This window comes from Duganella sp. P38, assembly GCF_050859475.1.
In the GTDB taxonomy this organism is placed as follows: Bacteria; Pseudomonadota; Gammaproteobacteria; order Burkholderiales; family Burkholderiaceae_D; genus Rugamonas.
On the sequence record NZ_CP193936.1, the window covers coordinates 2,158,345 to 2,608,352 of the forward strand.

The 450,008-nt window shown below is 64.8% G+C and carries 394 protein-coding genes, 11 tRNA genes, 1 other RNA gene and 39 pseudogenes (2 of these 445 only partly in view); 255 read left to right on the forward strand and 190 right to left on the reverse strand.

From position 1 onward, the window contains the following. The 3 genes from nusB to ACRQ5J_RS09920 all read left to right on the forward strand — a co-directional run. Positions 1-185, forward strand: partial view of a transcription antitermination factor NusB gene (nusB, locus tag ACRQ5J_RS09910; protein ID WP_432383001.1) — the end only. Its footprint begins 286 nt before the window's first position; only the last 185 of its 471 coding nucleotides appear in the window; the start codon falls outside the window, past its left edge; it ends in the stop codon at positions 183-185. A gap of 97 nt (positions 186-282) precedes the next feature. Beyond that, positions 283-1,002 carry a hypothetical protein gene (locus ACRQ5J_RS09915; RefSeq protein WP_432383003.1) on the forward strand — a complete coding sequence of 240 codons (720 nt, stop codon included), beginning with the start codon at positions 283-285 and terminating at the stop codon, positions 1,000-1,002. A 60-nt stretch (positions 1,003-1,062) separates the two neighbouring features. Continuing rightward, complete coding sequence (locus ACRQ5J_RS09920; protein WP_432383004.1) at positions 1,063-2,052, forward strand: DUF4351 domain-containing protein; 990 nt, start codon at positions 1,063-1,065, stop codon at positions 2,050-2,052. A gap of 45 nt (positions 2,053-2,097) precedes the next feature. Here ACRQ5J_RS09920 and ACRQ5J_RS09925 read toward each other — a convergent pair whose 3' ends face one another. After that, a complete protein-coding gene (locus ACRQ5J_RS09925) occupies positions 2,098-2,949 on the reverse strand; it encodes a transglycosylase SLT domain-containing protein (protein ID WP_432383006.1) in 852 nt (283 codons plus the stop codon). Between the two features lie 531 nt (positions 2,950-3,480). On the opposite strand from ACRQ5J_RS09925, the pseudogene ubiD reads away from it, so the two are divergent. From ubiD to ACRQ5J_RS09955, 6 genes and pseudogenes are all read left to right on the forward strand, one after another. Then, positions 3,481-4,964, forward strand: a pseudogene (gene ubiD / locus ACRQ5J_RS09930) (4-hydroxy-3-polyprenylbenzoate decarboxylase). 15 nt (positions 4,965-4,979) lie between these two features. Beyond that, positions 4,980-5,078: signal recognition particle sRNA small type (gene ffs, locus ACRQ5J_RS09935), an RNA gene on the forward strand. A gap of 119 nt (positions 5,079-5,197) precedes the next feature. Beyond that, the gene (gene dnaX / locus ACRQ5J_RS09940) at positions 5,198-7,972 is read left to right on the forward strand and encodes a DNA polymerase III subunit gamma/tau (RefSeq protein ID WP_432383007.1); all 2,775 of its coding nucleotides are present in this window, start codon (positions 5,198-5,200) and stop codon (positions 7,970-7,972) included. Positions 7,973-8,006: 34 nt separating this feature from the next. Beyond that, a complete protein-coding gene (locus tag ACRQ5J_RS09945) occupies positions 8,007-8,333 on the forward strand; it encodes a YbaB/EbfC family nucleoid-associated protein (RefSeq protein WP_432383008.1) in 327 nt (108 codons plus the stop codon). A 6-nt stretch (positions 8,334-8,339) separates the two neighbouring features. Further along, positions 8,340-8,930 carry a recombination mediator RecR gene (gene recR, locus ACRQ5J_RS09950; protein ID WP_432383010.1) on the forward strand — a complete coding sequence of 197 codons (591 nt, stop codon included), beginning with the start codon at positions 8,340-8,342 and terminating at the stop codon, positions 8,928-8,930. Beyond that, positions 8,927-10,144: a CaiB/BaiF CoA transferase family protein gene (locus tag ACRQ5J_RS09955; RefSeq protein WP_432383012.1), complete on the forward strand. Its 1,218-nt coding sequence runs from the start codon at positions 8,927-8,929 to the stop codon at positions 10,142-10,144. Before recR ends, ACRQ5J_RS09955 begins: the two co-directional genes overlap by 4 nt. 71 nt (positions 10,145-10,215) lie before the next feature. Here the strand turns inward: ACRQ5J_RS09955 and ACRQ5J_RS09960 are convergent, their stop codons facing one another. Together ACRQ5J_RS09960 and ACRQ5J_RS09965 are read right to left on the reverse strand one after the other, a co-directional pair. Next, positions 10,216-12,354 (reverse strand): putative bifunctional diguanylate cyclase/phosphodiesterase, encoded by a 2,139-nt coding sequence (locus tag ACRQ5J_RS09960; protein ID WP_432383014.1) that lies wholly within the window; start codon positions 12,352-12,354, stop codon positions 10,216-10,218. Positions 12,355-12,356: 2 nt separating this feature from the next. Then, a complete protein-coding gene (locus ACRQ5J_RS09965) occupies positions 12,357-15,188 on the reverse strand; it encodes a response regulator (RefSeq protein WP_432383618.1) in 2,832 nt (943 codons plus the stop codon). A 130-nt stretch (positions 15,189-15,318) separates the two neighbouring features. On the opposite strand from ACRQ5J_RS09965, the gene ACRQ5J_RS09970 reads away from it, so the two are divergent. Continuing rightward, the gene (locus ACRQ5J_RS09970; RefSeq protein WP_432383016.1) at positions 15,319-16,524 is read left to right on the forward strand and encodes a glycosyltransferase; all 1,206 of its coding nucleotides are present in this window, start codon (positions 15,319-15,321) and stop codon (positions 16,522-16,524) included. A 54-nt stretch (positions 16,525-16,578) separates the two neighbouring features. Here the strand turns inward: ACRQ5J_RS09970 and ACRQ5J_RS09975 are convergent, their stop codons facing one another. From ACRQ5J_RS09975 to ACRQ5J_RS09990, 4 genes and pseudogenes are all read right to left on the reverse strand, one after another. After that, positions 16,579-17,496 (reverse strand): PEP-CTERM sorting domain-containing protein, encoded by a 918-nt coding sequence (locus ACRQ5J_RS09975; RefSeq protein ID WP_432383018.1) that lies wholly within the window; start codon positions 17,494-17,496, stop codon positions 16,579-16,581. 142 nt (positions 17,497-17,638) lie between these two features. Then, positions 17,639-18,313 (reverse strand): acyltransferase, encoded by a 675-nt coding sequence (locus ACRQ5J_RS09980; protein ID WP_432383020.1) that lies wholly within the window; start codon positions 18,311-18,313, stop codon positions 17,639-17,641. Between the two features lie 259 nt (positions 18,314-18,572). Further along, positions 18,573-18,773, reverse strand: coding sequence for a YbdD/YjiX family protein (locus ACRQ5J_RS09985; protein ID WP_218306841.1), 201 nt, complete (start codon positions 18,771-18,773; stop codon positions 18,573-18,575). Further along, positions 18,773-20,847, reverse strand: a pseudogene (locus ACRQ5J_RS09990) (carbon starvation CstA family protein). The gene ACRQ5J_RS09985 and the pseudogene ACRQ5J_RS09990 overlap by 1 nt, the downstream one beginning before the upstream one ends. A gap of 172 nt (positions 20,848-21,019) precedes the next feature. Here ACRQ5J_RS09990 and ACRQ5J_RS09995 point away from each other — a divergent pair. From ACRQ5J_RS09995 to ACRQ5J_RS10020, 6 genes and pseudogenes are all read left to right on the forward strand, one after another. Then, positions 21,020-22,380: pseudogene (locus ACRQ5J_RS09995) on the forward strand (cache domain-containing protein). Positions 22,381-22,385: 5 nt separating this feature from the next. Further along, positions 22,386-23,003, forward strand: coding sequence for a response regulator transcription factor (locus ACRQ5J_RS10000; protein WP_432383022.1), 618 nt, complete (start codon positions 22,386-22,388; stop codon positions 23,001-23,003). A 208-nt stretch (positions 23,004-23,211) separates the two neighbouring features. After that, positions 23,212-24,381: an EAL and HDOD domain-containing protein gene (locus ACRQ5J_RS10005; protein ID WP_432383024.1), complete on the forward strand. Its 1,170-nt coding sequence runs from the start codon at positions 23,212-23,214 to the stop codon at positions 24,379-24,381. A gap of 59 nt (positions 24,382-24,440) precedes the next feature. Next, positions 24,441-26,468, forward strand: coding sequence for a putative bifunctional diguanylate cyclase/phosphodiesterase (locus ACRQ5J_RS10010; protein WP_432383026.1), 2,028 nt, complete (start codon positions 24,441-24,443; stop codon positions 26,466-26,468). Between the two features lie 51 nt (positions 26,469-26,519). Further along, positions 26,520-26,609 (forward strand) — tRNA-Ser (locus ACRQ5J_RS10015). 854 nt (positions 26,610-27,463) lie between these two features. Then, positions 27,464-27,940, forward strand: a complete 477-nt coding sequence (locus ACRQ5J_RS10020; protein ID WP_432383619.1) for an FxDxF family PEP-CTERM protein — start codon at positions 27,464-27,466, stop codon at positions 27,938-27,940. Between the two features lie 577 nt (positions 27,941-28,517). Here ACRQ5J_RS10020 and ACRQ5J_RS10025 read toward each other — a convergent pair. After that, on the reverse strand, positions 28,518-28,787 hold the full coding sequence (locus ACRQ5J_RS10025) for a hypothetical protein (RefSeq protein WP_432383028.1): 270 nt from the start codon (positions 28,785-28,787) through the stop codon (positions 28,518-28,520). A 217-nt stretch (positions 28,788-29,004) separates the two neighbouring features. On the opposite strand from ACRQ5J_RS10025, the gene ACRQ5J_RS10030 reads away from it, so the two are divergent. The 12 genes from ACRQ5J_RS10030 (at position 29,005) to ACRQ5J_RS10085 (ending at position 40,219) form a co-directional block, all read left to right on the forward strand. Continuing rightward, positions 29,005-29,874, forward strand: a complete 870-nt coding sequence (locus ACRQ5J_RS10030; protein WP_432383030.1) for a helix-turn-helix domain-containing protein — start codon at positions 29,005-29,007, stop codon at positions 29,872-29,874. 26 nt (positions 29,875-29,900) lie between these two features. Continuing rightward, positions 29,901-30,473 carry a gluconate 2-dehydrogenase subunit 3 family protein gene (locus tag ACRQ5J_RS10035; protein WP_432383031.1) on the forward strand — a complete coding sequence of 191 codons (573 nt, stop codon included), beginning with the start codon at positions 29,901-29,903 and terminating at the stop codon, positions 30,471-30,473. Between the two features lies 1 nt (position 30,474). Next, a complete protein-coding gene (locus ACRQ5J_RS10040) occupies positions 30,475-32,214 on the forward strand; it encodes a GMC oxidoreductase (protein WP_432383033.1) in 1,740 nt (579 codons plus the stop codon). Between the two features lie 9 nt (positions 32,215-32,223). Then, positions 32,224-32,922: a sugar phosphate isomerase/epimerase family protein gene (locus ACRQ5J_RS10045; RefSeq protein ID WP_432383035.1), complete on the forward strand. Its 699-nt coding sequence runs from the start codon at positions 32,224-32,226 to the stop codon at positions 32,920-32,922. Then, the gene (locus ACRQ5J_RS10050; RefSeq protein ID WP_432383037.1) at positions 32,894-33,079 is read left to right on the forward strand and encodes a hypothetical protein; all 186 of its coding nucleotides are present in this window, start codon (positions 32,894-32,896) and stop codon (positions 33,077-33,079) included. Before ACRQ5J_RS10045 ends, ACRQ5J_RS10050 begins: the two co-directional genes overlap by 29 nt. 8 nt (positions 33,080-33,087) lie before the next feature. Beyond that, the gene (locus ACRQ5J_RS10055) at positions 33,088-34,578 is read left to right on the forward strand and encodes a sugar ABC transporter ATP-binding protein (RefSeq protein WP_432383040.1); all 1,491 of its coding nucleotides are present in this window, start codon (positions 33,088-33,090) and stop codon (positions 34,576-34,578) included. Further along, positions 34,556-35,557, forward strand: coding sequence for an ABC transporter permease (locus tag ACRQ5J_RS10060; RefSeq protein ID WP_432383042.1), 1,002 nt, complete (start codon positions 34,556-34,558; stop codon positions 35,555-35,557). Before ACRQ5J_RS10055 ends, ACRQ5J_RS10060 begins: the two co-directional genes overlap by 23 nt. Positions 35,558-35,590: 33 nt before the next feature. Continuing rightward, a complete protein-coding gene (locus tag ACRQ5J_RS10065; protein WP_432383620.1) occupies positions 35,591-36,544 on the forward strand; it encodes a substrate-binding domain-containing protein in 954 nt (317 codons plus the stop codon). Positions 36,545-36,556: 12 nt separating this feature from the next. After that, positions 36,557-37,612, forward strand: coding sequence for a sugar phosphate isomerase/epimerase family protein (locus ACRQ5J_RS10070; RefSeq protein ID WP_432383044.1), 1,056 nt, complete (start codon positions 36,557-36,559; stop codon positions 37,610-37,612). A gap of 1 nt (position 37,613) precedes the next feature. Further along, positions 37,614-38,771, forward strand: coding sequence for a Gfo/Idh/MocA family protein (locus tag ACRQ5J_RS10075; RefSeq protein WP_432383046.1), 1,158 nt, complete (start codon positions 37,614-37,616; stop codon positions 38,769-38,771). A gap of 81 nt (positions 38,772-38,852) precedes the next feature. Continuing rightward, complete coding sequence (locus ACRQ5J_RS10080) at positions 38,853-39,527, forward strand: glutamine amidotransferase (protein ID WP_432383048.1); 675 nt, start codon at positions 38,853-38,855, stop codon at positions 39,525-39,527. Then, positions 39,524-40,219, forward strand: coding sequence for an MOSC domain-containing protein (locus ACRQ5J_RS10085; protein WP_432383050.1), 696 nt, complete (start codon positions 39,524-39,526; stop codon positions 40,217-40,219). The genes ACRQ5J_RS10080 and ACRQ5J_RS10085 overlap by 4 nt, the downstream gene beginning before the upstream one ends. Positions 40,220-40,224: 5 nt before the next feature. Here ACRQ5J_RS10085 and ACRQ5J_RS10090 read toward each other — a convergent pair whose 3' ends face one another. Beyond that, positions 40,225-40,602 (reverse strand): hypothetical protein, encoded by a 378-nt coding sequence (locus ACRQ5J_RS10090; RefSeq protein ID WP_432383052.1) that lies wholly within the window; start codon positions 40,600-40,602, stop codon positions 40,225-40,227. A gap of 116 nt (positions 40,603-40,718) precedes the next feature. Here ACRQ5J_RS10090 and paoA point away from each other — a divergent pair, with 116 nt between their 5' ends. Genes paoA through ACRQ5J_RS10110 form a run of 4 tightly spaced genes read left to right on the forward strand, consistent with a single transcriptional unit; the run spans position 40,719 to position 44,779 of the window. Beyond that, entirely contained in the window at positions 40,719-41,372 is a 654-nt protein-coding gene (gene paoA / locus ACRQ5J_RS10095) for an aldehyde dehydrogenase iron-sulfur subunit PaoA (RefSeq protein WP_432383054.1), read from the forward strand. After that, positions 41,369-42,322 (forward strand): FAD binding domain-containing protein, encoded by a 954-nt coding sequence (locus ACRQ5J_RS10100; protein ID WP_432383056.1) that lies wholly within the window; start codon positions 41,369-41,371, stop codon positions 42,320-42,322. Before paoA ends, ACRQ5J_RS10100 begins: the two co-directional genes overlap by 4 nt. Positions 42,323-42,327: 5 nt before the next feature. Further along, positions 42,328-44,520 carry an aldehyde oxidoreductase molybdenum-binding subunit PaoC gene (gene paoC, locus ACRQ5J_RS10105; protein WP_432383058.1) on the forward strand — a complete coding sequence of 731 codons (2,193 nt, stop codon included), beginning with the start codon at positions 42,328-42,330 and terminating at the stop codon, positions 44,518-44,520. 43 nt (positions 44,521-44,563) lie between these two features. Further along, positions 44,564-44,779, forward strand: a complete 216-nt coding sequence (locus ACRQ5J_RS10110) for a hypothetical protein (protein WP_432383060.1) — start codon at positions 44,564-44,566, stop codon at positions 44,777-44,779. A 10-nt stretch (positions 44,780-44,789) separates the two neighbouring features. On the opposite strand, the gene ACRQ5J_RS10115 is transcribed toward ACRQ5J_RS10110, so the two are convergent. Both ACRQ5J_RS10115 and ACRQ5J_RS10120 read right to left on the reverse strand, forming a co-directional pair. Continuing rightward, complete coding sequence (locus ACRQ5J_RS10115) at positions 44,790-45,992, reverse strand: serine hydrolase domain-containing protein (RefSeq protein ID WP_432383062.1); 1,203 nt, start codon at positions 45,990-45,992, stop codon at positions 44,790-44,792. Between the two features lie 190 nt (positions 45,993-46,182). Beyond that, a pseudogene (locus ACRQ5J_RS10120) lies at positions 46,183-47,136 on the reverse strand (aminotransferase class I/II-fold pyridoxal phosphate-dependent enzyme); the annotation flags it as partial. A 50-nt stretch (positions 47,137-47,186) separates the two neighbouring features. Between ACRQ5J_RS10120 and ACRQ5J_RS10125 the strand changes: the two are divergent. The 5 genes from ACRQ5J_RS10125 (at position 47,187) to ACRQ5J_RS10145 (ending at position 53,802) form a co-directional block, all read left to right on the forward strand. Then, complete coding sequence (locus ACRQ5J_RS10125) at positions 47,187-50,594, forward strand: DUF748 domain-containing protein (RefSeq protein ID WP_432383064.1); 3,408 nt, start codon at positions 47,187-47,189, stop codon at positions 50,592-50,594. Position 50,595: 1 nt separating this feature from the next. Next, a complete protein-coding gene (locus ACRQ5J_RS10130; RefSeq protein ID WP_432383066.1) occupies positions 50,596-51,450 on the forward strand; it encodes an EamA family transporter in 855 nt (284 codons plus the stop codon). Positions 51,451-51,571: 121 nt separating this feature from the next. Then, the gene (locus tag ACRQ5J_RS10135) at positions 51,572-51,889 is read left to right on the forward strand and encodes a hypothetical protein (RefSeq protein ID WP_432383068.1); all 318 of its coding nucleotides are present in this window, start codon (positions 51,572-51,574) and stop codon (positions 51,887-51,889) included. A 98-nt stretch (positions 51,890-51,987) separates the two neighbouring features. Further along, complete coding sequence (alaC, locus tag ACRQ5J_RS10140; RefSeq protein ID WP_432383069.1) at positions 51,988-53,187, forward strand: alanine transaminase; 1,200 nt, start codon at positions 51,988-51,990, stop codon at positions 53,185-53,187. A gap of 87 nt (positions 53,188-53,274) precedes the next feature. After that, positions 53,275-53,802 (forward strand): hypothetical protein, encoded by a 528-nt coding sequence (locus ACRQ5J_RS10145; protein ID WP_432383071.1) that lies wholly within the window; start codon positions 53,275-53,277, stop codon positions 53,800-53,802. On the opposite strand, the gene ACRQ5J_RS10150 is transcribed toward ACRQ5J_RS10145, so the two are convergent. Further along, entirely contained in the window at positions 53,799-54,815 is a 1,017-nt protein-coding gene (locus ACRQ5J_RS10150; protein WP_432383073.1) for a zinc-binding alcohol dehydrogenase family protein, read from the reverse strand. The genes ACRQ5J_RS10145 and ACRQ5J_RS10150 overlap by 4 nt on opposite strands. 99 nt (positions 54,816-54,914) lie before the next feature. Here ACRQ5J_RS10150 and ACRQ5J_RS10155 point away from each other — a divergent pair, with 99 nt between their 5' ends. Both ACRQ5J_RS10155 and ACRQ5J_RS10160 read left to right on the forward strand, forming a co-directional pair. Beyond that, positions 54,915-55,814, forward strand: coding sequence for a LysR family transcriptional regulator (locus ACRQ5J_RS10155; protein ID WP_432383075.1), 900 nt, complete (start codon positions 54,915-54,917; stop codon positions 55,812-55,814). 86 nt (positions 55,815-55,900) lie between these two features. Then, complete coding sequence (locus tag ACRQ5J_RS10160) at positions 55,901-56,977, forward strand: AI-2E family transporter (RefSeq protein WP_432383076.1); 1,077 nt, start codon at positions 55,901-55,903, stop codon at positions 56,975-56,977. A gap of 72 nt (positions 56,978-57,049) precedes the next feature. Here ACRQ5J_RS10160 and ACRQ5J_RS10165 read toward each other — a convergent pair whose 3' ends face one another. Then, the gene (locus tag ACRQ5J_RS10165) at positions 57,050-57,280 is read right to left on the reverse strand and encodes a hypothetical protein (protein WP_090192292.1); all 231 of its coding nucleotides are present in this window, start codon (positions 57,278-57,280) and stop codon (positions 57,050-57,052) included. A 211-nt stretch (positions 57,281-57,491) separates the two neighbouring features. Here ACRQ5J_RS10165 and ACRQ5J_RS10170 point away from each other — a divergent pair, with 211 nt between their 5' ends. Genes ACRQ5J_RS10170 through ACRQ5J_RS10180 form a run of 3 tightly spaced genes read left to right on the forward strand, consistent with a single transcriptional unit; the run spans position 57,492 to position 59,857 of the window. After that, positions 57,492-58,133: a phosphatase PAP2 family protein gene (locus ACRQ5J_RS10170; protein ID WP_432383078.1), complete on the forward strand. Its 642-nt coding sequence runs from the start codon at positions 57,492-57,494 to the stop codon at positions 58,131-58,133. A 5-nt stretch (positions 58,134-58,138) separates the two neighbouring features. After that, positions 58,139-59,029 (forward strand): diacylglycerol/lipid kinase family protein, encoded by an 891-nt coding sequence (locus tag ACRQ5J_RS10175; RefSeq protein WP_432383081.1) that lies wholly within the window; start codon positions 58,139-58,141, stop codon positions 59,027-59,029. Between the two features lie 9 nt (positions 59,030-59,038). After that, positions 59,039-59,857: a metallophosphoesterase family protein gene (locus ACRQ5J_RS10180; protein WP_432383082.1), complete on the forward strand. Its 819-nt coding sequence runs from the start codon at positions 59,039-59,041 to the stop codon at positions 59,855-59,857. 8 nt (positions 59,858-59,865) lie between these two features. Here ACRQ5J_RS10180 and cls read toward each other — a convergent pair whose 3' ends face one another. Together cls and ACRQ5J_RS10190 are read right to left on the reverse strand one after the other, a co-directional pair. Then, positions 59,866-61,263, reverse strand: a complete 1,398-nt coding sequence (cls, locus tag ACRQ5J_RS10185; protein ID WP_432383084.1) for a cardiolipin synthase — start codon at positions 61,261-61,263, stop codon at positions 59,866-59,868. Next, a complete protein-coding gene (locus tag ACRQ5J_RS10190) occupies positions 61,260-63,281 on the reverse strand; it encodes a site-specific recombinase (protein WP_432383086.1) in 2,022 nt (673 codons plus the stop codon). The genes cls and ACRQ5J_RS10190 overlap by 4 nt, the downstream gene beginning before the upstream one ends. A 176-nt stretch (positions 63,282-63,457) precedes the next feature. On the opposite strand from ACRQ5J_RS10190, the gene ACRQ5J_RS10195 reads away from it, so the two are divergent. Continuing rightward, positions 63,458-64,528, forward strand: a complete 1,071-nt coding sequence (locus ACRQ5J_RS10195) for a porin (protein ID WP_432383088.1) — start codon at positions 63,458-63,460, stop codon at positions 64,526-64,528. Positions 64,529-64,579: 51 nt separating this feature from the next. After that, positions 64,580-65,416 carry a branched-chain amino acid aminotransferase gene (locus ACRQ5J_RS10200; RefSeq protein WP_432383090.1) on the forward strand — a complete coding sequence of 279 codons (837 nt, stop codon included), beginning with the start codon at positions 64,580-64,582 and terminating at the stop codon, positions 65,414-65,416. On the opposite strand, the gene ACRQ5J_RS10205 is transcribed toward ACRQ5J_RS10200, so the two are convergent. The 3 genes from ACRQ5J_RS10205 to ACRQ5J_RS10215 form a co-directional block, all read right to left on the reverse strand. Next, positions 65,417-65,941: a DUF3617 domain-containing protein gene (locus ACRQ5J_RS10205; protein ID WP_432383091.1), complete on the reverse strand. Its 525-nt coding sequence runs from the start codon at positions 65,939-65,941 to the stop codon at positions 65,417-65,419. A gap of 73 nt (positions 65,942-66,014) precedes the next feature. Continuing rightward, positions 66,015-66,161, reverse strand: a complete 147-nt coding sequence (locus ACRQ5J_RS10210) for a lmo0937 family membrane protein (RefSeq protein ID WP_139168812.1) — start codon at positions 66,159-66,161, stop codon at positions 66,015-66,017. A 78-nt stretch (positions 66,162-66,239) separates the two neighbouring features. Beyond that, positions 66,240-66,851 carry a glycine zipper 2TM domain-containing protein gene (locus tag ACRQ5J_RS10215; RefSeq protein WP_432383094.1) on the reverse strand — a complete coding sequence of 204 codons (612 nt, stop codon included), beginning with the start codon at positions 66,849-66,851 and terminating at the stop codon, positions 66,240-66,242. Positions 66,852-66,957: 106 nt separating this feature from the next. Between ACRQ5J_RS10215 and ACRQ5J_RS10220 the strand changes: the two genes are divergently transcribed. Continuing rightward, positions 66,958-67,677 carry a Crp/Fnr family transcriptional regulator gene (locus tag ACRQ5J_RS10220; RefSeq protein ID WP_432383095.1) on the forward strand — a complete coding sequence of 240 codons (720 nt, stop codon included), beginning with the start codon at positions 66,958-66,960 and terminating at the stop codon, positions 67,675-67,677. 62 nt (positions 67,678-67,739) lie between these two features. Here ACRQ5J_RS10220 and ACRQ5J_RS10225 read toward each other — a convergent pair whose 3' ends face one another. The 3 genes and pseudogenes from ACRQ5J_RS10225 to ACRQ5J_RS10235 all read right to left on the reverse strand — a co-directional run. Beyond that, positions 67,740-67,961 carry a glycine zipper 2TM domain-containing protein gene (locus ACRQ5J_RS10225; protein ID WP_432383096.1) on the reverse strand — a complete coding sequence of 74 codons (222 nt, stop codon included), beginning with the start codon at positions 67,959-67,961 and terminating at the stop codon, positions 67,740-67,742. A gap of 106 nt (positions 67,962-68,067) precedes the next feature. Further along, the gene (locus ACRQ5J_RS10230; RefSeq protein WP_432383098.1) at positions 68,068-69,465 is read right to left on the reverse strand and encodes an AsmA family protein; all 1,398 of its coding nucleotides are present in this window, start codon (positions 69,463-69,465) and stop codon (positions 68,068-68,070) included. Between the two features lie 145 nt (positions 69,466-69,610). Continuing rightward, positions 69,611-70,081 (reverse strand): annotated as a pseudogene (locus ACRQ5J_RS10235) (AsmA family protein); the annotation flags it as partial. A 132-nt stretch (positions 70,082-70,213) separates the two neighbouring features. Here ACRQ5J_RS10235 and ACRQ5J_RS10240 point away from each other — a divergent pair. The 6 genes from ACRQ5J_RS10240 to ACRQ5J_RS10265 all read left to right on the forward strand — a co-directional run bounded on the left by ACRQ5J_RS10240 (position 70,214) and on the right by ACRQ5J_RS10265 (position 73,242). Beyond that, entirely contained in the window at positions 70,214-70,600 is a 387-nt protein-coding gene (locus ACRQ5J_RS10240; protein WP_432383621.1) for a DUF4398 domain-containing protein, read from the forward strand. 15 nt (positions 70,601-70,615) lie between these two features. Next, positions 70,616-71,530, forward strand: coding sequence for an OmpA family protein (locus ACRQ5J_RS10245; RefSeq protein WP_432383099.1), 915 nt, complete (start codon positions 70,616-70,618; stop codon positions 71,528-71,530). Positions 71,531-71,559: 29 nt separating this feature from the next. Beyond that, a complete protein-coding gene (locus tag ACRQ5J_RS10250; RefSeq protein WP_432383100.1) occupies positions 71,560-72,105 on the forward strand; it encodes a ferritin-like domain-containing protein in 546 nt (181 codons plus the stop codon). A 61-nt stretch (positions 72,106-72,166) separates the two neighbouring features. Next, positions 72,167-72,469: a DUF883 family protein gene (locus tag ACRQ5J_RS10255; RefSeq protein ID WP_432383101.1), complete on the forward strand. Its 303-nt coding sequence runs from the start codon at positions 72,167-72,169 to the stop codon at positions 72,467-72,469. After that, complete coding sequence (locus ACRQ5J_RS10260; protein WP_432383103.1) at positions 72,469-72,852, forward strand: phage holin family protein; 384 nt, start codon at positions 72,469-72,471, stop codon at positions 72,850-72,852. The genes ACRQ5J_RS10255 and ACRQ5J_RS10260 overlap by 1 nt, the downstream gene beginning before the upstream one ends. A 9-nt stretch (positions 72,853-72,861) precedes the next feature. Next, positions 72,862-73,242 (forward strand): hypothetical protein, encoded by a 381-nt coding sequence (locus ACRQ5J_RS10265; protein WP_432383105.1) that lies wholly within the window; start codon positions 72,862-72,864, stop codon positions 73,240-73,242. Positions 73,243-73,413: 171 nt separating this feature from the next. On the opposite strand, the gene ACRQ5J_RS10270 is transcribed toward ACRQ5J_RS10265, so the two are convergent. The 3 genes from ACRQ5J_RS10270 to ACRQ5J_RS10280 are packed head-to-tail and all read right to left on the reverse strand — an operon-like array spanning position 73,414 to position 74,373. After that, positions 73,414-73,737, reverse strand: a complete 324-nt coding sequence (locus ACRQ5J_RS10270; RefSeq protein ID WP_432383107.1) for a hypothetical protein — start codon at positions 73,735-73,737, stop codon at positions 73,414-73,416. Positions 73,738-73,753: 16 nt separating this feature from the next. Beyond that, the gene (locus tag ACRQ5J_RS10275; protein WP_090192273.1) at positions 73,754-73,906 is read right to left on the reverse strand and encodes a DUF3309 domain-containing protein; all 153 of its coding nucleotides are present in this window, start codon (positions 73,904-73,906) and stop codon (positions 73,754-73,756) included. Between the two features lie 29 nt (positions 73,907-73,935). Further along, positions 73,936-74,373 carry a glycine zipper 2TM domain-containing protein gene (locus ACRQ5J_RS10280; protein WP_432383109.1) on the reverse strand — a complete coding sequence of 146 codons (438 nt, stop codon included), beginning with the start codon at positions 74,371-74,373 and terminating at the stop codon, positions 73,936-73,938. A 211-nt stretch (positions 74,374-74,584) separates the two neighbouring features. Here ACRQ5J_RS10280 and ACRQ5J_RS10285 point away from each other — a divergent pair, with 211 nt between their 5' ends. After that, positions 74,585-74,899, forward strand: coding sequence for a BON domain-containing protein (locus ACRQ5J_RS10285; RefSeq protein WP_432383111.1), 315 nt, complete (start codon positions 74,585-74,587; stop codon positions 74,897-74,899). 53 nt (positions 74,900-74,952) lie between these two features. Continuing rightward, a complete protein-coding gene (locus ACRQ5J_RS10290; protein WP_432383113.1) occupies positions 74,953-76,131 on the forward strand; it encodes an AI-2E family transporter in 1,179 nt (392 codons plus the stop codon). On the opposite strand, the gene ACRQ5J_RS10295 is transcribed toward ACRQ5J_RS10290, so the two are convergent. Both ACRQ5J_RS10295 and ACRQ5J_RS10300 read right to left on the reverse strand, forming a co-directional pair. Beyond that, positions 76,117-76,980, reverse strand: a complete 864-nt coding sequence (locus tag ACRQ5J_RS10295; RefSeq protein ID WP_432383115.1) for a YihY/virulence factor BrkB family protein — start codon at positions 76,978-76,980, stop codon at positions 76,117-76,119. The two genes, ACRQ5J_RS10290 and ACRQ5J_RS10295, sit on opposite strands and share 15 nt — an antisense overlap. A 48-nt stretch (positions 76,981-77,028) precedes the next feature. Further along, a complete protein-coding gene (locus ACRQ5J_RS10300; protein ID WP_432383117.1) occupies positions 77,029-78,072 on the reverse strand; it encodes an OmpA family protein in 1,044 nt (347 codons plus the stop codon). Positions 78,073-78,412: 340 nt separating this feature from the next. Between ACRQ5J_RS10300 and ACRQ5J_RS10305 the strand changes: the two genes are divergently transcribed. Together ACRQ5J_RS10305 and ACRQ5J_RS10310 are read left to right on the forward strand one after the other, a co-directional pair. Further along, positions 78,413-79,000 (forward strand): winged helix-turn-helix domain-containing protein, encoded by a 588-nt coding sequence (locus ACRQ5J_RS10305; protein ID WP_432383622.1) that lies wholly within the window; start codon positions 78,413-78,415, stop codon positions 78,998-79,000. Between the two features lie 115 nt (positions 79,001-79,115). Beyond that, positions 79,116-79,975 (forward strand): annotated as a pseudogene (locus ACRQ5J_RS10310) (zinc-dependent peptidase). On the opposite strand, the gene ACRQ5J_RS10315 reads toward ACRQ5J_RS10310, so the two are convergent. The 5 genes from ACRQ5J_RS10315 to ACRQ5J_RS10335 all read right to left on the reverse strand — a co-directional run bounded on the left by ACRQ5J_RS10315 (position 79,976) and on the right by ACRQ5J_RS10335 (position 84,720). Further along, complete coding sequence (locus ACRQ5J_RS10315; protein ID WP_432383119.1) at positions 79,976-80,476, reverse strand: response regulator; 501 nt, start codon at positions 80,474-80,476, stop codon at positions 79,976-79,978. Further along, positions 80,473-81,849 carry an ATP-binding protein gene (locus ACRQ5J_RS10320; protein ID WP_432383121.1) on the reverse strand — a complete coding sequence of 459 codons (1,377 nt, stop codon included), beginning with the start codon at positions 81,847-81,849 and terminating at the stop codon, positions 80,473-80,475. Before ACRQ5J_RS10320 ends, ACRQ5J_RS10315 begins: the two co-directional genes overlap by 4 nt. Next, a complete protein-coding gene (locus ACRQ5J_RS10325; protein ID WP_432383123.1) occupies positions 81,846-82,667 on the reverse strand; it encodes an HDOD domain-containing protein in 822 nt (273 codons plus the stop codon). Before ACRQ5J_RS10325 ends, ACRQ5J_RS10320 begins: the two co-directional genes overlap by 4 nt. Continuing rightward, positions 82,664-84,163 (reverse strand): EAL domain-containing protein, encoded by a 1,500-nt coding sequence (locus ACRQ5J_RS10330; protein WP_432383125.1) that lies wholly within the window; start codon positions 84,161-84,163, stop codon positions 82,664-82,666. Before ACRQ5J_RS10330 ends, ACRQ5J_RS10325 begins: the two co-directional genes overlap by 4 nt. A 227-nt stretch (positions 84,164-84,390) precedes the next feature. Continuing rightward, entirely contained in the window at positions 84,391-84,720 is a 330-nt protein-coding gene (locus tag ACRQ5J_RS10335; protein ID WP_432383127.1) for a hypothetical protein, read from the reverse strand. Between ACRQ5J_RS10335 and ACRQ5J_RS10340 the strand changes: the two genes are divergently transcribed. Beyond that, a complete protein-coding gene (locus ACRQ5J_RS10340) occupies positions 84,719-84,877 on the forward strand; it encodes a hypothetical protein (protein WP_432383128.1) in 159 nt (52 codons plus the stop codon). The two genes, ACRQ5J_RS10335 and ACRQ5J_RS10340, sit on opposite strands and share 2 nt — an antisense overlap. A 142-nt stretch (positions 84,878-85,019) precedes the next feature. Beyond that, positions 85,020-85,382, forward strand: a complete 363-nt coding sequence (locus ACRQ5J_RS10345) for a hypothetical protein (RefSeq protein ID WP_432383130.1) — start codon at positions 85,020-85,022, stop codon at positions 85,380-85,382. Here ACRQ5J_RS10345 and ACRQ5J_RS10350 read toward each other — a convergent pair. From ACRQ5J_RS10350 to ACRQ5J_RS10375, 6 genes and pseudogenes are all read right to left on the reverse strand, one after another. Further along, entirely contained in the window at positions 85,379-85,753 is a 375-nt protein-coding gene (locus tag ACRQ5J_RS10350) for a TraR/DksA family transcriptional regulator (protein WP_432383132.1), read from the reverse strand. The two genes, ACRQ5J_RS10345 and ACRQ5J_RS10350, sit on opposite strands and share 4 nt — an antisense overlap. A gap of 46 nt (positions 85,754-85,799) precedes the next feature. Beyond that, positions 85,800-86,225, reverse strand: coding sequence for a hypothetical protein (locus tag ACRQ5J_RS10355; protein WP_432383134.1), 426 nt, complete (start codon positions 86,223-86,225; stop codon positions 85,800-85,802). Positions 86,226-86,234: 9 nt separating this feature from the next. Then, entirely contained in the window at positions 86,235-86,996 is a 762-nt protein-coding gene (locus ACRQ5J_RS10360; RefSeq protein ID WP_432383136.1) for a hypothetical protein, read from the reverse strand. A gap of 81 nt (positions 86,997-87,077) precedes the next feature. Next, entirely contained in the window at positions 87,078-87,857 is a 780-nt protein-coding gene (hyi, locus tag ACRQ5J_RS10365; RefSeq protein WP_432383137.1) for a hydroxypyruvate isomerase, read from the reverse strand. Between the two features lie 74 nt (positions 87,858-87,931). Next, positions 87,932-89,298, reverse strand: a pseudogene (locus ACRQ5J_RS10370) (DEAD/DEAH box helicase). A gap of 135 nt (positions 89,299-89,433) precedes the next feature. Next, positions 89,434-90,217: pseudogene (locus ACRQ5J_RS10375) on the reverse strand (inositol monophosphatase family protein). A 160-nt stretch (positions 90,218-90,377) separates the two neighbouring features. On the opposite strand from ACRQ5J_RS10375, the gene ACRQ5J_RS10380 reads away from it, so the two are divergent. From ACRQ5J_RS10380 to ACRQ5J_RS10420, 9 genes and pseudogenes are all read left to right on the forward strand, one after another. Further along, the gene (locus ACRQ5J_RS10380; protein WP_432383139.1) at positions 90,378-91,175 is read left to right on the forward strand and encodes an RNA methyltransferase; all 798 of its coding nucleotides are present in this window, start codon (positions 90,378-90,380) and stop codon (positions 91,173-91,175) included. Continuing rightward, the gene (locus ACRQ5J_RS10385) at positions 91,172-91,609 is read left to right on the forward strand and encodes an acyl-CoA thioesterase (protein ID WP_432383141.1); all 438 of its coding nucleotides are present in this window, start codon (positions 91,172-91,174) and stop codon (positions 91,607-91,609) included. The genes ACRQ5J_RS10380 and ACRQ5J_RS10385 overlap by 4 nt, the downstream gene beginning before the upstream one ends. 47 nt (positions 91,610-91,656) lie before the next feature. Then, positions 91,657-92,619 carry an esterase/lipase family protein gene (locus ACRQ5J_RS10390; protein WP_432383142.1) on the forward strand — a complete coding sequence of 321 codons (963 nt, stop codon included), beginning with the start codon at positions 91,657-91,659 and terminating at the stop codon, positions 92,617-92,619. Between the two features lie 60 nt (positions 92,620-92,679). Next, positions 92,680-94,206 (forward strand): PAS domain-containing sensor histidine kinase, encoded by a 1,527-nt coding sequence (locus tag ACRQ5J_RS10395; RefSeq protein WP_432383144.1) that lies wholly within the window; start codon positions 92,680-92,682, stop codon positions 94,204-94,206. Continuing rightward, positions 94,181-97,833, forward strand: a pseudogene (locus ACRQ5J_RS10400) (EAL domain-containing protein). Before ACRQ5J_RS10395 ends, ACRQ5J_RS10400 begins: the two are co-directional and overlap by 26 nt. Positions 97,834-97,961: 128 nt before the next feature. Next, a complete protein-coding gene (locus tag ACRQ5J_RS10405; RefSeq protein WP_432383145.1) occupies positions 97,962-98,300 on the forward strand; it encodes a phasin family protein in 339 nt (112 codons plus the stop codon). A 105-nt stretch (positions 98,301-98,405) separates the two neighbouring features. Further along, positions 98,406-99,071 (forward strand): TetR/AcrR family transcriptional regulator, encoded by a 666-nt coding sequence (locus ACRQ5J_RS10410; protein ID WP_090192246.1) that lies wholly within the window; start codon positions 98,406-98,408, stop codon positions 99,069-99,071. A gap of 18 nt (positions 99,072-99,089) precedes the next feature. Then, positions 99,090-99,878, forward strand: coding sequence for a hypothetical protein (locus ACRQ5J_RS10415; RefSeq protein ID WP_432383147.1), 789 nt, complete (start codon positions 99,090-99,092; stop codon positions 99,876-99,878). Continuing rightward, positions 99,871-100,407, forward strand: coding sequence for a TIGR00730 family Rossman fold protein (locus ACRQ5J_RS10420; RefSeq protein WP_432383149.1), 537 nt, complete (start codon positions 99,871-99,873; stop codon positions 100,405-100,407). The genes ACRQ5J_RS10415 and ACRQ5J_RS10420 overlap by 8 nt, the downstream gene beginning before the upstream one ends. A gap of 100 nt (positions 100,408-100,507) precedes the next feature. Here the strand turns inward: ACRQ5J_RS10420 and ACRQ5J_RS10425 are convergent, their stop codons facing one another. Further along, the gene (locus tag ACRQ5J_RS10425) at positions 100,508-101,017 is read right to left on the reverse strand and encodes a YgjP-like metallopeptidase domain-containing protein (protein WP_432383151.1); all 510 of its coding nucleotides are present in this window, start codon (positions 101,015-101,017) and stop codon (positions 100,508-100,510) included. Positions 101,018-101,151: 134 nt separating this feature from the next. Between ACRQ5J_RS10425 and modA the strand changes: the two genes are divergently transcribed. From modA to ACRQ5J_RS10445, 4 genes are read left to right on the forward strand one after another with little or no spacing between them, the layout of a single operon-like run. Further along, the gene (gene modA, locus ACRQ5J_RS10430) at positions 101,152-101,895 is read left to right on the forward strand and encodes a molybdate ABC transporter substrate-binding protein (RefSeq protein WP_432383153.1); all 744 of its coding nucleotides are present in this window, start codon (positions 101,152-101,154) and stop codon (positions 101,893-101,895) included. Positions 101,896-101,924: 29 nt separating this feature from the next. Then, entirely contained in the window at positions 101,925-102,581 is a 657-nt protein-coding gene (gene modB / locus ACRQ5J_RS10435) for a molybdate ABC transporter permease subunit (protein WP_432383155.1), read from the forward strand. A 2-nt stretch (positions 102,582-102,583) separates the two neighbouring features. Continuing rightward, positions 102,584-103,267, forward strand: a complete 684-nt coding sequence (locus tag ACRQ5J_RS10440; protein ID WP_432383623.1) for an ATP-binding cassette domain-containing protein — start codon at positions 102,584-102,586, stop codon at positions 103,265-103,267. A 2-nt stretch (positions 103,268-103,269) separates the two neighbouring features. Further along, complete coding sequence (locus ACRQ5J_RS10445) at positions 103,270-104,061, forward strand: TOBE domain-containing protein (RefSeq protein ID WP_432383624.1); 792 nt, start codon at positions 103,270-103,272, stop codon at positions 104,059-104,061. On the opposite strand, the gene ACRQ5J_RS10450 is transcribed toward ACRQ5J_RS10445, so the two are convergent. Further along, positions 104,058-104,843: a helix-turn-helix domain-containing protein gene (locus tag ACRQ5J_RS10450; RefSeq protein WP_432383156.1), complete on the reverse strand. Its 786-nt coding sequence runs from the start codon at positions 104,841-104,843 to the stop codon at positions 104,058-104,060. The two genes, ACRQ5J_RS10445 and ACRQ5J_RS10450, sit on opposite strands and share 4 nt — an antisense overlap. Before the next feature lie 97 nt (positions 104,844-104,940). Between ACRQ5J_RS10450 and ACRQ5J_RS10455 the strand changes: the two genes are divergently transcribed. Continuing rightward, entirely contained in the window at positions 104,941-105,588 is a 648-nt protein-coding gene (locus tag ACRQ5J_RS10455; RefSeq protein WP_432383158.1) for an inositol monophosphatase family protein, read from the forward strand. Here ACRQ5J_RS10455 and ACRQ5J_RS10460 read toward each other — a convergent pair. The 3 genes from ACRQ5J_RS10460 to ACRQ5J_RS10470 form a co-directional block, all read right to left on the reverse strand. Beyond that, complete coding sequence (locus ACRQ5J_RS10460; RefSeq protein WP_432383160.1) at positions 105,562-105,876, reverse strand: KGG domain-containing protein; 315 nt, start codon at positions 105,874-105,876, stop codon at positions 105,562-105,564. The two genes, ACRQ5J_RS10455 and ACRQ5J_RS10460, sit on opposite strands and share 27 nt — an antisense overlap. Positions 105,877-105,963: 87 nt before the next feature. Beyond that, a complete protein-coding gene (locus tag ACRQ5J_RS10465; RefSeq protein WP_432383162.1) occupies positions 105,964-106,410 on the reverse strand; it encodes a phasin family protein in 447 nt (148 codons plus the stop codon). A gap of 64 nt (positions 106,411-106,474) precedes the next feature. Next, positions 106,475-107,494, reverse strand: a complete 1,020-nt coding sequence (locus tag ACRQ5J_RS10470; RefSeq protein WP_432383164.1) for an NADP-dependent oxidoreductase — start codon at positions 107,492-107,494, stop codon at positions 106,475-106,477. A gap of 124 nt (positions 107,495-107,618) precedes the next feature. Between ACRQ5J_RS10470 and purU the strand changes: the two genes are divergently transcribed. Next, complete coding sequence (gene purU / locus ACRQ5J_RS10475; RefSeq protein WP_432383166.1) at positions 107,619-108,488, forward strand: formyltetrahydrofolate deformylase; 870 nt, start codon at positions 107,619-107,621, stop codon at positions 108,486-108,488. Between the two features lie 12 nt (positions 108,489-108,500). After that, positions 108,501-109,043 carry a YaeQ family protein gene (locus ACRQ5J_RS10480; RefSeq protein WP_432383167.1) on the forward strand — a complete coding sequence of 181 codons (543 nt, stop codon included), beginning with the start codon at positions 108,501-108,503 and terminating at the stop codon, positions 109,041-109,043. A gap of 85 nt (positions 109,044-109,128) precedes the next feature. Here the strand turns inward: ACRQ5J_RS10480 and ACRQ5J_RS10485 are convergent, their stop codons facing one another. Next, positions 109,129-110,391, reverse strand: coding sequence for an amidohydrolase family protein (locus tag ACRQ5J_RS10485; RefSeq protein ID WP_432383169.1), 1,263 nt, complete (start codon positions 110,389-110,391; stop codon positions 109,129-109,131). Positions 110,392-110,482: 91 nt separating this feature from the next. On the opposite strand from ACRQ5J_RS10485, the pseudogene ACRQ5J_RS10490 reads away from it, so the two are divergent. Next, positions 110,483-110,953, forward strand: a pseudogene (locus ACRQ5J_RS10490) (Rpn family recombination-promoting nuclease/putative transposase); the annotation flags it as partial. A gap of 682 nt (positions 110,954-111,635) precedes the next feature. Here the strand turns inward: ACRQ5J_RS10490 and ACRQ5J_RS10495 are convergent. After that, positions 111,636-113,081: an NAD-dependent succinate-semialdehyde dehydrogenase gene (locus ACRQ5J_RS10495; RefSeq protein WP_432383171.1), complete on the reverse strand. Its 1,446-nt coding sequence runs from the start codon at positions 113,079-113,081 to the stop codon at positions 111,636-111,638. 234 nt (positions 113,082-113,315) lie between these two features. Here ACRQ5J_RS10495 and ACRQ5J_RS10500 point away from each other — a divergent pair, with 234 nt between their 5' ends. From ACRQ5J_RS10500 to ACRQ5J_RS10550, 11 genes are all read left to right on the forward strand, one after another. Then, positions 113,316-114,134, forward strand: a complete 819-nt coding sequence (locus tag ACRQ5J_RS10500; RefSeq protein WP_432383173.1) for an IclR family transcriptional regulator — start codon at positions 113,316-113,318, stop codon at positions 114,132-114,134. Between the two features lie 39 nt (positions 114,135-114,173). After that, entirely contained in the window at positions 114,174-115,556 is a 1,383-nt protein-coding gene (locus ACRQ5J_RS10505) for a sodium:solute symporter family protein (protein ID WP_432383175.1), read from the forward strand. An 80-nt stretch (positions 115,557-115,636) separates the two neighbouring features. Next, the gene (locus ACRQ5J_RS10510) at positions 115,637-116,806 is read left to right on the forward strand and encodes a porin (protein WP_432383177.1); all 1,170 of its coding nucleotides are present in this window, start codon (positions 115,637-115,639) and stop codon (positions 116,804-116,806) included. Positions 116,807-116,857: 51 nt separating this feature from the next. Next, positions 116,858-117,361 (forward strand): sugar dehydrogenase complex small subunit, encoded by a 504-nt coding sequence (locus ACRQ5J_RS10515; RefSeq protein ID WP_432383178.1) that lies wholly within the window; start codon positions 116,858-116,860, stop codon positions 117,359-117,361. A gap of 11 nt (positions 117,362-117,372) precedes the next feature. After that, positions 117,373-119,013, forward strand: a complete 1,641-nt coding sequence (locus ACRQ5J_RS10520) for a GMC family oxidoreductase (RefSeq protein ID WP_432383180.1) — start codon at positions 117,373-117,375, stop codon at positions 119,011-119,013. A 2-nt stretch (positions 119,014-119,015) separates the two neighbouring features. Continuing rightward, positions 119,016-120,395, forward strand: a complete 1,380-nt coding sequence (locus ACRQ5J_RS10525) for a c-type cytochrome (protein ID WP_432383182.1) — start codon at positions 119,016-119,018, stop codon at positions 120,393-120,395. A 1-nt stretch (position 120,396) separates the two neighbouring features. After that, positions 120,397-120,861 carry a sugar dehydrogenase complex small subunit gene (locus ACRQ5J_RS10530; protein ID WP_432383184.1) on the forward strand — a complete coding sequence of 155 codons (465 nt, stop codon included), beginning with the start codon at positions 120,397-120,399 and terminating at the stop codon, positions 120,859-120,861. A 19-nt stretch (positions 120,862-120,880) separates the two neighbouring features. Further along, complete coding sequence (locus tag ACRQ5J_RS10535) at positions 120,881-122,485, forward strand: GMC family oxidoreductase (RefSeq protein WP_432383186.1); 1,605 nt, start codon at positions 120,881-120,883, stop codon at positions 122,483-122,485. Next, positions 122,478-123,929: a c-type cytochrome gene (locus ACRQ5J_RS10540; RefSeq protein WP_432383188.1), complete on the forward strand. Its 1,452-nt coding sequence runs from the start codon at positions 122,478-122,480 to the stop codon at positions 123,927-123,929. The genes ACRQ5J_RS10535 and ACRQ5J_RS10540 overlap by 8 nt, the downstream gene beginning before the upstream one ends. A 65-nt stretch (positions 123,930-123,994) precedes the next feature. Then, positions 123,995-125,578 (forward strand): methyl-accepting chemotaxis protein, encoded by a 1,584-nt coding sequence (locus tag ACRQ5J_RS10545; RefSeq protein WP_432383190.1) that lies wholly within the window; start codon positions 123,995-123,997, stop codon positions 125,576-125,578. Between the two features lie 15 nt (positions 125,579-125,593). Beyond that, a complete protein-coding gene (locus ACRQ5J_RS10550) occupies positions 125,594-126,394 on the forward strand; it encodes an alpha/beta fold hydrolase (RefSeq protein WP_432383192.1) in 801 nt (266 codons plus the stop codon). Between the two features lies 1 nt (position 126,395). On the opposite strand, the gene ACRQ5J_RS10555 is transcribed toward ACRQ5J_RS10550, so the two are convergent. Then, positions 126,396-127,100, reverse strand: coding sequence for a head GIN domain-containing protein (locus ACRQ5J_RS10555; RefSeq protein WP_432383194.1), 705 nt, complete (start codon positions 127,098-127,100; stop codon positions 126,396-126,398). 207 nt (positions 127,101-127,307) lie between these two features. Between ACRQ5J_RS10555 and ACRQ5J_RS10560 the strand changes: the two genes are divergently transcribed. Continuing rightward, complete coding sequence (locus tag ACRQ5J_RS10560) at positions 127,308-127,952, forward strand: SAM-dependent methyltransferase (protein WP_432383625.1); 645 nt, start codon at positions 127,308-127,310, stop codon at positions 127,950-127,952. A 67-nt stretch (positions 127,953-128,019) separates the two neighbouring features. Continuing rightward, positions 128,020-129,135, forward strand: coding sequence for a type IV pilus twitching motility protein PilT (locus ACRQ5J_RS10565; RefSeq protein ID WP_432383195.1), 1,116 nt, complete (start codon positions 128,020-128,022; stop codon positions 129,133-129,135). Here the strand turns inward: ACRQ5J_RS10565 and ACRQ5J_RS10570 are convergent. From ACRQ5J_RS10570 to ACRQ5J_RS10590, 5 genes and pseudogenes are all read right to left on the reverse strand, one after another. Beyond that, entirely contained in the window at positions 129,132-130,400 is a 1,269-nt protein-coding gene (locus tag ACRQ5J_RS10570) for a c-type cytochrome (RefSeq protein WP_432383197.1), read from the reverse strand. The two genes, ACRQ5J_RS10565 and ACRQ5J_RS10570, sit on opposite strands and share 4 nt — an antisense overlap. A gap of 142 nt (positions 130,401-130,542) precedes the next feature. Then, a pseudogene (locus ACRQ5J_RS10575) lies at positions 130,543-131,224 on the reverse strand (c-type cytochrome); the annotation flags it as partial. A 38-nt stretch (positions 131,225-131,262) separates the two neighbouring features. Beyond that, positions 131,263-131,925, reverse strand: a complete 663-nt coding sequence (locus ACRQ5J_RS10580; RefSeq protein WP_432383199.1) for a 3'-5' exonuclease — start codon at positions 131,923-131,925, stop codon at positions 131,263-131,265. 1 nt (position 131,926) lies between these two features. After that, positions 131,927-132,406 (reverse strand): ProQ/FINO family protein, encoded by a 480-nt coding sequence (locus tag ACRQ5J_RS10585; RefSeq protein WP_432383201.1) that lies wholly within the window; start codon positions 132,404-132,406, stop codon positions 131,927-131,929. An 82-nt stretch (positions 132,407-132,488) separates the two neighbouring features. Beyond that, complete coding sequence (locus ACRQ5J_RS10590; RefSeq protein WP_432383734.1) at positions 132,489-132,887, reverse strand: hypothetical protein; 399 nt, start codon at positions 132,885-132,887, stop codon at positions 132,489-132,491. Here ACRQ5J_RS10590 and rpoD point away from each other — a divergent pair. From rpoD to ACRQ5J_RS10605, 3 genes and pseudogenes are all read left to right on the forward strand, one after another. Next, positions 132,811-135,281 (forward strand): annotated as a pseudogene (rpoD, locus tag ACRQ5J_RS10595) (RNA polymerase sigma factor RpoD). The gene ACRQ5J_RS10590 and the pseudogene rpoD sit on opposite strands and share 77 nt — an antisense overlap. A 195-nt stretch (positions 135,282-135,476) precedes the next feature. Continuing rightward, positions 135,477-135,962: a YfbM family protein gene (locus ACRQ5J_RS10600; RefSeq protein WP_432383203.1), complete on the forward strand. Its 486-nt coding sequence runs from the start codon at positions 135,477-135,479 to the stop codon at positions 135,960-135,962. Positions 135,963-135,969: 7 nt separating this feature from the next. Beyond that, the gene (locus tag ACRQ5J_RS10605; protein WP_432383205.1) at positions 135,970-136,341 is read left to right on the forward strand and encodes a GFA family protein; all 372 of its coding nucleotides are present in this window, start codon (positions 135,970-135,972) and stop codon (positions 136,339-136,341) included. On the opposite strand, the gene ACRQ5J_RS10610 is transcribed toward ACRQ5J_RS10605, so the two are convergent. After that, positions 136,334-137,431, reverse strand: coding sequence for a PAS domain-containing protein (locus ACRQ5J_RS10610; protein ID WP_432383207.1), 1,098 nt, complete (start codon positions 137,429-137,431; stop codon positions 136,334-136,336). The genes ACRQ5J_RS10605 and ACRQ5J_RS10610 overlap by 8 nt on opposite strands. 112 nt (positions 137,432-137,543) lie before the next feature. After that, entirely contained in the window at positions 137,544-140,369 is a 2,826-nt protein-coding gene (gene ppc, locus ACRQ5J_RS10615) for a phosphoenolpyruvate carboxylase (RefSeq protein ID WP_432383209.1), read from the reverse strand. 161 nt (positions 140,370-140,530) lie between these two features. On the opposite strand from ppc, the gene hemC reads away from it, so the two are divergent. From hemC to ACRQ5J_RS10635, 4 genes and pseudogenes are all read left to right on the forward strand, one after another. Next, complete coding sequence (hemC, locus tag ACRQ5J_RS10620) at positions 140,531-141,538, forward strand: hydroxymethylbilane synthase (RefSeq protein WP_432383626.1); 1,008 nt, start codon at positions 140,531-140,533, stop codon at positions 141,536-141,538. A gap of 7 nt (positions 141,539-141,545) precedes the next feature. Then, positions 141,546-142,325, forward strand: a complete 780-nt coding sequence (locus ACRQ5J_RS10625) for a uroporphyrinogen-III synthase (RefSeq protein ID WP_432383211.1) — start codon at positions 141,546-141,548, stop codon at positions 142,323-142,325. Beyond that, a pseudogene (locus ACRQ5J_RS10630) lies at positions 142,322-143,475 on the forward strand (uroporphyrinogen-III C-methyltransferase). Before ACRQ5J_RS10625 ends, ACRQ5J_RS10630 begins: the two are co-directional and overlap by 4 nt. Positions 143,476-143,477: 2 nt before the next feature. Further along, positions 143,478-144,674 (forward strand): heme biosynthesis protein HemY, encoded by a 1,197-nt coding sequence (locus ACRQ5J_RS10635; RefSeq protein ID WP_432383213.1) that lies wholly within the window; start codon positions 143,478-143,480, stop codon positions 144,672-144,674. Between the two features lie 90 nt (positions 144,675-144,764). Here the strand turns inward: ACRQ5J_RS10635 and ACRQ5J_RS10640 are convergent. Continuing rightward, positions 144,765-145,815 (reverse strand): annotated as a pseudogene (locus ACRQ5J_RS10640) (MBL fold metallo-hydrolase). 126 nt (positions 145,816-145,941) lie between these two features. Here ACRQ5J_RS10640 and ppa point away from each other — a divergent pair. After that, positions 145,942-146,481 (forward strand): inorganic diphosphatase, encoded by a 540-nt coding sequence (gene ppa, locus ACRQ5J_RS10645; RefSeq protein WP_432383215.1) that lies wholly within the window; start codon positions 145,942-145,944, stop codon positions 146,479-146,481. A gap of 27 nt (positions 146,482-146,508) precedes the next feature. Here ppa and ACRQ5J_RS10650 read toward each other — a convergent pair whose 3' ends face one another. Continuing rightward, on the reverse strand, positions 146,509-146,772 hold the full coding sequence (locus ACRQ5J_RS10650) for a hypothetical protein (protein WP_432383217.1): 264 nt from the start codon (positions 146,770-146,772) through the stop codon (positions 146,509-146,511). Here ACRQ5J_RS10650 and ACRQ5J_RS10655 point away from each other — a divergent pair. Continuing rightward, positions 146,771-147,196 (forward strand): hypothetical protein, encoded by a 426-nt coding sequence (locus ACRQ5J_RS10655; protein WP_432383219.1) that lies wholly within the window; start codon positions 146,771-146,773, stop codon positions 147,194-147,196. The two genes, ACRQ5J_RS10650 and ACRQ5J_RS10655, sit on opposite strands and share 2 nt — an antisense overlap. A 117-nt stretch (positions 147,197-147,313) precedes the next feature. On the opposite strand, the gene ACRQ5J_RS10660 is transcribed toward ACRQ5J_RS10655, so the two are convergent. Continuing rightward, positions 147,314-147,637, reverse strand: coding sequence for a hypothetical protein (locus ACRQ5J_RS10660; RefSeq protein ID WP_432383735.1), 324 nt, complete (start codon positions 147,635-147,637; stop codon positions 147,314-147,316). Here ACRQ5J_RS10660 and ACRQ5J_RS10665 point away from each other — a divergent pair. After that, positions 147,549-148,914, forward strand: a pseudogene (locus ACRQ5J_RS10665) (methyl-accepting chemotaxis protein). The gene ACRQ5J_RS10660 and the pseudogene ACRQ5J_RS10665 overlap by 89 nt on opposite strands. A gap of 25 nt (positions 148,915-148,939) precedes the next feature. After that, a complete protein-coding gene (locus ACRQ5J_RS10670; protein ID WP_432383221.1) occupies positions 148,940-150,157 on the forward strand; it encodes a hypothetical protein in 1,218 nt (405 codons plus the stop codon). On the opposite strand, the gene ACRQ5J_RS10675 is transcribed toward ACRQ5J_RS10670, so the two are convergent. After that, the gene (locus ACRQ5J_RS10675; RefSeq protein WP_432383223.1) at positions 150,148-151,281 is read right to left on the reverse strand and encodes a GNAT family N-acetyltransferase; all 1,134 of its coding nucleotides are present in this window, start codon (positions 151,279-151,281) and stop codon (positions 150,148-150,150) included. The two genes, ACRQ5J_RS10670 and ACRQ5J_RS10675, sit on opposite strands and share 10 nt — an antisense overlap. A gap of 133 nt (positions 151,282-151,414) precedes the next feature. On the opposite strand from ACRQ5J_RS10675, the gene ACRQ5J_RS10680 reads away from it, so the two are divergent. The 7 genes from ACRQ5J_RS10680 to ACRQ5J_RS10710 all read left to right on the forward strand — a co-directional run bounded on the left by ACRQ5J_RS10680 (position 151,415) and on the right by ACRQ5J_RS10710 (position 164,514). Beyond that, on the forward strand, positions 151,415-153,469 hold the full coding sequence (locus ACRQ5J_RS10680) for an NAD(+) synthase (RefSeq protein WP_432383225.1): 2,055 nt from the start codon (positions 151,415-151,417) through the stop codon (positions 153,467-153,469). A 104-nt stretch (positions 153,470-153,573) separates the two neighbouring features. Continuing rightward, positions 153,574-153,912: a P-II family nitrogen regulator gene (locus ACRQ5J_RS10685; protein WP_019922031.1), complete on the forward strand. Its 339-nt coding sequence runs from the start codon at positions 153,574-153,576 to the stop codon at positions 153,910-153,912. 161 nt (positions 153,913-154,073) lie between these two features. After that, complete coding sequence (locus ACRQ5J_RS10690; RefSeq protein WP_432383228.1) at positions 154,074-155,477, forward strand: aryl-sulfate sulfotransferase; 1,404 nt, start codon at positions 154,074-154,076, stop codon at positions 155,475-155,477. A gap of 86 nt (positions 155,478-155,563) precedes the next feature. Further along, positions 155,564-157,975: a TonB-dependent receptor gene (locus ACRQ5J_RS10695; protein WP_432383230.1), complete on the forward strand. Its 2,412-nt coding sequence runs from the start codon at positions 155,564-155,566 to the stop codon at positions 157,973-157,975. Between the two features lie 16 nt (positions 157,976-157,991). Next, positions 157,992-159,407, forward strand: coding sequence for a sulfatase family protein (locus ACRQ5J_RS10700; protein WP_432383232.1), 1,416 nt, complete (start codon positions 157,992-157,994; stop codon positions 159,405-159,407). Positions 159,408-159,833: 426 nt separating this feature from the next. After that, positions 159,834-161,390, forward strand: coding sequence for a tryptophan halogenase family protein (locus ACRQ5J_RS10705; protein WP_432383234.1), 1,557 nt, complete (start codon positions 159,834-159,836; stop codon positions 161,388-161,390). A 76-nt stretch (positions 161,391-161,466) separates the two neighbouring features. After that, positions 161,467-164,514: a TonB-dependent receptor gene (locus ACRQ5J_RS10710; RefSeq protein WP_432383236.1), complete on the forward strand. Its 3,048-nt coding sequence runs from the start codon at positions 161,467-161,469 to the stop codon at positions 164,512-164,514. Positions 164,515-164,516: 2 nt separating this feature from the next. On the opposite strand, the gene ACRQ5J_RS10715 is transcribed toward ACRQ5J_RS10710, so the two are convergent. Beyond that, positions 164,517-165,152 carry a trimeric intracellular cation channel family protein gene (locus ACRQ5J_RS10715; RefSeq protein WP_432383238.1) on the reverse strand — a complete coding sequence of 212 codons (636 nt, stop codon included), beginning with the start codon at positions 165,150-165,152 and terminating at the stop codon, positions 164,517-164,519. Between the two features lie 192 nt (positions 165,153-165,344). On the opposite strand from ACRQ5J_RS10715, the gene ACRQ5J_RS10720 reads away from it, so the two are divergent. Beyond that, the gene (locus ACRQ5J_RS10720; protein ID WP_432383240.1) at positions 165,345-166,442 is read left to right on the forward strand and encodes an NADH:flavin oxidoreductase/NADH oxidase; all 1,098 of its coding nucleotides are present in this window, start codon (positions 165,345-165,347) and stop codon (positions 166,440-166,442) included. On the opposite strand, the gene ACRQ5J_RS10725 is transcribed toward ACRQ5J_RS10720, so the two are convergent. The 3 genes from ACRQ5J_RS10725 to trxB are packed head-to-tail and all read right to left on the reverse strand — an operon-like array spanning position 166,439 to position 168,062. Beyond that, positions 166,439-166,849 carry a Smr/MutS family protein gene (locus ACRQ5J_RS10725; RefSeq protein WP_432383241.1) on the reverse strand — a complete coding sequence of 137 codons (411 nt, stop codon included), beginning with the start codon at positions 166,847-166,849 and terminating at the stop codon, positions 166,439-166,441. The two genes, ACRQ5J_RS10720 and ACRQ5J_RS10725, sit on opposite strands and share 4 nt — an antisense overlap. Before the next feature lie 23 nt (positions 166,850-166,872). After that, on the reverse strand, positions 166,873-167,103 hold the full coding sequence (locus tag ACRQ5J_RS10730) for a hypothetical protein (protein ID WP_432383243.1): 231 nt from the start codon (positions 167,101-167,103) through the stop codon (positions 166,873-166,875). A gap of 5 nt (positions 167,104-167,108) precedes the next feature. Further along, on the reverse strand, positions 167,109-168,062 hold the full coding sequence (trxB, locus tag ACRQ5J_RS10735) for a thioredoxin-disulfide reductase (RefSeq protein ID WP_432383245.1): 954 nt from the start codon (positions 168,060-168,062) through the stop codon (positions 167,109-167,111). Positions 168,063-168,374: 312 nt separating this feature from the next. Between trxB and ACRQ5J_RS10740 the strand changes: the two genes are divergently transcribed. From ACRQ5J_RS10740 to ACRQ5J_RS10750, 3 genes and pseudogenes are all read left to right on the forward strand, one after another. After that, positions 168,375-170,687, forward strand: a complete 2,313-nt coding sequence (locus ACRQ5J_RS10740; protein WP_432383627.1) for a DNA translocase FtsK — start codon at positions 168,375-168,377, stop codon at positions 170,685-170,687. A 172-nt stretch (positions 170,688-170,859) separates the two neighbouring features. Continuing rightward, a pseudogene (gene lolA / locus ACRQ5J_RS10745) lies at positions 170,860-171,485 on the forward strand (outer membrane lipoprotein chaperone LolA). 63 nt (positions 171,486-171,548) lie between these two features. Then, positions 171,549-172,852: pseudogene (locus ACRQ5J_RS10750) on the forward strand (replication-associated recombination protein A). 38 nt (positions 172,853-172,890) lie between these two features. On the opposite strand, the gene ACRQ5J_RS10755 reads toward ACRQ5J_RS10750, so the two are convergent. Next, complete coding sequence (locus tag ACRQ5J_RS10755) at positions 172,891-173,847, reverse strand: helix-turn-helix transcriptional regulator (protein ID WP_432383248.1); 957 nt, start codon at positions 173,845-173,847, stop codon at positions 172,891-172,893. A 14-nt stretch (positions 173,848-173,861) separates the two neighbouring features. Continuing rightward, positions 173,862-174,827, reverse strand: a complete 966-nt coding sequence (locus tag ACRQ5J_RS10760; RefSeq protein ID WP_432383250.1) for a helix-turn-helix transcriptional regulator — start codon at positions 174,825-174,827, stop codon at positions 173,862-173,864. Between the two features lie 128 nt (positions 174,828-174,955). On the opposite strand from ACRQ5J_RS10760, the gene ACRQ5J_RS10765 reads away from it, so the two are divergent. Further along, entirely contained in the window at positions 174,956-175,786 is an 831-nt protein-coding gene (locus ACRQ5J_RS10765; RefSeq protein WP_432383252.1) for an alpha/beta fold hydrolase, read from the forward strand. A gap of 20 nt (positions 175,787-175,806) precedes the next feature. On the opposite strand, the gene ACRQ5J_RS10770 is transcribed toward ACRQ5J_RS10765, so the two are convergent. Beyond that, positions 175,807-176,220 carry a hypothetical protein gene (locus ACRQ5J_RS10770; RefSeq protein ID WP_432383254.1) on the reverse strand — a complete coding sequence of 138 codons (414 nt, stop codon included), beginning with the start codon at positions 176,218-176,220 and terminating at the stop codon, positions 175,807-175,809. A gap of 327 nt (positions 176,221-176,547) precedes the next feature. On the opposite strand from ACRQ5J_RS10770, the gene ACRQ5J_RS10775 reads away from it, so the two are divergent. The 7 genes from ACRQ5J_RS10775 (at position 176,548) to ACRQ5J_RS10805 (ending at position 184,233) form a co-directional block, all read left to right on the forward strand. Beyond that, a complete protein-coding gene (locus ACRQ5J_RS10775; RefSeq protein ID WP_432383256.1) occupies positions 176,548-176,754 on the forward strand; it encodes a hypothetical protein in 207 nt (68 codons plus the stop codon). 92 nt (positions 176,755-176,846) lie between these two features. Beyond that, positions 176,847-178,136 (forward strand): serine--tRNA ligase, encoded by a 1,290-nt coding sequence (gene serS, locus ACRQ5J_RS10780; RefSeq protein ID WP_432383258.1) that lies wholly within the window; start codon positions 176,847-176,849, stop codon positions 178,134-178,136. Between the two features lie 68 nt (positions 178,137-178,204). After that, a tRNA-Ser gene (locus tag ACRQ5J_RS10785) sits at positions 178,205-178,294 on the forward strand. A gap of 39 nt (positions 178,295-178,333) precedes the next feature. Further along, positions 178,334-178,423: transfer RNA gene (locus tag ACRQ5J_RS10790), tRNA-Ser, on the forward strand. 685 nt (positions 178,424-179,108) lie between these two features. Then, positions 179,109-181,994 (forward strand): TonB-dependent receptor domain-containing protein, encoded by a 2,886-nt coding sequence (locus ACRQ5J_RS10795; RefSeq protein ID WP_432383260.1) that lies wholly within the window; start codon positions 179,109-179,111, stop codon positions 181,992-181,994. 117 nt (positions 181,995-182,111) lie between these two features. Continuing rightward, complete coding sequence (locus ACRQ5J_RS10800) at positions 182,112-182,615, forward strand: hypothetical protein (protein WP_432383262.1); 504 nt, start codon at positions 182,112-182,114, stop codon at positions 182,613-182,615. Between the two features lie 487 nt (positions 182,616-183,102). Continuing rightward, on the forward strand, positions 183,103-184,233 hold the full coding sequence (locus tag ACRQ5J_RS10805; RefSeq protein ID WP_432383263.1) for an NAD(P)/FAD-dependent oxidoreductase: 1,131 nt from the start codon (positions 183,103-183,105) through the stop codon (positions 184,231-184,233). Positions 184,234-184,252: 19 nt separating this feature from the next. Here the strand turns inward: ACRQ5J_RS10805 and ACRQ5J_RS10810 are convergent, their stop codons facing one another. Then, positions 184,253-184,786, reverse strand: a complete 534-nt coding sequence (locus tag ACRQ5J_RS10810) for a UPF0149 family protein (protein WP_432383264.1) — start codon at positions 184,784-184,786, stop codon at positions 184,253-184,255. Between the two features lie 202 nt (positions 184,787-184,988). On the opposite strand from ACRQ5J_RS10810, the gene ACRQ5J_RS10815 reads away from it, so the two are divergent. The 6 genes and pseudogenes from ACRQ5J_RS10815 to ACRQ5J_RS10840 all read left to right on the forward strand — a co-directional run bounded on the left by ACRQ5J_RS10815 (position 184,989) and on the right by ACRQ5J_RS10840 (position 189,431). Further along, entirely contained in the window at positions 184,989-185,135 is a 147-nt protein-coding gene (locus ACRQ5J_RS10815; RefSeq protein WP_432383265.1) for a hypothetical protein, read from the forward strand. Between the two features lie 201 nt (positions 185,136-185,336). Beyond that, positions 185,337-185,477: a hypothetical protein gene (locus ACRQ5J_RS10820; protein WP_432383266.1), complete on the forward strand. Its 141-nt coding sequence runs from the start codon at positions 185,337-185,339 to the stop codon at positions 185,475-185,477. 106 nt (positions 185,478-185,583) lie between these two features. Then, entirely contained in the window at positions 185,584-185,949 is a 366-nt protein-coding gene (locus tag ACRQ5J_RS10825; protein ID WP_432383628.1) for a hypothetical protein, read from the forward strand. A 713-nt stretch (positions 185,950-186,662) separates the two neighbouring features. Further along, positions 186,663-188,096 (forward strand): annotated as a pseudogene (locus ACRQ5J_RS10830) (ATP-binding protein); the annotation flags it as partial. A 142-nt stretch (positions 188,097-188,238) separates the two neighbouring features. Further along, positions 188,239-189,096 carry a response regulator gene (locus tag ACRQ5J_RS10835; RefSeq protein ID WP_432383267.1) on the forward strand — a complete coding sequence of 286 codons (858 nt, stop codon included), beginning with the start codon at positions 188,239-188,241 and terminating at the stop codon, positions 189,094-189,096. A 38-nt stretch (positions 189,097-189,134) separates the two neighbouring features. Next, positions 189,135-189,431 (forward strand): Hpt domain-containing protein, encoded by a 297-nt coding sequence (locus ACRQ5J_RS10840; RefSeq protein ID WP_432383268.1) that lies wholly within the window; start codon positions 189,135-189,137, stop codon positions 189,429-189,431. Positions 189,432-189,497: 66 nt separating this feature from the next. On the opposite strand, the gene ACRQ5J_RS10845 is transcribed toward ACRQ5J_RS10840, so the two are convergent. Beyond that, positions 189,498-190,889 (reverse strand): M16 family metallopeptidase, encoded by a 1,392-nt coding sequence (locus tag ACRQ5J_RS10845; RefSeq protein WP_432383269.1) that lies wholly within the window; start codon positions 190,887-190,889, stop codon positions 189,498-189,500. A gap of 4 nt (positions 190,890-190,893) precedes the next feature. Continuing rightward, positions 190,894-192,210: a M16 family metallopeptidase gene (locus ACRQ5J_RS10850; RefSeq protein ID WP_432383270.1), complete on the reverse strand. Its 1,317-nt coding sequence runs from the start codon at positions 192,208-192,210 to the stop codon at positions 190,894-190,896. Between the two features lie 109 nt (positions 192,211-192,319). On the opposite strand from ACRQ5J_RS10850, the gene ACRQ5J_RS10855 reads away from it, so the two are divergent. Both ACRQ5J_RS10855 and ACRQ5J_RS10860 read left to right on the forward strand, forming a co-directional pair. Beyond that, on the forward strand, positions 192,320-192,799 hold the full coding sequence (locus tag ACRQ5J_RS10855; RefSeq protein WP_432383271.1) for an acyl-CoA thioesterase: 480 nt from the start codon (positions 192,320-192,322) through the stop codon (positions 192,797-192,799). Positions 192,800-192,872: 73 nt separating this feature from the next. After that, positions 192,873-193,331 (forward strand): nuclear transport factor 2 family protein, encoded by a 459-nt coding sequence (locus ACRQ5J_RS10860; RefSeq protein ID WP_432383273.1) that lies wholly within the window; start codon positions 192,873-192,875, stop codon positions 193,329-193,331. Positions 193,332-193,550: 219 nt separating this feature from the next. Here the strand turns inward: ACRQ5J_RS10860 and ACRQ5J_RS10865 are convergent. Further along, positions 193,551-193,789, reverse strand: a pseudogene (locus ACRQ5J_RS10865) (hypothetical protein). 90 nt (positions 193,790-193,879) lie between these two features. Here ACRQ5J_RS10865 and ACRQ5J_RS10870 point away from each other — a divergent pair. Continuing rightward, positions 193,880-195,279: pseudogene (locus ACRQ5J_RS10870) on the forward strand (PLP-dependent aminotransferase family protein). Between the two features lie 12 nt (positions 195,280-195,291). On the opposite strand, the pseudogene gudD reads toward ACRQ5J_RS10870, so the two are convergent. Further along, a pseudogene (gene gudD, locus ACRQ5J_RS10875) lies at positions 195,292-196,619 on the reverse strand (glucarate dehydratase). A gap of 132 nt (positions 196,620-196,751) precedes the next feature. Between gudD and ACRQ5J_RS10880 the strand changes: the two are divergent. From ACRQ5J_RS10880 to ACRQ5J_RS10890, 3 genes are all read left to right on the forward strand, one after another. Further along, complete coding sequence (locus tag ACRQ5J_RS10880; protein WP_432383274.1) at positions 196,752-197,789, forward strand: LacI family DNA-binding transcriptional regulator; 1,038 nt, start codon at positions 196,752-196,754, stop codon at positions 197,787-197,789. 14 nt (positions 197,790-197,803) lie between these two features. Further along, the gene (locus ACRQ5J_RS10885; RefSeq protein WP_432383275.1) at positions 197,804-198,076 is read left to right on the forward strand and encodes a KTSC domain-containing protein; all 273 of its coding nucleotides are present in this window, start codon (positions 197,804-197,806) and stop codon (positions 198,074-198,076) included. Positions 198,077-198,167: 91 nt separating this feature from the next. Next, the gene (locus ACRQ5J_RS10890) at positions 198,168-198,740 is read left to right on the forward strand and encodes an SET domain-containing protein (RefSeq protein ID WP_432383629.1); all 573 of its coding nucleotides are present in this window, start codon (positions 198,168-198,170) and stop codon (positions 198,738-198,740) included. Here the strand turns inward: ACRQ5J_RS10890 and ACRQ5J_RS10895 are convergent. Next, the gene (locus tag ACRQ5J_RS10895) at positions 198,690-199,352 is read right to left on the reverse strand and encodes a transferase spermidine synthase (RefSeq protein ID WP_432383630.1); all 663 of its coding nucleotides are present in this window, start codon (positions 199,350-199,352) and stop codon (positions 198,690-198,692) included. The two genes, ACRQ5J_RS10890 and ACRQ5J_RS10895, sit on opposite strands and share 51 nt — an antisense overlap. A gap of 170 nt (positions 199,353-199,522) precedes the next feature. Between ACRQ5J_RS10895 and ACRQ5J_RS10900 the strand changes: the two genes are divergently transcribed. The 7 genes from ACRQ5J_RS10900 to fdhD all read left to right on the forward strand — a co-directional run bounded on the left by ACRQ5J_RS10900 (position 199,523) and on the right by fdhD (position 204,809). Then, the gene (locus tag ACRQ5J_RS10900; RefSeq protein ID WP_432383276.1) at positions 199,523-199,798 is read left to right on the forward strand and encodes a hypothetical protein; all 276 of its coding nucleotides are present in this window, start codon (positions 199,523-199,525) and stop codon (positions 199,796-199,798) included. Between the two features lie 188 nt (positions 199,799-199,986). Beyond that, positions 199,987-200,982 carry a diguanylate cyclase gene (locus tag ACRQ5J_RS10905; protein ID WP_432383277.1) on the forward strand — a complete coding sequence of 332 codons (996 nt, stop codon included), beginning with the start codon at positions 199,987-199,989 and terminating at the stop codon, positions 200,980-200,982. Between the two features lie 58 nt (positions 200,983-201,040). Continuing rightward, positions 201,041-202,492 carry a Ppx/GppA phosphatase family protein gene (locus ACRQ5J_RS10910; RefSeq protein ID WP_432383279.1) on the forward strand — a complete coding sequence of 484 codons (1,452 nt, stop codon included), beginning with the start codon at positions 201,041-201,043 and terminating at the stop codon, positions 202,490-202,492. Positions 202,493-202,534: 42 nt separating this feature from the next. Then, positions 202,535-202,918, forward strand: a complete 384-nt coding sequence (locus ACRQ5J_RS10915; protein WP_432383280.1) for a hypothetical protein — start codon at positions 202,535-202,537, stop codon at positions 202,916-202,918. Then, positions 202,882-203,070: a hypothetical protein gene (locus ACRQ5J_RS10920; protein ID WP_432383281.1), complete on the forward strand. Its 189-nt coding sequence runs from the start codon at positions 202,882-202,884 to the stop codon at positions 203,068-203,070. The genes ACRQ5J_RS10915 and ACRQ5J_RS10920 overlap by 37 nt, the downstream gene beginning before the upstream one ends. A 99-nt stretch (positions 203,071-203,169) precedes the next feature. Next, positions 203,170-203,940 (forward strand): GNAT family N-acetyltransferase, encoded by a 771-nt coding sequence (locus ACRQ5J_RS10925; protein WP_432383282.1) that lies wholly within the window; start codon positions 203,170-203,172, stop codon positions 203,938-203,940. 59 nt (positions 203,941-203,999) lie between these two features. Next, positions 204,000-204,809, forward strand: a complete 810-nt coding sequence (gene fdhD, locus ACRQ5J_RS10930; RefSeq protein ID WP_432383283.1) for a formate dehydrogenase accessory sulfurtransferase FdhD — start codon at positions 204,000-204,002, stop codon at positions 204,807-204,809. On the opposite strand, the gene ACRQ5J_RS10935 is transcribed toward fdhD, so the two are convergent. Then, positions 204,810-206,126, reverse strand: coding sequence for an MFS transporter (locus ACRQ5J_RS10935; RefSeq protein WP_432383284.1), 1,317 nt, complete (start codon positions 206,124-206,126; stop codon positions 204,810-204,812). A 111-nt stretch (positions 206,127-206,237) separates the two neighbouring features. On the opposite strand from ACRQ5J_RS10935, the gene ACRQ5J_RS10940 reads away from it, so the two are divergent. Both ACRQ5J_RS10940 and ACRQ5J_RS10945 read left to right on the forward strand, forming a co-directional pair. Beyond that, positions 206,238-206,732: a MarR family winged helix-turn-helix transcriptional regulator gene (locus tag ACRQ5J_RS10940; RefSeq protein WP_432383285.1), complete on the forward strand. Its 495-nt coding sequence runs from the start codon at positions 206,238-206,240 to the stop codon at positions 206,730-206,732. Between the two features lie 88 nt (positions 206,733-206,820). Next, positions 206,821-207,297: a hypothetical protein gene (locus ACRQ5J_RS10945; protein WP_432383286.1), complete on the forward strand. Its 477-nt coding sequence runs from the start codon at positions 206,821-206,823 to the stop codon at positions 207,295-207,297. A gap of 138 nt (positions 207,298-207,435) precedes the next feature. On the opposite strand, the gene chrA is transcribed toward ACRQ5J_RS10945, so the two are convergent. Then, positions 207,436-208,653, reverse strand: coding sequence for a chromate efflux transporter (chrA, locus tag ACRQ5J_RS10950; protein ID WP_432383631.1), 1,218 nt, complete (start codon positions 208,651-208,653; stop codon positions 207,436-207,438). Then, positions 208,625-210,929: pseudogene (locus ACRQ5J_RS10955) on the reverse strand (FdhF/YdeP family oxidoreductase). Before ACRQ5J_RS10955 ends, chrA begins: the two are co-directional and overlap by 29 nt. A gap of 59 nt (positions 210,930-210,988) precedes the next feature. Between ACRQ5J_RS10955 and ACRQ5J_RS10960 the strand changes: the two are divergent. The 3 genes from ACRQ5J_RS10960 (at position 210,989) to ACRQ5J_RS10970 (ending at position 213,056) form a co-directional block, all read left to right on the forward strand. Beyond that, positions 210,989-211,246: a helix-turn-helix domain-containing protein gene (locus ACRQ5J_RS10960; RefSeq protein WP_432383287.1), complete on the forward strand. Its 258-nt coding sequence runs from the start codon at positions 210,989-210,991 to the stop codon at positions 211,244-211,246. Positions 211,247-211,320: 74 nt separating this feature from the next. Beyond that, positions 211,321-212,346, forward strand: coding sequence for a diguanylate cyclase domain-containing protein (locus ACRQ5J_RS10965; protein WP_432383288.1), 1,026 nt, complete (start codon positions 211,321-211,323; stop codon positions 212,344-212,346). Next, on the forward strand, positions 212,259-213,056 hold the full coding sequence (locus tag ACRQ5J_RS10970; RefSeq protein ID WP_432383290.1) for an EAL domain-containing protein: 798 nt from the start codon (positions 212,259-212,261) through the stop codon (positions 213,054-213,056). Before ACRQ5J_RS10965 ends, ACRQ5J_RS10970 begins: the two co-directional genes overlap by 88 nt. Here the strand turns inward: ACRQ5J_RS10970 and ACRQ5J_RS10975 are convergent. From ACRQ5J_RS10975 to ACRQ5J_RS11010, 8 genes and pseudogenes are all read right to left on the reverse strand, one after another. Next, positions 213,043-214,218, reverse strand: coding sequence for a DUF1501 domain-containing protein (locus ACRQ5J_RS10975; RefSeq protein WP_432383291.1), 1,176 nt, complete (start codon positions 214,216-214,218; stop codon positions 213,043-213,045). The two genes, ACRQ5J_RS10970 and ACRQ5J_RS10975, sit on opposite strands and share 14 nt — an antisense overlap. Before the next feature lie 10 nt (positions 214,219-214,228). After that, positions 214,229-215,764 carry a DUF1800 domain-containing protein gene (locus tag ACRQ5J_RS10980; RefSeq protein WP_432383292.1) on the reverse strand — a complete coding sequence of 512 codons (1,536 nt, stop codon included), beginning with the start codon at positions 215,762-215,764 and terminating at the stop codon, positions 214,229-214,231. A gap of 273 nt (positions 215,765-216,037) precedes the next feature. Beyond that, positions 216,038-216,325 carry a hypothetical protein gene (locus tag ACRQ5J_RS10985; protein ID WP_008447145.1) on the reverse strand — a complete coding sequence of 96 codons (288 nt, stop codon included), beginning with the start codon at positions 216,323-216,325 and terminating at the stop codon, positions 216,038-216,040. A 179-nt stretch (positions 216,326-216,504) separates the two neighbouring features. Next, positions 216,505-217,181, reverse strand: a pseudogene (locus tag ACRQ5J_RS10990) (ABC transporter ATP-binding protein). A 17-nt stretch (positions 217,182-217,198) separates the two neighbouring features. Next, a complete protein-coding gene (phnE, locus tag ACRQ5J_RS10995) occupies positions 217,199-217,990 on the reverse strand; it encodes a phosphonate ABC transporter, permease protein PhnE (protein ID WP_432383293.1) in 792 nt (263 codons plus the stop codon). Further along, positions 217,987-218,754: a PhnE/PtxC family ABC transporter permease gene (locus tag ACRQ5J_RS11000; RefSeq protein ID WP_432383294.1), complete on the reverse strand. Its 768-nt coding sequence runs from the start codon at positions 218,752-218,754 to the stop codon at positions 217,987-217,989. Before ACRQ5J_RS11000 ends, phnE begins: the two co-directional genes overlap by 4 nt. Before the next feature lie 196 nt (positions 218,755-218,950). Further along, positions 218,951-219,772 carry a phosphonate ABC transporter ATP-binding protein gene (locus ACRQ5J_RS11005; protein ID WP_432383295.1) on the reverse strand — a complete coding sequence of 274 codons (822 nt, stop codon included), beginning with the start codon at positions 219,770-219,772 and terminating at the stop codon, positions 218,951-218,953. A 4-nt stretch (positions 219,773-219,776) separates the two neighbouring features. After that, positions 219,777-220,637: a putative selenate ABC transporter substrate-binding protein gene (locus ACRQ5J_RS11010; protein ID WP_432383296.1), complete on the reverse strand. Its 861-nt coding sequence runs from the start codon at positions 220,635-220,637 to the stop codon at positions 219,777-219,779. Positions 220,638-220,764: 127 nt separating this feature from the next. On the opposite strand from ACRQ5J_RS11010, the gene egtD reads away from it, so the two are divergent. Further along, entirely contained in the window at positions 220,765-221,763 is a 999-nt protein-coding gene (gene egtD / locus ACRQ5J_RS11015) for an L-histidine N(alpha)-methyltransferase (protein WP_432383297.1), read from the forward strand. Between the two features lies 1 nt (position 221,764). Further along, positions 221,765-222,973: an ergothioneine biosynthesis protein EgtB gene (gene egtB / locus ACRQ5J_RS11020; protein WP_432383298.1), complete on the forward strand. Its 1,209-nt coding sequence runs from the start codon at positions 221,765-221,767 to the stop codon at positions 222,971-222,973. An 84-nt stretch (positions 222,974-223,057) separates the two neighbouring features. Here the strand turns inward: egtB and ACRQ5J_RS11025 are convergent, their stop codons facing one another. Next, the gene (locus ACRQ5J_RS11025; protein ID WP_432383299.1) at positions 223,058-224,599 is read right to left on the reverse strand and encodes a methyl-accepting chemotaxis protein; all 1,542 of its coding nucleotides are present in this window, start codon (positions 224,597-224,599) and stop codon (positions 223,058-223,060) included. Between the two features lie 161 nt (positions 224,600-224,760). On the opposite strand from ACRQ5J_RS11025, the gene ACRQ5J_RS11030 reads away from it, so the two are divergent. The 5 genes and pseudogenes from ACRQ5J_RS11030 (at position 224,761) to ACRQ5J_RS11050 (ending at position 230,563) form a co-directional block, all read left to right on the forward strand. Continuing rightward, the gene (locus ACRQ5J_RS11030; RefSeq protein WP_432383300.1) at positions 224,761-225,255 is read left to right on the forward strand and encodes a sigma-70 family RNA polymerase sigma factor; all 495 of its coding nucleotides are present in this window, start codon (positions 224,761-224,763) and stop codon (positions 225,253-225,255) included. 4 nt (positions 225,256-225,259) lie between these two features. Continuing rightward, positions 225,260-225,868: pseudogene (locus ACRQ5J_RS11035) on the forward strand (FecR domain-containing protein); the annotation flags it as partial. 559 nt (positions 225,869-226,427) lie between these two features. Further along, on the forward strand, positions 226,428-228,710 hold the full coding sequence (locus tag ACRQ5J_RS11040; protein ID WP_432383301.1) for a TonB-dependent siderophore receptor: 2,283 nt from the start codon (positions 226,428-226,430) through the stop codon (positions 228,708-228,710). A gap of 30 nt (positions 228,711-228,740) precedes the next feature. Beyond that, positions 228,741-230,276 (forward strand): PepSY-associated TM helix domain-containing protein, encoded by a 1,536-nt coding sequence (locus tag ACRQ5J_RS11045; protein WP_432383302.1) that lies wholly within the window; start codon positions 228,741-228,743, stop codon positions 230,274-230,276. Further along, positions 230,273-230,563, forward strand: coding sequence for a hypothetical protein (locus ACRQ5J_RS11050; RefSeq protein WP_432383303.1), 291 nt, complete (start codon positions 230,273-230,275; stop codon positions 230,561-230,563). Before ACRQ5J_RS11045 ends, ACRQ5J_RS11050 begins: the two co-directional genes overlap by 4 nt. Here ACRQ5J_RS11050 and leuA read toward each other — a convergent pair whose 3' ends face one another. Continuing rightward, complete coding sequence (gene leuA, locus ACRQ5J_RS11055) at positions 230,564-232,243, reverse strand: 2-isopropylmalate synthase (protein ID WP_432383304.1); 1,680 nt, start codon at positions 232,241-232,243, stop codon at positions 230,564-230,566. Positions 232,244-232,693: 450 nt separating this feature from the next. Here leuA and ACRQ5J_RS11060 point away from each other — a divergent pair, with 450 nt between their 5' ends. Then, a complete protein-coding gene (locus ACRQ5J_RS11060) occupies positions 232,694-233,227 on the forward strand; it encodes a nuclear transport factor 2 family protein (RefSeq protein WP_432383305.1) in 534 nt (177 codons plus the stop codon). On the opposite strand, the gene selD is transcribed toward ACRQ5J_RS11060, so the two are convergent. Beyond that, positions 233,228-234,274, reverse strand: coding sequence for a selenide, water dikinase SelD (gene selD, locus ACRQ5J_RS11065; RefSeq protein ID WP_432383306.1), 1,047 nt, complete (start codon positions 234,272-234,274; stop codon positions 233,228-233,230). A 47-nt stretch (positions 234,275-234,321) separates the two neighbouring features. Between selD and senA the strand changes: the two genes are divergently transcribed. The 4 genes from senA to ACRQ5J_RS11085 all read left to right on the forward strand — a co-directional run bounded on the left by senA (position 234,322) and on the right by ACRQ5J_RS11085 (position 238,874). After that, the gene (gene senA / locus ACRQ5J_RS11070; RefSeq protein ID WP_432383307.1) at positions 234,322-235,533 is read left to right on the forward strand and encodes a selenoneine synthase SenA; all 1,212 of its coding nucleotides are present in this window, start codon (positions 234,322-234,324) and stop codon (positions 235,531-235,533) included. Positions 235,534-235,649: 116 nt separating this feature from the next. Further along, entirely contained in the window at positions 235,650-237,296 is a 1,647-nt protein-coding gene (locus tag ACRQ5J_RS11075) for a methyl-accepting chemotaxis protein (RefSeq protein WP_432383632.1), read from the forward strand. Next, complete coding sequence (locus ACRQ5J_RS11080; RefSeq protein WP_432383308.1) at positions 237,293-238,558, forward strand: glycosyltransferase; 1,266 nt, start codon at positions 237,293-237,295, stop codon at positions 238,556-238,558. The genes ACRQ5J_RS11075 and ACRQ5J_RS11080 overlap by 4 nt, the downstream gene beginning before the upstream one ends. Then, entirely contained in the window at positions 238,551-238,874 is a 324-nt protein-coding gene (locus tag ACRQ5J_RS11085; RefSeq protein WP_432383309.1) for a YnfA family protein, read from the forward strand. Before ACRQ5J_RS11080 ends, ACRQ5J_RS11085 begins: the two co-directional genes overlap by 8 nt. Before the next feature lie 82 nt (positions 238,875-238,956). On the opposite strand, the pseudogene ACRQ5J_RS11090 reads toward ACRQ5J_RS11085, so the two are convergent. The 5 genes and pseudogenes from ACRQ5J_RS11090 to ACRQ5J_RS11110 form a co-directional block, all read right to left on the reverse strand. Next, a pseudogene (locus ACRQ5J_RS11090) lies at positions 238,957-240,146 on the reverse strand (malic enzyme-like NAD(P)-binding protein); the annotation flags it as partial. A gap of 84 nt (positions 240,147-240,230) precedes the next feature. Beyond that, complete coding sequence (locus ACRQ5J_RS11095; protein ID WP_432383310.1) at positions 240,231-241,526, reverse strand: Glu/Leu/Phe/Val family dehydrogenase; 1,296 nt, start codon at positions 241,524-241,526, stop codon at positions 240,231-240,233. 239 nt (positions 241,527-241,765) lie between these two features. Next, positions 241,766-242,713, reverse strand: a pseudogene (locus ACRQ5J_RS11100) (LysR family transcriptional regulator); the annotation flags it as partial. 9 nt (positions 242,714-242,722) lie between these two features. Continuing rightward, positions 242,723-244,042 (reverse strand): MFS transporter, encoded by a 1,320-nt coding sequence (locus ACRQ5J_RS11105; protein WP_432383312.1) that lies wholly within the window; start codon positions 244,040-244,042, stop codon positions 242,723-242,725. After that, positions 244,039-244,488 carry a MarR family winged helix-turn-helix transcriptional regulator gene (locus ACRQ5J_RS11110; protein WP_432383313.1) on the reverse strand — a complete coding sequence of 150 codons (450 nt, stop codon included), beginning with the start codon at positions 244,486-244,488 and terminating at the stop codon, positions 244,039-244,041. The genes ACRQ5J_RS11105 and ACRQ5J_RS11110 overlap by 4 nt, the downstream gene beginning before the upstream one ends. 121 nt (positions 244,489-244,609) lie before the next feature. Between ACRQ5J_RS11110 and ACRQ5J_RS11115 the strand changes: the two genes are divergently transcribed. Both ACRQ5J_RS11115 and ACRQ5J_RS11120 read left to right on the forward strand, forming a co-directional pair. Beyond that, positions 244,610-245,815, forward strand: a complete 1,206-nt coding sequence (locus tag ACRQ5J_RS11115) for a cation:proton antiporter (RefSeq protein ID WP_432383314.1) — start codon at positions 244,610-244,612, stop codon at positions 245,813-245,815. A 12-nt stretch (positions 245,816-245,827) separates the two neighbouring features. Next, positions 245,828-246,076, forward strand: coding sequence for a DUF3297 family protein (locus tag ACRQ5J_RS11120; protein ID WP_432383315.1), 249 nt, complete (start codon positions 245,828-245,830; stop codon positions 246,074-246,076). A 141-nt stretch (positions 246,077-246,217) separates the two neighbouring features. On the opposite strand, the gene ACRQ5J_RS11125 is transcribed toward ACRQ5J_RS11120, so the two are convergent. The 7 genes from ACRQ5J_RS11125 to ACRQ5J_RS11155 all read right to left on the reverse strand — a co-directional run bounded on the left by ACRQ5J_RS11125 (position 246,218) and on the right by ACRQ5J_RS11155 (position 252,963). Beyond that, positions 246,218-246,409 (reverse strand): hypothetical protein, encoded by a 192-nt coding sequence (locus tag ACRQ5J_RS11125; protein WP_432383316.1) that lies wholly within the window; start codon positions 246,407-246,409, stop codon positions 246,218-246,220. A 122-nt stretch (positions 246,410-246,531) separates the two neighbouring features. Continuing rightward, entirely contained in the window at positions 246,532-247,773 is a 1,242-nt protein-coding gene (locus ACRQ5J_RS11130; protein ID WP_432383317.1) for an MFS transporter, read from the reverse strand. After that, positions 247,770-248,108 (reverse strand): hypothetical protein, encoded by a 339-nt coding sequence (locus ACRQ5J_RS11135; RefSeq protein WP_432383318.1) that lies wholly within the window; start codon positions 248,106-248,108, stop codon positions 247,770-247,772. The genes ACRQ5J_RS11130 and ACRQ5J_RS11135 overlap by 4 nt, the downstream gene beginning before the upstream one ends. Before the next feature lie 14 nt (positions 248,109-248,122). Then, on the reverse strand, positions 248,123-248,683 hold the full coding sequence (locus tag ACRQ5J_RS11140) for an RNA polymerase sigma factor (protein WP_432383319.1): 561 nt from the start codon (positions 248,681-248,683) through the stop codon (positions 248,123-248,125). 421 nt (positions 248,684-249,104) lie between these two features. After that, a complete protein-coding gene (locus tag ACRQ5J_RS11145; protein ID WP_432383320.1) occupies positions 249,105-250,217 on the reverse strand; it encodes a hypothetical protein in 1,113 nt (370 codons plus the stop codon). A 538-nt stretch (positions 250,218-250,755) separates the two neighbouring features. After that, positions 250,756-251,310: a hypothetical protein gene (locus tag ACRQ5J_RS11150; RefSeq protein WP_432383321.1), complete on the reverse strand. Its 555-nt coding sequence runs from the start codon at positions 251,308-251,310 to the stop codon at positions 250,756-250,758. A gap of 516 nt (positions 251,311-251,826) precedes the next feature. Next, the gene (locus tag ACRQ5J_RS11155) at positions 251,827-252,963 is read right to left on the reverse strand and encodes a PQQ-dependent sugar dehydrogenase (RefSeq protein WP_432383322.1); all 1,137 of its coding nucleotides are present in this window, start codon (positions 252,961-252,963) and stop codon (positions 251,827-251,829) included. Between the two features lie 360 nt (positions 252,964-253,323). Here ACRQ5J_RS11155 and ACRQ5J_RS11160 point away from each other — a divergent pair, with 360 nt between their 5' ends. Genes ACRQ5J_RS11160 through ACRQ5J_RS11175 form a run of 4 tightly spaced genes read left to right on the forward strand, consistent with a single transcriptional unit; the run spans position 253,324 to position 255,527 of the window. After that, on the forward strand, positions 253,324-253,794 hold the full coding sequence (locus ACRQ5J_RS11160; protein ID WP_432383323.1) for a DUF1348 family protein: 471 nt from the start codon (positions 253,324-253,326) through the stop codon (positions 253,792-253,794). A gap of 9 nt (positions 253,795-253,803) precedes the next feature. Next, the gene (locus tag ACRQ5J_RS11165) at positions 253,804-254,364 is read left to right on the forward strand and encodes a TetR/AcrR family transcriptional regulator (RefSeq protein WP_432383324.1); all 561 of its coding nucleotides are present in this window, start codon (positions 253,804-253,806) and stop codon (positions 254,362-254,364) included. A 19-nt stretch (positions 254,365-254,383) separates the two neighbouring features. Continuing rightward, the gene (locus ACRQ5J_RS11170) at positions 254,384-254,629 is read left to right on the forward strand and encodes a hypothetical protein (RefSeq protein ID WP_432383325.1); all 246 of its coding nucleotides are present in this window, start codon (positions 254,384-254,386) and stop codon (positions 254,627-254,629) included. Then, a complete protein-coding gene (locus tag ACRQ5J_RS11175) occupies positions 254,568-255,527 on the forward strand; it encodes a DUF5694 domain-containing protein (protein WP_432383326.1) in 960 nt (319 codons plus the stop codon). The genes ACRQ5J_RS11170 and ACRQ5J_RS11175 overlap by 62 nt, the downstream gene beginning before the upstream one ends. Here ACRQ5J_RS11175 and ACRQ5J_RS11180 read toward each other — a convergent pair. The 3 genes and pseudogenes from ACRQ5J_RS11180 to ACRQ5J_RS11190 all read right to left on the reverse strand — a co-directional run bounded on the left by ACRQ5J_RS11180 (position 255,502) and on the right by ACRQ5J_RS11190 (position 259,610). Next, positions 255,502-257,610 (reverse strand): phosphocholine-specific phospholipase C, encoded by a 2,109-nt coding sequence (locus ACRQ5J_RS11180; protein ID WP_432383327.1) that lies wholly within the window; start codon positions 257,608-257,610, stop codon positions 255,502-255,504. The genes ACRQ5J_RS11175 and ACRQ5J_RS11180 overlap by 26 nt on opposite strands. A 113-nt stretch (positions 257,611-257,723) precedes the next feature. After that, a pseudogene (locus ACRQ5J_RS11185) lies at positions 257,724-259,144 on the reverse strand (DEAD/DEAH box helicase). Positions 259,145-259,430: 286 nt separating this feature from the next. After that, on the reverse strand, positions 259,431-259,610 hold the full coding sequence (locus tag ACRQ5J_RS11190; RefSeq protein ID WP_432383328.1) for a hypothetical protein: 180 nt from the start codon (positions 259,608-259,610) through the stop codon (positions 259,431-259,433). Between ACRQ5J_RS11190 and ACRQ5J_RS11195 the strand changes: the two genes are divergently transcribed. Continuing rightward, the gene (locus ACRQ5J_RS11195) at positions 259,609-262,485 is read left to right on the forward strand and encodes a VIT domain-containing protein (protein WP_432383329.1); all 2,877 of its coding nucleotides are present in this window, start codon (positions 259,609-259,611) and stop codon (positions 262,483-262,485) included. The genes ACRQ5J_RS11190 and ACRQ5J_RS11195 overlap by 2 nt on opposite strands. 1 nt (position 262,486) lies before the next feature. Here ACRQ5J_RS11195 and ACRQ5J_RS11200 read toward each other — a convergent pair whose 3' ends face one another. From ACRQ5J_RS11200 to ACRQ5J_RS11225, 6 genes and pseudogenes are all read right to left on the reverse strand, one after another. Continuing rightward, complete coding sequence (locus ACRQ5J_RS11200) at positions 262,487-263,548, reverse strand: hypothetical protein (RefSeq protein WP_432383330.1); 1,062 nt, start codon at positions 263,546-263,548, stop codon at positions 262,487-262,489. A gap of 43 nt (positions 263,549-263,591) precedes the next feature. Then, complete coding sequence (locus ACRQ5J_RS11205) at positions 263,592-263,810, reverse strand: hypothetical protein (RefSeq protein WP_432383331.1); 219 nt, start codon at positions 263,808-263,810, stop codon at positions 263,592-263,594. Beyond that, complete coding sequence (locus ACRQ5J_RS11210) at positions 263,807-264,361, reverse strand: sigma-70 family RNA polymerase sigma factor (RefSeq protein WP_432383332.1); 555 nt, start codon at positions 264,359-264,361, stop codon at positions 263,807-263,809. The genes ACRQ5J_RS11205 and ACRQ5J_RS11210 overlap by 4 nt, the downstream gene beginning before the upstream one ends. A gap of 57 nt (positions 264,362-264,418) precedes the next feature. Next, a complete protein-coding gene (locus ACRQ5J_RS11215; protein WP_432383333.1) occupies positions 264,419-265,099 on the reverse strand; it encodes a hypothetical protein in 681 nt (226 codons plus the stop codon). Between the two features lie 93 nt (positions 265,100-265,192). Continuing rightward, positions 265,193-265,983: pseudogene (fabI, locus tag ACRQ5J_RS11220) on the reverse strand (enoyl-ACP reductase FabI). A gap of 188 nt (positions 265,984-266,171) precedes the next feature. Continuing rightward, entirely contained in the window at positions 266,172-267,554 is a 1,383-nt protein-coding gene (locus ACRQ5J_RS11225; protein ID WP_432383334.1) for a transglycosylase SLT domain-containing protein, read from the reverse strand. A 227-nt stretch (positions 267,555-267,781) separates the two neighbouring features. On the opposite strand from ACRQ5J_RS11225, the gene ACRQ5J_RS11230 reads away from it, so the two are divergent. Both ACRQ5J_RS11230 and ACRQ5J_RS11235 read left to right on the forward strand, forming a co-directional pair. Beyond that, a complete protein-coding gene (locus ACRQ5J_RS11230; RefSeq protein ID WP_432383335.1) occupies positions 267,782-268,339 on the forward strand; it encodes a DUF1415 domain-containing protein in 558 nt (185 codons plus the stop codon). Further along, entirely contained in the window at positions 268,336-268,524 is a 189-nt protein-coding gene (locus ACRQ5J_RS11235) for a DUF1289 domain-containing protein (RefSeq protein ID WP_432383336.1), read from the forward strand. The genes ACRQ5J_RS11230 and ACRQ5J_RS11235 overlap by 4 nt, the downstream gene beginning before the upstream one ends. An 82-nt stretch (positions 268,525-268,606) precedes the next feature. On the opposite strand, the gene ACRQ5J_RS11240 is transcribed toward ACRQ5J_RS11235, so the two are convergent. After that, positions 268,607-269,116 (reverse strand): DUF1993 domain-containing protein, encoded by a 510-nt coding sequence (locus ACRQ5J_RS11240; RefSeq protein WP_432383337.1) that lies wholly within the window; start codon positions 269,114-269,116, stop codon positions 268,607-268,609. 158 nt (positions 269,117-269,274) lie between these two features. Here ACRQ5J_RS11240 and ACRQ5J_RS11245 point away from each other — a divergent pair, with 158 nt between their 5' ends. Further along, the gene (locus tag ACRQ5J_RS11245; protein WP_432383338.1) at positions 269,275-272,394 is read left to right on the forward strand and encodes an EAL domain-containing protein; all 3,120 of its coding nucleotides are present in this window, start codon (positions 269,275-269,277) and stop codon (positions 272,392-272,394) included. A gap of 17 nt (positions 272,395-272,411) precedes the next feature. Then, positions 272,412-274,683: pseudogene (locus ACRQ5J_RS11250) on the forward strand (molybdopterin cofactor-binding domain-containing protein). Between the two features lie 9 nt (positions 274,684-274,692). Here the strand turns inward: ACRQ5J_RS11250 and ACRQ5J_RS11255 are convergent. Beyond that, positions 274,693-275,106 carry a thioredoxin family protein gene (locus ACRQ5J_RS11255; RefSeq protein ID WP_432383340.1) on the reverse strand — a complete coding sequence of 138 codons (414 nt, stop codon included), beginning with the start codon at positions 275,104-275,106 and terminating at the stop codon, positions 274,693-274,695. A 94-nt stretch (positions 275,107-275,200) separates the two neighbouring features. On the opposite strand from ACRQ5J_RS11255, the gene tsaB reads away from it, so the two are divergent. From tsaB to ACRQ5J_RS11275, 4 genes are all read left to right on the forward strand, one after another. After that, entirely contained in the window at positions 275,201-275,893 is a 693-nt protein-coding gene (tsaB, locus tag ACRQ5J_RS11260; RefSeq protein WP_432383342.1) for a tRNA (adenosine(37)-N6)-threonylcarbamoyltransferase complex dimerization subunit type 1 TsaB, read from the forward strand. Continuing rightward, positions 275,890-276,363, forward strand: coding sequence for a ribosomal protein S18-alanine N-acetyltransferase (gene rimI / locus ACRQ5J_RS11265; RefSeq protein ID WP_432383343.1), 474 nt, complete (start codon positions 275,890-275,892; stop codon positions 276,361-276,363). Before tsaB ends, rimI begins: the two co-directional genes overlap by 4 nt. Before the next feature lie 865 nt (positions 276,364-277,228). Next, positions 277,229-277,759 (forward strand): uracil-DNA glycosylase, encoded by a 531-nt coding sequence (locus tag ACRQ5J_RS11270; protein WP_432383344.1) that lies wholly within the window; start codon positions 277,229-277,231, stop codon positions 277,757-277,759. Between the two features lie 78 nt (positions 277,760-277,837). Continuing rightward, positions 277,838-278,797, forward strand: coding sequence for a DUF1853 family protein (locus tag ACRQ5J_RS11275; RefSeq protein WP_432383345.1), 960 nt, complete (start codon positions 277,838-277,840; stop codon positions 278,795-278,797). 3 nt (positions 278,798-278,800) lie between these two features. Here ACRQ5J_RS11275 and lplT read toward each other — a convergent pair whose 3' ends face one another. Then, a complete protein-coding gene (gene lplT, locus ACRQ5J_RS11280) occupies positions 278,801-280,063 on the reverse strand; it encodes a lysophospholipid transporter LplT (protein ID WP_432383347.1) in 1,263 nt (420 codons plus the stop codon). A 144-nt stretch (positions 280,064-280,207) separates the two neighbouring features. On the opposite strand from lplT, the gene alr reads away from it, so the two are divergent. The 3 genes from alr (at position 280,208) to ACRQ5J_RS11295 (ending at position 283,063) form a co-directional block, all read left to right on the forward strand. Beyond that, positions 280,208-281,299 (forward strand): alanine racemase, encoded by a 1,092-nt coding sequence (gene alr, locus ACRQ5J_RS11285; RefSeq protein WP_432383633.1) that lies wholly within the window; start codon positions 280,208-280,210, stop codon positions 281,297-281,299. Positions 281,300-281,303: 4 nt separating this feature from the next. Then, the gene (gene radA / locus ACRQ5J_RS11290) at positions 281,304-282,680 is read left to right on the forward strand and encodes a DNA repair protein RadA (RefSeq protein ID WP_432383348.1); all 1,377 of its coding nucleotides are present in this window, start codon (positions 281,304-281,306) and stop codon (positions 282,678-282,680) included. Positions 282,681-282,778: 98 nt separating this feature from the next. Then, positions 282,779-283,063, forward strand: a complete 285-nt coding sequence (locus tag ACRQ5J_RS11295) for a PilZ domain-containing protein (protein WP_432383349.1) — start codon at positions 282,779-282,781, stop codon at positions 283,061-283,063. On the opposite strand, the gene ACRQ5J_RS11300 is transcribed toward ACRQ5J_RS11295, so the two are convergent. Beyond that, a complete protein-coding gene (locus ACRQ5J_RS11300) occupies positions 283,044-284,492 on the reverse strand; it encodes a citrate synthase family protein (RefSeq protein WP_432383350.1) in 1,449 nt (482 codons plus the stop codon). The genes ACRQ5J_RS11295 and ACRQ5J_RS11300 overlap by 20 nt on opposite strands. A gap of 93 nt (positions 284,493-284,585) precedes the next feature. Here ACRQ5J_RS11300 and ACRQ5J_RS11305 point away from each other — a divergent pair, with 93 nt between their 5' ends. From ACRQ5J_RS11305 to ACRQ5J_RS11315, 3 genes are all read left to right on the forward strand, one after another. Continuing rightward, positions 284,586-285,968, forward strand: a complete 1,383-nt coding sequence (locus tag ACRQ5J_RS11305) for a CoA transferase (protein ID WP_432383351.1) — start codon at positions 284,586-284,588, stop codon at positions 285,966-285,968. Positions 285,969-286,055: 87 nt separating this feature from the next. Then, on the forward strand, positions 286,056-287,444 hold the full coding sequence (gene fliD / locus ACRQ5J_RS11310; RefSeq protein WP_432383352.1) for a flagellar filament capping protein FliD: 1,389 nt from the start codon (positions 286,056-286,058) through the stop codon (positions 287,442-287,444). Between the two features lie 83 nt (positions 287,445-287,527). Next, on the forward strand, positions 287,528-288,637 hold the full coding sequence (locus ACRQ5J_RS11315) for a polyamine ABC transporter substrate-binding protein (protein WP_432383353.1): 1,110 nt from the start codon (positions 287,528-287,530) through the stop codon (positions 288,635-288,637). A gap of 244 nt (positions 288,638-288,881) precedes the next feature. Here the strand turns inward: ACRQ5J_RS11315 and sixA are convergent, their stop codons facing one another. Together sixA and ppk1 are read right to left on the reverse strand one after the other, a co-directional pair. Then, positions 288,882-289,349: a phosphohistidine phosphatase SixA gene (gene sixA, locus ACRQ5J_RS11320; protein WP_432383354.1), complete on the reverse strand. Its 468-nt coding sequence runs from the start codon at positions 289,347-289,349 to the stop codon at positions 288,882-288,884. Positions 289,350-289,385: 36 nt separating this feature from the next. Continuing rightward, positions 289,386-291,482: a polyphosphate kinase 1 gene (ppk1, locus tag ACRQ5J_RS11325; protein WP_432383356.1), complete on the reverse strand. Its 2,097-nt coding sequence runs from the start codon at positions 291,480-291,482 to the stop codon at positions 289,386-289,388. A gap of 282 nt (positions 291,483-291,764) precedes the next feature. Between ppk1 and pstS the strand changes: the two genes are divergently transcribed. The 7 genes from pstS to phoR all read left to right on the forward strand — a co-directional run bounded on the left by pstS (position 291,765) and on the right by phoR (position 298,432). Continuing rightward, positions 291,765-292,811 carry a phosphate ABC transporter substrate-binding protein PstS gene (pstS, locus tag ACRQ5J_RS11330; RefSeq protein ID WP_432383357.1) on the forward strand — a complete coding sequence of 349 codons (1,047 nt, stop codon included), beginning with the start codon at positions 291,765-291,767 and terminating at the stop codon, positions 292,809-292,811. A 197-nt stretch (positions 292,812-293,008) separates the two neighbouring features. Then, positions 293,009-293,962, forward strand: a complete 954-nt coding sequence (gene pstC, locus ACRQ5J_RS11335; protein ID WP_432383634.1) for a phosphate ABC transporter permease subunit PstC — start codon at positions 293,009-293,011, stop codon at positions 293,960-293,962. Further along, positions 293,962-294,834, forward strand: a complete 873-nt coding sequence (gene pstA / locus ACRQ5J_RS11340; protein WP_432383359.1) for a phosphate ABC transporter permease PstA — start codon at positions 293,962-293,964, stop codon at positions 294,832-294,834. The genes pstC and pstA overlap by 1 nt, the downstream gene beginning before the upstream one ends. A 57-nt stretch (positions 294,835-294,891) precedes the next feature. Beyond that, entirely contained in the window at positions 294,892-295,659 is a 768-nt protein-coding gene (gene pstB / locus ACRQ5J_RS11345; protein WP_432383360.1) for a phosphate ABC transporter ATP-binding protein PstB, read from the forward strand. Positions 295,660-295,695: 36 nt separating this feature from the next. After that, positions 295,696-296,409 carry a phosphate signaling complex protein PhoU gene (gene phoU, locus ACRQ5J_RS11350; RefSeq protein ID WP_432383361.1) on the forward strand — a complete coding sequence of 238 codons (714 nt, stop codon included), beginning with the start codon at positions 295,696-295,698 and terminating at the stop codon, positions 296,407-296,409. Positions 296,410-296,418: 9 nt separating this feature from the next. Then, positions 296,419-297,111, forward strand: a complete 693-nt coding sequence (locus ACRQ5J_RS11355) for a response regulator (protein ID WP_218304535.1) — start codon at positions 296,419-296,421, stop codon at positions 297,109-297,111. 7 nt (positions 297,112-297,118) lie between these two features. Next, positions 297,119-298,432: a phosphate regulon sensor histidine kinase PhoR gene (gene phoR, locus ACRQ5J_RS11360; protein ID WP_432383362.1), complete on the forward strand. Its 1,314-nt coding sequence runs from the start codon at positions 297,119-297,121 to the stop codon at positions 298,430-298,432. On the opposite strand, the gene ACRQ5J_RS11365 is transcribed toward phoR, so the two are convergent. The 7 genes from ACRQ5J_RS11365 to ACRQ5J_RS11395 form a co-directional block, all read right to left on the reverse strand. After that, positions 298,429-298,827, reverse strand: coding sequence for a DUF3597 domain-containing protein (locus ACRQ5J_RS11365; RefSeq protein WP_432383363.1), 399 nt, complete (start codon positions 298,825-298,827; stop codon positions 298,429-298,431). The two genes, phoR and ACRQ5J_RS11365, sit on opposite strands and share 4 nt — an antisense overlap. 84 nt (positions 298,828-298,911) lie before the next feature. Further along, positions 298,912-299,205, reverse strand: a complete 294-nt coding sequence (locus tag ACRQ5J_RS11370; RefSeq protein ID WP_432383364.1) for a hypothetical protein — start codon at positions 299,203-299,205, stop codon at positions 298,912-298,914. 77 nt (positions 299,206-299,282) lie between these two features. After that, complete coding sequence (locus tag ACRQ5J_RS11375; RefSeq protein WP_432383365.1) at positions 299,283-299,552, reverse strand: acylphosphatase; 270 nt, start codon at positions 299,550-299,552, stop codon at positions 299,283-299,285. A 151-nt stretch (positions 299,553-299,703) separates the two neighbouring features. Next, entirely contained in the window at positions 299,704-300,069 is a 366-nt protein-coding gene (locus tag ACRQ5J_RS11380) for a lysozyme inhibitor LprI family protein (RefSeq protein ID WP_432383366.1), read from the reverse strand. Further along, positions 300,066-301,949, reverse strand: coding sequence for an AI-2E family transporter (locus ACRQ5J_RS11385; RefSeq protein ID WP_432383367.1), 1,884 nt, complete (start codon positions 301,947-301,949; stop codon positions 300,066-300,068). The genes ACRQ5J_RS11380 and ACRQ5J_RS11385 overlap by 4 nt, the downstream gene beginning before the upstream one ends. Continuing rightward, a complete protein-coding gene (locus ACRQ5J_RS11390; protein WP_432383368.1) occupies positions 301,942-302,814 on the reverse strand; it encodes a CPBP family intramembrane glutamic endopeptidase in 873 nt (290 codons plus the stop codon). Before ACRQ5J_RS11390 ends, ACRQ5J_RS11385 begins: the two co-directional genes overlap by 8 nt. Positions 302,815-302,856: 42 nt before the next feature. Beyond that, a complete protein-coding gene (locus ACRQ5J_RS11395) occupies positions 302,857-303,654 on the reverse strand; it encodes a MipA/OmpV family protein (RefSeq protein ID WP_432383369.1) in 798 nt (265 codons plus the stop codon). Positions 303,655-303,805: 151 nt separating this feature from the next. Between ACRQ5J_RS11395 and ACRQ5J_RS11400 the strand changes: the two genes are divergently transcribed. After that, positions 303,806-304,468: a glutathione S-transferase family protein gene (locus ACRQ5J_RS11400; protein ID WP_432383370.1), complete on the forward strand. Its 663-nt coding sequence runs from the start codon at positions 303,806-303,808 to the stop codon at positions 304,466-304,468. Here ACRQ5J_RS11400 and ACRQ5J_RS11405 read toward each other — a convergent pair. Together ACRQ5J_RS11405 and ACRQ5J_RS11410 are read right to left on the reverse strand one after the other, a co-directional pair. Continuing rightward, positions 304,465-304,956 carry a phasin family protein gene (locus tag ACRQ5J_RS11405; protein ID WP_432383371.1) on the reverse strand — a complete coding sequence of 164 codons (492 nt, stop codon included), beginning with the start codon at positions 304,954-304,956 and terminating at the stop codon, positions 304,465-304,467. The two genes, ACRQ5J_RS11400 and ACRQ5J_RS11405, sit on opposite strands and share 4 nt — an antisense overlap. 133 nt (positions 304,957-305,089) lie before the next feature. After that, positions 305,090-306,394, reverse strand: coding sequence for a M24 family metallopeptidase (locus ACRQ5J_RS11410; protein ID WP_432383372.1), 1,305 nt, complete (start codon positions 306,392-306,394; stop codon positions 305,090-305,092). Positions 306,395-306,413: 19 nt separating this feature from the next. On the opposite strand from ACRQ5J_RS11410, the gene ACRQ5J_RS11415 reads away from it, so the two are divergent. After that, positions 306,414-307,223, forward strand: a complete 810-nt coding sequence (locus ACRQ5J_RS11415) for an alpha/beta fold hydrolase (RefSeq protein WP_432383373.1) — start codon at positions 306,414-306,416, stop codon at positions 307,221-307,223. Between the two features lie 5 nt (positions 307,224-307,228). On the opposite strand, the gene ACRQ5J_RS11420 is transcribed toward ACRQ5J_RS11415, so the two are convergent. The 7 genes and pseudogenes from ACRQ5J_RS11420 to ACRQ5J_RS11450 all read right to left on the reverse strand — a co-directional run bounded on the left by ACRQ5J_RS11420 (position 307,229) and on the right by ACRQ5J_RS11450 (position 314,345). Further along, complete coding sequence (locus tag ACRQ5J_RS11420) at positions 307,229-307,981, reverse strand: MFS transporter (RefSeq protein ID WP_432383635.1); 753 nt, start codon at positions 307,979-307,981, stop codon at positions 307,229-307,231. A 15-nt stretch (positions 307,982-307,996) separates the two neighbouring features. After that, positions 307,997-309,021 (reverse strand): annotated as a pseudogene (locus tag ACRQ5J_RS11425) (MFS transporter); the annotation flags it as partial. An 11-nt stretch (positions 309,022-309,032) separates the two neighbouring features. Continuing rightward, positions 309,033-310,130: an N-acetylglucosamine-6-phosphate deacetylase gene (locus tag ACRQ5J_RS11430; RefSeq protein WP_432383374.1), complete on the reverse strand. Its 1,098-nt coding sequence runs from the start codon at positions 310,128-310,130 to the stop codon at positions 309,033-309,035. A 4-nt stretch (positions 310,131-310,134) separates the two neighbouring features. Continuing rightward, a complete protein-coding gene (locus ACRQ5J_RS11435) occupies positions 310,135-310,902 on the reverse strand; it encodes a DeoR family transcriptional regulator (protein ID WP_432383375.1) in 768 nt (255 codons plus the stop codon). Positions 310,903-310,934: 32 nt separating this feature from the next. Continuing rightward, complete coding sequence (locus tag ACRQ5J_RS11440) at positions 310,935-312,278, reverse strand: D-tagatose-bisphosphate aldolase, class II, non-catalytic subunit (protein WP_432383376.1); 1,344 nt, start codon at positions 312,276-312,278, stop codon at positions 310,935-310,937. Then, positions 312,275-313,222: an ROK family protein gene (locus tag ACRQ5J_RS11445; protein ID WP_432383377.1), complete on the reverse strand. Its 948-nt coding sequence runs from the start codon at positions 313,220-313,222 to the stop codon at positions 312,275-312,277. The genes ACRQ5J_RS11440 and ACRQ5J_RS11445 overlap by 4 nt, the downstream gene beginning before the upstream one ends. After that, positions 313,209-314,345 (reverse strand): SIS domain-containing protein, encoded by a 1,137-nt coding sequence (locus ACRQ5J_RS11450; protein ID WP_432383378.1) that lies wholly within the window; start codon positions 314,343-314,345, stop codon positions 313,209-313,211. Before ACRQ5J_RS11450 ends, ACRQ5J_RS11445 begins: the two co-directional genes overlap by 14 nt. A 289-nt stretch (positions 314,346-314,634) precedes the next feature. Between ACRQ5J_RS11450 and ACRQ5J_RS11455 the strand changes: the two genes are divergently transcribed. The 9 genes from ACRQ5J_RS11455 to ACRQ5J_RS11495 all read left to right on the forward strand — a co-directional run bounded on the left by ACRQ5J_RS11455 (position 314,635) and on the right by ACRQ5J_RS11495 (position 327,595). Then, positions 314,635-317,673 (forward strand): TonB-dependent receptor plug domain-containing protein, encoded by a 3,039-nt coding sequence (locus ACRQ5J_RS11455; protein ID WP_432383379.1) that lies wholly within the window; start codon positions 314,635-314,637, stop codon positions 317,671-317,673. 12 nt (positions 317,674-317,685) lie between these two features. Beyond that, positions 317,686-318,996, forward strand: a complete 1,311-nt coding sequence (locus ACRQ5J_RS11460; RefSeq protein ID WP_432383380.1) for a DUF3472 domain-containing protein — start codon at positions 317,686-317,688, stop codon at positions 318,994-318,996. Positions 318,997-319,013: 17 nt separating this feature from the next. Next, positions 319,014-320,375 (forward strand): Gfo/Idh/MocA family protein, encoded by a 1,362-nt coding sequence (locus ACRQ5J_RS11465; RefSeq protein WP_432383381.1) that lies wholly within the window; start codon positions 319,014-319,016, stop codon positions 320,373-320,375. Between the two features lie 213 nt (positions 320,376-320,588). After that, the gene (locus tag ACRQ5J_RS11470) at positions 320,589-321,515 is read left to right on the forward strand and encodes a patatin-like phospholipase family protein (protein ID WP_432383382.1); all 927 of its coding nucleotides are present in this window, start codon (positions 320,589-320,591) and stop codon (positions 321,513-321,515) included. Between the two features lie 15 nt (positions 321,516-321,530). After that, positions 321,531-321,941 carry a GlcG/HbpS family heme-binding protein gene (locus tag ACRQ5J_RS11475; RefSeq protein ID WP_432383384.1) on the forward strand — a complete coding sequence of 137 codons (411 nt, stop codon included), beginning with the start codon at positions 321,531-321,533 and terminating at the stop codon, positions 321,939-321,941. 217 nt (positions 321,942-322,158) lie between these two features. Beyond that, the gene (carA, locus tag ACRQ5J_RS11480) at positions 322,159-323,319 is read left to right on the forward strand and encodes a glutamine-hydrolyzing carbamoyl-phosphate synthase small subunit (RefSeq protein WP_432383636.1); all 1,161 of its coding nucleotides are present in this window, start codon (positions 322,159-322,161) and stop codon (positions 323,317-323,319) included. Then, entirely contained in the window at positions 323,320-326,538 is a 3,219-nt protein-coding gene (gene carB / locus ACRQ5J_RS11485) for a carbamoyl-phosphate synthase large subunit (protein ID WP_432383385.1), read from the forward strand. It abuts the gene before it with no gap. Positions 326,539-326,639: 101 nt separating this feature from the next. Beyond that, positions 326,640-327,116 (forward strand): transcription elongation factor GreA, encoded by a 477-nt coding sequence (gene greA, locus ACRQ5J_RS11490; protein WP_432383387.1) that lies wholly within the window; start codon positions 326,640-326,642, stop codon positions 327,114-327,116. Then, on the forward strand, positions 327,116-327,595 hold the full coding sequence (locus ACRQ5J_RS11495) for a DUF4149 domain-containing protein (RefSeq protein WP_432383388.1): 480 nt from the start codon (positions 327,116-327,118) through the stop codon (positions 327,593-327,595). Before greA ends, ACRQ5J_RS11495 begins: the two co-directional genes overlap by 1 nt. An 83-nt stretch (positions 327,596-327,678) precedes the next feature. On the opposite strand, the gene yhbY is transcribed toward ACRQ5J_RS11495, so the two are convergent. Continuing rightward, the gene (yhbY, locus tag ACRQ5J_RS11500; protein WP_432383389.1) at positions 327,679-328,146 is read right to left on the reverse strand and encodes a ribosome assembly RNA-binding protein YhbY; all 468 of its coding nucleotides are present in this window, start codon (positions 328,144-328,146) and stop codon (positions 327,679-327,681) included. Positions 328,147-328,189: 43 nt separating this feature from the next. Here yhbY and ACRQ5J_RS11505 point away from each other — a divergent pair, with 43 nt between their 5' ends. The 10 genes and pseudogenes from ACRQ5J_RS11505 (at position 328,190) to ACRQ5J_RS11550 (ending at position 337,294) form a co-directional block, all read left to right on the forward strand. Then, entirely contained in the window at positions 328,190-328,885 is a 696-nt protein-coding gene (locus tag ACRQ5J_RS11505; protein ID WP_432383390.1) for an RlmE family RNA methyltransferase, read from the forward strand. Positions 328,886-329,081: 196 nt separating this feature from the next. After that, a pseudogene (gene ftsH, locus ACRQ5J_RS11510) lies at positions 329,082-330,964 on the forward strand (ATP-dependent zinc metalloprotease FtsH). A gap of 67 nt (positions 330,965-331,031) precedes the next feature. After that, on the forward strand, positions 331,032-331,871 hold the full coding sequence (gene folP, locus ACRQ5J_RS11515; protein WP_432383392.1) for a dihydropteroate synthase: 840 nt from the start codon (positions 331,032-331,034) through the stop codon (positions 331,869-331,871). Positions 331,872-331,895: 24 nt separating this feature from the next. Continuing rightward, complete coding sequence (gene glmM / locus ACRQ5J_RS11520) at positions 331,896-333,245, forward strand: phosphoglucosamine mutase (RefSeq protein WP_432383394.1); 1,350 nt, start codon at positions 331,896-331,898, stop codon at positions 333,243-333,245. Between the two features lie 73 nt (positions 333,246-333,318). Continuing rightward, a tRNA-Pro gene (locus ACRQ5J_RS11525) sits at positions 333,319-333,395 on the forward strand. Between the two features lie 70 nt (positions 333,396-333,465). After that, positions 333,466-333,542 (forward strand) — tRNA-Arg (locus tag ACRQ5J_RS11530). Positions 333,543-334,193: 651 nt separating this feature from the next. Then, positions 334,194-334,352, forward strand: a pseudogene (locus ACRQ5J_RS11535) (PEPxxWA-CTERM sorting domain-containing protein); the annotation flags it as partial. Positions 334,353-334,404: 52 nt separating this feature from the next. After that, positions 334,405-334,689, forward strand: a complete 285-nt coding sequence (locus tag ACRQ5J_RS11540) for a hypothetical protein (protein WP_432383396.1) — start codon at positions 334,405-334,407, stop codon at positions 334,687-334,689. A gap of 178 nt (positions 334,690-334,867) precedes the next feature. Further along, positions 334,868-335,407 carry an FxDxF family PEP-CTERM protein gene (locus ACRQ5J_RS11545; protein ID WP_432383397.1) on the forward strand — a complete coding sequence of 180 codons (540 nt, stop codon included), beginning with the start codon at positions 334,868-334,870 and terminating at the stop codon, positions 335,405-335,407. Between the two features lie 261 nt (positions 335,408-335,668). Next, the gene (locus ACRQ5J_RS11550; protein ID WP_432383399.1) at positions 335,669-337,294 is read left to right on the forward strand and encodes a methyl-accepting chemotaxis protein; all 1,626 of its coding nucleotides are present in this window, start codon (positions 335,669-335,671) and stop codon (positions 337,292-337,294) included. A 69-nt stretch (positions 337,295-337,363) separates the two neighbouring features. On the opposite strand, the gene ACRQ5J_RS11555 is transcribed toward ACRQ5J_RS11550, so the two are convergent. The 3 genes from ACRQ5J_RS11555 to ACRQ5J_RS11565 form a co-directional block, all read right to left on the reverse strand. Beyond that, positions 337,364-337,618, reverse strand: a complete 255-nt coding sequence (locus tag ACRQ5J_RS11555; RefSeq protein WP_432383401.1) for a hypothetical protein — start codon at positions 337,616-337,618, stop codon at positions 337,364-337,366. Beyond that, positions 337,606-339,318: a CocE/NonD family hydrolase gene (locus tag ACRQ5J_RS11560; RefSeq protein WP_432383403.1), complete on the reverse strand. Its 1,713-nt coding sequence runs from the start codon at positions 339,316-339,318 to the stop codon at positions 337,606-337,608. Before ACRQ5J_RS11560 ends, ACRQ5J_RS11555 begins: the two co-directional genes overlap by 13 nt. A gap of 151 nt (positions 339,319-339,469) precedes the next feature. Then, positions 339,470-340,369 (reverse strand): LysR family transcriptional regulator, encoded by a 900-nt coding sequence (locus ACRQ5J_RS11565; protein ID WP_432383405.1) that lies wholly within the window; start codon positions 340,367-340,369, stop codon positions 339,470-339,472. A 96-nt stretch (positions 340,370-340,465) separates the two neighbouring features. Between ACRQ5J_RS11565 and ACRQ5J_RS11570 the strand changes: the two genes are divergently transcribed. Both ACRQ5J_RS11570 and ACRQ5J_RS11575 read left to right on the forward strand, forming a co-directional pair. Beyond that, entirely contained in the window at positions 340,466-341,317 is an 852-nt protein-coding gene (locus ACRQ5J_RS11570) for a type 1 glutamine amidotransferase domain-containing protein (protein ID WP_432383407.1), read from the forward strand. A gap of 54 nt (positions 341,318-341,371) precedes the next feature. Next, entirely contained in the window at positions 341,372-341,995 is a 624-nt protein-coding gene (locus ACRQ5J_RS11575; RefSeq protein ID WP_432383408.1) for a flavin reductase family protein, read from the forward strand. Positions 341,996-342,000: 5 nt separating this feature from the next. Here the strand turns inward: ACRQ5J_RS11575 and ACRQ5J_RS11580 are convergent. After that, positions 342,001-343,025 (reverse strand): annotated as a pseudogene (locus ACRQ5J_RS11580) (type II asparaginase). Between the two features lie 167 nt (positions 343,026-343,192). On the opposite strand from ACRQ5J_RS11580, the gene ACRQ5J_RS11585 reads away from it, so the two are divergent. Together ACRQ5J_RS11585 and ACRQ5J_RS11590 are read left to right on the forward strand one after the other, a co-directional pair. Beyond that, positions 343,193-343,522, forward strand: a complete 330-nt coding sequence (locus tag ACRQ5J_RS11585) for a hypothetical protein (RefSeq protein WP_432383409.1) — start codon at positions 343,193-343,195, stop codon at positions 343,520-343,522. A 76-nt stretch (positions 343,523-343,598) separates the two neighbouring features. Further along, positions 343,599-345,293, forward strand: a complete 1,695-nt coding sequence (locus ACRQ5J_RS11590) for an FAD-dependent oxidoreductase (RefSeq protein WP_432383410.1) — start codon at positions 343,599-343,601, stop codon at positions 345,291-345,293. Here the strand turns inward: ACRQ5J_RS11590 and ACRQ5J_RS11595 are convergent. Next, positions 345,290-346,360: a patatin-like phospholipase family protein gene (locus ACRQ5J_RS11595; RefSeq protein WP_432383412.1), complete on the reverse strand. Its 1,071-nt coding sequence runs from the start codon at positions 346,358-346,360 to the stop codon at positions 345,290-345,292. The two genes, ACRQ5J_RS11590 and ACRQ5J_RS11595, sit on opposite strands and share 4 nt — an antisense overlap. A 119-nt stretch (positions 346,361-346,479) precedes the next feature. On the opposite strand from ACRQ5J_RS11595, the gene ACRQ5J_RS11600 reads away from it, so the two are divergent. Beyond that, positions 346,480-346,920: a hypothetical protein gene (locus ACRQ5J_RS11600; RefSeq protein WP_432383413.1), complete on the forward strand. Its 441-nt coding sequence runs from the start codon at positions 346,480-346,482 to the stop codon at positions 346,918-346,920. On the opposite strand, the gene ACRQ5J_RS11605 is transcribed toward ACRQ5J_RS11600, so the two are convergent. From ACRQ5J_RS11605 to ACRQ5J_RS11620, 4 genes are all read right to left on the reverse strand, one after another. Further along, on the reverse strand, positions 346,921-348,417 hold the full coding sequence (locus ACRQ5J_RS11605; RefSeq protein ID WP_432383415.1) for a TonB-dependent receptor plug domain-containing protein: 1,497 nt from the start codon (positions 348,415-348,417) through the stop codon (positions 346,921-346,923). A gap of 62 nt (positions 348,418-348,479) precedes the next feature. Further along, the gene (locus ACRQ5J_RS11610) at positions 348,480-349,043 is read right to left on the reverse strand and encodes a TonB-dependent receptor plug domain-containing protein (RefSeq protein ID WP_432383416.1); all 564 of its coding nucleotides are present in this window, start codon (positions 349,041-349,043) and stop codon (positions 348,480-348,482) included. 2 nt (positions 349,044-349,045) lie between these two features. Continuing rightward, on the reverse strand, positions 349,046-350,872 hold the full coding sequence (locus tag ACRQ5J_RS11615) for a M23/M56 family metallopeptidase (RefSeq protein ID WP_432383417.1): 1,827 nt from the start codon (positions 350,870-350,872) through the stop codon (positions 349,046-349,048). Positions 350,873-350,886: 14 nt separating this feature from the next. Further along, positions 350,887-351,267 (reverse strand): BlaI/MecI/CopY family transcriptional regulator, encoded by a 381-nt coding sequence (locus tag ACRQ5J_RS11620; protein ID WP_432383418.1) that lies wholly within the window; start codon positions 351,265-351,267, stop codon positions 350,887-350,889. A gap of 303 nt (positions 351,268-351,570) precedes the next feature. On the opposite strand from ACRQ5J_RS11620, the gene trhA reads away from it, so the two are divergent. From trhA to ACRQ5J_RS11660, 8 genes are all read left to right on the forward strand, one after another. Beyond that, a complete protein-coding gene (trhA, locus tag ACRQ5J_RS11625) occupies positions 351,571-352,188 on the forward strand; it encodes a PAQR family membrane homeostasis protein TrhA (RefSeq protein WP_432383419.1) in 618 nt (205 codons plus the stop codon). 13 nt (positions 352,189-352,201) lie between these two features. Then, positions 352,202-353,083, forward strand: coding sequence for a LysR substrate-binding domain-containing protein (locus tag ACRQ5J_RS11630; protein WP_432383420.1), 882 nt, complete (start codon positions 352,202-352,204; stop codon positions 353,081-353,083). An 86-nt stretch (positions 353,084-353,169) separates the two neighbouring features. Next, positions 353,170-353,328 (forward strand): hypothetical protein, encoded by a 159-nt coding sequence (locus tag ACRQ5J_RS11635; protein ID WP_432383421.1) that lies wholly within the window; start codon positions 353,170-353,172, stop codon positions 353,326-353,328. Positions 353,329-353,464: 136 nt separating this feature from the next. Beyond that, positions 353,465-353,845, forward strand: coding sequence for a LiaF transmembrane domain-containing protein (locus ACRQ5J_RS11640; protein ID WP_432383422.1), 381 nt, complete (start codon positions 353,465-353,467; stop codon positions 353,843-353,845). After that, positions 353,842-354,558, forward strand: a complete 717-nt coding sequence (locus tag ACRQ5J_RS11645; RefSeq protein ID WP_432383423.1) for a LiaI-LiaF-like domain-containing protein — start codon at positions 353,842-353,844, stop codon at positions 354,556-354,558. The genes ACRQ5J_RS11640 and ACRQ5J_RS11645 overlap by 4 nt, the downstream gene beginning before the upstream one ends. After that, positions 354,558-355,637 (forward strand): sensor histidine kinase, encoded by a 1,080-nt coding sequence (locus ACRQ5J_RS11650; RefSeq protein ID WP_432383424.1) that lies wholly within the window; start codon positions 354,558-354,560, stop codon positions 355,635-355,637. The genes ACRQ5J_RS11645 and ACRQ5J_RS11650 overlap by 1 nt, the downstream gene beginning before the upstream one ends. Positions 355,638-355,641: 4 nt before the next feature. After that, a complete protein-coding gene (locus tag ACRQ5J_RS11655) occupies positions 355,642-356,373 on the forward strand; it encodes a LytR/AlgR family response regulator transcription factor (protein ID WP_432383425.1) in 732 nt (243 codons plus the stop codon). A gap of 8 nt (positions 356,374-356,381) precedes the next feature. Next, positions 356,382-356,798: a GNAT family N-acetyltransferase gene (locus ACRQ5J_RS11660; protein ID WP_432383426.1), complete on the forward strand. Its 417-nt coding sequence runs from the start codon at positions 356,382-356,384 to the stop codon at positions 356,796-356,798. 3 nt (positions 356,799-356,801) lie between these two features. On the opposite strand, the gene ACRQ5J_RS11665 is transcribed toward ACRQ5J_RS11660, so the two are convergent. From ACRQ5J_RS11665 to ACRQ5J_RS11715, 11 genes and pseudogenes are all read right to left on the reverse strand, one after another. Next, the gene (locus tag ACRQ5J_RS11665; protein ID WP_432383427.1) at positions 356,802-357,260 is read right to left on the reverse strand and encodes a nuclear transport factor 2 family protein; all 459 of its coding nucleotides are present in this window, start codon (positions 357,258-357,260) and stop codon (positions 356,802-356,804) included. A gap of 100 nt (positions 357,261-357,360) precedes the next feature. Then, on the reverse strand, positions 357,361-358,125 hold the full coding sequence (locus ACRQ5J_RS11670) for an SDR family oxidoreductase (protein WP_432383428.1): 765 nt from the start codon (positions 358,123-358,125) through the stop codon (positions 357,361-357,363). 43 nt (positions 358,126-358,168) lie between these two features. Continuing rightward, the gene (locus tag ACRQ5J_RS11675) at positions 358,169-360,508 is read right to left on the reverse strand and encodes an ATP-dependent DNA helicase (RefSeq protein WP_432383429.1); all 2,340 of its coding nucleotides are present in this window, start codon (positions 360,506-360,508) and stop codon (positions 358,169-358,171) included. Then, positions 360,505-362,146 (reverse strand): annotated as a pseudogene (locus ACRQ5J_RS11680) (VRR-NUC domain-containing protein). The gene ACRQ5J_RS11675 and the pseudogene ACRQ5J_RS11680 overlap by 4 nt, the downstream one beginning before the upstream one ends. A 69-nt stretch (positions 362,147-362,215) precedes the next feature. Further along, positions 362,216-362,758: a phasin family protein gene (locus ACRQ5J_RS11685; RefSeq protein ID WP_432383430.1), complete on the reverse strand. Its 543-nt coding sequence runs from the start codon at positions 362,756-362,758 to the stop codon at positions 362,216-362,218. Positions 362,759-362,827: 69 nt separating this feature from the next. Further along, positions 362,828-363,043 carry a hypothetical protein gene (locus tag ACRQ5J_RS11690; protein WP_432383431.1) on the reverse strand — a complete coding sequence of 72 codons (216 nt, stop codon included), beginning with the start codon at positions 363,041-363,043 and terminating at the stop codon, positions 362,828-362,830. 10 nt (positions 363,044-363,053) lie between these two features. Further along, positions 363,054-364,076, reverse strand: a complete 1,023-nt coding sequence (locus tag ACRQ5J_RS11695; RefSeq protein ID WP_432383432.1) for a GGDEF domain-containing protein — start codon at positions 364,074-364,076, stop codon at positions 363,054-363,056. A gap of 234 nt (positions 364,077-364,310) precedes the next feature. Then, a complete protein-coding gene (locus tag ACRQ5J_RS11700; RefSeq protein WP_432383637.1) occupies positions 364,311-365,081 on the reverse strand; it encodes a sensor histidine kinase in 771 nt (256 codons plus the stop codon). Beyond that, positions 365,078-366,130 carry a GAF domain-containing protein gene (locus ACRQ5J_RS11705; protein ID WP_432383433.1) on the reverse strand — a complete coding sequence of 351 codons (1,053 nt, stop codon included), beginning with the start codon at positions 366,128-366,130 and terminating at the stop codon, positions 365,078-365,080. Before ACRQ5J_RS11705 ends, ACRQ5J_RS11700 begins: the two co-directional genes overlap by 4 nt. Next, positions 366,127-366,510 (reverse strand): response regulator, encoded by a 384-nt coding sequence (locus tag ACRQ5J_RS11710; RefSeq protein WP_432383434.1) that lies wholly within the window; start codon positions 366,508-366,510, stop codon positions 366,127-366,129. The genes ACRQ5J_RS11705 and ACRQ5J_RS11710 overlap by 4 nt, the downstream gene beginning before the upstream one ends. A 72-nt stretch (positions 366,511-366,582) precedes the next feature. Further along, positions 366,583-366,990 carry a winged helix-turn-helix transcriptional regulator gene (locus ACRQ5J_RS11715; RefSeq protein WP_432383435.1) on the reverse strand — a complete coding sequence of 136 codons (408 nt, stop codon included), beginning with the start codon at positions 366,988-366,990 and terminating at the stop codon, positions 366,583-366,585. Between the two features lie 91 nt (positions 366,991-367,081). Here ACRQ5J_RS11715 and ACRQ5J_RS11720 point away from each other — a divergent pair. Next, positions 367,082-367,931, forward strand: a pseudogene (locus tag ACRQ5J_RS11720) (SDR family oxidoreductase). Between the two features lie 64 nt (positions 367,932-367,995). Here ACRQ5J_RS11720 and ACRQ5J_RS11725 read toward each other — a convergent pair. The 3 genes from ACRQ5J_RS11725 to ACRQ5J_RS11735 all read right to left on the reverse strand — a co-directional run bounded on the left by ACRQ5J_RS11725 (position 367,996) and on the right by ACRQ5J_RS11735 (position 368,484). Then, positions 367,996-368,080, reverse strand: a tRNA-Leu gene (locus ACRQ5J_RS11725). 25 nt (positions 368,081-368,105) lie between these two features. Next, positions 368,106-368,190 (reverse strand) — tRNA-Leu (locus tag ACRQ5J_RS11730). A 209-nt stretch (positions 368,191-368,399) separates the two neighbouring features. Next, a tRNA-Leu gene (locus tag ACRQ5J_RS11735) sits at positions 368,400-368,484 on the reverse strand. 150 nt (positions 368,485-368,634) lie between these two features. Here ACRQ5J_RS11735 and ACRQ5J_RS11740 point away from each other — a divergent pair. Both ACRQ5J_RS11740 and ACRQ5J_RS11745 read left to right on the forward strand, forming a co-directional pair. Beyond that, entirely contained in the window at positions 368,635-370,200 is a 1,566-nt protein-coding gene (locus ACRQ5J_RS11740; protein ID WP_432383436.1) for an ATP-binding protein, read from the forward strand. Between the two features lie 32 nt (positions 370,201-370,232). Continuing rightward, complete coding sequence (locus tag ACRQ5J_RS11745; protein ID WP_432383437.1) at positions 370,233-370,970, forward strand: multidrug ABC transporter ATPase; 738 nt, start codon at positions 370,233-370,235, stop codon at positions 370,968-370,970. Between the two features lie 73 nt (positions 370,971-371,043). Here ACRQ5J_RS11745 and ACRQ5J_RS11750 read toward each other — a convergent pair. Further along, positions 371,044-371,128: transfer RNA gene (locus ACRQ5J_RS11750), tRNA-Leu, on the reverse strand. Between the two features lie 284 nt (positions 371,129-371,412). On the opposite strand from ACRQ5J_RS11750, the pseudogene rnr reads away from it, so the two are divergent. The 4 genes and pseudogenes from rnr (at position 371,413) to ACRQ5J_RS11770 (ending at position 376,361) form a co-directional block, all read left to right on the forward strand. Beyond that, a pseudogene (rnr, locus tag ACRQ5J_RS11755) lies at positions 371,413-373,844 on the forward strand (ribonuclease R). After that, the gene (rlmB, locus tag ACRQ5J_RS11760) at positions 373,845-374,591 is read left to right on the forward strand and encodes a 23S rRNA (guanosine(2251)-2'-O)-methyltransferase RlmB (RefSeq protein WP_432383438.1); all 747 of its coding nucleotides are present in this window, start codon (positions 373,845-373,847) and stop codon (positions 374,589-374,591) included. Positions 374,592-374,930: 339 nt separating this feature from the next. Further along, the gene (gene cysE, locus ACRQ5J_RS11765; RefSeq protein ID WP_432383439.1) at positions 374,931-375,668 is read left to right on the forward strand and encodes a serine O-acetyltransferase; all 738 of its coding nucleotides are present in this window, start codon (positions 374,931-374,933) and stop codon (positions 375,666-375,668) included. Between the two features lie 12 nt (positions 375,669-375,680). After that, positions 375,681-376,361, forward strand: coding sequence for a YceH family protein (locus ACRQ5J_RS11770; RefSeq protein ID WP_432383440.1), 681 nt, complete (start codon positions 375,681-375,683; stop codon positions 376,359-376,361). Positions 376,362-376,448: 87 nt separating this feature from the next. Here the strand turns inward: ACRQ5J_RS11770 and ACRQ5J_RS11775 are convergent, their stop codons facing one another. From ACRQ5J_RS11775 to ACRQ5J_RS11795, 5 genes are read right to left on the reverse strand one after another with little or no spacing between them, the layout of a single operon-like run. Continuing rightward, on the reverse strand, positions 376,449-376,964 hold the full coding sequence (locus ACRQ5J_RS11775; RefSeq protein WP_432383638.1) for a GNAT family N-acetyltransferase: 516 nt from the start codon (positions 376,962-376,964) through the stop codon (positions 376,449-376,451). Positions 376,965-377,017: 53 nt separating this feature from the next. Further along, on the reverse strand, positions 377,018-377,914 hold the full coding sequence (locus ACRQ5J_RS11780) for a hypothetical protein (protein WP_432383441.1): 897 nt from the start codon (positions 377,912-377,914) through the stop codon (positions 377,018-377,020). Further along, entirely contained in the window at positions 377,901-378,848 is a 948-nt protein-coding gene (locus tag ACRQ5J_RS11785; protein ID WP_432383442.1) for a hypothetical protein, read from the reverse strand. Before ACRQ5J_RS11785 ends, ACRQ5J_RS11780 begins: the two co-directional genes overlap by 14 nt. Then, positions 378,845-379,702 carry an ABC transporter ATP-binding protein gene (locus ACRQ5J_RS11790; protein ID WP_432383443.1) on the reverse strand — a complete coding sequence of 286 codons (858 nt, stop codon included), beginning with the start codon at positions 379,700-379,702 and terminating at the stop codon, positions 378,845-378,847. The genes ACRQ5J_RS11785 and ACRQ5J_RS11790 overlap by 4 nt, the downstream gene beginning before the upstream one ends. Further along, entirely contained in the window at positions 379,699-380,055 is a 357-nt protein-coding gene (locus ACRQ5J_RS11795) for a GntR family transcriptional regulator (protein ID WP_432383444.1), read from the reverse strand. The genes ACRQ5J_RS11790 and ACRQ5J_RS11795 overlap by 4 nt, the downstream gene beginning before the upstream one ends. Positions 380,056-380,227: 172 nt before the next feature. Here ACRQ5J_RS11795 and ACRQ5J_RS11800 point away from each other — a divergent pair, with 172 nt between their 5' ends. Genes ACRQ5J_RS11800 through ACRQ5J_RS11830 form a run of 7 tightly spaced genes read left to right on the forward strand, consistent with a single transcriptional unit; the run spans position 380,228 to position 386,191 of the window. Continuing rightward, entirely contained in the window at positions 380,228-381,073 is an 846-nt protein-coding gene (locus ACRQ5J_RS11800; RefSeq protein ID WP_432383445.1) for an STAS domain-containing protein, read from the forward strand. A 7-nt stretch (positions 381,074-381,080) separates the two neighbouring features. Then, positions 381,081-381,437 (forward strand): STAS domain-containing protein, encoded by a 357-nt coding sequence (locus tag ACRQ5J_RS11805; protein WP_432383446.1) that lies wholly within the window; start codon positions 381,081-381,083, stop codon positions 381,435-381,437. Further along, positions 381,437-381,907 carry an anti-sigma regulatory factor gene (locus ACRQ5J_RS11810; RefSeq protein ID WP_432383447.1) on the forward strand — a complete coding sequence of 157 codons (471 nt, stop codon included), beginning with the start codon at positions 381,437-381,439 and terminating at the stop codon, positions 381,905-381,907. The genes ACRQ5J_RS11805 and ACRQ5J_RS11810 overlap by 1 nt, the downstream gene beginning before the upstream one ends. Next, a complete protein-coding gene (locus ACRQ5J_RS11815; protein ID WP_432383448.1) occupies positions 381,895-382,932 on the forward strand; it encodes an ATP-binding protein in 1,038 nt (345 codons plus the stop codon). The genes ACRQ5J_RS11810 and ACRQ5J_RS11815 overlap by 13 nt, the downstream gene beginning before the upstream one ends. Beyond that, a complete protein-coding gene (locus ACRQ5J_RS11820; protein WP_432383449.1) occupies positions 382,929-384,233 on the forward strand; it encodes an ATP-binding protein in 1,305 nt (434 codons plus the stop codon). The genes ACRQ5J_RS11815 and ACRQ5J_RS11820 overlap by 4 nt, the downstream gene beginning before the upstream one ends. Positions 384,234-384,242: 9 nt before the next feature. Further along, on the forward strand, positions 384,243-384,590 hold the full coding sequence (locus tag ACRQ5J_RS11825) for a response regulator (protein WP_432383450.1): 348 nt from the start codon (positions 384,243-384,245) through the stop codon (positions 384,588-384,590). Positions 384,591-384,607: 17 nt separating this feature from the next. Beyond that, a complete protein-coding gene (locus ACRQ5J_RS11830; protein WP_432383451.1) occupies positions 384,608-386,191 on the forward strand; it encodes a hybrid sensor histidine kinase/response regulator in 1,584 nt (527 codons plus the stop codon). On the opposite strand, the gene ACRQ5J_RS11835 is transcribed toward ACRQ5J_RS11830, so the two are convergent. Further along, positions 386,177-386,905 carry a DUF72 domain-containing protein gene (locus ACRQ5J_RS11835; protein ID WP_432383452.1) on the reverse strand — a complete coding sequence of 243 codons (729 nt, stop codon included), beginning with the start codon at positions 386,903-386,905 and terminating at the stop codon, positions 386,177-386,179. The two genes, ACRQ5J_RS11830 and ACRQ5J_RS11835, sit on opposite strands and share 15 nt — an antisense overlap. A gap of 37 nt (positions 386,906-386,942) precedes the next feature. Between ACRQ5J_RS11835 and ACRQ5J_RS11840 the strand changes: the two genes are divergently transcribed. Further along, complete coding sequence (locus tag ACRQ5J_RS11840) at positions 386,943-387,500, forward strand: DUF1439 domain-containing protein (RefSeq protein ID WP_432383453.1); 558 nt, start codon at positions 386,943-386,945, stop codon at positions 387,498-387,500. A 107-nt stretch (positions 387,501-387,607) separates the two neighbouring features. Continuing rightward, the gene (locus ACRQ5J_RS11845; RefSeq protein WP_432383454.1) at positions 387,608-388,216 is read left to right on the forward strand and encodes a DUF6622 family protein; all 609 of its coding nucleotides are present in this window, start codon (positions 387,608-387,610) and stop codon (positions 388,214-388,216) included. Positions 388,217-388,219: 3 nt separating this feature from the next. Here ACRQ5J_RS11845 and ACRQ5J_RS11850 read toward each other — a convergent pair whose 3' ends face one another. The 3 genes from ACRQ5J_RS11850 to ACRQ5J_RS11860 form a co-directional block, all read right to left on the reverse strand. Beyond that, a complete protein-coding gene (locus ACRQ5J_RS11850; protein ID WP_432383455.1) occupies positions 388,220-388,621 on the reverse strand; it encodes a YgiW/YdeI family stress tolerance OB fold protein in 402 nt (133 codons plus the stop codon). Positions 388,622-388,778: 157 nt separating this feature from the next. Then, positions 388,779-390,146, reverse strand: coding sequence for an ATP-binding protein (locus tag ACRQ5J_RS11855; protein ID WP_432383456.1), 1,368 nt, complete (start codon positions 390,144-390,146; stop codon positions 388,779-388,781). After that, a complete protein-coding gene (locus tag ACRQ5J_RS11860; protein WP_432383457.1) occupies positions 390,136-390,801 on the reverse strand; it encodes a response regulator transcription factor in 666 nt (221 codons plus the stop codon). Before ACRQ5J_RS11860 ends, ACRQ5J_RS11855 begins: the two co-directional genes overlap by 11 nt. An 85-nt stretch (positions 390,802-390,886) precedes the next feature. Between ACRQ5J_RS11860 and ACRQ5J_RS11865 the strand changes: the two genes are divergently transcribed. After that, entirely contained in the window at positions 390,887-391,639 is a 753-nt protein-coding gene (locus ACRQ5J_RS11865; protein WP_432383458.1) for a tetratricopeptide repeat protein, read from the forward strand. A gap of 31 nt (positions 391,640-391,670) precedes the next feature. On the opposite strand, the gene ACRQ5J_RS11870 is transcribed toward ACRQ5J_RS11865, so the two are convergent. The 3 genes from ACRQ5J_RS11870 to ACRQ5J_RS11880 all read right to left on the reverse strand — a co-directional run bounded on the left by ACRQ5J_RS11870 (position 391,671) and on the right by ACRQ5J_RS11880 (position 393,634). After that, positions 391,671-392,426 carry a UDP-2,3-diacylglucosamine diphosphatase gene (locus ACRQ5J_RS11870; RefSeq protein ID WP_432383459.1) on the reverse strand — a complete coding sequence of 252 codons (756 nt, stop codon included), beginning with the start codon at positions 392,424-392,426 and terminating at the stop codon, positions 391,671-391,673. 3 nt (positions 392,427-392,429) lie between these two features. Continuing rightward, positions 392,430-392,924 (reverse strand): peptidylprolyl isomerase, encoded by a 495-nt coding sequence (locus tag ACRQ5J_RS11875; protein ID WP_432383460.1) that lies wholly within the window; start codon positions 392,922-392,924, stop codon positions 392,430-392,432. 125 nt (positions 392,925-393,049) lie between these two features. Further along, positions 393,050-393,634: a peptidylprolyl isomerase gene (locus ACRQ5J_RS11880; RefSeq protein WP_432383461.1), complete on the reverse strand. Its 585-nt coding sequence runs from the start codon at positions 393,632-393,634 to the stop codon at positions 393,050-393,052. Positions 393,635-393,846: 212 nt separating this feature from the next. On the opposite strand from ACRQ5J_RS11880, the gene cysS reads away from it, so the two are divergent. The 8 genes from cysS to ACRQ5J_RS11920 all read left to right on the forward strand — a co-directional run bounded on the left by cysS (position 393,847) and on the right by ACRQ5J_RS11920 (position 401,301). Continuing rightward, positions 393,847-395,235 (forward strand): cysteine--tRNA ligase, encoded by a 1,389-nt coding sequence (gene cysS, locus ACRQ5J_RS11885; protein WP_432383462.1) that lies wholly within the window; start codon positions 393,847-393,849, stop codon positions 395,233-395,235. A gap of 2 nt (positions 395,236-395,237) precedes the next feature. Then, a complete protein-coding gene (locus ACRQ5J_RS11890; RefSeq protein WP_432383463.1) occupies positions 395,238-395,897 on the forward strand; it encodes a DNA-3-methyladenine glycosylase family protein in 660 nt (219 codons plus the stop codon). A gap of 84 nt (positions 395,898-395,981) precedes the next feature. Then, positions 395,982-396,956 carry an acetyl-CoA carboxylase carboxyltransferase subunit alpha gene (locus ACRQ5J_RS11895; RefSeq protein WP_432383464.1) on the forward strand — a complete coding sequence of 325 codons (975 nt, stop codon included), beginning with the start codon at positions 395,982-395,984 and terminating at the stop codon, positions 396,954-396,956. A 231-nt stretch (positions 396,957-397,187) separates the two neighbouring features. Then, positions 397,188-398,579 carry a tRNA lysidine(34) synthetase TilS gene (tilS, locus tag ACRQ5J_RS11900; protein ID WP_432383465.1) on the forward strand — a complete coding sequence of 464 codons (1,392 nt, stop codon included), beginning with the start codon at positions 397,188-397,190 and terminating at the stop codon, positions 398,577-398,579. Between the two features lie 144 nt (positions 398,580-398,723). Next, positions 398,724-399,971 carry an aspartate kinase gene (locus ACRQ5J_RS11905; protein WP_432383466.1) on the forward strand — a complete coding sequence of 416 codons (1,248 nt, stop codon included), beginning with the start codon at positions 398,724-398,726 and terminating at the stop codon, positions 399,969-399,971. Positions 399,972-400,072: 101 nt separating this feature from the next. Next, positions 400,073-400,165: transfer RNA gene (locus tag ACRQ5J_RS11910), tRNA-Ser, on the forward strand. Between the two features lie 118 nt (positions 400,166-400,283). Continuing rightward, a tRNA-Ser gene (locus ACRQ5J_RS11915) sits at positions 400,284-400,376 on the forward strand. A gap of 286 nt (positions 400,377-400,662) precedes the next feature. Then, positions 400,663-401,301 (forward strand): tyrosine-type recombinase/integrase, encoded by a 639-nt coding sequence (locus ACRQ5J_RS11920; RefSeq protein ID WP_432383467.1) that lies wholly within the window; start codon positions 400,663-400,665, stop codon positions 401,299-401,301. A gap of 585 nt (positions 401,302-401,886) precedes the next feature. On the opposite strand, the gene pyk is transcribed toward ACRQ5J_RS11920, so the two are convergent. The 4 genes and pseudogenes from pyk to ACRQ5J_RS11940 form a co-directional block, all read right to left on the reverse strand. Next, positions 401,887-403,308, reverse strand: coding sequence for a pyruvate kinase (gene pyk, locus ACRQ5J_RS11925; protein WP_432383468.1), 1,422 nt, complete (start codon positions 403,306-403,308; stop codon positions 401,887-401,889). A 1-nt stretch (position 403,309) separates the two neighbouring features. Beyond that, positions 403,310-404,543, reverse strand: a pseudogene (locus ACRQ5J_RS11930) (glycerate kinase type-2 family protein). A gap of 26 nt (positions 404,544-404,569) precedes the next feature. Continuing rightward, positions 404,570-405,949, reverse strand: a complete 1,380-nt coding sequence (locus ACRQ5J_RS11935) for a dicarboxylate/amino acid:cation symporter (RefSeq protein ID WP_432383469.1) — start codon at positions 405,947-405,949, stop codon at positions 404,570-404,572. A 79-nt stretch (positions 405,950-406,028) separates the two neighbouring features. Further along, positions 406,029-407,117 (reverse strand): tartrate dehydrogenase, encoded by a 1,089-nt coding sequence (locus ACRQ5J_RS11940; protein ID WP_432383470.1) that lies wholly within the window; start codon positions 407,115-407,117, stop codon positions 406,029-406,031. Positions 407,118-407,225: 108 nt separating this feature from the next. Here ACRQ5J_RS11940 and ACRQ5J_RS11945 point away from each other — a divergent pair, with 108 nt between their 5' ends. Beyond that, a complete protein-coding gene (locus ACRQ5J_RS11945) occupies positions 407,226-408,146 on the forward strand; it encodes a LysR family transcriptional regulator (RefSeq protein ID WP_432383471.1) in 921 nt (306 codons plus the stop codon). 141 nt (positions 408,147-408,287) lie between these two features. On the opposite strand, the gene ACRQ5J_RS11950 is transcribed toward ACRQ5J_RS11945, so the two are convergent. The 4 genes from ACRQ5J_RS11950 to ACRQ5J_RS11965 form a co-directional block, all read right to left on the reverse strand. Next, the gene (locus tag ACRQ5J_RS11950; protein WP_432383472.1) at positions 408,288-409,568 is read right to left on the reverse strand and encodes a cytochrome c; all 1,281 of its coding nucleotides are present in this window, start codon (positions 409,566-409,568) and stop codon (positions 408,288-408,290) included. A gap of 11 nt (positions 409,569-409,579) precedes the next feature. Next, positions 409,580-411,352, reverse strand: a complete 1,773-nt coding sequence (locus ACRQ5J_RS11955) for a GMC family oxidoreductase (RefSeq protein WP_432383473.1) — start codon at positions 411,350-411,352, stop codon at positions 409,580-409,582. Between the two features lie 13 nt (positions 411,353-411,365). Continuing rightward, positions 411,366-412,127, reverse strand: a complete 762-nt coding sequence (locus tag ACRQ5J_RS11960) for a gluconate 2-dehydrogenase subunit 3 family protein (protein WP_432383474.1) — start codon at positions 412,125-412,127, stop codon at positions 411,366-411,368. Between the two features lie 505 nt (positions 412,128-412,632). Beyond that, the gene (locus ACRQ5J_RS11965; protein WP_432383475.1) at positions 412,633-412,965 is read right to left on the reverse strand and encodes a helix-turn-helix domain-containing protein; all 333 of its coding nucleotides are present in this window, start codon (positions 412,963-412,965) and stop codon (positions 412,633-412,635) included. Positions 412,966-413,535: 570 nt separating this feature from the next. Here ACRQ5J_RS11965 and ACRQ5J_RS11970 point away from each other — a divergent pair. Next, positions 413,536-416,634: a glycoside hydrolase family 2 TIM barrel-domain containing protein gene (locus tag ACRQ5J_RS11970; protein WP_432383476.1), complete on the forward strand. Its 3,099-nt coding sequence runs from the start codon at positions 413,536-413,538 to the stop codon at positions 416,632-416,634. 222 nt (positions 416,635-416,856) lie between these two features. Here the strand turns inward: ACRQ5J_RS11970 and ACRQ5J_RS11975 are convergent. The 3 genes and pseudogenes from ACRQ5J_RS11975 to ACRQ5J_RS11985 form a co-directional block, all read right to left on the reverse strand. Then, positions 416,857-418,137 (reverse strand): annotated as a pseudogene (locus ACRQ5J_RS11975) (TonB-dependent siderophore receptor); the annotation flags it as partial. A 253-nt stretch (positions 418,138-418,390) separates the two neighbouring features. Next, positions 418,391-418,903: pseudogene (locus ACRQ5J_RS11980) on the reverse strand (TonB-dependent receptor plug domain-containing protein); the annotation flags it as partial. 71 nt (positions 418,904-418,974) lie between these two features. After that, positions 418,975-419,922 carry a LysR family transcriptional regulator gene (locus ACRQ5J_RS11985; protein ID WP_432383477.1) on the reverse strand — a complete coding sequence of 316 codons (948 nt, stop codon included), beginning with the start codon at positions 419,920-419,922 and terminating at the stop codon, positions 418,975-418,977. A 100-nt stretch (positions 419,923-420,022) separates the two neighbouring features. Between ACRQ5J_RS11985 and metE the strand changes: the two genes are divergently transcribed. Further along, on the forward strand, positions 420,023-422,482 hold the full coding sequence (gene metE, locus ACRQ5J_RS11990) for a 5-methyltetrahydropteroyltriglutamate--homocysteine S-methyltransferase (RefSeq protein ID WP_432383478.1): 2,460 nt from the start codon (positions 420,023-420,025) through the stop codon (positions 422,480-422,482). Then, positions 422,403-422,852, forward strand: coding sequence for a nuclear transport factor 2 family protein (locus ACRQ5J_RS11995; protein WP_432383479.1), 450 nt, complete (start codon positions 422,403-422,405; stop codon positions 422,850-422,852). The genes metE and ACRQ5J_RS11995 overlap by 80 nt, the downstream gene beginning before the upstream one ends. On the opposite strand, the gene ACRQ5J_RS12000 is transcribed toward ACRQ5J_RS11995, so the two are convergent. Genes ACRQ5J_RS12000 through ACRQ5J_RS12015 form a run of 4 tightly spaced genes read right to left on the reverse strand, consistent with a single transcriptional unit; the run spans position 422,847 to position 427,580 of the window. Further along, positions 422,847-424,259 (reverse strand): ABC transporter ATP-binding protein, encoded by a 1,413-nt coding sequence (locus ACRQ5J_RS12000; protein ID WP_432383480.1) that lies wholly within the window; start codon positions 424,257-424,259, stop codon positions 422,847-422,849. The two genes, ACRQ5J_RS11995 and ACRQ5J_RS12000, sit on opposite strands and share 6 nt — an antisense overlap. Continuing rightward, positions 424,256-425,074, reverse strand: a complete 819-nt coding sequence (locus tag ACRQ5J_RS12005) for an ABC transporter permease (protein ID WP_432383481.1) — start codon at positions 425,072-425,074, stop codon at positions 424,256-424,258. The genes ACRQ5J_RS12000 and ACRQ5J_RS12005 overlap by 4 nt, the downstream gene beginning before the upstream one ends. Beyond that, positions 425,071-426,027, reverse strand: a complete 957-nt coding sequence (locus tag ACRQ5J_RS12010) for an ABC transporter permease (RefSeq protein WP_432383482.1) — start codon at positions 426,025-426,027, stop codon at positions 425,071-425,073. The genes ACRQ5J_RS12005 and ACRQ5J_RS12010 overlap by 4 nt, the downstream gene beginning before the upstream one ends. Next, a complete protein-coding gene (locus tag ACRQ5J_RS12015; RefSeq protein ID WP_432383483.1) occupies positions 426,024-427,580 on the reverse strand; it encodes an ABC transporter substrate-binding protein in 1,557 nt (518 codons plus the stop codon). Before ACRQ5J_RS12015 ends, ACRQ5J_RS12010 begins: the two co-directional genes overlap by 4 nt. A gap of 129 nt (positions 427,581-427,709) precedes the next feature. Between ACRQ5J_RS12015 and ACRQ5J_RS12020 the strand changes: the two genes are divergently transcribed. Further along, positions 427,710-428,114: a hypothetical protein gene (locus ACRQ5J_RS12020; RefSeq protein WP_432383484.1), complete on the forward strand. Its 405-nt coding sequence runs from the start codon at positions 427,710-427,712 to the stop codon at positions 428,112-428,114. Next, complete coding sequence (locus ACRQ5J_RS12025; RefSeq protein ID WP_432383485.1) at positions 428,111-428,872, forward strand: CPBP family intramembrane glutamic endopeptidase; 762 nt, start codon at positions 428,111-428,113, stop codon at positions 428,870-428,872. The genes ACRQ5J_RS12020 and ACRQ5J_RS12025 overlap by 4 nt, the downstream gene beginning before the upstream one ends. A gap of 50 nt (positions 428,873-428,922) precedes the next feature. On the opposite strand, the gene ACRQ5J_RS12030 is transcribed toward ACRQ5J_RS12025, so the two are convergent. The 4 genes from ACRQ5J_RS12030 to ACRQ5J_RS12045 form a co-directional block, all read right to left on the reverse strand. After that, entirely contained in the window at positions 428,923-430,944 is a 2,022-nt protein-coding gene (locus ACRQ5J_RS12030) for a TonB-dependent receptor (RefSeq protein WP_432383486.1), read from the reverse strand. A gap of 73 nt (positions 430,945-431,017) precedes the next feature. Beyond that, positions 431,018-431,413: a DUF2946 domain-containing protein gene (locus ACRQ5J_RS12035; RefSeq protein ID WP_432383487.1), complete on the reverse strand. Its 396-nt coding sequence runs from the start codon at positions 431,411-431,413 to the stop codon at positions 431,018-431,020. Positions 431,414-431,469: 56 nt separating this feature from the next. Next, positions 431,470-432,432, reverse strand: coding sequence for a porin (locus ACRQ5J_RS12040; RefSeq protein ID WP_432383488.1), 963 nt, complete (start codon positions 432,430-432,432; stop codon positions 431,470-431,472). 237 nt (positions 432,433-432,669) lie between these two features. Continuing rightward, a complete protein-coding gene (locus ACRQ5J_RS12045; RefSeq protein ID WP_432383489.1) occupies positions 432,670-433,395 on the reverse strand; it encodes a GntR family transcriptional regulator in 726 nt (241 codons plus the stop codon). A 132-nt stretch (positions 433,396-433,527) separates the two neighbouring features. Here ACRQ5J_RS12045 and ACRQ5J_RS12050 point away from each other — a divergent pair, with 132 nt between their 5' ends. The 3 genes from ACRQ5J_RS12050 (at position 433,528) to ACRQ5J_RS12060 (ending at position 435,202) form a co-directional block, all read left to right on the forward strand. Then, entirely contained in the window at positions 433,528-433,800 is a 273-nt protein-coding gene (locus ACRQ5J_RS12050) for a hypothetical protein (RefSeq protein ID WP_432383490.1), read from the forward strand. Next, the gene (locus ACRQ5J_RS12055; RefSeq protein ID WP_432383491.1) at positions 433,746-434,168 is read left to right on the forward strand and encodes a VTT domain-containing protein; all 423 of its coding nucleotides are present in this window, start codon (positions 433,746-433,748) and stop codon (positions 434,166-434,168) included. The genes ACRQ5J_RS12050 and ACRQ5J_RS12055 overlap by 55 nt, the downstream gene beginning before the upstream one ends. Before the next feature lie 68 nt (positions 434,169-434,236). Beyond that, positions 434,237-435,202 (forward strand): glycosyltransferase, encoded by a 966-nt coding sequence (locus tag ACRQ5J_RS12060; protein WP_432383492.1) that lies wholly within the window; start codon positions 434,237-434,239, stop codon positions 435,200-435,202. Here the strand turns inward: ACRQ5J_RS12060 and ACRQ5J_RS12065 are convergent. Together ACRQ5J_RS12065 and ACRQ5J_RS12070 are read right to left on the reverse strand one after the other, a co-directional pair. After that, a complete protein-coding gene (locus ACRQ5J_RS12065; RefSeq protein ID WP_432383493.1) occupies positions 435,199-435,471 on the reverse strand; it encodes a hypothetical protein in 273 nt (90 codons plus the stop codon). The two genes, ACRQ5J_RS12060 and ACRQ5J_RS12065, sit on opposite strands and share 4 nt — an antisense overlap. Positions 435,472-435,556: 85 nt before the next feature. After that, positions 435,557-437,593 (reverse strand): M13 family metallopeptidase, encoded by a 2,037-nt coding sequence (locus ACRQ5J_RS12070; RefSeq protein ID WP_432383494.1) that lies wholly within the window; start codon positions 437,591-437,593, stop codon positions 435,557-435,559. A 98-nt stretch (positions 437,594-437,691) separates the two neighbouring features. Between ACRQ5J_RS12070 and ACRQ5J_RS12075 the strand changes: the two genes are divergently transcribed. Both ACRQ5J_RS12075 and ACRQ5J_RS12080 read left to right on the forward strand, forming a co-directional pair. After that, the gene (locus ACRQ5J_RS12075) at positions 437,692-439,761 is read left to right on the forward strand and encodes a response regulator (RefSeq protein WP_432383495.1); all 2,070 of its coding nucleotides are present in this window, start codon (positions 437,692-437,694) and stop codon (positions 439,759-439,761) included. After that, complete coding sequence (locus ACRQ5J_RS12080; protein ID WP_432383496.1) at positions 439,758-440,993, forward strand: hypothetical protein; 1,236 nt, start codon at positions 439,758-439,760, stop codon at positions 440,991-440,993. Before ACRQ5J_RS12075 ends, ACRQ5J_RS12080 begins: the two co-directional genes overlap by 4 nt. A gap of 6 nt (positions 440,994-440,999) precedes the next feature. Here the strand turns inward: ACRQ5J_RS12080 and ACRQ5J_RS12085 are convergent, their stop codons facing one another. The 5 genes from ACRQ5J_RS12085 to ACRQ5J_RS12105 all read right to left on the reverse strand — a co-directional run bounded on the left by ACRQ5J_RS12085 (position 441,000) and on the right by ACRQ5J_RS12105 (position 446,084). Next, positions 441,000-441,635 (reverse strand): hypothetical protein, encoded by a 636-nt coding sequence (locus tag ACRQ5J_RS12085; RefSeq protein WP_432383497.1) that lies wholly within the window; start codon positions 441,633-441,635, stop codon positions 441,000-441,002. Positions 441,636-441,643: 8 nt separating this feature from the next. After that, positions 441,644-442,591 carry a 5'/3'-nucleotidase SurE gene (locus ACRQ5J_RS12090; RefSeq protein ID WP_432383498.1) on the reverse strand — a complete coding sequence of 316 codons (948 nt, stop codon included), beginning with the start codon at positions 442,589-442,591 and terminating at the stop codon, positions 441,644-441,646. Positions 442,592-442,701: 110 nt separating this feature from the next. Continuing rightward, positions 442,702-444,006, reverse strand: coding sequence for a hemolysin family protein (locus ACRQ5J_RS12095; protein ID WP_432383499.1), 1,305 nt, complete (start codon positions 444,004-444,006; stop codon positions 442,702-442,704). Positions 444,007-444,190: 184 nt separating this feature from the next. After that, on the reverse strand, positions 444,191-445,159 hold the full coding sequence (locus ACRQ5J_RS12100; protein ID WP_432383500.1) for a PDR/VanB family oxidoreductase: 969 nt from the start codon (positions 445,157-445,159) through the stop codon (positions 444,191-444,193). Positions 445,160-445,163: 4 nt separating this feature from the next. After that, positions 445,164-446,084, reverse strand: coding sequence for a pyridoxamine 5'-phosphate oxidase family protein (locus ACRQ5J_RS12105; protein ID WP_432383501.1), 921 nt, complete (start codon positions 446,082-446,084; stop codon positions 445,164-445,166). Positions 446,085-446,275: 191 nt separating this feature from the next. Between ACRQ5J_RS12105 and ACRQ5J_RS12110 the strand changes: the two genes are divergently transcribed. Next, positions 446,276-446,647: a DsrE family protein gene (locus ACRQ5J_RS12110; protein ID WP_090177869.1), complete on the forward strand. Its 372-nt coding sequence runs from the start codon at positions 446,276-446,278 to the stop codon at positions 446,645-446,647. 10 nt (positions 446,648-446,657) lie between these two features. After that, positions 446,658-447,629, forward strand: coding sequence for an alpha/beta fold hydrolase (locus ACRQ5J_RS12115; RefSeq protein WP_432383502.1), 972 nt, complete (start codon positions 446,658-446,660; stop codon positions 447,627-447,629). A 69-nt stretch (positions 447,630-447,698) separates the two neighbouring features. Here the strand turns inward: ACRQ5J_RS12115 and ACRQ5J_RS12120 are convergent, their stop codons facing one another. Then, positions 447,699-448,259 (reverse strand): TetR/AcrR family transcriptional regulator, encoded by a 561-nt coding sequence (locus ACRQ5J_RS12120; RefSeq protein ID WP_432383503.1) that lies wholly within the window; start codon positions 448,257-448,259, stop codon positions 447,699-447,701. Between the two features lie 25 nt (positions 448,260-448,284). Between ACRQ5J_RS12120 and ACRQ5J_RS12125 the strand changes: the two genes are divergently transcribed. Further along, entirely contained in the window at positions 448,285-449,088 is an 804-nt protein-coding gene (locus tag ACRQ5J_RS12125; protein WP_432383504.1) for a hypothetical protein, read from the forward strand. A 62-nt stretch (positions 449,089-449,150) separates the two neighbouring features. After that, a protein-coding gene (locus ACRQ5J_RS12130; protein WP_432383505.1) for a proline iminopeptidase-family hydrolase crosses the window boundary here: on the forward strand, positions 449,151-450,008 show its 5' portion. Its footprint extends 135 nt past the window's final position; 858 of the gene's 993 nt are visible here — the first part of the coding sequence; its start codon is at positions 449,151-449,153; the stop codon falls past the right edge of the window.

Here is a 450,008-nt window from a genome sequence, read left to right on the forward strand (position 1 = left end):
TGCTGATCGGTGCTTACGAGCTGAAGAACAACCAGGAAATCCCTTACCGCGTTGTCATCAACGAGGCGGTAGAGCTGACCAAGTCGTTCGGCGGCATCGACGGCCACAAATACGTCAATGGCGTGCTGGACAAGCTGGCAGCCCAGCTGCGTCCGGAAGAAGTAGCGGCCGACAAGAAGCGCTGAGCGCTGGCCGGTATTATCAAAAGCCACCCACGGTAGCGTGCGGTGGCTTTTTTATTTCCCGGTTGACCAGGGCGGGCCGGCCGTACAGAATTGCTTTTTGCTTATCTGGAGCGGCATCATCGACTTGCATAGCCCGGGCTGGCGGCGGCGTGGATGGCTGGTGGTTATCGCCAGCGCGCACGTGCTGGGATTTCTGTTCTGGAAGGCGCCGGCGTTGCCTGTGATGGATGCCGTGCGGCCGCATGCGGCGATCACCTATATTCTGACGCCGTTCAAACCGGCCCCGCCGATCGCAGCGCCGCCGCCTGCGCTGACCCGGCCGTCGGCGCCGCCGTCACGCATGCGGCCGGCGCCAGTGCCAGCGCCGGCGTCTGCCTCCGTCGCGCCGACGCCGCAGGCGATCACCATGCCGGCCGTGCCGGCCGCTGCGCCATCGTCGGAACCAGCGGCGACGGCCGAGACGGCGCCGACCTTGCCGTCCGATCCCTTTGCCGCGGCCAAGCCGCAGGATGACCTCAGGCAGCGCGCCATCAAGAGCGCGGCCGCCGCCGATAAAGCGGCGTTGAAGGAATCGTTTACACAGCGCGACCGCAAGCTGGTCAACGACGACACCGCGCTGGGCATGGCCATCGCCAAGGCCTATCGAGGCGGTGGCACGCGCCAGGTGGAAATCGTCGCGGCAGACGGCAGCCGCATCACCAAATTCATCCTGCCGGGCGGGGCAGAGGTGTGTTATCGCTCGGCCTCCAACAACTTCAGCGGCGGACGCGATCCATTCCGCGACAGCGGCAAAATCGTCGCCAGCTCCTGTCCCTGAATCACACCGGTTTGAACTGGATCAACACGACAGGCTGCGGCGCGGTCGTAGACTGGGCGAATGCCCGCCGCCCGTTACGATCTACCCTGGAAAGCCGCGCTGACGCACGCCTTCAGCGACTTCATGGCCTTCTTCTTTCCCAGTCTTTCTCGCGAGATCGACTGGTCGAAGCGGCCGCGCTTCCGCGACAAGGAGTTGGCAGGCATCAGCTTCGGCGCCGTCACCGACAGCATGGTGGTGGACAAACTGGTGGAGGTCTGCCTGCTCGACGGCAGCGTGCATTGGGTGCTGATACACATTGAGGTACAAACGCAGCGTGATACCTCACTGCCGCGCCGGATACTCGACTACAACTACCGAATCTTCAAACACTATGAGCAGCCGGTAGCGAGCCTGGTGCTTCTGGCAGATGAAGATCCCGGCTGGCGTCCGCATGCATTTCATCATTGCCTGTTAGGGACGGTGATGGGGATCTCCTTTGCCACCGCCAAGCTGCTGGACTACGCTGATTGTATTGATGGCCTGCGAGCGTCGCATAACCCGTTCGCGTTAGTGGCGCTCGCTCATTTGTGCACGCAGCGTGCGCGCCATGATGCGGATCAACTGTACGACGCCAAGTGGCAGCTCACCAAGCTGCTGTTTCAGCATGGATGGCGCAAGGCGCGCATAATCGAAATGTTCAAAGTGATCAACTGGATGATGGTGCTGCCGGCTACGTTACAGGATCATTATTGGCAGTCTGTTCTCAAGTTGGAGAAGGAGCACAAGATGGAATGGATCACCCCATTGGAGCAAATGTTTCTCGATAAAGGAATGCAGAAGGGCCTGAAGCAAGGCTTGAAGCAGGGCCTGGAACAAGGGATTGAGCGGGGGCTGGAACGCGGCCGCCGGGAAGGCGCATTGGCGCTGTTGGAGCGACAGCTCACGCGTTGCTTCGGGCCGCTGCCGAAAACCGCACGCAGCAAGCTGGCGAAAGCCAACCTGGCGCAACTGGAAACGTGGAGCGACGCCTTGCCGGATGCCACATCGCTGAGAGACGTGCTCAAATAAAAAAGCCGCCTGACCAAGGCGGCTTTTTGCAGAGCGGGACGCGGATCAGAGACCGGCGATCTGCGTATCCGTCACCGATTTCTCGGCGGCGGCCACAGGCGCCGCTGGCTTAGGCTGGGCCGCTGCCATCACCGGAGTGATGGTAGGCACTTTCTTGCCTGCCGACACCTGCTTCAGGCGGCTGTACTCAGCCAGTACACGCGCACCGTAGCCATCGTCATGGGCGAAGGCGGCAGCTCCGACGTAGCTCTTCAGGCCGGCTTCGACCGAACCGCCACGCGTCACGTAATCTTTCAGGATCAGCGAGCCGACGCGAATATTGGCTACCGGGTTCAGCGCTGCTTGCAGGCCGCCCATTTCCTGGAATTTCTCATGGTGCACCTTGGACATGACCTGCATCAGGCCCTGCGCGCCCATCGGGCTCTCGGCGAACGGGTTCAGGCCCGATTCAATCGCCATCACGGCCAGGATCAGCAGCGGATCGAGCTTGATCTCGCGTGCCGTCAGGTAAGCGGTAGACACCAGCATATTGGTGGCGTCGCCCGCCACGCGGTAACGTTTGGACAGCCAGCTGGTTACCCACTTCTGCTGTTTTTCGGAGCCCAGCAGGGCCTTGTCCTCGACCGACAGCGATTCGGTGCTGACGCTGGCCGTGGCGGCGGCTGGCGCCTCCATCAGGGCCGACAGCGGCGGCGCCGTCACCGCCGGGATTTCCGGCGCCGGAGCAGGGTTCAGGCTGTCGCTGAGAGCCTTGGCCAGGTCCGGACGGACAAACAGTACTGCCATTACTACCAAAGCGGTCACACCGACGATGGTGAGGGTGTGCTGGGCGGTGGTCAACACGCCCTTTGCCGAAATGCGCGTCGTGGAGAACCACGCGGCTGGCTGGCGAGCCATGAGACGGGCAAACGTAGTTGCGCCGGTGAAGCTATTAATCATAAAGTTCCCCTGAAATGTCCGTAAAAGCGAGTCCCCGCCAGCGTCAGACGCAGCTAAACCGGGTGGTGCTAATGCCGTGCATCAGAAATATTCGTTCGTCGCCGCTGTAGGAAGCGTGCGATGGAACGCCATCATTGCTTGCTTGTTGCTGATCTCTCCAGGTGGAGTCAACCAGAATGCAATACAACTACTTTCGGGGAGGAAGGCAGACGCCTTTTGAAAACACTCCTTAAAATGTCATGTGGAGCCCCGACTCCGTGAATGAATGAGCGACAACTTTTATAGTTCGCATGAGGTCCTGGGACCTGTCCTCTTCAAGTAGGGTGGATTCTAGAAGCTGTTTTATATCAAGTCAATACTAACGCGAACCGTCTTTATAACTTTTAAATCTAGAATTTCGCCTTGTGTTCGGTGGAAAACCAATAAAATCAACCACTTGACCTGTATTTTTAAACAGTACGCTTTAATGTAAGAAAATATTAAAAACCGATGAAATATTCCGATCTGCGAGATTTTATTTCTCAACTGCAAGGAATGGGTGAACTTAAGCCCATTTTGGCCCCCGTTTCGCCGCATTTAGAGATGACCGAGGTATGCGACCGTACCTTGCGCGCTGGCGGACCCGCGCTGCTGTTCCAGCATCCGACCGGGCACAGCATGCCGGTGCTGGCCAATCTGTTCGGCACGCCGCGGCGCGTGGCGCTGGGCATGGGCGCCAGCGACGTCGGCGAACTGCGCAAGATCGGCCACGTGCTGTCGCGCCTGAAAGAGCCGGAGCCGCCGAAGGATTTCAAGGACCTGATGGGCCTGGGCTCGCTGGTGAAGGCCGTGTGGGACATGGCGCCGAAGGAATTGCGCGGCGCGCCATGCCAGGAAATCGTCTGGGAAGGCAACGATGTCGATTTGGCGAAATTGCCGATCCAGCACTGCTGGCCGGGCGACGTCGCGCCGCTGATTACCTGGGGCCTGGTGGTAACCAAGGGACCCAATAAAAAGCGCCAGAATCTGGGCATCTACCGCCAGCAGGTGCTGGGGCCGAACAAGGTCATCATGCGCTGGCTGGCGCACCGCGGCGGCGCGCTGGATTTCCGCGAGCACGCCATCCAGAGCAAGGGCAAGCCGTATCCGGTGTGCGTGGTGCTGGGCGCCGATCCCGCTACTATATTAGGCGCGGTGACGCCGGTGCCGGACAGCCTGTCGGAATACCAGTTCGCCGGCCTGCTGCGCGGCGGCCGCACCGAGCTGGTCAAGGCCATCGGCAGCGAGCTGCGCGTGCCGGCGTCGGCCGAGATCGTACTGGAAGGGCATATCTATCCGGACCAGCATCACCCGTCCGGCTACGAGCACGCGCTGGAAGGGCCGTACGGCGACCACACCGGCTACTATAACGAGCAGGACTGGTTCCCGGTGTTTACTATCGACCGCATCACCATGCGCCGCGACCCGATCTATCACTCGACTTATACCGGCAAACCGCCGGATGAGCCGGCCGTGCTGGGGCTGGCGCTGAACGAGGTCTTCATTCCGCTGCTGCAAAAGCAGTTCTCCGAGATCACCGATTTCCACCTGCCCGCCGAGGGTGCAGCTACCGCATGGCGGTGGTGCAGATTAAGAAGCAGTATGCCGGCCACGCCAAGCGCGTGATGTTCGGCGTCTGGAGCTTCCTGCGCCAGTTCATGTACACCAAGTTCATCGTGGTGGTGGACGAGGACGTCAACATCCGCGACTGGAACGAGGTGATCTGGGCAATCACCACCCGCGTCGATCCGACCCGCGACACCACGCTGGTCGACAACACGCCGATCGATTACCTCGACTTCGCCTCGCCGGTCAGCGGCTTGGGCAGCAAAATGGGCATCGACGCCACCAATAAATGGCCGGGCGAAACCAGCCGCGAGTGGGGCACGGTGATTACCATGTCGCCCGAGGTGAAAACACGTGTCGACCAGATTTGGCAGGAACTGGGGCTGTAAGGTATAATGATGTCTGGCGGGCCCCTGCGCATTGTGGCATGGTCAACCTGGTCAGGTCGGGAACGAAGCAGCCACAGCCGTTCACCATAAGTGCCGCAGATCAGGCTCGCCTCCTTATTCAGAAAAAGCCACGTGCGCTGAGCCGCTACGTGGCTTTTTTCATTTCTACTCAATCCGAGCCCGACTTGTTACAATGGCCGCTTTGGCACTCCGCTATACGGTAAAATCCCAGCATGTCCTATCAAGTCCTCGCCCGTAAATACCGCCCGAAGAACTTCGAAACGCTCGTCGGCCAGGAGCACGTGGTTCGCGCGCTGACACATGCCTTGCATAGCGGCCGGCTGCACCACGCCTATCTGTTTACCGGCACGCGCGGCGTCGGCAAGACCACCTTGTCGCGCATTCTGGCCAAGTCGCTCAACTGCGTCGGTGCCGACGGCACTGGCGGCATCACGGCGACGCCGTGTGGCGTCTGCGAGGCGTGCACGGCCATCGATAGCGGGCGCTTTGTCGATTACATCGAGATGGATGCGGCCTCCAACCGCGGCGTCGACGAGATGGCGCAACTGCTGGAGCAGGCGGTGTATGCGCCGAGCAATGCGCGCTTCAAGGTCTATATGATCGACGAGGTGCACATGCTGACCAACCACGCCTTCAACGCGATGCTGAAGACGCTGGAGGAGCCGCCGGAGCACGTCAAATTTATTCTGGCGACCACCGATCCGCAGAAGATTCCGGTGACGGTGCTGTCGCGCTGCCTGCAATTCAACCTGAAACAGATGCCGCCGGGCCATATCATCGGCCACCTGGAAAATATTCTGGGGCAGGAGGGCATTAGCTTTGAACATCCGGCGCTGCGTCTGCTGGCGACCGGCGCCCACGGTTCGATGCGCGACGCCTTATCGCTGACCGACCAGGCGATCGCCTACGCGGCCGGCGCGGTGACGCTGGATGCGGTGCAGGGCATGCTGGGTGCGCTCGACCAGTCGTATCTGATTCGCCTGCTCGACGCGCTGGCGGCGCAGGATGGCGCCGACCTGCTGGCCGTGGCCGATGAGATGGCCACGCGCAGCCTGTCGTACAACGGCGCTTTGCAGGATCTGGGTACGTTGCTGCACCGGATCGCGCTGGCGCAGACGGTGCCGGCGGCGCTGCCGGAGGATTTGCCGGAATATGCGGACATCGTGCGTCTGGCCGGCTTGTTCGATGCGGAAGAGGTGCAGCTCTATTATCAGATCGCTGTGCATGGCCGCAATGAGCTGGGACTCGCGCCGGATGAGTATGCCGGCTTCTCGATGACCTTGTTACGGATGTTGGCCTTTCGCCCCGGCGTAGGCGGGGCGGAGGGACAACCAGCGGCGGCGCCGGCGGTGTCGCGCCAGGCGGCGATGGCCTCGGCCCGCGCTGCTGCCGGGGCGACGCCGGCGCGCGCGGCGGCCAATGTGCAGGCAAGCCATGCCAGCGTGGTGCCGCCATCCGTGATTGCCGGCGCTGCCGCGATGGCGCGCAACGAGGCTGCGGCCGCCAGCGCCGCGCAAGCGCGCCCGGCTATGCAATCGGCGGCCGCGCCAAACGCCGCACCGTCAGTCGCCGCGTCGACTGCGCAAGCGCCGGCTGCTGTCGCGCCGGCCACGCAAGCCTCGGCCGCAACCGCGCCGAGCGCACAGACACAGGCTGTCGTCGCGCCGAGCGCGCAGACACCGGTTGCCGTCGCACCGGGCGCGGCGTCAGCGGCGCCAATGACGCCGCCAGCACCACCGGCCGCCGCGCCGGCGCCGGCAACTGCGGCGCCGATCAGTACCGCGCGTGCCGCCATCAATGCTGCGCTGGAAGCTGCACGCGCCGCATCCCGCCCGGGCGGGACGCGTCCAGCAAGCGCTGGCGCCACGCCACCGGCTGCCGCGCCCGCAGTAGCGCCGGCTGGCGCCCCATCAGCATCGTCGTCGGGCGCATCATCGGTATCGCAGCAGGGGACACCATCGGCATCGTCGTCGGGCTTACCATCGGCATCCGCGCAGGGAACGCCATCGGCAGCGCGGCCGGGCGCTCCGTCCGCATCGTCCTCGGCTGCACCGTCCGGCTTCGGCGGCGCACCGGGCGGCCCGGCAGCCGCTGTTATGCCGGCGCAGGCTGGCGCCTATACGCCGCCAACGGCCACCGCGGCGGCCGCGCCCAATGCGCAGATGAACGCCGCGCCCGCTCGTCCGGCGCCGTGGGAAGACATGCCGCCAGCCGCAGACGGCGGCGCCGCCGTGCTGGAAGCGCCGGTGCGCGTCGCGCCGCAGCAAGCCGCGCAACAGATCGCGCCGCAGGCCAGGCAGCAGCAAGCCAAGCCGCAACAAGCCGTTGATGAAGACGACCTGCCGCCTTGGGTCACCGAATTTTCCGACGACAGCGCGGTCGCTGCGCCGTCGTCGCATCCATACGCGCCGGCGCCATCGACCGCCCCGGCGGCTTATGGCGGCCAAACGTCCTATGGCGCCCCGACGCCGCACGGCGGCCATGGCGATGACCCCCACGCCATCGCTATGCCGGCCCGCGCTGCGCCAGCGCCGGCCAAGGCGCCATATGCCTACGTCATCACCCCGGTGCAGGAACTGAACTGGGACGGCAACTGGCCTGCCGTCGCCGCCGCGCTGCCATTGCGCGGCACGGCCCAGCAACTGGCGATGCAGGCCGAGATGGTCCGCTGCGGCATCGAAGGCAACGCCGCCGTGTTCACGCTGCGCGTGCCGATCGAAACCTGGCGCACCCCCGGCAACATCGAAAAACTGACCGCCGCGCTGAGCGAACGCTTCGGCCGCCCGGTGCGCGTCGACAGCGAACTGGGCGCCGTCTGGTACACCGCCAGCGCCGAGGCGCAGGCCTACCGCGAGGCCTGCCAGCGCGCCGCCGAAGACACCATCGCCAACGATCCTTTCGTGAACAGCATGATCCGCGAACTGGACGCCTGGGTCGTCCCCGGCTCCATCGTGCCGCCGCCATCCAGCGCGGCAGCGGCTGCCTGATTGCTTCTTTAACTTATAAACGGAGAACTCCATCATGATGAAAAACCAACTGGCCGGCCTGATGAAACAAGCCCAGGCAATGCAGGACAATATGAAAAAGGCCCAGGAATCGCTGGCGCTGATCGAAGTCGAAGGCCAGTCGGGCGCCGGTCTGGTCAAAGTGACCATGACCTGCAAGAACGACGTCAAGCGCGTGCAGATCGACCCGTCGCTGCTGGCCGACGACAAGGACATGCTGGAAGACCTGGTGGCCGCCGCCTTCAACGACGCCGTGCGCAAGGCCGAAGCCACCGCCGCCGAAAAAATGGGTGGCCTGACCTCCGGCCTGAACCTGCCGGCCGGCTTCAAGATGCCTTTCTAAGGAACCATGTCCAAGTCGCTGGAATTCCTGACGGAGGCGTTGCGCCGGTTGCCCGGCGTCGGGCCAAAGTCGGCGCAGCGCATGGCGTTCCACCTGCTGCAGCATGACCGTGAAGGCGCGGACATGCTGTCGCGCGCACTGCACCAGGCGGTCAGCGCCGTGCACCACTGCGCGCTGTGCAACACCTTCACCGAAGAAGACGTCTGCGATATGTGCAGCGACGAGCAGCGCGACCGCCGCCTGCTGTGCGTGGTCGAAACGCCCGCCGATCAGCTGATGATCGAGCAGACGCTGACCTACAAGGGCCTGTACTTCGTGCTGATGGGCCGGCTGTCGCCGCTGGACGGCATCGGCCCGAAAGACATCCATCTCGAAAAACTGGTGGCGCGCGCCGCCAGCGGCCTGGTCACCGAAGTGGTGCTGGCCACCAATTTCACCAACGAAGGCGAAGCCACCGCCCACTACATCAGCGAGATGCTGAAGGCGCGCGGCCTCAAGGTCAGCCGCCTGGCGCGCGGCGTGCCGGTCGGCGGCGAACTCGAATACGTGGACGCCGGCACCATCGCCCGCGCCATGCTGGATCGAAGGGCAACATGAGCGCCAAAAACACTGCCGGCCCGTTGCAGGGCATCAAGGTACTCGAACTGGGCACGCTGATCGCGGGCCCTTTTTGCGCGCGCATGCTGGCCGAGTTCGGCGCGGAAGTGATCAAGGTGGAAGCGCCCGATGGCGGCGACCCGATCCGCAAATGGCGGGTGCTGAAGGACGGCACCTCGCTGTGGTGGTCGGTTCAGTCGCGCAATAAAAAATCGCTGACGCTGAACATGAAGCATGCGCAGGGCCGCGAGATCGCGCGCAAGCTGGCGCTGGAAGCCGACATCATCATCGAGAACTACCGCCCCGGCGTATTGGAGAAGTGGGAGCTGGGCTACGAACAGTTGAAGGCCATCGATCCATCGACCATCATGGTGCGCCTGTCCGGCTTCGGCCAGACCGGGCCGATGAAGGATCTGCCGGGCTTCGGTGCCATCGGCGAATCGATGGGCGGCCTGCGCTATGTTTCCGGCCACGCCGACCGGCCGCCGGTGCGCGTGGGCGTGTCGATCGGCGATTCGGTGGCGGCGCTGCACGGTGTAATCGGCGCCATGATGGCGCTGCGCCACCGCGACGCCACCGGCGGCAAGCGCAAGGGCGAGGGCCAGATGGTCGACGTGGCCTTGTACGAATCGGTGTTCAATCTGATGGAATCGCTGGTGCCGGAGTTCGACCACGCCGGCGTGGTGCGCGAACGCACCGGCGGCTCGCTGCCGGGCATCGTGCCGTCCAATACCTATACCACCAGCGACGGCGAGAACATCGTCATCGCCGGCAATGGCGACGCCATCTTCAAGCGGCTGGTGCTGGCGATGGGGCGCATCGACCTGGCCGGCAACCCGGAGCTGGAGCGCAACGACGGCCGCGTCAGGCACACGCAGATGATCGACGACGCCATCCAGGCCTGGTGCGCCACGCACACCATCGACAGTGCGCTGGCGGTGCTGAAGGCGGCCGATGTCCCGGCCGGCAAAATCTATTCGGTGCGCGATATGATGAGCGACCCGCAATTCTTGGCCCGCGAGATGTTCGAGCAGCACCAGTTCGCCGACGGCACGCCGGTCAAGCTGCCGGCGATTTCGCCGAAGCTTTCGGCCACGCCGGGCCGCACCAAGTGGCTGGGGCCGACGCTGGGCCAGCACAACGACGAAGTGCTGCAAGCGCTCGGCTACAGCGCCGAGGCCATCGCCGCCATGAGGCAGCAAGGCGTCTTGTAAGCGGCCTGGATGAGGCTGTAGTCCCGCGCCCGGGCATGGCATGTTCAGCAAACCCGCATCGCCGACGCTCGTCAGGTCATCGCCAGCGCGCCCTGGTTGCTGAGCATGTGCGGGATGGCGTCGGGCGGGGAGGGATGGCCGAGGTAGTAGCCCTGGACCATGTCGCAGCCGTATTGCTCCAGCAGGTCGAACTGGGCGTCGGTTTCCACGCCCTCGGCCACCACCGCCATCTTCAGCCCGTGCGCCATGGCGATGATGGCGCGGGTGATGGCGGCGTTCTCCGAATCGAGCGGCAGGCCGCTGATGAAGCTCTTGTCGATCTTCAGCGCGCGCACCTCGAAGCGCTTGAGGTAGTTCATTGACGAGTAGCCGGTGCCGAAGTCGTCGATCGACAGGTAGACGCCGATGCCGCGCAGCTGCTCCAGCGTAACCAGCGTGGCGCGGGCGTCGTCCATCAGCGTGCCCTCGGTCAGTTCCAGTTCCAGCAGCTCAGGCGGCAGGCCGGTGTCGGTCAGCGCCGACAGCACCATCTGCGCCAGATGCTCGTCCTTGAACTGCTTGGCGGACAGGTTCACCGCCACCCGCACCGGCCGCTTGCCGGGCGTCTGCCACGCCACGGCCTGCTGGCAGGCCGTGCGCAACACCCAGGCGCCGATCGGCACGATGAGGCCGGTTTCCTCGGCCAGCGGAATGAACTCGGTCGGCGAGATGACGCCGCGCTCCGGATGGCGCCAGCGCACCAGCGCCTCGAAGCCGATGATCTGCGCGCTGGCGACGTCGATCTGCGGCTGGTACAGCAGATACAGCTCGTCATTCTGCAAGGCCTTGCGCAGGCCGACTTCCAGCCTGACGTGGCTCATGATCTGCATGGTCAGCGAGGAGCTGTACAACTTGGCGTTGTTCTTGCCGCAGTTCTTGGCGTGGTACATGGCGGTGTCGGCGAACTTCAGCAGCGAGTTGCAGTCCTCGCCGTCCTCCGGATACAGCGAAATGCCGATGCTGGCGGTGACGAAGATCTCGTTGGTGTCGAGCTGAAACGGCCGGCGCATCGCTTCCTTGACGCGGTGCGCGACGTTGAGCGCGTCCTCGACCCGTTCCAGGTCGGGAATCAGGATCGTGAATTCATCGCCGCCAAGCCGCGCCAGGTTGGCGGCGGACTCGGCGCGCGAGACCAGATCGCCCGGCCGCGTGGTGTCGCGCAGCCGCTCCGACACCGCCTGCAACAGATGGTCGCCGACGTCGTGCCCCAGCGTGTCGTTGATGCGCTTGAAGGCGTCGAGGTCCATGAACAGCACGGCAAATTTCTTGTTGGCCTTGCGCGAGCGCGCCAGTTCGGCCTCCAGCGTTTCCAGAAACGCCTGGCGGTTGGGAATGCCGGTCAGCGAATCGCAATAGGCCAGGCGGCGGATTTGCTCTTCGCTGCGCTTGCGTTCGCTGATATCGCGCACCAGGCCCAGCACCTCGTCCGGCCCGGTCGCCACCAGCCGCGCCTCGAAGTGACGCACCGGCAATGGCGCCGGATGCTCGCCCTGGCGCGCGCGCGGCGCCGGGCCGGGCATCGGCAGTTCGTAGTCCAGCGAGCCGATATGCTGGGTTGCCAGCACCTCGCGCACCTGTTCCAGCATGTGGCCGGCGATGTCCGGCGGCAGCACCTGGCTCAGGTGACGTCCGACACATAGCTCGCTGGCGAAGACGTTGCTGGCTTCGTGGCCCTGCTCGTAGTCGAGGTAGTAGCCGTCCTTGTTCATGCGGAAGAAGGTGTCGGGGATGGCAGCGAGCACCGCGCGGTGCTGGGCGTCGGCGATGCGCAGGCGGCTGATGGCGTCGCTGGCGCGCAGCACGTACAGCACGCGGTGGCCGAGGATGGGCCAGTTGATCGGCTTGGAGACGAAGTCGGTGGCGCCGGCCTCGTAGGCGCGCGTGACCGATTCAAGCTCGTCGCCGCCGGTGACCATGATGATGGGCACGGCCGCCTGCGATTCGAGGCGGCGGATTTCGCGGCAGACGGCAAAGCCGTCCATGCCGGGCATGTCGACGTCCAGCAGCACCAGGTCGGGCGCGACGCGCTGGTGGCAGGCCACGGCCTGCAGGCCGTCTTCGGCCTCGATGGCGTCAAGGCCGACCTGGGCCAGCATTTGCAGCATCAGGAAGCGCATCGTGGGATCGTCGTCGGCGACCAGCACCAGGCCGCGCTTGGGGGAAGTTGCCATGGTTAGAATTCCTTTTCCAGCAATGCTCCCAACGCCTGCCGCGCGGCCTGGAAAGATCGTTCCATATCGGCCAGCAAGGCAGCGGCGCCGGCGGTGGTGTTGTTGCGTCCGAGTTGCTCGGCCTCCTTGCAGCGCTGCGCCAGCGCATGCGCGCCGACATTGGCGCTGCTGGACTTGAGACTGTGCGCGGCCTTGCGCAGTTGCCCGGCGTCGTCGCTGGCGATGGCTTGCCGGATCGTGCGCAGCTGGGCCGGCGTGTCGTGGACGAAGGCGTGCAGCACGCGTTCCAGCAGCGCAGCGCCGTTGGCCGGGCTGAGCGCCCGGATATTGTCCAGCGCCTGCCGCTGGATGATGTCCTCGTCCGGCGGCGCCGCCGCGGCCGGCGTGGCCGGCGCCGCGCGCGGCAGGCTGATCCAGCGCGACAGCGTTTGCCCCAGGGCCTGCTGGGTGAAGGGCTTGCTCAGGTAATCGTCCATGCCGGCGGCCAGGCATGATTCGCGGTCGCCCTGCAGGGCGTTGGCGGTGATGGCGATGATCGGCAGGCTGCGCGCGCGGCCGCGTTGCAACTCGTGGCGGCGGATTTCCGTGGTGGCGGCAAAGCCGTCCATCACCGGCATCTGGCAGTCCATCAGCACCAGGTCGAAGTCGTCGGCCTGCACCGAATGCAGCGCCTCCTCGCCGTTGCCGGCGCGGCTGACTTCCAGCCCCAGGCCTTCCAGCATCGCGCTGGCGACTTCGACATTGACCGGGTTGTCTTCCGCCAGCAGCACCTTGCGGCGCTTGCGGGGCCGCGCGCCGGCCGCGCTGCCGGCGCTCAGCGCGCTTACCGGCGGCGCGGCTGGGGCCACGGCGGCGTCGATGGCCGGCATGGTTTCGCGGCCATTGCGTCCGTCGCGGCCGCCGTCCCTGCCGCGCAGCGGCGTGACGATCGCTTCGTACAAATCGCCGTCACGGGGCGGCTTGATCAGCTGGAAGGCGACGCCGGCCTCGCGCCGCTGCACGTTGTCGGCCGCATCGCGCTCGCTGCTGAGCAGCACCACGCGCAGCGCCGCGCCGCTGGCGCGGATGGCCGCCGCCAGCGCCAGCCCCGAGGTGCGCGGCTGCGCCATGTCGAGCAGCGCCACATCGTAGGCGTGGCCGTCCGCCGCGCCCTGTTCGAGCCGGGACAGCGCGTCGGCGGCGTTGGCGCAGGCGCAGGCGATGCGCCAGGCCGCCAGTTGCCGCTCCAGTGCGGCGCGGCTGACGGGATTTTCATCGACAATCAAAGCGCGGATTCCCTGTGTTGCGGTGGAAGGATCGTCGCTATCGAGACGACGTTTATCGAAATTTACGGCAAACCAGAAGATCGAACCTTGAGTTAGCGCATGCTCGACGCCTATCGCGCCGCCCATCAGCTCGACCAACTGGCGGGAAATCGCCAGTCCCAGGCCGGTGCCGCCGTGCTTGCGGGTGGTCGAACCGTCGGCCTGCGAGAACGAGTCGAAGATGCGCGCGCGCGCCTCGGACGAGACGCCGATGCCGGTGTCATGCACCTCGAAGCGCAGGCCGACCGCTTGCGCGTCCTCGCGCGCCACGCGCACCTTGACGGTGATCTGGCCGGTGTCGGTGAATTTGATGGCGTTGCCGAGCAGATTGAAAAGCACCTGCCGCAGCCGGTTGGGGTCGCCGCAGACGCTGAGCGGAATATTGTTGGCGACGTCCAGTTCCAGCGTCAGCCCCTTGGCCTGGGCCTGGGGCGAAAACACGTTGTCGATGTCGTCAAGCAGGTCGCGGAAATTGAAATGGATGTACTCCACCGTCAGCTTGCCGGCCTCGATCTTGGAAAAATCCAGAATATCGTTGATGATCACCAGCAAATGCTCGCCGGAGCGCTTGACCATGCTGGTGTAATGGCGCTGCTGCTCGCTGAGGCGGGTCGCCAGCAGCAGCTCCGTCATGCCCAGCACGCCATTCATCGGCGTGCGGATTTCATGGCTCATGGTGGCGAGAAAGGCGCTTTTCGCCTGGCTGGCGGCTTCGGCGGCGTTCTTGGCTTTCTCCAGCTGTTCGGTGCGGACGCTGACCTGGCGTTCCAGCTGGTCGCGGTATTGCGCCAGCGCGGCGTCGCGCCCTTCGACCTGCGCCAGCATATCGTTGAAGCTGTCGATCAGCGCGCCCAGCTCGTCGTGGCGCTGGTGGCTGATGCGCGGCGTCGGCTGGCCACGGCTGACCTGTTGCGCCGCCGCGATCAGCTTGCCGACCGGCTCGCCGATGCTGCCCTTGAAGCGCGCCGCCGTCAGCAGCGCCAGCATGAACGCCAGCGTGGCGGCCACCACGGCGGCGCCGAGATTTTTCAGGATATCGAGCCACATCCGCCACTGCGATGCCTCGACCATGACCACGCCGCTGCGCTGCTGGCCGTCGCGCAGCACGCGGTAGACGCGCAGCGCCGGCGCCCACGGCGGGCCGCTGCGTTCGGCGTGCAGGTCGGCGCCGCCAGCGCGCATGGGCAGCGTGTCCGGGCCGGCGTCCCCGGCCGGCAGGTGCGGCGAGGTGTAGCGCGCCAGCAGCCTGCCGTCGCCGCCGTAGAGCGCGGCCTGCAGGATGTCATCGGCGCCGGCCAGCGCGGCCAGCGTCTGTCTGGCCAGCTCGCGGTCGGCGTCGGCCAGCGCGCCGCGGCTGTGGCTGCCGATGACGCCGGCCAGCGTGGTTAATTGCCGCCGCGCGTCTTCGCCATGGCCGAGCACCAGCGTCGCGGCAAACGCCGCCAACACCAGCAGCAGCGCGCAGCCGGTGGACAGCACCGACATGATGGTGAGTTGTTGACCGAGTCCCGAGCGTTCAAAGTGGCGCATCGCGTTGCCCATTCACAAATTCCAATAAGAAAATATATGTATCAGGCGAGCTCGACTTTGATCTGCGTCTAAGGCGGGCACGTTTGAGCTGCCTCAAACAACGCGCGGTTCAGCGCCGCAAGCTGTGGACATGGATCGCAAAAAAATCTTGTTCGTGGCCGAGGCCGTAACACTGGCGCATGTCGGCCGTCCGCTGGCGCTGGCGCAAATGCTGGACCGGCAGCGCTACGACGTGCATCTTGCCTGTGCGCCCGGCTACGAAGTCTTCTTCAAGGGCAGCAATGTCCACCACTGGACGCTGAACAGCATCGCCAGCGCGCAATTCCTGGCGGCCTTGGCCAGGGGCAAGCCCGTGTATGACGCCGCCACGCTGGCGCAATATGTGCTGGACGACCTGCGCCTGTTGCAGGCGGTGCGGCCGGATGTGGTGGTCGGCGACTTCCGGCTGTCGCTGTCGGTCAGCGCGCGGCTGGCGCAGGTGCCGTATGTGGGCGTGATCAATGCCTATTGGAGTCCGTACGTGGCGCAGCGCTACCGGGTGCCGGCCATCGCCTTGTCGCGGCTGTTGCCGATACCGCTGGCCGATACCTTGTTCAACCTGGTGCGCCCGGCGGCGTTCGCGTTGCACAGCATGCCGCTGAACCGGGTGCGCCGCGCCTATCAGCTGCCGTCGCTGGGCCACGACTTGCGCCGCATCTACACCGATGCCGATTACATCTTGTATGCCGACACCCCGGAAATGTTTCCCGCCCATGATTTGCCGGTCACGCACTCCTATCTCGGGCCGGTGATGTGGTCGCCACCGACCGGGCTGCCGTCGTGGTGGGATGCGCTGCCGCGCGGGCGCGACATTGTCTACGTCACGCTGGGCAGTTCGGGGCAGGGCGCCTTGCTGCCGAAGGTGTTGCAGGCGCTGGCGCCGCTGCCGCTGACAGTGATCGCCGCCACCGCCGGCAATAGCGATCCGGGCTTGTTGCCGGACAACGCGCATGTGGCCAATTATTTGCCGGGCGAGCTGGCCGCGCAGCGCGCCCGGCTGGTGATCTGCAACGGCGGCAGCCCCACCAGCCAGCAGGCGCTGGCGGCCGGCGTGCCGGTGCTGGGCATCGCCGGCAACCTGGACCAGTACCTGAACATGGATGGCGTGTTGCGCACCGGCGCCGGCGCCTTGCTGCGCTCGGACCGCCTGACGGCGCGGCAGGTGAGCACGGCCACGCTGCGCCTGCTCGAAGCGCCGGCGGCGCACGACGCCGCGCAACGTGTGGCGCAGCAGTTCCAGCGCTACGACGCCGGCGCGCGTTTGTCCGGTGTGCTGGCGCAAATCCTGTGGCGCTAAAAAAGCGGACCGGGCGTTGATCCGCCGGTCCGCTGTCAAGGACCGCTGCTGCGGTCAGGACTGCACTTTGCGGCGCGTGCCCAGCGCGAGGCCCGCAAACCCCAGTCCTATCAGTGCCAGCGTTGCAGGCTCGGGAATCGTGGCGAAGCTCTGCGAGGAATCCACTTTCAGGAATGGCACGGTGGTGGGCGTGGAACCGTCCCACATCATGGTCGGCGTGAAGAACGACGGCACATTGGTGGTGCCGGTGAATTTGTCGACGAAGATGGAGCCGACCACCACGTCGAGGTAGTTGGGGTCGACATAGTCGATCATGAAGCGCGAGTCGAACGAGCCGGTGCCGACCGCGCCGGAGGCGCTGAAGCTGGCCTCGTTGAATACCAGGTGGCCGGAGAGAATCAGGATGCCGTCGCCATCGCCGCCGGCGCCGCAGCCGGTCGAGGTGGTGCCGGCGCCGTAGCAGCGCACGGTATCGGCGCCGTTGCCGGGAATGGCGCGGCTGCCGTCGGTGATGTCATCGAGGTAGATGGCCAGGTTCTGGACGCCGGCGCGCAGCGGATCGACGTCCATCGCCGCCGATTGGGATGGCGGCAGGCCGAAGTTGACCGTGGTGGCGGTTTGCGCCGTCACCAGTTCCTGGAAGCGCACCACTTTGCTGATTTCGTAGCTGGTGTTCAGCCCGGCCGGGGTGACGATGGCGGGGATATTGCTGTTCGACATAGTGCCGACCACCATTTGCGAGCGCAGCTCGGTCAGGTAGGGGGCGCTGGCGCCGGGGCCGACGATGCGGCCGGGAACGAAGCCGGTGGCGAGGCCGGTATCGGTGACGTTGGTCCACAGGTCGGCATAGGTGGTGTAGGAGCCGGTGCCGGTGGGGTCGAAGCCAAGGGTGGGCGCAGCGCTGGCGGTCAGCGGCGCCGCCAACGCGGCTGCCAGCAGGGCGACAGCCAGCGCGGGTTGGTAGGTTTTCATGTGTGCTCCTTGAAAAGGGCCACGGGAATCGGGGCCGTGCGGAGCTAAGAGCAAAAGCCTTGCCAGTGCTGGTGAAACGCATGGAATCAATCACTTGCGCGCAGCGCGTGCGGCGCGCCGGCGGGCGATGTAAGAAATTCCGTCATGGTTGGGCGGGCGCGGCCTTGATGCGGCGCGCCGGGATGCCGCCCCAGATTTCGCCGGCGCCGATCCGGGTGTCCTTGGTGACCACGGCGCCGGTGGAGACGATGGCGTTGTCGCCGATGCAGACGCCGGCCATCACCACCGCCTTGGCGCCGATGGTGACGGTATTGCCGATGGTGACCGCCTTCAGTTCCAGCCGCGCGCCTTCGATCACGTGGGCGAAGATCACGGCGTCGTGGCCGATGATGGTGTTGCTGCCGATGCGCGTCAGCGGCGGGTCGAGCAGGGCGCCGGCGCTGTAGGTGTTGGCGCCGAGCCGGGCGCCCAGCGCGAGGTAGACCAGCCTTTGCAGCGGCACCGGGATGAAGTGCGTGCGGATCAGCGAGTTGAACAGCAGCAGGTAGAACAGGATGTTGACGTTGGCGCTCAGCTCGTGGCGCGAGTGTTCGGCGACGTCCCCTTCATGCAGCGGCAGCACCAGCAGGAACAGGCGGTAGACCAGGAAGGCGTACAGGTAGACCAGCAGTACGCCGAGCAGCAGCAATATGACGCCGCGAAAGTCGCCCAGCGGCAGCGCGCCGAACAGCAGCGCGGTGGTGCCGACTGCCAGCAGAACGATCAGCGCCAGCAGGCACAGGAACACGGCGATCTGGCCGGGTTTGATGGCGCGCATATCAGTGGCCTCCGGCGGCCGCTGCGCGGCGGACGGGCGACAGCCGGTGCGGCCGGCTTGGCCGGCCTGGTTCTCGTGTTCCGCGTGGTCCGCGTGGCTGCGTCGGCGCTGGCGTGCGCACGGGGGCAGGGCCGGGCCAGGCAGGGCCGCGCTGAGCGCGATAGATCGGGTGTTCAAAAGTCATGCCGAGTTAGATGTATCGGCATGCTCCAAGTTCCGCGCCAGGCAAAAAAACCGGCTCACTGGGAGCCGGTCCTGATTAGCAACAACCGCCGCGCTTGCCTGCGCCGCCGTAGCGCGCCTCCTGTCGTTCGCGGAAGAATTCCTCGTACGTCATGTACGGCTCGCCGGGATGCGTGGTTTCCCGGTGCGTCACATAGGTGTCGTAGTCAGGCAGGCCCATCATCAGGCGCACGCTTTGCCCGAGATAGCGGCCGGCCTTGGCGATATCGCCCAGCATCACTGCACCTTGGCGGTCGCCAGCATGACCGGGCTTTCGTTGGCGGTCGGCTTGCTGTTGGCGCGCGCCGTCATGATGGTGCGGGCGCCGAAGATCAGCACGCTCAGCACGACCAGCACGAAGAAGCCGGCCAGCGAGGCGTCCAGGTAGTCGTTGAAGATCACCTGCTGCATCTGCGCCACCGATTTGGCCGGCGCCAGGATCTTGCCTTCGTCCAGCGCCGCCTGGTACTTGGCGGCGTGCGCCAGGAAGCCGATCTTCGGATTGGTGTCGAAGATTTTCTGCCAGCCGGCCGTCAGCGTGCACAGCAGCAGCCAGATGGTCGGCACGATGGTGACCCAGGCGTACTGGCCGCGCTTCATCTTGAACAGCACGCAGGTGCCGAGGATCAGCGCAATCGCCGCCAGCATCTGGTTGGCGATGCCGAACAGCGGCCACAGCGTGTTGATGCCGCCCAGCGGGTCGACCACGCCCTGGTACAGGAAGTAGCCCCAGGCCGCCACGCACAGGCCGGTTGCGGTCAGGTTGGCGAAGGTGTTGTCGGTTTTTTCATCGATGGTGCAAACGCGCCCAGCAGGTCTTGCAGCATGAAGCGGCCGGCGCGGGTGCCGGCGTCCACCGCCGTCAGGATGAACAGCGCCTCGAACAGGATCGCGAAGTGGTACCAGAAGGCCATCATCTCGCGGCCGCCCAGCACGTTGGACAGGATGTGGGCCATGCCCACCGCCAGCGTCGGCGCGCCGCCGGCGCGCGAGATGATGGTGTGCTCGCCGACATCCTTGGCCACCTGGGTCAGCATGTCCGGCGTGATGTAGAAGCCCATCTGCGAGACGGCCTGTGCCGCCGATTCAGCGGTGGTGCCGAGCAGCGCGGCAGGCGAGTTCATCGCGAAGTAGACGCCCGGATCGATGGTCGAGGCGGCCACCAGCGCCATGATGGCAACAAACGATTCCATCAGCATGGCGCCGTAGCCGATAAAGCGGGCGTGGGTTTCGTTCTCGATCATCTTCGGCGTCGTGCCCGACGAGATTAGCGCGTGGAAGCCGGACACGGCGCCGCAGGCGATGGTGATGAACAGGAACGGGAACAGCGAACCCGACCATACCGGGCCGGTGCCGTCGACAAACTTGGTCAGCGCCGGCATTTGCAGCTGCGGCGCGACAATGATGATGCCCAGCGCCAGGCCGACGATGGTGCCGATTTTCAGGAAGGTCGACAGGTAGTCGCGCGGCGCCAGCAGCAGCCACACCGGCAGCACCGAGGCGATGAAGCCGTAGCCGATCAGCATCCAGGTCAGCTCGGTGCCGGTGAAGGTGAACATCGGCGCCAGCGCCGGGTTCTCCTGCACCCACTGGCCGCCGAAGATGGCCGCCATCAGCAGGATGAAGCCGATGATCGAGACCTCGCCGACGCGGCCGACGCGGATGAAGCGCGAGTACACGCCCATGAACAGCGCGATCGGTATGGTCGCCATCACGGTGAAGCTGCCCCATGGCGAGCCGGTCAGCGCCTTGACCACGATCAGCGCCAGCACCGCCAGGATGATGACCATGATCATGAAGGTGCCCAGCAGCGCGATATTGCCCGGAATCGGCCCCAGTTCGGACTTGATCAGGTCGCCCAGCGAGCGGCCGTCGCGGCGCATCGAAATGAATAGCACGATAAAGTCCTGCACGGCGCCGGCAAACACCACGCCGGCCAGTATCCACAGCATGCCGGGCAGGTAGCCCATCTGCGCGGCCAGCACCGGGCCGACCAGCGGGCCGGCGCCGGCGATGGCGGCGAAGTGGTGGCCGAACAGCACGTTCTTATTGGTCGGCACGTAATCGAGGCCGTCGTTCATTTTTGCGGCCGGCGTCATGCGGCGCGGGTCCAGCCCCAGCACCTTGTCGGCGATGTACAGGCTGTAGAAACGGTAGGCGATCAGGTACACGCAGACGGCGGCGATGACGATCCAGATCGCGCTGATCGATTCGCCGCGGTGCAGGGCGACCACGCCCAGCGCCGACGCGCCAAACAGGGCCAGGGCGGCCCACCCGGCCTTGCTTGCCAGGGTAGATGGTTGGGTGTTCATGCTTCCTCCAAGGTTGTCCTTAGCCACTTTGCGCAGCTTATGACTAGTATTCAGCAAGCTGATAACACGATCAAGCGCAACATTACGCAAGCGGGCTGCGTACAACTACGTAGGCCGCGGCGGGCGCGGCGGCGTAGAATCGCGGCGACAAGAATATGAGGGGAGCAGGCCGATGAAGTTGCGGCAAAAGGTCATTTTTTTAGCCATCACGCCGCTGATCCTGGCGCTGTGCGCGATCGCGCTGGCGGTGCGCCACCAGTCGCAATTGCTGGCCCAGCAGCAGCGCGCGACCATCCAGCAGGCTTACCTGAGCAGCAAGGAGGCCGAACTGAAGCACTACGTCGCGCTGGCCTCGCATTCGATTTCCCATCTGTACGATGCCGGCCGCGACGACGCCGCCACGCGCGCCGAGGCGATGCGCATCCTGTCCTCGCTCAGCTACGGCGACGACGGTTATTTTTCCTCTACGACATGCAGGGCAACACGCTGATGCATCCGCGCCAGCCGGAGCTGGTCGGCCAGAACCTGTTCGGCCTGCGTGACGAGCATGGCCGGCCGACCATCCAGAACCTGTTGCAGCGCGCCCGCGAGGGTGGCGGACTGGAGCGCTACATGTGGGTCAAGCCATCCACGCACAAGCCGGTGGCCAAGCTCGGCTACGTGATCGCCATGCCGAAGTGGGGCTGGATGATGGGCACCGGCATTTATCTCGACGATGTCGACCAGGCGCTGGCCAAGATCGACATCCAGCAATCGGGCAACATCCACAGCACCATGCTGTGGATCGCCGGCATTGCGATCGCCGCCGCCGTGGCGGTGGCCAGCTCCGGGCTGGCGCTCAATATCAGCGAGCTGCGCGTGGCCGACGCCAAGCTCAAGGTGCTGGCGCAGCGGGTGGTCGAGTCGCAGGAAGAGGAGCGGGCCCGGCTGTCGCGCGATTTGCACGATGGCATCAGCCAGTGGCTGGTGTCGATCAAGTTGCAGATCGAGGCCGGCATCATCCGGCTGGCGTCCGCCAGGCCCGGGCAGCAGCAGGCGGCGCAGGCGGTGTTCGAGCACGCCGCCGACCAGCTCAGCAACGTGATGGGCGAGGTGCGCCGGATTTCGCACAATCTGCGCCCGGCCATCCTCGACGACCTCGGCCTGGCGGCCGCGCTGCACCACCTGGCCAAGGAGTACACCCTGAGTAGCGGCACTCCGGTACACTTTGAAACGTCCGGCGCGGTCGATGGCTTGGCCGATGTCGCCAACACCGTGCTGTTCCGCCTGGCGCAGGAGGCGCTGACCAACATCGAGCGCCACGCCGGCGCCAGCCGCATCGACATCTCGCTGGCTGGCGGCGACGCCGGCGTGACGCTGCGCATCCGCGACGACGGCCACGGCTTCGACGCCGAGGGCATCGCCCTGCATCCGCAGCGCGGCATCGGCTTGCGCAACATGATGGAGCGGATGGACGCCATTGGCGGCCGCTTTGAAATTATGTCATCGACCGATGGCACCCTGGTAACGGCGCATGCCGCGAACAACAGTTAAACGATATGACCAAGACGATCAAGATTCTGCTGGTGGACGACCACCCCCTGGTGCGCGACGGCCTGCGCGCGCGGCTGGAGGCGATGGCCCAATTCGACGTGGTGGCCGAGGCCGGCGGCGCGAGCGAGGCGCTGGAGCAGGCCGGACGCCATGCGGTCGACCTGGTGCTGATGGACATCAATATGCGCGGCATCAACGGCATCGAGGCCACCGCGCTGTTCAAGCAGGCGTTTCCCGACATCGCCGTGCTGATCCTGTCGATGCACGACAAGCTGGAATACGTGTCGCAGGCCATCCAGGCCGGCGCGCGCGGCTATGTCCTCAAGGACGCGCCCGGCAAGGACATCGTGGTGGCCATCGAGACGGTGATGTCGGGCGGCATCTACTACAGCGCCGCGCTGGCGCGCCAGCTGGCGCAGCCGCACACCCAGGACAACCAGCTGACCTCGCGCGAGCACGAGGTGCTGCGCCACATCGCCAACGGCGAGTCGAACAAGCAGATCGCCCGCGCGCTGGACCTGAGCGTGCGCACGGTCGAAACGCACCGCCTCAACATCAAGCGCAAGCTGGGCATCGAAGGGCAGGCGGAACTGATTCGTTTCGCGGTGCAAAACGCGCAGTAGAATTGTGGCGAAAAGCCCACTGAAAACGTTAAATCCTTGAGGATTTCTCAACAGAACGTGTTTGTACGGCAATATCTGCTATATTCCTGCACCGGCCAATTGGTCTTGTACTGGTTATACTGCTGATCGCACTACTATCATCATGGTATCTGATTGCTTAAAGTCAATTGTTGATCTAAGATGAATGCATAACCCTGATGAGATATTGATGTCTGCGCCTGAAATCAGCCCGTTTCCACTGGTGGAATTACAAGCAGTATCCAACGCTCATAATGAGTGGGTGGCACTGACTTTTGACGTTTCGCCCGACGCCGGCGACGCCTTCCAGGCCACGCTCACGCTGCTGAAAACGCCGGACGTGTTTGCCGCGCTGGCGCCGATGGAGTGCATCCTTCCCGTTCCCAATCCGCAATTGCTGGAGCAGTCGCAACTGGCCACGCTGCCGGCCAGCCGCATCCTGCTGCGCGTGCCGGCCGGCGCCTGCGCCGACGTGGCGGTGCAGAAGAAACTGGCTGGCCTGGCCGAAGCCGGCTACCGCATCATCGTCGACGGCGTGGCGGACGGTTCCGCCGCCACCATGTGCAGCGCCCGCGCGCTGATGGTGGACGCCGCGCTGACGCTGCCGCCGGTGCTGGCGCTGGTGGCCCAGCCGGGACCGCACCTGGCCACCGGCATGGGCAGCGAGGAACGCATCGCCGAATGCGCCAAGGCAGGCTTTAGCTGGTTTGCCGGCGACTTCGCCTACCACCCGTCGGCCGGCAGCACGGGCGGCGACGGCACTTCGCGCAAGCGCCTGCTGGCGCTGCTGGGCTTGCTGGCGCGCGACGCCGACTCGCGCGAGCTGGAAGTGCTGCTCAAGCAAGACCCGGCGCTGTCCTACCACTTGCTCAAACTGGTCAACTCGGCCGCCTTCGCGCTGAGTTCGCCGATCCACAGCTTCGGCCAGGCCATCAACGTGCTCGGCCGCCGCCAGCTGCAACGCTGGCTGCAACTGCTGCTGTACGCGCGCCAGCAGGACGACGGCCTGGCCAATCCGCTGCTGCCGCTGGCGGCCGTGCGCGCCTCGATGATGGAGGTGCTGGCCAAGGGGCAGGGCTGGGACCGCGACCGCCAGGACATGGCTTTTGTGGCCGGCGTGTTTTCGCTGCTCGACAAGCTACTGGCCATGCCGATGACCGAAATCGTCGCCGCGCTCAGCCTCGACCTCGACGTCGTGATGGCGCTGCTGGACCGTAGCGGACCGCTGGGCGGGCTGCTCACGCTGGTCGAACGGCAGGACGGCGCGGCTTTGGAGCAGGCCGGCATCACGCGCCAGGCCTACTGGGAAGCGCAGTTGCAGGCTTACCACTGGGCGATCCAGGTCAGCAGGAATATATAGATCATGCGCGCGCCCCCGTCTCCGATTTCCTGACCAACAGCGCGGCCTTATGCGACGCGGTGTTGCGGCTGCGCGGCACCGCGCTGGTCCAGGAGCTCGGACGCATCGTCCGCGCCGTGCTCAACAGCCCGCTCGGCGAATACATCCCGGCCGAATCGTCGGCGCTGCTGCTGCAACCGCCGCTGACGCCGGTGCAGGCGGCCAACGACGACGCCGTGCCGAGCCTGAGCCAGGACGTCCGCTTCGACCAGCAGTTCTTCGGCCGCTTTGTGGTGTCCGGCCGCGCCCAGTACAGCGAGCAGGACCGCCAGCACCTGGCCAGCCTGGCCAGCCTGGCCGGCAGCGTGCTGCAAGTGCACTCGGTAGCCCAGCGCACCACCCACGCCTACGTGCAGATGGAAGCGCAATTGCAGCACCAGGCGCAAATCCTCGACCAGATCCACGAGTCGGTGCTGACCATGGACATGAACGGTTTCATCATCAGCTGGAACAAGGGCGCTGAACGGCTGTTCGGCTACACCGCGGTGGAAGCGGTCGGGCGCAACATCCTGTTCCTCTACGACGACGAGGACATCGGCTTCCACGACGCCTTCCTGGAGCAGGGCGGGCGGCTGATGGAGGTGCGCCGCAAAAAGAAGAATGGCGAGGTGTTCTGGGCCAGCCTGTCGCTGTCGCCGCTGTGCGACATCAACGAGCGCTCGGTCGGCCTGATCGCCTACCTGACCGACATCACCGAGCGCAAGATGGCCGAGGAGCGCATCCACCACCTGGCCTACTACGACGCGCTGACCAACCTGCCGAACCGCACGCTGCTGACCAAGCTGGTCGACCAGGCGCTGATGGTGGCGCAGCGCAACAAGGCGCATGGCTGCGTGCTGTTCATCGACCTCAACCGCTTCAAGCTGATCAACGACACGCTGGGCCGCGCCATCGGCGACGCGCTGCTGGTCGAAGTCTCGCGCCGTTTCCGCACCGTGCTGCGCGACCAGGACCTGGTGGCGCGGCTGGGCGGCGACGAATTTGCCGTCGGCCTGTTCGACATCGGCCAGCACTTCGAGGCCAGCATGGTCGCGCAAAAACTGCTGGCCACGCTGAACGAACCGATCATCATCGACGGCCACGACCTGCGCGTCGGCGGCAGCATTGGCATCAGCGTCTACCCGCAGGACGGCCATGACGCCGAAACGCTGCTGCGGCTGGCCGACATCGCCATGTACCGCGCCAAGCAGGAGGGCGGCGACGAGGGCGACCACATCGCCTTCTACAGCCAGGACATGAACCAGGGCATGCAGGAGCGGATGCGCATCGAAAGCGGGCTGCGCGCCGCGCTCGGCAACGGCGAGCTGCTGCTGCACTACCAGCCCAAGTACTCCATCCCGGACGGCAAGATCATCGGTGCCGAAGCGCTGGTGCGCTGGCGCCATCCGCAGCGCGGGCTGGTGCCGCCGTCCGAATTCATCCCGCTGGCCGAGGCCACCGGGCTGGTGGTGCAGGTCGGCGAATGGGTGCTGGAAACCGCGTGCGCGCAGGCGCAGGCGTGGAAGCACGCCGGGCTGCCGGCGATCCGGCTGGCGGTGAATGTCTCGGCGCGCGAATTCACGGCCGCCTTGCCCGGCCGCGTCAGCGAAACCCTGAAGCGCTACGGGCTGGAGCCATCGTGGCTGGAGCTGGAAATCACCGAAAGCACGTTGATGCACAACATCGACCGCGTGATCGGCATCATGGACCGCATCACCGCCATGGGCGTGACCTTGTCGCTGGACGACTTCGGCACCGGCTATTCCTCGCTGTCCTACCTGAAGCGCTTCCCGATCGACACCTTGAAGATCGACCGTTCGTTCACCATCGGCATTCCGGAAGACACCAACGACTGCGCCATTGCCAACACCATCATCAGCATCGCCCAGCAGCTCAAGCACAAAGTCATCGCCGAAGGCGTGGAAACGCTGGAGCAGCTGACCTTCCTGAAAAACTCCGGCTGCGACGAAGTGCAAGGCTACCTGTTCTCGAAACCGCTGGAAGCCGAAGCGTTCGAGCGCGCCCTGCGCGAAAACTGGCTGCCCAACCACGCCACCCGCGCGGCGTAACAGACGACGGGTGGTTTTGGGCTGAGAAATCTGTATAATGCTGCACACTTAGGAAGCGTGGCCGAGTGGTTGAAGGCAGCAGTCTTGAAAACTGCCGACGGTGAGAGCCGTTCGTGAGTTCGAATCTCACCGCTTCCGCCAACGACCCGCAATGCCCCCCCCCTCAAAGCGCTACTCAAACTACTGAAAATGTAGTGAAATCAAAGAGTTGGCATGAAATCATGCCAGCCGAGTCGCGCAGTCCGACAATCAAGAATTGCTGTCCATAGTCGCCAGTCGGCAACAAGGGGTACCGTCATCTACCGTACCTACAGGCCGCACGAAATAGCCATCACTACCCTCGCCGATGCCGGTTGCCACGAGGCGACACCCAACCTTCGGCTCAGATTTGCAGGTCGTTGGATCATGATCGAGAACGCTGCGCGCTGCTGCTGGTTATAAAGACCAGTCGAGGCGGACGCTTGCCGATCTGACGAAGGTGTACACGAAGGCTGGCGGGGTGCTGGTGTGAGCGCTGAAAAGCCGAAGTCTATCAACTTGACCAAATGGCAGGTTTGAATGCGATGCTGCTGGCGGCCTGATGCGCTGGAACGCAGGCGCCCGTCACCCAGCGTGTCGACGTGCCGCTCCAGGTGTCCTGCGTGACGCCGGGCAGGGTGCCGCAGCGCCCAGACTATGCGGCGGAGAAACTGGCACCCAACGCGACGGATGGTGAGAAGGTCGTGGCGCTGGCCAGCGAGTGGCCGCGGGGCCGGAAGTATGAAGGGGAGCTGGAAGCGGTCGTTGCAGGATGCCGGTGGTGGATCGGTACGCTAACCACTGGATTGCAATACGAACAACATATTGTGCATAAGTGTAGAAATATTGATACTATTTGTATTCTTCTATCACGCGGAGATTGACAGTTCAGAGCACTAGCCTTCATCGCTTGTTTATTTGTGTTTTCAACTGCGGCTCAAGCCCAAGATGAGAATCCTCCCGAGCGTATCGTCAAAGTGGACTTTCATGTCTGGAACTTTCAGGATTACGACACGTTTACCACGCCACCCCAAAATGACGTGGTGGGGTCAATCACGCTGCGATACGATGACTACATGCAAAACTGGGGAGAGGTCACTGCGATCGATTTGGTGATCGGCGGTTACCGCTGGAAACCGGAAGACGTCGAATGGTACCTCGATGGACAAGGCAGTCCCGAGCCCAACTCCTATCAGTTCAAGAGTGACTCACGTTTGGATAACTACTTTAGAATCTGGGGAACCCTAGATAGCACCAACACGCATGTCTTTGCAGGCTTTCAGTACAGCGTCAATAACAGTGCCTACTTCGAGTCCTATGACGGTAGCGCCACCTTGACGCAGTCTATCGTCGCGGTGCCAGAGCCTGAGACCTATGCGATGCTGCTCGCGGGATTAGGCTTGGTTGGTGCGGTTGCGCGTCGTCGTCGCCAAGCAGAGGGCAAGGCATCATAGACTTTGGGTTGCCTGGCAGCTTCTACTATCTCAAGCTGGCCGGGCCGGAATACTCGGTCTGCGGCCCCCCATCCATCGTCCACTCGTACAGAATCCCGTTTCGCACGCCCTCGCAGACATGTTCCTCGCCCAGCGCAGGACACGTCACCCACATGACTTGGCCATCGGGGGCGCCCTTCATTCGGAGCAGGGTGCCCCCGGGCGGCCACTCGCTCACATCTTCGCTTATAGCAAACCCGTTTGAGTGGCTGGCGCCGGCGTCGCCGTAGCTTTCCCCTGCGGTTCGGAACGCCTTTCCGCAACCTTGAGCTGTCGGTCCGAATTTTGTCTTGCGTCATCTGCAGTTGTGAACTTCTGGCTCGGTCCCAGCTATGTGGCCGTCGTTCCCGCGCAGGCGGGAATCCATAGACGATGTGCATTATGTTCAGCATGGGTTCCCGCCTTCGCGGGAACGACGGTGGTGGGGTGGTGGTCGCGGGATATCGGTGTGAACTTCTACCCCGTAGGTCTGGAGGTGACTTTGCCTGCTCGACGACCTCACAGGCGCGACGGTAGACACCGCTGCGCTTCCCGTCCGTTACTCTTCGAACGGGGCTTCTTCGATGGCGATGCGAACCTGGTCCGCCGGGCCGAGGTAGACGTCGCCGCCCAGCGCGCCGTCTTCAAACGCGAAGTGGGCGCCTTCTTCGTCTTCCACTACCCAGATGTCGGTGATGATGCGGTCAGTGGGATCGAGCGGGTTGATGACGTCGATCTTGCGGCGTTCGCCCGGTACCAGGTCCTTGACGGCGTCCTTGGTGCGCTCGGTGGCGAGCGGCATGTATTTCGCTGCGATGTGTTCGTTCATGTGATCCTCCTGCCGTTTATTGTAGACCCGGCTTGCCGCAGGCGACGTGCGCTGGGTAACCCATAGCGACCCCGTTGCGCCATTTTTAACCTGGATTCATGCCCGGCCCTGACTAGTCGCGCTTGCCGATTTTGTTATAAATTTTTCCGATTTCTTGATACTTCGTCAGAGTTGCCGATGCTACTATCATTCCCAGACCAGTGAATGGCGGACGGAGATGAGCACGAGATTGATCAGGATGGGGATGGCCGTGGCGACCGGCAATCCCGCAGCGGAAAATGACCAAAATTCCCCACCGCGCGGCGGCCTGGCGCAGAACGCCTCCGTCGCCGATTGCGCCGGCTTTTTCCAGCGCCACGGCATCTCGACGCCAAGCGTGCTGTTTGACGATCTGCAAGACACCTATTACTTCGCTAAGAATCGCGCCGGCCAGTTCGTCTGGGGCAATCGCTTGCTGCAAGAGCAACATTCCGTCTCCAGTGTGCAGGATATCCTCGGCAAGAGCGACCATGATTTCTTCCGCCACGATATCGCCGACCGCATCCGCGCCGACGATGTGCAGGTGATGGCCAGCGGCGTGTCCGTGAAGAGCAAGCTGGAGGTGATCGACGGCAATAACGGCACGCTGACCTGGCTGTTCACCACCAAGGCGCCGCTGCGCGATTGCCACGGCGAGATCGTTGGCGTCGAGGGTTTCAGCCGCGACGCGCAACGCTCGCAGGAGGCCATCGCGCCATTTCACGTGTTCAAGAGCTGCATCGAGTACGTGCAGGCGCATCTGACCGAGGAGATCAGCATCGACCACCTGGCCAGCCTGTGCTGCATGTCGCTGTCCACCTTCGAGCGCAAGTTCAAGCAGCATTTCGCGCTCACGCCCAAACAGTACATTTTGCGCATGAAGGTGCATGAGGCTTGCCGCCTGCTGCCGGGCGCGCACAGCATCGCGCGCGTGGCGCTGGCCAGCGGCTTCGGCGGCCAGAGTTATTTCACCAAGATTTTTCGTAGCGTGGTCGGTATCACGCCCAAGCAGTATCAGCTGTCCCTGGTCGCCTCCGGGCGCATGGGGGCGGTTCGAAGGAGTAGTTGAACGCAAGAGATCGTGGAGGAGACATGTTGGATACCGAACGAGAGACAGACGGCCGCAGAGCCGCTCTCATCAAAATAGCCGCGCTGTGCGGCATGGCCTTGTCGGGCAACGCGCTGGCGGCGCTGGCGAAGGCGGCCGATCCGTCGCAGGCGCCCGGCCTGCTGAGTGGCGACGCGCTGGCGCTGACCGGCGTGCTGGTCGATCACATTATTCCGGCCACCGACACGCCGGGGGCGCTGGCGGTTGGCGCGCACCGCACCATCGGCCATATGTTGCAGGTCTGCGCCACGGCTGCCGAGCAGCAGGCGTTTGTGGCCGGCCTGGCGCGTTTTGACGCCACCGTGCAAGCCGAGGCTGGCAAGCGTTTCCGCGCGTTGCCGGCGCGCCGACAGGTGGCGCTGCTGCGCGCGATCGACGAGGGCAGGGCGCCGTTCGGCACCGGCGACCAGCAGTTCTTCCGCCGCCTGAAGTCGTACACCCTGTTCGCCTATTACACCTCGGAAGCCGGCTCGACGCGCGAGCTGGCCTATCTGCCCGTGCCGGGCGGCTACAAGGGCATCGTCCCTGTCGATAAAAACACCCGCACCTGGGCAATCTGATATGAGCCAAATTTCATCTTTCTATATCAAGCAGAGCGCCGAGACGTTTGACGCCATCGTGGTCGGCTCGGGCATCACCGGCGGCTGGGCCGCCAAGGAGTTGTGCGAGCGCGGCTTGCGCACGCTGATGGTCGAGCGCGGCCGCCCGGTCGAGCACCGCAGCGATTACATCGGCGAGGGCGTCGACGAGTGGACGCTGCCGAATCGCGGCCAGGTGGACGAGAAGCTGGCCAGCGAACAGTTCTTCGAGCAGCGCAAGTGTTATGCCTTCGACGATCACACCAAGCATTTCTTCAACAACGATCGCGACATGCCGTACAGCACGCCCGAGGGCCGTCCATTCAGCTGGATACGCGGCAACCAGCTGGGCGGCAAGTCGCTGATGTGGGCGCGCCAGTCGTACCGCTGGAGCGACCTGGACTTCGGCGCCAATGCGCGCGACGGCCATGGCAACGATTGGCCGATCCGCTATGCCGATCTGGAGCCGTGGTACAGCCACGTCGAGCGCCATGTCGGCATCAGCGGCGGCAAAGAAAACCTGGCGGTGCTGCCGGACAGCGAATTCCTGCCGGCGTTTGAATTCAACGCCGTCGAGGCCGCGTTCAAGAAGAAGTTCGACGCCGCCTTCGCCCCGGCGCGCATGATCATGGGCCGCTGCGCGCACCTGACGCAACCGACCGAGCAGCAACTGGCGTCCGGTCGCGGCCCGTGCATGGCGCGCAGCATGTGCAATCGCGGCTGTTCGTTCGGCGCGTATTTTTCAACGCAGAGTTCGACGCTGCCAGCCGCCGCCGCTACCGGCCGCCTGAGCATCGCCACCAACGCCATCGTTCACAGCGTGCTGTACGACGCCAAGAGCAACCGCGCCACCGGCGTGCGCGTGATCGACGCCGAGACCATGGAAGTGCGCGAGTTCCGCGCCAAGGTGGTGTTCCTGTGCGCGTCGACGCTGGGCAGCACGCAAGTGCTGCTGAACTCGACTTCCGAAGCGTTCCCGACCGGTCTGGGCAATTCGTCCGGCGTGCTCGGGCATTACCTGATGGACCATTTGTTCGGCGCCGGCGCCTCGGGCCGGGTGGCGGGCTTCGAGAACGATTACTACATGGGCCGCCGCCCGACCGGCCCTTACATCCCGCGCTTCCGCAACGTTGAGAAGGAGCAGTCGGCCTTCCTGCGCGGCTACTCGCTGTCCGGCGGCGCCTCGCGCGAGGGCTGGCAGGCGCAGGGCGGCAAGCCCGGCTTCGGCAAGGACTACAAGGCGATGATACGCCAGCCGGGCGCGTGGCATTTCGGCCTGTACGGCCAGGGCGAGATGCTGCCGCGCTACGAAAACATGGTCAGTCTGCACCCGACCAGGAAAGACAAATGGGGCATGCCGCAGTTGCACATCGACTGCACCTATTCCGACAACGATAACAAGATGCGCCAGGACATGGCCGACAGCGCCGCCAACATCCTGGAGTCGCTGGGCGCCAAGGATGTCCGCAAGTCGGTCAAGCCGGTTCAGGAGTGGGCGCCCGGCCTGTCGATTCACGAGATGGGCACGGTGCGCATGGGGCGCGACCCGCGCGACTCGATGCTCAACGGCTACAACCAGTCGCACGATGTACCCAATCTGTTCGTGACCGACGGCGCCAGCATGTGTTCGTCCGCCTGGCAGAACCCGTCGCTGACGTTTATGGCACTTACCGCCCGCGCCTGTGCTTACGCGGTCGATCAACTCAAGCTTGGCAAAATCTAAGGAATGACGATGAAGAGCAAACGCAATGTGTTGATGTTGGTACTGATGCTGGCGGCAGGCGCTACGCAAGCCGCCACCAGCCCGCAACTGGCGGTGCAGCTGTGGTCGGTCAAGGACGAAATCAAGCAGGATTTCGAAGGCACGCTGGGCAAGCTGGCCAAGCTGGGTTTCCATGGCGTCGAGTTCGCCGGCGAGTTCGGCAAGTACCAGGCCGATCCGGCCGGGCTGCGCGCCTTCCTCAAGCAGACCGGCTTGCAATGCGCTGGCGCCCACATGCACGTGGACAAGCTGAACGCCGCCAACTTCAAGGCCACCACCGATTTCTACCGCGCCGTCGGTTGCAACCGCCTCATCATTTCGATGGACCAGCGCGCCGCCAGCAAGTCCGGCTCCGCCGAACTGGCCAAGGAACTGAGCGCCATTTCGGCCAGGCTGGAAGGGCAGGGCATGCAGCTGGGCTATCACAATCACGAGCAGGAAATGCTGGGCGAGCAGGATCAGACCAACTGGGACGTGCTGGCCAAGAACACGCCGCGCAACTTTATCCTGCAACAGGATGTGGGCTGGACTACCTTTGCCGGCAAGGATCCGGTTTTACTTCGTCAACAAGTATCCGGGCCGCACCGTCACCACGCATTACAAGGCCAAGTTCGCCAAGGGCGCGCCGGCCAATGGCGGCGTGCCGATCATCGGCCAGGACCGCACTGACTGGAGCGGCCTGACCAAGGCGGTGCGCAGCGTTGGCGGCACCGAGTGGATCATCATCGAGCAAGAGGAATACCCTAACGGCATGGGCCAGCTGGAAGCGGTGGCGGCCTCGATGCGCGGCTTGCAGGCGGTGCTGGCCAAGCTGCCGGCGCAATAGGGAGCGCCATGAGCTTGTCTGTACGCTTTCAACACATCGTCAAGGAGTTCGGCCCGGTGCGGGTGCTGCACGGGGTCGATTTCGCGCTGGCGCCGGGCCGCGTGGTCGGGCTGCTGGGCGAGAACGGCGCCGGCAAGTCGACGCTGATGAAAATCCTGGCCGGCTACGAGGCGCCCACTGGCGGCCAGTTGCTGATCGACGGCGTGGCGCGCCGGTTTGCCGATGCGCGCCAGGCCGAGGCGCTGGGCATCGCGCTGATCCACCAGGAGTTCAACCTGGCCGAGCACTTGACGGTGACGCAGAATATTTTCCTCGGCCACGAGCGCCGCAAGGGCTGGCTGCTCGACACCCAGGCCATGCGCGCCGAGGCCTCGGCCTGCCTGGCGCAAGTGGGGCTGGACATCGATCCGGATACCCGTGTGGCCGATCTGATCGTGGCGGAAAAGCAGCTGGTGGAAATCGCCAAGGCACTGAGCCGCAAGGCGCGGCTGCTCATCATGGACGAGCCGACCGCCAGCCTGTCGTCCGGCGAAACGCGCAAGTTGTTCGCGCTGATGGCGCGGCTGCGGGCGGAAGGCGTGACCATCGTCTACATCTCGCACAAGCTGGACGAGATGGAGGCGCATACCGACGAGGTGGTGGTGATGCGCGACGGTCGTTTCGTCAGCCGCGCCGAGACCGCCGATATCGACCGTCACCAGATGGCCAACCTGATGGTGGGGCGCGAAGTGTCCGACATGTTCCCGCCCAAGCAATTACCGGCGGCGAACGCGCCGGTGCTGCTCAAGGTCGATGGTTTGAGCGCGCCCGGCTGGGTGGATAAGCTGAGCTTTGAGGTACGCGCCGGCGAGATTCTCGGCTTCGGCGGCCTGGTCGGTGCTGGCCGCACCGAGGCGTTCGAGGCTTTGCTGGGGCTGCGTCCGCGCAGCGCCGGGCCGATCGAACTGGGCGGCGTGCTGGTCGATATCCGCAGCCCGCGCCAGGCCATGCTGCACGGCCTGACCTACCTGAGCGAGGACCGCAAGGGCAAGGGCCTGCACGTCAATCTTGGCCTGCGCGAAAACCTCACCATGATGACGCTGGAACGCGACGCCACGCCGTGGCTGGATGTGAAGGGCGGCCACGCCGCGCTGGAACGGGCGATCGCCGATTTCGGCATCCGCCTGCGCGACATCGACTGCAAGGCAGGCGCGCTGTCCGGCGGCAACCAGCAGAAGCTGGCGCTGGCGAAATACCTGCACAGCGATCCGCGCGTGGTGGTGCTGGACGAGCCGACGCGCGGCGTCGACGTCGGCGCCAAGCGCGATATCTACCAGCTGATTCACCGCCTGGCGGCCGAGGGCAGGGCGGTGATTGTGATTTCCTCCGAGCTGATCGAACTGATCGGCCTGAGCCATCGCGTCGCCATCCTGCGCGGCGGCAAGCTGCAAGCCATGCTCGACCATGACCATCTCACTGAAGAAGAATTGATTTCCCATGCCACCGACACCCACCACTAAACTTCCCTTCGCGCTGCCGGGTCTGGCGCGCTTGCGCGGCTACGGCCCGGTCCTGGCGCTGGTGCTGCTATGCATTGCCGGCGGCCTGCTGAATCCGGACTTCGCCACCGTCGACAACCTGATGAATGTGCTCACGCGCACGGCCTTCATCGGCATCATCGCGGTCGGCATGACGCTGGTGATTGTCGCCGGCGGCATCGACCTGTCGGTCGGCTCGATGGGGGCGCTGATCGCCGGCGCCATGATCGTGCTGATGAACGCGCTGGCCGGCGCGGCCGCGCCGCTGAGTCCGGTAATGATCGTCGTCTGCGGCGTGGCGCTGGCGGCGCTGCTGGGCGGCGCGCTGGGCGGCGTGCACGGATTGCTCATCACGCACGGCCGCATCGAACCGTTCATCGTCACGCTGGGCACGCTCGGCATCTTCCGCGCCACGCTGACCTGGCTGTCCGACGGCGGCGCGCTGACGCTCGATAGCGGCGTGTCCGACGTCTACAGCCCGGTCTACTACCACAGCCTGCTTGGCGTGCCGGTGCCGGTGTGGATCTTCCTGCTGGTGGCGGTCGGCGGCGCGGTGATTCTGAACCGCACCGCTTTCGGCCAGCACGTGCAGGCCATCGGCTCCAACGAGCAGGTGGCGCGCTACGCGGCGATCCGGGTCGACCGGGTCAAGCTGCTGACCTACCTGCTGCTGGGCGTATGCGTGGCCATTGCCACGATTCTCTATGTGCCGCGCCTGGGTTCGGCGACGCCGACCACCGGCCTGCTGTGGGAGCTGGAGGCGATTGCGGCGGTGGTGGTGGGCGGCACCTCGCTCAAGGGTGGCGCCGGACGCATCATGGGCACGGTGGTTGGCGCCATTTTGCTGTCGGTGATCGGCAACATCGTCAATCTGACCAGCATCATCAGCGTGCACCTGAACGCGGCCGTGCAGGGCGTGGTGATTATCGCCGTGGCCTATTTGCAGCGCGGACGCCGTTAATTTTTTCATTGCAAAGGAATGTCCATGATCTCCATGAAACGTATTGCGCGCGCCGGGCTGTTCGCGGCGGTGGCCGCCGTCGCGGCCGGCTCCGCCCTGGCCGCGGAGAAGGTGACGCTCGGCGTCGCCATCCCGACCGCCACCCACGGCTTTACCGGCGGCATCGTCTGGTGGGCCAATCAGGCCAAGAAGGAACTGGAAGCGGCGAATCCGTCGTTGAAAATCATCATCAAGACGGCTGGCACCACGCCGGAGCAGGCCAACCAGTTGCAAGACATGCTGGTGGTGAACAAGATCAACACGCTGGTGATCTTTCCGCTGGAATCGGCGTCGCTGACGCAGCCGGTGATGCAGCTGAAGAACAAGGGCGTGTACGTGACGGTGGTGGACCGGGGCCTGACCAATCCGGCCGCGCAGAACGCTTACGTGGCCGGCGACAACACCGCCTTCGGCAAGCTGCCGGCGGAATACCTCGGCCGCAAGCTGGGCGGCAAGGGCAATATCGTTGTGCTGCGCGGCATGCCGAGCACGTTGGACAAGGAGCGCGTGGATGCCTTCAACGCGGCCCTGCAAGCCTATCCCGGCATCAAGGTGCTGGCCAGCCAGTACGGCAACTGGAACCGCGACGATGCCTTCAAGGTCATGCAGGATTACCTGACGCGTTTCAAGCAGATCGACGCCGTGTGGGCGGCCGACGATGATATGGCAATCGGCGTGCTGAAGGCGATCGATCAGGCCAGGCGCACCGACATCAAGGAAGTGTTTGGCGGCGCCGGCGCCAAGAGCGCGGTCAAGAAAATCATCGACGGCGACAAGCTGATCCAGGCTGACGTGTCCTATTCGCCGAAGTTCATCTACGACGCCATCAAGATGACGGCCACCGCGCGGCTGAAGGGCGAGGCCTTGCCGCCCAAGACGATTATTCCGTCGGTGCTGATCACGCGCGACAACGCCAGGCAGTTTTACTTCGCCGATTCACCGTACTGAGCAGGAGCCAGCATGAAAACCATCAAGGGACCGGCCATTTTCCTGGCGCAGTTCATGGGCGATGAGGTGCCATTCGACAATCTCGCCAATCTGGCTGGCTGGGCTGCCGGGCTGGGCTACCAGGCAATTCAGCTGCCGTGCGATCCAAGGCTTTTCGATTTGTCGCTGGCGGCCGATAGCCAGGCTTATTGCGATGATGTGGCCGGCCTGCTGGCGACGCATGGTTTGCAAATTTCGGAGCTGTCGACCCATTTGCAGGGCCAACTGGTGGCGGTGCATCCGGCGTATGACACGCTGTTCGACGGCTTCGCGCCGGCCGAGGTGCGCGGCAAGCCGGCGGCGCGCCAGGCGTGGGCGACCGATCAGTTGCTGCGTGGCGCGCGCGCTTCGCGCCGGCTGGGGCTGGCGGCGCATGTGAGTTTCTCCGGTGCGCTGGCGTGGCCTTATATCTATCCCTGGCCGCAGCGCCCGGCCGGGCTGGTCGATGAGGCGTTTGCCGAGTTGGGCCGCCGCTGGTTGCCGATCCTGAATGCCTTCGAGGACGCTGGCGTTGACGTGTGCTACGAGCTGCATCCCGGCGAGGATTTGCATGACGGCGTGACCTTCGAGCGCTTTCTCGATGCCGTCGACGGCCACGCGCGCGCCAACATTCTGTACGATCCGAGCCACTTCGTGCTGCAACAGCTCGATCACCTGGCCTTCATCGATATCTACCATGAGCGCATCAAGGCGTTTCACGTCAAGGACGCGGAATTCCGGCCGAGCGGGCGGCAGGGCGTGTATGGCGGCTACCAGGGCTGGCTGGAACGGGCTGGGCGCTTCCGTTCGCTGGGCGATGGGCAGATCGATTTCAAGGCGATCTTCTCCAAGCTGGCGCAGTACGATTACCCCGGCTGGGCGGTGCTGGAGTGGGAGTGCGCGCTGAAGCATCCGGAGGATGGCGCGCGCGAGGGGGCGGAGTTCATCCGCAGCCACATCATCCGCGTGGCCGGCCGGGCATTCGACGACTTCGCCGGCAGCGGTGCGGACCGGCGCCAGTTGCGTGCGCTGATGGGATTGGAGGGCTGATATGCAAGCACAGCGACGATTGCGTTTAGGCATGGTGGGCGGCGGCCAGGGCGCCTTTATCGGCGCGGTTCACCGCATTGCCGGCCGTCTGGACGATTGTTATGAGCTGGTGGCGGCCAGCCTGTCGAGCGATCCGGTGCGGGCGGCAGCGAGCGCCGCCGGTTTGCGGCTCGATCCGGCGCGCAGCTACGCCGATTATCAGACGATGGCGCGGGAGGAGGCGGCGCGGCCGGATGGCATCGACGCAGTGGCAATCGTCACGCCCAACTATCTGCATGCGCCGATGGCGACGGCGTTTCTGGAAGCCGGCATCCATGTGATTTGCGATAAGCCGCTGGCGATTTCGCTGGCGGAAGGCGAGGCGCTGGCGGCGCTGGCGCGGCGTCGCAACCGCGTGTTTGCGTTGACGCACGTGTATTCGGGATACCCGATGGTGCGCCATGCGCGCAGCCTGGTGGCGGCCGGTGAGATTGGCGAGGTACGGCTGGTACACGTGGAATATGCACAGGACTGGCTGGCCGAGGCGGCTAACCAGAGTGCGGAATTCCAGCGCAATAACTGGCATAACGATCCCTTGCGGGCGGGGCCGAATGGCTGCCTGGGCGATATCGGCAGCCATGCTTATCATCTGGCCGGCTATGTCAGCGGGATGTTGCCGGAACAGGTGCTGGCGGAGTTGCATTCGTTCACGCCGAATCGGGTGTTGGACGATCATGTGCAGGTGATGCTGCGTTACGCCAATGGCGCGCGCGGTATGCTGTGGAGTAGCCAGATGGCGACCGGATGCGAAAACGGCTTGCGTTTGCGGCTCTTCGGTTCCGAGGCAAGCTTGAGCTTCGAGCAGGAGAACCCGAATGAGCTGTGGCTTACGCCGCAAGGTGGCAGCGCCCAGCGCTTGACGCGCGGACGTGTGCGCGGCGCCGCAGCCGAGGCGTCGACGCGCGTGCCGTCGGGGCATCCAGAAGGTTATCTGGAAGCGTTCGCACAGTTGTATCGTGATGCCGCGACGCAGATTCACGCGGTGGAGGCGGGGCAGCCCGCGCCCGAAGTTACGCACGGCATGCCGGACGTGAACGATGGCGTCGCCGGCCTGAAGTTCATGAGCGCTGTGATGGAAAGCCACCGCCAGGGCTCGCGCTGGCTGCACGTCGCCAGCTAGCAGGCTGGCAGCCCGCGCCCCGCTGCGCGGGCGCAATTTTCGTGATATAGTTAGGATTCCTAATTTATAATGAGTGCCGTCATGAATTGCATTGCTCTCTACCACGTGGCGTTCGAAAACCTGGGGGCGTTCGCGGCGCCGCTGGAGGCGCGCGGTTATCGCATCACTTATCAGCATGCCTCGCAGCAGTTATCGCCCGCGCAATGGCAGGATACCGATTTGATCGTCGTGCTGGGCGGCCCGATAGGCGTCAATGATACGGCCCTGTATCCGTGGCTCGCCGCGGAGATTGATGGCATCCAACGGCGCCTGCAGCATAAACGCCCCATCCTTGGCATTTGCCTCGGAGCGCAGTTGATGGCCTTCGCACTCGGCGGCAAGGTGGAGGCGCGTATGGCAGGCAAAGAAATTGGCTGGTCCGTGTTGAATCTTGACACTGACGGCCCGCTAAAGCATTTGCGTGGCGTGCCGGTGCTGCACTGGCATGGCGACAATATCCGTCTGCCCGACGGCATTGAGGCTATTGCCAGCACGCCGGGCACGCCGTGTCAGGCGTTCACCGTCGGCGATCACGCGCTGGGCATACAGTTCCACGCCGAGTTCGCGCCATCTGCGCTGGAAGAGTGGCTGACCGGGCATGCGGTCGAGCTGCAACACGCCGGCGTGGATCTGCAACGCCTGCGCGACGATACCAGGCAATATGCCGCAGGCCTGGAACGTGCGGGCCAATCCATGATCGCCGAGTGGCTGGCGTGAGCATCGTGATCGACGCACTCTTTGTCGGCAAGGCCCGGCCGCTGGCACGGGATGGGCATGCGGACGTGCCAAGCGGCATCGTAAAAGCATCGCAGAAAGACAAAGTGTGGCTGTCGCTCAACGGCCTGCAAGGCGATGAGCAGGGCGACCGGAGCTATCATGGCGGACCCGAGAAAGCGCTGCATCATTACGCGGCCGAGCATTATGCCTATTGGCAATCACAGTATGCGGACAGCCCGGCGGCAATGGTTGCCGGCGCGTTTGGTGAAAACATTTCCACCAACGGCATCACCGAGCGGAGTGTCTACATCGGCGATGTATATCGTATCGGCTCGGCCTTGGTGCAAGTTTCGCAAGGGCGGCAGCCTTGCTGGAAGCTGAATCGCCTGCTGTGCCGCGACGGTGTCGCGTTGGCAATGCAAGTCTCCGGCGCGACCGGATGGTATTACCGGGTGTTGCAGGAAGGTTGGATAGAGCGCGGGGATAAACTGGAATTGCTGGAGCGGCCGCAGCCGGGATGGCCAATGGCCCGGCTGATTAGCGCCTTGTTCTCGCCCGCCGCGCAAGCGGACGAGTGGCGACAGGCAGCCGCAATCGGGCAACTGTCGCTGAACTGGCGCACAACCTTCTCGCGCCGGATTCAGTCAGGCCAGATCGAAGACTGGAGCCGGCGCTTGTCCGAGCCGACGTAGGCTGCCTATGGTGTTGCCTTGAGCGGTGCAGCCGCCGGCGCGGGCTGCGCGTAGACCACGATTGGCGCATTGTTTTGCGGACCGAGATGCGTCACGAGCAACGCGGTTGCGGAAATGCTGAAGGCTGCGCTGGCAATCGAGATGCCGGCCACCCATTTGATGATTTCGCTCTGGCTTCTGGTTACATCCCTGGCGATTCTCTCCAGCGTCGCCTCGACTTGCGCTTGCATCAGGCTTTGTTCTTTAATTGTCGACTTTAGGCCGAATTCCAACGTCTGGTTGAACTGTTCCAAGCGAGCGTTGGTCGCAACTTCGCTAGCCCGCACCTGCGCGCTCAGAGCTTGCAATCTGGCATCAATATAATCTTTGTCGTTGGTGTCCATTTGGCGATTGTGCTCGCGCCGTCGCAAGTGTCAATGACAACGCTCAATCGTGTTTAACCTGAAGTCGCAACGCATTTACTATAAAGCCTACCCGACAGGCAGAAGGATGCGACGACATGAACGATCTTTGCGATGTAAATCTTTCCCGGCGTAATGTGCTGATCGCGGGAGCGTTGTCCGCAACGGCGACCGCTGTGCCGCTGACCGCCGATGCGCAACAGCAACAACCCCAGCAGCCCGCCACCACACCGCCCCCCACCAAGGCCAGGGTTTCCTTCCAGGTCAACGGCAAGCAGCAAACACTGGAAGTCGACACGCGCACCACGTTGCTCGACGCCCTGCGCGAACACCTGCACCTGACTGGCACGAAGAAGGGCTGCGACCACGGCCAGTGCGGCGCCTGCACGGTCATCGTTGACGGCCGCCGCATCAATTCCTGCCTATCGCTTGCTGTAATGCATGAGGGGAACAAAATCACCACCATCGAAGGCCTGGGCACGCCGGACCAGCTACACGCCATGCAAGCCGCCTTCGTTAAGCATGACGGCTACCAGTGCGGCTACTGTACGCCGGGGCAAATCTGTTCGGCCGTGGCGGTGCTGGACGAAATCAGGCAAGGCATCCCGAGCCACGTCAGCGCCGACCTGAACGCCAAGCCGCTGCTCAACGAGTCCGAGTTGCGCGAGCGCATGAGCGGCAATATCTGCCGATGTGGCGCGTATTCCAACATCATCGATGCGATTACCGAAGTGGCAGGGAGGACCGCATGAGAGCCTTTACCTACCAGCGCGCGCAAACGCCGGCCGAAGCGGCCGCCGCAGCGGCGCGCACACCGGGCGCACGTTTCATCGCCGGCGGCACCAATCTGCTGGACCTGATGAAGCTGGAAATCGAAACGCCGCAGCACCTGATCGACGTCAACGGCCTGGCGCTGGACAAGATCGAAGCCACCTCCGGCGGCGGCCTGCGCATCGGCGCGCTGGTGCGCAACACCGACCTGGCCGCCGACGCGCGCGTGCGCCGCGATTACGGCGTACTGTCGCGCGCCTTGCTGGCAGGCGCCTCCGCGCAACTGCGCAACAAGGCCACTACTGCCGGCAACCTGTTGCAGCGCACCCGTTGTCCCTACTTCTACGATACCAACCAGCCGTGCAACAAGCGTCAGCTCGGCAGCGGCTGTTCGGCCATCGGCGGCTACAGCCGCAACCACGCCATTCTGGGCGCCAGCGATGCCTGCATCGCCACGCATCCGAGCGACATGGCGGTGGCCATGCACCTGCTGGACGCCACGGTGGAAACCGTCCGCGCGGACGGCGTCACGCGCACCATACCCATCGCCGATTTTCATCGCCTGCCCGGCAACACGCCGCACGTGGAAAACGCGCTGGCGCTGGGCGAACTGATCACCGCCGTGACGCTGCCCAAGCCGCTCGGCGGCACGCATATTTACCGCAAAGTACGCGACCGCGCCTCGTATGCGTTCGCGCTGGTGTCGGTGGCGGCGGTGGTGCAGCCGGACGGCAGCGGCCGCGTCGCGCTGGGCAGCGTCGCCCACAAACCGTGGCGCATCCCGGCGGCGGACGCCAGCATGCCGCAGGGCGCCAAGGCAGTGGCCGAGCAACTGCTGGCCGGCGCCAAGCCGAGCAACGAGAGCGCTTTCAAGATTCCACTGGTGCAGCGCACGCTGGCCTCGGTGCTGGCTGACGCCAAGAAAGGCTGACCACAATGAAATTTGTCACTCCCGCCACCACCAATCCGATCGACCAGCTGAAGGTCATCGGCCATCCGACCGACCGCATCGACGGGCCCTACAAAACCACCGGCACCGCGCCGTATGCCTACGAGCACCAGCCGGACAACGTCGCCTACGGCTACGTGGTAGGTGCCGGCATCGCCAAGGGCCGCATCACGTCGATCGATGTCAGCGGCGCCCGGCGCGCGCCCGGCGTGCTGGCGGTGGTCACCGCCGACAACGCCGGCAAGCTGAATAAAGGTAATTTCAACACGGCCAAGCTGCTCGGCGGGCCGGAGATCCAGCACTACCACCAGGCGATCGCGCTGGTAGTGGCGGAAACCTTCGAGCAGGCCCGCGCCGCCGCGCAACTGGTCAGCGTGAAGTACAGCAAGGAGGCCGGCGCCTACGACCTGGCCAAGGTCAAGGACAAGGCCAGGGAACCGGGCGACAAGGACGCCAAGGATTACAAGGTAGGCGACTTCAACGGCGCTTTCAACGCCGCGCCGGTCAAGCTGGACGTTGCCTACAGCACGCCCGACCAGTCGCACGCCATGATGGAGCCGCACGCCTCCATCGCCAGCTGGCAGGGCGACAAGGTCACGTTGTGGACCTCCAACCAGATGATCGCCTGGGGCCGTGGCGACATGGCGAAAACGCTGGGCATTCCGAAGGAAAACGTGCGCCTGGTGTCGCCGTACATCGGCGGCGGCTTCGGCGGCAAGCTGTTCCTGCGCGCGGAGGCCGTGCTGGCCGCGCTGGGCGCGAAGGCGGCGGGCCGGCCGGTCAAGGTGGCGTTGCAGCGCCCGCTGATGATCAACAACACCACGCACCGCCCGGCCACCATCCAGCGCATCCGCATCGGCGCCACGCGCGAGGGCAAGATCAGCGCCATCGCGCATGAAAGCTGGTCCGGCGACCTGCCGGACGGCAAGCCGGAAACCGCCGTGCAGCAGACGCAGCTGCTGTATGCCGGACCCAACCGGTTGACCCGACTGCGGCTGGCCGTGCTCGATCTGCCGGAGGGCAACGCCATGCGCGCGCCCGGCGAGGCGCCCGGCCTGATGGCGCTGGAAATCGCCATCGATGAAATGGCCGAGAAGCTGAAGATGGACCCGATCACCTTCCGCATCATCAACGACACCACGGTCGACCCGGCCAAGCGCGAGCGCAAGTTCTCGACGCGCCGCTTTGTCGACTGCCTGCGCACCGGCGCCCAGCGTTTCGGCTGGGACAAGCGCAATCCGGTGCCGGGCCAGGTGCGCGACGGGCGCTGGCTGGTCGGCGTCGGCGTGGCCTCGGCCTTCCGCAACAACCTGGTGCAGAAATCCGGCGCGCGCGTGAAGCTCAACGCGCAAGGCATCGTGACGGTTGAAACCGACATGACCGATATCGGCACCGGCAGCTACACCATCATCGCGCAGACCGCAGCCGAGATGATGGGCGTGCCGCTGAAGCAGGTGGTGGTCAAGCTGGGCGATTCGGACTTCCCGGTGTCGGCTGGTTCGGGCGGGCAGTGGGGCGGCAACAGCTCGACGGCCGGGGTGTACGCCGCCTGCGTCAAGCTGCGCGAGCTGGCGGCGCAAAAGCTGGGCCTCGACCCGACCAAGGCCGAGTTTGTCGCGGGCGCGGTGCGCGCCGACGGCCGTTCGCTGCCGCTGACGCAAGCGGCCGAGCAAGGCGAGCTGGTGTGTGAAGACACGATGGAGTACGGCGACCTCGACAAGAAGTTCCAGCAATCCACCTTTGGCGCGCACTTCGTCGAAGTGGGCGTAGACGCCTACACCGGCGAAACCCGCGTGCGCCGCATGCTGGCCGTGTGCGCCGCCGGCCGCATCCTCAATCCCAAGGCCGCGCGCAGCCAGGTCATCGGCGCCATGACGATGGGCGTGGGCGCGGCGCTGATGGAGGATCTGGTGATCGACCAGCGCGGCGGCTTCTTCGTCAACCACGACCTGGCCGGCTACGAGGTGCCGGTGCATGCCGACATTCCGCATCAGGAGGTGATCTTCCTGGATGAAACCGACCCGGTGTCTTCACCGATGAAAGCCAAGGGCGTGGGCGAGCTGGGCATTTGCGGCGTCGGCGCGGCGGTGGCCAACGCCATCTACAACGCCACCGGCGTGCGCGTGCGCGACTACCCGGTCACGCTCGATAAACTGCTGGCGAAAATGCCCGCCGTGTGAGTTGGTGCTATGCTGTAGACACGTTTTGAACAAGGAGGACGACATGCCTGCTTCTCACGACACCTACACCCGCAAACAGGGACTGAAACAGACGTACGAGGTGGAGTACACGGCCTTGCGCTACAAGATATCCTTGGGCAACAAGGTGCTCAAGGATATCCAGCTGGGGCTGCAATCGGCCCCGGTGTATGACCCGGAAATCACCTGGCGCCACGCGGTGGCCGATATCGAAAACCTGCGCGGCATGACCGAGCAGTAGCGCCGGCCGCTTAGCGCGGGCAGCCGCTGTCGAGCAGCGGCCGCTCGCGCGCCTGCAATCCCATCAGCTCAGGCCGGTCGTAGGGGATGTAATTCATCCAGAACCACGGCAGGCAGGTCTTGCCGTACACGTACTCGACGGCCGGGAAGAATAGATTGTTTGCATTCGAGCTGTTGCTCAGCATGACGATGCCGTTGCGCGCCTGGCGGAAGCCGAGCGCGAAATTGTTGGTGCCATCGTCCGCGCCTTCCTTGAAAAACGCCGGGCCCATCGGCGAGTTGTACAGCGGCCAGCCGAGGCCGATCGACAGGCCGATGCCGCGCCACAGATCGGTATCGCCCGGCCAGTGCGACGGGAACTGCTGCACCGAGACGATGGCCATGTGCGGCGACAGCATCTCGCGGTAGGCGGCGGGCGACAAGCCTTCGCCGCGCAGCACGCCGGCCAGGAAGGCGGCGTAGTCGCGGATGGTGGTGTCCATCGAGCCGGCGGCGCGGGCGTCGCTACGGCGCTTGTGCGGGATGACGGCGCCGTCCTTGCCGTAGTGCGTGGTTTCGCGCCCGGCCCAGTCGTCGCGCCAGACCATGCTGGTATCGCGCATGCCGAAGCGGTCGAACACGCGCTGTTGCATCAGCGTTTCCAGCGGCAGGCCGGTGCGCTCCTCCACCACGATTTGCAGGATGTTCAGGCCCTCGCCGGAATACACGTAGCGGCTGCCCGGCGCGAATTTGAAGTCGAGCTTGTTGTTATCGTTGATGTAGCGCCAGTTGAGCAGGCCGCTGGTGTGCGACAGCAACATGCGCGGCGTCAGCTGCCGCCAGCGCGGGTCGTCCCTGAGGTCGGCAAACTTGGGATAGTCGGGCAGCGGCTTGTTCAGCAGTTGCGGCAGCGTGGCGTCCAGTGTCAGCACGCCCTCGTCGACCAGCTGCATCACCGCGTAGGCGAAAGCGGCCTTGGTGAGCGAGGCGCCGTACATGATGGTGTCGGTGCGCAGCGGCTGCTGGCGCGCGACATTGGCGTAGCCGTAGGCTTGGGTGTAAGTGACCTGGCCGTCTTCGATCAGCGCCAGCGCCAGGCCCGGCACGCGGGCCGCTTCCATCAGGCGCTGCAGCTCGGCGTCCAGCGGGCGCCGGTCCGGCGGCGGGGCGGCGCATCCTCCAAGCATCACGGCGGCAATCAGTGCGGCGCAGCGGGGCAGGGAGGAACGGCGCATGGTTCAATCCTTTCTGGGTTGCGCCGCGAACCACGGTTGCATGCGGCGGATGGCTTCTTCGATTTCCGCCGTGGAGACGGCAAAGCTGAAACGGATGAAGTGCCTCGCCATCGACCGGATCGAAATCGATGCCGGGCGCGGTGGCGATGCCGGTGTCGTGCAACAGCCGCTGGCAGAAGGCCAGGCTGTCGTCGGTCAGGTGGGCGATGCTGGCGTAGATGTAGAACGCGCCGTCTGGCGGCGCCACGGTGGTCAGGCCGAGGCCGGGCAGCGCGGCCAGCAGCAGGCGGCGGTTTTCGCGGTAGACCTGCAGGTGGCCGTCCAGCTCGTCCAGCGCGTCGAACGCGGCCAGGCCGGCGTGCTGGCTCAGCGATGGCGCGGTCAGGAACAGGTTGCCGCAATACGCCTGCGCGCGCTCCACATGCTGCGGCGGCGCCAGCAGCCAGCCCAGCCGCCACCCGGCCATGCTGAAATACTTGGAAAAGCTGCTGACCACCAGCGCCTGCGGCGCGTAGGCGAGGATGGTCTGCGCCGGCTCGACGTAGCTGAGGCCGTGATAGATCTCGTCCGAAATGATGCGGATGCCGCGCGCGCGGCAGACGTCGGCAATGGCTTGCAGCTCGTCCCGCTTGATCAGCGTGCCGGTCGGGTTGGCCGGACTGGCGATGATGACGCCATGCGGCGCCGGTTCGATGGCGGCCAGCGCGGCGGCAGTCAGCTGGAAGCCGACGTCGGCGCCGCAGGCGATTTCCACCGGCGTCATGTGCAGCGCCTTGAGCGTGTTGCGGTAGGCCACGTAGCCGGGCCGCGCCATGGCGACGCGGTCGCCCGGCGCAAACAGCGAACTCAGCGCCAGCACCAGTGCCGGCGAAGCGCCGCAGGTCAGGATAAACTGGCTGGCGTCGACCGCCACGCCGTAGCGTTCCTGATAGAACCGCGCCAGCCGCTGCTTCAGCGGCGCGCTTTCCCAGTACCCCATGGCCTCGGTGTCCAGCACCGCGTGCGCGGTGGCGATGGCGCGGCGCGGCGCGCCGGTGGACGGCTGGCCAAACTCCATGTGAATGATGGAACGGCCGGCGGCTTTCAGGGCGTGCGCCTGCTTGCTGATGGCGATGGCGTGGAAGGGTTCAAGTTGCGCATTCATGCTTCGATTATACTGTTGCCTGTAACATAAAAAAGCAAAGGTTGGTTGGCATGACGATACGTTGGAAGCGGTGGGCGATAGGCGCGGCGAGCGCGGTGGGTGTGTATGCGGCGGCGGGTTTTTGGCTACTGCCGGCCATCATCAAGAGCCAGCTACCGAAGTATGCGGAAACCGAGCTCGAGCGCAAGGCCAGCATCGGTGAACTGAGTTTCAATCCCTTCACGCTGCGGCTGGAGGCCAGCGATGTGCGCCTGACCGAGGCTGACGGCACGCCGCTGTTCGCGCTTGGCGGGCTGGCGGTGGAGATGCAGTGGCGCTCGCTGTTCCGGCGCGCCTGGAGTTTTGCCGAGATCCGCATCAGCGATCCGGCCTTGCAGCTGGCGATTGCCGCGGACGGCAAATTCAATATTGCCGAGCTGCTGGCGACGATCGACAGGCACAAGAAAAAGGACGAGCCGGCATCCGGCCTGCCGCGCCTGGTCATCAGGCAGTTCGCGCTGGAAAACGGCCAGGTGGCGATGCATGACAGGCACGCCGGCTACGACGATACGTTTGCGCCGATCACCTTCGGGCTGAATAACCTGAGCACGCTGCCGGATGAGAACGGCGATTACACCTTGAGCGCCGATGCCGGACTGGGCGGCAAGCTGCGCTGGAAGGGCGTGGCGGCGGTGAATCCGATCCGCGGCAGCGGCGTGCTGACGCTGGAGAACGTGGCGCTGCCCGGGGTGGCGGCGTACCTGAAGTCGTTCTCGCGGGTGGTGGTGGCGGACGGCAAGTTGTCGGCGCAGCTGCCGTATAAATTCGGCTACCAGGAGGGCAAGCTCGACGCCAGCCTGGTAGGCGCCGGCCTCAGCCTGATTGACTTGACGCTGCAGCGTGGCGCCGATTCGCCGTTCGTCAAGCTGAAACAGTTGTCGGTCAATGATGTCGGTGTGGATTTGCTGAAGCGGTCGGTGCAGGTTGGCGCCTTGCGCCTGAATGGCGGCGCGCTGACCATGCGGCGCGACGCGCGCGGCGAACTCGATGTCGCGCACCTGGCCTTGCCGGTGCGGCCGGCGGCTGCCAAGGCCGCGCCCGCGCCGGCGCAAGGCGGCTGGAAGCTGCAATTCAAGCAGATCGGCCTCGATGGCGTGGCGCTCAACTATTTCGACCAGACGGTCAGCCCGGCGCTGAAGGTCAGCTCGGACAACGCCCGGCTGCAACTGGCGCTGCAGCTGGATGGCGCCAGGCTGAATATCGCCAACGCGGCCTTCTCGATGAATAATCTGTCGCTCAACAGCGGCACGCAGGCGCCGGTCAAGCTGTCGCGCATCGGCTTTGAGGACGCCTCGCTCGATCTGGACGCGCACAAGGTGAGTGCCGGGCGCCTGTATGCCGATGGCGGCCAGTTCGACTTGTCGCGCGACGCCAAGGGGCGGTTCCTGTTCATGAATCTGTTGCCGAGGTCAGGCGCGGCCGGGCCCGCGGCGTCCGCGCCAGAGCCGGCCGGCGCGGCATGGACGGCCGATGTGAAGTCCGTCGAGGTGAGCCGGTTCGGCGCGCTGTTTGCCGATGCCGATACCGGCATCAAGGTCAATCTGCAAAATTTCAATCTGAAGGTGCAGGATCTCAGCAACGATCTGAACAAGCCGCTGGCGTTTGACGGCGGCGTTGGCCTGAAGGAGGGCGGGCAGTTGCTGGCCAAGGGCAAGGTGATTCCGGCCACCGGCGCGGTCGATACCGAACTCAAGCTGACCAGGCTGGCGCTGGCGCCGGTGCAGCCGCTGTTGAGCAAGTACGTGAAGCTGAAGATCGCCGACGGCGCGCTCAATGCGCAAGGCTGGCTGCGCACCGGCACTGGCAGCAGCAAGGCCGATCCCGCCGTGCGTTACCACGGCTCGTTTGAAGTGGCCGAGCTGTCGCTGAACGAGTTGGACAATGATCGCTTCGCCCACTGGCGCAGCGTCGGCGCGGACAAGCTGGCCTTGACCGTGAAGCCGAACCTGCTCGATGTGGCCGAGCTGCGCGTGGTCGAGCCGAACGCGATCCTGATGATCGAGAACGACCGCAGCTTCAACGCCCAGCGCTTGCTGGTCGAGCAGCCTGCCGCCGCGCCTGCGCCGGCATCCGCAGCGCCAGCTTCGCCGGCGGCACCGCGTCCGGAGCAGGCCCAGGCTTCGGCGCCGGCGGACGCCGAGCCGTTCCCGATCCGCGTGCGCCGCGTGCGCCTGCAGGACGCCAAGCTGGACTTCACCGACCTGAGCCTGCGCCCGCAATTCGGCGCCAAAATTTACGAGCTGAACGGCGTCATCACCGGCCTGTCGTCGCGGCGCGACGCGCGCAGCCAGGTCGAACTTGACGGCCGCGTCGACGAATTCGGCCTGGCCCGCATACGCGGCCAGCTGAATCCCTTCGTCCCGGCCGATAACACCGACATGAGCGTGGTGTTCAAGAACATCGACATGGTGTCGGCCTCGCCGTACAGCATGAAATTCGCCGGCTACAAGATCGCCGAGGGCAAGATCTCGCTCGACCTGCAATACAAGGTCCGCAACGGCCAGCTGGAAGGCAACAACCAGGTTGTGCTCGACAACTTGGTGCTGGGCGAGCGCATCGACAGCCCGGAGGCGCTCAAGCTGCCGCTGGAACTGGCGCTGGCCATTCTCAGGGACAGCAACGGCCGTATCGATCTCGGCATCCCGGTATCGGGCAATCTGAACGATCCCAGCTTCAGCTATGGCGCGGTGGTATGGAAAGCCGTCGGCAACCTGATGAACAAGGTCGTCACCGCGCCGTTCCGCGCGCTGGGCAATCTGCTGGGTTTCAGCGGCGACAAGCTGGAAGCGGTCGAGTTCGATGCGGGCAGCGATGCCGTGCTGCCGCCGGAACGTGAAAAGCTGAAACAGGTGGCGCAGGTGCTGGCGAAGAAACCGCAACTGAGGCTGGCGGTGCCGGGCCTGTACAGCGAGGCGGCCGACGGCGCCGCGCTGCGCGCGCAGTCCTTGCGGCGCGAAGCGCTGGGCCGCGCAGGCGTCAAGCTGGCGGCCAACGAGCAGCCGGGGCCGCTGGACATCGGCCAGCGCAAGGTCCGTGGCGCGATCCGCGACCTGTACGCCGAACGCTTCGGCGCACCCGAGCTGGACAAGGAAAAGAAAGCGGCCGAAGTGGCCGGCGCCAATGTCGCGGCCCAGGATACGTCGAAGAAGGTGCCGGTGCTGCAACGTCTCGGCAATATGGTGCAGGGCGAGCCGCAGGTGGCGGACGCCACGGCGTTCTACGGCAAGCTGCAACAGCGTCTTGAACAAACCCAGCCGCTGCCGAAGGACGCCTTGCCGCAGCTCGGTGCGCGCCGCGCGGCGGCCGTGGTGGCGGTGTTGAAGGAGGTGGGCGGTGTCGCGGTGGCGGATGCGCCGGCGGCGACGGAGAGCGCGGCCGGCAAGCCGGTCGCCGTCAAGCTGGAGCTGTCGGCGAAATAAAATGAATCAGGACAAGGCCCACATGGCCGGCAACCCGTGGATGGCGGGCCTGGCGCTGCTCTGCAGCCAGTTGTCGCTGAACGTCGGCGCGGCGTTCGCCAAGAGCCTGTTTCCGCAGGTCGGCGTGGAGGGCGTGACGGCGTATCGCGTCGGCATCGCCGCGCTGATCATGCTGGCCATGTTCCGCCCGTGGCGCACGCCGTTGACGTGGAAGCAGGCGCTCAACGTCGCCATTTACGGCTCGGTGATCGGGCTGATGAATCTGCTGATTTACCGCGCCTTCGCGCGCATCCCGATGGGCGTGGCGGTGGCGATCGAGGTGGCGGGGCCGCTGACGGTGGCGGTATTGTCGTCGCACCGTGCGCGCGATTTCGTGGCGGTGTGTCTGGCCGCGGCCGGATTGTATTTCCTGTTGCCGATACACGGGCACGTGGACCAGCTCGATCCGGTGGGCGTGGCCTACGCGGCGGCAGCGGCGGTGTGCTGGGCCTTGTACATCGTCTACGGCAAGCGGGTGTCGTCGATGTCGGGCGGGCAGTCGGTGGCGTGGGGCATGCTGGCGGCGTCGCTGTTCATCGTGCCGATAGGCGTGGCGCATGCGGGGACGTTGCTGCTGACGCCGGCGTTCCTGGCGGTGGGCGCGGTGATCGCGGTGATGTCCAGTGCCTTGCCTTACTCGCTGGAGATGATGTCGATGCGGACGCTGTCGTCGCGCACGTTCAGCATGTTCAGCAGCGCGGCGCCGGCCTTGAGCGCGCTGGCCGGCATGGCGGTGCTTGGTGAACACCTGACGCCAACGCAGTGGCTGGCCATCGGCGCCATCGTCCTGGCGTCGGCACTGACATCGCTGCGCTAGATCAAACCAGCTCAGCTTGCCGGCCGACGTCCATCGTGCTCCAGGTTCCCGCCCACAAGCAAGCGCTTGTTGCTTTTGCAACCGCTTCATGGCAGCATAGGCGCTTCTTCAAGGAGACGCTATGGACATCGCTCGCGCCCAACAAGCAATTGCCGCCGCCGCTGTCACGCTGGTGCTATGGATCGCCTGCGTGGCGTCGTACCTGCCGCCGCTGGTGCAGCACACCACGCAATCGGTGCTGCTGATGATCGCCACCGGCATGGGCATCGCCATCTGCTACGTGCTGCATCTGGTGTTTGTCGGCATTGCCGCCAGGCGGCTGGGCCGTTCGCCGGCGCTGTGGGTGATCGTGTCGGCGGTCTTTATGCCGATCGCCTCCATCATCGGCCTGGTCATCTTCGAATGGTTCAGCGAACAGGACAAGCAGGCCGCCGCCTGAAACGCTTGCCAGACGTGGACCGGATCGTCTAGTATCGATCCCGATGCGATCAGCATCGACGTCGCTCGGACGGTTCCGGGCGCTTACGTGAGACATCCATGACTGACACCCAAAAACCGCGCAGCTTTGCGCGCATCGATCGCCTGCCTCCCTACGTTTTCAATGTCACCGCCGAGCTGAAACTCGCGGCGCGCCGTCGCGGCGAAGACATCATCGACATGTCGATGGGCAATCCGGACGGCGCCACGCCGCCCCACATCGTGTCCAAGCTGGTCGACACGGTACAACGTCCCGACACCCATGGCTACTCGGCCTCGAAAGGCATTCCGCGCCTGCGCCGCGCCATCTCGCGCTGGTACAAGACGCGCTATGACGTCGATTTCGATCCGGACTCGGAAGCCATCGTCACCATCGGCTCCAAGGAAGGCCTGGCGCACCTGATGCTGGCCACGCTGGACCAGGGCGACACGGTGCTGGTGCCCAACCCGAGCTACCCGATCCACATCTGGGGCGCGGTGATCGCCGGCGCCAATATCCGCTCGGTGCGCATGACGCCCGGCGTCGATTTCTTCGACGAGCTGGAGCGCGCGGTGCGCGAAAGCTATCCGAAGCCGAAAATGATGATCCTCGGATTCCCGTCCAACCCGACCGCGCAGTGCGTGGAGCTGGAGTTCTTCGAGCGCGTGGTGGCGCTGGCCGGGCAGCACAACATCCTCGTGGTGCACGACCTGGCGTATGCCGACATCGTCTTCGACGGCTGGAAGGCGCCGTCGATCATGCAGGTGGCGGGCGCGCGCGAGGTGGCGGTGGAATTTTTCACGCTGTCCAAGAGCTACAACATGGCCGGCTGGCGCGTCGGCTTCATGGTCGGCAACAAGGAGCTGGTGGCGGCGCTGGCGCGCATCAAGAGCTACCACGACTACGGCAGCTTCACGCCGGTGCAGGTGGCGGCGATCGCCGCGCTGGAGGGCGACCAGGGCTGCGTCAGCGAGATCTGCGCGCAGTACCAGAGCCGGCGCGACGTGCTGCACAAGGGGCTGGTCGAAGCCGGCTGGCCGGTGGATAAGCCGAAGGCCTCGATGTATATCTGGGCGCGGATTCCGGCCGCGTATCGCCACCTCGGCTCGCTGGAATTCGCCAAGCTGCTGCTGGCCGAGGCCAAGGTTTGCGTCTCCCCCGGCATCGGCTTCGGGGAGTACGGGGACGAGTATGTGCGCTTCGCCTTGATTGAAAACGAAGCCCGCATCCGTCAGGGCTTGCGTGGCATCAAAGCGATGTTGCGCAAAACTTCGGCATAAAATCCGCGCCAGGTTTAAGCCGCATCAAACCTCGTGTTCGATGCGGCGGCTACTGTAGCTCTCTGGACCATTAGAGGAGCTGCCATCATGTCCCAACTTCCCACCGGAACCAGCGCGCGCCGCCTGGTTGATGCTGTCCAAAAACTTGAGCGCAGCCTGGCCACGGCCGGCCTGCCGCGCTTCGTCGCGCGGCTGCCGGTGTGCTGCCTGGCGTGGTATTACTGTCGCATGCTGGACGAAAAGATCGCGCGCATCACCCGCATCGCCGGCAAGTTCGACCGCTGGGGGCCGGCCATCTGCCAGGCCTCGCCGGTGGCGCAGGAAAAGCTGGAAATGCTCGACCTGGACCGCAAAATGCGCAACGATATCGAGTTCACCAAGGTCACCATGATGGACCTGCGCGACTACAGCGCAAGCATCGGCCGCATGTTCGAGGAACTGGGCTACGAGTCGGCTGCGCTGCGCCGGCGCCAGAGCGCGTTTATCGAGATACTGGAAGCGTCGTGCGCCTCGGCCAGCCGCATGCAGGACGCGCTGACGCGGCATGACGAGGCGGTGCTGGCGCGCCTGCGGGCCCAGGCGGATGCCGCCGCGGCCCACGCGGCGCGGACTTAAAAGCCTTCCAGCACGATCTTGCCTTTGGCGCGGTTGCTCTCGATCAGGGCGTGCGCGCGCCTGAGGTTGTCCGCGTTGATCTTGCCGAAGCGCTCGGCCAGCGTGGTCCTGACCGCGCCGGTTTCCACCAGCTTGGCGACGTCGTTCAGCAGTTGATGCTGTTGCTGGATATCGTCGGTCTGGAACATCGAACGGGTGTACATGAACTCCCAGTGCAGCGACACGCTCTTGCGCTTCAGCGTGCGCACGTCGATGGCGGCCGGATCATCGATCAGCGCGACCTTGCCCTGCGGCGCCACCAGCTCGCCGATCGCGGCCCAGTGGTGGTCGGTCTGGTTCAGCGAGGCCACGTAGGTCACCGGCGGCAGGCCGAGACGGCCGATTTCCTCGTTGAGCGGCTTGCTGTGGTCGACCACGTGGTGCGCGCCGAGCTGCCTGATCCACTCGCCGGTTTCCGGGCGCGAGGCGGTGCCGATGATGGTCAGGCCGGTCAGCTGGCGCGCCAGCTGCACCAGGATCGAACCGACGCCGCCGGCCGCGCCGATCACCAGCAGCGATTTGCCCCGCGTGGCGCCGGCGTCGCGGCTCACTTGCAGACGGTCGAACAGCAGCTCCCAGGCAGTAATGGTGGTCAGCGGCAGCGCGGCGGCCTGGGCGAAATCCAGATTCTTCGGCTTGTGGCCGACGATGCGCTCGTCCACGAGGTGCAATTCGCTGTTGGTGCCGGCGCGGGTCAGGTCGCCGGCGTACCAGACTTCATCGCCGACCTTGAACAGGCTGACGTCGGGGCCGACCGCCTTGACCACGCCGGCGGCGTCCCAGCCGATCACCTTGGCCTGGCCCTCGGCCGGCGCGACGTTGCGGCGGATCTTGGTATCGACCGGGTTGACCGAAATGGCGCGCACCTCGACCAGCAGGTCGCGGCCGGTCGCTTGCGGCGCCGGCAGTTCGATATCGATCAGCGATTCGGCGTTTTCGATGGGCAGGGACTGGCGATAGGCAATGGCTTTCATGGAATTCTCCGTGCGTGTTGTGATGGGAGTATCATCATTTATTTCGTGGCGATGAAAAAGAGGCGCTGCACTGAAACACTTTCAAGGAATTGAAGAAAATTGCTCAGACTCGATGATTTGACCGTATTTGTCCGCACCGCCGACCGTGGCAGCCTATCGGCCGCCGCGCGCGAGCTCGAGATATCGCCGGCGCTGGCCAGTGCGGCCGTCAAGCGGCTGGAAGCGGAACTGAAGCTGCGCCTGTTCGCCCGCACCACGCGCTCGTTGCGGCTGACCGAGGAGGGCGAACACTACTTGCGCCACGCGCGCGAGGCGCTGCGGCTGCTGAAGGAGGGCCACGACGCCCTGATCCAGGGGCAGGAAGCGCTGGGTGGTACGCTGAAAATCTCCATGCCGTCGGACCTCGGGCGCAACATGGTGCTCGGCTGGCTGGACGCGTTCCAGGCGCAGTATCCCAAGGTGTCGCTGCAACTGAGCATCAGCGACCGCCTGTCGGATATGTACCGGCAACCGGTTGACATCGCCATACGCTACGGCATGCAGGACGATTCCAGCCTGATCGCCTTGCCGCTGGCGCCGGACAACCGCCGCGTGCTGGTGGCCTCGCCGGACTACATCAAGCAGCATGGCAAGCTGCATGCGCTGGGCGACCTGGCGCGCCACAACTGCCTGCGCTTCATGCTGGAAGACGTGATTCACGACCGCTGGAGTTTCTACCGCGACGCGCATGGCGCAGCGGATGTGGTGCACGTCAACGGCAACCGCAGCGCCGACGATGCCGATGTGGTGCGGCGCTGGGCGGTGGCCGGTGTCGGCATCGCCTACAAGTCGCGGCTGGACCTGAGCGCCGACATCCGCGCAGGCCGCTTGCAGGTGCTGCTGCCCGACGTGCTGGGCGAGCCGACGCCGCTCAACATGCTGTGCATGCACCGGTCGCAGATTTCGCCGACGGTGCTGCAACTGCGCGATTTCCTGCGCGCGCAGTGTGAAAAGGCTTAAGGACGCCTGAAATCGGCCTTGAGTACAGTTGCGCCGCAACAAAATGCGCTTACCATAGCGCTAATAAGAACATTCGGGAGAGAGCAATGACCGAAACCCAGCGCGACATTCTCAGCGCCGGCTTTTCGCTGACGCTGATAGCGCTTGCCGCTTTCGTCATGCAGCGATTCTTCCTGCCGCTGATCTGGGCTGGCATATTGTGCGTGGCCACGTGGCCGCTGTATCTGCGGCTGCGCGCGCGCATCGGCCACGGCGTGCTCGCGGCCGCCTTGCTGACCTTGCTGGTGGCGGCCGTCTTCATCGTGCCGGCGTTGCTGGGCGTGACGCAGGCGGCCAGGCAGGCACCGGAACTGGCCAACTACGTCGTCAGCGCCAACACGGACGGCATCGCCGTGCCGGACTTCGTGCGCCACCTGCCGGTGATCGGCGATTCGCTGACCGAATGGTGGCAGGCGACGCTGAGCCAGCCGCACGGTCTGGCGCATCTGTTCGCCGAACGGCAGATCAACGGCTTCCACTCGGCCAGCGACATCATCAAGCTGGCCGGCGTCGGCTTCATGCACCGGCTGGTGGACTTTGGCCTGGCCTTCCTGTGCCTGTTCTTTTTCTATAAGGACGGCGAGGTGCTGAACCGCCAGATCACCAATATTGGCAGCCGCTGGTTCAGCGAACTGCGCTGGGCGCGGTACTCGGACAAGATCCCGACCGCCATCCGCGCCACCGTCAACGGACTGGTGCTGGTCGGCCTGGCCGAGGGCGTGTTGATCGGCGTCGCCTACTGGCTGGCCGGGCTCAAGTCCGCCGTGCTGTGGGCGGCCGCCACCGGCATCCTGGCGATTATCCCGTTTGGTGCGCCGCTGGCGTTTGTCAGTGCGGCGGGCGTGCTGGCCTTTGGCGGCGCCTTGCCGGCCGCACTGGGCGTGATCGCCTGGGGCACGGCGGTGTTGTTCGTCGCGGATCACTTTGTACGGCCTGGCATCATTGGCAACGCCACGCGCTTGCCCTTCCTGGCCGTGCTGTTCGGCATATTAGGCGGCGTCGAAACCCTCGGCCTGGTGGGACTGTTTATTGGTCCGGTGGTGATGGTTCTGTTTGTAACCCTGTGGCATGAGGCGCAGACGCATCGCGAGGATGTCGGCTCGCCAGTTGCCACACCCAGGTGAGGAGCGCAAGCGAGGTCGCGGCATCGGCCGGCCTGTCTTGTGCATGGGCGGGGCAACTGGCACCGGCAACCATTAATGTGCTTTCGACTTCGACAGGATCAGCAGCCAGCGGCGGAACAGCAGTACCTCCAGATGGCCAGCCTGCACGCCGGTGTCGCATTCCATGATTGGATTGACAGCGTAGAAACGCTTGCGGAAGTCACGGCACACCATCATTTCGCGTTTGCCCATGCGAACCATGAAAGAAGTCGGCAGGTATTCCAGGCCGAAGCGGGAACCGTAGCTGCTATTCAGAGTGCTCATGACATGTCCTTTTTTGTTGGAGGTGTTTAACGAGGAGTTCAGAATAACACAACTACTGTATGAATAAACAGGTACTGTGCAAATAAACAGTAAATTCGCTATTTCGTAGTTTTTACGCCAACTTCATCGGCGGTCGACCAAGGAGCACCAAATTTTCAGCAAATTACTCAGTTTCGTAGAGGCAAGACTGTCGCCCGGCGGCGAATTCGGTTTGCATCTGACCGTGGGCATGGCCGTGCTGTTCGTTTCCGGGCTGGTCTTCCACGAGCTTGCCGAGGCGGTCATGGGCCAGGAAGCCATCACGGTATTGGACGTGCAGGTGGCCAATTGGTTCAATGCGCATGCCTTCGAGCCGCTCACCAGCGTGCTGTACGTGATCACCCACGTGCACTCGGTGGCCGGGATGATAGTGCTGATCGGTCTGCTGGCCTGCTACCTGTGGAAGCAGGGCGCGCGCTATTGGCTGATGGCGCTGGCGTTTGCCGTGCCGGGGGGCATGGTGTTGAATGTGGCGCTCAAATTCTACTTCCAGCGCGCGCGGCCGGTATTCGAGGACCCGATGATCACGCTGGCCACCTACAGTTTCCCCAGCGGCCACACGACGGCCGCCACCTGCTTCTACGGCCTGCTGGCCAGCTATCTGGTGATCGCCCGGCCGGCGTGGAGTGTGCGTCTGGGAACGGTCGCCTTCTGCCTGTCGATGATATTGTTGGTGGCATTCAGCCGCGTCTACCTGGGCGCGCACTATGTCAGCGACGTGCTGGCGGCGATGGCCGAAAGCGTGGCGTGGCTGGCGGTGTGCATCACGGCTATCTCGACGTTGCGCCGCCGGCGCGAGGGAAAAACAATATAAATCATATGAGCAAAATCGTTGTCATCGTCAATGCCAGCGCGGGCCTGGGCTACTGCGGCGGCTGGGCCGCCGCGCTGGAAGAAAAGTTCCGCCGCAACGGCGCCGAGGCCGACATCACGCTGGCGCAAAGCGGCGCGGAGATGATCGAACGCGCAGAGCGCGCGCTGGCCGAAGGCGCGCCAGTGGTGGCGGCGGGCGGTGGCGACGGCACCATCAACGCGGTGGCATCGGTGCTGGCTGGCACTGATGCCTGGCTCGGCGTTCTGCCGCTGGGCACGCTGAACCACTTTGCCAAGGACCTGAAAATTCCGCTGGACCTGGACGAGGCCGTCGCCACCGTGGTGCGCTGCAAGGCGCGCAAGGTCGACGTGGGCGAAGTCAACGGCCGCATCTTCCTCAACAACTCCAGCCTCGGCATTTACCCGGACATCGTGCGCGACCGCGAGCAGCAGCAGCGCCACCTCGGGCGCGGCAAGTGGCCGGCGTTCGGGCGCGCGTTGTTTGCCGCGTTGCGGCGCTTTCCCTTCCTCAGCGTGCGGCTCAAGATCAACGGCGAAGAGCATTTGCGCCGCACGCCCTTCGTCTTCATCGGCAACAACGAATACCTGCAAGGCCTGACGCTGGGCGCGCGCGAGCGGCTCGACAGCGGCAAGCTGTGCCTGTACGTGGCGCAGAAACCGACCCGCCTCGGCCTGTTACGCTACGCCGTGCACGCCTTGTTCGGCAAGCTGCAACAGGCGCGCGATTTCGACGTGCTGTCGGCCGCCGCGCTGGAAATCGACACCCGCCACCACCACCTGCGGGTGGCCACCGACGGCGAGGTCACATTGATGAAGCCGCCACTATGCTATCGTTCCAGGGCCGCCGCGCTGAACGTCATCGCGCCGGCGGCATAGGAGGCAAGCATGCGCACCATCGTTCATTTATCCGATCTGCATTTCGGCCGCGTCGATCAGCAATTGCTGGAGCCGCTGCGGCAGCTGGTCACCCGGCTGGCGCCGGACGTGGTAGTGGTTTCGGGCGACCTGACCCAGCGCGCCCGGACCGAAGAATTCAAGGCCGCGCGCGCGTGGCTGGACACCTTGCCGGGGCCGCAGATCGTCGTGCCCGGCAATCACGACATCCCGCTCTACAACGTCGCCAGCCGCTTCCTGACGCCGCTGCGCAAGTACACGCGCTACGTCACGCTGGACCTGGCGCCGGAATATGTGGACGACGAAATCGCCGTGCTCGGCATCAACACCGCGCGCTCGCTGACCTTCAAGGATGGCCGCGTCAATGAACAGCAGCTGGCGCAGATGCGGCAGCGCATGCAGGCGGTCAGCGCCGACCACACGCGCATCATCGTCACCCACCACCCGTTCGACCTGCCGGAAACCTTCGACAAGGACGACCTGGTCGACCGCGCGCCGATGGCGATGCAGGCCTTCTCCGAATGCGGCGTCGACGTGCTGCTGGCCGGCCACCTGCATTCCAGCCACGCCGGCAACAGCGCGGGCCGCTACAAGATCGCCGGCTATGCCGCGCTGGTGGTGCAGGCCGGCACGGCCACGTCGACGCGCGGCAGGGGTGAATCGAACTCCTTCAACGTGCTGCGGATCGACCCGGACGACGTCCAGGTCGACCGCTACAGCTGGGTGGACGGCACCGCCAGCTTCGAGCTGGCGCACACCGAATACTTCCGCCGCGAAGGCGACGCCTGGGCACTCGCCGCCGAAGCCTGATCCTGGATCTAGAGCCAGTAGTTCATGAAGCGGGCGGCCCATTCTTTCATGCGGTTGGCCCACGGGCGCTTGCGCCAGGCGTCCAGCGTGACTTGATTGGAGTCGCGCAGGTCTTCCTGGAAGGCTTTTTCCATTTCGTTGCCGAACGCTTCGCCCATCACGATGACGTTGATTTCGCTGTTGTGCAGGAAGCTGCGCATGTCGATGTTGGTCGAGCCTACCGTCGACCATTTGCCGTCGATGACGGCGGTCTTGGCGTGCAGCACCGCCAGCTTGAGCTGGTAGATCTTGACGCCCGCGGCCAGCAGTTCGTCGTAGAAGGCGTGGCCGGCATACACCACCAGCCCGACGTCCGAGACCCCCGGCACCACGATTTTGACGTCGACGCCGCGCTGCGCCGCGGCCTTCAGCGCGTCCACCGTCTGCCGGTCCGGCACGAAGTAGGCCGAGGTCAGGTGGATCGATTTCTTCGCTTCCTGCAGCGCCAGCGCATACGCCTTGTAGATTTCGAAGTGCCCGCCGGGATCGCTGCCCAGCACGCGCACCACCTTGTCGCCGGCGATCACCGGCTGCGGGAAGTAGTCCGCTTCCGGCAGGTCGTATTTGTCGGCCTTGGTCCACTGGCGGATGAACAGCCATTGGAAGGCCTGCACCGCCGGCCCCTCGATTTTGATGTGCGTGTCGCGCCAGCCGACATCGTCCTTGCTGGCCGGCCGCGAGGCCGAGCGGAACAGCGAACTCTTGGCGTAGGTGGCGCTGATGTTGATGCCGCCGGTGAAGGCGGTCTTGCCGTCGACGATCAGCACCTTGCGGTGGTCGCGGTTGTTGAGTTTCCAGCCGTCGCCGCTGACCTTGGCCGGATTGACCGGGTTGAATTCGATCAGGCGGATGCCGGCGTCGCGCATGCGCTTGAAGAATTCGGCCGGCACGCCGATGGTGCCGACGCTGTCGTAGATGATGTTGACGACCACGCCCTCGCGCTGCTTGGCGATCAGCGCGTCGGCGAATTTCATGCCCAGCTCGTCCTGGTCGAAGATGTAGGTTTCAAAGTTGATGCTGTTGCGCGCGCCCTGGATGGCCTTGAGCATTTCAGTCAGCGTCTGCGGGCCGTCGAACAGCAGCGTGCATTTGTTGCCTGCGATCAGCGGCACGCCGGTCGCCGCTTCCTCCAGCGACGCTTGCGCCTGCAAGTCGAGCGTGCCCTTGGCCCAGCGCTTCGACAACAAGGCCTTGGCGCGTGCGTCGCTCAGTTCGCCGTGCGGGCCTTTGACCGTGGGCGCCGCCGCCGCCGCCGGCTCCAGCTTGTCGCCCAGCGCGGTCACGTTGGGCAGCGATGCACATGCGCCCAGCGAGGCCAGACACAAGGTGCCAGCGGCGATCCAGTAGCGCAAGGGCAGGAGTTTCATTTGTCGACCTTTTCAATGAGGAGGTTGTCGTCTGTTTTCGAACCGAACAGGAAGGCCGCCGGCGCCGTGCGGAAGCGCCGGCCGAGCGCCTTGGTCAGCTGCCAGCCTTGCTTGAAGCGCACCTGGCGCGAACGCAGCGCCACCCACAGCGCCAGGCCGAAGCTGACCAGCAGGTTGACGATCCCTATGGAAAGAAAACCTGCCACCGAGGTCACAACCAGTTCCCAGCTGACATTGTGATCGAGTCCAACAATTGCTGTCGCAAAGTTGGCCGATGAGAACGTCACATGGCGGATGTCCAGCGGAATGCCCAGCACGAAGCCGATGAACGGCATCATGCCGAGCAGGATGCCGAAGAAGAAATTACCCATCAGTCCGCCCAGGTTGTTTTCCAGGTAGACGCCCAGCCGCTGCGCCCGCTCCTGGCCCAGCACCCGGCCCAGGCCGCGCAACTGCGCGATGCGCTGCGCCCAGCGCGTGTACAGCGCCTTGTTGTCATAGTAGCCCGAGATCAGCCCGGCGACGAACAGGCAGACGCCGGCGATGGCCGCGTAGACCAGCGTCGGCGCGTGGATCGGGTCGATGTCATGCAGCAGGTGCATGGCCTTGTCCGGCGATACCAGGTGGTGGCCGGTCATGTACGGCCAGGCCATGGCGATCAGCCACGCGGTCGGAATGCAGACGGCCAGGTTGCCCAGCACCGCCATGACCTGGGTGCGCACGACCTTGTTGCATAGCTCGGCCATGCTGTCGATGTCGATGTTGCGCCCGTCCTTGGAATGCAGGCCGGAGGCGATGCGCGAGGCGGTCATGGCCGGCTGCTTGGTCGCCACCGTGAAGTGCAGCAGGTGGATGAAGACGAAGCCCAGCGAGTAGTTCATGCTGAACAGGAAAGCCTCGACCAGCGGCGCCGCGCGCAGGTAGGACATCAGGATCTTGAACAGCGCCATGAAGCCGATGATCAGGCCGGCGCCGGCGGCCGAGACGAACATCCCGCCCAGCTCGCGGCGCGTGTTGGCGACGTAGTGCTCGCCGGTGTGGCTGGCGTTCTCGGTGACGTTGCGCGCCAGCAGGTCGACGTTGTCGCGCAGCAGGTCGCCCACCATGTATTTCTTGTTGTGCGCCTCGATCAGCTCCAGCCCGAGCGCGATGCCGGCCGCGCGCCGCAGCTGGTCGTCGGCGTCGCCGGGCTGGTCGACATCGACCAGCACCAGCAGCTTGCGCATGCGGTTCATGCTTTGCGTCAGCGCCACCAGCAGGTAGGTGAGGGCGATGCTGGTGCCCTGGTTCAGCGCCTTCTTGCGGATTTTGGTGATGACGGCGTCGCACTGGTCCAGCATCACCAGCAGGTGGCGGGCGTCGGCCAGCTCGACTTCCTCGCCGGCCAGCTTGCGGTGGTAGGCGTCGAGATAGGCGTTGACTTCGAAGTTCTGCACCATGAACGGCGACTCGTAAGTCTCCATCTCGGTGTGGAAGTTGGTCAGGCGCGGCTCCAGGCCGATGGCGCACACGCGGTAGGACAGCGTGCGGATTGCTTCGAGCAGGCCCGGCAGCATGAGGTTGCCGCCGCGCTGGGCGGTGGCGCGCTGTTCCGAGTGGATCACCACGTCCAGCAGGGCCAGCCAGTCCTCGGCCGGCACCGCCGACATCCACAGGTAGTCGGTGCGCTTGTAGACGATCTGGTCGAGCGCCTCGTCGAGGTAGTCGTTGCCCAGCGCCGGCGGCAGCAGCCGGTAGGCGATGCGGGTGCGCAGCTCGCTGAAGAAGCCGTCGCTCGACAGCACGCCGGTCTCGGTGTACAGGCTGGAGTGGCGGCGCGAGGCGATGATGTTGCGCGCGTAGTTGCGCAGCGCGTTGGCGTGCGCGGGATTGCCTTTCAACAGCTGGGTCAGGGTACGGACGTTGCCGATGGCGCGCGCGCTGTCGGTGGCGCGTTTGGGACGCAGGGTGTCGAACAGCGCGACCATCAGCGAGATGTCGTTGCTGTCTGCGTGGATGCGTTCCAGGATATCGAGCATGCAAAAAGCCTTGTAGTGCAAAAACGCAGTATAACCGCAGCAAGGTGGGCAGTATGTACGATGGCGAACATAGGTTTCTTGAGCGAAATGATAGGCGTGCGTGGTGATCCGCACAGAGTCCGGGTTGAGCGTGCCCTACACTGGACATATCAACTCACCAATATTCCTGGCTCATCATGAAACCCGCTCTCATTACGTTAGCAATGCTGGTGCCGCTGACCTCGATGGCTCAGACGGAAGTGTATGGGGTGATCGACGCCGGCGTGGTCGCCGAGCGCGGTTGCGAGGGCGATTGCGCCAAGACCCGCGTCGACAGCGGCGTCGCCAGCGGTTCGCGCCTCGGCGTGCGCGGACGCGAGGCGCTTGGCGGCAATACCGCGGCGGTGTACGCGCTGGAGGCCGGCTTTCTCGGCGATACCGGCGGGCAGGAGCAAAACGGCAAGCTGTTCAACCGCCAGGCATATGTTGGCCTGGACAGCCCGCTGGGCGTGGTGACGCTGGGCCGCCAGTACAACCTGGTGTACGAAACGCTGACCGACGTGGCGGACCCGTTCCATGGCGGCACGGCCGGCAATGCCGGCAATCTCGTCGGCTACAGCGCCAAGCGCTACGACAACACCATCAAGTACAAATCGCCGCGCTCGCGCAGCGGCATCATCGGCTCGATGACGTACAGCCTGGGCGAGTCGCAGTTCAACAGCAAGGCCAACCGCGCTTACGGCGCCACCCTCGGCTACGAGGGCAGCAAGGCCAACATCCGCATCAGCCACCAGCGCAAGGAACATTCACTGGACGCCACCGGCGCCTCGCCCGAGCTCGACAGCACCGCGCGCAACACGCTGGTGGCGGCCAATTACGACTTCGGCCGCTTCGTCGGCTACGCCGCGTATGGCCACAGCAAGGGCGATATCAGCAGCCAGTGGAGCGAGGCCAATCCGTATGGCGTGATCGGCCAGCGCGACCTGTACACCAACAGCCGCGACGTGCTGGTCGGCGTGGCGGTGCCGATGGGCGGCGCCACCACCTTGCTGGCGTCCTACGTCCGCAAGGATGACCGCGGCGTGGCCAACCGCGACGCCAACCAGCTGGCCATCGGCGCCAGCTATGCGTTTTCCAGGCGCACCGACGTCTATGCGGCGTTCTCGAAAATCCAGAACCGCAACGGCGCCGGCTACACCGCCGGCAACGCCAGCAGCCGCGGCAGCGGCGACCGCGCCATCAACGTCGGCTTCCGCCACGCCTTTTAAGCCGCCAGGCAAACATGCTACATTGCTGGTTTTGTTGACCAGGAACGTAGCATGTATCTCACTTATTTCAACGGCAATTGGGCCGAAGGCAACGCGCCGCTGTTCGGCGCGATGGACCACAGCGTCTGGCTCGGTTCGTCGGTGTTCGACGGCGCCCGCTCGATTCGCGGCCATATGCCGGACCTGCGCCCGCACCTGCAGCGCGTGATCACGTCGGCCGAGCGCGTCGGCCTGACGTGCCCGCTGAGCGTCGATGAAATGGAACAACTGGTGCGCGAAGGCGTGGCCCGCTTCCCGGCCGACGCCGAACTGTACATCCGTCCGCTGGTGTTCGGCACCGACGGTCTGTTGATACCGGTCGCCGAGAAAAGCGCGTTCGCGCTGACGCTGTTCGATGCGCCGATGCCGCCGTTCACCGGCTTCTCGGCCTGCCTGTCGGTGCTGCGCCGTCCGGACGCGTCGATGGCGCCGACCGACGCCAAGGCGTCCTCGCTGTACGCCAACACCAGCAAGGCGCTGCGCGAGGCGCGCGAGCGCGGCTTCGACAACGCGGTGGTGTGCGACAGCGCCGGCCACGTGGCCGAGTTCGCATCGGCGAATCTGTTCTTCGTCACGCCGGAAGGCAAGGTGGTGACGCCGGTTGCCAATGGCACCTTCCTGTCCGGCATCACCCGCGCGCGCGTGATCGCGCTGCTGGCGAAAGAGGGCATTCAGGTCGAAGAGCGCAGCGTCCGCCCGGAAGAGCTGGAAACCGCCGTGGAAATCTTCAACACCGGTAACTACGGCAAGGTCACGCCTTGCGTGCGCTACGAAGCGCGCACCCTGCCGGTGGGCCCGATCGCCACGCTGGCGCGCGAGCGCTACATGGCGTTCTCGGACAGCCAGTAATCACTTGGCCGGGCAGCTGGCGCCGAGCCAGCGCCCGGTCGATTCCACCACCGCGCTTTGCGGTCCGGTGCCGCTGTTGTTGGTGACGTTCATCGTGGCAGTGTAGGCGCTGTCGCCCTGGAAGCGGATCTGGCCGTTGCCGCTGGAGGCCGGATTGGCGCAGGTGAACGATACGTTCAGGCCGCCCGGCACCGGATCCTGCTTCGAGGTGCACTGGCCTTTCTGGTTCAGCGGCAGTTCCTTGCGCGCCGCCATTTCCGGCGTGACGCAGGTTGTCATCTTCAGGCTGCCGTCGCCGCCGGCCTGCGGCACCGAGACGCCGTTCTGCTTCATCATCGCCTCCACCTTGGCGCGCTGCTCGGGCGGCAGCATCGCCAGTTGCGACAGCGCCGAGCTGAGCGCCTGGTCGGTGCGGGCGTCGCCGGTTTTGATCTTGTTGCTCAGTTCCCATAGGCCGGGCTTGATGGTTTGCGCCGAAGCGTGCGCGCTGGCCAGCACGGCCAGTGTGATGAGTAGACGTTTCATGGTGGTCCTCCTGTTGCGGTGAGCATAAACGAAAACGGCGCCAGAGGCGCCGTTTTGCTGAGTGCGGATTAAACTATATGCCGCGACCGCTGATCAGGCGCAGCAGCACCATGATGATGGCGACAACCAGCAGGATGTGGATGAAACCGCCAATGGTGTAGGAAGTTACCAGGCCCAGCAGCCACAGGATAAGCAGAACTACAGCGATGGTATAAAGCATGATGATCTCCTCGGGTTGTGTTGGATCTATTATCTGCCGGCACTATTGTTCTTTCTGTACGCTGCCGTACCTTTCTCCTTAGTCAATTGAACGCAGCTGGCCTTTGACGATGCGCACCGGGTCGCCATTGCGCCACTGTGGCGCGGTCGACGAGTGGATGGTGCGCTTGTTGCCGTTATCCATGCGCACCACGATGTCCCAGCTATAGGTGGTTTTCATATTGCCTTCGATCTGGTTGCCGGCTACCGCGCCGCCGACCGCGCCGGCCACCGTGGCCAGTTGACGGCCATGGCCGCCGCCAATCTGGTTGCCCAGCAGGCCGCCGACCACTGCGCCGCCGACGGCGCCGACGCCGCTGCCCTGCGGACGGTGTTCAATCTTGCGCACGGCTTCGACCACGCCGCAGTTGCTGCATGCGGCGTTGCGCGCTTCCTGTTGCGGCGGTTGGCCCGGGCCGTCGACGTTGGCCGGCGCGGCTGCTGCACCGGCGTTGACGGCCGGTTCCGCATAAGCCATTTGCTGCGGCTGCTGTGCCGGCGCCATGCCGCTGACCTTGTCGGGCACGGTGGCGTTGGAGGTCGGCAGCCAGCCGAGGATGGCAGCGCTGCCGACGCCGCAGAACAGCACTACCGCGACTGCGGCGATGACCATGATCGGGTGGGTGCCTGGTTTGTTGGTTTGCGAGTCCATGGAAATGTCCTTTTATTTTTGAATGCCGATATTTTCTTCGGGTGCATGTTTTGCTTCCGTGCGTCACCGTACATACAGAGCAAATAATTGCCTTTAATCTGGTCTCATGCATACCTCTCTTTCACACTCTCCCGACGAAGACCGCGCGCAACCGCGATTGGCCAACAATCGCCTGCTGGCCAGCCTGCCGGATGAGGACCAGACCCAGCTGGCGGAAAAGTGCGAGACGGTGCGGGTCGACAACGGCCAGGTGCTGTCGGAGCCGGGGCAGGAAGTGCGCTATGTGTATTTCCCCATCGATTGCCTGGTGTCGCTGCTGGGCGTGGCCGAGGGCCGCATGACGCTGGAGGTCGGCTCGATCGGGCGCGAGGGCATGCTCGGCGCGCCGGTGGTGCTGGGGCACGAACTGGCGCAGGTGCGCGCGGTGGTGCAGCGCTCGGGCCGCGCCTACCGCATGGCGGCGGGCGATTTCGTGACCGAGTTTTATCGGATGGAGTCCTTGCAGCGCCTGCTGCACCGCTATACCGACACGGCGCTGGCGCAGGCCATCCAGATCGCCGTGTGCAGCCGCTTCCACGTGCTGGAGGCGCGGCTGGCGCGCTCGCTGCTGATTACGCGGGACCGCTTGCAGTCGGAGAAGTTCCATCTCACGCATGAATTTTTGGCACATTCGCTGGGGGTGCGGCGCGTCGGCGTGACCAAGGCCGCCAGCGCGTTGCAGGCGCAGGGGCTGATTACCTATAGCCGCGGCAATATCGAGATTCTCGATTCGGCCGGGCTGGAGGGGGCGTCCTGCCATTGCTACGAAATGTTCAAGGACAAATAATCCAGGCGAAAAAAACCCGTCATTCCCGCCTTCGCGGGAATGACGGGGATGGTGATTGGCGATTAACGCGGTGGCTTTTGCACCTGATTGCCGATGACGCCGCCCACCGCCGCGCCGCCCACCGTGCCCACTGCGCTGCCGCCGGTCAGCACCGAGCCGGCCACGGCGCCGACGCCGGCGCCGATGGCGGTGTTTTTATCCTGGCCCGACATGTTGGCGCATGCGCTCAGGCCCAGGGTGGCCGCCAGCACGGTGGCGGTTGCCGCGATACGTTTGATCTTCATGATTTTCTCCTCTGGCAGGGAAGGCGCGGTATTGCGCCTGCCCGATGGCTACAGAGTAGGCAAACCGCCGCGCCGCTTCCGTTCGCCATCCCACACTGAGAAAAAATCAACGGCCGGGCGTCTTGCCGGGCGGCGGCGCCACCGCCTTGCCGCCGGCCTGCGCCATCAATGCCTGGCAGCCCGGCGTTTCGCCGGGGCCGGTGCTCACCAGCGGCACGATGGCCGCCACCGGCGCCACCACCGCCAGCGCCAGCGCGCCGCCGGCGCGCAAGGCCAGCGCCCCCTTGTCGACGCTGACGTCCGGGTCCTTGAAGGTGCCGCGCACATAAATCGGCGCGCGCAGCGAAATCACCCGCACCGACTTGGCGTCCGGCTTGAGCGTCAGGTCGAGTTTCTCGTTGCCGAGGTTGACCGTGCCGTTGATGTCGATGCGCGCCTCGGACGTGTCCACCGCGAACAGCCGCGATTTCATCACGCCATTGCTGACCGCAAAATCGGTCACCATGCAATTGAGCTTGACCTGCTTGTCGCCGGCAATGCGCGTCAGCACCACGCTGCCGATGTTCAGGCCCATGGTTTCCAGCATCAGCTTGCTGACGCTGCCTTCGTTGATCACGCCTTTCAGCTCGCCGTTGGACGAACCCAGCAAGCTTGCCACCGAGTTGCCGGTGGCCGACAGCGAGACGTCGGCGTTGATCTGGCCGACCGTGGCCTGCATGCCCTCGATCGACGGGAACAGCTGCTTCAGTTGCAGGCGCCGGGCGTCGGCCTTGAGCTCGGCGCGGATGGCGTCCGGATTGATCTTGCCGCTGCCGTCGAGCATGACGTTGGAGGTGAAGCGGCCGCCGGCGATGTCGAAGTTCAGCGGCGTCAGCGCCAGCACGCCGTCCTTCAGGTGGATTTGCGTTTCCAGGTTCTGGATCGGCAAGTCCTTGTCGCGCGTGATTTGCGCCGCCTTGAAGTTGACGTCGGCTTCGATGGCGGTCCAGCGCTCGGTGCGGAATGTTTCCACCGGCAGCACCCTGTTGCCCGGCTGACGCTGCGCCGCGCCGCGCGCCTGCTTGCTGGCGTTGGAGTCGGCGCCGATCAGCGGGCCGAGGTCGGACACTTGCAGCAGCTTCGACTGCACGGCGCCGCTCAGCAGCGGACGCGGCTGGCCGGTCCTGAATTCCAGCTTGCCGGCGATGTCGCTCTGGCCGACCGTGCCGGTGAATTGCTGGTACACCCAGCGGCTGGCGTTGGCGCCGAGGTTACCGGTCAGGTGGCCGGCGGTGGCGAACGGCGGCGTCTCCGGCAGCAGCACGCCGGTCAGGCCGTACAGCCGCGCCATGCTGGGGCCGGACAGCTTGAGCTGCATGTCGATCGCCGCCAGCGAGGCCGGCTTGGTCAGCGTGCCGTCGAAGCTGATGCTGGTGCCGCCGACATTCAGGTCGGCCGCCAGCGGGTAGGGCTGGGTCTGCTGCTGCAGCGACAGCACGGCGCCGGCCTTGCCGCTGCCATGCACGTCCTGGTTGTTCCATGTGCCGCGCAATTGCCGAGGCGACGCCGTAGCGCCGGTCGTTGATGGTGTCGACCTCGGCGCGGGCGTCGACGTGTGTCACGGCGTCGAGGTAGCGCACCGTGCCCTTGGAGAACACCACGCTGCGGATGTTCAGCTGCCACGCCGACGGCGCAGCGTCGTCCTTGAAGGTCCAGTTGTTGCGACCGCCAGCCTCGCGCTGCAACAGCAGCACCGGGCTGTCGAAGCGCAGTTGCGGAATCTCGATGCGCTGGCGCAGCAGCGGCAGCGGCTCGATGGCGAAGGCGAACTGGCCGACGCTGGCCATCTCGGCCGGCGCGCGCATGCCGCGCGGATTGCCGATATGGACGTCGCGGGCGACCAGGTGCGGCATCGGCAGCCAGCTGTCATGCCGGCGCCAGGCCAGCGCCAGCGCGCCGCGGATCTCGAACGGGCGGTCGATGGCGGCGCCGATCTTGTCGTTGAGCCAGGGGCGGGCGCGGTTCCAGTCGATGCTGCTGACGGCGACCACGGCGAGGACGGGAACGGCCAGCACCACGGCGCTGGCGGCAAGGACGATGCGGGTACGGCGGGAAAGGGGCAAAAGCGGCAAAAGCGGCATGGTCAACCTTGTATCTCTGGTTGCATCATTTTACACACTCCGGCTTTTTGTGCGGCACCGTACTGATGCTCTGGCGGCATAGGCTTATAACGTCAACTGTAGCAATCAAATTTTTAGAGGAGAACAATAATGATGACGATGAACAGCCAATGGCAAATGCTGTGCGGTATGGCCGTGCTGGTCGGCCTGAGCGGTTGCGCCAGCAATAAAACTCCTGCCACCGCCGACGTTGCCGTGTCGCGCCAGGCGGTGGCTGCCGCCACCAGCGCCGGCGCCGCCGACCTGGCCCCGGCCGAGATGCAGTCGGCCCGCGAAAAACTGATGCGCGCCAACCAGGCGCTGGCCGCCCGCGACTACAAGACCGCGCAGGACCTGGCCACCCAGGCGTCGGCCGACGCCCAGCTGGCGCAGAGCAAGGCCAATTCGGCCAAGGCCACCGCCGCCTCCGACGAGCTGCAACAGAACATCCGCCTGCTGCGCGAAGAACTGGCGCGCGCCAACGCCACCACCCAACAATAACAAGGAGTGCCGATCATGAAAAAACTCGTTCTGCTGCCGACCGCGTTTGCGATGTCGGTGCTGTTTGCCGCTTGCAGCACCACGCCGACCACCACCAGCCAGCTGGACCAGGCGCGCGGCGACTTCCTGGCCGCGCAGAGCAATCCGCAGGTGGCCGCCAACGCGCCGCTGGAATTCAAGGCCGCCTCCGACGCGCTGGACCGCGCCAACGCCGCCGCCGCGAAGAAGGAGAGCCTGGACGAAATCGATAAGCTGGCCTATATCGCCAAGCAGAAGATCGCCACCGCGCAGGAAGCGGCCAAGGCCAAGCAGGCCGAGGCGGACGTGGCCAACGCCGCCCGCCAGCGTGACGAGATCCGCCTGCAGGCGCGCACCGCCGAGGCCAACAGCGCGCGCGTCGCCGCCGACCGCGCCCGCACGCAGGCCGAGCAGGCCAAGGCCGACGCCGACGCCGCCCGCGCCCAGGCCGACGCCGCCGCCAGCTCGGCGCGCGACGAGGCCGCCAAGAACGCCGCGCTGCAGCAGCAGCTGGCCGACCTGCAAGCCAAGCAAACCGAGCGCGGCATCGTCATCACGCTGAGCGACGTGCTGTTCCAGGTCGACCGCGCCGAACTGAGCGCCGAAGGCATGCGCACCGCGCAGAAAGTGGCCGACGTGCTGGCGCAGGAACCGCAGAGCATCGTGCAGGTGGAAGGCTTTACCGACAGCACCGGCACCTCGTCGCACAACCTGGAGCTGTCGCAGCGCCGCGCGGAATCGGTGCGCAACGCGCTGATCGGCCTCGGCGTCGCCAGCGCCAAGATCGCTACCCGCGGCTATGGCGAGGCGTATCCGGTGGCAAGCAATGCCGATGCCGGCAGCCGCCAGCTGAACCGCCGCGTCGAGATCGTGCTGTCGCAAAACGGCGCGCCGATCGCCAACCGCCGTTAATTTGACTCTCACTAAGGAAGGAAAGACTCATGGCTGAATCCAATCCCACCCAACCGGCAGGTATCGATACCGAAGCCATCCGCGCTGCCGCCCGCAACCTTGAGGACGGTCCGGTCACCGCCGGCTACCAGGGCGACCGCCAGGCGGTCATCAAAATGCTGAACGACGCGCTGGCCACCGAGCTGGTCTGCATCAACCGCTACAAGCGCCACTACTACACGGTCAGCGGCCGCGAGAACGCCGCCATCAAGGCGGAGTTCCTCGAGCACGCCAACGAGGAGCAGGAGCACGCCGACTGGCTGGCCGAGCGCATCGTCCAGCTCAACGGCGACCCGGATTTCAATCCGGCGACGTTGCTCGCACGCAGTCATGCCGAGTATGATGCGTCGGAAGACGTACAATCGATGGTGCGCGCCAACCTGATCGCCGAGCGCGTGGCCATCGAGGCGTATCGCCAGATGATCCAGCAAATCGGCGATACCGATCCAACGACTCGCCATCTTTTGATCAAAATCATGGCGAGCGAAGAGGAGCACGCGGACGATATGCGGGACATGTTGACCGAACACGGTTGACACACGCATAAGCAATTTGCTGTACAGTTTTCACATCAACAACCAAAACAGGAGCTTAATCATGCTGGAACAAAACATCAGTACCGTGAATAATGACGTGAAAACTCTGGTCAAGGACGCGCAGGCACTGTTCACCGCGGCCACCGCGCTGACCGGCGAGAAGGCCGACGAGCTGCGCGGCCGCGGCATGCGCGCGCTCGACAGCGCGCTGGCCAAGGCCCATGAAGCCCAGGTCAGCGCGGTCGCCGCCACCAAAGTCGCGGCCCAGCACGCCGACGACTACGTCAAGGAAAATCCTTGGCGTTCAATCGCGGCGGCGGCCGGCGTCGGCCTGTTGATCGGCGTCATCATCGGCCGCAAGTAATGGCACAAGACGACGGAACCCGTCCGCCGGGCCTGATCGCGTCGCTGGGTCTGGTGACCCGGAACGCGATCGGCCTGCTGCTCAACCGGCTCGAACTGGCCGCGCTGGAGCTGGCGCAGGTGCGCAACCACCTGCTGCAACTGGTGGTGGTGTTTGCGCTGGCCGTGCTGCTGGGCGGCTTTGCGCTGATCTACGCCTCGGTCACCATCGTCTACCTGGCGTGGGCGGCCATCGGCTGGGTCATCCTGCCGGTCATCACCGTGGTGTTCCTGGCGTTCGCCATCGGCCTGGTGCTGTACGCGCGCGCCATGCTGCGTAGCGGCAAGCTGTCGCTGCCGGCCACGATGGCCGAGCTCAAATCCGACCGCGACATGCTGGTTTAAGGAGACTCCATGAGCACACACGAAGACGAAGCCAAACTGGCGGCCGAGAAGCAGCGGCTGATCCGCGAGGGCGAGCTGCTGCGCATCAAGGTGGTCCATTCGAAGGTGCTGGTCGGCCAGGCGCTGCAGCCGGACGCGCTGATGCATGGCGCCGTCGATCACGCGGTGGCGCTGGCGCAGGCGCGCCTGGGCGGCCTGCTGCATCCGGGCGGCGCCGGCGGCGGCTTGTTGGGCGGCCTGAATTTCAAGTCGCTCAAGTCGCTGATGCCGTACGCGCTGACGGTCGGTTCCTTCATTGCGCGCAAGCGGCTGATCAAGCCGGCGCTGGCGGTGGCGGCACTGGCCGGCGTGGGCGTTACCTGGCTGTTGCGGCACAAGCGGCAGCCATAAGCAGGGCCGCGTCGCGGCCACACCTGCGAAGCGGCAGTCACCAGGGCCGCGTCGCCGCCCACCTGCGTCATTCCCGCGCAGGCGGGAATCCATAGAGCGCCTCAAAGGCAAACTCCGCATGGATTCCCGCCTGCGCGGGCATGACGTGGCTGGCCGCGGCGCGGCCCTTCCTCATTTACCAGCGACCAGCTGCGGCACCTTGGCCATATCGGCCTGGTAAGTGTCCTGCGCCTCCTTCAGGCAGGCGCTGCGCTCGGCGGCAGCGGCTTGCTTGCACGCTTGTTTGGCCTCGGCCAGCGCGGCGCCGATTTCCTTGCGCAGCGTGCGCGCCTGTTCCGCGCTGGTGCGGTCCGGCTGCGTCCAGCGCGCCGGCTCGCCCCTGGCGATTTCCTGTTTTTGCAGCTGGACGTTCTGTGGCGGCGTGGTATCGTCCTGCGCCTGCGCGGCCAGTGCCGCGCAAGCCATCATCACGCCGGTGATGATGCGATGGATCATGATGTCCTCCTTGGGGTTATAACCTGCCAGTGAGCAGCATAATCAGCAGTATCACCACGATCAGGCCGGTGATGCCGCTGGGCGCGTAGCCCCAGTTGCGGCTGTGCGGCCAGGTCGGCAGGGCGCCGATCAGCGCCAGGACCAGGATAATCAAAATAATGGTGCCCATGACATTCTCCTTGTTGTGGTTAGGGGGGATTAGTAGCGGTACAGGCGGCCGTCGATCAGACGCACGCGGTTGCCTTCGCGCAGGTCGTGGACGCTGTCCTGGTGGATGATGCGGATGTCGCCGTTGTCCATGCGCACGCTGATCTGGTATTCCGGATTGGCGTTGCGGTTGTTCTCGACGTTGTTGCCGACCACCGCGCCGCCGACCGCGCCGGCCACGGTGGCGGCCGTGCGGCCGCTGCCCGAGCCGACCTGGTTGCCCAGCAGGCCGCCGATCAGGCCGCCCGTGACGGCGCCGACGCCGGAGCTTTGGCGCGCCTGCATCACCTGGATCGATTCGATGGTGCCGTAGGTCGACGAGTCGTTGCTGATGTAGCCGATTTGTTGCGGCTGCTGGGTGTTGGCGCAGCCGCTCAGCACGGCGGCGCCGGCCAGCACGGCGGCGGCAAACGTAGTTGAGCGTTTCATGGTGTTCTCCTTGGAAAAATGTGCTTTCAGCTTAGACACGCCGGCCACGGGGGTCTGTGCGCTTACGCACGATGGCCTGTCGTGGCGTTTTGTGTACGCTATCGAACAGTAATGCGCGTGGAAGCGGCGTTTAATGGCGACATCGGTAGCAGAGACGGCAAACAAACGTCCCGCTGGCTGACAAACTCAACCAACACCAAGGAGAATCGCCATGAAAATCGCACATAAAATCGCTACTGCCCTGTTCACCGTATCGCTGCTGGGCGCCATGACCGGCTGCGCATCGACCTCGACCAAAGAAGGCACCGGCGAGTATGTCGACGATTCCGTCATCACCACCAAAGTGAAAGCCAGCATCTTCAACGAGCCTAGCCTGAAATCGACCGAAATCAACGTCGAAACCTTCAAAGGCACCGTGCAGCTGAGCGGCTTCGTGGCCCAGCCTGAAGACATCGCCAAAGCCGGCCAGGTGGCCCGCGGCGTCAAAGGCGTGACGGCTGTGAAAAACGACCTGCACGTCAAGTAATCCCCCGGCCGGCGCGTCCCAGGTGGCGCGCCGGTACTCTTCTGTGAGTCATCATGAACCAGCCTGTCGATCTTCCACGGACTCACGCACAGGCGGCCGGCGCCGACGCTGATGCGCCTGTTCTTACTCCTTCCCGTATTCCCCTGCATGTCAACGCGCGCGGCCTGGCGCTGGGCGTGATCGCCACGGTCGCCTTCATCTGGGCGCTGCAATGGTCGCGCAACTTCCTGGTGCCGCTGCTGCTCGGCATCCTGATTACCTATACGCTGAGCCCGCTGGTGTGCTGGCTGGAGCGGCTGCGCATCCCGCGCGTGATCGGCGTGACGCTGGTGACCGCCGCCATCCTCGGCAGCTCGGTGCTGGTGATCGACAAGGTGCAGGGCCAGTTCCAGTCGATCATGGACGAGCTGCCGACCGCCGGCCACAAGCTGTCGCGGCTGTTGTCCGAACATTTGCACAGCGGCGGGCCGAGCGCCTTGCAGCGCATCCAGGACGTCGCCACCGAGCTGCAGCAGGCCACCACGGCCAGCGCCCAGGAACGCCGCGCCGCGCGCCGCGCCGCCGCCGCGGCCGCGCCATCGCAGTTCCCGGTCATGGACTGGATCTGGGCCGGCTCGATGGGCGTGATGGGCTTCCTCAGCCAGGCCACCATGGTGATCTTCCTGGTGTTCTTCCTGTTGTTGTCGGGCGATACCTTCAAGCGCAAGCTGGTCAAGCTGACCGGGCCGTCGCTGAGCAAGAAGAAAATCACCGTCCACATCCTCGACGACATCAATATCTCGATCCAGAAATACATGCTGATGCTGCTGGTTACGAATGTGCTGCTGGCCCTGCTGATGTGGGTGGCCTTGCGCTGGATCGGCCTGGAAAACGCCGGCGCCTGGGCCATCGTGGCCGGCCTGCTGCACCTGATGCCTTACTTCGGCCCGCTGCTGATCATGATCGCCACTGGCGTGGTGGCCTTCCTGCAATTCGAGTCGGTGCAGATGAGCTTCCTGGTGATGGGCGCTGCGCTGGCCATCGCCACTCTGGTCGGCACCGTGGTGACCACCTGGATGACCGGCCGCTTCGCCCGCATGAACGCGGCGGCGGTGTTTGTCAGCCTGCTGTTCTGGGGCTGGCTGTGGGGCGTCTGGGGCCTGCTGCTCGGCGTCCCCGTGATCGTCATCGTCAAGGTGGTCGCCGAGCGGGTGGAAGGGATGGAAGTGCTGGCCGAACTACTCGGCGAGTGAGGAACCGCGCAAGCTGCCCAGCTGCAGCGCATACTGCCGCGCAAACTCGGCGCCGAGGAAGAAAATCTGCGCCGAGTAATACACCCACATCAGTACCGCGATCAGCGAGCCGGCCGCGCCATAACTGCTGGCCACGCCGCTGTTGCCGATATACGCGCCGATCGCATATTTCCCCAGCGTGAACAGGGCGGCGGTGCCGATGGCGCCGATGGTCACGTCATGCCATGACAGCCTGACGCGCGGCAGCATCTTGAAGATCACGCCGAACAGCGCGGCGATCACCACGAAGCTGATGCTCATGTTGACCACGGTGAGCACGATGCCGGCGTCGCCCCACCAGCTGCCCCAGAATTTCTCCAGCAAGGTCAGCGCGGCGCTGACCACCAGCGACACCATCAGCAGAAAGGCCAGCACCAGCACCATGCCGAACGACAGCAGGCGGGTGCGGACGGTGTCCCAGACGGTGCCACTGTCGGGCGGCGGCACTTGCCAGATGGCGTCCAGGCTGGTCTTCAGTTCAGCGAACACGGTGGTGGCGCCGAACAGCAGCAGGGCGCCGGCGACCAGGGTTGCCAGCCGGCCTTCCTCCTTGCTACGGGCGCCGGCCAGCACCGCCTGGATGGCTTCCGCGCCCTGCGCGCCGACCAGGCCGCGCAGCTGCGCGAACAGCTCGCCCTGCGCCGCCTGCGGCCCATAGAACCAGCCGGCGATGGCCAGCACCAGCACGATGATGGGCGCCAGCGAAAACAGCGTGTAGAAGGCCAACGCCGCGCCCATGCTGGAGCCGCGGTGGTCGAACCACTCGAGCACCGTGCATTTGACAACCGAAATGATGGTTTTCTTTTTCATAAATAAAAAAGCCCCGCAACCAGGGTTGCGGGGCTCTGCTTTCAGAAGTTATTGCACACGGCGTTCGATGGTGATCTGTTCCACCTCGACGCGGCGGTTAGGTTCCAGGCACTTGATCAGGTCGGCGCGTTTCTTGTCGTTGCACTCAACCACAGGATTCGACTCGCCCTTGCCGACGGCGGTCAGGCGGTCCGCTGCCACGCCCTTGGCGACCAGGTAGTCCTTGACCGAATTGGCGCGGCGCTCGGACAGTTTCTGGTTGTACTTGTCGCTGCCCAGGCGGTCGGCGTAACCGGAGATGGTGACGTCGTTGATGCTGCTGTTGACGTTCAGTACGTTGGCGATCTCGTCCAGCTTAGGCTGGTTCGGGTTCAGCTTGGCGCTGTCGAACGAGAACAGCTCGGTGGCCGACATGGTCACCTTCTCGAAGCGCGCTGGCGGTGGCGGCGGTGGTGCTGGCGGCGCTGGTGGTGGTGGCGGCGGTTCAGCCACTGGCGGCGCTGGCGGCGGGGTCGGCGCGGTGCGTGGCGGCGCGTTGAACGCGATGTTCAGGCCGACGGTTGCGTAGTAGTTGTTGCTCTTGCTGTTAGGGAATACATCGTCACGGATGAAGCCGTGCACGTTGCGGATGTCGGCCTGCAGCGCGACGCGCTCGTTCAGGTCGGCCTGGAAGCCCAGGCCGGCGCTGACGTAAGGCGAGGTTTTCTTGCGCTCGATGTTGCCGGCCAGGTTGGCCTTGTCGCGCTCGGCGCCGACACCGACCAGGATGAATGGGCGGAACGATTTGCGCGAGAACAGGTACAAGCCGTCCACGCCCAGCGTTTCTTGCTGGTAGCGCTGGCCGTTTTCACGGGAGCGGGCATAGGTGTAGCCGGTCTGGATGTCCCAGTTTTCGCTGACGGCCTTGCCGAACTTCACGCCGGCGCCGTAGCCGTGCTTGTCGACCGCGCGGAATTCGTCGTCAGGCTTGACGGCGTTGACGCTGGGCTGGATGTACCACGATGGGTTGATGACCGGATCTTGTTGGGCCATGGCGGAGAACGACGCACACAGTGCTGCGGCGGCGAGGGCGATTTTCTTGGATTTATTCACAGGGTGGCTCCCGATTGTTTAAAAAATTTCACTGCCAGCAATGTTGTTGCATCGCTGTTGGACCGAAGATTAGGTGACAAGGTGCGGCTCTTCCGTTCGCTACCGCACCAAACCTTGTGCTGTATCAAATCCGTCACACATCGGGAAACTTAATCGAAAGTTATTTGTCCGAAGTTAAGGCTATAGATGCTTCGCTAATGTTCGTTGACGCACAGACTGTGGCTGCTCAAAAGGGCATTCTTGGGTCAACGCCGTACTAATTCGGGCAATTCGAGCATTAATTTAAGGAGTGATCCCCATGCACGCAGTCAGCAAACAACAAACCATGGTCCAAAACGAGATGAAAGCCTCGCCGGAGATGCAATCCACCACGGCGCGCCTGGCTTTGATGGAGCGCTCGACTCCTGCACCGCTGGATCGCAAGCCTGCGCTGTCGATGGCGTCGATTGAGCGCGTACGCTCGACCTCGGCCACGCTGCGCCGCATCGAAAACATGCAGAAACTGATCGGCGAGCTGTCGATGCACGAGATGCTGGCCGACGAAATCGCCTGGTTCCTGAAATTCTCGCCGTCCGGCGCCCGCAAATACATCCGCGACCTGCGCGAAGCCGGCGTCATCGAGCTGGCGCGCTATGTCGAAGGCACCGCCACCTACCTCGGCAAGGCCGTCTACCAGCTGACCCCCGACCCGGAGCGCATCGCCGCCTTCCTGGCCGCCATCGCCCAGCCGAAGCGCGAAGGCGCGCCGCCACGCAAGGAGCGTCCGGGCCTGCGCGAGCAGGCGATGGCCGGCAGCGGCCGTCATTTCCACATTCTGGCCGACGACACCCACTACGCCATCCGCGTTAACCGTGGCCCGGTGATGCGCGACCCGCTGGTCGCCGCGCTGTTCGGCAGCGCGCCGTCGCAGCAAAAAGCAGCGGAATAAACCGCCCCGCGAGGGTAAGATAAACAGCCGGCGCTTGCGCCGGCTGTTTTCGTATTGAAATGTTGATATGCAGCCCCACCTACGCTGGCATGACATCTCACGGACCCTGCGGCACATGGAAGCTTTGATCTTAGGCCTGACGGCGCTGGCGATCGCGCTGCCCTTCATCTACCCGCGCTGGCGACTGCGCCGCGCGCTGGCCAGGCCCTTGCCGGCCGCGGCCGAGGCGATCTTGCGGCGCAATATCCCCGTCTACAGCCGCATGAGCGCCGACTTGCAGCAGCAGTTGCGGCGCATGGTGGTGCAATTCCTGCATCAAAAAAGTTCATCGGCTGCGAAGGGCTGGAGATCACCGATGAAATGGCGGTCACGATCGCCGGCCAGGCCTGCTTGCTGCTGCTGAACCGGCCCAGCAAGGTGTATCCGGCGCTGCACACCATTTTGGTCTACCCGAGCGAATTCGTGGCGCAGCGCGCCGAAGTGGGGCCGGGCGGCGTGGTGACGCCGGGGCGCCAGAGCATGCTGGGCGAATCGTGGGACGACGGCCGCGTGGTGCTGTCGTGGGACGACGTGCGGCGCGGCGCCGGCGACTGGACCGACGGCCATAACGTGGTGCTGCACGAGTTCGCGCATCAGCTCGACAGCGAATCGGGCCGCGCCAACGGCGCGCCTTACCTCGGCAACCCGGCCAGCTACAGCGAGTGGTCGGAAGTGCTGTCGCGCGCCTACCAGAACCTGCGCATGCACGCGATGTACCGCCAGCCGGCGGTGATGGACCATTACGGCGCCACCAATCCGGCCGAGTTCTTCGCGGTGGCCACCGAAACCTTCTACGAGAAGCCGTATCAGATGGCCGAGCACTATCCCGAGCTGTTTGCGGAATTCCTCAAATATTACCGCGTCGACCCGCGCGCCTGGATGTCGCCGCCGCCGGCCCCGCCGGAGCAGGCGGCCGGCCACGCCTACGGCTGGTAGCTACAGGATGATGGAGCCGTCGTCGGTGCGCTTGACCTGCAGCAGGCCCGGTTCGTCCTCTTCCAGCCGGCGCGCTTCCAGTTCGGCGCTGCTCGGCTCCTTGCCGGCCTCGGCCAGCAGGCGCTGACGTTCGGCCAGCGCTTGCACGATGTTTTGTTCCAGCTCGGACTGCTGCCACGGCTTGGGGATGAAGCGGAACACATGGGCGTCGTTGATGGCCGCCATCGCCGTCTTGAAGTCGGTCGAGGCGCTGAGCATGATGCGCACGGTGGCCGGCGCCACCTCCTTGAGCGCCTGCAGGAAGTCGCCGCCGCTCATTTCGGGCATCATGAAGTCCGATACCACCAGGTCGAAGTCGCAGACGCAGATGCGGTTCAGCGCGTCGAACGGATTGGAGAAGGTTTCGATCTGCGCGCCGGACAGCGCCTTGCTTTGCCGCAGCGCCCGTTGCAGCGCGCTCAGCATATTGGGTTCATCGTCCACCAGCAGTATACGGGTCATGGCAGTTCCTCCGATTGGCGGACCGGCAGCAGCACGCGGAAGCAGGTGCCGCGTCCCAGTTCGCTGTCGACCTCGATGCGTCCCTTGTGTTTCTGCACGATGCCGTAGGCCAGCGACAGGCCGAGGCCGGTGCCCTTGCCGACCGCCTTGGTGGTGAAGAAGGGGTCGAAGATGCGCGACAGCGTATCGGGCGCGATGCCGTTGCCGGTGTCTTCCACTTCCAGTCTGACGGTCTGGGCGTCGGCCATGCCGGTGCGCACGGTGATGGTGCCGCGTTGCTGGCCCATGGCCTGGGCGGCGTTGACCACCAGGTTCAGCACCACCTGGTTGATTTGCAGCGGCAGGCATTCGATCTCGGGGATGTCGCCATAGGCCTTGACCACGTCGGCGCTGTACTTGACCTCGTTGGCAACGATATTCAGCGTCGAGTCGATGCCCTGGTGCAGGTTGGCGCGGCTCCACGCCTGGTTGGTGTCGGCGCGCGAAAAATCCTTGAGGTCGTCGACGATGTGGCGCACCCGCACCAGGCCTTCGCCGGACTCGCGCATCAGCGCCGGGATGTCCTCGCGCAGGAAGTCGAGGTCGATGCGCTCGCGCATGGCGCGCAAGGCGGCCGCCACCGCCGGCTCGGCGACGTGCGGTTCGGCCGCCTGGTAGGCGTCCAGCATGTCAAACAGCTGGCCCAGGTAGTTTTGCAGCGTGCCGACGTTGGAGAAGATATAGCCGAGCGGGTTGTTGATCTCGTGCGCCACGCCGGCCGCCAGCTGGCCGATCGAGGCCAGCTTCTCCGACTGCACCAGCTGCTGCTGGGCCGCCGACAGCAGGTCGTTCAGTTCGGTCAGCTGGCGGATATCGTCCGCCAGCCTATCGTTGGCGTGGGCCAGCTGGGCGGTGCGCTTTTCGACGATGTGTTCGAGGTTGTCGCGCGACTTGCGCAGCGCGTTTTCGGCCACGCGCCGCTCGGTGACGTCGCGCAGCGTCTCGATGGCGCCGACGATGTTGCCCTCGGCATCGCGCAGCGGCGCGGCGGTGAAGTGCAGCCAGTGGCCGCTGGCGCCGATATTCGGAAAGAAGTCCTCCGATTCGTAGGCGCCCGGTATCAGCGCCGACGGGTGGGTGTGGCCCGGATAGTGCGAGGCGATATCGCTGTCGCCGGTCAGGATCAGGTCGCACAGCAGCGGGCGCTCCTTGACGTAGAACGGCTGCCACTGGTTGCGGGTGCCGACCATGCAGGCGCGGGTCCAGCCCAGCAGCTGCTCGCAGGCCTTGTTCCAGTGGATGATGACGTGGTGGCGGTTGATGGCGAAGGTGGCTACCGGATGGCCGTCGAAGAATTCGGACAGTGCCACTTCGGCTTGCGTGGGAAGTTTCATCGGGGATCCTGGTTCACCAATATCGTGCACATGTCGTTGACCAGCAGCGGGCAGGCCTGAGTGAGCTGCCGGCGCTGTTCCTGGTCGAAGGCCAGCCGTTCCCAGGCCTGTTCGCGCTGCTGGTCGCCGGCCCCGGGCGGGGCCGCCAGCAGGTGCGCCAGGCCGACCGCCAACGCCAGGCCGGTGGCGTTGGCGCGGTGCTGGTGGCTGATGGCGTCCTGTATGGCCGGCGGGAAGCGCCAGTACGCCGCCAGCGCGCTGCCGGCCTGCGCGTGGTCGACGCCGAACACCGCCAGTTCGGCCTCGGCCAGGCTGGCATCCGCGTGCTCGGCGCGCCAGGCCGGCACGGCCGCGTACTCGGCCGGGAAGCGCGTGGCCAGCACCAGCGTGCCGAGGTTGTGCAGCAGGCCGGCGGTGAAGGCGGTGTCCGGGCTTTGCCGCAGCTGGCGCGCCAGCGCGCGCGCCCAGACCGCGGTGGCGATGGCCTCGCGCCAGAAGCTGTCCATGTCGAGCGCGCCGGCCGGCGGCGCCGCGCTGATGACGCCGCAGGCGGTGACCAGCGTGCGCACGCTGTGCAGCCCCAGCACCGACATCGCCTGCTGGATGCTGGTGACCTTGGACGGCATGCCGTAGAACGAGGAATTGGCCAGCCGCAGCGTCTTGGCGGTAAGCGCCTGGTCGAGCGCGATGCGGCTGGCCAGGTAGGGCAGGTCGATATCGTCCTCGGCCATGCAGCCCAGCAGCTCGGCCACTACCGCCGGCAGCGACGGCAGGTCGTGGATGCGGCGCACCACCTCGTCCAGCGCGACCTGGCTCATGGCGGCGCCCCGGCCGGGCTGAAGGTGATCAGGCTGCCGCGCGAGGCCGAGCTGGCGCCCATGCGGTAGGCGGTGACGAGGTAGCGGCTGCCGTCGATGTCGGCCTGGTGGCCGGCCGGCGGCAGCGCGGCGCCGGCCGGGAACAGCTGCGGCAGCACGTCGCCGGCGTCGTTGCCCAGCAGCACGCTGCGCCGGAACACGCGGCTGGCGGCGCCGTTGACGAAGGCGATCATGCCGCTGTCGTCCATGCCGATCACCGGCAGCGGCAGCTGTTGCACGATTTCACGCGCGACGCCGAGGCTGATCTCGTCGCGCTCGATCTGGCGCTGCATCTGGTGCAACATGTGCTCCATGCGCCGGTTGGCGCTGGCCAGCTCGTGGTTGGCATTGCGCACCTCCAGGTTCAGGCGCAGGTTGTCGTCGGCAATCTCCTTGAGGCGGAAGGCGTCGGCCAGGTGTGCGCGCAGCTGCTCGTCGTTCCACGGCTTGGTGAGAAACTTGTAAATCGCGCCCTCGTTGACGGCGTCCGTCACCGATTGCAGCTCGGTGTAGCCGGACAGCATGATGCGGATGGTCTCGGGCCGCAGGATGCGCGCCTGGCGCAGGAAGTCGGCGCCGTTCAGGCCGGGCATGCGCTGGTCGGAGATGATGACGTCGGCCGGCAGCCGGGCCAGCAGTTCCAGCCCCTGTTCGCCGGAACTGGCGGTGTGGATTTCGTAGCCGGCCGGGCGCAGCAGGCGCTTCAGCGCTGCAATGATGTTGGCGTCGTCGTCCACCAGCAGCAGCGTGCGGCGGCGCTTCTGGCCGCGCAGCAGTTGCGGCGCCAGCTGGCGGTCCTCGCGCAGCAGCGCGCCCAGCTGCGCGGGCGCTTGCGGCGCGGCGTAGATGTCGCCCTGTACCAGGTCGCACAAATTGTCGCGCAGAAAAATGCACTGCGCCTCGTTCCGCACGCCGTCGGCCGCCACCCGGATGCCCAGGTGTTGCGCCATGGCGATCAGCGCCTGGCACTGCGCGGCGCCGGCGGCATGGTCGGCGGCGCCGTGCACGACCGAGCTGTCGAGCTTGATGTAATCGAAGGGATAGCGCAGCAGGTTGTCCAGGCAGGCGGGGCCGGCGCCAAAGCGGTCCAGCGTCAGGCTGATGCCTTGCTCCTTGAGTCCGTCCAGGGTGCCGGCGCTGGCGGCCGCATCGTGCATCAGCGCGGCCTCGTCCAGTTCCAGCGTCAGCGCGGCCGGCGCCAGCGCGTATTCGCCGAGCACGGCCGCCACGTGGCGGCCGAAATGCGGATCGCCCAGCTGTTCGGCGCCGATATTGATGGCGATTTGAAAATCGCAACAATCGAGCACGCCGCCTTGCCACAGCGGACGGTCCTCGCAACTGCGGCGCAGCGCGGCCAGGCTGTCCGCGGGCGCCACGATGGCCTCCACGCAGGCCACCGCGCCGTTGCGCAGGTCAACCAAGGGCTGATAGCGCGGCGGGGGATCATCGAACTTCATCAGGCGTTCCTATCGAAATGGAAGCTTGCTGCTCGAAAATACTATCGACCGATTATTACGGATAAGCCTGCCGCGTTCAACCTTTTTCATCGTGCGGGAGCGAACGGAAGCCGCCGCCCATGCGGCCCACACTGGGGGCACGTTCATTCAGGAGCAGACCTATGAGCACAATTATCGCGGGGCACTTCCAGTTACAGGACGAGATCGCCGACGCCCGCCTGGCCTTGTTAAGCGCCGGCTTCCCGGCCGCGCGCATCAGTTCCTTTTACGTCAACCCGCCGGGCCAGCATGACCTGCATGAGCTGGGCGGCGATCACGATAAATCGCCGGGCGCAAGGGAGAGCGACGAGGGCGTGGTGCAGGGCGGGGCTGCCGGCGCTGTCGCCGGCGCCGTGGCCGGCGCCGCGACGATGGCCGTCACCGGGCCGGTGGGGCCGGTGGTTGGCGCGCTGGTCGGCGCCCATGTCGGTTCGCTGTACAGCCTGAACAAGATGAAGGAGCGCGGCGAGGCCGGACGAGGACGGCAGCAACGTGCGGCCGCCGCGCAAGTCCGGCATGATGATCGCCGTCGCGGTAGACGACGTCACGCAGCGGGACAAGGCGCTGGACGTGCTGCAGCGGCTCGGCGCGCGCGACCTGGAACGGGCCGAAGGCACCATCAGCGGCGGCGACTGGCGCGACTTCGATCCGAACTCGCTGCCGGTGCCGGTATAGCTTTGCGCGACAGTGCGGGCCGCGTGTCGGGCGCGGTTGCTGGCTTATTGTTGCTGATTGTTGCTTATGCGAGACGATGCCTGCGCGCACCGCAATTTTCGGTATGATGGTTACCAGACATCAACCGGGCGCGGAGGCTGCGATGACACAGGCATGGCTGGTACTCACTGGTCCGGACGGGCGCGACGTGGCGGCCCCGTCCGAAGCCCAGCTGGCGGCCGCACTGGCCGAGGTCTACAGCGGCAAGCTTGCCGGCGCCGATGGCGCTCCCGGTAGCGCCGTGCTGCGCTTCGGCTATGACGATGGCCTGATGTACGAGATGGAGGTGTCGAGCGGCGGCGCGGTGCGCTTCGCCGAATGGTCGGACCGCGATTGCGAGATTGCGCTGGCGACGCCGCGCACGATGACCGTCAGCCAGCCGGCCGACGCCTTGCAGCTGTGGCGCCTGATGGCGCAGCGGCAGGTGGCCAAGATCCGCAGCCAGCCGTGGCTGGGGGACGACTAGCGCTGGCGTTGCTCCAGCCGCGTCTGGCAACTGATGCAGAAGCGCGCCTCCGGGCGGGCGTTCAGCCGCGAGTAGCCGATGGCCTCGCCGCAACTTTCACACAAGCCGTAACTGCGGTCGGCGAATTTGCCGAGCGCGCGGCGCACCATGTCCAGCCGGCGCGCGGTCAGCGTGGCCGCCTCGTGGACCGCCGCGTGCAGCGTGCGCTGGCTGGCGTTGTCGGCCGGCGAGGCCTCGGCCTGGTGCGGCAGCGGCAGGCGCAGGTCGGTGCTGCGGTCGAGATCGTCCGCCAGCTGGTTGCGCAGGGCGGCGCCGGCCTGTTCCAGGCGCGTTTGCAGGCTAAGCCATTGTTGATCGTCGAGTCCGTTCATGCCGCGCGCTCCTTACGGCGTTGGACCGGCTGGGCGGCGAATCGTTCTACAAGTCCTCGATGCGGTGCTTGAGTTTTTCCAGCGCCGGCAGGATGTGCTCCGGCTTGCCGGTGACCAGCGCGGCGCCGCTGGCGATCAGCTCGCCGGCGAGGTCGGCCAGGTCCTTGACGCGGTCGAGGCGCGCGATGATCCGCGCCGCGCGCGCGCTCAGTTCGGTCAGCTGTTGTTGCGGCGCCTGCAAGCCGCCGGCCGCCAGCACGGCCGCGTCCAGGTATAGCGTGTTGGCGCGCTGGCGCAGCGCCAGTTCGTTCTCAAACAGGGCTTGCGCCACGCCGTGCGACAGGCCCGGCAGGGCGCCGCCGGGCGCGGGCCGGCGCAGCGCGCGCATCAGGCGACGGTGCAGCGCGTCGGCGCAGGCGGACAGGGTGTCGGCCAGCGCCTCCAGGCTGGCCTGCTGTTGCGGATCGGTCATGGCGACTCCTTATTGGGCGGGCAGGCGGTCGAGCAGCGCGCGGTGGCGCTGCTCGATCAGGTCGAGGTTCTTGCGCGCCAGCGTGAAGCGCAGGCCGATCAGGCGGAACTCGGCCTGCTTCGCCTGCTGCGTGGACCTGGCCAGGGCCAGCAGCAGGCGGTCGCGGCTGGCGTCAAGAAAGGGGATTTCCGACTCCAGCATGCCGATCACCAGGTCTTCCTCGTTGTCGCTGGACTTGCTGTACAGGCGCAGCAGCGTGCGCATGGCGTCGAGCACCTCCTGCACCGGCTGGCGGCCCTCGCGCATGATGGCGTTGACGGTGTCTTCCTGCAGCGGCGCGGTGAAGGCGCGCGCGGCCAGCCGGGCCAGGCCGGCATAGGCGTTGACGTGGCGGTCCTCCAGGCCGGTATCGGGCCAGGCCTTGATGCCGGTGCGGATGCTTTTCAGCTGGTCTGCCAGATCGTAGCGGCGGTCGCCGGCCAGCTTGCCGAGCGCCTGCATATACGCCTGCAGGCCGTACTGCAGCTGGACGAAGTCATCGCAGGCCTGCTGGCGGCGGGCGTCGAGCTGCTGCTCGCGGGCATCGGCGGCAGGATACATGAACGGCTGCTGGCGCTGGTAGGTGTGGCGGTAGCGCTCGGTCAGTTCGTGATAGGCGCCGAGCTTGGGCGCGTCGGCGGCGAAGGCGCGCACCTCGGCCATGCGCGGCGTGCTGCTGGCGCAGCCGGTCAGCAGGAGCAGCAGGCCGAGGATCAGGCAAAGACGGTTCATGGATCACCCCACGGTTGAGTGGGATGATTGTTGCCTGCGGCGGCGCCGCACGTGTTGCGCGGGCGCAGACTCCGTGGCCGGCTACGTGGCCAGCGCGCTGCGCCAGCCGAGGCCGGCGATGGTGCCGGCGGCCGGCATGTACTCGCAGCCGACCCAGCCGTCATAGCCGATGCGGTCGATGAAGGCGAACAGGTGGCGGTAATTGATCTCGCCGGTGCCGGGTTCGTGGCGGCCGGGCGTATCGGCCACCTGCATATGCCTGATCAGCGGCAGGTTGGCCTGAATGGTATTGGACAGTTCGCCCTCCATGCGCTGCATATGATAAACATCGTATTGCAGGAACAGGTTCGGACGGCCGGCTTCGGCAATGATGTCGAGCGCCTGGCGGCTGGTGTTGAGCAGATAGCCGGGCATATCGAAATGGTTGATCGGCTCGATCAGCAGATCGACGCCGGCCGGCGCCAGCTGATCGGCGGCGTAGCACAGGTTGTCGACATAGGTGGCGTGCGCCAGCGCGGGCGCCAGTCCGGCCGGCAGCTTGCCGGCCATGCAATGGAGCTGGGTGACGCCCAGTTCGGCGGCATATTCCAGCGCGGCGGCGACGCCGGCGCGGAACTCGTCGCTGCGGCGCGGATCGCAGGCCATGCCGCGGTCGCCGCCGGGCCAGTCGCCGGCGGGCAGGTTGAACAGCACCAGCTTCAGCTGATACCGGCGCAAGCGCGCGGCGATCTGCTGCGCCTCGAAAGCGTACGGAAACAAAAACTCGACCGCCTCAAAGCCGGCCTCGTGCGCGAGAGCAAAGCGGTCCAGAAACGGCACGTCGGTAAACAACGTCGACAGATTGGCGGCAAACTTCGGCATCAGATGCAACTCCGGGGTCAGGTCTGACAATCGTACACGAGCTCGTGTGCGAATGTCAGACCTGACCCCGGTTTTCAGCGGCCGCGGCCGCCGGAGCGGTGCTGGGCGGCTGCGCGCGGGGCGTTGCCGCCGCCGTTGCCGCCGGCCGTGCGCGGCTTGTTGCCATTACCATTACCATTGCCATTGCCGTTGCCGCCCGGCTTGCGCGGCGCGCCGCCGTGGCGGTTGCCGCCGTTGCGGTGGCCCGGGCCGCCGCTGCGCAGCTGGATCGGTTGCGGACGGGCGGTCGGGTCCGGCTCGAAGCCGGCGATGACGTCGCGCGGCAGCGTTTGCTTGATGAGCTTTTCGATGTCTTTCAGCATGTCGTGCTCGTCCACGCAGACCAGCGATACCGCCTCGCCCGTGGCGCCGGCGCGGCCGGTGCGGCCGATCCGGTGCACATAGTCTTCCGGCACGTTCGGCAGGTCGTAGTTGACCACGTGCGGCAGCTGGTCGATGTCGATGCCGCGCGCGGCGATGTCGGTGGCCACCAGCACTTGCAGCTTGTTGTCCTTGAATTCCGACAGCGCCTTGGTGCGCGCCGACTGGCTCTTGTTGCCGTGGATGGCCATCGCGCCGATGCCGTCCTTGTCCAGCTGCTCCACCAGCTTGTTGGCGCCGTGCTTGGTGCGGGTGAATACCAGCACCTGCGACCACTGGTTCGACTTGATCAGGTGCGCCAGCAGCGGGTGCTTCTTGTCGCGGTCGACCGGGTGGATTTTTGCGCGATGACGTCGGAGGTGGCGTTGCGGCGCGCCACTTCGATCATCGCCGGGTTGTTCAGCAGGCCGTCGGCCAGCGCCTTGATTTCGTCCGAGAAGGTGGCCGAGAACAGCAGGTTCTGGCGCTTCGGCGGCAGCTTGGCCAGCACTTTGCGGATATCGCGGATGAAGCCCATGTCGAGCATGCGGTCGGCCTCGTCGAGCACCAGGATTTCGATCCTGCTCAGGTCGACCGTGCCCTGGTCCATATGGTCCAGCAGACGGCCCGGCGTGGCCACCAGGATGTCGACGCCGTGCTTGAGTTGCTTGATCTGCGGATTGATGCCGACGCCGCCGAAGATCACGGCCGAGTTCAGCCTGGTGTACTTGCCGTAGGTGCGCACGCTTTCCTCGACCTGGGCCGCCAGTTCGCGGGTCGGGGTCAGGATCAGGGCGCGGATCGCGCGCGGCGAGGTGTTGCTGGTCAGCTTGGCGCCGACCGCGTCGGTCGACAGGCGCTGCAGCAGCGGCAGCGTGAAGCCGGCCGTCTTGCCGGTGCCGGTCTGGGCGCCCGCCAGCAGGTCGCCGCCGTTCAGCACGGCCGGAATGGCTTGCTGCTGGATCGGGGTGGGCGTGGTGTAGCCTGTTTCGCTAACAGCGCGCATCAGGGCGTCAGATAAACCGAGGGAAGAAAAAGACATATCAACTTTGCAAAAAAATACAGGACTGGCCGAAGCCGCAGCTTTCAGTATAGCACCTAGTTTCAATAGGGAAATACTTAGGCAGGAAAAAGGGAGCCGCGGCTCCCTTAATTTGTAACAAACTTTTTAGCTTGCTTATGCGAAGGGAGTCAGCAGGCCAACCATCTGGCCGAACACTTTCGGGCTGCCAGCGATGACGTCGCCCTTGTACAGGTAGTCCGACTCGCCGTTGAACTCGCCGACGATGCCGCCCGCTTCCGTGATCATCAGCGCGCCGGCGGCGATGTCCCACGGCTTCAGGCCTTTTTCATAGAAGCCGTCCAGGCGGCCGCAGGCGACGTAGGCCAGGTCCAGCGCGGCGCTGCCGGCGCGGCGCACGCCCTGGCTGCGTTCGGCCATGATGCCGTACATTTCCAGGTATTCGACCAGCGCCTTCGGGTTGCCGGCCTGGTAGCCGGTGCCCAGCAGGGCGTTGCTAATGCGGTCGAGCTTGCCGACGCGGATGCGCTTTTCGTTGAGGTAGGCGCCGGCGCCCTTGGTGGCGGTGAACAGGTCGTTGCGCACCGGGTCGTAGATGATGCCCTGGGTGATCACGCCGCGCTGCGACAGCGCGATCGAGATGCAGTATTGCGGGAAACCGTGCATGAAGTTGGTGGTGCCATCGATCGGGTCGATGATCCAGGTGTATTCTGCCTCGTCGTGGGCATTCGCCGACGCGCCCGACTCTTCCGCCAGGAAGGCGTGGTCCAGGTAGGCTTTCGACAGCACTTCGATGATCGCTTGTTCAGCGGCACTGGTCGACGTCGGTGACGAAGTCCTTGTGGTTCTTTTCGGTGACGATCAGGCGATCGAGGTCGAAGGAAGCGCGGTTGATGACGGCCGCGCCGCGACGTGCGGCCTTGACGGCCGTGTTGATCATTGGATGCATGGGCTTTTCCGTATAAAAATGCTAACGCCCACCGGGGGATTTCCAGCCCGGCGGCACGACAGGAGACAAAATGACAAAGAGCGGGGCGGTGCGAACAGGTAAAATTCTGCTGGAATTTCCGTATCGATACCGCGCGATTGCGCTATTTTAAATGAACCTGCCCCAAATCAACACGAATCTTTTCAACCATCTGCGATTTATTCTGGTTGAGACCAGCCGCGCCGGCAATATCGGCGCCGTGGCGCGGGCCATGAAAACCATGGGTTACAGCGACCTGGTGCTGGTGACGCCGCGCTTCGACAACGCGCTGCAAGACCCGGAGGCGGTGGCCTTCGCCAGCGGCGCCCAGGACATCCTGGCCGGCGCGCGGGTGGTCGGCAGCATGGCCGAGGCGCTCGACGGCGTGCATTTCGCCGCCGCCGTGTCGGCCCGGCTGCGCGAGTTTTCGCCGCCGGTGTTGTCTCCCCGTCAATTCGCCGGCCAGCTGGCGGCGCAGCCGGACTCGCGCGCCGCGCTGATCTTCGGCAACGAGCGCTTCGGCCTGCCGAACGAGCTGGTCGAGAAATGCCATGTTTTGATTAATATCCCGGCCAATCCCGCGTATTCGTCGCTAAACCTGTCGCAGGCGGCCCAGGTGCTGGCCTACGAGTGCCGCATGGCGGTGCTGGAGGGCGCCGGCGTGACGCACACGCCGCGCCAGCCGGCCGGCGACGCCAGCGAGGTCGGCTTTACCGGCGAGGCCGCCAGCGTCGAGCAGATCGAGGGCATGTACACCCACCTGGAGCAGGCGCTGGTGGACGTCGGCTTTCTCGACGCCAGCAACCCGCGCAAGCTGATGCCGCGCCTGAAGCGCCTGTTCGCGCGCGCGCAGCTGGAAAAAGAAGAGGTCAACATCCTGCGCGGCATCGCCCGCCATATGACGGGCCGCAACGGAAAGAAGCAACCATGAACTGGGATCATCCGCAACCGTACACGCTGGAACTGTCGCCGTCGGCGGCCGATATCGACGGGCTGGACCATACCAATAACGCGGTCTACGTGCAGTGGTGCGAAAAGGCCGGCTGGGCGCATTCCGAGGCGCTCGGCCTGAGCCTGGCCGACTACCGCCGCCTCGACCGGGCGATGGCGATCCGCCGCGCCGAATACGATTACCTGCTGCCCACCGCCGCCGGCGAACGGCTGGTCCTCGGCACCTGGCTGTACAGCACCGATGGCAAGCTCAACATGGAGCGCCGCTTCCAGCTGCTGCGCGCCAGCGACGGCGCCACCGTGCTGCGCGGGCGCTGGGTGCTGGTGTGCATCGAGATCAGCAGCGGCCGCGCGCGCCGCATGCCGCAGCAATTCTGCGACGGCTACTTGCCCGCCGTGGTCGCGGCCGGCTGACGGGGCGGCGCGCCGGCACGCCGGGATAAACGCGGTATCATGCCGGCATGATTAAACGCCTGATGATACTGCTGCTGGCGGCGCAAGCCATGCTCATCGGTCTGATGGCCGGCGGCCTGGCCTGGTGGTGGCGTCCGGCCTGGCTGGCCGCGTCCGGCGCGCCGGCCAGGGCGGCGTTCTACCTTGGCTGCGGCCTGGCCTTGATGGTATCGGTGCGGATGCTGATCTCGGCCAATAACTTCCGCCTCAGCGCGCGCGCCGGCAGCCCGGCGCCGGCCGGCCACGCGCTCACGCCGGCCGGCGCCGCGCGCCTGTTCTGGCACGAGTTCATGTCCTCGATGCTGACCTCGTCCTGGTACATGCTGCGCCCGGTCGGCATGCTGCTGCAGCCGCGCGACCGGCAGCAGGGGCTGCCGGTGCTGCTGATCCACGGCTATGGCTGCAACAGCGGCTACTGGCGGCCGCTGAGCAAGCTGCTGGCCGCGGCCCGCATCAGCCACTGCGGCGTCGACCTGGAGCCGCCCGGCGCCGGCATCGACGACTTCGCATTGCAGCTGCGTACCGCGGTCGAGCGCCTGCAGCGCGCGACTGGCAGCGCGCAAGTCATTCTGGTCGGCCACAGCATGGGCGGCCTGGTGGCGCGCGCCTACCTGCGGCGCTACGGCGCGCACGGCGTCGCCCGCGTGATCACCCTCGGCACGCCGCATCACGGCACCGCGCTGGCGCAGTTTGGCCCCGGCAGCAACGCCGTGCAAATGCGGCGCGACAGCGAATGGCTGGCCGCGCTGGCGCAATCTGAGGCAAATTCACAACGCATGTTGTTCAGTTCCATCTACTCTGTCCATGACAACATCGTCGCCCCGCAGGACTCCAGCGTGCTGCCCGGCGCCCGCAATCTGGTGTTCGGCGCCATAGGCCACGTGGCGTTGGGGCGGCATCCGGCCGTGCTGCGCTGTGCGCTGCGCGAGATCGCCGGCGCGGGCCAGCCGCACACGCGTGATTTTGTGTGATTATCTTGCTGCTTTGTTGCTGTATGGTTAGTCCTGTACGCGTAGCAATAAGGCGAGGCGATGACGATCGATTTCGGCACCCTGATCCTGAATCAAACCCCCGACGCCGTCGTGTTGACCACGCCCGGCGGTGAAGTCGTGTGCTGGAGCCCCGGCGCGCAAGCGGTGTTCGGCTACACCAGCGAGCAGGCGCTGGGCCGCCAGCTCGACGCGCTGATCGTGCCGCCGGCGCTGGTCCGCGACGGCGCCGACGTGCTGCAGCAAGCCATCGACCACGGCCTGGCCAGCTACGAGTCGATGCGCCAGGCGCGCGACGGCACGCTGATTTACATCGATGGCTCGTGCAAGGTGCTGCGCGGCGCCGACGGCCAGCCCGAGTACATCTTGTGGAGCAAAAAGGATGTCACCGGCCTCAAGGTGCTGCGCGACGCCAAGCTGGTCGAGGCGCGCTACGACGGCATTCTTGAGTCGATGCCGGACGCCATCATCATGGCCAACGCGGCCGGGCGCATCGTGCTGGCCAACCGCCAGGCCGAGGAATTGTTCGGCTATCCGCGCCACGCGCTGCGCGGCATGGTGCTGGAAACGCTGATGCCGGAACGCTTTCGCGGCGCCCACATCAAGTACCGCGCCGGCTTTGCCGCGCAGCCGCTGGTGCGCGCCATGGGCAGCGGCCGCGACTTGTACGGCCTGCGCAGCGACGGCGTCGAGTTCCCGGTCGAGATCAGCCTCAGCCCGGTGCCGAGCGAGGAGGGCGCGCTGGTGATGAGCGCCATCCGCGACATCAGCCAGCGCAAGCAGATCGAGCTGGCGCTACACGAGAAAAATGTCGAATTGGCAAAGGCGGTGGCGACCAAGGACCGCTTCCTGGCCGGCATGTCGCACGAATTGCGTACGCCGTTGAACGCGATCATCGGTTTTACGGGTACTATGCTGATGAAGTTGCCTGGACCCATCAACGAGGAGCAAAGCAAGCAGCTGCGCATGGTGCAAAGCAGTGCGCGCCACCTGCTGTCGCTCATTAACGATCTGCTCGATCTGACGCGAATCGAGTCCGGCAAAGTCGAACTGGATGTGGGACCGGTGCCGTGCCGCGAAGTGATCGATGAGGTGCTGACCTCGTTCATGCCGCAGGCGCGCAGCAAGGGACTGGCGCTGGAGTTCGAGCCGCCGGCGGAGGAGTTGACGGTGTCGAGCGACCGCCGGGCGGTGCAGCAGATCCTGATGACGTTGCTGGACAACGCGATCAAGTTCACCAACAACGGCACCGTGCTGGTGCGGCTGGCGCGGTCGGTGGTGCGCGAGCGCTGCTGCGCCGCCATCAGCATCAGCGATACCGGCATCGGCATCGGCAGCGAACAGCGCGGCACGCTGTTCCAGGCGTTTTCCCAGCTCGACGGGAACGCGCTGCGGCAGTTCGAGGGAACCGGCCTGGGCCTGCACCTGAGCCGCAAGCTGGCGGCGCTGCTGCACGGGGAAATTTTATTTGATAGCGAGTACGGCAAGGGCAGCGTGTTCACGCTGGCCTTGCCGATGGAAGAATCAGAAAGGGAGATCGCACGTGTCAGCACGTATCCTGATCATTGAAGACAACGCCACCAACATGGAGTTGATGGTGTATTTGCTGCGCGCCTTCGGCTACCAGCCGCTGTCGGCCAGCGACGGCGAGGCCGGCGTGGCGGCCGCGCGGCAGGAAAAGCCGGACCTGATCATCTGCGACGTCCACCTGCCCAAGCTGGACGGCTACGGCGTGGTGGCCGCGCTCAAGGCCGACCCGGAGGTGCGCCACATCCCGGCGCTGGCGGTGACCGCACTGGCCATGGTCGGCGACCGCGAGAAGCTGCTCGAGGCCGGCTTCGACGGCTACATCGGCAAGCCGATCGAGCCGGACACCTTTGTCGCGCAAATCGAGTCTTTCTTGCAAGGGGTGGTATCGTCCCCGGACAATAAAAACGATACCGCCACGATCCTGATCGTGGACGATCACGTACTCAACCGTGAATTCCTGATGACGCTGCTGAGCTACGGCGGCCATCGCTTGCTGGAGGCCGCCAACGGCGCCGAAGGCTTGAAAATGGTGCTGGCCGAAAAGCCCGACCTGGTGATCTCGGACATCCTGATGCCCAATATGGATGGCTACGAGTTCGTCACCCGCATGCACGAGCACAAGGCCACCGCCGACGTGCCGGTGATCTTTACACCGCCACCTACCGCGAGCGCGAGGCGGTGGCGGTGGCGCAGTCATGCGGCGTGCGCTGGGTGCTGCCCAAGCCGTCCGACCCCGAGGTGATCCTGGCCACGGTGCAGGAGGCGCTGGGGCTGGCCGCCTCGTCGGCGTCGTCCGAGGCCTTGCCGGCCTTCGCGCCGGAGCCGCCGCAGGAGGGGCGGCTGCACAATATCGACCACAAGGTGGCCGAATACCTCGACGAGCTCGAGTCCAGCAGCCAGCTGATCACGCAGATCGCCAACGATACCGAGGAAGCCACGCCGGAGCACCTGACGCGCATGACGCAGCGGCTGTCGCACTCGCTGTCGAGCCTGCAGGCGGTGAGCCTGCGGCTGACCGCGCTGATCGAGCTGGGCATCGAGCTCGGCGCCGAGCGCGACCCGGCCGCGCTGGTCGATATCGGCTGCCGCGTGGCGCAGAATATCTGCGTGTCGAAATATGCCTGCATCGGCGTGCTGGAGCCGGGCGCGACCGAGCTGACCCATTTCGCCAGCTGCGGCGCCGGCATGCCGCTGCGGCAGATTGCGCAAACGCCGCGCGCCGGCGTGCTGCGCGGCCTGCTGGACCAGCGCCTGCCGTGCCGCATCAACGACCTCAACGGCGATCCCGCCACGGTCGGCCTGCCGCCGACCCACCCGCCGGTGCATTCCTTCCTCGGCGTGCCGATCGCCTCGCGCGAGCGCACCCACGGCTGGCTGTACCTGGTTGACAAGCTGGGCGCCGACGGCTTCTCGGAAGTCGACGAGCGCGTCGCCGCCACGGTGGCGGCGCAGGTGGCGGTGGCGTTCGAGAACCTGCTGCTGTACGACGAAATCAAGCGCCACCACGCGCAGCTGACGCTGGACATGAACGCCCGCATCCGCCTCGACGAAGACTTGCGCCGCTTCCGCCTGGCGATGGACGCCACCGCCGACGCCATCTTCCTGATTGACCGCGCCGGCATGTGTTTCGTCGACGTCAACGCCACCGCCTGCCGCATGCTGGGCTTCGAGCGCGAGGACTTCCTGCAAATCGGCCCCAATAAGACGCTCGAAGGCGACCTGACCAGGCTCGAGGAGCTGTACGACAAGCTGCTGGCCGGCGACCAGAGCGGCGCCATGGCCGAGCTGCTGCTGCACTGCAAGGACGGCACGCCGCTGGCGGTCGAGGTGCAGCGGCGCACGCTGCGCTCGGGCGCCAGCTGGATCCTGGTGGCGGTGGCGCGCGACATCACCGAGCGCAAGGAGGCCGAGCAGCGCCTGCTCAAGCTGGCCCACTTCGACACGCTGACCGGCCTGCCGAACCGCAGCCAGTTCTACGATTCGCTGGCGCACTCGCTGCACCAGGCGGCCGACCACAAGTGGTCGCTGGCAGTGCTGTTCCTCGACGTCGACCGCTTCAAGAACGTCAACGACACGCTCGGCCACACCATCGGCGACGAACTGCTGCGCCAGTTCTCCAGCCGGCTGGTCGATTGCCTGCGCGTGCGCGACACCATCGGCCGCTTCGGCGGCGACGAGTTTGCCGCCATCCTGATGCTGCCCGAGGGCGCGCAGAACGCCATCGCCGTGGTCGATAAAATCCGCGAATCGCTGCGCCGGCCGTTCGACCTGAAAGGCCACGAGGTGACGGTGACCGCCAGCATCGGCATCGCCGTCTACCCGGACGATGGCGCCGAGCCGGACACGCTGATCCAGTACGCCGACACCGCCATGTACCGCGCCAAGGAGGCCGGGCGCGACGCCTTCCGTTTCTTCACCGCCGAGATGAACGCGCAGTCGCTGGCGCGGCTGGACCTGGAAAACGCGCTGCGCCGCGCCATCGAGAACGAGGAATTCGTGCTGCACTTCCAGCCCAAGGTGCACATCGACAGCGGCCGCATCAGCGGCGCCGAGGCGCTGATCCGCTGGCAGCGGCCGGGCCACGGCATGGTGTCGCCGGCGCTGTTCATCCCGCTGCTGGAGGAGACCGGGCTGATCGTACGGGTCGGCACCTGGGTCATCCACGAGGCCTGCCGCAAGATCGCCCACTGGCACCAGACCAACGCCGGCGCGGTGCACCTGTCGGTCAACGTCTCCGGCATCCAGTTCTTCGTCGGCGGGCTGGAGGAGGAAGTGCTGAAGGCCATCCGCGAACACGGCATCGCGCCCGAGCTGCTGGAGCTGGAGCTGACGGAAAGCTCGCTGATGTCGAACGCCGAGGAAACCATCAGCGTGCTGCAGAACCTGAAGGCGCTGGGCATCCAGATTTCCATCGACGACTTCGGCACCGGCTATTCGTCGCTGGCCTACCTGAAGCGCTTCCCGATCGACAAGCTGAAGATCGACATCGCCTTCGTGCGCGAGGTGACCAGCAACCCGGACGACGCCGCCATCGTGCTGGCCATCATCAATATGGCGCACAGCCTCAAGCTGAACGTGATCGCCGAGGGCGTCGAAAAGGAGGCGCAACTGGCCTACCTGCGCCGCCACAACTGCGACGAGATGCAGGGCTATTACTTCAGCCGGCCGCTGCCCGAGAGCGAGTTCGAGGCCATGCTGCGCGAGGGACGGCGGCTGCAGGCGCCGGCGGACGACAGCGATAGCGACCAGCAAACGCTGCTGATCGTCGACGACGACGCCTTCATGCTCGACGTGCTGACCGATTTCCTGTCGCAGGACGGCTACCGCATCCTCACCGCGCAGACGGCGGCGGAAGGCTTTGACATCCTGGCGCGGCACCGGGTGCAGGTGATCCTGTGCGACCAGTGCATGCCGCTGATGAGCGGCACCGAGTTCATGGAGCGGGTCAAGAACCTGTGTCCGGACACCTTCCGCATCATGCTGTCGGCCTATGCCGACCTGACGCCGATCATGGCCGCCATCAACCACGGCGCCATCGACCGCTTCTACACCAAGCCGTGGAAGGGCGCCGTGCTGCGCGAGAATATCCGCGAAGGCTTCCGCCTGCACGCGCAGGCGCACGGACCGCTGAAAACGGCCGCAGAAGCCGAAACCGTCAAGCAATAACGTGACGGCTTGGCCGCCGCGCCATCCCGCGTCGAGAGCGTCGCGTGAGATAGTAGCCATGCTCTAATTCTGCGGCGCTGTGCTGGCTTAGAATAAAATACCGGCAACGCAGAACACACAGGATGGAAATGGCTAAGAAGCTGAAGAAAAGCGACGACCAGTTGGCCGACGCGGTACGCATGTCGTCGCAGGAAATCTGGCAGGCCGGCCTGGCCGCCTTCGCCAAGGCGCAGGAAGAGGAGGGCAAGTTCTTTTCCATGCAGCTGTTCGAGGAACGCGTGCTGCGCGCGCTGAGTTCGATCGGCGTGCCGACCCGCGGGGAAGTCGATGCGCTGCACCAGCGCATCGACGAGCTGACCAGGCAGGTCGCCGCGCTGTCCGGCAAGGACGGAAAAGCCGCCGCGAAAAAGCCGGCCGCCAAAAAGCGGCCGCGAAAAAGCCTGCTGCCAAGAAAGCAAAATAGCTAACTGGCGGCATCTGGCCGCTATAAGCGCGTAAAACGTGCGCGGGTGTTACTCTGTTGTGTGCAACGGTGTTATGCTTGCACCAGAAAAAACAGAGGTCTCCCTGCTATGTTACAAAAAGCCCCCCGCCGTACCCGCGAACGCATCCTTGAGCTGTCCTTGCGCTTGTTTAACGAGTTCGGCGAGCCCAATATCACCACCACGGTGATCGCCGAAGAGATGAATATCTCGCCGGGGAATCTGTACTACCATTTCCGCAACAAGGACGATATCGTCAATTCGATCTTCGTCCAGTTCGAAGCCGAGATCGAGCGCATCCTGACCGTGCCCAACGGCCGTCGCTCCAACATCGAGGACGTCTGGTTGTACCTGCACCTGATGTTCGAACTGATCTGGCGCTACCGCTTCTTCTACCGCGACCTGAACGACCTGCTGTCGCGCAACCGCAAGCTGGAGCTGCACTTCAAGCAAATCCTGGCGCACAAGATCAAGGTGGCCAAGCAGCTGTGCGAAGACTTGCGCAGCGAGAAATCGCTGGAAGCGTCCGACACCGCCATCGACGCCATGGCCACCAATATGGTGGTGGTGGCGACGTATTGGTTATCCTATGAATATGTGCGCAACCCGCGCAAGTACAGTGAGCAGCAGTCGATGGCCGATGCGCTGGCGCGCGGCTGCTACCAGGTGCTGTCGCAGATCGGCCCGTACCTGCGCAACGAAACCGCGCTGCTGTTCCAGAAACTGTCCGAAGAATATTTGAAAAAGCTGAAGTAGCCGACCAAGGAGGCCTAGATGGCGTGGACCGCGTTTCCCTATCCCGATCCGGCGTACCGCTACACGCCGGAGACGCTGCAGGCGGCATGGCCGCAGTTGCACGGCGGCGACCGGGAGGCGTTTCCCACCCATCCGGCGCTGGTGCAGGCATGGATCGCCTTCCACGCCGGCGAGTTCGAGCGCGCCGCGCGGCTGGGGCTGGACGTCGGCGTCCATGGCTACGCGGTGGCGCACAAGGCCATCTGCATGTACACCAACTACCTTGAGCCGCATCCGAAAAAGCGGCTGGCCACGTTCGAGTGCGTGGCCGAGCGCTGCGAACGCCAGCAGCTGGAACAGCCGGGCAACCCGGCCGGCTACTACTGGCACGCGTATGCGCTGGGGCAGTATTCGCAGGGCATCTCGGTGGTCAAGGCGCTGGCGCAGGGACTGGGCGCCAAGGTCAAGCGCAGCCTCGACATCGCCGTCAAACTGGCGCCGCAGCGCGCCGATGCGCACGTGGCGCTGGGCGTCTATCACGCCGAAATTCTCGACAAGGTGGGCGCGGTGCTGGCCGGCCTGACCTATGGCGTCAAAAAGGACGAGGCGTATCGCCAGTTCGAGCTGGGCCTGCGGCTCAATCCGGATTCGGCCATTGCCCGCATCCAGTACGCGCGCGCGCTGCTGATGCTGGACAAGAAAGCCAGGCTGGCGCAAGCCATGGATTTGTATCAACAAGCCGCCAGCTGCAATGTGCGCGACGCTACCGAGCGTCTCGACCAGCTGGCGGCGCAGAAAGAACTGGAAGAGGAAAAACTGAGTGGTTAAGTCGATCTGTGTGTACTGCGGCGCCAATGCCGGCGCATCTCCCCGTTTTGCCGAACAGGCGCGCGTGCTGGCCAAGGCGCTGGTCGAGCGCAACCTGGCGCTGGTCTACGGCGGCGGCAATGTCGGCCTGATGGGCATCATCGCCGACGAGGTGTTGCGCCTCGGCGGTGAAGTGACCGGCGTGATCCCGACCGCGCTGGTCGAGCGCGAAGTAGGGCATACCGGCTTGACGCGCCAGTTCATCGTCAAGGACATGCACGAGCGCAAGGCCATGATGGCGCAGCTGTCGGATGGCTTCATCGCCATGCCGGGCGGCCTGGGCACGCTGGAGGAGCTGTTCGAGATGCTGACCTGGGCGCAGCTCGGCATTCACAGCAAGCCGATCGGCTTGCTCAACGTTGACGGCTATTACGACAGCCTGGTCGCCTTTATCCGCCACGCCACCGCGCAGGGCCTGGTGCGGCCGCAGCACGCCGAGCTGATGCTGGTTGAAAGCGCGCCGGACACCCTGCTGCGCCGCTTGATGTAAGCGCTGCCGCGTCGTTCCCGCGCAGGCCGGAACCCATGCTGAACATGGTGCAAACCGTCCATGGATTCCCGCCTGCGCGGGAATGACGGGGCAGAGCAGTCTACACCCACAGCTTGCGGCCCTCGGTATCGAGCTGCGTCAGGTACAGCCGGAGATCGAACTCGTACTGGTGATAGTTCGGCTCCATATAGGTGCACAGCTTGTAGAACGCCTTATCGTGCTGCTTTTCCTTGACGTGCGCCAGTTCATGCACGGCGATCATGCGCAGGAATTCCAGCGGCACCTCCTTGAACATGGTCGCCACACGGATCTCGTGCTTGGCCTTCAGCTTGCCGCCCTGCACGCGCGAAACCGATGTGTGCAGCCCCAGCGCGTGGTTAATCACATGAATCTTGCTGTCGTATTCGACCTTGTTGATCGGTTCGGCGTTGCGCAAATATTCCGATTTCAACTCCTGCACATACTGGTACAGCGCACGGTCGGTGCGCAGGTCGTGCGGCTTGCTGTAGCGCTTGAGCAGCACTTCGCCCAGCTTGTTCTGGGCGATCAGTTGCGCCACCTGCTGCTGGGTTTGCTCGGAATAGGCGCTCAGATACTTCAGGGAGGACATGACGGCGGCGTAAAAATGGCGAGCCGCGACTTTAACACAGTCGCCAAAGTACCTAGTTCCTTCGGATCGTACCCGGATTTCCCTTGCGCTATATAATTGAGTATATTGCGGTTTAACCCAAGGGGAGCAAGAGCATGTTGAAAGCAAGTGTAGCGGTGGTTCTGGCGGCCTGTGCGGCATCGGCCTCGGCAACGGATATTACGGTCTCGGCCGCTGCCAGCCTGACCAATGCCTTCAAGGAAATCGGCGCCGCCTTCGAGAAAGAACACGCGGGCGACAAGGTGCTGTTCAACTTCGCCGCCTCCGATCCGCTGGTGCAGCAGATCAGCAAGGGCGCACCGGTCGACGTGTTCGCCTCCGCCGACCAGGACGCGATGGACAAGGCCGACAAGCTGCACCTGCTGGCGCCGGGCAGCCGCAAGAACTTCGCCAGCAACAGCCTGGTGCTGATTGTGCCTGAGCACGGCAAGGTGCAGGTCAAATCCGTGGCCGATGTGGCGCAGCCGGGCGTGGCGCGCATCACCATCGGCAATCCGGCCAGCGTGCCGGTCGGCCGCTACACCAGGACCGCGCTGGACAATCTCAGGCTGTGGCAGGTGGTCGAGCCCAAGCTGATCCTCGGCGCCTCGGTGCGCCAATGCCTGGATTACGTCGCGCGCGGCGAGGTCGATGCCGGTTTCGTGTATGCGACCGACGCCGCCATCGTCAAGGACAAGGTCAATGTGGTGGCCACGGTGCAGACCGCAACGCCGGTGACCTATCCGATTGCCGTCATCGCGGCCGGTCCGCAGGCGGCCGCCGGGCGCAAGTTCGCCGACTACGTGCAATCGTCCACCGGCCAGGCGATCCTGGCCAGGTACGGTTTCGGCCGGCCGTAAATGGAACCGTTTTTGCCGAACCGGCCTGGGTGGCGCTGCGGCTGTCGCTCAAGGTCGCCGTCTGGGCCACGCTGATCGACCTGGTGCTGGGCGTGGCGCTGGGCTACCTGCTGGCGCGCAAGCGCTTCCCCGGCCGCGAGCTGCTGGACGCCGTGCTGACCTTGCCGATGGTGATGCCGCCGACGGTGCTGGGTTACTATCTGCTGGTGGTCATCGGCCGGCATGGCGTGGTTGGCGCGTGGTTGCAGCAGCATTTCGGCATCAACCTGATTTTCACCTGGCAGGCGGCGGTGATCGCGGCGGCCGTGGTGGCGTTTCCGCTGGTGCTGAAGGGCGCGCGGGCGGCGTTTGAGGCCATCGACACGCAGTTCGAACAGGCGGCCAGGGTGCTGGGCGTGGCGCCGTTCGGCGTGTTCCTGCGCGTGACCTTGCCGCTGGCATGGCGCGGCGTGCTGGGCGGCGCCTTGCTGGCCTTCGCGCGTTCGATGGGCGAGTTCGGCGCGACGCTGATGGTGGCCGGCAGCATTCCCGGCAAGACGCAGACGCTGTCGATTGCCGTGTACGAAGCGGTGCAGGCGGGGCAGGATGACCACGCCAACCTGCTGGTGATCATTACGTCGCTGGTTTGCGTGCTGGTGCTGGTCGCCGCGAACAAGCTGACGCCTAACCGGAATCCCCTGGCATGAGCATGCAATTCAACGTCGACATTCACAAAACCCTGCGCGCCGGCGACCGCAGTTTCGCGTTGCGGGCGCGCTTTGCGTCGGCCAGCAAGCGGGTGGTGGTGTATGGCGCGTCCGGCGCCGGCAAGAGCCAGATGATGAAGGCGGTGGCGGGCCTGATGACGCCCGACAGCGGCCGCATCGAACTGGGCGGGCGCTGCCTGTTCGACAGCGCGGCCGGCGTCAACCTGCCGGCGCAGCGGCGCCAGCTGGCCTACCTGTTCCAGGATTACGCGCTGTTCCCGCATCTGAACGTGCGGCAGAACATCGGCTTCGGCTTGCAGCGCGGCTGGCGCAATCCGCTGGCGCGCGTCGATAGCGAGGCGATCCGCTATTGGATGGCGGCGTTCGAGCTGGCGCATGTGGCAGACCAGTTCCCGCACCAGCTGTCCGGCGGCCAGCGGCAACGCGTGGCCCTGGCGCGCGCGCTGGCGCCGCAGCCGCAGGCCCTGCTGCTGGACGAACCGTTCGCCGCGCTTGATCCGGCGCTGCGCGACCGCATGCGCGCGGAGCTGGCGGCCTTGCAGCGCCGCCTGGACATCCCGATGCTGATGATCACGCATGATCCCGAGGACGTGCGCGCCTTCGGCGAGCATGTTTTGCGCATGGAAAATGGTAGCATTTTCCGTGTGGAGGAAAACGCGGCATGAGCATGGAACTGGACGGCAATGTGTGGATGACCATCGACGGCCAAAAGCTGGGCGGGCAGGACCGCATGGCCTTGCTGGCCGCGGTGGCGTCGGAAGGATCGATCACGGCCGCCGCCAAGGCCGTCGGCATCAGCTACAAGGGCGCGTGGGACGCGATCGAGGCGATGAACAATCTGGCCGGCGAGCCGCTGGTCGAGCGCGTTGCCGGCGGCAAGGGCGGTGGCGGCACGCGGCTGACCGCGCGCGGCAAGCAGCTGGTCGAGAATTTCCGCAAGATCGACGCGGCGCACCGCGAGTTTGTCGCCCATCTGAGCGGCCAGTCGCATGCGCTGGCCGACGACTTGTTACTGATACAAAGGATGAAGATGAAGACCAGCGCGCGCAATCAGTTCACCGGCAAGGTGGTCGCGGTGAAGCGTGGCGCCGTCAATGACGAGGTGGTGCTGGAAATCGTCGGTGGCCAGCAGATCGTCGCCACCATCACCCGCGACAGCAGCGACAGCCTGGGGCTGGCGGTGGGCGTCGAGGCGTTTGCGCTGATCAAGGCCTCGTCGGTCATCGTTGCCACCGAGCTGGGCGATGTGAAGCTGTCGGCGCGCAACCGCCTCAGCGGCAAGGTCAGCCGTGTTCAGCCGGGCGCGGTCAACACCGAAGTCAGCATCGAGCTGCCCGGCGGCGGCACCATCGCCGCCATCGTCACCAGCGACAGCGGTGCGGCGCTGGCGCTGCAGGCCGGCGTTGCGGCCAGCGCCATCTTCAAGGCGTCCAGCGTCATCATCGGCACGCCGGCCTAAGCGGCGAAGCGCGCCGGCGTGGTGCCCAGCATGCGGCGGAACAGCGCGATGAAGCTGCTGACGCTGTCGTAGCCCAGGCTGATCGCCACCGTCGTCACCGAGGCGCCGCCGTTGAGCAACTCCATGCCTTTTTGCAGGCGGGCGATCTGCCGCCATTCCACCACCGACATGCCGGTCTCGTTGCGGAAGTGACGGGTCAGGCTGCGGCGCGACCAGCCCAGTTGCCGGGCCCAGGCGTCGAGATCGGTGTCGTCGGCCGGGTGGGCGGCGATGGTGGCCGCCATTGTCAGCAAGCGCGGGTGGCGCGGCATGGTCAGGTGCAGCGGGTCGATGGGGGCGGCGCGCATTTCATCGAGAAACACCTGCATCACGCGCCGCGCCGCCGCGTCCGACGGCATGCCGCTGGGCCACTGGCACATGCGTTCCAGCAGCGAATCGGCCAGCGCCGACTTGCGCAGCACGGCTGAGTGCTCCGGAAAGCCGGCGCACAGCGAGGGCGCGATGTGGATGGTGTAGCCGGCCAGCCCCGGTTTCAGGCTGTGGCCGTGGCCGGCGGCCGCGTGCGGCATGTGCGGCGGAATCCAGCCCAAGCGGCCGGGCGGCAGCACCTGCCGATTACCGCCGGCCTCGACCAGGATGACGCCCTGCACCGGGATGTACATCTGTCCCTCCGGGTGAACATGCAGCGGCTTATCCTTGCCCATGCCGCCGTCGGTGTGCTGGGCCGCCACGTAGATCGGCATCTCGTCGCTGAGCCGTTTGTCGCCGTAATAATTGCTCATGGGTTGGCCCGATTGCGTTATTAGTTGTCCGTTTGCAGTTAGCCTGCTTGCAATTCTACAGGCAATCTACGGGTTTGACTGATCGCGAGGGAAAACCATGACTGCAATCGATACGCACGCCGTGTTGGCGCTGCTGCGCGAGGTTGGCGCCGGGCTGTGCGCGTCCTTTTGGCGCGGCCGGCCGCAGGATCTGCTGCCGGCCGAAGACCGGCTGCGGCAGGCGCTGGCCGCGCACTATCCGGCCATCGCCTGGGCCGACGGCGCGCTCAGCGAGGCCCATGCCGCCCGCGGCGAATACTGGATCGGCGACGTGGTGGATGGCGCCACGCCATTCGAGCGCGGCATCCCGCACTGGAGCCTGTCGCTGACGCTGATGCGCGAAAACAGGCCGGTGTTCGCCGCCGTCTACGACGCCATGCATGACGAGATGTTCCACGCGCTGTGGCGTCACGGCGCCTGGTGCAACGACGAGCCGATACGCGTCAGCGCGGGACGCGGGCAGCCGCTGGTCGCCACGCGTGGCCTGGGACCGGCGTCGCTGCAGCTGGCGTATGTGGCCTGCGGCCGGCTGGATGCCTTCTGGCAGCGCGGCAATGACGGTTACCTCTGCGCCGGCGGCGCGCTGCTGGTGCGCGAGGCCGGCGGCGACACGACGCAAATCGATGGCCAGCCTTACCGGCTGGCTTCGTCAAGCATGGCCGCCGGCGGCGCGGCGGGCCTATTGCTTGTTGCCTCCCTTGGATGATTGCTCGGAGCCGCGGTTTTTGTCGGCCGCCGCGCGCGCCGCCGACTGGCGGCTCTCGCCGCCCTTGCGGCCGATGGCTGCCATGTGCTCGCGGTCCCGGCTGACGGCTTCGCCGCCTTTCTGCCCGGCCCGGCGCGCCTCCTCGGAATCGAATTCGTGCGCCGTGCCTTTCTGGTGGGCGGCCTGTCCGCCCTTGCTGGCGATGGCGCGCTGTGTGGCTTCATCCATGGCGGCGAAGCCGCGCTTGGCCGTGCCTTTGGGTTTGTCATTCGTGGTATTGCTGGCCATATGAACCTCCGTCGGATATTGAAAGAAAACAGCAGGTGGCCCTGCTGTTCTGTGTGGTTAGAGTTGCAAGGTTGACGGAAGTTCCAGTTAATGGCGCAACTGGCTGCCCGGCTGGAAGCGCGCCAGCTGTTCGGCGGCGCGCGCGGTGCGCGCCGCCACCTCGTGCGCCACGTCTTCGGCCATGGCGTTGGCGGAACGGCGCACCGCCGGCAGGTGGGCGGCAGCGCTCTGCGAGACGCCGGCCTGGCAGCGGCTGACGATTTCGGCCATGCGGCGCTGGTAGCGGATCAGGGCCGGGCTGGCGCCGGGCAGGAACTGGGCGGCGACGGCGGCGCCGAGCTGGCTGGCGTCGTGGCTGGCCATCAGGCGCTGCGTGTTGGCGCCGGCTTCGGCGATAAGCTCGCGGCCCAGTTGCAGATGCAGTTCGCTCAGGCTTTGCGCGGCTTCGACCATGCGCTGCGACATGTCGACGTAGAGGCCGAGCAGGGTTTCGAGGTGGGTGCGAAAGGCGGGGGAGGGGAGTGGTGGGAACATATAGGGTCCTCGGCGTGTTGGCGGTATTTGCATAGACGCCGAGGCGGACGGAAGGTTCCCCGATTTATGGTGTCGCCACCTGCAATACCAGCTTGCCGAAGTTCTTCCCTTCAAACAGCATGTTCAGCGCCTGCGGGAAGTGCTCCAGGCCCTGCACCACGTCTTCCTTGCTCTTGACCTTGCCTTCCTTCATCCAGCCGGCCAGCGCGGCGACGCCGAGGTGGTAGCGGTCGGCGTAATCGAAGACCACGATGCCTTCCATGCGCGCGCGGTTGACCAGCAGCGCCAGGTAGTTCGACGGTCCCTTCACCGGCGTGGTGTTGTTGTACTGCGAGATGGCGCCGCAGATGACGATGCGCGCCTTCAGGTTGATGCGGGTGAGCACGGTGTCGAGGATCTCGCCGCCGACGTTGTCGAAGTAGACGTCCACGCCCTGCGGGCAGTGCTGCTTGAGACCATCCTTGACCGAGTCGTTCTTGTAATCGATGCAGGCGTCGAAGCCGAGCTGGTTGACGACGAAGTCGCACTTGTCCTTGCCGCCGGCGATGCCGACCACGCGGCAGCCGAGCTGCCCGGCGACCTGGCCGACGGTCTGGCCGACCGCGCCGGCCGCGCCCGACACCACCACCGTCTCGCCGGCCTTGGGCTGGCCCGATTCGAGCAGGCCGAAGTAGGCGGTCATGCCGGGCATGCCGAGCGTGTTCAGGTAGGTGGTCAGCGGCGCCAGCCTGGGATCGATCTTGAAGAAGTTGCCGGCCTTGTCGTCGGCCGCGCCGGTCCAGTAGCGCTGCACGCTGGGGCCGCCTGAGACGTGATCGCCGACGGCAAACTGCGGCGACTTCGACTCGACCACCACGCCGACGCCGCCGGCGCGCATCACCTCGCCGATGGCGACCGGGCGGATATAGGATTTGCCCTCGTTCATCCAGCCGCGCATGGCCGGATCGAGCGACAGGTACAGCACCTTGACGCGGATTTCACCATCGGCCAGCGGGCGCAGCGGCTCCTCGACCTGTTGCCAGTCGCTGTCCTTGACCATGCCGACCGGGCGCGCGGCCAGGCGGAATTGCAGATTTGTCTCCATGTATTTCCTCCTTGTGTGGGGTGATGACGACTATATCTCAAATTGCACGAGCGTGCTATTTTTGTCGCAACGGGCCAGCCGTGCGACAATAGCTCTCTTTTGTCCGATTTTTCTCACGCGAGTCATGAGTCTTCCCGAATATATTCTGACACTCTCCTGCCTGGACCAGCGCGGCATTGTGCACCGCGTCTCCGGCTTCCTGGCCGACCATGGCTGCAACATCATCGACTCCGCCCAGTTCGGCGACAGCGAATCGCGCCTGTTCTTCATGCGCGTGCATTTCGCGCGCGAGGATCAGGGCGTCAGCGACGAGCTGCTGCGCGCCGACTTCAGCGCGCTGGCGGCCGCCATGCAACTGGACTGGGAGCTGCGCGACGCCCACTACAAGCCGCGCGTGATGCTGATGGTGTCGAAGATCGGCCACTGCCTCAACGACCTGCTGTTCCGCTACAAGAGCGGCCTGCTGCCGGTGGAGATTCCGGCCATCGTCTCCAACCACATGGACTTCTACCAGCTGGCCGCCAGCTACAACATCCCGTTCCACCACCTGCCGCTGGCCACCGGCGCGCCGCTGGCGGACAAGCGGGCGCAGGAAGCCAGGATCATCGAGCTGGTCAACACCCACAAGATCGACCTGGTGGTATTGGCGCGCTACATGCAGATCCTGTCGCCGGAGCTGTGCGAAGCGCTGAAGGGCAAGGCGATCAACATCCACCACTCCTTCCTGCCGAGCTTCAAGGGCGCCAAGCCGTATGCGCAGGCGCATCACCGCGGCGTCAAGCTGATCGGCGCGACCGCGCACTTCGTCACCGGCGACCTCGACGAAGGCCCGATCATCGAGCAGGACGTCGAGCGGGTCGACCACGCGATGGACGCGGAGACGCTGTCGGCGATCGGCCGCGACGTCGAGTGCGTGGTGCTGGCGCGTGCGGTCAAATGGTTCGTCGAGCACCGGGTGCTGCGGAACGGCCAAAAGACCGTGGTATTCAACTAAGAGATTTATTCGATGGCCCTCAAAGCAACTATCTACAAAGCAGAACTCTCGATTGCGGACATGGACCGCAATTACTACGAAACGCACCAGCTGACGCTGGCGCGCCACCCGTCCGAAACCGACGAGCGCATGATGGTGCGCCTGGTTGCCTTCGCCATCCACGCCAACGAAGCGCTGAGCTTCACCAAGGGCCTGTTCGACGTCGAAGAACCGGACCTGTGGCACAAGGACCTGACGGGGGCGATCGAGCTATCGATCCAGGTTGGCCAGCCGGACGAAAAAGTCATCCTGAAAGCCTGCGGCCGGTCGGAGCACGTCTACGTCTACAGCTACGCCGCCACCAGCCACATCTGGTGGAAAGGTCTGGCCAACAAGGTCGAGCGCTGCAAGAACCTGACCGTGGTGGACCTGGACGCGGCCGCCACCGAGCAGCTGGCCGCGATGGCCCAGCGCACCATGCAACTGCAATGCACGATCCAGGACGGCCAGATCTGGCTGACCGACGGCGCCACCACCGTAGAAATCGCCCGCGAAGTGCTGAAGTCCGAGCGCTAAACCCGGGGTCAGGTCTGACAAGCGCACACGGGCTCAACTGCTGCGCAGTTGAGCCCGTGTGCGTTTGTCAGACCTGACCCCGGGTTTATTTCACCACCGCGCCGCCTTTCATCACCCACTGGACTTGCTCCAGTGTGCGCACATCGTTGAGCGGCTCGCCGTCTACCGCGATGAGGTCGGCATATTTGCCGGCTTCGATGCTGCCCACCTTGTCGCTCCATCCCAGTAGATCGGCGGCGTTGACGGTGGCGCTGCGGATCGCCTGCGCCGGCGTCATGCCGAGCTTGACCAGTACCGCGAACTCGCGCGCATTCAGGCCGTGCGGGTAGACCGCGGCATCGGTGCCGAACGCGATCGGCACGCCGGCCTTGATCGCCTTGCCGATGTTGATGCGCGCCTGCGGCAGCACCACCCTGGCTTTGTCCAGCAGCGGCTTGGGCAGCTTGATGGCTTCGGCGTTTTCGATCAGCCAGTCGCCGAGGTAGAGCGTCGGCACCAGGTAGGTTCTATGCTGCTTCATCAGCTGAATGCCTTCGTCGTCGATGTAAGAGCCGTGCTCGATCGAGTCGACGCCGGCCAGCACCGACAGCTTGATGCCGTCGCCGCCGTGCGCGTGGGCTGCGGCCTTGCGGCCGAGGCGATGGGCGTCGCCGATGATGGCTTTAAGCTCGTCGAGCGTGTATTGCGAGGTGCGCGGATCGTCGCCGAACGACAGCACGCCGCCGGTGGCGCAGATCTTGATGACGTCGGCGCCGTATTTGATGTTGCGCCGCGTGACCTTGAGCGCTTCGTCGACGCCGTCCGCCACGCCCAGCGCGCTGGCCTTGTATTCGGGCGCGTGCATGGTGTCGTCGCAGTGGCCGCCGGTGATGCCAAGCGCCGGGCCGGAAGCGGCGATGCGCGGGCCGGGCACGTCGCCGTCGTTGATGGCGTCGCGCAGGCCGATGTCGGCGTAGCCGTCGGCGCCGACGTCGCGGATGGTGGTGAAGCCGGCGCGCAGCGTGACCAGCGCGTTGCGCGCGCCGTGCAGGGCGATGCGCGGGATCGATTTGGCGATGATGCCGTAGCCGGCGTCCTCCGGGCTGCCGGTGATGTGGGTGTGGGTGTCGATCAGGCCTGGCAGCAGGGTTTTGTGGCCGAGGTCGATGAGCTTGGCGTCGGCCGGGATCGGCAACCGGCTGCCGGCGGCGACGATGCGCTCGCCGCTGATGAGGACCACGGCGTTGTCGATCAGCGTGCCGTTGCGCACGTCGACCATGTGGGCGGCTTTGACGGCCGTGATGTCGGCGGCGCTGGCGGTGGCCGCGCAGCATAGCAGGATGGATGAGGCGATCGCTTTCAAGTACATCTCCTTCTTGTGGTGTTTTATTGAGGAGAGCCAAACCGAGCTCATTCCCGAGCGTACTCGGCAATGATGGCGAAAGCTAGAATATTTTTTCATGGGCGCTCGTGCTGATAACCTTTACAAGCAGCTGTTTTCGCATCCGGAAATCGTGCGCGATCTGGTGCTGGAATTTCTTGCGGCCGACTGGGCGCGGACCTTGTCGGTGCACGCGTTCGAGCGGGTCAACGCCAGCTATGCCAGCGACCGCGGCCGGACGCGGCATCAGGATGTGGTGTGGCGCGCGCATATCGGCGGTGAGTGGGTATATGTCTACATTCTGCTGGAATTTCAGGCGCGGCCGGATAAGTGGATGGCGTTGCGCATGCAGGTGTATGTGGGCTTGCTGTATCAGGATCTGGTGGCGCAGCACAAGTTGAGCAAGCATGGCAGATTGCCGCCAGTGTTGCCGATTGTGTTGTACCACGGACGCCGGCCCTGGCGCGCGGCGACGCGCTTGGCCGATTTGATGCTGCCGGCGCCGACAGGGCTGGAGCGTTTTCAGCCCGGCCAGCAATATTTGCTGCTCGATCAGCATCATGCTGGCGCGCATGCTGATATCGTGAGCCTGCTGTTCCGCCTGTTAAGCGCGAGTACGGATGCCGCGATGCGGGCAGCCCTGGATGACGTGGCGGAACGGATCAGGGAGCGCGATCTGGACCCGGCGCGCGAAAGCCTGGTACGCTGGATCCAGCTGACCTTGCAGGACGCGGCGGTGCAGACTAGCATGGATCTGGAGGAGGCGTTCACCATGAAAATGCGGCGAAAATTCACTTACGACGAAATGTTCGATCCCGGAATGTTTGAGCGGCCTATCGCCAAAGCACGCGAGAAAGCCATTATCGAAGGTCTGGCGCTGGGCCGAGAGCAAGGCCGAGAGCTGGGACTGGCGGAAGGACGAGAGCAAGGACTGGAACAAGGACTGGAACAAGGGCTGGAACAAGGGCTGGAACAAGGGCTGGAACAAGGGCTGGAACAAGGACTGGAACAAGGACTGGAACAAGGGCTGGAGCAAGGCTTGGAACGGGGCCGTGTGGAGGGCGAGCGTCTGGCGCTGCAGCGCCTGGTGCAGCGCCTGCTGCCGGATGATTGCGCGCAGGCTGAGGTGGCGGCAGCGATCGCTGCCGCCGATGCGGAACAACTCAGCCGCTGGATCGCGGCACTGTTTAAAGGTGTGTCTCCCCGGCAGTTGTTCGCCGGGGCGGCAGCGCCTAAACGCCCATCAGCGAGACCGACTTGGTGTTCAGGTAGGCTTCCAGCGCCTCCGGACCACCTTCCGAACCATAGCCGGAATCTTTCACGCCGCCGAACGGCATTTCGGCGCTTGGCGTTGCCGGCTGGTTCAGCCACAGCATGCCGACTTCCACGTTGTGCATCAGCTGATGCGCATTCTTGATCGAACGCGTGAAGGCATAACCCGCCAGGCCGAACGGCAGGCGGTTCGACTCGGCAATCGCTTCGTCGAGCGTATCGAAGCCGCGTATCGCCGCCAGCGGACCGAACGGCTCATCATTGAACACGCTGGCGTCCAGCGGCACATCGGCCAGAATGGTTGGCGCAAAGAAGTTGCCCTCGGTGCCGATGCGCGCGCCACCGGTCGCCACATTCGCGCCCTTGGCACGCGCATCTTCGACGAACTGCGTCATCGCCACCACGCGGCGCGGATTGGCCAGCGGCCCCAGGGTCGTGCCTTCGACCAGCCCGTTGCCCAGTTGCAGGCGCTCGGCGTGCGCCACCATCGCGCGGGTGAACTCGTCCTTGATGCTGTTGTGCACCAGGAAGCGGGTAGGGGAGATGCACACCTGGCCGGCGTTGCGGAACTTGGCGCCGCCGGCTGCTTCCACGGCCAGCGCGACGTCGGCGTCTTCCGCCACGATCACCGGCGCATGGCCGCCCAGCTCCATCGTCACGCGCTTCATGTGCGCGCCGGCCAGCGCCGCCAGCTGCTTGCCCACCGGCGTCGAACCGGTGAATGTCACCTTGCGGATCACCGGATGCGGAATCAGGTAGTTCGAAATCTCGGCCGGGTCGCCGAATACCAGGCCTACCGTGCCGGCCGGCACGCCGGCGTCGATGAAGCACTGGAACAGCGCTGCCGGCGAGGCCGGGGTTTCCTCCGGCGCCTTGCACAGGAACGAGCAGCCGGTGGTCAGCGCCGCCGCCAGCTTGCGCACCACCTGGTTGATCGGGAAGTTCCACGGGGTGAACGCCGCCACCGGGCCGACCGGCTCCTTCAGCACCAGTTGCTGCGCCGCCGGGTTACGGGACGGCACGATACGGCCGTACACGCGCATGCCTTCGGCCGCGAACCAGTCGATGATGTCGGCGCCGGCCAGCGCCTCGGCGCGCGCCTGCGCCAGCGGCTTGCCCTGTTCCTGCGTCAGCAGACGGGCGATCTCGTCGGCGCGCTCGCGCAGCAGCGCGGCGGCGCGCCACAGCGTGGCGGTGCGCTCGAACGCCGGCACCTTGCGCCATGCCTCAAAACCCTTTTGCGCGGCGGCCAGCGCGCGGTCCAGGTCGGCCTTGCTGGCGTGCGCCACGGTGCCGATCGGCTTGCCGGTGGCTGGATTCACCACAGGGATGGTCTTGCCGCCGGTTGCCTCGGTCCACTCGTTGGCGATCAGAAGGCGGACGTCTGGGTAGCTGGTAGTAGTCATAGAAATCTCCGGTCATGTAAGAGGGGCGCGGCTGTCTCAACGCGCCTGCAACCGCTACTTTGCCAGAAATCCGCAAACCCGGTATTCCCTGCCAAAAAGCAGGTCTTATACAGTTTTGCTTGAGGTTAACAAAAAACCGCAATATAATTTTCACTATTCGAATTAAAGTTCGCATTCCGAATAAAGTGCAGCAAGGTACAATTCGCTATCCGAACTATTAATGAGGTAATGAAAATGAAAGAGACTGCCGCGCCGGCCGATGCCAAGAACACCGTGCAATCGCTGGCCAAGGGCTTCAAGGTGCTGCAGGCGTTCACCGCGCAGGAGCCGGAACTGACGATGGCCGAGGTGGCCCGCAAGGCGGGCCTGGACAACGCCACCGCGTTCCGCTTCCTGAATACGCTGGTGAGCCTGGGCTATGTCGACAAGGTCGACAACAGCCGGCTGTTCCGCCTGTCGCTGAAGGTGCTGGACCTGGGCTTTCACGCCATCGGCCGCTCGGACTTGCGGACCCGCGCGCGGCCCATCCTGCGCGGCCTGGTGGGCGAGGTCAACGAGGCGGCCTCGATCGGCGTGCTGGACGGCAGCAGCGTGATGTATGTCGAGCGCGTGCAGGCCGGCCTGACGCAGTTGGGCGTCGACGTGCGCATCGGCAGCCGGGTGGCGGCGTATTCCAGCGCGGTGGGGCAGGCGATCCTGGCCTGGCTGCCGCGCGAGCGGCAGATTCAGGTGCTGGAAGGCCAGCCGCGCGTGCAGCTGACCGCGACCACGCTGACCGAGCTCGACGCCTTGCTGGCGCGGCTGCAACAGATTCGCGGCCTCGGCTACGCGGCCTCGAACCAGGAAACCGTCAGCGGGCTGTATGTGCTGGCGGCGCCGGTGCTGGACATCGACGGCATGCCGGTGGCCGCCTTGAGCGTGGCGGCGCCGGCGCACCGCAGCACCTTGCAGCAGTTCCAGGACAACACGCTGGGCGCGGTGCTGGAGGCGGCGCAGCAGTTGTCGCGGTCCTTGCACGCGACCGGCGGCTATGCGGGGACGGCGATCAGCTAGGTAGCCACGCGACAGCGCAGCGACAGGGGGCACGGAGACATGAACACGTTCGGAGCGGCGGACACCATGATCATCATCGCGATGGTGGTGCTCTACATTGCGCTGACCGCGTGGCTGGCGGCCCGCTCGCGCAGCACCTCGTCGAGCGAGTTCATGGTCGGCGGCCGCAGCATGTCGGCGCTGGTGGTCGGTATTTTGATGGTGTCGGAGTTCGTCGGCGCCAAGTCGACCATCGGCACCGCGCAGGGCGCGTTCGAATCGGGCATGGCGGCGTCGTGGGCGGTGCTCAGCGCGGCGCTCGGCTTCCCGCTGTTCGGGCTGTTCCTGGCGCGCAAGCTGTACAACTCGGGCGAGTACACGATCTCCGGCGCGATCTTCCAGCGCTACGGCCGCTCGACGCAGCTGATCGTGTCGCTGATCATGATTTACGCGTTGTTGCTGGTGAACGTCGGCAACTACGTCAGCGGCGCGGCGGCAATCGCCACCGTGCTGCACATTGACTTGCCGCTGGCCGCGCTGATTATCGCGCTGGTCAGCACGTTTTACTTCGCGTTCGGCGGCATGAAGAGCCTGGCCCACGTGAACATCTGGCATAGCGCGCTCAAGTACCTGGGCGTGCTGATCGTGCTGGCGGTGGCGCTGAGCATGACTGGCGGCGTGGCGCCGATCCGGGCGGCGCTGCCGGCGTTTTATTTCACGTGGGACGGCACGCTGGGCGCGTCGACCATCGTGGCGTTTTTTATCGGGAATATCGGCGCGATTTTTTCGACGCAGTACATCGTCCAAGCGATCTCGTCGACGCGCAGCGCCAACGGCGCGCGCTGCGCGTCCTTCATCGCCGGCGCGCTGGCGATCCCGCTGGGCGTGGCGCTGGGCTTGATCGGCGTGGCCGCGCGCTATCTGTATCCGGATATGCAGAGCCTGTACGCGCTGCCGATCTTTTTGCAGCACATGAATGTGTTTTTGGCCGGGCTGGTGACGGTGTCGCTGGTGGCGGCGATTTTTGCCGGCGTCAGCACGGTGGCGCTGGCCATCGCCTCGCTGGTGGTCAGGGACTTTTACGTGCCGTTCTACCAGCCGTCGGCCGAGCGCGAGTTTCGCGTCACCCGCTGGCTGGCGCTGGGCATCGGTTTTGTGCCGCTGGTGTTTGTGCTGTTTGCGCCGGGCTTGTTGCATCTGTCGTTTTTCACGCGCGCCTTGCGCCTGTCGATTTCGGTGGTGGCCGTGATCGGACTGTATCTGCCTTTCTTCGGCGGCAACCGCGGCGCCACCGCCGGGCTGCTGGCGGCGACGCTGACCACCACCGTCTGGTACCTGCTGGGAGATCCCTACGGTATCGACAATATGTATATCGCGCTGGTAACGCCAGCGATCGTGATCCTGGCCGCGCGTCTGCTCGGCGGGACCCGGTATTCGCGCTGACGGCGCGGTAGGCCAGGCTGGCGGCTAGTGCGGCGCCGCCTGGGTGTTTGTCGCCCTGCGCGACCTCATTTGGAAAAGCTATGAAACAACCTAAACTCCTGATCCTGGGCGGCGCGCTGCTGTCCGGCGCCTGCGGCATGGCCGCCGCGCAATCGACCGTCAGCATGTACGGCATTGTCGATGTCGGCATCACGCACATCGACAACCTGCCGGGCGGGTCCAAGACCTATATGCGCTCCGGCTCCAAGGACGGCAACCGCCTGGGCTTCCAGGGCAGCGAGGATCTGGGGGGCGGCCTGAAAGCCATCTTCAAGCTGGAGGCCGGTTTCAACACCGATGACGGCACCGCCGGCCAGGCAGGCAGCCTGTTCAACCGTGCCGCCTTCCTCGGCCTGAGCGACAAGAAACTCGGCACGCTGACGCTGGGCCGCCAGTATTCCTCGTACTTCGACGCCGTCAATCCGCTGGGCCCGGTGCCGGTGGTGACCGGCGCGGCCGGTGACCACCCGGGCGATATCGACGGCTTCGACATCACCATCCGCAGTAATAATTCGATCAAGTACACCTCGCCAAGCTGGAACGGCTTTACCGCCAGCGCCATGGTGGCGGCCGGCGAACAGGCCGGCCACGCCGGCAGCGGCGGCGAGCACAGCGCGTCGGTCAGGTACGAAGGCGGCGGCTGGCGCCACGCGCTGGCCTACCAGGTGCTGAAGAACGGTCCCAACCAGACCAACTGGGACCCGGCCGCGTCGACCAGCTTCTCCAAGTCGGCGCTCAACGCCGGCTACCTGTCGGCCTCCTATGTGCAGTATGTGGCCGCCGCCACGCGCTACCAGAAAGCCAACTGGAGCTTGGGCGGTTCGTTCAGCAATGTGCAGTACCACGCCAACGCCGCTTCGCTGTTCCGCGACACCGCCACCTTCAACACCGGCGCGCTGCTGGCGACCTGGCAGACCGGCACGCCGTGGCTGCTGGGCGCAGGTTTCACCTACACCCGCGCCACCCGCGCCAACGGCATCGATGACAACGCCAACTACCGCCAGTTCTCGCTGCAACAGGCGTACTGGCTGTCCAAGCGCACCTCGATCTACATCCTGGAAGCGACCCAGCGCGCGCGCGGCCGGACCGTCGGCGCGGACGGCGTCAGCCTGATCGACGCCAACGCCACGGTGGGCGTGTCGCAATCGGGCACTGTCGCCTCGAACCGCAACCAGATGCTGCTGGGCATCGGCCTGCGTCACGCGTTCTAAGCACATGGCGCCCGCGTGCCAGCGCGGGCGCCTAAGACCAAGGTGAACATAATGGCACTCACGAGACGAAAATTTTTACTGGGCGCGGCAACCGTGTCAGCCACCTGGCTGACCTGGAGCGGCGTGCCGGCATGGGGACTGGCGCCGGCCCCGCTGCAGGAGCAATTCATGCAGGTATCGGCGCTGCTGGTCAATCACCGGCTGGACGCGCGCGTCGGCGCGCGCATGGCCGCGGCGGCCGCTGAAAAGTACCCGCAGTACGCGCAGATGATGACCTCGATCATTGGCATCGCCAACGCCAGGCAGGCGCACGAGGTGGAAGACTTCTTCGCCGACATTCCGGAAGGTCCGCTGCGCGAGTTCGCACACTGGATCATCTTCGCCTGGTACACCGGCTGCGCATCGCCGAAGAAAGACGCGCAGGTGTTCGCCTACGAAACGGCGCTGACCTACCAGACCACGGCCGATGCGGTGGCGATTCCTTCCTATGGCTTCTCCGGCCCGAACCAGTGGGGCCGTCCTATCGTGCCGCTGACGCCGATGCCGAGTTTCTGAAAGACCCTATCATGCCTATCTCAACAAGCGCCGACGTCGTCATCGTCGGCACCGGCGTCGTCGGCGTGGCGATTGCCGAAACCCTGCTGGACGCCGGCATCTCGGTGCAGATGCTGGAAGCCGGCCCGCGCGTCAGCCGCGCCGAAGTGGTGGAAAACTTCCGCAACCTGCCGCTGGCGCTGAAGGGCGACCCGTCGTCGTGCTACCCGCCGGCGCAATGGGCGCCGCACCCGATGCCGTCGCACGAAACTGCCGAGGACGCCTACCTGCAACTGAGCGGCCCGGACCGCTACGCGCAGACCTATATCCGCTATGCCGGCGGCTCGACCTGGCACTGGGCCGGCACCTGCTGGCGCCTGACGCCCGACGATATGCGGCTGCAAAGCAAATACGGCGTCGGCCGCGACTGGGCCTTCGACTACCAGACGCTGGAACCGTACTACGCCCGCACCGAACACACGCTGGGCATCTGCGGCCCGGCCGACCCGGCGCTGCAATGGCCGCGCGGCGCAGACCTGCGCTCCAGGCCGTACCCGATGCCGCCGCTGCCGTTCGGCCCCGGCGAGCAGCGCTTCACCGATGTGGTGAAAACGCTGGGCTACAACAATATCCCTACCGCGCAGGCGCGCAACAGCGGCACCGCCTATGACGACCGCCCGGCCTGCTGCGCCAACAACAACTGCGTGCCGGTGTGCCCGGTCGGCGCCAAGTACGACGCCGCCACCGCGCTGGCGCGCATCGAGGCCAAGGGCGCGGTGATCACGCCCAACGCGGTCGCCTACCGCGTCGAGAGCAACGCCGCCAACCGTATCGAGGCGGTGCACTATCTCGACCAGAACAAGCAATCGCACCGCGTCACCGGCAAGCTGTTCGTGCTGGCCTGTAACGGCATCGAAACGCCGAAGCTGCTGCTGATGTCGAAGGACGACCGCAATCCGAACGGCCTGGCCAACAGCTCCGACCAGGTGGGCCGCAATATGATGGACCACCCGCAGCTGACCATGACGCTGACGCTGGAGGAACCGTACTGGGCCGGCGTCGGCCCGGTGGTCAACAGCGGCATCATGGAAACCTCGCAGGGCGATTTCCGCAGCGAGCACGCTGGCGCCTACTTCCGTTTCAACAATTTCGCGCGCAACCGCTTCGTCACCTTCAACGCCCTGAAGAAGGGCCTGGTGGGCAAGGCGCTGGACGCGGAAATCCGCCGCATGACCGCCTGCACCGCCGACATCGTGCTGGCGCACGAGGTGCTGCCGGACCCGGACAACCGCCTGACGCTGTCCGACAAGCGCGACTGGCTGGGCCTGCCGAAGCCGGCCATCCATTACGACGTCGGCGACTACACGCGCAAGGCGGCCGAGCAATACTCGATCCCGATCGGCAAGCGCATCGCCGCCGCCATGGGCGCTACCGACATCAAGATCAGCCCAAAATTCAATCAGAGCAAGCACATCATGGGCGGCACCATCATGGGCAACGACCCGGCCAACTCGGTGGTCAACGCCGACTGTCGCGCGCACGACCACGACAACCTGTACCTGCCGGGCGGCGGCGCCATGGCCAGCACGGCCTGCGGCAACAGCACCATCACCATGGTGTCGCTGGGCTTCAAGGCAGCGGACGCCATGGTGCGCCAACTGAAGGGGGCATGATGATGCGTAGCGTACTCATGCTGCTGGCAGCGCTGGCGCTGCACGCCGAAGCGGCCACTTTCGACAGCGCCACCGTGGAACGCGGCCGCTACCTCGCCACCGCCTCCGACTGCATGGCCTGCCACACGGCGCGCCACGGCAAGGAGATGGCCGGCGGACTGCTGCTGTCTTCGCCTGTGGGGGATATCGTCTCGACCAACATCACGCCGTCGAAGCAGTACGGCATCGGCAACTACACGGAACAGCAGTTCAGCGATGCCGTGCGCAAGGGCATCCGCGCCGACGGCCAGAACCTGTATCCGGCCATGCCGTACACCGCCTACGCGGTGATGACCGACGACGACATCCACGCCATGTACGCCTACTTCATGCAGGACGTGCAAGCGGTGGAGCAGGACACCAGGCCGACCGCGCTGCCGTTCCCGATGAACGTGCGCGCCTCGATGAAGGTGTGGAACGCCATATTCCTCGACGCCAAGCCGCTGAAGCCGGAACCACAGCGTTCCGAACAATGGCTGCGCGGCCGCTACCTGGCTGACGGCGCCGCCCATTGCAGCAGCTGCCACACGCCGCGCGGCCTGCTGATGCAGGAGAAGAAGGAGCTGTACCTGACCGGCGCGCAAGTCGGCCCGTGGTATGCGCCGAACATCACCTCGCATCCGACCGCCGGCATCGGTAGCTGGAGCGAGGCGGAACTGGTGCAGTATCTGCGCACCGGCCGCGTCGAAGGCAAGGCGCAGGCGGCGGGCAGCATGGCCGAGGCCATCAGCTACAGCTTCAGCCGGCTGAGCGATGCCGACCTGAAGGCGATCGCCGTCTACATCAAGGACCTGCCGCCGGTGGCAGGCGAGGACCCGGTGTCGCGCTTCAACCGGGGCCAGGCCGGCAATGCGCTGCCCAGCTTCCGCGGCAAGGGCTTTACCGAGAGCGTCAAAGGGCCGCATCTGGGCGCGCAAGTGTTCTCGGCCAATTGCGCTTCCTGTCACGGCGCCAACGGCCAGGGCACGGCCGATGGTTACTACCCGAGCCTGTTCCACAACTCGGCCACCATGAACAACAGCAATCTGCTGGCCACCATCCTGTTCGGCGTCGAGCGCGAAACCAGGGACGGCCATGTGTTCATGCCGCCGTTCGGCGATCAGGCGAACGCCGTCAACCATTTGTCGAACGACGAAGTGGCCGCGCTGGCCAACTATATCCAGGTCAGCTACGGCAGCGGCGCGCCGGGCGTGAAGGCGGAAGACGTGGCGGTGATCCGCCAGGGCGGTCCGCAATCGCACCTGGTGCTGCTGGCGCGGCTCGGCATGATCGTCGGCCTGCTGGCGCTGGCGGCGCTGATTATTGTGGCACTGCGCCGTCGCCAATCGAAACAAGGGGAATGAGATGAAAACGCATCCAATGTCGCGCCGTGGCGCGCTGAAGGTGGTGGGCGCGGTGATGCTGTCCGGCGTGGCCGGCCAATTGCTGCTGAATACGCGCGCCAGGGCGGCGCTGGCGCCTGCCGGTCAAGGCTTGCAGGATTTTATCGCCGTGTCGCAGGAATTGACCGGCAAGGCCGAACTGAACGCCACGCTGGCGCTGGCGCTGCACGCGGCCTTGCAAAAGGCCACGCCCGAATTCGACGCCGCGCTGCTGAAACTGAAGGACACGCTGGCCGCGCAGGGCGAGCCGGACAAGTCGCTGGTGCAGGCCATCCTGCAAGGCTGGTATCTGGGCGTGGTGGGCAAGGGCAAGCAAGCTGTCTGTGTCACCTATGTGGACGCGCTGTCCAACCTGCTGGTGGCCGATGTGCTGGTCCCGCCCAGCTATTCCTACGGCCCGTGCGGCACGTGGTCGGCCAAGCCGTGAGCAACTCTGAAAGAATGCTATGAACAATACTAATTCGGCCGATGTGGTCGTCATCGGCGGCGGCATCTGCGGATCGCTGCTGGCCCGTAAGCTGGCTCTGGCCGGCAGCTCCGTGCTGATGCTGGAATCCGGCCCGCGCGTCGGTCGCGGCGAGCTGGTCGAGCGTTATCGCCATTCGGCCTTCAAATCGGACTTCATGGCGCCGTATCCGTTCTCGGAAATGGCGCCGCACCCGGTCTTTACACCGGAACCCAACAAGTACATCGAACAGACCGGCCCGCACGCCTTCCAGGCGCAGTACATCCGCATGCTGGGCGGCACCAGCTGGCACTGGGCGGCGCAGATGTGGCGCTTCCTGCCGAGCGATTTCCGCACGCAGTCGCTGTATGGCGTCGGCAAGGACTGGCCGATCAGCTATGACGATCTGGAACCGTACTACTACGAGGCGGAAGTGATCGCCGGCGTCGGCGGTTCGCCCGATACCGGTTCGCCGCGCGCCAAGCCGTTCCCGATGGAGCGGGTGCCGGCTTCGTACTTCCAGCAGCGCGTGACCGAGCGCCTGGCGCCGAAGTTCAAGGTGCAGGACGATTGCACCGCGCGCAACAGCCGCAGCTTCGATGGCCGTCCGGCCTGCTGCGGCAACAACAACTGCATGCCGGTGTGCCCGATCGACGCGCAGTATCACGGCGGCATTTCAGCCACCAGCGCCGAACAGGCGGGCGTGCGGATCGTGACCGAGGCGGTGGTGTACAGCCTGGAGCATGACGCCAGCGGCGCGATCGTGGCAGTCAATTACTACGACTGGAACAAGGTCAGCCACCGCGTGACCGGCAAGACTTTTGTGCTGGCCGCCAACGCCATTGAATCGGCGCGGCTGCTGCTGATGTCGACCAGCGAAAAATTCCAGAATGGCATGGCCAACAGCAATGGCTTCGTCGGCCGCAACCTGTGCGACCACCCGGCGATTGGCGTGACTTTTGATATGGACGAGCCGGTATGGCCGGGCCGTGGTCCGGTCAGCCCCTGTTCGATCGGCGATTTCCGCGATGGCGCTTTCCGTTCCAGGCATGCGGCATTCCGTATCGATATTTCCAATGCGTCGCAAGTGGCGTCGGTGACCAAGGAGCTGATTGGCGAGGGCGTGTATGGCGTCAAGCTGGAAGGCGCGATCCGCGACCGCGCTTCGCGCCGCGTCAGCATCAAGAATGCGCTGGAACAGCTGCCTGATCCGAACAACCGCGTCACGCTGGGCAAGAACAAGGATGCGCTGGGCCTGCCTGTACCGAGTATCTACTGGGATATGGACGAGTACGTGCTGAAGGGCACGGAGGCGACCCGCCAGCGTTATGACGAGATCGCCAGACAGCTGGGCGCCACCAACATCAAGCACAGCAAGGCTGGCGCGTTCAGCAACCGTCAGCACATCACTGGCACGCTGTCGATGGGCAAGGACGCGGCGACCAGCGTGACCGATCCGTTCGGCCGCGCGCACGATCACGCCAACCTGTACATGGTCGGCACCGGCGTCATGCCGACGGTCGGCACCTGCAACGTTACGCTGACCGCCGTGGCGCTGGCCCTGCGCACTGCGGACAAGATTCTGTCGGAGGCACGTCATGGCTAAGCTGATTCAATCCGTGCTGGCTGGCGCCGGCGCAATGCTGCTGGCGGCCATGGGCGCGTCATATGCCGAACCGGCCGCCGCGACAGCCCCGGTTGCCGCGCGCGCGCCGACCGCCGCTTTGCCGGCAGCCGATGCAACAGCCCCGGCCATCGCGCACGCGCCGACCGCCGCTTCGGCCACTGCCGCTGGCTCTGGCTCACCGGCCGCGCAGATCGAGCGCGGCAAGTATCTGGCTACCGCTGGCGACTGCGTTGCCTGCCACACGCAAACCGGCAAGGCGCCGTTCAGCGGTGGCGTGGCGATCGCCAGTCCGCTGGGCACGATCTACTCGACCAACATCACGCCATCGGCCAAGGCCGGCATTGGCGGCTACACGCTGGAACAGTTCAGGCGCGCCGTGCGCGGCGGCGTACGCGCCGACGGCAGCCATCTGTACCCAGCCATGCCGTACACCGCCTACGCCAGGCTGACCGACGACGACACCGCCGCCCTGTATGCCTACTTCATGCACGGCGTCAGCGCCAGCGACACGCCGACTCCGCAGACCAAGCTGCCATTCCCGTTCAACATCCGCGCCTCCATGGCCGTATGGAACGCGATGTTCCTCGACACGCAGCCGTTCGTGGCGGACAAGAGCAAATCGGTCGAATGGAACCGTGGCGCCTATCTGGCGCAAGGGCTGGCGCATTGCAGCACCTGCCACACGCCACGCAACTTCCTGATGGCCGAAAAGCACGAGCTGTACCTGCAAGGCGGCTCGCTCGGCACCTGGTACGCGCCGGCCATCACGCCCGGCAAGAACGGCTGGGACCAGCAAGCGCTGGCCGATTATCTGCGCACCGGCCACGCCAACAACGGCGCCACCGCAGGCGGCCCGATGCTAGAAGCGATCGACAAAAGCTTCAGCAAAATGGACCCGCAGGACGTCAAGGCGATGGCCGTCTACCTGAGCGACCTGCCGGGCGCGCGCCGTGACAGCGCGCCGGCCGCCGTGGTGCCGCCAGTGTCCGGCAGCGACATCGCCGAACTGGCCGGCAAGGCCAGCGCCGGCGAGCAGCTGTACCGCAACAACTGCGCGGCCTGCCACCAGAACAACGGCGACGGCATGCGCGGCCTGCCCGCGCTGCGCAACCACGCGGTGCTGCAACACCCGAACGCGGACAACGTCAGCATGGCGATCCTTGAAGGCGTTTGGCCGGAAGAAGGGCAGGGCATGCCCGGCTTCGCGCACGAGTTAAGCGACCAGCAGATCGCCGATATCACCAACTACGTGATGACCACCTTCGGTCCCGGCCAAGCCGGCACCGACGAGCATCGCGTGGCCTTACTGCGCAAGGGCGGCGAAGCATCGCCGCTGCTGTGGCTGGCACGCGGCGGCATGCTGGCCGCTGTCGCCGCCGCGATTGCGCTGCTGTGGCTGTGGCGTCGCCGCAGGGCCGCATAAGCGTCTCACCCCGCCGCCACAGCACCAGCGGCGGGGCAACCCAATCAAAAAGGACTCATCATGAAGTGGTTTTACGATCTGAATATCGCAAAAAACTGATCCTGTCGTTCAGCGTGGTGCTATTGCTGACCTTGATCCTTGGCTTTACCACCATCGGCAGCATGGGCCGGCTGAACGTGGCGTCCCAGAAACTCTCAGAACAATCGCTGCCGAGCATGCGCTACATCCTGGCGCTGAAGGCGGCAGTCAACACCAAGCGCCGCTACGAGATGGAGCAACTGCTGAGCGACAACCAGGAGCACGTCGCCCGCTACGAGCAGCTGATTGCGCGTATGCTGAGCAAAGTCGACAAGCTGCAACATCAGTATGAAAGCACTACCTCGTCGACCGAGGAGCGTCGGCTGCTGGCGAATTTCGTGCGCGTGCGCACGGCCTACTCGGTCCAGCGACGCAAGATTTCCGAACTGGCGCGCGCCGGGCATCGCGACGAGGCGGTGGCGCTGGCGACCGGGAGTTCATTCGAGCTGATGAACCAGCAGGCGGACGCGCTGGACAAGATCGCCGAATACACGCAGGCCAGCGGCGAGGCGGCGGCGGCCGGCGCCGAGCAAGCTTACCAATCGGCGCGCAACGTGGTGATCGGCGTGCTGGTGCTCGATATTGCCGCCGGCGTGATGCTGGCGCTGTGGCTGGCCCGCATCGTCTCGCAGCCGCTGCAACGCGCGGTGGCGGTGGCGCGCCGGGTGGCCGATGGCGACCTGACCGCCGAGGTGCACGTCAGCTCGGCCGATGAAACCGGCCAGCTGATGGAGGCGCTGAAGCATATGAACGGCAGCCTGCAGCGCCTGGTCGGCCAGGTGCGCGGCAGTACCGACACCATCGCCACCGCCTCGACCCAGATCGCCGCCGGCAACCAGGACTTGTCCTCGCGTACCGAGCAGCAGGCCAGCTCGCTGGAAGAAACCGCGTCGTCGATGGAAGAGCTGACTTCCACCGTCAAGCAGAACGCCGATAACGCGCGCCAGGCCAACACGCTGGCGCTGTCGGCTTCGAGCATCGCGGTCAAGGGCGGCGACGTCGTGGGGCAGGTGGTGGACACCATGGCTTCGATCAATGCCTCGTCGAAGAAGATTGTCGATATCATCGCGGTGATCGACGGCATTGCATTCCAGACCAATATTCTCGCGCTGAACGCGGCGGTGGAGGCAGCGCGCGCCGGCGAGCAGGGACGCGGCTTTGCCGTGGTGGCGTCGGAAGTGCGCACGCTGGCCCAGCGCTCGGCTGCCGCCGCCAAGGACATCAAGACCTTGATCGGCGATTCGGTGGCGCAGGTGGAAAACGGCACGCAACTGGTCGATCAGGCGGGGGCGACGATGCAGGAAATCGTCTCCAGCATTACCCGCGTGGCGGACATCATGAGCGAAATCACGGCCGCCAGCCAGGAACAGAGCGCCGGCATCGAGCAGGTCAACCAGGCCATCACGCAGATGGACCAGGTGACCCAGCAGAACGCCGCCCTGGTCGAACAGGCCGCCGCTGCGGCCGAGGCCATGCAGGAGCAAGCCAGCGGCCTGAGCCAAATGATGAGCGCATTCAAGCTGGCGCCGGCGGCGTCGCCATCGGGCAGCTATCCGATCGCATTGCAATAAGGGTAAGATGGCGGCATGAAAAAACTCATCGCCTCCATTTTTTTGCTGGCTACGGCCAGCGCGCATGCCGAACCGCCGGCCGGCCAGAATGCATTGTCCGGCGCGCAAATCCGCGTCGACGTCGGCGGCCGCAAGCTGAATATGTATTGCGCCGGCAAAGGTGCGCCGACAGTCTTGTTTGAGGCCGACGCCGGCCGCGCGGGCTGGGATTGGTCGGCGGTGCTGCCTGAAGTGGCCACGCGCACCCGCGCCTGCGTCTATGATCGCGGCGGCTTTGGCGCCAGCGATCCGATCATCCGCGAGGCGACGGTGGCCAATGCCAGCAAGGATCTCAGCTTTTTGATCAAGAATGCGCGCCTGGAGGCGCCGTTTGTGGTGGTCGGCGCCGGTTATGGCGCGATGGTGGCGCAGCACTTTGCGCTACGCTCACGCAATGCTCCGGTGGCCGGCCTGGTGTTGGTGGCGCCGCTGCACGAGGATGCGTTGCCGGCGGACCGCGAGGCCCGCCTGGATGCGGTGCTGGCCTGCCTCAAGCTGGCCGAGCAGGGCAATACCAGCGCCGACTGTTCCTACCCGGCCAGCAGCATCAATGGCGAGATTGGCCCGGCACTGGCGGCCGCGCAGGCGGCGCAAGTGCGCAAGCCGGCCTACTGGCGCGCCCGCGCTTCCGAACTCGACAGCTTGCCCGCGAGCGCCCAGCAGTTGCGCGCCGCGCGCAAGCCGTTCGGCGGCCTGCCGGTGGTCGAGGTCCGGCAGGCGGAACCCGCCGCCATCATCGCAGCGCTCAGCCAACTGCTTGACCAGCTGGCGCCCTGAGTTACTGCGGCGCGGCGCCGACGCGGCGCACGCCGCCCGACCCCATGACGTTCTTGCTGACCTGCGGGTCGCCGTAGTAATCGATATCGCCCGAGCCGGCAATGCTGACGCTCAGCGTCTTCTGCGCCCACACGGTCGCGCGGCCCGAGCCGCCGATGCTGACGGTTGCCTCGCGCGCCTGCAATTGGCCAGTCTGCACCTTGCCCGAGCCGCCGATCGACACCTGCAAGCGCTCGGCATTGCCGGCCGCTTTCAGGGTGCCGCTGCCGCCCAGCGCGATCGACACCGATGCGCCTTCCAGCTGATCGACATTGATCGACCCCGAGCCGCCGACATCGATGTTGATGTCTTCACCGCGCAGCTTGTCGGCGCTGACACGGCCGGAGCCGGCGATCGACAGCTTGTCCAGCGAGCGCACCTGCACGATGATTTTCAGGTGGCGCGTATCGAGCCGCGTGTTGTTTTTGGCCGGACGGATGCGCAGCGTGCCGTTTTCCACCACGGTTTCGATCAACGGCTGGATGTTGTCGTCGGTTTCGACCGTGACGCCCTCGGTGCTGCCGCTGCGGATATCGACGTCGCCGCTGACCGCCAGCGACAGCGCGTGGAAATGGCCCACTTCGCGGTTCTGCTTGACGATCTTGCCGCTGCCCTGCACGCGCTCGCCGCCGCTCAGCCAGCTGAGCGGGCCGGCATGGGCCGTCATCAGGGGGCGGTGGCGGCCAGCAGGCCGGCGGACAGCAGCAGGGAAGGCAGAATGCGATTGACGGTCATGAGGTTCTCCTATTGATCTTGAGCCTGCATCCTAACGCCATGCCGCCGCCAGCGATACCGGCTTGCGACGGAATGCAGCATGGGCGGAGCAGAATGCAGCGGGCCGGGCATGGGCTGCGCATGAGGTATCATGCTGCCTATGCTTACTATAACCATCAAACAGGGCAAGGATAAGCGCCTGCTGGCCGGCGACATCCTGATCTACGCCACCGCCGTCGAGCGCGTGGACGGTCGCCCGCAAGAAAAAAACAAGCCGGGCGCCACCGCCATCGTGCAAACCTCGTCGCGCCAGTTTCTGGCCCGCGCCGCCTACAACCCGAAATCGGAGATCGTGGCCCGCATCTGGAGCTACAAGGAAGACGAGCCGGTCGACCATGCGATGATGAAACGCCGCGTGCGCGCCGCCGTCGCCAAGCGCGCCGCCGCCGTGCGCGCGGCCGCGCCGACCGACCTCGTGCCGGTCATCCGCGGCGACGACGACGGCCTGCCCGGCCTGCTGGTCGACAGCTGGGGCGGCGTCTCGGGCTACCTGATCTGCCAGTTCCAGTCGGCCGGCGTCGACGCCTGGAAAGTGCCGATCGTGCAGGCGCTGCTGGCCGACACCGGCTGCCCGAACGTCTACGAGCGCTGCGATGAGCTGGTCCGTAAATCGGAAGGCCTGCCGGTGTTCTACCGTGCGCTGGCTGGCGAGGAGCCGCCCGAGCATGTGCTGGTCACCGACCAGGGGCAGCGCTTCAGCATGGATTTACGCAACGGTTTCCGTTATCCCAAGCTGAAAGATTGAAAAAGTTTCGGTAATGCAAGATTTTCTCTTATAATCATCCGCGCATCCCACGGAGATTTGAGCAGAGATGGAACACTACCAATCGTCGCAAATTCGCACCCTGAGTTATATCGAGAACGAAGACCATCCGGTCTTCGGCACCCTCGTCGAGCAGATCCTGCACCTGCTGAACTCCAAGCTGATTTTCAGCGATATCCTGATCCACCAGAACAGCCCGCTGATGCTGCGCCAGCCGAAAGGCCTGGTCGCGGTGACCGACTCGCCGATCACGCGCGAGGAGTTGCAGGAGTTCTTCGAGGTGGTCGAACCGAACTGGGCCGAGCGCATCCAGGAGCGCGCCTTCGACCGCGCGGTCGATCTGCACACGGCCCGCATCCGCGCCAACTGCTTCAGCTTCCAGGGCCGCAAGCGCCTCGGTTGCGTGATCCGCCGCTTCCCGAAGGAGCCGATGCCGCTGGCCAAGCTGGGCCTCGGTAAACACGAGCAGAACTTCGCCCGGCTGACCAGCGGGCTGGTGCTGATTATCGGCGACACCTGCCAGGGCAAGTCGACCACCATCGCCTCGATGCTCGACGAGATCAACAAGAACCGTTCCGGCCACATCATCACCATCGAAGACCCGGTCGAGACGCTGATTCCGCAGCGCCAATGCGTCATCACCCAGCGCGAGGTCGGCGCGGACGGCGACGTCGAGAGCTTCTACCTCGGCGCCCTCGACGCGCTGCGCGAGCGCCCTGACGTCATTGTCATCGGCGAGATCCGCGACGCCCAGACAGCGCAGGAAGCGCTGGCGCTGGCGGAGGCCGGGCCGCTGGTGCTGGCCTCGCTGCACGCGCGCTCGACCGAACTGGGCCTGCAAAAGATGCTGCGCCTGCTCGGCAACACCGAGGCGCAGGCGCAAGCGCTGGCGCATGCCTTGCGCGGCGTGCTGTGCCAGGCTTTGCTGCCGGCCGTGAAGGGCGAGCGCTACTATCTGGCCACCGAATGCCTGACCAATAATCCGGCTGTGACCGAGATGATCGCCAACGGCCAGATTTCCAATCTGCGCATCTGGATGGAGGACAAGCCGGGCGAGGGCTGCCACACGATGAACACCGCGCTGCACGCGCTGCTCGACGCCGGCAAGATCGCGGTCGATGACGCGCGCAACGCCACCACCGACCGCATCGGCTTCGTCGCCTAATCCAGCGGCACGGCGCGGTAGCGGTTGACCTCGGTGGCGCCGACCGGCGGCGCGTTGTTGCCCCAGGCGCTGCGCAGATAGGAAACCACCTGCGCCACTTCCGTGTCGCTCATGACATGGCTGAACGGCGGCATGCTGTACGGGCGGGGATTGCCTGCCGTGCCGGGCGCGAAGCCGCCATTGAGCACAATGCGGATCGGATTGACCGCGCTTTCCATCGTTAAGGCCTGATTGCCCGCCAGCGGCGGGTAGGCCGGCGCCTGTCCCGCGCCGTTGGCGCCGTGACAGTCCACGCAGTGTCGCTCATACAGCCTGGCGCCGGCGGCCAGGAAAGCCGCCGCTTCGGGACTGCCGTCGCGCTCGAACGGCCTGGACCTGGGGCCGGGCGGCAGCGCCTGCAGGTAGACGGCCATGGCGTTGATGTCGCTGTCGCTCAGGTGTTGCAGGCTTTGCTGCACCACTTCCGCCATCGGGCCGAAGACGGTGGCGCGCGGCGACGCGCCGGTTTTCAGCAGCGCCGCCAGGTGCTCGCGCTGCCAGTCGCCGCGCGCGTTCAGCGCCGGCGCGTACCAGCCCTGCGCCGGGATCATGCCGCCGGACAGGCTTTCGCCGTCGGACGCGCCCAGCCGGTTGCGCGCGCTGTGGCAGGCGCTGCAGTGGCCGAGGCCCTGGACCAGGTAGGCGCCACGGTTCCAGTCCACCGATTGACCGGTCTCTTCGCGGAACACGGCGGGCTTGAAGTACAGCGCGCGCCAGACCGCCAGCGCCGCCTGCAGCTTGTAGGGGAAACGCAGCTGGTGCGGCTGGTTTTCCCGCGCAACGGCCGGGATGGTCTGGAAATAGGCGTACAGGGCGTCGGCATCGTCGCGGGTGATGCGGGTGTAGTTGGGATAGGGGAAGGCCGGGTAGAGCAGGCGGCCATCGCGCGATTTGCCGTTGTGCAGGGCGCGCCAGAAGTCGTCGGCGCTCCACATGCCGATGCCGGTGGCGCGGTCGGCAGTGATGTTGGGCGAGATGACCGCGCCGAATGGCGTTTGCAGCGCGCGGCCGCCGGCGTAGGCCTGGCCGCCGCGCGTCGTGTGGCAGGCCATGCAGTTGCCGGCTTGGGCCAGGTAGGCGCCGCGCGCGACCCGCTCTGCCTGCGTCAGCCTGGCGGTGTGCAGTGGTGGCGGGCCGATGTCGTCGGTCTGCCAGAACAGCCACGCGGCTGCCGCTGCGGCGCTGGCCAGCACGGCGGCGAGAAGCGCATAAACGATTTTCCTCATTTCGGCGCTCCGGCCGCCGCCGGGCCGCGCTGCGGCGCTCGTTCGGTCGCTGCGCCGCGGCGCTGGCGGCGGCCGGATGTGCGTCGGCGGCGGCGCGCGTTGCGGTCCCGCTGGCGTCAGCGGGCGCGGCGCTTGTCGCGGCTGAGCTGCCGCAGGCGATGGGCAGCGGTGCGGGCAGGCTGGCGGCCGGGCGGGCGTCGGCGTCGGGCCTCTGCTGGCTGAGCCAGGCGGAGACGGCGGCCACGTCTTCCACGCCGAGGCGCGCGGCGATGTCGGCCATGCAGTCGGGCGCGGCGGCGCGGCGGCTGCGGTTTTTCCAGTTGCCGAACTGCGCGTTGATGTAATCGCTTGGCAGCCCCAGCAGGCCGGGGATGGCCGGCGCAACACCATTCAGCGCGGTGCCGTGACAGCTGACGCAGGCGGGTATCTTCTTGCCGGCGTCGCCATGGCGCACCAGCGCCGCGCCGCGCGCCAGCTGGGCGGCTGATGCGCCGGCGCCGCTGCCGGCCGCCGCGGTGGCGTAGGGGGATGCTGGGCGGCGAAATAGCCGGCGATCTCGCGCAGGTAGGCATCGGGCAGCTGCGCCACCATGTAGTTCATCATCGGATACTGCCGATGGCCGTTCTTGAAATTGCGTAGCTGGTTGTACAGATAGCCGGCCGGTTTGCCGGCGATGCGGGGAAGTAGGCGTCGCCGCGCTCCTGCACGGCATGGCAGGAAAGGCAGGCGGCGATGCGCTGCTCCAGCGTATCGGGCGGCGCGCCCGACGCCAGCGGCGCGGCGCCGAGCGCGGCGGCAAGGCCCCATGCATGAAAAATCCGCATACCCCTCCTTGTGCAGGCGGCGCATGACGGCCGCGTGACTAGGATATACCGTGTTTTGGCGGTTTTGGCAACTTTACCGGTTTCAGCGGCGGCAGCGAATTGCCGAGGCCGATCCAATGGCGGTACACGCGCAGCGCCACCTGGGCGTCGTCGGCGGCGTACAGGATCTGCTTTTCATTCAGGCGCCGCATCGCCCAGTTGGTAGTGGAAATCTTCTTTGACTTTTGCAGCTTGAGGCCGAAGAACTTGGCCACCGCCGTCTTGGCGCCGAGGTCGTTGCGCTGGCCCGGCGCGCGCAGCACCACCGACATGTCGACGATGCCGGCGCAGCGGATGTCGAGCTTGGCGTGCAGCCGCTTGACGTCGTCCGACAGGCCGAAGCCGATCTTCAACGGCAGCGGCCGCTCCAGCACCGCCAGCAGCATCGCGCGGATGTGCGGTTCGGTGCTGTCGCCGATCTGGAACAGCCAGGCCCGCTTGTCGGTGGCGAACTGGATCAGGTGCGGCCCGGTCGAGCTTTCGCCGCGGGTGAAGGTCGGCTTGGATTCGGTATCGAAGCCGATGGCGTCGCACACCAGCAGGGCGTCGCGCGCGGCGACGGCCTGTTCCGGCGTGACCACCAGCTGCACGTCGGCGATGGCAATCCCGGGGTACGGCGGCAGATCGTCCTCGGCCGCCGCCGGCACGGAGGGAGCGTCCAACTCAGCCCTTTTTGGAGAACTTCGCGGCCAGCTGGTTCAGCTTGTCGGCGCGCACGCGGGCGGCTTCCTCGGCCGCCTTGGCTTCGCGTTCGGCCTTCTTGCGTTCCGCTTCCTTCTTGTAGCGCTCCTGCAGCACCTGGGTGGCGTGGGCGCGGTGGGTGTCGGTCACTTCGGCGCCGGGCTTGCCGTCCAGATCGTGACGGACCTTGGCTTTTTCCATGACCTTCAGATAGCGCAGCGAGCCGGTGTGGATGCCCAGCGCAGTGCGCATGGTTTTGCGGTCCAGGTCCGGCATCACGGCCAGCAGCTGTTTATCGATACCGATAGCCAGCGGCAAAAAGTCGCGGAAAGCGGGGAACTGGGATTGCAATTGTTTCAGCAGGCTGCGCGGGGATGGGGCGGCAGGCGCCGGCGAGGAGGCAGCGGTGGCTGGCTCGGCTACCGGTGGCTGGGGGGTAAGACTAGTGTTCATCGACTTCATAGGTTAAGCAACAGCCGTCAGCATATCATGCGGCCCATAGGAATGCAGTGCCTTTTCGGCTACTGTATCGAATTGATCATGCTTAGGATGGGGTTAAACGCGCGCGCCGGCGTGCGCCCGGAGCATAAAACGTGTATAATGCTCGACGCACTAATGCAGTAACGGTGTGGTTCAGCTTGGAACAGGATGCGATTCGGATGGTCTGACCAAGGGCGTAGCCCTTCTCATTTGCCCTTCTCATTCTTCCCTGAAAAGAGAAACAAGCCCGTGGCTGGAAGCGGGCTTTTTTATTCCGCAGAAAATCGTCAACTAAATTACAACATTTCCACCCATGCGCACCGTTCGCGGTCGGCGCGGGGCCAGCTTTTTGTAATTTCTGGCGAATACGCATAGCGAGATTTTTAATGACAAAACCGAAAACTTTAACGTTGTCCGTCAAAAAGCCTACCCGCGCAAGCGCTGCTCCGCTGGTCGTGCCCAAGACGACTCTATCTTATGTCATCGATAATGAAGAGGCAGCGAGCAAAGTTACGGTCGTCAAAAAGAAAACCCGTCTGAGCGCCGCCGCCGAGGCCGCGCAAGCCGACGTGCAGGCGGTCGATGTGGCCGACGACGCCGCGGCCAAGGTGGCCAAGGTGGCGCGCAAGAGCGCGGCCGCGGTGGCCGCGCCGGTTGCGGAAGCGCCGGCCGTGACGGTCAAGGCGGCGCCGAAGTCCAAGCTGGTCAAGGCCGCCAAGGCCGAGCCGGCGCCGGTGATCATCACCACCAGCGGTCCGGCCGTCAGCCAGGTGACCGACGCCGCCACGCTGGCGTCGATCGACACCTCGGGCTACCTGCTGCCGGGCGTCAAGGTGCCGGGCCGCCGTGGCCGCAAGCCGTCCGAATTCACGCCGGAAAACGATGAAGTGGCCGCGCTGAACGCGGTCGAGCGCGCCGAACTGAAGGCCGTGTCGAAGGCGCGCGAGCGCAAGGCCAAGGGCGCCGACCTGCTCGGCATCGATCCGAAGGCGAGCGCCGAGGAAATGGAAAAACGCCGCGCCCAGATCAAGAACCTGATCAATATGGGCAAGGAGCGCGGCTTCCTGACCTACGCCGAGATCAACGACCAGCTGCCGGAAAACATCATCGATCCGGAAGCGATCGAAGGCATCATCGCCACCTTCAACGACATGGGCATCGCCATCTACGAGCGCGCGCCGGACGCCGAGGCGCTGCTGTTGAGCGACAACGTGGCCACCGTGACCTCGGACGACGAAGTCGAGGCCGCTGCCGCCACCGCGCTGTCGACCGTCGATTCCGACTTCGGCCGCACCACCGACCCGGTCCGCATGTACATGCGCGAGATGGGCGCCGTGGCGCTGCTGACGCGCGAGGGCGAGATCGAGATCGCCAAGCGCATCGAGGAAGGCCTGAAGGACATGATCCAGGCGATTTCCGCCTGCCCGACCACCATCGCCGAGATCCTGGCGCTGGCCGACAAGATCGAAGCCGACGAAATGAAGGTCGACGACGTGGTCGACGGCTTTGTCGATCCGGACGAAGCCGCGCCGGCGCCGGCCGTGACGGCCTCCGTGTCGGACGAGGAAGAGGACGAGGACGACGACGAAGTCGGCGAAGAGGATGGTGACGCTGGCGGCGGCGCGGCCGGCTACTCGACCGAGCAACTGGCGCAGCTGCGTACCGCCGCGCTGGAGAAATTCGCCTTCATCTCCGGCCAGTTCGAGAAGATGCGCAAAGCCTCGGGCGGCTACGGCTCCAAGGCCTATGTGACGGCGCAGGAAGCCATCTCGGCCGAACTGCTGGGCATCCGCTTCACCGCCAAGGTAGTCGAGAAGCTGTGCGACACGCTGCGCGGCCAGATGGAAGAAGTGCGTTCGATCGAGCGCGCCGTGCTGGACCTGTGCGTCAACCGCTGCGGCATGCCGCGCGCCCACTTCATCAAGGTCTTCCCGGGCAACGAGACGGACCTGGACTGGGTCGATGGCGAAGTCGACGCCGGCTATCCGTACAGCACCGTGCTGGGCCGTAACGTGCCGGCCGTGAAAGAGCTGCAACGCAAGATGATCGACCTGCAGGCGCGCGTGGCGCTGCCGCTGGCCGACCTGCGCAAGATCAACAAGCAGATGGCTGCCGGCGAGAAGCGCGCGCGCCAGGCCAAGCGCGAAATGACCGTGGCCAACTTGCGCCTGGTGATCTCGATCGCCAAGAAGTACATCAACCGCGGCTTGCAATTCCTCGACCTGATCCAGGAAGGCAATATCGGCCTGCTGAAGGCGGTGGACAAGTTCGAATACCGCCGCGGCTACAAGTTCTCGACCTATGCGACGTGGTGGATCCGTCAGGCCATCACCCGCTCGATCGCCGACATGGCGCGCACCATCCGCGTGCCGGTGCACATGATCGAAACCATCAACAAGATGAACCGCATCTCGCGCCAGATCATGCAGGAAACCGGCAGCGAGCCGGACCTGGCGACCCTGGCGGTCAAGATGGAAATGCCGGAGAACAAGGTCCGCGAAATCATGAAGATCGCCAAGGAGCCGATCTCGATGGAAACGCCGATGGGCGAGGACGGCGATTCGCAGCTGGGCGACTTCATCGAAGACAACACCACGCTGGCGCCGCTGGACGCCGCGCTGCACGCCTCGATGCGCAACGTCATCAAGGAAGTGCTCGATTCGCTGACCCCGCGCGAAGCGAAGTGCTGCGCATGCGCTACGGCGTGGAAATGTCGAACGACCACACGCTGGAAGAGGTGGGCAAGCAGTTCGACGTGACCCGCGAGCGTATCCGCCAGATCGAGGCCAAGGCGATGAGCAAGCTGCGCCAGCCATCGCGTTCGGACAAGCTGAAAACGTTCCTGACGCAAAACTAAGCCCCCACGTCGTTCCCGCGCAGGCGGGAACCCATGGGCGCGTGCACGCGCGCTCAGCATGGATTCCCGCCTGCGCGGCGGTCCGCCGATGCGGAATGACGCTGCGCGCCCGCCTCTTTTTTCGTTCGCCGCCATCTTGGATTACACTGGCGAAATGAAAAAATCCTCTGTTTCATATTTCACCTTTTGATTTCCGTGTCGGCGCAGGCCGGCATGACGTGGAACGCGATTGCCGTTCCGTATGAAAAATTGCCGCAGCTGCGCGGCAGCGAAGAGCTGCTGCTGGAAACGCTGGAAAGCAAGGACGGGCTGGACATCGACAAGGCCTGGGACGGCTTGCGCTACCTGTTGCAGGCCAAGGCCGGCAACGAGGCGCTGGCCAGGCAATTGTTCTTGGGCGGCCAGAGCATCGGCGCCGATCTCGGCGCGGGACCGGCGCGCGTGCTGATGCCGGCCGACGTGAAGAAACTGGCGGCGATGCTGGAACGCGAAACCGCCGCCGCGCTGACGGCGCGGTACACGCCCACGGCGATGGAGGCGGCCGGCGTGTATCCGCAGGGAATTTGGGAAGGCGAGGGCCCGCAGGCGCTGGCGTATCTGCTGCACTACTACGAGGCGCTGCGGGTTTATTTCAAACAGGCGGCCGTCAAGGGGCAGGCCGTGGTGGTCATCATCTGGTGAGGTGAGCATGAATCCATTGCACGGAAGTTGTTTATGCGGCGGCGTGCGCTACAAGGCGGCGCTGCCGGTGTTCCACGCCAGCCACTGCTACTGCACCATGTGCCAGAAGCAGCATGGCGCGGCCGCCGGCTCGTATGCGAATGTCGCCAGCGCCGGCTTTGTGCTCGATGACGGCGCCGGCCTGATCACCGAATACGCGTCGTCGGCAGATGGGCGGCGCGGCTTTTGCCGCGTGTGCGGCTCAACGCTGTACTGGCGCAGCACCGCCGCGCCGGACCGCATCGCCGTCACGCTCGGCACGCTGGAGCCCGGCTACACGGGCCCGGTCGAGCGCGAACTCTACACCGACACCAAGCCCGCCTGGCTGCCGGTCAAGTGACTTCCCGTCCTTCAGCCCATGACAGCGCCTGACCCGGAACGATGAGGCGCAAGCTGTGGCGGCTGAGGTCGAGTTTGCCGCCGAGGCCGGTCAGGCGATTGCGCATTGCCACCAGCACCTCGGCGTTGGCCGCCGATAGCGGCGCCGCACTGGTGATGGTGACCGCCAGCCGCTCGCGGCCCAGGCTGAGTTCCACCTCCAGCGTGCCCGGCTGCTGGCCGGCCGCGTAGTCCAGTCCTTGCCGGATGAGGTGGAACAGCGCGCCGCTGCGCTGCTGGTCCAGCGTTGCACTGTCGTCCGCCACGCGCAAGACGCAGCGCGTGCCGCGCTGGCCCAGTTGCTGCAACTGCCACTCGACCGCCGCGCTCAAGCCCAGTTCCAGCGTGGCCGGATGCAATTCGTTGATGATGTCGCGCACGGCGGCCAGGCTGGCGTCCAGCGTCGACAGCGCCTGCGCCGCGCGCTGGTGCAGCAGCGGCTGCGCGGCGCCGGTGCGGGCATGCAGCGTGGCGAGGTCCAGTTTCAGCGCCACCAGGTTCTGCGCCAGGTCCTCGCGCAGGTCCAGCGTCAGGCGGCGGTGCTGGCGCTCGGTCGCGTCCTGCTGGCTGCCGGCCGCCTGCCGCGCCACCGCCAGCGCTTGTTCCAGCGCGGTTTCGCGGTGCCTGCGTTCAGTGATGTCGAGGCAGCTGCCGATCAGCAGATGCGGCTGGCCGTCGTCGTCGTAGACCGGGTGCTTGTGCGTGATCATCCAGCGCAGCTGCATCATGCCGGCATGCCACAGCGGCGCTTCCTCGATGATGGTGGCGCCGCGCGCGAAGGCCAGCCGGTCATGCTCGTGGTAGATGCGCAGCTGTTCGGGCGGATACAGCCCGGTGCCATCGCTGCCGGCAATGTCGGCGAAGCGGATGCCCCACATGGCCTCGCAGGCCGGATTCATCATCAGCAACCGCGACGCGCCGTCCTTGACGAACAGCGGCAGTGGCATGCGCCTGACCACTTTCTGTAGATCGGCGCCGGCGACATGCTCCTCCTGCAACCACCTCAGCAGGCTGCTCATATCCAGATCGGGCGAGGCGGCGGAACGGCGCATGACGTTTCTAGTCAGTAAGAGTTCGCCGATTTTAATCCTGATTTTGCCGATTTGTCATGTAAAAGCAAAACGCCCCGGAGGTCGGGGCGTTGGAAGCGCTACCGCTGTTGTTTTAGCCGGTGTTGCGCAGGCCCGCCGCGACCCCGTTGATCGACAGGTGGATGCCACGGTGCACGCGCTCGTCCGCCTTGCTCTCGAACGACAGCGCGCGGTGGCGCTTGATCAGCTCGACCTGCAAGTGGTTGAGCGGATCGAGGTAGGCGAAGCGGTTCTGGATCGAGCGCGCCAGCAGCGGATTGCCGGCCAGGCGCTCGCCGGCGCCGGTGATGCTTTCCAGGATGCTGATGGTGTTCGCATGCTCCTCGGTAATGCGCTTGAAGATGCGCTCGCGCAGCTCCTTGTCCTGCACCAGCTCGGCGTAGCGCGAGGCGATCGCCAGGTCGGTCTTGGCCAGCACCATGTCCATGTTCGACAGCAGCGTGGCGAACAGCGGCCACTGCCTGAACATCGCTTGCAATTGCGCCAGGCGCTCGGCTTTATCGCCGTCGGCGATCCAGCCGCCAATGGCGCTGGCGAAACCGTACCAGCCCGGCAGCAGCAAACGGCACTGGCCCCACGAGAAGCCCCATGGAATCGCCCGCAGGTCTTCGATGCGCTTGGTCGACTTGCGCGAGGCCGGGCGCGAGCCGAGGTTCAGCTCGGCGATCTCGGCGATCGGCGTGGCGCTGAAGAAGTAGTCGGTGAAGCCCGGCGTTTCGTAGACCAGGTTGCGGTAGGCCTTGTAGGCGCGGTCCGAGATTTCGGCCATGATGGTTTCGAACAGGCGCAGCTGCTTCTGGTGCGCGGCGTCCTCGGGCTGCGGCAGCAGGCTCGCTTCCAGCGTGGCGGCCACCAGCAGTTCCAGGTTGCGTCGGCCGATGTCCTTGTTGGAGAACTTCGAGGCGATGATTTCGCCCTGCTCGGTCAGGCGGATCTGGCCGTTGACGGTGCCGTGCGGCTGCGCCAGGATGGCGTCATACGACGGGCCGCCGCCGCGGCCGACGGTGCCGCCGCGGCCGTGGAACAGGCGCAGCTTGACGCCGGCCTGCTCGAACACGGTGACCAGGTTGGTTTCGGCCTTGTACAGTTCCCAGTTGGAGGTGAGGAAGCCGCCGTCCTTGTTGGAGTCCGAGTAGCCCAGCATCACTTCCTGGATCTGGCCCTGCCTGGCGATCAATTCTTTCACCAGCGGGATCGCCATCACGGCTGCCATGATGCCGGCCGCGCGTTGCAGGTCGGGGATGGTTTCAAACAGCGGAATCACCATCAGGTCCAGCTCTTTCTCGGCGATGCGCAGCAGGCCCAGCTCTTTTTGCAGCAGCAGCACTTCCAGCAGGTCGGACACGGTCTCGGTGTGCGAGATGATGTAGTTGCGGATGGCGCGCGCGCCGTAACGGGCGCGGATCTCGCGCGCCGCGCGCAGCACGCCGAGTTCGGATACGGTGTCGTCCGAGTAGCTGACGTACGGCGAATTCAGCAGGCGCGGCTGCGCCAACTCGCCGAGCAGCAGCGCCACCTTGGCGTCCTCGTCCAGCGCGGCGTAGTCGGCCTGCACGCCGGCCTTGGCAAACAGCTCGGCCAGCACGCGCTCGTGGATGTCGGACGACTGGCGCATGTCGAGCGAGGCCAGGTGGAAGCCGAAGATGTCGGCCGCGCGTTTCAGCGTGGACAGGCGCGGCTGCACCAGCATGCCGCCGTGGTTGGCGTTGAGCGAATCGACCAGCACTTGCAGGTCGGCCGCGAACCCGGCTGCGTCGGCGTACGGCTCGGCGTGGCCGACTTCCTTGCGCAGGATGTTGGTGGCGCCCAGCGCGCGCGCGGTCGAGGCCAGGCGGGCGTAGATGCCGATCAGCGCGCGGCGGTACGGTTCGTCGGCGCGGTGGTCGGAGGTGTCGGGCGACTGGTCGGCCAGCGCTTGCAGCGCCGGCGAGCAGGCGATCATCAGCGTCGAGATCGACAGTTCGGCGCCCAGCGTGTGCGTCTCCTCCAGGTAGAAGTCGAGGATGGTGGTGGCCTGGCGCGTCAGCGCGTGCGACATGGTGGCGCCGTTGACGTTGGGGTTGCCGTCGCGGTCGCCGCCGATCCAGCTGCCCATCTGCACATACGGCGCGTTGATCTGCGCCGCGGCGGACGGTTGCGCGCCGTAGTGGTGGGCGATGTCGTGCTCGATGTCATCGTACAAGCCTGGCAGTTCGCGCAGGAAGGTGATGCGGTAGTAGGACAGCGCGTTCTCGATCTCGTCGGCCACGGTCAGCTTGGAGTAGCGCAGCATGCGGGTCTGCCACAGCGTGGCGATGCGCGCGCGTAGCAGGTGCAGGTTGGCGGCCCGTTCCTTCGGCGTCAGCGGCAGGTCGCGCTCGGCCAGCAGGCGGGCGATGTCGTGCTCGGCGTCGAGGATGGACTTGCGCTGCACCTCGGTCGGGTGGGCGGTCAGCACCGGCGCGATCAGCGCTTGCCGGAAGAAGGTCGACACCGTTTCCTGCGGCACGCCGGCGCTCTTCAGCTTGCACAGCGCGTAGTCGACGCTGCCGCGCTGCGGGGTCGAGCCGGCCAGCAGGTGGGCGCGGCGGCGGCGGATGTGGTGCTGGTCTTCCGCGATATTGGCCAGGTGCGAGAAGTAGGAAAAGGCGCGCACCACCGAAATGGTTTGCTCCTTGGTCAGGATCTTCAGCATGCCATCGAGCTCCTTGGCGGCGCCGGCGTCGGCCTCGCGGCGGAAGCGCACGGCGGTCTGGCGGATGGTTTCGACCACGGCGTAGACTTCCTCGCCTTCCTGGTCGCGCAGCACGTCGCCCAGCAGGCGACCTAATAAGCGAATGTCTTCTTTCAGAGGGGCATCCTTATCGGCGCCCGGTTGTTCAGCAGTTGGTTCGTTGAATGCACTAGATTGATTTGCCATGTGTTAAGCCACAAAGAGGTGAAAATATCGGTGCGAGGGCTGTTAGCCCGGTTTTGCAAAGTGAGCATGCTAAAATTTGTGATCTTAAACACGCGCGTGGTACTGGCTTGTGCCGGTAAGCGTCAGCTACAGCGAAAGAACTGGTTTTGAAAACATCCGAAGTGGTAAATACTCCTCCATCCAGATTGGTGATCGCCTCGCGCGAGTCCCGCCTGGCCATGTGGCAAGCCGAGCACGTGCGCGATCGCTTGGCATTATTATATCCTCAGTGTGATGTCAAAATTGTTGGAATGACGACCCGTGGCGATCAAATTCTGGATCGCACCTTGTCCAAGGTCGGTGGCAAGGGGCTGTTTGTGAAGGAACTTGAAGTCGCCATGGCCGAGGGCCGCGCCGACCTCGCCGTGCACTCGCTCAAGGATGTGCCGATGGAACTGCCGCCGGGCTTCGCGCTGGCCGCCGTGCTGGAGCGCGAAGACCCGCGCGACGCCTTCGTTTCCAACGACTACGCCTCGCTTGACGCGCTGCCGGCCGGCGCGGTGGTCGGCACCAGCAGCCTGCGCCGCCAGGCGCTGATCGCCGCGCGCTACCCGCAGCTGGTGATCAAACCGCTGCGTGGCAATCTCGATACCCGCCTGGGCAAACTGGACCGCGGCGACTACGCCGCCATCATCCTGGCCGCCGCCGGCCTCAAGCGGCTGGGCCTGCCGCAGCGCATCCGCGCGCTGCTGGAGCCGGCGCACAGCCTGCCGGCCGCGGGCCAGGGCGCGATGGCGATCGAAATCGCCGAACGCAGCGACGGCCTCGACCTGATGGCCATCCTGGCGCCGCTGAACCACGCGGCCACCGCGCAGGCGGTGGCGGCCGAACGCAAAGTCTCCAAGGTGTTTGGCGGCAGCTGCCGGGTGCCGCTGGCGGCCTACGCCACCGTGGAAGGGACGCAGATGCACTTGCGCGCCATGGTCGCCACGCCGGACGGCCAGCGCATCGCCAGCGCCGAGGTGCGCGGCGCGGCCGCCGAGGCCGAGGCGCTGGGCGCGCAAGCGGCCGAGCTGCTGCGCGCGCAGGACGCCGAAGACATCCTGTCGTCGTGCCTGAGCGAAGCCGCACAAGCCGAGGCCGACGCCCGCTCGGCCACCCTGGCCGACGCCAGCAAGCCGGGCGCCTGATCCGGGGATGGCCGGCGCCGTCGTCATCACCCGTCCGTTGGCGCAGGCCGGGCCGCTGGCCGCGCGCGTGGCCGCGCTGGGCCGCACGGTGGAAATCCTGCCGCTGCTGGAAATCGCGCCGCTGCCCGACCAGTCCGCGCTGCGGGCGGCGCTGGCGCGGCTGGAACACTACGCGCTGGTGGCTTTCGTCTCGCCCAACGCCATCGACGCCGCCTTCGCCCATATCCCGCGGTGGCCGGCCGGCGTGACGGCGGCCGTGGTGGGCGAGGGCAGCCGCGCGGCGCTGGCGGCGCACGGCGTGCCGCACATCGTCAGCCCGGCCGACAGCGCCCACAGCGACTCCGAACACCTGCTGCAGACGCTGGACCTGGCGGCGCTGCACGGCAAGCCGGTGCTGATCGTCCGCGGCGAAAGCGGGCGCGAGCTGATGGCCGACGGCCTGCGCGCGGCCGGCGCGCTGGTGGACGTGGTGCCGGCCTACCGCCGCTCGGTGCCGGCGCTGACGCCGGCGCTGGCGGCCACGCTGAAGCGTTTGCTGGCACAGCAAAACGACTGGCTGATCACCAGTTCCGAGGCCCTGCGCGGCCTGTGCGACATTCTGGCAAAAGTCGACTTGCACTATCCTGACGCGATGCAGCAGAATAGCGTTGTAGCCATGCAACAACAGCATTTGATTGTGCCCCATGCCCGAATTGCCGAAACGGCAAACAATTTAGGATTTTCCAAGCTGACGCTCACAGGATCAGGCGACGAACGCCTGCTGGCCGCGTTACAATCACGCCTATGAACGAATTGCCTACCTTACCCGATCCAGCCGTCTCGTCCGCCAAGGCCGGCGAGACCCCGCCTGCGCCGCCGACGCCGTCCGAGCAGAGCCTGTTTGAGACCTTGCAGCAGCCGCAGGTGCTGCTGGTGGGCATTGCCGTGCTGTTGATCATGCTGGCGGCGCAGACCTGGTCGTCGCACGCGCGCGTCAACAATCTGCGCGCCGAAATGGCCAGCCGCCTGCAAAAGGGCGACGCCTCGAACGCCGAGACCGGCACGCTGGTGCGCAGCGTGCAGGAAAGCACCAAGGAACTGCAAACCAAGGTGGCGCTGCTGGAAAGCAAGCAGCTCGAAGCGCAGAGCCAGCAACTGGCGCTGGAACAGCTGTACCAGGACCTGTCGAAGAACCGCGACGAATGGGCGCTGACCGAAATCGAACAAGTGCTGTCGACCGCGTCGCAGCAGCTGCAACTGGCCGGCAACGTGCCGGGCGCGCTGATCGCGCTGCAAAACGCCGACCGCAGCCTGTCGCGTTCGGACAAGCCGCAATTCATCACCATCCGCCGCGCCATCGCGCGCGACACCGACAAGCTCAAAGCGCTGCCAAGCGTGGACTCGGTCGGCATGGCGCTGCGCCTGGACAACGTCATCGCGCAGATCGACACGCTGCCGATGCTGTCCGACGACAAGCCGGCGCTGCCGGCGCCGGCGGAAAGAAAGCCCGGCCGGCCAAGGTCGCGCATGACAAGCACGGCAAGCCGGTCAAGGTGGAAGAGCCTGCCACCAGCCCGTGGCTGCAATCGCTGCAGGACGGCTGGAACGGCTGGAGCAGCGAAATGTGGACCGATGTGCGCCAGCTGATCCGCGTGCGCAACGTCGACACGCCGGACGCGCTGATGATGTCGCCGACGCAGGCCTACTTCATGCGCGAAAACCTCAAGCTGCGCCTGCTGAACGCGCGCATGGCGCTGCTGTCGCGCAACGAGGGCGCCTTCCGCGCCGACCTGATCGCCGCGCAGGACGCGCTGAGCAAGTATTTCGACACCCGCGCGCGTTCGACCCAGACCGTGCAGGCGCTGCTGCGCCAGGTGCAAAGCAGCAATCTGGCGATTGAAATGCCGACGCTGTCGGACAGCCTGAACGCCGTGCGCAACTACAAAGCGAAGCCATAACCATGCGTTTATTTCTCTGGCTAGTCGCCATGATGGCCGCCGCCATCGGTATTGCCGTGACGGCGCGCTTCAACCCCGGCAACGTGATGCTGGCCTACCCGCCGTACCGGGTCGACCTCTCGCTGAACTTCTTCATCGTGCTGGAAGTGGCGCTGTTCGCCTTCCTGTACCTCGTCATCCGCGCCTTCCGCGCGACGGTCAAGATGCCGGCCAAGGTGGCGGCGTACCGCCAGCAAAAGCGCGAGCGCGACGGCAACAAAGGCCTGCGCGAGGCGCTCAAGGCCTTGTTCGAAGGCCGCTTCGGCCACGCCGAAAAAGCCGCGCTGCGCGCCTCCGAGCTGCCGGAAAACGCCGGCGTGGCGGCGCTGATCGGCGCCCGCGCCGCGCACCGCATGCGCCAGTCGGCGCGGCGCGACCAATGGCTCAACAAGCTGGTCGACGACAACGCCATGAAAACCGCGCGCCTGATGACCATGACCGAACTGCTGGTCGACGACCACCAGCCAGAAGCGGCGCTGGAGGCCGTGCGCGAGCTGAACGCCAGCGGCACGCGCCACATCCACGCGCTGCAAATGTCGCTCAAGGCGCAGCAGCAGGCCAAAAACTGGCCGGAAGTGCTGCGCCTGGTGCGTTCGCTGGACAAGCACCGCGCGCTGCACCCGGCGCTGTCGTCGCGGCTGCGCGAGCTGGCGTACGACGACCTGCTGGCGGACGCCAGCCACGACGCCGAATCGCTGCTGCGGGTATGGTCGACGGTGCCGACGGCCGACCGCATCAAGCCCTACGTCGCCTGCCGCGCGGCCACCGCGCTCAACGCGCGCGGCCTGCACGACGAAGCGCGCCGGGTAGCAGAGGAATCGCTGGCGGCCGACTGGGACGACCGGGTGGTGCGGACCTACCGCGAAGCGGCCGCCCCGGCCGGCTCGGCGGCGCTGCTGATGCAGATCGAACACTGCGAAAACTGGGCCAACACCCGTCCGACCGACGCCGAGCTGGCGCTGACGCTGGGATCGTTGTGCCTGAAACAAAAACTCTGGGGCAAAGCGCAACGCTACCTCGAGCAAGCGCTGTCGGACGCCGCCGACCCGCGCATGGTGCGCGAATCGCACCTCAAGCTGGCGCAGCTGCACGAAGCGCTGGGCCAGGAGCAGGAAGCCGCCAACCACTACCGCCAGTGCGCACTGGCCACCATCCTCTAAACCAAATCCGGGGTCAGGTCTGACATTCGCACACGAGCTCAACTGCATTGCAGTTGAGCTCGTGTGCGAATGTCAGACCTGACCCCGGTTTTAGTTGGTGGGGAAGCCTTCGAGTTTCCAGCGCAGCATGCCGCCGGCGAGGTTGGCGACTTTGCCGAAGCCGGCTTTGCTCAGCAGTACACTAGCTTGCGCCGAGCGTACGCCGGAGCGGCAGACGGCGACGATCGGCCGCTCTTTGTCGAACTCGCCCATGCGCTCGGTCAGCTGCGATAGCGGCACCAGCGTGGCGCCGCGCAGGTGGCCCAGCTGGTCGATGAATTCCGGCGCTTCGCGCACGTCCACGATCTGTACCTTGTCTTGCTGCTCCAGCAGCGCCATCGGTTCGATTTCCCATACGCCGCTGAACCGCAGCGTCAGCGGCGCCCACGTCGGCGTGTCGGTCGGCGTATCGCCGTCCGGCTTGCCGCAGCGCAGGTTGGCCGGCACCGCGAGCGCCATCAGTTTCGGATGGGGCAGGTTCAGGTTGTTCATGTGGCCGGCGAAGTCGCCGACGTCGACGTCGCCGCCCAGGCGCGGGTTGTAGCGCTTTTCTTCGGCCACGCTGGTGACCGTGATGCCCCGGTAGTCGTGCCCCGGATACAGCAGGCACTCGCCCGGCAGGCTGAGGATTTGTTCGTGCACCGAGGCGAACAGCTGCTGCGGGCTGCCTTGCTGGAAGTCGGTGCGGCCGCAGCCGCGTATCAGCAGGCTGTCGCCGGTGAAGGCCATGCTGGCGTCGTCCAGCACATAGGTCAGGCAGCCGCTGGTGTGGCCGGGCGTTGCCCGCACCGCCAGGTGGCGGCCGCCGAAGCCGATGCGGTCGCCGTGCCGCAAGGCGGTGTCGGCCTCGCTGGCGCCGGCCGCCGCCGACACGGCGATGCGGCTGCCGGCCCGCTGGCGCAGCCGCCAGGCGCCGGTGACGTGGTCGGCGTGGACGTGGGTGTCCAGCGTGGCCACCAGCTTGAGGCCGAGCTCCTGCAGCAGCGCCGAGGTCGCGCGGCACCTGTTCGTAGACCGGGTCGATCAGCAGCGCCTCGCCGCCGTCACCGAGCAGGTAGGTGTAGGTGGAGGAGGCCGGGTCGAACAGTTGGCGGAAAATCATAATTCGTTATCTGAATAAGGACAGCCCTCATCATAACAAATGTTCAACGGTGTTGCGCCGCACAAGCCGCCGCGACTTGGATATAATGTCGCGGTTAAACACAGCCCTGCTAACAGAGGAAAATCCATGAGCTTGAACAAAGTGTCTTCCGGTAAAGACGTGCCGAACGATTTCAACGTGATCATCGAAATCCCGATGAACGCCGATCCGATCAAATACGAAGTGGACAAGGAATCGGGCGCGATCTTCGTCGACCGCTTCATGGGCACCGCCATGCACTACCCGTGCAACTACGGTTACGTGCCGAACACGCTGTCGCTGGACGGCGATCCGGTCGACGTGCTGGTCATCACCCCGTTCCCGCTGATTCCAGGCGTGGTGGTGCGTTGCCGCCCGATCGGCGTGCTGAAAATGACCGACGAATCCGGTGAAGACGCCAAGGTGCTGGCCGTGCCGGTCGACAAAGTGCTGTCGATCTACAGCCACTGGCAGAAGCCGGAAGACCTGAACGAACTGCGCCTGCGCCAGATCCAGCACTTCTTCGAGCACTACAAGGATCTGGAAAAAGGCAAATGGGTCAAGATCGACGGCTGGTACGGCCCGGAAGAAGCCAAACAGGAAATCCTGGCTGGCGTCGCCAACTACCAGAAAGACCAGCAAGCCTAAAGCCTGCCCAGCCCCGCGAGGGGCTTTTTACGCCTGCTGGCGGGCGTGGTCGACGGCGGACGATGCCTCGGCCGCGCTGGCTTCCGCCTCGCGCCGCAGGCGCGACATGTATTGCGGCGTGATGCCCAGGTAGGATGCGATGGCGCGCTGCGAGATGCGCGCCTCCAGGCCCGGATATTCTTCGCGGAACGCCGCCAGGCGCTCCTGCGCCGAGGTTTCGCCGCTGTTGTAGGCGCGCTGGGCCAGCGTTTGCAGGCCGTGCATGGCGATGTTCAGGTGGTAGCCCTGCATGACTTCGTTGTCGCGCGCGCAGTTCGCAGGCCAGTTTCCAGTCGAGCGTGAAGCCATGGACCGGCGTTTCCGCGATCAGGAACTGGACCGCCGGCTGGCCGGTTTCGCCATTGATCAGGTCGGTCAGCGTGGTGGCCGACTCGCCTTCGCGGTAGAAGCGCAGCGTCACTTCGACGCCGTCGCGGTTGAAAAAGCCGCTGCGCACCACGCCGCTGGCCAGCCAGTGCACTTGCGTCGCCGGCACGCCGGCGCGCTGCAGGTATTCACCTTTGCGTACATGGAATGGTTTGGCGATGGTGGCCAGGATGTTGGTGACGTTGGTGTACGCCTCGTCGCTGACGTCGATCCGCTTCATCGTGGCGGATTTGAATCGACTGCGTTGTTTTATAAAATCTGCATTCATGCTTTTCTTGCCACGTCCTAGAAAACTTTCCAAGGGGGCCAGAGTATAGCCTCGATGGAAATTGCTGTGAAGAAAACTGGGTTCATGCTAAGCCAGAAGCTGGGTATCTCGGGGTATTTTACCGTATAAGGGTTTCCCTCATGTATTTTGCTCCGGTGTGCGGTCGGCGGGACGCCGGCGGCCGCCGTCAAAGCCGAGGCCGATATGGCGGTTACGCGACATTTCCGGCGCCGCGCGGGCGCCGCCATCGAGTTGGCTTGACGCAATAAGCGCGCTTGGGTTTAACTGTGCTGGCATGCTTTCCATGCCGGGAGGTGTCATGTTCCACACGCTGCGCGCACGCCTGATCGCCATTGCCATTGCCGTTGTCACGTTGGCACTGTTGCTGCTCTCGACCGTGACTTTCGTGATTGTACGGACCAAGACGCTCTCCACGCTGGACAGCAATATCAGCAGCGTCACGCGCCAGTACGCGCGCGAACTGGGCGAGTGGTGCAGGACAAGCAGCGCATCGCCAGCGCGGTCAAGGTCGCCGTGCCGCAGGCCGATCCGTAGCCGGCGCTCGACGCCGCGCGCCTGTCGGCGGCGATGGACTCGGTCGGCTTCGCCCTCGGCGATAAGCGCGTGGCCTTCAGCGGCTAGACCGCGCCGCCCGACTTCGACGGCACCGCGCGCCCGTGGTACAAGCTGGCCGTGTCGCGCGGCGGCCAGGCCATCACGCCCGCTTACCCCGGCGCCAATACCGGCGAGCTGTACGTCAGCTTTGTCGAGCCGGTCGCCGCGCGCGGCAACCAGCCGGCCGGCGTGGTGACGGCCGACGCCAAGCTGACCTCGGTGATAAAGAAGGTCAACGCCATCCATCCGACCGACAAGAGCTTCGCCGCGCTGGTCGACGGCGCCAGCAACACCATCCTGGCGCATCCGCGCAAGGAACTGACGTTGAAACCGGTGACGGCGCTGGCCGCCGGCCTCGACGGCGGACATGCCGAAGTCGACATCGGCGGCGCCACGCAGATGGTGTACGCGGCCAAGATCGAAGGCACCTCGTGGATACTGCTGACGGCGGTGGACCGCGACCAAGCCGCCGCCGCCCTCGGCACCATGCTGCGCGTGACCGTCATCATCACCGTGCTGTGCCTGGTGGCGGCCGGCGCCCTGATGGCGGTGTTCGTGGCGCGCCAGTTGCGCCGCATGCTGCTGGTGCGCGACGCGCTGGAGGACATCGCCTCCGGCGAGGGCGACCTGACGGGCCGCATGGACGCCTCAGGCCACGACGAGCTGCCCCAGATTGCCAGCGCCTTCAACCGCTTCGCCGACAAGATCGCGGTGGTGCTGCTGCGCATCCGCGATGCGTCCGAACCGAGGCGGCCAAGGAAATCAAGGCGCTGATCGGCGACTCGGTCGAGCGCGTCGCCACCGGCAGCCGGCTGGTGCAGGACGCCGGCGTCACCATGACCGAGGTGGTCGACAGCATCGCCAGGCTGAGCGCCATCGTCAGCCAGATCAGCAACGCCAGCCGCGAGCAGAGCAGCGGCATCAGCGAGGTCGGCACGGCGGTGACGCAGATGGACGAGAACACCCAGCAGAACGCCGCGCTGGTCGAACAGGCCGCCGCCGCCGCGCAATCGTTGCAGCAGCAGGCGGCCGAACTGGCCCAGGTGGTGGCCGGCTTCAAGCTGCCGCAGGGCGGCGCGGCCGTCCAAGCGGACGCCGCCCGTCGTCCCCTTGCCCTACAATAATGCCCCCAATCAGAGTGAGGGACTTATGTCTGAGAAAAACGCAAGCTACGGTGGCGCCGTTCTGGCGGCGATGTTGATACTGGTATCTGGCGGTGTGGCGGCTGCGGACGCGGCCGGTTCGCCTTGGACGGTGGGCGGCGCGGTGCGCTTCAACTACGTGTACAAGAGCTGGCAGGACGACTATTCGAACGGTTTCTTCGGCCTCGATACGGCGCGGCTGGACGTCAATTACGACGACGGCACGCTGATCGGTTCGGCGCAATACCGCTATAACCGCTTCCCGAAAGGGCAGGGCGGCTACTGGCAGCACTTCCTGCATCACGGCTGGGTCGGCATGCGCTTTGCCGACAAGAGCACGCTGCATGTGGGCCTCGACAAGAATATGTTCGGGCTGGCGCCATTCACCTCGAATAACTACTATGAGTCGATCGCGTTCTACGCCGGCTTCGAAGACAAGTTCGACCTCGGCGTCACGTACGCCAGCAAGCCCGGCCCGGTCGAATGGCAACTGGGCTTCTACCCGCGCGACGGCGGCTCGTACGGCGGCGGCAGCAATACCGCCGGCGCCTCCAACCGCTACTCGTACAACATCGTGCCCGACGACGACCAGCAGGGCTACGGCACCGGCCAGCGCGACCACGAGCGCAACACCGCCATCGGCCGCGTCGCCCTGTTCATGGACGACACGCGGCGCAACGAGGTCGGCGTCTCCGCGCTGACCGGCACCATCCGCAACGACACCCGCAGCAGCGGCCGCGACACGCGCCGCAACGCCGTCGCCGTGCATTACCGCGGCGGCGCCGGGCCGTGGAACGTGGCGCTGGAAGCGCTGCGCTACAGCTATCACACCAGCCACAGCGCCAGCCAGACCTATGGCGGGCTCGATCCGAACAGCTTCGTCATGCTGGGCGCGTTCGGCTATCCGTATCCGGTGGCGACGAAAGGCGATATCTACATCGGCAATGTCAGCTACGACCTGCCGGGCAAGCTCGGGCCGTTCAGCGGCTTCAAGCTGTATAACGACTACAGCGTGCTGCGCAAGCGCGTGGCCGGCTACAAGAACTCGGTGCAGAACGTCACCGGCCTCAGCTTCTCGGCCGGCAAGTGGCTGTTCTACGCCGACTTCATGGTCGGCAAGCACCACCCGTACATCTCGCCCGATGGCGGCGGCCTGGCCTCGACCTCGCGCGCGCATGACGGCTACACGCGCCGCATCAACATCCAGGCCGGCTATTACTTCTGACCGTCCTTGAACGGGATGTGCTCGGCCAATTCGTCGATGTAGTCGTCCATGGCGGCGGTTTCCTGCGCCAGGAAATCGGCAATCGCATCGGCGAAGCGCTCGTCGGCGATCCAGTGCGCCGACCAGGTGGGCGTGGGCACCAGCCCGCGCGACATCTTGTGCACGCCTTGCGCGCCGCCCTCGAAGCTGGCGATGCCGTGGCGGATGCAATACTCGATCGACTGCACATAGCAGGTTTCGAAGTGCAGGCCGGAGACGAATTCGGTCGTGCCCCAGTAGCGGCCGTACATGACGTTGCCGCCGACCAGGTTCAGCGCCACCGCCACCGGCGTGTCGCCGCGCTTGGCCAGCACGATCATCAGCTTATCAGGCATTTCTGCCAGCAGGCGCTGGAAGAAGGCCAGCGACAGATACGGCCGCGAGTAGTGCGCCTGATAGGTCGCGACATAGCAACTGTAGAAAAAGCGCAGCACTTCGTCGCTGATGGCGGCGCCGGCCAGATGCGCGAAATGGATGCCGGCGTCGTGCACGCGGCGGCGGTCCTGGCGCAGCTTCTTGCGCTTTTCCATTTTCATGGTGGCGAGGAAGGCGTCGAGGTCGGCGTAGCCGTGATTCTCCCAGTGGAACTGCACGCCTTCGCGCAGCATGTAGCCGGCCGCAGTCAGCGCCTGCTTGCTGGCGGCGTCGGGAAACAGGATGTGCAGCGACGAGGTGTCCAGCTGGCGCGCCACTTGCAGCGCGGCGCGCGCCAGCAGCACGCTGTCCTGCGGCGTGTGCGCCAGCAGCCGGCTGCCGGTCACCGGCGTGAACGGAATCGCCGACAGCAGCTTCGGATAGTAGGCAAGGCCGTGGCGGTGGAAGGCGTCGGCCCAGCTGTGGTCGAACACGTACTCGCCGCGGCTGTGCGTCTTCAGGTAGAGCGGCACGGCGCCTTGCAACACGCCTTCGCGGTGCAGCAGCAGAAAGCGCGGCGACCAGCCGGTCTGGTCCGAGGCGCAGCCGCTCTCGTGCAGGGCGCTGAGGAACACATGGCTCAGGGTCGGATTGTCGCCGGCCAGCCGCTGCCAGGCGGCCGGATCGATGCCTTCCAGCGAGTCCACGATCGTAAATTCAGGCTCGGCCAACTTTATCCCCCAACGTAGTGAAGTCAATATTGTGGCAGGTTACGCCGAATCCCGCTGCGGACGCTTGCGGGCCGGATGCGGGCCGGCGTGGCCCATGCGATAATTTGATTTTGCCTACGCGGAAGAGCTGTCCATGGCCCATAATTTCTTCAATCTGTACACCCACGATTTCGCCCGCGTCGCCATTGCCGCGCCGGTGTGCCGCATTGCCGATCCGGCCTACAACGCCGAACAGACCATTGCGCTGGCCGCACAGGCTGCCGCGCAGGGCGCGGCATTGGTGGCCTTCCCGGAGCTGGGCCTGGCGGCCTACACCTGCGACGACCTGTTCCACCAGCGCGCGCTGCTCGACGGCGTGCTGGACGGCCTGGCCGCCATCCTCGACGCGTCGCTGCAATGGAAGATGGCCATCGTGGTCGGCGCGCCGCTGCGCGTCGAGCACCAGCTGTACAACTGCGCGGTGGTCATCGCCAACGGCCAGATCCAGGGCGTGGTGCCGAAGAGCTACCTGCCCAACTACGGCGAATTCTACGAGGCGCGCCAGTTCAGCAGCGCCGATTACGCCACCGCCACCGAAATCGACCTGCTCGGCGAGCGCGTGCAGTTTGGCGCCGGCCTGCTGTTCGAGGTGGGCGATCTGCCGCTGTTCAAGTTCCACGTCGAAATTTGCGAAGACGTGTGGGTGCCGGTGCCGCCGTCGTCGTTTGCCGCGCTGGCCGGCGCCACCGTGCTGGTCAACCTGTCGGCCTCGAACGCGCTGGTCGGCAAGTCCAACTACCGCAACCAGCTGGTGGGCCAGCAGTCGGCGCGCTGCATCGCCGCCTACCTGTACACCTCGGCCGGCGGCGGTGAGTCCAGCACCGACATGGCGTGGGACGGCCAGGGCGTGATCTACGAGAACGGCGAACTGCTGGCCGAGCCGAAGCGCTTCATCGACGAGCCGACCCTGACCTTTGCCGACATCGACCTCGAACGACTGTCGCGCGAGCGCATGCGCATGAACACCTTCGCGCAGTCGGTGCAGCGCCATGCGGCCGAAGTGGGCAAGTTCCGCACCGTGTTCTTCCACCTGGAAATCGAGCACGAGCAGCCGCTGCCGCTGAAGCGCTGCGTCGAGCGCTTCCCCTACGTGCCGGCCGACGCGCGCCGCCGCGACGAGCGCTGCAACGAGGTCTACAACATTCAGGTGCAGGCGCTGGCGCAGCGCCTGCTCACCAGCGGCCTGAAGAAAGTGGTGATCGGCGTGTCCGGCGGCCTCGACTCGACACACGCGCTGCTGGTCTGCGCGCGCGTGATGGACAAGCTGAACCTGCCGCGCACCAATATCCTGGCCTACACCATGCCCGGCTTCGCCACCAGCGAACGCACGCTGAAGCAGGCGCACGCGCTGATGCAGCTGGTCGGCTGCTCGGCGCAGGAAATCGACATCCGCCCAAGCTGCATCCAGATGCTGAAGGACCTCAACCATCCGTATTCGGCGGGGCAGGCGCAGTACGACATCACGTTTGAAAACGTCCAGGCCGGCGAGCGCACCAACCACCTGTTCCGGCTGGCGAACCACCACGGCGGCCTGGTCATCGGCACCGGCGACCTGAGCGAGCTGGCGCTGGGCTGGTGCACCTATGGCGTCGGCGATCACATGTCGCACTACAACGTCAACGCCAGCGTGCCGAAGACCTTGATCTCGCACCTGGTGCGCTGGGTGGCCGAGTCCGGCGTGATCGGCCGCAACGACGCGCAGGTGCTGCTGGACATCCTCGGCACCGAGATCAGCCCGGAGCTGGTGCCGGGCACCGCCGGCGGCCAGCCCGAGCAGCGCACCGAAAGCACCATCGGCCCTTACGAGCTGCAGGACTTCAACCTGTACTACGTGCTGCGCTTCGGCTTCAATCCGTCGAAGGTGGCGTTCCTGTCGCACACGGCGTGGCAGGACAGGGAGCAGGGCCGCTGGCCGGACGGCGACCACGTCACGCGCAACCAGTACGACCTGGCGGCGATCAAGAAAAACCTCGGCATCTTCCTCGACCGCTTCTTCCGCACCAGCCAGTTCAAGCGCAGCTGCGTGCCGAACGGGCCCAAGGTCGGCAGCGGCGGTTCGCTGTCGCCGCGCGGCGACTGGCGCGCGCCCAGCGATGCGCAAAGCGTTGTATGGATGGAGGAACTACGCACCATTCCTGTGCATGAGTAAAGAATAAGCTTATGTGCATGGACAGCGCGCCATGGTCGATTACAATACAAGCAAAGCATGCAGTCCGCTGCCCAGGATTTTCGATTTATGTATAAGGAGAAGTCATGAAACAGATTACCGCAGTGATCAAGCCGTTCAAACTGGACGAGGTGCGCGAGGCACTGGCTGAGGTCAACGTTACCGGTCTGACCGTCACCGAGGTGAAAGGCTTTGGCCGCCAGAAGGGCCATACCGAACTGTATCGCGGCGCCGAATACGTGGTCGACTTCCTGCCGAAAGTCAAAGTGGAAGTGGTGGTCGACGACGGCGTGGCCGAGCAGGTGGTGGACGCCATCATCAAGGCCGCGCGCACCGGCAAAATCGGCGACGGCAAAATCTTCGTGCAGAACGTCGAGCAAGTCATTCGTATTCGTACCGGCGAGACCGGACCGGACGCGGTGTAAACCTGTTTCAGCTTTATTCGAAATGCCGGCCTTGCCGGCATTTTTTTGTGTCCCGCCGATTAAGGTAGTTTTTGCATATTCATTATTGGTTATATTAGTTCGAATTATCTGGGTGGATCAGTAATATAGACACACTGTCATCATTACTGAGAGCCTGCATCATGAAAAAGATCGTTGCCTTGTCGCTGATGTCTTTCGCGGCCCAGCTCGGCGCCGCGCCCAGCGTGTATCCGACCGGCGTGACGCGCTACGACACCGCCAGCGCCTACAACAGCTATGTGATTTTCAGCGGGCAGGACAAGAAAACCCATCTGATCGACATGAACGGCAACGAGGTGCACAACTGGAACGCCGAAGGCTTTCCGCCGGTGCTGCTCGACCCGGCCCTGACCGGCGGCAAGCGCGGCAACGTGCTGGTGCAGCTGGCCAGCGCGCCGGGCACGTCCAATCAGGGCAACGGCTTGAACAATCAGGCGATTGGCGAACTGGACTGGAACGGCAAGGTGGTCTGGCAGTGGGGCGCGGCCGCCAGCGCACAGGATGCGTACGCGGCGCCGGTGGAAGGCAAGGCCGACCAGCAAGTGCCCGGCGGCAGCGCCAAGCAGCACCACGACTGGCGCCGCTTGAAGAACGGCAACACGCTGGTGCTGGCCAACCTGGTACACCCGGTCAAGGGCTTCCGCGCGCCGCAGGTGCTGGACGATGTGATCTACGAAGTGAACCCGCAGGGCGATATCGTCTGGCAGTGGGTGGCGTCCGAGCATCTGAACGAGTTCGGCTTCTCGCCGGCCTCGTTGAAGTTGGTGAAGGAGGGCCTGTCGGCGCGCGGCAAAGGCACGCCGTTCGACTACCTGCACATCAACAATATGTCGGTGCTGGGGCCGAACAAGTGGCATGACGGCGGCGATCAGCGCTTCCACCCGGATAACATCCTGATCGATTCGCGCGAGGCCAACTTCATCGTCATCATCGACAAGCGGACCGGCAAGGTGGTGTGGAACCTGGGCCCGGATTATCCGGCACAGACGCGCGGCCCGCGTGTGCTGCCGCGCCCGGTCGACCAGATCATCGGCCAGCACGATGCGCACCTGATCGAGCAGGGCCTGCCGGGCGCCGGCAATATCCTGGTGTTCGACAACCAGGGCGAGGCGGGCTATCCGCGCGTCAGCGTCGGCGTGCAACCGCGCTCGCGCGTGCTGGAAATCGATCCGATCAACAAGCAGATCGTGTGGGAATACACGGGCAGCGATTCCAACGGCCCGGACTGGAGTTTCTACAGCTCGTTTATCAGCAGCGCCCGCCGTCTGCCGAACGGCAATACCTTGATCGATGAAGGCATGAACGGCCGTATCTTCCAGGTCACCGCCACCGGCGCGATCGCCTGGGAATATATCAGCCCTTACTTCGCTCCGACGCCGGTGGCAGGCGCGGGCAAGCCGGTGCTGAGTAATTGGTTATACCGCGCCCAACCGGTGCCGTATGACTGGGTGCCGGAAGGCACGCCACGCTCTGAGAAAGCGGTGATCCCGCCCGAGCCAGGCAAGTTTCGCTTAGCCACGCAGTAACCGCTCACCACTTCACGCCATAACGCGCCGGCCAGCATGCCGGCGTGCGGGACTCCTTACACTTTTTCAGAACGAAAGCCTTGAACATGCAACAGAAAAAACTCGCGCTCGCCATCGCGGCGGCTTACGGCTTGGCCTTCGCCGCTGTGCCGCCGGCGCAGGCGCAGAATGCGGCCTTGCTGGCAGTGGCCGGCAACGCCGACACCACCGACACCACCGACACCACCGTTGCCGCCGGCGCCAGCGGGCCCACCGCTGTCGTGGCCGCCGCAACCGCGGCCGGCGAGGACGCGCGGCACGCCGCTGCAGCAGCCGATGCCGCGCAGGTGATAGCCAGCGTCACCGTCTCGACCCGGCGCCGCAACGAAACTTCGCAAAGCGTGCCGACCACCATGAGCGTGCTGGACGACAAATCGCTGGAAAACAGCCGCATCTACCGCGTGCAGGACTTGCAGCAACTGCTGCCCAGCACCACGGTCAACTTCGTGCACGCGCGCCAGCTGAGCTTTGCCGTGCGCGGCCTCGGCAACAACACCGCCAGCGACGGCCTCGAAGGCAGCGTCGGCCTGTATCTGGACAATGTGTACCTGGCCCGCCCCGGCATGGCGGCTTTCGACGCGCTCGATGTGCAGCAGCTGGAGCTGCTGCGCGGCCCGCAGGGCACGCTGTTCGGCAAAAACACCACCGCCGGCGTGCTGAACATCACCACCCGGCAGCCGACCTTCCGCAGCGAAAATACAGGCTCGCTGTCGGTCGGACAGGACCACTTCGTGCAAGGCAAGGCCAGCATCTCGGGCGCGTTCTCGGATACGCTGGCCGGCCGCCTGTCGGTCTACAAGACGCATGAAGGCGGCTATATCACCAACCGCTACAACGGCCGCACGGTGCAGGGCGGCGACCGCCAGGGCGCCCGCGCGCAGCTGCTGTACGAGCCCGACGCCAGGCTCAACGTGCGGGTGATCGCCGATTACAACGAGGAAGATTCCAACAACGGCACCATGGTGTTCTACAGCGCCGGCCCGAGCGGACGCTGGCTGACGCAGGCCGCCGCCGTCGGCGCGCACCCGGTCACTAGTCCGGGCGCGCACCAGGTCAACCTCGACAGCGGATCGCACGTCAGCGTGCATCAGGGCGGCCTGTCGGCCGAGGCCAACTACAAGCTCGGCAACGATTACAAGTTCACCGCGATCAGTGCTTTCCGCTTCTGGAACTTCACGCCGCGCAACGATGACGGCCTCGACGTGCCGGTCATGCTGAACGTCGGCGCGCTGGCGCGGCATCGCCAGTTCACGCAGGAATTCCGGCTGGCGACGCCGCAAGGGCGCGAGGTCGAATCGGTGTTCGGCGCCTACTACTTCTACCAGAATCTCGACAACACCAACTTCAGCTACAACGGCCCGCTGGCCGACCGCTTCAACGCCACGCCGGCCGGCGCCTGGAGCAACGTCAACAGCCTGGCCGACGGCCATCTGCGCGTCAACAGCTACGCGCTGTTCGGCCAGTCGATCTGGCACATCAACCCGAAATGGGACCTGACCGCCGGGCTGCGCGCCACCTACGAGGACAAGCGCGCCTATGAAATCCGCTACGCGCCGACCGGCGGCGCCACCGTCACCGGCGCCGCGCTGGCCGCGCGCAACGCGCGCTTCGGCGCCTTCAATTCCGGCGAGATCAGCCTCAACAACCTGAGCCCGTCCGGACTGCTGACGCTGGCCTACAAGATCGATACCGACGTGCTCGGCTTCGCCAGCCTGTCGCACGGCGAAAAATCCGGCGGCATCAACCTGACCGTGCCCGGCGCGGCCGGCATCGCCTCGCTCAAGGTCGATAACGAGAAAGCCAACAACGTCGAGCTGGGCATCAAGAGCAATCTGTGGGAGCGCCGCGCGCAGATCAACGCCAGCCTGTTCGCCAACGTCGTGCACGGCTACCAGAACAACGCCTACGATCCGACCACGCTGTCGCAATACCTGACCAACGCCGGCAACGTGCGCAGCCGTGGCGCCGAGCTGGAAACCACCTTCCTGGTGGCGCGCGGCTTTACGCTCGGCTTCAACGGCGCCTTCAACGACGTTAAATACCTCAGGTACACCAACGCGCCGTGCCCGCCTGAAATCAGCGCCACCTCGTGCAACCTGTCGGGCCGTCACGCGTTGGTCAACGCGCCGCGCTGGACCAGCAGCATCAACGCGCAGTATGCGCGCGCGGTGGCCGACGGCGTGGAGGCGTATTTCAACGCCAACACCTCGTACCGCACCGAGGTATTCGGCACGCTGGACGCCTCGCAATACTCGAAGATTCCGGCCTATGCGCTGACCAACCTGTCGGCCGGCGCCCGCTTCAAGGCCGGCGGCGCCAAATGGGACGTGTCGCTGTGGGCCAAGAACGCCTTCGACAAGCTGTACTACACCAGCATGTGGAACACCAGCTTTGGCGCCTACAACGCCATCATCGGCACGCCGCGCACCGTGGGCCTGACCGCCCGCGCAGATTTCTAAACAGGAGACTACCAGCATGACCAACACCACCCGCCGCCGCATCCTTCAATCGCTGCCCGCGCTGGCGCTGGCCAACTATCTGCCGGGCGCAGCCGCCGCCGGCGGGGATCAGCCGAATATCATCTTCATCCTGGCCGACGACCTCGGCCATGCCGACCTCGGCGTCTATGGCCAGACCGATTTCAAGACGCCGCACCTGGACCGGCTGGCCGCGCAAGGGATCCGCTTCAACCAGGCCTACGCCAATTCGGCGGTGTGCTCGGCAACGCGTTTCGCGCTGATCACCGGCCGCTACCAGTACCGCCTGCGCGGCGGGCTGGAAGAGCCGATCGCCGGCGCCTCCGACACGCTAGGCCTGCCGCCATCGCACCCGACGCTGCCGTCGCTGCTGAAAAAGCAGGGCTACGGCACGGCGCTGATCGGCAAGTGGCACCTGGGCTACCTGCCAAGCTTCGGCCCGTTGAAAAGCGGCTACGACAGCTTCTTCGGCAATTACGGCGGCGCCATCGACTACTTCACGCACAAGCCGGGCGTCGGCCCGAACGTGAAGGAAGACCTGTACGAAGGCGAGGTGCCGGTGCAGCAGATCGGCTACTACACCGACCTGCTGGGCGCGCGCGCGGTCGATTTCGTCAACAAGCAGCAGGCCGGCAAACCGTTCCTGCTGTCGCTGCACTACACGGCGCCGCACTGGCCGTGGGAGGGGCCGGGCGACGAGGCCGTCGCGCGCAACATCGACAACATCTTCCACTACGACGGCGGCGACCTGGCCACCTACGGCCGCATGGTCGAGTCGCTGGACGCGTCGATCGGCCGCGTGCTGGCGGCGCTGGAGAAGAAGGGGCTGGCCGACAACACCATCGTCATCTTCACCAGCGACAACGGCGGCGAGCGCTTTTCGAAAACCTGGCCGCTGACCGGCCAGAAAACCGAACTGCTGGAAGGCGGCATCCGCGTGCCGGCGATCCTGCGCTGGCCGGCCCGGGTGAAGGCAGGGCAGGTGAGCGAGCAGGTGGCGATCAGCATGGACTGGCTGCCGACGCTGCTGGCGGCGGCCGGCGGCGCGCCCGATCCCGCCTATCCGTCCGACGGCCAGAACCTGCTGCCGATCGTGACCGGTGCGGCGCCGGACAACGAGCGCACGCTGCTGTGGCGCTACAAGGCCAACGCCCAGCGCGCCATCCGCTCGGGCAACTGGAAGTATCTGAAGATCGGGAAAAATGAATTACTGTTCGATGTCGTCAAGGATCAGCGCGAACGCGCCAACCTGGCCAAGCGCCATCCCGAGGTGTTCACGCAACTGAAGGCCCAGTGGGAGCAGTGGAACCAGCAGATGCTGCCGATCACGGCCGATGTGCGCACGCACGGCGTCAGCGGGGCGGCGCAGGCGGACCGCTATGGCGTGCCCACCGGCGGGACGGTAGCCGACTGAGGCACCGCCTGGCCAGGGTAGTTGTGGTTAAGATACATTCATAATGCCGGCGATGCCGGCATTTTTCTGCTGTCGCTTTCCATATGGAAGCGCTACCGCATTTCGCCGGAAGCGCAACCTCCCCGATAAAACACCGGTGTTCCGGCAGTCCCACCGTATTTTTATTTTGTTTGCTTTTGTTTAGTGACACAAGTTAAACATCGCGGCCTGACACGCAACCATTTGTTCGGTGCCCGCATTAATGTTAGGGTTCAAGCACCGACACCTTGATGCCGGACAAAAAACAAGGGAGACTGACTTGAAAACGTTACCAGAACCAGCCGCCACTACGGCTGTGGCGCAGCTTGCCCTGTCCTGCGGCAAGCAGGCATCATCCTCTCAGCATCCCCCGGAAAAGCACGAAAACGTTGTCATTTAGGGCGCGCCATGAACAGCAACGACTTGCACCCCGGCCCGATCCGCAAGATCGTCATCGTCGGCGGCGGCACCGCCGGCTGGATGACGGCCGCGCCTCTGGCCCAGCGCCTGCTGCGCGATCCTGCCCAGCGGTGCGAAATCACGCTGGTGGAGTCGCCCGAGATCGGCACCATCGGTGTCGGCGAGGCGACCCTGCCGACGATTCGCGCCTACAACAACGCGCTGGGCCTGGACCCGGACGACTTTATCAGCAAGACCATGGCCAGCTACAAGCTGGGCATCGAATTCAAGGACTGGGGCCATATCGGCAACCGTTTCTTCCACGCCTTCGGCGACTTCGGCCCGAGGCTGGCCGGTCTCGACGCGCACCATCACTGGCTGCGCCTGGCGCAGGCGTTCGACAAGATGCCGGACCTGGAAAACTGGTCGCTGCCCTCGGTCATGGCGCGCCACGGCAAGTTCACGCCGCCAGGCGCGCACACGCCCGGCGTCAGCGACGCCTATTCCTACGGTTTCCATTTCGACGCCAGCCTGTACGCCAGTTACCTGCGCGACTACGCGCTGGCGCGCGGCGCGCAGCGCATCGAGGGCATGATCGTCGACGTCGAACAGCATGCTGAAAACGGTTTCGTCACGGCCGTCAAGCTGCGCGACGGCCGCCGCGTCGAAGGCGACCTGTTCATCGACTGCTCGGGCTTCCGCGGCCTGCTGATCGAAGGGGCACTGAAAACCGGCTACGAGGACTGGAGCGGCTACCTGCCATGCAACAGCGCCCTGGCCGTGCCGTGCGCCTCGGCGCCGCAGCTGACGCCGTTCACCCGCTCGACCGCCAGGGAGGCCGGCTGGCTGTGGCGCATCCCGTTGCAACATCGGATCGGCAACGGCCACGTGTACAGCAACGGCTTCACCAGCGACGAGCAGGCGCGCCAGGTGCTGCTCGACGGCCTCGACGGCGCGGCGCTGGACGAGCCGCGCCAGATCCGCTTCGCCACCGGCCGCCGCCGCAAATCCTGGAGCAAGAACGTGGTGGCGGTCGGCCTGTCGGCCGGCTTCGTCGAGCCGCTGGAGTCGACCAGCATCAGCCTGATCGAAACGGCGGTCGGCAAGTTGATCGAACTGTTCCCGGAGCGCGATTGCAGCCCCGCGCTGGCCGACGAATTCAACCGCGTGATGGGGATGCGCTATGAGTCGGTGCGCGACTTCATCGTGCTGCACTACAAGCTGACCAGGCGCGACGACTCGGACTTCTGGCGCTACTGCGCCGCCATGGCGATTCCCGACACGCTGCGCCACCAGATCGAACTGTTCCGCGAAACCGGCCGCGTGGCCATTCTTGATCGCGACGGCTTCGCCGAGCCGTCGTTCGTGGCGATGATGATGGGCCTGGGCGCGGTGCCGAAACGCCATGATCCGCTGGCGCAGCGCGTCGACGTGCGGGTGGTGCATGGCCATTTTGCCGAACTGCGCGAGCTGATCGCGCAGGCGGTGGCGCGCATGCCCGATCACGGCGCCTATGTCGCCGCCCAGGCGGCGGCCGCGCGCGGCGCCAGCCGGGCGGCCGCCTGACTATCGATGGAAGGAGCAAGCAGCAGTATCAACCGTGGTAGGCAATACAAAAACACCTAGAGAGGGGAGAGACAAATTGAGCAAGTTACAAAAAACTGCGATCGCCGCGGCGGTTGCGCAGGTGGTCGTGCTGCACGCCATGCCGGCATGGGCGCAAACGGCCGACGCCGATCTGGCCAAGGGGCCGGTGGTGGTGGTCAGCGGCCAGCGCGCGGCGCTGCAATCGGCGCAAAAGCTGAAGCAGGATGCCGACGAGGTGGTCGATTCCATCGTCGCCGAGGATATCGGCAAGCTGCCCGACCGCTCGGTCACCGAGGTGCTGCAACGCATCGCCGGCGTGACCATCGACCGCAATATGGCGGGTGACCCGAACCGCCAGTCGGTCGAGGGCTCCGGCGTGTCGGTGCGCGGCCTGACTTATGTGCGTTCGGAAATCAACGGCCGCGACGCGTTCTCGGCCGGCGGCGGCCGCTCGCTCGGCTTCGCCGACGTGGCGCCGGAATTGATGTCCGGCGTCGACGTCTACAAGAATCCGTCGGCCGAGCAGGTCGAGGGCGCTGTCGCCGGCCTGGTCAACCTGCGCACCGCGATGCCGTTCGACTACAAGGGCTTCAAGGGCACGCTCGGCGCGTCGGAATCGTATTCCACGCTGCGCAAGGGCAAGCCATCGCCGACCGCCACCGTCCTGTTGTCGAACCGCTGGAACACCGGCATCGGCGAGATCGGCGCGCTGATCGACTTCGCCCACGCGAAAAGCCCGAGCCGTTCGGACGGCGTCGGTGTCGATCCGTATTTCCCGCACGTCAATTCCACCGACCCGGCGCTGTACGACCGTGCCAAGACGCAATGGATACCGCTGGGCGTCGGCTACCGTTCGCAGGACTTCGACCGCACCCGCCGCGGCGACTACGGCGCGCTGCAATGGCGCCCGAACAAGGACCTGACGGCCGCGCTGACCTACTTCAAGACCAAGTACAAGGAAGACCTCGACGAGCACGTGGTGGCCTCGTCGGAAGACAAGTGGTATCAGCAGGTGGCCAGCGCCGACTCGGTATTCGACAGCAACGGCGCGTTCCAGAGCGGCACCATTTCGAATCCGACCTACAAGGGGTCGCCGTTCAATAGCTCGCAGCGCATCAACACGCGTGAATCGAGCACCCGCGACCTGTCGCTGAACGTGCAATGGCGGGTGTCGCCGTCGGTGACCTGGACTAACGACTTCCAGCACGTGCGCTCGACCACGGCCGGCTTCGACGCCGACGTCTCGACCGGCTTCATCCTGCCGAACCAGACCATGGACATGACCGGCAAGGTGCCGCAGATCACGCTCGGCTCGGCGGCCTACATGGCCAATCCGGACAACTATTACTGGGCCTATACGCAGGAAGCGCTGGACCGCGCCAAGGCCACGCAGAAAGCCTGGAAATCCGACGTCAAGTACAGCTTCGACGATCCGGTGCTGCGCGACGTCCGCTTCGGCGTGCGCATGGCCGACCGCGAGGGCGAGAATCACAAGGCGCAGAAGTTCTACAACTGGCAGGCCATCACCTTCCCGTGGATGGAAGGCTGGAAGATCAGGGAAGTGGCCCGCCTGAGCGATCCGCGTTTCGCCGGTGGCTCGTCGCTGCAAACCATCGACAACTTCTTCGACGGCAAGTACAACCTGCCGGCGATGCTGTTCCCGACCGAGGCCACCGTGCGCGGCTTCCCGGATGAATGGAGCAAGATCCACGCCTATCAAAATGTCCTGTGCGCTGAAATGGGCTCGACCTGCGACCAGTGGAAGGCGGCCACTTTCGACGATCCGGCCGCCATCAACACGCAGACCGAGAAAACCCGCGCCGCCTACACGCAGCTGCGCTTCGGCTGGGACGACCTGAAGTATCCGATCGACGGCAACATCGGCCTGCGCTACGTGCGCACGCGCAGCGCCGGCAGCGGCTACGTCGCGTTCACGCCGCCGTCGACGCCGGACATTCCGGCCGGCGCGCCGGTGACCGGCCAGGACAAGCTGATCAACATTGCCAAGTTCGCGCAAGCGGAGTCGTACAAGAATTCCTACGACAACTGGCTGCCGAGCCTGAACCTGCGCCTGAAGTACGACGACAAGCTGCAGTTCCGCTTCGCCGTGGCCAAGGCAATGGCGCGCCCGGACTTCAACCAGCTCCAGGTACAGACCACGCTGACCGCCCAGCACTTGCAGACCACCACCAAGGACGCGGCCGGCAACGTGACGGCCGTGCGCTTCGACGGCACCACGCTGACCGGCAACAGCGACGGCAACCCGATGCTCAAGCCGACCACCTCGACCAACGTCGACCTGACCGCCGAGTGGTACTTCGCCAAGGCCGGCTCGCTGACCTTCTCGTTGTTCAACAAGGACCTCAAGGACATCGTCATCACCCAAAACCGCAACTACAAGGCGACCGATGTCAGCGGCAAGGAACAGAATTTCGTGGTCACCGGTCCGGTCAACGGCGCCAAGGGTTTCGCCCGCGGCTTCGAGATCGCCCACCAGCAGTACTACGATTTCGTGCCGGACTGGCTGCGCGGCATTGGCACCCAGGCCAGCTGGACCTACGTGAAGAGCGAGCGCACGCTGAACCAGCCGGTATTTGAGGCCTGGTGCTCGGGCAACGACGCCTCGTCCAACTTCAACCTGAACATCAACGGCTGCGACACCGACGCGCGCGCGTTCGGCAAGACGCCGTTGCAGGGACTGTCGCGCAACACGGTCAACTTCGCCATCATGTACGAGCAGCACGGCCTGTCGCTGCGCCTGGCCTACAACTGGCGCTCGCGTTACCTGCTGGGCGTCAACCAGTGGGGCAGCCGCGGCAACAATGGCCTGAACACCAATCCGGATTCCGGCGCCGGCCGCTTCCTGATTCCGACGCCGAACAACGACCAGGCCTTCGGCCTGCCGCTGTACCAGGCCTCGTACGGCCAGGTGGACGCGTCGATCTTCTATGACTTCACGGACAAGTTCCGGGTCGGCATCGAGGGCACCAACCTGACCAACTCGTACACGCGCCAGATCATGGAACAGCACGCGGGCAACTTCACCCGCCAGGTGTTCATGAGCGGTCCGCGTTACACGGTGCTGGCGCAGTACTCGTTCTAAGTTTAGTGGTGGCTGCGGAGGTGCAGGTCGAACTTCCAGGTCACCAGCCGTAGAATCGCGATGAACGCGGCGCTGATCCACAGCGCCGCGTCGTCGGAAACGGTGTCGATGTATTGCAGGCCGATGAACAGCCAGGTGCCGAAGAAGGCGCAGATGGCGTAGGGCTTGCCGTCACGCAGCACCATCGGCACTTCGTTGCAGACGATGTCGCGCAGCACGCCGCCGAAAATCCCGGTAATCACTCCCATCATCGAGGCGATGAACAGCGGCATGTGGGCCGCCTGCGCCTGCGCCACGCCGGCCACGGCAAACAGCCCGAGGCCGATGGCGTCGGCCACCACGATCACCCGTTCCGAAATAATCTGCCGCACCGTTTTCATCAGCGGCGTCGCCACCAGCGTCAGCACGAAGATCAGGATCACGTACTCCTGGTGCATGACCCAGAACAGCGGCCGCTTGTCGAGCAGGATGTCGCGCAGCGTGCCGCCGCCGAACGCGGCGATGAAGGCCACCGTGAACACGCCGACGATGTCCATGCGCTTGCGGCGCGCCTCGACGAAGCCTGACAGCGCCCCGACCAGGATTGCCATGATTTCGATGATGGTAATCAGTGAGACGTGGACCGGGACGTGCTTCATCTAAGCGTATGGGCAAGGTTGCAATGTTCGTAGGTTAACATGGCCGCCCGGTATGCGGTGGAATTGTTGCGTTATATTAAGGTGGCGCGCGGCGCTGGCGGTTTGCGCCGCCCGGCCGCGCGCTTGCGGCGGAAATGGTAGAGTATGTGGCGCCTGCCGCAGGCCAGGCGCGCTCAACATTAAAGGAACCGCATGACCGCATTGTTTACACCCTTCACGCTCAAAGGCGTGACCCTGCGCAACCGCATCGCCGTGCCGCCGATGTGCCAGTACAGCGCCACCGACGGCCTGGCCAACGACTGGCACCAGGCCCACTACGCCAGCATCGCCCGTGGCGGTCCCGGCCTGGTGATCGTCGAGGCCACCGCCGTGGCCCCGGACGGCCGTATCACCCCGGGCTGCCTGGGTTTGTGGAATCAGGAGCAGGCCGCCGGCCTGCAACGCGTGGCCGCCGCCATCAAGTCCGCCGGCGCCGTGCCGGGCATCCAGATCGCCCACGCCGGCCGCAAGGCCAGCGCCAACAAGCCATGGGAGGGCGACGACCACATCCCGACCGGCGCGTCGGGCGGCTGGGACACCATCGCGCCGTCGGCCGTGGCCTTCGGCAACAACCTGCCGGAAGTGCCGCAGGCGATGAGCAAGGACGATATCGCCCGCGTGACGCAGAACTTCGTCGACGCCGCGATCCGCGCGCGCGACGCCGGCTTCGAGTGGCTGGAACTGCACTTCGCGCACGGCTACCTGGCGCAGAGCTTCTTCTCGGTGGCCGCCAACCAGCGCGGCGACGAGTACGGCGGCAGCCTGCAAGGGCGCAGCCGCTTCATCCTGGAGACGCTGGCGGCGGTGCGCGCCGTGTGGCCGGCGCACCTGCCGCTGACGGCGCGCTTCGGCGTGATCGAATTCGACGGCCGCGACGAGGAAACCTTGAAAGAGGCCATCACGCTGACCAAGGCCATGCGCGAGGGCGGGCTGGATATGCTGAACGTCAGCGTCGGCTTCTCGACGCCGGACGCCAATGTGCCGTGGGGTTCGGCCTTCCTGGCGCCGATCGCCGCGCGCGTGCGCAAGGAAGCCGGGCTGCCGGTGGCGTCGTCGTGGGGCATCGATGATCCGGCGGTGGCCAACCGCGTGGTGGAAGATGGGCAGATGGACCTGGTGATGATCGGCCGCGCTTTCCTGGCCAATCCGCATTACGCCTATCACGCGGCGCTGGCGCTAAAGCAGGAACGGCCGTCGTGGGTGTTGCCGGCGCCTTACGCGCACTGGCTGGAGCGCTACCAGCGCGCTTAATAACGCTGCGGCTGGAGGGCGGCGCGCAGCAGCACGATCAGTGCGCCTTCGCCGCCTTCATTGCTGCGCGCCTGGCAGAAGGCGACCACGCCTTTTTGCACCAGCCAGCTGTGCACCATCGATTTCAGCACCGGCTCCTGGCCGCGCGAACCAAAGCCGCGGCCATGGATCACGCACACGCAGCGATGGTTGCGCTGGCCGGCGCGCGTGAGGAAGGCGCCCAGCGCATCGCGCGCCTGGTCGCGGTTCATGCCGTGCAGGTCGAGCTCGTCCTGCACCTGCCAGTGGCCCTTGCGCAGCTTCTTCATGACATCCGGGCCGACGCCGGGCGCCGAGTAATTGAGCGCCGGATCGTCTTCCAGGTAATGATCGACTTCGAACAGGTCCGACAGCGATTCGCGCAGCACCGCCGCGTCGTCTTCCGCCTGGGTCAGCTTGCGGGCCGGCGCGGCTGGGACGGCGACGCCTTCGGCACGCTCGGCGGCACATAGCGGTCCGAGGCCGGCATGCGCTGGACGCCGCCCAGCGCCGACTGGAACAGATTGGCTTCCACCACCTGTTTCTTTTCCTGTTTGATGCGCTGCGCTTCGGCGGCGGCGCGCGTCTCAGCCTGCTCCTTGAGCTGCTTGCTCAACGATTTCAGGTCTGCGAAGTCTTTCATCGCGCTTACTCCTGCGCTTCCAGGTAGCGCTGCGCGTCCAGCGCGGCCATGCAGCCGGTGCCGGCGCTGGTGATGGCCTGGCGGTAGATATGGTCCTGCACGTCGCCGGCGGCGAACACGCCCGGCACGCTGGTGGCGGTGGCCATGCCTTCGGTGCCGGTCCGGGTCTTGATGTAGCCGTTGTGCATGTCCAGCTGGCCTTCGAAGATGCCGGTGTTCGGCTTGTGGCCGATGGCGATGAACAGGCCGTGCACGGTCACATCGCTGATGGCGCCGCTCTCGGTCGACTGGATCTTAACGCCGGTCACGCCGCCATCGTCGCCGACCACCTCGTGCAGCGTGTGGTTGTACTTGATCTCGATCTTGCCTTCGGCGACCTTGGCGTTCAGGCGGTCGATCAGGATCGCCTCGGCGCGGAACTTGTCGCGGCGGTGGATCAGCGTCACCTTGGTGGCGATGTTCGACAGGTACAGCGCTTCCTCGACGGCGGTGTTGCCGCCGCCGACCACGGCGACCTGCTGGCCGCGGTAGAAGAAGCCGTCGCAGGTGGCACAGGCCGACACGCCCTTGCCCATGAACGCCTGTTCCGAAGGCAGGCCCAGGTACTGCGCCGAGGCGCCGGTGGCGATGATCAGCGTGTCGCAGGTGTATTCATGGCTGTCGCCGATCAAACGGATCGGCTTTTCCTGCAACTTGACGGTATGGATGTGGTCAAACACGATGTCGGTGTTGAAGCGCTCGGCGTGCTGCAGGAAGCGTTGCATCAGGTCCGGGCCTTGCACGCCCAGCGGGTCGGCCGGCCAGTTCTCCACGTCGGTGGTGGTCATCAGCTGGCCGCCTTGCTCGACGCCGGTCACCAGCATCGGCTTCAGGTTGGCGCGGGCCGCGTAAATGGCTGCGCTGTAGCCGGCAGGGCCGGAGCCGAGAATCAGTACGCGGGCGTGTTTTGGAGTGGTCATGGCAGGCTTCTTCTAAATAATGTTGGATTAATCCGAATGTGGGGGCGCAAGCAGGGGCGGCAAGGGGATGCCGCTATTGCAATTGCGCAAGCAATACAAGATTATAGAGCAAGCAGGGAATCAGGACGAATCGTGGGGGCGGTTGTTGCCCTTATGCCTTAGAATACCGCCATGGGAAAATTTCCTGACCGCCAACATTGCAACGCCAAGATCATCTATGAGCAGTAAAAAGTCCAGGAACGCACGCCGCGCGCAGCCGCCGGCAGCGCTTCGTCCTCCGGTTACACCCGCACGCCGACCGAGCGCCAGCCCCTGCCGAACCGGCTGGTGCGGCTGCTGTCCGAGGCGCGCTGGCTGGCGCTGGCCGTGCTGGGCGTGTATTTCGTCCTGATCCTGGCCACCTACAGCAAGACCGATCCGGGCTGGTCGCACGAGACGCTGGTGCCGAAGGTGGCCAATATGGGCGGCCGCACCGGCGCCTGGCTGTCGGACTTGCTGCTGTACATTTTCGGCATTTCCGCCTGGTGGTGGGCGTTCTGCCTGCTGCGGCTGGTGTGGAAGGGCTATCGCGGGCTGACCCACAAATACGTGCTGTCGAAGGAGCCGGAGCCGGAACACGCGCAGGAGCCGCTGATACGCGGCATCGGTTTCGTGCTGCTGTTCATCGGCAGCGTCGGGCTGGAATACCTGCGCCTGCGCACGCTCACCAGCCATGCCGAGTTGCCGCGCAGCGCGGGCGGCGTGCTGGGCGAGCTGATCGGGCACTCGGCCCATGTGGCGTTCGGCTTCACCGGCGCCACCTTGCTGCTGTTGCTGCTGTTCGGCCTGGGCTTCAGCCTGTTCTTCCAGGTGTCGTGGCTGGCGGTGGCCGAGCGCATCGGCGCCGCCGTCGAGAGCGCGATCGACTGGTTCATCCAGCGCTACCAGTACCGCGAGGACCGCCGCCAGGGCGAGGTCGCGGCGGTCAAGCGCGAGGAAGTGGTGGTGCAAGAGCGCGCCAAGCACGTGGAGAAGCATCCGGTGGCGGCGCCGGCCATCAAGGTCGAGCCGCAGATCACCACCGTGGTCAAGTCCGAGCGTGTCGAGAAGGAGCGCCAGGCCAGCCTGTTCAGCGACCTGCCGCGCGCCGCCGGCGACGACGCCTTGCCGGCGCTGTCGCTGCTGGACGAGGCGCCGGAAACCCAGGAAACGCTGTCGATCGAGACGCTGGAATTCACCAGCCGCCTGATCGAGAAGAAGCTGTCGGACTTCGGCGTCGAGGCCAAGGTGGTGGCGGCCTATCCGGGGCCGGTGGTGACGCGCTATGAAATCGAGCCGGCCACCGGCGTCAAGGGCAGCCAGATCGTCAACCTGGCGCGCGACCTGGCGCGCTCGCTGTCGCTGACCTCGATCCGCGTGGTCGAAACCATTCCGGGCAAGAATTACATGGCGCTGGAGCTGCCGAATCCGAAGCGCCAGATCGTGCGCCTGACCGAGATCGTCGGCTCCAAGGTCTACAACGACAATCCGTCGCCGCTGACGGTGGCGCTGGGCAAGGATATCGCCGGCAAGCCGGTGGTGGCCGACCTGGCCAAGATGCCGCACTTGCTGGTGGCCGGCACCACCGGTTCCGGCAAGTCGGTGGGCATCAACGCCACCATCCTGTCGCTGCTGTACAAGTCCGATCCGCGCGATGTGCGCATGATCCTGATCGACCCGAAGATGCTGGAGATGTCGGTGTATGAAGGCATCCCGCACCTGCTGGCGCCGGTCGTGACCGATATGCGCCAGGCCGGCCACGCGCTGAACTGGGCGGTCAACGAGATGGAGCGCCGCTACAAGCTGATGTCCAAGCTGGGCGTGCGCAACCTGGCCGGCTACAACGCCAAGATCGCCGAGGCCAAGAAGAAAGAGGAGCACATCCCGAATCCGTTCAGCCTGACGCCGGATTCGCCGGAGCCGCTGGAAAAGCTGCCGACCATCGTCATCATCATCGACGAGCTGGCCGACCTGATGATGGTGGTCGGCAAGAAGGTCGAGGAGCTGATCGCCCGTATCGCGCAGAAGGCGCGCGCGGCCGGCCTGCACTTGATTCTGGCGACGCAGCGCCCATCTGTGGACGTGATTACCGGCCTGATCAAGGCGAACATTCCGACCCGGATCGCCTTCCAGGTGTCGTCGAAGATCGACTCGCGCACGATTCTGGACCAGATGGGCGCGGAAACGCTGCTGGGCATGGGCGACATGCTGTACATGCCGCCGGGCACCGGCCTGCCGGTGCGCGTGCACGGCGCGTTTGTGTCGGATGACGAGGTGCACCGCGTGGTGGCGCACCTGAAGACCACGGGCGAGCCGGACTATATCGACGGCATCCTCGAAGGCGGCACGCTCGAAGGCGAGGGCGGCGGCGCGGAGGGCGCGGCGGCCGGCGAGGGCGGCGGCGAGGCCGATCCGATGTACGATCAGGCGGTGCAGGTGGTGCTGAAGAACCGCCGGGCGTCGATCTCGCTGGTGCAGCGCCACCTGCGCATCGGCTACAACCGCGCGGCGCGCCTGCTGGAGCAAATGGAAAACAGTGGCGTGGTCTCGGCCATGCAATCGAACGGCAACCGCGACATCCTGGTCCCGGCTGCCAGTGCAGAATAAAAGGAAGAATATGAATACCACCCCGTCATTCCCGCGCAGCCGGGAATCTATACCCGGCATGGATTCCCGCCTGCGCGGGAATGGCGTGCTAGCGCCTGTTCTGCGCCTGCGCGGCGGTCCGCGGCCGCGAAATGACGTGTCCACGCGTGTTTCCCACGTGGGCGGGAACGGCATGCTGAAGCGTGTGCTTGCGCTCGCCGCCGGCCTGATGCTGGCGGGTTTCGCCCACGCCGGCGCGCTGGATCAGTTCAAGTCCTTCGTATCGTCCACCAAGGCGGCCAAGGGCGAGTTCGTGCAGACGCAGGTGAAAAACACCAACGGCGAGGCGCCGAAGGCGGGCAAGAATTCCAGCGGCAGCTTCGTGTTCGCCCGTCCGGGCAAATTCATCTGGACCTACGCGAAACCGTACGACCAGGTGTTGCAGGCGGACGGCGAGCAGCTGTTCATCTACGACAAGGACCTGAACCAGGTGACGGTGAGGAAGCTGGGCGACGCGCTCGGTTCGTCGCCGGCCGCCATCCTGTTCGGCAGCAACGACCTGGAAAAGAACTTCACGCTGTCCGAGGGCGGCACGCGCGATGGCCTGGAATGGCTGAAGGCCGTGCCGAAGGCCAAGGACACCAGTTTCGAGCAGATCGCCATCGGCCTGAAGGACGGCTTGCCGGCGGCGATGGAGCTGAAGGATTCCTTTGGCCAGACTTCGGTGCTGAAGTTCAGCAAGATCGAAAAAATCCGGCGCTGGGCGCGAACAGTTTTAAATTCGTCATGCCGAAGGGCGCGGACGTGTTCAATAATTGACTCCCTGAGCCACTCACCCCTCCACGTCATTCCCGCCTGCGCGGGAATGACGGCATTCCCACTATGGCAGATTTATTTTCCACCGAACCACGTCAGCCGCTTGCAGAAGCCTTGCGCCCCAAGACGCTCGACGAAGTCATCGGCCAGCGTCACCTGCTGGGGCCGGGCAAGCCGCTGCGCCTGGCGTTTGAATCGGGCCAGCCGCACTCGATGATCCTGTGGGGGCCGCCCGGCGTTGGCAAGACCACGCTGGCGCGCCTGACCGCGCAGGCCTACGACTGCGAATTCATTGCCCTGTCGGCGGTGTTCTCCGGCGTCAAGGATATCCGCGCCGCGATGGAGCAGGCGCAGCACAATCTGGACATGGGCAAGCACACCATCCTGTTTGTCGACGAGATCCACCGCTTCAACAAATCGCAGCAGGACGCCTTGCTGCCGTACGCCGAGTCCGGCCTGGTAACGCTGATCGGCGCCACCACCGAGAACCCGTCGTTCGAAGTCAACTCGGCGCTGCTGTCGCGCTCGCAGGTCTATGTGCTGAAGTCCTTCGACGAAAACGAGCTGCGGCAAATGGTCGACCGCGCCCGCGACAAAGTGCTGACGCAACTGGAATTCGAAGACGCCGCCATCGATACGCTGATCGGCTACGCCGACGGCGACGGCCGCCGCCTGCTGAATCTGCTGGAAGTGACCGGCACCGCCGCCAACGCCGCCAAGACCAACAAGATCAACGCCGAGTTCATCCAGAACGCGCTGACCCTGAACGCGCGCCGCTTCGACAAGGGCGGCGACAATTTCTACGACCAGATCTCGGCGCTGCACAAATCGGTGCGCGGCTCGAATCCGGACGCCGCGCTGTACTGGCTGTGCCGCATGCTCGACGGCGGCGCCGACGCCCGCTACCTGTCGCGCCGCATCGTGCGCATGGCGTGGGAAGACATCGGCCTGGCCGATCCGCGCGCGATGCAGATCGCCAACGACGCCGCCACCACCTACGAGCGCCTCGGCTCGCCGGAGGGGAGCTGGCGCTGGGACAGGCGGTGGTCTACCTGGCGATCGCCGCCAAGAGCAACGCCGGCTACAACGCCTTCAATGAAGCGATGGCCTTCGTGCGCAAGGACAAATCGCGCGAAGTGCCGGTACACCTGCGCAACGCGCCGACCAAGCTGATGAAGGAACTGGGCTACGGCCACGACTACCGCTATGCTCACGACGAGCCGCACGCCTACGCGGCCGGCGAGACTTACTTTCCCGACGACATGCGTGAGCCGGGCTGGTACCAGCCTGTACCGCGCGGCCTGGAAAGCAAGATCGCCGACAAGCTGGCCTTCCTGCGCCAGCTCGACGAGGACGCCGGCAAGCGCTAGCGCTTGATGCGCTTCGGTGCATGGCGCCGGTGGGCGGCCTATTTGGCTACCGCATTCAGCGCTGCCATGAGGGCAGTCTTGTTGGAAATCTGTAGCTTGTCGTAGACCTTGTGTAGCTGATTGCGCACCGTCGCCGGCGACAACCGCAGTTGCGCCGCCACCTCCTTGTAGCTGGCGCCGGCGGCGGCCAGTTCGGCGATCGCCAGTTCGGCCGGGGTCAGCAAGGCGCGGTGCGTCAGCGCTTCCAACATGATGTGCAAATGTTTTCCCTGCGGCCGGATACGCGCCGTCAGTGTGCGGCCGGTGTAACAGCCGCTGCTGCCGTCGCGCAGTTCGCGGAAGAAAGTCGGCGGCAGCACCGGCGGATTCCACGCCGGCCACTCTGCTTGCAGCATGTGGTTGGCGTCGTCATCAGAAAATTGCAGGCAGCCCTGGCCATCGCTGACCAGCAACAGTGCGCCGCCGTCACGCCGGCCGCCATGCAGGCGGTCGTTGATCTGGCGCGCCTGGAACAGGTGCGGCAGCAGCAGGTCGGCCAGCGCCACGTCGACCTCGGTATAACTGCGCTTGCGGCTGGCGCGCCACAGCGCCACCAGCCCGATGCCGTGGGACAGCGGCGTGGCCGGAATGTAGACCATGCTTTGTGCCACATCGTATTTCCGGATGTACGCGATCAGGTCCGGGTGTTTGCGTTTGTCGATCGAGGCGAAGTCGAAGCTGGTGCTGCGGCCGCGGCGGCGGAAGGCGTGAGCCAGGGCCGGATCGGGGCTGGTCAGGCCGGCACGGTCGTGCAGCTTTTCCAGTGGCTGGCGATGCGCGTACATCGACTGCAGGCGCATTTCGCCATCGGCTGAGAACCGCGCGCGGACTGCGGCGCCGGAGTCGAACGGCAGCAGGCGGCTAATGATGTGCATCGATTCTTCGATGAATTCGCCCGGCGCGCACTCTTGTGCACGGCCGTATAGTTCGAGCAGGGTGCGGGGATAGTCTTGCATGGCGGATGTTTGCGTTATGCGGTCACGATGGTCGCCAAGGTTGCCGACAGCTGGGTTTTGTTGTCCACGCCCATCTTGCTATAGACGCTGTGCAGCTGGTTGCGCACGGTGGCGGGCGAATTACCCAACGCGCGGGCGATTTCCTTGTACGTCATGCCGTCTGCCGCCAGCCGGGCGACGCTCCATTCGGCGTCCGTCAGTCGTATCCGTGGCCGGGGCGCGATCTGCAAGTGCAGCGCCTGTCCCAACAGTTCTGCCTTCACCAGGACGTGGGCGCCGGCATACTGCCTTTGCTCGCTGGAAGCCAGTTGCTGGAGCAGTTCGCCCGGCAGGAATGGCGGGATCCACTCCGGCCATTCGCGTTGCAGCAGGGCGATGGCGTCCGGCGGCGAGAAGTACATGCAGCCCATCAGATTGGCCAGCGCCGACACCGTTGCCGTTGGCGATGCTTCGAGGCCGGCAAACAGGCGCAGGTTGATCAGATTGGCCTGGAACAGGTGCGGCAGCAGCAGGTCGCTCAGCGCGCGCTCGCGTTCGGTGTAATCGTATTCGGGCCGTGCGCGCCACAGGGACAGCACATCGACATTGTCGGGCATGCTTTTGTGTGCCTTGGGAATATGGATCAGGGTATGGGCGATCTCGTAGCGCCGGCAATAATCCATGAAGTCGGCCTGCGCGCCAAAAGTGTCGTGGCTGCCACGCACGAGCGAGGCGCCGCGCTGCCGCATAGCCTCGTCCAGCACATGGTCTGGCGTCTCCAGTTCGCCCCAGGCCATTAGCTGCTCCGGCGGCTGGTTGGACAGGTGCATGCTGTGCACGGCGATTTGCCGGCCGGGGCTGACATCCATGTTCAGCAACACCGCCGAATCGAAATACACGGCTTGCTTCAACTGCGCCAGTGCGTGATCGCCGAATTCAGCGGGCGTGCACTCCTGCGCGGCCTCGTATAGCCGGAAAATGAGAGCGTTATAAGTGTCCAAATGAAATTAGTTGCTTTTTTGGTAGCTCATGGTAAGGACGGCAATGGCATTTGTCCATAGGGAGGCACCAAAAATGTTGTCATTGGTGGCATGATGATACTGTGCCCAAAAAACGCATCGGAGAAGGAATGAGCAAGCAGTTAGTGGTCGATGGTATTGAAATACACGTGGAGGGGGAGGGGACGGAGACAATTGTGATGCTGCACGGCTGGCCCGACACCTATCGGGTCTGGGATGCCCAGGTGGCCGAGTTGCGCCACCGTTATCGCTGCGTGCGCTTCACCTTGCCGGGCTTCGACATCCGCAAGCCGCGCCGCTCGTATTCGCTGGACGCGACCATGCGCGTGCTGCTGCACATCGTCAATAGCGTCAGCCAGAAGCAGGCGGTGATCCTGATGCTGCACGACTGGGGCTGCGTGTTCGGGTATGAGTTCTACATGCGCAACAAGGCGCTGGTGTCGGCCATCATTGGCGTCGATATCGGCGACGCGCAATCGCGCGCCACCAACCGTTCGCGTTCCATCGGTCAGAAGATGATGGTGCGCGGCTACCAGGGCACGCTGGCGCTGGCCTGGGCCATCGGCGGTCCGCTGGGTACGGCGCTGACGCGCGGCATGGCGCGGCTGCTGGGCGCGCCGTCGCCGCGTGAATACATCAGCTCGGGAATGAATTTCCCTTATTACATCCTGGGCGGCGGCTCGGCAGGTTCCTACAGTTCGCTGGTGCCCTTTGTGCCCAAGGTGCCGATGCTGTTCATTTACGGCATCCGCAAGCCGTTCATGTTCCACTCGCCGCAATGGACGGAGAACCTGGCGGCCAAGCCTGGATGCAAGGTGGTGGCGATGGAAACCGACCACTGGCCGATGGTGCGCCAGCCGGAGCGCTTCAACGATATCGTCATCGGCTGGCTGGAGAAGCCAGCCGGGACGGCCGAAGCTGAGGAAGAGGACGCCGCTTAGAGGCAGGCGTCCGGCCTGGCTTAGCGCAGGCGGATCGGCTTCTGGTACGGCGCGAACGGCGGCGGCGGCAGCTGCACGTCGGCGTAGGCCTGGCGGAAGCACTCGGCTTTCTTGCCTTCGACGTCAGTAGTGGTGCGCGTCACCTTGCCGGCGGCGTCCAGCGTCAGGATGATGACCACCGGATACTTGTTGATGTCGTGGCAGTTGCCGCGTTCATCGAGCTTCTTGGCGTTGTTGAAGTTCAGCGAGACTTCCTCGTACTTGGTGGCCTTGTCGTTCGGGAACTGGGCGTTGAACTTGTTCATCTCGGTGGCGAAGTTCGGGTTGGCCGGCGGTGGCGGCTCATTGTTCCACGAGCCGCCGGTGGAGGCGCAACCGGCCGCGATCAGCATGACGGCGCTGGCCGCCGCAGTTTTCAGGATATTGGTTTTCATGTCTTCTCCTTGGTATGTACTCTTGAATACATAGTACAAATATCAAGCATCTCGTGGCGCACGATTAGTTGCGTAGGAGAAATCCTACAGCGCCGCATACCCGCCCGTCGTTCCCGCGCAGGCGGGAACCCATGCCGAGCAAGCGTTCCACGGACCGCCGCCGCGACTCGTCCCGCTACGCGGGAATGACGGCGCGGGACGCCGGAAAACTGCATTTCAGGCGTGATTTTCAGCGCTTCGTCGCATGCCCCACGCGCTGCCGGGCGCCTTTGGATACAGTACAACCATACCGCAGCACTTACTGAAAACCACCGCAAGGAGCGCATCATGAACATCGCCAAACACATGGAAGTCATCTTCGCCGCTGCCGCTGTCGTTGCCGGCGCCACCAGCTTCGCCACCGCCGCCGACGGCCGCGTCGACGTCTACCTGCCGGCCGACAAAGCCGTGGTGCTGGCCAAGGCCGACCTCGACATGCCGAGCGTGACCGTGACCGCCAAACGCCTGAGCGCGGCTGAAAAAGCCGCGTTGTAACGGCGGCAGCCGGCGGGCTGCGCAAAACTCGCTAGCAAGTGGCGTCGGCTTGGTACAATGGACGTTTTCGATACAACAACGGCTTTGTTCCCATGATTGACATCCAACTTCTCCGTAAAGATATAGCCAACGTCGCCGCGCGCCTGGCCACCCGCAAGTTCCAGCTCGATGTGGAAGCGTTCAACGCTCTCGAATCGGAACGCAAAGCGATCCAGACGCGCACCGAGGAACTGCAGGGCAAGCGCAATTCGCAGTCCAAGCTGATCGGCATGATGAAGGGCAAGGGCGAAGACACCACCGCGCTGATGGCGGAAGTGGCCGGCCTGGGGGATGAGCTGAAAGCCAACGAAGCCAGGCTGGGCGAGCTGCAGGCCAAGCTGTCGGACTTCCTGCAAACGATACCGAACCTGCCGCACGAGTCGGTCCCGGTCGGCAACGACGAAAGCGGCAACGTCGAAGTACGCAAGGTCGGCACGCCGCGCAGCTTCGACTTTGAAGTGAAGGACCACGTCGACGTCGGCGCCCCGCTGGGCCTGGACTTCGACACCGCGACCAAGCTGACCGGCTCGCGCTTCTCGGTAATGAAAGGCGGCATCGCCCGTCTGCACCGCGCGCTGGCGCAGTTCATGCTGAACACCCACACCGACGAGCACGGCTACACCGAGTGCTACACGCCGTACATGGTCAACGCCGATTCGCTGCGCGGCACCGGCCAGCTGCCGAAATTCGAGGCCGACCTGTTCTCGGTGAAGAAGGGCGGCGCTGAAGGCGAGGGCGAAAACTTCTACCTGATCCCGACCTCGGAAGTGTCGCTGACCAACATCGTGCGCGACGACATCCTGGCTGCCGAAGCGCTGCCGCTGAAGATGACCGCGCACACCCCATGCTTCCGTTCGGAGGCGGGCAGCTACGGCCGGGACACGCGCGGCATGATCCGCCAGCACCAGTTCGACAAGGTCGAGATGGTGCAGGTGGTGCATCCGGACCACTCGTACGCCGCGCTCGACGAAATGGTCGGCCACGCTGAAACCATTCTGCAGCGCCTGGGCCTGCCGTACCGCGTGCTGTCGCTGTGCACCGGCGACATGGGCTTCGGCGCCACCAAGACCTACGACCTGGAAGTGTGGCTGCCGGCGCAGAACACCTACCGCGAGATTTCGTCGCTGTCGAACTGCGAAGCATTCCAGGCGCGCCGCATGCAGGCGCGCTTCCGCAACGGCCAGGGCAAGCCGGAACTGCTGCACACGCTGAACGGCTCGGGCCTGGCCGTCGGCCGGACGCTGGTGGCCGTGCTGGAGAACTATCAGCAGGCCGACGGCTCGGTGGAGATCCCTGAAGTGCTGCGTCCGTACATGGGCGGACAAACTTCGTTGAAACCGTAAAAATTGCCCTTCCATTTTCTCAGGCACCTGCTATAATCTTGCCTTCTCGCAGCAGCAGGTGGGAAAACGGAGAGGTGGCAGAGTGGTCGAATGTACTTGACTCGAAATCAAGCGTAGGGGCGACCCTACCGTGGGTTCGAATCCCACCCTCTCCGCCATTTGTTTGGATGTGAGAAAAAGTAGTAAATGCGTCACCAGGAGAGGTGGCAGAGTGGTCGAATGTACTTGACTCGAAATCAAGCGTAGGGGCGACCCTACCGTGGGTTCGAATCCCACCCTCTCCGCCAATATTCAGTAAAAAAGCTCCCTTCGGGGAGCTTTTTTATTTTCCGCGCTCGTTTTCTTTTCCGCAAAAAACCTCCATCGCGTCACCGCCTCACAGCCCTGATTTGTAATGCTTTGTAACGAAAAGTATCTCGCATGAAAGTGGTTGATGCTTGCCATTTCACAAATTGCCAGTGTTTTTTATTCGGTACTCTCCCCAAACCACTGAATTCCATATCAACTTAATAAGTTCGCAAGCGCTGTTTTGTGCACCATGGCGGTGCGGTTTTCGTGCTGCGTGTCAACTTTAAATTGCAGCGGCCAGCAGCGCCTCATCTGACGTAACGCCCTTAGCTAAAGCGGATTCCCGCGCCGGAAACCGTGAGACTTGGCAGCTTTAGGTTAATTTACGTAAAAGCGAACAGTCTTCGTCTTTACAGGCTTTGCACCAATTTTGTGCGCTGCGGCACGATTTCCATCGTTCTCCTTGCCTAAACCAAATAACTGATGGGGAAAAGAGGAATTGTGTAAATTAACGTGGTGTTTACGCATCTCTGTCTTTGTCACGAAATTGACACCATTTATCACACTATGTTTTTATGTCATGGTTTCGTCACACAAGTTACAGATAGATACACCCATAGAGCCAATCTTTACCCGGGAACGGCCCTTTACACACCCGAAGGAGTTTTTTACATGAAGTTGCGCATGAAAACGATGCCCGTAGCAATCGTACAAGTGATCGCCAGCGGTGCATTCTCGGTAGCTGCCCTGAACCCAGCCATGGCTCAGCAGGCAGGCGCCGAACCAGCAGTGCAAAAAGTGGTGGTGACCGGTTCCCTGATCAGCCGCACCGATACCGAAACCGCCGCGCCAGTCCAGGTGATCACTTCCGCTGACATCCAGCGCAGTGGCAAAACCTCGATTGCGGAACTGCTGCAAGACCTGGCCGCCAATGGCGCAGGTACCCTGGGCACCGGCTTCTCCGGCGCCTTCGCCAACGGCGCCTCGGGCGTCTCGCTGCGCGGCCTGACCGTGGGCTCGACCCTGGTGCTGATCGATGGCCACCGCATGTCGCCATACGCCATCGGCGACGACTCGCAGCGCTCGTTCGTCGACGTGTCCAACATTCCATTCGACGCCATCGATTCGATCGAAGTGCTGAAGAGCGGCGCGTCGTCGCTGTACGGTTCGGACGCGGTCGCGGGCGTGGTCAATATCAAGCTGAAGAAAAATTTCACCGGCACCCGCTTCTCGGCTGACACCGGCAACACCCAGCACGGCGGCGGTAAAACCCACCGCGCATCGTTCAGCACCGGCTTCGGCGATCTGGACAGCGACGGCTACAACGTCTTTGCCACCGCCGAATGGCGCAAGCAGGACGCCATCAGCGTCGACCAGCGCAGCCAGTTCGGCTGGGCCAACCCTGACTGGCGCGACCGTGGCGGCAACAACCTGACCTTCGGCGTGCCAACCAACCGCAACAACTACCTGACCGCAGCCAGCTCGCCATTCCTGTTCAACCACAACGGCGTGGGCCTGGTCGGCGCCGACGGCAAGGTCGGCCTGCCTGGTTTGAACCCGGCCAACTACCAGTTCCTGGACCCGAACTGCAACTTCACGCTGTACCAGGCCGGTGCTTGCTCGGTCAAGGACACCTACGCCAGCATCCAGCCAGAAACCGAAAACAAGAACCTGCTGGTCGGCTTCACCAAGAAGCTGCCGCAAGACTGGGAACTGTCGGTCAAGGGTTCGATCTTCCAGCGTGACAACAGCAACAACCGCGGCCTGCCAGGCACCTACTCGCCGCTGTCGTTCGCCGGCACCAATGTCAATAACAACGGCGTGCTGACCCCTGGCTACGGCGCCATCAGCAACACCCGCTTCGCGCCTGGTGCGATGGTCGGCGCCAACGTGATCAACCCGTTCGCCGGCGAAGCCCGCCTGTACGGCTACATCCCTGGCCTGGACGGCAATGCGCAACAGCAGAACCGCGCCACCACCACCCGCCTGGCATTCGACCTGACCGGCGCGGCGGCTGGCTGGGACCTGCAACTGGGCGGCGGCCTGACCAAGTCGAAAGCGGAAATCGACTACAGCGGCTACGTCGACCGCACTGCGCTGTACAGCCTGCTGCGCTCCGGCCAATGGAACGCGCTGGGCGGCAACTCGCCGGCGTTGCTGAACCAGGTGTCGCCACGCTTCTCGAACACGCTCGAATCCAAGCTGAACTACATCGACCTGGTCGGTTCGCGCGAACTGATGGAGCAACTGGGCGCCGGTCCGCTGAAACTGGCGGTGGGCGTGCACTGGCACCAGCGCAAGTGGGACGCGCCGCCATCGTCGCTGACCCAGAACGGCCAGGTTGGTTCGACCTCGGCCTTCGTGTTCGGTGAAGAAACCAACAAGGCGATCTTCGCCGAGCTGGCCGCTACCCCGGTCAAGGACCTGGAAGTCAACCTGTCGAGCCGCTATGACCACTTCGACACCACCCACTCGTTCACCCCGGCAGCGACGCTGAAATGGGCGGCATCCAAGCAGTTCGCCCTGCGCGGTACTTTCGCGCGCGGCTTCCGCGCGCCTAACCCGGCGGAAACCGGCAACTCGGGTTCGTTCTTCCTGTACCACGGCATCAACGACCCGGTCCTGTGCGCCGACGGCAACAAGGCCACGCCGGGCAACGTGCCTAGCGCGTGCAACATCCAGCCGACCTATGTGCAGCGTCCGAACGCCGACCTGTCGCCTGAGAAGTCGAAGTCGTTCACCATCGGCGCCATCATGGAACCGTTCAAAGGTCTGAACGCCACCGTTGACTACTACAACATCCAGGTGCGCAACCAGATCGTGACCGCTGCGGGCAACGACCCGTCCTACGTCGAAACCTTCGTGCGCGGCCCGGCCGTGCCGATCGACATCGCCACCCCTGGCGGCGGCACCGCCGTTGGCACCCCGTCGGTGGGCCCGATCCTGTTCGCGGAATCGGCTTACATCAACGGCGGCTCGACCAAGACCTCCGGTATCGAAGCTGACATCGGCTACCGCTGGAACATGGGCGAGAATGGCGTGATCCGTGCCAACCTGAGCGCTGCCCACACCATCAGCTACGAGCAAACCGTGGCCGGCGTGACCTACCAGCTGGCCGGCACCCAGGGCCCGACCGTGGTCTCGGGCGCGACCGGTTCGCCTAAGAACCGTGCTCAGCTGAGCCTGGGCTGGACTAAGGGTCCGCTGGATGTGGCCACCACGTTCAACTACACCAGCAGCTTCTCGGCACTGGACCCATCGGTCGGCGCCACCGACTGCGGTTCGGCATCGGCGGACATCACCGGCCGTGGCTATTTCGATACTGGCCTGACCCAGCCATCGGCATACTGCCGCGTGCAATCGTTCACCTCGACCAACCTGAACGTGCAGTACAAGGTGACGCCTAACCTGACCCTGAAAGGTTCGATCCTGAACCTGTTCGACCGTCAGCCACCGTACGACCTGAGCACCTACGGCAACTCGACCGTGCAGACCTCGTACAACGCGTCGCTGCACCAGGCCGGCGCTGTTGGCCGCTTCTTCAGCGTAGGTCTGGCTTACAGCTTCTAAGCGTTAAAGTTTAGTAGCGCCAAGCGAAACGGATGCCTTCAGGCATCCGTTTTTTATTGGTGCGTGGGTATTTTGTTTTTCCAGCTAGAATGCGGAAAAAATGACAGAGGAGAAGCCATGAAGTTTATCGCCACCGTCCTGGCCAGCGTCATGCTGGCTGGCGCCGCTCATGCCGCCACGGCCAACCCGGACGCTGCCCAGATCAAGGCCGCGCATGACCTGATGGCCGCCATGCAGGCGGAGAAAATGATGCGCATGACCGCCGGCATGAGCAAGTATTCATCGCCCGAGCAGCGCAAGCAGGTGATGGACAAGGTCATCAAGCTGCAGCCCGAATTCGTCTACACCCGGCTGGCGACGCCGGTGGCCAAGCTGCTGAGTACCGAAACGTCGCTGGAGATGACCAAGTTCTACCAGTCCAGCTACGGCAAGAAAGTGCTGCACGATACTTATAACAGCGGCGCGCAGATGTACCAGACCGCGCCCAAGGCGACCCCCGCCGAACAGGCCGAACTGAAGAAGCCCGCCTACCTGAAGGCCGAAAAGGAATTCAAGGCCAACGAACAGGCGATTCACCACGAAACCTTCGTGCTGCTGAAAGAAATCATCAGCGGCAAATAAGCCGCGCAGTCTCCCTCCCAGTCCCGTCCATCCGTGCCGCAGCTTCGCTTGCGGCACGCTTCCGTTCGTCCATCGCCCCGGTTTTGCCTGGTTGTACGCGTATTTGAATTTCTCTATAATAACTGTATACAAAGTGTAGACATTGTGTGGATCATCTCATTCAAATGGAGTTGTAGTTCAATGGTGATATCAAGAAGACAAGCAATCCCGGGTGCCGGCCTGGGCGCCGGCGTGGTGGCTGCCGGCGCGGCCACCAGCCTGCTCAGCGACACCTTACCGAAGGACCCGGACACCCTGCATCGCGTCGATGCGCTGCCGGCGGACGATCCCACTCCGGGCTGGTTCCACACCAGCCGCAAACGCGAGCCGACGCAGCCGCTGCTGGGCGACGCCAAGGCGCCATGGGTGGTCGTCGGCGGCGGTTTCACCGGCACTGGCGGCCGCGCGCCAGCTGGCGCTGAACTTCCCGAACGACCAAGTAATCCTGGTGGAAGGACAGCAGGTCGGTTTCGGCACCTCGGGCCGCAACGCCGGCTTCCTGATCGACGTGCCGCACGATATCGGCGCGCCGGACTACATCGGCGACCAGACCATCGCCAAGCAGATTCTGCACCTGAACCAGTTCGGCCAAGGCAAGCTGCGCGACCTGGTGGAAGAGTTCCAGATCGTCGACGCGCAACTGCGTCACTCGGGCAAATACCAGGCGGCGGTGGAGGACAAGGGCATCGCCGTGCTGGAAGCCTACCACGGCGGCTTGCGCAAGCTGGGCCAGCCGGCGGAAATTATCGAAGGCAAGGATTTGCCGGACCACCTCGGCACCTCGTTCTACCGCAAGGCGCTGTACACGCCGGGCACCATGCTGGTACAGCCGTCGGCGCTGGTCAAGGGGCTGGCCGACTCGCTGCCGAAGAATGTCATGCTGTACGAAAACACCGTCATCACGGCGGTCGACTACGGCAAGCAGATCGTGCTGCAACACGCCACCGGCCGCATCGTCGCCGACAAGCTGATCCTGGCGAACAACCATTTCGGCACCCACTTCGGCTTCCTCGAACAGCGCATCCTGCCGATCTTCACCTACGGCAGCCTGACCCGTCCGCTGACGTCGGCCGAGCAGGCCAGCATCGGCGGCAAGGAATTCTGGGGCGTGATCCCGGCCGACCCGTTCGGCACCACGCTGCGCCGCACGCACGACAACCGTATCTTGGTGCGCAACAGCTTCAGCTACAACGCCGATGGCCGCTTCAAGGACGGCTACACCAGGCGTTTCGCGCAGGCCCACCGCACTTCGTTCGAGCGCCGCTTCCCGACGCTGAAACAGGTGGAGTTCGCATATACCTGGGGCGGCGGCCTCGGCATGACCCGCAACGGCGCCGGTTTCTTCGGCGAGCTGCGGCCTAATGTGTGTGGCGCGCTGGGCTGCAACGGCCTGGGCACCGTGCGCGGCACCGCTACCGGCGTGCTGCTGGCCGACTGGCTGGCCGGCAAGCGCCACGAGCTGACCGATTTCCTGCTGGCCGGTCCGAAGCCCGCCATCAATCCGCCCCAGCCGTTTCTGACGATGGGCGTCAATGCCAACCTGCGCTGGGGCCAGTCGCAGGCCGGCATCGAGGCTTAAGCGGCGCCGCGCCGGCTGGCTAGCCGCAGCACTTCTTGACCTTCTTGCCGCTGCCGCAAGGGCAGGGATCGTTGCGGCCGAGCTTTGCCGCCTTCGGCTGCGGCGCGTGGAAAAAAGCGTTGATCTGGATGACGGCCGGCGTCACCTTGGCGGCGTTGACCGGCTGGAATGGCGCCAGCAGGGCCGGCTGGCTGGCGCGCAGCGGCGCCCATTGCTCGTGCGCCAGTTGCACGCCGGCCAGGAAGCCGGCGCACCAGGCCTCTGCGGTCCAGCTGCCGCCGCACTCGTAGATCGGTTCGAAGCTGGCCGGGTCCTTGCGCAGCCATTCCTGCATGTAGGCGTGGTGGCGCAGCACCAGCGCCTCGGCCTCGGCGTTGCCGGGGGCGCCGCCCCAGGCCAGCGGCAGCCACGTGGCCGGCGACGGATCGGCCGGACCGGCCACCAGCGCCGTCAGCAGGCCCTCGACGCCGGCGACGTCCATCGCCTGCGGCCCCAGTGTGGACAGCAGGTGGTCCAGCCGTTCGTATTCGTCATCGTTCAGTGGTGTGCTCATCGGCTCTCGCGCTTGCTCGGGAAAACATCATTATATCGGCAGCCGGGTCGTCATTCCGGCTGACGCCGCAGTCACCAGGTGCCGCTCGCATGCGGCGATCTGTGGGGCGTGGGTGCGGCAGCGCACCTCCGCGCCGATTGCCGCCTTGTTTCGCGCGGCGATTCCCCAACAATGTAAACAAGTACATTGAGGAGGACGCAGCATGACCGACATCCACGCCCACACCACGCCCGATCCCGAGGTGCCGCCGCCACCGCCGGAAAAAGATCCGCCCCCCGACAACGCGCCGCTGCCTGAACAGGCGCCGATCGAGGAGCCGACGCCCCCCAAGCCGCCGATCAAAACTTGAGTATTTGACACGCCATGTGTGCGCCAACGCACCGTCCGTTGCGTGGAACGGACGGTATTCTTGTTCCACGCTCTCTAGCGAAGTGACAGTTGTTGCTCGTCGGATACATTTGTTCATATTTGTGTTGAGCGTCACACAGCTGTCATCAAAGAGTTTTTATAATTTACTCAGGTCCTTACGTTTTTGTTCACGGAGAGCATCATGGGCAATTCCTTACACAACAAAATTTATCTCGGTCGTCGCAGCGTTGCCCTGAGCACCAAGCGTGTACAAGCCATGGTGTGTGTGGCGGCGTTTGCCAGCATCGGCCTGGCCTGGCTGCTGATCCGTGCCTTCCAATAAGCATTTTTTTCTTCTTTGTTGCCGCCTGGCCAAGGCCGTGCCTTGCCGCCGGGACTGCGAGCGCGTACCATGAGGGCCGCAGCAGTCTTTTATGGAAATATTGGCAATGAAGAACGAAAAATTCACGCAGGACGAGTACGATGCCCTGTACGAAGTCAAGCGCGGCATCAAGGGTGACCGCGTCAGCGCCTGTGTGGGCCGCAACAGCAAGCGCCTGTCCGGCCTGAAACTGATCAGCATCGCCCGCAACGGCCGCATCGCGCTGACCGACAAGGGCGAGCAAACCATCTTCCTGCACCGTTGCGTGCAAGGCTTGCGCAGCGTCGCCAGCCAGCCCGGCAGCCCGCTGGACGCCGATGTGGCGCTGTTTCTCGGCAAAAAATCCCATGTCGTGCAGCGCGCCGACGGCGGCTTCGAGATCAGCGACAAAGGCCGCGAGTCGTTGCAGGACATCACCAATCAAGGCTTCTGATGAAAACGCTCCCTATGGAGCGTTTTTTTCGTTATTGTATGGCCATGAGATTTGACACGCTGCAAAAAATCCGCAAGTTGTTTCGTGTGCTGGTGGCGGCGGTCGTGGTGGTATTGCTGATCGTCTGCCTGTTCGTTGCGCACGTGCTCAACCAGAGCCGGCTGCGCTATTACGCTGCTGCCGAGGAAACCTCGCACAACCTCGCCATCTCGCTGGAAAACTTCCTGCACTCGCATTTCCAGGAGGCCGACCTGGCGCTGCGCCGCGCCGGTCAGGAATTCCGCGCCATGCACGAGCAGAAACGCTTCGACGACGAACAGTTCAGCGCCTACTTGCGCGGCCTCAAGGAGCGCCTGCCGCACGCCCAGGCGGTGCGCGGCGCCAACCGCGACGGCCAGGTGATCTATGGCGAGCAGATCGACCGCCGCCATGTGCAGGACCTGAGCATCCGCGAGTTTTTCGGGCGCAGCCAGCAGGAGCACGAGCTGATCTTCGGCATTCCGGTGCAATCGCGCATTAGCGGCGAGTGGGTGCTGCCGCTGGCTTATCCGCTGACGCTGTCCAACGGCGACTTTGGCGGCACTGCCTATGTGCTGATGAACAGCGCCAAGCTGACCGAGGCGTTTTCCGGACTGAATATCGGCGCCCACGGCGGTATCGTGCTGATGGACAAGCGCAAGCGCGTGCTGCACCGTTATCCCGAGGTGGCCGACATGAAGTTTGGCAGCACCATCGCGGTCAATCCGGTCACCCAGGACATCATCGACGGCAAACGCAACAGCGCCAGCTACACGGTGGTCAGCCCGCGCGACAGCCGCGAGCGCACGCTCAGCGTGGAGAAGATCGGCGGCTACCCGGTGTACGTGGTGGTCGGCCTGGCCAGCGAGGATTTCCTGGCGCCGTGGCACAAGGAAGTGCGCAACGCCTCGCTGTTCCTGGTGCTGCTGATCGGCCTGGCGGCGGCGCTGCTCAAGGGCGTGCGCATCAGCCTGCGCGAACAGTACAAGGCGCTGACCGCGCTGGCCGAGGCCGACCAGGCGCTGCAGGCGTCGCACCAGCGCTTGACAGCGTCGGAATCGCGCTGGCGCTCGCTGACCGAGGGCCTGCCGCAAATGGTGTGGACCGCGCGTGCCGACCTGCGCATCGACTTCATGAGTCACCACTGGGAAAGCTTTAGCGGCCTGCCGGCGCCGCAACTGATGGCCGACGGTGACTGGTCGCGCGTGATCCACCCGGACGACCTGCCGGTGATCGCCGCCGCCCGCGAGCGCGCGCTGGCCGACGGCGACGAGTTCCGCTGCGACTGCCGGCTGCGCCGCCATGACGGCGCCTGGCGCATCTTCGACAACCACGCCCTGCCGCAGAAGGACGCCGGCGGCGCCATTGTCAGCTGGGTTGGCAGCAGCACCGACAGCACCGAGCTGCGCACCGCGCACGAGACGCTGTTGCAGGCCAAGGAGGCGGCCGACCAGGCCGGGCGCGCCAAGTCCGACTTCGTCGCCAACATGAGCCACGAGATCCGCTCGCCGATGAACGCCGTGCTGGGCATGCTGCAACTGCTGCGCCAGACCGGGATGAGCGGGCGCCAGCAGGACTATGTCGACAAGGCGCACGCGGCGGCCAGCGCCTTGCTCGGGCTGCTCAACGACGTGCTGGACTTCTCCAAGGTCGAGGCCGGCAAGCTGGCGCTCGATCCGCACCCGTTCCGCATGGACAAGCTGTGGCGCGACCTGGCGGTGATCTTATCGGCCAACGTTGGCAACAAGAATATCGAAGTGCTGTTCCGCGTCGACCCGGCGTTGCCGGCGATGGTGGTCGGCGACGCGCTGCGGCTGCAGCAGATCCTGCTCAACCTGGCCGGCAACGCCATCAAGTTCACCGAGCGCGGCGAGGTGGTGGTGTCGGCGCAGCTGGTGGCGCGCACGGCCAGCACGTTGTCGGTGGCGTTCGCCATCCGCGACACCGGCATCGGCATCGCGCCCGAGCAGTGCGAGCACATCTTCGACGGCTTCTCGCAGGCCGAGGCCTCGACCGCGCGCCGCTTCGGCGGCACCGGCCTGGGGCTGGCGATCAGCCAGCGGCTGGTGCGCATGATGGGCGGCGCCTTGCGCGTGGTCAGCGAGCCGGGGCAGGGCAGCGTGTTCGACTTCGCGGTCGACTTCGGCGTCTCCGACGAGCAGCCGGACGTGGTGCCGGCGGCCGGCCTGCCGTTGCAGGACAGCGCGGCTGCGCGGGCTGTCCTGCCTGGTGGTGGACGACAACCCGGTGGCGCGCGCGGTGCTGCGCGACATGGCGGCCGGCTTCGGCTGGCGCGCCGACGTCGCCGCCGATGGCTACGAGGCGCTGGAGCTGATCGCCGCCCAGGGCGGCCGCGGCAAGGCCTACGACGTGGTCTTCATCGACTGGCGCATGCCGGCGCTGGACGGCTGGGAAACCAGCCGCCGCATCCGCGAGCGGATGCCGGCCGGGCAGACGCCGCTGATCGTCATGGTCACCGCGCACGACCGCGAAGTGCTGGCGCAGCGGCAGCAGCAGATCGCGCCGGTGCTGGACGGCTTCGTGGTCAAGCCGGTCACCGCCTCGATGCTGTTCGACGCCGTGGCGGACGCCCGGCTGGAGCAGCGCAAGCCGCTGGACACGGCGCTGGCGCCGGCGCTGCGCCGGCTGGCCGGGCTGCGGCTGCTGCTGGTGGACGACAATCCGGCCAACCAGCAAGTCGCCAGCGAACTGCTGAGTAATGAAGGAGCGCAAGTGGAAGTGGCCAGTTCGGGGCCGATGGCGCTGGCGGCAATCGCGCGCGGCGGTGCGGCGGCGGACCTGGTGCTGATGGACATCCAGATGCCGGAAATGGACGGCTACCAGACCACGCGCGCCATCCAGGCCCAGCTGGGCAAAGCGACGCCGCCGATCGTCGCCATGACCGCCAACGCCATGGCCTCGGACCGCATTGCCGCGCTGGAGGCGGGCATGGCCGACCACATCGGCAAGCCGTTCGACCTGGACCAGCTGATCGAAGTCATCCTGAAACACGCCCGCCGCGACGGCCGCCCGCTGGCCCGTCCCGCCGCAGCGGCGGCCGGCGGGACAACCGCGACCGCCGCTGCGGGCGCCTTGCCCCGGCCGGCATCAACCGCGCGGCCGCCCTGAAGCGCCTGGGCGGGCTGGAACCGGTCTACCTGATCGCGTTGCGCAGCTTCATCGCCGAAGCGGAAAAGCTGGCGGCGCAGCTGGCGGTAGCGCGCGCCGACCAAAACCTGGCCGCCGCGTTGCCGGCGCTGCACACGCTCAAAGGCCTGGCGGGCACGGTTGGCGCCGACCGTCTCGCCGTGCTCACGCAGCAAGCCGAGCGCGCACTAAAAGACGACCCCAGCGCCTGGCCGGCCCTGGAGCCGGTCCTGCAAGCCTGCCCCGGCGTCACCGCCGACATCGAACAACTCCTATCCGGGGTCAGGTCTGACATTCGCACACGAGCTGTGCCCTAGTGGGCTGCTACGGCAGAGCTCCTGTGCGATTGTCAGACCTGACCCCCGGGGTTTGACCCCCAGGGGTTAGCGGAAGCCGTCGGCGGTGATGTCGATTTCGGTGACGTCGCCGTATTGCTTGGCGATGTCGCGGATCGCGTCGGCTTTGCCGATCAGTACCGTTTGCAGCCTGGCGCGCGGGAAGTGCTTGTCGACCAGCGCCTTGGCCTTTTCCGGCGTCAGGCTGTCCACCGATTTGGTGAAGTTGTCGATCTGCTCGCGTCCCACCTGGTTGGCGTACATGTCGCCCAGCAGCCCCGCCAGCTGTTCGCTGGTTTCGTAGCGCGGCGGGAACTGGCCTTTGACGTAGGCTTTGGCCGAGTCCAGCGTGGCCTTGTCGATGCCCTTGTCCCACAGCCGCTGGTAGGTTTTGTGCGCCAACGCCAGCGCCGCTTCGGTCTTCGGCAGCGCGGTGAAGCTGCTGATGGCGAACGTGCCGGTCTGCGATAGCGTGCCGAAACCGCTGCTGGCGCCATACGTGAGGCCGGAGTTAACCCGCAATTCGTCGTTCAGCCACGAGGTGAAGCGTCCGCCCAGCACGGTGTTGACCACTTGCAGCGGGACGTAGTCCGGATCGTTGCGGGCGATGCCGGCGCCGCCGATCAGGAAGGTGGTTTCGATGGCGTCGGCCTTGTTGACCAGCAGTACGCGCGCCTTGTCGGCCTGTACCTTGCCGTTGTTTTGCGCAGCCGGCGCCGGGCCGCTGGCTTTCCACGCGCCGAACAGCGATTCGATCTGCTTGCGCATCTCGGCCTTCTGGAAGTCGCCAACCACGATGATGGCGGCGTTGTCCGGACGGTAGTAGCGCTGGTAGTAGCGCTGCACATCGGCCTGCTTGAGCGCGCCGACGCTGCCGACCGTGCCGCTGGCCGGAATGCCATACGGCGCGTCGCCAAACAGCATGGCGCGGTAGTAGGTCTGCACAACGTTGCGCGGCGCTTCCTTGGCTTGCTTGATGCCGCTGACCTTGCGCTCGCGCAGCTTGGCCAGTTCGGTGTCGTTAAAGCTCGGCTGCTGGACGATTTCGGCAAACAGCGGCAGCAGCGCGGCCGTGTCGGCCTTGGCGAAATTGGCCTGCACGGTGCTCGCTTCGGCGCCGGCGCCGCCGGCCAGCCGCGCGCCGCGGTAGTCGAAAGCCTGGTCGATGCTGGCCTTGTCATGCGCGGTGGTGCCGAGCAGCAGGGCGTCGCCGGTCAGGTTCGACAGGCCGGCTTGCTGGCCGTCGTTGACGGAGCCGGCCTTGACCACGGCGCGCACCGAGATCAGTGGCACTTCGTGGCGCTCCATCAGGTAGACGGTCAGGCCGTTCTGCAAGGTGACGGTGTCGAACTCCGGCAGGCGGAATTCGGCGCCGTGCGCCAGGCCGGCGGCGCACAGCGCGGACGCCAGCGCGGTGGTGGTGATGAGCTTGCGGGTCATATGATCAGTCCTCCTTCGCGGCCAGCACGCCGATCGTGCGCTGCGATTTTTTCAGGTATTTGGCGGCGACGGCCTGGATGTCGGCCGGCGTCAGTTTTTCATAGGCGGCCGGGGCGTCGAACATTTTCTGGTAGCCGCCGAAGAACACTTCGTACAGGCCCAGCTGGTGCGCCTTGCCGTTGATGGTTTCCTGCTCGCGGTACAGGTTGACCAGTTTCTGGTTCTTCACCTTTTGCAGTTCCTCGGCGCTGACGCCGTCCTTGACCAGCTTGTCCACCTCGGCCAGCAGCGCCTGTTCCAGCGCGGCCGGTGCGACCTTGGCGGCCGCCACCGCGCTCAGCGACAGCAGGCCCGGATCGAAGCCGCGCATGCCGCTGGCGCTGACCTGCGTGGCCAGCTGGGTTTCCACCAGTGCTTTGTAGAGGCGCGAGGTTTTGCCGTCGGCCATCAGGCTTTGCAGCACGTCCAGCGCGTAATAGTCGGGATGATTGGCTTGCGGGATCTTGTAGGCGATGATCAGGTTCGGCGAGGTGGCCGATTCCTTGGTGACGAACACGCGCTTCTCGCCGGTCTGCGGCGGCTCGACGGTGCGCACCGCCGGCGGCAGCGCGCGCTTCGGAATGGCGCCGAAGTATTTGGTGGCCAGTTTTTTCACCTCGTCGGCCTTGACGTCGCCGACCACCACCGCCACCGCGTTGTTCGGCGCGTAGTAGGTGCGGAAATAGGTTTCGAGATCCTGCTGGGTCCAGGCCTTGATGTCGGATTCGTGGCCGATCACCGACCACTGGTACGGGTGCGCGGTGAAGGCGACGCTGGTGACTTCTTCCCACAGCACGCGGAAGTTCGAGTTCTCGCGGCCCGTGCTGCGCTCCGACAGCACCACGCCGCGCTCGCTCGCCACCATCTTCGGATCGATGTTCAGGTGGGCGATGCGGTCGCTCTCCAGCGTGAAAATGGTTTCCAGCGACGACGCCGGGAACCAGTCCTGGTACACGGTCAGGTCCGTCGAGGTGTAGGCGTTGTTGGAGCCGCCCTTGGCTTCCATCGTGCGGTCGAACATCTTCGGGCCGAAGTTCCTGGAGCCGTTGAACATCATGTGTTCAAAGAAGTGCGACAGCCCGGTGATGCCGGGCGCCTCGTTACGCGAGCCAACCTTCCAGAAGGTGTACATATTGGCGTTGGGGATGCTGTGCGATTCCAGCACGATGAACTTCATCCCGTTACCCAGCGTGAAGGTCTGCACCTGGTCGGCGCTGACGGCGGCCTGCGCGGTGGCGGCCAGGCCCAGCACGACGCTGGCGGCCAAAACTTTCCATTTCATGAGCGCTCCTTTAAAGATCAGCGCAAAGCATACAACTTTTTGACAAGTATTTGCGAATGGCAAGCATAGCGGCTAGCATGGTGGCAACCACAACCAGGAGCAACTACCAATGGAAAAACCAATGAACTGGGTCGAGCACGAACTGAGCATGACCGTGCTGATGACACCGGATATGGCAAATTTCTCAGGCAACGTCCACGGCGGCACCATTCTCAAATACCTCGATAGCGTCGCCTACGCCTGCGCCAGCCGCTATTCCGGCAGCTATGTCGTCACCTTGTCGGTCGATCAGGTGATGTTCCTGCAGCCGATTCACGTCGGCGAGCTGGTCACTTTCCTGGCCTCGATCAACTACACCGGCAACACCTCGATGGAAGTCGGCATCCGCGTGGTCACCGAAAATATCCAGCAGCGCCTGGTGCGCCACGCCAATAGCTGCTACTTCACCATGGTGGCGGTGGACAAGGACCGCAAACCGGTCAAGGTGCCGACGCTGGTGCCGGAGACCGAGGAACAGAAGCAGCGCTGGGAGCAGGCGCTGCTGCGCAAGCAGTCAAGGCAGATGGTGCACGGCAACCGCAAGCAGTAACGGCCGGGCGCGATTGCGCGGCGACGGGTTTTGTGTTGTGATGTGCGCGTTGCCAACTTTACGAGGTCGCCACATGAAACGCTATTTGACGCTGCTCGTGCTGGCGTCAGCACCGCTGCTGGCCTCGGCAGGCGAGGCCAGCGACGCGCAGTTGATCGAGCGCGCGGTGCGCGACTACATCGAATCCCAGCACCAGGCCGATCCTGCGAGGATGGAACGCGGCATCGATCCGCAACTGGCCAAGCGCACCTATTGGCAGGCTGCGGACGGCACGGAATTCGTCATGCATACCGACCATGACACCATGGTCAGGGTCGCCCGGACCTTTAATCAGGACGGCAGCAAATTCCCGGCGCGGCCACGGGTCGATATCAACATCCTCGATATCGACCAGCGCGTGGCCACCGTCAAGCTGAGCGCCGACGAGTGGATTGACTATATGCACCTGTATAAAAACCGGCGCAATGAATGGAAAATCGTCAACGTGCTGTGGCAATACCATGACACGGCGCGCCAGGTCAGCAGGAAATAAGGACGGCTGCCCGTTTTGCTGGCACATCGGCTTTTCGCTTATGCGTCAATGACTTGCATCCGGAAAGCCGACTTGTTAACAATGTTGTCCACAGAATCTGTGGGCATTGTTGGGTGCGTTGCCCCACCTGGCCGTCATTCCCGCGCAGGCGGGAATCCATGGGCGGCTTGAGTGACGCTCAGCATGGGTTCCCGCCTGCGCGGGAACGACGGGGTTTGCTCACAGGAAGTTCAAGTCCATCCCCAGCATCTTGATCACGGCGAACGTGACGCCCCCAGCAGCAGGACCAATAGCACGAAGACTGCCGCGATCTTGCCGGCGGCGAGCAGCACCTCGCGCCGCTCCTTCTCTCTGCCTTTCTTGCCCTGGTCGTAGTGCCACTTGATGGCGTAGAACATGCCGATGCCGAGCACGAGGAACTTGAACGTTACGAAGATTACCGGGATCCAGTCGACCATTTTGAGTATTTCCTGTCTTACTAAAGACTATCTATTGCTGCACATTATGACGCATACTACTTAAAAGCAATTTCCATACATTGAGACAAAATGTCCCAGTTAAGAACCATACAAGATGAGAACGTGGCGCTGTGGTTGCCGCGCCTGGCCGCGCACGGCGGCCCCCGTTTTTGCAGATTGCCGACGCGTTGCAGGCGGCGGTCGAGCGCGGGGCGCTGAAGCCGGGCGACCGTCTGCCGCCGCAGCGCCAGTTGGCGGCGCAGCTGGACGTCGACCTGACGACGGTTACGCGCGCCTACGATGAAGCCCGGCGCCGCAACTTGTTGGAGGGCCGCGGCGCGCGCGGCACCTATGTCGCGGCGCCGAAAGTGGAACTGAACGCGGTGCTGGACCTGAGCATGAACACGCCGCCGCCGCCCGACGGCGTGGACTTCGACGATATGCTGAAACAGGGCTTGTCGCAAGTGCTGATGCGGACAGACACGGAATTGCTGATGACCTACCACCTGGCCGGCGGTAGCGACTCCGACCGCAAGGCTGGCGCCCGGTGGCTCGAACCGATGTTCGGTGATCTGGACGCGCAACAGGTCGTTGTCTGTCCGGGCGCGCAAGCCGCGATCGCCGCATTGATGCTTGCGCTCACCGAGCCTGGCGATGTCATTCTGGCCGAACCGATCAGCTATCCCGGCTTGCGCGTCGCAGCTGCCCAATTCGGCCGGCGCATCATTGCGGTGGAAACGGACAAGCACGGCATGCTGCCTGCGCGGTTCGAGCAGGCGTGCCGCGAACACCAGCCGGCGCTGGTCTACCTCAATCCGACCCTGCAAAACCCGACCGCCGTCACCATCCCGGAACGCCGCCGCAAGGAACTCGCCGGCATCGCCAGGCGCTGCAAAGTTCGCATCGTGGAAGATGATCCCTACTGGCTGCTTGCCGATGCGCCACCGCCGCCGCTTGCCACGTTTGCGCCGGAGCAGGCGTACTACATCGCAACGCTGTCGAAATGCCTGACGCCCGGCTTGCGTGTCGCCTTTGTGCTGATCCGCGACCCGCACGAACGCGAACGTTTTCTGGTTGCGCTGCGATCATTCGCGCTGATGGCCGCGCCGCTGACGGCCGCGCTGGCCACGCAGTGGATACTCGATGGTTCGGCGGCGGGATTGATGCAAGGCATCCGCAACGAGGCGCGGCTACGGCACCGGATGGCGCGCGATATTCTGGCGGGGCGCTACAGCGGCGCCGGCGACGGCCTGCATGTATGGCTGGAATTGCCGGCGTACTGGAACTCGTCGCAACTGGCGCGCGCGGCCGAGAGCGAGGGCATTGCCGTCACGCCGGCCGAGGCCTTCGCTACCAGCGGCGGCGCCGTGAATGCCATCCGCATCTCGCTGGGCAGCATCAAAGACCGTGGACGCTTGCAGGCGGGGCTGCAACGGCTGTCGCAGTTGCTGGCACGGCGGCCCGAGTCTTTCCGCGCCGCCGTGGTGTAGAAGTACGCGCTGTCAGCGCACCATGCAAGGCATCTTGTTGTTGTACTTCCAGCCGGGGATCAGGTACTGCATCGCCACCGCGTCGTCGCGCGCACCCAGGCCCATGTTGTTGTACAGGTGATGCGCGGCTTCGACGGCGTCCATATCCAGTTCCACGCCCAGCCCCGGCGTGGTCGGCACCTGCACCATGCCGCCCCTGATCTGCAGCGGGTTCTTGGTCAGATGCTGGCCGTCCTGCCAGATCCAGTGGGTGTCGATGGCGGTGATGTTGCCCGGCGCTGCGGCCGCCACGTGGGTGAACATGGCCAGCGAAACGTCGAAGTGGTTGTTCGAGTGCGAACCCCAGGTCAGGTCCCATTCGTGGCACATCTGCGCCACGCGCACCGAACCTTGCATGGTCCAGAAGTGCGGGTCGGCCAGCGGAATGTCGACCGATTGCAGCTGGATCGCGTGGCGCATTTCGCGCCAGTCGGTGGCGATCATGTTGGTGGCGGTTTGCAGGCCGGTGGCGCGGCGGAATTCGGCCATTACTTCGCGGCCTGAGTAGCCGTTCTCGGCGCCGCATGGGTCTTCGGCGTAGGCCAGCACGTCGCCCTTGTCGCGGCACAGGCGGATCGCGTCCTTCAGCAGCCAGCCGCCGTTCGGGTCCAGCGTCACGCGCGCTTGCGGGAAGCGTTCATGGATGGCGGTGACCGCTTCGATTTCCTCTTCACCACGGAAAACGCCGCCTTTCAGCTTGAAGTCGTTGAAACCGTAACGCTCATAGGCCGCTTCGGCCAGCCGCACCACGGCTTCCGGCGTGACGGCTTGCTCGGTGCGGATGCGGGTCCATTCGTCGCTGGCGTTGTCCGGCACGCCGGCGTAGGGCAGGTCGGTGGCGGTGCGGTCGCCCACGTAGAACAGATAGCCCAGCATTTCCACCTCGGTGCGCTGCTGGCCTTCGCCGAGCAGGGCGGCCACCGGCACGCCGAGGAATTTGCCCATCAGGTCGAGCAGCGCCGCTTCCAGCGCGGTGATGGCGTGGATGGCGACGCGCAGGTCGAAGGTTTGCTGGCCACGGCCGCCGGAATCGCGGTCGGCGAAGGCGGCGCGGGCGCGGTTGAGCAGTGCACGGTAGTTGCCGATCGGCTGATCCAGCAGCAGCGGGCGGGCGTCCTCCAGCGTTTTACGGATTTTCTCGCCCCCGGCACTTCGCCTACGCCGGTGTTGCCCGAACTGTCGGTCAGGATCACCAGGTTGCGGGTGAAGTAGGGGCCGTGAGCGCCGCTGAGATTGAGCAGCATGCTGTCGCGGCCGGCTACTGGAATGACGCGAACGTCAACGATGCGAGGGGTGGTCATCAAGGTCTCCTGTTAAAAATGATTGCGCTGTCATTTGATGTTAGCCCCATAAATCCTAAATTTCAAGCAAATTTAATGATAGAAAATGATGTGGGCTGCTAGAATGCCATATCAACCCTTATCGTCAATTGCATGGACAAGACCCGGATACGCAGCTTGCGCACGCTTGCCGGCGAGGTCGCCGTCAGCGGCGCCACGCTGGCCGAGGTGGCCGAGGTGGCGGGCGTGTCGCCGATCACCGTCTCGCGCGCGCTGAACCAGCCGCACCTGGTGCGGCCCAACACGCTGGCAAAGGTGCAGGCGGCGGTGGCGCAGACCGGCTACGTGAAGAATATGATGGCCGGCGCGCTGGCGTCGGCGCGCAGCCGGCTGGTGTCGCTGATACTGCCGACCATCTCGACGCCGATCTTTGCCGACATGGTGCAGGCCGCCAGCGACCATCTGACCACGGCCGGCTACCAGGTGATGCTGGGCCTGTCGAGCTATGAGGCCTGGCGCGAGGAGCTGCTGGTCGAAACCATACTCAGCCGGCGGCCGGACGGCGTCATCCTCACCGGTTCGCTGCACACCGACAGCACGCGCCGGCGCTTGCAGGCCGCGCAGCTGCCGGTGGTGGAAACCTGGGACCTGACGCCGTCGCCGGTGGACATGATGGTCGGCTTCTCGCACGAGGAGGTGGGCCACGCGCTGGCCCAGCATCTGCTGGCGCGCGGCTACCGGCGCATCGCCATCCTGGCGGTGCAGGACCCGCGCGCGGCGCGCCGCAACCAGGGCTTGCAGGCGGGCCTGGCCAAGCATGGCGTCGCGGTGGCGGCGCTGCAGATGATGCCGCTGCCGTCGACCTTCGCGCTGGGGCGCGACGGCCTGGCGGCGCTGCTGGCGGCCTGCCCCGCGATCGACGCAGTGGTGTGCAGCTCCGACACGCTGGCGCACGGCGTGCTGACCGAGGCCATCGCACGTGGCCTCGCTGTGCCCGCACAGCTGGCGGTGACCGGCTTTGGCGACCTGAATTTTGCCGCGCATACTTATCCGCCGCTATCGACTGTGCGCGTCGATGGCGCTAATATCGGTCGTATGGCAGCGCAAGCGATCCTCGACCGGCTCGAGGGCAGGGCGGTGGCCAGCCTGACCGATACCGGGTTCGAACTGATCCAGCGCGGCAGCACATGACACAGGAGGCCAGCATGGAAATGAAACGCATCAACGCGGGCAAGCTGCGGGCCATCGGTTACGATGCGCGCGACAAGCTGTTGCGCGTAGAGTTGGACGACGGCACGGCCATCGACTACAGCGGCGTCGGCAACGAGGTGTGGCGCAAGCTGTCCACGTCGGGCGCTGCGTGGAGCTACTACCGCGACAACATCGAGGAAGAATATACCGGCCGCAAGGGCGTGGTGCGCAAACCGACCACCCGCGCCGATCTGGAAGACCTGTTCCGTCCACCGGGCGACAGCTGAAACGCCGGCATGCTGTTTTTCTCGCGCGCGCTGTGCATGCGCGCCGCGAAAATGTGGTTTAATCGAACGATCTTTGATCATCGTGATTGCCATGTCCGAAGCCAGTCTCCAGCCCGCTACAGATCCAAACCCGGCCTACCGTGTCGAGCGCTCATCGGTGCACGGCAATGGCGTGTTCGCGCGCCGCGACATCGCGCCCGGCGAACGCATCATCGAATACGGCGGCCGCGAAATCACCTGGGACGAGGCGCAGGTGCGCGCCGAAATCCAGGGCGGCCCGCACAACCACACCTTCTTCTTCAGCCTGGCCAACGGCAACGTCATCGACGGCGGCGACCACGGCAACGAGGCGCGCTTCATCAACCATTCCTGCGAGCCGAACTGCGAGGCCATCGAGGAAGAGGACGGCCGCATCTTCATCTACGCGCTGCACGACATCCGGCAAGATGAGGAGCTCAGCTATTCTTATCCGCTGATTTACGAAGGCCGCCACACGCCCGCCATCAAGCGCGCGTTTGCCTGCCGCTGCGGCGCGCTCAACTGTACTGGCACGATGCTGGCGCCCAAGCCGCGCAAGCGCAAGCCGCGCGCCAAGCCGGCGTCGCTGCCCGGCCTAGCCGCGCCGCAGCCTGAGCACGATCCAGTGCGCCAGCAGGCGGTTTAACAGCGGCAGCGCCAGGCCGCCGGTACGCGCCACCTTCTGCTGCATGGCCAGCGCCGGCGAGTCGCCGCCACTGTTGACCGCGAACACGATGCGGTTGTTGCCGGCGATGCCAGTGAACGAGCAGATGCGGCCGCTGAACGCCTGGCGCAGCCGGCGCAGCATGGCCTTGTAGTTCGGGTCGTAGCTGAAGATATTCGCCGCCATCACGCCGCCCGGCCGCAGCGCGCGCTGGCAGTCGGCGTAGAAGCTGGCGCTGCCCAGCGGCGGCGGCAGGCCGTCGGCGTCGAAGCCGTCAACCAGCAACACGTCGGCGCTGCCGGCCAGCTTGCTCATGTAGCCGGCTGCGTCGGCCTCGATCACGTGGAAGCGGGCGTCGTCGCGCGGAATGGCGAACTGCTCGCGCAGCGCGATCACCTGTGGGTCCAGCTCCAGCACGGTGATGCGCGCCTGCGGCAGATAGCGGTAGCAGAACTTGGCCAGCGAGCCGCCGCCCAGGCCGACCATGACGATGTGACGCGGTCGCGGCTGGAACAGCACAAAGCACATCATCGCCCGCACATAACTCAGCACCAGGTCGTCCGGCCGGGACAGGCGCATCTCGCTTTGCACCATGCCGGGCTGGAATTCCAGCAGGCGCTTGTCGCCGACGGTGCGCACCTGTGGCGGCGGGCGTTGGGTGGGTGTGGTCAAGTTGGGCCGGGTTGTGGATTTACGTAGGGAATCATAGTAGCATGGCGCTAGCACGGGCCAGCCCCTCGGCGGCCGACTTGGAGAGAGATACGATGTTTTTAGACCACCCTACGCTTACCGCCACCAACAGCTTCACCGAACCGGATCGCCTGGAGCGCCTGACCCGCGTCTACGGCTACGTGGCGGCGCTGGCCGACCTCGCGGGCAAGCAGAGCTTTATCGAGAAAGTCAGCCAGCTGCATGACCACAAGGGCACGCTGATCGTGTTCTGGCACGACACCCCGACCGAAGACGAGAAAGCTTTCTTCACCCAGGCCTGGGCCAGCAAGGTGGGCGATGGCAGCAGCAACGTCGAGCACGAGGTTTAAGGCCCGGAACTGACGTCGGGCGGCGGTCATGGACATCAAAACCTTGCTGTTGGCGCTGGCACTAGGCAATCTGAGCCTGTGCGCAGCGCTGTTCTTTTGAGGCCGGCGCGCGCCGCGACGGCCGGGGCACGCGTTTCCACGCGACCTGGACCCGCGCCAAGCAATGCCAGGCGCTGGCCTGGACGCTGTTGTACCTGCGGGGCACGCTGCCCGATGTGCTGACCATCCCCTTTGCCAACGCCGTGCTGTTCGCCGGTTTCGCGCTGGACGCCGCCGCGCTGTGGGAACAGGCCGGCCGCCGCGTGTGGCGCCACTATTTGCTGCCGGCGCTGGGCGTGTCGGCCGGCCTGTACACCGGTGCCTGGCTGTTGCAGCTGCCGGCAGGCGGCCGCATCGCCATCGCCGCGCTGGCGACCGGCTGCTTCTTCCTGGCCGGCGCCGCCGCGCTGGGGCGCGGCTGGCGCAGCGGCACCGCGCTGCGCCGCTACCTGGTGCTGCTGATGCTGGCGCTGACCGTGGCGGTGCTCGGGCGCGGCCTGCTGTCGCTGCTGTCGCCGGATTGGGCGAACCCGCTGGCGGTGCAGGCGGCCGGCATGGGCGCGCTGTATTTGATGATGCTCGGCAACGCCTTCGGCTATCTGCTGCTGGCGCGCGAGCAGGAGCAGGGCGAGCTGGCGCGGCTGGAAGTGGTCGACGCGCTGACCGATGTGCCGAACCGGCGCGGCTTCTACACCGCATTGACGCCATGGATCGCGCTGGCGCGCCGGCCCGGCTTGCCGACTGCGCTGGTGATTCTCAACCTGGACCAGTTCAAGCGCGTCAACGACAGCTACGGCCATACGGCCGGCGACCTGGTGCTCAAGGCCATGGTTGACGTATGCAAGAAACAATTGCGCGACTCGGACCAGATGGGCCGCCTGGGCGGCGCCGAATTCGCCATCCTGCTGCCGCGCACCGCGCTGGAGGACGCCGCCATGGTGGCCGAGCGCATCCGCAACGCCGTCGCCGCGCAGCCGGTCAAGGCGGAGAAGGCCATCATCAACATGACGGCCAGCCTGGGCGTGACCACCATCCGCGCCGACGATAGCACTGTCAGCCTGTTCAAGCGCGCCGACGAGGCCTTACAGGCGGCCAAACAGGCCGGCCGCAACCGCGTTATGGAAGCCGAAGTCATCAAGCTGTAACAAATTCGGCCTATCGTGCTTATAATGGTGTAAATCGTTTAGTCCAATTGCCTATTATATGTACGCTGCCGTCGACCTGGGTTCCAATAGTTTTCGCCTCCACATCGGCAAGCACGATGGGGAGGCCATTCGCGTCCTGAAAAGCGTGCGCGAGCCGATCCGCCTCGCCGCCGGCCTTGACAAGGACGGCAACCTGACGCCTGCCGCCATGCAGGCGGCCCTCAACTGCCTGAAGAATTTTCGCGCCGTGCTGGCCGCGTACAAGCTCGATGCGGTGCGCGTGGTGGCCACGTCGGCGATGCGCGTGGCGCGCAATTCCGCCGCCTTCCTGCCGGAGGCAGAAAAGGCCATTGGCTATCCGATCGAAATCATCTCCGGCGAGGAGGAGGGGCGCCTGATCTACATGGGCGTGGCGCATGCGGTGGCGCTGCCGGGCGAGCGCCGGCTGGTGATCGACATCGGCGGCGGCTCGACCGAGTTGATACTGGGCCGCGGCCCGGAAATCGAACGGGTGGAGTCGTTCAGCGTCGGCACCGTCAAGCAAAGCCTGTCGTTCTTCATCGGCGGCCGCGTGGACGGACCGTCGTTCGAGGCCGCCATCCTGTCGGCGCGCAGCCATTTCGAGGACGCCGCGCCACCGTACCATCCGCAATTCTGGCGCCAGTGCTATGGTTCCTCCGGCACCGCGCGCACCATCGCCGACATCATCGTCAAGAACGGCATCGGACGCGAAGTAAACGCGCAGACGCTGGAGGCCCTGAAGCAGCGCTTCATCGAGTTCGGCCACGTCAGCAAGATCGACATGCCGGGCCTGAAGCCGGACCGCGCCTCGACCATCATCGGCGGCCTGGCGATCCTGATTGGCCTGGTGCGCGAGCTGGATATTCCGCAGGTGCAGCCGATCGAGGCGGGCCTGCGCATGGGTGTGATGTGGGATCTGCACCTGCGCTCGACCAAGCGCGATCGCCGCGAGCAGTCGGTGCAGGCCTGCGTGGAGCGTTTCCACGTCGACGAGCGCCGCGCCAACCGGGTCGCGGTGGACGCGCTGGCGCTGTACGCGCAGACCAAGCCGTCGTCCGAGCAGTACAGCCGCCTGCTGTACTGGAGCGCGCTGCTGCACGAGATGGGCATGGTGGTGTCGCACACCGGCTATCACAAGCACGCCGCCTATATCATCGAGAACGCCGATCTGCCGGGCTTCACGGCGCGCGAGCAGCGCACCATGAGCCGCCTGATCGTCGCCCACAAGGGTAATCTGCGCAAGGTGTCCGAGGTGCTGGAAGACCCGGACTTCGCCAAGGCCATCGTGGCGTTTCGCTTATCAGTATTGTTCATGCATTCACGGATCGATATCGATTTCACTCAACTTAAACTGCGTTTCAAGAGCCGCATCGAGCTGGAAATCAGCCGCGAATGGGTGGCCGAGCATCCTACGCTGTCGTATTGGCTGGAGAAGGAACAGGAGCAGTGGGACGAGGTTGGCGTCGACTTTGCGATTCGTACTAGCTAAATGATATATACTGTTTATATTGATGACTAAATTGGAGTGAATATGGCGACCAAACCAGCCACCCGCACCACCGCCACCAAGACCGTAGCCGCCAAGCCGGCCGCCGCGAAACCAGCGCCGAAGGCCGCGGCCAAACCAGCCGCCAAGCCGGCGCCGCGCGCAGCCGCCAAACCGGTCGCGCCGAAGGCCGCCGCTAAACCAGCCGCTAAACCAGCCGCCAAGCCTGCGCCACGCGCCGCCGCCAAGCCAGCCGCGCCGAAAGCCGCTCCAAAAGCTGCGCCGAAGGCCGCCCCTAAAGCCGCTGCCCCTAAAATCGCCGCCAAGCCGGCCGCCGCCCCGGCGGAAGTGAAAAAGCGCACAAGGAAAAGCTGGTGCGCGACAGCTTCACCATGCCGGAAGCCGAATACGCTGTGCTGGGCCAGGTGAAAAAGGCCGCCCTCAAAGCCGGCTTCGAAGTGAAGAAGAGTGAACTGCTGCGCGTGGGCGTGGCGCTGATCTCGCAGATCGATCTGGCGACGCTGAAAAATGTGCTGGCGGGCCTGCCGCAGCTGAAAACCGGCCGTCCGAAGAAAGCCTGATTTAAAAACAACAGGTCACGAAAATGACATTTTATTGTCATTTTCCTGAAGTATTCGCTGGTTACGCTTGCTTCGTCTTCCACACAAAAGGGATGAAGCATGCAAACCTCGATTATTCAAGCCGACGCCCGGGCCACGACCGGCAAGCTGGTACTCAGCATGGCAAGCACGCCGGAAGAACTGCGCGAAGTGCAGCGCCTGCGCTACAAGGTATTCATCGAAACCATGGGCCTGACCGCGCTGCAGCGCGCCGACGGCCTCGATAGCGACGAATTCGACGAGCATTGCGATCACCTGATCGTGCGCGACTCCGACACCCTGATGGTGGTTGGCACCTACCGCCTGCTGAGCGCCAACCGCGCCCGCAAGCTGGGTCGCCTGTATTCCGAGGGCGAATTCGATCTGGGCCGCCTGAACAACATCCGTGGCCGCATCGTCGAAGCGGGCCGCGCCTGCATTCATCCTGACTATCGTGGCGGCAGCGTCATCATGCTGCTGTGGTCCGGCCTGGCCGAGTATATGCGCCGCGAGAACGCCGAGTTCCTGGTCGGCTGCGCCAGCATTTCGCTGGCCGATGGCGGCCATAACGCCGTCGCCGTGTACCAGCAACTGGCCGCCAGGAATCTGGCGCCGATCGAATACCGCGTGACGCCGCACCTGCCATTCCCGTTCTCCAAACTGGAAGCCTCGCAAAAGCCGCAAGTGCCTGCTCTGTTGAAAGGCTATATGCGCTCGGGCGCGTGGATTTGCGGCGAACCGGCCTGGGACCCTGATTTCGAGAGCGCTGACCTGTTCCTGCTGATGCCACTGGCGAATCTGGACTCGCGTTACGCGCGCCACTACGGCGTGAACGAAGCGCAGGCGGCTTAAACGCGGCCCCGCAGCCCCGTGTAAAATAAGCGCCGTTGTGCTTATTCTGCGGGGCTGTCATGAAGTTGGATTTAGAGTCGGATAAAGCGGGCTTTCAGGAGCGCCCGGTGCTGCGGCATCGCGGTTCCCGCGCCACGTCGGCGACTGACAGCGTGGTTGAAGAAGTACCCGTGGCGCTGGTCGTCAACGGTATTTCGCATGCCGTCATGATGGTCACGCCGCGTGACCTCCAGCCTTTTGCGATGGGCTTTCTTCTCACCGAAGGCCTGGTTTCCAAACGTTCCGACGTGTTTGATATCGAAGTGCGCGAGCATGCGCGCAGTTTTGAAATCGACATCACCATCGCCACCGAGGATTTCGTTCAGCTCAAGCAGCAGCGCCGCTCGATGGCGGGACGCAGCGGCTGTGGCGTATGCGGCATCGAGAGCCTGGAACTGCTGGATCTCCAACCGGAGCGTATCGGGTCGCCGCCGCTGCATGCGGAAGGCGCTTTGCAGCCGGCGATTGCCATCGCCGCATCGGCGTTGGGCCAGCATCAGGACTTGATGCGCGCCACCGGCGGGGTGCACGCGGCGGCGTGGTGCGATGCGTTTGGCAACGTGCTGCGCGTCTGCGAGGATGTGGGTCGTCACAATGCGCTGGATAAGCTGATCGGCCATCTGGCGCTGGACGGCGAGGATATGCAGCGCGGTTTCGTGTTCATGTCCAGCCGCGCCAGCTATGAACTGGTGCGCAAGGCCGCGCGCATGCACATCCCGATGTTGGCCACCATTTCGGCGCCGAGCACGCTGGCGATCGACATTGCCGCCGAGGCGGGCCTGAAGCTGGTGAGCTTCTGCCGCCAGGACGGCTGCGTCGAATACACCTGATCAGCGTGTCAGCCGGCGATAGTTCGCCGGCGAGAATTGCAGGCAGAGGACCGCCATGCAGGCGGTGCCGATGCTCATCGCCACCCAGGCCTGGGTCAGGTCCGAGAAGCGGTCGCGCAGCAGGCCGGCCAGCAGCGGCATGCCGCTGGCGATGATGTAGCCGCCGCCTTGCACGAAGGCGGCAAGCATGCCTGCCTCCGCCGGGTCCTCGAGGTGGTCCAGCGTCAGGATCAGCGACAGCGGGAACAACGCGCCGATGCCGAGGCCCAGCAGCAGGCAGGCGCACAGTGCGAGCGGCAGCGGTGCAAAGATCAGGCATGCCAGGCCGGCCAGCAGCGACATCAGCACCGTCAGCAGCGGCTTGCGGCGATCAGGGAAATGGCCGATCCATGCCGATACCGCCAGTCCCGCCGCCACCTCGGCCAGCGTCAGGCCGCCCAGCAGGAGGCCGGCTTGCGATGGCTGCCAGCCCAGGCTGGTGTAGAACGGCGGCAGCCATGCCAGCACCAATGTGTACGCGCCGGTGCCGATGCCGAAGAAAATCATTAGCTCCCACGCACGGCGACTGCGCCAGAAACGCGGCCGCGCCGTCTGGATGTCACGCGCCACCGCCGCCGAGTGCGCCGCACCCGGAGCCGCAGCCACGCCTGCCGCCGGCCCTGTCGCCGAGCGCGTCGCAGCCACAGCCCCAGCCACGCCTGCCGCCTGCCCCGTCGCCGAGCGCGTCGCAGCCGCAGTCGCGGCTACGCTTGCCAACGTTTGGCGCGTGGCGCCGCGCCAGAGGAATAGCGCCGCCAGCGCAGGCGCGGCCCATACGGCCAGCGCTGACGGCCAGCCCCATTGCGCGGCCAGGCCTGCAGCCGAGGCGGCGGCAATGGCGGCGCCACCCATGATGCCGGTGGTGTACAGGCCAAACACCCGTCCCGCGCCAGCGCCAAAGCCCCGCTTGATAAAGGCCGGCAGCAAGGTTTGCACCAGCGCGATCCCGGCGCCTGCGATGATCGCCGTGACCAGCAGGCTGGCGCCGCCATCGCCCGCATAACGCGCCGCGCAAGCGATGCCAATCAGCGCCATGCCAATCGCCACGCCGTTACGCTCGCTGACCCGGCCAGCGATGGCCGCGCCACCAAGCGCACATAAGCCCATCACAAACACCGGCAAGGACGTCAGCAAGCTCGATTGCGTGTGCGACAAGCCAGTGGCCGCCTCGATCATATCGAGCAGCGGCCCGATGGCGGCGAGGGCGGGGCGCAGATTCAGCGCCACCCCGATAATGGCGGCGATGACCAAAAACTCCGATTGACGCGCATTTCTCATAACATATATCTCTGTATAAAGTATCTTGATATCAAATCATATCGTTGAAAGCGCCTTTACACAAGGCCTTGAAAATGGAATGATGTGAAGTAACTTAACGTAGAGGTATGTATGGAAAACCGGGCAAAACGCGCAGCCGACGAGTGGAACGAGCAACGGCCGGACATCGACGCCAACGTCATGGCGCTGGTCGGCCGCCTGCTGGAGGCAACGCAACTGCTGGAGCGCGACTGGCTCAGCCCACTGGCGGCGCAGTTCGAACTGCACCCAGGCGAATTCGACGTCATCGCCACGCTGCGCCGCGCCGGCGCACCGCATGCGCTGACGCCAACCGCGTTGTATGAACGGCTGATGCTCTCGTCCGGCGCGATGACCAGCCGCCTCGACCGGCTCGAACGCAAGGGCCTGACCGAGCGTGTGCCTGCTCCGGGCGACCGCCGCAGCATTCTGGTGCGGCTCACGCCCGCCGGCCTGGCGCTGATCGACAAGCTGCTGCCCCTGCATGTTGCCAACGAGCGCCAGGCGCTGGCGGCGCTGACGCCAGCCGAGCAGGCGCAGCTCGACGCGCTGCTGGCCAAACTGATCACCGGCCTGCACAAGAGCTAGCCCGGCACTATATGCCCCATCTAACAGATGGCCGGTGCGATAAGGCCTAAGGTAGACCCCATCCCGTATATCTCAGGAGTCCACCAAAATGTCCATCCGCAGCCTGCTTTCCTCCGCCCTGATCGGCGCTGTCGCCAGCGCCCGTTCGATGACGCCAATGGCAACGCTAGCCACCGCGCGCCTCGCCGACCGCCGCACGCCGGGCGAACTGTTTCTGCTCGATCGTCCGCTGTTCAAATTCGGCGCGCTGGCCATGGGCGCCGGTGAGCTGCTGGGCGACAAGATGAAGACGGCGCCGGACCGCACCGTGCCGCTGGGCCTGATGGCGCGCGTCGCCAGTGCAGGTATCGCTGGCGCGGCGCTGGCGCCGAAGGGTAGTGAGAAGTCCGGCGCGGCCATCGCGGTGGCTACTGCTGTGCCGCTGGCCTATCTGACGCTGGCCGGCCGCAAGCGCGCCATGGCCAGCATCGGCCAGACCCGCAGCGGTTTGATCGAGGATGCGCTGATCGTTGCCGCTGGCGCGGCCATCGTGGCGCTGGCCACGCGCCGCAAGGACGAGGCTTAACCTCACCCCCTCCCCCGTCATTCCCGCGCAGGCGGGAATCCATGCTGAAGCAGCACGCCAGCGTTCCTTGGATTCCCGCCTGCGCGGGAATGACAGGGGTGGGGAGACGCAGGCTGCGAAGACGATGGTTGGACGCGTTTATAGACTGGATGACAGCGCAGGTTGCAGCCATCCGGCCGTAAGCGCCGTCAGCGCCACCACCAGCCACGGCGGCCACTTGCCGGCCACCAGCAGCAGGAAGGCGGCCAGCGCCAGTACGACGTCGCCGCCGTCCAGAATCGCGCTGGTCCACACCGGGTGGTAGAACGCCGCCAGCAGCAGCCCGACCACCGCCGCGTTCACGCCCAGCAGCGCGTGCCGCACGCCGGTGTGACGGCGCACGCTGTCCCAGAACGGCAGCGCACCCATCACCAGCAACAACGCCGGCAGGAAGATGGCGCCAAGCGCGATGGCCGCGCCGGTCCAGCCGGACGGCGACTGCGTCGAGATCGCGCCCAGGTAGGCGGCAAAGGTTGAAAGCGGCCCCGGCACCGCCTGCGCCGCGCCGTAGCCGGCCAGGAAGGCGTCGTTGGAGACCCAGCCGGCCGGCACCACCTGCGATTGCAGCAGCGGCAGGATGACGTGGCCACCGCCGAACACCAACGCGCCGGCGCGGTAGAAGCCGGCGAACAGCCTGACCGCGTAACTGTCGCTGCCGGCCGCCAGCATCGGCAGCCCCGCGAGCAGCAGCAGGAACAGCGCCAGCAGGCAGGCGCCGGCGCGGCGGCTGATGCGCACCGGCAGCGAGGGGGCGGGCAGGGCAGGCGTCGCCCGCAGGCATGTCCAGCCGATCGCGCCGCCAAGCACAATCGCGCCGATCTGCCCGCTCGCCGACGGCAGCAGCGTCGCCACGAGGGCGGCGGCGATGGCCAGCGCGGCCCGTGGCAGATCCGGCGTCAGCGTCCTGCCCATGCCCCATAGCGCCTGCGCCACCACCGCAACGGCCACGACCTTGAGGCCGTGCAGCCAGCCGCTGTCGAGCTGCGCGCCGGCATGCGAAACGCCCAGCGCGAACAACACCAGCAGGATCGCCGAGGGCAGGGTGAAGCCAAGGAAGGCGGCCAGTGCGCCGGGCAGGCCGCCACGCAGCAGGCCGATGCCGGCGCCGACCTGGCTGCTGGCCGGGCCGGGCAGGAACTGGCACAGCGCCACCAGGTCGGCGTAGGCGTGTTCGTCCAGCCAGGCGCGCCGGCGGACGAACTCTTCGCGAAAATATCCGAGGTGGGCGACCGGGCCGCCGAACGAGGTCAGCCCGAGCCGCAGGAACACCAGGAAGATTTCCGCAGAGTTATTCAGCCGAGCGCTCCAGCAGCACAGGAATGGACTTGGAGGTTGGCGTGCCGGCGCCGTCGGCGGTGCTGTGCAGCGGCACCAGGCCGTTGGTTTCCAGGAAAGTAGGCGCCAAGGCAGCCGCGCGGGATGTCGTACTCGACCAGCAGGAAACGCTCGGCGCGGCGGCTGACGTCGTCCTCCCACACGCTGATGATGTTGACGTGCTCGCCGTTCTTCAGGCCCAGCAGGGCCAGGTCGTCCTTGTTGATGAACAGCACGCGGCGCAGGCCGAACACGCCGCGATAGCGGTCGTCCAGGCCGTAGATGGTGGTGTTGTACTGGTCGTGCGAGCGGGCCGTCATCAAGGTCATCAGCCGTTCGCCGTATTTGGCGCGGGCGCGGTGGATCGGCGTGTCGAGGTCGACCGCGTGCGGCACGAACTGGGCGCGGCCGCTCGGCGTGCGCCATTCGCGCTCGCGCGACGCCACCCGCAGGTGGAAGCCGCCCGGATGGGCGACGCGGGCGTTGAAGTCGTGGAAGTCGTCGAATACTTTCTCGATCAGCTCGCGGATCTCGGCATAGTTGGCGCCCAGCCCCAGCCAGTCGACTTTCCCGCTGCCCAGCGTGGCGTGCGCCAGCCGGGCGACGATCATGGTTTCGGACAGCAGCTTGTCCGAGGCCGGCTTGTTCATGCCGTAGGACAGGTGAACCATGCTCATCGAATCTTCCACCGTGACGCCCTGCGGCACGCCGTTTTGCAGGTCGACCTCGGTGCGGCCCAGCGTCGGCAGGATCAGCGCCTGCTTGCCCATGATCAGGTGGCTGCGATTGAGCTTGGTTGCCACGTGCACCGTCAGGTCGCAGTTTTGCAGCGCGCGGAAGGTCAGCGGCGTGTCCGGCGTGGCCATGGCGAAGTTGCCGCCCATGGCGAAGAACACCTTGACGCGGCCGTCCAGCATGGCCTGGATGCTGTCCACCGTGTCGAGACCGTGCGCGCGCGGCGGCTCGAAGTCGAAGACTTGCTGCATGCGGTCGAGGAAGGCCTTGCTCGGCTTTTCCTCGATGCCCATGGTGCGGTCGCCCTGCACATTGGAGTGGCCGCGCACCGGGCACAGGCCGGCGCCCTTGCGGCCGATCTGGCCGCGCATCATCATCAGGTTGGACAGCATCTGGATCGTCTTCAGCGCGTTCTTGTGCTGGGTCAGGCCCATGCCCCAGGTGCTGATGACGTTTTTGCCGCGGATGAAGATGCCGGTCAGCAGGTCGATCTGCAGCTTCGGCACGCCCGACTCGTCCAGCAGCACGTCCCAGCTTTCGGCGCGCAGGTCTTGCTCGAAGGCCTCGAAGCCGGTGGTGTGGCGGGCGATGAACTCGCGGTCCAGCACGCCGGGCTGGCCGCTGGCCAGCGCCTCGTCGTCGCGTTCGACCAGACGCTTGGCCATGGCCTTGATCAGCGCAAAGTCGCCGGCCAGCTTGGGCTGCACGAACATATTGCTGATATTGGTGGTCGAACCGGTCAGCATCTCCAGCGCGTGCGCCGGGCTGGTGAAGCGCTCCAGGCCGCGCTCGCGCAGCGGGTTGATCGAGACGATCGCCGCGCCGCGGCGGGCGCAGTCGCGCAGCTCGTTCATCATGCGCGGGTGGTTGGTGGCCGGGTTCTGGCCGAAGATCAGCAGCGTGTCGGCGTGCTCGAAGTCTTCCAGCGTCACCGTGCCCTTGCCGATGCCGACGGTGCCGGGCAGGCCGCGGCTGGTCGGCTCGTGGCACATATTCGAGCAGTCCGGGAAGTTGTTGGTGCCGTACATGCGCACGAACAGCTGGAACAGGAAGGCCGCCTCGTTGCCGGTGCGGCCCGAGGTGTAAAAGGTGGCCTGGTCGGGGTCGGGCAGCGCCTTCAGGTGGCGCGCCATCAGCGCGAACGCGTCGTCCCAGGCGATCGGCAGGTATTTGTCGCTGGCGGCGTCATACACCATGGGATCGGTCAGGCGGCCGTGCTGTTCCAGCTCGTAATCGGACTGTTGCAGCAGGCTGGTGACGGTGTGGGCGGCGAAGAATTCCGGCCGCACGCGCTTGCTGGTGGCCTCGGCCGCCACCGCCTTGACGCCGTTTTCGCAGAATTCAAAGGTGGACGCGTGCTCGCGGTCCGGCCAGGCGCAGCCGGGACAGTCGAAACCGTCCGGCTGGTTTTGTTTCAGCAGGGTTTTGTAATTGCCGCCCGCGACTTTTTCGCGGACGAGATTGATGGCGACCTGTTTCAGCGCGCCCCAGCCGCCGCTGGGGTGGTTGTAGGTTGCAATGTGGCCGTCGGGCTGTTTGTTCATGTTGCGTTCCGGTACTATTTGATACGAGTATATTGTATTTCCCAGAAAGAGCGTAAACCATGGACGAGGAGGTGATGGCGGCGTTGGCCGGGGTGCTGGCGGCGCTGTGGCGCATCGACGCCGAATGGCCGGACAAACCGTGCTCGCTGGCCAAGCTGAGCAAGCAGGCGCAGCGGCCGATGAGCGTGCTGCGCCGCCAGCTGACGATGCTGGAGGAGGCCGGCCTGGTGACGCTGGCGCTGGACGACGGCGGCGTCAGCGGCAACGTTGCGCTGAGCGCGGCCGGGCGGCAGATGGCCGCTGAACTATGGGGCTGACGGATTTTTCTACGGCTGAGTGAACTGAGCGGGGCGCTGGCAGTCTAACCAGTTTAGACCAAGCGGGCCGCGCCATGACACCTCCCTTGACCAATGTACTCGCCCCCGGCCTGGCGCCGGAGCTGCTGCTCAAGCAGATCTACCTGAATGTGCGCGACTTCGCCATCTTCACCATCGACCGCGACAGCCTGGTGACCAGCTGGAACCTCGGCGCCGAGCTGATCTTCGGCTACGCGCCGGCCGAAATCATCGGCAGGAGCATGGGCCAGCTGTTTACCGTGAGCGACCAGGCCGAGGGCGAGCACTGGCTGGAAATGGAGCAGGCGGCGCGCTGGGAGCGCGCGGCCGACTACCGCTGGCATCTGCGCAAGGACCAGTCGGTGTTCTGGGCCGACGGCGTGCTGACGCCGCTTCCGGCCGACGGCAATGGCGGCGAGACGGTCGGCTACCTGAAAATCCTGCGCGACATCACCGAGCGCAAGCTGGCGCAGGACGAAATCCGCCGCCTGGCCACGATCGACGTGCTGACCGGGCTGGCCAACCGCGCCGCCTTCGACACGCGCCGCTCCGAGATGGTGTCGCTGGCCGAGCGCAGCGGCCAACTGCTGTTGCTGCTGATGATAGACCTCGACCAGTTCAAGGACGTCAACGACCTGCTCGGCCACCAGGCCGGCGACCAGCTGCTGCAACTGGCGGCGCAGCGCATCCGCGCCGCCAGCCGCGAGAGCGACTACATCGCCCGCCTCGGCGGCGACGAGTTCGCGCTGCTGCAATTGCACGCGCCGTCGCCGGCCAGCGGCGGCATGCTGGCGGAAAAGCTGTTGTCCGAGCTGGCGCAGCCGTTCACGATCGGCGGCCGCGAGGTCCGCATCAGCGCCAGCATCGGCATTGCCGTCTGCCCGGTCGACGCCAGCTCGCCGGACGGCCTGCTGAAAAAGCCGACCTGGCGCTGTACCACGCCAAGAATCGCGGCCGCAACCGCTACCACTATTACACCGAGGCGCTGGACGAGGTGGCGCACCGCAAGAACGCCGACCACAATGAGCTGCGGCGCGTGCTGCGCAATGGCAGCTACTGGCTCGAGTATCAGCCCATCCTGACCGCCGACGGCGATACCATCGCCATGGAGGCGCTGCTGCGGCTGCCGGACTTCCTCGGCGCCCAGCCGATCGGATACGTGATCGGCCTGGCGGGCGAACTGGGCGCGCTGCCGGAGCTGGGCAAGGGCGTGATCCGGCGCGCCTGCGCGCAGTTGCGCTACTGGATGGACGCCGGCATCAGCGGCGTGCGCATCTGCGTCAACACCTGCGCCAAGGAATTGCTGGACGACGGCTACCTGGCGCAGATGGAGCGCGTACTGGTCGAGTTCGGCCTGTCGGCGGGGGATGTCGAGATCGAGCTGACCGAGCGCGACGCCATCGAACTCGAACGCAGCGGCAGCAATGTCATCGAGCAGTTGCGGGCGCGCGGCTTCATGGTTTCGCTGGACGACTTCGGCACCGGCTACTCGTCGCTGAGTTACCTGCGCGCGCTGCCGGTCACCACCATCAAGCTCGACAAGAGTTTTTTGCGCGGCGTGCCGGCCAACGGCGACGCCAACGCGGTGGTGCGGATGGTGATCCAGCTGGCGCACGACCTGCGGCTGAACGTCATTGCGGAAGGCGTGGAGAGCGTCGAGCAGGCGAGCTTTCTCGGCAGCGCGGGCTGCGGCGCTTTTCAGGGCTTTCTGTACACGCCGGCGCTGGCGGTGGACGAGGCTACCGCGCGGCTGCGCGGGCATCAGTCCGGTTCAGGCCTCACACCAGCTTGAGGTCGCGGCCGCTGGTGCCGAAGATCGACGCCACCTGGCCGGCGTTGAGGCCGTACATGCGCGCGAGCAGGCCGCCGAACATGGCGCGGTACTCGTTGAGCACCGGATAGTCGCGGTTCTGGAACAGCGTCGGCTGCTCCAGGCGCTGCTGTTCGCCCAGCACCTTGCCGCCGTTGACGCCGCCGCCCAGCACCCAATACACGCTGCCGTGGCCGTGGTCGGTGCCGCGGTTGCCGTTTTCGCGGAAAGTGCGGCCGAATTCGCTGAGCACCACCACCACCGTGTCATCCCAGTCCGGCCCCATCTCCTGCGCGAAGCCGGCCAGGCCGCGTCCCAGCTCTTCCAGCCGGCTGGCCAGATAGCCGCTGCGGTTGCCCTGGCTGACGTGGGTGTCCCAGCCGCCGACGTCGACAAAGCCGATGTGGTATTTGTCGCGCATCAGCCGGGCGATGCGGCGCGCCTCCAGCTCGAAGCCCTTGGCGGTGACGGCGTTGCGGTTGGCCGCCGTCATCTCGCCGATCACCTCCTTCATCACATCGTCGCGCACGATGAAGCCCTCGCGCACCGGCTGCGCCAGCGCCGTGCCCTGGTACATGGCGGCGATGATTGCGGCCTGGCGCGCGTCGACCGCCGGCTTGCTGACGTTGCGCAGCGCGCTGTTGGGCACTTGCAGCTGGCCGCGCAGGATCAGCGGCAGCTGGTCGGTGAACGAGATGGCGCTGGCGCGGTCGGCGCCGAGCGTGGCGGCCAGGCGATTGAGGAAGCCGGAACGGTAGTCGCGGCGCCGGTCCGGCGCCTGGCCCATTTCGATGCTGTCCTGCGTTTCGAAGTGGCTGCGCGACAAATCGTCGGTGCCGGCGAACGGTACAAAGGCGGCCTGGCCGGCACTGAACAGCGGGTGGATGGTGCCGGCCAGCGCCGGGTGCAGGCCCCAGTCGGCGTCGAGCGGCAGCACGTCCGCCCTGGCGATGGCGATGTTGGGCCGCGCCTCATAGTAGTACTGGCTGGCGATCGGCACCAGCAGGCTGGTGGCGTCGTAGCCGCCGCGCAGGAAGACGAACAGCAGGCGCGTGTTGCTGGCGGCGGGTGCGGCCCACAACTGGCCGGCCAGCGCGGCGCCCGGCATGGCGGCCAGCGTTTTGAGCAGGGTACGGCGTTTCATCATGCTTCTCCTAGCGGTGCATCAGTTCCGGCGACGACAGCAGCAGCGTGTTCCATTCGCGCGCCGAGGCCGCCTGCTGCAAGGCCTGACGCGTGGCCGGCGCCAGCGTCGCCTGCAGCGCCTGTTCGTACAGCGCGTTGTTCAGTTGCGGCGGGGGCGGCTTGTCGGTCGGCGCTTGCGGTGGCGCGCCGTCGGCCCTGAACAAGTCCCCGGCGCCGTGGCCGATGGCGCGGGCGATGTCGAAGCGCGTCGTCATCTGGCCCGGACTGGCCCAGTCGGACTGGGTGAGCGGGTAGCCGTCCGGCGTCTGGCGGCCGTACAGCGGTTCGGCCATGCGGTTGAGCCAGCCGATCATCGGGCCGGTGTTGAGGATCACGCGCTCATCGTAGCTGAGGCGCACGGCCGACACCACGTAGTGCATCGGGTCCTTGAATTTCCTGCCCAGCGATTGCGTGAACTCGGGCGCGGTGAACAGCACGCGCAGCACGGCGGCAATGTCGCCGTCGCTGGCGAGGAAGCGCTGCGCCATGCGTGCGACCAGTTGCGGCGGCGGTTGGTCGGCCACGAAATAGACCGCCAGCTTGCGGCTGATGTAGCGGGCGGTGGCCGGGTTGCAGCTGAGGCGGTCCAGCGCTTCGTCGACCTCGGCCAGACCGCGCCCCTTGACTGGCTGGCCGAGGAATAGCTTGTCGCCGTAGTCGTGGCGGTTCGGGTTGAATTCGAACAGGCCTTTGCGCACATATTGGTCCAGGCGGTCCTTGCGCACGTTCGGCGTCTTGTCGGTCAGGTTGACGCCGACGCCGGTGAGGATGCGCGCCAGCTGCTGCACGTCGTTCTGCGTGTAGCCGCCGTCCACGCCCAGCGTGTGCAGCTCCATGATCTCGCGTGCGTAGTTTTCGTTGATGCGGTTGGCGGCGTTCTGTTCGTTGTCCAGATAACGAATCATTGCCGGATGATAGAGCGTTGCCGCCAACAGGTCGCGGAACCTGCCTAGCGCGTGCGGGCGGATGGCCTGTTCTTCATAGTCGCCGACCAGCACGCGCAGGTTGCTTTTGGCTTGATGCACGTTGAAGTGGTTCATCCAGAACCATGTCATCTGCTCCTGCAACTGGTTGGGCGAGTACAGGTCGCGCAGCAGCGAGCGGGTGGCGGCTTCCTTCGCCAGCCGGTTCGCCTCCAGCTGGTAAGCGCGCTGTGCCGCCTTTTTGGCTTCGTCGTCGGGCAGCGTCTTGTCGTAGTCCAGGCGCAGGCTTTCCGTATCCTGCACCAGTTGCTTCAGGCTTTTCCGCGCGATGGTCATGGCGTCGATCTGTGCCTGCGCGGCGGCCGGCAGCACGGCCGGGCCCGGATGCAGCTGCTGTTCCAGCCAGGCGTGGTAGCCGATCTTTTCGGCCTGCCGATAGGTGCTGCCGCTGACGCCCCAGCTGATGCGATTGAGCGCGCCGGCAAGCGCCACCGGATCGGCGGGGGCCGGGGCCGTGGGCGTGTTGGCCGCGCAGCCCGCGAGCGACAGCAGGGCGGCCAGAAGCAAAGTCTTGGTACGCATGAGACGAGGATAAGCCAATCGGCCGCATGTCGCGTGAACCGGATGTGAATAGTGTAAGCAAATGTACGATGGCGCATGACGGCCGTGCGCGCGGCTCACCGGCGACGTGTGCATCGCGGCGGACAATCGAGCAATAGAAATACGGGAAAAGCTGGGTAAAACGGAAGACCTGGTAAAACAGCTTTCAGCGGGGTTTGGGCTGATCGCTATGGCGCTTAGGGGGCGCCGGATACCGCATGCCGGCGCCTGGCATGGCATGAACAACTACAAGGTTCAATGCATGGACGCGGTGGACAGATCTTTCAGCTCGCGAATGCTGATGTCTGATTTTTCATGCATACGCAGCAGGATGGTCGCACCAACTGCCAACTTACGGTGACGAATCTTGCTGATAATCGGGGGCTGAACTTCCAACACCCGACACAACTCTGCATCGTTCTTCAAGTTCATCTTTTCGATCAAAGTATCAAGAAGCTTGTTCGGGACAAAACTGGAAGGTTCCAGTGCCCGAGCGCGATTCATGGCTTCGATCAGCTCCAGCTTCTTTTGACGGACGTTCATGGTGCTCCTCCTTTGCTCTAAACGTTAAAAAGAACTACGTTCCCGGCAAGGCTAGCGCCCACACTCTTTCTGGTCTGAATGTGGTACGCGACTCAACATTCTTGATAACCATGCAAGTTAACTTAAATAATACTACGCCTGACGGAAAAGTGCAGGGTTTGCTAAATAAATTATGTTAGTTATTGCGCAAACGGGTTGACTGATGTTGTTTCTTTCAAGCCGTTTGATGCAAGTTGTAGAATTTTATCTGTCTTTTCTGCCGCATGTTGCGAGTGTGTCACCATGATCGCGCAGGCGCCGGTGGCCTTGATTTCACGTTGCAGCAGGGTGAGGACGGCGTCGGCCGTATCCGGATCGAGATTGCCGGTCGGCTCGTCGGCCAGCACCAGCGCCGGGCGGTGCACCAGCGCGCGGGCGATTGCCACACGTTGCATCTGGCCGCCGGAAATTTGATGGGGAAATCGTGCTCGCGGCCGGCCAGGCCGACCGCAGCCAGCATCTCGGCCGCGCGCTGCGTCGGCAGGCCGTTCAACAGCAGCGGCAGCGCCACGTTCTGCAACAAGGTCAGGTGCGGCAGCACGTGGAACGCTTGAAAGATGAAACCCATGCGCGCGCGCCGCAGCCTGGTCGCCGCGTCGTCGTCCAGGCCGGACATGGCGATGCCGTCGACCAGTATCGGCGCCTGCTCGCTGGCGTCGGGCGTATCGAGGCCGGCGATCAGGTTAAGCAGCGTCGATTTGCCGACGCCGGAATCGCCCATGATGGAGACGAATTCGCCCGCCTTGAAACTCCACGTGAGCCGGTCCAGCACCGGACGGCCATTGTAGGATTTGGAAAGCTGGCGAAGTTCGAGCATGGCGAGGTTGGGCTGAATTATCTTGTGAGCGCGCGCCGCATGGCAAAGCTGACGCCATCGACCAGCGCCACCAGCAACAGCATGGCGAGGATGACGGTGGCGGCCAGCGGCATCTGGAACAGCGACAGGTGATATTTAAGCATCTGTCCCAAACCGCCGGCGCCCACTACTCCCAGGATGGCGGCGGCGCGGATATTGTTCTCCCAGCGGTACAGTGTGTACGACATCATCTGCGGCAACGTTTGCGGCAGCGTGGCATAGAAGAAGGCCGCCGTGGCGCTGGCGCCGTTGGTGCGCAGGCTTTGCTCGGGCAGCGGCGCGGCGTTTTCCAGCGAGTCGGCGAACAGGCGTCCCAGCACGCCGGCCGTATGCGCGGCCAGCGCCAGCGTGCCGCCCAGCGGGCCAAGGCCGGCGGCGATCAGCATGATCGACGCCCACACCAGTTCCGGGATCGAGCGCAGCACGTTGAGTACAGCGCGCATGGCGGCGCGCGGGCCGGCACCAAAGCGGCCCGACGCCGGCAGCGAGAAGGCCAGGCCGAAGACCACCGCCAGCAGCGTGCCCAGGCCGGACATGGCCAGCGTTTCAACCGCGGCCCAGAAGGTCCTGGCGAGGAAAGGCAGGCCGGTCTCCGGCGGCGTGAAGCCGGCCAGCAGCTCCATGGTGCTGTTGACCGCTTCGACGGTGAAGAACTCGCGCCACTTCAGCGGCAGCGTGGCGAAGCTGGCAACCACCAGCACCGCCACCAGCAGCATCAGGATGCGGACGGTCCAGTCGCGCGGCGGTGGCTTGGGCAGGTTCGGATTCATCCCAGCCTCCGGCGCAGCACTTTGGAGAACTGGTCGGCCAGGGCCACCAGCAGCACGAACACCAGCAGCATCGAAGAGACTTCGGCGCCGGCCAGCATTTTCATCGATTCATCCATGCGTTGCCCCAGACCGCCGGCGCCGACGAAGCCCATCACGACCGAGCCGCGGATCGCGCACTCCCAGCGGTAGACGGTGTACGACATCAGCTCGGACGCCGCTTCCGGCAGGGCGCCGTACAGCAGCGCGCTGAGGCGCCCCGCGCCATTGGCCAGCAGCGTGTTGCTGGCGTGGGCGTCGGAGGATTCGAGGATTTCGGCGTAGACCTTGCCCAGCATGCCGCAGTAGGTGAGGGCGATGGCCAGCACGCCGGCGGTCGGGCCAAGGCCGATGATGCGCACGAACAGCAGCGCCCAGACCAGCTCCGGCACCGAGCGCAGGATCACCAGCAGCCAGCGCACGCACTGGCGCACGGCCAGGGCGACCGGGCGCATGCGGCCGGTGCCGAGCGCGGAAATCGACAGCCGCTCGTTGATGATCAGCGTGGCCGGGATCGCGCCCAGCAGCGCGAGCGCCAGGCCGGCGGTGGCGATGGCGATGGTGTTCCAGCTTTCGCGCAGCAGCATGTGCAGGAACTCGGCGTCGTGCGCGGGCACCAGGAAATCGGCGAGAAAGCGGCCGGTGGCGCTCAGGCTCTGTTCATCGAACAGTATCCACGGCTTGAATTCGGTGACCACCAGCGTCGGCCACAGCACCAGCAGCGCCACGATGATGATGACGATGCGCCCGCGCAGCGCTGGGTCGCGGCGGCTGGCGGGGGCGTGCCAGGGCCGCCGCCGCCCGCCGGGCCGCCCGCGCCGCGGGACGGATCGCTTGCGCCGTGGGCCGGGGCGCCCGTGCTGCGGGCGCTGCGGGCGTCGGTCGCTCCGTGGGCGCCGGCCGGCGTGTCAAACGCGGCGGCCATCACAGGCAAGCGCCTACGCCAGGTCTGACCGCCATTGGGTCGTCGCCTTGCGGCGGCGCGCTGCCGGCGGGCTGCTCGCCCTGATACAGCGCGGCGATCATGTGCGACGTAACCTGCGCGCGCGGCAGATCGAACGCCACGCGGCCGTCGCGCAGCGCGACGATGCGCGGAAAGTGGTCCAGCGCCAGGTCCACCTGGTGCAGGCTGCAAATCAAGGTGGCGTTGCGGGTCCGGGCCTCCTCGCGCAAGGTGGCCAGGGTCAGTTCGGACAACGCCGGATCGAGCGCCGACAGCGGCTCGTCCACCAGCAGCGCCCTGGCCGGCGACAGCAGCAAGCGCGCCAGGCCGCAGCGTTGGCGCTCGCCGCCGGACAGCCGGTCAACGCGCGAATACAGCTTGTCGCCCAGATTAAAGCGCGACAATGCCTGCCACGCCGCTTCCGGATCTTCCGGTTTGAACAAGGAGGCAAGCGCGCGCCACACGCTCCATTGCGGCAGGCGCGCCGCCAGCACCGCCGTCACCACGCGCTGGCGCGGCGGCAGCGGCGGCGTTTGCGGCGCCAGGAACAATTGCGCGCGCAGGCGGTGGCGGGCCGCCTCGCCGAGCGACCACGGATCGGCGTCGAAGGCCCGGAAGCTGCCTTCGGACGGTTTATGGGACAGGGACAGCGTCGCCAGCAAAGTGGTTTTGCCGGCGCCGGAAGGGCCGATCAGGGCCAGTTGCTCGCCCTGTTCAATCGTCAGGTTGATGCCTTGCAGCGCGGGAGTTGAACGCCCGCCGGGATGGCGGACGGTCAGGTCTTGCAGTTGATACGTCGGCATGTAGTTACTTCAGCAGGCCCGCGTTCTTGGCCGCCGCTTCGATGTTCTTGTAGTTATCCACCTTGGTCGGGATGAACTTGGACGCGCGTTGCAGTTCCATGATCGCCTTGTCTTCAGGCTTGCTGGCGTCCAGCGCCAGGAAGGCGTCGGTCAGCTTCTTCTTCAGGCCCGCGTTCATATCGGTGCGCACCGACCAGTTGTAATCGTAATAGCCAGGGGTGGTGTAGAACACGCGCACCACGTTAGGATCGACCTTCTTCGACTCGACCAGCTTCTCCCAGACCGAGATATTCAGCGCGCCGGCATCGACCTTGCCGCCTGCAACGGCGGCCACGGTGGCGTCATGCGCGCCGGAGAAGGCGATGCGTTTCAGGTCGGTGTCCGGATTGATCTTCGCGGCCAGCAGGTAGTAGCGCGGCATCAGGTGGCCCGAGGTCGAGGACTCGGAGCCGAAGCTCAGGGTCTTGCCTTTCAGGTCATTCAGGCTGTTGATGCTCTTGTTGGTGGTGACGAACACCGAGCGGAACTTCTCGTCCTCGGCGCGCTGTACCAGCGGCGTGATGGCGCCCTTGCTGCGCTCATTGGCCTGCACGAAGGTGAAGCCGCCGAACCAGACCATGTCCACCTTCTTGTTAATCAGGGCTTCCACCGACGCCGCGTAATCGGTCACCGGCGTGAACTCCACCTTCATGCCGATCTTCTTCTCCAGGTACTCGCCCAGCGGCTTGAACTTGCGCTGCAATTCGGTCGGCGCCTCGTCCGGAATCGCCGAAACGCGGAAGACGTGATCGGCCGATTGCGCCTGCGACCAGGAGGCGGCCAGCAGCATGCCGGCGGCGAACAGGGATTTGAGGGTGAATTTCATGGTGGTTTGCCCTTTTATGTGAATAGTCGCACAGAACTTTTGGTACGGCGCTACAAAATGGAGATTCGGCTATCATAACAAAAATCATCCAAGCAGATGACCACCCAGAATAAAGGCAGAGCATTCCATGCAAGTGTCCCATGCCCCGGCGATTCGTGTTGTCTCGCCCCTCGCCAGCAACACGTCATCGCAGCGGCCAGCACATGGCAGTGCGGCGGTCATCAAGGAAATCAGCGAAGGCCTGATGGCGAAGTGCGCCCACACCTCGCCCAAATTCCTGTATGACAGCCTGGGTTCGAGGCTGTTCGAAGCAATCTGCGAGCTGCCCGAATATTATCCAACCCGCACCGAAGCCAGCATCTTCGGCGCATACGGCGCCGACATGGCGCACGCGATCGGCGACGGCGCCTCGCTGATCGACCTTGGCGCCGGCAACTGCGCCAAGGCGGCGTCGCTATTCCCGCTACTGAAGCCGGCGCAGTACGTGCCGGTCGACATCTCGCGCGATTTCCTGCTTGGCGCGGTGGCGCAATTGCAGCAGCGCTTCCCGCACATCGAAATGACGGCGCTGGGGCTGGACTTCTCCAGCGGCTTCGATCTGCCGGACAGTGTGCGCGCCGAGCGCCGCGTATTCTTCTATCCCGGCTCCTCGATCGGCAACTTCTCGCCGGAGCAGGCGGTAACGTTCCTGCGCGGCCTGCGCGCCAACGCCGGCAAGGACGGCGGGCTGCTGATCGGCGTGGACCTGATCAAGGACCACGCGGTGCTCAACGCCGCCTACGACGACGCGCTGGGCGTCACCGGCGCCTTCAACCTGAACATGCTGCGCCACCTGAATCACCTGATCGGCGCCGACTTCGACGTCGGCCAATGGAAGCACGTCGCCTTCTTCAACGCCGACAAAAGCCGCATCGAAATGCACCTCGAAGCGTGCTGCCCGCTGACGGTAACGTGGCGCGGCGGCGAGCGCGATTTCGCGCGCGGAGAACGCATCCACACGGAAGACAGCTACAAATACACGCGCCAGTCCTTCGTCGCGCTGCTGGAAAAGGCCGGCTTTGAAACCAGGCGCATGTGGACCGACAAGGATCACTGGTTCGCCGTGATCCACGCGCAGGCGAGTTAAGATGAATCTGGCCCACCGCTACCAGGCCGTCCGCAAGCACACGCTGGCGCTGGCCGAACCGCTGTCGGACGAAGACTGCGGCGCGCAATCGATGCCGGACGCCAGCCCGGTCAAATGGCACCTGGCGCACACCACCTGGTTCTTCGAAACCTTCATCCTCGAGCGCATGGAGCGCGACTTCGCGCCGTTTCACCCGGCGTTCCGCATCCTGTTCAACTCCTACTACAACGGCATCGGCGAAAAGCACCCGCGCGCGCAGCGCGGACTGCTGACGCGTCCCGGCATGGCGCAAGTGCGCGCCTACCGGGCCGACGTCGACGCCCGCGTCGCGCGCCTTCTGGAAAGCGCGCCCGGCGCGGAGCTGGACATGCTGCTCACGCTCGGCATGCAGCACGAGCAGCAGCACCAGGAGCTGATGCTCACCGACGTCAAACACCTGCTGGCGCAAAGCCTGCTGCGCCCGGCCTACATGGCGCTGCCGCTGCCGGCGGCCGCGATGGCGCCGCCGCTGGAATGGCTGCCGTTCGAAGGCGGCCTCACGGAAATCGGGCACGCCGGCCAAGACTTCAGCTTCGACAACGAACTACCGCGCCACAAGCAATACGTAGCGCCGTTCGCGCTGGCCTCGCGGCTGATAACGAATGGCGAATATCTGGGCTTCATCAACGCCGGCGGCTACGCCAACGCCGCGCTATGGCTGGCCGAGGGCTGGGACTGGGTGCGCACGCAAAACCTGCGCGCGCCGATCTACTGGTTCCAGGACGACCAAGGCGCATGGCAGGAATTCACGCTGCATGGCGCGCAGCCGCTGGACCTCAACCGGCCGGTCGCGCACATCTCGCTATACGAAGCGGACGCTTACGCCCACTGGGCCGGTGCGCGCCTGCCGACCGAATTCGAATGGGAATACGCCGCCGCGCAAGCGCCGGTCGACACCGGCTCGCTGCACCCGGCCGGCGCGGCGGGCGCCGGGCTGCGGCAAATGTACGGCCAATGCTGGCAATGGACCAGCAGCAGCTACGCGCCATATCCCGGCTTCGCGGCGGCGGACGGCGCGCTGGGCGAATACAACGGCAAGTTCATGCTCAACCAATACGTGCTACGCGGCTCCTCGTGCGCCACGCCGGAAGGCCACGCGCGCGCCAGCTACCGCAACTTCTTCCCCGCCGGCGCCCGCTGGCAATTCACCGGCATCCGCCTCGCCAAATAAAATTGGGGTCAGGTCTGACATTCGCACACGGGCTCAACGGCATTGCCGTTGAGCCCGTGTGCGAATGTCAGACCTGACCCCGGGTTAGAGGCGGAACTGGCTGACGACGGCGTTTAGTTCGCCGGCCTGGTCCTGCATCGCCGAGGCTGCCGCGGCGGCTTGTTCGACCAGCGCGGCGTTCTGCTGCGTTACCTGGTCCATCTGGCTGATGGCGATGTTGATTTGCTCGATGCCGCTGCTTTGCTCGCGGTTGGCCAGCGTCATTTCTTCGACGATGGCCGTGACCTTGCGCACGCTGTCCTGTACTTCGCTCATGGTGTTGCCGGCCAGGTCGACCAGCTGCGCGCCCGTCGCCACCTTGTGGACCGAGTCGTCGATCAGCTGCTTGATTTCCTTGGCGGCGCTGGCCGAGCGCTGCGCCAGCGTGCGTACTTCAGTGGCCACCACGGCGAAGCCGCGCCCTTGTTCGCCGGCGCGCGCCGCTTCTACGGCGGCGTTCAGCGCGAGAATGTTGGTCTGGAAGGCGATGCCGTCGATGACGGCGATGATGTCGACGATTTTGCGCGACGAGTCGTTGATGGCGTTCATGGTGTCCACCACCTGCGCTACCACCGTGCCGCCACGCCGTGCGACTTCGGTCGCGCTTTGCGCCAGCTGGTTGGCTTGATGCGCATTGGCGGCGTTCTGCTTGACGGTGCTGGTCAGTTCTTCCATCGAGGCCGCGGTTTCTTCCAGCGAGCTGGCTTGCTCCTCGGTGCGCGACGACAAGTCCATATTGCCGCTGGCGATTTCCGCCGATGCCGTGTTGATCGCGCCGGTGCCGCTGCGCACGCGGCTGACGATGGCCGACAGGCTGGCGCTCATTTGCGCCATCGCTTGCAGCAGCTGGCCCATTTCGTCGCGCTGCGTGCTGCTGATGTTGTGCGTCAGGTCGCCGGCGGCAACCGCCCGCGCCACCCGCAGCGCGTCGCTGATCGGATCGGTGATCGAGCGCGTGACGCGCCAGGCGAACGCCAGCCCGAGCGCCAGCGCCAGGACGCCCAGCCAGGCCATCATCTGCCGCGCCATGGCGATGTTGTGCTTGACCGCCGCGCCGTTTTCATTGACCACCGATTTTTGCAGCTCGTTGAGCTGCTGCACGCTGTCTTGCAGCTTGCCCAGTTTCGGCAGCATGTCGGCGCGCAGGAAGGCGAGGGCGTCGTCGCGCCGGCCGTCGGCCAGCAGCTTGCCCACTTGCGTGAACGAGGCGACGTAGGCCTTGCGCTGGTCGCCGATGCGCGCCAGCAGTTCCTTGCCGGCCGGCCGCGTGACCAGGCGCCCCAGCGTTTGCAGCGCGTTGGTGATGGTTTGCTTGTTGGCCTCCATCTCGCTGCGGATGGCGGCAATGCGGCTGGCGTCCTGCGTGGTGAAGAGTTCGAGCGTGAGCGCCGAATTGGCGCGGGTGGTGGTGCTGACGGTGGCCGCCGCTTCGGCCTTGATCCAGTCGTTGTCGATGATGGTGTCGTTCAGCGTGCCGATGCTGCTCAGCCGTTGCAGGCCGATGCCGATCAGCACCGCCATCAGTAACAGCACCGCGCCGAAAGCGAGACCCAGCCGCGCGCCGATCTTGAGATTCGAAAAATTCATGTCCACACCTCGCATCGTTGATTCCAGTCCAGTATAGCCGCGATGGTGCGTTGCGGAAAATTAGCGGCCAATATCTGTTGTCCAGAGGGAACGCCAGCAAATTCTTGCGTGCGGATTGAAAGTCGGGATATTATTGAGAATAATTCTCATTCTTTTCGATTATGTCGGCCGCATTACCCCACAACGCGCACATCGCTGCCATTTACCACGCCCACCACCATTGGCTGCAAGGCTGGCTGCGCAACCGGCTGGGCAGCGCGTCGGACGCGGCGGACATCGCCCATGACACTTTCCTGCGCGTGCTGGCGCGCGATGTCGTTATCCGCGAGCCGCGCGCGCTGCTGACCACCATCGCCCAGGGCATGGTGGCCAATTTTTACCGGCGCCGCGATATCGAACTGGCGTACGAGGAGGCGCTGGCCGCCTGGCCGCAGCCGCTTGGCGTGTCGCTGGAGGAGCGCGCCATCGTGCTGGAGACGCTGGTGCGGATCGACGCGCTGCTCCATACCTTGCCGGCGCCGGTGCGCCAGGCTTTCCTGCTGTCGCAGATCGATGGCATGGCGCAGGGCGAGATTGCCGAGCGTCTCGGCGTGTCGCTGGCGACGGTGAAGCGCTACATCGCCAAGGCCATGCTGCTGTGCTGCTTCGCCGATTGAGGCCATGAACGGCGTGTCGCCTTCGTCGTCGATTCCACTGGCGGTGCGCGAGCAGGCGGTGGCGTGGCTGGTCGAGCTGCAGTCGGAGACGGCGGATGAGGACACGCGCCGCAACTGGCAGCAATGGCGCGACGCCGATCCGCTGCATGGGCAAGCCTGGGCGCGGGTGGCGGCATTCGGCGACAAGCTGCAATCGCTGCCGCCGCATATCGCCCAGGCGGCGTTGAACGCGCCATCGACGGATGCGCGGCGCCAGGCGCTGAAGACGCTGGCCCTGCTGATCGGCGTCGGCGGCGCCACCTGGCTGGCGGCGGAGCAGACGCCATGGCGCGCCTGGTCGGCCGACTACTCGACCGGCATGGGCCAGCGCACCACGCTGGCGCTGGACGACGGCACCCAGGTAATCATGAACGCCGCCTCCGCGCTGAATGTCCGCTACACCGGCGGCGAACGGCGGCTGCAACTGCTGCGTGGCGAGATTCTGGTCGCCACCGCGCGCGACCCGCGCGGACGGCCGTTCTCGGTCGATACGGAGCAGGGCAACGCGCGCGCGCTCGGCACGCGCTATCTGGTCGGTCAGCTCGATGGCCGCAGCCTGGTAGCGGTGCTTGAAGGGGCGGTGGAGATACGCCCTGCACATGGCGGCGCGCCGCTGCGGCTCAACGCCGGCCAGCAGGCCGACTATACCCGCGCTGCGACAGGTTCGCCGCAGCCGGCCGACAACGCGTCCACCGCGTGGGTGGACGGCATGATCGTGGCGCAGGACATGCCGTTGCCGGACTTCCTGGCGGCGCTGGGCCGCTACCACAAGGGCCGGCTGCATTGCGCGGCCGGCGCGGCGCACCTGACCGTCAGCGGCACCTATCCGCTGGCCGACGCCGGCCGCGTGCTGGACCTGCTGCAAACCACGCTGCCCATCACCATCACCCACTACACGCGTTACTGGACGACGGTGGATGTAAAAAAATCTCAAAAAAGTGAGCTGTTTTTGCGACTTGCGGGGCAATGGATAAAGAACACCAATTTATTCATTATTCGGGGAAGCACACATGCAGCACGCACGATACGCATTGATCGTTCCACTGGCGATGGCCGCCGCCGCGCCTTTGCACGCGCAGGCGCAGGACGCCTTGCGCAATTTCAGTATTCCGGCCGGCCCGCTGAGCGCCACCTTGAACCGCTTCGGCCGCGAGGCCGGCATCATGCTGTCGTTTTCGACGCAGGCCACGCAGGGGCTGCAAAGCCCGGGCGTGAGCGGTGTGCACACGGCCGATTCCGGCCTGGCCAGTGTGCTCAAGGGCACCGGCCTGGTGGCGACGCGCCAGCGCAACGGCGGCTATGTGGTGGCCGCCGCCAGCGCGGAGCAGAACGATGGCGCCGCCGCGCTGCCGATGGTGCAGGTGACGGCGCAGGCGCAGGGCGCGACCACCGAGAACACCGGCGCCTATACCGGCCGCGCCACCACCATCGGCAAAATGGAGCAGTCGCTGCGCGAGACGCCGCAGTCGGTCAGCGTGATTACCCGCCAGTTCATGGATGACCGCAACCTGACGTCGCTGGACGAGGTGATGGCGCAAGCCACCGGCGCCACACGCTCGCAGCGCAATTTCGGTTCACACACGTTCACGGTGCGCGGCTTCGCCATGAACTCCTATCTGAAAGACGGCGTGCCGGGTTCCGAATATGATGACACCAGCACCATGCCGACCGATATGGCGATCTACGACCGGGTCGAGATTTTGCGCGGCGCCGCCGGCTTGATTGTCGGCGCCGGCGATCCGAGCGGCGTGGTCAATCTGGTGCGCAAGCGCCCGCGCAAGGAGTCGCATGTCGATCTGAATCTGAGCGCTGCTTCGTGGGATAACTACCGCACCGAGGTCGATGCAGGCACGCCCCTCAACCAGGCCGGCACGCTGCGCGGCCGCGTGGTGGCGGCGTACCAGGACAAGCATACCTTCCAGGACGTGACGCATGCGAAGGAAGGACTGTTCTACGGCGTGCTGGAAGCGGACCTGGGGCCGGATACCACGCTGACCTTCGGCGGTCGCCGCCAGGAAAACAAGATCCACGGCTACACGGTGTTCGGCCTGCCGCGCTACAGCGACGGCCGGGCGCTGGATGTGCCGCGTTCGACCTCGCTGGCGCAGGACTGGAATCTGCATGACGTCAACGGCAGCAATCTGTTCGCTGAAATCGAGCATCGCTTCGGCGGCGGCTGGAAGGCGCGCGCGGCGGCCAACTACAACAAGGGCGCGTTCTCGCAGCAGTTGGGCATCACCCGCGGCATGGTCGATCCGGTGACTTTGAGCGGGCCTCTGTTATACAGCCTGTACTTCCGCGATATCGAAGTCGAAAGCAAGGGCGTGGACGCCAGCATCTCCGGCAACTTCCAGGCGCTGGGCGGTACGCATGAGGTGATGGCGGGCTTCAACTGGTCGAGGCAAAACCAGCAGACGCGCGACGCTTCGGTTGGCAGCGATATTGCGGTCGATATCTTCAACGTCAATCACCAGGCGGTGGCGCGGCCGGCGCATCCGGCATGGGAAGGCGATGCCCGTTCAGAAGACCAGCGTTACGGCGTCTATGCGAGCGCGCGGTTGGAACTGGCCAAGCCGCTGCATCTTCTGGTGGGTGGACGTGTGAGCTGGATGGATTACCGGCAGGTGGATGCGCTCAGCGGCGCCAGGCTCGCCGACAACCAGCAGAACCACGAGTTCACGCCTTACACCGGCCTGATTTATGACCTCAACCAGCAATGGTCGCTGTACGCCAGCTATGCCGATACCTTCCAGGTGCAAAGCGGCTACCAGAGCGCGGGCGGCGCGGCGCTGAAGCCTGCCGTCGGCGCCAATTACGAAGCCGGCATCAAGGGCGAGTTGTATGACGGGCGCCTGAACCTGTCGGCGGCGGTTTTCCAGATCCGCAAGGACAACCTGGCGGTGCTGGATGAGCAAAACCTCGGCGCCTGCCCGAACTCGCTGATGAGCACCGATTGCTATCGCAACGGCAGCACGCTGCGCAGCAAGGGCGTGGAGCTGGAGGCCAGTGGCGAGATTGCGCCGGGGTGGCAGCTGATGGCCGGCTACACCTTTGTCACCAGCCGCGATGATGCGGGCGTTAGCATCAGCTCCGAAACGCCGCATCACCTGTTTAAAGCATCGACCAGTTATCGCCTCCCCGGCGCGTGGCAGGCGCTGACAGTGGGCGCCGGCGTGCAGGCGCAGAGCCACTACGCCTTCCCGGCGCCGGATGACGACAGCGTGACCATGGGCGAGGGCGGACGCGCCGTGTGGGACCTGAACGGCTCCTACCGCATCAACAGCAAGTGGAGCGCGCAGCTCAATGTCAACAACCTGTTCGACAAACACTATTATTCGATGCTGGGATCTCTGCGTCGCGGTAATTACTTTGGCGAGCCGCGGAGTATCAGCCTGATGCTGCGCGCCACGCTGTAAGCGCGCATGCGGGAGAACTGGCGTCCAGCCATGGGCTGGCTGCACACGTGGGGAGGCCTGATCACCGGCTGGCTGCTGTGCGTTATTTTCATGACCGGCACGCTCAGCGTGTTCCGCGAGCCGATCACGCACTGGATGCGGGCCGCGCCGCCGCTGGCGGCGCAGGCGCAGGCGCTATCGGCCGAGCAGGCGGCACGGCGCGCCTTCGATTACCTCGGCGAGCATGCCGCCGGCGCGCGCCTGTGGCGCGTCGACCTGCCGCAGCAGGGCGGTGATGCGCTGCTGCTGTCCTGGCGCGGCGCGGACGGCGAACATCAACGCGCCATCGACCCGGCCAGCGGCGCCGTGCTGCCATCGCCGTGGGGGCGCGACACCGATGGCGGCCGCCACTTTATGGTGTTCCACTATTCGCTGCAGGCCGGGCTGATGGGATTCTGGATTGTTGGCGTGGTGTCGCTGGGGATGTTGGTGGCGCTGGTGTCCGGCGTGATTGTCCACAAGCGCATCTTCAGCGACTTCTTCACCTTCCGCCCCAACAAGGGCCAGCGGTCATGGCTGGATGCGCACAACGCGTGCGGCGTGCTGGCGCTGCCGTTCCTGTTCATGATTACGCTGACCGGCCTGGCGATTTTCTATTCCAGTTACATGCCGCTGCCGTTGCAGATGGCGTATGGCGCCGACGACGGCGCCTATGACCGCATGCAGCAGGTGCTGTCGCACGAACCGGCGCCGCCCAGGCGTCAGCACGCAGGCGTGCCTGCCGCCTTGCCGCAAATCGGGCCGCTGCTGCGCCAGGCGCGCGCGCTTACCGGCACGGAGATGGCGATGCTGCTGGTTGAACGCCCCGGCGACAGCAGCATGCTGCTGCGGATGTTCGGCCGCGAGCCGGATGGCGGCACCAGCGGCAGCATACGCAATCAGCGCGGCACGGTGCTGTTCGACGGCGTCAGTGGCGCGCCACTCCAGATGCGCAAGCCCGACCCGCAGGAGCAGCAATCGGTGGGCCACGCCACCCATAGCGTGGTGGAGCATCTGCACTTTGCGCGCTTCGGCGGCTGGACCATGCGCTGGCTTTATTTTCTCAGCGGCCTGGCCGGCACCGCGTTGATGGCGACCGGCACCATTCTGTATCTGGTGAAGCGCCGGCAAAAGAGCGGCGGCGAATTCGGCGCGGCGACGGCGCGTATTTACCGCTGCATCGATGCGGTGAATATCGCTTCCATCAGCGGTTGTGCGCTGGCGTGCATCGCTTACTTGTATGGCAACCGCCTGCTGCCGGCCGTGCTGGAAGGACGCGGCAAGTGGGAGGTGCGCATCTTTCTGCTGGCTTGGCTGGCGTCGCTGGCGCACGCGGCGTGGCGTCCGCGCGCGGCGGCATGGCGCGAGCAATGGACGCTGGCCGCGCTGCTGTGTCTTGGACTGCCGCTGCTGAATCTCTGCACCACTGGTCAACATTTGGGCAACTATGTGCTGCGCGGCGACTGGCAAGGCGCCGGCGTGGAAGCGGTGTCGCTGTGCTGCGGCGCCTTGATGGCGGCTATCGCGCGCAAGGTGAAAAAGATATGACGGTGATTTCGCGCCTGCTGGCCGCCGTCGTGGGCGGCTACGCGCTGGCGTCGCTGTGCGCGGCGTTGCTGGCGTTCGTGCTGCCGCTGCTGTTCGCGTTGACGCTGGCCGATGGTGTGGTGATCGGCACCATGCTCGGCTTTGCCGTGCATGCCGGCTGGTTCGTGTTTGCGTTTTCGCCCGTGCCTGCGGGCCGGATCTGGCTGTGGCTGACGGTGGCGTTGTGCGTGGTGAGCCTGTTACTGTGGATAGTGGGCGGGAACGCGCTGTTCCCGCCCGCGTCCTGATTAAACTGCCGCGCTGGCCTGCTGGCGCACCAGCTGGCGGTTGACCGCGCTCAGCACCGCCTTGAACGAGGCGGTCAGGATGTTGCTGTCGGTAGCCGCGCCAAACAGCGTCGGGCCGTTGGCCAGGCGCAGTTCGACATAGCAGGCCGCCTTGGCGTTGGCGCCCGAGCCGATCGAGTGCTCGTGGTAGTCCATCAGCTTGATGTCGAGGCCGAGCGCGTCGACGAAGGCGTCGATCGGGCCGTTGCCGCCGCCTTGCAGCGCCAGGGGCGCGCCGTTGTGGAGCAGGGCGATGTCGATCTGCACCGGCTCGTCGCTGCTGGTGTCTTCCACCATTTTGTGCGACTGGTAGCCATACGGCGCCTGCTGCTCGAAGTATTCCTTGCTGAAGATGTCGTAGATGCCATCGGCGGTGATCTCCAGGCCGGTCTGGTCGGCCACCTGCTGCACCGCGCGGCTGAATTCAATCTGCAGGCGGCGCGGCAGCACCAGGCCGTAGTCCTGTTCCAGCAGATAGGACATGCCGCCCTTGCCCGACTGGCTGTTGACGCGGATGACGGCGTCGTAGCTGCGGCCCAGGTCTTGCGGGTCGATCGGCAGGTAGGGAATTTCCCAGATCGCGCCCGGCTGCTGCTTGGCGAAGCCTTTCTTGATCGCGTCCTGGTGCGAGCCGGAGAAGGCGGTGAACACCAGGTCGCCGACGTACGGGTGGCGCGGGTGCACCGGCAGCTGGTTGCATTCCTCGACCACCTTGCGCACTTCGTCGATGTCGGAGAAGTCCAGGCCCGGGTGCACGCCTTGCGTGTACAGGTTGAGCGCCAGCGTTACCAGGTCGACGTTGCCGGTGCGCTCGCCGTTGCCGAACAGGCAGCCCTCGACGCGGTCGGCGCCGGCCATCACCGCCAGTTCGGCCGAGGCGACGGCGGTGCCGCGGTCATTGTGCGGGTGGACCGAGATAATCAGCGAGTCGCGGCGCGTCAGCTTGCGCGACATCCATTCGATCTGGTCGGCGTAGACGTTGGGCGTGCTGCATTCCACGGTGGACGGCAGGTTGATGATCAGCTTCTTGTGCGGCGTCGGCTCGAAGATGGCGATGACGGCGTCGCAGATGTGCTTGGAGAAGTCCAGTTCCGTGGTGGAGAACGACTCCGGCGTGTATTCATAGCCCCAGTCGGTGTCCGGGTGCTGCCTGGTCAGCTCCTTCACCAGCTTGGCGCCGGTGGTGGCGATGTTGGTGATCTCCTCGCGCGACATGCCGAACACCACCTTGCGGAACACCGGCGCCACCGAGTTGTACAGGTGGACGATGGCGCGCCTGGCGCCGACGCACGATTCGACGGTGCGGCGGATCAGTTCCTCACGCGACTGCGTCAGCACGATGATGGTGACGTCGTCCGGAATGCGGTTCTCGTCGATCAGCTTGCGCACGAAGTCGAAGTCGGTCTGCGAGGCCGACGGGAAGCCGACCTCGATTTCCTTCAGGCCGATCTTGACCAGCAGGTCGAACATGCGGATCTTCTTCTCGATGCTCATCGGCTCGATCAGCGCCTGGTTACCGTCGCGCAGGTCGGTGCTCATCCAGATCGGCGGCTTGCTGATGATGGCGTTCGGCCAGGTGCGGTCGGACAACTGGACGGCTGGGAAGGGACGGTATTTGGACGCTGGGTTCTGCAACATCATGGTAATGCTCCTGGATCAAGAATGAGGCCGGCGCGGGGGCGGGCGGTACGTGCTAACGGTGTGGCGAAGGGCTGGCGCGCGGCCACGGGACACTAGGCGCGGCAACCGATCGGTAGTTTTAGCAGTAGCGAAAAAGCTGGGAGCATCGGTACGACTTTCCTGGGATTTGAAACGCGTGCGGCTTATGGCCGGCACAAGGGTACAACAGGGACGCGGATTAAGCGCGTGCTAGTAGACGCGCTGCTAGCGATAGGGCGCTGGCAGGCGATAGCAGGAAAGCGGATAGGTGCAGATGCGAGATCATTGCTCGAATTTACGTGATCGCTCGGGTAGTTGTCAAGCGCTAAGTAAAGGCGGCGTTGCTATTCGGGCAGTACATTTTCCTCGTCATCAATGACTTCTGCATGGTCATGCTGTACATTCTTGGTGAAAAACTAACTGACTATAACGATGTTGAGCAAACTGAAGAGTTTTAACATGCGGACTAGACGAGCGATTACGGTGGTGTGCATGTTGTTCGCGAGCGCAGCGTTGGCCGCGCCGCCCAAGGCAGTCAGCACGCCGGAGGACGTGGCGGCGATTACTGCGGTGACGGAGCAATTTCAGGCTGCGCTGAAGGCCAAGGACGTGAAGGCGCTATCGTCGCTGATGCTCAATTCGAATATCCTGTGGGCCTCGCCGCTGAGCGACCGGCGTGTGCAGCAGGTGCGCGCGGAGCTTGACCCGAATGCCGATGGCGTCAGCGCCGGCGGCTATCACGGCTTTGCACAGTTCGTGAAGACTGCCAAAGTCCCTGTTGAAGAACGCTTCTACAACGTCAAGATTACTCAGGATGCCGATCTGGCATGGGTGATGTTCGATTACGAATTCGTCTACGACGGCAAGGTGGAGAACTACGGTGTCGAGACCTGGCAAATGGTCAAGCGCGGCGGCCAGTGGAAGATTTTCTCTGTGGTCTGGTCGACGCACTTGACCGAAAAATAATCAGCCGACGTTGACGCGCGCCGCGCCGTCCGCCATGCGGCCGATGACGGCGGCCTCGCTGAAGCCTTCGCGGCGGAACAGGGCCAGCACCTCGTCGACACTGGCTTCGTCGCAGGAGACCAGCAGCCCGCCCGAGGTCTGCGGGTCGGTCAGCAGCGCGTGCTGCGCCGGCGTGATCGACGGCGCCAGTTGCACGTCCTTGCCGTAGGCTTCCCAGTTGCGGCCCGAGGCGCCGGTGAAGCAGCCGTCCTGCGCCAGTTGCTCGACGCCCGGCAGCAGCGGAATCCGGTGCATGTCCAACTGCGCCTCCAGCCTGGCGCCGCGCGCCAGTTCCAGCAGGTGGCCCAGCAGGCCGAAACCGGTAACGTCGGTCATCGCGTGCACGCCGGCCAGTTCGGACAAAGCCTTGCCGGGCTTATTCAGCTTGGTGGTGTTGGCGATCATGGCGCGGTAGCCGTCGTCATCGAGCTTGCCCTTCTTGAGCGCCGCCGACAGCACGCCCACGCCCAGCGGCTTGCCCAGCACCAGCACGTCGCCGGCCCTGGCGTCGGCGTTGCGCTTGACTTTCGATGGATGGATCAGACCCATGACCACCAGGCCGTAGATCGGCTCCACCGAGTCGATGGTGTGGCCGCCGGCGATGGGAATGCCGGCTTCGGCGCAGATCGATTCACCGCCCTTGATGATCTGGCCGATGGTTTCTACCGGCAGCCTGTTGATCGGCATGCCCACCAGGGCCAGCGCCATGATCGGCGTGCCACCCATGGCGTAGACGTCGGAGATGGCGTTGGTGGCGGCGATGCGGCCAAAGTCGAACGGGTCGTCGACGATGGGCATGAAGAAATCGGTGGTGGCGATCAGCGCCTGTTCGTCATTGAGCTTGTAGACCGCCGCATCGTCCGACGTCTCGATCCCCACCAGCAGTTCCTTCGGCACCGGGAAGCCGTTGGAGTTTTTCAGGATTTCGGACAGCACGCCGGGGGCGATTTTGCAGCCGCAGCCGCCGCCGTGGGAAAAAGAAGTCAGTTTGATCGCGTCATTGCTCATGGTGGGATTCCTGTGGTGTTCGGAGTGCGGCGGGGTACAATCGGTGCATGACTTCCAGCTCTTCTTCGTTCAGGAACGCCACGTCGCAGCAGCTTGCCCACGCCCTTCAGCATGCGAGGGATTATACGCTTTCGCTGTTCGATTGTTTTGCCGCCGCCGGCATGGACGCCGCGCCGCGCGTGCCGCAGCTGCGCGGCGTGAATCCACCGTTATGGGAATTAGGGCGCATCGCCTGGTTTGCCGAGTGGTTCATCCTGCGCGGGGCGACTTCCAGCCATCCGGCCGACGCCGACGGCCATTGCCTGCTGACCAAGGGCGACGACTGGTTCGACGCCGAACGGGTGCCGCACCGGGCCCGCTGGACGCTGGACCTGCCCAGCAGCGGCGGCGTCAAGACCTACTGCCATGAGGTGCTGGACCGGGTGCTGGACAAGCTGACGCGCGAAGCCAATACCGACCAGGCGCTGTATCCGTACCGGCTGGCGTTGGCGCACGAGGACATGCGCGGCGAAGCGATGCTGCACGCCCTGCAAACCCTGGGGCTGGACGCGCCGGTGCGCGCGCTCAGCGAGGCGCAGCAGATGTTTGCGCCGTCCGAAACCGGCTTCCCCGGCGGGATTATCCAGTTGGGCAGCAAGACCGGCGGCGGTTTCGTATTCGATAACGAGCTTCAGCAGCACAGCTTCCACGTGGCGCCGTTTCGCATGGACAGTACCCTGGTCAGCAACGCGCAGTATGCGGATTTTGTCATGGACGGCGGCTACGACAACCGCCAGTTCTGGAGCGACGCCGGCGCTGCATGGCTGATGCGCCAGGAACGCTCGGCGCCGCGCTACTGGCAGCGCGACGGCGCGCAGTGGCGCACCTTGCGCTTTGGCCGCTTATCGACGCTGGCCGGCGCCGAACCGGTGCGGCATGTGAATCTGTATGAGGCGCAGGCTTACTGCGCCTGGGCCGGCCGCCGCCTGCCGACCGAGGCGGAATGGGAATACGCAGCCTTGTCGGGACATCCGGCTTTCCGCTGGGGCCAGTTGTGGGAGTGGACGGCGTCGCCGTTCGAGCCGTATCCGGGCTTCGAGCCCGGACCATACCGCGAGTATTCGGCGCCGTGCTTCCATACCCACCAGGTGCTGCGCGGCGCTTCGTTCGCCACGCCGTCGCGCTTCGGCGCGGCGCGCTTCCGCCGCTTCCTGCCGCCGGAACGGGACGAGGTCTTTTCCGGCTTCCGTACCTGTGCATGGCATACGCGTAAGCCCTAGTCCGCTCCCGCAGTGCAGGTGGTCGGGTCAAAGGCGGTTCGTCTTGGACAAATGTAATGTGTTTTCATGTTTCCATGCGGCATAATCCGCGTTTCGTCCTCGACAAAGTGGAAATGATGGAAGCGTTTAAACGACTAAAAATAGGCACGCAACTCGCGCTGAGCTTCGGCACGCTGACGGCGCTGATGCTGATCATGGCGACGTTTGCCATCATGCGCACGGCCACCATCGCCGACGCGTTTCATGACGAGCAGCGCGTGATGGCCGGGAAGCTGGAGCCGCTGTACGTGGCGCGCGAGGCGCTGGCGCAGACCGGCCTGGCGGCGCGCAACGCCTACATTTTCACCGACAGCGCGCAGGTCGCGCGCGAGCTGACGATCATCGATGAACAGAAGGCGATCTACCTGGACGCGCTGGACAAGATGACGCCCGCCTACAAGGGTGACGCCGATTTCGACAAGGTGCGCGCCGGCCTGCTGAAGATGGCCGATGCGCTCAAGCGTCCGCGCCAGCTGCGCGACGCCGGCGACATGCCGGGCTACGCCAGCTTCCTCGCCGATGAATGCAGCCCGCTGCGCAAGCAGATCGTGAACGATATCGCGCTGGTGCTGAATGCCACGCTGGAGCAGACCCGCGCCGCCAGCGCCGGCGTTGACGCCCACGCGAACGACGCCTTCCTATGGATCGCCTTGCAGGCGGCGCTGTCGCTGCTGGTCAGCGTGCTGATTGCGTGGACGATTACGCGCCTGCTGCTCAGGCAACTGGGCGGCGAGCCGGCGTATGCGGCGGACATCGCCAACAAGATCGCCGAAGGCGACCTGTCGGTGCCGGTGCGGGTCGGGGATGGCGACCAGGCCAGCCTGCTGCACGCGATTGCGGCCATGCGCGACAGCCTGTCGTCCATCGTCGGGCAGGTGCGGCAGGGGACCAACCTGATTACTACCGCATCGTCCGAAATCGCCAGCGGCAACCGCGATCTGTCGCAGCGCACCGAGCACCAGTCGGCGTCGCTGGAGAAAGTGGCCGGCGCCATGGTGCAGCTGACCGGCACCGTGCGCCAGAACGCGCAGAATGCGATGCAGGCCAATACGCTGGCGCTGTCGGCCTCCGACGTGTCGGAGCAGGGCGGCCAGGTGATGGAACAGGTGACGCTGACCATGGCGTCGATTAACGAGTCGTCGAAGAAGATCGTCGATATTATTGCAGTCATCGACGGCATCGCTTTCCAGACCAATATCCTGGCGCTGAACGCCGCCGTGGAAGCGGCGCGCGCCGGCGAGCAGGGGCGCGGCTTCGCGGTGGTGGCGCAGGAAGTGCGCACGCTGGCGCAGCGCTCCGCCGCAGCCGCGAAGGAGATCAAGGCACTGATCGACGATTCGGTGGCGCGCGTGGGCGCCGGTTCGGCGCAGGTGCACAAGGCCGCCGCCACCATGCATGAAGTGGTCAACAGCGTCAAGCGCGTAACGCAGATCATGGGCGACATCAGCGGCGCCAGCATGGAGCAGACTGCCGGCATCGAGCAGGTCAACAACGCCATCGGCGAGATGGATGGCATGACGCAGCAGAATACCGCGCTGGTTGAGCAGGCGTCGGCCGCTGCGCAGGAGTTGCAGGACCAGGCCACCAGCCTGGCGCACGTGGTAGACGTGTTCAAGTTAGAATCACATCAGGCCAGCGTGACCGGGCTGCGTGGACGCGCGCCGCGCGCCGGCGTTGCCGCTGTTTCGCCATCAACCAACGAGGATATCCGCCGCATCGCATGAAAATCGGCCTGCAAACCTGGGGAAGTCACGGCGACCTGAGGCCGTTCATCGCACTGGCCGAGGGTTTGCAACTGGCCGGCCATGAGGTCACGCTGGTGATGACCTGCGTGGACAGCGATGCCTATGCGGCGCTGGTATCGCCATCCGGCGTCCGGCTGCGGGTGGTGGCATCGCCGGTACTGGGGCCTGCCGACATCGAGCGCCTGAGCGAAGTCGCCGCCAGGGCCACCAATCCGCTGGCGCAGCTCAAGATGCTGGTCGAAGGCGGCTTTCTGCCGGCGGAGGAGCCAATGCTGGCGGCGGCGCTGGAACTGGTTGCCGGGTGCGACCTGCTGATCGGCCACTTCTTCGTTTATCCCTTGCAGATCGCGGCGGAACGCGCGGGCAAGCCCTACGTCAGCGTGCTGCTGTCGCATGTGATGGTACCGAGTGCGCACAGCCATCCGCTAGGCCTGCCGTTCGGCCAGCGGCTGTTATGGCGGGTCACGCAATGGGCGTTGCACCGGGCCGCGTCGCCGTATCCGAACCGGCTGCGCGCGCGACTTGGCATGCCGCCGGGCGGCGATATGCTGACCAGCGTCTGGCTGTCGCCGGAATTGACGCTGCTCGGCGTCAGTCCGCAGATCGCACAGCGGCAGCCGGACTGGCCGTCATCGTTGCGCGTGACCGGCTTCCTCGACATGCCGAACATGCAGCTGGAAGGCCGCTTGACGGACGAAGTGGAAGCCTTCCTGGCCGCCGGCGAGGCGCCGGTCTACATGACCTTTGGCAGCTGGACGCCGCGCGATACCGCGCAGCAGCGCGAGCATTTGCGCCTGTTGACCGGCGCCGCGCGGCTGTCCGGCCGCCGCGCCATCATCCAGGCGGCGGATGCCGCCGCCTGCGGCTTCCGGTCCGACACGCAGGTCCTCTATGTCAGCGCTTCGCCGCACCACCTGATCTTCCCGCGCTGCGCGGCGGTGGTCCACCATGGCGGCGCCGGCACCACGCAGTCGGCCACGCTGGCGGGGCGGCCGTCGGTGGTGGTGGCGAATATCGCCGAGCAGGAACACTGGGGGCAGGAGCTGCGCCGGCTGGGCATCGCCGGCAAGCCGCTGCGGCGGCACAGCGTCACGCCGGAGAAGCTGGCCGCGCGCATGCGCGCCTTGCGGCCCGATATGCCGGCCAGGGCCGCCGCGATCGCCCGCGCCATGGCGCAGGAAGACGGCGTGGCCGAAGCGGTGCGCATCATCAATCAGAAATATGGAACTGAACATGTTTAAAATCGCGGCGCTGTTCGCCGTCACCGCGCTGGCGGAGATCGTCGGCTGCTACCTGCCATGGCTGGTGCTCAAGCAGGGCAAGACCGCGTGGCTGCTGCTGCCGGCGGCGGCCTCGCTGGCGCTGTTCGCGTGGCTATTGACGCTGCATCCGGCGGCTGCCGGGCGCACCTACGCTGCCTACGGCGGCGCCTATATCTGCGTGGCGCTGCTCTGGCTGCGCTTCGTCGACGGCATGGCGCTGACGCGCTACGACGCGGCGGGCGCGCTGCTGGCGCTGGCCGGCATGGCCGTCATCGCGCTACAGCCTCCGCATTGAAAAACGGCGCGCATCATTGCGATGCGCGCCGTTCCGGTTTTTACAGCAGCGATTCCGACAGGTCTTTCAGGTCGTCCGCGTATTCAGCTTCGTCCAGCTGCTTGCGGGCGACGCCGCTGCGCCAGGCGGCGGCGGCGATCTTCGGCGTGACGCCGACCAGCAGGCGCGGGTCCAGCAGGCCCGGCACGATGTAGTCCTTGCTGAAGCGCGCATCGCTGCGCGCCATGTCGGCCAGCGCCACCACGCAGGCGCGTTTCATTTCCTGGTTGATGGTGGTCGCACCCGAATCCAGCGCGGCGCGGAACAGGTAAGGGAAGCACAGCGCGTTGTTGATCTGGTTCGGGTAGTCCGAACGGCCGGTGGCGATGATCGCATCGGGCGCCACTTCGCGCACCAGTTCCGGACGCAGTTCCGGCTCGGGGTTGGCCAGCGTGAAGACGATCGGCTGCGCCTTCATGCGCTGGATGTCGGCCTGCGACAGCACGCCGGGACCGGATACGCCGAGGAACACGTCGGCGCCTTCCATCACTTCCGACAGCGTGGTGGCGGTGGTGTCCTGCGCCCAGGCGGCTTTTTCGCCGTCCAGGTTGCGCGCGGTGGTCAGCACGCCCTTGCTGTCGCAGACGAAGATGTTCTTGCGCTGCGCGCCCAGGTCCACCAGCAGTTCCAGGCAGGCGACAGCGGCGGCGCCGGCGCCGGAGCAGACGATTTTCACGGTGGCGATATCGCGGCCGGTCATTTCGATGGCGTTCAGCATGCCCGCGCCGACGACGATGGCGGTGCCGTGCTGGTCGTCGTGGAACACCGGGATGGTCAGGCGTTCGCGCAGCTTGCGCTCGATGTAGAAGCACTCGGGCGCCTTGATGTCTTCCAGGTTGATGCCGCCAAAGGTCGGATGCAGGGCGGCGATGATGTCCACCAGCTTATCCGGATCGCTTTCATCGACTTCGATGTCGAAGGCGTCGATGCCGGCGAATTTTTGAACAGCACCACTTTACCTTCCATCACCGGCTTGCCGGCCAGCGCGCCGATGTTGCCCAGGCCGAGCACCGCGCTGCCGTTGGTGATGACGCCGACCAGGTTGCCCTTGGCGGTGTATTCGTAAGCCTTGGCCGGATCGCGCTTGATTTCGACGCATGGCGCGGCCACGCCCGGCGAGTAGGCCAGCGCCAGGTCTTCCTGGGTGCTGACACTTTTGGTAATTTCGGTGGCGATCTTGCCAGCGCTGCCTGCGCGGTGATAGGCCAGTGCCTTTTGTTCAATCGTGGTCATTTTGTTCTTTATTCCTTTAAAGCGAAAAACGCCCGTACGAGCCAAACGGCAGGTACAGGCGCAAAACTGCTGGGGATTCAGTGATTATGGGTAGAGGCCACGAACTTCACGGGCTTGCAGCACTCGGGTGCAAGCGAGGATGAAGGTGGCGGTCCGCAGCGTGACTTTCTTGTCCTGCGCGACGGCCCATACTGCATTGAATGCATCCTGCATGATGCGGGTAAGGCGTGCATTAATTTCATCTTCAGTCCAGAAGAAGCTGGAGAAATCCTGCACCCACTCGAAGTATGACACGGTTACGCCGCCAGCGTTGGCTAAGACATCAGGAACGATCAGCACGTCCTTGTCGGTCAGGATGTCGTCCGCTTCCGGCGTGGTCGGGCCGTTGGCGCCTTCCAGGATGATTTTGGTGCGAATACGCGGCGCGTTAGCGGCAGTAATCTGCTGTTCCAGTGCGGCAGGAATCAGGATGTCCGATTCCACGTCCCAGAACGCGTCGCGGTCGAGGATCGCTTCGGCGCCAGGGAAGCCGGCGACGCCGCCGGTTTCCGCCACGTGCTTGTGCAGGCGGGCGATATCCAGGCCGCCCTGGTTCACCACGGTCGCAGTATGATCCTGCACCGCGATCACTTTCGAGCCGGCTTCGGCGAACATGGTCGCTGCCACGCCGCCGACGTTGCCGAAGCCCTGCACGGCGACACGGGCGCCGGCAATGGCCACGCCGCGCTTGGCGGCGGCTTCGCGGCCAACCACGAATACACCGCGGCCGGTCGCTTCGCGGCGGCCCAGCGAGCCGCCCAGCGAGATCGGCTTGCCGGTCACCACGCCGGTCGACAGATTACCTTCGATCATGGCGTAGGAGTCCATCATCCACGCCATCACTTGTTCGTTGGTGTTGACGTCCGGCGCCGGGATGTCCTTGTTAGGGCCGATAATCAGGCTGATTTCGCTGGTGTAGCGGCGGGTCAGGCGTTGCAGTTCGCCGCGCGACAGCGTCTTCGGATCGACGCGGATACCGCCTTTGGCGCCACCGTATGGCACGTTGACCGCAGCGTTTTTCACGGTCATCCATGCCGAAAGGGCCATCACTTCGGACAGGGTTACGTCCTGGTGGAAGCGCACGCCGCCTTTGCCGGGGCCGCGCGACATATTGTGCTGCACGCGGTAGCCTTCGTAGTGGGCGATGGTGCCGTCATCGCGCTCGATCGGCACGTCGACAGTCAGGATGCGCTTCGGGCGCTTGAGCGTTTCGACCCAGCGGGACAGGCTGCCGAGGTGCGGGGTAACGCGATCGATCTGCTGCAGGTAGACACCCCAAGGGCCGAGATCTTCGGCGTTGAGGTAGGAAGGCAGTGCGTGTTGTGCTTGTACAGAGGTCATGCTCAAGGCTCCTGATGGATTCGTTAGCTGAACGCGGCTCGTGGCCGCCGTTCACGTGGCTCGAATCCTACGCCTGGGGATTTAAGGCGGCCAATGCTGTATGCGCATCCGGTTATGCATTTAACGCATAGTTGCCTATCCGTCATTCCCGCGCAGGCGGGAATCCATAGAGCGCATGAGTGCAAGCGAAGCATGGATTCCCTCCTGCGCGGGAATGACGACGGGTTAGCGTTCGGAGGGGGCGCCTGACGTCTGGCGCGGCCGCCATTCTGCCGCGCTTCCAGGAACTCCCACAGCTTGTCGACGATAGGCTTGCCGCGCCGGTGCGCCGACGGGCGCTCGCGGTACAGGCGAATCTCCATCTCGATTTCCCAATCGGCGGTATCGCCATCGGCGCGCGCCAGCTGCTTTTGCTTGAGCTCCCGCGTGACGGCGGATTCGGGCAGGAAGGCGATGCCGCGCCCTTCCAGCGCCATCATCTTCAGGCCTTCGGCCATATCGGTCTCGTAATGCGGCTCCAGGTGCAGCGGCGTTCTGGCGTCGTTGAGGATCAGCTCCACCATGCGGCCCAGGTAGGCGTTGTTGGTGTACGAGAGGAAGGGCAGCGGCGCGCGCTTGGTGCCGGGCAGCGTGAACTCGGGCACCTTGTTTTTATCGCAGCGTGCATAGGCGCGCAGCGATTCGCGGCCCATCACCAGCATATCGTAGCGGCCCGGGTCCAGCTGCACCGGCTGGCGCGGATGGTGATAGCACAGCAGCAGGTCGCAGCCGCCTTCGACCAGTTGCAGCACGGCGTCGTGGACGTTGAGCGCCATCAGCCGGCTGCGGATCGGCGCGAAGTCTGCTTCCAGCGCGGTCAGCCACTTCGGCACAAACGTCAGCGACAGCGTGTGCGGCACGGCCAGGTCGATGCTGGTCTGCGCGGCGGCGCGCTTGGAGCGGAGCAGCTCGCGCGCGCCGTTGATCTTGGAGAGCATCTCCAGCGCCTGCTCGTAGAAGACGACGCCGGCCGGCGTCAGGCGCGTGGGGTAGGAGGTGCGGTCGATCAGGTCCGTGCCGAGCCAGTTTTCCAGCGACTGGATGCGGCGCGAAAAGGCGGGCTGCGTCACGTGGCGCAGCGCCGCCGAGCGGCTGAAGTTATTAGTCTCCACCAGCGAGATGAAGTCTTCCAGCCATTTGGTTTCCATGCGATTTCCTTATGATGCGTTGGCAGTGATGCCGCGGATTGGCGTAAACAGATACGCACCCGCCGCGAACAACACCAGTATGATGCCACCGCCAAGGAACAATTGCGACAAGGGGATACGCGTCAGTACCCATCCGGTGGCCGCCGCCGACAGCGGCGCCAGTCCCATGAAGATGAACATGAAGATGCTCATCGCGCGGCCCATCATGTGCGGCGCCACGCGCTGCTGAATCCAGGTGAATACCTTGATCTGCATGAAGCCCGTCAGCAGGCCGAGCGCCGCCATCAGCAAGGCCGCCTGCCACACCGCGTGGACCATGCCCATGGGCGCCAGCAGCAGGCCGGCGATGGCGTCCGCCGCCAGTATGGTGGCGCCAAAGCTGGCGAAGCGCAGGCGCGCTCCCAGCCGGGCCGCCGCGCCCATGCCGAGCAGCGTGCCGGCGCCATGCGCGCCCATGATCAGGCCCAGGGTGGAGGCGCCATGCAGCTCGCTGGCCAGCACCGGCAGCGCCACCTGCATTGCGCCGCCGATAAACAGCGACACCGTGCCCCAGTAGATAAAGCACAGCCGCATTGGCACATCGTCCCACACCATGCGCAGGCCCGCGCCGATGGAGCGCAGCACCGGTAGCGCCGCATTGCCGGCGGCGCCGGCGCTGCTCTGGCGTAGCAGCGTCACCTGCGACAGCGTCCATGCCGATAGCAGGTAGCTGGCGCAATCGAAGCCGAAGGCGATGGCGAGGCCGCGCGCGTTGCTGACCGCGCCGCTGCCGTCGCCGGCCACCGCCAGCACGCCTGCCGCCAGCAGCGGGCCGGCCAGCATGGTGGTCTGGCGCAGTCCCATCATCATGCCGTTGGCCGCTTGCAGGTGCTCGGCCGGTATCGCCAGCGGCAGCATCGACATCCCGGACGGCATGGCGAACGCCTGCGCCAGACCGAGGCCGAAAGCCAGCACGTAGATGATGTGCAGCGCCAGTTGCGGCGTCAGCGCCATCGTCAGCGACAGCGATTCGCCCAGCGCCACGGTCGGCGCGCTGCCGATGTTCAGCACCAGCAGCGTGAGCATGGCCAGCAGCGCGGCGTTGACATGCTTGGTCAGCATCAGCACGTGGCGCGGCGAATAGCGGTCCACCAGCGCGCCGCCGATCAGGATGAAGACCGCGCGCGGAATGCTCATCAGCGCCACCACCAGGCCGAGGGCCAGCGGGTCGCCGGTCAGCTTGAGCACCAGCCAGGGCAGGGCGATCATGGTCAACTGGTCGCCCAGCGCCGAGATGATCCCGCCGCGCATCATCCATTTGAAGTTGGCGTTGTGCTTCAGGGCGCTCATGAATTGGAGGCGTTCATGCCGGCGATGAGCGCCAGCGCGTTGCTCAACTCGTCGAACTGGCCCTGCGGGCAGTTGCGCAGCAGGTCCTTGCTGATCTGATTGGCCACGGTGACGGCGTTGTTCAGCAGTTCGCGGCCGGTGTCGGTGATGGCAGCGTAGGCCACGCGGGCGTCGCGCGGGTCTTGCTGGCGCTCGACCAGGCCGATTTTTTCCAGCGGCAGCAGCGAGCGCGTAACGCCGGACGCGGTCAGGCCCTGGCGCTCGGCCAGGTCGACGCGGCGCAGGCGGCCGCCGGGCGCGCGGCCCAGGTAGTGCAGCAACATGAAGTCGCTGAAGCTGATGCCGTGGTAGCCGCCGAGAACCTGGTCGAGCCGGCGCACCAGCGTCGCCTGCGCGCGTGCCAGGCGCAAGGTGAATTCGAGGCTGGGGGTGATCGAGGTGTCCATGATGTCATCCTTGTTGAGTAATGGTTGAATATTACTTGAGTGCGCAAGTATTGTATAGCTTTGTTCGTGAATTGGTTAAACTGAAAGAAAACTACACAAACGAGCAACAGGGGAGACACCGATGCATATGGGAACGACCGAGATCTTTCTGATCGCCATGGTCATTATTTTCAGCGTGCCATATCTGATCTGGCGGCTGGGCGGTACCGACTACTACGCGCCGCTGGTGGTGGTGCAGATTATCGCCGGCATCCTGCTGGGGCCGGGCATCATGGGCCGCGTTTTTCCGGAATACTACAGTTTCGTCTTCAATCCGCAGGTGGTGCAGTCGCTGAACGGCATTGCCTGGTGGGCGGTGATGATTTTCGTGATGATCGCCGGCATCGAACTGGACCTCAAGAAAGCCTGGGAGCACCGCCGCGAAAGCACCATCACCGCCTGCCTGGCGCTGGGCACGCCGCTGCTGTTCGGCTGCATCGCCGCGCTGGGGCTGCTCGGCTACGCCGGCTGGATGGGACCGAAGGCGCATGACTGGCAATTCGTGCTGGGCGTCGGCATGGCTTGCGCGGTGACGGCGCTGCCGATCCTGATTCTGCTGATGGAAAAGCTGGAGATCCTGCGCCAGCCGATCGGCCAGCGCATCCTGCGCTATGCCAGCCTGGACGACATCGCCATCTGGGGCGTGCTGGCCATCATCCTGCTGGACTGGGACCGCGTCGGTCGGCAGGCCGGATTCCTGCTGGTGTTTGCCATTGTGACCAAGCTGTTCCGCATGATGATGGTGCGCATCGGGGAGCGCGACCGCTGGTATGTGGCCTTCATCTGGCTGGCGGTGTGCGCGCTTGCGGCGGACTGGGCTGGTCTGCACTACATGGTCGGCGCCTTCCTGGCCGGCGCGGTGATGGACGCCGACTGGTTCAACCAGCAAAAAATGGACTTCCTGCGCGCCAACGTGCTGATGGCGGTGATGCCGGTGTTCTTCCTCAGCACCGGCCTGCGGACCAACTGGGCCATGGGTGGCGCGGCAGTATTCGTCGTCGCGGCGGTGCTGCTGGCGGCGTCGGTGACGGGCAAGCTGGCCGGTATCCACATCGCCGGCAAAATCCTCAAATGGGGGCCGGGCGAGGCGTCGATCATCGGCTGGCTGTTGCAGACCAAGGCGCTGATCATGATTATCTTCGTCAACATCCTGCTCGATAAGGAAATCATCACCAGCGAAACCTTCACCGCGCTGCTGCTGATGGCGATCGGCAGCACCATGCTGACGGTGCCGGTGGTCGCGCCAAAATTGCAACGCGTGGCGCAGCTGATTTTTAAAACCAGCTGATATAATGCCGGCATGAACGATACTACTCAACGCCCACCACTGCCGGATCATCTGTCGATCGACCCGCGCAGCAAATTCCACGTTGCCGCTGTGTTCGAACACGACATCGGCATCAATTTCAACGGCAAAGAACGCAACGATGTGGATGAATACTGCATCAGCGAAGGCTGGATCAAGGTTCCAGCCGGCAAATCACTGGATCGCTTCGGCAATCCGATGCTGATCAAGCTCAAAGGCAAGGTCGAACCGTTCTACCGCTAAAAAAACTGCCCCAGCAGTGTGATACCCCGACCCCCGTCATTCCCGCGAAGGCGGGAACCCATGCGGACTTCGCGCTGTAGCCTCCTCACCATGCATGGATCCGCGCCCAACAGAAAAAATCCTCCCATCGGGAGGATTTTTTTATTGCGCGGCCACGTTGCTGCGCAACTTGTCCAGCATCTGCAGCGTGGACGGGGAAAGGTTCATGATCCCGTGGTAGGCGCAGTATTCACAAAACGCCTCTTCCGGCGTCATGGCAGCGATACTGGCGTCGGAATGACCGCGCCGGCGCAGCGCGCGCAGACAGCCGGCATCCATATTTCTCGAGTTCATGCACTTCTCCTAAGATAGTTGGTTAGTAAGGTGTTTCCCACTGTTAATATTATAATTTGGAATAATGCCGCATGGCAATTAAATTCTTTTTCCTAACATTTGGAAACAATTTACTATGGCTATCAGGTAGCTGCCTGAGGGCGGGCCGTGGCCGGCAAATCGCGTTGCAGGCGCCACAGTAGCGCCGTCGCCACCAGCGAAGTGGCCACCACCACATACCCGACCGTATCGAAATGCTCCAACCGGCCATCGGCAGCCTGCGTCACGATATGCCCGGCAGCGACCGACGCCACGCCGCCGGCCAGTTGCTGGATCGACGCGCTGATGGCGTTGTAGGAACCGCGCTGGGTTGCCGCCGGCACCGTCGACGAAATCGCCTGGAAGGGAATCATGCGCGAGAAGATACCGACGAACATCACCGAATTGACGAGCACCAGCATCCACAGCGGGATATGGCCGAGGTGGGTATAGATCAGCACCATGACGATCGACAGCGCGGTGCCGAACAGGAACACGCGGAACTTGCCGACAGCGTCGGCCGCGCGCCCGATCAGCGGGCCGATGAAGATGGTGCACACGCCGGTAATCAGGTACACGGTCGGCAAATGGTGCAGGTCGATGCCCATGTTATTGACGATGTAGGCGCTGCTGAACGGCATCAGCATGAAACCGCCGGTGGTCAGCAGGGCGGTGATGGCAAAGGCCAGCAGATAGCGCTTTTCCGTCACGGTATGGAACAGGTGCATGAACGGGCTGTGCTCCTGCGGCTGGCCCAGGTGGTCATTGACCGGTTGCAGCTTCCACGCCACCAGCAGGCCGCCGATCAGGCCGAAGGCGGCCATCGCCAGGAAAGGCACGTGCCAGTTCCACTGGTTGGACAGGTAAATGCCGGCCGGGATGCCGAGCACCTGGCTGGCGGCGAACGCGGTCTGGATCAGCCCCATCACGCGGCCGCGCATGGCCGGGGCGAACAGGTCGGTGGAAATCGCCAGCACGATGGAACCGATCACGCCGCCGAACAGGCCGGTGAACACGCGCGCGGCCAGCAGCGACTCAAACGTCTGCGCCAGGCCGCACCAGACGGTGCCGAGAATAAAGCCGGTGTAGAAAAACAGCAGCAGTTTCTTGCGGTCATAGCGGTCGGCGAAGCCCGCCGTCAGCAAGCCGGACAGGCCGGCGCTGAAGGCGTAGGCCGACACCACCAGGCCGAACTGCGCCGGGCCGATCTTCAGGTCCGGCATGATCACCGCGCCCAGCGGCGACATGATCATGAAATCGAGGATAACGGCAAACTGCAGGAAGGCCAGCATGGCCACGACGGTTTTCTGATAGCCGCTGAACGGCGGCGCCGGGGATTTCTTCATTCGTTCTCTTTCTTTTCTGGGCGGCAGAAGGGGGCGCGGCGTTGTTGGAAGAACTGGGCGCGTTCCTCCGGCGTCATCGCCTGCCAGCGTTGCCAGTGTTCGCGCTTTTCATGCCAGTCGCGGTGATGGCCGCGGAAGCCGCCAAACAGGATGCGGCACAGTAGCAGCAATCCCAGCGCTTGCCAATAACTGACTGCATTGGCGCCAGGGAAGATCTGCGGGATCAGGCAATTCCACAGCCACATCACCACGGCGCCGAGCACGGCGGCGCCAGTCAGTATCCACAGGGCTTTGATCAGTTTGAATTTCTTGTAACTCATGTTTTCGGGACGCATAGCGGTATTTCCTTTCATTCTTCGTACAGGGCTTGCAGGCGCTGGCGCAAAAACAGCACGGCGTAGCGCTTGCGGGCCAATAAAGTATTGATCGAGACGCCGCTCTGCGCGGCCATCTCCTTGAAGCTGACGCCATCGAGCTCATGCGCGATGAACACCTCGCGCTGGTTGGCGGGCAGGTCTTCGAGCGCGCGCTGCAACTCTTCCAGCAGCATGGCGCGGGTGTAGGCCGCCTCGGGACCGGCGTCGGGCGAGGGCAGCATCAGGTCAAGGCGGCAATCGTCGCCCTCGTCGCCGCCGGTGTGCAGGTCGTCCAGCGCCACTTCCTTCTTCTTGCGGAAGCGGTCGATGATGCGGTTGCGGGCGACGCGGAACAGCCATGCGCTGGCCTGCTCGATCGGCTCGGGCAGATGGCAGGCCTGGGTGAACTCGTAGAACACGTCTTGCAGGATATCGTCGGCGTCGGTCTGGTCGGCCACGCGGCGGCGAATGAAATGCCAGAGGCGCGAGCGCTCCTTCAGCACCGTTGCAGTGATGGCCTGATCTTGCTCAGTTGTTGTTATCGGTGCGGTCATGGACTGGAAGACGTTCCAGAATCCTCAATATTGTAATGCCTGGCGCGATAACACAAGGGGAGGGGCGTCATGCACTGAGACACAAGCGTCCGCCTTGAACGCAGGGATTTATTGCGAGAGCACTCAAATGGCGGCACGGAAAGCTTGGTCGAGCACCTGCCTCCTTTTTGAACGGTGTTTTAGCCAAGCTTGGCGATCAAACTGGATTCGCAAAAGTGAAGTCAACGGGACTCTGACGCGGGTTGAAGAACAAGACCTGGCGCCCGACGCCTGCATGAGCAATTATGGCAGCCCGGCGTGCGGATCATCGCATAGACCTGTTAGCGATGACTGAGCTCGCATCCGATATAAGACGGCGACTGGCGGCAATCGCCCCAAAGCCGCCGGTCTTTCAATTAAGTTATGTGAAGGTCAAAGCGAATTAAAATGAGTTAGGAGGTTTAGGCTTTTGATTTATTTTTCTATCCAAATATGCCTTAGTCTCCTTTATCCACGTATCAGGGCTTAAACTAACAATCAATGAGCTCAGTGCCAGTACGATTGTGAGATAAGTCAAAAATTCCATTCGTTTCTGAGCCTTGACGCTTTCCTGAGTGCTCATAATACTTGCAAGTTGCTCAAAATGCTCGCGGACACTCAATTCCTCATTTGCAGTTTTCTGGCTCAAAAATTTCACGTGATTCCGCAAAACCTCTGACAATTGTGCGGGTTCCTCCTGCGGCCATGGTGGTGCGTTGAAAAAAATATAAGAATTCCAAATATTCTTTCGCTTGGAAAAATCCCGAAGGTCAGTTAATATTATAGGAATGCCGACGGAAAATTCGAAATAGTCTTTTATTCTTTCTATCGATTTAGTAATGCTACGATAGCTGGTTTTTCTGATGTTTAATTTTTGCCTATTTTCTTTAATTTTATTCCGAATTTCATGTAATACATATAGCATTGCGTTTTGACATAGAAAATCGCTCAAATTTTCATGCGCGAATTTTACAACGGTTCCTGAGTTTATTCCCCCGTATATGGAAAATTCCTCTGCTGGCAACGTTGAAATTTGAATCGAAAATATAGTGTGAAACGGCATGTCATCGACCGGTTCGGTCGAGAGAATTCTGAAGCCTGGGTATTTAAGACTAGCCCACACATCGCCGAAACCATAGGGCGTTAGCAACCTGCACCACGCTTTCTCTGGGGTTCCATGTCCTTTTTGCGTAAGAACTATATCGTTATGGCAGCTTAGCAGTTCGGCAGTGGGCAATCTAAGACCGCCGCTTGTTGATATGAAAAATCCTCGAAGATGACGTCGGAACCATGTTGAAATAATCTGTTTGGAGTCTGCGCGTATCTTATCGACTGCTTCCCGCTTTAGGAGCTCAACCCCTAAAGTCGTATATGTGAATTTTCCGAAAATGGGTCTATGTACGTAATTTCTGTCGGCATTCAATGCAACCTCATACGCAGACGAAAACTCCGTACTCAAACGGAATCCGACTAAGACGCCTGTAATTTCTGGAGTAATCTGAACTATTTCGACCAACAGATAATCTACGTTCTTGGGAACGGGGCCGATATAACCGTCAAGATGATTGGAGAGGTTTGATTTTCGAACTAGCCCTAAAGGGAAATTTCCAGTATAGCCGTAAGTTCGCCATTCCCTTAAGGTTTCAACAGCACCTTTTCCCAGCCTGTGAATCGGAGGAGTATCCCAGCCCAGACCTTTAAGTTGTAAAAAAGTGAGTCAATTTCACTTGGACCAAATATCTCTATACCCCAAACGCAATCATTCCTGAGAAATTCGCTCGGTGGAACCCGCGTTTCTAAATTCTTCTCAATATCGCGTTGTCTTAAATATTCACGGTCAGCCCGGCGCGGCCCAGTAATTAAATTAGGAAAAGTAGCATGAAGTCGCCAGTATACTAGTCTCAGTTTCTCTCGAGCCCATGAAGTCAAAGGCCCTTCCTCAGCCAACACTTCAGACTGTGAATCTTGTGGGGTAATATCCATCTGATTTATTTGAATTTAGAAAACAATCAGCTTAAGCTCATTCAATGCCAGGTACTGGCCGAAAACCGTCTCTATTCTATGTGGCACTTACCATACGAAAGAAGATTTCCCCTTTCCTCGTGGTAGTTGGAAAGTCGAAAATGCACGTCACGAATCTTCCCTAAAAGTTTTTCTAAAGCTTCTGCTGGGAGCTGAACGTATTCCTGCTTTAAAATTTTATCCGACATTTTTATGCGAGCGAAAGTGAAGCCTTCTTCATCCGTATTTTGCCAATCCGCATGCACAACAATATTTCGTAATCTGCCCACTTCCAGCAGCGATTCGACCAACCCTCGATATGCAGGGGGCTCAGTACTACAAGAGTGAAATGCATCAGAAAGCCGCTTGAGAAGGTCTACTTTCCCCGAATAATGCATGCCCTGTAGGATTATCAATCCTGGCTCGTCACTACGGTCAGATATTATTTCGCAAATTACCGAGTCAACACTTTTCTCCAAAGTATTGAAATACATCACAACTAGTCCAACCAACGGCAATGATTCATCAAGGTATTGCTCAGCAGCTTCCTCGTCCTCGATATCGTGACCGAGATGCTGAATAAATTCTTTAACTTTTCGCGTCAACATTCAATCACTCTCCAATTTTCAAGGGGTTGACTCCGGCTGCTACTGGCCGGTTCGAGGCAAAAACTCACCCTCGCCACCGTTTAAAATAGCGTGCGCTCAGCCACAATACCATCGGAAAGCTCAGTAACCAAAATATCAGTGCAAGGTGAACGCGAGAGTTTGGCGCGACAGCCGACCATACTGAGCACGTAATGACGCCCCAAACACCTATCTCCGTTAACAGTACTGGTAACCACAGCGCTCGATTCCCCTTGCCTGCGATAGCGAACGAGACCCCAACAATGAACAATGCTGCAAGCGCTACACACGTAGTGGCCAAGACGTAAATGAACATGTTTTCTGATTCGGAGAGGGGTAAATGCGACCGTCTGCTTTTGGCCGATGACTGCCTCAGGCCTTACTGAGGCGGTACTCCCAGTTGCCTCAGTCTGAAGCCGTCAAAAAGTAGGCTCAAGGAGACCGGAGCCCGACCGATCGGGCGAGCTCGGGCGCAAATGTCATTCCGTTCCCGCTGGTCTACCTCTTCGGCGTGAGCATGAGCAGCCTGCCGCGGGGGCCGTCTTCTAGCACCCATAGCGCGCCATCCGGACCGGTGCGCACGGCGCGGATTCGTTCGCCCATGTCCCAATGGTCCGCCTTGGTCGCATTCTCGCCGTCGAGGGAGATGCGGTCCAGCGACTTGCCCGAAAGACCCGTGATGAAAAGGGAGTTTTTCCATTTCGGGAATAGTTCCGCATCGTAGTAGGCGAGGCCGCCTGGCGAAATGGCCGGATTCCACGATACTTTCGGGGCCTCGAAACCGTCGCCACGCGTGTGGTCGGGGATGTCCCGGCCGTCGTAGTGGTTGCCATTCGAGGCCCTCGGCCAGCCATAGTTAAGGCCTGGCTTGATCAGGTTGATCTCGTCGCCATGGCGCGGTCCCATTTCCATTTCCCACAAGCGCCCCTGCTTGTCGAATGCGATGCCCAGCAGGTTGCGGTGGCCATACGACCAGACTGCTGCATGGAAGCCCCGGGCCGCGAGCGGATTGGCGGCGGCCGGCGTGCCGTCGAGGTTGAGTCGCAGCACTTTGCCGAGCGTCGATTTGGGGTCTTGCGCCGGATCGAGGAGCTGGCGGTCGCCACTGGTGAAGAAGAGATACTTGCCATCCGGTGAGAAGGCGATGCGGCCCGAGTAGTGCCCACCCGTCGAGGCATCCTGGCCACGGAAAATGGCCTTTGTACCCTTGAGCGCGGCGCTGGCCTGATCCAGTGTCGCGGTGGCGAGCACAACCCGGCTACTGGCGCCGGAACCCGTCTCGGAGTAGCTAAAGTAGAGGAGTTTGCTGGCCGCGAAATCGGGAGCCGGCACGATGTCCATGAGCGCGCCCTGGTCCTTGCTGCTGACGGCGGGTGTCCCCGACACGGTCCGCTTGCTGCCGGTGGCCGGGTCAAACAAAATCAACTCCCCCTCTTTTTGGGTGACCAGCAGGTTGCCGTTGGGGAGGAATGCCATGGACCATGGGCTCTTGAAGGTGCCGACCGCTTTGACCTCGAAAGGCAGGTCAGCGCTCGCGGATGCATTGGGCCGCGCGTTTGCCGCTGCGGGGACAACGGCAGATGCGAGGAGGGTGAGCGAGAAAGTGGTGGTGAGGCCGAGCATGCTCAAGTTCATGTTTTCCAGATCTCCATTCGCGGATTGATGCCGTGTTGTTGGGGTGTGCTCTGTTGCTACGCGCCGCGAGATATGCGCGGCGGTGTTGATTTATTGGCGTTGTTAAGTGTAGAGCAAAACTGGCTTTTGGGGGACAGGTTCGGTTGAGCCGAAGTTGTTGGTTTGGCAGAGGTGGTAATCCAGTAGGTGGAGGTGCCGCTGGGGTATGGATTCCCGCCTTCGCGGGAATGACGGCCGGTTTATGAGGTCCGGGGTGACGCTTGCCGGGAAAAAATGCTTGCAAACGTTAGTTGATCGGTCTATAGTGTTTGTACTGATCGGTACATTGTGTTCCGATTGGTACATTTAAGGAGAAATACCATGTCTGTCCGCCCACCACTGCCACCGTTCACCCGTGAAACCGCTATTGAAAAAGTTCGCCTTGCCGAAAACGGCTGGAATACCCGCGATGCAGAAAAAGTTGCCCTCGCTTATACCGAAGACAGCTGGTGGCGCAATCGCGCCGAGTTCGCGCAGGGCCGCGAAGCCATTGTCGCGCTGCTGAAACGCAAGTGGACCCGCGAGCTGGATTACCGCCTGGTCAAAGAGCTGTGGGCCTTCGACGGCGCCCGCATCGCGGTGCGCTTCGCTTACGAGTACCGTGACGATTCCGGCCAGTGGTATCGCGCCTATGGCAATGAAAACTGGGAGTTCGATGAGAACGGCTTGATGCATCACCGTCACGCTTGCATCAACGAACATCCGATCAAGCCTGAGGAACGCAAGCTCCTGTGGGACAATAGCGGCCCACGCCCAGCCGATCATCCGGGGCTGAGCAGTCTCGGTTTCTAAGGAAAATGAATGGCTAGAGTAATTGCGGAACGGGAAGATGTGATCCCGATGCTGGCGGAAGTGTTCCGCACCTATGGCTTCGAGGGGGCGAGCCTGGCTCGTATCAGCGAAGGCACCAAGCTGGGCAAGGGTAGCATCTATCACTTCTTCCCAGGCGGCAAAGAGGAAATGGCGGAAGCCGTGCTGGCTCAGGTCGATGAGTGGTTCAAGCACCATGTTTTTGAACCGCTGATAGAACGTGCGGATGCCGTGGACGGTATCAGGGCCATGTTCGACGATGTGGGCCGCTACTTCCTCTCAGGTCGCCGGGTTTGCCTGGTGGGTGTCTTCGCGCTTGGCAATGAGCGCGATCGCTTCGCAAGCCGGGTCCGTGATTACTTCGCAGCCTGGATCGATGCGCTTGCAGCCGCGCTTGAACGTGCTGGGCGCAAGCCGGAAGAAGCCCAGGCGCTTGCCAAGGAAGTTGTAGGCGGCATCCAGGGCGCCCTGGTGTTGGCCCGGGCTTTAGACCAGACGGACGTTTTCACGGATACCTTGCGCAGCCTTCAAGATCGCCTGCTGACCGATTAAGTCAGCGGCAGCGCGTTCCATGCTGCAAAAATGGCATTCTGTCTCAAACTGCAAGGACGAGGCCGGGTTCTTTCCTACACTTGCTCATCTTTTTATGATGGGAGGTGGCATGGGTAAGCGCAGCAACTGGATGTGGATCGCGTTGGCGGCGTTGCCGCTGGTGGCGCAGGCGCAGGGGACATTTGGCGACGCTGGACCGGGATATGGTCGGGCCGCGCTCGCAGGTGCTGGTGCTGGGCACCACGCATTTGAGCAATATGCCTAAGAGTTTCGATCCCGCCGCGCTCAATGGCGTGCTGGATAAGCTGGCCGCGTTCAAGCCGGACATCATCACCGTTGAGGATGAGCCGGGCGAGGATTGCGATCTCGCCGCGCGCCAGCCCGCCAAGTACGGCGAGAAGTATTGCCCCTCCACCGACGAGGCGAAGGCCGCGACCGGCCTTGACCTGACCGCCGCCATTACCGAAGTCGACAGGACGCTCAAGACCTGGCCGGCGCAGCCGGCGCCAGCCCAGCGCCGCCGCCTGGCCGCCGTGTTCCTGGCCGCGAGCGAGCCGGCTTCCGCGTATGTGCAGTGGCTGCAATTGCCGCCGGCCGAGCGGCGCGCCGGCGATACGCTGGACGCGGCGCTGGTCGCCAGGTTGCAGCGCATTGCGACCGCCAATAACGAGAGTTACCAGTTGGCCGCCGTGCTCGCCGCCAGGCTGGGCTTGCAGCGCGTCCACCCGGTCGACAACCATACCGGCGACCGGATGGACGTAGCGGACATCAAGGCCTTTGTGCGCGCCATTGAAGGCGCATGGGCGGCCGGTGGCGCGGAGTTGAAAGCGCAGCAAAAGGAACAGGATGCGCTGAAGCAGGCCGGCGACCTGCTGCCGCTCTATCGGCGCATCAACGACCCGGCCGCCTTGAAAGTGGACGCGGACGCCAATGTGCTGGCCGCCATGCGTGGCACATCGCCGCAGAACTATCCGCAGATGTGGGTGGCCGGCTGGGAGATCCGCAATCTGCGCATGGTGGCCAACATCCGCGAGACTTTCCGGGAACGTCCCGGCGCGCGCGTGTTGAGCATCGTCGGCTCGGCGCACAAGCCGTGGTTCGATGCCTGGCTCGGCCAGTTGCAGGGCGTGGATATCGTCAACGTGGCCGAGGTGCTCCGATAACCGGATCGGTACGGCTGGCGCGGCCGGTTTCGACGTGGCCGGCCACGCGCCGCAGCCATTGCGGATCGGCGTCGCTGGCGATGCTGTAATCGTACCAGCCGTAGCTGCGGGCCAGATCGCAGGCTATGGCGGCGACGTGGCCGGCGGCTACCGTGTGACTGGCAACAGCGGCGCCGTAAGCGTTGTCGGTGACGGTGAAGCGGCACGGCGCGCGGCCGTCGCGGTTGGATAGCAGCAGCACCAGATTGCCCTGGTCGTAGCGCGTCTCCAGCGCTGGCGCGGCGCCGGCCAGGCGGCCGGCGAACTGGCGCAGGAAGCCATTGGGGCCGTGCACGGTCAGGTCATAGGTTTCGCCGGGCCAGCGCCAAGCCTCGTGGTCGATGCGCCGGCCGGCTTCGACTGTGTAGTACCACGGGCCGTCGGTACGCTGGCTGGAGTAGACGATGAAGGCGGCCCCGGCCCGGCCGCTATTGTCGAAGCTTAGCGCGAAGCGCTGCGCATCGACCGCATGGCCGGTGACGGACAGTTCGTATGGCAGCGCGCAGGCGACGCGCGGGCCGCTGGCCGGCTGGGCTTCCTGGCGCGGCAAGCTCTGGGTCGCCGGCGGTTGCGGATATGGTTTGCCGGAGATGCGTTCATAGGCGGCGGCCGGCGGTACGGTGGCTGGCCAGCCGGCGTTCGGCGCGCTGAAGTCGAAGGCGGAGGTGAGGTCGCCGCAAACGGCGCGGCGCCACGGCGAGATCAGGCCGCAGGTGACGGCCGCGCGCGGCTTGCCAAGTCCCTGCACCAGCCACTCTTCCAGAAAGCGCAGTTGCGAGGTGTGGTCGAACAGCTGCGAGCAGACTTTGCCGCCCCGGCTCCATGGCGAGATGACCAGCATCGGTACGCGCGGACCGAGGCCCACCGGCTCACCCTGATAGCTCTCGTGCGTGCCGATGTCGGCCAGCGTGGTCCTGCCCATTGATGGATCGAGCGGCGCGAGGTCGGACGGCACGTGGTCGAAGAAGCCGTCGTTTTCATCGTACATCAGCAGGAAGACGGTTTTTGACCATACCTCCGGATTGGCGACCAGCGCGGCCAGCAGGCGCGCGGTGAGCTGCTCGCCGGCGTTGGGCGAGTTGGGCGAATGTTCGGTGTAATCGTTGGGCGCGCAGATCCACGACACTTGCGGCAGACGGTTGTGGCGCACGTCTTCGGCGAAGTCGGCCACCAGCCAATCGGCCGTGCCGCCGCGCGCGTTGCCGGCGTGCGAGCCAGGCGCCAGCGTGCGACCCTTGCGGTAAAGCGGCGCCTCCGGCGACAGCCGCGTGCCGTCGGCGTTGACGCGGTAGTTGCGGAAGTAGGCCAGGTAGTTGTCGCCGTAGTTGTCCCATTCCTGATATACCTTCCAGCTGACCTGGTTGGCTTCCAGCACCTCGGCATAGGTGCGCCAGTTGGGCGCCGTCGCGGTGACGTCGGGCGCGATATTGTCCAGCGCCGGATCGCCGTTGTAGAAGCCGCCGGCGTCGATGTTGTACAGCTTGCCCATGGTGCCGATCCAGCCCTGGTTGCTGCCGGTCAGCGCGTACAGCCGGTTCGGATCGGTTGCGCCGAACACCGAGCAGTGGTAGGCGTCGCAGATGGTGAAGGCGTCCGCCAGCGCATAGTAAAAGGGCAGGTCGCCACGGTCGAAATAGCCCATCGATTGCGCGGTCTTTTTCGGCACCCAGGCATCCCACGCCTGCCAGGTGGCCTGTGCGCCTTTCCACGTGTGGTCGGTGCCGAGCGAGAGCGCGCTGGTGTTTTTGGCGTCGAAGTGGAACGGCAGCACATGGCCGCCGGCGCCGTCGGGCTGGTGCCAGACCGGCAATCCGGTCGGCAGGCGGATCGCGCGCGGATCGTCGAAGCCGCGCACGCCGGACAGCGTGCCGAAATAGTGGTCGAAGGCGCGGTTTTCCTGCATGAAGATGACCACGTGCCCGACATCGGCCAGCGTGCCGGTGCGGTGGTTGGCCGGCACCGCCAGCGCGTCGCGGATCAGGTTGGGAAACAGGGCGGCGGCTCCGCCCGCATAGCGGAGAAATTGGCGGCGGTCGATCGGCATCGGCAGGGCTTTGGAAATCAGAAGCTGCCCATGGTAGCCGCGCAATATGACAGCAGAATGTAAAACGGCCACCAGATCGCTCTGGTGGCCGTTTTATTCAGACCGCAACCGGATTAACGGTCGCCGTAGCTGCGACGCGGGCGGTCGCTGTTGTACGGGCTGTTGGCCTTGAAGCCTGGACCCTTGTAGCCTTCGCTCGAACCGGTGACGCCGTCACGGCGCGGCGCGCTGCCTGGCTTGCTGAACGAACGCTGGCCTGGCTTTTGGCCGCCGCGGTTGTCGCCCGGCTTCCAGCCGCCCGGACGCGACGAACGTGGTGCGCCGCCGGTTTTCTTCGGCTCGTAGCCCTCGACCACGTTCACCGGAATCAGTTGCTTGGTGAAGCGTTCGATGCGTTTGACGTTCATGCCTTCGGCGTGGTTCACCAGCGAGATCGCCTGGCCGTTGCGGCCGGCGCGGCCGGTGCGGCCGATGCGGTGCACGTAGTCTTCCGGGAACTTCGGCAGGTCGTAGTTGAACACGTGGGTGATGGTCGGCACGTCGATGCCGCGGGCGGCAACGTCGGTGGCGATCAGGATCTTGACCTGGCCGCGGCGCAGGCTTTCCAGCGTGCGGTTGCGGGCGCCCTGGTGCATGTCGCCGTGCAGCGCGGCGGCCGAGAAGCCGGCGATGTTCAGGCGGTCGGCGATGGTGTCGGCGTCGCGCTTGGTGGCGGTGAACACCACGGCCTGATCCAGCGACTCGTCGCGCAGCAGGTGGTCCAGCAGGCGGTTCTTGTGCGACAGGTCGTCGACGAAGTGCACGCGCTGGGTGATGTTTTCGTGCTTGTTGGCGGCCGACATGATCTGGATGATCTGCGGGTCCTTGGTGATGCGGCGCGCCATGTTGCCGACGACGCCGTCCAGCGTGGCCGAGAACAGCATGGTCTGACGGCCTTCCGGCGTGGCGGCGACGATTTTTTCGATGTCGTCGATGAAGCCCATGTCCAGCATGCGGTCGGCTTCGTCCAGCACCAGGATTTCCAGCTGCGAGAAGTCGATCTTGCCCGATTCCATGTGGTCGATCAGGCGGCCCGGGGTGGCGACCAGGATCTCAGGATTCTTGGCCAGCAGCTGCATCTGTTTCGGGTAGGGCATGCCGCCCAGGATCGACACGGCCTTGATGCGGCGCAGGTTGACGCTGTATTTGTCGGTGTTGGTGGTGACTTGCAGGGCCAGTTCGCGGGTAGGGGTCAGCACCAGCATTTTTGGCTGGGCTGGCTTGAAACGTGGACGGTCGCCGCGCGCGCGGCGGCTTGCATTTCCTGGTTGGCGGTTTTGCCGCCGGCGCTTGGTTCGAGCGCGGCCAGACGGTGCAGCGACGGCAGCATGAAGGCTGCAGTCTTGCCGGAACCGGTCTGGGAGGATACCAACAAGTCCTTGCCTGCGATCGCTGCAGGCACGGCCTGCTGCTGAACTGGCGTCGGCGCGGTGTAGCCGGCGTCGGTCAGGGCTTTGATGATGGACGTGTTGAGACCTAGTGCTTCAAATGTCATGCTTTTCTTTCGTAAAAATCAGGCGCTCACGCTTTACCAAGCGGAACGCGAAATAGCAACGCCTACCAAAACGAAATGACTCAATCAAAATCGATAGAAATTTCGGCACAAAAGCTTTGCGCCGGGACGGTGTCAAATAACGACACCAGAGGCGGGAGGGCTTTATAAGGGCATCAGAAGGATGCGCTGAGGCTGCGTAGCTGCTTAAGTTACAACTGGCTGAACAATCGGTATCGCTTTGCTATCGACACGCGCATTGCAGGCTAGGTCGCTATTATGCCTCAGTTTAACGTTCTTGTACAGGCGACCGCTGGTGCGGCACGTCGGTCATGGCAATTTGTATCAATTTGTAATTCAGCAACCCCGTTAACGGCGCACGCGCGATCCATCCTGTAATGCCGGGCTGATCCGGTGCAAAGGGGAGCTTTATGTGGAAAAAATTTTTAGCCGTCGCGGTGGTTTGCATGGCTGCGTCGGGCATGGTGCGGGCGCAGGCGCTGCTGCCGCGGACGCCGCTGCTGCGGGTGCAGGGCGCCGAGCAGCCGGTGCGGCTGCAAAGCCTGAAAGTGGAGGCCGCGCTCGGCGGCAGCATGGCGCGGACGACGCTGCGCATGGTGTTTTTCAATCCAAACGGGCGCGCGCTGGAGGGCAGCTTGCAGTTTCCGCTGCTACCCGGCCAGCAGGTGAGCGCGTTTTCGCTCGACCTGGAAGGCAAGATGCGCGCGGCTGTGCCGATCGAGAAGGCGCGCGGCCGGCAGATCCTGGAAGCGGTCGAGCGCGGCAGCATCGATCCGGCCTTGCTGGAGCAAACGCAGGGCAATAATTTTCAGCTAAGGGTGTATCCGATTCCGGCGCAAGGCACGCGCACGGTGGAGTTGTCGTATACCGAGACGCTGCAGCGCGAGGGCGAGAACTGGGCGTACCGGCTGCCGCTGGCGTATGGCGAGCTGGCAGCGGGCGTGGACCTGCGTATCAGCGTGGCCGGCGATGCCGCGCCGCAGGCCAGCGGCGCGATTGGCGATATCGTCTTCACGCGTGGAGGCGATGGTTATCAGGCGCAGCTGAAGCGCGCCACGTATGCGGCCAGCGGCGTGCTCAAGCTGTTGGTGCCGTCGCAGGCGGCGCCGCAAACCTTCGTGCAGCAGTTTGGCGGCGAGACGTATTTTCTGGCGGAGATGCCGTCTGCCGCGCAGCGCGTCCCGCGCGCCTTGCCCAAGGTGGTGGGGCTGCTGTGGGACAGCTCGGGCTCCGGCGCGCAGCGGCAGCGGCAGGCGGAGCTGGGCGAGCTGGATCGCTATTTCAAGGCGCTGGGCAATGCCGAGGTGCGGCTGACGCGCTTGCGCGACCGCGCCGAGCCGATGCAGCGCTTCCGCATCGTCAACGGCGACTGGCAGGCCTTGCGCAAGGCGTTGCAGGAAACCGTGTATGACGGCGCCAGCGCGCTGTCCGAGTGGCAGCCGCAGGCGGATGTGAACGAGTATTTACTGGTGAGCGATGGCTTGCAGAATTACGGCGGCAAGCCGTTTCCGCAGCTGTCTTCACGCCAGCGCTTGTATGCGCTGAATTCCGCCGTGTCCGCCGATACCGGGCGTTTGTCGGCGCTGGCCGAGCGCAATGGCGGCAAGCTGGTGACGGTGCGGGCGGACCGTCCCGGCCTGGCCGCCGAGGCATTGCTGACCGACGGCGCGCAGGCCCGCCTGCTGGGCGCCGAGGGCGCGAGCGATGTGCTGATCGCGGATGACGATGCGGCGGACGGCATGCTGCGCGTGGCCGGCAAGCTGACGGCGCTGTCGGCGCAACTGCGGCTGGAGGTGGTGAAGCAGGGCAAGGCGGCGCCGCTGGTGCTCGACGTGTCGGCCAACGCATCGTCCCACCCGCTGGCGGCGCGTACCTGGGCCAGCTACAAGCTGCACCAGCTGGAAGCCGATTACGAGTTGCAGCGTGGCGCGATACGCCGGCTGGGAACGCAGTTCGGCATGCCGACGCGGGAGACGTCGCTGCTGGTGCTGGAGCGGCTGGAGGATTATGTGCGTTACGACGTGCGGCCACCGGCCGAGTTGCAGGCGGCTGTCGATGCGCTGAAGCGTTTGCGTGGCGGCGAGCTGGCGCAGCGGCGCGGCAAACAGCTGGAGCATGTGGTGCGGCAGTTCGAGCAGAAACTGGCGTGGTGGAACAGCAAGTATCCCAAGCAGCCCGGCGACCCCCTGTTGCCCGAAGATCAGTGGCAGCGGGTGAAGGTGCTGGGCAGCATGGTCAGCGTCAGCGAGGCCGTGCCCGACGGCACGGTGTTCAGGCGCGCGGCTCCTCCGGCGCCGCCGCCGGCGCCGGCGCCGGCGCCGGCCAGCATCGCGCCGCTGGCGTTCGCGGCAGACGCGGGACGGGTGGCGCGTCCCGCGTTGGCCGGCGGGGCGGAGGAGCGCGGGCAGGCGGCCACGATTGGCGTCAGCCTCAAGCGCTGGGATGCCAACGCCCGCTACATTACGCGCATGAAGGCTGCCAGTGCCGAGCAGCTATATGCGATTTATCTGGACGAGCGGCCGTCTTACCTGAACAGCAGCGCGTTCTTTATCGATGTGGCTGACTTGCTGTTTGAGCGTGGCAAGCGCGATCTGGCCTTGCGTGTGTTGTCCAACCTGGCTGAGATGGATCTGGAGAATCGGCAGGTATTGCGGACCCTGGGTTTTCGGCTGTTGCAGGCCGGGCAGCCAGAACTGGCGGTGCCGGTGTTCGAAAAGGTGCGCGATCTGGCCGAGGACGAGCCGCAGTCGTTCCGCGATCTTGGGCTGGCCTACGCGGCGGCCGGCCGCGCCCAGCAGGCGATCGAGCAGTTGTACGAGGTGGCGATACGGCCGTGGGATCGGCGCTTTGCCGAGATCGAGCTGATTGCGCTGGCCGATATGAATGCGATTATCGCGGCTTCGCCGGGCAGGCTCGATACCAGCCGCATGGATGCGCGCCTGCTGAAGAACATGCCGCTGGATTTGCGCGTTGTGCTGACTTGGGATGCCGATAACACCGATATGGATTTGTGGGTGACCGATCCCAACGGAGAGCGCTGTTATTTCGGCCATCGGTTTACGCGTCAGGGTGGGCGGATGTCGGTGGACTTTACCGGCGGCTATGGGCCGGAGGAGTTTTCCTTGCGGCGTGCGGTGCCCGGCAAGTATAAAGTGGAGGCGAATTTCTTCGGCAGCGCGCAGCAGATTGTGGCCGGGGCGACGACTTTGCAGCTGAAGCTGACCAGTGGCTTTGGCGGCGCCGCTGCGCGCGATCAGCTGGTGACGTTGCGCTTGCAGGGGCGGGGCGAGGCTGTGTTGGTGGGGGAGTTTGAAGTGAAGTAGTTTAGTCGATGGCGGCGATTTGCCTGGCCAGTTGTTCCGGGATCGGGTAGTTGGGGTAGGCCTGGCGGAATTTGCGCCACTCGTCGAGGGCGTCTTTGCGCAGGCCGGCTTTCATCATTTCGTCGATGGCGTGCAGCCAGTCGGCGGCGCGGGCGTCGGGTGGCGTCACTGGCGCGGCCTTGCGGGCGGCGCCGGTGACGGTGATGGTGGTCGGCGCCAACGCTGCCGCCGCAGCGGATGCCGGGGCCGGAGCTCGCAGTAACGGCGGCGCGGAGCGCGCGGCGAACGACAGCAGGCCCGGCGCTGCCGGCGGGGCAATCTCGGCCAGGTCGATCACCACGGTGGACGATGGCGGCTGCGCGGCGGCCGGCGCGGCGGCCAGTGCCGTCGTCTCGACCGCTAGCGGCGCTGGTGGGGGCGGTGGCGGTGGCGGCGCGGGAGGCGCGGGCAGGACAGGCGTTGACTGCACGTCCAGCGCTGCCAAGTCTGCCAGGCCAGCCGGTTCGTCGTGTTTTGACGCTGGCAGGGTGGACGAGGCGCTGGCTGGTGCGCGCGGCGCGCGGGAAGACGCTGCCGCGATCCCGGCTTGTCCGGCAATGACGGCCTCCGCCGGAGCAGCCGGCGCTGCCGACATGACCGGTGCCGGCGAGGCTGCTTGCTTCGGCGTGACGGCCCCCGCGGGCGAGCCAGCTTGTGTGGGCGAAGCACCCGGCGCTGCGGACGTGACCGGTGCCGGCGCGGCGGCTTGCTTCGGTGGGACGGCCCGCGCGGGCAAGCCGCCTTGTGTGGGCGAAGCCCCCAGCGCTGGCGACGTGACCGGTGCCGGCGCGGCGGCTTGCTTCGGTGGGACGGCCCGCGCGGGGGAGCCGGCTTGCGTGGGCGAAGCGGCCGGGGCGGACGAGGTAGCCGGGCCGGGCGAAGCAGCAGGGCCGGACGAGGTGGCCGGTGCTGGCGCTGTTTGCTCGGCCGAGGCGGCGGCAGTTGGCGCGGGATAATCGTTGCGCTGCCATTCGAGCGTCAGCAGCAGGGCGCCGATGCAGCTGGCGGCGAGCGCTGCGGGCACGCGCCAGCGCGCCATGTTGGCCGCCGGACGCTGCGTGATTCCGCTAATGTGCGCGGCCGGCGCAGCGAAGCCCTGGCTGCCCGCCGGCGGGCCGCGCCGCCTCTAACGCCAGCTGCGCCGCTATCGAGGCCATGATGGCGTCGTCAACGCCTTTCGTCGACTCCGGCTGCGACAATGCCGCCAGCTGGCGCGACAACGCGTCCTGGCCCGCCATGAAGGCGTCCAGTTCGTCATCCTGCCCGTTGTGCTCGCTGCGTGTCATGCCTGTTCCTCCTGCGCCGCCATGCCGCTCGACATCTGCTCGCGTAATTTTCGCATGGCGTAGCGCAGCCTGCTCTTGACGGTTTCAATCGGCGCCTCGGTCAGCACCGCGATCTCTTCCAGCGACAAGCCGCTGAACTGTTGCAACACCAGCGCCTCCCGCTGCTCGCCGGGCAGCGCGCGGATGGCCCGGTGCAGCGCCGTGTTCATCTGCTGCGACTCCAGCCGCGCATCGGCCGCCGGGCTTTCCGGCTCCGGCGCCAGCTCGTCCGACAGCGGCGGCGCCCTGCGCTGCAAATCGACCAGCCGGTTGCGCGCAATCTGATACAGGAAGGTGCGGAAACTGGCCGTCGGCGCATACCGCTCCCGCGCCTGATGCAAGGCGATCCACGCCTCCTGCGCCACCTCGTCCACCCAGTCGCGCCGTGGCGAACGCCACGCAACAAAGCGATACAGCCCGCGATGATGGCGCTGGTACAGCTCGCGGAACGCGGCCAGGTCGCCGGCGGCGTAGCGCAGCATCAGGGATTCATCGGACGGCTCGGTTGACATGCCGGCAAGTGTAGCGGCATCGTCCGTCCCGAGCAATGGGCCCGATGGCGGCCGCCCTCAGGCGCAGGGCGGCTGGTCCTTGCCGCCGCACAGCGTGGCGGCCTTCAATGCATCCTGAAAATAGGCGTCGGCAGCCGGCGCGAGACGCCACGGCAGGTAGCTGGCCCGCTCGGCCGGCGTGCGCGGACGCCAGCCGTAGTGCAGCCGGAACATGTAATCCTTGCCTTCGACAAAGGCGATATACGCGCCTTCGCCAAAGGGCGCGGCGGGGCCGTACTGGTCGCAGAAGCCGCCGCCGAGCGCGAGCCGGATGCCGTTGTAGGTCAGCGCCTGCGTCCGCATCGCCTCATGGCGGCCGCCGCAGTGGCGGGCGGCGGTGCTGATGTGCTGCGCCAGCGCCATGTCGCTGATGTTGACCCTGGCCTCCGCCAGCCGGGCCAGCACGTCCGCCGGCGGATAGGCGGCGCGGCTGATCTGCAAGTAGCCGCCGCGCCAGCTGTTGATGTCCTCGTCCTCGGGAATGTACTCGGCCACGTAGTCGGCGTCGGCGGCGCCCTCCATCCAGGCCAGCTTCCAGAACTTCGGAATCGGCAGCGCCAGCTGCTCGCCGTTGACGGTGAATGGCGCGCCGGCTTCGGCGGCAGGTGTGGGCGCCGGCGCATCTTGCGCGGCGGCGCCGCAAGCGGCCACGCCGAGGGCCGCGCTCAGGGCGATGGCCAGGTGAGTTGGTGCTTTCATGCCGGTATCCTACACTAATCCGGTTTGCCGACGCCGCAGCAAAAAAACGCCCCGCGAGGCGGGGCGTTGATGGCGGCGTCAAGGCGCTGCGGCTTACTGGTAGTCTTCCGCGTTCAGGCCCATGACGTGCGAGAAGCCGCCGTCCACATAGGTGATTTCACCGGTGATGCCCGACGCCAGGTCCGACAGCAGGAAGGCGGCGGTGTTGCCGACTTCCTCGATGGTGACGTTGCGGCGCAGCGGCGCGTGCGACGAGGCAAAGCCCAGCAGCTTGCCGAAGTCCTTGATGCCGGACGCGGCCAGGGTCTTGATCGGGCCGGCCGAAATGCCGTTCGAGCGGATGCCCAGCTTGCCCAGGTTTTCCGCCAGGTAGCGCACCGACGCTTCCAGCGAGGCTTTCGCCAGGCCCATGGTGTTGTAGTAAGGGATGGCGCGGATCGCGCCCAGGTAGGACAGCGTCAGCACCGACGAGCCGTTTTTCAGCAGCGGCAGCGCGGCCTTGGCCATGGCCGGGAAGCTGTAGGCCGAGATGTCGTGGGCGATGCGGAAGTTTTCGCGGGTCAGGCCGTCCAGGAACTCGCCGGCGATGGCTTCGCGCGGCGCGAAGCCGATCGCGTGCACCAGGCCGTCCAGTTGCGACCAGCTTTTGCCCAGGTCGGCGAACAGCGCTTCGATCTGCTCGTCGCTGGAGACGTCGCAGTCATACACCAGCTTGCTGTCGAATTCGGCGGCGAATTCGGTGATGCGGTCTTTGAAACGTTCGCCCACGTAGGTGAACGCCAGTTCGGCGCCTTCGCGATGGCAAGCCTTGGCGATACCGTAAGCGATGGAACGGTTCGACAGCAGACCGGTGATGAGGATTTTTTGCCTTGCAAGAACGCCATAGGAACTCCGATTGCAACTGCGTGCCCAGGCTAGCCCGGCGAGCTGGCTGGCGACGTCAGTGTTGGTTATGTTTTTTTAGTGTGCGAGACTTGCCCGACACGCAAGACCAAGATTGTAGGACGTGTAAGCCGCATCCGCAACTGCTGAATCACGGCCACAGGCCCGCCGTGGCGGGCCTGGACGGGTTTTAGTTGGCTTTGCGGTGTTTCTTGTTCTTGGCCGCGTCGCGCGGCACGCGCGCCTTGACCAGCGACACCGGCGCCGACTTGTTCGATTTGCTGGCCTTGGCCAGCTTGTAGCCGGACTTGCCGGTGGTGGCGCGCTCGTTGTCGTAGCTGACGGTGGCGTTGTCGGCCACGTCGGCGCCGATATTGGTGCCGGCTGAGGCGGACAGCTTCGGCACCAGGATGGTCGAGCCGGCCTTGAGCACGGAGTTTTGCGGAATGTTGTTGGCCTGGCGGATCACGTCCGGCGAGGTGTGGAAGCGCGACGCCAGCGAACGGATCGATTCGCGCGCGCTGGTGATCTTGTGCGTGGTCCACGACGACAGTTCCTTGGTCCACTGGGCCAGGTTGACGTGGTATTTCTCGGCGTTTTCCTTCGGCAGCAGGATCTTGGTGTCCTCGCCGCCGACGATCACCGGGCGCTTGAATTGCGGGTTGAGCGCCTTGAACTCGTCCACCGACAGCTCGGCCAGGTGGGCGGCGACGGTCAGGTCGATATCGCTGGTCTTGTCGACCGCGGTGAAATACGGCGTGTTGTCGATCAGCGGCAGGTTCAGGCCGAACTGCTGCGGATTGGCCACGATATTCTTGACCGCCTGCAGCTTGGGCACATAGTTGCGCGTCTCGGCCGGCATCAGGTCGGCCAGGCTTTCGAAGTCGGTCGGCTTGCCGGCCGCCTGGTTGCGCTTGATGGCCTTCTGCACCGAGCCTTCGCCCCAGTTGTAGGCGGCCAGCGCCAGTTGCCAGTCGCCGAACATATCGTACAGGCGCTGCAGATAGGTCAGGGCGGCGTCGGTCGAGGCCAGGATGCCGCGGCGCTCGTCCTTGAAGGCGTCCTGCTTGAGGTTGAAGTCGCGGCCGGTGCCGGGCACGAACTGCCACATGCCGGCCGCATTGGCGCTCGACAGCGCGTTCGGGTTGAACGCCGATTCGATGAACGGCAGCAGCGCCAGCTCGGTCGGCATGCCGCGCTTTTCCAGCTCGGAGACGACGTGGAACAGGTATAGCGAGGCGCGCGCGGTGGTGCGGGCGATGTAGTCGGGACGGGTGGCGTACCAGTTGACGTGCTTGGCGACCAGGTCGTTATTCACATCGGGAATGGCGTAGCCGCTGCGGATGCGGCCCCAGACGTCTTTTTCGCGGAACGCGTCTTCCTCGGCCAGCTTGGCCGGCTTGTTGATTTTCAGGGTGGAAGCGAGATCGGGCAGGTGCGGTTTGGGCAGCGGGGACAGCGCGGTGGAGATGGTTGGCTGGTCCAGGTCTAGCTCGTTGGCCTGGACCAGTGCCGGCGCGAACAGCGCGACCAGGGCGGCCAGGACAGCGGTGGTGGAATTGCGTGCTTGCATAGTTTTCCGTGAGTTGGCGAATTGAAACGTCGCGTGGACTATGAATAAACGTGGAGTGTACGAAGGTCATCCGGACGAGTCAAGAAATATGTCGGCCATATTACAAATTCTTATAAGCAATAATTCCCGGCAAATAAGCGCGAGATGCGCGCAGATTGACGCAAGTAGGCGCGGCGGCCAAGAGTGCGTACAATTCCGTTTTTGAAGAAGTTTTGAGGAATCGCAATATGAGTAGTCCCGCCATCGACCGCGACGTGGTCATCGCCGACACCGTGCATTGGCTGGAAAAAGCCGTCATCGGCCTGAATTTGTGCCCGTTCGCCAAGTCCGTGCACGTGAAAAAGCAGGTGCGCTATGTGGTCAGCGAGGCGCAAACGCCGGAAGAGCTGCTGGAAAAGTTGATGGAAGAGCTACAGCATCTGGCCGACGCCGATCCGGAGCGGATCGACACCACGCTGCTGATCCACCCCAACGTGCTGGCCGATTTCTTCGATTACAACGAATTCCTGGACGTGGCCGACGCCGCGCTGGAAGACCTGGGCCTGGACGGTTTCCTGCAAGTGGCCAGCTTCCACCCGCAATACCAGTTTGCCGGGACGGATCAAAACGACATCAGCAACTACACCAACCGCTCGCCGTACCCGACCCTGCACCTGCTGCGCGAGGACAGCATCGACCGCGCGGTCGAGGCCTTCCCGGAGGCGTCGGATATTTTTGACAAGAATATCGAGACGCTGGAAAAGCTCGGCCATGATGGTTGGGACAAGTTGATGGAGAAGCCATGAGCGATTTGCCGGTCCGCCCGGACACGCCGTGCGTGGCGGTGTGTTCGACCACCTTCGACGAGGTGTGCCGCGGCTGCGGCCGCACGGTGGTCGAGGTGGCGCACTGGGTTTCCATGAGCGCCGAGCAAAAAGAGCTGGTCTGGCAGCGCATCCTGGCGCAGGGCTACCCGCGCCGCAACACCTAGCCGCCGTCGTTCCCGCGCAGGCGGGAATCCATGCTGAGCAAGCGTTCCATAGGTTCCCGCCTGCGCGGGAACGACGACGCGATCAGTAGCTGCCGATAAAGTCTTTCTTACCGATCTCCAGGCCGTTGTGGCGCAGGATGTCGTAAGCGGTGGTGGCGTGGAAGTAGAAGTGCGGCAGCGCATAGTGGAACAGATAGGTCTGGCCGACAAAGTGCTTGGTCTTCTCGCCGCTGCCGGTGGTGATGGCGCGGCCTTCGCTGCCCTCGATCGACGCCTGCGGCACGCTGTCGATATACGCCAGCGTCTTGACGATGCGCGCCTTCAGATCGGCGAACGATGCTTCCTTGTCCTCATACGACGGCACTTCCAGGCCGCCCAGGCGCGCGGCCGCGCCCTTGGCGAAGTCGCAGGCGATCTGGATCTGGCGCGTGAACGGCAGCATGTCCGGGAACAGGCGATAGTTCAGCAGCGCGGCCGGATCGATCTTCTTGTCGGCGGCGTGGGCCTCGGCCTTGTCCAGAATGGCATGCAGGCTGTTCAGAATCTGCTTAAACACAGGAATGGAGGCGGAGTACATCGAGAAAGTGGTCATGGCGAATTCCTATGTGTGGGAAAAGAGCCGCGATCATAGCGTGGCTGCGGGATTTTTGCTCGGTCAGTAACTTTTTGCCGATGTTTTACGGGCATAATTCCTACCAAGTAACAACCTCAGACCGATGATGCAATTTAAACACGACGCTGTGCCGGTGCATGACTAGCACGATTTACCCGAAACTGCGTACCCGCCTCGGTGCGCTGTACGGTCAATCCATCTATGGGGCCTTGTTGCTGGTAGTCTTTGGCGGCCTGGTGATACCGGCCATCATCGGCAGCTATCTGCTGATCGGCGTGCACGAGCAGCAGTCGGCGCGCGTGGCGCTGAACGAATCGCTGCAACGCAACGCCGACATCCTGGCGCTCGGCATGCAGGAATCGCTGTGGAATATGAACGCCGAATCGGCCCACTCGCTGGTCGAATCGGTGATGCGCGACCGCGCGGTGCTGCAGGTGCAGGTGGTCGGCCAGGCCGACACCCAGTTCATGCACGTGCGCTCGCCGCGCGTGGCCAGCGGCAACGTCTACCGCGCCGAGCGCGAGATCCTGGTGCGCGGCGAGCGCATCGGCCGCATCATGGTTGAAATGGACGACGCCCGCAGCCAGCAGGAGCTGCGCGAGAAACAGTGGTCGTACGTGTTCGTGCTGGCGGCGCAGTTGATGGTGTCGCTGGTGCTGATCGTGCTGTTCCTGAATGCGCGCCTGATCAAGCCGCTGCGCAAGCTGATGGGCTTCTCCGACCGCCTGTCGCACGGCGACTTCGAAACCCGGCTGGAAGTGCGCGGCGGCGACGAGCTGGGACGCCTGGCGCAGCAACTGGAACAGATGCGGGTGGCGATCAAGCGCCTGTTCGAGGACATCGGCCAGCGCGAGGAGCGCTTCCGCACCATCGTCACGCAGGTGCCGGGCGCGGTGTTCCGCTTCCGGCCCGACGGCCCGATCGACTTCGTCTCCGACGCCATCGAGGACATCTCCGGCTATCCGGCGGCGCAGTTCATGCGCAGCACCACCCATGCGTGGACCAACCTGATCGCGCCGGAAGACCGCAAGAAGCAGCGGCGCGTGGTGTCGCAATCGATCCGCGACGGCCAGCCCTACGAGGTGGAGTACCGCATCCAGGACGCCACCGGCGCCGAGCGCTGGGTGCAGGAAAACGGCCAGCCGCAGCAGCCGGACGGCGACAGCAGCGCGCCGTGGGTGGACGGCATCATCTCCGACATCAGCCAGCGCAAGCACAATGAGATGCGCATCGAGGCGCTGCTGGCCGAGCAAAGCGCGATTCTCGACAACGTGATGTTCGGCGTGATGTTCGTGCGCCGGCGCGCCATCGTTTCGGTCAACCGCCGCTGCGAGGAGCTGTTCGGCTACGGGCCGGGCGAAATGGCCGGCGCCTCGACCGCCATCATGTTCCTCGACGCCTTCGACTTCGAGGCCTCCGGCGCGCGCCAGTATCCGTCGCTGTCGCACGGCGACTACTTCAACGAGGAGCGCCAGTACCGCCGCAAGGATGGCAGCGTGTTCTGGTGCCTGGTCAGCGGTTATGCGCTGGACCACAGCCGCGCCAACGAGGGCAGCATCTGGGTGTTCGCCGACATCACCGCGCGCAAGGAAGCGGAAGAAAAACTGCGGCTGTCGGCCACCGTCATCGAGCACATCGCCGACGGCGTGGTGGTGCTGGACGCCGCAGGCACCATTGTCGCCGTCAATCCGGCCTTCACGCAGATCACCGGCTACAGCGAGGCCGAGGCGCTGGGCAAGGACCGCACGCTGACGCGCTCCGGCCGGCACGAACAGGCGTTCTACGAAAACATGTGGCAGGAGCAGCTGGACCAGGGTTTCTGGCGCGGCGAGCTGTGGAGCCAGCGCAAGAGCGGCGAGCTGTATCTGGAATTCCTGACGGTGAGCGCGGTGCGCGACACGCGCGGCCAGGCCACCCACTATGTGGGCGTGTTCAGCGACATCACCAAGGCCAAGGAGTCGCAGGAAAAGCTGGACCACCTGGCGCACCACGACCCGCTGACCGCGCTGCCGAACCGCCTGCTGTTCAATGACCGCCTGCAGCACGCCTTGCAGCGCTCCTCGCGCGACGGCCAGCAGCTGGCGCTGCTGTTCATCGACCTCGATCGCTTCAAGAACGTCAACGACACGCTGGGCCACCACATCGGCGACGAGCTGCTGAAGCAGGTGGCCGGCGCGCTGCAGGAACGCCTGCGCGAAGGCGACACGCTGGCGCGCCTGGGCGGCGACGAATTCATCGTGCTGCTGGAGAATATCGACAACCAGTACGGCGCCAGCCTGGTCGCCGAAAAGCTGGTGCAGATGTTCGAGCAGCCGTTCATGGTGGCCGGGCACGAGCTGTTTGTCACCTGCAGCGTCGGCATCTCGCTGTTCCCGGACGACGCCACCGACCTGAATATGCTGATCCGCAACGCCGACGTGGCCATGTACCAGGCCAAGGCGCGCGGGCGCAATGGCTTCAGCTTCTACGCGCCGTTCATGATGGGCGAGGGCGTCGAGCGCCTGCGGCTGGAAACCTATCTGCGCCGCTCGATCGAAAAGGACGAGATTTTCCTCAACTACCAGCCGCAGGTGGAAATCGACACCGGCCGCCTGGTCGGCGTCGAGGCGCTGGTACGCTGGAACCACCCGGAACTGGGGCTGATTCCGCCGATCCGCTTCATCCCGCTGGCCGAGGACACGGGCTTCATCAACCAGCTGGGCAAGTGGGTGCTGCACGAGGCCTGCCGCCAGATGGTGCGCTGGCAGCAGGCCGGCCTGCACGTGCCGAAAATCGCGGTCAACCTCTCGGCCAGGCAGTTCGAGCGCGGCTCCATCGTCAACATGGTGGCCGACATCCTGCGCGACACGGGGCTGGAGCCGCAACGCCTGCAACTGGAAGTGACGGAATCGGTGATCATGAACACCGGCGACGCCATGGTCTTCATCAACGACCTGCATTCGATCGGCGTGGCGCTGGCGATCGACGATTTCGGCACCGGCTACTCGTCGCTGGCCTACCTGAAGCAGCTGCCGGTGCAGACGCTGAAGATCGACCGCTCCTTCATCAAGGACATCTCGACCGACGCCAACGACGAGGCGATCGCCATCGCGATCATCCAGCTGGGCAAGAGCATGAACCTGTCGGTGATCGCCGAAGGCGTCGAAACCGAGGAGCAGGCGGCCTTCCTGCTGCGCCACGGCTGCAATCTGGCGCAGGGCTACTTCTACAGCCGTCCGCTGATGGCGGATGATATGCTCACACGCTGGCAAAAATAACAACGCGGGAGACAGGTATGCAGGGAGCGAAGGGCGCGGCGCGGCGCCGGTTCATCTTGGGCGGACTGGCCGCGAGCGGAGCGCTGGTGGTGGGCTGGGGCGTGATGCCGCCGCGCCAGCGGCTCAATGGATCGCTGCCATTGCCGCTCAGCGGCGACAGCGTGCAGCTCAACGGCTGGGTGGGCGTGGCGCCGGACGGCACGGTGACGGTCGCCGTGCCGCGCAGCGAAATGGGGCAGGGCGTGTACACCGCCTTGCCGATGCTGGTGGCCGAGGAGATGGACGCGCCGCTGGCCGCCGCAGGTGGTGCAGGCGCCGCTCGATAAAATCTTCGGCAACATTGCCATGCTCAAGGACGGGCTGCCGTTCCATCCGGACGACACCGGGCGCCTGAAATCGGCGGTCAGCTGGATCGTCGGCAAAGTCGCGCGCGAGCTTGGGCTGGTCATCACCGGCGGCTCGTCGAGCGTGAAGGACGCCTGGCAGCCGATGCGCGAAGCCGGCGCCGCCGCGCGCGCCATGCTGGTGGCCGCGGCGGCGGCCGAATGGTCGGCGCAGGCGGCCGACTGCCGCACCGAGGCCGGATTCGTGCTCCACGCGGATGGCCGCCGGCTCGGCTACGGCGCGCTGGCCGCGCGCGCGGCGGACGCCAGGCCGGGCGAGGTGCGGCTCAAGACCGCGCAGGAATTCAAGCTGATAGGCCAGCCGCAGCCGCGCCGCGACACGCCGTCCAAGGTGAACGGCACGGCCATCTTCGGCATCGACGTGCGGCCGCCGGGCATGTTGTACGCGGCGGTGCGCATGGCGCCGGTGATCGGTGGCGCGGTGGCCAGCGTCGATAGCGCGGCCGCGCTGAAGATGCCGGGCGTGCTCAAGGTGGTGGATGACGCCGCCGCGCTGCCGGCAAAAGCGGCGCCGGCGCCGGCGTGGCGGTGATCGCCAAAAGCTACTGGCAGGCCAGGCAGGCCGCGCTGGCGCTGGACATCCAATGGCACGACGGCCCGCTGGCCGGGCTGTCGAGTGACGCCATCTACGCCGGCTTCGCGGCGAAACTGGATCGGGAGGACGGCCACGCCTACTACCAGGCCGGCGACATGGACGCGGTGGAGGGCCGCGCGCCCGGCGTCGCCCGCACGGTGACGGCGGAATACCGCGCGCCGTTCCTCGCGCATGCGGCGATGGAGCCGGTCAACTGCACGGCGCAGGTCAAGGACGGCAAGGTGCGGGTGTGGGCGCCGACGCAGTCGCCGGGCTTCGCGGCCGACATCGCGGCCAGGGTCGGCGGCGTATCGGCCAAGGACGTCGAATTGCAGGTCACGCTGCTGGGCGGCGGCTTCGGGCGGCGGCTCGACGTCGACATGGTGGCGCAGGCGGTCGCCATCGCCAGTGCAGGCGGACGGCCATCCGGTGCAAATGATCTGGTCGCGCGAAGACGACACCACGCACGACGTGTATCGCCCGGCGGCGCTGGCGCGCTTCAGCGCCACGCTGGACGCGGCGGGCAATGTGCTCGGCTACGACAACAAATCGGCCAGCGGCTCGATTTCGCACCAATTCTTCAAGCGCAACCTGGGTCTGCCGGCCGCCGGCCCGGACAAGACCACGGCCGAGGGCGAATTCGACATGCAATACCACTTCGCTAACCAGCGCATCCGCCATGTAATTGTGGACAGCGCGGTGCCGCTCGGCTACTGGCGCTCGGTGGGTCACTCGCACAACGCCTTTTTCAAGGAAAGCTTCATCGACGAGCTGGCGCATGCGGCGGGGCAGGACAGCGTCGCGTTCCGCCGCGCGCTGCTGCGCCAGCACCCGCGCCACGTCGCGGTGCTGGACGCGGCGGTGAAAAAGGCCGGCGCCGCGCCGGCCGGCCGCGCGCATGGCGTGGCGCTGCACCAATCGTTTGGCACCATCGTGGCGCAGGTGGCGGAGGTATCGGTGGAGGGCGCGGAAATCCGCGTGCACCGGGTGGTATGCGCGGTCGATTGCGGGCTGGCGGTCAATCCCAACATCATCGCGCAGCAGGTGGAGTCGGGCGTCATCTTCGGCTTGTCGGCGGCGCTGTTCGGCGCGGTGACGATCGGCGACGGCAAAATCGAGCAGAGCAACTTCCACGACTACCCGGTGGTGCGCCTGAACCAGGCGCCGGAAGTCGAAACCATCATCCTCGCCAGCGCCGCCCATCCCGAAGGCATGGGCGAACCGGCGACGCCGCCGATCGCCCCGGCGGTCGCCAACGCCGTCTTCAAGCTCACCGGCCAACGCCTGCGCAGCCTGCCGCTGAAACTCTGAATCGCCGGATTACAGCAGGGTGCGCAGATTGCAGCTGCGCTGCCAGGCGGCGCGCTCGGGGTTGCTGGCGTTGAGCTGGCGCAGCTCGTCGTCGCTGTGCGCGGCGGTCGATTGCACCAGCCGGTGGGCAACGCCGGCGTCCGGCAGCATGGTGCCGAAGAAGGCCACCAGGTCGTGGTGCTGGATCAATAGTGTCGGGAAGTTTTCCACGTCGAGGTCGCCAACGACGTCGGCCTGGTCTTCGATGTCGATCCAGATAAAATATTTGTCCGGGTGGCGCGCCGCCAGCGCGTCGAAGGTGGCGCGGTAGGTGGCGCAGGTGCCGCACCAGGCGGCGCACAGGCAGGCTACGATCCAGCGGTCGCCCGCCAGCGCGGCGGCCACCGCTGCGCGGTTTTCGGAATTCAGGGTCAGACTGGCCATGGTGTCAGGTTAAATAGCGCACTCGGCGCTCAAGCGCGTATTCTACCCCTCCGCGCGGGGTCGCGCCTGCTGGCGCGCCGGGTTAAAATACGGGATGCCTATTATTCTTGCCATTGAAACCTCGTCCGAAACCGCTTCCTGCGCATTGCTGCGGGGCGATGCCGTGATCAGCCGCGTCTCCAGCGGTGTCCGTACCCATTCCCAGGCTGTATTGCCGATGGTGCAAGAGCTGCTGGCCGAAGCCGGCGTGGCGCTGGCCGATTGCGACGCCGTCGCCTTCGGTTCGGGGCCCGGTTCGTTTACCGGCGTGCGCACCGCGTGCGGCGTGGCGCAGGGCCTGGCGTTCGGCGGCAAGCTGCCGGCGGTGCCGGTGGTGACGCTCGATGCGATGGCGCTGGCTTGCCATCAACAGCATGGCGCCGCCGAGGTGCTGGTGGTGCTCGATGCGCGCATGGGCGAGGTGTATTGGGCACAGTACCGTTTCGAGGATGGCGTGCCGGTGGCGGTGTTGCCGCCCGTGCTGTCGGCGCCGGCCGATGTGCGGCCGCAGGGCGCGCCGGTGGCGTGCGGCAATGGCTTGACGGCGTATGCCGAGGCTTTCCCGGCCGGCGGCTTTGCGGAGGTGATGCCGCATGCGGAGCAGGTCGCGCAACTGGCGGCGGTGGCTTTTGCGGCCGGCCGCACGGTGACCGCGGCCGAGGCCCAGCCTTTGTATTTGCGTAACAAGGTCGCTTATACGCAGGCCGAGCGGCGCGATATGGCCGCCGCCAAGGATGGCGGCGCATGACGGCGCAGCTGTGGGACCTGGCCAGGCTCCATTATGAGCCGATGCAGGCGTCTGACCTGGACGAGGTGTTCGCGCTGGAACAGAGCGTGTATCCGCATCCGTGGAGCATGGCCAATTTTGTCGATTCGCTCAATAGCAATTATGAGGCCTGGGTGCTGCGCGACCGCGACGGTTCCTTGATGGGCTATTTCCTGCTGATGGCGATTGTCGATGAGGCGCATTTGCTGAATGTGGCGGTGGCGGCCGAGCGCCAGGGGCAGGGGCTGGGCCGGTTTCTGTTGAATCAGGCGGTGGCGTGTTCGCGCGGCCTGGGCATGGAGGCGGTGCTGCTGGAAGTGCGGCCTTCGAATACGCGGGCGCTGGAGATTTATGAGCGCTATGGGTTTAAGCAGATCGGTCGGCGCAAGGGCTATTACCCGGCGGCCAACCAGCAACGCGAGGACGCGATTGTTATGCGGTTTAAGGTATGAGTCAGTCGTCGGCACGTAGCACGGTGTTCCTGGGGGAGATGGGGATTGGCGTGCAGTGGAAGTTGCGCGATGCGCCGCCGGCGGATGGTTTCGCCGAGGCGGTGCAGGCGTTGGCCGATGAGCTGCCGGACGAGTTGGCTTCCGCATCGCCGCCGGCGCGCGTGATGCCGGCCGTGGCTGAGGCCTCGCAGCCGCATCAGCCGCAGCAAGCGCATCAAGCGCATCAGCCGCAGCAAGCGCTCCACGTGCCGCAAGCCGTGCAGCCGGCGGTTGACGCCGCGCCTGTGCGCAGCCCGCTGGTCGCTGCTGTTGAAGCGGCCGCCGCGCGCAACGAGGCGCCGGCCGGTGGTGCGTCAGCGCCCGCATCGGCAGACGAGGATATGTCCTGGTTTGACGACGCGCCTGTCGCGCCGCCAGCCGCTATGCCATCGCGTCCCGCAGCCGGCGGACAGTCTTCCGCGCAGCCGCGTCCTTCGGCTGGGCAGTCTGCCGCGCCGGGCCGTCCGTCGCCAACGCAGCCAGGTACGGCGTCGCGCGGCGGCGCGCGCAACGATGCTGTGCCGCCAGACGAGGATACCTCCTGGTTCGACGACGCGCCAATGCCTCCCCCGCCGCCGCGCACCCGGTCACGCCACGGCCCGCCGCACCTGCACAGGCCGCCGCCGCCGGGCAATCAGCCACGCCACGGCCCACCGCGCCCGTGCAGCCGGGAGCCTCCGCGCACCAGGCCACGCCACGGCCCGCCGCACCCGCACAGCCGGCAGCCGCCGGGCTGTCCGACGCGTCGCAGCCGGTCGCACGCCCGCGGACGGTGACTGGCGACGCAGAGTCTGGCGCGCCGGTCAGTGACGAGGCTATCGCCGCGATGGATTGGCCTGCGCTGCAGGCTGCCGTGTCGACTTGTACGCGCTGCACGCTGTGCGAGACGCGCCGCGCCGCCGTCAACGGCCGTGGCGCCGCCGACGCCCGCTGGATCGCCATCGCCGGCATGCCGTCGCAACCGGACGAGGACGCCGCGCAAGCCGTCACCGGCGAAGCCGGCCAGCTGCTGCACAATATGTTGAAAGCCATCGAACTCCAGCCGGAGGCCGATGTGTACGTGACCAATATCGTCAAGTGCCGCCCGCCGGAGCGCAATCCGAGCGCCGAGGAAGTCATCGCCTGCCGTCCGTATCTGGACCGCGAGCTGGCGCTGACCGGCGCCACGATGGCCATCACCTTCGGCCAGTTCGCCGCCAGAGGCCTGATGATGGGACCCGCGTCGCGCGGCCAGGTCATGCGCTACAAGCAGTTGTCGGTGGTGGCGACCTACCATCCCGACGACCTGTTGCGCAAGCCGGAAGACAAAGCCAAGGCCTGGGGCGACCTGTGCCTGGCGAAGGCCAGTCATGCCTGAGCCGCTATCCGGCGCGCCAACTCCGGCGTCGCCGGATGCTACCACCGCAGCGCCGGTCCTGCCCCCGCACCGCCGGTCTTGGCTCCTGCAGCGCCGGCCCCGGCGCCCGCGCCGCCGGCCGACAGCTACCAGGCGCTGTTTGAAAGCCGCTGGCCGCATCTGACCCACCCGCACGTCCGCGCGCTGGCGTGGCTGCTGGACGCGCCGGACTTGCTGGACGCGCAAGCGCCGCAATGGCAAGACCGCATCGCCTCGCTCGGCCCGATGTCGCCGGCCACCGCCGACTGGCTGGCGGCGCTGGAGCGTGATCCGTCACCGCTGCAAGCCGCCCTCGGCGACAAGCACTATTCGCGCCTCGGCCTGTACGCCGAAAAGCTGATGGCCTTCTACTTTGCCGCTCACGGCCAGCTCTATGCCCACGGCCTGCAAGTGCGCGCCGACCGCACCGACACCATTGGTGAATTCGATTTCCTGCTGCACGATGGCGCCAATCTGGCCCACATCGAATTTGCCACCAAGTTCTACCTGCTGGACAAGGCCGACGACTTCAACGGCCTGATCGGCCCCAATCTGGCCGACACGCTGGGCGTCAAGATGCGCAAGATTTTTGACAAGCAGCTGTCGCTGTCGCGGCATCCGGCCGCGCAGGCGCTGGTGCCCCAGCCCATCGTGCGCGCGCAGGCGCTGGTCAAGGGCTGGCTGTTCTACCCGGACGGCGTACAGCCGCTGCCCGGCATCTCGCAGCAGCATTGCCATGGTTTCTGGATCACACACACGCAGGCGCAGAGCCTGCCGGAGCAAGCCTGCGCCATCATGCCGCGCCTGCAATGGCTGGCGCCGCTCAAGCTGGCGGCAGGCGACGCCATCACGCGCGCGCAGTTGCTGTCGGAGTTGCCGGAGCAGGGCGCACCGTTCATGATCGCGGCATTGCGGCAGCAAGGGCAGTGGCTGGTGGAGCAGCGGCGCGGTTTCGTGGTGCCGGACGGCTGGCGCGCGCAAGCCGCGCAGCGCCGCCAGGACGGGGCGCTGCCGGCGTAAGATTTAATGCTTGGCTTCGCCGATCAGCGCGATCGAATCGAATTCGCGCTGGTTTTTCTGGTGGCGGCGCAGGATGTACAGCATGGTGCCCGCCAGGAACAGGCCGAACAGCAGAATGATGACATCCAGGTTCAGGTGCATGCGCAGCATCAGCGAATACACGGCCAGCATCGTCAGGATCGACAGGTTCTCGTTGAAGTTCTGCACGGCGATCGAGTGGCCCGCGCTCATCAGCACGTGGCCGCGGTGTTGCAGCAGCGCGTTCATCGGCACCAGGAAGAAGCCGCCCAGCAGGCCGACCAGGATCAGCAGGGGATAGGCCAGCGCCACCGAGTTCACCAGCGTCATCGACATCACGATCACGCCCATGGCAATGCCAACCGGAATCACCGTCAGCGACTTGCGCAGCGTAATGCTGCGCGCGGAAATGATCGCGCCCACCGCCACGCCGATCGCCACCACGCCAACCAGGCTGGTCGACTGCTCATAGCTCAGTTTGAGGGTACGGCTGGCCCATTCCAGCACGATGAATTGCAGTGTCTGCGCGGCGCCCCAGAACAGCGTGGTCACGCCGAGCGAAATCTGGCCCAGCTTGTCTTTCCAAAGCAGGCTGAAGCAGTTGGCGAAGTCGGAGATCAGCTTGATCGGATTGCGTTCCTGATGGCCGTAGACGCAGCCGGTGTCGGGAATGCGCGTGTTGAACAGCGCCGCCAGCATATAGATGCCGACCACCACGCACAGCGCAGCTTGCGTTGGCGTGGTGATGCCGGTGTCGATCAGCGGGAAGTCGAAGCCGAGCAGGATCGACGATACACGGTCGCCGACCAGCGCGCCGCCCATCACGGTGCCAAAGATAATCGACAGCACAGTCAGCCCCTCGACCCAGCCGTTGGCCGCCACCAGTTTTTCGGCCGGCAGCAATTCGGTCAGGATGCCGTACTTGGCGGGCGAATACACGGCCGCGCCGAAGCCGACGATGGCGTAGGCCAGCAAGGGATGGACGTGGGCGAAAATCAGCAGGCAACCGCCAACCTTGATCAGGTTGGAGATGAACATAACCTTGCCCTTGGGCATCGAATCTGCGAAAGCGCCAACAAATGCCGCCAACAGCACATAAAAGAGGGTAAATGACAGCTTCAGAAGCGGTGTGATCCACCCTGGAGATTGCATGTTTACCAGCAGGTCGATCGCAACAAAAAGCAGCGCATTGTCCGCGAGGGACGAAAAGAACTGCGCCGCCATGATGGTATAGAAACCACGATTCATTCTGGGATAGCCTGGAAAACTTATCTGGCTTGCTTTATACCATGCTTTGATCGTATCCCCAAGAATTGAGCAGTGCGCTTCAGCCCCGCTTCAGGTCCCAGGCGGTAGAATAGCGCCTTCGTTGAACCAGCCGAAATGAGACGTATGCCGAGGCCGATATTAGCAACTATTCACGTTGATTCCATGAAGCAAAACTTGGCCCTCGCCAAGTCGCGTTCTCCGGGCGCCAGAGCCTGGGGCGTGTTGAAGGCCAACGGTTATGGTCACGGCCTGGAGCGCGCGATGCGCGGCTTCGCCGACGCCGACGGCCTGGCCTTGATCGAGGTCGACAACGCCGTCAGGCTGCGCGAGCTGGGCTGGAAGAAGCCGATTTTATTATTGGAAGGTTTCTTCAGTTTGTCGGATCTGCACACCATGGCCGGTTACGACATTCAGGCTGCCGTGCATTGCAACGAGCAGCTGGCGTGGCTGGAACAGGTGGCGGCGCAACTGAGCGCGCGCGGCATCCGCTTCGATCTGCACCTCAAAATGAACACCGGCATGAACCGCCTGGGCTTCAAGCCGGAAGACTTCGGCGCCGCCCACGCGCGCCTGCGCGCCATCGCTTGCGTCGGCAGCATCACCATGATGACCCATTTCGCCAACGCCGATGACGTCGAACATCCGCTGCTGCCAATCGCCGAACAGATCCGCCGCTTCGAGCTGGGCGCGGCCGGCCTGCCGGGACCGCGCAGCCTGTCGAATTCGGCCGGCGTGCTGCTGCACCACGAATTGCAGAACGACTGGATACGGCCCGGCATCATGCTGTACGGCGGCACGCCGGGCGGCGCCAGCGCCGAGGCGTTCGGCCTGCAACCGACGATGACCTTGAGCAGCGAAATCATCGGCGTGCAGGAGATCGCCGCCGGCGAGGCGGTCGGCTACGGCAGCCGCTTCCAGGCCGAGCGGCCGATGCGCATCGGCGTGGTGGCGTGCGGCTACGCCGACGGCTATCCGCGGGTGGCGCCGCTGGGCACGCCGGTGCTGGTCGAGGGCGTGCGCACCCGCCTGGTCGGGCGCGTGTCGATGGACATGCTGACGGTCGACCTGACTGATTTGCCGCAAGCCCGCATCGGCAGCAAGGTGATACTTTGGGGCAAGGATTTGCCGATTGACGAGGTGGCGCAGGCCGCCGGCACCATCGGCTACGAGCTGATGTGCGCGCTGGCGCCGCGCGTGCCGGTGGTGGAGGACTGAGCGCATGGCGAAGGCGAAAACCAATTACACCTGCAACGAGTGCGGCGCCACCGCCACCAAGTGGACCGGCCAGTGCGCCGCCTGCCAGCAGTGGAATACGATGGTCGAGACGGTGATCGAGGCGGGCGGCAATAACCGCTACTCGCAGCCGGCCCACCTGTCGCTGGCGCAAACGGCGCCGGTGCTGTCGCTGGCCGATATCGACGCCATCGACGTGCCGCGCTTCGGCACCGGCATCGAGGAATTCGACCGCGTGCTCGGCGGCGGCCTGGTGGCCGGCGGCGTGGTACTGATCGGCGGCGATCCCGGCATCGGCAAATCGACCCTGCTGTTGCAGGCGCTGGCCAATGTGTCGCACCTGAAAAAGGTGCTGTATGTATCGGGCGAGGAGTCCGGCGCGCAGATCGCCTTGCGCGCCAAGCGGCTGGCCATCGACGCGCGCGACCTGAAGTTGCAGGCCGAAATCCAGCTGGAGAAAATCCTTGCCACGCTGGCCGACCAGAAGCCGGAAGTGGCGGTGATCGATTCGATTCAGACGCTGTATTCCGATGCGCTGAGTTCGGCGCCGGGGTCGGTGGCGCAGGTGCGCGAGTGCGCGGCGCAGCTGACCCGCGCGGCCAAGCAGACCGGCGTGACGATTATCCTGGTCGGTCACGTGACCAAGGAGGGGGCGTTGGCCGGTCCGCGCGTGCTGGAGCACATCGTCGATACCGTGCTGTACTTCGAGGGTGACAGCCATTCCAGTTTCCGCCTGGTGCGGGCGATCAAGAACCGCTTCGGCGCCGTCAACGAGCTGGGCGTGTTTGCGATGACCGAGAAGGGGTTGAAGGGCGTGTCCAATCCGTCGGCCCTGTTCCTGTCGCAGCATGACAATCAGGTGCCGGGTTCGTGCGTGATGGTGACGCAGGAGGGCACCCGGCCGCTGCTGGTGGAAATCCAGGCGCTGGTGGACGCCAGCCACTTGCCCAACGCGCGCCGGCTGTCGGTCGGTCTGGAGCAGAACCGGCTGGCGATGCTGCTGGCGGTGCTGCACCGGCACGCGGGCATCGCGGCGTTCGACCAGGATGTGTTCATCAACGCGGTCGGCGGCGTGAAGATCAGCGAGCCGGCGGTCGATCTGGCGGTGCTGCTGGCGATTAACTCATCGATGCGCAACAAGGCGCTGCCGAGCGGCTTTGTGGTGTTTGGCGAAGTTGGCCTGGCGGGCGAGATCCGGCCGGCGCCGCGCGGCCAGGAGCGTTTGCGCGAGGCCGCCAAGCTGGGCTTTTCGACGGCGATGATTCCGACCGCGAACGCGCCCAAGCAGCCGATCGAGGGCATGACGATTATTGGCGTGGATCGCATCGACGATGCTTTCAACAAGCTGCGCGAGATCCAATAACATTGCGTTGTGACGTGTTGTAATAGACAATATAGCCAATTGCGTAACTAAAGGATGGGAAAGTGTTAGTTGATCAAAGGTCCGGCGCGCGGAAAATCGTGCGCTCCAAGGCAGTCGTGGTGATGGATGGCATGCCGCCCATGCAGGGGCGCACGCTCGACATCAACGGTAGCGGCTTGTCGCTCACGTTTGATCATAAGCTGGCGACCGGCGATATCGGCATGCTGTCGTTCGAGCTGTTCGTCGAGGGCAAGGCGCAGGTGCTGAGCTGCCGTTCGCGGGTGAATTACTGCATCTTCAGTGGCGATCACTTCAAAATCGGGTTCCAGTTCATGAATCCGGACATGGCCACCATGGCCACCATCAATAAATTCCTGCGGTAAGAGGGGCGGGCCCCGTGTAGCGGGCGCGCGGTCTTATGAGGCGGTTGGCGCGCACCTGTTCCAGTGCGTGCGCCAGCCAGCCGACGCAGCGACCCGTGGCGAACAGGATGAAGGGTGCGTCTTTCGGCAGGCCGCAGGCGGCGGTCAGCGCGGCGAGCGCGTAGTCGATGCTCGGCAGCTCGCCGGCTTGTTGTTCCGCCGCTACAGCCAGCGCTTCAAGTGGTTGAATTTCCGGTAGTTTTTTGAGCAGGGCCTGGGCGCGCGGATCGCCGGCCGGATAGAGCGGGTGGCCGAAGCCCGGTAGCGGACGTTGGCTGGCCAGCCAGCGGCGCACGGCATCGTCGGCATTGCCGGCTTGTGCCTGTGCCGCCAGTTGCGCGAATTCCGCCGCCGCGCCGCCGTGCAGCGGGCCGGTCAGCGTGGTGAAGCCGGCCAGCACACCGGCCGCCAGCGCGGCGCCGGTGGAGATGGCGACGCGGGTGGCGAAGGTGGAAGCATTCAGTTCGTGATCGGCCATCAGGACCAGGGCGCGGCGGATCAGGTCCTCGTGCTGCTCGGCGCGCCAGGCGCGGGCCAGGCGGCGGCTGATCGGCAGCGCGCTGTCATCGCCAGGCGCGCACACGGCCGCGCCGTTGGCACCCGCGCTACCCCCGCCCGCACACGGGCCGCCCGCGCTGCCCGCACCCGCGCTACCTCCGCCCGCACACGGGCCGCCCGCACCCGCACCCGCGCTATCCGCGCCATCCGCGCCCGCGCCGCCGCTGGCGTGCACGGCGGGCGTTGATGCGTTGACCATCGCGGCGATGAGTGTGGCTAGCACGCTGGCGGCTTCGGCGCGCAGCTCGGCCGCCGGGCGCCCCAGTGAGGGCCGGTCGCTCGCGCTGCGTTGCGCCAGCGCGAGCAACCCGGCAGCAAGCGCGTCCACCGCCTTTGTCCCGCCACCAGCCGCCGCCTGTTTAGCCCGCATCGCATCGCCGCCCTCTATCGCAGCGCCTGCCCCGGCTGTGCCGCCACGCGTCGTCTGGCCCACGGAGGCTGGCGCTGGTTGAAGGCAGGAGGCCCAGATGGCGGCGGCTTCGGCCGGAGGGCATTCCCACAGCAGTGCGGCGATGTCTTCCAGGCTGGCGGTGTCGGATAACACGGCGGCGTCCTGGCCGCGGTAGTACAGGCGTCCATCCAGCGCGGTCGAGATGGCGGACGGCAGCACCGGATCGCCATATTGCATCGCCTGCGTGCTGACCGCCTCCACCTTGCGTCGCCCATTGGCGCGGCGCGCCATGCGCAACACGTCGTCGCGGTGGTAGAGGCTGCGGCGCGGATCGTCGTCATCCGGCCGCGCGCGAATCTTGCCGCGACTGACGTTGGCATACAGCGTTTGCGGCCGGACGTTAAGCACGTCCAGGGCTTCTGCGGCGGTCATCCAGACCATTTCCATTTCCTATGTTGACACTTCAAGTCAAGATTGACGCTCGCAGACCAACGGTCCTAAGCTGCGGCCAAGCTTAACTGATCTGGAGTTTGTATGTTGAACACCATATGGTCCGCGCTGGATTTGCCCGCTGCGTCGCTGGATGCGCTGACGGTGGTGGGCGAGGGCGCCTTGCCTTCTTACTTTGCCGTCACCGAACTGGCGGCAGCCTCGGTGGGCGCCGCCGCACTGGCGGTGCGTGAACTGTTGCTGGCGCAGGCCGCCACGCCGGCGCCGCTGACGGTAACGGTGGACCGCCGGCTGGCGTCGATGTGGTTCGGCTGGTCGATCCACCCGGTAGGCTGGGAACGGCCGCCGCTATGGGACGCGGTGGCTGGCGATTACGCCACCGCCGATGGCTGGATACGCCTGCACACCAACGCCCCGCATCACCGCGCCGCCGCGCTGTCAGTGCTGGGCTGCGCCGAGGATCGTGATGCGGTAGCCCGCGCGGTAGCCGGCTGGCGCGGGCTGGCGCTGGAGGATGCGGTCGTCGCGCAGGGCGGTTGCGCGGCGGTGATGCGCTCGCTGGCGGAGTGGCGGGCGCACCCGCAAGGCCGGAGCGTCGCCAGCGAACCGCTGATTGCGCTGGCGACGGTGGGCGCGGCCGGCGCCGGGCAGCGTGGCGCATGGGCGTGGCGGGCAGGGCGGCCGCTGGCCGGGCTGAAGGTGCTGGACTTGACGCGCGTGCTGGCCGGCCCGGTAGCGGCGCGCTTTCTGGCCGGCTATGGCGCCGACGTGTTGCGCATCGATCCGCCGCACTGGAACGAACCGGGCGTGATTCCCGAGGTGACGCTGGGCAAACGCTGCGCGCGCCTTGATCTGACGCAGCCGGCGGACCGCGCCATCTTCGAGCAACTGCTGGCGCAGGCGGATGTGCTGGTGCATGGCTATCGTCCGGATGCGCTGGAGCGGCTGGGCTACGGCCAGGCGTTCCGCGCGCGGCACAATCCATCGCTGATCGACGTTACGCTGGACGCCTATGGCTGGAGCGGTCCGCTGGCCGGCCGCCGCGGCTTCGACAGTCTGGTGCAGATGAGTTGCGGCATCGCCGACCACGGCATGCGCATGCAGGGCGCCGATAAGCCGCTGCCGTTGCCGGTGCAGGCGCTCGACCACGCGACCGGCTACCTGATGGCCGCCGCCGCGATCCGCGCGTTGATCGCCCGGCTGGCCGAGGGCCGCACGCTGCACGCCAGGCTGGCACTGGCCCGCACCGCGCAGTTGCTGACCGACAGCGGCGCGCCCGCCGGCCCAGGCAAGGCGCCGGGGCTGGCGCCGGCAAGCGCGGCGGACTTCGCAGCCACGCTGGAGCAGACAGCGTGGGGGCCGGCGCGGCGCTATCGCCCACCGGTGCGCATCGACGGCGCCGCGATGGCCTGGGACCGCCCGGCAAGCCGCCTCGGCTCCTCGAATCCGCACTGGGCGGTGGAATAGGGGTAGAATGCCCTTTTATTCACCGCTTTGGTGCAAGCGGCCATATTGCATACTATGTAACCACCAACATGGCGGAATATTGAAATTATGGCTACCTCCAGCATCAGCTCCACGTTCGGCTCGACCAGCCAGGGCGTATCGACGGACGTCTACAACCGCGTCCTGCAAACCATGACGCCGCAAGCGAATGCCGCGGCCAAGCTCAACGCGTCCATCGCCAAGGACCAGACCAAGCTGTCGGCGCTGGGGCAGCTGCAAAGCGCGCTGGCCAGCTTCCAGCAGATCGCCGCCAGCCTGACCGGCAACGGCCTGAGCACCAGCGCCGCCAGCTCGGTCAAGACCGTGCTGACCGCCAGCTCGACCGGCACTGCCAAGGCCGGCACTTACGCGGTCGATGTCAAGCAACTGGCGCAGGGCCAGTTCCTGACCAGCGACGAATTCGCCACCGGCGCCGACGGCAAGATCGGCAGCGGCGCCACCACCACCATCAAGATCGACTTCGGCACCGCCGGCGGCGAGAAGGCGTTTGCCGCCAACGCCAAAGCCGGCAGCAAAAGCGTCACCATCGACAGCAGCAACAACACGCCGGAAGGCATTGCCGCCGCGTTCAAGGCGGCCGGCGTCGACGTGTCCGTGGTCAAGGGCGACAACGGCAAGTACACGCTGTCGGTGGCTGGCAAGGAGGGCGCCGACAACAGCATGCGCATCAGCGTCAGCGGCGACGCCACGCTGAAGAACCTGCTGAGCTACGATCCGGCCGGCACGCAGAAAATGACGCAGACCACCGCCGCCCAGGACGCTATCCTCACGGTCGACGGCAAGGAAATCAAGAGCGCCAGCAACACCATCAAGGACAGCGCCATCGGCGGCGCCACGCTGAACCTGGCCGGCAAGGGCAAGAGCGACATCACCATCACCCAGTCGTCGAGCCAGATCGGCGACAACCTGAAGGCCTTCGTCGCCGCCTACAACGACCTCAACGCCAAGATGCAGAAGCTGCAAAAGGGCGACCTGAAGTCCGACACCGCGCTGAGCCAGGCCATCAACCAGATGGGCATGCTGCTGAAGACCGGCGGCGGCAGCGTCTCGGTGACCAAGCTGGCCGGGATCGGCCTGAGCCAGGACAAGGACGGCAATCTCAAGCTCGACGATAAAAAACTGCAGGAGGCGCTGACCGCCGATTCTGCCGCCGTGGCCCAGCTGTTTACCACCGATGACAAGCGCGGCATGGCCGACCTGCTATCGGCCAAGGCGGCGTCGCTGACCGGCACCAACAGCGTGCTGAGCAAGCAGACTTCGCTGACCGCCAACGAAATCGCCAACCTGAACAACAAAAAGGTCAGCATGAACAAGGCCATGACGGCCCAGGCCAACGCGCTGGCGGCGCTGTACACGGCGCAGGCGCAGACCGGCGTGGGCGGCTTCTACGGCATGGGCAACACCGGCACCGGCACGCTGTTCGACATGCTGGGCTGAGATTTCTGTACGAATTCCTTGCATCCGGGCGGTGGATGCCCGATCATCACGGCTTGTGTTGAATTCCACATTCCGGAGGTGTTATGGCAGGGAAGTTCGTTGGCGCGGCGTTGTTGGCTGCTGGTTTGATGGTAGGCGCGGTGCAGGGAGCTGCGGCGCAAGAGGAAAAAGTCCTCAATATCTACAACTGGTCGGACTACATCGCCGAGGATACGGTTAAGAATTTTGAAAAAGAAACCGGTATCAAGGTCCGCTATGACCTGTTCGATAACAACGAAATCCTGAACTCCAAGCTGGTGGCCGGCAAGTCCGGCTACGACATCGTCGTCCCGACTGCCCAGTGGGGCCGCTTGCAGATCGACGGCAAGCTGCTGCGCAAGCTGGACAAGTCCAAGCTGCCCAACCTGAAAAACCTCGACCCGGCCATCCAGGCCAAGCTGGCCGCCATCGATCCGGGCAATGAGTACCTGGTCGACTGGCTGTGGGGCTACACCACCGTCGGCATCAACGTCAACAAGGTCAAGGCCGCGCTGGGCGGCATGCCGCTGCCGGAAAACTCGTGGGAGCTGATCTTCAATCCGAAGTACGCGTCCAAGCTGAAGTCGTGCGGCGTGTCCTTCCTCGACTCGCCGTCGGAAGTGCTGCCGCCGGCGCTGATCTACGCCGGCAAGCCGGCCTTCTCGAAAAACGCCGCCGACTATGCCGAGGCGGGCAAGGTGCTGCAGGCGATCCGTCCCTACGTCACGCTGTTCAGCTCGTCTGGCTACATCAACGACCTGGCCAATGGCGGCATTTGCGTGGCGCTGGGCTGGTCCGGCGACATCAACATCGCCCGCCAGCGCGCCATCGACGCCAAGAACGGCAATGTGATCGAGGCGCTGGTGCCGAAGACCTCGGCCGCGCTGGTGTTCGACACGATGGCGATTCCGGCCGACGCGCCGCACCCGAACAACGCCCACCTGTGGATCAACTACATCATGCGTCCGGAAGTGCATGCCAGCCTGACCAACAAGGTGTTCTACGCCAACCCGAACGCGGCCAGCGTCAAGTTCGTGCGCAAAGATATCGCTAACAACAAGAGCGTGTTTTTGTCGGAAGAGGATAAGAAGCGCATGACGCCACCGGAGGCGGTGCCGGCGGATATCCGCCGCAATATCACGCGCATTTACACCAGGTTCAAGACCGGCGTGTGACCGGTTGTCGGCGGCCGTCGTGGCCGCCGCTCCCGCGCATGGATTCCCGCCTGCGCGGGAATGACGCTATTCGTGATAGCGGTCGATGAGTTTCTGTTTGCTGCCGCGCATTTCCTCGATCAGTTCATACGCGACCAGGGCGATCATCCCGCCCAAAATCCCCATGGTGAGCAAGGTGAACATCATGATGGCCCCCTTCTAGTGAGTACAATTCAACTCTAGCAGACGGCCATCGCTTTACAAGCTATTTCACCACCAGGTCGGCGGCCATCACCGCCTTCAGATACACGCTGCGCGGATCGCCCGGTTCGCGCTGCGCAAACCACCAGGCGCTGGCCTTGCGGATGTCCCATTCGAGATCGTCGCCGGTCAGCAGCATCGACGCCACCTGGCCCAGCGTCGGCTGGTGGCCAACCACCAGCACCGAATCCTTGTTGCCGGGCCAGTTGACCGCCTTCAGGATGTCGGACGGATCGGCGCCCGGCGCCAGGTCGCTGTGGATCTTGAACTTGCGCCCCAGCGCCTCGACCGTCTGCAAGGTGCGCACGGCCGGGCTGGACAAGATCTTGCAGCTGTCCGGCAGCTGCGAGTTCAGCCATTGCCCCATGCGGCGCGCCTGCTTCTGCCCCTTGCTGGTCAGCGACCGTTCCAGATCGCTCATGCCGGCCACCGCGTCCTCGGCCTCGGCGTGTCGCCATAAAATGAGATCCATGCTGTGCTCCCCAATGATGTATGCAAACAGATCCCGTCAATCCCCCAGGTGGGCGTTGGGCGTGCCCAGCGCTTCCATCAGATGCTGCTGGGCGCCAAAGCTGAGCTGCTTGCCGCGCGCCCGGCGCCGCTGGTAGTGGCCGTCCGGCTCCAGTTCCCAGGCGTTGGTGTTGTCCTTCAGGTACGGGGTTAGACCTTCGGCCATGACCCGGCGTTTCAGCGCCTTGTCCAGTATCGGGAAAGCGACCTCGATGCGGCGGAACAGGTTGCGGCTCATCCAGTCGGCGCTGGCCAGGTAGGTGTCGTGCGCCAGGTCGTTGCGGAAGTAATAGATGCGGCTGTGTTCGAGGAAGCGGCCGATGATCGAGCGCACCTTGATGTTTTCCGACAGCCCCGGCACGCCGGGCTTGAGCATGCAGGCGCCGCGTACGATCAGGTCGATCTTGACGCCGTCCTTGGACGCCGCGTACAGCGCGCGGATTACCGACTCGTCCACCAGCGCGTTGATCTTGACGATGATGCGCGCCGGCCGGCCGGCGCGGGCGATGCGCGCCTCGTTGCGGATGGCCTTGATGATTTCGTTCTGCAGCGCGAACGGCGCCAGCCATAAATGGGTCAGGCGGTGCGGCTTGGTCAGCGAAGTCAGGTGGATGAACACCTCGTTGACCTCCTGGCTGATGCCCGGATGGCAGGTCAGCAGGCCGAAGTCGGTGTAGAACTTGGTGGTGGTCGGGTGGTAGTTGCCGGTGCCGAGGTGGGCGTAGTAGCGCAGCTTGTTGTCCTCGCGGCGTATCACCAGCGCCACCTTGGCGTGCGTCTTCAGGCCGACCACGCCGTACACCACCTGCGCGCCGGCCTGTTCCAGCTTGTCGGCCCAGTTGATATTGGCTTCCTCGTCGAAGCGCGCCTTCAGCTCGACGATGACGGTGACTTCCTTGCCGGCCCTGGCCGCCGCGATCAGCGACTCCATCAGGTCCGAGTTCATGCCGGTGCGGTAAATCGTCTGCTTGATCGCCACCACGTTCGGATCGAGCGCGGCGCTGCGGATGAAGTCGATCACCGTCTGGAACGACTGGTACGGGTGGTGCAGCAGGATGTCGCTCTTGCGCAGCGCCGAGAAGATATCCTGGTTGCCCGGCTTGTGCGCCAGGCCGGGAAAGAACGGCGCGAAGCGCAGCTCCGGATTGTGCACGTGGTCCATGATTTCGGTCAGCCGCACCAGGTTGACCGGGCCATTGACCGCATACAGCCGGCTCTGGTGCAGGCCGAACTGGTCGAGCAGGAATTGCGACAGTTCCGGTGGGCAGTTCTTGGCCACTTCCAGCCGCACCGAGGCGCCGAACTGGCGGCCGACCAGCTCGCCCTTGAGCGCCTGGCGCAGGTTTTTCACCTCGTCCTCGTCGACCCACAGGTCGCTGTCGCGGGTGACGCGGAACTGCGAATAGCCGATCACCTCGCGCCCGGCGAACAGGTCGGAAATATGCGCGTGGATCACCGACGACAGCAGGCAGAACGAAATGCCGCCATGGCCGGACAGCTCGTCGGGCAGGCGGATCACGCGCGGCAGCACGCGCGGCGCTTTCACGATCGCGATGCCGGTGCCGCGGCCGAAGGCGTCCTTGCCGCCCAGCTGGACGATGAAGTTCAGGCTCTTGTTGACCACCTGCGGGAACGGGTGGGCCGGATCGAGGCCGATCGGCGTCAGCAGCGGGCGCACCTCGGTGTCGAAGTATTCCTTGACCCAGGCGCGCTGGGCGTCGTTGCGCTCGTTGTGGCGCACCAGGTGGATGCCGTTGGCGGCCATCTCCGGCAGGATTTCGTTGTTGAGGATTTCATATTGATGCGCCACCAATAAATGGCACTCATTGCTGATGCGCGACAGCGTGGCCACCAGCGCCGGGTGGGTGGCCAGCGCGCCGTCCGCGGCGCCGGCCGCCAGCAGGCTGGCCACGCGCACTTCAAAGAATTCGTCGAGGTTGCTGCTGGCGATGCACAGGTAGCGCAGCCGCTCTAATAAGGGAATGCTTTTATCTTCCGCCTGCGCCAATACGCGGCGGTTGAACATCAGTTGCGAAAGTTCCCGGTCAAGAAAGGCCGAGTTCTTGTTTACGTCCGCATGCAAGTCAGGCTTCATGTCTTTTTAATCACTTTGCAGTTATCTCCATTCTAGCGTGGTTTGCGCTGGAAATGATGCAACAGTGTAAAGAAGAAATATGACAGCTTTGTGACAAGGGCTGTCATAAACGGGCGCCGATTATGACAAGTGGGCGTAACATACAGGGGCAACCTGGCCTGGTTTCATAGGGAAGAAGCGGCTGCCGAACTATTTTTGAAATATTTTGGGCATGTCATAAAGCTGTCATATTCCGCCGTTAGACTGCGCAGCATCCTAACCTGTCATAACAAAGGACTTGAAATGCGACTGAAACAATTGATCTCTTCCCTGATGGTTGGCGCAGCGGCCGTAATGGCCTTCTCGTCGGCCGCTCACGCCGCCGATATGACCGGCGCCGGCGCGACCTTCCCATACCCGATCTACGCTAAATGGGCGGAGCAGTACAAAGCCACCACCGGCAACGGCCTGAACTATCAGTCCGTCGGCTCGGGCGCTGGCATCAAGCAGATCAAGGCCAAGACCGTCGACTTCGGCGCGTCGGACGCGCCGATGAGCGCAGCCGACCTGGACGCCGAAGGCCTGATGCAGTTCCCTGCCATCATGGGCGGCGTGGTGACCGTGGTTAACCTGGACGGCATCGCCCCAGGCCAGCTGAAACTGACCGGCCCGATCGTGGCCGACATCTACCTGGGCAAAATCACCAAGTGGAACGACCAGGCGATCGCCGTCATCAACCCGGGCGTCAAGCTGCCAGCCGAAGACATCACCGTGGTGCATCGCGCCGACGGTTCGGGCACCTCCTTCCTGTTCACCGACTTTCTGTCGAAAACCAGCCCTGAGTTCAAAACCAAGGTGGGCGCTGCTACCGCTGTGAAGTGGGTGGTTGGCGTGGGCGGCAAGGGCAACGAAGGCGTCGCCGCCAACGTGCAGCGTATCAAGGGTTCGATCGGCTACGTCGAGTGGGCCTACTCGAAAAAGAACAAAATGTCGCACACCCAGCTGAAAAACAAGGACGGCAACTTCCTGCAGCCTGACGACGAGTTCTTCAAGGCCGCCGCCTCGAACGCCGAATGGACCAAGACCCCGGGCTTCGGCGTGGTGCTGACCGACCAGGCTGGTAAAAACTCGTGGCCGATCACCGGCGTGTCCTTCATCCTGATGCACAAAGTGCAGCAAGACGCCAACAAGGGCAAGGAAGTGGTCAAGTTCTTCGACTGGGCCTTCAAGAACGGCGGCCAGGCTGCCACCGAACTGGACTACGTGCCGATGCCGGCCAACGTCGTCAAGCTGGTGCAGGACGCCTGGAAAGCTAACCTGAAAGACGCTTCGGGCAAAGCACTGTACTAATCCGGACTGTCCCTTCGCCGCCCGCTCGCGGCGGCGAGGGGGTCAGCCTGCGGTGCCCGATCGGACGCCGCAGGCTAGCTTACATCCACCGAGACAAAAACATGAGCGCAGATATCACTTCCACGCCACTATCCAAACAAGGGCCGGCCTTGGCAAATTCCTCCACCACCGCGCTGACCGCCGCCGAACAGGCTGCGATGCAGTCGATGCTGCGCACCATGCGCAAGCAGCGCATCCAGGACTTCTTCTTCCACAAGACCACCATGATCTTCGCGCTGTCCGTGCTGGCGGTGCTGCTGGGGATCATCTTCTCGCTGATGGTCGGCGCCTGGCCGGCCTTCAAGGAGTTCGGCCCGCGCTTCATCACCACGGTCGAGTGGGACCCGGTCAACGACCAGTATGGCGCGATGATCGCCATCGTCGGCACGCTGGCCACCTCCGGCATCGCGCTGCTGATCGCTTTCCCGATCTCGTTCGGCATCGCGCTGTTCCTGACCGAAATCTGCCCGGCCGCGCTGCGCCGCCCGCTGGGCACGGCGGTCGAGCTGCTGGCCGGCATCCCGTCCATCATCTACGGCATGTGGGGCCTGTTCGTGTTCGCGCCGCTGTTCGGCGACTACGTGCAGCCGTTCCTGAAAGCCACGCTGGGCCAGCTGCCGGTGATCGGCCAGTTCTTCAGCGGCCCGACCATGGGCCTGGGCATCATCACCGCCGCGCTGATCCTGGCCGTGATGATCATCCCGTTCATCTCGTCGGTGATGCGCGACGTGTTCGAGATCGTGCCGGCCGTGCTGAAGGAATCGGCCTACGGCCTGGGCTGCACGCGCTGGGAAGTGGTGCGCAAGATCGTGCTGCCTTACACCAAGACCGGCGTGGTCGGCGGCGTCATGCTGGGCCTGGGCCGCGCGCTCGGCGAGACGATGGCGGTGACCTTCGTCATCGGCAACGCCAACAAGCTGTCGTGGTCGCTGTTCGCGGCCGGCAACTCGATCGCCTCGACGCTGGCCAATGAATTCGCCGAATCGGATACCGCGCTGCACACCTCGTCGCTGTTCGCGCTGGCGCTGATCCTGTTCGTCATCACCTTTATCGTTCTGTCCGCCGCCAAGCTGATGCTGGCTGGCATGTCTCGCAAGGAAGGCGTCAAATAATGAGCGCAACTCTGGAAAAAGCCGCGATGAACCCGGTTTATCGCAAACGCCTGCTGAAGCACCGCGTCGGCATCGCGCTGTCGGTGCTGGCGATGTCGATCGGCCTGATCGCGCTGGCCTGGATCCTGGCCACGCTGCTGATCAAGGGCTTCGGCGCGCTGAGCATCAATATGTTCACGCAAACCACGCCGGCCCCGGGCAGCGAGGGCGGCGGTTTGTGGAACGCCATCTTCGGCAGCTTCCTGATCGTCACGCTGTCGACGCTGATCTCGACCCCGATCGGCATCCTGGCCGGCATCTACCTGGCCGAGTACGGCGAAGAGAACAAGGTCGCCAGCATCACCCGCTTCGTCACCGACATCATGCTGTCGGCGCCGTCGATCGTGATCGGCATGTTCGTCTGGGCCATGTACGTGGCCACCACCAAGCACTACTCGGGCTACGCCGGCTCGATCGCGCTGGCGCTGATCGCCATCCCGGTGGTGGTGCGCACCACCGACAATATGCTGCGCTTGGTGCCGAACAGCCTGCTGGAAGCCGCGTTTGCGCTGGGCGCGCCGCGCTGGAAAGTGGCGATGATGGTGCGCCTGCGCGCCGTCAAGGCCGGCGTCATCACCGGCGTGCTGCTGGCCGTGGCGCGCGTCTCCGGCGAAACCGCGCCGCTGCTGTTCACCGCGCTGAACAACCAGTTCTTCAGCGCCGACATGAACGCGCCGATGGCCAACCTGCCGGTGGTGATCTACGGCTTCGCCATGAGCCCTTACGACAACTGGCGCGAACTGGCCTGGGGCGGCGCACTGCTGGTGACCTTCAGCGTGCTGGCCCTGAACATCATCGCCCGCACCGTGTTTGCCCAAAAAGCCCCGAACTAATTAGATAAAGCGAATCCCTCCATGAATACGCAACTGAGCCAAGAAAACGTCGCCACCATGACCCAAGGCAAACGCAAGACCATCGAAATTTCGGGCTTGAACTTCTTCTACGGTAAGACCCAGAGCCTGCACAACGTCAGCCTCGACATCCACGAGCGCCAGGTGACCGCCTTCATCGGCCCGTCCGGCTGCGGCAAGTCGACGCTGCTGCGCACGCTGAACCGCATGTACGACCTGTACCCGGGCCAGCGCGCCGAAGGTTCGATCATGTATCGCGGCCGCAATATCCTGGAGCAGGGCCAGGACTTGAACATGCTGCGCGCCAAAGTCGGCATGGTGTTCCAGAAGCCGACGCCGTTCCCGATGTCGATCTACGACAACATCGCCTTCGGCGTGCGCCTGTATGAAGACCTGTCGAAAGGCGAGATGGACGAGCGCGTCGAATGGGCGCTGAAGAAGGCCGCGCTGTGGACCGAAGTCAAGGACAAGCTGAGCAAGAGCGGCCTGTCGCTGTCCGGCGGCCAGCAGCAGCGCCTGTGCATCGCCCGCGGCGTCGCCGTCAAGCCCGACGTGCTGCTGCTGGACGAGCCGACCTCGGCGCTGGACCCGATCTCGACCTCGAAAGTGGAAGAACTGATCTCCGAGCTGAAGCAGGACTACACGATCGCCATCGTCACCCACAATATGCAGCAGGCCGCGCGTTGCTCGGACTACACCGCCTATATGTACCTGGGCGAGCTGGTGGAGTTCGGCGAAACCGACCAGATCTTCATGAACCCGGCCCGCAAGGAAACCCAGGACTACATCACCGGCCGTTTCGGCTGATCGACCTTATAATACTAATTCGCATTGGAGAGCAGCATGATCGGTGAGCATTCATCCAAACAATACGACAACGAGCTGGAAGCCATCCGCAGCAAGGTGCTGCTGATGGGCGGCATCGTCGAGACCCAGTTCCTCGACGCCATGACCTGCTTCCGCATCGGCAATTCCGAGCGCGCCGACCGCGTGATGCGCGAGGACGACGCCGTCAACCAGCTGGAAGTGCAGCTGGACGACCAGTGCAGCCACCTGATCGTGCGCCGCCAGCCGGCCGCCAACGACCTGCGCACCATCATGGCGACGATCAAGGTCATCACCGACCTCGAACGCATCGGCGACGAAGCCACCAAGATCGCCCGCACCGCCAAGCAGCTGCACGCGCGCGGCGCGGTGACGGTCAACCATTACGAAATGGTGCGCAACATCGCCAACAACACCTCGGACCTGTTGCACGACGCGCTGGACGCCTTCGCCCGCAACGACGGCAAGCAGGCGCTGCAACTGATCGCCCAGGACGCCGTAATCGACCATGAATTCCGTTCGATCATGCGCAACCTGATTACCTTCATGATGGAAGATCCGCGTACAATCTCGGCCGCGCTGGACACCTTGTGGGTGGCCAAGGCGATCGAGCGCATCGGCGACCACGCCAAGAACATCGCGGAATACGTGATTTATGTGGTGGAAGGCAAGGATATCCGCCACACCAAGACCGTGCCCCTGCCGGATGAAGCGCCTACGCAAGCTGAGTAAATAATTTAAATGGCATCTGATAAAACGACTGTATTGATAGTGGAGGACGAGCCGGCGATTATCGAGCTGGTGACGTTCTCGCTGCGCGAGGCGGGCTGGAACTGCTGCGCGGTGCAAAGCGCGGGCGAGGCCTGGGACTTTATCCAGACCCGCACGCCGCAGCTGATCCTGCTGGACTGGATGTTGCCGGATTCGACCGGCCTGCGCCTGCTGGCGCGGATCCGCTCGGACCGCCAGTTCAGCGACATCCCGGTGATCATGCTGACTGCCAAGAGCATGGAAGAGGACAAGCTTGCCGGCCTCAACAGCGGCGCCGACGACTACATCACCAAGCCGTTCTCGCCGCGCGAGCTGCTGGCCCGCGCCAAGGCGCTGCTGCGCCGCAAGGCGCCCGAGCATTCGCAGTCGACCATGCGCGCCGCCAACATCATGCTCGACCCGGTCAGCTGCACCGTCTCCATGGACGAGCAGAAGATCGACATCGGCCATGCCGAATACAAGCTGCTGAAATTCCTGCTGGCGCACCCGGAACGCGTGTTCTCGCGCAGCCAGCTGCTGGACAAGGTGTGGGGCGATCACGTGGTGATCGAGGAGCGTACCGTCGACGTGCACGTGCTGCGGCTGCGCAAGGCCTTGAAAGAGGCCGAGCACCTGATCAAAACCGTGCGCAGTGTCGGCTACATGCTGTCGGAAAAAAGCTGAGTTTTAAATGAATCCTAAACTGGTGTTCTGGGTGCCGGCGGCGCTGCGCACCGCGCTTATCCTGGCGGGCTGCGCCCTGGCGGGATGGATTGCCGGCTGGGTTACCGGCCTGGTGCTGGCGCTGCTGTGCATGATTGCGCTGGTGTTCACCCAGCTGTCCTACCTCTACCAGTTGAGCAACTGGATGGACGATCCGCAAAGCGCCAAGCTGCCGGACGGCTGGGGCGAATGGACCAATATCTTCTCGCGCCTGTACCGCATGCGCCGCGAGGACGAGAAGAACCAGACCGAACTGACCGAGTGGCTGGCGCGCTTCCGCCAGGCCATGCATTTGCTGCCGGACGGCGTCGCCATCATGGACGACGTGCTGTTCCTGGAGTGGTGCAACCCGGCGGCCGAGCAGCATCTGGGCCTGAGCAACGAGCGTGACAAGGGCATGCGCGTGACCAACCTGGTGCGCAACCCGGACTTCATGGATTACATCATCCTGGGCCGCTACGAGCAGCCGCTGACGATCAGCTTCCGCGAGCGCAAGCTGATCGTGCATATCATTCCGTTCGAGAACCGCCGCCAGATCCTGGTGACGCACGATGCGACCGAGACCGAGCGCATCGAGGAAATGCGCCGCGACTTCATCGCCAACGCCTCGCACGAGTTGCGCACGCCGTTGACAGTGATCGTCGGCTTCCTGGAAATCGCCGCGCAGGAAGGGCTGGACGCGGCCACGCGCGCCGCGCACCTGAAGCTGATGACCGAGCAGGGCCACCGCATGCAGCACCTGATCGAGGACATGCTGACGCTGTCGCGGCTGGAGTCGGTGGATTACCCGATGCGGCCCGAAGCGGTCGATGTCGGCAAGCTGATGGAGCAGGTGCAGCGCGACGCCAGGGCGCTGTCGGCCGGCAAGCACGAGGTGACGATGGCGGTCGAAGGGCCGAATGTGATGGGCTCCTACGAGGAATTGCACAGCGCCTTCGGCAACCTGGCCTCCAACGCGGTGCGCTACACGCCGGCCGGCGGCAAGATCCATCTGGTATGGAAGGAGTTCGAAGGCGGCGTCAAGTTTAAGGTGGAAGATACCGGCATCGGCATCAGCCCCGAGCATATTTCGCGGCTGACCGAGCGTTTCTACCGGGTCGACAAGAGCCGCTCGCGCGAGACGCAGGGGACGGGGCTGGGCCTGGCCATCGTCAAGCACGTGCTGCTGCGCCACGGCGGCACCTTGCAGATCAAATCGGAGGCGGGCAAGGGCAGCACCTTCATCGTCTGCCTGCCGAAAACCGCCATCGTGCAACAGCAGCCCGAGCTGGCGCTGAACTAGTCTTTCAGATCGGCGGGGACTTTGCCGCCGTTCTGGGCCAGCTTGGTCATCACCTGGCGGCGCAGCCAGACGTTCATCGACGCCGAGTTGCCGGTGTCGCCGGCATAGTGCAGCTCTTGCGCCAGTTCCTTGCGCGCTTGCAGGCTGCTGTCCAGATCCAGCAGTTTCAGCAGGTCGACAATGGAGGTGCGCCAGTTCAGCGGCTGACCGCTGTGCTGTGCTTTCTCATCGAGAATCTTTTCAACATCGACTTCGCTCAGTTGCACGGTGGCAGGCGCTTGCGGCGCCGGTGCGGAAGGCGGTGGCGGCGGAACGGTGGTGCCCTGCGGCGCTTGCGCTACCGCCGGGTGCGAAGATGGGAAAATCTTGTGGAAGATGTTGCTTAGCATGCCCATGGGCTTCTCCTGTGGATGGACGGAAGGAGAAGCTTACGGCCATGCCGCCGCGATTCCGTGCGCGGACTAACCCTGGCGCCGCGATCAGGCGCGCGCCAGCTCGTCGCTGAAGAACGCGGTGACTTTCTGCACCACGCCCGGCGCATGCTGTTCGGCGGTGGCGGCGATTTCCTCTACCTGGGCGGCGGTGATTTGCTCGGTTTGCTCAGGCGTGACGTGCGGACGTTTTTCCTCGCCGAAGTCGCCGATGCTGGCCGCCAGCGACAGCGCCATCTCGTGGCTGACATTGCTCAACAGGCGGTTGACGATATCTGCACGCTGCTCGGCATTGGCCAGCAGGAACAGTTGGCTGATGGTGTGATCGGTAGTGACGGACATGTTAGCTCCTTGTTGTGTATGGGAATAAGCTAACGGAGCCGGATGCGCCGGTCTGTTCGCGGCCTAACGCTGCGCCGCTACGCCGTCGGCAGGATGCGGAAGGCGTCGGCGATGCCAGCGGCTTCGCGCACCGTTACGCCGGCCACGCGCGCGGCCGGCGGCCCCTGGTGCGCCCAACGCACGATGGTGTCCAGCGCGGCGGTATCGCCATCCACTTGCGCCTCGACCGCGCCGTCGCGCCGGTTGCGCACCCAGCCGCGCAAGCCCAGCGCCACCGCCTGCCGCTCGAACGCGGCGCGATAGCCTACGCCTTGCACTACGCCGGTAATCATCAAATGCTTGGCCATGGGGAGGTCCTGACTATTTGTTTAACGGATCTTGCGTTGCACTCAGCGTCAGCATGGAGCGCACCTTGCCGCCACTGTTGGCAAAGAACTGCCCGTTGCGCCGCCGACGCCGCCATGGGAAGCGCCAGTGCCAGCAAGGCGAGCGGGGTGTTCATTGCTGTTCCGGCTGGTAGAAGTTTTGCAGGTGCCGCAAGCGCGTTTCCGTATGGCGGCTCATGCAGCCGGTGTAGATCACCGGCGACAGCGAGCCGCCTTGGTACTGTTGCGCCACCGCCTTGCAGTCCTGCTCGCGGTATTGGACCCAGAGCGCTTGCGCGTCGATCAGCGCCTGCCGGGTGGCGGCGTCCTGCAGCCGGGCGACGACGCCCTGGTAGTACTCGTTCAGCTTGCCTTCCGCGCGCTGCTGTTCCTGCGCGGCGCACTCGTTGAGTTCGGCCGTGGTGACGGCGTTGGCGCAATCGAGCGCGTGGGCGCCGCCGGCGGCGGCTAGCAGCAGCAGGGCAACCATGGCCTTCATAGGGTGCTACGTCCTTTCATGGTCAGTTGGCAGGCGTGGGTGACATCGTCATACGAACGCGACACATGGTCGGCGGTCGGGAACACGCACGTCTTCAAATCCGGATTTTCAAACGGGCTAGGCAGCAGCAGCGCGAACTGCTTGGCGTTCGGCACGCGTGCGCGGATCGCCTCCAGCATGGAAGTCATCTGCTCGCAATCGTTGAGCGGATCGACGCTGACCAGCACCACGATCGCCACCAGCTCCGGCGAGGCGCCCGGCGGCGGCTCCTGGTCCAGCTCGTCCAGGTTGCGGCTGCGCGCGTCGATTTTTTGTTCGCGCAGGATGCGCACCAGAATCTCGGTGGCCAGCTCGGCATATTGCGACCCGAGGCCGATGCTGAGCACCACGCTGCCGGCCGGTACATCGAACGAGCCTTGCCACTCGCCGGTGTCGGAAATGCGCCGTTCGCGCAACTGGCGGCCGATGCCGCCGGCGGCCAGCACGCTGCCGCGCTTGCGCTTTTTCCACCACTTCGGATTGCCGCTCAGCGCCTCGATCACGGCGATGATGGAGGAGGTGACTTTTTCCTCTTCCTCCGGCGTGATGGAGCGGTCCTTCAGGTCGAAGTGCGCCAGGTGCAGCGCCGGCAGCAGCACGCCGTCGCAATACTCGGCCAGCGATTTGTGCTGCATGTAGCGCTTGGCGCTGGTGATGATTTCATGCGCGTCGCCAGACAGCGCGCGCTGGTAGAAGTTCTGCGGCATGGTCAGCGCCGGCAGCTCGCCGAACATGATCTCCAGCACCTTCAGCGCGCGGATGTAGCGGCCGGCCACCACCAGGCACAGGGTCAGCGGCGTCGACAGCACCAGTCCGACCGGGCCCCAGATCCAGCTCCAGAAAATCGCCGCCACCACCACCGACAGCGGCGACAGCCCGGTGGTGTGGCCGTACAGCTTGGGTTCGATGGTTTGCGCAACGATGATCTCGACCGCCAGGAACAGGCCCAGCGTCATCAGCGCCATCGACCAGCCGGGATCGATGGCGGCCGCCAGCAGCGTGGCGCAGAACGCCGCCATCCACACGCCGACGTAGGGAATGAAGCGCAGCACCGCCGTCATCGTGCCCCACAGCAGCGCCTGGCTCAAGCCGATCAGCGTCAGGCCCAGCCACACCGACAGGCCGGTCGCAAGGTTCACCAGGAACTGCGAAATAAAGAAGCGCGACAGCCGCTCGCCGGCGTCGTTGACGGCGATGGTGGTGGCGCGCAGGTCGCCGCCGCCGGCCAGGCGGATAAAGCGGTCGCGCAGCGATTCATGTTCCAGCAACACGAAGATCAGCACCACGAACACGATGCCGGCCGTTTCCAGCGGCTGCCACACGGACGCGGCGATCTTGCCCAGTAACTGGAACGGCTTCAGCGCCGGCTCGTGGATCTCCACCAGCACCGGCGTTTTCAGGCTGCCGTCGCTTTGCAGCACCGGTTGCGCGCCGCCGCCGCTGTCCTGCGTGAAATGCTCGATCAGCTGGCCAGCCGGGCCGCCGAGGCTGCCCAGTGTGCCGCGCGTCAGCTCGTCGAGCTTCTCGACCTTTTCCGCGATGGTGTCCTGGTACTGCGGCAGGCTGGCGCCCATCGCGCCGACCTGCTGCACGATGACGGTGCCGATCGCCAGCAAGGTCACCGTGACCACCAGCACGCCGGTGCAGACCGACAATGTCTGCCCCAGCCCGACATGGCGCAGCGCCCGCACGAACGGCGCGATCAGGAAGCTGAGGATGAAGGCCAGCGTGATCGGAATCAGCACATCGCGGCCGAAGTAGAGCAGGGCAAGCACCGTGGCGGTGCCGACCAGGCCGGCGACGGCGCCGGGTAAGTTGCGGGAGGCGAGAGAGTCAGACACCGGATAACCTGGCAGGGTAAGTGAAAGCAATAAAATGCACGGCGTTCAATGCGATGTGCACCAGTATGGCCGCTTCGATCCGCCGCGTGCGCTGGTAGGCGCAGGCGTAGCCGAAGCCGGCGATGGTAGCGAGTATGCCATATAGCAAGCCGCCGCCCAGGTGCGCGGCGCCGAACAGCAGCGCGGAGACGATCACGGCCAGCCCGGCGCCCCAGCGCCAGCGCGCCAGCGCCGCCGCCAGCCTGTCCTGCAACAGGCCGCGGAAGAATGCTTCCTCGGCCACCACGGTGAACAGCAGGTTAACCGCGATAAAGACCGGCGCCTGCGGCGGCCACTTGAGGTCGACGCCCACCACGCCGGCCGCGACGGCAAAGCCCAGCGTGGCCAGCAGCGTCAGCGCCAGCACCGGCGCCGTGCGCCGCAGCACGGCCGCCAGTTCGGCCCAGGACGATACCCGGCGGCACAGCAGGGCCAGCAGGATCAAACCGACCGCGCCCTTGTCGAAATTGGCGTACAGGCTGAACGGCGCAGCGCCTGCCGACAGCAGCACGCGGTCGATCAGCAGCGGGTTATGGAAGCCCGGCAGCTTGTGCATGGCCAGTGCCAGCGCCAGCACGCCGGCCAGCAGGCCGCACACCAGCCGCTGCCAGGCGCGCGGGGCGGCGGCGCAGCCCCAGGCCAGCGTCGCCAGCAGCGCCAGCGCGGCGATGGCGGCAGGCGCCAGCACGCCGCCCGCCAGGCCCCATGCCAGCGCCATCAGCAATAACAGCGGCCACACCGGCAGCGGGCGCGGCCCGGTCGGAAGCGGCCGCAACCAGACCGCGCCGATCGCCAGCGCCAGGAAGAGGAAAGCGGAAAGTACCATTGATTTAACGATGAGTTTTCAGCAATGATACCGCATGGCTGCTCAGAACTTGTAGACCAGCGCCGTCATCAGCACCGGCATGGCCTTGCGCTGGGTCAGCGGACTGTCGGCGGCGTCGCCGGTCAGCACGGTGACGCCGGCGGCGCTGCGCACGATCCAGTTGCGGTCGACAACGTGGGTCCAGCTGACGCCGGCCGCGACGTTGGCCAGGCCGGCGCCCGGCGCATACGCGCGGTAGCGGTAGCCGGTATTGGCGGCCTGCGTGGCGGTGACGCCGAAATAGGTCTGCATGCGTTTGCGGTCGGCGTATTCGGCCGACGCGCTGAAGCTGAACTGGTCGCTGGCGCTGCTGTAGATCGGCGTTTCCATGCCCAGCGTGTAGGTGCTGCCGTATTCGCGGTGGCCGAGGTTTTGCCGCGTGCTCAGGTTGAGGCCGACGCTGCCAAGCTGGTAGCCGACGCTCAGCACAGCCTGCGTCGAGCCGTTGATGCGCCCCATGCCTTTCAGCGCGTCCGAACCGGAGAAATAGTTTTCCTTGTGATCCTCGCGGCCGGCGTCGTAGCCCAGCGCGGCGCTGACGCGGAAGTCGCCGAGCGCCGTCTGGTAGCCGAGGCCGCGACGCGTGCTGAGGAACACGCCGTTGCTGTAGGTCTTTTCCAGGAAGGGCAGCGGCAGCACGCGGCTCTTGTCGGCGCCGGCGTATTCCGGCACATAGGCCAGGCCGACGCCGGCCAGCATGGTGTCGCCTTGCGCGGCTGCTGCGGGCGCGGCTTCTTCAGCCAGGACCTTGCCGCTGAAGGCGCACAGGGAGAGGAGGGTCAGGGTGATGGCATGGCGCATGATGGTGGTTCCCTTTCAGTGGTCCGCCGGCGCGGAGGGCCGGCGATGAACGGGCGCGAGTTTCCCAACAAATAAGGTCCGCCGCTATCGCCGCCGCTGAAGTATCATTTGACGAAATCTTTGGTATCGTTATTCGCCCCCTGGAGCTGTCATGTCCCTGACCCTGTACTACCATCCGCTGGCCTCGTTCTGCCACAAGGTGCTGATTGCGCTGTACGAGAACGGCGCCGCGTTCGACAAGCGCATCATCAATATTGGCGACGATGGCGACCGCGCCGAGCTGGAGGCGATCTGGCCGCTGTGCAAATTCCCCGTGCTGCGCGATAACCAACACCACCGCGACGTGCCGGAAACTTCGATCATTATTGAATACCTGGACCGCCACCATCCGGGCGCGGCGCCGCTGATACCGGCCGACTGGGAGGCGGCGCTGGACGTGCGCCTGTGGGACCGCTTCTTCGACAATTATGTGCAAGGGCCGGTGCAAACCATCGTCAACGCCCATCTGACCGGTTTGAGCTGCGACCAGACCAAGGAGCGCACCAAGCTCAAGACTGCCTACAAGATGATCGAAAAGCGCATGGCTACGCGCGCCTGGCTGTGCGGCGAGGCCTTCAGCATGGCCGACTGCGCGGCGGCGCCGGCGCTGTTCTACGCCGTCACGCTGTTGCCGTTCCCGGAGGAATACCATCACCTGCAAAGCTATTTCGAACGGCTGGTGACCCGGCCTTCGGTCCAGCAGGTGCTGGACGAGGCCCGGCCGTACTTCCCGATGTATCCGTTCTTCAACGATATACCGCAGCGCTTCCTTTAATTCTTGTTGCCTTCGCTGGCGCTCTGCACCGAGGCCGCTTGCGGGAAGGCCTGGTTTTGCGCGGCGACGTTGGCGAAGCGGGTGGCCTCGTCGGCAAAGTGCTTGCCGGCTGCCTTGCGGCCGGCGTCGGCCAGCTCGGTGGCGGTGCGCGCCGTCTGCGGCACGTGTTCCTGCGCCACTTTATTGATTTCCGTCTGGAACTCGGTCGCCACCTGAGCCAGCTGCTGATGATAGCCCTGCAGCTTTTGCAGCAGCGCGCCGGCCTGCTGTGGCGCGTTTTCCGGCTTGCGCTCGGACAGCGGCGTCAGCAGGTTGTGGCGCAGCGCTGCGGTCGAGTCCTCCAGCCATTCGCGGCTGAACTGCACGTTCAGCTCGGACAAGCGCTGCAGCGATTGCAGTACCGCCTGGGTCAGGTCGGTGTAATAGTCGATGCGGGCTTCCGCATGGTTTCGGGCTGCCGGGGACAGCGTTTCCACAAACGAGTTCATTAGCGTGCTCCTGTTGGGGTAGGGGCCAAAAAGGAAGAGGGGACGAGCGTTTTGGCCTGACGTTCGCCCCGCTATCATCGCAAATGTCGCGGCTTTGTGACACTCCCGATCTTGGCGGAACTATTTGTTTTCCCTACTCAATAGTAATCGCGGGCCGTGGCAGGAGAAGCAGCTGCTTCTGCCGGCCGGCGATGTAGCGCACGCCACTTTCATCGAAATAGGCATCCTCTTCCAGCATGATGCGCACCGGCTCGCGCCAGCCCGGAATGTCGCTGGCGGCGTTCAGCTCGATCGAATAGGCGGTGCGCGGCCGCAGCACGTCGTCGCCGCTGCCCGGCACGCCGCCCTGGGCGTCCCACATGCCGATGGCCGGGCCGGCCGCGTGGCCGTGGTAGCCGATCGGATGGGTGTAGATGGTCGGGCGGATGCCCTCGGCCCTGGCCTGCGCCAGCGCCGCCGCCAGCACCGCGTTGCCGCTGCGGCCGGGCTGGAACTGGGCGGTGAGGATGTCCTGCAAGCGGTTGGCGCGGGCGAAGGCCTGCTGCAAGGCGGCCGGCGCCGCCGTCTCGCCGGGCTTGAGCACGTAGGCGTGCTGCTGGATGTCGGTGTTCAGGCGCAGATAGCTGATGCCGATATCGACGTGCAGCAGGTCGCCGGGCGTGATGACGTCCGGATTGGCGCGCTGCTTGTCCTCGCGCTGGATTTCCACGGTCGGGTGGAACCAGGTGTCGTAACCGAGGTCGCGGATTTTCTGGCGGAACCACCACACCACGTCCTCGGTGGTGGTGATGCCGGGCGTGATGACGCGCCCGGAAAAGCCTTCCGCGATGATCTGGTGGGTGGCGTTGACCAGTTGCGGATAGATCTGCATCTCGCGCGCGGTGCGCGTTTCCAGCCAGCGTATCGCCAGCGGCTCGGCCGACACCACGCGGCTTCGCATCGCCGCCGGCAGCGCCGCCAGCAGCTCGGTGTAGTCGGTGTGGTCGATGCCGTCGGCGTGGCCGAAGTGGGGCGAGATATTCAGGCCGATGCGGTTTGGCTTGCGGGTGCTGACGATGTCCGCCAGCGCGTCCCACTGCCTGGGGAACTTGCGCATATCCCACGCCGCCGTGATGGCCTTGCCGACGTTGTAGCGGGCCACGGCCAGGCGCTCCACCTTGCCGCTGGCGGCGTCGCGGTGGAACACCAGTATCGTGCGGCGGCGGGCGTTGAGCCACTCCGCCGGCAGCATGGTCTTGATGACCGGGTCTTCGTTGTATTCGCGCGAGACCACGATCCACATGTCGATGCCGGTCTGGCGCATGGCCTCGGGCAGCACGGTGTCGAAACGTTCGGCCAGCAGCTGGTTGACGACCGTTGCCTGGTCGCGCACCGGCAGCACCTGGGCCTGGGCGGCTGTGCCCAGCATCAGCCAGAGGGCAAGGAGGAATTTTTTCATCCTCCGATTATAATGACCGTTGCACTGGCAAAGGAGAATTCATGGCAGCACCCTCGGTTTTTATCTGCACGGCGGTCCCGGTCTTGGTCCGGTATTTGAGCGCAACCGTTATCCGGATGCGACGCACGTACACTGGTGGCAGCAGCCGCTGGCCAAGCCTTGCGCCGAGCGTCCCTACCTGGACCTGCTGGAGGCGACGCTGGCCGAATTCCGCCGCGTGGCCGCCGAAGCCGGCCAGCCGCTAACGGTGATGGCCAGCTCCTTCGGCGGCCATCTGGCGGTGCACCTGGCGCGCCAGGCGCCGGAGCTGATCAGGAATATCGTGCTGCTGGCGCCGACCTTCGATCCCGAGCAGGCGGCGTTGCGCCTGGCGCGCCGCGCCTTCCGCGTGCACACCGACCACCAGCACGCCGGCAAGCTGGCGACCGCGCTGGCGATGTACGAGGATGATCCGGGCCGTCCGCGCTTCTGGGATGTTTTCGGCGCGCTGTCGCTGCTGCCGGATGTGACGGAACTGTATTTCGGCCCGAACGGCGCCGCCGAAGCGGCGCGCTCGTTCGCGGCGCTGATCCAGCAGCCGGGCGCCTTCGACGGCCCGACCTCGGTGGCGACCTCGGATGACTTTTCGGCGCTCGACCACACGCCGTCGCGCAGCCCTTACGCCGGCCCGGTGTCGGTGCTGTTCGGCGCCTACGATCCGATGATCGACGCCGAAAAAGACCGCGCCGTGTGGGAAGCGATCTTCCCGCAGGCGGCCTTCTTCAAGGTGGAGACGGGGCACTTCCCGCTGCTGGAACTGACGCTGGAGGAGTGCCTGTCGCCGGCTTGATACGCTTAACGGCGGGCGAAATGCGCCTCGATTTCTTCCAGCGTCTTGCCCTTGGTTTCGGGCAGCAGGAAGGCGGCGGCCAGGAAGTACAGCAGCGTGGCGCCGGCCCACCAGAAGAACATGGTGGCGTAGCCATGCTGGCCGACGGTCGGCAGGAAGGTGGCGGCGATCATGGTCGACACGAACTGGTTGATCAGCAGCGCGATGCTCATGCCGTTGGAGCGGATGCGGGTCGGCATCAGTTCCGACAGCGCCAGCCACACGCACACGCCGGGACCGACGGCGAAACCGGCGACGAACAGGCACATGGCCAGCGCCACCTTCCAGCCGTGCGCGGTGGAGGGCACGTCCGCCACGTCGGCGCGCTCGATATGCAGCGCGGCGGTCATGCCTTGCGCCGGATCGGGGAAGGGATTCAGGTGCAGCTTGCGGAAAAAGACGCCGATCACGCTGTCCGGCTGCACGGTGTCCTCGCGGCTCATGCGCAGCACCGGCAGCGCAGCGTCGTCGCTGCGGCGCGTCTGCACGTTGGTGAACGGGCCGTAGGAGTAGGCCACCGTCAGCTGCACCGGCTTGCCGTCCGTGCCGACGCCGACGCCGAACGATTGCAGCGTGGCGGCGTCCAGTTGCAGCGACAGGCTGTCGGCCTGGATGCGCGCCTGTAGCGCCGGACGCACATCGTGCTGCCCCGCCTCGGCGCCGCGGAACAGCAGGCCCGCCGCCACCAGCGCGGTGACGATGCCGGCCGTGCCCAGCATCAGCAGGAACTTGCGGCCCTTGCGGTCGACCAGCACCACGGCCACGATGGTCATCAGCGCGTTCAGCACCTTCAGCACCACGTCGCCGGCGTTGGCGGTGGGGCCGGGCAGGCCGGCCTGGTTCAGAATGTTCACGATATAAGCCAGCACCGAGTTGATGCCGGTGGCCTGGTTCAGCGCCAGGATCAGGCAGGCCAGCAGGAACGGCAGCACGTAGCGGCGGCTCAGCAGCGGATCGGCGGCCGGCGCGTCGCCATGGCCGGGCCTAGCGCTGGCGCTGGCCGGCGCCAGCGCCTGGCGGATCTCGCGCAGTTCGGCTTCCGCTTCATCGGCGGGGCGGGTGCGCAGCAGGGCGGCGCGCGCGGCGTCCATGCGGCCGCGCTGCGCCAGCCAGCGCGGCGACTCGGCCAGCAGCAGGCAGCCCGCGGTGAAGACGATGCCCGGCGTCAGGCACCACCAGAAGATGCTGCGCCAGGCGTGATCCTTGGCCGCGAACACCGCGGCCGCGCGTTGCGCCTCGCCCAGCTGCTGCGCGGCGGCGGTAGCCGATTCCACCGAATGGGCCTGGAATAAGCCGATCAGCGCCGCCGCCACCAGGCCGACGGTCAGCAGCAGCTGGAACAGCGCCGCGCCGCGCCCACGCTGGCGCGCGTGCAGGCACTCGGCCAGATACAGCGGTACGATCACGCCGATCAGCCCCCGCTGACGCCTTGCAGCAGGCGGCCCAGCAGCAGCGGCACATAGCCGTCCGACAGCGCGATCAGCGGGATGCTGAGGGTGAACAGCACGCCGGACAGCATCATCGCCCAGCGCCGGCCGATCCAGTCGGCCAGCGCGCCGGCGAACAGCGACGACAGCACAGACCCCAGCAGCACCGCCGCCACGATAAAACTCAGTTGCTGCGCACTCAGACGCCACGCCACGGACGCTGTGGATTCCAGATACGGCAGGGCGCCGGCGATGATGCCGACGTCGATTCCGTACAGCAGGCCGCCCAGCCCTGCAATAAACATCATATATCCCATGGCGCGTGCTTGCATCGAGTCTCCGTCTAGTTGGTCGTCAGATCGATGGCTTCACCTTCAACGAAGACGGCCACCGGTTTTAATGCTGCGTCGAGTACCACGATATCGGCCCAGGCGCCCGGCGCCAGGCGGCCGCGCCCGGTCTCGCCGAGGTAGTCGGCGGGATACAGCGACAGGCGGTTGGAGGCGTCGGCCAGGTCCAGCCCGAGGTCGACGAAATTGCGCAAGGCCTGGTCCATGGTCAGCACGCTGCCGGCCAGCGAGCCGGTGGCCAGCCGCACGCAGCCCATGCACTTGTAGACGCGCTGGCTGCCGAGCCCATATTCGCCGTCCGGCATGCCGGTGGCGGAGGTGGCGTCGGTCACGCCGTACAGGCGCGGAATCGCGCGCAGGGCGGCGCGGATCGCGCCCGGCTCGACGTGCTGCAGGTCGGGGATGATCTCCGCGTACTGCGCATGCGCCAGCGCGGCGCCGACGATGCCGGGCTTGTAGTGATTCAGCCCGGTCATGCCGTTGTACAGGTGGGTGAAACCGGCGGCGCCGGCGTTGAGCGCGGCCACGCCGTCTTCATACGTGCCGTTGCTATGGCCGATCTGGACCCGGATGCCGAGTGCATTCAGCTGCGGGATCAGCGCCAGGTGGCCATCGACTTCGGTGGCCAGCGTGATCGCCCGCACCGGCGCCAGCGCGTGATATTCGCGTACCAGGTCGATGCTGCCGGTAACCACCGCGTCGGCCGGCTGGGCGCCGAGGCGGTGGATGCTGAGGAAAGGCCCTTCCAGGTGCACGCCCAGCATGCGCGCACCGCCGCTGGGGCGCTCGGCGATGACCGGCGCCAGCCCGCGCAGCGCGCGGCGGATCGAATTGTCGGTGGCGGTCATGGTGGTGCCCAGCATGGCGGTGGTGCCGTGCCCGGCGTGCGCGCGCGCCACGGTGGCGCCGGCGTCGCCGCCCTGCATGATGTCCATGCCGGCCGCGCCGTGCACGTGCAGGTCGATGAAGCCGGGCAGGATGGTCAGTGCGGTGTCGGCGCCGCGCTCTTCCCGGACCTGGCGGATGCGCTGGTCGAAATCGATGCTGCCGTTGATCCAGCCGTTCGGGGTGAGGATGCGTCCACTCAGCACGGCGTCACTCCGCGATCAGCAGTTCGATGCCGGCGTTCAGCAGGCCGTCGCGGTACTCCGGGCTGATGCCGGCGTCGGTGATCACCGTGTCCACGCGGTCCAGCTGGACGATGCGGTGCAGGCTGACGCGGCCGAACTTGGAAGCGTCGGCCAGCACGATGATCTTCTTGGCGCGCTCCACCATCTTGTGATTCAGGCTGGCCTCGGCCTCGTGGTGGGTGGTGACGCCGAACTGCAGGTCGAAGCCGTCGACGCCGAGGAACAGCTTGTCGAAGCTGTAGGCCTGCAGGCAGGCCTCGGCCTGCGTGCCCTGGATCGACAGCGACTGCTTGCGCAGCAGGCCGCCGGTGAGGATCAGGTCCACGCCGGGCGCCTCGGCCAGCTCCCAGGCGATATTCAGGCCGTTGGTCATCACCGTCACGTTCTGCGCCTTGCGCAGATGGCGCGCCAGCGAAATGGTGGTGGTGCCGGAATCGATGATGATGTTGTCGCCCGGTTGCACCAGCCGCGCGGCGTAGGCGCCGATGCGCGCCTTCTGTTCATGGTTGATGGCGTCTTTCTGCGGCACCGTATGCTCGGTCGGCGGCGTGCGCGCCAGGGTGGCGCCGCCGTGGCTGCGCGTGGCCAGCCCCTGGGATTCGAGCGCGCCCAGGTCGGTGCGGATGGTCACCGCGGAGACGCCCAGTTGCTCCACCAGCTGGTTGACCTGCACCGAACCGTGTTGGGTGAGCGCCTGCAAAATGGCGGCGCGGCGTTGACTGGTATGTCGCATTGTTGTGCTGTTAATCTGTCAAAAATACCAGCTTAACAGATCGCGGCCGCGCTGCCAGCAGCTGCGCTGTCGTCGGCCGCCGCGTTGCGGTTGCAGGCGCGCGCGTATTGCGCCAGCAGGCGGCCGATTTTGTGCTCCAGCAGGGCGTTGGCGCTGGCCGGCAGCTGGCCTTGCAGCACTTCCAGATACTGCTCCGGCAGGTGCTGGCTTAACAGCGACAGCGGGATCTCCACGCCTTCCAGATTGGCGAACAGCTGCTGCGCCGCCGCCATCACCGGCGCCTCGCCCCAGTAGTAGCGGCAACGGTCGCTCAGTCCATAGCGGCGCAGCAGGCGCTGTTCGGCGCTGCTGCCGGGGTAGTGCCTGGCCCAGTGGCTGGGCTGCGCCAGCATGGCCTCGTCCAGCACCTGCATCAGGCGCGAGGTCTGGCCGCAAGGGACCAGCTCCGTCTCGATGTGGCACAGCGCCGCCAGGCCTTCGCGCAGCGCGAAGGTGGCCGCCGGGCCGACCTTGAGGATGGCGAAGTGGTCGCGCACCATCTGGTGCAGCGCCGATTCGCGCTGGTAGTCGGTGGAGTGGGCCTCGAACACGATGCCGGGCTGGCCGGCGACGAACGCCGACAGCTCGGCCGCCTGCGCGGCGTCGTAGTGCTGGATGCGGCTATGGTCGAAGTCCACGCCCGGCTGCACCACCATGGCGATCACGCGGCGCCAGGCGGCGTGCAGGTCGCACGCCATAAAGGCCTGGCGGTGCACGTCCAGCGTGCGCCGCGCTGCTTCCGGCGCGGTGACGGCGCCGGCCTGCGCCAGGCTGGCTTCGCCGCCAGGAACCGGCACTTCGGTGCCGATCACGTACACCGGCGGCGGCAGGCCGGCATCGGCGGCGGCGCGCTCGGCGACGACGCACAGGCGCGCCGAGCGCTCGGCGATCAGTTCATCGCTCAGGTATTGCGGGTCGCCGGCGCAGCGCATCGAGCAATCGAGGTGGATTTTATGGAAGCCGGCGGCGGCGTAGGCGGCGATCAGCGTTTCGGCGTTCCGCATGGCGCTGGCGGCGTCCAGCGACTGCCAGGCGTTCGGGCCGAGATGGTCGCCGCCCAGCACCAGCCGTTCCAGCGGAAAGCCTTGCTGGCGCGCGAGATCGTGCACGTAATCGCGGAACCGCAGCGGCGTCATGCCGGTGTAGCCGCCGAACTGGTCGACCTGGTTCGATGTCGCCTCCACCAGCAGCACCGTGCCGTAAGCCGTGGCGACGCGCATGGCGGCGCGCAGCACGCTCGGATGGCTGCAGCATACGCTGTACAAGCCGGTGGCCTCGCCACGGCGGTGGGCGGCGATGATCTGCTGGACGGGAGACAGGGAATCGTTGGTCATCATAAGCTATCGTTCAGTTGTTGTCGGGCGAGCAGGGCGGCGCCGCGCGCGCCGCCGGCGTCGCCGAAGGCCGGCGGCAGCACCGGCGGCGTGCGCACGCCGGGGAACAGGTGGCGGCCGATGGCGGCCGGCAGTTTTTCGTACAGGTGCGCCAGTTGCGACAGGCCGCCGCCCAGCACAATCGCATGCGGATCGAGCGCCAGCACCAGGCTGGCCAGCGCGTGGCCCAACAGGTCGAGGTGCACATCGAGCGTGTGCCGCGCCGGTTCGTAACCTGCTTGCGCGCGGGCGACGATGGCCAGCGGCGTTTCATCCTTGCCGCTGAAGTGCAAGTGCATCCGGCGCATGCCGGGGCCGGAGACGTAACGTTCCAGGCAGCCGCGCCGCCCGCATGGGCAGTCATAAACGGGCAGGCCGTGCGGCGCCAGTTGCGCGGCCGCCAGCGGCCAGTGGCCCCATTCGCCGGCCACGCCGTTCAAGCCGCGCATCAGGCGGCCGTCGATGCAGAAGCCGCCGCCGGCGCCGGTGCCGAGGATGGCGCCGAACATGGTCGCCATGCCGTCGGCCGCGCCGCCCTGCGCCTCGGACAGCGCGAAGCACTGGCAGTCGTTGCCGATCGCAAGCGGGCGCTGTAAAACGCCGCGCAGCGCATCGGCCACCATGCGGCCATTCAGCGCCGGCACATTGGAACTCAACTGGCGCCCGGTGGCGCTGTCGATCACGCCCGGCAGGCCGACGCCCACCGCCGCGCGCATGCCGAGGGCGGCGTCGGCGCGCCCGATCAGCGCCTGCATGGCGGCCGTGAATTCGGCGAAGTCGGTGCCCGGCGTGGCGATGCGCTCGCGGTGCACTTCGCGCAGGCGGTCGCCTTCCTCGGCAAAGGCCACCAGTTCGATCTTGGTGCCGCCGATGTCGATGCCGTGGAAGCCGCGCTTAAAGTTCGTCATGGCGGTAGATGGTGACGCCTTGAACCACGCGGTTCACGATGCCGCCGGTGAAAGGATTGTCGGGACGCAGTTGCAGCAGCGCCGACTGCTGCAGCGCATACTGCTGCGCCATCAGCAGCCACAGTGGCGCGAGCCAGGCATCGGGCCAGGCCGGCGTGTCGATGCCGAAGTCGCCGCCGGCGCCGATGGTCAGCACCGCCTTTGCCACCTGGTCGCGCCGCAGCTCGTTCAGCAGGTCGTCCTCATAACGGCGCGCCAGCGGATCGGCGCTGCGGAACAACAGCACCAGCGTTTCAGGCGTCACCGCCGCTTTCGGGCCGTGGCGGAAACCGAGGGCGCTGTTTGCCATCGTCATCACACTGCCGGCGGTCAGCTCCATGATCTTCAGCGCGGCCTCCTTCGCCAGCGCTTCCAGCGGACCGCTGCCCAGGTAAATTACACGCGCCACGCGCTGCGCCGCCAGCCGCGCCACCGGGGCCGACCACTGCCCGGCGGCCTGCTCGCCCAGCGCCGCCAGCGTTGCCAGGCGATCCGGCTGGAAGTCCGGGTCCAGCGCGCTCAGCGCCGCCAGCAGCATGCAGGTGAAGCTGCTGGTCATGGCGAAGCCGCGGTCGCAACCGGCCGCCGGCATCAGCAGGTTGAGCGTGTTGGTATCGCCGGCGCTTTGGCGCGCCAGCGCGCCTTCCGCGTTGCAGGTGATGTTGAGGAAGCGCGCGTTCGGCACCAGGTCGCGCACCAGCTGCACGGCTGCGGTGCTTTCCGGGCTGTTGCCGCTGCGGGCGAAGGACACCAGCAGCGTCGGCGCGCCGGCTTCCAGGTACAGGGCAGGGTGGGTCAGCAGGCTGGTGGTCGAGATGGCGCGCACCTGGCATGGCCAGGCGGCGTTGATCTCGTCCGCGACGATCTCGCCCACGTAAGCCGAGCTGCCGGCGCCGGTCAGGATCACCCGCGTTTTCGGATCGCGCAGGCTGGCGCCGAGGAAGGCGGCGATCTGGCTTTGCTGCGCGCTCAATTGCGTCGCCAGTGCGCGCCACAGGGCCGGCTGGTGGGCGATTTCTTCCGCGGTATCCAAACCGCCGATGTCTCGCCAGTCATTGCTGGTGCGCTCGAATAAGGTAGTCATCGAAAGGATTTTCTGTTGAAGGTTAGGGAAAGAGTAAGTCTTAATTTTCGAAATGTCAAATACGAAAGCAAAAAGAAAGTTATTCCCTGCAACAACTTTATTCTTCTGTCGCTGTTTTGCGACGAAATCGAAAGTTGAGACTGCTTTTACGGGTTTAATCGAAAGATGTTGGTGATAAATTTTCGATTTGTTCTTTCTTTTTGTTGACCTTGATTATTTTTATTTCTAGAGTGAGTGCAGAGTCTTTCGAAAGTAAAACCAAAACACGACAACCGAGGGAGAGTTCAGCATGCACCACAGCCGTTTTAAACCACGCAACAGCGCTATCCGCCAGGCGACGGCGATTCTGATCGGCCTGGCCATGGCCGCTGCGGGCAATCAGGCGTTGGCCCAGTCTAACGCCACCACCACCATTTACGGCGAGGTGGCGTCGCCCGCCGGCGCCACGGTGGTGCTGGAGAACCTCGACACCGGCGCCCAGCGTAGCTTGACGCCCGATGCGTCGGGCCGCTATGTCGCCAATTCCATGCCGCCGGGCCGCTACGCGCTGCGCGTGCTGCGCGGCGGCGCGGTACAGGACAGCCGCGAGATTGAAGCGGTGGTCGGCAGCGGCGCGGAAGTCAACTTCGGCGCCAGGGAGGCGGAAGGGCAGACGGTGGTGGTGCGCGGAGCACGCACCATCATCGACGTATCCAACACCAACAACGGCGTGGTGTTTACCGCCAAGGAGCTGAAAGCGCTGCCGGTGGCGAACGATGTGGCGGCGGTGGTGCAGCTGACGCCGGGCGTGGCGCGCGGCACCAACAGCCAGTATGGCAATGCGCCGTCGATCGGCGGTTCGGGCCAGTCGGAGAACGCCTTCTATGTCAACGGCTTCCCGGTGACGAATATATTGACGCAGGTGGGCGCCTCCGAACTGCCGTTCGGCGCGATCTCCAACTTGCAGGTGCTGTCGGGCGGCTATGGTTCCGAGTTCGGGCGCTCCACCGGCGGCGTGGTGAACATCACCACCAAGAGCGGCGGCAACCAGTTCCACTTCGGCGGCAAGCTGTCGACGCTGCCGGGCGGCCTGAAAGGCGCGCCGAAAAATACGTATTACCCGAACACCGGCGCCAATCCGGCTACCGACGGCAAGCTGCTGTACTGGAATGAGGACAATACCAGCACCAGCAAAGTCGCGGGCCTTTACGGCAGCGGCCCGATTATCAGGAACAAGCTGTTTGCCTTCGTCGCGCTGGAACGCACCCGCACCGATGCCGAAGGTATCGGCGCCACCAGCGACGCTTCGGCCGCCGCGCTGAAAACCGGCTGGAGCACCAGCGAGTCCACCGTGGATCGCGGCACGCTCAAGCTGGACTTCAACCTGACCGAGGACCATCACCTCGAATACACCAAGCTGTATGACCGCACCCGCGTCGATAGCCGCGCCTATGGCTTCAATTACGAGAACAAAACGCATAACGACGTTGCCGGCAACGCCGGCGAGAGCACCACCAACTGCTGCGGCGCCTCCTCCGCGCCGGGCGCCAACATCGATATCTTCAAGTACACCGGCTACATCACCGACAACCTGACGGTGACCGCGCTGTATGGCAAGTCGCGCACCCGCCATGAGCGCATACCGGCCGGCTACAACCCGGCGCTGCCGCAGATCTCCACCGGCACCACGGTGCAGGTGCCCGGCCTGGCCTACGCGACGCCGCAGACCGTGACCGGCAACCTGGTGGACCCGGCCTCGCGCGACGACCAGAAAGGCAAGCGCCTGGATATCGAATACCGCATCGGCGACCACGCGCTGCGCGGCGGTATCGACCGCATCGACGTCGACTCCATGGTGGGCTTCTCGCTGGCCGGCGGCTACCGCTGGACGTATCGCAAGGCGGCCGATCCGACGCGCGCCATCAACGGCGCCTTCGAGACGCCCGCGCAGGGCGGCGGTTATGGCGCGCAGGGCTACTACGTCAGCCGCGACGTGTATTCCAACCTGGCCAATCCAACCAGCGAGCAGTCGGCGCAATATATCCAGGACCACTGGCAGATCACGCCGCGCGTCCTGCTGGACCTGGGATTGCGCCGCGAGCAGTTCACCAACTACACCAGCACCGGCGACGCCTTCATCTCGCAACGCAATATGCTGGCGCCGCGCCTGGGCGCGACCTGGGATTACCACGGCGACGGTTCGCTCAAGTTGTTCGCCAACGCCGGCCGCTATCACTTGCCGGTGCCATCCAACCTGTCCAGCAACATGGCCGCGCCGTTCACCTCGACCAGTGAATTGTTCACCTACACCGGCGTCGATCCAGTGACTGGCGCGCCGACCGGCTTGCACCAGATCGGCAAGCCGTATTCGGCCAACAATGCCTATGGCCAGAGCCGCAGCGCGCGCGAGGTCACCGCCATCGGCCTGAAGCCGCTGTCGCAGGATGAGCTGTCGATGGGCTTCGAGAAGGCGCTCAACAAACAGATCGTGGTCGGCGCCAGCCTGCTGTATCGGCGCCTGAACGATACCAACGACGACACCTGCGACCAGCGTCCGATCGATGCCTGGGCGGCGCGCAACCAGGTGGACGCCAGCAATTGGGGCGGTTTCCAGTGCGCGATCATCAATCCAGGCCGCGACAACGCGCTGTGGATCGACTTCGCCGATGGCAAGGGCCTGCGCCGCGTCGACATCTCGGCGGCGGAATGGGGCACGCCGAAACCGGAACGCACCTACAAGGCGCTGAACTTCTTCGTCGAACACCCGTTCAGCAACGGCTGGTACGGCAAGGTGACTTACACGCTGTCCGCGCTGAAAGGCAATATGGAAGGGCAGACCGACACCATCGGCGGCGGCGACGTCGGCCTGACCGTCAGCGACGACCACAAGGAACTGATGTACAACGCCTACGGCTACCTGCCGGGCGACCGTCGCCACTCGATCAAGGCCTATGGCTTCTACCAGGTGACGCCTGAATGGAGCGTCGGCGGCAATCTGAATGTGACGTCCGGCGCGCCGCGCAACTGCATCGGCGAACTGCCAGCCGACCTGAAATGGGATCACGACTACGGCCCCGCATACTTCTACTGCAATGGCGTCGCCACGCCGCGCGGCAGCCAGGGACGCCTGCCATGGCAGGCGCAGCTGGACCTGAACCTGGCCTACCAGCCGCGCTTTGCCAAGGGTTTAAGCCTGAAGGTGGACGTGTTCAATGTGTTCGACCGCCAGACCGTCCAGCGTTACAACGAAACGCGTGAGGACGGCGGCGCCATCGCCAAGAACTATCTGCAAGTGGCCAGCCGCACCGCGCCGCGCTCCGTGCGCCTGACCGCCGAATATGAATTCTAAGAGGAGGGGATGATGAAACAACGACGCATGTTCTTGTATTCGGCAGCACTGTTCCTGGCCGGTTGCGGCGGCGACGGCGCCAGCACCGGTGCGCCGGTGGCGCAGACGCTGGCTGCCGCAGTCACCGTGGCGCCGGCCGCTGCGTCCACGTACACCGTGGCGCTGGCCGGCAACGCCTTCATCACCTCGGCCCCGGCCGGGGCGGGAGAGATCATCAACGAGAACGGCCTGGCCAACTGGAGCAGCGCCGGCGCCGTGACCAGCGCCTGGTTCCGCGTGGCCTCGGCCGGCGCCGTTACGCTGGGCCTCGATGCGCGCCTGGCGGGCAGCAGCAACAGCACCATCCGCGTGACGGTCAACGGCACGCCGTTCAACGTGGCGCTGGCCGGCGCCGCCACCAGGACCTATGCCGTCGGCACGGTCAACGTGGCGGCGCCGGGGTATGTGAAGGTGGACCTGCAAGGCATCAGCAAGGAAGGCGGCTATTTCGGCGACGTCTCGGCGCTGAAGGTCAGCACCGCGTCGGCCGTCAACTACGCCAGCGACGCCGCAAATTATTACTGGTCGCGCCGCGGACCGTCGGTCCACATGGGCTACACCACGCCGGCCAACACCGAGTACTTCTACAACGAGATGACCATCCCGGCAGGGCAGGACCCGATCGGTTCCTACTTCATGGCAAATGGCTTCAGCGGCGGCTACTTCGGCATCCAGGTCAAGTCGGCCAGCGAGCGCTGGGTGCTGTTCTCGGTGTGGGATGCGGAAAGCGGCGCCAAGACCACGCTGGTGAGCAAGGGTGCGGGCGTGGTGGACAACGGCTTTGGCGGCGAAGGTACGGGCGGCCAGGCCTACCTGGTGTACAACTGGATCGCGGGGAACACCTATCGCTTCATCACGCGGGCCAGGCCGGACGGCGCGGGCGGCACCAACTTCTCGGCCTGGTTCTATGCGCCGGAGACAGGCAACTGGCGCTACATCGCTACCTGGAAGCGTCCCGCGACCACCACCTACCTGACCGGGAATCACTCCTTCCTTGAGAATTTCATCGACACCAACGGCTATACTGGCCGCCGCGTCTTGTACGGCAAACAGTGGGCGCGCAATGCGAACGGAACCTGGTCCGAAGCGACCGCGGGCCGCCTCACCGGCGACGCCACCGTGACCAACGCGCAGCGCATGGATTATGCGGGCGGCCTCGATGGCGGCCGGTTCTATCTGCGCAACGGCGGCTTTTTCGCCGATTACGTGCCGGTCAATCAAAACTTTACCCGGCCGGCCACCGGCCAGCAACCGACGGTGGACGTGAACAGCCTGCCGCAGTAACTATAAGAAGGAGCAACATGAAATCTGTACTCAATCGACGTGACTTCATCGCGGCGGGCGCCGCGCTTGCCGGTAGCCTGGTGCTGCCGCCGGTGTTCGCGGCCACGCGCCAGAAGGTACGCATCGGCATGATCGGCACCGGCATGCGCGGCCAGGTGCTGCTGCAGGAACTGCTGCGCCGCGACGACGTTGAAGTGGCGGCGCTGTGCGACATCGAGCCTGTGATGCTGGGCAAGGCGCTGGCGCAGGTGGCGAAGTTCGACAAGCCCAAGCCGAAGACCTACGGCGAGGACCGCGACCCGCAGGCCTACAAGCGCATGCTGGACGCCGGCGCGCTGGATGGCGTGATTATCGCCACGCCGTGGGAGTGGCATGCGCCGATGGCCATCGCCGCCATGCAGGCGAAGATTCCGGTCGGCTGCGAGGTGGTCGCCGGCGTTACGCTGCAGGATCACTGGGATGTGCTGAACACCCAGCTGAAGACCAAAACGCCTTACATGCTGCTGGAGAACGTGTGCTTCCGCCGCGATGTGATGGCGGTGCTGCAGATGGTGCGCGCCGGCGTGTTCGGTGAGCTGGTGCATCTGCAGGGCGGCTACCAGCACGATCTGCGCGCGGTGAAGTTCAACAGCGGCGACCCGGCCAAGCCGTATGGCGGCGGCGTGGAGTACGGCGCCAAGGGCTGGTCGGAGGCGCGCTGGCGCACCGAGCACTCGGTGCAGCGCAACGGCGAGCTGTATCCCAGCCATGGCATCGGGCCGTGCGCGATGTACACCAACATCAATCGCGGCAACCGCTTCACGCGCATCAATGCGTTTGCCACCAAGGCGCGCGGGCTGCACGATTACATTGTCAAGCAGGGCGGGGCGAATCATCCGAGCGCGAAGACCACCTTCAAGCTGGGCGACGTGGTGACCACCACGCTGGCGTGCGAGAACGGCGAGACCATCATCCTGCAACACGACACGTCGCTGCCGCGCCCTTATTCGCTGGGCTTCCGTGTGCAGGGCACCGATGGGCTGTGGATGGATCTCAATCATTCGATCCATATCGAAGGCAAGAGCAAGCCGCACGAGTGGGATGACTTCAAGGCCTGGCAGGACAAGTATGACCATCCGCTGTGGCGCAAGTATGCGCAGAAGGCGGAGGGCGCGGGTCACGGCGGCATGGACTTTTTCGTGATCCATTCGTTCGTGGAGGCGCTGAAGGCCGAGGCGCCGATGCCGATCGATATCTACGATGCGGTGACGTGGAGCGCCATTACGCCGCTGTCCGAGCAGTCGATCGCGCAGAACTTCCAGACGCTGGATTTCCCGGACTTTACCGCCGGCGCGTGGAAAACCCGCAAGCCAATTTTTGCGTTTGACGACCGTTATTGAGGTCATTGCGGCGCGGGCAACGCCGCCCCCGCGCGAGCAACGTCATCGCCGCACGGGTAACGCCCCCCGCGCAAGCAACGTCATTCCCGCGCAGGCGGGAATCCATGCTGAGCAGGCGTTCCATGGACTCCCGCCTGCGCTGGAGTGACGAAGCGGGGCACGCGGGCGGCGCGGTGTACAATCTGGACGCTGAATCAGTTCACTTTAACGCCCATGACCTCACGCCGTCTTGCCCTTGCCAGTTTAGCCATCCTGTCCGCAGCCGCCATGGTCGGCTGCAAAACCACTCCCGTCATCGAAACGCCGCCGCTAGCGCCGGTGGTCGAACCGGCGCCGCTGCCGCCGAAGAAAATCAAGATCGGCCTGGCGCTGGGCGGCGGCGCCGCGCGCGGCTTCGCCCACATCGGCGTGATCAAGGCGCTGGAGGCGCAGGGTATTTACCCGGACATCGTGGTCGGCACCAGCGCCGGCAGCGTGGTCGGCGCGTTGTACGCGGCCGGCAATACCGGCTTCCAGTTGCAGAAACTGGCAATGGAGATGGACGAAGCCTCGATCTCCGACTGGGCGGTGCCGCTGTTCCGCAAAAATACCGGCGTGCTCAAGGGCGAAGCCCTGCAGTCCTACGTCAACAAGGCGGTCAACAACCTGCCGATGGAAAAACTGAAGATTCCGTTCGGCGCCGTGGCCACCGACCTCAAGGACGGCAAGCCGATCCTTTTCCAGCGTGGCAACACCGGCATGGCGGTGCGGGCCTCGTCGGCGGTGCCGGGCGTGTTCCAGCCGGTGGCGATCAGCGGCCACACCTATGTCGATGGCGGCCTGGTGGCGCCGGTGCCGGTGCGCTTCGCGCGCGACATGGGCGCCGACTTCGTTATCGCCGTCAATATCTCCACGCAAGCCGATGTGCAGGCCACGGTCAGCTCGCTCGATGTCATCATGCAGACCTTCTCCATCATGGGCCAGCGCATCAACGAATATGAGCTGCGCGACGCCGACATCGTCATCACGCCGCCGCTGGGCAAGATGGCCTCCAACGATTTCAACGGCCGCAACCAGGCGGTGCTGGCCGGCGAGCAGGCCGCCGCGCAGGTGATGGCGCAGATCAAACAGAAACTTGAAGCCAAGCGTAAACCTCAGTAGACCATAAGGATTAGCATGCAAACCAAGCCGTACCTGTCGCTCGCCGACGTCAAGAAAATCGCCGCTGCCGCCGAAGCCGAGGCTGTCGCCAACAACTGGCCGGTGGCCATCGCCATCGTCGATGATGGCGGCCACCTGTTGTGGCTGCAACGCCAGGACGGCGCCAGCCCGCTGTCGTCGCACATCGCGCCGGCCAAGGCGCGCGTTTCGGCGCTGGGCCGGCGCGAATCGAAGATTTACGAGGACATGATTAACAACGGCCGCGTTTCCTTCCTGAGCGCGCCGGCGCCGCAGACCGACGGCATGCTCGAAGGCGGCGTGCCGATCATTATTGACGGCCATATCATCGGCGCGGTTGGCGTTTCCGGCGTCAAATCGGCCGAAGATGCACAAATTGCAAAAGCCGGTATTGCAGCACTGAAGTAAAAAAGGCCGCCTGCGCAACGCCGGCGGCCTTGCCAGGCAGGGCGGATTTGGTTATAATTCAAAGGTTTAGCCAAATCATATCTCTACCGTAGCGACTACCACTCATCCATCATCAATCTGACTATCCCGCCCGTGGCGCGCACATCGCCTGGGTAGCTTGACGGTCGTCTGACGTGGCGCAGCTACGGTAACTTTATCAGGAGTTGCCCTTGCCGCCATTTTTTCTGGCCCCGCCGTTCCAGCCATACTGGCCCTCGCTGACGGAACCATTTTCAAAGGTTTTTCGATCGGCGCCGCCGGCCATACGACCGGTGAAGTGGTCTTCAACACTTCCATGACCGGCTACCAGGAGATCCTGACCGATCCTTCCTACAGCCGCCAGATCGTCACCCTGACGTATCCGCATATCGGCAACTACGGTATCAACACCGAAGACGTCGAGTCCACCAAAGTGCACGCCGCCGGTCTAATCATCCGTGACCTGCCGCTGATCGCTTCGAATTTCCGCTCGACCCAATCGCTGGCCGACTACCTGAAGGCCGAGAACATCGTCGCCATCGCCGGCATCGACACCCGCAAGCTGACCCGCATCCTGCGCGAGAAGGGCGCGCAGTCGGGCGCCATCGTCACCGGCACCCAGGGTAACGAGCCGTCGGTGTCGCAGGCGCTGGACCTGGCGCGCTCCTTCCCCGGCCTGGCCGGCATGGACCTGGCCAAGGTGGTCAGCGTCAAGGATAAATACGAATACACCGAAACCGAGTGGGCGCTGGGCGAAGGCTACGGCAAGCTGGTCGAAGCCGACCAGAAGTTCCACGTGGTCGCCTACGACTTCGGCGTGAAGAAAAACATCCTGCGCATGCTGACCGCGCGCGGTTGCAAGGTCACCGTCGTGCCGGCGCAGACCACCGCCGAGGAAGTGCTGGCGCTGAACCCGGACGGCGTGTTCCTGTCGAACGGTCCCGGCGACCCGGAGCCTTGCGATTACGCCATCGCCGCCGCCAAGGTGTTCATGGAGAAGAAGATTCCGCTGTTCGGTATCTGCCTCGGCCACCAGATCATGGGCCTGGCCTCGGGCGCGAAAACGCTGAAGATGAAGTTCGGCCACCACGGCGCCAACCACCCGGTGCAGGACCTGGACAGCAAGCATGTGATGATCACCTCGCAAAACCACGGTTTCGCGGTGGATCAGGCCACGCTGCCGGCCAACTGCCGCGTGACGCACGTGTCGCTGTTCGACGGTTCGCTGCAGGGCTTCGCCCGCACCGACACCCCGGCCTTCTGCTTCCAGGGCCACCCGGAAGCATCGCCTGGCCCGACTGACGTCGCTTACCTGTTTGACCGCTTCATCGGCCTGATGGAAGCTACGGAGAAAAAATAAATGCCAAAACGTTCTGATATTAAAAGCATCCTGATTATTGGCGCTGGCCCGATCATCATCGGCCAGGCCTGCGAATTCGACTACTCCGGCGCCCAGGCCTGCAAGGCCCTGCGCGAAGAAGGCTACAAGGTCATCCTGGTCAACAGCAACCCGGCGACCATCATGACCGACCCGGAGATGGCCGATGTCACCTACGTCGAGCCGATCACCTGGCAAGTCGTGGAAAAAATCATCGCCAAGGAGAAGCCGGACGCGATCCTGCCGACCATGGGCGGCCAGACGGCGCTGAACTGCGCGCTGGACCTGCACCGCAACGGCGTGCTGGATAAATACAAGGTTGAGCTGATCGGCGCCACGCCGGAAGCCATCGACAAGGCCGAGGACCGCGCCAAGTTCAAGGACGCGATGACCAAGATCGGCCTGGGTTCGGCACGCTCGGGCGTGGCGCACTCGATGGAAGAATCGTGGGCGGTGCAGCGCGAAGTGGGCTTCCCGACCATCATCCGTCCATCGTTCACCATGGGCGGCAGCGGCGGCGGCATCGCCTACAACGAAGAGGAATTCGAGGCGATCTGCAAACGCGGCCTGGAAGCCTCGCCAACCAACGAGCTGCTGATCGAAGAGTCGCTGCTGGGCTGGAAAGAGTACGAGATGGAAGTGGTGCGCGACAAGGCGGACAACTGCATCATCATCTGCTCGATCGAAAACCTGGACCCGATGGGCGTGCACACCGGCGACTCGATCACCGTGGCGCCGGCGCAAACGCTGACCGACAAGGAATACCAGATCATGCGCAACGCCTCGCTGGCGGTGCTGCGTGAAATCGGCGTCGACACCGGCGGCTCCAACGTGCAGTTCTCGATCAATCCGAAAGACGGCCGCATGATCGTCATCGAGATGAACCCGCGCGTCTCGCGTTCGTCGGCGCTGGCCTCGAAAGCCACCGGCTTCCCGATCGCCAAGGTGGCGGCCAAGCTGGCCGTCGGCTTCACGCTGGACGAGCTGCGCAACGAGATCACCGGCGGCGCCACCCCGGCCTCGTTCGAGCCGTCGATCGACTACGTCGTCACCAAGATCCCGCGCTTCACGTTCGAGAAGTTCCCGACCGCCGACCACCACCTGACCACGCAGATGAAATCCGTCGGCGAGGTGATGGCGATCGGCCGCACCTTCCAGGAATCGTTCCAGAAAGCGCTGCGCGGCCTGGAAGTGGGCGTCGATGGCCTGAACGAGAAAACCAAGGACCGCGAGAAGATCGAAGAGGAACTGGGCGCGCCGGGCCCGGAGCGCATCTGGTACGTGGGCGACGCGTTCGCGCAAGGCTTCACGCTGGAAGAAGTGCACCAGCTGACCAAGATCGATCCATGGTTCCTGATCCAGATTAAAGAAATCGTCGACCTGGAACTGTGGATGGACACGCAGAAGCTGGAACAGCTGGACAAGACCACGCTGTACAAGCTGAAACAGAAGGGCTTCTCGGACCGCCGCCTGGCCTTCCTGCTGCAAACCACGCCGGCCGAAGTGCGCAAATACCGTCATTCGCTGGACATCCGTCCGGTGTACAAGCGCGTCGACACCTGCGCGGCGGAATTCGCCACCAACACCGCCTACATGTACTCGACCTACGACGAGGAATGCGAGTCCAATCCGACCGACAAGAAGAAGATCATGGTGCTGGGCGGTGGCCCTAACCGTATCGGCCAGGGTATCGAATTCGACTACTGCTGCGTGCACGCCGCGCTGGCGATGCGCGAAGACGGCTACGAGACCATCATGGTCAACTGCAACCCCGAAACCGTGTCGACCGACTACGATACCTCCGACCGCCTGTACTTCGAATCGCTGACGCTGGAAGACGTGCTGGAAATCGTCGAACTGGAAAAACCGGTTGGCGTGATCGTGCAGTACGGCGGCCAGACGCCGCTGAAACTGGCGCTGGACCTGGAAGCCAACGGCGTGCCTATCGTCGGCACCTCGCCGGATATGATCGACGCCGCCGAAGACCGCGAGCGTTTCCAGAAGCTGCTGCAAGACCTGGGTCTGCGTCAGCCGCCTAACCGCACCGCGCGCACCGAAGCGGACGCGCTGGCGCTGGCACAGGAAATCGGCTACCCGCTGGTGGTGCGTCCTTCCTATGTGCTGGGCGGCCGCGCGATGGAAATCGTCCACGAGCAGCGCGACCTGGAACGCTATATGCGCGAAGCGGTCAAGGTGTCGAACGATTCGCCGGTGCTGCTGGACCGCTTCCTGAACGACGCCATCGAGTGCGACGTCGACTGCATCTCGGACGGCGACACCACCTTCATCGGCGGCGTGATGGAACACATCGAACAAGCTGGCGTCCACTCGGGCGACTCGGCCTGCTCGCTGCCGCCGTACTCGCTGGCGCAGGAAACCATCGATGAACTGAAGCGTCAGACCTCGCTGATGGCCAAGGGCCTGAACGTGGTCGGCCTGATGAACGTGCAGTTCGCGATCCAGAAGCAGGACGGCCAGGATGTGGTCTACGTGCTGGAAGTGAACCCGCGCGCCTCGCGCACCGTGCCCTACGTGTCGAAAGCGACCGGCCTGCAGCTGGCCAAGATCGCCGCGCGTTGCATGGTTGGCCAGAAGCTGGCGGAGCAGGGCATCACCACCGAAGTGGTGCCGCCTTACTACAGCGTCAAGGAAGCCGTATTCCCGTTCGTGAAATTCCCGGGCGTCGACACCATCCTCGGCCCCGAGATGAAATCGACCGGTGAAGTCATGGGCGTCGGCAAAACCTTCGGCGAAGCCTTCGTCAAGTCGCAGCTGGGCGCCGGCGTCAAGCTGCCGAAGTCGGGCAAGGTGTTCCTGTCGGTGAAGGCCTCGGACAAGCCGCGCGCCGTGAAAGTGGCGCGCGACCTGGTCGACATGGGCTTCACGCTGGCCGCCACCAAGGGCACGGCCGCGGTGATTGCCGCCGCCGGCCTGCCGGTAACGGCGGTCAACAAGGTGGTCGAGGGCCGTCCGCACATCGTCGACATGATCAAGAACCATGAAATCGTTCTGGTCATCAACACGGTGGAAGAGAAGCGCAACGCCATCGTCGACTCGCGCGCCATCCGCACCTCGTCGCTGGCCTCGCGCGTGACCACGTACACCACCATCGCTGGCGCCGAAGCGGCGGTCGAAGGCATCCGTCACCTCGACGAATTGCAAGTGTACGATTTACAAGGGCTGCATAAAACCTTACACTAAGCTTTAATAGGTTTAGGTAGTACCCGGACCACAGAGCTCGCGCAGGCAGTCAGGCGCGGCCTCTGTGGTTTTCCATTGTAATAACAGAGTAAATAGACAACATGACTTCAGTTCCACTTACCAAATTCGGCGCCGAGCTCCTGAAAGAAGAGCTGCACCAGTTGAAGACCAAAGAACGCCGTATCGTGATCGACGCGATTGCCGAAGCACGCTCGCATGGCGACCTGTCGGAAAACGCCGAGTACGATGCCGCCAAGGAGCGCCAGGCGTTCGTGGAAGGCCGCATCGCGGAACTCGAAGGCAAGCTGAGCGCGGCGCAGATCATCGATCCGACCCAGCTGGACGCCGAAGGCCGCGTGGTGTTTGCCGCCACCGTGGACCTGGAAGACCTGGAGTCCGGCGCCAAGGTCAGCTACCAGATCGTCGGCGTCGATGAGGCCGACCTGAAATTGAGCAAGGTATCGGTGACTTCGCCGATCGCCCGCGCGCTGATCGGCAAGTCGGCCGGCGACGTGGTGGAGGTGCAGGCCCCGTCCGGTCCGCGCGAATACGAAATCCTGGAAGTGCGCTACATCTGATGCTACTCGCCCGCACACGTTTGCTGGTTGCCACGTTGTGGGCCGGCAGTCTCTGGGCGGTGGGCTATCTGGCCGCGCCGACCCTGTTCGCCACGCTGAGCGACCGCGTGCTGGCCGGCACGCTGGCCGGCCAGCTGTTCAGCAACCAGGCCTGGCTGTCGATCGGCTGCGCGCTGGTGATGCTGGTGCTGCTGGGCGCGACCCAGACCAGCACCGGCGGCATTTTTGCCGGGCCCGCGGCCAATATGGCGGCCAAGTCGCGCCGGACCTTGTTGATTATCGTGGCGGTGATGCTGGTGTGTACGCTGGTGTCGCACTTCGGCTTGCAGCCGATGATGGCGTCGCTGCGCGCCGCGGCGGGGCCGGGCGGCGTGATGGAGGGCGCCGCGAAGAACGAATTCGGCATCCTGCACGGTATTTCCAGCACGATCTATCTGATCCAGAGCCTGCTGGCCGCGTGGCTGGTGGTGAAACAGTAAGCCAAGACGTCGCTCCCGCGCAGGCGGGAGCCCATGCCGAGCAAGCTGCCCATGGACTCCCGCCTGCGCGGGAGTGGCGGCGGTTAGCCCAGCACAGTCTTCTTGGTCGATTTCTGACGTGCCTTGGCGCGCTTGATGTTGCCGCCTTGGGTCACGCGTTCATTCCCCTTCAGCAGTACCTTGGTGACCGACGGACGCTTGGTGCCGCTGGCGCTGGCCTTGACGATGGTGACTTCGCGCATGCCCTTGCCGGCGGTGGCGCTGCGGGCCTTTTCCGTTTCCACCTTCGGACGGTACAGCACCAGCAGCTTGCCGATGTGCTGCACCGGCGCCGCTTTCAGCTGCTCGCAGATGGTTTCATATATGGCGATGCGCGCTTCGCGGTCATCGCCGAACACACGCACCTTGATCAGGCCGTGGGAATCGAGGCCGAGCGAGATTTCCTTGAGGACGTTGGCGGTCAGGCCGTCGGCGCCGATCAGGACGATAGGTTTCAGGCCATGGGCTTCGGCGCGCAGTGCGCTGCGCTCGACGGGTGTAAGTTTGATCATAAAATTCTTTTAGTAGGTTCCTTAAAGGCAGTATTCTACGCGAATGGCTAAGAACAAAATAAACAAAAACTGGATTCACGACCATATTAACGATCCTTACGTGAAAATGGCCCAGAAAGAGGGCTATCGCGCCCGCGCGGCTTTCAAGCTGAAAGAGATCGATGAGGACGAAAAGCTGATCAAGCCCGGCCAGGTCATCGTCGACCTCGGCTGCACGCCTGGCAGCTGGGCCCAGTACACCCGGCGCAAGCTGGCCGGCAAGGAGGGTGGCGGCGTGCATGGCACGCTGATCGGCCTCGACATCCTGCCGATGGCGCCGGTGGCCGACTTCCACTTCATCCAGGGCGATTTCCGCGAGGCGGAAGTGCTGCAACAGCTGGAGGCGGTGGTGCAGGGACAGAAAGTTGACCTGGTGTTATCGGACATGGCGCCCAATCTGTCCGGCATTCCGGATTCCGACGCGGCGCGCATGGAGCACCTGATCGACCTCGCCATTGAATTTTCGCAAGCCCACCTGAAGCCGGAAGGCGCGCTGCTGGTTAAATGTTTCAAAGACATGGGCTTTAACGACATCGTTCATAAATTCCGTGCGGAATTTAAAACAGTGATCCAGAAGAAACCGAAAGCCAGCCGCGACAAGTCGTCCGAGATCTTTCTGCTCGGCCGCGGCCTGAAAAACCCGACCGATGGCGGCATGGCGTCGGCCCAGCCTTTGGATTCTGATGGCTGGCGCCCTTGATATTTGCTGAACAACCCTTACATCGAACCCGGGAATGCCGTTTTTGCCTTGATTGCAGCCTGATTTAGGTCAAATAATGTGTTTTTCCGCCGGTTTTTGACCGGCGCACGGCAGGTTTCTGGCAAGGCCTGCTTATTGCGAGTAAAATCGAATTTCAGCCAGGTTTATCGATGCGCCTCGCATCCAAGGAGTTTTCGTGAATAACATGTTTTCCAAATCAGCCATCTGGGTAGTCGTGGTACTGCTCCTGCTTATGCTGTACAAGCAGTTTGATAGCCATGGCGTAACCGGCGGGGCGAAACCTATCGCTTATTCCGATTTGCTGGATGACGTCAAGGCCAAGCGCATCAAGGATGTCGTGATTGAAGGCGGCAACATCACCGCCACCCGCAGCGACGACACCAAGGTCCGCACCACCGCCACCATGCTGGACCGCGGCCTGATCGGCGACCTGCGCGACAACGGCATCCGTTTCGACGTCAAACCGCCTGAGGAGCCATCGTTCCTGTCGCAGGTGTTCGTCTCCTGGTTCCCGATGCTGCTGCTGATCGGCGTGTGGATCTTCTTCATGCGCCAGATGCAGGGCGGCGGCAAGGGCGGCGCGTTCTCCTTCGGCAAGTCGAAGGCGCGCATGATGGATGAAACCAATAACACCGTCACCCTGGGCGATGTGGCCGGCTGCGACGAAGCCAAGGAAGAAGTCGCCGAGATCGTCGACTTCCTGAAGGACCCGAGCAAGTTCCAGAAACTGGGCGGCCGCATTCCGCGCGGCGTGCTGATGGTTGGTCCTCCGGGCACCGGTAAAACCCTGCTGGCGCGCGCCATCGCCGGCGAAGCCAAGGTGCCGTTCTTCTCGATTTCCGGTTCGGACTTCGTGGAAATGTTCGTCGGCGTCGGCGCCTCCCGCGTGCGCGACATGTTCGAGAACGCCAAGAAGCATTCGCCGTGCATCATCTTCATCGACGAGATCGACGCGGTCGGCCGTCACCGTGGCGCCGGCATGGGCGGCGGCAACGACGAACGCGAACAGACGCTGAACCAGCTGCTGGTGGAAATGGACGGCTTTGAAGCGCAGTCCGGCGTGATCGTGATCGCCGCCACCAACCGCGCGGACGTGCTGGACAAGGCGCTGCTGCGTCCGGGCCGTTTCGACCGCCAGGTCAACGTCGGCCTGCCGGACATCCGCGGCCGCGAACAGATCCTCAACGTGCACATGCGCAAAGTGCCGATCGGCACCGACGTCAAGGCCGACGTGCTGGCGCGCGGCACCCAGGCTTCTCGGGCGCCGACCTGGCCAACCTGGTCAATGAGGCCGCGCTGTTTGCCGCGCGCCGCTCCAAGCGCCTGGTCGACATGGCCGACTTCGAGGACGCCAAGGACAAGATCTACATGGGTCCTGAGCGTAAATCGATGGTCATCCGCGAGGAAGAACGCCGCAACACCGCGTACCACGAGTCCGGCCACGCGGTGGTGGCCAAGCTGCTGCCAAAGGCCGATCCGGTCCACAAAGTGACCATCATGCCGCGCGGCTGGGCGCTGGGCCTGACCTGGCAGTTGCCTGAGCACGACAATATCTCGGGCTACAAGGACAAGATGCTGGAAGAGATTTCCATCCTGTTCGGTGGCCGTATCGCCGAGGAAATCTTCGTCGGCCAGATGTCGACCGGCGCCTCCAACGACTTCTCGCGCGCCACCAAGCTGGCCCGCTCGATGGTCACCAAGTTCGGCATGTCGGACGCGCTGGGCGTGATGGTGTACGAGGACAGCCAGAACGACGGCTTCCTCGGCGGCAGCAACAAGACCATCTCGGAAGCGACGCAGCAGAAGGTTGACGCGGAAATCCGCAACATCCTCGACCAGCAGTACGCGCTGGCCCGCAAGCTGCTGGAAGACAACCGCGAGAAAGTGGAAGTCATGACCAAGGCGCTGCTGGAATGGGAAACCATCGACGCGGACCAGATCAACGACATCATGGCCGGCCTGGACCCACGTCCGCCGAAAGCCGGCGTGTCGATCCGCAAGCAGCCTCCGGGCGACGGCGGCAGCGGCGTATCGCCGAGCGTGACCGCACCGGCCTAAGCGCTGGCGGCAGGCATCAACTACAAGGGTGAGGAGCGATCCTCGCCCTTTTTCATTCCAGTTTCACATGCAATCTACCTTACAGTTTGGCCGTTTTAATTTCCCGTGGCGGGGGCAGGGCGTGCGTGCGCGCGTGATGGGTATTCTCAACGTGACGCCCGATTCGTTTTCGGACGGCGGCCAGCACCACGCGCTGGAGTTTGCGCTGGAGCACGCCGAGCAAATGATCGAGGACGGCGTCGACATCATCGACATCGGCGGCGAATCGACCCGGCCCGGCGCGCCGCCGGTGTCGCTGGAAGACGAGCTGCAACGCGTGATGCCGGTGCTGTACGCACTGCGCGACCTCGGCCCGGCCGTCTCGGTCGACACCTACAAGCCGCAGGTGATGCGCGAAGCCATCATCGCCGGCGCCGACATGATCAACGACATCAACGGTTTCCGCGCGCCCGGCGCCATCGAGGCGGTGCGCGACAGCGATTGCGCGTTGTGCATTATGCACATGCAGAGCGATCCACAACACATGCAGCTGGCGCCGTCGTACACTGATGTTGTTGAAGAGGTAATCACTTTCCTGCGCGCACGCGCCGAGGCGCTGCTGGCCGCCGGAATTGATCCGCGTCGACTGTGCATCGATCCCGGTTTTGGGTTTGGCAAGACGGTGGAGCATAATTACGCCTTGCTGAAAGCCACCGCTCGCCTGATCGATGAACTGAAGCTGCCGCTGCTGGCCGGGCTGTCGCGCAAATCGATGGTGGGCGCGGTGACCGGCAAGCCGGTCGAGCAACGCATGGCCGGCAGTGTCGGCGGCGCGTTGGCGGCGGTGGCGCAAGGCGCGCTGATCGTGCGCGTGCACGACGTCGCCGAAACGGTCGATGCCCTGAAGGTATTTCAGGCCGGCCAGTAACAATAACGATAAAGAGCACAAATAATGACACGTAAATATTTTGGCACCGATGGCATCCGCGGCCTGGTTGGCGAAGCCCCCATCACCCCCGACTTCGTCATGCGCCTCGGCTACGCCGCCGGCAAGGTACTGGCCAGCAAGCGCACCGGCAGCGGCCGTCCGACCGTGCTGATCGGCAAAGACACGCGCATCTCCGGCTACATGCTGGAAGCCGCGCTGGAGGCCGGCTTCTCGGCCGCCGGCGTCGACGTCATGCTGGCCGGCCCGATGCCGACGCCGGCCATCGCCTACCTGACGCGCGCGCTGCGCCTGTCGGCCGGCGTGGTCATCTCGGCTTCGCACAACCCGTTCCAGGACAACGGCATCAAGTTCTTCTCGGCGCAGGGCGCCAAGCTGCCGGACGCGGTCGAACTGGACATCGAAGCCGAGCTGGACCAGCCGATGCACTGCGTGCCGTCGGAAAAACTGGGCCGCGCCAAGCGCCTGGACGACGCCCAGGGCCGCTATATCGAATTCTGCAAGAGCACCTTCCCGAACGAGCTGGACCTGCGCGGCCTGAAAGTGGTGGTCGACACCGCCCATGGCGCCGCCTACAACATCGCGCCGCACGTGTTCCACGAGCTGGGCGCGGAAGTCATCGCCATCGGTAACAAGCCGGACGGCTTCAACATCAACCTCGACCACGGCGCCACCGCGCCGAAAGCCATGGCCGCCGCCGTGCAGGCCCACGGCGCCGACCTCGGCATCGCGCTGGACGGCGACGCTGACCGCCTCATCATGTGCGACGCCAACGGTCGCCTCTACAACGGCGACGAACTGCTGTACCTGATGGTCATGGACCGCTTGGCCACCGGCCCTGTGGCCGGCGCGGTCGGCACGCTGATGACCAATATGGCGGTCGAAGTGGCGTTGAAACAGAAGGGCATCGGCTTCGCCCGCGCCAAGGTCGGCGACCGCTACGTGCTGGAAGTGATGCAGGAGAAGGGCTGGATACTCGGCGGCGAAGGCTCGGGCCACCTGCTGGCGCTGGACAAGCACACCACCGGCGACGGCATCATCTCCGCGCTGCAAGTGTTGTCGGCATTGAAGCGCGCCGGCAAGTCGCTGGAGGAATGCTGTGCCGAGCTGACCATCTTCCCGCAAACGCTGATCAACGTGCGCGTGCCGGCCGGCTTCGACTGGACCAAAAACGCCGCCATGGTGGCCGAGAAGGGGCGGGTCGAGGCCGAATTGGGCGACAGCGGCCGGGTGCTGATCCGCGCATCAGGCACCGAACCGCTGATCCGCGTCATGGTCGAAGCGCGCGATGCCGACGCCGCCCAGTCGATGGCGCGCCGTATCGCCGACAAGGTGGACGGCCAGCTGGCTGCCTAATGTTTTAGCACTGAAATATAAATCATGTGCTTTGATTGACGCGCGGGGCGAGTGCGGCTAAAATACTGTTCATCGGAGTGTAGCGCAGCCCGGTAGCGCATCTGGTTTGGGACCAGAGGGTCCAAGGTTCGAATCCTTGTACTCCGACCAAAATCTCTAAAACGGGTTGTCTTCGGACAGCCCGTTTTTCATTTCTGCCGCAGTTACTGCGGCGCGACTTCTGCCCATAGCTCAGTTGGATAGAGCATCAGCCTTCTAAGCTGAGGGTCGCTGGTTCGAACCCAGCTGGGCAGGCCAAATAAATCAACAGTTTACGCAGCGCCGGCTGTGCTAGAGCCGCTTTGTCCCGCGCTGCGCTGGACTGAGTGCGAAGCAATGCCGGCATCAGGTGCTTCCCATTCCCATTCCCATTGACCAGCAATACGCGCGATTTATTATCTGTAAGTATAGAAAAATTGATACTATCGATATCCTTCCACCACGCGGAGAGTCAACATGCTTAGAGCATTAGCCTTCATTGCTTGTTTATTTACGTTTTCAACAGCGGCTCAAGCCCAAGACTGGGAAGTGCCTGTCGAGCGCATCTTCAAGATTGATTTCCATGCCTGGAACTTTCGTGATGACTTTTCCAATACAACGCCACCACAGAACGATGTGGTGGGGGCGATCACGCTTCAATACAATGATTTTCGCGGCGGTTTCGGCAAGGTCATTGCGGTCGATCTGGTGATCGACGGTTACCGTTGGACACCGGATAAGATCCAATTCGGCGCGGGTGGGAATGGGGATACTCCGGACGACGTGATGTTTACCGGTAGCTCAGACTGCTGCCAGACCAACTACTTCCAGGTTTCTGCATCCACACGTTATGGGGTTGATTGGATGCAGTACCGGTCCAATGGGTCAGAGTTCTTCGAGTCCTATGATGTTGTTGGCACGATCACGCAGTCCATCGTCGCTGTGCCGGAGCCTGAGACCTATGCGATGCTGCTCGCGGGATTGGGCTTGGTCGGTGCGCTCGCGCGCCGTCGTCTTCGTCGCCAGGTAGAGGCGCTGGCTCGAACCCAACTGGGCAGGCCAAATCACGCTGCAATTTATTGTAAATAAAAATATTTATTTCGATATCATGATCCTTCCGATCACTTGGGGAGATTGAGATATGTTTAAACAAATTGCTTCTATTGCTGCCATGTTCTTCTACATGACCATGGCGCAGGCGCAGTGCGACTGTGCGAACCCGGCGGTGCATATTTTCAAGGCTGACTTCGTCTCATCCAACTTCATTGACGACTCGGGGACCTACCTTCCGCCTCAGGCCGAAGTGTCGGGCTCTATCACTTTGCGCTATACCGACTTTAAGCAAGGTTTTGGGGAGGTCACCGCGCTTGATCTAGGGGTTGTCGGCATCGTCGCGCGTCGGCGGAACCCCAAAAACAGCACTTAACAAGAATTCAATTCGATTAATTCTTAAGAAAGTATGTTGTTTTTTACGAATTATTTCCACTGTGTTCGTTGCCTCACATTTCTTTTGCTAGAGGCTGGTTACGATTGCGTCTGTCTCCTGAGCGGGATACAAATTCCAGTCTACGCACTGGCTTCTCAATCTAACCAAGGCGCATATAATGAAAGCAAAAATGATTTTCGCATCCACCGTCCTGGCCCTGGCCAGCAGCTTTGCTTCGGCAAACGACATTTCCGTGAATGCAGGGGTGATCACGCAAGACGTTAGCAATCCATACGGTCACCTGTTCGTGCACGAGGCAGGTTCGTTCAGCGACACCATCGATTTCATCGTTCCATCGGGCAGCCTGGGCACCTCGGCCAACCCGCTGACCCTGTCGCTGGGCGGTGTGAACGTGTTCAACATCACCAATCTGACCTACTCGATCTTCAGCGGCACCTCGGGCTCCGGTGGCGACCTGTGGGGCACCTTCCTGGGTAACAACTCGTACCACGACATCGCCTTGAACGTGGGCGGCGCTTACCACATGGTCATCACCGGCCTGGCCGATGGCACCCTGGGCGGCAGCTATGGCGTGTCGATGGTGTCGGGCGTGCCTGAGCCAGAAACCTATGCCATGATGCTGAGCGGCATCGGTGTACTGGGCTTCATGGCCCGTCGCCGCAAAAAACAAGCTGAGAAAGAAGCGATCCCAGCTTAATTCCCATTATTGAGAATTCCTCGCTTGGCCGCCTTCGGGCGGTTTTTTTCGTCAGTATCGTATTGGTAGTTTAATATTTGTTGATTTTGAGAATTTTCTGAGGCATAGTAACGCCAGACCATATCCGGAGCGGTGTCCATATCTTAGCCGCCGCTTCTGTCGGCATCATTTCGTCCCTGCCCCGACACGTTTTCCCTTTCTTCGCCCCGCGTCCGCGAGCCTGGTTGTCAGCCCAACTTTGCCCTTTCTCAGGAGCGTCAAATGGATTCGTTCAAGAAATTAAAAATCGGTACTCAGCTATCGCTGGGCTTTGGCATGTTGACCGCGCTGATGCTGGTGTTGGCGGTGTTTTCGGTGGTGCGGGTATCGTCGCTGTCGAAGGCGTTTCACGCGGAAAACGCCATTTCCGCTGAAAGGCTGGAGCCGCTGTACGTGGCGCGCGAGGCGCTGGCCCAGACCGGCCTGGCCGCCCGCAATGCCTATATCTTCGATGACGACGCCCAGGCCGCCAAGGAGCTGAACATCGTTGACGAGCAAAAGGCGATCTACCTCGCTGCTGTCGAGAAGATGGGGCCGGCCTATGCCAACGATCCACAGTTTGCCAAGGTGAAGGAAGGCTTGCTGGCCATGGCGAATGAGCTGAAGCGTCCGCGCCAGTACCGCGAGGCCGGCAAGATGCAGGAGTACGGCCGTTTCCTGGTCAATGAATGCAGTCCCTTGCGTCGACGCATCGTGCAGGACATGGCTGTGCTGGTGACCGCCGCGCAGAAGGAATCCGAAGCGGCCGCTGTCGAGGTGGAAGAATTTGCCGCCGGCGCGCAGCGCCTGGTGACGGCGCTGGCCGTGGTGGCGTTTGTATTGAGCCTGGTGATCGCCGGCCTGATCAAGCGCGTGCTGCTGAAGCAGCTTGGCGGCGAGCCGGCCTATGCGGCGGAAATCGCCAGCCGTATCGCCAAGGGCGATCTAGCGGTGTCGGTGAAAGTGGCGCCGTCCGACAACGATAGCCTGCTGTTTGCCATCAAGAGCATGCGCGACAGCCTGGCCGGCATCGTGACGCAGGTGCGCCATGGCACCGAGGCGATTACCCATGCATCGAACGATATTGCCGAGGGCAATGTGGATTTGTCGCAACGTACCGAAACCCAGGCGCAGTCGCTGGAGCGTGTGGCAACCGCGATGGAGGAGCTGACTTCGACCGTGAAGCAGAACGCCAGCAACGCGCAGCAGGCCAATCAGCTGTCGCAGTCGGCGTCGGAGGTGTCGGAGCAGGGCGGCGATGTGATGCGCCAGGTTACCGATACGATGGCGTCGATTAATGATTCGTCTAAAAAAATCGTCGATATCATTTCGGTTATTGATGGCATCGCATTCCAGACCAATATTCTGGCGTTGAATGCGGCGGTCGAGGCGGCCCGCGCCGGTGAACAAGGGCGCGGTTTTGCGGTGGTGGCCAGCGAAGTGCGCGTATTAGCGCAACGCTCGGCGCAGGCCGCGAAAGAAATTAAAGCGTTGATTGATGATTCGGTCCAGAAAGTCGGCGCCGGTTCGGATTTGGTGGGTAAAGCCGGCACGACGATTCATGATGTGGTGGCGAGCGTCCGTCGCGTTACCGAGATTATGGCCGAGATTACCCATGCAAGCGAAGAGCAAAGCGTCGGCATTCAGGAAGTCAGCCAGGCGCTGGGCCAGATGGATGGCATGACGCAGCAGAACACGGCGCTGGTGGAAGAGGCGAGTGCGGCGGCGCATGAATTAAGAGATCAGGCGGCGCATTTGAGCGAAATCGTCGGCCAATTTAAATTGGATCAATCCGCTGCGGTAGCGTCGTTGCCGAAAAAGACTGTCCACGCGCCGAGCCGCGGCAAGCTGCGTGTGGTGAATGGCTGACTTTTCGAGCTGCGCAGAAAATGCGCAGCTCTATTTTCTGCCAATAAAACAGTTACTTAGCGGCCGGTCTTATCGCTTGTTAACAAGCTTATCCACAGAATTTGTTAGCAACCGCACTTCAATCCCCGAATACATCGACGGCGCGTGGTAGACCCGCTGCGTGGCTTTCTGGAAGTCCTCGGGCCTGGCCTTGGGAATATCCACAAACGTCTGCGGGTTCAGGTCCACCAGCGGGAACCACGAGCTCTGGATCTGCACCATGATCCGGTGGCCACGGCGGAAGGTGTGGTTGATATCGGTCATGCTGTAGTTCACCGCTTCCACTTTGCCCGGCGTGAACGGCTGCGGCTGGTCGAAACCGTTGCGGAACTTGCCGCGCAGCGGTCGCCTCGTACCAGTTGCTGGTACGAGGCCATGGGCAGCCGCGGCTTGCCGGCGTCGCCGCCACGGCGCTCCTCCGGCTCGCCGTTAGGGTAGTCGGCCGAATACACATCGATCAGCTTGACTACCCAGTCGGCGTCCGTGCCGGTGGTCGAAACGAACAGCTTGGGCTTGACCGGGCCGGCGAAGGTGACGTCTTCTTCCAGCGGCTCGCTCTGGTAGGTCAGCACGTCCGGCCGGGTGGCGGCGAAGCGCTGGTCGCCGACCATGTATTCCTTCGGCACGCCCAGCGCCGGGTAGGCGGTAAACGGCACCGGCTTGCGCGGATCGGCCACATATTCGTCGTAGGCCTCGCCGCCGGCAGGCTGTGTCCAGCTCAGCGTGCCGTTCGGTCCCAGGTACAGCGTGCGCGACTGGGCCGGCTTCGGCGGCCAGGCGGCATAGGTGCGCCAGACGTTGCTGCCGGTTTCAAAGGCGTGCACCTCGGTGGTGTTCTTGTTCGGCACGCCTTTCAGGTGCTGCTCGAAGAACGGGAACTGGATCTGGCTGCGGAAGTATTCGCCGGTCTTGCTGTCGAAGTTGACATAGCCGAGGCGCTTGCCTTCGCCGCGCGCCCAGCCGCCATGCACCCACGGCCCCATCACCAGGCCGCTGTAGATGTTCGGATTGTTGCGCTTGATGCTGGCGTAGGTGGTCAGCGGGCCCTGCGGATCTTCGGCGTCGTACCAGCCGCCGACGGTCAGCACGGCGGCCTTGATGTTTTTCAGGTGCGGCGCGATGTTGCGGCTTTGCCAGAATTCGTCGTAGCTGCTGTGCTCGATGGTGGGTTGCAGCAGCGCGCGCTGCCTGGCGGTCATCGTGCCGAGGATGTTGGTCAGCGTCAGGTGCTTGCGGAAAAATTCGTAACCGTCGCCGGTGCCGTAATCAAAGCGGTCCCAGGTTTTCGGCAGCGGCGTCGGGTTTTCCGCCTCGACAAACGCCGCGTAGAAGTCGAAGTTGGCCGCCAGCATGAAGGCGCCGCCATGGTAGGAATCGTCGTTCATGTACAGATCGGTCACCGGCGCCTGCGGTGAGGCGGCCTTGATCGCCGGGTGCGAATCGATGATGCTGGCCGAGGTGTAGAAGCCCGGATAGGAAATGCCGAGGATGCCGACCTTGCCGTTGTTGTTGGCCACGTTCTTCAGCAGCCAGTCGACGGTGTCGTGCATGTCCTCGCTTTCGTTGCCTTCGCCCTTGGCGCGCTTTGGATTGACGTGCGGCGTCATTTCCTGCCACTTGCCTTCGGACATATACCGGCCGCGCACGTCCTGCTTGACGAAGATGTAGCCGCTGTCCTCGAATTGCTGCGACGGGCCGATGTGCTCCGGGTAGAAATCCACCCCGTAGTGCAGCTCGCCGTCGGCTTGGACGCCGGCGCTGTACGGCGTGCGCTGGATCAGGAACGGATAGGGCTTGCTGGCGTCCTTGGGCACGTAGACGGCGGTGAACAGCTTGACGCCGTCGCGCATCGGAATCTGGAATTCGTATTTGGTGTAATGCTCGCGCAAGCTCCACTTCGGCGCGGCTGTCTCGGCGGCGCTGGCGTGGAGGCTGGTGGCGCCCAGCAGCAGCGACAAGGCCAGGGCGGTAAATCGCAATTTCATGTGGTCCGGTAGGAAAAGTGGCAAATCCGGCTAGTGTACTGGAGTGGATAACTTCGCTGCGAAAAATTTACGCAGCGAAAATTTATCTCGCGAAAACAAATACTTAGCAGTTGGTGAGAATGCTTCTTAACAACCTTATCCACAGAAAATGTTAACAACCTGAAGGCAGGCAGTCGATCAACGCGCGGCTGGCGGCCGACATGCGCCGGTGCGGCGGATAAATCAGCGTGAACGGCCGGCTGCGGCCGCCCAGCGCCGGCAGCACCTCGACCAGCTGGCCGTTCGCCAGCCTTTCCGCGGCGACAAAGCGGTAGGTCTGGCAGATGCCCAGCCCGTTCTGCGCCAGCGACACCACGCCCAGCACATCGTCCGCCACCTGCATGCGGGCCGGCGCCAGCCAGTCGATGTCCTGCCCATCCACCCGCAGCAACCACGGCGCCTGCCGGCCGCTGCTGGGCAGGATGAAGGGCAGGCACGCATGCCGGGCCAGCTCATCCAGGTCGCGCGGGGCGCCGGCGCGTTGCAGGTAAGCCGGCGAGGCGACCAGGCACACGGCCTCGTCACCCAAGGGCTTGGCGGCCAGGCCGCTGTCGGCCAGCTCGCCGAGGCGGATGGCCATGTCGTAGCCCTCGGCGACCAGATCGACATTGCGGTTGCTGATGCCGAGTTCGATGGAGACTTGCGGATGCCGTTCCATGAACGGCCGCAGCAGGGCGGGCAGCCGGTAGTGGCCGTAAGTGGTCGGCACGCTGATGTGCACCTTGCCCGACAGCGCGCCGTCGCGTCCCCGGATCGCCCGCTCAGCGTCGGCGATCAGTCCGAAGGCGCTGCGCGCCTGTTCCAGATACAGGTTGCCGGCGTCGGTGATGCTGAGCCGGCGCGTGGTCCGGCGCATCAGCTGCACGCCCAGCCTGGCTTCCAGCCGCGCCACGGCCCGGCTCAGGACGGACGGCGTGGTGCCCAGCACCACCGCCGCCGCGCTGATCGTGCCCCTGTCGACGATGGTGACAAACGCCTCCACGTCCGCCATATGATCGAATTGCCGCGCCATTCAAGCCTTTCAAGAACAAATGATTTGAGTTTTAGGTTATTTAAACACACCGCCGGCATGAATACACTGTGCTCATTGAAAACAAAGGAGCAACCGATGCAAACCACTCTCCGCCATGCCGTCGCCGGCGCCTTCCTCGGCCTGGCCGCCTTCGCCGCCAACGCCGCCGATGTGCTGGTCGTGCTGTCCGACGAATCCCAGCTGGCGCTGCGCGGCCAGCGCACATTCGACACCGGCTTTTACGCCAACGAGCTGATGCAGCCGGTCAAAAAGCTGATCGATGCCGGCCACGCCGTCACCTTCGCCACGCCACTGGGCAAGGCGCCAACCGTGGACCGCAGCTCGCTCAATAAAATGTATTTCGGCGACGACGAGGCGCAGATGCGGCAGCACCTGGACCTGTTGGACAAGCTGCAACTGACCTCGACCACCAGCTCGCCGGTGGTGAGCCTGGCGCGCGTGGAGCAAACCGGCTACGCCCGCTACGACGCGGTCTACATTCCCGGCGGCCACGCGCCGATGCAGGATCTGCTGCACAGCGCGCCGCTGGGGCGCCTGCTGAGCGCCTTCCACAAGGACGGCAAGCCGACCGCGCTGGTGTGCCATGGCCCGATCGCCCTGTTGTCGACGCTGGCGCAGCCGCGGCAGTTCACGCAAGCGCTGGAAAGCGGCACGGCCGGCAAGCCCCGCACGATGCCGGCCTGGATCTACGCCGGCTACAAGATGACGGTCATCAGCAACAAGGAAGAGGACGCCGCCAAACCGATGCTGAACGGCGGCGAAATGAAGTTCACGCCGCAGACGGCGCTGGAGCGCGCCGGCGGCGTCTACAGCAGCGTGCCGGACTGGCAAGCACATGTGGTGGTGGACCGCGAGCTGATTACCGGCCAGAATCCCGCGTCCGCCAACGCGGTGGCCGACGCGCTGCTGGCGCAACTGGCGCGCTGAAGCGCTGGCGCCCGGCGCTGCGCGTGACGCCGGCGCCGTGTGCGACAATGCGGCATGAGCGATTCCTACTTCTACCAGCCCGCGCAAGGCCACGGCCTGCCGCATGATCCCTTCAACGCCATCGTCGGGCCGCGCCCGATCGGCTGGATTTCCACGCGCGCCGCCAGCGGCGTTCTGAACCTCGCGCCGTACAGCTTTTTCAACGCGTTCAACTACACGCCGCCGCTGATCGGCTTCGCCAGCCTGGGCCGCAAGGACACGCTGGTCAATATCGAGGAAACCGGTGAGTTCGTCTGGAACCTGGCCACGCGCCCGTTGGCCGGGGCGATGAACGCCAGCTGCGCCGCCGCGCCGCCGCAGGTGGACGAGTTCCAGCTGGCCGGCCTGACGCCGGCTGCGTCCAATGTCGTCAGCGTGCCGCGCGTGCTGGAAAGCCCGGTCGCCTTCGAATGCAAGCGCACGCAGATTATCCGCCTGCAAGGCGCAGCCGGCGCCGACACCGATACCTGGTTGATACTGGGCGAGGTAGTTGGCGTGCATATCGCGCGCGAGCTGCTGCGCGATGGCATCTATGATACGGCCGGTGCGCGCCCCATCCTGCGTGGCGGCGGCCCGGCCGATTATTTCGAGATCACGCCGGATAATCTGTTCCGCATGACACGGCCCAGCTATCCTTAGGCGCTTTAGTAGGTGTAGAAGATGCGCTGGATCTGCTTGCTGTCGCTGGTCTTGGTCAGCGCCAGCATCAGCAGGATGCGGGCCTTCTGCGGGTTGAGCGTGTCGGAGGCAACGAAGTCCAGCTCGTCGTCGTTGGCTTCGCCGTTGCGGGCGACGATGCCCTGGCCGACGCGGCTCGAACGCACGATCAGCACGCCTTTTTGCGCGCTTCGACCAGACCGGCCTTGACCGCGGTGGCCAGGCTGCCGTCGCCCACGCCAGCGTGGATGATGCCCTTGGCGCCGGCGCCCACCAGCGCGTTCAGCGCAACTGGGCTAACATTGGCGTAGCCGTAGACGATGTCGACCTGCGGCAGCGCGTTCAGCTTGCTGACGTCGAACTCGCTGTCGACAGTGTGCTTGCGGGTCGGCTGGCGGTAGAAGTAAGGCTTGCTGCCCTGGATGTAGCCCAGCAGGCCCAGTTCCGGCGTCTTGAAGCTGTCCGGGGTCGAGGTATTGGTTTTGGTGACGTCGCGGGCCGCGTGGATCTGGTCGTTCAGCGCCACCAGCACGCCTTTGCCGACCGCTTCCTGGCTGGCCGCCAGCAGCACGGCGTTGTACAGGTTGATCGGGCCGTCGGCCGACAGCGCGGTGCCGGGGCGCATGGCGCCGACCAGTACTACCGGCTTCTTGCTTTTGACGGTCAGGTCCAGGAAATACGCGGTTTCTTCCAGCGTGTCGGTGCCGTGCGTGATGACGATGCCGTCCACGTCCGGCTGCGCCAGCAGCGTGTTGACGCGCTTGGCCAGCGTCAGCCAGTGCTCGTTGCTCATGTTTTCGCTGGCGATCTGGAACACTTGCTCGCCCTTGACGTCGGCCACCTTGGCCAGTTCCGGCACGGCGGCGATCAGGCGGTCCACGCCGACGGTGGCGGCGGTGTAACCGACCGTGGTCGTGCTGCTGGCGCCGCTGCCGGCAATGGTGCCGCCGGTGGCCAGAATGGTCACGTGGGCCAGTTTTTCAGCTGCCCCGGCATAGGAACTGAGCAACATTGCGCAGGCCAGCACGGTGTGGAACCAGCGGGCGGAAATTCGGTCGGACATATTGTCTCCTGATCAAGCTGTAAAGCATGGGATATTAACAAATCACCTGCGTGTCAACAATGCGGGGTGTTGCGGCGTTAAAGCGGGAATGCGAGAAATACAAAAGAGAAAAATATATGAGATTGTTAATCACGACGGCCTTGATGCTGGCGCTGGCCGCCTGCGGCAAGTCGGCCGAGCAGAAACAGCGCGAGGACATGGCGCTGCTCAGCAGCCAGGGCGAAAAATATGTACGGGAGAAAATCCTTGAACCGTCCCAGGCGCAGTTCCGCAACCAGTTCATCGGCAAGGGCGGCGCCCCGTGCGGCGAGGTCAACGCCAAGGACGCTTTTGGCGCCTATATCGGCTTCCAGCGCTACATCTCGGTGGCGCGCGAGCTGACCTTGCTGGCGCAGGACGTCTCGCCGGCCGAATTCGACGCCCAGTGGCAGCAGTTGTGCCGTTAAGCGTCCTTCCTCAAGGAGAGGCGACCAGGCCGCCTGAATAGCGCTATGATGCCGTATCACTCTGCGAGGATACCGCATGGAACTGAAAAACGGAGGCGCCGCGCCTCACCTGGCATCGTCCGACGTGGGCAACCGCCGCCATCAGATTTTCCCGACGCTGAGCGAGCAGCAGTTCGACGTGCTGCTGCGCTACGGCGAGCGCCGCCATTTCGGCGCCGGCACGCTGCTGTTCCGCCAGGGCGACCGCCATATCCCGATGTATGTGATCATCTCCGGCGCGATCGAGATCGAGCGCGGCTCGGTGCTGGGCGCCAGTCTGCTGGGCACGCACGGTCCCGGCATGTTCACCGGCGAGATGGGCGCGCTGGCCGGGCGCGCGGCTGTCGCCAGCGCGCGCGTGGTGGCCGACAGTGAGCTGATCGTCATCAGCGAAGAGTCGCTGCGCACGCTGGTGATTTCGGAGGCGGAGCTGAGCGAAACCATCATGCGCGCCTACATCCTGCGGCGCGTGGCCTACATGCAGGACCAGACCGGCGGCGGCGTGGTGGTATTCGGCGCGCGCGATTCGCAGGCCACGCTGGTGCTGCGCCACTTCCTCAACCGCAACGGCCAGCCGGCCGCTTACTTCGATACCGAGAACGGCGACGATGCAGAGGCGCGCCAGCTGATGGCGCGCTTCGGCATCGCGCCGGCCGATATTCCGGCGGTGGTCACGCTGTCCGGCGAGGTGCTGCGCCAGCCGACGCTGCGCCAGCTGGCCGACGGCATCGGCATCAGCCCCGATGGCATCGACGGCCGCTTGTTCGACGTGGTGGTGGTCGGCGCCGGCCCGGCCGGACTGGCCGCTGCCGTGTACGCGGCGTCGGAGGGCCTGACGGTGGCGGTGCTGGACGCGAAAGCCCCCGGCGGCCAGGCCGGCGCCAGCTCCAAGATCGAAAACTACTTCGGCTTCCCGACCGGCGTGTCGGGCCAGGCGCTGGCGGGACGCGGCCTGTCGCAGGCGCGCAAGTTCGGCGCCGAGGTGGCGGTGCCGGTCAAGGTCAGCGCCGTCAATTGCAGCGAGCCGGAATACGGCATCGATATCGACAGCGGCGAAAAGCTGCGCGCGCGTGCCATCGTCATCGCCAGCGGCGCGCGTTATCGCAAGCCGGCCTTGCCGGGACTGGAGCGCTTTGAAGGCAAGGGCGTCTACTACAGCGCCTCGTTCATGGAGGCGAACTTCTGCGCCAACGAGGAAGTGGTGGTCGTCGGCGGCGGCAATTCGGCGGGGCAGGCGGCGGTATTCCTGTCGCAGCACGCCCAACATGTGCACATTGTCGTGCGCTCGGGCGGGCTGGCGGCCAGCATGTCGCGCTACCTGATCCAGCGCATCGAGGCTTCGCCGAAAATCACGCTGCACACGCATAAGCAGATCGTCGAGCTGCGCGGCGGCGAGCGGCTGGAAAGCATCTGCTGGCAGAGCCAGGGCGGCGAACCGCGCGAGGCGCCCGCGCGCCATCTGTTCCTGTTCCTCGGCGCGGAACCGAGCACCGCGTGGCTGGGCGGCTGCGTGGCGCTGGACGACAAGCAGTTCGTGCTGACGGGGCCCGATGTGCCGGCCGGGCGCTGGCCGCTGGAGCGTCCGCGCCACTTCCTCGAAACCAGCCGGCCGCGCATCTTTGCCGTCGGCGACGTGCGCAGCGGCTCGGTCAAGCGTGTCGCTGCGGCGGTGGGCGAAGGCTCGGCGGCGGTGGCGTCGCTGCACCAGGCGCTGGCGTCGGACTTGCTTTAAGGCTCGATGCTGCTCAGCGGCTTGCTGTACTTGTTGGCGCGGCGTACCAGCGGCTGCTGGCGCGGCGGCCTTGCCAGCGCCTCCTGCGCGCGCTCGCAGCCGTACTGCCATTGGTCGCGCATGTGCTGGGCGAAGATGTCATAACTCGGCGGCATTTGCAGTTCGATGCGGTTGCGCAGCCAGTCCAGCTTTTGCTGTAGCTGCTGCTTTTCCAGCACCACCGAGACGTCCGACGAATCGATGCGCATGTCGGCCAGGTGCGAATTGGCGTAGCGCAGGCGCGCGTTGCCATCCACGCCCAGCACCGAGCGCCAGGCCGGTATCGAGAACACCTGGTCGAACGCTTCCTTGAATTCCATGACGACTTCCGCGCCGAGCTTGCGCGCGATTTCGACCGGGAACAGGTCGAGCACCCCGCCTATGTATTCCTCGCCGCGATACGGCGCGCTGCGAAAGTAGATCATGTCGGAGATGGAAATGCGCGCGGCTTCGGTGACGCTAGCCGAGCTGTCGGTCAGCAGCTCGCCGGCGATGGCGTGGTCGCCCCACCGCGCATCGGCCAACGGCGACGTCATGCCGCGCAACGCGGCGGCGGCGCGCTCGTTGCAGAAAATGGTTTCCGCATACAGCTTGCGCTGGCCGCGCCGCCGGCCCACGTCTTCAGGGCCAAACAGCAGCTTGCCGCCGATGATGGCGACATCCACTCCCGGCTTGCCGTTCGCGGCAGGGAAGGGCAGTTGCGGCGGAATTTCGAACAGGTAGTCGTTGAACAGGTCCGGTATCACCGGGGCGGGCGCACTGGACAGCTTGCGCCGGGCGGCGCGCAGCAGTGTGCCGATCAGCGCCGCGTGTCTGGTGGCGCGCAGGCTGCACCAGAAAGCGTACATCTCTTCGGACGACAGCCATTTGCGCTGTGCTTCCGGATCAGGCAGGTTATGGATGATGGCCGCGGCGATGGCCCCGCCGCAGCTGGCCAGCAACACATCTGGCGCTTTGCCGGCTTGCCGCAGCGCGGCGTACATGCCGATATAGATGCCGAAGCGAAAACCGCCACCGCCCAGCACCATGCAACGTTTATATGGTTTATACGAATCTTGCGTCATAGAACGCAACCATATCACGAAGCTTTGATCTATTCGACATTTGATCGTCGTTTCGCTTGACCTGGTGCGAATGAAGGAGAACCATGCAAGACATGGACGGACACACCACATCGACGGACGAGATGCTGCAAGTCTTGCTTGAACGCACGGCTGTTATGCAGACGCAGATGGCTGTTATGCAAGCACAAATGCAGGCACAGCATGAGGCCACGCTGACTGCCCTGAAGTTGCTGCAGGAAGGACAGAAAGAGCTATGGGAGGCGCATAAGGCGTTGGCAAAGCAGGTGGAGACTCTGCGCGAAGGACAGGCTGAGCTGCGTGGTTCCGTACGCGTGGTGGAGGCGGAGATCAAAGCCCTCAACGAGAAGATGACGTATTACCCCTCCGAAGGAAAGGTCGAGTCCATCCGCGTGGAAATCTACAAGGCAATCGAAACCCAAACCTGGCGTATGCTTATCTGGATGACCGGCGTCAGCTCCGCAACCACTGCCGCCGCGTATTACATCGCTCGCAACGTCTACTAATTACAGCTGGTGGTCCAGCATGAAGCGCAGCGTCGCTTGCGTCGGCGTCAGGCGCACGGTGCGCACAGAGCCGCTGGCTTCAGCGTAGCTGTAATCTTCCGTGGCCTGCTGACGCAGCAGGTTGCTGGCCGACAGCCGCAGCTGCGTTCTGGCGTTCCATTTCCACGCCGCGTACAGATCCAGTTCCCGCTTCGGGCTGGTGCTGCTGAACGTGGTGACCGACTGCCGCGCGCGCTCGCTTGCCTGGTAATTCAGATTGCCACCCAGCGTCAATTGCGACCAGCGATAATCCAGTCCGATGTTGGCGGTGGCCGGCACCTGGGATTCCAGCCGGTTGTACGGCCCCGGCACATTGCTCACCTTCGACCAGTTGCGCGCCACATTGGCCCGCAGGTCCAGCACCTTGGTCAGCGGCAGCCTGGCCTCCAGCTCCACGCCATGCGAACTGGCCTTGCCGTCATTGAATGGCGCCGTCACCCAAACGCCATCGTCCTCAAACAGGCGGTATTGCGTCACATCGCGGATGCGGCGCGCGTAGACGCTGGCGCTGAGCAGCGCGCCGTCGCCAAGATAATGCTCATAGGCCGCGTCCAGCCCCCACGCCAGCTCCGGGCGCAGCTCCGGATTGCCTTGCTCGTCAGGATTGGTCGGATTGTTGTTGTTATCCTTGGTATAGCGGCGCGGCACCAGCCGCACCAGCAGCGGCGCCTTATAAGTGCGGCTCACGGCCACCCGCACCACGTCCTTGTTCGCCAGCTCATAGCGCGATTGCAGCGAAGGACTCCACACCGCCGAGCTGCTGTCCAGCTTGTCCGGCGCGTTGGCGGCGACCGCGCGGCTGACGGTATCAAGCCGCTCGTGCCGCAGGCCGAGGTACAGCGAATAACGCTTGGTGACCTGCCATTCGTCCTGCGCGAACAGCGCCACGCGATTCACCGTCGCCGAGTAGTCGGCGTTGTTGGCGCTGGTCTGCGCGCCTGTCGCGTCGAACAGTGTCTCGTTGCGGTCCTCGCGCCGCACGCCGTGACTGGCATCCCAGCCCAGCGCGATCGCGTGCTTTTCGCCGATCGGATGGCGGTAGGTGCCGGTGCTGGTGTAGGTATTCTCCACCGGGCCGGAGTCGACGTGGTGGCGGCCGAGCGGTGCGCCCTCCGCATCCATGCCGTGAAAGTCGAAGGTGCCGCTGCGGCGGTTGGTGCTGGCGCCGAGTTTCATTTCCAGCCTGGCGCCGTTATCCAGACGGTGCATCCAATTGACATCGCTGCGCAGCATGACGAAGTTGGCGACGAAGTTGGCCGAATTGCGTGGGTAGTCACTGTGTTCGCCGATGAGCGCCGTTTCATCGGCCACGTTCAGGTTGTCCATGCGGCGCAGGTAGACGAAGCCTTGCCAGCTCAGGGTGTCGCCGCCGTCGAGCTTCCAGTTCAGGCGCGGCGTCAGCGTCAGCGAATCGGTGCGGCCGGCTTCGATTTGCGGCGTGCGGCGCAGCAGCGTCATGCTGCCGTCGGGCGCGCGCTGTTCCTGCCAGTCGGTGAAGGGTTTGCGGCTTTGCTTGCGCGTCAGCGTCGCCGCCAGACTATATGAAAAGGCGCCATCCTGGTCCGACAGTTGCGCGCTGAGCGAAGGCGTGCTGGCGCCCCCTGGCGCGCGAGACTGGCGCTGACGGAGCGCTGACCGCGCGTCACGGCTTTCTTCAGGATGATGTTGATGGCACCGGCCACCGCCTGATTGCTTAGTTCCGCCGTGGCGCTGCGCAGGATTTCGATGCGCTCGATGGTTTCTGGCGCAATGGCGTCCAGCGAGAAGCCGGCGGCCACCGGCTCGCCGTTGAGCAGGATTTGCGTGTAGCCGTTGCCCAGGCCGCGCATCTGGATGCCGCCGCCCTGGCCGGGCGTGCCGCTGATGCTGACGCCGGGCAGGCGCTTGAGGACATCGGCCAGCGCCTGGTCGCCTTGCCGCACGATGTCGGCATGGTTGATGACGATGGCGGTGGTGGTTTCGCGCTGGCGCAGGTCGTCGCGTTTGGCGCTGATCTGGACCTGTTGCGGTTCCGGTGTCTCCGATGCGTAGGCGCAAGCGGTCACCGCCAGCAGCATGCTGCTGGTGATGCGTGGTAGTGGCATGGTTATCCCTTTGGGGTTAGTTGCTGGCGGCGGACCTTGAGGGCGCGCGGTGTGGCGTGGGCGTCCAGGTTGGCGAACATGGTGGCGGGGTCGATGTTGTTGCCGTTCTGGCGTACTTCGAGATGCAGGTGCGGGCCGGTGGCGAGGCCGGTTTCGCCGACGGCGCCGATGCGCTGGCCGGCTTGTACACGCTGGCCCGGCCGGACGTTGACGCTGTTTAAATGTGCGTACAGCGAGTGTTGGGCGCCGTGATCGATGATGACGGTAGTGCCGTACTTGCCGTTGTTTTCGGCGATTGGGCCGGCGGCGATGATGGTGCCGGCTGCGGTAGCGAAGACCGGTGTCCCTTTGGCCGCGCCGAAGTCAATGCCCTTGTGCGGCGTATGAGGCACGCTGCGCTGGATGCCAAAGAAGCTTGTGACGCGCACTTTCTCAAGCGGCGCCCGCCATACTTCGGCCGGTGCCGCCGGCGTCGTCCCCGCACCCGCAACCGCACCCGCAACAGCGCCTGCACCCGCAGCCGGTTCCGCAACCGCGCCTGCATCCGAAATCGGGCCTGCATCCGTAACTGCGCCTGCATCCGCGTCTGCTGCTGCCGGAGCCGCGTCAGACCGGGCCGGCTCGCTGAAGGCCAGTGCCGGCTGTAGCATGGCGCCGGCGGCCAGGACCGCGATCAGCGCTGCGCCGCTGGTCCAGGCTGCGGCTGCGCTGAGGGCTGGCAGACCGGCTTTCTGCATCTGCTGTATGCGGGCAGCGATGGCGGCGCCGTTGAAAGCAGCCCCGCCCATCGGCGTTGCCCACTGCTGCAACAGTGATGCGGCGTACTGCTTGCGCTGGTGTTGCGGGCGGCCGGCCAGTACGTGCTGGTCGCATTGCAGTTCCAGCGCCCATTCCATCTGCTTCGCCATCCAGCGCAGGGCGGGATTGAACCAGAAAACCGTCTGCAACATGGCGGCGATGGCCAGGCATAGGGGATCGCGGACGCGCCAGTGGTGTAGTTCGTGGGTGATGATCATGTGCTGTTGTTCTGTACTCAGCGCGTTCAGGTTGGCGGGGAGTAGCAGGGTAGGGCGCAGGACGCCGATCAGCATGGGGGAGATGGCGGCATCGGTGCGCATCACCGTCAGGCCGCCCTCGGCGATCTGTCGGCGTTGATCGGTCGTGAAGGCGCCGTTGACTTGCAGCGCGGCAGGCGACAGGCGATGCGCGGTCGCCATCAACGTGCGCCACATGCGTTTTGCGAGTAGCTGTTTGCGGACAGCCTGGGCCAGGCCGGCGGCGTAGACTAGCAGCCAAGCCGCAGCCATCCACGGCAGAACGCGGGCAACTAGCGTTGGCGGCGACGTCTGCGCAGCAGTCGTGGCAGGCCATGCCGTAGCAATTGCGGCAGGCGTCGTTGAAGCTCTCGCGCCAGGCGTCGTCGTTGCGGTCGCTGTCGTCGCTGGGTCCATCGCCGCCGCTGGTGCGATGGCAAGTACGGTTTCGGCGGCGGCTGGGGCGTGGGTGTCGCCTGGGGCCGGAACTGTGGCTGCTTGAATTGGGACCGCGACGGTCAACGGAGGCAGTGTGATTGGCGGCGCCGGATGCAGGCTGTGAGGCAGGAAGGGCAGCAGCGCGGCGGCGGCCACCACGCATTGTGCCGCCAGCCATACAGCGCGACGCGTCCGTAGCGCCGGCCATATCTGCGCGATGCCGCTCAGCAGCAGCCACGCCAGGAGGCCGGCCGTGGCGCAGCCAGCGCTGGCCAACAGCCATTTGACCGGAAGCAGATACAACGCCGCCATCACATCGGCCAGGGACCGCTCCCACGCACCGGCCGCCGCTATCATCGCCGCCCCCAACATCACTCTTCGTCCGCCGGCCAGTCGTTCAGCATCTGTTCCAGCTGCGTCAACTCCTGCTGGTCGACCAGCTTGCTTCCGGTGAACATCGCCACCGGCAGCGGCGCATCGATCTCCATCACGCGGCGGCCGAAATCGTGCGCGAAGGCGGCCAGCGTGCTGACTTTCTCCAGGCGTGCGCTGTAGACATTGATGCCATGCACCGCCTGTAAGCCGATCATCTGCTTCTCCAGCATGCGATCCAGCGTCTTGCGGGTCGACGAAAAAGACCAGCCCAGTTCATCGGCGGCGGCATCATGAATCTCGCGCGCACTGAGCGGCTGTTGCTTCCACAATACTTTCAGCAAAGTCAGCTCACTGACCGAAGGTATCAAACCCGACATGAAATACTCCTGTGCGACTAATGGGATGATTATGCGACACGTGTCGCAATCCGTCAATCCCGGGTCAGCCGACAAATATCAAATAAAGATATATCATTTTGTAACATTGCTTTAAATAAATTCCGAATATGTTACGATGGCTTTTTTGCTAATTAGCAAGAATGAACGGTCGTACGTATCAAGACCGAAGGTATCGCAGCACAGGTACGGCAATGTAATCGGCGGCGGGAACATGAGCGGCGCTATACAATGCCGGTGGCCGCAGCTATCCCAGCCGCAGCCGCCACTGCATTGGAATCGACTATGTACTACGGAGAGCGCTTCAACAGCATCACCCACACCGTGGGCGCCGCGCTGGCCGCCATCGGCGGCACGCTGCTGATCATCCAGGCCAGCCGTAGTGGCGACGCCTGGAAGGTGGTCAGTTGCAGCATCTACGCCGCCACCCTGCTGGCGCTGTACCTGACGTCCACGCTGTACCACAGCCTGCGCGGCCGCGCCAAGGACGTGCTGCGGCAGATGGACTACTGCGCGATCTACCTGCTGATCGCCGGCAGCTACACGCCGTTCACGCTGGTCAGCCTGCGCGGCGCGTGGGGTTGGACCTTGTTCGGCGTGGTGTGGGGACTGGCCGTCATTGGCATCGTGCAGGAACTGCTGTTCGCCAAGGGCGCGCGCGTGCTGTCGCTGCTGATCTACGTGGCGATGGGATGGGTTGGCGTGATTGGCGCCAGCCCGCTGATCGACGCACTGGGCTGGGATGGGTTTATGTGGCTGGCGATTGGTGGCCTGGTATATACCGTGGGTATTGCCTTCTTTGTCACCGATCACAAATGGCGCTATGGACATGGCGTCTGGCACTTATTTGTATTGGGCGGCAGCGCATGTCATTTCGGCGCGGTGCTGCTGTACGTGGCGTAAGGATGGAACACCCGTGGAAATCAACTCGGACGATTTAAAAACCTTCATCACCGTGATCGACAGCGGCACCCTGAGCGCCGCCTCGGTCCACCTCGGACAAACCACCTCCGGCGTCAGCCGCGCGCTGTCGCGGCTGGAGGACAAGCTGGCCACTTCGCTGCTGACGCGCACCACGCGCCGCATGGAGCTGACCGAGGAGGGCACGGTGTTCCTCGAAAAGGCCCGCGCCATTCTCGGCGCGATGGAGGAGGCGGAAGAAACCATCCGCATCCGCCGCCAGAAGCCGGCCGGCCGCCTGTGCGTGGACGCCGCCTCGCCGTTCATGCTGCACTGCGTGGTGCCGCACGTGGCCGAGTTCCGCGCCATGTATCCGGAAATCCGCCTGGAACTGAGCAGCAACGACCAGATCGCCGACCTGATCGAACACCGCACCGACATCGCCATCCGCATCGGCGCGCTGAACGACTCGACGCTGCACGCGCGCGCGCTCACTTCCAGCCCGCTGCACGTGCTGGCCAGCCCGGCGTATCTGGCCGCCCACGGCACGCCGCAAACGCCGGAAGACCTGGCGCGGCACTCGCTGCTGGGCTTTGCGCAATATGAGCTGGGCAACCAGTGGCCGCTGCGCCACGCCGCCGGCAATAGCCTGCCGGTGACGCCGGCCATCTCGGCCTCCAGCGGCGAGACGCTGCGCCAGCTGGCGCTGGCCGGCCAGGGCATCGTCTGCCTGGCGGATTTCATGACGCGCGCTGATGTGGAAGCCGGCCGTCTGGTCAAGGTGCTGGAAGACGACTACACCGGCTATCGCCAGCAGATCCACGCGGTCTACTACCGCAACACCCAGCTGGCGCAGCGGATCAGCTGTTTCCTTGAGTTCCTGCAGCAAAAACTCTGATCTGCCCAGTGTGCGGACCCGTACAGAGGTCCGCGCGCGCCGGTCATACACTGGCCTCGTATGCTTGCCACCGCATGGAGATCATCGTGAAGCAGATTACTCACCCTTCGAAGTATCTGGTACGTGCCTATCTGGAGCGCCGTTCGCACGAAGTGAAACCGCCGCCAACGCCCGACGAAATCCGTCGCCAGCTCGGCTGGGGCCTGATGGCTTTCGAGCAAAAAGTCGGCAACGGCCGCAATTAAGCGCAGCGACCGCACAAAACGCAGCTGGCCGATGCTTTCGCCGTTCACCGGCGCTTTTCTGCCATTCGCCGAATAGCGGTTTCCCCGCCATCGGTTCCCCGGTATTGTTATATCCATACCGACCTGGGGGACCAACATGAACGTAGAAACCGCTTATCGCTGGCGCAAGCAGCTAGTCTGGGGACTGGCGCTGATCGTCGCCGGCACCATCATCCTGCTGGCGCAGCTCGACCTGCTGGACATCGACCTGAACCCGGCGCATTTCTGGCGCTACTGGCCGTGGCTGGTGGTCATCAGCGGCGTCACCAAAATCATTCCACCGACTACCTCGCGCCACTTCGTCGATGGCTGGTGGGAGATTTTCTTCGCCGGCTGGTGGTACGTCTCCTTCAATCACATCTGGGGCCTGGGCTTCGGTGAAACCTGGCCGGCGCTGCTGGTCGCCTGGGGGCTGGGCATGATGCTGCGGCCCCTGCTGGACAACATCTTCCCGCCATCGGCCAAGGAGCAAGCATGAGAACCCGCCGCCGCGAGCGTAACCCGGCTACGCAAATGATCATCGGGCTGTTTGTCATCGGCCTCGGCATGCTGTTCCTGCTGGATAACCTGGGCTGGCTGGACCTCGACCTGCGCATCCACGTGGTGCCGACCGTGCTGATCGCCGTCGGCATCCTCAAGGTGATGCAGACGCGCACCCAGTCCGGCACCGTGGTGGGCGGCGCGCTGATCCTGGCCGGCGCGGTGATCATGCTGAAGTCGCTGGGCTTCCTGTACATCGACTGGCGCGTGCTGTGGCCGCTGTTCATCATTGCGGCCGGGGTAGCGGTGGTGGTCAAGTCCACCATCAACCGCAAGACGCTGGAGCAGGGCAGCGCGTCGCTGGACAAGGATGTCAGCGACAGCACCGTCAACATCACCGCCATCATGGGCGGCTACAAGAACCGCATCCTGTCGCAGGACTTCCGGGGCGGCGAGATCACCGCCATCATGGGCGGCAGCGACCTCGATCTGCGCCAGGCGTCAATCAACGGCGAGGCGGTGCTCAACCTGTTTGCCTTCTGTGGCGGCATCACCGTCAAGGTGCCGATCGACTGGACCGTGGTCATGGAAGGCACGCCGATCATGGGCGGCTTTGAAGAGAAGACGGTGCCGCCTGCCGCCGGCGGCGTGCACAAACGCCTGATCCTGCGCGGCTACGTCATCATGGGCGGCGTGGAAGTGCGCAACTGATGTTCGAGCTGTCGTCCACCCGGCGCGGTTTGGTCATCTACCTGCTGGTATGGCTGTTCCTCGGCGCCGCACTGGGGGGCGTGATCTGGCTGGCCAGCGAGACGCCGCTGGCCAACGCCATGCTGTTCTCGATTCCGGTGAATCTGGAATATGCGTTCGCCACCGGCTATTCGGCCTTCTACCTGTGCCGCGCCTATCCGCTGGGCAGCCGCAGGCCGGGGCAGATCGCCCTGGTGTTGACGGTGGCGGCGCTGGCGTCGGGCTTTTTGTGGCTCATCGTCGGCAACCTGTGGAACGCGCTATGCCTGCTGATCGGCACCGGGTGGGCCGGCATCCAGATCACGCCGCAGCTGTCGGTGCTGATCGTGGTGCTGGGCGTGCTGCTGTACGGCTTTGCGGCCGCGCTGCATTACCTGGTGATCGAGTTCGTGCGCGCCAAGAATGCCGAGCAGCGCGAGCTGCAATCGCTGCTGATGGCGCAGGAGGCCGAGCTGCGCATGCTGCGCACGCAGATCGATCCACATTTTTTGTTCAACAGCCTGAATTCCATCAGCGCGCTGACGTCGCAGGACCCGAAGGCGGCGCGGCGCATGACGCTGGAGCTGGCGAGCTTCTTTCGCCAGAGCCTTGGCATGGAGGCGCACAAGAAAGTCACGCTGGGCGAGGAGATGGTGCTGATCCGGCACTTCCTGGCGATCGAGCGGGTGCGCTTTGGCGAGCGCCTGAACGTGGAAGAAGACATCGGCGAGGGCGCGGCCGAATGCCTGGTGCCGCCGATGATCATTCAGCCACTGGTGGAAAACGCCGTCAAGCACGGCATCTGCAATATGCCGGAGGGCGGCACGGTGCGCATCCATGCGCGGCGCGCCGGCTCGATACTGCACATCGGCGTGAGCAATCCGGTGGATGAGGACCTTTCCTCGCTGCGCAGCGATGGTCACGGCATCGGCTTGACCAATGTGCGCCAGCGCCTATCGGGCGCCTACAAACACGAAGCCGGCATCCATTGGGGCCGGAAGGAAAACAGCTTTGGCGTGGACATCACAATGCCCGCGCAAACGAGCGAACAAGGGGAGTAGAGCAATGCGTATCATCATCGTGGACGATGAAATGCTGGCGCGCGGCGTGGTGCGCGAGTACCTGTCCGAGCATGCGGACGTGGAGATCGTGGCCGAATGCGCCAACGGCTTCGAGGCGGTGAAGGCGATTACCGAGCTGTCGCCCGATCTGGTGTTCCTCGATATCCAGATGCCCAAGCTCGACGGCTTTGAGGTGGCGGAGCTTGCGGGCAGCAAAACGCGTTACATCTTTGCCACCGCGTTCGACCAGTACGCAATCAAGGCGTTTGACTTCCACGCGCTGGATTACCTGCTCAAGCCCTTCAGCCAGCAACGCTTCGATCAGGCGCTGGCGCACGCGCGCGCCAACCTGGGCGCCGGCGGCGATGCGGTCGAGCAGCTGGTGCGCGAGGCGGCCAGCCGCAACAAGCCGGTCGGCCGCGTGCTGATACGCGACGGCGCCAGGGTTCACGTCATCAACGCCGAGAAGATCGAGCATATCGAAGCGCAGGACGATTATGTGCAGATCCGCTCGGAGGGCAAGTCCTACCTGAAGAACCAGCGCATGTCGGAGCTGGAAGAGCAACTGGACGGCGAGCAGTTCCTGCGCATCCATCGCTCGTACATTGTGAATATCGCCTTCGTGGACCGGATCGAGCAGGCCACCAAGGATAGCCATGTGGCTGTGCTGAAGGACGGCAGCCGCATTCCCATCAGCCGCAGCGGCTATCAGAAGATCCGCGCGGTCATTCAATAAGGAGCCGTATGCCCAAGATAGTCATCGAAGATGGTCCGGACCAGGCAGTTATGGGTGATGTCATCACCGGGCTGACGATGTATAACGCCTCCCATGCGAACGGCGAAACGCCGGACTACCTGGTGATCTCGGTGCGCGACGACGCCGGCACGGTGCAGGGAGGACTGGTTGGCGCGACGTATCTCGGCTGGCTGACGGTGCAGGCCTTGTGGGTGGCCGATGCGCTGCGCGGCACTGGCCATGGCAAGGCGATCCTGCAAGCCGCCGAAGAAGAAGCGGTGCGGCGCGGCTGCCCGCGCGTGTTCCTCGAAACCCTGAGCTTTCAGGCCTTGCCGTTCTATGAAAAACTCGGCTACACGATACACAGCAAGCTTGCCGATTTCCCACCCGGCGGCGCGCGCTACGCGCTAACGAAAGATCTGTGAGGACTAATTGTTGGCCCGGTGTCCGTAGCTCAGGGCGCGTGTGACTTGCCACACGCCGTCGCGCAAGCGCCAGATGAGGGTGAACTCGGCGATGCCTTCGCATGTGTTGCCGCCGACCTGGCAAAAGATGTGCGAGCCTGTGGCGATGGCGCCGAAGTCCTTCACCGGCGACACCTTCAAGCTCCCCGCAACCAGTTCTCGCCGATATTTGCCGCAGACGTGGGCCTTCGTCTGCGCGATCATCACATCACGCGTCCAGGTGACGCCGCCGTTGTCGTGATAGAACTCGATGTGGGAATCGAAGTAGCTTGCGTATTTGTCCAACTGCCCCGGCTTGTCGCAGTGATTGAACGCGTCGAACATCTCCGCGTCCAGCTTGGCCACGGTGGCGGTGAGGCCGGTGTTGTCGGCCGCGTGTGCGCCGCCCGCCAGTACGCATAGCAGCATAATCAGCTTCTTCATCATCGCCCCTGTGTGTCTGGAATAGCGTTGATGTTACACGCGGCATGACGCGGTGCAGCTTTTTTCCGACGAATCGCGCAAAGCGGGCGACGAACCGCGTTCAAGTCCGATTAATGGAAACCCCGCCATCCACCAGCAGCGCCGTGCCGGTGACAAAGCTGGACGCGCCGGACGCCAGATACAGCGCCGAGCGCGCGATTTCCTCCGGAGCCGCCAGCCGTTTCAGCGCGTGCAGACCTTCGACAAATTCGCGTGCGCCGGGCGCGCTGGTGGCGGCGCGTCCCATCGCCGTGTCGGTTCCGCCGGGCAGCAGGGCGTTGGCGCGAATGCCCTGCGCGCCATGCTCGGCCGCGATCACCTGCGTCAGGCCGATGATGCCGGCCTTGCTGGCCGCATACGCGCCCATGCCCGGCATGCCGGCCGTGTAGCCGACAAAAGTCGAAGTGAAGATAAGCGAACCGCCGCCGCGCGCCGTCATCGCAGGGATCTGGTATTTCGCGCCGAGGAAGGCGCTGGTCAGGTTGGTCGCCAGCGTCTCGTTCCACTCGTTCAGCGCCACCTCCGCCAGCGGCGCCGATGGGCCCATGGCGCCGGCATTGTTGAAGGCGATATCCAGCCCGCCGAAACGCTCCACCGCGATCTGCACCAGGCGTTGCGCCAGCTGCTCGTCCCGCACATCGCCCGCCACCGCGATGGCGACGCCGCCGCCGCTGCGAATCTGTCCGGCCAGCGCTTCCAGTTCCTGCTGTCGCCGCGCCGTCACTACCAATTTTGCACCGTGCCGCGCGAACAGCAGCGCCGTCTGATAGCCGATGCCGGAACTGGCGCCCGTCACGATCGCTACCTTGCCTGTCAGTTGCTGCATGTGATATCTCCCTGTCGTGGTTGTGATGCGCCCACGATAAGGGCTAGCGTTCGGTGGCGATATCCGTATCTTGCTGTTGAATCTCGACGCGCCACCAGGCCGGCATCAGCTGCTGAATTTCCGGACGGCCGAAGCGGTCGTCGATCAGGTACACGGTGCCGCGATCGGACGTGGTGCGGATCACGCGGCCCGCCGCCTGCACCACTTTCTGCATGCCGGGATAGGTGTAGGTGTAGTCGTAGCCGGCGCCGAAGATGGTTTCCATGCGCGCCCGTATCTGCTCGTTGACCGGATTGATTTGCGGGAGTCCCAGCGTGGCGACGAAGGCGCCGATCAGCCGCGCCCCCGGCAGGTCCACGCCCTCGCCGAACGAGCCGCCCAGCACCGCAAAGCCGATGCCCTCGCTGTCCAGCGTAAAGCGGTCGAGGAACCGCGCGCGCTCCGCCTCGTCCATGCGGCGCGACTGGCGCCACACCGGCACGTCCGGATACAGCTCGCTGAACTGGTTGGCCGCCTTCTCCATGTAATCGAAGCTGCTGAAGAAGGCCAGGTAGTTGCCGCGCTGCGTTGCGTACTGCCGTCCCATCAGCTCCGCGATGGGACGCAGCGATTGCTGGCGATGCGCGTAGCGCGTCGAAATATGCGACGCCACCTGCACCGACAACTGCTCCGCCACGAACGGCGATTCCACATCCACCCAGGCGGTGGTGTCCGGCATGCCCAGCATGTCGCCGAAGTAGTTCCATGGACTGAGCGTGGCCGAGAACAGCGCGGTCGTGTGCGTGCTTTCGAAGCGCGGCTTCATGTACGGCGCCGGCACGATGTTGCGGATGCAGAGCACCGAGTTGCTGTTGCTGGCGCGCGCGCCGGCCGCCTTCTCGATATCGAACAGCGCGTGGTCGCCAAAGGTTTCCGCCAGCCGCGCGAACATCAAGGCGTTGAAGTAAAAGCTTTGCAGGTCCGGCTCCACATAACCGGGATGGTCGGCCATGTAGTCGGAGATGGCGGTGGACGCGGTCTGCAAGGCGCCCATGAATTTTTCCGGCAGCGCGGCGTAGGACTGGTACTCGGACGACTGATCCTTTTCCAGCTGGTTCCATTGCTTGTGCACGCGGTCCAGCGGTTTTTTCAATTCGTCGGGGACGATCTTGCGCAGCAGGCGCAGGCTGTCGTGCTCCATGTCGGCCGAATACATTTTGCGCGCGCGGGACACCATGTTGTGCGCCTCGTCCACCAGCACATTGACCTTCCAGTCATTGAGCTGGGTGAGGCTGTACAGCATGGCGCTGCTGTCGAAGTAGTAGTTGTAATCGCCGATGACGATGTCGCACCAGCGTGCCATCTCGCTGCTCAGGTAATACGGGCAGACGTTGTGGGCCAGCGCGATGGCGCGCAGCGTGTCGCGGTCCAGCGACGGCGGCGCGCCGCCAGCGCCATCCAACGGCGACATGATGGCCAGCGCCGAGTCGCGCGCCGCCGGCAGGCGATCGTAGAAGCCCCTGGCCAGCGGGCAGGAATCGCCGTGGCAGGCCTTGTCCGGATTGACGCAGGCGGTGGTCTTGGCCGCCAGCTCCAGCGTGCGCAAAGGCAGCAGCGGCGCGCCTTCGCGGACGATGTCCACCGCGTCCAGCGCCATCTGCCGGCCGGAGGTTTTTGCGGCCAGGAAGAAGATCTTGTCGACGCCATGTTCGGCGCTGGCCTTCAGCATCGGAAACAGGCTGCCGACGGTTTTGCCGATGCCGGTCGGCGCCTGCGCCAGCAGGCACACCTGGCGGTTGCTGGCGCGGTACATGGCTTCCGCCAACTGGCGCTGGCCGGGACGAAAATCGCCATACGGGAAGCGCATCGCCTTCAGTTGCAGGTCGCGTTGCGCGCGGTGCGCCATCTCCTGCTGCGCCCATTGCAGGAACAAGCCGCATTGCTGCTCGAAGTAGGCTTGCAGGCCAGCCGCCGTGTGGTCTTCATGCAGCACGGTTTCCTTTTGGCTGCCGATGTCGAAGTAGACCAGCGCCAGGCGGATTTTTTCCAGCCCCTGATCCTTGCACAGCAGGTGGCCGTAGATTTTGACCTGCGCCCAGTGCAACGCGCGCTGGTTGTCCGGCATCTTCTTCAAGTCGCCGCGATAGGTCTTGATTTCTTCGAGACGGTTGGCGCGGATGTCGTAGCCGTCGGCGCGGCCGCGCACGTGCAGCGGGCCGAAATCGCCGGACAGCGAAATCTCGGTCTGGTAGTCGTCATCGCGGCGCGACGTAACGACCCCATGGCCGGCGATGCCTTCCTGCGCGGTAGGCGAGGGCGTGAAGCGCAGGTCGAGGTCGCCGGTCTTGGCGGTGAACTCGCACAGCGCGCGCACGGCGACGGTGTAGCGGGCCGGCTGCGTCATGCCGCCCATTGCAGATAGCAGACCGAGACCGGCATCTCGTGCGCCGCGCAGTATTCGATCCAGCGCAGCTGGTTGTCCTGCAGGCGGTCGCCCGGGCCCTTCACCTCGATCATGTTGTAGCGGCGCTCGGCGGGCCAGAACTGGATCAGGTCCGGGAAGCCGCTGCGGTTGGATTTGATGTCCAGCAGGATGCGCTCGAAGGCGCGCCTCAGGTGCAGCGGCGGAATGCAGTCCAGCGCCAGGTCGAGCAGGTCCGCGTCTATCGCTTCCCAATACAGGAACGGCGACTGGATGCCGTATTTGGCGGCGTAATTGGCGCGGATGGTGGCGCGATACTGCTCGCCGTCCAGCTGCGACAGCGCGCTGCTGAATTGCAGCGCGCGGCGGCGCTGGAAGTCGGCGCTGTGCAGATCGGCCGGGCCGCGATGGTAGGGATGGAAGAACGCGCCCGGTATCGGTGAAAACACCGCATCCCAGCACAGCAGGCCGAACAGCGAATTCATCAGCGAATTCTCGACATAGTAGACCGGCGCGTCCGCGCGGCTCAGGTGGTCGCGCACAACGAATTCGACGTAGCTGGCTTGCTCCGGCGGCGGCAGGCTGAGGTCGATACGGTCGGCCTGCGCCAGCGTCACCGGCGGCGGCTTGGCGTGGCCCAGCTTGCGCGCCAGTGCGCGGCGCCATGCGCAGCAACTGCTGGCGCTCGGCCTCGCTCTCCGGCGCCAGCAGCGCGAGTTGCAGCAGCTCGAACGCTTCGCGCGGCTGTTCGTTCTTCTCCAGCACGCGGATGGCGCGCGCACGGGCGCCGGGATAATCGCAATCGGCATACAGCGCATGCGCGGCCGTCCAGTCGCGCAGTTTCTCGACGTGCTGGGCGATGGCGAACACCAGCTTGCTGCGGCGGCTGCGCAGCCATTCATTGTCTTCCGGGCACGGCGGCAGGTCGGCGATGACGGCCGCCGCCGCCTCGCCCTCGGCGAAGCGCTCGTGGCAGCGGTGGATGGCGAGGAAGTCGTCGATGTCGCGCCGGCTGCGGAAGCCGCGCGCGGCCGGCGAGAACTCCACCTTTTCGTACTGGTAGATGCCAAGGTCGGATAGCACGAACTCGGTCCAGTCCTGATGGTAGTTGCCGAAGAAGATCAGACGCAGGCGGTCGCACAGTTCCTGCGTCAGGTTGCGATAGACGTGGTCGCCGGAATTGGCGTACCAGGCCGAAAAGCGGTGGCCGGCGTCGTATTGCTCGCGCAGCGCCTCCAGCTGATCGGCCTTGCGCAAATGCTTGACGTGCGCGCCGAGCTGGAACACTTTGACGATTTCCGGCTTTTGCAGCAGCTCGAACAGTTCATCGAGGCACAGCTGCGGATCTTCCTCGATCAGCCCCAGTTCGGCCAGCGGCCGGGCCGCCTCGTGCGTGCTGCCGATTTCCGCGTAGACCAGCTTGCTGGCACGGAAAATCGTGCCCTTGCGCATGACCATGCGCACGAACAGCGCGCGCGATGCTTGCGGCAGGGCGGGGAAGCGGCTCAGGAAATCGCGCTCGTCGGCGTTGAGCAGATCGTCGTAGCGTTCGCCGATCCACGTCAGTACCTGGTGAAAATTCTCCAGGTAGTAAAACGGATTGTCGAGAACTTTGATCATTGCAGCGGGACGAACGGGACATTAACTGTATTTATGTACAGTGTATCGCGTTACGCCCCGCTTGCACAGTTATTTCTTGGCGCCCTGGCTGACCAGGGCGTTGGCCTTGGCGATTTCCGCTTCCACCGCTTGCACCGCCTGCTGGGTGGCCTTGGTCACCTGCTCATAGCCGGCGAAGGCGTTGTCGATCGCGGTCTTGACGATCTGCACCGCGTTTTCCGAGCCCGGCCGCACGTTTTTGGTGACATCATGGATCAGCGCGCTCAGATTGTTGCGGGCCTCGGCCACGTGGGCGTCGGCGGCGCGGGTGAATTCCGCGCGGATCTCGGCGATGATGTCGCCCAGTTGCTGGTTGTAGCTGGCGGCGCTGGCCACGCCTGGCTGGAGCTGCTCGGCGGCCAGCTGGATGGCGGCCCGGGCGTCGTTGGCCTGGCTGATTTCCTTGCCGGCGGCCAGGCCGTCTTGCAGCTTGGATCTGGCGGTGGCCAGGTTGAGGGCGATCACTTGCTCGACGCCCTGCACGGTCTTGCTGGTCAGGGTGTTGAACGTTTCAAGCTGGAATTCAAACAGCGCTTTGGTGGCATTGGCAAATTGCTCTGGATTCGTGAACATACAGTCTCCTCAAGAAAAGGTTGATGCAGCTGGCAGCGACTCCGGTTCCCCCGTGTTCTTATAATTTAATTATCGTACAACAATTGGCTTTTCACAACGCGCATCCTTGAACGGGCCATAGGCTTTTTCCCAGCCCGGCCCCAGCGGCGTCTGCGAGCAGAACAGCGAGCCGTCGATTTTACTGCGCCATTTCCACCACGGCGCCGGCGCCGCGTCCAGGCTGGCGCAGCCCAGGATCAATGCCAGCGCCAGCGCGCGTTTTGCGCTTCGGGTTACGTTCCTCATACTCCATACCTTAAACCAGTTGCGCGGCGCACACGCGGTTGCGGCCGCCGTTTTTCGCAGCGTACAGCAAATCGTCGGCGGCGGCGATCATATTGACGTGGGCCGCGTGCGCGGCGCTGGCGAAATCGACGCTGGCCACGCCGAAACTGGCGCTCACCGCAATGCGCTCGCGCTCGTGCTGCACCGGCGTCTCGGCCAGCGCCTGGCGCAGCCGTTCGGCCAGCAGCGTGCCGCCGGCCAGGTCGGTTTCCGGCAGGATCAGCAGGAATTCCTCGCCGCCGTAGCGCACCACGCTGTCGACATTGTCGCGCGTCATCGACTGCAGCAGCGCGGCGAAGTGCTGCAACACGCTGTCGCCGCCGTAGTGGCCATAGCTGTCGTTGACGGCCTTGAAGTGGTCGAGGTCGCACATGATGACCGACAGGCTCAGGCGGTAGCGCTGGGCGCGTGAAATCTCCGTTTCCAGTATCTGCTGGTGCAGGTGGCGGCGGTTGTAGCAGCCGGTCAGCGGGTCGCGCACCGCCAGGTTTTTCAGCACCATCTGTGCGCTGTATTCCTCGCGCCACAGGATTTGATAGCGCCGCGCCGCCACGTAGCCGAACAGATTGGTCAGCGCCAGCAGCGCCGCCATCGTGCCCAGTTCGATGCCGTCGACCCCGCCCAACCACCACGCCAGCCAGATGAAAATGACGGTTGCCACCGCCGCGATGAGCGCCGCGTACACCAGCCGGTTGGGAATGTAGATGTAGAGCACGATGACGACGATGGCCATCGAGATCGCATGCAGCGAGAACTCACTCGGCCGCAGCGCGGCGATCAGCAGGAAGCCGGCGGTGCCGGCGATTTCGACGATGTTGGCGGCCAGCCGCGTGACCGGGATCGAGTCCGGCTGGCGCCGCAGCAGCACCAGGCAGCCAACTACGGTAGCCGCCACGGCCACGCGCGCGCCCATCAGCAAGCAGGTCGTCAGTTCATAACCAACCCACACCAGGTCGGTGAAGGCGAAGCCCAGGTAGAACAGCGCGCAAAACAAAAGGTGACGCGCAACTGCTCGCGCGTCATGCGCAGCTGGTGCTGGAGGAAATCGTTTTCCGTCGGGCCATCGCGGAATTCGCACAACAGCGGCGCGACTTGGATTGTCCTGGACGAAACCGGATGGGGTAGCATGGCCGCGTGTCTCCGCTGTAGGCCGGCTGCTTGCCGGTCTGATACGCTGCATTATACGTCTGCAACAATTGTGGCGGGAAAACTTCGCGCATGCTAGCGTCTAGCGTGGCGCGGTTTTCGGCAGCCGCAGCATGAAACTGGCGCCCCTGCCGGGCGTGCTGGCGGCGTCGATACGGCCGCCCAGCACGCCGGTGACGATGTTGTGTGTTATATACAAACCGAGTCCGGAGCCGCCCGAACCCATGCGCGTGGTGAAGAACGGATCGTAAATTCTTGGCAAGTTTTCCTCTGGAATGCCGACGCCGGTGTCGCTCAGCGTGATGGCCACTTCGCCGTTGCCGCTGTCATGCGCCGACAGCGTGATGCTGCCGTGGTTGCGGCTGCGGCTGTCGAAGCCGTGCACCAGGCTGTTCTCGATCAGGTGGTGCAGCGCCTGCGTCAGCGGGCCCGGATAGCTGTCCATCTCCAGCCAGTGCTCGACGTCCTCGATCAGTTCCAGCTCGCGCCCGCGCACCTCGGCCTGGACCGACTGCATCAGCTGCGCCACCACGTCGCCCAGCATGAAGCGGCTGCGCTGGCTGCCGCCGCCGTCGACGGCGATGCGCTTGAAACTGTCGACCAGCGCGGCTGCGCGGTTCAGGTTGCGCAGCACCACCTCGTCCGCGCTGGCGGCCTGGGCCAGGTAGGCTTCCAGCACCGACTTGCGCAGGCCGCTTTCCAGATCGTGGCGCAGCGCGGCGGTGCGCTCGCTCATGCTGCTGGCCATGGTCAGGGCGTTGCCGATCGGCGTGTTGAGTTCGTGCGCGACGCCGGCCACCAGCGCCCCCAGCGCGGCCAGCTTGTCGCGCCGCACCAGTTCCTCCTGCGTCATGCTGAGGTTGTCCAGCGCGGTGCTGAGTTCTTCGTTGATGTGCTCGGCTTCCTCCTTGGCCTGGCGCAGCTCGGCGGTGCGGGCCGCCACCAGGTCTTCCAGATGCTCGCGGTGGCGCTGCAATTCCTCCTCGCGCCGCGTGCGGCCGATGGCGATGCCGGCCGGTGGGTGGCGGTCTGGATCAGGCGGCGGTCCTCGTCGTTGGGTTCGCGCACCTCGGGGTAGTACATGGCGAACGAGCCGAGCACCGTGTCCTTGTCGAGCAGGATGGGCATCGACCAGCAGGCGCGCAGGCCATAGTGGACGGCGACGTTGCGGTAGGGCGCCCACAGCGGATCGTTGAGGATGTCGCTGACGATCACCGTCTCCTTGCGGAACATCGCGGTGCCGCAGGAGCCCGCCGCCGGGCCGATCGGCAGGCCGTTGAGCGCAGCCAGGTAGTCGCGCGGCATGCTCGGCCCGGCGCCGGTGTGGACCGTCACGGCATCATCGTTGAGCAGCATGACGGTGCACAGGCCGCCGTCCAGCTGCGCTTCGATCATGCGCACCAGCTTGTCCAGCGTTTCCGGCAGCGCGGCGCCGCGCGCGATCATTTCCAGCAAGGCGTTCTTGCCGTCGCGCAGGGCGGTGGCCAGCTTGCGCGGCGTGATGTCGACGATGCGCACGTGCATCAGCCGGTGCTCGGCGGTGGTCAGCGGCACCATGCGCACTTCGCAGGCGATTGGCCGGCCCGAGCTGTGCCGCATCTGCAGCTCGAACATTTGCGCGGCGCCGGCCATCACGCGCTCGACGTCGGCGCCGACGACGTGGTCGGTCGGCTCGCCGTTCGGCTGAACTGGCGGGCAGAGCGATAGCAAATCGGTTTGCACCAGCTCGGTTTCGGTCATGCCGAACAGCTGGCGGGTGCGCAGGTTGACGTCGAGGATGCGATGGCTGCCGCGCTGCATCAGCAGGATGGCGTCCGGCGAGCCTGCCAGCATGGTGTGGTAGTTGACTTCCAGCGTGGCCATGGTCGGCATGCCGGCCAGCACCGGCGCCGGCGCGATCACGTGCAGGTGCAGCAGGATTTTTCCGCCAGGTCTTCGGCGTTGAAGGCCATCGGCAGGTAGGCGGCGGCGCCGGCTTCCTGGGCGCGGATGCGTTCCTCATCGCTGGTATGACTGGATAGCAAAAAGACCGGCAATGGCCGTGCGCTGGCCTGTTGCAGGCGAGGGCACAGTTCCAGGCTGGCGCTGCCGGCCAGCGCCACGTCCAGCAGAGCCAGCGCGATATTCCCGCCGCGCACGGCGGCCAGCGCCTCGTCGCCGCGGCCGACGGTCTGCACCTCGAAGCGGTGGCGCGCCAGCATGCGGCGCAGCGCGGCAGCATCGTAGGCCATGCTGGCGGCAATCAGGATGGTGTGCGGCTGATCGGATGAGAACGGCGGCATCATGGTGGCAACGACAGCTCCGCAGTGCGGCTTGGGGACGAGTGTATTACAAGATGGTCGCGCGCGGAGGGCTTATGCCGCTTTCAGTGCGGCAGCGTCCTGAGCCTGCTGAATCAGGGGAAAGTTGTCCTCGATCCAGTCGACCAGCACTTCCAGCCGCGCGGCGGCTTCCCGGCCCAGCGGCGTCAGGCTGTATTCCACGTGCGGCGGCACCACCTGATGGGCGACCCGCAGCACCAGGCCGTCATAGGCGAGGGCGTCCAGCGTCTGCGCCAGCATTTTTTCGCTGACGCCGCCGATCGCGCGGCGCAGTTCGCTGAAGCGGTGGGTGCGTTCGAGCAGCATCACCAGCACCAGCACGCCCCAGCGGCTGGTGATGTGGCCGAGCACGGCGCGTGACGGGCAGTCGGCGGCCATGACCTCGCCGCGCCGCTCCTGATGCTGGCGCTCGATGGACTTGCGCAGGGATTTACTGGACATGGGATCTCCGGGGTACTTACTAAAATGTGCGTACTTACAATTCGTAAGTATAGAGGATATCATCGATTCATCCACTTTTTAAGGAGAAACCATGATTATCGTTACCGCCGCCACCGGCCAGCTGGGCCGCCTCGTGATTGCCGAATTGCTCAAGCGCGTGCCCGCCGAACAGATCGTCGCCGCCGTGCGCGACCCCGGCAAGGCGGCTGACCTGGCCGACCAGGGTGTGCTGGTTCGCCACGCCGACTACAACGACCGGGCCTCGCTGGACGCCGCCTTTGAGGGCGCCACCAAGGTGCTGCTGATTTCGTCGAACGACCTGGGCAACCGCGTGCCGCAGCACCGCAACGTCATCGACGCCGCCGCCCGCGCCAAGGTGGCCCTGCTGGCCTATACTAGCGTGCTGCGCGCCGACACCTCGACACTGGCGCTGGCGCCCGAGCACCGCGCCACCGAACAGGCGATCCGCGCCGCCGGGCTTCCATACACGCTGCTGCGCAACGGCTGGTATGTGGAGAATTACACCGGCGCGCTGGGCGGCGCGTTGTCGCACGGCGCCTTGGTGGGCAGCGCGGGCGAAGGTCGCATCGCCGCCGCGGCGCGCGCGGACTATGCGGAAGCGGCGGCGGTGGTGTTGACCAGTGCCGGCGCGGTCGAGCAAGTGTACGAGTTGGCGGGCGACACGGCCTTTACGCTGGCCGAATTGGCGGCGCAAGTGTCGCGCCAGGCCGGCAAGACCATTCCGTACAACGATCTGCCGCAGCAGGATTACCAGTGCCTTGCTGCTGCAACTGGGCCTGCCGGCGCCGCTGGCCGGGCTGCTGGCAGACTCCGACGCACAGGCCGCGAAGGGCGCGCTGTTCGATGAAGGCAAAGCCCTGAGCAGGCTGATCGGCCGTCCGACCGTCTCGCTGGCGGCCGCCGTCCAGGCCGCGCTGTAAAACAAAAAAGCCGACTGGACATGAGTGCTTGTGCACTCGGCCAGACGGCTTTTTGCGGAATTCTTGGTGCCCACGGAGGGACTCGAACCCCCACACCTTGCGGCACATGGACCTGAACCATGCGCGTCTACCAATTCCGCCACGTGGGCATTTGTAACTTCAATCATCAGCGCATGGTGCCCACGAAGGGACTCGAACCCCTACACCTTGCGGCACATGGACCTGAACCATGCGCGTCTACCAATTCCGCCACGTGGGCGCTGATGTCTTGCTGTTACTTTCTGCTGCGTGTTCTGCAACAGAAGGCATGCATCTTAAGGGGCGAAACGGCGGTCGTCAATAGCATTTTGCTGCTTTTGTGAAATTATTTAATTCGACGACATCGGCATCGGGCTGGAAATGAAAAAGCCGCCTGGCATGAGCGCGATCCTGATCGCGTTCAGCCAGACGGCTTTTTTGCGGAATTTTTGGTGCCCACGGAGGGACTCGAACCCCCACACCTTGCGGCACATGGACCTGAACCATGCGCGTCTACCAATTCCGCCACGTGGGCATTTTACTGCTTGCTCTGTCGCCTTGTTCGCGTCAGAGGCCAGCATATTACGGCAACAACTTGTTTTTCGCAAGTGTTTTCGCACTTGCGTGTTGCGATGCGCTTTCGTAAGCTTGATTCCTGTCATTTCAACAATGCCGGAGTCAGCTTATGGATAGTTTCATGCCGCATGGGCACTGCTTCCTGTGGATACCGTCGATATTGTGGACCAGCGTCATCTCCGACGCGCTGATCGCGCTGGCCTACCTGACGATTCCGATCTCGCTGGTGTACTTCATCCGCAAGCGGCGCGACATGCCGTTCGACTGGATGTTCATCGCCTTCGGCGTGTTCATCCCGGCCTGCGGCGCCACCCACATCGCCGACATCTGGGTAGTGTGGAATCCGGACTACGTGATGTCGGCCACGCTGAAAGCGATCACCGCCGCCGCTTCGGTGGTGACGGCCATCGCCATGGTGCGCCTGATCCCGATCGCGCTGCGCATCCCCAGCCCGGCGCAGCTGGCGGCGGTCAACGCTGAACTGCAGCGGGCCAACGACGACCTGCGTGCCGCCATGGAGCGCGCCGAAGTGGCCAACCACGCCAAGAGCGCCTTTCTGGCCTCGATGAGCCACGAACTGCGCACGCCGCTCAACGCCATCCTCGGCTACACGCAAATTCTCAAGCGCGACAAAAGCCTGAATGCGACGCAGCAGTCCGGCATCAGCACCATTCAGCAGGGCGGCCAGCACCTGCTGGCGCTGATCAACGACGTGCTCGACCTGTCGCGCGTGGACGCGGGCAAGATGGAGTTCCATCCGAAACCGGTGCGGCTCAACGATTTGCTGTCGGTGGTGGCCGACATCATGCGCGTGCGCGCCGAGCAAAAGCATTTGTGCTTCGAGCTGGAGTTGCATGACGGCTTGCCGGCCGCCGTCAGCGTCGATGAAACGCGGCTGCGGCAGGTGCTGCTTAACCTGCTGGGCAATGCGGTCAAGTTCACCGACCGCGGCGCCGTGCGCCTGCGCGTATCGCCGCTGCCGCCGGCCGTTTCGGAAGAGGGCGTGGCGCCGCTGCGCTTCGAGGTCATAGACGAAGGCATCGGCATCGCCGCCGACCAGCAGGAGGCCATTTTCCGCCCGTTCGAGCAGGTGGGCGACGCTTCGCGCCGCGCTGGCGGAACCGGCCTCGGCCTGGCGATCAGCCGTCAGCTGGTGCGGCTGATGGGCGGCACGCTGCGCGTCGACAGCGTGCCGGGCAAGGGCAGCCATTTCTGGTTCGAGGTGCCGCTGAAAGTGGTTGAGGCGCCGGGCGCGCCGGCCACCGGCGAGCGCCTCGCCGGCGGCTATGCCGGTCCGCGCAAAACCATCCTGGTGGTGGATGATGTGGCCACCAACCGCGCCTTGCTGCGCGACCTGTTGGGCTCGCTAGGCTTCCGCACGCTGGAGGCGGAAAACGGCACGGCGGCGCTGATGCAGTCGCAGGCGGCGCGGCCGGACATGGTGCTGCTCGATATGGTCATGCCGGGCATGGACGGCATCGAAACCACGCGCCGCCTGCGTGCCGACCAGCGCACCTCCGAAACGCCGGTGCTCATTATCTCCGCCAGTTCCACGCCGGAAGAGGAAGAGCGTTCGCTGGAGGTGGGCGCCAATGCCTTCCTCGCCAAGCCGGTCAACGAGCACGACCTGCTGCGCGAGATCGGCGCGCATCTGAAGCTGGAGTGGACCGAGTAGAATCACGGCTCTGCAATCAAGGGAGCAAGACGTTGAAAATTCTGTATGCACTTGCGGCGGGCCTGTGGATGCAGGCCGTCAGTGCCGCCGATGTGTGCGATGGTGTCGCTGCCGCCGTGGCGAAAAGCGCGGACGTCGGCGCGCCGGCGGTTTCCGCCGCCTGCAAGCCATGGCCGCATGACCCCAGGCTGCTGCTGTCGGCCTACGCCTTTGGCAACGACGAGGATGATAAGACACTGGTGGTGGCGCTGGTCGATGCCGCCACGCGGCGCGTGGTCAGCAGCTACCAGGCCGTGGCGGCGGAAGACGCTTCCGTGCATTTCGGCGGCAACAGCTTGCGCATCGATGCCGCGCCTTACCAATTGGCGCCCGGCGTGCGCGCCTTTGGCATTCGCTTTGCCAGCGACGCGCGCGGCGCCAGCTGTCCGGATGGTATCTGGACCGACGAGCTGACCTTGTTCGTTGCGGATGGCAAGGCGTTGCGACCAGTGCTGCGTGGCGTGCCGATGACCCGTTCGGAGGCGCGCAAGGGCATGTTTTGCAGCGGCGCCGGCGAGTTGGTCTTCGACGAGGCCAGGCTGACGGTGGGTGTGGCGCCGAGCACCTCGCACGGCTACGCCGACCTGGTGCTGAGCGCGCGCATCACGCGGCAGGGCGGCGACAGGCAGGGGCGTGTGACAACCGAGCGTCAGACGCTGCGCTACGATGGCCAGGCGTACCGGGCGACGGCGCAGCCGTGGTGGCTGTCGTTTTTCCCGTTGGGCGAGTAGAAATGAAAAAGCCGCCTGGACATGAGCGCGATCCTGATCGCGTTCAGCCAGACGGCTTTTTTGCGGAATTCTGTGGTGCCCACGGAGGGACTCGAACCCCCACACCTTGCGGCACATGGACCTGAACCATGCGCGTCTACCAATTCCGCCACGTGGGCACTGATGCTTCTCAACAACTCTGCTATTATATCGACCGGGAGAGTTTTGCGCCAGATGAACTTTGACATTCCTTACTGCACATCAACCCTGTCTTGCAGATCCCGCCGCTTGCGCTGCGGGAGACCGAGATTATAGAGCAATCCACGGCGAAGTCAAATGCCTCCCGAAAATATTTTTGCGCGCCCGGCACGGGCGTGAATTAGTCAAGCACGGCGATTCCAAGTACACTACGCCTGTCGCGCATGCCTTATATATGCCAACCCTGTAAAAAATTAGAAAACTTTTGAGCCAACCTACACACACCATTCCCAGCCGGGAGGAAATTCTCGGCATCTTCCGCAGCGCCAAAGGTCCGCTGGACCTGCGCGCCCTGTCGAAATCGCTGAAAGTCGCCACCGACGCCCAAGCTGTTCTGTCGCGCCGCCTGAACGCGATGCAGCGTGACGGCCAGATCCTGATCGACGACAACGGCCAGTATTCGCTGGCCACGCAGACCGGCTTCATCGCCGGGCGCGTCAGCAGCCACCGCGACGGCTTCGGCTTCGTCATCCCGGATGAGCCGGGCGAAGACCTGTTCCTGCCCGAAAAGGAAATGCAGAAAGTGCTGCATGGCGACCGCGTGCTGGCCAAGATCGTCGGCGTCGACCGCCGCGGTCGTTCGGAAGGCACCATCGTCGAAGTCACGCAGCGCGCCAACACCCACATCATCGGCCGCCTGCTGAACGAAAACGGCGCCTGGATCGTGTCGCCGGAAGACCAGCGCATTTCGCAGGACGTGCTGGTGGAAGGGGCGATCGGCAAGGCCAAGGCCGGGCAGGTGGTCAGCGTCGAGCTGACCGAGCAGCCGATGCGCTTCAAGCAGCCGGTCGGCAAGATCGTCGAAGTGCTCGGTTCGCTGGACGATCCGGGCATGGAAATCGAAATCGCCGTGCGCAAGTTCGGCGTGCCGCACATCTTCTCGGACGCCGCGCTGAAACAGGCCAACAAGCTGCCGGACCACGTGCGCGAGTCCGACTGGGGCGACCGCGTCGATTTGCGCGACATTCCGCTGGTCACCATCGACGGTGAAGATGCGCGCGACTTCGACGACGCGGTCTACTGCGAGGCGATCAAGATCGGCCGCAGCAAGGGCTACCGCCTGATCGTCGCCATCGCCGACGTCAGCGCCTACGTCAAGCCGAACGACGCGCTCGATACCGACGCGCTGGAACGCAGCACCTCGGTCTATTTCCCGCGCCGCGTGATCCCGATGCTGCCGGAAAAACTGTCCAACGGCCTGTGCTCGCTGAACCCGGCGGTCGACCGCCTGACCCTGGTGTGCGACGCCGTCATCACCGCCAAGGGCGAGATCAAGGCTTACCAGTTCTATCCGGCCGTGATCCACTCGGCCGCGCGCCTGACCTACACCGAAGTGGCCGACATCCTCGGCAACACCAAGGGCCCGGAGGCCAAGCGCCGTGCCGGCCTGGTGCCGCACCTGACCGATCTGTACGACGTGTTCCAGGCGCTGCTCAAAGCGCGCGCCGAACGCGGCGCCATCGATTTCGAAACCACCGAAACCTATATCGTCTGCAACCCGAACGGCAAGATCGAAAAGATCATCCCGCGCACCCGCAACGACGCCCACCGCCTGATCGAGGAATGCATGCTGACCGCCAACGTGTGCGCGGCCGATCTGCTGATCCGTCACAAGCACCCGGGCACCTACCGCATCCACGCCACGCCGACCGCTGAAAAGCTGAAGCAGGTGCGCACCTTCCTCAAGCAGGTCAACCTGCACCTGGGCGGCGGCGACAAGCCGGCGGCAGCCGACTACGCCGCGCTGATGCGCGAGATCAAGGAGCGCCCGGACGCGTCGCTGCTGCAAACCATGCTGCTGCGCTCGATGCAGCAGGCGGTCTACTCGCCGGATAATATCGGCCACTTCGGCCTGGCGTATGAGGCCTATGCCCACTTCACCAGTCCGATCCGCCGCTATCCGGACCTGCTGACGCACCGCGCCATCAAGGCCATCCTGCTGGGCAAGAAGTACGAGCCGAAGATCGCCAGCACCAGCGTGCTCAACACCAACGTCTCGAACGCCACCCGCAAGCAGCAGGCCAAGGACAAGGCCGAAGGCAAGGAGAAAAAGCCGCCGACCTGACCGTGTGGGACGCGCTGGGCGTGCACTGCTCGGCCAACGAGCGCCGCGCCGACGAAGCCTCGCGCGACGTCGAGAACTGGCTCAAGTGCTACTACATGCAGGACAAGCTGGGCGAGGAATACACCGGCATCATCACCGGCGTCGCCACGTTCGGCATCTTCGTGCAGCTGGACCAGCTGTTCGTCGAGGGCATGGTGCACATCACCGACCTCGGCCAGGACTACTTCCAGTACGACGACGCCCGCCACGAACTGAAGGGCGAGCGTTCCGGCAAGACCTTCCAGCTGACCGACCGTGTCAGCGTGCAGGTGGTGCGGGTGGACCTGGAGTCGCGCAAGATCGACCTGCGCCTGGCCGGCGCCGACGCCGTGCCGCCGCGCGAAGGCCGCGCCGACGCGCCGTCGAAGGACCGCAAGACCAACATCAAGCCTGGCCCGGCGACCCCGGCCGCCAAGCCAGCCCGCAAGCCGGCGGCGAAATCCGCCGCCAAGCCGGCCGCCAAGGCCAAGGCCGCACCCGCGGCCAAACCCAGAGCAGCCAAAGCTGCCCCTAAAAGTAAGAAGAAGCGATAAATGAGCAAGAACAAAATGATTTTCGGTTTCCACGCGGTGACCTCGCGCCTGCGTCACGAGGCCGCCACGGTGGAAGAAATTTTCGTCGACGCCACGCGTGACGACCGCCGCATGAAGGACTTGATCGCCAATGCCAAGGCGGCCGGCGTGCGCGTGATGCCGGTCGATTCGGCGCGCCTGGACAAGATCGTCGGCACCCGCCGCCACCAGGGCGTGATCGCGTTTGCGTCGCAGCTGGCGCTGGCGCGCAACCTGGACGAGCTGCTGGACGCCATCGACGGCCCGCCGCTGCTGCTGGTGCTGGACGGCATCACCGATCCGCACAACCTGGGCGCCTGCCTGCGCGTGGCCGACGGCGTCGGCGCGCACGCGGTCATCGTGCCGAAGGACCGCGCGGTCGGCCTGAACGCCACCGCCGCCAAGGTTGCCTCCGGCGCGGCTGAGACTGTGCCGTACATCACCGTCACCAACCTGGCGCGCACGCTGCGCGAGTTGAAAGAGCGTGGTATCTGGCTGATCGGCACCTCGGACGACGGCGACAAAGGCCTGTACGAAGCCGATTTCACCGGCCCGACCGCGCTGGTGATGGGTTCGGAAGGCGAGGGCATGCGCCGCCTGACGCGCGAAACCTGCGACATGCTGGTTAGTATTCCGATGTTCGGTTCGGTCGAGAGCTTGAATGTGTCGGTTGCTTCGGGCGTTTGTTTGTATGAGGCGCGGCGCCAGCGTATTGCTAAGGAGGCATAAGCGGCCTTCGCTTCGGCGGACGCAGCATGGGTCCCCGCCTGCGCGGGGACGACGTGGCAACGCGATCATCCCGTGCCGTCCTTCCCTCGCCACAACCAGCTATCCATCCGCGCCGTCCGCCGGCATTCCCTCCCCACAGCCCGCTATCCTTCCGCACCACCCGCCGGTCTTCCCGCACAGCCTGCCATCCTTCCCGCACCGTCCGCAGTCCTTCCCGCCACTGGTCGTCATTCCCGCGCAGGCGGGAATCCATGCCACGGCAGCTCCGCCGAAAAACCACCCCAACAACCCCCACCGAATACGCTACCATAAGCATTTCGCCAGCCAGCCAGCACAACCATGTTCCACCGTCTACGCCAAGACATCAACAGCATCATCGAACGCGACCCCGCCGCCCGCAACGCCTGGGAGGTACTGACCTGCTATCCGGGCCTGCAAGCCATCGTCATGCACCGCTGGGCGCACTGGTGCTGGACGCACGGGCTGAAATGGCCGGGCCGCTTCATCTCCTACCTGGCGCGCATCGTCACCGGCATTGAAATCCACCCCGGCGCCACCATCGGCCGCCGCGTCTTCATCGACCACGGCTTCGGCGTGGTCATCGGCGAGACGGCCGAGATCGGCGACGACTGCACCATCTACCAGGGCGTGACGCTGGGCGGCACCTCGCTGCACACCGGCACCAAGCGCCACCCGACGCTGGGACGCGGCGTCATCATCGGCGCCGGCGCCAAGGTGCTGGGCGGCTTCACGGTGGGCGACTACGCCAAGGTCGGCTCCAACGCCGTGCTGCTGAAGCCGGTGCCGGCCGGCGCGACGGCGGTGGGCAACCCGGCACACATCGTGCAAAAGGACTTGCTGGACGCCGCCACCAACCCGTTCGCCGCCTACGGTGTCACGCCCAACGGCGACGATCCGCTGTCCAAGGCGCTGCGCGGCCTGATCGAAAACGCCGTCAAGCAAGAGCAGCGCATCGAAGAACTGGTGGCCACCATGAAGGCGGCGGGCTTGTCCTGCCAGAGTGTGCCTGAATGTGATAAATTGAATTCCGACCAACTGAACAAGCTCGTCGAATAAGGAATCGTGCTTATGGAAACAACGCCGGAAGGCCTGGAAATACTGGACCCGTTTGAAATCCGCGTACTCGCGGTGCTGGCCGAGAAGGAAGCGCTGACGCCGGATAACTATCCGCTGTCGCTCAACGCGCTGGTCAACGGCTGCAATCAGCTGTCGAGCCGCGATCCCGTGATGTCGCTGTCGGAAGACACCGTGGCCGAAGTGCTGCAACGGCTGATGCAGAACAAATACGTCAACGGCATCACCCAGGCCGGCGCCCGCGTGACCAAGTACGAACACCGCATGCGCATCAAATGGTCGCTGGAACAGGACAAGCTGGCCGTGCTGACGGTGCTGATGCTGCGCGGCCTGCAAACGGCCGGCGAAATCCGCACCCGCAGCGGCCGCCTGCATGACTTCAAAACCGTGGCCGACGCCGAACACGCGCTGCAATTCCTGATCGATAAATACCCGCCGCTGGTATCCCGGCTGGCGCTGGCGCCCGGCACCAAGGAGCCGCGCTACGGCCATCTGCTGGGCGGCGAAGCAGCGCTGGCGCGCGAAGAAACCGCCGCCAGCCTCGGCGGCTCGCTCGGCGCTGGCGGCGGACAGGGCACGCGCATCGGCGCGCTGGAGCAGGAAGTCCAGCAACTGCGCAGCCAGGTCGAAGAATTGACGGCGCAGTTTGCCGAGTTCCGCAAGCAGTTCGAGTGACCCCAGGGGCGCAAGCTCCTTTGCTTTATCTGCGCCGGCCCGCCGGCCGCAGTGATTGGCTCTGTCGGCGCTAAGCTTGCCGATTCATCAGCGCGCGCGCATGTAACTACTGATGGTCTTGCCGTTCAGCTCAGTTTCCATTTCGTAGGTCATTCCCAGGCGCTCGGCAACGCGACGAGATGACTCGTTGCCGGCGCCGATAAGAGCGCGCACTTTCGCTTCGTGTCGAACCTCGAATGCATACTGCAAGACCGCTGCTGCCGCCTCGCTGGCAATGCCTTTCCCCCAGAATGCCCGGTAGGTGTTCCATCCCATTTCCATCACGGTTGATTGCTCGCGAAAGAAAGCGCCGATGGTGCCGACAAGCTGGCCGGTCGGCTTGTCCTCTATGGCCCACCAGCGAGCACCGTGGATCAGCCATAGTCCGGCGTGTGAAGTGAAGATTCTCCAGGCCGTCTGGCGGTCGGCCGCGCCCAAGTGAGCGGAGCTTTCCGGATTTTGCAAATGGTCTGCGAACAAGTCGAAGTCGGCGCGCTGATACTCGCGAAGCGTAAGCCGTTCTGTCTGAAGGTATGGTACGGAAGTGTTGAACGTTTGATTCATCACGGAGGCGTCCTTTATCAGTATGGGTTTTCGTTTGCCTGGGACTTGGGCGCTTACATTTGCTCCACCTCGATCAGTGTATCATCCGCGTATTGCTTGTCGCCGACTGGCACGGAGTAGGAGCGGCCGTTTTCGCTGACTTGCAGCGGTACGCGCTGGTCGCCGGCTAGCAGCGTGGCGCGGGCGATCGGTCCGTCGCCGCGCACGCTCAGCTTGAACTTCTGCCAGCCGCACCAGTCGGTGCTCAGCGTGAGCGTGTTGATCATCGCGCGCAGCATGAACGGGATGTGATTCTTGCCGATCGCTACCAGTACTCGGCATTCGAGGCGGATGTCGCCGAGCCGGCGCATGCCGTCCGGCACGCCGGCGCTGCGCACGTCGGGCCAGAAGCTGAAGTCGCGCTTTTTCTTGTTGAGCACGATGTCGGCGTTTTCCTGCTCGGCCTGCTCGTTGCGCGGCAGCGTGAAGCGCTGCTGGGCGTCGAGCGGCAGCGCGATGTCGCTGTGTTCACCTGAGATGCGCACGGCCAGGCCGTCCAGCGCATCGGCTGGCGCTTTGTCGCGCCGCGTCAGGCGGAAGCGTACTTCAGCCGCGTTCGGCGCCAGCGCATGATAGTCGTCGAAGGCGTCCAGGCCGGACAGCATGTAGCGGTAGGGCTGCAAGTCCGGACTGCGGGTGCCGTTGACCACCACCAGAGGACCGGGATCGGCGGCCGTTTCCGGCGCCGGGGACGGCACTGCGGTTGGGGCGGGAGCCGGCGCTGCGGCAGGATCGGGCGCCGACACGGGGGCCGGCGCGGGAGCCGGCGCCGCAACAGGGCCGGACGCCGGTACAGGGGGCGACGCCAGGGCAGACGCTGCTCTTGCGGCTTGGACCGGCTCCGCTACCTGCTGCGCCGCCGCCAGCAGCGGCAACAGCAGCAGGGCCAGCAGCGGTTCAGACTTCCTCACGGCGACGGCGCATGTAGACCGCGACAGCGATCATGGCGACACCGGCCACCGCGCCAATCCACACGCTGGCGCCGCCCAGCGTCGACCACGAGGCGAGGAAGATGTCTTCCGGCAGCGGGAGCTTGTGCGGCTCATGGCCGATGCTGACCGTCTCCTTGCTGAACGCCAGCCAGGCGCCCGGCACCACGCCCAGCAAAATGCGGTTGGTGATGTTGCCGGCGAACCAGGCCGCGTCGATGCCCAGGTGCAGCGCCTTCTGCGCCCACACCAGCAGCAGCGTGGTGATCACCGGTGTGCCGACTGCCCACAGGAAGACCTTGGAGCGCGCCATGCTCGATACCATCAGCAGCCAGCCGACCGTCGGCAGCGCCCACAGCACATACACCGGCAGCAGGCCGACCAGCCGCAGCGGCGACAGATACAGGTCCGGCGCGGCAAGGACGGCGCCGAACAGATTGGTGCCATGGCCGAGCAGCGCGACGCAGGTGGCCAGCAGCATCACCAGGCCCAGCGCCACGGAGATGCCGATGGTGATCAGCGGCGCCACCACCAGGGCCAGCAGCGCTTTCGACAGCACGGTGGTGAAGTCCGACACGGGCAGCGATTTCCAGAACAGCAGGCTGCGGTCGCGGCGCTCGTCGTGCAGCGCGCTGAGGCAGTAGAAAAATACCAGCAGACTCAGCACCATCAGCACCGGCATGCCGGTGCCGATATACGCCTGCGCCAGCGTGTCGGCGATGCGCGCGCGCACCGCGCCTTCGAGGGTGATGGTGCCGAAGCTCTGGCCGTCGATCTGGATGTTCTGCACGCGGCCGAGGAACAGCGCGCTGAGCACCAGGGCGGCGAGGGCGCCGGCGATCGCCAGCGGCGTCCACAGCAGCATGCCCTTGTTTTCCCACATCTCGCGCTTGATGAGCCATTTCATGGTGTTCATGCGTAGCTTCCTTTCATGGTGGCGACAAACAGGTCTGCCACGCTGGGCGTGCGCAGTTCGCCGAATTTGGACAGTTGGGCGCGGTCGGCGCCGTCGAACAGCATTACCGGCTTGCCGAACACGGTGCGCTGCGTCAGCGGTTGCAGCGCGTTGGCGGCGGCGGCAAATTGCGGCTCGACCATGACCTCGGTGAAGCGCTCGCCAACCTCGTCCATGGTGGCCGCCAGCGCGATCTTGCCGTTTTCGATGAACAGCAGGTCGGTGAGGATGTGTTCGACCTCCTCGATCTGGTGGGTGGTGATCAGGATGGTCTTGTTCTCGTCGAAGTAGTCTTCCAGCAGGTTCTGGTAGAACTGCTTGCGGTACAGGATGTCCAGGCCCAGCGTCGGCTCGTCCAGCACCAGCAGACGGGCGTCGATCGCCATCACCAGCGCCAGGTGCAGCTGCACCACCATGCCCTTGGACATGGCCTTGACTTTCATGTCCGGGCGCAGCTTGGTGTTGGCGAGGTATTTCTCGGCCTTGGCGCGGTCGAAGCGTGGATGCACGCCCTCGACGAAGTCGATGGCGTCCCTGACCTTGAGCCAGCGCGGCAGGATGGCAACATCGGCGATGAAGCACACCTCGTTCATCAGCGCCTCGCGCTGGATGCGCGGGTCCATGCCCAGCACCGACAGCTCGCCCTGGAACTGCGTCAGGCCGAGTATGGCCTTGAGCGTGGTGGTCTTGCCGGAACCGTTGGGGCCGATCAGGCCGACGATGCGGCCGGCTTCGATGCTGAAGCTGGTGTCGTCGAGCGCGGTCTGCTTGCCGTAGCGCTTGACCAGCCGGCTGGCGGTGATGATGGCGCTCATGCCGCACCTCCCGGCGCCGCTTTCAGCAGCGCCTCCAGGTCCAGGCCGAGGCGGCGGATGCGTTCCAGCATGGCCGGCCAGTCTTCGCGCAGGAAACGTTCACGTTCTGTGGCCAGCAGTTTGTCGCGGGCGCCATCAGTTACATACATACCTAAACCCCTCCGTTTTTCGACCAGCGTTTCGTCCACCAGCTCCTGGTAGGCGCGGGAAACGGTGATCGGGTTGAGTTGATAATCGGCGGCAATTTGCCGCACCGAGGGCAGGGCGTCGCCCGGCTTGAGCAGACCATCGAGCATCATGCCGACCACCTTGTCCTTGAGCTGCCGATAGATCGGCGCGTTGTCATTCCACATACATGGTTACCCCTTACGTGTGTTGATGAGGTGGTGTTGTAGTGAACTATAACACTAGAAATCAAAAACGCAAGCAAAGTTTTCATGAGGCATGCGCACGATTGAAAAACCGGATAGTTGCGTACATGTTATATAGTCTTGTCGTTGCGTTAAACTAATACTAGGGGATTACATGAGCGTTAACGACACTGCCCGCCGCCTCGGCGCGCTGATTACCCAATTCGAGTCGGAAATTCTGGGCCTGTGGACCAGTGAACTGGCCGCCAGAACCTTCCGGAATGACGATAGCACCGGCCGCCATTGCCGCCAGTTCCTGACGCTGCTGCCGGCCGCCATCAGCACCGGCGGCGTCGACGATATCAACTCGCGCCACTTCGACGACGTGCGCAATCAGCTGATCGAAATTTCCAGCCAGCGCGCCAAGGCCGGCTCGACGCCGAACGAAACCGCTACCTTTGTGTTCTCGCTGAAGCAGTCGCTGTTTACCACGCTGCGCCGCGAGCTGGCCGCCGAGCCGGCGCTGCTGGCCGATGCGCTGTGGGCGATCAGCACCTTGCTCGATCAGCTGGGCCTGTACACGGTGGAGGTGTTCCAGAAGAGCCGCGACCAGATCATCGTGCGCCAGCAGCATGAGCTGATGGAGCTGTCGACGCCGGTCGTCAAGCTGTGGCACGACGTGCTGGCCTTGCCGCTGATCGGCACGCTCGACAGCGCGCGCAGCCAGGTGGTGATGGAAAGCCTGCTGGAAAAAATCGTCGAGACCGGCGCCGCCATCGCCATCATCGACATCACCGGCGTGCCGACCGTCGACACGCTGGTGGCGCAGCACCTGATGAAGACCATCGCCGCCGCCCGCCTGATGGGCGCCGACTGCATCATCAGCGGCATCCGTCCGCAGATCGCGCAGACCATCGTCCACCTCGGCGTGAACCTGGAAGACGTGGTGACCAAGGCCACGCTGGCCGACGCCTTCGTGCTGGCGCTGAGCCGGGTCGGCGCCACCATCAGCCGTTCGTGAGCCGCGCATGGACCGCATTCCAATTTTGCGCATCGGCGACCTGCTGCTGGTCACCATCCAGGTCGACATGCACGACCGCCTGGCCATGACGCTGCAGGACGACCTGACCGAGCGCATCGTCAGCGACCGCGCCAAGGGCGTGCTGATCGATATTTCCGCGCTGGACCTGGTGGACTCCTTCATCGGCCGCATGATCAGCAACACCGCCGCCATGGCGCGCGTGCTCGATGCGCAGACGGTGCTGGTGGGCATGCAGCCGGCGGTGGCCATCACGCTGGTGGAACTGGGCCTGACCTTGCCTGGCGTTAAAACCGCGCTGAATGTCGAAAAAGGCATGCAGTTGCTCGGCAAGAGCTACAGCTGATGAATACCGACGGCACGTTAGACCTTGGCCGTTACACCTCGTCCTTGCTGACGCGCTACGCCGGCACGGCCGACCTGCACCAGGTATTGCCGTTGGCTGGCGATGAGCACGTGGTCAACGTCCGCAAGCAGGTGCGCGAGCATGCGCTGGAGCTCAAGCTCAGCCTGGTAGACCAGACCAAGCTGGTGACCGCCGCCAGCGAGCTGGCGCGCAACACCATCAAGTACGGCGGCGGCGGCGTGGTGGTGCTGGAGCGCCTCAGCGACGGCCTGCGCAAGGGGCTGCGGCTGGTGTTCGCCGACACCGGACCCGGCATTACCGATGTCGACCAGGCGCTGCGCGACGGTTTCACCAGCGGCGGCGGCCTCGGCCTCGGACTGGGCGGCGCCAAGCGCCTGGTCGATGATTTTGTTATTGATTCACGCCCGCAGCAGGGCACCGCAGTCGCTATCATTAAATGGAAAATCTAAGCAGCACGCTCGATCCCTTGCACTGGGTCGCCATCAACCACGCCAGCGACGCCGCCGAGGCGCGGCGCGTCGGCCAGAAGCTGGCCGCGCAGCTGGGCTTCAACGAAACCCGCAGCGGCCAACTGGCCATCGTCATTACCGAGGCGGCCACCAACATCCTTAAGCACGCTGGCGACGGCCGCATGCAGTTAAGCATCGTCAACCACAACGGCCAGCGCTGCATCGAGGCGCTGGCTTTCGACCAGGGGCCGGGCATCGCCAACCTGGCGCAGGCCATGACCGACGGCGTCTCCAGCGCCGGCACCGCCGGCACCGGCCTGGGCGCGATGAGGCGCCTGGCCGATGAATTCGACTGGTACAGCGCGCCCGGCAAGGGCACGGTGATTTTCCTGCGCATGTGGCAGCGCGGCGCACCGGCGCGCGAGTCACTGCGGCCATTGCGGCCGCAGCTGGGCGGCGTCTGCCTGCCGCTGGCCAGCGAGACGGCCTGCGGCGACGCCTGGGCCGTGCTGGCGACGCCGGCCGGCCTGACGCTGATGGCGGCCGATGGCCTCGGCCACGGCCCGGAGGCGGCCAAGGCGGCCGAGGCCGCGCTGACGGTGCTGGCGGCCGCATCGCCTGCGCTGGCGGCCGAGCCGGCGCAACTGATGCAGGCCTGCCACGAGGCCTTGCGGCCGACGCGCGGCGCGGCGCTGGCCATCGCCACGCTGGACCGCGACGCCGGCCAGCTGCACTTTGCCGGCATCGGCAATATCGCCGCCAGCGTCGTCAGCGACGGGCCGCGGCGGCAGATGATGTCGCACAACGGCATCGTCGGCCACAATATGCGCAAGGTGCAGGATTTGCAGTTCCCGTGCGCGGCCGGTTCCACCGTGATCCTGGCCAGCGACGGCATCGGCACCAGCTGGGAGCTGAGCGCCTATCCGGGCCTGCTGGCGCGCGCGCCGGCCATCATCGCGGCGGTGCTGCTGCGCGACTTCGGCCGGGGCCGCGACGACGCCAGCGTGCTGGTGGTGCGCGCATGACTACCACGCGCATTCTGCAGATGGGCATCGACAGCGAGCCGGACGTGGTGACCGTGCGCCAGCGCGCGCGCCAGATCGCCGGCCTGCTCAAGCTGAGCGTGCAGGATCAGGTGCGGGTCGCCACCGCCGTCTCGGAAGTGGCGCGCTGCGCTTATGGCCGCGGGTCGGGCGGACGGGCGGTGTTCGCGGTCGGCGGCCAGCCGCTGCAGCTACAGGTCAGCATCACCGCCGACGGCGCGGCCCGCCCCGGCTTGCAGGTCGTGCAGCAGGACGAGGCCATCCTCACCGCGCAGCGCTTGATGGACGACTGCAACATCGTCGCGGCCACGCCGGGCGCGCTGCATGTGGTGATGAGCAAGACCTTGCCGGCGTCGCTGGTCGCCAATCCGCGCGAGGTGGCGCTGATCGGCGCGCAACTGGCCGGCACGCCGGTGCAAAGCACATATTCGGAAATCGAACAGCAGAACCGCGAGCTGGCGCAGGCGCTGGCCGAACTGCGCGAGCGCCAGGACGATCTGCTGGCGCTGACGCGCGAGCTGGAGGATACCAACCGCGGCGTGGTGGCGCTGTACGCGGAAATCGAGGACAAGGCCGAGCGCCTGCGCAAGGCCGACGACATGAAGTCGCGCTTCCTGTCCAACACCAGCCACGAGCTGCGTACGCCGCTGAGCTCGATCCGCGCGCTGACCCAGCTGCTGCTGGACCGCATGGACGGCCCGCTGACGCCGGAGCAGGAGCGCCAGGTCGGCTTTATTTCGCAGGCGGCCAGCGATCTGTCGGAGCTGGTCAACGACTTGCTCGACCTGGCCAAGATCGAGGCCGGCAAGGTGGAGGTGACGCTGGCGCCGATCCGCGTTGGCGAGCTGTTCAGCGCGCTGAAGGGCATGCTGCGGCCGCTGACGCGCGATTCCAGCGTGGAGCTGGTGTTTGTCGAGCCGGCGCCGGTGGCGCTGGTGTCGGACGAGAGCAAGATCACGCAGATCCTGCGCAACTTCATTTCCAACGCGCTCAAGTTCACCGAGCAGGGCAAGGTGGTGGTCGAGCTGCACGATCACCGCCAGGGCGACAGCCTGACTTTTGCCGTCACCGACAGCGGCATCGGCATCAGCCCGGAAAACCAGCAGCTGATCTTTGAAGAATTCAGCCAGATCGAACATCCGCTGCAACGGCGCGCCAAGGGCACCGGCCTCGGCCTGCCGTTGTGCCGCAAGCTGGCCGCGCTGCTCGGCGGCGAAGTCAGCGTGCGCAGCGCCGAAGGGCAGGGTTCGACGTTCTATCTGCGCTTGCCGGTGAACAGTTAAGGAACCGTCATGGATAACAGTACCATCCTGATCCTCAATGTCGACGATAACGACGGCGCCCGTTACGTCAAGACCCGCATTTTGCAAAGCGCCGGTTTCCAGGTCATTGAAGCGGCCAACGGCACCGACGCGCTGGAGATGGCGCGCCATCGCCAGCCGGCGCTGGTGCTGCTTGACGTTAAGCTGCCCGACATCAGCGGCATCGAAGTGTGCCGCCGCATCAAGGCCGACATCGCCACCTGCACGGTGCTGGTGTTGCAGACCTCGGCCGCGCTGATCGGCCGCGACGACAAGATTCGCGGCCTTGACGGCGGCGCCGACAACTACCGGCGGCGCCGATCGAGGCGGACGAGCTGATCGCCAACGTCAACGCCTTGCTGCGCCTGCAGCGGGTGCAGAACGATCTGCGCAACAGCGAGGAACGTTTCCGGCAGCTGGCGGAAAATATCGAGGATGTGTTCTGGATGTTCCGCTTGCAGGATAACCAGCTGCTGTATGCCAGCCCGGCCTATGAACGCTTGTTCGGCCGTCCGGCGGCGCAGCTGCGCGACAGCGCCGACGACTGGCTCAACGCCGTGCACGAGGAAGACCGCGCGGCGGTGACAGCGCACTGGCGCGCGCTGGCCGAGCAGGGCCAGTACGATCAGGAGTACCGCCTGGCGCCGCGCGATGGCGCCATGCGCTGGGTGCGCGACCGTGCTTTCCTGGTGCGCGACGACCGGCAGCAGCCATACCGCATCGCCCGCATCAGCAGCGATATCAGCGAACGCAAGAACATGGAAGGCTTGCTGCGCGCGGCCGACGAAAACAAAAACGATTTCCTGGCGACGCTGGCGCACGAGTTGCGCAATCCGCTGAGCCCGATCCGGAACGCGGTGGCGCTGATGAACAACGCGCCGCCCGAGCAGCAGGAGGTGCACCGCAGCGCGCGCGATGTGATTCTGCGCCAGGTTGGCCATTTGACGCACCTGGTGGACGACCTGCTGGATGTGGCGCGCATTTCTGAAGGCAAGCTGACCTTGCGCCAGCAGGATGTGGAGTTGCATGCGGTGGTGGAGCCGGCGCTGGAGACGGTCAGGGCGCTGGTGGAGCAGCGCGGCCATACGCTGACGGTGGTGGTGCCGCCGCAAGCGGTGTGGCTGCATGGCGATCCGGTGCGGCTGGCGCAGATCGTTGGCAACTTGCTGCACAACGCCGCCAAGTTCACCGATCCGGGCGGGCAGATCCGGCTGGAGGTGAGCTTGCCGCAGCCGGAGCGGCTGCGCATCGCGGTCAGCGATAACGGCATTGGCATTACCTCCTACAATCTGGAGCGGATTTTCGATATGTTCGCGCAAGGGGCATCGACGCAGGATCGCGTGCATGACGGTCTGGGCATCGGCTTGTCGCTGGTGTCGAAACTGATGGAGATGCATGGCGGGACGGTGCAGGCGCTCAGCGGCGGCATCGGCAAAGGCAGCAGCTTTGTGCTGGAACTGCCGCTGCCTCGCGGCGCGTCGACGTCCACCACCGCAGCCTATGAGCCCGTCGCCTCGGCCGCCGCGCCAAGCGGGACGGCCACGGCCCCCGGCGCCACGCAGTCCGCGCCAGCGACGCCCGGCAAGCAGCGCCTGCTGCTGGTTGACGACAACATCGACTCGCTCGGCGTGATGGCGGAGCTGCTGACGCTGATGGGCTACGAAGTCTACACCGCCCACAACGCCGCGACCGCGCTGGAACAGGCGCGCGCGCACCAGCCGCAAGCCATCGTCATGGACCTCGGCATGCCGGACGTGGACGGCTATTCGCTGGCGCGCCAGTTGCGCGCCGATCCGCTGTTCGCGCACACCCGCCTGATCGCCCATACCGGTTACGGCGCCGAGCGCGACCGCGAACGCACGCGCGAGGCCGGCTTCGACTTCCACCTGGTCAAGCCAGCCAGCTTCGACGATCTGGAACGCGCCCTAGTTGCCGGCTAAGGCCAGCAGCTCGGCCAGGCGCAGCGCCTGCAGCGTCTGGCGGCCGTTCATGGTGTTGTCGAACACGCACCAGCCGCGCTTGCCGGCCATGAAGTCCGCCACCTGGCGCAGCTGTTCCTCCGAATACAGCGAGGCATAGATGCGCGGACTGCCGTGCAGGCGGATGTAGACATCCTCCGTAGTCGGCACATACGGCCCCGGCTTGCCGGCCGGCGGATCGGCAATCACCCGCGTCACCTGATGCCGCGCCAGCAGGGCCGATGCCTGGTCGCCGAACCAGCTGCCGTGCCGCGCCTCGCAAGCCAGCATGCAGCCGAAGCGCTCGCGCAGCTGGCGCCACAGGCGGTCGGCCGCCTGCACGTCCAGCACCAGGCTGGGCGGCAACTGCACCAGCACACAGCCCAACTTGCCGCCCAGTCCGCCCGCCTCGGCGGCGAAGGCGTCCAGCAGGTCGGCACTGTCAGCCAGGCGGCGCTCGTGCGTGATGCTGCGCGGCAGCTTGACCGAGAAGCGAAAATCGGCCGGCACGCTGTCGGCCCAGCGCTGGTAGGTCTGCGTCTGGTGCGGCCGGTAGAAGGATGAGTTGATTTCCGCCGCGTTCAGCACGGCGGCATAGCGTTCCAGGTGGCTGCCCGGCCCGCCAAACTGGGGCGCGGCAGTGGTGGCGTCGCGGCTGATGCTCCAACCGGCACAACCTATTCTCGTCAGAGTCATATAATGCGCAGGTTCCGAATGTCGAAGGGAAGATGCAATGAATCTTAAACGCTACGCCAAAATTGCCGCGCCACTGTTGCTCGCAGGACTGTTGGCCGCGTGCGCCGGGCTGATCGGCCCGCGCGAGGTGGAGTTGCCGCAGGAGCGCTTGCAGAGCAGCCTGGAGCGCAAATTCCCGATGCATCAGCGCGTGCTGGGCGTGTTCGAGGTGGAACTGAGCCATCCGCGCCTGTCCGTGCTGGCCGACAGTGACCGCGTGGCGCTGGCGGTCGACCTCGGCGTGTCGCCGTTGCTGGCGCGGCAGTCGTGGCATGGCAGCATGTTGGTGTCCGGGCGCTTGCGCGTGGATAGTGCGCGCAATGCCGTCTACATTGCCGATGCGCATGTTGATCGCTTCATCGTGGATAACATGGACGAGGGCAAGCAGCAGCAGCTGATGAGTGTCGCCAATCTGCTCAGCGACAAGGTGATTCGGGATGTGCCGGTGCATACCTTCAAGCCGGAGGAGTTGCGTTATGCCGGCGTGCAGTTCGTGCTGACCGGTATCGATACCCGGCCGGGCGGGCTGGTCGCCAGGCTACAACCGGCACAATAACCCCGTCGTTCCCGCGCAGGCGGGAACCCATACGTCGCTTCCGAAGCCGAGTCAGCATGGGTTCCCGCCTGCGCGGGAACGACGGCGGGTGATTTAGCGCTGTTCAATTGCATTTCGCGCCGTCCAGGCGCATTTCGTCGCATCGCCGCCCCCATCCGGGCCGCCGGGCGCATAGTGGCTCCATCGAAACCCAACAAACGGAGCCCATCATGATCCAGCAAATCATTTCCCACACCCCAAGCTACGTCTGGGCCCTGCTGGCCTTCCTGGTCTATCGGGGCTGGCTGGCCAGCAAGGACCGCGAAACTTCGCTGCTGAAAGTCGCCCTGATTCCGCTGGTAATGCTCGGCCTGGCCATCTCCAGCATCCGCAGCAACGGCCCGCTGGGTGAGGCGGTCTGGGCACTGTGGGCGATCGGCGCCGCCGCCTCGGGCGCGCTGATCTGGAAACGGTCGACCGCCGCAATCCGTGTCGACCGTGCCGCCAACACCATCCTGCAACGCGGCAGCTGGATGTCGCTGGGCCTGATGATGGCCATCTTCGCCACCAAGTACAGCGTGGCTGTGCTGTCGGCCATCCAGCCTGAACTGGTGCACAGCCTGCCGTTTGCTGCTGCCGTGACGCTGCTCTACGGCGTGTTCAACGGCCTGTTCCTCGGCCGCCTGGCCCGCTACGCTGCCGCCTGGGTGCGCCAGCCGGCAGCGGTGACGGCGTAAGGCTTACTTGCTGACCACCTTGAGCTGCTTGACGTCCAGTGTGGATTCGCCAAACGTCTCCTTGTCAAACTCACCGGTCAGTTCCACCAGCGTGTTGTGGTCGATGGTCTGGCCGGCAGGGAAGCGTTTGGACGAGATTTCCACCGTGATCTTGCCGCTCTGGTCGGTGAACTCGTAGTCCTCGCCGCCCTTGTGGCTGGTGATCTTGCCCTTCAGCGTTACGTACTGGTCGTCCTTGCCTTTGGCCAGCAGATCTTTGGCGGTCATCACCGGCACGCTGGACGGGCCGGCATAGGCCGGCGCTGGGGTGTTGGTGGACGGCCCGGTATAGCCGGTCTGCGCGATGGCGAAGGCGGAACCGGCCAGCAGGGCGGTCAAAACGGAAGCGCGGAGGAGGGTTTTCATGGTTGGTCCTTTGTGGTTGTTGAGGGTACGGTGTTATTACAACTAGCGGACATTAACCGTATCTTAAAAAACGCACCCCCCGCCGCCGCCACCGTCATTCCCGCGCAGGCGGGAATCCATAGGACGCCTGCGACGCAAACTCAGCATGGATTCCCGCCTACGCGGGAATGACGGGGAGGTCGAGGATGGCGGACAGGCCGCGCCCGCCAAGGCCGGGGCCGAAATGCAAGGTCATGCCATGCAGGTCTGCAATGCGCTTGACGATCGACAAGCCCAGGCCGCTACCGCTGGCATCCTGCCCCAGCACACGGAAGAAGCGTTCGGTCAGCCGTCGCATGCTGGCCTCGTCCACGCCGGGTCCGTCGTCGCGCACCGCGAGGCGGTGATGACCGTTGTGCCAGCTAGCCTCGATCTCGATACGGCGACCGTCCGGGCAGTAGCGCAGCGCGTTTTCCAGCAGATTGCGCAAGGCGATCTCCAGCATGGCCGGGTGAGCAGTAACCGTGGCTTGCTCCGGCGCCAGCGTATCGCGCACGGCAAGCGTGATACCGCGCCGCGCCGCCTCATCGTCGTGTGCCGCCCGCAACCGATCCAGCAACGGCGCCAGCGCCACCGGCTCACGCGCCAGCCCCTCGCGCGATAGCGGGTCCAGCCGCGCCAGCGTCAACAGGCTGTCGACCAGCGCCGTGCTACGGCTGATGTCCTGCCGCAGCTTGCCGAATGGCGCGGCCAGCTCGGGATGCTGGCGTTGCAGCAGTTGCACGTGCATATGCAAGCCCGCCAATGGCGTGCGCAATTCATGGGCGGCGTCGGCGGTGAAGCGGCGTTCGGCTTGCAGCGCGCTGTCGAGCCGGCCGAGCACGCCGTTCAGCGCTTGCACGATGGGGAGCAGTTCGGCGGGCTGGCCGGCGGTGGGCGCCAGCGTCAGGTCGTCCGGCGTCTTGGCGGCGATGGCGGACGCGGTCTGGCGCAGCGGCTTCAGCACGCGGCCGGTCAGCAGCCAGCATACCAGGGCCAGCAGCACCAGCATGCCGGACACCGGCAGCCACAGGTGTTCGGCCAGTTCCTCAAGGATATCCAGTCGCTGCTTGTATTTCTGGCCGACCTGGACCTCGACGTTGCGTTCCTCGTTGCGGACCACGAAAACGCGCCAGCGGCGGTCGTCCACCTCGGCGTCGGCAAAGCCGTCGTGCTTCCTGAAGCCGGCAACGAAGGGCAGGGCGGGCGCGCCGCCGGTGCGCTGGAGCACCCGGCCATCGACGACGATCTGGTACTGCATATCCACCTTGCGCGCGTGGCCGCCGGGCCGCAGCTCGGCCAGCAGGCCGCGTTCGTCCCAGTCGGTGGTGGCGGCCATGATCATGTAGCCGGATTCTTCCAGCGCGTCGTCGAACACCTCGGTGGTTTCGTGCCAGGCGATGTAGGTGACGATGCCCAGGCTGGCCAGCCACAACACGCTGCTGGCGGCGATGATCGCGGCCAGCAGGCGCCGCCGCAGCGACCAACTGGCGGTGTCAGTCGACATCATTTTTCAGGCGGTAGCCAAGGCCGCGCACGGTGACGATGTGCGCCGCCCCCAGCTTCTTGCGCAGGTTGTGGATATAGACTTCGATGGCGTTGCTTTCCACCTCGTCGCCCCAGCCGTACAGCGATTCCTCGATCTGCGCACGGCTGACGATGCTGTTCTTGCGCAGCAGCAGCGCGTGCAGCACATTGTATTCGCGCGCGGTCAGCGTCAGCGGCGCACCGTCCAGCGTCACCTGGCGGCTGTCGGGATGGAGCGCGATGCCGGCGTGCGCCAGCTCCTTGCCCGGCTGGCTGGCGTTGCGCCGGACGGCAGCGCGGATGCGGGCCGACATTTCCTCCAGCTCGAACGGCTTGACCAGGTAATCGTCGGCGCCCAGGTCCAGTCCTTCGACGCGGTCGGCCAGCGCGTTGAAGGCGGTGATCAGGATCACCGGCACCGGATTGCCGGCCGCGCGCAGCTGCGCCAGCAGGGCGTCGCCGGACAGGCCCGGCAGGCCGCGATCGAGCAGCACGCAATCGTAATGATGCGTCATCAGCGCGGTCTGCGCGGAGTCGCCGCGCCGCACCCAGTCCACCGCGTGCTGGTCGAGCCGCAGCCAGGTCTGGATGGTGTCGCCCAGGGAGGCGTCGTCTTCAACGAGTAGTATGCGCATGCCGGTAGTATGGCATGGCGCAGATGAATCGAATCTTAAGAGCGGCTACAATGCACCCCATTCGTTCATTGTTGAGGCAGTTTTCATGGAAATTTTTGGTATCGGGATACACGTGCTGGTGGCGATTTTCTTTGCCATCCACGCGATCCGCAACAACCAGCCGCTGTACTGGGTGGTGATTTTGTTCCTGTTCCCCGGCCTGGGCAGCATTGTGTATTTCTTCGCGATCTACCTGCCGAATTCGAAGATCCAGCATGGCGCGCGCAAGGCAGTCAACGTTGCCGCCAAGACGTTCGATCCCGGCCGCGACCTGCGCGAGGCGCGCGATGCCTACGAGTTCACGCCGACAGCGCAAAACCAGATGCGCCTGGCCAGCGCCTTGCTGACCGCCGGCAACGCCGAGGAGGCCGCCGCCACCTATGAGGCCTGCCTGCAAGGGCCGTTCGCCGGCGACCTGGAAATCCGCTTCGGCGCGGCGCAGGCCACGCTGGCCTGCGGCCGCGCGGCGGCGGCCGTGACGCACCTGCAGACCATACGCGGCAAGGATGACAAGTTCCGTCCGGAGCAGGTGTCGCTGCTGCTGGCACAGGCGTTGGCAGCGGCCGGCCGCCAGGACGAGGCACGCGCCGAGTTCGACTATGCGCTGAGCCGCCACAACAGCTTTACCGTGCAGGCCGAGTACGCCATCTGGGCGGCCGGCGTTGGCGACGCCGACAAGGCCAACCAGCTGTACGCGGAATTACAGCGCACCATGGAGCGCTGGGCGCGCCATACGCGCGAGTTGAATCAGGATCTGGTGCGCCGCCTGAATGCGGCGATGTCGTCGGTCAGGCGGTGAGGGCGGGCCCGCCGCACGGCGGGTGCAGCATTCAGCCGGGAATGACCGCGCCGCTGAGGTCATGGCGCGTGATGACGCCGTCGCTGTCGATGGCGATCCAGCCGCCGCGCGAGGGCGTCGAGTCCGGTTCCCAGTCCGGCAGCACATAGCGCAGCTTGTCGCCTATGCGGTGCAGGGCGGGGCGGTGCGTGTGGCCGTGGATCATGACATTGGTGCCGGTCTGCGCGAACACCTCGGCAATCGCCTCCGGCGTCACATCCATGATCTCGTAGGATTTGCCGCCTTGCTCCTTGCGGCTGTCGGCGCGCAGGCCGGCGATGATGGCCTTGCGCTGCGCCAGCGGCATGGCGGTGAATTGCGCCTGCCACGCGGGCTGGCGCACCATGGCGCGGAATTCCATGTATTTGCTGTCTTGCGTGCACTGGGCGTCGCCGTGCAGCACCACCACCTTTTGGCCGGCGATGTCGGCCACCCAGGTTTCGGGCAATAACGTCAGGTTGGCGGCTTCCGCAAAGCGGGCGCCGACCAGGAAATCGCGGTTGCCGGCGATCCAGTAGAGCGCGACGCCGCTGTCGCTCAGCGCGCGCAGGGCGTCGACGATCTGGCCATTGTAGGCGTCGGCGATGTCGTCATCGCCGGCCCAGTATTCGAACAGGTCGCCGAGCAGATACAGCTGCTGCGCGTGCCGCGCATGCCGCTCCAGGAAGTCGTAAAACGCTGCCGTGGTGGCGGGATGCGCAGGCTGCAAATGCAGATCGGAAATGAACAGCGCGCAGACTTCAGACATCGCTCAGGCTGCCAGTTCGATGCTTTCGATGATCACGTCTTCCGCCGGCACGTCGGCGAACATGCCGCTGCGGGTGGTTTTCACTTTCTTGATGGCTTCAACCACGTCGGTGCCGTCCACTACTTTGCCGAACACGGCGTAGCTCCAGCCGTCCTGGCCAGGGTAGTCCAGGAAGGAGTTGTTCTTGACGTTGATGAAGAACTGGGCCGATGCCGAGTGCGGCGCCGAGGTGCGGGCCATGGCCAGCGTGTAGGTGTCGTTCTTCAGGCCGTTCTTGGCTTCGTTTTCCACGGTGGTGTCGGCTGGCTTTTGCTTCATGCCCGGCTCGAAACCGCCGCCCTGGATCATGAAACCGTCGATCACGCGGTGGAAGATGGTGTTGTTGTAGTGGCCGGCTTCCATGTAGGCCAGGAAGTTGGCGACGGTCTTCGGCGCTTTTTCCGCGTCCAGTTCGGCGGTCATGGTGCCCAGATTGGTTTTGATGATTACTTTGGTCATGTTGTTATCCTGAAAGTGAGGGTTTTCGCCCCGTCATTCCCGCGCGGGCGGGAATCCATGCTGAGCGGACGTTCCATGGGTTCCCGCCTTCGCGGGGACGACGATTGGATGGCAAGGCCGCTATTTTACTGTTTTGGCTGGATTGGTGTCTTAAGTATCGTCGCCGACTTCACGGTGACCGGAATCACCGGGATGTTCTGGAACATGCCCTTGTCGTCCACCAGCACCGCCTTGATCTTGTCGACCGTCTCCTGGCCCTTGATGACTTTGCCGAACACGGCATAGCCGCCGGTGCCGTCCGAGCCCGGCGCGTCCAGCCCCGGATTGTCCTCGACGTTGATGAACCACTGCGAGGTGGCCGAGTTCGGATCGCCCATGCGCGCCATCGCCAGCGAATACTTCACATTGGTCAGGCCGTTGTTCGATTCCAGCGGGATCGGCTTGTTGGTCGGTTTGCCCTTGAGTTTCTCGTCATAGCCGCCACCCTGGATCATGAAGCCGTCGATGACGCGGTGGAAAATGGTGTTTTTGTAGAAACCCGACTTCACATAGGCGAGGAAGTTGTCGACTGATTTCGGTGCTTTGTCGCGGTCCAGCTCCAGGACGATGTCGCCCATGGTGGTTTTCAGCTCGACCTGTGGGGCGGGCGCGGCCCAGACGGCGCCGGACAAGGCCAGGCCGGCGAGGGCGGTCATCAGTTTTTGGTGCATCGTGCTTCCTCTAATTAATGTCGAATAGGCAAAATCCGAATACAGATGAGGCCTATGCTGTTTTTATCAATGCTATACTTGTTCCATTCTACCCCTTGGAAGGTAGAACAAGAACATTCCCGAGGTTTCCCCAGGCACACGATGAGCATGGGTGCGCGCCGCGCACCGGGCCTTCGTATTGCCTGAGATGCCCAGAAAAAAGCAAGAGTCCGATGAGCAATTTAAAGATTTACAACACGCTGGCGCGTGACAAGCAGACCTTCGTACCTATCGAGCCGGGCAAAGTCCGCATGTACGTCTGCGGCATGACCATCTACGATTACTGCCATATCGGCCACGCCCGCATGATGATGGCCTTCGACGTCATGTACCGCTGGCTGCTGGCCTCCGGCTACGACGTCACCTACGCCCGCAACATCACGGACATCGACGACAAGATTATCCGCCGCGCGGTGGAAAACGGCGAAACCATCAGCCAGCTGACCACCCGCTTTACGCAATATATGGACGAGGACACCGCGGCGCTGGGCATCCTGCCGCCGACGCTGGTGCCGCGCGCCACGCAGTACGTGCCGCAGATGCTGGCGCTGATCGAGCAGCTGGAAGCCAAGGACCTGGCCTACAAGAGCGCCGACGGCGACGTCAACTACGCGGTGCGCAACTTCCCGCAATACGGCCGCCTGTCGCGCAAGTCGCTCGACGACCTGCGCGCCGGCGAGCGCGTCGACGTCAACACCGGCAAGCGCGATCCGCTCGACTTCGTGCTGTGGAAGGCCGCCAAGGAGGCCGAGCCGGAAGAGGCCAAGTGGGATTCCAAGTGGGGCAAGGGCCGTCCGGGCTGGCACATCGAGTGCTCGGCCATGTGCTCGGCGCTGCTTGGCGAGCATTTCGACATCCACGGCGGCGGCGCCGATCTGCAATTCCCGCACCACGAGAACGAAATCGCGCAGTCGGAAGGCGCGTTCGGCCACCAGATGGTCAACTACTGGGTGCACAACGGCTTCGTGCGCGTGGACAACGAGAAGATGTCCAAATCGCTGGGCAACTTCTTCACCATCCGCGACGTGCTGAAAAAGTACGACGCCGAAGTCATCCGCTTCTTCATCCTGCGCGCCCACTACCGCAGCCCGCTGAACTACTCGGACGCCCACCTGGACGACGCCCGCGGCGCGCTGACCCGCCTGTACACCGCGCTGGACGGCGTCGAAGGCGACGGCCAGCCGCTCGACTGGCAGGAACCGCACGCCGCCCGCTTCGCCGAGGCGATGAACGACGACTTCAACACGCCGCTGGCGGTGGCCGCGCTGTTCGACCTGGCCAGCGAGGTCAACAAGTCGAAATCGCCGGCCGCGGCGCGCCAGCTGAAAGCGCTGGCGGGCCTCATCGGCCTGCTGGAGCGCACGCCGCAGCAGTTCCGCCAGGCCGCCGTTGGCGGCGCCGGCGGTGACGATGCCGCCATCGAGGCGGCCATCGTGCGGCGCGCCGAGGCCAAGAAAGCCCGCAACTTCGCCGCATCCGACAAGATCCGCGCCGACCTGCTGGCCCAGGGCGTCATCCTCGAAGACAAGCCTGACGGCAGCACCAACTGGCGTCGCGCATAACCATGGTGACCGCCAAGGACAACGAGGGCGCAGCCAGCCCGGTCAAGGCCGTTCCGCCGTACTGGGAACAGGCCAAGACCGAGCTCATGAAGCGGGACCGCATCATGAACAAGCTGATCCCGCAATTCGGGGATTTGCACCTCGTCGGGCATCACGACCCGTTCACCACCTTGGCCCGCTCCATCGTCGGCCAGCAGGTCACGCCCAAGGTGGCGGACGCGGCCTGGAAAAAGCTGCTGGCAATCAGCCCCAAATGCACGCCGGCGCAGATCATCAAGGCCGGCGCCGAGCAGTTGGCCGCCTGCGGCCTGTCCAAGCGCAAGACCGAGTACATCCTCGATCTGGCCGACCACTTCAAGAACAAGCGCGTCCACACCGCGCAGTGGGACCAGATGGACGACGAGGCGGTGATCGCCGAGCTGACGCAGATCCGCGGCATCGGCCGCTGGACAGCGGAGATGTTTCTGATATTTAATTTACTGCGTCCCAATGTTTTGCCGCTCGATGATCCTGGTTTAATCCAGGGCATCAGCCAAAATTATTTCTCTGGCGAACCGGTCTCGCGCAGCGATGCGCGCGAGGTGTCGGCCAACTGGGAACCTTACCGAACGGTAGCCACCTGGTATTTATGGCGTAGTTTGGACCCGGTTGCTGTAGAATAGATGCTCTAATCGCTGTGCGAGGGCTTGCTGCGCGCTTTTGCCGCGCCGCGCCGCCCCACAGGTGAGAATAAACACGGAGGTACAATGACCAAAACGACTTTCCTCAATTTTGAGCAACCGATTGCTGAACTCGACGGCAAGATCGAAGAATTGCGCTTCGTCCAGGACGATTCGGCAGTCGACATCTCTGAGGAGATCGACCGTCTGGCCAAAAAGAGCCAGCAACTGACCAAGGATATCTACGCCAAGCTGACGCCATGGCAGGTGTCGCAGATCGCCCGCCACCCGCAACGTCCATACACGATGGACTACGTGAACGAGATCTTCACCGACTTCCACGAACTGCACGGCGACCGCACCTATGCGGACGACCAGTCCATCGTTGGCGGCCTGGCGCGTTTCAACGGCCAGTCCTGCATGGTCATCGGCCACCAGAAGGGCCGCGACACCAAAGAGCGCGCGATGCGCAACTTCGGCATGCCGAAGCCGGAAGGCTACCGCAAGGCCATGCGCCTGATGAAGCTGGCCGAGAAGTTCGGCATTCCGGTGTTCACCTTTGTGGACACGCCGGGCGCGTTCCCGGGCATCGACGCCGAAGAGCGCGGCCAGTCGGAAGCGATCGGCCACAACCTGTACGTGATGGCGGAACTGAAAGTGCCGCTGATTGCCACCATCATCGGCGAAGGCGGCTCCGGCGGCGCGCTGGCGATCGCCGTGGCCGACCAGGTGCTGATGCTGCAATACGCGACCTACTCGGTGATTTCGCCGGAGGGCTGCGCGTCGATCCTGTGGAAGACCTCGGAACGCGCGGCCGATGCGGCCGAAGCGCTGGGCCTGACTGCGCACCGTCTGAAAGCCATCGGCCTGATCGACAAGATCATCACCGAACCGCTGGGCGGCGCGCACCGCGATCCGAAGCAGATGGCGACCATGTTGAAGCGGGCGCTGGCCGATTCGCTGCGCCAGTTCCACGGCATGAAAACCAAGGACCTGCTGGAAGCGCGTCACGAGAAGCTGATGAGCTACGGCAAGTTCAAGGAAACCACGCCGCAGGAATAAGACACTCAGCATGGACTCCCGCCTGCGCGGGAGCGACGAGCCAACGCCGCACCTGCGCAGTACCGACGAGCCAACGTTTACGCGGAACCTGTGCAGTACCGGCGAGCCAACGTTCACGCCGCCTGCATGGCATCGACGGTTTCGCCGTCATTCCCGCGCAGGCGGGAATCCATGGAACACCACCGGGAGCCCGCCCACGCGCCGCTCCCGGTTTGCATTTCGGAGCCCAGATTGAAGCAGCAAAAGCCCACCCTAAAGTCCACCTTCGACCAAGCCATCCGCGCCGCCGCAGGCGAGGGCGACAAACCGCGCATCGCCGTCGCCCTCAGCGGCGGCCTGGACTCCTCAGCCCTGCTGCACCTGGCGCACGACTACGCCCAGCGCCATGAGCTAACCCTGTGCGCCTTCCACATCCACCACGGCCTCAGCCCCAACGCCGACGCCTGGCTGGCCCACTGCGAACAGCAATGCACCGCGCTCAACATCTCATTCGAAGCGCGCCGCATCCAGCTGCACGACCAAAAGAAAACCGGCACCGAAGCCGCTGCCCGCAAAGCCCGCTACGCCGCGCTGGGCGCGCTATGCGGCGAGCACAACGTGCAACTGCTGCTGACCGCCCACCATCAGGACGACCAGGCCGAAACCGTGCTGCTGCAACTGCTGCGCGGCTCCGGTCCGGCCGGCCTGTCCGGCATGGACGCCGCCAACACCGCCGCCGGCCTGCTGCACAACGACAACCTGGTCATGGCGCGCCCGCTGCTGCAAGCCTCGCGCAAGCAGCTCGAAGCCTACGCCGCCCAGCACCACATCAGCCACATCCACGACGAATCCAACGACGACCCGCGCTACGCCCGCAACGCGCTGCGCCACACCGTGATGCCGGCGCTGGAGCAGCACTTTCCCGGCTTCCAGGAACGCTTCGCGCGCAGCGCCCAGCACGCGCAATCGGCCACGCGCCTGCTGACCGAACTGGCCGAGCAGGACCTGGCCGCCGCCCGCGACGGCGATTACCTCGACCTCAGCAAGCTGCGCGCGCTGAGCCAGGACCGCGCCTACAACCTGCTGCGCCACTGGTTCGCCACGCGCGGCTACAGCATGCCGAGCACCGCCTGGCTGGCCGAGATGCTGGCGCAGCTGCTGGAAGCCAAACATGACGCCCAGTTGCTGGTGACGCACCCGGACTGCCACGTGCGCCGCTACCGCGACCGTCTGCACCTGACGCCCAAGCTGGACGAGCTCGAAGGCACGCGCGAAGACCAGTTCGACGACAAGCCCGGCACCGGCTTCCGCTGGAACGGCGAAGCCGAACTGGCGTTCCCGGCCTACGGCGGCGTGTTGCACTTCGAGCCAGCCGACCAGGGCCTGGACCCCGAGTGGCTGCGCGCCCAGCCGCTGGTGATCGAGTTCCGCCGGGGCGGCGAAAAGCTCAAGCTGGCGCCGAACCGCCCGACCCGTCCGGTCAAATATCACTACCAGGCGCTCAACATCCCGGCCTGGGAGCGCGGCCGGCTGCCGGTGGTGAAAAGCCCCGGCCAGCTGCTGTTCGCCGCCGGCATCGGCATGGATAGCCATCAGGTCGGCCCCGGGGCGGGCCGGATACGGCTGCGCTGGCAAGCTGCGTAGAGTTTGAGGCGCTTTCTGCCGAATTTTGTATGTAGATATGTCTATTCGGTATGAGTTTATGAGCTTTCTGACTTGTTATTTTGCACCGCCGCATGTAGAGTTAAGGGTTCCATTTACCTTTATTTGAGCGGAAAACTCACTGTTATGGCTTTAATCGTGCACAAATATGGCGGTACGTCGATGGGTTCGACGGACCGTATCAAGAACGTCGCGCGGCGTGTCGCCAAGTGGCATGACGCCGGACACCGCATCGTGGTGGTGCCGTCGGCAATGTCGGGCGAGACCAACCGCCTGATCGCCCTGGCCAAGGAAGTTCAAGAGCAACCGGACCCGCGCGAGCTGGACATGATCGCCTCCACCGGCGAGCAAGTCTCGGTCGGCCTGCTGTCGATGGCGCTGCAAGCGATCGGCAAGAAGGCGATTTCCTACGCCGGCTGGCAAGTCGCGATTAAAACCGATTCCGCATTCACCAAAGCCCGCATCCAGTCGATCGACGACGAAAAAGTCAACCGCGACCTGGACGACGGCAAGATCGTCATCATCACCGGTTTCCAGGGCGTGGACGAGGGCGGCAACATCTCGACGCTGGGCCGCGGCGGCTCGGACACCTCGGCCGTGGCGATCGCCGCCGCCATGAAGGCCGACGAATGCCTGATCTTCACCGACGTCGACGGCGTCTACACCACCGACCCGCGCGTGGTGTCGGAAGCGCGCCGCCTGAAAGCCATCACCTTTGAAGAAATGCTGGAACTGGCGTCGCTGGGCTCGAAAGTGCTGCAGACGCGTTCGGTGGAATTCGCCGGCAACTACCGCGTGCCGACCCGCGTTCTGTCGTCGCTGACCGACCCGATGCTGGACATCGAAGAAGAAGCCAACTCCGGCACCCTGATCTCGTTTGAGGAAGACACACACATGGAACAAGCAGTCATCTCCGGTATCGCGTTCGCGCGCGATGAAGCCAAAATCACCGTGCTGGGCGTGCCAGACCGTCCGGGCGTGGCCTATCACATCCTGGGCCCGGTGGCCGACGCCAACATCGAAGTCGACATGATCATCCAGAACCAGTCGGTCGACGGCAAGACCGACTTCACCTTCACCGTGCCGCGCAACGACTTCCAGCGCGCGCTGGACGTGCTGAACGGCTCGAAGGAAGCGCTGGGCGCGGCCAGCATCGCCGGCGACGCCAAGGTGTCGAAGATCTCGGTGGTCGGCGTGGGCATGCGCTCGCACGTCGGCGTGGCCTCGAAGATGTTCCGCACGCTGTCGGAAGAGGGCATCAACATCATGATGATCTCGACCTCGGAAATCAAAATCTCGGTGCTGATCGACGAGAAATACATGGAACTGGCCGTGCGCGCGCTGCACAAGGCGTTCGAACTGGAAAAGGCTTAAATTTTTTCCAAAAAACCGCCGAGTTGCCTTGACCAAACGGATCACGGTCTATACTATGGCGGTCGTCTGCTTCACGGCGGACATAGTTGAGCAATCGACTAGGAGACGTGGCCGAGTGGCCGAAGGCACTTCCCTGCTAAGGAAGCATACGGGCAAAACCTGTATCGTGGGTTCGAATCCCACCGTCTCCGCCAGAACAAGCGAACAAGCCTCCCCTGCGGGAGGCTTTTTTGTTTGCTCCCCGCCCGCATGAACAAGGCGTGCCCGCCTTGACCAAATCCCTACCGATCTATACTATAACGGACGTTGTTTGGAGACGTGGCCGAGTGGCCGAAGGCACTTCCCTGCTAAGGAAGCATACGGGCAAAACCTGTATCGTGGGTTCGAATCCCACCGTCTCCGCCAGAATACTGTTCAGTTAGCTAGATGGACATCAAGAAGACCGCTGTTCCCACTCTGGGACAGCGGTTTTTTGTTTTAATTCGTCCACTACTGTTCAGCTACAGCCGAGCACTTTGGGGGTCGTTTTGGGGGTCGCGTTTTTCCCCGAACGCCGACGCGACCCCCAAACCGCAAAAAGCAGGCGTGCTCAGCCAGCACTTCTGCGTTTTCAAGGGCGTGGCTGTGGGCACACGCGACCCTCATTCCATTGTAGAGCGCCCCTCATTTCCACTGTCGGGCGACCCCCAAAATGGCTAAACGCATCCCTCCCTTGACTGACCGTCAGGTCATGAACGCCAAGCCGCTGGACAAGATGTACCGCTTGTATGACGGCGGCGGCCTCTACCTGGAAGTGGCTTCCAGCGGCTCGCGCTTATGGAAGTTTAAATACCGGCGGCCAGGCGCCAGTGACGAGACGCGGATGAGCTTCGGTACCTATCCGCAGGTATCACTGGCCGACGCGCGCCGGCAGCGGACGCAGGCACGCCAGCAATTGAGCGCTGGTGTCGATCCGGCGCAAGCGCGCCGTGACGCCGCAGCCAGCATCGCTGAAGAGCATAGCCTTCGGTTTGAAAACGTAGCCCGGGCCTGGCATGCCACGATGCTTAGCGGATGGCAGCCCGATACGGCAGCAAACATCCTGCATCGGCTGGAACACGATATCTTTCCGTTGATTGGCGCAACACACATCGCCGCGATCAAGCCGCGCGACATTCTTGCTGCTATCCAGGCGATCGAAGATCGCGGGGCAAAGGAGATCGCACGGTGTAATCTCGCCAACGTGGTGCGCATTTTCGATTTCGCGATTAATCGTGGCGATACGGAGCGCATCAATCCGGCGGCCAGACTGAGTGATGTGCTGCAGCCTGCTAGGTTGGCGTTTTGGTAATTCCTTCCTTTGAATTTTTAAGTTTGGAGCGTGCAGTTTCGACTGGTGACAAACATTCAGCAGACCACAGAACAGCGATACTGAGCGGTGATTGACCAGACCAGCGCCCATGAAAAAATACCGCCTTGCTTATCTTTTCGAAAGCAATCAAACATCGGCTACATGTCATGTCTGCATTGAACGACGCTGGCATCGCGATGGGTCGCCGGCGCATTGTCCAGCGCTATATCGATGACGGCAGTCTGATCCTGCCGTTCGGAGAATTTGTTAGCATAGGTACGCTAGGTTACTTCATCGTCCATGCCCGGTTAGACTCGATATCCAGGTGTCTCGCCACATTCATCTCTTGGCTAAAGAGTTCGGTGAATAAGGCTGTGTAGCCTAATCTGGCTTCACTCGTACGTCGAAAAATCTGCGGAGGATGCTAAGTCGCTGGCGAAAAAAAGCTGACTATGCTCTCGTAAATCTTCTGTAGCCCGTCCCACAGGTCGGCGACTATGCCGCCTGTCAAAACCTTGGTTGCTTCACTGCGGGCGTGTCGGAAGGTTTCCCGAAGCCGGAGTCGAGAAAACGGGGAATGTCCGGCTAGGACACCTCGGTGATTCGCAATAAATTCGTTGTTCCTGAGGTGCCAAAGGGAATGCCGGCAGAGATAACTACGGTGTCGCCAAGTTGCGCGATGCCTTCGCGGCATACCGTGCGGCATGCCCATTCGCTCATTTCCACCACGTCCGATACTTCATGGCACAGTACCGGGTAGATACCCCACGCCAAGGCGAGGCGGCGCGCTATTGCTGCGCGGGGCGTCATGCCGACGATGGGCGCATACGGTCGCTCGCGCGCCATGCGAAGCGCCGAGTAGCCGGAGCTGGTGTAAGCGACCACCGCCGCCACTTTCAATGCTGAGGCGACGCTGCGCACGGCCACACCGATACCGTCCGATGCCAGTGTCGCGCATTCGTCGCTGACACCCGTCGCGACGGTTTCACGGCAATGCGGGTCGGCTTCAGTTTGAGCGATGATCGAGTCCATAATACGCACCGCGTCGTGCGGGTAGCTACCGGAAGCCGATTCTGCGGACAGCATGACCGCATCGGCGCCGTCGTAGATCGCGGTGGCCACGTCGGATGCTTCCGCGCGCGTCGGCACTGGCGCACTGATCATGGATTCCAGCATCTGTGTGGCGACGATGACCGGTTTGCCCGCCTTACGGCAGGCACGGACAATACGCTTTTGGATTGCGGGAACCTGTTCCGGCGGCATTTCCACCCCAAGGTCACCTCGCGCGACCATCAACGCGTCGCTGGCTGCGACGATCTCATTCAGGCTATCGATCGCAGCGGGCTTTTCCAGTTTCGCCACTATCCCCGCGCGGCCCCGCACGATACGCTTGATTTCTTGAATGTCTTCGACGCGCTGCACGAACGACAGTGCGACCCAGTCCACGCCAAGGCTTAAGCCGTAATCGAGATCGGCGCGGTGTTTATCCGTCATCGCTGACAACGGCAGCACAACGCCCGGGACGTTGACGCCTTTTCGGTCGGATACACGGCCGCCAATAATCACCCGGGTCTCAGCATGCTCAGGACCGAACGATTCCACTCGGAGGCGTACACGGCCGTCGTCGATCAACAAATCGGTGCCAACCACAAGTGCAGCGTAGATTTCTGGATGCGCTAGCGGTGCGCGATGCTGGTCGCCCAACATTTCGTGATCCATATCGAGGCGGAATAGATCTCCAGCTTGCAGCGTGACCGCACCTTCGGCAAATGCGCCAAGGCGGAGCTTAGGCCCTTGTAGATCGAGTAAGATGCCAATAGGGCGCTCGCGATCGCGTTCAATGCTGCGGATGATGTCCAGGCGAGCCTTGTGGTCGGCGTGTACGCCATGACTGAAATTCAGACGGAACACGTCAACGCCAGCATTGAAAAGCGCTTCGATGGTTTCGCGGTCGCTACTGGCCGGGCCTAGCGTGGCGACGATTTTGGCATTACGGGTACGGTGCATGTTAGTTTCCAGTGATGAGTAGTGCGCGGAAGTCGTTGACGTTGGTAAGCGTGGGGCCGGTTATCACGCTGTCCCCCAATGCCTGGAAGAATCCGTGGCCATTGTTGTTATCCAAGCTTTCGGTGGGACGCAGTCCGAGGGACCATGCGCGCGCCAGCGTGTCCGGTGTGATGAGCGCGCCGGCAATTTCTTCCTGGCCATCTACGCCATCGGTGTCGCCGGCCAAGCCGTAGACGCCCGGTTCTCCCTGCAAAGCGATGGCGCAGGCGAGCAAGAATTCGACATTGCGGCCTCCGCGACCAGTGCCGCGGACCGTGACTGTCGTTTCGCCACCTGATAACAACACGCAGGGGGAGAAAGGGTTGCGCCCGGCGTGCGGTGTGCGCAGCGATGCCGGCCATTACCTTGCCAACGTCACGTGCCTCGCCTTCGATGCAGTCGCCGAGGATGTGCGTCGTTAGTCCATGCGAGGCGGCCACGCTGGCCGCTGCCTCTAGTGCCATTTGCGGAGTCGCAATTAAATGGATCTCGTTGCGGACCAAGCGCGGATCGCCAGGTTTGATGGATTCCCCGCGGCCACTGCGCAAGATCTCCATCACGCGCTCGGGCAGTTCGATGCCGTAGCGCTTGATGATGGCGAGCGCATCTGCGCAAGTGCTGGCATCGGCGACGGTGGGGCCGGAGGCGATGTCACGCGCGTCATCGCCCGGGACATCGGAGATCAGCAAGGTGACCACCTTCGCGGGGTGGCAAGCAGCCGCCAGCCGACCACCTTTGATTGCCGACAGGTGGCGCCGCACGCAGTTCATTTCGCTAATCGTAGCGCCGGAAGTCAGCAACGCTTGATTGATCTTTTGTTTGTCCTCTAAAGTGATGCCATCCAGCGGTAGCGGCAACAAGGCCGAGCCGCCGCCTGAAATCAGGCACAGCACCGTGTCGTCGGCGCTGAGGCCTTGTACGCGGTCGAGAATCCGACGCGCAGCGCGCAGGCCCGCAGCGTCCGGAACCGGATGGGCGGCCTCAATGATTTCTATGCGTTCGCAAGGCGCTGCATAGCCATAGCGGGTCACCACCAGGCCAGAAAGGGGACCGGGCCAGTTGCTTTCCACCGCACGCGCCATCTCGGCCGACGCCTTGCCGGCGCCGATGACGATCAAACGGCCTTTGGGCGCAGCCGGCAGCGCTGGCGGCACACACAACGCGGGCTGGGCGGCCGTGATGGCGGCTTCGAACATCTTATTCAGGAGGTCGCGGCTGTTAGTCATGCTGACACCCTTTGTATGGCGGGCAGCCCAGCAGCGCCACTCGGGGTCAGCGGTGTGACGCTGGCGGCCGGCTCTGCCGACTCATCGACATCGTAGAGCTGACGTAGTTCTTCTTGCGACGACTCACCGTTTAGCACGCGGTGCATTCTGTCCTGATCCAGGGCGCCTACCCAGCGAGCAATCGCCATGGTGGCCACGGCGTTGCCGATGGTATTGGTGATCGCCCGCGCCTCGGACATGAAGCGATCGACGCCGAGCAGTAGCACCATGCCCGCCACAGGAATCTTGCCCATCGAGGCCAGCGTCGCCGCCAGCGTGATGAAGCCAGAGCCAGTCACACCAGCCGACCCTTTTGACGTCACCATCAGTACGCCCAGCACCACCAACTGGTCGGTTAAGGTCAGGGGCGTATTGGTCGCCTGTGCGATGAAGATCGCCGCCATGGTGTAGTAGATGCACTGGCCGTCCGGATTGAAGGTGACACCAGAAGGGATGACCAAGCCCACGACAGGTTTGGAAACGCCAACGTGTTCCAATTTGCGCATCATTTGCGGCACCACCGATTCCGACGAGCTGGTACCCAACACCGTGAATAGCTCCTCGCGCAGATAGCGCAGGAATTTCCACAAACTGAAGCCGGAGACGCGTGCCACGAAGCCAAGCACGAACACCACGAATGCCACGCACGTCAGGTACATGCTGCCCATCAGCTGCCCGAGGGACAGCAGCGAACCGAGACCGTATTTTCCGACGGTGAATGCGATTGCGCCGAACGCCGCCAACGGTGCCACACGCATAATCATGCCGACCACTACGAACATGCTGTTGCTGAAAGCTTCGAGGAAGTCGACCACTGGCTTGGCGCGGCGGCCCATGTGCGACAGGGCGATGCCGAACAAAGTGGCGAAGACCAGGATTTGCAGAATATCGTTCTTGGCCAGCGCGTCGATCACGCTGGTCGGAATCATGTGCATCAGGAATTCGATGAATCCGCCCGATTTGGCTGCGGCGGCGGTGTAGCTGGCGATGCTGTGAGTGTCCAGCGAGGCCGGGTCGATGTTCATGCCAGCGCCGGGCTTGACCACGTTGACCACGATCAGCCCCAGCGCCAGCGCGAAAGTGGACATCACTTCAAAGTAAATCAGCGCGCGCACGCCAACGCGGCCCAATTCCTTCATGCTTTCCATCTTGGCGATGCCCAGCACCACCATGGCGAAAATCACTGGTGCGAACACCATCTTGATCAGACGGATGAATGCATCGCCGAGCGGCTTGAGGTCAGTGCCGAGCGAAGGATAGAAATAGCCGAGCAGGCCGCCGGCGATGACGCCGATCAGCACCTGCACGTATAGCTTGCCGAAAAATCGCTTATACATGATGTCTCCTTATGTTTGTAGTCTGCCGCGTAGGGCAGGCCTCTCCAGGCTCTTGGCGGTCTGGTAGAGGCACGGCTTATCAGGCGGCCTTGCGTTCTTTGTCAGCGGCCAGGTGGGCGCACAGGGCGTCGGTTACTTCGACGGTGGTGGCCTTGCCGCCCAGGTCACCGGTGTGCAGCGACGGCGTGGCGGTGACCGATTCAATCGCCTTCATAACGCGCTGCGCCGCTTCATGCTCGCCCAAGTGCTCCAGCAGCATCACCACGGACCAGAAGGTGCCAACCGGGTTGGCGAGACCTTTGCCCATGATATCGAAGGCCGAGCCGTGAATGGGTTCGAACATCGATGGATAGCGCCGCTCTGGATCGATATTGCCGGTGGGGGCGATCCCAAGGCTGCCAGCCAGCGCCGCGGCCAGGTCGCTGAGGATGTCGGCGTGCAGGTTGGTAGCGACAATAGTGTCCAGCGTGGCCGGCTTGTTGACCATGCGCGCGGTGGCCGCATCCACCAGCTCCTTATCCCACTTCACATCGGGGAAATCGCGCGATACTTCCAGCGCGATCTCGTCCCACATTACCATCGCGTGGCGTTGAGCGTTGGACTTGGTGATCACGGTCAGCAGCTTGCGCGGACGCGATTGCGCCAGTTTGAAGGCAAAGCGCAGGATGCGCTCGACGCCGACGCGGGTCATCATCGATACATCGGTGGCGGCTTCGATGGGATGGCCTTGGTGCACACGGCCGCCGACGCCTGAGTATTCACCCTCCGAGTTTTCACGGACGATAACCCAGTTCAGGTCTTCCGACTTGCAGCGCTTGAGCGGCGCATCGATACCAGGCAGGATGCGGGTTGGGCGGACGTTGGCGTACTGGTCGAAGCCCTGGCAGATCTTCAGTCGCAGGCCCCACAGCGTGATGTGGTCCGGAATGTCCGGATCGCCGGCGGAACCGAACAGGATGGCATCCTTGTTGCGCAACGCGTCCAGGCCGTTCTTCGGCATCATCTCGCCGTGTTGGCGGTAGTAGTCGCCGCCCCAGTCAAAGTCCTCAAATGTAAACTGGAAACTGTTACTGCCTGCGGCCAGTGCTTCGAGCACTTGGCGACCAGCGGGCACGACTTCCTTGCCGATGCCGTCGCCTGGAATGGTTGCGATGTGGTAGGTCTTCATAGTGGTCTCCGGTGTAGAAATAAGTTGCTGCTGAACGGAGACTTTAGCGGGTGGACGGGACGACGAAACGGGACTAAACTCAATTTATTCTTTACCCGTAGCTCCACAATGACCACAAGCAACAGTTTTCAACCAACGGAATTAGCCTTTATCGTCGCACTGGCTAGTTGCGGCAGCCTGAGCGCGGCGGCGCGCGATTTGGGCATTACTACGTCCGCCGTCAGCAAGCGGCTTGCTTTGTTTGAGACCCGGTTAGGGCTACCGCTGGTCAACCGCACCACGCGGCGAATGAGCTTGACGCCGGAGGGAGAGGTACTGCTTGAGCACGCAAAGCGAATACTCGCCGACATGGCGGAGCTCGACCAACTCTTGTCCAACTCAAGAGGAAAACCGAAGGGGCAATTGCGCGTCAATGCGACACTCGGGTTTGGGCGGCTGCACATTGCGCCGGCAATTTCTCAATACGTGCTTAACTATCCAGATGTGGACGTTCAGCTGCAGCTATCAGTGGACCCGCCGCCATTAGCTGATGATCAGTTCGATGTATGCATTCGTTTTGGCGCTCCGGCTGATACAAGAGTTGTCGCAAAGCTCTTGGCATCCAACCGCCGCTTGTTGTGTGCTGCGCCCAAATATCTCGCTGAACGTGGCGAGCCAAAAAATCCTGCGGAATTGGCCAGGCATAACTGTATCTGCATCCGCCAAGGCGACGAGGCTTACGGCCTTTGGCGTTTGATCGCAGCACGCGATGACGATAGCCGAGCGGAGGCAGTCAAAGTGCGAGGCAATTTGACCACCAATGACGGGGAAATAGCGGTAAATTGGGCGCTCGATGGACACGGAATCTTGATGCGGGCCGGCTGGGATATCGAACGCTATCTCGATAGTGGGCGACTCGTGCAGGTGATGGGTGGGTATAGAACTCCGGATGCGGACATATACGCGGTTTACCCCCAACGACATCAGCTATCCGCCCGCATACGCACCTTTGTTGATTTCCTCGCAGAGCGGTTTACCCGTTTTCGTTGAAGTTGTGTCCCCTGCCGGGTGTTATCGGAGGGGCTGCAATTCGTCCATCCAAGTATGCGGAGCACGCGCCCTGCGACGTCAGCCGACGTGATCGATAAACGGTTGACGTGGTGCGAAGTCGAGGGCGCGCGTGCACCGGTCCTACCGCGATTGGTGCTGGAAATCAAGTAGCTCCTTGCGTACCGCGGTCACCTCTTTGGCTGTCACAGGGGGCGCCTCGTTGGCCCAGGCGCTGCGCAGGAAGGTCGCAAGGTCGGCCACCTGCTGGTCGTTCAGATGATTGGCGAAGCCCGGCATCGGCAGTATGGAAGGCGCTTTTTTGGTTGACGGTGTTTGAGCGCCTCTCAGAATAACGTCGAGCAGCGCGCTGGGATCGTCTTGCACGACGATGCGCGCGCCGTTGAGGCGGGGGAAAATTCCCTTGGCCCCATTGCCGTTGCTGGCATGGCAGGCCTCGCAAGTGTTTAGATACAGCATCGCGCCGCGATCCAGTCCACGTGCTTCAGACAGTCGCTTGGTAGTACGCGTGGTCGCCGCCTCGGCATCAACGCGCAGGCCGCTCTTCGCGTTGGGGACGGGCGGCAGCGTTTTAAGATACCGCGCCATCGCGCGCAGATCAGCGTCGCTCAAATGCTGCATGCTGTGCTCCACCACGGAGGTCATTTCGCCACCTACCGAAGCGAAATCGTTGCGACCGGTAGAGAGATAGACCACGATGTCGTCGCTTGACCATCCCTTCATACCTCGCAGCGATGGCGCGGTCCAGTTGGCGACCCTGCCGCCCGCCAAGTATAGCGGGCTAGCGTCAGTCAACGCCTTTTCATGCATCGCCGCGCCGCGCGGGGTGTGGCAACTGCCGCAGTGCCCCAACGTCTGCACGAGGTAACGGCCTTGATTGATTTCGCCGCTTTGTCCGGTGACGGGCGTATATGGCTTATCCGACGTGAAAGCCATGTTCCAGAGCGCCATGCCCCAGCGCTGGCTAAAAGGGAAGCTCAGCGAGGTTTGGGGCGACGCTTGCCGCACCGGTGCCACGCCCTTCATGAAGTAGGTGTACAAGGCGTGGACGTCGGCATCGGTGACGCCCTTGTAATCGGGATATGGCATGGCGGGGTAGAGGTGTTTGCCATCTGCCCGCAAGCCGTCCCGCAATGCATGGGCAAACTGCAGTTCGCTATATTTGCCAATGCCGTGCACCGGATCCGGTGTAATGTTGGTCGAGTATATAACACCCATTGGGCTGATGATGGGTAGTCCCCCGGCAAAAGGTTTGCCACCGGCGACAGTGTGACAAGCTACGCAATCCCCGGCGCGCGCCAGATAGGCGCCACGCTCGATCATCGCCCCCTCATTTTTGTCGGCCGCTTGCACAGTGCATCCCAGCAGCGCGAGCGCGCTACATACCACGTGTTTCAACTTCATTTTCTTTGACCTCATGCCTGCACCAGCGGGCCTGGCTGCCGCAGGTATTGTTCCTTGATCGCCTTGACCGCAAAGTACGTCAAGCCAGCCACCATCGCCGTAGGGTTGGCGTAGAAGTTCTGCGGGAATGCATTCGCGCCTGGCACAAAAACGTTGTGAAGGTCCCAGCATTGCAGATACTTGTTCAGTACGGACGTCTTCGGGTTGTCACCCATGATGGCGCCGCCGGTGGTATGGGTATTGGTGTAATTCGGCGAGGGGGCCCAGTGGCTGTCCATCTTCAGCACGTTGTTACCGTAGGTGTCGGGCTTCATGTGCCGCGCCATCGCTTCCATCTTCGTCTTGAGGAATTGCAGCATGCGCAAATCGTTCTGGACATAATCGTAGGTTATTCGCAGCAGCGGGATACCGTTGCTGTCGCGGTAGGTGGGGTCGAGGTCCAGATAATTACCGCGTGTGGCCATATTGCTGGCCTCTAGCTTTATCGACATCGAATGGCCGTAGCTTTCTTTGAGTGCCGTCTTCCAGCCTGCCCCCCAGCTCGCGGAACCCGGCTTCACTGCGGCACTGATCGGCGTACCGGTCGGCTGTGAGGTGTAAATTTTGGCGCCACCGATGAAGCCCAGCTGCGCAGTGTTGATCAGGCCAGTGCCGAGGTCGCTGAAGACCACGCCGGTCGGCCCGGCGGTGACGAACGGATTGAAGTTGTGGTCCTTGTAGAACAGCGTGAAACCGCCGCCGTACTGGTGCGCATAGTTGCGGCCCACCGTTCCTTCTTCCGTTTCCGGGTTATACGGTTTGCCAATGCCGGAGGTGAGCAATAATCGGACGTTATTCAGCCCAAAGGTGGCGAGGATGACAATTTTAGCCGGTTGAAATACCTCCGCGTTGTTTTCGTCGAGGTAGGTTACGCCCGACGCTGTCTTGCCATCGGCGTGTTTGTCAACGCGGATCACATTCGCGTGCACTCGATAGGAAAAGTTCGGATGCAGTTTCAGACGATCCAGTATCGTTGTCTGCGGCGTGGCTTTGGAATAGTTGACGCAACCGTAGAACTGGCAGAACCCACAGTAGTTGCACGGTGCCAGCTGCTGGCCGTACGGGTTGCTGTACGGGACGGACACCGCCGCAGATGGCATCGTGAACGGGTGATAACCCAGCTCGGCCGCTGCGTTGCGGAACATCGCGTTGCTGAGACTGTCTTCCAGCGGCTTGTTTGGGAAAGGATTGGAGCGTGGGCCTTCGTACGGGTCGCCGCCCGATTGCACCACGCCGCGCAGGTTGCCGGTCACGCCGGACGAACCGCAGACCTGGTCGAAGAAGTCCATATGCGGCTCGATTTCTTCCCAGCTTACCGGGAAGTTGCTGATGCGTAGTTCCTCGTCCAAATGCTTACGGCCAAAGTGCTGGTCGGCGTAGGTTCCCATCTGAAGGTCTTGCGGGGTCGGCCGCGTAATCATGCCGGTCCAGTGCAGTCCAGAGCCGCCGACGCCGTCCCCAAGGCGAAACGACCCCAATTCCCGCATCGGCAGCGCGATATCTTTCGGTGTGTGACGCACGGTGAAGGCTGCTGTGCTCGGGAGCATCATAATCTTATGCCGCTTGACATAGGCCAGTTCATCGGCCGGCTTAGGATAGGCGTAATCTACATTCAAACGGTCTTGGCCGCGCTCTAGCGCGCGCACCTTGAGGCCAGCATTGGCCAGCTCAATTCCCATGATTGCGCCAGCCCAGCCCAGGCCTACAATCACCACGTCCACCGCATCGTTATTTTTCGAACTCATTTCATTGCTCCAGTTATGCTTGCGTGCCATCCAGCGCTACTGGCTTCAATGGATAAACCACGTCGTGCTTCGTGATCCAGTCGGTGTAGCTGGCCCGTGCGCCGGGAAAATTGATCATCACCCACGACCCCATGCCCTTGTTGCCGCCGTATTTCGGATCTGCCAAATAACCTTCCTTGGTGTTCTCCAACAGGCGGGTGAAAAAATAACTGGCGGTCAAGTCTTGTTCACCGAACGCGACGAAGTCGACGGAATTGTTCTCCAGATCCTTCAGAACCGTGTCTTGCCGCACTGCGGATAGATCCGCAAAGGCCATGCCGAAAGTTTTGCTGCTATATTCATCAGTGAGGGCGATCCCCTTCTTGTAGAGGGTGTGCAAATTGAATGGCATCTGATAGCCAAATCCTCGATCTGCGGCGGAATTGTGCGGGGCAGACATATACCAATCTCCTCCCTTGCCATATGGGGTCAGCATTTGGCGATCAATGAACACGGGGACGTTGGTTTCAAGTGCTCCTGGACCAGATCCATCGGCAGGTATCAGGCGATCACAAGCAGCTAGCAGAAAGCGCCACTCCGTTTGGGTGAATGCGCTCGGCAGATATGTGGTCAAGTCGATCTCCGGTTGAATTTCTCGGGAGTGAGCGCCATCAGGGAAAAAACGCATGCCCAAGGCGACCGCGCCGACGCTGGCCAGGGATCCAATAATAAAAGGACGACGGCCAATGCCGTGGCCAGACGGGGAACCGTCGGGGTTATGCTTCTTTTCAGACATATGAAAGCCTTTGAGGGTGTTGAAGGGCGACTAGCGTGAGACGGCTAGTGCAAATTGCAGAGCGGGTATCTTAATTTCTATCTGGATAAGGATCTGCCGATAAACTCAAGACGGAGTTGAGCAAAAGTTGACGATGTAAAACTATATTAAACTGCGCAGGTTTTTCGGGAGGGGAGGCCACGCTCACTGTGCAGAGGAAATCTTTCTCCAGCCAATGCACCGCATGAATCAGATTGTTCTAGCCCTCCGGCCCTGCTGGGCTCCTGGTCTCCGAGCGCAGAGATAATCGAAGGTGGGGGATGTTGGGCTGCTCATCACTCATTCTTGTCGCGACCAGAATTCCGGCACCATTTGGGCTAGAGTCTCCGCGATCTCATGCGGTAGAATTCGCGGCAGTTGGATAACCCGTTGTTTTATATACGGGCGTAGTGGCCTGCAACGCCGTCCGGGGGGCGTGCCTCGGTGAGTCGGGAGAGTGGCTGTCGTATGGAATTCATCACGGCGTTTAGCCAGCTCGTTTTCTTGCGCCTTTAGACACTAGCGTGCTGGGCGAGACCGGCGGTAGCACCGGCAACACTGTACGCGGCCGCCCTGGCGGTCGCTTCGGTGCGGAGGCAGCGACCGATTGTGTGCCACTGCTGGCGGCCAGGCGTTGCTGGGTGTCCGCGTCAATGCGAGCGCGTAAAAAGTTCAGAACATCGGTGCGTAAGAAAACCCATGATGGTCCGACTTTGCATGCTGGCAGCGCGCCACTGCGCGCTAGTGCCAGAATGACGCGTCTGCTGGCGAACAACCTTGCTGCAGCCTGTTCGATATCGAATTTTTCCGATGCATCCATTTAGCCCTCCAGCAACTAAAAGGTGGCACCAACTGGTGCCGAGACACGAGTACCACGTTGAGGCTGGCTTGCCCCAGAAGCCCGCGCGGCAGCATTCGAAACGGCTAGAATAGCAAATTGCTCGCCTGTGAGATCGGGGGCGACAGGTGAACCGCGAGCCGGATTTTGTGGGTGTGCGACGTGCCGGGCTATTTTTCGCTAGGCATTCGATAGGAGGCTAACTTGTCAAAGTATCTAGAAATCCTAGCAAATGATTTTGGGGGCGTTTTCGGGGTCGCGGACGCTGCACTTCGCGTCAAAACAAGCAGTTTTCACTCAGGAGCGTTTTTCAATACGGGTCCCACCGTCTCCGCCAGAACCTTGTTGAAGATTTGCTTCGACACTCAGAAAAACCCGCAGAGCCGCTCTGCGGGTTTTTTTGTTTCGGCCACATTCCGCGCCGCCGTCCGTATGCCAATAAGTTATCGATAACAGCAGTTTTGGAATTGGTCACAGAACAGTGTTGGCCTGACAATCCCAACTGCCTGTTTGTAGTAGATGTCGACTTTTAATAAAAGAATCGAGGAGACTATGGATCTACGTTTGTTGGCCGCGGCGCTGCTGAGCGCCGGATTGATACTGCCGCCGTTGACTGCCGCAGCGCAGCAACGGGCCGAATGGGAACAGCCGGAAGTGGTGGAGGTGAACCGCGAACCGATGAAGGCGACCTTCTTCAACTTCGAGTCGCGCCAGCTGGCGCTGGCCGGCGACAAGGCGGCCTCGCGCAACTACCTGTCGCTCGATGGCGCCTGGTCGTTCGCCTATTCGCCCACGCCGGACGCGCGGCCGAAGGAGTTTTACCGGCCCGGCTTCGACACCAGCAAATGGGGCAGCATCCAGGTGCCGGGGATGTGGCAGACCCAGGGCTACGGCAAGCCGATCTTCACCAATATCGCCTACACCTTCCCGATGAACGAGCCCTACATCGCGCACGAGCTCAACGAGGTAGGCTCGTACCGCCGCGACTTCGACCTGCCGGCCGACTGGACCGGGCGCGATGTGTTCCTGCAAATCGGCGCCGCCGGCGCCGCCTATTACATCTGGGTCAACGGCGAGCGGGTCGGCTATTCCGAGGATTCCAAGCTGCCGTCCGAATTCAATCTCAGCAAATATGTGAAGCCGGGCCGCAATGTCATCGCCATCGAGCTGTATCGCTGGGCCGATGGCTCGTATCTAGAGGACCAGGATTTCTGGCGCGTCAACGGCATCGAGCGCAGCGTCTATCTGTACGCCGAGCCGAAGACCCGGCTGCGCGACTTCAAGGTCACCGCGTCGCTGGACCAGGCTTACCGTGACGGCCGCTTCGAGCTGGTGGCGGAGATCGCCGGCGCGCCGGCCGCTGTGCAGGTCAAGGCGACCGTGCTCGATGGCGGGCGCGAGGTGCTGCAAGCGAGCGGCGCGCCCGGCGCCGACCGCAAGGCCATGCTGGGCGGAATCATTCCGGCCGTGCAGCCGTGGTCGGCCGAGACGCCCAAGCTGTATACCTTGCTGATTGAAGTCACCGACGCCCAGGGCAAGCTGGTATCGGCCACCGCGCGCCGCATCGGCTTCCGCACCGTGGAGATCGCGGACGGCGAGCTGCGCGTCAACGGCAGGCGCGTGATGATCAAGGGCGTCAACCGCCACGAGCACGATCCGCAGACCTATCGCGTGATGTCGCTGGAGAGCATGCGCAAGGATGTCGAACTGATGAAGCGCGCCAACGTGAACGCGGTGCGCACGTCCCACTATCCGAACGATCCGCGCTGGTACGACCTGGCCGACGAGTACGGCCTGTACGTGATGGACGAGGCCGATATCGAATCGCACGGCTATATGCAGCTGGGCGACCGCGCCGGCAGCGCCGCCGCGCGTGAGGCCATCCAGCTGGGCTACAAGCCGCACTGGCGCGTGGCGCACCTGGACCGCGTGTCGCGCATGGTGGAGAGGGACAAGAATTCGCCGTCGATCATTTTCTGGTCGCTCGGTAACGAGGCCGGCACCGGCCCCAATTTCGAGCATGCGGCCGCGTGGGTGCGCAAGGCCGATCCGTCGCGCCTGCTCAGCTACCTGGGCCACGGCACCATCGGCGAGGAGCACAAGCCGAACAGCTATGTCGATATCTATGCGCCGATGTACGACGATATCGAGAAGATGACCGACTACGCGCAGGACCCGAACTACCGCCAGCCGATGATCCAGTGCGAGTACGCGCACGCGATGGGCAATTCGCTGGGCAATCTTGAGGATTACTGGCAGGTCATCCGCGCGCACCGCAAGCTGCAGGGCGGTTTTGTCTGGGACTGGGTGGACCAGAGCGTCTACGCCAGGGACGAGCAGGGTCGCGCCTACTGGGCCTCGGGCTTCGATTTGAATCCCAAGCGCGGCGACAACAGCGTGGTCGGCGACGGCGTGGTGCGCGCCGACCGCACGCCGGACCCGGAGTATTTCGAACTGCAAAAGGTGTATGCGCCGGTGGTGTTCGAGGGCGACCCGCGCAAGGGCGCGGTCGAGGTGGTGAACCGCTATGACTTCCGCGACCTGTCGCACCTGGCGCTGGAGTGGAAGCTGGAGCGCGATGGCGTGCAGGTGGCGCAAGGCGCGCTGGCGCCGTCGACCGCCGCCGCCGGCAAGCGCCAGGCGGTGCAGCTGCCGGCGGCCGCCACGTCCGCCAAGGGCGGCGAGCTGGTGCTGACGGTCAGCGCGCGCAGCAAGGCGGCCGAACCGGCGGTGGAGCAGGGCGCCGTGGTCGGCTGGTCGCAGTTCGTGTTGTCGTCGGCGGCGCCGTCCGCCGCCAGGGCCGCGTGGATCAAGCCGGTCAAGGCGGGCGATGGTTACGCGTTGCGCGCGGGCAATGCGGCGCTGCAACTGGCGGCCGACACCGGCCTGGTCAGCTACAGCGTCAACGGCCAGCCGGTGCTGACCGGCGGCAGCCCGAACTTCTGGCGCGGCCTGATCGACAACGATGAGGGCGCGGGCGTCGACAAGACGCACAAGATCTGGCAGACCTTTACCGAGCAGCGGCATGTGCGGGAGGTAAAGGTGCAGGGCGACAGCCTGAAAGTGCTGTTCAGCTTTGGCGCCGGCGCCGCCCACTGGCAGAATGTCTACCGCATGCGCGACGATGGCGCGCTGGAAGTGCAGTCCACCTTCACGCCGCTGCGCGACGACCTGCCCGACCCGCTGCGGCTCGGCCTGCGCTTCGACAGCCCGGCGGCGCTGGACACCGTGCGCTGGTATGGCCGCGGCCCGCACGAGTCGTATGCGGACCGCAAGACGGGCGCGGCGCTCGGCGTGTACCAGGGCAGCCTGGCGGAGCAGTATCACGCCTACATGCGGCCACAGGAAAGCGGCAACAAGACGGACGTGCGCTGGTTCGCGCTGGCGGGCGGGCAGCAGCGCCTGAAGATCAGCTCGGACCAGCCGTTTGCGTTCAATGCGCTGGCCTTCCCGTATGAAGACTTGTACCTGCGTCCGCGCGGCGAATGGAAGAGTTCGGAAATCCGTCCGCATGGCGCCCCCAGCATCCTGATCGACATGGCGCAAGCCGGCGTGGGCGGCGACACCGGCTGGAACCTGACCGGGCGCGCGCATGTGAAGTACCGGGTGCCGCTGGCGCCGGCCAGCTACCGCTTGCTGATCGCGCCTTAGTTTGATGCGCCGATCAAAAAGGGGCGCCCCCGCGAGGAGGCGCCCCTTGGTCGGGCCGGCGCGCTTACAGGCTGGCGCGCAGCGTGACGCTGACGTTGAGCGGATCGGCGTAGTAATAGGCCAGGCCGGTCGGGCCGAACTTTTGTAGTAGACCTTGTCCGTCAGGTTGTTGACGTTGATCTGCACCGAGTAGCGCTTGTTCACCTCGTAGCTGGCCATGGCGTTGTACACCGCCAGGCCGCCCTGGCGCGCGGTCAGCGCGCCGGAGGTCACGTAGGCGTCGCTCTGGATGTTGGCGCCGCCGCCGATCTTCCAGCCGGCCCGCGCGCCGCCGAGGCGGTAGGTGCTGAACAGGCGCAGCTGGTTGCGCGGGTCGTTGCTGCGCAGCGGCTGGCCGACGTTGGCCGCGCTCGGGTCCACCAGGTACTTGGTGCGGGTGTTGGTGTAGCCGCCGGTGATGCTCCAGTTCGGCGAAATTTCGCCCGCCACCTCCATCTCGAAGCCCTGGCTGCGGGTCTTGCCGCCGGCCACGCGGCAGAAGCCGGTTTCGGAATACGGCAGGCACGGGTTGATCGACGTGGTGTCTTCGATTGCGCGGCCGACGTTGTTGATGCGGAACACGCCTGCCGACGCGTTCAGCTTGCCGCCGAAGAACTCGCCTTTGAGGCCGAGTTCGTAATCTTCGCCGGTGATCGGTTTCAGCATGTCGCCGTTGCGGTCCTTGACGTTTTGCGGCGTGAAGATTTCCGTGTAGCTGACGTAGGCATTGACGTTCTTGTTCAGGTCGTAGGTCAGCGCCGCGTAAGGCGTGGTCTGGCGCTCGATCTTGTAGTTGCTGGCTGGCGTGGCCGGCGCTTCGTATTCCCACCAGCTCAGGCGCACGCCGGCCATGGCGGTCAGCGCGTCGGTCAGCGACAGGCTGCTGGTCGCGTAAGCGCCTTTCTGGCGCGTGTAGGTCGGGCGGTTGTTGTTGACGCTGACCAGCGTCGCCTCTGGATACGAGGTATAAGGGTTCCAGCTGCGGATGTCGACATTGGTGACCGGATTCTGGCTGCCGACGCCGGCGGTGGCGATGGCGCGCACACGCAGGCTTTCCGCGCCAACCACCAGTTGATGCTGGCGGCCGAACAGCGAGAACGGGCCGTTGGCCGTGACGTTGTAGTTTTCCTGGCGGCTGTCGTCGCCGGTGTATTGCGAGGTGGTCACGCCGACGATGTAGGGATTGGTGGCGTTGCTCGGGCGCGCGATGTACGACTGCTTGAAGCCGTTCGGGTCCATCTCCATGTGCATGTAGCCGAAGCCGCCGGTGATGCGCCAGTCGTTGTCGAAGCGGTGCTCGATCGAGGCGAAGGCCTGTTCGTTGCTGCGGTTCCAGCGGTTCCACGCCGCGCCGAGGTAGGTGTTGCGCGGCATGTTCAGCGACGAGCCGTCGAAGTTGGCCGGAATGCCGCCCCACGCGCCGCTGGCGTCGATGTTGGTGCGTTGCAGGCTGGCCGTCAGCATGGTGGCCGGCGTCAGGTCCGCCTCCACCACGCCGTAGAACACGCGGCGCTCTTCGTGACGGGCTTTCTGGAAGAAGCCCTTGTCGTCGAGACACGGCCACCAGCCGGCCGCGCACGCTGCCGGATTGGTTGAGCGAGCCGCCGATGTCGCCGCTGACGCGATGGCGGTCCCATGAACCCAGCACCAGGTCGGCCGACGCCTCGAAGCCCTGGGTCGGGCGCTTGCGCACCATGTTGACGGTGGCCGACGGATTGCCCGAGCCGCGCAGCATGCCGGCCGCGCCGCGCAGGATTTCCACGCGGTCCAGCACGGCGGTGTCCGGCTGGGCAAAGGCCGAGCCGCCCTGGTTGATGGTCATGCCGTCGACCTGCATGGCGTCGATCTGGTAGCCGCGCGAGTGGTAGGTGACGCGCTCGGAGTCGGTGTAGTCGACCGAGATGCCGGGCGTGTTCATCAGCACGTCGGTCAGGTCGAGCAGGGCGCGTTCGTCCAGGTATTCGCGGGTCAGCACGGTAACCGGCTGCGGAATGTCGCGCAGCGATTCCACGCCCTTGACGATGGTGGCTTTCTTGCTGCCGAACGAGCCGGATTTTTCGGTGCTGACGCGGTCCGATTCACCGGTGACGGTAACGCTCGGCATAACGACGTCCCTGTTGTCGGCATTGTCGTCGGCGTGGGCCAGCGTAGCGAAGGCGGTGCTGGCGCACAGCAGCGCCAGTTTGGCTGCCACGCAGATGGGACGCATGGCAGGCTTGCGATGAGACATGGTAACTCCCCGAATGTTATTGATTTAATGAGAATACAAATGATAATCAATCTCATTATATGGGGAATCGGTTACTTCGTCCATACAACCAAGTTTATGTCTGGCCGCGCGGCGTAGGCGGGCGCCAGCGGATAGCTGTCCGCCAGCCGCGCGAATTCGATGAACGATTGCAGGTAGTCGGTGGCGTAGTCGGCCTCGCGCGCGCCGAGGTAGATGTGCTTCTGGATGCCCTTAGGCCCCAGCCGCAGCGTGCGCAGTTGCAGCTGCGGCGCGTAGTCGGTCACCAGCCATTTCGGCAGCGCCGTCACGCCGCGGCCGCTGGCCACCATTTGCAGCATGATGTCGGTGGTTTCGATGGTCTTGTGCTTGCGCGGCGCCACGTTGGCCGGTAGCAGGAACAGCGTGTAGATATCCAGCCGCTCGACCGGCACCGGGTAGGTGATCAGCGTTTCCTCGTTCAACTGCTCGGGCGCTACTTCCTGCTGGCCGGCCCACGGGTGGTCCTTGTGCACCACCAGCACTTGCTCGTAGTCGAACACCGGCTCGAAGCGCAGGCCCGGTTTCAGCAGCGGATCGGGCGTGACCAGCAAATCGATCTCGAAGCCGAACAGCGCGCCGATGCCGCCGAACTGGAATTTCTGCTTCACATCCACGTCCACCAGCGGCCACGCCGCCAGGTAGCGCGAGACGATTTTCAGCAGCCACTGATAGCACGGATGGCACTCCATGCCGATGCGCAGCGTGCCGCGCTCGCCCTGGGCGTACTGGCGCAAGCGGTGTTCCGCCAGTTCCAGCTGCGGCAACATGCGCTGCGCCACGGCCAGCAGGTACTGGCCGGCTTGCGTCAGCCGCAGGTGGCGGCCTTCGCGCAGCCACAGGTCGGTGCCCAGCTGCTGTTCCAGCTTCTTCATGCTGTGGCTGAGGGCGGACTGGGTGACGTGCAGCACTTCCGCGGCAGCGGTCAGCGAACCTTGCTTTTCAACTTCAAGCAGCGTGGCGAGGTGTATGCGCTCCAACATAATCGATGAATTGCACTCATGGATGTGTGACAAAAGACCATTTTACTTCATTGATTGCGATCTTTACCATGCGTGCATCGAAATTCACTGGGAGCACAGCATGACCATCGTTCACAACCTCGGCTTTCCGCGCATCGGCGCCAGGCGCGAACTGAAGTTTGCATTGGAGGCCTACTGGAAAGGCGCGTCGTCGCGCGAGGCGCTGCACGCCGTTGGCGCCGGGCTGCGCCAGCGCCACTGGCAGCAGCAGGCCGGCCTCGACCTGGTGCCGGTCGGCGATTTCTCGTTTTACGATCAGGTGCTGGACATGAGCTTCATGCTGGGCAACCTGCCGCAGCGCGTGCAGGACTTCCACGGTGACGCGCTGGACAACTACTTCCGCGTCGCGCGCGGCCGCTCGGCCGACCAGCACGCCGCTTGCTGCGGCGGTGTGGCCGCAGGCGAGATGACCAAATGGTTCGACACCAACTACCACTACATCGTGCCCGAGTTCAGCGCCGCTACCGAGTTCAAGCTCGACGCCGCGCGCTTGCTGGCGCAACTGGCCGAGGCCAGGGCGCAAGGCGTGAAGGCCAAGCCGGTACTGGTCGGCCCGGTGACCTATCTCGGCCTCGGCAAGGCCAAGGACGATAGCGACAAGCTGGCGCTGCTGCCATCGCTGCTGTCCGCCTACGCGCAACTGCTCGATACGCTGGCGGAGCAGGGCGTGGAGTGGGTGCAGATCGACGAGCCGCTGCTGGTCACCGAGTTGGCCCAGGACTGGCAGCACGCCTTCAACCTGGCCTATCACCAGTTGAAAGCCTGCCGCGTCAAGATTCTGGTGGCGACCTACTTCGGGCAGTTGCAGGACAACCTGTACCTGCTGGCCAATCTGCCGGTGGCCGGCGTGCACGTGGACGCCATCAACGGCCATGACGATATCCGCCCTTTGCTGAACCTGCTGCCGGACCACAAGGTGCTGTCGCTGGGCGTCATCAACGGCCGCAACATCTGGAAGACCGATCTGAACCGGCTGCTGGACTGGCTCGAACCGCTGGCCGAACGTCTCGGCAACCGCCTGTGGATCGCGCCATCGTGCTCGCTGCTGCACGTTCCGGTCGATCTGGACAGCGAACAGCAGCTGGACGCCGGGGTCAAATCCTGGCTGGCCTTTGCATTGCAAAAACTGGACGAGCTGCAAGTGCTGGCCAAAGCGCTGCGCGAAGGCCGCGCCGCTGCCAGGGCCGAACTGGACGCCAACGCCGCCGCGCTGGCCGCGCGCCGCGCCTCGCCACGCGTACACAATCGGGCCGTGCAGCAAGCTGTCGCCGCCATCGACGCGCAACTGGGCCGCCGCCACAGCGGCTACGCCACGCGCGCCGCCGCCCAGTCCGTGCACCTGAAACTGCCGGCGTATCCGACCACCACCATCGGCTCTTTCCCGCAGACGGCCGACATCCGCCGCGCCCGCAGCGAATTCAAGGCCGGCCGACTGGACGCCGCTGGCTACGCCCACGCCATGCAAGCCGAGATCGCCCGCAGCGTGCGCGAACAGGAAGCGCTCGGGCTGGACGTGCTGGTCCACGGCGAAGCCGAACGCAACGACATGGTCGAATACTTCGGCGAACAGCTGGACGGCTATGCCTTTAGCCAGTTCGGCTGGGTGCAATCGTACGGCTCGCGCTGCGTCAAGCCGCCGATCCTGTTCGGCGACATCAGCCGGCCACAAGCCATGACAGTCGAGTGGATCAGCTACGCGCAGTCGCTGACCGCCAAGCCGATGAAGGGCATGCTGACCGGCCCGGTCACGATGCTGAACTGGTCCTTCGTGCGCGACGACCAGCCGCGCGCGGTATCGTGCAAGCAGCTGGCGCTGGCCATCCGCGCCGAGGTGCTGGACCTTGAACGCGCCGGCGTACGCGTGATCCAGATCGACGAGGCGGCGCTGCGCGAAGGCCTGCCGCTGCGCAAATCGCAGTGGCAGGATTATCTGAACTGGGCGGTCGAAGCCTTCCGCATCAGCGCCAACGGCGTGCGCGACCAGACGCAAATCCACACCCATATGTGCTATTCGGAATTCAACGACATCATCGCCGCGATTGCCGATATGGATGCCGACGTCATCACCATCGAAACCTCGCGCTCGGACATGGAACTGCTGGACGCCTTCGACCATTTCAACTACCCGAACGGAATCGGCCCCGGCGTGTACGACATCCATTCGCCGAATATCCCGACCCGCGAGCACATCGTGCAGCTGATGCGCAAGGCCGCCGGGCGCGTGCCGGCCGCGCGGCTGTGGATCAATCCGGACTGCGGCCTGAAGACCCGCCAGTGGGCCGAGGTGCTGCCCGCGCTGGCCAATATGGTGGCTGCCGCGAGGAGCTGCGCGCCGCGGCCTGAGTTGACCTCGCCGCCGATCCAGCGCAAAATTGTTATTTCATTCACGCTGGAAGAGGGATTCGATGCGCTACGTACTTGCTGTTCTGATGTTCCTGACGATGACTTGCACACGCGCGGCCGAGCCGGACGACGCCGCCTTCCGCGCGCAGGTCGGCGCCTTCATCGACACCTGGCATGATGACGCGGCCCACGGCCGCCCGGCCTATTTCGACAAGATGGCGCCGGACGGCGTCTACATCGGCACCGACAAAACCGAGTACTGGCAGCGCGAGGCGTTCCGGGTCTGGGCCAAGCCTTACTTCGACAAGGGCAGCGCGTGGGATTTCAAGGCGATCAAGCGCAATATCTACTTCAGCCCGGATCGCCAGTGGGTGTGGTGGGATGAGCAGCTGAACACGCAAATGGGCATCTGCCAGGCCAGCGGCGTGATGCGCGTGGGCCCGGAAGGCATGGCGATCCAGCACTACCAGCTGTCGCTGACGGTGCCGAACGGCGCACTGGACAAGGTGCAGACCGTCATCAACGACAGCGAGCGCAGCGGTTTATAAGCTGATCTGGCGCTGCGCGTAGCGGCTGGCGATGTCGTGGTCGTGGGTTACCAGCAGCACCGCGCACTGATATTGCAGCGCGTGTTCGCGCAGCAGCATCAGCGTTTCCTGCTGCGTCAGCGGGTCCAGCCGCGAGGTCGGCTCGTCGGCAAAGATCAGCGCCGGCCGCATCATCAGCACGCGCGCGATGGCGAAGCGTTGCAGCTCGCCGCCGGATACCTGGCCCGGCAGTCGGTCGAGCAGGGCGGGCGGCAGCCGCAGGCGCTCCAGCAGCGCCGTCAATTCCTGCCATGGCAGGCGGTGCAGGTCGATCAAGTCCTGCAGCGAGCGGCGCAGCGTCACCGTTGGCGCGAAGGCCGCCGCCGGGTCCTGGTAGATTTTCTGGAACGCCGTGCGAGCCAGGCCGCCGGCCCGGCGCACGCTGCCGCTGTCCGGTTTTATCAAGCCCAGCAGGATATTGCCGAACGTCGTCTTGCCCGAGCCGCTGGGGCCGGTAATGGCGACAAATTCCCCGCGTCCGATGTCTGCTGTCACATTGCTGAACAGCTGTTGTGCGCCGAAGCGCTTGCTGACGGCTTGCACGGTCGCCACCGGCGCCGTGGCCGCCGCCGGCGCTGCGGCCGGCCATGCGGCCGGATCGGCCGCCAGCAAACGCCGCGTGTAGGCGTGCTGCGGCGCATCCAGCAGCGCGGCGGCATCGCCCTGTTCGATGATGTCGCCATCGAGCATCACCGCCAGGGTGCCGCCGAGCTGGCGCGCCAGCCACACATCGTGCGTGATCGTCAGCAGCGTGACGCCGTCGGCGATGGCCGCCTTCAGCATGGCCAGCACATCGCCGCGCCGTGCGCTGTCCAGCCCCTTGGTCGGCTCATCGATAATCAGCACCGGCGCACCGGCCGCGTAGGTGGCGAGAAAGGCCACGCGCTGCGCCATGCCGCCGGAAATCTGGAACGGATAGCTGGCGCCGGCCTGTGCCATGTCGAGCCGGGCCAGCGCGGCGTTGGCGGCGGCTGCCGCGTCGTCGGCGCTGCGGCCCAGCACCAGCTCGTGCACCTCGCCGATCTGCCGCGCCACGCGCATGGTCGGATCGAGCGCCAGCCACGGTTCCTGCGGCAGCAGCGACAGCGTGCGGCCCCACAGCGCTTGGCGTGCGCGCAAGTCGGCCGCGTCATAGCGCTGCGCGCCGATCTCGATCTCGCCGCTGCACGCCAGCGTCGGCGGCAGATTGCCCATGATGGCTTGCGCCAGCAGCGATTTGCCGGAGCCGCTTTCGCCCAGCAGCGTCAGCACGCCGCCGGCGGCAATCTCCAGCGCGATGTCGCGCACCAGCCACTGCTGGCCGGCGAAGATGGAGAGCCGGCGCACGCTCAGCTGCGCGCCCGGATGCCCGTTAGCTCGTTTGCTCATGACTTGCGCCCGCTGCCGAGCAGGATCATGCCCAGCAAAGTGAAAAACAGCACCAGGATCGGCGCTGCAAGCAGCCACGGCGCTTCGCTGTAATACGGCAGCAGCTCGATCATCATTACCCCCAGTTCGGCCGTCGGCGGTTGCAGGCCGACGCCGATAAAGCCCAGCGCCGCCATCGCCAGCACGGCGCCGGCATAGCCGAAGCGCATCAGCGTGAAGATGCGCGGCAGCAGCTCGGGCATCAGGTGACGGCGCACCACGTACAGCTTGCCGAAGCCGAGCAGCCGCGACGCTTCCACCTGCGGGCTGGCCAGCAGGACGGCGGCCGCCGCGCGCACCACGCGGAAGTATTCCACCCACAGCGCCAGCGAGATGCCGACATACAGCGGCCAGAATTGGCCGGGGGCGAAAGCCGCCAGCAACAGCACCAGCAGCAGGCCGGGCAGGGCCAGCACGGCGTCCGCCAGCGCGGTCAGCAGGCGCTCCGGCCAGCCGCCGTGCCAGGCGGCCAGCAGGCCCAGCACGGTGCCGGGGATGGCGGCGCTGAGGACGCTCAGGGCGGCCATCGACAGCGACAGCCGCGCCGCCTCGGCGAGGCGCGCCAGCATGCTGCGCCCGAGGTGGTCCAGGCCCAGCGGATGCGCGATGCTGGGCGCCTCGAGGAAGCGGCTCAGTGTTTGTCTTGCCGGGTCAATGCCGATCAGCCACGGGCCGAGCAGGGCGAAGGCGGCAATCAGTGCCAGCATCAGCGCGCCCGTGATGCGGGCCGGGCGCCAGCGCCGCGCCGCCAGCAGGAGGTCGAGGTCATTATTCATTGCGGGCGGCGGCGTGGGTCGATGGCGGCGCACGCCAGGTCGACCAGGGAGTTAAACAGCACGAACATCAGGCCCAGCACCAGCGCCGTCCCCTGAATCATCGGCACGTCGCGGCCGAAGATGGCGTGCACCAGCGCGTGGCCGATGCCGGGCCAGGCGAAGATGGTTTCCACCAGCACCACGCCTTCGATCAGGTACACCAGTTGCACGCCGACGTAGGCGACCACCGGCGCGGCGACGTTGCGCACGCCGTGGCTGAGCAGCGCCTGCCATGGCGACAAGCCCTTGGTCAGCGCGAAGCCGTAGTAGGCGCTGCCGCGCACCGAGACCATGGCGTCGCGCGCCACGCGCGAGGAGACTGCCGCCAGGCCGGCCGCCAGCGTCAGCGCCGGCAGGGCAAGGCTGCCGGCGTCGGTGTGGCCGGCGGCGGGCAGGGCGTTGAGTTCCACCGAGAAGATCAGCACCAGCACCAGCCCGAACACGAATGGCGGCATGGCGCGCAGCAGCATCGACAGCGCCAGCGTGGCGCGGTCCAGCCAGCCGCCGGGACGCAGGCCGGCCAGCGCGCCGGGCACGGGGCCCAGCAGCAGCGACAGCACGATCGCCCACACGGACAGGCGCAGCGTCTGGCCCAGTTGCAGCGCGATTTCGCTGCTGACCGGTTGCGCGGTCACCATCGAGACGCCGAGGTCGAGGCGCAGCAGGCGGCCCCACCATTCAGCCAGCGCGGCCAGCCAGGGACGATTCAGGCCGAGTTCGGCGCGCACGGCTTCTGCGGCGGCGGCGTCCACCATGTCGTAGCCGTAGCGGCCGGCGGCGATGCGGAAGGCGGTGTCGCCCGGCAGCAGGCGGGTCATGAAGAAGCATAGCGTGCCGACCAGCAGGGCGACCAGCGCGGCTTGCAGCAGGCGGCGCGCCAGCAGCGGCGTCCAGCGTTTCAGGGAGGCGGTCATGGCAGCCATTTCAGGGTGGAGATGCGGTAGCTGCGCTCGAACGGATCGATGCTCACGCCGCCCAGGCGGCTGGAGACGGCCACGGTCTGCCGATACCAGACGACCGGAATCACCGGCAATTGCGCCTGCAGGCGCGCGGCGACAATGGCGCGCTGGTCGCCGCCTGCGTCGTCGCCGCTGGCGAGCTGCGCCAGCGCCTGCTCCAGCACGGGATCGTGCCAGCGCATCGCGCCCCAGTCGCCGCCGCCGGCGGTGTAGTCGCCGATCATGGTGGCGGTGGGATCGGGCGTGGTGCCGAAGTTGCGCGCCACCAGCCCCATTTCCAGCGCGCCGCTGCGGTGGCCGGCCGGGATGTCGCTGGAGTTGCCAACGATGACGGTGACGGCAATGCCTATCTGCCGCATCTCCTCCTGAATCGCGGTGGCGATCAGCGGCAACTCGGGCCGGTCGACAAAGGTAATCAGCTTCAGCTCGAAACGGCGGCCGTCGCGCCACAGGATGCCGTCGGCGGCCGGGTGAAAGCCGGCCTGGGCCAGCAAGCGCCGCGCCGCGACCGGATCGTGCCGCAGCGGCGTCAGGCCCGGCTGGTGCCAGCGCGCCAGCGCCGGCGGGAACAGCTGCGTGGCGGCCAGGTCGCCGTCGCGCAGCAGCGCGGTGGCGATGCCGTCGCGCTCCACGCCGAGGCTGATCGCCTGCCGCACGCGCGCATCGCCGAGGAAAGGATGGGCGGCGTTCAATTTGAGCAAGGTGGTGCGCGGCAAATCCTGCGCCTTCAGTGTCACGCCGGGCTGGCGTTGCAGCCGGCGGATGCTGGGCGGGTCGAGCGTGAACGCCAGATCGGCCTGGCGGCTCTGCGCCATCAGCGCCCGCGTTTCGGCGTGCGACACGCTGATATAGCGCGCCGCCGCCACCTGCGGGTGGGCGCCGTTCCAGCCGTCGAACAGCTCGGTATCGAACTGCTGCGGCAGGCGGATGGTCTTGATCCGATACGGCCCGCTGCCGATGATGCGCGTCACCCGCCCATCCGCACCGAACGCGGCGGGCGCCAGCACCATGGTGCTGTAGTGCGTGAACAGGTAGGGCAGCGGCGCCAGCGGCCTGGCCAGTTGCACCACCACCGAGCCGCGCGCGGCATAGATATCGCTAATCCCGGCCAGCTGCAACACGCCCGGCGCCGCCAGCGCGCGCTTGATCGAGGCCAGCACAGTCCAGGCCGTGACCGGCGTGCCGTCGTGAAACGTGCGGCCCTGGCGAATGAAGAAACGCCACTGTTTGCGGTCGGAAGACAGCTCCCAGCTGCTCGCCAGCGCGGGTTGCAGGCGCCCCTGGTCGTCGACATCGAGCAGCGTCTGCGCCACTTCCATGCGGGTGAACATATAGCCGCTGCGCGACGGTTCCAGCCCGGTCAGCTCCCATGGGCCGACCACCGTGACCGTGCCGGCGGCGGCAGGCACGATGTCGCCATGGCCGGGATCGGCCCATGCGCAGGCACAGGGCAGGGCAAGGGCAAGGACTGCTGCGAACAGGCGGGCGTTTTTCAGTAACGGTTTCAATATGCGGGCACAGCGTTGACAGGCGGTTGCCGGCAATACTAATCGATCTCATCGGAATTGACCATGCCGCTAAAATCGCCGAAGTTACGCTTGTGCTATTGTTGGGGCGATACACTAACAGGGTAAGACATGAAAAAAACGCTGTTCCTGGCCGCGCTGTGTAGCGCGCTGGCCCTGACTTCCGCGCCGGCCGCCGGCCAGCTGGCGCGCCATATGACCGAACTGAGCGGAGCGCCGCAGGCCAAAACCATGCGCGGCAAGCTGCGCGGCCGCGACACGGCCGAGTACACGGTGCATCTGCGCGAAGGGCAGACGCTGGCGGTCAGGCTGAAAACCAATTTGCGCTCGAACTATTTCAATGTCACCGGCCCGGATGGCGGCGAGGCGCTGTTTGTCGGCTCGCGCGACGGCGCGCGCTACCGCGCGAAGGTAACGCAGGAGGGCGTGTACAAGATCAGCGTCTACCTGATGCCCAACGCCGCCCGGCGCGACGAACGCGCCAGTTATTCGCTGAAGATCGAGGTGAAAGATTGACCACGCCGCCCCGGCGCGGCATCCATCTCAGCCTGCCGCTGTCGCTGGCGGCATTGCTGGCATGGCTGCTGCTGACCATCAGCGGGCGCTGGCTGGGCGACGGTGGCGCGCCAGCTTCGTTGACGGCGGCGGTGGCCGGCGGCATCGGCCTGCCGTGGCTGCTGGCGGCTGCTTTCTCGGTGGCGCTGGCGCTGGCCTTGCGCGAGCGCGCCGCCCTCGGCCTGAACCTGCCGCAGCCGTTGAAAACCACCTGGCTGGCCTGGCCGCCGCTGCTGTACTCGCTGCTGCTGCTGCTGGTGGCCTGGGCCGGCGGCTGGCCGCCGCGTCCGGTGCTGTTGATCGTCGCCTGCAACACGGTGCTGGTGGCCGTGTCGGAAGAACTGATGTTCCGCGCGATCCTGCTGCAAGGCTTGCTGGATCGCTGGGCGCAATGGCCGGCCGTGCTGGCCTGCTCGGCGCTGTTCGGACTGGCGCACACCGTCAACGGCCTCGCCACCGGCGACGTCGGCGGCGCGCTATGGCAGGCGGTGGCGGCTTTCCTGCAAGGCATCTGCTACGCCGCCATCCGCCTGCGCACGCGCTCGATCTGGCCGATGGTGGTGGTGCATGCGTTGTGGGATTTCGCGCTGGTGACGGCCACCCTGTCCGCCGCCGCCGAGGGCGAAGGCTCGGTGCTGCCGTTTGCAGCCTTGCTGGCCGTGCTGCCGCTATGCCTGTATGGCGTATTTTTGCTCCGTAACAGAAACCGGAATGGTTAATTGTATAAACGTCTTGGAGCGCTTCGACTCCGACGGCGCCGGTCAGATAATCACAAGCTGAAGCTGGCCGACAGGTAGGCGGCGCGGCCGTCGCCCGGCGCGTGGCGGGTCTGGTCGTTGATCCACACGTACTCGTAGTAGCGGTTGGCCAGGTTTTTCAGTTGCAGTTCCAGCGTGAGGCGAGGCGACACCCGATAGCTGGCGCTGGCGTTGAGCAGCGTGTAAGCGCCGTACTTGCCGCCGGTGTTGGCGCTGGTCAGGTAATAGTCGCCCTGGCCGTTGGTCCACGCCGACAATTTCAGCGCCGGACTGACCTGAATCTCATAGCCGGCCGAGAACAGGTGGCCGGGCAAGTGGTCGATCTGCTTGCCGAGCGTGTTCGGCGCGGCCGGATCTGGCCGCACGATGCGCGATCGCTGGCGCGAGTAGCTGATCCACGCCGACGCATCGCCGCCAAGCAGCAGGTTGAACTGCACGTCCGCCCCTTCGCGCCGCGTGCTGCCGACGTTCTCCGAGCCGCCGGCCGGATCGTTCAGGCGGCGCTTCACCTCGTCCGACGCATCCTGCCGCCACAATGCCAGGCGGCCATTGAGCCAGCTCGCCGGCGTGAACTTGACGCCGCCTTCCCACCCCTCGTTGACCGACGGCCGCAGGGCGCTATCGGTACTGCGGTAGGCCGCCGCGCCGGCGCCAAGCTGGAACGTCTTGCCCCAGTTGGCGTAGATGCTGGCGTTGCTGACCGGCGTGTACACCGCGCTGAACTTCGGTTGCCTGATGAGGCCGTAGTCCTGGATGCCGTAATGCGTGCCTGCCGCGCGGTCGGTGAAATCGCCTTCCACCTTGTCGAGCCGGTAGCCGGGAATGAGCTTCAGCTTCGGTAGCGGCTGCAGCACGGCTTGCACGTAGCCGCCGTAGCTGTCGAAGCGGAAGTGCTGGTCGCGCGTGGTGGCCACGCGCACCTGGTTGAGCGTGTTGTAGCGGGGGCTGGCGTCGTTCTGGTGTTCGGCGCTGACGCCGGCTTCCAGCGTGGCGTTGCGCAGCCAGCCTACGGCCGCATCACGCGGGCGGTAGGTGAGGCTGGCCAGCAGGCCGGTGTGCGCCTCGTCGATCACGCGCTCCTGTTGCGAGGCGGTGATGGCGTAGCGCAGCCAGCGCTGGTCCTGCACCTTGTTGTGGTAAAGCCTGGTGGCGAGCGAGACGTTGTCGCTCAACGCGTGATCGAGCTGGACGCTGGCCTGCGTCATCGCTCGGTTGCCGCCGGTGGAGCGGGCGTAGCCGTAAGAGGCGGCAGGATCGCGCCGTGCATCCGCAGCCTCCAGATAACCGGCCTCGTCGCCGTTGCTTTCCGTGTGACGGATGGACAGGCCGCCGCGGGTGCGGCCGTCGTCGCTGGTGTAGAACCATTTGCCGCCGACGGTGGATTTGTCGAAGCCGCTGTTGGCGCGGTAGCCGCCGGATTTCAGATAGCCGGCGAAGTAATTCTGCGCCCAGTTGCCGTTCTCGACGCCTTGCGCGAATTGCAGTTCGCGCGTGGCGAAGCTGCCGTAGCTGAGGCGCGCGTCGCTGTAGTTGCCGCCCTGGCGCGTCTGGACGTTGGCGTTGCCGGCGATGTTGTGCAGGCCGTAACGCGGATCGTTGGTGCCGCGCACCACCTCGACGCCGCTGATTTCCAGCGGGAACAGCATGTCGAGGAAGGGCATGCCGCCGGCGTTGTCGTTGCCCGGAATGCCGTCGATCAGCAGCTTGACGGCGTTGACCTCGCCCTCGCCGTTAAAGCCACGGAAAGACAACTTGCCCGACTCGTTACCCTGGCGGAATTGCGTCAGCATCACGCCGGGCGCGCGCGCGAACAGTTCCCACGCGTGCTGCACCTGCTGGTTCTGGATATGGTCCGCATCCAGAATGTCCACCGACGACAGCACGCCGCGCGCCGACATCGGCCCGCTGCGTTTTGCCGTGACTTCCACCCGGCCCAATACCAGCGCGGCGTCGTCGTTGTCCTGCGCCCAGCCCGGCGCAGCGGCGCCCAGCAGCGCAGGCAGCGTTGCCGCATACATCCAATTGCGTTTCATAGTTTCCTCATTCTTTGTGCGCACGCGCGACAGGGCGCGTGCGAAATCGCCCGCAAGCGGGATTGCGATGGAATCAGGAAACGGCGGGCGGCCCGCGCGGCCTGGCGGCGGACCACGGGAACAGCGGCGCTGGCGCGCGGTAGTAGAGGGATGGATAGACGTCGCGCCCGCCGATGACGGCGAAGCTGATCGCCGCCGGCGGCGGCAGGGCGACGGCGCCGCCATGCGTGGCGCAGTAGGGGCAATGCTCCACGTGATGTTGCAGCAGATCGCGCTGCGGCGCCTGCGGTGTCTCAGCGGCCACCAGCACGCGCTTGACGCCATTCACGCCGCACAGCTCGGCCCACCGCGCCGTGCCGCCGCGTTGCGCGGTCAGCGCGTGGGATACCGACGGCGCGAGCGCGCCGAACAGGACGGCCAGCAGGGCGATCCAGACGGTCAGCAGGCGTCGAGTCGGAAGGGGGAGCATGCGGCGATTATAAGGCAGCCGGGTATTCACTGCATTTAGCGCCACATGCCGCAGGCCTAAAACAGGTGCGTGACGCCGACGCCGTAGTTGCTGCTTACCTCGGCTGGATATAGCTTGCGGCCGTAGTCGAGGTAGACGCTGGTGCGGCGCGACAGGCCGTAGCTGACGCCGGCGCCGAACATGCCTTGGGCGCGCACGCCATCAAGCCGCACCTGGCCGACGCTGGCGCGATAAGTCAGCACGCCTGCCGCGTACTTCATGCCGAGCGTGCTGGCGCGCGCGGTCGAGACGCCGGCGGTGCTGACGTCGTGCGCGCCCATCACGCTGAGGTTGCCGAAGGCGGCGCGCAGGCCGACGAAGGTGTCGGCGTTGCCGGCGCTATTGCGGCCGCGCGCCACCATCGCACCCAAGCGGCCGCTGCGGTATTGCAGTGCGCCGGTCAGCGGCCTGTTGCGGTCGCCCGGCTCGGTGTCCAGTGCGCCGCTGAAGTGGGCGCTGAAACCGTTGATGTCGGGCGTGTCGTAGTAGATGCCGTTGTTGAGGCGGCCGTACTCTGGCTTGCCGAGGTTGCCGCGCGGGTCGGACGGGTAGTTGTAGTGCCACAGGTCCCAGGCCGGCGAGGCCAGGCGGTCGAAGTAATTCCACGGGTCGAAGGCCCAGTCGTTGGCGTACAGCGCATCCAGCCGGCGGCCGAATTGCAGCGTGCCCAAGCGGCCCTTGAGGCCGACGGTGGTTTCGTTGTGCCAGATCGGCTTGAAGCCGTCCTCGTTGCCGCCGGTGTCCATTTCGAAGCGCGGGCTGAGCGTGAAGATCACGTACAGGTCGTCATCCAGCTTTTCGGCGCCGCTGAACTGGATGCGGCTGCGCTGCACCGTGCCCATTTTCCAGGTCCGGTCGGTGGCGCGGTACATGCCGAGGTCGAGCATGCCGGATACAGTGAAGGTGGTTTGCGCAGGCGCGGTGGCCGGCAGCAGGGCGGCGGCCAGCGCGGCCGCCAGGTGGCGCTGCTGGTTTTTCATCAGGGCGCCTCCGGGGCGCCCGCTCTGGCGTGGGGCGGGCGAAGTCCTGGCTCGTGCGCAGTGCCTATCATTTTTATGTCTCCGTAGTTGCTCGGTAGATTTGAGTCTATTTAATGTATACAAAGTGTAGACATTATATATCGGGGCAAATTAGGGGGCGTCAATAAACTTCGCGTAGTTTCATGGAATGAAAAAGCCGGCGCGTGGCCGGCTTCCACTTGCGTCATTCCGCGCGGGTCAGTCGCCGTCGATAGGCAGCACCATGCCGGTCGGCACCACGTACTCGGTCATGCGCAAGCGCGACAGTTCCCAGTGCGCGCGCACCAGTTCACCCGCCAGTTGCGGATCGCGGCGCTCGATGGCGTCGATGATCTCGTCATGCTGGCGCATGGCCGTGTCCAAATTGGCCTGCATGTCGCTGCTGGTCGGCTGGCGATAGAAGATCTTGCCCATGCGCGCGTGATCGATCAGCAGCCGTCGCAGGCTTGGCATCAAGTAATCGTTGTGCGCCATTGTGCCGATCGCATGATGGAAACGGTCATTGAAATGCACGCGCGCCGCCACGTCGTTTTGCTCGATGGCCGTGCGGAACTGCGCCTGAATGTGCTTGAGTTCGGCGACTTCCTGCGGCGTTGCGTGCTGCGCCGCCAGCTGCGTGGTGGCGACATAGATCAGCGGCGCGGCCAGGAAAAAGCTGCGCATCGACTGGTAGCCCATGGCCGCCACGCGCGCCGGCCGGTTCGGTTCCAGCTCGATATAGCCTTCCGCCGCCAATTGGCGCATCAGTTCGCGCACCGGCGGGCGCGACAGGCCGAACTCTTCGGCCAGCGATACCTCGTCGATCACCGCGCCGGGCGCCAGCTCCATGCCGGTGATGCGCCGGCGCAGCGTGTCATACAGCAAAGCCTTGCGGTCGACGGCGATATCGGTGGTGGGGGAGTCGCTTGCGGGTGCTGCCTTCATCGGTTGCTTTCGTGGTTACATGTTCACGGCCAGACTGTATAGCGATGCGTGGGGAGCGTCAACCGAGCGGTTTTAATACCTTCTTAATAATTATGTGTACACTGGATGCCATTTGACCAATAGGGGATTTTGATGGAAGAGTTGCTGGCCGTGTTCATGGCCTGGTTTATACACCTGGACGCGCATTTGGTGGAGCTGATCGATCAGCACGGCAACTGGGTGTACCTGATCCTGTTCCTGGTCATCTTCATCGAGACCGGCGTGGTGGTCATGCCCTTCCTGCCGGGCGACTCGCTGCTGTTCATCGCCGGCGCGCTGGCGGCCAAGGGCCTGCTCGATCCGCTGACGCTGTGCGTGCTGCTGTTCATCGCCGCCGTGGCGGGGACGCGCTCAACTTCAGCATAGGCTCATGGTTCAAGAGCCGGGCGCTGGACACCAGCAAGATACCGTTCGTCAAGCCCGAGCACTTGCAGCACACGCAGAACTTCTTCGACAAGCACGGCGGCAAGACCATCATCCTGGCCCGCTTCGTGCCGATCGTGCGCACGCTGGCGCCGTTCGTCGCCGCGCTGGGTTCCATGCCGCGCCGTGTGTTCCTCGGTTACAACGTCAGCGGCGCCTTCCTGTGGATCGGCAGCCTGGTGGCGGCCGGCTACCTGTTTGGTAACATCCCATGGATCAGCAAAAACCTGACGGCGGTGGTAATGGCCATCGTCGTGCTGTCCATCCTGCCGGCGGTGGCCGGCTGGCTGAAGGCGCGCGCGGCCACCTGAGGCCAGTTTTAATGCGCTGTTAATGATCGCTGTCGGACAATCGGGCTTTTCAACCCGCTTGTCCGACCATGAACCGCGATTTTCACCCGCCCGAACTGTCGATCGTCATCCCCGTCTATAACGAAGAGGCCGGCCTGGCCGCGCTGTTCGCGCGCCTGTACCCGGCGCTCGACCGGCTCGACGCCACGTACGAGATCATCTTCGTCAACGACGGCAGCCGCGACCGTTCAGCCGCCATGCTGTCCGAGCAATTCCGCCTGCGGCCGGATGTGACGCGGGTGGTGTTATTCAACGGTAACTATGGCCAGCACATGGCGATCCTGGCCGGCTTCGAGGCGGCGCGCGGCGATATCATGGTGACGCTGGACGCCGACCTGCAAAATCCGCCCGAGGAAATCGGCGTGCTGGTGGCGAAAATGCGCCAGGGCCACGATTATGTCGGCTCGATCCGCCGCCAGCGGCGCGACGCCGCTTGGCGTGGCTGGGCATCGAAAGCGATGAACCATCTGCGCGAGCACATCACCAGCATCCGCATCACCGACCAGGGCAATATGCTGCGCGCCTATGGCCGCAATGTGGTCGACCTGGTCAACCAGTGCGGCGAGGTCAACACCTTCGTGCCGGCGCTGGCCTACCGCTACGCGCGCAATCCGGCCGAGGTGGTGGTCGGGCACGAGGAGCGCGCGGCGGGGCAGTCGAAGTATTCGCTATACAGCCTGATCCGGCTGAACTTCGACCTGGTCACCGGCTTTTCGCTGCTGCCGTTGCAGTTCTATTCGATGCTGGGAATGCTGATGTCGCTGGCGTCGGCCGCGCTGGTGGCGCTGCTGCTGGTGCGCCGCCTGCTGCTGGGCGCGGAGGCGGACGGCGTGTTCACGCTGTTTGCGGTCACCTTCTTCTTCATGGGCGTGATCCTGTTCGGCATCGGCCTGCTGGGCGAGTATGTCGGCCGCATCTACCAGCAGGTGCGGGCGCGGCCGCGCTACGTGGTGCAGGCGATCCTGCAGACGGCGGAACTTGGCCCGCCGCGCTAGGCGGAGCGGCGCAGCTGCGGCTGGAACAGCACGCGTGAAATGATGCGCAGGGCGATGCCTTGCTCGCACAGATAGTTGATCGCGGCGTCGCGGCCGCGGTAGAGCGCGTGGTCCAGGCCTTCCTCGATGATGGCGGCCGTGCGGTCATCTTTCCTGCCGGCCAGCCGCAGCTGCCGTGGCTGGCGCGGGCGGAACACCGGCATCTGGAAATCGCGCTGGCGCACCGGCAGAATGTGCGCGACCAGGGCGGTGGTGTCGAATGCAATCATGATGGCAACAAAGGACGATAATGCTGCCATCATAACCGCAAAGCGGTGGCCGGACTGTTCGCCACCGCTCCCAGCCCCGGCGGGCTTACCACATGTAGACGCGCTGCTCCGGCGGCAGGTACATCGGGTCGCCCGGCTTGATGTCGAACGCCTTGTAGAAGCCCGGCTGGTTCATCACCGTGCCCTTGGCGCGGAACTCGCCCGGCGAATGCGGATCGCTCTTGATCTGGGCGATGGCCGCTTCCGGACGCAGCTTGGCGCGCCATTTCTGCGCGAAGCCGATGTACAGGCGCTGCTCGCCGGTCAGGCCGTCGATCACCGGCGACGGCTTGCCGCCCAGCGAGCGCTGGTAGGCGTTGTAGGTGATCGACAGGCCGGAGTTGTCGCCGATGTTCTCGCCCAGCGTCAGCTCGCCGTTGATGTAGTAGCCCGGCACCGGGCTGTAGCTGCCGTACTGCTTGACCAGGCCGGCGGCGCGCGCCTTGAAGGCGGCGCGGTCCTCGGCGGTCCACCAGTTGCGCAGGCGGCCGTGGGCGTCGTACTGGCTGCCCGAATCGTCGAAGGCGTGGCTGATCTCGTGGCCGAAGGTGATGCCCAGCAGGCCGTAGTTGACCGCGTCCTCGGCCTTGACGTTGAAGAACGGCGGCTGCAGGATCGCCGCCGGAATGGTGATGGCGTTCAGCGCCGGGCTGTAGCTGGCATTGACGGTCTGCGGCGTCATCGACCATTCGTCGCGGTCGACCGGCTTGCCCAGCTTGTCCAGATTGTTCTGGCGGCTCCAGGCGCGGGCGGCGCGGACGTTGGCGATCAGGTCGTTGGGCTGGGTTTTCATGGCGCTGTAGTCGCGCCATTTGTCCGGGTAGGCGATCTTCGGCTTCAGCGCGGCCAGCTTGGCTTGCGCCTCCTTCTTGGTTTCCGCGCCCATCCAGTCGAGCTGGTCGATGCCGTCTTTGAACGAGGCGACGAAGTTGTTAAACATGGCCATCACGCGCGGCTTGGTTTCCGGCGGCAGGTACATGGCCACGTAGCGCTTGCCGACGGCGTCGCTGAGCGAGGCGTCGGTGAAGCGCAGCGCGCGCTGCCACAGCGGCTCCGCCTGCGGCACGCCGCGCAGGGCCGTGCCCTCGAAGGCGAAACGTTCGTTGACGGTGGCGCTGTCGAGGTAGGATGCGTAGCTTTCGATGATGCGCCAGTTCAGGTAGCTTTTCCAGGCGTCCAGCGGCACGTCGGCCAAGGCTTGCGCGAAGCCGCCGAGGAAGCCGGGCTGGCGCACCACGGCCGACGACGCTTTCGGCGCGAAGCCGGCGGCGCTGAAGTAGGCCTGCCAGTCGAAGCCCGGGGCCAGCGTGTCGAATTTGCTGAACTCGACGCGGTTATACGACTTGACCGGGTCGCGCATCTGCACGCGGGTCCATTGGGCGGCCGCCAGGCGGGTTTCGATGTCGAGGATTTGCGCCGCGTGCGCGGCGGCCTGCTGGTCGCCGCTCATCGCCAGCATGGTGCTGATGTGGCTCAGGTACTTGTCGCGCGCGGCCTTGAGCTTGGCGTCGTCGTCCTTCAGGTAGTAATCGCGGTCCGGCAGGCCCAGGCCGGACTGGCTGATGCTGACCGTGTAGTTTTCCGGATCTTGCGCGTCCGGCGCCACGCCGGCCGAGAACGGCGTCGAAATGCCGCCGCGTTGCAGGTAGGCGAACAGCGCCGGCAGCTCGCGCTTGTCCTTGACGGCGGCCACGCGCGCCAGTTCAGGCTTGAGCGGCTTGAAGCCGGCGGCGTCGCGCGCCTTCTCGTTCATGTAGCTGGTGTACAGGTCGGCGATCTTGTGGCTTTCGCTGCCGACCTTGCCGGGCTGCCTGACGGCGCTCTCGATGACGTTGCGCAGCTGGCCCTGGGCGATTTCGCGCAGCTCGATATACGTGCCCCAGGTCGATTTGTCGGCCGGGATCTCGGTGTTGCGGGTCCAGATGCCGTTGACGTAGCCGTAGAAGTCGTCCTGCGGGCGGACCGCCGGGTCCAGCGTTTTCAGGTCGATGCCGGACAGCGGCGCGGCGATGGTTTCGGCGTACAGGGGCGCGGAGAAAGCGAAGAGGGCGCAGCAAGCGGCGCTGATCAGGGAACGGTGCACAAAGATTCCTTCAAATTAAGCGAGCAAAGATTATACTGCCGGGCGCGCACCCGTCGCTATATAATGATTTGAGACAACTAAAAGGCGCTATTTTGGACATGGAACTGGCATCGCTCAGCCGCGCTGCCCTTGAAAAGCAGCTGGCATTGAGCCGGGTTCAGCGTCACGCGCTGTTCGAAGCTATCGACGACGGCTTTTGCATCATTCAATTTATCGACGGCCCGCACGGCCCGCTGAGCGACTATCTGCACATCGAGGCCAACTCCGGCTACGAGCGCCACACCGGCATCGCCGACATCGTCGGCAAGCGCCTGCGCGAGATCGAGCCGGACAACGCCCAGGCCTGGCTCGACCTGTACGGCAAGGTGCTGCGCACCGGCGAGACGCTGCGCTTCGAGCAGGAATTCCTGGCCGTGGGCCGCCACATCGAAGTCTCGGCCACCCGGCTGGGACCGGTGGAGATGCGGCAGGTGTCGGTGCTGTTCCGCGACATTACCGCGCGCAAGAAGACCGAGGCGGCGCTGCACGACAACGTCCAGCGGGTGCAGCTGGCGATGGCGGCCGGCGCCATCATCGGCACCTGGGTGTGGGACGTGCCGGCCGATCGCTTCAGCATCGACGAGGGCTTCGCCCACGCCTTCGGCCTCGATCCGGTCCAGGGCCGCAGCGGCATTCCGCTGGCGCAGATCGTCGCCACCGTGCACCCGGACGACCGGCAGGGACTGGCGGACGCCATCGCCGAGGCGCTCGGCCGCGGCGGCGCCTACGCCCACCAGTACCGCACCCGCCGCCGCGACGGCAATTACTACTGGCTGGAAGCCAACGGCCGGGTCGAGCTGGACGCCGACGGCCGGCCGCTGTCATTTCCCGGCGTACTGATCGATATCGAAGGCCGGCGCGCCGTGGAAGCCGAGCGTGACCGCGCCATCGCCGCGCTGCGCGCGCTCACCGAGACGCTGGAACAGCGCGTGGAAGAACGCAGCGCCGCCTTGCTCAAGGCCGAGGACGCGCTGCGCCAGGCGCAGAAAATGGAAGCGGTCGGCCAGCTGACGGGCGGCCTGGCGCACGACTTCAACAACATCCTGGCCGGCATCGGCGGCAGCCTGGAGCTGATGAAAATCCGCATCGCGCAGGGGCGCATTGGCGACCTCGAACGCCACCTCGGCGGCGCGCAGTCGGCCGTGCGGCGCGCCGCCGCGCTGACCCAGCGCCTGCTGGCGTTCTCGCGGCGGCAGACGCTCGATCCCAGGCCGTCCGACCTGAACCGCATCGTCGCCGGCATGCAGGAGCTGATCAGCCGCAGCGTGGGGCCGGCCATCGCCATCGAAACGGCCGGCGCGCATGGGCTGTGGCCCACCTTTGTCGATGTCGGGCAGATCGAGAACGCGCTGCTCAACCTGTGCATCAACGCCCGCGACGCAATGGCCGATGGTGGCAAGCTGACCATCGCCACCGCCAACCAGACGCTCGATCAGGCCGGCGCCGCGCAGTGCAACGTCGCGCCCGGCGATTATGTGGCGCTGTCGGTCAGCGACACCGGCGCCGGCATGACGGCCGACGTGCTGGCGCGCGCCTTCGAGCCATTCTTCACTACCAAGCCGGCCGGGCAGGGCACCGGCCTCGGCCTGTCGATGGTGTACGGTTTCGCCGGCCAGTCCGGCGGCGCGGTGCGCATCGATTCGGCGCCGGGCGCGGGCACCACAGTCAGCCTGCTGTTGCCGCGCCACAGCGGCGCCGGCGCGGCCGACGACGCGGCCGCCGCCGCCGGGGCGCACAGGGCGCTGTGGCGCAAGAAAATCATGGTGGTCGATGACGAGCCGCTGGTGCGCACGGTGGCGGTCGAGGTCCTGGCCGATCTCGGCTACGACGTGGTGGAAGCGGAGGACGGCCCCGCCGCGCTATCGCTGCTGGGCGCGCATCCCGATATCGACCTGCTGGTCACCGATGTCGGCTTGCCGAACGGCATGAACGGCCGCCAGCTGGCTGACGCGGTGCGCGCGCGCGCGCCGGAATTGCCGGTGCTGTTCGTCACCGGCTACGCCGAGCATGCCGTGCTCAACCACGGCCACCTGGCGCGCGGCATGCAGATCCTGACCAAGCCCTTCACCGCCGACGCGCTGGACCAGCGCGTCGGGGAACTGCTGGGCAAGGAGCGCGCCGCGCCATGACCGGGCCGGGCGTCGCCAAACGCAGCCGCAAGGCGCCGCTGGACGCGGACCTGCTGGCGGCCGCCTGCGGGATTGTCGGCAGCGAGGGCTTGGCCGGACTGAGCCTGCGGCCGCTGGCCGAGGCGCTGGCGGTTTCCGTCACCGTGCTGACCAGCAATTACGGCGCGCGCGCCGAAGTGCTGGCGGCGGTGTGCCGCGCCGCCTGCGGCCAGGACCAGCTGATCATGGCGCGCTGGCGCTCAACCCTCGATGCGCTCGGCGCGATCTCGCCGGCCATCGGCGCCGAGCTGGCCGAGAGCATGCTGGAAGAATTGGCCAGCCAGCATCGCGGCCTGTCGCTGCTGTATCTGGAACTGCTGCACGCCGGCGCGTGGGACGTCACGGTGCCGCCGATGTTTGCCGCGTGGGCCGGGGCGCGCCGCGCTTTCTGGGATGAATTTGGCGGCCGCGCCGGCATCGCGCCCGGCTTGCTGGCCAGCGGCTGGTGGCACGGCTACGTCATTGCCGAACTGGCCTACGGACTGGCGCTGGGGCCGCTGACGCCGTATCGCACGCTGCGCCGCCTGAGCCTGCGCCGCCTGTTCGCCGGCGGCCTGGCGGCGCAGGCCGACGACGGCGATGCGGCCTTGTGTGCGCTGCTGCTGGCGCAAATGCAGACGCCGCTTCAGACGGCGGCGCACGGCGAGGCCGCGCGCGAGCCGGCATGGGCGGCGCCGGCGGCGCGCGCGTGCGGCCGGTGGCTGGCGGCGCGCGGCGTGCACGGGCTGACGCACCGCGCCATCGCGGCGGAAATCGGCATCGCGCACACCACGCTCAGCTATCGCTACCCGACCCAGCGCGATCTGGTGATCGCCGGCCTGGAGTCCATCGTGGCCCACATCCGCTACGCGGTCGACGCCGCCAGCCTGACCGAATTGCAGCGCCTGCGCGTCGAGGGCGACGGCAAGCAGCTCGACCTGGCGCGCGCCAGTTTCGCGGTGGCGCTGGCCGCCGCGCGCATGCCGGAGCTGACCGCCTGCACGGCCGATATGCGCAGCCGGCGCGGGAATAATCTGGTCAAGGTCTTCATGAAATATCTGCCGCAAGCGCGCGGCATCGATGCGCTGTGCGCGCAAGTCGTCTCGATGGGCCTGACCGGCCTGAGCAACACCGAGCCGCCGGGCGACGCCTCCGACGAGACGGTCGCTACGGCGTTCGGCGCCGCAGCCGAGTGGCTGCGGCAGCAGCAATAGCCGGACTTACTCGGCGTAAGCCCACAGGTCGACCAGCGCGCCGCTGCTGTAGGTCAGCAGGCGGAACGCGGCCGGCGCGTAGTCGCCGTCGACCACCAGATAGCCATCCGATTGCGCCGGCAGATCGCCGCAGCCGGAGGCGGCCAGCGACAGTTTCAGCGTGTTCGGCAGCGAAGACGCGCTCACCTTGCCCGACAACTTGCAGCCGGCGCCGGCAGCCACGATGTCGCCGCCGGCGTTGATGCTGAACGCGGCTGCGGCGCCGGACGCCAGGCGCACGCTATAGCCGCGCGCCAAGGCGCCGGCACTCAGCGTGGCGGCGGTGGCGGCGTTGCTGTTGAGCAGTTCCAGCGCGCTGTCCGCCGTCGGGGCCGGCGTCAGCCGCCAGGGGCCGCCGGCGTCGCGGCGATACACGGCGGCCGCTTGCTGGTTGCTGTTGTTGAGCACCAGCAGGCGGCTGCCGTCGGCGGCAGCATAATACTTGCCGGCGGTGGGGTTGGCGGCGTCGCCGCTGCTGACGGCGTACACGCCGGCCGCCAGGTCGGTGACCTTGACTTCAGGCTCGGCGGCATCATGGTTGCTGCCGCAGCCGGCCAGCAGCAGCGCGGCCGCGCCGGCAAAGAAAGTAAGCGAACGGTTCATGGCGCGCCTCACTGGGCAAACAGGTCGCGCAGGCGCAGGCGCAGCCACTGCTGGCCGGCCGGGCGATGGTCGTAGCCGACCTGCATCGCACTGACCGAAATCTTGCTCTTGTAGACCACGGCTTCATCTTCCGCCTGCTCGGCGGTGGCGGCGGCCGGCAGCGAGCCGCTCAGGCCCCAGGGCGCGGCGCTGCTGAATTTCAGCGCATAGGTATCGTAGGTGCCGATGCGCGAGAACGCCCACGGCGCGGTGGCGGCAACGCCGTCCGGGAAGTTGACGTTGAGCGCGGTGCCGGCCGGCAGCAGCGCCGAGCCGCCGGCCTTGGCCTGCAGCGCGGCGATCAGCTTGACGGTCAGCTGCGCCACGGTTTTAGAACGGGCGTTGGCCAGGCCGGCGTTATCGACCGTGTCGGTGCCGGCGCTCAGCGCGATGGCCGGCAGGCCGCGTCCGGCCGCGAACTGGGCGTTGCCGATGGTGCCGGAGTTGATGACCACCTTGCCGACGTTCTGGCCTTCGTTCGGGCCCGACAGCACCAGGTCCGGCGCCTTGCCCCAGCGCGCCGGCGCCAGCACGTCCAGGCCGTACATGGTGGCCATCACGGGCGTGCCGTGCACGTAGTTGAAGTCGCCGCCGGTATAGCCGCTTTTGGTGAACTGGCCGACAGCCGGCGCGCCGGTCGGGGCGGCGCCGTTGTGGCAGCCGCCTTCGGCTTCGATCTGGGTCTTGTCGTTGTCCGCAATAATGGTGGTGGTGCTGTACATCACGATGGCCGCGCTGCGGCCGCTCTGGCCGGTGCACGGCACCGTAACGATGACTGCATGGCCGGCGGCCTTCAGTTCATCGTACAGCGCCTTGACATTGCTGGTCAGGCCGTCGTCGTTGGACAGCACGATATTCAGGGCGAAAGCAGGGCTGATGCACAAGGCGAGCGCGGCACTCATGGCTAAACGTTTCATAGCATCCTCTCGGTGGAAAACCGAGAGGATATGAAAGATTTATTACCGCATTATGACGAGTGTACGAATTTATTACCGTTGTATCTGAACAAAAAAATACAGTTGTACGATTAAGTCGGTGCTTCCGCCGCGCCCTCCGGCCGGCGTGTGGCCAGCACTTTGTCGATCCGCAGGCCGTCGAGGTCGACCACCTCGAAATCCCAGCCCTGCCACTGGCAGCGGTCGCCGGTGCGCGGGATGTCGCCCAGCAGCAGCATCACCATGCCGCTGAGCGTGTTGTAGCGGCCGCGTTCCTCTTCCGGCACATCGCGCAGGTCCAGGCGGTCCTTCAGTTCCGGAATCGGGATCAGGCCGTCGAGCAGCCATGAGCCGTCGTGGCGCTGCACCGCCCACGACTCTTCCGGATGCGGCGTCTTGAATTCGCCGGTGATCGCTTCCATCACGTCCTGCAGGGTGACGATGCCCAGCACCTCGCCGTACTCGTCGACGATGAAGGCCAGCTGCGCGCCGGACTGCTTGAAGTGTTCCAGCAGCTCCATGCCGGTCAGCGACTCGGGCACGAACACCGGCTCTTCGAGTTGCGCGGTGAGGTCGAGCGGATGGCCGTTGAGCGTCTGCATCAGCATCTGGCGCGCGCTGGCCACGCCCAGCACCTGGCGCCAGCCGTCGCGCAGCACCGGGAAGCGCGAATGGGTGCTGGCGTTGAAGCGGCTCAGGTTGACGGCCGGATCTTCATCGACGTCGAAGTAAATAATGTCGCGGCGCGGTATCATGAACGAGGCGATCTGGCGGTCGTCCAGGCGGAACAGCTTGCGCACCATCTGGTGCTCCTGCTCCTCGATGACGCCGGAATCCGAGCCTTCCTCCAGCATCAGGTGCAGTTCTTCCTCGGTCATCGCTTGCGGCCCCGTGTTGCGCACGCCCAGCAGGCGCAGCACCAACTGGGTCGAGGCCGACAGCAGGCGCACGAACGGGCGCGCGACCAGGGCCAGCAGCTGCATCGGACGGGCGATCAGGCGCGCCAGCGGTTCCGGGTTCAGCTGTGCCAGGCGCTTGGGCACCAGCTCGCCGAGTACGATGGAGAAATAGGTCAGCACCACCACGATCAGCGCGGTGGCGGCGTTGTCGGCCCATTTTTCAGGCACGCCGTGGGACAGCATCCATTCGCCGAATGGACGCGCCAGAGTGGCTTCACCGACGATACCGTTAAGGACGCCAATCGAGGTGATGCCGATCTGGATAGTGGACAGGAACTTGGTGGGATCTTCGCCCAGTTGCAGGGCAGCGGCGGCGCCGTTATCGCCGCTCTCGGCCAGCTTGGCCAGCCGGGCTTTGCGGGCCGTCATCAAGGCAATTTCGGCCATTGCAAACAGGCCGTTCAACAAAATCAATCCCAGTAATATGGCAATTTCCATGTAGGTAGCGCGGGTGCGCAGTGTTAGAAAAAGCCTATTTTATGACAGAGTTCTTAAGAGTTTATTTTTTTACCTGCATAAACCTCACCCCGCCGTCGTTCCCGCGCAGGCGGGAACCCATGCTGAGTTGCCCAGGCCCGCGCTGTATGGATTCCCGCCTGCGCGGGAATGACGGGTGGGCCGGCTAGAGTTCCAGCACCAGCCGGCCGGGGGCGGCGGCCCAGGAGACGCAGGTGCACATGCCGGTGGCGCGCATGGCTGGCGTGAGGCAGATGTCGCGGTGCAGCGGCTGGCCTGCCAGCACCGGCGTATAGCACTTGCCGCATTCGCCGCGCTGGCAGTCATAGGAGACGAAGGCGTCCACAGCCAGCAGCGCGGCGAGTATCGAGCTGCCGGGCTCGACTTCGACGGTCATTGCGGACAGTGCCAGTTCAACCGTCAGCGGCCCGTCGCCGTGCTGCGTGCGGGCGCCGAAGCTTTCGAAGTGCAGCGCCGCCGCCGGCCAGCCGTTGCGCGCGCCGGCGTCGGCCAGGGCTTGCAGCAGCGGCGCGGGGCCGCAGGAGTACAGGCTGTCGCCTGCTTCATAGGCGCCGAGCAGGGCGTCCAGGTCGGCGCGTCCGTTTTGGTCGGCGATGTGCGTGGCGAGGCGGATGTGCGGGATGGCGCGCAGCTCGTCCAGTAAAACCAGCCGGTCGGCGCTGCGCGCCAGGTAGTGCAGTTCGAACGGCCGGCCGGCGGCGCCGAGCGCGTGCGCCATCGATACCAGCGGCGTGATGCCGATGCCGCCGGCGATCAGCAAAACGCGCCCTGGCGCCGCGCCGGCCCCGGGCGCGGCGTCCAGCGGAAAGCTGTTGAACGGACCGCGGATGCCGATCGCGCTGCCGGCCGCGTAGGCGTCGTGCAGCCGGCGCGAGCCGCCTTTGCCGTCATCCTCGCGCTGCACGGCGATGCGGTAAGTGTCGGTGGCGCCGCCGCCTGCCGGCCCGACGAGCGAATAATGGCGCTCCAGCACGCCGCCGTCGGCGTCGGTGAATTGGACCACGATGTGGGCGCCGGGCTGCCAGCCGGGCAGGGCGGCGCCGTCCTTGCGGCGCAGCTGGAATTCCCGCACCGCGGAGCCATGCGCGATGACTTGCGAAACAAGGTAGTCCATGGCCTCAGCCCACCGCCGGATTGAACGGCGACGCGTCCAGGTATTCCCACACCACCTGCTGCGGCGTGTCGCGCAGTATCCAGCGCTCGACCTTGAATTCCCAGTAGCGCTTGGTGCCGCCGGTTTCGTTGCCGGGATCATCCTGGTGCCACAGCACGGTGGCGGCGCCGGTCAGTTGCAGCAACTGGCCGCGCTCGAAATCCGGAATGCACAGTCCCGCCTGCGGGTTGACGTGGAAATTGCCCAGCGTGTTGAACAGGCTGTTGCCGTCGTAGTCCGGGATGCGCAGCGTGTTGTCGTCCACCTGGCGGATGAAGCCGGGCGTGCCGCCGCGATGCGAGGCGTCCGCCCCGGCGCTGGCGTGGCGGCTGGCGAGGAACAGCGTATCGGCGCGCTGGATGATCTGTTGCACCGGGCCGCGCAACACGGTGCCGTGCGCCGTCTGCACCGGCACCACCGGCTCGCCGAGCTGGCGTAGCTGGCGCCGCTGGATGTATTTCGGGCAGTTGGGGTAGGCTTCGCGGATGGCGACTTCGGCGCCGCGCTGGTCCAGGCGGCTCAGCCGGCCGTTGACGCGGTAGCGCCGCCGCGAGCCGAGTTCGATGAACAACATGCCGATGTCGGCCCCGGCGCCAACGTTGCTCCAGAACGGGTCGGACAGGTCGCGCTCCGCCTCGGCCACATCGATGAGGATGCTGCTGCCGTCGTCGGTGTGCAGAAAGCCCGCCTTGCCGAACAGCAGCGAGGCCCACACCCTGCCGTCCGCATCGCTGCTGCCCAGCACCGCCATGAACTGCTTGGCGATGAACGGACGGGCGCCGGCGATGACCTTGTCGCTCATCACCGAAATATTGCGGTCGGCGATGGCGGTTTCGCCGGCGCGCTGCTGCGCTTCGCGTTCGCCCGCGTGGAAGCTGTCGTTCATTACGTTCTCCGTGGTTGGTGACTATACGGCGTATTGTGCGCAGTCCTCCGGCAAACAAGAATAGCCGCCCGGCGCAAGTGACTATTCCGCCGGCCGAAACGATGAATTGATCCTGGCGCTGTTTATCCCGGACAGGTCCGTCCCTAGAATGGCCTCACTCCAACTGACCTGTTAGCGAAAGGAAGCAAATCATGAAAGTAGCGATCATCATCCTGTCCGACCCGAAAGCCGGCGAAGAGGCGCTGGGCCGCATGTTCAACGGCCTGGCCGCCGCCTACGACTTCAAGCAGAAGGGCGTGGAAGTGGGCATCTACTTCCAGGGCACCGGCACCCGCTGGCCCGGCGTGCTGGCGTCGGACCAGCACCCGATCCACGCGCTGTACAAGGGCGTCGAAGACACCGTGGTCGGCATCTCCTGCGGCTGCGCCGATGTGTTCGGCGCGCGCGAGGAAGTCGAGAAGGCCGGCTTCGACCTGATCACCGACAACAGCGTGCCCGGCACCTCCGGCCTGCCGAGCATCGCGCAGATTTCGGCGGACGGCTACACCGTCTTCATTTTCTGAGGGGCGCGCCGTGAAAACCTTCCGCATATTTGCCGCGCTTGGCTTCGCCGTGCTGCTGCACGCGGCGCCGCTGGCCAGCGCCGCCGAAGCCGCCAACGTGGCCAGCACCGCCGCGGTTGCATACCGCACCGTCAAGGTCGACGGCGTCAACGTCTTCTACCGCGAGGCCGGACCGAAGAACGCGCCGGTGCTGTTGCTGCTGCACGGCTTCCCGACCTCGTCGCAGATGTTCCGCAACCTGATTCCGCAACTGGCCGACCGCTATCGCCTGATCGCGCCCGACTATCCGGGCTATGGCCAGAGCGACATGCCGCCGCTGGACAAGTTCACCTACAGCTTCGACAACCTGGCCAATGTGGTCGACAAGTTCACCCAGGCGCTGGGCCTGTCGCGCTATGCGCTGTATGTGCAGGACTACGGCGCGCCGATCGGCTTCCGCGTGGCCGCCGCGCATCCGGAACGCGTGACCGCCATCGTGGTCCAGAACGGCAACGCCTACGAGGAGGGCATCGCCCACAGCTTCTGGGACGATCCGCGCGTCTACTGGAAGGACAAGACGGAGGCCAACGGCAACAAGCTGCGCCCGCTGTTCGAGCTGGCCGGCACCAAGTGGCAATACACGGAGGGCGCGCGCGACCCGGCCCGTGTGAGTCCGGATGCGTGGACCGTCGACCAGGCGTATATGGACCGTCCCGGCAACAAGGATATCCAGCTGGAGATGTTCTACAGCTACGGCACCAATCCGCCGCACTATCCGGCGTGGCAGGCGTACTTCCGCAAGCACCAGCCGCCGATGCTGATCGTCTGGGGCAAGAACGACAAGATCTTCCCGCCGGCCGGCGCCCATCCCTACCTGCGCGACTTGCCGAAGGCGGAGCTGCATTTCCTGAACACCGGCCACTTCGCGCTGGAAGAGGATAGCGTGGCCATCGCCGGCTACATCCGTCCGTTCCTGGCGAAGAACGTCAAGGCGGCGCAGTAAGCGCCTGTTCCGCTGCCAGCGCGGCGAACAGGATGTCCATGCCGTGGTGATAGATGGCGTCGATTTCGGTCACGCGCAGAAACGGCATGGCGGCGGTGATGAGGGGAAGTCGGCCGGCCGGTCGAAGTCCTCCAGGATGATCGGCGCCGCGTCCGGCTGCAGGGCGCGGCTGCCGACTTCGGCCAGGCCGGCGCCGGCGGTGAAGTTGGCCATCATGCGGTAGTAGCGCGCGCTTTGTTCCGCACTCATGCCGGCGTCGTGGAAGTGGCGCAGCAGCTGTTCGTAGAACTGTAGCGCGGTTGGCGTGCTGAAGCGGCGCGAAACCATGCTGAGATAGGCGTGCGGGTGGGCGATGGCCATCAGCCGCAGGCCGTCGAAGGTGCGGCGCGCGCGTTGCAGCGGCGTGCCGTCGGGCGTGAGCGTGGCCGAGACTTCGTCGAGCACGATGTCGAGAATGCCATCCAGCAGCTCGGCCTTGTTGCGGAAGTAGTGGTAGAGCGCCATGGCCTCGACGCCCAGTTCGCCACCGAGCTTGCGCATGCTGAGCTGGTCGATGCCGTGTTGGTCTATCATACGCAGCGCCACCTGGGCGATGCGTTTGCGGTCCAGTGATTCGGTCTTGTTTTTCACGCTCTTTTTGTCAGCCGGTAGTTTTATGCCCCCACATTATCGCATTGGAACGGAATCCGTCGAAATCGCGGCGCGGCGGCAGTTCTTTGCCGCCGCGCCGGCGTCGTTCGGCTGTCGCGTGCTGTCTTTGCCGGACAGTCCGGCGACGTTGCTCAGTGTGCTTGCCATGCCGTCGCCGGTGATGAACCGCGTGCTCGGCCTGCCGGGCGGCCAGCCGCTGACGGCTGAATTGTTCGGACAGGTCCGCCATGTTTTCCGCGAGCGCGGCATTCCCCGGTTCTGGATACACGCGTGGGATACGCCGGCCGACGCGCCGCTGCGCGCAAGCTTGCAGGTCCTCGGCTGCCAGCCGGCCGGCGCCTGGACCAAGTTCGAGTGCGACCTCGGCACGCCACGCCCGCCGGCGCCGCCCACCGTGCGGCGGGCGAGGGCGGACGAGTATGGGCTGGCCGGCCAGATCATGTGCGACAGCTTCGGCATGCCGGCGGTAATGGTGGCGTGGATGGCCGGGCTGGCGCAGCGCCCCGCGTGGCAGGTGTATTTCGCCTGCGACGCCGCCGGCGCGCCGATCGCCACCGGCGCATTGCTGATCGACGGTGCCCAGGCCTGGCTCGGCATGGCCGCGACCTTGCCAGCCGGCCGGCGCCGGGGCAGCCAGCAAGCGTTGCTGGCCGTCCGCCTGGCTGCCGCCACGCAGGCCGGATGCGTCACGGCCAGCGTGGAGGCGGAAGCGGCGCCGCCCGGAGAGAACCGGCCGTCGCTGAACAACATCCGCCGCGCCGGCTTCCGCGAAGTCGGCACCCGCTGGAACTACCTGTGTGAAAGTTAACTTTACAGCGTAAGAATGTGGCGCTATGCTGCGGCTTTTACAGTGTAAAGATTGGAGCGAAGATGGATCGTCGTAATTTTCTCGCCGCCGGCATGGTGACGGTGGCTGGCGGCGCGGCGGCCGCGTCGGCGAATGGCGTCACGGTAATGAAGCCGGACGGCGTGAATCCGCCCGGCATCCGCACCGCCGGCATCAGGATGGTGCCGGTGGCCGGCGGCAAATACAAGGTGTGGACCAAGAAGATCGGCAGCGGGCCGGTCAAGGTCTTGCTGCTGCATGGCGGCCCCGGCTTTACCCACGAATACCTGGAGGCGATGGAGTCCTTCCTGCCGCAAGCCGGCATCGAAATGTATTATTACGACCAGCTCGGCTGCGGCAACTCCGACCAGCCCGACGACGCGGCGCTGTGGACGCTGCCGCGCTATCTGGAAGAGCTGGAAGAGGTGCGCAAAGGCCTGGGCCTCGACAACTTTGTGCTGTACGGCCATTCGTGGGGTGGCGTGCTGGGCATCGAATATGCGCTCCGGCACCAGCGCCATCTGCGCGGCCTGGTGATTTCCAATATGACGGCCGGCATGCAGTCGCTGCTTCAGCATCTGGACACCATCAAGCGGCAACTGCCGCCGGCCTCGCTGGCCCGGCTGCTGGAGCTCGAAGCCCGCGAGGCCTACGATACGCCCGAGTACCAGCAGATCATGATGGAAGACCTGTATCCGAAGGTGATCTGCCGCGTTACCCCATGGCCGGAACCGGTCGAGCGCACCTTCCGCCACGCCAACCAGAAAATCTACAACCAGATGCAGGGCAAGAGCGAGTTCCTGATGACCGGCAACCTGAAGGACTGGGAGCGTTGGGACCGCCTGCACGAGATCAAGGTCAAAACGCTGACCATCGGCGCGCAGCATGACGAGATGAATCCG

Bases quoted from the DNA above. Each gene is read 5' to 3' on its own strand.
- ACRQ5J_RS11890 (WP_432383463.1), top strand. From the start codon at position 395,238: ATGGTGACCGCCAAGGACAACGAGGGCGCAGCCAGCCCGGTCAAGGCC.
- ACRQ5J_RS11960 (WP_432383474.1), bottom strand. From the start codon at position 412,127: ATGTCTGAAAAGAAGCATAACCCCGACGGTTCCCCGTCTGGCCACGGC.
- ACRQ5J_RS10340 (WP_432383128.1), top strand. From the start codon at position 84,719: ATGATGATCGCCGTCGCGGTAGACGACGTCACGCAGCGGGACAAGGCG.
- cls (WP_432383084.1), bottom strand. From the start codon at position 61,263: ATGAAACTCCTGCCCTTGCGCTACTGGATCGCCGCTGGCACCTTGTGT.
- phnE (WP_432383293.1), bottom strand. From the start codon at position 217,990: ATGAATCCGAACCTGCCCAAGCCACCGCCGCGCGACTGGACCGTCCGC.
- ppa (WP_432383215.1), top strand. From the start codon at position 145,942: ATGAGCTTGAACAAAGTGTCTTCCGGTAAAGACGTGCCGAACGATTTC.
- ACRQ5J_RS11865 (WP_432383458.1), top strand. From the start codon at position 390,887: ATGGAAATTTTTGGTATCGGGATACACGTGCTGGTGGCGATTTTCTTT.
- ppc (WP_432383209.1), bottom strand. From the start codon at position 140,369: ATGGCAAATCAATCTAGTGCATTCAACGAACCAACTGCTGAACAACCG.
- cysE (WP_432383439.1), top strand. From the start codon at position 374,931: ATGTTCCACCGTCTACGCCAAGACATCAACAGCATCATCGAACGCGAC.
- ACRQ5J_RS10515 (WP_432383178.1), top strand. From the start codon at position 116,858: ATGGCACTCACGAGACGAAAATTTTTACTGGGCGCGGCAACCGTGTCA.
- ACRQ5J_RS10075 (WP_432383046.1), top strand. From the start codon at position 37,614: ATGCAAGCACAGCGACGATTGCGTTTAGGCATGGTGGGCGGCGGCCAG.
- ACRQ5J_RS10325 (WP_432383123.1), bottom strand. From the start codon at position 82,667: ATGAGCCAGGTCGCGCTGGACGAGGTGGTGCGCCGCATCCACGACCTG.
- ACRQ5J_RS10215 (WP_432383094.1), bottom strand. From the start codon at position 66,851: ATGGACTCGCAAACCAACAAACCAGGCACCCACCCGATCATGGTCATC.
- ACRQ5J_RS10540 (WP_432383188.1), top strand. From the start codon at position 122,478: ATGGCTAAGCTGATTCAATCCGTGCTGGCTGGCGCCGGCGCAATGCTG.
- ACRQ5J_RS09970 (WP_432383016.1), top strand. From the start codon at position 15,319: ATGGATCGCAAAAAAATCTTGTTCGTGGCCGAGGCCGTAACACTGGCG.
- ACRQ5J_RS11455 (WP_432383379.1), top strand. From the start codon at position 314,635: ATGCACCACAGCCGTTTTAAACCACGCAACAGCGCTATCCGCCAGGCG.
- ACRQ5J_RS10065 (WP_432383620.1), top strand. From the start codon at position 35,591: ATGAAACGTATTGCGCGCGCCGGGCTGTTCGCGGCGGTGGCCGCCGTC.
- ACRQ5J_RS10945 (WP_432383286.1), top strand. From the start codon at position 206,821: ATGTCCATCCGCAGCCTGCTTTCCTCCGCCCTGATCGGCGCTGTCGCC.
- ACRQ5J_RS10770 (WP_432383254.1), bottom strand. From the start codon at position 176,220: ATGAAAACCAATATCCTGAAAACTGCGGCGGCCAGCGCCGTCATGCTG.
- ACRQ5J_RS10355 (WP_432383134.1), bottom strand. From the start codon at position 86,225: ATGACCGATCCGCAACAGCAGGCCAGCCTGGAGGCGCTGGCCGACACC.
- ACRQ5J_RS12095 (WP_432383499.1), bottom strand. From the start codon at position 444,006: ATGGAAATTGCCATATTACTGGGATTGATTTTGTTGAACGGCCTGTTT.
- ACRQ5J_RS10320 (WP_432383121.1), bottom strand. From the start codon at position 81,849: ATGAAACTTCCCACGCAAGCCGAAGTGGCACTGTCCGAATTCTTCGAC.
- ACRQ5J_RS10915 (WP_432383280.1), top strand. From the start codon at position 202,535: ATGGCGACCAAACCAGCCACCCGCACCACCGCCACCAAGACCGTAGCC.
- ACRQ5J_RS11235 (WP_432383336.1), top strand. From the start codon at position 268,336: ATGAGCGATTTGCCGGTCCGCCCGGACACGCCGTGCGTGGCGGTGTGT.
- ACRQ5J_RS09945 (WP_432383008.1), top strand. From the start codon at position 8,007: ATGATGAAAAACCAACTGGCCGGCCTGATGAAACAAGCCCAGGCAATG.
- ACRQ5J_RS11160 (WP_432383323.1), top strand. From the start codon at position 253,324: ATGTCTGTCCGCCCACCACTGCCACCGTTCACCCGTGAAACCGCTATT.
- ACRQ5J_RS10910 (WP_432383279.1), top strand. From the start codon at position 201,041: ATGTACGCTGCCGTCGACCTGGGTTCCAATAGTTTTCGCCTCCACATC.
- ACRQ5J_RS10180 (WP_432383082.1), top strand. From the start codon at position 59,039: ATGCGCACCATCGTTCATTTATCCGATCTGCATTTCGGCCGCGTCGAT.
- ACRQ5J_RS10255 (WP_432383101.1), top strand. From the start codon at position 72,167: ATGCTGGAACAAAACATCAGTACCGTGAATAATGACGTGAAAACTCTG.
- ACRQ5J_RS10415 (WP_432383147.1), top strand. From the start codon at position 99,090: ATGGCGTGGACCGCGTTTCCCTATCCCGATCCGGCGTACCGCTACACG.
- ACRQ5J_RS10935 (WP_432383284.1), bottom strand. From the start codon at position 206,126: ATGAGAAATGCGCGTCAATCGGAGTTTTTGGTCATCGCCGCCATTATC.
- ACRQ5J_RS11045 (WP_432383302.1), top strand. From the start codon at position 228,741: ATGGGCTGGCTGCACACGTGGGGAGGCCTGATCACCGGCTGGCTGCTG.
- ACRQ5J_RS10470 (WP_432383164.1), bottom strand. From the start codon at position 107,494: ATGGAGACAAATCTGCAATTCCGCCTGGCCGCGCGCCCGGTCGGCATG.
- ACRQ5J_RS12010 (WP_432383482.1), bottom strand. From the start codon at position 426,027: ATGACCGCCTCCCTGAAACGCTGGACGCCGCTGCTGGCGCGCCGCCTG.
- ACRQ5J_RS11140 (WP_432383319.1), bottom strand. From the start codon at position 248,683: ATGACCGCACCGATAACAACAACTGAGCAAGATCAGGCCATCACTGCA.
- ACRQ5J_RS10695 (WP_432383230.1), top strand. From the start codon at position 155,564: ATGCAACAGAAAAAACTCGCGCTCGCCATCGCGGCGGCTTACGGCTTG.
- ACRQ5J_RS10920 (WP_432383281.1), top strand. From the start codon at position 202,882: ATGCCGGAAGCCGAATACGCTGTGCTGGGCCAGGTGAAAAAGGCCGCC.
- ACRQ5J_RS11245 (WP_432383338.1), top strand. From the start codon at position 269,275: ATGACTAGCACGATTTACCCGAAACTGCGTACCCGCCTCGGTGCGCTG.
- ACRQ5J_RS10530 (WP_432383184.1), top strand. From the start codon at position 120,397: ATGAAAACGCATCCAATGTCGCGCCGTGGCGCGCTGAAGGTGGTGGGC.
- ACRQ5J_RS11895 (WP_432383464.1), top strand. From the start codon at position 395,982: ATGACCAAAACGACTTTCCTCAATTTTGAGCAACCGATTGCTGAACTC.
- ACRQ5J_RS10205 (WP_432383091.1), bottom strand. From the start codon at position 65,941: ATGAAACGTCTACTCATCACACTGGCCGTGCTGGCCAGCGCGCACGCT.
- ACRQ5J_RS11620 (WP_432383418.1), bottom strand. From the start codon at position 351,267: ATGTCGGGTTTGATACCTTCGGTCAGTGAGCTGACTTTGCTGAAAGTA.
- ACRQ5J_RS10925 (WP_432383282.1), top strand. From the start codon at position 203,170: ATGCAAACCTCGATTATTCAAGCCGACGCCCGGGCCACGACCGGCAAG.
- ACRQ5J_RS11565 (WP_432383405.1), bottom strand. From the start codon at position 340,369: ATGGCGCGGCAATTCGATCATATGGCGGACGTGGAGGCGTTTGTCACC.
- ACRQ5J_RS10440 (WP_432383623.1), top strand. From the start codon at position 102,584: ATGCAATTCAACGTCGACATTCACAAAACCCTGCGCGCCGGCGACCGC.
- ACRQ5J_RS10005 (WP_432383024.1), top strand. From the start codon at position 23,212: ATGTCTGCGCCTGAAATCAGCCCGTTTCCACTGGTGGAATTACAAGCA.
- cysS (WP_432383462.1), top strand. From the start codon at position 393,847: ATGAGCAATTTAAAGATTTACAACACGCTGGCGCGTGACAAGCAGACC.
- ACRQ5J_RS10165 (WP_090192292.1), bottom strand. From the start codon at position 57,280: ATGAGCACTCTGAATAGCAGCTACGGTTCCCGCTTCGGCCTGGAATAC.
- ACRQ5J_RS10860 (WP_432383273.1), top strand. From the start codon at position 192,873: ATGAAACGCTATTTGACGCTGCTCGTGCTGGCGTCAGCACCGCTGCTG.
- ACRQ5J_RS11655 (WP_432383425.1), top strand. From the start codon at position 355,642: ATGCGTATCATCATCGTGGACGATGAAATGCTGGCGCGCGGCGTGGTG.
- ACRQ5J_RS10225 (WP_432383096.1), bottom strand. From the start codon at position 67,961: ATGAAGATCAAACGTATCGCGGCAACCGCCACCGTGCTGGCGGCCACC.
- ACRQ5J_RS11970 (WP_432383476.1), top strand. From the start codon at position 413,536: ATGGATCTACGTTTGTTGGCCGCGGCGCTGCTGAGCGCCGGATTGATA.
- ACRQ5J_RS10635 (WP_432383213.1), top strand. From the start codon at position 143,478: ATGCGTTTATTTCTCTGGCTAGTCGCCATGATGGCCGCCGCCATCGGT.
- ACRQ5J_RS10795 (WP_432383260.1), top strand. From the start codon at position 179,109: ATGAAAACGATGCCCGTAGCAATCGTACAAGTGATCGCCAGCGGTGCA.
- ACRQ5J_RS10360 (WP_432383136.1), bottom strand. From the start codon at position 86,996: ATGAACCGTCTTTGCCTGATCCTCGGCCTGCTGCTCCTGCTGACCGGC.
- ACRQ5J_RS11800 (WP_432383445.1), top strand. From the start codon at position 380,228: ATGAGCGTTAACGACACTGCCCGCCGCCTCGGCGCGCTGATTACCCAA.
- ACRQ5J_RS10765 (WP_432383252.1), top strand. From the start codon at position 174,956: ATGAGCAAGCAGTTAGTGGTCGATGGTATTGAAATACACGTGGAGGGG.
- ACRQ5J_RS11075 (WP_432383632.1), top strand. From the start codon at position 235,650: ATGGAAGCGTTTAAACGACTAAAAATAGGCACGCAACTCGCGCTGAGC.
- pstA (WP_432383359.1), top strand. From the start codon at position 293,962: ATGAGCGCAACTCTGGAAAAAGCCGCGATGAACCCGGTTTATCGCAAA.
- ACRQ5J_RS11785 (WP_432383442.1), bottom strand. From the start codon at position 378,848: ATGAACACCATGAAATGGCTCATCAAGCGCGAGATGTGGGAAAACAAG.
- ACRQ5J_RS11590 (WP_432383410.1), top strand. From the start codon at position 343,599: ATGGAACTGAAAAACGGAGGCGCCGCGCCTCACCTGGCATCGTCCGAC.
- ACRQ5J_RS10775 (WP_432383256.1), top strand. From the start codon at position 176,548: ATGAACATCGCCAAACACATGGAAGTCATCTTCGCCGCTGCCGCTGTC.
- ACRQ5J_RS10110 (WP_432383060.1), top strand. From the start codon at position 44,564: ATGCCTGCTTCTCACGACACCTACACCCGCAAACAGGGACTGAAACAG.
- ACRQ5J_RS11905 (WP_432383466.1), top strand. From the start codon at position 398,724: ATGGCTTTAATCGTGCACAAATATGGCGGTACGTCGATGGGTTCGACG.
- ACRQ5J_RS11795 (WP_432383444.1), bottom strand. From the start codon at position 380,055: ATGTGGAATGACAACGCGCCGATCTATCGGCAGCTCAAGGACAAGGTG.
- ACRQ5J_RS10890 (WP_432383629.1), top strand. From the start codon at position 198,168: ATGTCCGAAGCCAGTCTCCAGCCCGCTACAGATCCAAACCCGGCCTAC.
- ACRQ5J_RS11135 (WP_432383318.1), bottom strand. From the start codon at position 248,108: ATGCGTCCCGAAAACATGAGTTACAAGAAATTCAAACTGATCAAAGCC.
- pstS (WP_432383357.1), top strand. From the start codon at position 291,765: ATGCGACTGAAACAATTGATCTCTTCCCTGATGGTTGGCGCAGCGGCC.
- ACRQ5J_RS10250 (WP_432383100.1), top strand. From the start codon at position 71,560: ATGGCTGAATCCAATCCCACCCAACCGGCAGGTATCGATACCGAAGCC.
- ACRQ5J_RS11540 (WP_432383396.1), top strand. From the start codon at position 334,405: ATGTTTAAACAAATTGCTTCTATTGCTGCCATGTTCTTCTACATGACC.
- ACRQ5J_RS10965 (WP_432383288.1), top strand. From the start codon at position 211,321: ATGACACCTCCCTTGACCAATGTACTCGCCCCCGGCCTGGCGCCGGAG.
- ACRQ5J_RS11435 (WP_432383375.1), bottom strand. From the start codon at position 310,902: ATGCGACATACCAGTCAACGCCGCGCCGCCATTTTGCAGGCGCTCACC.
- ACRQ5J_RS11840 (WP_432383453.1), top strand. From the start codon at position 386,943: ATGAATCTTAAACGCTACGCCAAAATTGCCGCGCCACTGTTGCTCGCA.
- ACRQ5J_RS11440 (WP_432383376.1), bottom strand. From the start codon at position 312,278: ATGATGACCAACGATTCCCTGTCTCCCGTCCAGCAGATCATCGCCGCC.
- ACRQ5J_RS12050 (WP_432383490.1), top strand. From the start codon at position 433,528: ATGGAAGAGTTGCTGGCCGTGTTCATGGCCTGGTTTATACACCTGGAC.
- fdhD (WP_432383283.1), top strand. From the start codon at position 204,000: ATGAAGTTGGATTTAGAGTCGGATAAAGCGGGCTTTCAGGAGCGCCCG.
- ACRQ5J_RS10425 (WP_432383151.1), bottom strand. From the start codon at position 101,017: ATGTCCTCCCTGAAGTATCTGAGCGCCTATTCCGAGCAAACCCAGCAG.
- ACRQ5J_RS10800 (WP_432383262.1), top strand. From the start codon at position 182,112: ATGAAGTTTATCGCCACCGTCCTGGCCAGCGTCATGCTGGCTGGCGCC.
- paoA (WP_432383054.1), top strand. From the start codon at position 40,719: ATGAACGATCTTTGCGATGTAAATCTTTCCCGGCGTAATGTGCTGATC.
- ACRQ5J_RS10820 (WP_432383266.1), top strand. From the start codon at position 185,337: ATGGGCAATTCCTTACACAACAAAATTTATCTCGGTCGTCGCAGCGTT.
- ACRQ5J_RS12085 (WP_432383497.1), bottom strand. From the start codon at position 441,635: ATGAACCGTTCGCTTACTTTCTTTGCCGGCGCGGCCGCGCTGCTGCTG.
- ACRQ5J_RS11465 (WP_432383381.1), top strand. From the start codon at position 319,014: ATGAAATCTGTACTCAATCGACGTGACTTCATCGCGGCGGGCGCCGCG.
- tsaB (WP_432383342.1), top strand. From the start codon at position 275,201: ATGCCTATTATTCTTGCCATTGAAACCTCGTCCGAAACCGCTTCCTGC.
- ACRQ5J_RS10550 (WP_432383192.1), top strand. From the start codon at position 125,594: ATGAAAAAACTCATCGCCTCCATTTTTTTGCTGGCTACGGCCAGCGCG.
- ACRQ5J_RS10150 (WP_432383073.1), bottom strand. From the start codon at position 54,815: ATGAAAGCCATTGCCTATCGCCAGTCCCTGCCCATCGAAAACGCCGAA.
- ACRQ5J_RS11390 (WP_432383368.1), bottom strand. From the start codon at position 302,814: ATGGTACTTTCCGCTTTCCTCTTCCTGGCGCTGGCGATCGGCGCGGTC.
- pstC (WP_432383634.1), top strand. From the start codon at position 293,009: ATGCAGTCGATGCTGCGCACCATGCGCAAGCAGCGCATCCAGGACTTC.
- ACRQ5J_RS12040 (WP_432383488.1), bottom strand. From the start codon at position 432,432: ATGAAAAACCAGCAGCGCCACCTGGCGGCCGCGCTGGCCGCCGCCCTG.
- ACRQ5J_RS11120 (WP_432383315.1), top strand. From the start codon at position 245,828: ATGAACGATACTACTCAACGCCCACCACTGCCGGATCATCTGTCGATC.
- ACRQ5J_RS10210 (WP_139168812.1), bottom strand. From the start codon at position 66,161: ATGCTTTATACCATCGCTGTAGTTCTGCTTATCCTGTGGCTGCTGGGC.
- ACRQ5J_RS11670 (WP_432383428.1), bottom strand. From the start codon at position 358,125: ATGCAGCAACTGACAGGCAAGGTAGCGATCGTGACGGGCGCCAGTTCC.
- ACRQ5J_RS10565 (WP_432383195.1), top strand. From the start codon at position 128,020: ATGGAACACTACCAATCGTCGCAAATTCGCACCCTGAGTTATATCGAG.
- ACRQ5J_RS10055 (WP_432383040.1), top strand. From the start codon at position 33,088: ATGAGCTTGTCTGTACGCTTTCAACACATCGTCAAGGAGTTCGGCCCG.
- ACRQ5J_RS10200 (WP_432383090.1), top strand. From the start codon at position 64,580: ATGTATCTCACTTATTTCAACGGCAATTGGGCCGAAGGCAACGCGCCG.
- pyk (WP_432383468.1), bottom strand. From the start codon at position 403,308: ATGCACCGTACCCGTAATGCCAAAATCGTCGCCACGCTAGGCCCGGCC.
- ACRQ5J_RS11095 (WP_432383310.1), bottom strand. From the start codon at position 241,526: ATGACCTCTGTACAAGCACAACACGCACTGCCTTCCTACCTCAACGCC.
- ACRQ5J_RS11710 (WP_432383434.1), bottom strand. From the start codon at position 366,510: ATGCCGCCGTTCTCATCCGATCAGCCGCACACCATCCTGATTGCCGCC.
- ACRQ5J_RS10445 (WP_432383624.1), top strand. From the start codon at position 103,270: ATGGAACTGGACGGCAATGTGTGGATGACCATCGACGGCCAAAAGCTG.
- fliD (WP_432383352.1), top strand. From the start codon at position 286,056: ATGGCTACCTCCAGCATCAGCTCCACGTTCGGCTCGACCAGCCAGGGC.
- ACRQ5J_RS12090 (WP_432383498.1), bottom strand. From the start codon at position 442,591: ATGAAACGTTTAGCCATGAGTGCCGCGCTCGCCTTGTGCATCAGCCCT.
- ACRQ5J_RS10500 (WP_432383173.1), top strand. From the start codon at position 113,316: ATGAAAGAGACTGCCGCGCCGGCCGATGCCAAGAACACCGTGCAATCG.
- modA (WP_432383153.1), top strand. From the start codon at position 101,152: ATGTTGAAAGCAAGTGTAGCGGTGGTTCTGGCGGCCTGTGCGGCATCG.
- senA (WP_432383307.1), top strand. From the start codon at position 234,322: ATGACTTCCAGCTCTTCTTCGTTCAGGAACGCCACGTCGCAGCAGCTT.
- ACRQ5J_RS10145 (WP_432383071.1), top strand. From the start codon at position 53,275: ATGTCCCAACTTCCCACCGGAACCAGCGCGCGCCGCCTGGTTGATGCT.
- ACRQ5J_RS10715 (WP_432383238.1), bottom strand. From the start codon at position 165,152: ATGAAGCACGTCCCGGTCCACGTCTCACTGATTACCATCATCGAAATC.
- ACRQ5J_RS11805 (WP_432383446.1), top strand. From the start codon at position 381,081: ATGGACCGCATTCCAATTTTGCGCATCGGCGACCTGCTGCTGGTCACC.
- ACRQ5J_RS10070 (WP_432383044.1), top strand. From the start codon at position 36,557: ATGAAAACCATCAAGGGACCGGCCATTTTCCTGGCGCAGTTCATGGGC.
- ACRQ5J_RS11775 (WP_432383638.1), bottom strand. From the start codon at position 376,964: ATGAATCAAACGTTCAACACTTCCGTACCATACCTTCAGACAGAACGG.
- ACRQ5J_RS11365 (WP_432383363.1), bottom strand. From the start codon at position 298,827: ATGGGCATGCTAAGCAACATCTTCCACAAGATTTTCCCATCTTCGCAC.
- hyi (WP_432383137.1), bottom strand. From the start codon at position 87,857: ATGCCGAAGTTTGCCGCCAATCTGTCGACGTTGTTTACCGACGTGCCG.
- ACRQ5J_RS10195 (WP_432383088.1), top strand. From the start codon at position 63,458: ATGAAACCCGCTCTCATTACGTTAGCAATGCTGGTGCCGCTGACCTCG.
- ACRQ5J_RS11060 (WP_432383305.1), top strand. From the start codon at position 232,694: ATGTTGAGCAAACTGAAGAGTTTTAACATGCGGACTAGACGAGCGATT.
- ACRQ5J_RS10390 (WP_432383142.1), top strand. From the start codon at position 91,657: ATGATTAAACGCCTGATGATACTGCTGCTGGCGGCGCAAGCCATGCTC.
- ACRQ5J_RS10895 (WP_432383630.1), bottom strand. From the start codon at position 199,352: ATGGTGCAAAGCGAGATGCGCCTGTCCCGGCCGGACGACCTGGTGCTG.
- ACRQ5J_RS10720 (WP_432383240.1), top strand. From the start codon at position 165,345: ATGACCGCATTGTTTACACCCTTCACGCTCAAAGGCGTGACCCTGCGC.
- ACRQ5J_RS11175 (WP_432383326.1), top strand. From the start codon at position 254,568: ATGGTCGGGCCGCGCTCGCAGGTGCTGGTGCTGGGCACCACGCATTTG.
- ACRQ5J_RS09955 (WP_432383012.1), top strand. From the start codon at position 8,927: ATGAGCGCCAAAAACACTGCCGGCCCGTTGCAGGGCATCAAGGTACTC.
- ACRQ5J_RS10040 (WP_432383033.1), top strand. From the start codon at position 30,475: ATGAGCCAAATTTCATCTTTCTATATCAAGCAGAGCGCCGAGACGTTT.
- ACRQ5J_RS11195 (WP_432383329.1), top strand. From the start codon at position 259,609: ATGGCTGCGTCGGGCATGGTGCGGGCGCAGGCGCTGCTGCCGCGGACG.
- ACRQ5J_RS10465 (WP_432383162.1), bottom strand. From the start codon at position 106,410: ATGTTCCCACCACTCCCCTCCCCCGCCTTTCGCACCCACCTCGAAACC.
- ACRQ5J_RS11190 (WP_432383328.1), bottom strand. From the start codon at position 259,610: ATGCAAACCACCGCGACGGCTAAAAATTTTTTCCACATAAAGCTCCCC.
- ACRQ5J_RS11370 (WP_432383364.1), bottom strand. From the start codon at position 299,205: ATGTCCGTCACTACCGATCACACCATCAGCCAACTGTTCCTGCTGGCC.
- ACRQ5J_RS10520 (WP_432383180.1), top strand. From the start codon at position 117,373: ATGCCTATCTCAACAAGCGCCGACGTCGTCATCGTCGGCACCGGCGTC.
- ACRQ5J_RS10585 (WP_432383201.1), bottom strand. From the start codon at position 132,406: ATGAAGTCGATGAACACTAGTCTTACCCCCCAGCCACCGGTAGCCGAG.
- ACRQ5J_RS11740 (WP_432383436.1), top strand. From the start codon at position 368,635: ATGGATAGTTTCATGCCGCATGGGCACTGCTTCCTGTGGATACCGTCG.
- ACRQ5J_RS10450 (WP_432383156.1), bottom strand. From the start codon at position 104,843: ATGAGCAATTATTACGGCGACAAACGGCTCAGCGACGAGATGCCGATC.
- ACRQ5J_RS11810 (WP_432383447.1), top strand. From the start codon at position 381,437: ATGAATACCGACGGCACGTTAGACCTTGGCCGTTACACCTCGTCCTTG.
- ACRQ5J_RS10680 (WP_432383225.1), top strand. From the start codon at position 151,415: ATGGCCCATAATTTCTTCAATCTGTACACCCACGATTTCGCCCGCGTC.
- selD (WP_432383306.1), bottom strand. From the start codon at position 234,274: ATGAGCAATGACGCGATCAAACTGACTTCTTTTTCCCACGGCGGCGGC.
- ACRQ5J_RS10960 (WP_432383287.1), top strand. From the start codon at position 210,989: ATGGACGAGGAGGTGATGGCGGCGTTGGCCGGGGTGCTGGCGGCGCTG.
- ACRQ5J_RS11940 (WP_432383470.1), bottom strand. From the start codon at position 407,117: ATGAAGACCTACCACATCGCAACCATTCCAGGCGACGGCATCGGCAAG.
- leuA (WP_432383304.1), bottom strand. From the start codon at position 232,243: ATGATGTTGCAGAACCCAGCGTCCAAATACCGTCCCTTCCCAGCCGTC.
- ACRQ5J_RS11300 (WP_432383350.1), bottom strand. From the start codon at position 284,492: ATGGTCTGGATGACCGCCGCAGAAGCCCTGGACGTGCTTAACGTCCGG.
- phoU (WP_432383361.1), top strand. From the start codon at position 295,696: ATGATCGGTGAGCATTCATCCAAACAATACGACAACGAGCTGGAAGCC.
- ACRQ5J_RS10405 (WP_432383145.1), top strand. From the start codon at position 97,962: ATGGCTAAGAAGCTGAAGAAAAGCGACGACCAGTTGGCCGACGCGGTA.
- ACRQ5J_RS11460 (WP_432383380.1), top strand. From the start codon at position 317,686: ATGAAACAACGACGCATGTTCTTGTATTCGGCAGCACTGTTCCTGGCC.
- glmM (WP_432383394.1), top strand. From the start codon at position 331,896: ATGACACGTAAATATTTTGGCACCGATGGCATCCGCGGCCTGGTTGGC.
- ACRQ5J_RS11105 (WP_432383312.1), bottom strand. From the start codon at position 244,042: ATGAGCGCCCTGAAGCACAACGCCAACTTCAAATGGATGATGCGCGGC.
- ACRQ5J_RS10335 (WP_432383127.1), bottom strand. From the start codon at position 84,720: ATGCCGGACTTGCGCGGCGGCCGCACGTTGCTGCCGTCCTCGTCCGGC.
- ACRQ5J_RS09920 (WP_432383004.1), top strand. From the start codon at position 1,063: ATGCCCGCCGCCCGTTACGATCTACCCTGGAAAGCCGCGCTGACGCAC.
- ACRQ5J_RS10625 (WP_432383211.1), top strand. From the start codon at position 141,546: ATGGCCGGCGCCGTCGTCATCACCCGTCCGTTGGCGCAGGCCGGGCCG.
- ACRQ5J_RS12000 (WP_432383480.1), bottom strand. From the start codon at position 424,259: ATGAGCAAACGAGCTAACGGGCATCCGGGCGCGCAGCTGAGCGTGCGC.
- ACRQ5J_RS11550 (WP_432383399.1), top strand. From the start codon at position 335,669: ATGGATTCGTTCAAGAAATTAAAAATCGGTACTCAGCTATCGCTGGGC.
- ACRQ5J_RS10845 (WP_432383269.1), bottom strand. From the start codon at position 190,889: ATGACCCGCAAGCTCATCACCACCACCGCGCTGGCGTCCGCGCTGTGC.
- sixA (WP_432383354.1), bottom strand. From the start codon at position 289,349: ATGGATCTCATTTTATGGCGACACGCCGAGGCCGAGGACGCGGTGGCC.
- ACRQ5J_RS10380 (WP_432383139.1), top strand. From the start codon at position 90,378: ATGAACCTGCCCCAAATCAACACGAATCTTTTCAACCATCTGCGATTT.
- ACRQ5J_RS11230 (WP_432383335.1), top strand. From the start codon at position 267,782: ATGAGTAGTCCCGCCATCGACCGCGACGTGGTCATCGCCGACACCGTG.
- ACRQ5J_RS10290 (WP_432383113.1), top strand. From the start codon at position 74,953: ATGAACCAGCCTGTCGATCTTCCACGGACTCACGCACAGGCGGCCGGC.
- ACRQ5J_RS11165 (WP_432383324.1), top strand. From the start codon at position 253,804: ATGGCTAGAGTAATTGCGGAACGGGAAGATGTGATCCCGATGCTGGCG.
- ACRQ5J_RS10080 (WP_432383048.1), top strand. From the start codon at position 38,853: ATGAATTGCATTGCTCTCTACCACGTGGCGTTCGAAAACCTGGGGGCG.
- ACRQ5J_RS11445 (WP_432383377.1), bottom strand. From the start codon at position 313,222: ATGACGAACTTTAAGCGCGGCTTCCACGGCATCGACATCGGCGGCACC.
- ACRQ5J_RS09960 (WP_432383014.1), bottom strand. From the start codon at position 12,354: ATGGCAACTTCCCCCAAGCGCGGCCTGGTGCTGGTCGCCGACGACGAT.
- ACRQ5J_RS11965 (WP_432383475.1), bottom strand. From the start codon at position 412,965: ATGGATGCATCGGAAAAATTCGATATCGAACAGGCTGCAGCAAGGTTG.
- ACRQ5J_RS10815 (WP_432383265.1), top strand. From the start codon at position 184,989: ATGACCGACATCCACGCCCACACCACGCCCGATCCCGAGGTGCCGCCG.
- ACRQ5J_RS11410 (WP_432383372.1), bottom strand. From the start codon at position 306,394: ATGAAAAAATTCCTCCTTGCCCTCTGGCTGATGCTGGGCACAGCCGCC.
- ACRQ5J_RS11835 (WP_432383452.1), bottom strand. From the start codon at position 386,905: ATGACTCTGACGAGAATAGGTTGTGCCGGTTGGAGCATCAGCCGCGAC.
- ACRQ5J_RS10190 (WP_432383086.1), bottom strand. From the start codon at position 63,281: ATGCTCGATATCCTGGAACGCATCCACGCAGACAGCAACGACATCTCG.
- ACRQ5J_RS11010 (WP_432383296.1), bottom strand. From the start codon at position 220,637: ATGAAATTCACCCTCAAATCCCTGTTCGCCGCCGGCATGCTGCTGGCC.
- phoR (WP_432383362.1), top strand. From the start codon at position 297,119: ATGAATCCTAAACTGGTGTTCTGGGTGCCGGCGGCGCTGCGCACCGCG.
- ACRQ5J_RS11025 (WP_432383299.1), bottom strand. From the start codon at position 224,599: ATGAATTTTTCGAATCTCAAGATCGGCGCGCGGCTGGGTCTCGCTTTC.
- ACRQ5J_RS10980 (WP_432383292.1), bottom strand. From the start codon at position 215,764: ATGCGTACCAAGACTTTGCTTCTGGCCGCCCTGCTGTCGCTCGCGGGC.
- ACRQ5J_RS12125 (WP_432383504.1), top strand. From the start codon at position 448,285: ATGCCCCCACATTATCGCATTGGAACGGAATCCGTCGAAATCGCGGCG.
- ACRQ5J_RS11375 (WP_432383365.1), bottom strand. From the start codon at position 299,552: ATGGCCAAGCATTTGATGATTACCGGCGTAGTGCAAGGCGTAGGCTAT.
- ACRQ5J_RS12065 (WP_432383493.1), bottom strand. From the start codon at position 435,471: ATGATTGCATTCGACACCACCGCCCTGGTCGCGCACATTCTGCCGGTG.
- ACRQ5J_RS10410 (WP_090192246.1), top strand. From the start codon at position 98,406: ATGTTACAAAAAGCCCCCCGCCGTACCCGCGAACGCATCCTTGAGCTG.
- ACRQ5J_RS11985 (WP_432383477.1), bottom strand. From the start codon at position 419,922: ATGTTGGAGCGCATACACCTCGCCACGCTGCTTGAAGTTGAAAAGCAA.
- ACRQ5J_RS11305 (WP_432383351.1), top strand. From the start codon at position 284,586: ATGTTGAACACCATATGGTCCGCGCTGGATTTGCCCGCTGCGTCGCTG.
- ACRQ5J_RS10650 (WP_432383217.1), bottom strand. From the start codon at position 146,772: ATGCAGGGCTACCACCTGAACATCGCCATGCACGGCCTGCAAACGCTG.
- ACRQ5J_RS10100 (WP_432383056.1), top strand. From the start codon at position 41,369: ATGAGAGCCTTTACCTACCAGCGCGCGCAAACGCCGGCCGAAGCGGCC.
- ACRQ5J_RS10835 (WP_432383267.1), top strand. From the start codon at position 188,239: ATGGCGGCCGGCTTCGGCTGGCGCGCCGACGTCGCCGCCGATGGCTAC.
- ACRQ5J_RS11180 (WP_432383327.1), bottom strand. From the start codon at position 257,610: ATGCCGATCGACCGCCGCCAATTTCTCCGCTATGCGGGCGGAGCCGCC.
- ACRQ5J_RS10495 (WP_432383171.1), bottom strand. From the start codon at position 113,081: ATGACTACTACCAGCTACCCAGACGTCCGCCTTCTGATCGCCAACGAG.
- ACRQ5J_RS11675 (WP_432383429.1), bottom strand. From the start codon at position 360,508: ATGACGCAGCCGGCCCGCTACACCGTCGCCGTGCGCGCGCTGTGCGAG.
- ACRQ5J_RS11080 (WP_432383308.1), top strand. From the start codon at position 237,293: ATGAAAATCGGCCTGCAAACCTGGGGAAGTCACGGCGACCTGAGGCCG.
- ACRQ5J_RS11855 (WP_432383456.1), bottom strand. From the start codon at position 390,146: ATGTCGACTGACACCGCCAGTTGGTCGCTGCGGCGGCGCCTGCTGGCC.
- ACRQ5J_RS12105 (WP_432383501.1), bottom strand. From the start codon at position 446,084: ATGAACGACAGCTTCCACGCGGGCGAACGCGAAGCGCAGCAGCGCGCC.
- rlmB (WP_432383438.1), top strand. From the start codon at position 373,845: ATGAGCAAGAACAAAATGATTTTCGGTTTCCACGCGGTGACCTCGCGC.
- ACRQ5J_RS10295 (WP_432383115.1), bottom strand. From the start codon at position 76,980: ATGAAAAAGAAAACCATCATTTCGGTTGTCAAATGCACGGTGCTCGAG.
- ACRQ5J_RS10690 (WP_432383228.1), top strand. From the start codon at position 154,074: ATGAAAAAGATCGTTGCCTTGTCGCTGATGTCTTTCGCGGCCCAGCTC.
- ACRQ5J_RS10395 (WP_432383144.1), top strand. From the start codon at position 92,680: ATGACGATCGATTTCGGCACCCTGATCCTGAATCAAACCCCCGACGCC.
- ACRQ5J_RS11685 (WP_432383430.1), bottom strand. From the start codon at position 362,758: ATGTTCACGAATCCAGAGCAATTTGCCAATGCCACCAAAGCGCTGTTT.
- ACRQ5J_RS10605 (WP_432383205.1), top strand. From the start codon at position 135,970: ATGAATCCATTGCACGGAAGTTGTTTATGCGGCGGCGTGCGCTACAAG.
- ACRQ5J_RS11770 (WP_432383440.1), top strand. From the start codon at position 375,681: ATGGAAACAACGCCGGAAGGCCTGGAAATACTGGACCCGTTTGAAATC.
- ACRQ5J_RS10130 (WP_432383066.1), top strand. From the start codon at position 50,596: ATGAATCAGGACAAGGCCCACATGGCCGGCAACCCGTGGATGGCGGGC.
- ACRQ5J_RS11605 (WP_432383415.1), bottom strand. From the start codon at position 348,417: ATGACGCTGCTGCGCCGCACGCCGCAAATCGAAGCCGGCCGCACCGAT.
- ACRQ5J_RS10670 (WP_432383221.1), top strand. From the start codon at position 148,940: ATGTCTGAGAAAAACGCAAGCTACGGTGGCGCCGTTCTGGCGGCGATG.
- ACRQ5J_RS10940 (WP_432383285.1), top strand. From the start codon at position 206,238: ATGGAAAACCGGGCAAAACGCGCAGCCGACGAGTGGAACGAGCAACGG.
- recR (WP_432383010.1), top strand. From the start codon at position 8,340: ATGTCCAAGTCGCTGGAATTCCTGACGGAGGCGTTGCGCCGGTTGCCC.
- purU (WP_432383166.1), top strand. From the start codon at position 107,619: ATGAGTCTTCCCGAATATATTCTGACACTCTCCTGCCTGGACCAGCGC.
- ACRQ5J_RS09975 (WP_432383018.1), bottom strand. From the start codon at position 17,496: ATGAAAACCTACCAACCCGCGCTGGCTGTCGCCCTGCTGGCAGCCGCG.
- ACRQ5J_RS11050 (WP_432383303.1), top strand. From the start codon at position 230,273: ATGACGGTGATTTCGCGCCTGCTGGCCGCCGTCGTGGGCGGCTACGCG.
- egtD (WP_432383297.1), top strand. From the start codon at position 220,765: ATGCAAGTGTCCCATGCCCCGGCGATTCGTGTTGTCTCGCCCCTCGCC.
- rimI (WP_432383343.1), top strand. From the start codon at position 275,890: ATGACGGCGCAGCTGTGGGACCTGGCCAGGCTCCATTATGAGCCGATG.
- ACRQ5J_RS11450 (WP_432383378.1), bottom strand. From the start codon at position 314,345: ATGACTACCTTATTCGAGCGCACCAGCAATGACTGGCGAGACATCGGC.
- ACRQ5J_RS11945 (WP_432383471.1), top strand. From the start codon at position 407,226: ATGACCACAAGCAACAGTTTTCAACCAACGGAATTAGCCTTTATCGTC.
- ACRQ5J_RS11950 (WP_432383472.1), bottom strand. From the start codon at position 409,568: ATGAAGTTGAAACACGTGGTATGTAGCGCGCTCGCGCTGCTGGGATGC.
- ACRQ5J_RS10505 (WP_432383175.1), top strand. From the start codon at position 114,174: ATGAACACGTTCGGAGCGGCGGACACCATGATCATCATCGCGATGGTG.
- serS (WP_432383258.1), top strand. From the start codon at position 176,847: ATGATTGACATCCAACTTCTCCGTAAAGATATAGCCAACGTCGCCGCG.
- ACRQ5J_RS10510 (WP_432383177.1), top strand. From the start codon at position 115,637: ATGAAACAACCTAAACTCCTGATCCTGGGCGGCGCGCTGCTGTCCGGC.
- ACRQ5J_RS10240 (WP_432383621.1), top strand. From the start codon at position 70,214: ATGACGATGAACAGCCAATGGCAAATGCTGTGCGGTATGGCCGTGCTG.
- ACRQ5J_RS12005 (WP_432383481.1), bottom strand. From the start codon at position 425,074: ATGAATAATGACCTCGACCTCCTGCTGGCGGCGCGGCGCTGGCGCCCG.
- ACRQ5J_RS10245 (WP_432383099.1), top strand. From the start codon at position 70,616: ATGAAAAAACTCGTTCTGCTGCCGACCGCGTTTGCGATGTCGGTGCTG.
- ACRQ5J_RS10135 (WP_432383068.1), top strand. From the start codon at position 51,572: ATGGACATCGCTCGCGCCCAACAAGCAATTGCCGCCGCCGCTGTCACG.
- ACRQ5J_RS10555 (WP_432383194.1), bottom strand. From the start codon at position 127,100: ATGACGGCCCATGCCGGCCCGCTCAGCTGGCTGAGCGGCGGCGAGCGC.
- ACRQ5J_RS10850 (WP_432383270.1), bottom strand. From the start codon at position 192,210: ATGAAATGGAAAGTTTTGGCCGCCAGCGTCGTGCTGGGCCTGGCCGCC.
- ACRQ5J_RS12110 (WP_090177869.1), top strand. From the start codon at position 446,276: ATGAAAGTAGCGATCATCATCCTGTCCGACCCGAAAGCCGGCGAAGAG.
- ACRQ5J_RS11995 (WP_432383479.1), top strand. From the start codon at position 422,403: ATGACTTGCACACGCGCGGCCGAGCCGGACGACGCCGCCTTCCGCGCG.
- ACRQ5J_RS11860 (WP_432383457.1), bottom strand. From the start codon at position 390,801: ATGCGCATACTACTCGTTGAAGACGACGCCTCCCTGGGCGACACCATC.
- ACRQ5J_RS11600 (WP_432383413.1), top strand. From the start codon at position 346,480: ATGCAAGACATGGACGGACACACCACATCGACGGACGAGATGCTGCAA.
- ACRQ5J_RS11920 (WP_432383467.1), top strand. From the start codon at position 400,663: ATGGCTAAACGCATCCCTCCCTTGACTGACCGTCAGGTCATGAACGCC.
- ACRQ5J_RS10700 (WP_432383232.1), top strand. From the start codon at position 157,992: ATGACCAACACCACCCGCCGCCGCATCCTTCAATCGCTGCCCGCGCTG.
- ACRQ5J_RS10125 (WP_432383064.1), top strand. From the start codon at position 47,187: ATGACGATACGTTGGAAGCGGTGGGCGATAGGCGCGGCGAGCGCGGTG.
- ACRQ5J_RS10280 (WP_432383109.1), bottom strand. From the start codon at position 74,373: ATGAAACGCTCAACTACGTTTGCCGCCGCCGTGCTGGCCGGCGCCGCC.
- ACRQ5J_RS11150 (WP_432383321.1), bottom strand. From the start codon at position 251,310: ATGTTGACGCGAAAAGTTAAAGAATTTATTCAGCATCTCGGTCACGAT.
- ACRQ5J_RS11395 (WP_432383369.1), bottom strand. From the start codon at position 303,654: ATGCGCCATGCCATCACCCTGACCCTCCTCTCCCTGTGCGCCTTCAGC.
- ACRQ5J_RS11690 (WP_432383431.1), bottom strand. From the start codon at position 363,043: ATGAGGAACGTAACCCGAAGCGCAAAACGCGCGCTGGCGCTGGCATTG.
- carB (WP_432383385.1), top strand. From the start codon at position 323,320: ATGCCAAAACGTTCTGATATTAAAAGCATCCTGATTATTGGCGCTGGC.
- yhbY (WP_432383389.1), bottom strand. From the start codon at position 328,146: ATGATCAAACTTACACCCGTCGAGCGCAGCGCACTGCGCGCCGAAGCC.
- ACRQ5J_RS11475 (WP_432383384.1), top strand. From the start codon at position 321,531: ATGCAAACCAAGCCGTACCTGTCGCTCGCCGACGTCAAGAAAATCGCC.
- ACRQ5J_RS11270 (WP_432383344.1), top strand. From the start codon at position 277,229: ATGGATTGGCCTGCGCTGCAGGCTGCCGTGTCGACTTGTACGCGCTGC.
- ACRQ5J_RS11125 (WP_432383316.1), bottom strand. From the start codon at position 246,409: ATGAACTCGAGAAATATGGATGCCGGCTGTCTGCGCGCGCTGCGCCGG.
- paoC (WP_432383058.1), top strand. From the start codon at position 42,328: ATGAAATTTGTCACTCCCGCCACCACCAATCCGATCGACCAGCTGAAG.
- ACRQ5J_RS11560 (WP_432383403.1), bottom strand. From the start codon at position 339,318: ATGAAATTGCGATTTACCGCCCTGGCCTTGTCGCTGCTGCTGGGCGCC.
- ACRQ5J_RS10260 (WP_432383103.1), top strand. From the start codon at position 72,469: ATGGCACAAGACGACGGAACCCGTCCGCCGGGCCTGATCGCGTCGCTG.
- ACRQ5J_RS12080 (WP_432383496.1), top strand. From the start codon at position 439,758: ATGACCGGGCCGGGCGTCGCCAAACGCAGCCGCAAGGCGCCGCTGGAC.
- ACRQ5J_RS11825 (WP_432383450.1), top strand. From the start codon at position 384,243: ATGGATAACAGTACCATCCTGATCCTCAATGTCGACGATAACGACGGC.
- egtB (WP_432383298.1), top strand. From the start codon at position 221,765: ATGAATCTGGCCCACCGCTACCAGGCCGTCCGCAAGCACACGCTGGCG.
- ACRQ5J_RS11545 (WP_432383397.1), top strand. From the start codon at position 334,868: ATGAAAGCAAAAATGATTTTCGCATCCACCGTCCTGGCCCTGGCCAGC.
- ACRQ5J_RS09965 (WP_432383618.1), bottom strand. From the start codon at position 15,188: ATGCGCCACTTTGAACGCTCGGGACTCGGTCAACAACTCACCATCATG.
- ACRQ5J_RS10855 (WP_432383271.1), top strand. From the start codon at position 192,320: ATGGAAAAACCAATGAACTGGGTCGAGCACGAACTGAGCATGACCGTG.
- ACRQ5J_RS11645 (WP_432383423.1), top strand. From the start codon at position 353,842: ATGAGAACCCGCCGCCGCGAGCGTAACCCGGCTACGCAAATGATCATC.
- ACRQ5J_RS11955 (WP_432383473.1), bottom strand. From the start codon at position 411,352: ATGAGTTCGAAAAATAACGATGCGGTGGACGTGGTGATTGTAGGCCTG.
- ACRQ5J_RS11660 (WP_432383426.1), top strand. From the start codon at position 356,382: ATGCCCAAGATAGTCATCGAAGATGGTCCGGACCAGGCAGTTATGGGT.
- ACRQ5J_RS09985 (WP_218306841.1), bottom strand. From the start codon at position 18,773: ATGCTGGGCGATATCGCCAAGGCCGGCCGCTATCTCGGGCAAAGCGTG.
- ACRQ5J_RS11355 (WP_218304535.1), top strand. From the start codon at position 296,419: ATGGCATCTGATAAAACGACTGTATTGATAGTGGAGGACGAGCCGGCG.
- ACRQ5J_RS10275 (WP_090192273.1), bottom strand. From the start codon at position 73,906: ATGGGCACCATTATTTTGATTATCCTGGTCCTGGCGCTGATCGGCGCC.
- ACRQ5J_RS11205 (WP_432383331.1), bottom strand. From the start codon at position 263,810: ATGACACGCAGCGAGCACAACGGGCAGGATGACGAACTGGACGCCTTC.
- ACRQ5J_RS10090 (WP_432383052.1), bottom strand. From the start codon at position 40,602: ATGGACACCAACGACAAAGATTATATTGATGCCAGATTGCAAGCTCTG.
- ACRQ5J_RS12045 (WP_432383489.1), bottom strand. From the start codon at position 433,395: ATGAAGGCAGCACCCGCAAGCGACTCCCCCACCACCGATATCGCCGTC.
- greA (WP_432383387.1), top strand. From the start codon at position 326,640: ATGACTTCAGTTCCACTTACCAAATTCGGCGCCGAGCTCCTGAAAGAA.
- ACRQ5J_RS10350 (WP_432383132.1), bottom strand. From the start codon at position 85,753: ATGAACGGACTCGACGATCAACAATGGCTTAGCCTGCAAACGCGCCTG.
- ACRQ5J_RS10285 (WP_432383111.1), top strand. From the start codon at position 74,585: ATGAAAATCGCACATAAAATCGCTACTGCCCTGTTCACCGTATCGCTG.
- ACRQ5J_RS11210 (WP_432383332.1), bottom strand. From the start codon at position 264,361: ATGTCAACCGAGCCGTCCGATGAATCCCTGATGCTGCGCTACGCCGCC.
- ACRQ5J_RS11615 (WP_432383417.1), bottom strand. From the start codon at position 350,872: ATGATAGCGGCGGCCGGTGCGTGGGAGCGGTCCCTGGCCGATGTGATG.
- ACRQ5J_RS12020 (WP_432383484.1), top strand. From the start codon at position 427,710: ATGAAAAAAACGCTGTTCCTGGCCGCGCTGTGTAGCGCGCTGGCCCTG.
- ACRQ5J_RS11700 (WP_432383637.1), bottom strand. From the start codon at position 365,081: ATGACGCAGGAGGAACTGGTGCGGCGCGACAAGCTGGCCGCGCTGGGG.
- ACRQ5J_RS10825 (WP_432383628.1), top strand. From the start codon at position 185,584: ATGAAGAACGAAAAATTCACGCAGGACGAGTACGATGCCCTGTACGAA.
- ACRQ5J_RS10810 (WP_432383264.1), bottom strand. From the start codon at position 184,786: ATGAGCACACCACTGAACGATGACGAATACGAACGGCTGGACCACCTG.
- ACRQ5J_RS10045 (WP_432383035.1), top strand. From the start codon at position 32,224: ATGAAGAGCAAACGCAATGTGTTGATGTTGGTACTGATGCTGGCGGCA.
- ACRQ5J_RS12100 (WP_432383500.1), bottom strand. From the start codon at position 445,159: ATGGACTACCTTGTTTCGCAAGTCATCGCGCATGGCTCCGCGGTGCGG.
- ACRQ5J_RS11585 (WP_432383409.1), top strand. From the start codon at position 343,193: ATGAGATTGTTAATCACGACGGCCTTGATGCTGGCGCTGGCCGCCTGC.
- ACRQ5J_RS10060 (WP_432383042.1), top strand. From the start codon at position 34,556: ATGCCACCGACACCCACCACTAAACTTCCCTTCGCGCTGCCGGGTCTG.
- ACRQ5J_RS10220 (WP_432383095.1), top strand. From the start codon at position 66,958: ATGCATACCTCTCTTTCACACTCTCCCGACGAAGACCGCGCGCAACCG.
- ACRQ5J_RS10880 (WP_432383274.1), top strand. From the start codon at position 196,752: ATGGACAAGACCCGGATACGCAGCTTGCGCACGCTTGCCGGCGAGGTC.
- metE (WP_432383478.1), top strand. From the start codon at position 420,023: ATGACCATCGTTCACAACCTCGGCTTTCCGCGCATCGGCGCCAGGCGC.
- ACRQ5J_RS11400 (WP_432383370.1), top strand. From the start codon at position 303,806: ATGTCCCTGACCCTGTACTACCATCCGCTGGCCTCGTTCTGCCACAAG.
- ACRQ5J_RS11640 (WP_432383422.1), top strand. From the start codon at position 353,465: ATGAACGTAGAAACCGCTTATCGCTGGCGCAAGCAGCTAGTCTGGGGA.
- trxB (WP_432383245.1), bottom strand. From the start codon at position 168,062: ATGACCACTCCAAAACACGCCCGCGTACTGATTCTCGGCTCCGGCCCT.
- ACRQ5J_RS10485 (WP_432383169.1), bottom strand. From the start codon at position 110,391: ATGTACTTGAAAGCGATCGCCTCATCCATCCTGCTATGCTGCGCGGCC.
- ACRQ5J_RS10000 (WP_432383022.1), top strand. From the start codon at position 22,386: ATGACCAAGACGATCAAGATTCTGCTGGTGGACGACCACCCCCTGGTG.
- ACRQ5J_RS11085 (WP_432383309.1), top strand. From the start codon at position 238,551: ATGTTTAAAATCGCGGCGCTGTTCGCCGTCACCGCGCTGGCGGAGATC.
- ACRQ5J_RS11595 (WP_432383412.1), bottom strand. From the start codon at position 346,360: ATGGTGCTGGGCGGTGGCGGTTTTCGCTTCGGCATCTATATCGGCATG.
- ACRQ5J_RS11170 (WP_432383325.1), top strand. From the start codon at position 254,384: ATGCTGCAAAAATGGCATTCTGTCTCAAACTGCAAGGACGAGGCCGGG.
- ACRQ5J_RS10030 (WP_432383030.1), top strand. From the start codon at position 29,005: ATGAGCACGAGATTGATCAGGATGGGGATGGCCGTGGCGACCGGCAAT.
- ACRQ5J_RS11255 (WP_432383340.1), bottom strand. From the start codon at position 275,106: ATGGCCAGTCTGACCCTGAATTCCGAAAACCGCGCAGCGGTGGCCGCC.
- ACRQ5J_RS10270 (WP_432383107.1), bottom strand. From the start codon at position 73,737: ATGATCCATCGCATCATCACCGGCGTGATGATGGCTTGCGCGGCACTG.
- ACRQ5J_RS11665 (WP_432383427.1), bottom strand. From the start codon at position 357,260: ATGAAGAAGCTGATTATGCTGCTATGCGTACTGGCGGGCGGCGCACAC.
- ACRQ5J_RS10025 (WP_432383028.1), bottom strand. From the start codon at position 28,787: ATGAACGAACACATCGCAGCGAAATACATGCCGCTCGCCACCGAGCGC.
- ACRQ5J_RS10525 (WP_432383182.1), top strand. From the start codon at position 119,016: ATGCGTAGCGTACTCATGCTGCTGGCAGCGCTGGCGCTGCACGCCGAA.
- ACRQ5J_RS11495 (WP_432383388.1), top strand. From the start codon at position 327,116: ATGCTACTCGCCCGCACACGTTTGCTGGTTGCCACGTTGTGGGCCGGC.
- ACRQ5J_RS12075 (WP_432383495.1), top strand. From the start codon at position 437,692: ATGGAACTGGCATCGCTCAGCCGCGCTGCCCTTGAAAAGCAGCTGGCA.
- ACRQ5J_RS10685 (WP_019922031.1), top strand. From the start codon at position 153,574: ATGAAACAGATTACCGCAGTGATCAAGCCGTTCAAACTGGACGAGGTG.
- ACRQ5J_RS09980 (WP_432383020.1), bottom strand. From the start codon at position 18,313: ATGCGCGCCATCAAACCCGGCCAGATCGCCGTGTTCCTGTGCCTGCTG.
- ACRQ5J_RS10315 (WP_432383119.1), bottom strand. From the start codon at position 80,476: ATGACCCGTATACTGCTGGTGGACGATGAACCCAATATGCTGAGCGCG.
- ACRQ5J_RS11110 (WP_432383313.1), bottom strand. From the start codon at position 244,488: ATGGACACCTCGATCACCCCCAGCCTCGAATTCACCTTGCGCCTGGCA.
- ACRQ5J_RS10330 (WP_432383125.1), bottom strand. From the start codon at position 84,163: ATGAAGTTCGATGATCCCCCGCCGCGCTATCAGCCCTTGGTTGACCTG.
- ACRQ5J_RS10705 (WP_432383234.1), top strand. From the start codon at position 159,834: ATGAACAGCAACGACTTGCACCCCGGCCCGATCCGCAAGATCGTCATC.
- ACRQ5J_RS10305 (WP_432383622.1), top strand. From the start codon at position 78,413: ATGAAAGCCTCGCCGGAGATGCAATCCACCACGGCGCGCCTGGCTTTG.
- folP (WP_432383392.1), top strand. From the start codon at position 331,032: ATGCAATCTACCTTACAGTTTGGCCGTTTTAATTTCCCGTGGCGGGGG.
- ACRQ5J_RS10560 (WP_432383625.1), top strand. From the start codon at position 127,308: ATGCTTACTATAACCATCAAACAGGGCAAGGATAAGCGCCTGCTGGCC.
- ACRQ5J_RS12035 (WP_432383487.1), bottom strand. From the start codon at position 431,413: ATGCTCCCCCTTCCGACTCGACGCCTGCTGACCGTCTGGATCGCCCTG.
- ACRQ5J_RS11505 (WP_432383390.1), top strand. From the start codon at position 328,190: ATGGCTAAGAACAAAATAAACAAAAACTGGATTCACGACCATATTAAC.
- ACRQ5J_RS11470 (WP_432383382.1), top strand. From the start codon at position 320,589: ATGACCTCACGCCGTCTTGCCCTTGCCAGTTTAGCCATCCTGTCCGCA.
- ACRQ5J_RS11715 (WP_432383435.1), bottom strand. From the start codon at position 366,990: ATGTCCAGTAAATCCCTGCGCAAGTCCATCGAGCGCCAGCATCAGGAG.
- ACRQ5J_RS11115 (WP_432383314.1), top strand. From the start codon at position 244,610: ATGCATATGGGAACGACCGAGATCTTTCTGATCGCCATGGTCATTATT.
- ACRQ5J_RS09925 (WP_432383006.1), bottom strand. From the start codon at position 2,949: ATGGCTCGCCAGCCAGCCGCGTGGTTCTCCACGACGCGCATTTCGGCA.
- pstB (WP_432383360.1), top strand. From the start codon at position 294,892: ATGACCCAAGGCAAACGCAAGACCATCGAAATTTCGGGCTTGAACTTC.
- ACRQ5J_RS10175 (WP_432383081.1), top strand. From the start codon at position 58,139: ATGAGCAAAATCGTTGTCATCGTCAATGCCAGCGCGGGCCTGGGCTAC.
- ACRQ5J_RS10480 (WP_432383167.1), top strand. From the start codon at position 108,501: ATGGCCCTCAAAGCAACTATCTACAAAGCAGAACTCTCGATTGCGGAC.
- ACRQ5J_RS11240 (WP_432383337.1), bottom strand. From the start codon at position 269,116: ATGACCACTTTCTCGATGTACTCCGCCTCCATTCCTGTGTTTAAGCAG.
- ACRQ5J_RS10265 (WP_432383105.1), top strand. From the start codon at position 72,862: ATGAGCACACACGAAGACGAAGCCAAACTGGCGGCCGAGAAGCAGCGG.
- ACRQ5J_RS10900 (WP_432383276.1), top strand. From the start codon at position 199,523: ATGTTTTTAGACCACCCTACGCTTACCGCCACCAACAGCTTCACCGAA.
- ACRQ5J_RS10460 (WP_432383160.1), bottom strand. From the start codon at position 105,876: ATGGCCAGCAATACCACGAATGACAAACCCAAAGGCACGGCCAAGCGC.
- ACRQ5J_RS10115 (WP_432383062.1), bottom strand. From the start codon at position 45,992: ATGCGCCGTTCCTCCCTGCCCCGCTGCGCCGCACTGATTGCCGCCGTG.
- ACRQ5J_RS11420 (WP_432383635.1), bottom strand. From the start codon at position 307,981: ATGCTGGGCACGGCCGGCATCGTCACCGCGCTGGTGGCGGCGGGCCTG.
- ACRQ5J_RS11315 (WP_432383353.1), top strand. From the start codon at position 287,528: ATGGCAGGGAAGTTCGTTGGCGCGGCGTTGTTGGCTGCTGGTTTGATG.
- ACRQ5J_RS10985 (WP_008447145.1), bottom strand. From the start codon at position 216,325: ATGAACGTCCGTCAAAAGAAGCTGGAGCTGATCGAAGCCATGAATCGC.
- ACRQ5J_RS11575 (WP_432383408.1), top strand. From the start codon at position 341,372: ATGAGCGATTCCTACTTCTACCAGCCCGCGCAAGGCCACGGCCTGCCG.
- ACRQ5J_RS11380 (WP_432383366.1), bottom strand. From the start codon at position 300,069: ATGAAGGCCATGGTTGCCCTGCTGCTGCTAGCCGCCGCCGGCGGCGCC.
- ACRQ5J_RS11650 (WP_432383424.1), top strand. From the start codon at position 354,558: ATGTTCGAGCTGTCGTCCACCCGGCGCGGTTTGGTCATCTACCTGCTG.
- ACRQ5J_RS11405 (WP_432383371.1), bottom strand. From the start codon at position 304,956: ATGAACTCGTTTGTGGAAACGCTGTCCCCGGCAGCCCGAAACCATGCG.
- ACRQ5J_RS11880 (WP_432383461.1), bottom strand. From the start codon at position 393,634: ATGCACCAAAAACTGATGACCGCCCTCGCCGGCCTGGCCTTGTCCGGC.
- trhA (WP_432383419.1), top strand. From the start codon at position 351,571: ATGTACTACGGAGAGCGCTTCAACAGCATCACCCACACCGTGGGCGCC.
- ACRQ5J_RS10885 (WP_432383275.1), top strand. From the start codon at position 197,804: ATGGAAATGAAACGCATCAACGCGGGCAAGCTGCGGGCCATCGGTTAC.
- ACRQ5J_RS11005 (WP_432383295.1), bottom strand. From the start codon at position 219,772: ATGCCGACGTATCAACTGCAAGACCTGACCGTCCGCCATCCCGGCGGG.
- ACRQ5J_RS10975 (WP_432383291.1), bottom strand. From the start codon at position 214,218: ATGAAACGCCGTACCCTGCTCAAAACGCTGGCCGCCATGCCGGGCGCC.
- ACRQ5J_RS11790 (WP_432383443.1), bottom strand. From the start codon at position 379,702: ATGAGCGCCATCATCACCGCCAGCCGGCTGGTCAAGCGCTACGGCAAG.
- ACRQ5J_RS11130 (WP_432383317.1), bottom strand. From the start codon at position 247,773: ATGAAGAAATCCCCGGCGCCGCCGTTCAGCGGCTATCAGAAAACCGTC.
- ACRQ5J_RS11570 (WP_432383407.1), top strand. From the start codon at position 340,466: ATGCAAACCACTCTCCGCCATGCCGTCGCCGGCGCCTTCCTCGGCCTG.
- ACRQ5J_RS11875 (WP_432383460.1), bottom strand. From the start codon at position 392,924: ATGACCAAAGTAATCATCAAAACCAATCTGGGCACCATGACCGCCGAA.
- ACRQ5J_RS12060 (WP_432383492.1), top strand. From the start codon at position 434,237: ATGAACCGCGATTTTCACCCGCCCGAACTGTCGATCGTCATCCCCGTC.
- alr (WP_432383633.1), top strand. From the start codon at position 280,208: ATGCCGAGGCCGATATTAGCAACTATTCACGTTGATTCCATGAAGCAA.
- ACRQ5J_RS11870 (WP_432383459.1), bottom strand. From the start codon at position 392,426: ATGTCTGAAGTCTGCGCGCTGTTCATTTCCGATCTGCATTTGCAGCCT.
- ACRQ5J_RS10160 (WP_432383076.1), top strand. From the start codon at position 55,901: ATGACCGAAACCCAGCGCGACATTCTCAGCGCCGGCTTTTCGCTGACG.
- ACRQ5J_RS11610 (WP_432383416.1), bottom strand. From the start codon at position 349,043: ATGCCACTACCACGCATCACCAGCAGCATGCTGCTGGCGGTGACCGCT.
- ACRQ5J_RS10755 (WP_432383248.1), bottom strand. From the start codon at position 173,847: ATGCAAGACTATCCCCGCACCCTGCTCGAACTATACGGCCGTGCACAA.
- ACRQ5J_RS12030 (WP_432383486.1), bottom strand. From the start codon at position 430,944: ATGAAACGCAATTGGATGTATGCGGCAACGCTGCCTGCGCTGCTGGGC.
- ACRQ5J_RS11030 (WP_432383300.1), top strand. From the start codon at position 224,761: ATGTCGGCCGCATTACCCCACAACGCGCACATCGCTGCCATTTACCAC.
- ACRQ5J_RS10655 (WP_432383219.1), top strand. From the start codon at position 146,771: ATGACTTCGTTGTCGCGCGCGCAGTTCGCAGGCCAGTTTCCAGTCGAG.
- ACRQ5J_RS10385 (WP_432383141.1), top strand. From the start codon at position 91,172: ATGAACTGGGATCATCCGCAACCGTACACGCTGGAACTGTCGCCGTCG.
- ACRQ5J_RS11815 (WP_432383448.1), top strand. From the start codon at position 381,895: ATGGAAAATCTAAGCAGCACGCTCGATCCCTTGCACTGGGTCGCCATC.
- ACRQ5J_RS11215 (WP_432383333.1), bottom strand. From the start codon at position 265,099: ATGAAAGCACCAACTCACCTGGCCATCGCCCTGAGCGCGGCCCTCGGC.
- ACRQ5J_RS11820 (WP_432383449.1), top strand. From the start codon at position 382,929: ATGACTACCACGCGCATTCTGCAGATGGGCATCGACAGCGAGCCGGAC.
- radA (WP_432383348.1), top strand. From the start codon at position 281,304: ATGGCGAAGGCGAAAACCAATTACACCTGCAACGAGTGCGGCGCCACC.
- ACRQ5J_RS11935 (WP_432383469.1), bottom strand. From the start codon at position 405,949: ATGTATAAGCGATTTTTCGGCAAGCTATACGTGCAGGTGCTGATCGGC.
- ACRQ5J_RS10730 (WP_432383243.1), bottom strand. From the start codon at position 167,103: ATGAAAGACTTCGCAGACCTGAAATCGTTGAGCAAGCAGCTCAAGGAG.
- dnaX (WP_432383007.1), top strand. From the start codon at position 5,198: ATGTCCTATCAAGTCCTCGCCCGTAAATACCGCCCGAAGAACTTCGAA.
- ACRQ5J_RS10610 (WP_432383207.1), bottom strand. From the start codon at position 137,431: ATGCGCCGTTCCGCCGCCTCGCCCGATCTGGATATGAGCAGCCTGCTG.
- ACRQ5J_RS11155 (WP_432383322.1), bottom strand. From the start codon at position 252,963: ATGAACTTGAGCATGCTCGGCCTCACCACCACTTTCTCGCTCACCCTC.
- alaC (WP_432383069.1), top strand. From the start codon at position 51,988: ATGACTGACACCCAAAAACCGCGCAGCTTTGCGCGCATCGATCGCCTG.
- ppk1 (WP_432383356.1), bottom strand. From the start codon at position 291,482: ATGAAGCCTGACTTGCATGCGGACGTAAACAAGAACTCGGCCTTTCTT.
- ACRQ5J_RS10345 (WP_432383130.1), top strand. From the start codon at position 85,020: ATGACACAGGCATGGCTGGTACTCACTGGTCCGGACGGGCGCGACGTG.
- ACRQ5J_RS10535 (WP_432383186.1), top strand. From the start codon at position 120,881: ATGAACAATACTAATTCGGCCGATGTGGTCGTCATCGGCGGCGGCATC.
- ACRQ5J_RS11225 (WP_432383334.1), bottom strand. From the start codon at position 267,554: ATGCAAGCACGCAATTCCACCACCGCTGTCCTGGCCGCCCTGGTCGCG.
- lplT (WP_432383347.1), bottom strand. From the start codon at position 280,063: ATGAATCGTGGTTTCTATACCATCATGGCGGCGCAGTTCTTTTCGTCC.
- ACRQ5J_RS10455 (WP_432383158.1), top strand. From the start codon at position 104,941: ATGACTGCAATCGATACGCACGCCGTGTTGGCGCTGCTGCGCGAGGTT.
- ACRQ5J_RS11850 (WP_432383455.1), bottom strand. From the start codon at position 388,621: ATGAAAACCCTCCTCCGCGCTTCCGTTTTGACCGCCCTGCTGGCCGGT.
- ACRQ5J_RS10570 (WP_432383197.1), bottom strand. From the start codon at position 130,400: ATGAGGAAAATCGTTTATGCGCTTCTCGCCGCCGTGCTGGCCAGCGCC.